This window comes from Pseudomonas sichuanensis (assembly GCF_024749065.1).
Taxonomy (GTDB): Bacteria; Pseudomonadota; Gammaproteobacteria; order Pseudomonadales; family Pseudomonadaceae; genus Aquipseudomonas; species Aquipseudomonas sichuanensis.
On record NZ_CP087185.1, the window covers coordinates 2,265,524 to 2,726,896 of the forward strand.

The following is a 461,373-nucleotide window of genomic DNA, read 5'->3' on the forward strand; positions in this document are numbered from 1 at the left end:
GTGACGATGTGCGCTACGACTTGATCGACCGCATCGTTCGCCACACCCTGTTCCCGTTCCTGCTCGGCAGCCTGGTGTTGGCACTGTTGGTTTGGGCCGCTATCGGCTGGGGACTGCGGCCGTTGCAGAACATGGCCAACATCATCCGTGGGCGTCACGCCGATTCGCTGGAGCCGCTGCAGTTGGTACCGCTGCCCTCGGAGCTGGAGCCCATGCAGGCCGCCATCAACCGCCTGTTGGCGCAGATCGAGGACCTGCTGCGGCGTGAGCATCGGTTCATTGCCGATGCCGCCCACGAAATGCGCACCCCCCTGGCCGTTCTGCGCCTGCACGCGCAGAACGCGCTGGAGGCCAGCAACGAGGCCGAGCGGCACAAAGCGCTGGGCTTTCTGATGGGTGGGGTCGATCGACTCACCCGGGTTGTCAACCAGTTACTCACCCTGGCCCGTGTCGAGCCAAGGCTGGGGCAGCGAGCCAGCACTCGGATCGACCTGGCCGAAGTGGTCACCGAGACCTTGGCTGACCTGACCCCGTGGATACTGGACCGCGGCCTGGAGCCCTCGTTGGACATCGGCGAAGGCGACCACCACCTGGCAATCGATGCCGGCGCCCTGGGCATCGCGCTGCAGAACCTGGTGTCCAACGCGGTGGAGCACTCACCGCCCGCTGGCCGCATCACGGTGTCACTCAGGCACCTGGACAATCACTTCGAACTGGTCGTCGAGGACGAGGGGCCGGGTATCGATGAGGCGAGTCTGTCGCGCGTATTCGAGCGTTTCTACAGCCGTAACAGCCCCAATGGTGCAGGCCTTGGGCTTTCCATCGTGGCGACCATCGTTGACCGGATGGGCGGGCAGGTGCGTTTGCGTAATCGAGCAGGCGGCGGGCTAGCCGCCACCTTGCTGTTTCCAGTGAGTTGAATACCCCAGCAGAGTCGCTGCCAACGATACGCCTGGCATCTGACGCTGGTCACTTCAGACTTCCTTAAGCTTGAGCCAGCAACCTGACACTGTCCGGTTGCTGGGAATCGCTCCTGCATCGCACCTGGTGGCAACGGATCTTTCTCTCATTTTCGAGGCCATGGATATGACGCGTAATTCAACTATCGACCGCTACGGTCGCCTGTCCATCATCATGCACTGGAGCATGGTCGTCTTGTTCATCGGCATTTATGCCGGCATCGAGCTGCGCGGGGCATTGCCAAGAGGCAGCACACTGAAGAGCCCACTGCTGGGATTCCATGCGCTGATGGGTATCGCCGTATTCGCGTTGGTATGGGTACGCCTGATTGGTCGGCTGAGACCACGTCCTCCCATCCTGCCCACGCCACCTACCAGGCAGGCGGTGATGGCCAGCATCACGCACCTGGCCTTGTACGGTTTGATGATCGTTACTCCGTTGTTGGCCTGGCTGATGCTGAGCGCTGCGGGTAAGCCGTTGCCGTACTGGGGCATCACTCTGCCTTCGCCTATTCCTGTCGACCCTGCTTTGGCCAAGACACTGAAGGACTGGCATGAGCTGGTAGGTAACGCTGGTTACGCGCTGATTGGACTTCATGCTTGCGCAGGCCTGGCACATCACTACTTGATCAAGGACAACACCCTCAGGCGCATGCTGCCACGGTGATACGGGCTACCTCGCCCTGCCGACACAAAAGCCTTGTTTGCGGAGGTCTTACCATAGCCAGCGATTGCCAATAGGTAAACCGCAAGCATCATGGCCGGGCGCTAACTGGATTCACCTGCGCGAGATAAGGCTTGGAGGACATCCATGGCTTTAGCGGCATCATCCTTGGCTACGAAAATGTGGTCATGGTAGAAGGCTGCGATCACGTTGCAACTGATGCCAGCCTTGCCGAGCGCGGTCGCGAATGCGGCCGTCAAACCCACTGCATCAAGAGCGGAGTGGATTGTGAGTGTGATCCAAGCTGCCACAAAACTGTACTCAAGGCCCAGTGCATCAGCGCGTTCGCGCTCAATGATTGCAGTGAGGCCTTCTTTTTCGCGGAATGTACCCAGCACATCGGTACCCTGGAGCGCGGTAGCGTGCGCCACTGTGCAGAACACAAAGTCGCCTTCATTGAGGACTGGGCTCATGCCACGGAGCAGAGCTGAGATCGATTTTTCACCTGACATAGGGTTACTCCCGTTTGAAAGACGGCAGTGTGCATTTCAGTGAGGCATTAGTTTAATCAATACTGCTCATTACCGATTAGTGTCGCTTATGCGATTCCCTGCCCAATTCACCTTACGCCAGCCGGGCTAGACCAGGTCTGAATGGCTCGAATGGCAGCTTTCGACCCAAAGCTGCCATTGCGATAGTGCTGCTCTTGCTCATTTTTCGAGGCTGGCGCGAACCTTGTGGGAGCGGGTTTACCCGCGAAGCAGGCGACGCGGAGGGTGGCACGGGCTTCGCCCGTGTTCGCGGCGGTTCGACGCCTCGATAAACCCGCTCCCACAGAGATCACCTCTGGCATGACTGTCAGCTACGGGGCGGTAGCTGCCTTTCGTGAAATACGATTCCCTACGCAGGTAACCCTGCTCTGATTCCGGCCATCCCGCCATGGAAGTACAGGTCGCTCCGCTTCTCGTCTCACTACCTCCGGCAGTTGCACGATCGACTCCCCAGGCCTGAGCCATTGGACGGCCACGCGCCTTTGAGCATGGGGCCGCGTCGCACGCCGTGCTGACGGTGTTCGCCCAGAGCATGATGGGAACCGTTCAACCTGCCTACCCTGCCACCATGCCAAGGGCGTAATCCTTGAAAGCCAACCACCCGATCCCATGGGAACACTGTTCATGTCTATCGACTTCAGACCCGCCCAAGCCTCGGACGCGCATGATATTGCGCGCTTCTTTCAACTGACATCGGAGGGCATGGCCGATTACATATGGAGCAAGCTTGCCGCACCTGGAGAAGCGTTGCTGAGTGTCGGTGCGTCTCGCTATGCCAGGGAGCAGGGCGACTTCTCCTACAAGAACTGCCTTATGGCCACTTTCGAAGGGCGCGTCATCGGCATGATGCATAGCTATGCCTTGCGCGAGGCCCCTGACAGGCCTGTCGAGACAGACCCGGTCCTCGCGCCTTACGCCGACATGGAAATACCCGACACCTTGTACATATCCAGCCTGGCCCTGGATGAGGCCTGGCGCAGTCAGGGGCTGGGTGTCGAGTTTCTTCGCCACGCCCAGCAGCGCGCTGAGGACTCTGGCCTGGATGGGCTATGCCTGATCGATTATGCAGAAAACCACGGTGCACGCCGCTTCTACGAACGTCACGGTTTTCAAATTGTTAAAGCCTGCCAGATCGTTCCGCACCCGATGCTGGGCGTGACCGGTGAAGCCTATTTGATGTATCGCCCTACCCACAACGTGCTCGAGAAAAGCCATGAACAATAAACTGACCGTGTTCCGCGAACTGGATATCCAACCGGTGCGCGACCTTCCATTTTTTGAAGAGGTCTTGCAAGGCACCCCCCATACGCTGACGTCCAAGTACTATCACGATGAGCAGCAAGGCCGCATTTCCGGAGAATGGCAAGCCAGCACCGGAGCGTGGCGCATCGACTACAAAGTTTGGGAGTTCTGCCATGTCCTGAGTGGATGCTGCGTCATCGAACTTGAGGGTTGCGCCCCCATCACACTGGCCGCTGGCGACACGTTCATTATCGAACCGGGCGCCAAGGGCAAATGGACCGTGCTGGAAGACATGAAAAAGAACTTTGTGATCCTCTTGCCCGCGAACTAGGGGTTGAACTGGCCTGATGATTTTGGCTCCCTTCTAAATCAGCCGATCGGAGCAGCCTGGCTCCTCGAGTTGCTTGGCCACTTTCATTGCCAGTTCAACGAAGGCCCTCGCTGCAGCCGTTTGGTAAACCCCTTTCCGTTGCATCAGAACAGCAGTGCGTTGCAAGCGCTGCTGGTCCAACTCGATAGCAACCAACTGCTCGTGAGCCAGGGCGATGTTGGCCGGCAACAAGGTCGCGAGCGTGGTTCTGCTGACCACCTCGATAAGCGCACTGATGGTATTGGCTTCCACTTGTACGTGAGGGCGAATGTTGTGTTGGCGGCAGTAGTTGTCGATCTGCTCACGCGTGGCGAATTCGGCGCTCAAGAGTATCAACGATTCTGAGTTCAACGCCTCCAGGCCAATACTGCCCGTGGTGGCGAGAGGATGATGCTTGCCGACTACCAGGGCGAGGGTTTCGACCAGTAGCGCCTGGGCCTCAAGGTCCAGATGATGGCCGTTGTCGAACGCAATGCCCACATCTACCTCGTCGGCCAACAACAGCTCTTCCAGCGCCTCTTGAGCGATCTCTCGCAGCACCAGCGTGATGTTCGGGTAGCGGCTATGGAACGCCTCAACCAGCGGGCCAACGAGGTAGCTGGTGAATGTCGGTGTTACCCCCACCCGAAGTGATCCGCGGCTCAGATCGCTGAGGTCATCAATGGCTCGTTTTGCCTCCTGCAGTTCCTGCGCGGCTCGCTTGGCATAGCGCAGGTACACCTCGCCGGCATCGGTCAATCGCGTGGTCCGGCCGGAACGATCGAACAACGGAGTGCCGAGACTCTCTTCCAGTTGGCGGACCTGCTGCGACAAGGCCGGTTGAGACACATGCAAGGCCGCTGCGGCGCGCGTGAAACTGAGGTGGTTTGCCACTGCGATGAAGTACTGGATGTGCCGGGCAAGCATGGGTGCACCTATAAGATTATCTGATTCACCTGATCATAAATCAGACTTTTACCTTATTGAAGGTGCTGCGTAACCTTTGCTTCAACACATCGCGTCACTCAAGGAGTCAGCCATGAAAGACATCATCGACGGGTTTCTGAAGTTCCAGAAAGACGCCTATCCCGAGCGCGTCAAACTGTTCAAGGATCTGGCCAGCCAGCAGAGCCCACGTGCCCTGTTCATCTCATGCTCCGACAGCCGCCTGGTGCCGGAGCTGGTCACCCAGCGCGAACCCGGAGACCTGTTCGTCATTCGCAATGCAGGCAACATCGTGCCGTCCTACGGGCCCGAGCCTGGAGGCGTATCGGCCTCGGTCGAATATGCCGTGGCGGCCTTGCAGGTTTCCGACATCGTCATCTGCGGCCACTCCGATTGCGGCGCCATGACGGCCATCGCCACCTGCAAATGCCTGGACCACATGCCCGCAGTGGCCGGCTGGCTGCGCTACGCCGATTCCGCCCGAGTGGTTAACGAAGCCCGCAACCATTTCGGCCCCCAGGCCAAGGTCGAAGCCATGGTGCGCGAAAACGTGATCGCCCAGCTTGCCAACATCCAGACCCACCCCTCGGTGCGCCTGGCCCTGGAAGAGGGCCGCGTGACCTTGCATGGCTGGATCTACGACATCGAAAGCGGGCTGATCGAGGCCTTCGATGGCAGCACCGGCACATTCGTGTCCCTCGCCCACAACCCCGAAGTGCACGCCGTTTCCCATCAACCCAAGCGCGTTGCCTGAACATCTTTCAACCAAGGAGAAACACCATGATCCAATCGCAAATCAGCCAGAACGCCCGCCTTGCCCTGAGCGAAGTCATCCTTCTGGCCAAAGCACGCAAAGACCTCTCGTTCTCGCAGATCACCGAAGGCACCGGTCTGTCCGAAGCGTTCGTCACCGCGGCACTGCTGGGCCAGCACCCGTTGCCGGCGAGCGCCGCCCAGGTGGTGGGTGACAAGCTCGGCCTCGACGCGGACGGCATCGCACTGCTGCAGACCGTGCCACTGCGCGGCAGCATTCAAAATGGTATCCCGACCGACCCGACCATCTACCGCTTTTACGAGATGTTGCAGGTGTACGGCACCACCTTGAAGGCGCTGGTTCATGAAAAGTTCGGCGACGGCATCATCAGTGCCATCAATTTCAAGCTGGACATCAAGAAAGTCGAAGACCCCGAGGGCGGCTCGCGCGCAGTGATCACCCTGGATGGCAAATACCTGCCCACCAAACCGTTCTGATTTGGCTGCAACACATGGGCTGGGCCGCAACTTCGTGGCCCAGCCACAACCTGAAGGTGATCAAAATTGAAAGCATTGTTCGCATTGATACTCGGCGCGCTGTGCAACGTGACGATGGCTGCTGACGTTGAGCAACAGGTCGAGCAGACACCGGTTGAACAGTACAGCTACTCCCAGCACCTCGATATTGCCCGTGTCATTTCCATGAGCGAGGTCCCCAATGTCTGTCAGGTCGTGCCCGCTCGCATGACGTACGAAGACTCCCAAGGCAATGAGCATGTGCTTGAGTACCGCGTGATGGGCAATGGTTGCTCGAATAACTGAGCCCGGCCTTCGCAGCGCTACAGCGCTCTTTATGAGGACTGAAGTTGATGGACCTTGTCTTTCGAAATGTACGCATTGACGACGCCCAGCCACGGGTAGATGTGGCTGTGCAAGCAGGCAAAATCGCCGAGATCGCGCCACACATCGCCACCACGGCAGAGCACGAAATCCAAGGCGACGGCAATGTGCTTGTTGCTGGGTTTGTCGAAGGCCACCTGCACCTGGAAAAAGCCAACGTCATGCAGCGCAAGGCCAATCGTTCCGGCACCTTGAAGGAAGCGATCGCCGTCACCGCCGAACTGAAGCCCACACTGACCCGTGAGGATATCCGCGAACGTTCGATCCAGGTGCTGCGCGCATTGGTACAAGCCGGTACCACGCATGTCCGCGCCCATGCCGAGTTCGACCCCGCCCAAGGCTTTACCGGGCTTGAAGTGGTGCTGGAGTTGCGCGAGCAGTTTCGCGAGGTGATCGACATCCAGGTCGTGGCCTTTCCGCAAGAAGGCATTCTCAAGCTGCCTGGCATGCAGGCCATGATGGCCCAGGCAATGGAGATGGGGGCTGATGTGGTGGGCGGCATTCCCTACAACGATGTGTCGCCGCAGGAGCACATTGATTTCGTCTTTGACTTGGCCAAGCGCTATGGCAAAGACATCGACTTGCACCAGGACTTCGCCGATGACGCCGAGCACATGACCATCGAGTACGTGGCACGTCGAACCATTGCCGAAGGCTACCAAGGGCGGGTCTGCGTTGGGCACCTGACCAGCCTGGCGGCCGTCTCGCCAGCGCGGCAGGCACAGGTCATCGCGTTGCTACGTGAGGCCGACATCAGCGTGATGTGCCTGCCCGCCACCGACCTGCACCTGGGGGCTCGGGGTGACAGTCACAATGTAAGACGCACCCTGACACCTGTGCGTGCCCTGCGCGACGGCGGTGTCACGGTTTGCCTGGCCACCAACAACATCCGCAATGCATTCACACCCTATGGCACTGGCGACCTGTTGCACATTGCACAGCTGGCCATTCCAGCGTGCCACCTGGGCGGCGCGGATGATCAGGCCACCGTGTTGTCGATGCTCACGACAAACCCTGCCAAAGCCTTGGGGTTGAAACACCACGGATTGGCGGTGGGCAATGATGCCGACCTGGTGCTGGTCGATTGCCGTGCTGTGGCCGATGTCATTCTCGACTTGCCGACACGGTTGATGGTGCTCAAGCGCGGCAAGGTGGTGGCAACGGCTGAGCATCGTAGGTCAGTCGCGTTTTGAGGCCATTTTGGAAATTTCGTAATCAAGCAAGTCCATGTATGGGACGGTCGCTTGTGGGAAGGCTACTCGAACCAACCCTTCGACTTCGGCCCTGTTCACTAGGCCACGCTAAGGGCCATGCCGGGACGCTATGGCGTCAAGGTATGCAGGAGTGCAGGTGAGTGGGGAGTGATCAGGCCATTGGCAATGGCACTGGCTTCAAGCTTCGCATGCTCCGTGCTCAGCAGGACATAAGCAGCTTGCAGCGTGGTGATCTTCGCTTGAATTTCGGCCATCTTGCTGGCGACCAAGGCTGCGCCTTGCGCGCAATCGATCTTGTTGCCTCGCTTGGCTGCAAGAATTTCTCCAATCTCAGCGAGGGAAAAACCGCCACTCTGGGCGCTCTGAATAAAGGCCAGATCAACAACCGTCTGATCGCTGTAGCTGCGGTAATTGTTGGCTTGTCGTTGTGCCACGATAAGCCCGAGCTGTTCGTAATAGCGCAATGCATGCCGGCCGACGCCACTGCGGCGCTCCAACTCTCCAACGTTCACACTAAAAACTCCTTGACTGTAGAGCGCACTCTACACCTTAGCCTGCACCCATTATCCAAACCAGGAATCAGGCATGAGCGTGGAATGCTTCGTCACCGGCGGCAGTGGATTTGTGGGCCAACACTTACTGGCCCGACTTACTGCGACAGGGTACAAAACCTGGGTGCTTATGCGTACCCCAGGCAACATTGAGCGTCTCAGAAAACAGGTAGGTCAACTGGGCGGTAATCCTGCGTATATCCATGCCGTTGAGGGCGATATCAGCAGAGAGGGGCTCGGGCTCAGCGAGGCGGACATACAGTGCGTGTCTTCGGCCTCTGTGATCTTCCATCTCGCGGCGGAGTTTTCCTGGGGGCTGTCAATGGAGCGCGCCCGAGCAGTCAATGTGCAAGGGGCGCTGAGGGTCGCCAAGCTTGCGGCGCGCCAACGCATCCGATTGCTGATGGTGGGCGGCTTCATGCTGCAAAACCTCAACCACCTGGCCAGTATCGGCGTTGATGATGAGTGCCCTGCAAACACAAACTGGCCCGCAGTCTACCGCCGTGTAGGTGGCTACGAAGGCAGCAAGATCGAGTCCCATTTTGCCGTCATCCGTTATATGCAGGATGCGGGCGCGGACTACACCATCATTCATCCTGCTACGGTGTGTGGCCACAGCGAGAGTGGCCACATCCTGGAAGGACAGCCTCTGGCCGAACTCATTCGAAATTTGGCACAAGGTCGGTTCAAAGCGGTCCCCGGTTCCCCCAGGCACTGGTTGCCATTAGTCAGCGTCGACTACCTGGTAGCGATGATGACCTGTGTGGCCTTCGATCCCTCGATGGCCAACCGGCAGGTTCTGGCGCTCTATGAGCACACATCGAGCCTGCAGGGCATGCTTGAGCAGATCGCAAAACCGCTGGAGGTCAAGGCGCCCCGTCGGCATGTACCGATAAGGTTGCTCAGGTGGCTTTTGATGATTCCCGGGCTGGCAGCACGATTTGCGATCAGCGCCGAGTCATTGGATTTCATCCAGACGCAGCGCTTCGATATGAGTAATAGCGAGCAATTACAGCTGAAGTATCAGTTAACACATCCCGATATGGCGCGGGCTCTGGAAAAGACGGTGCGCTACGTCAAGGATCACTTTCTCCACTGAGGCAGGCCATTTGTGATGGCTCAAGGCATGCGTGTGAGAGCGAGCGCTTGCGACCCATAGCAGCCGCTGAAAGTTAACTGGCTTCGTGAGCGCGACGCGCATCCTGTGGGAGCGGGTTCACCCGCGAAGCAAGCGCCGCAATGGATGGCACCGGCGGTGCCGGTGTTCGCGGCAGTTCGACGCCTCGAAAAACCCGCTCCCACAAAAATTGCTGATGGGCTCAGCGTCCGCTTCGGGTCGAAAGCAGCCATTCACGACCAGCGACTAACGACCCATAGCTCCCCGCCTGGCGCGGCACCTCAAGGCGGGGCGGCCCACTATTACCTCACAACCCATCCCGATAATAAGCAGAAAAGCTCAGACTCTGGACATTAATGACTGGTATCTGAGCATTCAAGTTACTGGCTCGTAGGGCTCAAGAACGCTTTAGTTTGAACGATTCAAACAGCGTTGCTTTCTGGCGGACTATCCATAATTTATAGCCTACCGACAGCAATGCCAGCCACCCGATACCTACATAGAGCGCCATGCGAGTTTCTGAGTACCAACCCAGTACGCAGAAAATGAACAGCATGAAAACAATTGCGCAGGCGGGGCCTACAGGCCAGAAAGGCACGGGGAAATGCAGGGCCTCAACCTCAGTTCGAGTCATGTGCCGGCGCATGGCGACTTGGGACAAAAGAATCATCAGCCACACCCATACAATCGAAAACGTCACCACCGACGCCAAAATCATGAAGAGATTGTCCGGGAACAGGTAATTAAGCAGAACACCCAAAAGCAGGGCCGTCGCCATAACGATTACAGTCATCCAAGGTACACCGAATCGGGACAGGCGGGAAAAACTGGCGGGTGCCTGGCCGCTCTGAGCCATGCCGTACATGATTCTCCCTGCGGCGAAAATATCGCTGTTAATGGCCGATAGTGCGGCAGAAATGACGACGATGTTCAGCACTGTAGCAGCCGACTTTATACCTAAGCCGCTGAATATCTGTACGAAAGGGCTGCCCTCACTGCCAATCTTGGGCCAGGGATAGATGGCCATCAGAACGAATAGTGTAAGCACGTAGAACATCAATATTCGCAGTGGCACGGAGTTGATCGCGCGTGGCAGGACCTGTTGCGGGTTTTTGGCTTCTCCCGCAGTGATACCAATCATTTCGATTCCGCCAAAGGCAAACATTACGACGGCGAAAGAGGCGATCATTCCACTCACGCCATTGGGGAAAAAGCCACCGTGCTGCCACAAATTGCTTAAGCCGCTCGTTACTTCATTGGCAGAGCCCAACTTAATACCGAAAACTAGAACTGCCAACCCGGCAACGATCATCGACGCAATAGCCGTGACTTTCAGCAACGACAACCAGAACTCCAACTCGCCAAATACCTTGACGCTGCACAGGTTCAGAGCCCCGATGAAAAATACGATGCCCAGGACCCAGATCCATCGTGGTGTGTCGGGAAACCAGTAACTCATGTAAACACCAAAGGCGGTCACATCTGCCAGACATACCACCAGCATGGAAAATGCGTAGCTCCAGCCAGTCAGAAAACCTGGAAAGCTCCCCAAGTACTGGGTTGCGTAGTGGGCAAAAGAACCCGATACAGGATTGCGCACGGCCATTTCACCCAAGGCACGCATCATCATGTAGATGGCCATGCCACCGATGATGTAGGCCAGCAGTACCGAGGGGCCAGCCAGCTTGATTGCTGAGGCGGACCCATAGAACAATCCGGTGCCAATAGCAGAACCGAGCGCCATGAAGCGAATATGGCGAGCACTCAGGCCTCGCCGCATGGAAGGTGCGTTATCGCTCATTCCAGGTAGTCTCCACATTATTTTTGTTTGAATGCCGAGGCGTCGCGCGGGCGTCTGGTTTTCAGGCCAGACAAGTCCCCAGGCCGGCCATCGGCACCTGTAGTGGTCAAGTAATCTGCGGGAATAGGACCGGCGTTTTCATCGTCAATGAAAGCCAGTTCGCGAGGCCTACAGCTGCACAGTGGAAAGCCGCTTGATTTCGGACCAAGTGCGTTGCGCGTAGTGAGGATCGAAGAGTGAGTGATAGCCCCCCGTGTGCCAGAAGACCACTGGGCCTTCCAACTCCCCCTTTTTCGCGAGATCGATCAGCGCCGCGACTGCCTTGGCGCTATAGACGGGGTCTACGAGTATCCCTTCGGTGGTGGCAAGCAGGTCGATCGCTTCTATCACGCCCGGTGCAGGCAGGCCGTAGCCGTCGCCCAGATAGTCCTCGGTGAGGTTGATGTCGTTGCGTGTCAGTTCCACTTCTGCGCCGATGAGGTGGGCACCACCTTGGGCATAAGCGAGGTACTGGCCGGGTACGTCATCATAGACATCCTCGGCAACGACGATACCGCGGATGTTGCTTGGCGAACCGTGCAAGGTATTGCCCAGCACCAGTCCGGAGTGAGTGCCTCCCGATGAGCTGGCATGCACAATGGTGCCGATCGAACGCTCATGCGCGGCCATCTGTCCGTGAAGCTCGGAGTAGGCCAGGGCAAACCCGAGCGAGCTCCTCTCGGAGGCACAGCCGATGGGTAGTCGATAGACACGCTCCCCATTATTTTCCAGCTCATTGACCACGGCCTGAGCATGATCGGCGAGTTCAGCCCAGGTTGCATTGCCCACTAAGCGCAAGTTGGCGCCAAAGAGTCCGTCCAATAGCAGGTTGCCAACCGGCTCCCGTGGCGCGTCATGGCAGAGTACCAGGGTGCATTTCAGCCCTGTCTGCGCCGCTGCCGCCGCCACCGCCCGCGCGGCATTGGAAAGACGTGAGCCTTCGGCAACCAGATGCTTGGCGCCCTGGGCGATCGCATAAGCCAGTTCTACTTCGAGCTTGCGCACCTTGTTACCGGCAAGACCGACCGTTCCGATATCGTCGCGCTTGCACCAGACCTCGACGCCAATTTCAGCACTGAACCGCTTCAGGTATTGCACCGGTGAAGTGAAGCCCCGCAGATTCAGCCGAGGTAGTTTTTCAAGTGTATCGAGAGCATTCATCGGGGTTATCCTCGTGATGAGCATCGTACGTAACAGGAGAACGGCCTGAGGAGGAGCCGCCCGACCCAAGCCCATACTTCCTGTCGACGGTGCAAGTATGAGGTTGGCGCTATATGCTGAAATAACGAAAACCAGACAACGCATACAAGGTTCCCGACAACATGGCCGCTGCACCTGTCTCACCTGCCATTAGCTCGCCGCTACCGCATTCCGTTCTGTTAAGGACCATGCGTCTGACGGAAGTAACGTCCTACCCGACCGAGCGCCATGACTGGGGCGAATTCGTCTACTCGTTCAGCGGCGTGATCGAGTTGACTGTGGACAACCGTGAGTACCTGACACCGCCGCATTACGGCTTGTGGCTTCCGCCCCGAGCGGAGCATGGCGCCAGTACTCGGCCCCACGTGTGTTACTGCGTGCTGGACATTGCCCCGGAACGCTGTGTCAGGCTGCCCACCGAGGTCTGCACGCTGGCGGTCGGCCCCATTACCAAGGCAATCCTTGCGGATTTGGTCGAGCGCCAGGTTGATTACCCTCGAAACGATGACGATGTACGGTTGATGCAGGTGCTGGTAGACCAGATAAGCCTGGCGCCGCGTCGAGATACGTATTTACCGATCTCTACAGACCGGGCACTCAGTCAGGTGCTCGAAGCACTGCATCTGGAGCCAGGTGATAATCGTCCCCTGGAAGCATGGGCCAGTGTCGTACATAGCACCGAGCGCACGCTCTCGCGGCGTTGCCAGCGTGACCTGGGAATGTCATTTGTGGAGTGGCGACAGCGTCTGCGGCTGGTGAGAGCACTCTCGATGCTGGAAGACGGCGCCCCAGTGCAGACCGTCGCGCTGGAGTTGGGCTACAGCACTTCGTCCGCTTTCATTGCGATGTTCCATCGAATGATCGGGTCGACTCCGGATGAGTTCCGCAAACGTGTCGTACAGTTATAACCACGTCGACGCGCCCGGCTTCAAGATCCCAGTGCCGTATCGTGCCCTCGCAGAAGAGATGGAGTGCCGCTAAAGGTGGATGTAGCGAGCGAGGTGGGAACTCCAAATATGCATTTTTATGCTTCAAGCGTTAATGCTGAATGGCTCCTGCTCGCCATTTGTTGCCCTCCACCAAGGGCCACTTTGGACTGCTGTCGGCCAGCAGCAGACTGACCAATAAATAGATCTGTCGCCTTTTTTCGCACCGCCAGCCGTCGGGGTTGGGTATCGCCGATCAGTCCATAAGGGCCACGGCCAATCTCCAGGCAGATCTTCGGCAGCAGCCTGGTCTTTCCCGCACCAGTTTTACTGGCGATCACCGGCACTTGATGTCTTTCTAGCGCAACCTTGATCTCGTCGCGCTTGGCAGCAATCGGCAGGGCATTGTCATACCGCATGACTGCCAAGTTCAGGCACCTCGCTTCGATCTTGGCGCAGGACGCCTGATACACAAGCCAACAACTACTCTCTGCATGCGGAAAAGCAATTTGCCGCTCAACGGGTTTGGCTGAGTATGATGCGATCAAACAGACGGTCGCCGAGCCATACGCGCATGCGAATCAGCATCTTGGCGAATTTACCGACGGCGTAGCGTGTGCTGGGGTTACGGCTGACCACTGCCTTGGAAACCACGTCTGCGATCACTTGTGGGTCACTGCCCGTGTTATGCCCGTAGGTGTTCTTAATCGACTTGGTCACCATTTGAACCATCCGCCCATAGGGTCCGCTGGCAGATCGTTTGACGATGGACTCGGTGGCGCCGTCGCCGAAGCCGGTTTCAATCACGCCTGGTTCGACGATCACGACCTTGATACCGAACTCGGCCACCTCCAGGCGTAGACAGTCCGACCACCCCTCCAGGGCATGTTTGGTGGCGTGATACCAGGCGCCGAGGGCGCTGTACATCTTGCCGCCCATAGAGGTGATGTTAACTATGTGCCCGGCACGCTTCGCGCGCATTGAGGGCAGTAGCAACTGTGTAAGCCGTGCTGCACCGAACAGATTGACCTCGAACTGGTAACGGGCTTCGTCGAGACTGATCTCTTCCACAGGGCCATAGAGACCGAAGCCTGCATTGTTGACCAGGACGTCCACGCCGCCCGTTTGGGTCAGGATGGTCTGAACGCCACTGACGATTTCCTCGTCCTTGGACACATCCATGCGCAGCGCCTGAGCGCCAAGCTCTTTCAGGTCAGCCATCTTGTCGACGCTACGTGCGGCCACGTAGACCTGATAACCGTCCTTAATCAACTGCTTGGCAATCGCTTTGCCCATCCCCGACGATGCACCGGTGACCAGGGCTGTTTTCTTTTCTTTGCTGAACATGGCGAACCTCATGCGTTTTGATGTGGCCAGTCTGGCAAAACTAGAGAGGGTCGTATCTCGCACAATACGCCAGCGGACCTGCAGAGTGCGCCATCTCGGTGGCAATGCGCGCATGGGGCGCCTGCGCATGCGCCCAGCAGTGCTGCCAGGAAGCGACGTGCCCTGTCCTGGTGATTTCTCATTGCGATTTCGCTCAGTGTGCCTGTCCGATCTTGGCCATCGTGTCAGAGGCCAGTACGACCACGCCGTGGGCCGTCGGTACGGTCTGAACCAGTGCCAGGGCCACGGCACGTGCATGCACCGGACGATAGGTGCCAGGCAGCAGCGGTGCCAGCAACCTGGCAATAGGTATCGAGAGGATCTCGCCGATGCGCGGCGGCTGCCCCAAACCGTTACGGTGATCCAGCAGCAAAGAGGGCTGGGCAATGACCAGGGCCGTCAGGCCCATGGCTTTGAGAGCATCTTCCAGTTCACCCTTGACGCGGTTGTAGAACATTGAAGAGCGTGCATTGGCGGCAGCCGCGCTGACCAGCCCTACACGTCGTGCACCGGCCGCGACGGCTGCCCGGGCAACGGCCAGGTTAGCGTCGTGATCCACCGCACGGAAGGCCGCCTGGCTGCCGGCAACCTTGATCGTGGTGCCCAGTGCCAGATAAACCTCATCGGTTTGCGGTAGCGCGGGCAAGTGGTTGAAGTCCGCAAGGTGAACCTGAAGCTTGGGGTGGCTGACGGCCAAAGGGCGGCGGCTCAGTGCGTGCACCTGCGCAACCGATGGATCGCTCAGCAAGGCCTGTAACATCTGGCCACCCACCAGTCCGGTAGCACCGGTCAGCAGGACGTGGCGTTGTTTCTCTTGGACAGGCATCGGGTATGTATCTCAGTTCAGGCGCATGGTGTGGCGTGCGGTATCGGGGGTTTGCCCGGTCCAGTCCAGAAATGCGCGATAGAAGGAATTCGGGTCTTCAAAACCGAGCAGGAAGGCGATTTCCCCGCCAGATAGGCTCGTGCTGCCAAGGTAGTGGCGGGCCAGGCTCTCACGCGTGGTATTGACCAAGGCACGGAAGTTCTCGCCCTCATCCTCCAGCCGACGTTGCAGGGTGCGTTTGCTGAGCCCCAAGCGTTGCGCAGCCTTCTCGATCGTGGCCGTGTTGCTGGGCAACAGTTCGAGCAGGACGGCACGTACACGCTCGGCCATCGTCGCTGCCGCATCCAGTTCGCTGAGCCGACGACGCAGGTCGGGTTCGAACACGCGCCACATACTCTGATTGACGGTCAGGAAGGGGCGCAGGGCGTCGGCGGCGGCAAAGGTAATGCTCGGTGTCTCACCCCGCTGCACGGGGGTACCGAAAAACACTTCGTAGCGGCGGGCGTAAGTGCTCGACGGCAGTTGCGCAAGCGCCACGCGCAAGGCTTTGATGCGCTCGCGCGTGGCAAGGTTGGCCAGCCGCAGAAAGAATGCGATTTCGGCCACTTGCAACGAATAGGGCACCTGCGTTTGTACAGACAGCCAGCGTGGCGAAACCGTCATTTCTCCGTTTTTGCCCACCTCAACGTCCAGGCTCATCGGGGCGACGAGTTGTTTGTACTTTGCCAGACGCTGCACGGCCTGCATGAGGTTGGTACTGCACAAGGCGGCGAATAGCGGTGGGTCGAAGACCTCGGCCGAGACGGTTTCCACCAAGCGTAGCGGAAACATCGGATCATCTGCCTCCGACTCAAGGGCACGCCAGAAACGGAAGTATTCATCGGTTAGCAGCCCGTAGCCCTCACGGGAAAAGAGGTCGTCTGGCAAGCCGGCTTTGCGCAGCACGTGTTCAGGCTGCAAGCCAACATCTTTCAGAAGCGTCCGCCAGCCAATGTCCAAGGAGAAAGTGAGATTGCGTGCCATTGATCGAAACCGTTCTATGAGTCGCTGATACGCCAGGGAAGGCGTTTCAGGCCAGTTTAGTCATAGGGGGCGGTCCATATAATGCAAAATGCGCCACATGAATTGCGGTCGGTGCCACATGGTGGCGCACACGGTGAAACCCTGCAGTGCAGGCATCGTGATCAAGTACTGTTCGGACAAATGAGCGTCAAGCTCCGATGTCGCACCACTGATGCCGATGCGGCCGGCATGCCCGCGGTCGGCGTCCGTTACCCTACAAGGCATGCGCCCCTGTTACCGCGAGGCATCCGGATAAATGGATGTCGAGTGGTCTACTGCAAAAACCTGAACTTCAACCAGGTATCCCTCTCCCAGATCGGCCCCGACGCAAGCACGCACTGGCTTCGGATAGCCCAGCAGCCAGGCGTCGTAAACCTCGTTGACCTTTTCGAAATGACGGTAATCGGCCAGCCAGATCTGCACGCGGGTCAACTGCTCCTTGCCGACGTTGGCCTCAGCCATAAGCGCATCGATGGTGGCCAGCACTTGCCGCAGTTGCCCCTGAACATCCTCAAGCCTGTTGTCTGCTGCCACTCCGGCGGTCTCGAACACGCCCCGGTAACTGACTGCCAGGGACATTCTGTCCCCGGACGCTAAACGTGTGATCACAGGTGTTTCGCTCCTTTGCCAGCGGCATAGCACCGGGTAGTGCTGTGAGCGCGCCTACCCGGTCAAGGCCACCGAGGTGAATGATGGTGTGCTGAGCATCAACCGAGCTGGTTGATGCACACCACTTTGGGCTGGGTCATGTCTTCATAGGCAAAGCGCACCCCCTCGCGGCCCAGGCTGCCGTATTTGGAGCCGCCGAAGGGCATGGCATCGAACCGATAGTCGGAGGAGTCGTTGATCATCACGCCACCAGCCTCTATCCGCCGCGCCAGGTGCAGTGCCTTGGCCAGGTCCCGGGTGAAGACGCCGGCATGCAAGCTGTACTCCGGCGCATTCGCCCACGCAACCGCCTGGTCGATGTCGTCGAAGGGCGCCAGCATTACCACCGGCGCGAACGCCTCTTCACGCCACAGCCGGCTGCCGTGGTCAACCTGTTCCAGGACCGTTGGCGCGTAGGTGGCGCCTTGGCGCTGATGGCCACAGAGCAGCTGCGCACCCTCTTGCAGCGCCTGGTTCACGCATTCTTCAACCCGCCGCGCAGATGCTTCGTTGATCATCGGCCCCATGTCGGTTTCGCGCCGGCCCGGATTGCCCAGCACCATCGCACGGGTGAGCTCGACGAAGCGATCACGGAAGGCCGCATAGATCGAGGCGTGGACCAGGATGCGCTGGGTGCCGATGCAGTTCTGCCCAGCTGCCCAGAACGCACCGGATACGCAGGATTCCACCGTCGCATCCAGGTCGCAGTCTTCGAGCACCAGCACCGGGGCGTTGCCGCCCAGGTCCATGGCGAGCTTCTTCAGGCCAGCACCGCGGGCAATCTGCTCGCCGGTGGCAAAGCCGCCGGTGAAGGAGATCATGCGCACATCACGCAGGGCGACCAACGCCTTGCCCAGCTCGGCCCCGCCCGTGGCTACGGTCACCACAGCCTCCGGCAAGCCGGCATCGACCAGATACTGCACCAGCTTGAGCGCAGAAAGCGGGGTCAGCTCCGATGGTTTGAGGATCACCCCGTTGCCCCCGGCAATCGCGGGCCCCAGCTTGTGCGCCACGAGGTTGAGTGGGTCGTTGTAAGGCGTGATGGCCAGGATCAGCCCCAAGGGCTCACGGGTGAACCAGCCCTGGCGCGACTCCGAGCCTTCGTAGGCATCGAAAGGCACCACCTCGCCCGCGTTGCGTCGGGCTTCTTCGGCCGACAACCGGAGGGTGTTGATGCAGCGCTTCACCTCTTTTTCGGCCTGGCGCAGGGTCTTGCCTGCCTCGTCGACGATCAGGCCCGCGAAGTCTGGCGCATCGCGCTCGATCAGCCGGGCGGCCTGTTCAAGGATGCCGGCTCGGCGGTGTCGGGGCAGGGCGGCGCTGTCTTTGACGCCTTGGCGGGCGCGGGCGAGCAGGCCGGGCACTGCGTGCTCGCCCAGGTTGGCAACGCTGCCAACCAGGCTGCCGTCGTAGGGGCTGAACACGTCGATCAGGCCAAGCGTCTGGAGGGGCGCGCGCTGCACGGAAGTCAGGTTCATGAGCGTCGCTCCTCAGGCCGAGTGGCTGGAAGTGTGGATGGCGAGGATGTCCGACAGCAGGGCAAAAGCCGTCTCAATGCGCCCCGCACCAGGGCCGGATACCGTCACCGCACCCAGCAACTCGGTTTCGAAGGCGATGGCGTTGGTAGCGCCGGTAATCCCCGCCAGGGGATGGCTGCCCGGCAGCAAGCGGGCCTGCACACTGGCTCGCACCGAACCGTCCACTTCGCGGCGAGCGGCGCCGATCAGCTTCCAGTGCTCGCCCGACGCCTTGGCCCGCTCGATATCCTCGCGGGTGATCGCGCTGATACCGCTGCAGGCGACATCGCTGACCTGAAGGCACGCACCCAGCAACTCATTGGCGAGAATGACCACTTTAAGGCGCACGTCATGGCCTTCCACGTCGGCGGTCGGGTCCGCTTCGGCGTAACCCAGTTCTTGCGCCTTGGCCACGGCTTCGGCAAAGCCCAGGCCTTCTCCCATGCGGGTCAGGACGTAGTTGGAAGTGCCATTGAGGATGCCTTCGAAACCCACTAGGCCCGAGCCTGCCAAGGTCTGCCGGGCCATGCGCAGCACCGGCGTGCCGCTCATCACTGAGCCTTCGTACTCGAACGACACGCCATTGGCCTTGGCCAGCGCCTTGAGTGCCTGGGCATGCAGGGCGATCGGCCCCTTGTTGGTGGTGACCACGTGCTTCCCCGCTTCCAGTGCCCAGCGGCAGAAGGTGGCCGCGGGCTCACCGTCTTTCGGGTTGGTGAAGGTGGCTTCGGCGATGATGTCGGCCCCCGACTGCTTGATCACCGACTCGTTGAACGCCTCTGCCGAGCCTTGAGGAAGCTGCGCCAGGGCGCCTTTGCTGGTTGGTAGCGCGGCCAGGGTGGCTGCATCCAGGCCGTTGCGGTCGATCACCGAACCGAGGAACAGGTCGGTCACACCGACGATCTTCAGGCCAAAGCCCAGTTCCTGCTGCCAGCGCAGGTTGCGCTCGGCGATCAATTGGGCCAGGGCACGGTTAACACCGCCAAAGCCTACGAGTGCAATTTTGTATTCGGTCATGGGTTGTTGTCCTTCTCAGGCGTTGGTTGATGGGGACAGCCTAAGAGCCCGGCCATGCCAGTTGAATATGGCAATGCGCTGTATTTATTGGCCAATCTGGCCAGTGCCGGAGGCGCGCATTCGCGCCTGCAAAAACGACCACGCCGCCGGGGCTCGGGCCCAGGCGGCGTGGTGGTGGCAAGAGGGAGGGCGCTTACGGTCAGCTCAGATCACGCTCGACAACACGAACGAGGTCACTGTGTTCTCCACCCCCGGCATCGCGGCAATTTCCCGCCAGACGTGGTGCACCCGTTCCGGGCTTGCGGCCTCGATGCGCAGCAGCAGATCGAACTCGCCGCTCAGCACCTGGCACTGCACCACTTCCGGAATCTGCCGCAGCGCGTCGAGCACAGCGTCACCGCGCATGCGGTCGTAGCGGTAGACGAACACTAGCGCATTGATCAGCGACGCGGGCCGGCGCCCCTCGCCGATGCGCAAGGTGTAACCCTGGATGGCACCGTCGCGCTCCAGGCGCTCGATGCGTTGGCGCACCGCATTGCGCGACAGGTTGACCTTCTGCCCCAGCTCGGCGTGGGCGATACGTGCATTGGCCGTGAGCTCGGCGAGGATGCGCTCGTCCAAGGGGTCGAGGATGCGCTTCATCGAGCGGCCTGCAACGCGGTCAATACCCCGTGCAAGCCCGTCAGGTCATCCTGGGCCAGCAGCGGACCGTCCGGGGTTGCCACCGCGTACGCTGGCATCGCCCCTTGCCAGGCACCCAATTCGGCCAGCAGCGGCGCCGATTTTTCAGGGGCGAACTGCCCCAGGGTCACGATCGGGGCGCCGATATTGCGCCGGTGCAGGCGCCCGGCGAAGGCACCCGTGGCGGTATGCGGGTCTACCGCACTGCCGGTTTGCTGGAACAGCGTGGTGATTTCTTCGCGGATCGAGGCATCGTCCACCGCATAGGAGTCGAACAGCATGCGGGCCTGCAACCACTGGCGGTTGCCGATGCTCAATTCGCCACAGGCCTCGAAGTGCTCCATCAGCGCCCGCGTCGCCTCGCCGTCGCGCTCGTACAACTCCCAGACGAAGCGTTCGAGGTTGGAGAACAGCGAAAAGTCCATGGCGGGCGACAAGGTCCGGCTGGTCGAGACCCGGCTGTAGCGGTTGCAATGGATGAACCTGTGCAGGGCGTCATTGCGGTTGGTGGAGACGATGATCTGATTGATCGGCAGCCCCATCTTCTGCGCGATGAAACCTGCGTAAATCTCGGCAAAACTGGCCGTGGGGATACTGAAGCCCACCGGGCGTGTGCCCCCGCCCAGCTGCAGCGCAGCATGGAAATAGAAAACTATCTGTGCCAGTACTCCGACCCAGTTGGTCGAATTGAAACTGATCGGTATCAGCGCCGGGCAGGGCCATTCGCGCAGCAACCGGGTGACCAGCGACTGGCAATCGTCGAAGCTGCCGTTCACCGCCACGCAACTGACGCTGCCCGAGTCGGCGCCGCGCATCACCGCCGCGCGGTCCGCCGGGGTGCCGGCTTGCGGATACAGCGCCAGCAGGCGGGCCGTAGGGCAGTGGCGCAAGGCATCGATCGCGGCCACGGCCGTGTCGCCATTGCTGGCGCCCACCCAGATCACACGCTCACAGTTCTGGCCCAGGAAGTGCCTGATGAGCCGTGCCTGCAACTGCGCGGCAAAGTCCTTGGAGGATCGGGTTGGCCCGTGGAACAGCTGCATGATCCACTCGTTGTGGCCGATCTGCTGCAGCGGGGCGATCGCACGGTGCGCGAAGCCACGGTAGCTGTCGCTGACCAGCGCCCGTAACGTCGGCTCATCGAGGGTATCCCCTACAAAAGGTGCAATGACCCGCCAGGCCAGTTCGTCGAACGGCAGCCAGGACCAGCTGGCAATTTCCTGAGGGCTGAATTGCGGCAGCGACGCGGGCACGAACAACCCGCCATCCTCTGCCAGCCCTGAAAGCAGCGCCGTGCGAAAGTCAACTCGTGTCTCGCTACCACGCGTGGTTGTGTACTGCATCGTTGCTCCAAATGACTCGTGATTAGCGTTGCGCCATGGCCACCAGCCAGTGGCTGAAGGCCTGGGCGTCTGCGGGCAGCGCCTCACCCAGGCCGCGCACCAGGTAGAACGACTCGCTGGCTTCGATGCGCTGGGCGAACGGCGCTACCAGGCGCCCTTCCTGTAACAGGTCCTCGGCCAGGGACGAGCGTGCCAGGGCCACCCCCAGCCCCAGCTCCGCCATGCGCAAGGTGGACACCAAGGTGTCGAACTGCAGGCCGCTCGAAGAATCGACGCCCTCGGCGCCGACCCTCTCCAACCAGTACCCCCAGCCTTCCTCGTAACCCAGCACATGCAGCAGTGGCAGGCCTGCCAGGTCGCGGGGCTCGCGCAGCGGGCAGCTGGCGATCAGGGCGGGCGAGCAGACCGGCACCAGCAGGTCCCGGGTCAGGCGCTGCGCCTCGACGCCAGGCCATTCGCCATTGCCCCAGCGAATCTCCAGGTCATCCTCGGCATCGAGCTCCTTGACCCACAGGTTGCTGATGTAGCGGATATCCACCTGCGGATGCGCCCGGCGAAAGTCAGCCAGCCGCGGTGCCAACCAGAAGTGCAGGAACGACAGGCTGCCGCGCACCTTCAAGGGCCGTCGCTGGCGTTGCCCGAAGATCTCGTTGGTGCCTACCGCCAGGCGGCTGATGGCGTCCTGCACCACCGGCAGGTAGGACTGCCCCTCTTCGGTCAACCCCAGCCCCCGGGGCAGGCGCTTGAACAGCGCCACCCCCAGCTGGCTCTCCAGGTGACGGATTTGTTGGCTCACCGCCCCCTGGGTGAGGTGCAGCTCCTCGGCGGCATGGGTGAAGTTCAGGTAGCGCGCCGACACTTCGAAGGCCCGTAGCCAGTTCAAGGGGGGCAAGGTTTTCTGGCTCAATGGAAGCTCCTCATGACGACTGGTTCAGTGGCCCAGTATCACCTTGCTCAGGCGGCCTCGGTAGCCGTCTCGGCCATGTGCTGCGCCACCTGGCGACGCTGGCGATATTTGCAGGTCAGCCAGTACATGAAGTAGCACCAGGCAATGAACGGCAAGCCGAAGTACAACGCCACACGCTGAGCGGGGTCGAAGGCGATGCCCACGCAGGCCAGCAGGCAGCAGAACAGCGCGGCCAGCGGCACGAAGGGGTAGCCGCGCACGCGGAACTTGAGGTCTTCGAGCTTGCCGCCCGTGGCGATGTAGTGCCGGCGGAAGGCGATCTGGCTGGCCGCGATGCTCATCCACACCACCACCACCGCCAGCCCGGAGATCGACACCAGGGCAAGGTAAATGGTGTCGGGGGCGAACACGCCGCTGAGCAGCGAAGCCATGCCGCCCGCCATGCTCAAAACGATGGCGTTGAACGGCGTGCCGCGGCGTGACAGTGCAGCGAACTTGCGCGGCATGTTGCCTTGGTCGCTGAGGGTCCAGAGCATCCGCGCGGCGGCATACAGCCCGGAGTTAGCGGCAGACAGCAGCGCGGTGATGATGACGAAGTTCATGATGTCGGCGGCGTAGGGAATACCGATCATCTCGAACACCATCACGAACGGGCTTTCCACAAGCCCGGCCTGCTCGCGGGGCAACAGGGTGGCCAACACGAAAATGGTGCCGATGAAGAACAGCGCCAGGCGCAGCACCGTGGTGCGGATGGCCTTGGGCACGTTCTTTTCAGGGTCCCGGGTTTCGCCGGCGGCAATGCCGATCAGCTCGGTGCCGGAGAAGGCGAAGGACACGGCCAGCAAGGTCATGGCGATGGACCAGAAGCCGGTGGGGAACAGCCCTTCACGGGTGAAGTTGCCCAACCCGACACTGTGCGCCTGCTTGATGTCGAACACGCCCAGGATGGCGCCGCCACCGATGACCAGGAAGGCGACGACCGCAAGCACCTTGACCAACGACAACCAGAATTCCGTCTCGGCGAATGCCCGCACGGAAATGATGTTGGTGATGAACACCGCCGCGCCAAACAGCGCGCTCCACACCCATACCGGTGTGTCCGGGAACCAGCGCACCATGAGTATGCCGGCGGCGGTGAATTCCGAACCGATGGCGACCGTCCAGGTCAGCCAGTACATCCAGGCCACCATGTAGCCGGTGCCAGGCCCGAGGTAGCGGGTTGCGTAACTGCTGAAAGAGCCGACTTCCGGCATCTGCACGGCCAGTTCACCCAGGCACATCATCACCAGGTAAACCATTACCGCACCGATGATGTAGGCAATCACCGCGCCTAGCGGTCCCGCCTGGTTGACGGTATAGCCAGAGGTCAGGAACAGGCCGGTGCCGATGACGCCACCCAGTGCCAGCATGACGATGTGGCGGGTTTGCATATCCTGTTTGAAGGCATGCGCCGGGGCATTTTTGTTTGTGGTTATCTGCACGGACATTGTTGGAGTCTCATGAAAGTTGGCGGGCAAGGGCGTGCTACGACCTCGTCTTGGCAGCGCGAATCGAAATGCCTTGCATGTTGTTATTGTTCGACTTCATGAAGAGGCACCCGCCGCGGCGGGCGAGTGCCTTGGGGCAGGCTTCAGGCCTGCTGCTGGATCGGGCGGCCGGCCTCCTCGGCGCCACAGTGCGGGTCAGCCTGCCGCGCGAGTTCCGCGCGTACCGCGGCGCAGGCTTGGGCCAAGTCGGCCAGCAAGTCGTCGGTGTCCTCGATACCCACGGAAATACGCACCAGGCCCTCTGAAATCCCCAGCGCCTGGCGCTCTTCCAGGGTATTTTCGACGTGGCTGGTGGTGCGCGCCGGGCCGTAGATGGTTTCCACCGCCCCGAGGTTGCCGGCCCGATGGGCGTACTCGAGGCGTGGCAACAGGCGGGCCACGGTGTCCATGCCGCCTTTGAGCACAAAGCTCACGATGGCGGCGAAACCGCGCATCTGCGCCTTGGCGATGGCGTGGCCGGCATGCTGTGGCAAGCCGGGGTAGTTCACCGTTTCCACCAGCGGCTCGTTGCACAGGTACTCGGCCAAGGCCTGGGCACTGGCCTGTTGCTGACGCAGTCGAAGGGCCAAGGTCTTGATGCCACGGATGATCAGGTAGGCCGAGAACGGGTCCAATGATGCACCGTTGATTTCCCGGTAATGCCGCACCTGCGCCATCAGGTGCTCGGCACCACAGACCACACCACCCAGCACGTCGCCATGGCCGGACAGGAACTTGGTGGCACTGTGCACCACCACATCCACGCCCAGAGCCAGCGGGTTCTGGTTCAGCGGTGTAGCAAAGGTGTTGTCGGCCACCACCAGGGCACCTACTTTGTGCGCAGCAGCGCTCAGGCGGCGAATATCCAGCACCTTGAGCGTCGGGTTGGTGGGCGTTTCCAGGTACAGCAGATCGCAGCCGGCAGCGATTTCGCGCTCCAGGGCTGCGGTATCCAGGGTGTCGCACAGGCACACCTGCACGCCCATGCGCGGCAGGAATTCCTCGAAGATCTTGTTCGTACCGCCGTAGCTGTCGCGGGTCGACACCACCCGTTTTCCGTTCGCCAGAAAGGTGTGCAGCACCGCGCTGATTGCGGCCATACCACTGCTGAAGGCCACGGCCGACTCGGACTGCTCCAGCCCGCAAAGCTTGGCCTCCAGCGTGGCGACGGTCGGGTTGCTCATGCGGCTGTAGATGTAGCCCGGCAGCTTGCCCTGTGCCACGTCGTACCAGGCGTCGATGTCCTGATAGCCATACGCGGCACTGACCACGATCGGGGTCTGCGTCGCGTTGTAGGGGTGCTGGCCTTGCTCGCCACTCCACACCACCCGTGTGCCGACGCCCGCACCAGCAATGCCTGCAACCGCTTCGTTCTTGTTCATATCCAGTTCCTGCACGACTGTGATGACCACCCCGATGCCGGGGCGTTTCGTGGGGACTATAGGGGGAGGGCCTGGAACTGAAAAACGATGTATCTGGGGGCTCAGTAGCGTTTTTTTTAATGGCTGTGCCCCGAGGGATCTGAGTCAGAGGGCAGCGCTGTCGGAGATGGGCAGCCATCGGCATGCTCGACCAGCCATTGCAGGCTCTGGCGCGACGAGCCTGTCACCACCAGCGGGATACGCCTAGCAACATACCTGGGCAGCGGCCTTGCAGTGCCGAGTTGCCCCAGCGGCGAGTCGATCGGCCCGGGTTGCTCGGCCAGCAGCCGGCGCAAGTAGTCCACGCACTGCGCAAAGCGCTCGCCACGGTCGTCGTGGTCCAGCCTGTATGCGGGGATCCAATACCAGCAACTCTGATGACGCTCCAGAATACTGGAATGGAATCTATGTTCTCTGGGGCGAGAATAGAGGGCAGGAGTGGCAAGCTAAACTAAATATCGAAGCCTGGTGCATTGCAGTGATCCGATTCAACAGAGAAATCCAAAAGAAAGTAAATTCGATTCATATGCCCAAATATGATGAGTTATTTATTTGGCGGAGCTTGAGCACCATTGCTTTCAAACTATCACGCCCCGATCAGATCCGGTTCGATCTGTTTTCCTTGGGCCGATAGCGAACGACTGTGAAGGCCTATTTGGGGTGGCGAAGGGCGGCCACTTGCGAACGACCGCTATCGACCCAGAACTGCCATTGCGATGGTGCTGCTCTTGCTCATTTTTCCAGGCTGGCGCGAACCTTGTGGGAGCGGGTTTACCCGCGAAGCAGGCGACGCGGAGAGTGGCACGGGCTTCGCCCGTGTTCGCGGCGGTTCGACGCCTCGATAAACCCGCTCCCACAGAGATCACCTCTGGCATGACTGTCAGCTACGGGTCGATTGCTGCCATTCAAAGCCTGCACATGCCCCAACCCTTCAGGTAGAAGACTCATCGCCGCCTCGGGTAATGTGGCCGTTTCTAAAATGGATTTCGCCATGAAAGACTCACGACAGTCGGAAACTGATTTTCCCCAGATCGCAGCACGGCTGAACAACCGTCGATTCTCGGTAGCCAGTAACACCCAAGGGTTATCGGGTGCCGGCACGGTCTTCCATTATTCAGTCGACGATGGTGCCATCAACAGCACTTACCAAGGCGGACGGATCCGTACAGGTAACCAGGTAGGCCGCGTGACAGGCCCCGATACCATCGAGCTGCTTTTCCAGTGCTTGACCACCGAGGGCGAGCTTCTTGCCGGCTGGTCCCGAGGTACGGTGGGCGTTGATCAAGCAGGCCGCACGACCCTGCACTTTGTCTGGGGTTGGTTATCTGGCGCCACTGGAGGGGGTGAGTCCAATTACGTCGAGCTGATCGATTAGTACAACGCCGACCTTTTGGCTCGTGCGCGCTCTGCGCGTGAGGAGCCAGCCTCGGTCCAGGACTCAAACCGCACCCGAGCAACCCCCACGCTTGCCCACCTCCCGCATCCACCGCCGATACTGCCGCGTGCGCAGCGCATTGGCCAATTGCTGCAACACCAATGCCCGCAACGGCGACACCTGCGGATCCGGCGCTCGCCCAAGGCTCAGCCGACGCAGCTGGAACTTGACCGCCGCCATGTTGGCCAGCGAGGCCAGCGCCTTGTTCTTCCAGGTGATCGGCCGTAACTGCGGCGCCGGGTCGACGCCACGCTGCCAGTCGTTGGGCAGGCTTGGGGCGATGGCCAGGGCCGAGCCGATGCCGACCATATCCACGCCACTGGCTACTACCTGTTGGGCGACCGGCAGGCGGCGTATGCCGCCGGTGACCATCAGCGGCATCTGCGCGACCTGGCGGATGTCGCGGGCGAAGTCGAGGAAGTAGGCCTCGCGGGCGAGGGTGCGACCGTCGCGGGCTTCGCCTTGCATGGCCGGGGCTTCGTAGCTGCCGCCGGACAGTTCGATCAGGTCGACGCCCTGGCCGTTGAGCAGCGCTACCACCTGGCGGGCGTCGTCGGCGCTGAAGCCGCCGCGCTGGAAGTCGGCGGAGTTGAGCTTGACCGCCACCGCAAAGCCGGGTGAAACCACCTTGCGCACTGCTTTCACCACCTCCAGCAACAGGCGGGCGCGGTTTTCCAGCGGGCCGCCCCATTCATCGGTGCGGGTGTTGCTCAGCGGGGAGAGGAACTGGCTGAGCAGATAGCCGTGGGCGGCGTGAATTTCGACGCCGGTGAAACCGGCCTGCTCTGCCAGCTGGGCGGTCCGGGCGAAGCGGGCGATCACCTCGTCGATGATGGGGGCGGTCATCGCCCGTGGGGTGCCGAAGTGCTTGGACATGCTGCCCAGTTCCAACGGCACGGCCGAGGGGGCCCAGGTCTGCTGGCCGAGGTTGGCCTGCATCTGCCGGCCGGGGTGGTTGATCTGCATCCAGAACTGCGCGCCCCGCGAGCGGCCGACCCGCGCCCAGCGTTTGAACGGCTCCAGTTGCGCATCGTGCTCCAGCACCACGCCGCCCGGGCCAGTCATGGCGCGGCTGTCGATCATCACGTTGCCGGTGATCAGCAGGCCGGCGCCACCGTCGGCCCAGGCCTGGTACAGGCGCATCAGGCGCTCGGAGGGAGCCTGGTCGGTCTGCGCCATGTTCTCTTCCATGGCGGCCTTGGCGATACGGTTCGGCACAAGCGAACCATTGGGCAGGGTGAGCGCAGCGAACACATTCATGGCAACGGCCTCGAGGGGGAGTGGCTCGACCTTAAGCTTAAAGGCAACTTTAAGGTCAACAGTTTTTGTGGGATAACGCGCCTTGGGCGATGCCATCGTCCAGTGAACGCATTCAGCGAGGTGAATGATGAAAATCGGTGAACTGGCCAAGCGCAGCGGCCTGGCGGCGTCGCGTATCCGCTTCTACGAGGCCAGCGGGCTGATCAAGGCGGTCGAGCGCCGGGCCAATGGCTACCGCGACTATGGGCCAGAGGCGGTGTGGATCCTGGAGATCATCACCGGTGCCCAGCGCGCTGGCTTTTCGCTGGAAGAGATTCGCCACCTGCTGCCGGTGGGGCCCAATGCCTGGCGCAAGGACGGCCTGCTCGACGGCCTCAAGCGCAAGGTGGCCGAGATCGAAGCCATGCAGCAGCGCCTGGCGCAGAGCAGGGCGCAGTTGCTGATTGCCATCGACAGCATTGAGAACCGGCCCGAGGGCATGCCCTGCGACGACAACACCCAGCGGGTGCTGGAGCGCCTGCGCGAGGAAAGCGCAGGGGCGGCCAAGGCTCATCGGGTTGTGGAGTGAGCCTTGGATGAACGCTTGACCTTGAAGTTGAGTTGAACCTTAGAGTGATTGACGCGGGCTGATCATCGGCACGCCCCCTCGGCTGCCCGGCGGGTCAATCTTCGAGAAAGGTCAAGCAGATATGGACAGGCGATACACCAAGGTCGAGTTCGGCACGCAGCAGGTCGAGGTGCTGGAAGGGGGGTACTACGACCGCTTCCGGATGAACCCCGACCTCGACCAGGTCGCGCGCGACCCGGCCGCCGGAGACATCACATTCTTCCGGAGCATCCCCAAGCAGCTGGTGCAGTCCCGGGTCGGGCCGGTCTGGGCGCCGAATTTCTATTACCGCTCTGCCTGCATCCAGCTGTTGTACCTGGCCCCCCTCGGGCGCCTGCGGGCGAGCCTGCCGGCGGCCCTGGAACCCTTGAGCCCGTTGCCGGGGTACGGCTTGGTGGCGCTGAATTTCTTTTCCTATGGGGTGTGCGACAACGATCCCTACGACGAGGTGTCCGTGGCCATCGTCATCCGCCGCCCTGGTGCCCGAGGGCCCCACGCGCTGGAGTTGCTGGATGCGATGCGGCGGCGCAGTTTCTTCGCCCATGTGCTGGCGCTGCCGGTCAACACCGAGATCGCCCGGGTGCGTGGGGTGCTGGGCTATCAGTTGCCCAAGTGGCGCACGCCGATCGAGGTGGATATCGGCACCAGCGTGCAGGCGCGGATCGCCGCCGCCGACGGCAGGCCGGACCTGAGCTTGCAGGCGCCGTTGCCCGTGCTGCGCACGCTGGCATCGCAATCGAGGATGGGCACGACGACCATGGTCCATCAGGTCGACGGCCAATGGCAGCAGACCCAGGTGCTGGCCAATCCGCTGTCCTTTGCCCAGCGCCTGCTGCCTCGGGGCGTGAAACTGGTACGCCATGGCGGCCCGTTGAGCCAGTTGCTCGACGGGCTGGGGGCATCGACCCTGGTGCGGTTGGATGTGGTCAAGGAGGCGCAGGTGGTACTGCACCTGCCCGCGCCTTTGGCTGGGCTGGGGCAGGCCGGTCAGCGGCGATAGTAGCGACGGTCATCGTAGTAGCGATCCTGCCGGGCGCGGTCGTGATAACGCTCCCAGTTGTGCCGCCGTTCCATTTCGCGGCGGTATTGCTCACGGCGCCACTGCTCTTTGCGCCATTGCTCGCGGCGCCAGTCTTCGCGGCGGTCATGCCAGCGGTCATCACGGTAGTAACGGTCGTCATGGGCCAGCAGCGTTGCGGGCTGCTCGGCGACTGTGCTGGCCAGGCTCGGCCAAGGGTTGGCGGGAGCTAGGGCCTGGGGCGCCGCCACTTCGGCGGCATGCACGGGGCTGGGCGTCTTCATCGGCGAAGCGTTCGCCGAGCCCACTGCCACAAGGGCGAACAGGCCAAGCAGCATGCGTGGGGTAGGTAGTTTCATGGGTGAAGACAGCCTCTGAAAGACAGTTGAAGGTGTGGCCAGCCGTCCGCGTCAGCGTTTCGCTTCGGGCTTGTGCAGATAGACCGGCAAAAAGGAAAAAGTTCTGGGGCCTGCCGCTTTTATAGCCATGGCTGAAAACCCTTGGCACACTGGACCGCATTCTGCAGCCAATAGAATTCCTACCGCCATGTCAGCCGCATTCCCCTCGCTGCCCTCACTCAACGCCCTGCGCATGTTCGAGGTGGTCGCCCGCCACCTGAACTTTCGCCTCGCCGCCGAGGAGCTGGGTGTCACCCAGGCGGCCGTGGCCCAGCAGATTCGTGGCCTGGAGGCCAGCCTGAACATCCGCCTGTTCGAGCGCCTGCCCCGTGGGCTGGGCCTGACTGACGCCGGGCGCGCCTACAGCTCCAGCGTGCGCGGCGCATTGGCGATGATCGACGAGGCGACCCGGTTGCTGCGGCCTCAGCCTTCGCAGCTCACGGTCAGCGCGACACCGAGTTTTGCGGCGAAATGGCTGATCCCAAGGCTCGGCGATTTCGCCGAAAGCCATCCGGACATCGACCTGCGCCTGTTGGCCAGCGACCGGCTGTCGCACTTCCAGACCGATGGCGTCGACCTGGCCGTGCGCTATGGCCAGCCACCGTTCGGTGCGGGGCTCAATGCCGAGCTGTTGATGGAGCAGAGGTTGGTGGCGGTGGCCAGCCCGCAGTTGCTGGCGGAAAAAGGCGCACCGGCAACCTTTGCGGCGCTGCAGGGGTTTGTCGCGCTGCATGACGCCCATGACTTCTGGCCGATGTTCACGGCGGCGCTGTTCCCAGGGCAGGGGCCGGGGGCGGCGCGCAACCTGCGTTTCAACCAGACCTCACTGGCGATCGACGCGGCCGCGGGCGGGCAGGGCATCGCGCTGGCCAGCCACGCCTTCGTCAAGGGCGATATTGCCGCCGGCAGGCTGGTCCAGGTGTTCCCCCAGCAGCTAAAGCTGGACAAGGCGTTCTTCCTGGTGTGGCCGCGCAAGGCGCAGCAGCCTGCTGCACTGACAGTGGTCAAGGCTTGGCTGAAAGAGCAAGTAGGCGATAGCTGAGCTACTGGCTCGCGAAAGCCCGGCTGTCTCCCTCGACGGCTGCTTGGCTGCTAGGGTGAATGAACCTGCAAGGCAGGGTTCATCTTCCCCAGGAGGCAGCATGTCAGTACAGAAAGTAGCAATCATCACCGCCGGCGGCAGCGGCATGGGCGCGGCCGCGGCCCGGCGCCTGGCCGCCGACGGCTTCAAGGTCGGCATCCTGTCGTCGTCGGGCAAGGGCGAGGCGCTGGCCAATGAACTGGGCGGTATCGGCGTGACCGGCAGCAACCAGTCGGTCGAAGACCTGCAACGCCTGGTCGACGCGGTCATGGCCAAGTGGGGCCGGGTGGATGTACTGGTCAACAGCGCCGGCCACGGCCCCCGCGCGCCGATCCTGGAAATCAGCGACGAAGACTGGCACAAGGGCATGGAAGTGTACCTGCTCAACGTGATCCGCCCGGCGCGGCTGGTGACGCCGATCATGCAGCGCCAGCAGGGCGGGGTGATCATCAACATCTCCACCGCCTGGGCCTTCGAACCCAGCGACATGTTCCCCACCTCGGCGGTGTTCCGCTCGGGGCTGGCGGCGTTCAGCAAGGTCTTCGCCGACACCTACGCAGCCGACAACGTGCGCATCAACAACGTGCTGCCTGGCTGGATCGACAGCCTGCCGAAAACCGAGCAGCGCCGCGACATGGTGCCGATGAAGCGCTACGGCACCAGCGAGGAAATCGCCGCCACCATCGCCTTCCTGGCCAGTGACGGCGCGGCCTACATCACCGGGCAGAACATCAAGGTCGATGGTGGTTTGACCCGCAGCGTGTGAAACACGCGTCTGGATGCAAATGAATGATAAGTATTACCATGTGCGACTTTCATTCATTTGCCGCCGGAGATTCGCGCCATGAACCCAGCCAACCGCCATGTCGTCGGCGATCTCTACCTGCGGCACCACAGCTGGGTAGTGAGCATGCTGCGCAACCGGTTGGGTAACCGCGAGCAGGCGCTGGACCTGGCCCAGGACACCTTCGTCAGGCTGTTGCGCAGCGAGCTGCCGACGCAGTTGCGTGAGCCACGCGCCTACCTGGCGACCATCGCCGGACGCCTGTGCCTGCAGCACTTTCGCCGCCAGGCGCTGGAGCGCGCCTACCTGGACAGCCTGGCGCTGCTGGAACCGCAGCATCAGCCCTCGGAGGAAACCCGCCTGCTGGTGCTCGAAGCGCTGGATGCGGTGGGGCAGGTGCTCGATGGCCTGGGCAGCCGCGTGCGCGAGGTGTTCCTGCTGTCGCAACTCGACGGCCTGACCTACGCGCAGATCGCCGAGCGCCAAGGTTTGACCGTCAATGTGGTGCAGAAAGCCATGCTCAAGGCCTATCGGCACTGCTACGCGTCGGTGTACGGCGAATGAGGCCGCAACCGGCAGATGCGCAACGGCTGGACCCGGCCGTGGTCGAGCAGGCCATGCTGTGGATGGTGCGCCTGCAGTCGGGGGCCAGCAGCGAGGCCGAGCGGCTGGCCTGCCAGCGCTGGCGCCAGGCGAGCTCGGCCCACGAACTGGCCTGGCAGCGCCTGGATGGCCTGGGCCAAGGCCTGCGTAACGGTACGCACGGCGTGCCGGCGGCGCGCAGCCTGCTGCAGGCGCGCAGCCGGGTGTCGCGGCGGGCCTTGCTCGGCGGGCTGGCCGGGGCCGGGGTGCTGCTTGCCAGCGGCTATGGCGTGCATCAGCGCAGCGTGCTGCCGACGCTGCTCAGCGACTACGGCACCGCCACCGGCGAGCGGCGCAGCTGGCGCCTGGCCACGGGGCTGACGGTACAGCTTGATACGGGTAGTGCACTGGATGGCGATCAGGTGGCCGGTCAGCAGGTGCTGACGCTCAACCGTGGGCGCGTGCTGGTGGAAACAGGGCAGGGCGCCGGCATCAGTGTGCGTGCGGGGCAGGCGCGGATCCTGCCGGGCGTGGGGGCACGGCTGGTGGTTCAGCAGCAGGTGGCCGCCACCCTGGTGCAGGTGCTCGACGGCAGGGTGCTGGTGGAAGACGGGCAGGGTGTGCGTGCGGGGCTGGAAGGCGGCTGGCAGCAGCTGTTCGCGGCAACGGGCGCTGGCAGCGTGACGCCATTGCCGGTGGGCGCAGCGGCCTGGACCCAGGGGCAACTGGTGGCCGAGCGCATGGCGCTGGGCAGTGTGTTGGCCGACCTGGACCGCTATCGCAAAGGGGTATTGCGCTGCGATCCGCGGGTGGCCGGGTTGCAAGTCAGCGGCACCTTCTCGCTGGACCAGCCGGAGGCCAGCCTGGACCTGCTGGCCGAGGTGTTGCCGGTGCGGGTGCAACGGGTGCTGGGTTACTGGGCCACGGTAGTGCCGGCCTGAATTTCACCGCGCAAAAAAACTTGCCCATGCCCGGCAGGTTTTCATTTCTCGCGCATCAGTACAGGCAAACGCGCTGAATCTGCAGCGCCTCGCCCACGCCTGTCTGCCAAGGATTGTCTCGATGCTGTGTCGCCTTACCCCTCTCGCAAGCCCGCTGTTGCTCGGCCTGGCCGTGGCCGCGTGGCACCTTCCTGCCCAGGCCGAAGAGCGCCGTTTCGATATCGCCCCTGGCACCCTCGACAGTGTGCTCGGGCAGTTCGGCCAGCAGGCCGGGGTGATGGTCGCCGTAGACTCTCAGGCCTCCCGGGGCGTGCACAGCCCCGGCCTGCGCGGTCAGTTCGCGGTTGAGCAGGGCCTGGCCATGCTGCTGGTCGGCACCGGGCTGCAGCCGGTGCAGGTCAGCAGCGACCGTTATCGGCTGATCCCCCAGGCAGCCGACAACGGCGTCATGGAACTGGGCGCCACCAGCGTCAACGCCACCGGGCTCGGCGCGACCACCGAGGGCACCGGTTCCTACACCACCGGGGTGACCAGCACCGCCACCAAGATGAACCTGTCGATCCGCGAGACCCCGCAGAGCATCAGCGTGATCACCCGCCAGTTCATGGACGACCAGCAGCTCACCAGCATGTCCGACGTGCTCAAGCAGACCCCGGGCATCACCATGTCCCAGGATGGCGGCGAGCGCTTCAACATCTATTCGCGCGGCAGTGGCCTGAACACCTACCAGTTCGACGGCATCACCACCTACCAGGAAAACCAGACCCGCACCATGCCCAGTACCCTGCTGGACATGGCGATCTACGACCGGGTCGAGGTGGTGCGCGGCGCCACTGGCCTTATGACCGGCGCGGGCGACCCCAGCGGTGTGGTCAACGTGGTGCGCAAGCGCCCGACCCGGGATTTCCAGGCCTATGTGCAGGGTGGCCTGGGCTCGTGGAACTATCGGCGCCTGGAGGCCGATGTGTCCGGCCCGCTGACCCCCGAAGGCAACCTGCGCGGGCGCCTGGTAGCGGCCAAGCAGACCAACCACACCTTCATGGACTGGTATAAGCAGGACAAGGACATCGCCTACGGCGCGCTGGAAGCCGACCTCACCGACACCACCCTGCTGCGGGTCAGCATCGACCACCAGCGCTATCGTCCCACCGGCGGCCAGGGTGTGCCGCTGATCTACAACAACGGCACGCCGACCGACTTCTCCCGCTCCACCAGCTCCGGGGCGCGGTGGAACCTGGACCGCTTCGAGACCACCAACTACACCATCGGCCTCGAGCAGCAACTGGCTGGCGACTGGCAGCTGAAACTCGGCACCACCTACATGGATGTCGACCGCTACGCGTTGTCGGGTGCCTATTACAGCTCATCGAACAACTCCAACATCAGCCCTGACGGCAGTGCCAAGATCGACCAGAGCGACGCCACCGCCACCCAGCGCCAGCGCGCGATCGATGCCACCTTGCAAGGGCCGTTCGAACTGTTCGGGCAGACCCACGAACTGATCTTCGGCGCCAACTACTTCGACTACGTCAATCGCCATCACTCCGACGGCACCGATGACGCGATCGTCGACTTCGACACTTGGGGCAACGAACTGCCCAAGCCGAACAGCGACACCTTCACGCCGGTGCTGGACTACGATGTCGACACCCGTCAGAGCGGCTACTTCACTGCCGCGCGTTTCAACCTGAGCGACAGCCTGCACCTGATCCTCGGCGCCCGGGCCAGCAACTACCGCTATCACTACTACCTGCGCAGCCTGCCCGACGGCGCCCCGAATACCTACGGCATGACCGAGCGCGGCGTGGTCACGCCCTACGCCGGGCTGGTCTACGACCTCACCCCCGAGCAGTCGGTGTACGTCAGCTACACCGACATCTTCAAGCCGCAGTCGGCCCGTGACCGCGACGGCAAGTACCTGGAGCCGGTGGTGGGGAAAAACTACGAGACGGGTTGGAAGGGTGAGTTCTACGATGGGCGCCTGAACAGCAGTGTGTCGCTTTACCTGGTCGAGCGCGACAACGTCGCCGAGCTTGATGGCGGCGCCAAGGTGCCGGGCACTCGCGACCAGGAAGACGCCTACCGCGCCGTTAGCGGCGCCAAGACCAAGGGCATCGACATGGAGCTGGCCGGCGAGTTGGCCACGGGCTGGAACGTGCAGGCCGGCTACAGCCATTCGCGCACCGAGGACGCCGATGGCCAGCGGCTGACTGCCCAGTTGCCGATGGACACTTTCCGGCTGTGGAACACCTACCAGCTACAGGGCGACTGGCAGCGCCTGACCCTGGGCGGTGGGGTCAACTGGAACTCCAGCAACTCGGTGTATTTCTCCCGTTATCGCACCCGCATCACCCAGGACGACTACGCCGTGGTCAACCTGATGGCTCGCTACCGCTTCAACGAGCACCTGAGCAGCACGCTGAACCTCAACAACCTGTTCGACGAGAAGTACTACACCGGCTTCTCCGGCAGCTGGGGGCATTACGGCGCGCCACGCAACGTGATGATGAACCTGCGTTACGACTTCTGACCCTCAACCCGCCGCCCGGCGCCGCCGTTTCTGCTGGTACATGTCGTCGTCGGCGCGGCTGAGCAGGGTGTCGGCGTCCTCACCGTCATCGGGGTAGCAGGCTACGCCGATGCTACAGCTGGGCATGCCGATATCGCCGAACTCAGGGCCCAGTGGCTCGGCCATGACGGCGAGGATCTGGGCGATCTGCTCGGCAACCGCAGCGGGCGACGAGATATCCGGCAGCAATACGGTGAACTCGTCGCCGCCCATGCGCGCCACCGTGTCGGTGGCCGCCACGCAGGCTTCCAGGCGTCGGGCAATGGTGCACAGCACGCGGTCGCCCGCCGCATGCCCGTGTACATCGTTGATGCCCTTGAAGTCGTTGATATCCAGGAACAGTAACGCCAGTGGACGCTGCTGGTGCCGTGCGTTGTGCAGCGCCGCAGCCAGGCGGTCGTTGAACAGCGAACGGTTGCACAGTCGGGTCAGCGGGTCGTGATGGGCGAGGAAGCGCAGCTCCTGCTCGGCCTGGGTCAGGGCGGTCACGTTGCGCGCCACGCCGATCCGCGCACCCACCTCGTCGGACCAGAACGCCGCCCACAAGATGTGCACCACCGCACCATCCTTGCGGATGTAACGGTTACGGAAATCGAAATGGGCTTGGCCGTTCATGATGCGGATGATCGAGGCGCGGGTCGCCTCCAGGTCGTCCGGGTGCATGTAGCGGGTGATCGGGGTGCCGGTGAGTTCGTCGGCACGGTAGCCCAGCAGCGCTTCGCAGGCGTTGCTGACGAACACGATGGTGTTGTCCCGGTCGACCACGAACACGGTGTCCAGCATCAGGTGGATCAGCTTGGGGTACAGCGCTTGCAGGTCAACGGGCATGGGGCTGGGAGTCCGCTACGGTGGGCTCGATCGTGGCCTGATCGCGAAGGGCGGCGGCGAGTGGCCCGGTCGGCAGCGGGGCAGGGCCAGGCAACGGTTCGCGGCGCCGGCCAGCATACACAGTGGCGGGCGGCTGTCACCAGTGGCGGCGGACGAAATGGACGGGCGCGCAGTGGCACCTGTCGTTCATGGGCAGGCCAGGGCGCCGAGCGGAGCCCTGGCCGGGATCATCAGGCCGGTACGCCGAGGATGATGTGCGAGGCCTTGATGACGGCGGTCGCATTGACGCCTGGGGCCAGGCCCAGCTCCTGCACGGCATCGCGGGTGACGATGGCGTGGACCTGGGTGCCGCCGGCGAGTTCGAGGGTCACTTCGGCGTTGACCGAACCGTCGGTGACTTTCACCACCTTGCCATTCAGGCAGTTGCGGGCGGACAGGCGAATGTCGCTGGCCTCGGTCATCAGCATCACCCAGGGTGCCTTGATCAGGGCGATGGCCTCGGCGCCTGGCTTGAGCCCCAGGCTGTTGACGCTCTCGACGGTGACCACCGCCACCAGCGTTTCACCGCCTGCCAGTTCGAGGGTGACCTCGCTGTTGACGGCGCCGGGGCGCACGTCACGGACCTTTCCTTTGAACACGTTGCGGGCACTGACTTTCATGACATTCTCCTTGAAGATGAAAAATCTGACTGCAGTGTCAGGATTTCGTTATGTAGTTTCCAGCATAGCGGCGGCGGTGAGAGCTTCTTGTATACAAAAACCTTTAGTTCTGCTTACATTGGCCGGCGCCTACGACAGCGGCAATCGCCGCTGCGTATTGCGACGGTTACCCATCATGCAACACCCAACGCTGCTCGAACCCTACGAGCCTCTTGCGCGAATCCCGTTCAACGCTGATGCATGCTTCAGCGCTCCCACGAGCGACGGACTCGCTGCCATACCCTTCACGCCTGAAACCCGTCCATGCCTGTCAGGGCCCTTGGCTCATGCCTTGGCACGTGCGGATTCAGCCGCGGCACGGTATCGCCTGCCGTTCATCTGCGCACTGCCTGCGCAGTTGCACTGAACGCTCCATACGGGTCACCCGACGGCGGCCTGTGCAAACATCCTGTTGAATGCGACCCCTTGCGGGAGAGGAACACCCATGCCCAAGACAATGCTGGTCAAGAACGCCGAACTGCTGGTGACGATGGACGGCGAACGCCGGGAAATCAAGCGCGGCGGCCTGTACATCGAAGACAACATCATCAAGCAGGTCGGCCCTAGCGACAGCCTGCCGCAAACCGCCGATGTGGTGCTGGACATGGCCGGCAAGGTGGTCATTCCCGGCCTGGTCAACACCCACCACCACATGTACCAGAGCCTCACCCGCGTGGTGCCGGCCGCCCAGGACGGCGAGCTGTTCAACTGGCTGACCAACCTGTACCCGATCTGGGCGCGGCTGACACCGGAAATGATCGCGGTTTCGACCCAGACCGCCATGGCCGAGCTGATCCTGTCGGGTTGCACCACCTCCAGCGATCACCTGTACATCTACCCCAACGGCTGCAAGCTCGACGACAGCATCCACGCTGCCGAGGAAATCGGCATGCGCTTCCACGCCGCGCGCGGCAGCATGAGCGTTGGCCGCAGCCAGGGCGGCCTGCCGCCGGATTCGGTGGTAGAGAAGGAGAGCGACATCCTCAAGGAGTCCCAGCGCCTGATCGAGGACTACCACGACGCCAGCCATGGTTCGATGCGCCGCGTGGTGGTGGCGCCGTGCTCGCCGTTCTCGGTGAGCCGCGACCTGATGCGCGAAGCCGCGGTGCTGGCGCGCGAGTACGGGGTGTCGCTGCACACCCACCTGGCCGAAAACGTCAACGACATTGCCTACAGCCGCGAGAAGTTCGGCATGACCCCTGCCGAGTACGCCGAAGACCTCGGCTGGGTCGGCCACGATGTCTGGCACGCCCACTGTGTGCAGCTCGACCAGCACGGCATCGAACTGTTCGCCCGCACCGGCACCGGTGTGGCCCACTGCCCCTGCTCGAACATGCGCCTGGCCTCGGGCATCGCGCCGATCCGCAAGATGCGCGACCACGGCGTGCCGGTGGGCCTGGGGGTGGACGGCTCGGCCTCCAACGATGGCGCCAGCATGATCGGCGAAGTGCGCCAGGCGCTGCTGTTGCAGCGGGTCGGTTTCGGCCCCGATGCCATGACCGCGCGCGAGGCCCTGGAGATCGCCACCCTGGGCGGTGCCAAGGTGCTTAACCGTAACGACATCGGCGCCCTGGCCCCCGGCATGGTCGCCGACTTCGTCGCCTTCAGCCTGGGCCACGTGGCCTACGCAGGCGCCTTGCACGACCCGCTGGCGGCCCTGGTGTTCTGCACCCCGACCCACGTTGACACCAGTGTGATCAATGGCCGGGTGGTGGTGAAGGACGGGCATATCACCACCGTGGATCTGCCCCTGGTGCTGGAGCGTCATAACCAGCTGGCGCGGCAACTGGTCAGCGGCGAGTGACTTGAGTGGCCGTTGCGCTCCACTGGGGTGCGACGGCCCAGGGGGCATCCGCTAACAGGTGGTTCAGCTGTCGGTTGCACTCGAAGCGGGACCGCCCGGGTACCTGGCGCTCGTTGAAACCCATGTGCCGCAACGACAGGGCTGAAACACCAACTCAACAGAGATGCTGGGCAAGCTCGCATGCGTTGCGGCCAGAGGGAAGCAGGGGCATCACTCGGGGTTCAGCAGTCCGTTACGCTGGATATGTGAGAGCCAACGTTTAGGGTGGTAACCATCAAGCAGAGCGGTTGTTTTTTCACCCTTGGCAAGATCAATTGCACCGACCGCTGCACCCGCTGCAGCGCCCAGGGGGCCTGCCAGACACATCCCGATCGCGGTACTGACACCTGTCGCGGCGCCGAATCTCATCCATTGGGTCCATTTTTTCTTCGAGGGGAGAAGCTTCTCAGATGCGGCGTAACTCGCTCGTACGTCCAGGTCGGGGGCGAGGTGCTTTGAGAGCCACATCCTCAAATCCTGTGCCTCGTCACTCACAAGGGTAGTGATGATCTTGTTAATGTCTTCGCGGTCACGAAAGACCAGAGGAAATCCTGTTTTCTCGAAGCTTGGAAGGTTTTCAATTTTATGCAGGTCATTAATTATCTTTCTGGCGTGAAAGACTTCGGCGCCAGGCGTGGCGCCTTCTGCCCTTCGAATCGGGAAACAGAGCTCAAGCAATTGTGGCAACTCGTGGTCCATCTCCATCTCTGACACGCCGGCGGCCAGAAGATCATTCATGCGGGCGATGCCCGTGACGGCGCCAGTTTGATAGTAGTAACGTTCAGAGGGAAACAGGAACTCGTAATCTGGGCGTCCTGCGTAATAGCCAAACGCGTCATCAACCTTGCCTTTGGCGGGTAACCAGGCTGTGTAGTCAGGTGCAATGGGGTCGATGAACGTCTCTTCTATTTCAGCGAACAGTGCGTTGCGATCACTCGCATGCTGATGCATGTCTAGTTTACGAACACGTTCAATGAATCGATCACGCGCATAGGCTTCCGGCGTGGTGCTGTTTGCGTGCTCCAAGGAATAGGCGGGGCAGAAGCGAATTCTTTTTTCTCGCAAGAGAAGCCGGAGTTGCTCTGTTTCAAATGCAGCCTCCAGTCGGTTCAGCACGGTTGCTTCCAGTGGAATCACAACCTCTTCGTGTACCAGCAAGCAGTCCGCCAGGTAGCCAACGTTGTCAGGCGTGGAAAAACAAAGGTCTGCGGCGATGCCTAAGCGTGCGGGCAACTTGGGCGTATCGGTAGGAGTGGCCATGCTTCCAAGTCCTATGTTCACATTGAGCGCTAATGGATTTTTGTATTGCAGTGTCTTGGTTCAGCTGTGCGTTGGCTGACAAGGCATCTGCTATTCAGCGTTTGATTGGCCAAGATACCCGGCCAGCAAGTCAATCATGTCCTGCTGATGTTGCCTCGCCTGTGCGTCACCCCATCGCTTGTGGGCATAGATCAGTTTCATCTTCAGCGAGTCGATGCGTTCCCTGTTGCGGTTCTCGAAATGCTTGCGCTTCTCGTTGAACGGCTTGTTGCCGTACTCCGAGTTGATGCCCCGCGATACCAGTGCCAGGTTGCCGAAAGTATCCAGCACCTCGCCGGAAACGGTATCAAGGTCGACGTCCTGCGCCGTCTGCGGCGAAATATGCTCGATCGAGTTCTTTGCGGTCATCCGGAACTGGGTGCGTTGCTGGGCATTCAACTGAGCGGCGTTGGTGCTCCAGAGCACGTACTCCAGCTTGTAGAACCAGTAATGCGCGAAACTCAGGCCCGAAGCCTCGTTCAACACCTTGGCGGGGTCTACCAACGGCATGGTGGCCGAGGCATCTTCCAGGAACACATGGCTGCGTGCGATCAGGGGCCTGGGGTCGTCGCTGCACAGCAGGTGGTTATCGAGGTGTTTGAGCTGTCGAAGGTAGCTGGCCCGGCCGGTTCGATTGGCGCGTATGTACGCCAGCAACGGAGTTAGCCAGTACTGGGTGGTGATCTGTTGCGAGTGGTACAGCATGCTCTGCAGCAGCGCGAATGCGTGATCGCTGGCTTCTTCGCGGACCAGGGTCGTGTATGGCTTGCCGGAGGCGGCCTCGGTTGTGCGCTTGCGCAGGTCGTGGATGAGGTGGTGTTCCTCGCCATCGACTTCCACCCACTTGATGACATGCTTGTCGAAGCAGTAGCGTACTTCCCACAGCAAGGCGATGAACTTCTTCGCCTTGGCGCCACTGCGGGGCGCTTTCAGGAAATGCGTGTCGAACAGCGACAGCAGCTCCTTGTCGTTGATCCTGGGAATGTCCGGCTCACCTTGTTCATTCAGCCAGATGCGCAATGCATGCTGCAGCAGCATCGAAAAAGTGATGATGCTGCGTACCTTGCGCGTGCCCTGGAATACTTCTGGCGGTTCGCTGCCCTGCTCGGGGAGTGCTCTCGTCCTGCCAGCTAGGATATCGGCCAGGGACAGCGAGCTTGAATTGCGGTTGGCCGAATATTTGTCACTCAGCGCTTCCAGAACACAGGCTGACCAGGCCAGTTGCTCGTCATCGCGCCGCGCTGCTGGATTGGAGAACAGCGGGTGCACATCGAACCTGGCGATGCTGCGCAGATTGCGTTCAACATAGTCGTCCATATAGGCGCAGGACTCCCACAGCGCTGCATAGCGTTCTCGCTCGGCGGTGTTGCCGATGTGCTGGAGCAGCCTGGCCTTGAGAATTTCATGTTGCTGGAGCTGCACGCCCCGGTTGTTGATCACCTCGAAGATCTTGTTGAGGTCCATGGTTGCCGGGAAGTGGGTCATGACCACGGTTACTTTGTTCAGCACGTACTCGGTGAAAGCGGTCAGCCTGGCTTCCTCGCGCTCGTGCTTGAAGCGCTGGATGACCCCCAGCGCGGTGTCGATCTTGTCATGCTCGATGGACGGCGCCTTGCCGGAGACACAGCTGGCCTTGAACGCTTTCTCGATATCCGGCCGGATGGGGAAGCCCAGGCGCGGACGAAGTCCATCGTTGTGTTCGCCGGCGAGGAATGGCTTGAGTTCCTGCCCCAGGGACAGTGCCAGCAGCCACAAGGTGGTGAAGCGCTGTTGGCCATCGATCAAGTCGTACTCGACCGTCGAGCGATCCTGATGCCGGGTCACCACCAGGATGCCGCCCAGGTAGGCGATGGGGCGTTGGTCTTCGAATGCGGCCCACAGGTCGTCCAGCAGGGTGCGCACCTGCTCATCGCTCCACACATACAGACGCTGATAGACCGGAATCTGGAAGAATATGCCTTGCTTGACGATCTGCTGCAGGGTGATGTCGTGTGATTGAATGGTCATGCGCATTGCTCCTCGATCCAGGCTTCACGCCCGTCCAGCGTGCCTTCCTTGCCATAGAACGCCAGCACTGCAGCTTTGTAGCGCCCTTGCACGGTTGAGTCGGGCTCGATGTCTTCCGCTGCATAGATGGCCGCAGAGCGTGAGTCGGACATCAGGAACGCCATCACTTCGTCTGGGGTGTAGGCTTGGGCGATCACATCCAGCAGGTTCAGCGGTGCGTCGCGCAGGTAGACAGGGATAGCGGCGGCAAAGATGTAGCTCTTTTCAATTCGGATCGCGCCGATGACGTAATCCAGGCTGAGCGCAAAGCGCAGCAGGTCGCGGGTGCCGAAACGGTCGACGAACATCAGCACCGCCAGGCAGAACAGCTCGCGCAGGTAAGGTGATAGGCGCAGGGTCACCTCGGTGTAGAACTGCCGGAAGGCCCGCTCCTGCGTCTTTGCACCGAACAGCTGATTGACCAGTGCTGCGTACTTTTCGACATACAGGAAAAAGCCCAGCCCGCGCTGGATGGGTTGGCGCAGCGAGAAGGGCAGGGTTGCGATGTCGTCCGGCTCGGGCAAGGCCCCGTGGCTCAACTTGACGTTGCCTGCCTGGGAAACCAGCAATTGTGCCGAGGCATAGGCGACCGGCGCAGGCGATATGCCCAGTCGGTGCCCCTGCTCGGGGCGCAGGGTGCGTGCCTGGAATTCGTCGATGATGCCGTCCCGGCACTCCTCGCCAAGCGTCTTCTGGCCACGCCAGCGCCGCCCGCGCCAGAGCAATTTGCCGAACAGCAGCGCGTCGAAATCACCTGCGATGCCCATGCACTGGTTATGTTCCTGCCAATTTTCCCAGCGCTCGGCGAACAGGGCACGCAGCTTGTCCCGGTGCCCGCCCTCGATGGCGCGCAGGTGGAAGGCCTTGAGCAGGTCGGCGGCGCCCAGCGGCACGCCGCGGCTGTTCTGGTTATCGAAGAAGGTGAACGCCAAGTCTTCGTTGGGCACCGTGATCACGGTGAAAACGATGTGCCGGAATAGCGCTTTGCAGTCATCCGCCAAGCCTTCGGCTTCGATGATTCGCTGGGCCTGCTGGATGTTATTGACCGACGCTGGTGACCGGTAGGCAAAGTCGGCCCCGCTGGGCAGCGTGCCATGGAGCACGTGGTAGAGAATGCACAGCGTGGTCAGCCGCTGCTGGCCGTCAATGACGAATTGCCTGTGCTGTGCGCTGTCCTTGTGGATCAGCAACGCGCCCATGTAGTAGTCGAGCCCACTGTCCCGCTCCAATTGGAACTCTCGAAGGTCCTTGAGCAATTGCTGAACCTTGTCCTTGTCCCAGACATAGGGACGCTGGTAGGTATCCAGGGCCAGTGGCATCCGTTGCGAGGCAAGCAATGCCTCGAAAGGGATGACCCTGACCGCTACGGCGTTGTTCTTGCTCATCGCTGGCGAATCCTTACGCTGGGCGGCTGTTCAAAGGCGGCCAATCCTACAGCGATTGGTGAATGATGGCCATGGGCCGCCTTTTGCAGGTGCTTGCCCTCCGGAAACAGCGTTTGGCGCTGCCCTGCCGGCCGGATTAGGCCGAGCGCTGGCTCCGCGAGTGCCTGCGGCGCAGCAAGGTGTTCGAGCTTGATCAGCGTGGGGTGCCGACGACGTTGTGAAGAATTGCTTGGCGCGCCGACCCTTCAGTGATCACAGAGTGTTTATGCCCGCCAGGGGCGTGTAGCCGTTTTTCCACACCCGAACAGGAATGCTCCGTCCTGCATGCGAGACACCTTCTGACTTCTTCCTGAATACCGCCTCGGTATGGTTTCCCTCCTGCATTTTCAGGTCGCCCGACCGAGGCCATTGCACTGCACCACCCACCTTGTGGGAGCGGGCTTGCCCCGCGATGCGTAGCCACCAGGCGACCTCCTTTCCAGCAAGGAGCGCCAAACCAAATGGCAACCACCCCCGGCAAGGCCAGCCCTTCAGGCAAGGGCATTTTTCAAGTAGCGATCACACCACTCGCCGAAATCCAGGCCAAGGACGTCGGCCGTGGCGCCGCCGTGTTCGACGCCTGGCTGCGGGAAGTCAGTGCCGGCCATGCCACCCTCGAGCGCCTCAAGACCGTCGCCGGCAATGTGCCAGTGGCGGGCAACAGCATCGCCCTGATCGAAGCACTGGGCGCTATCGCTACCCTGGCCCGCAGCAAGCTGCCCGACCCGCTCGACGGCGCCACCTTTGCCCTCAATCTGATCGCCTTGGTCACCTCGCCCGCCGGTGAGGCGCCGGCACGCATGAGCTTGCGGCCGATGCTGTTGTTCGTGCGCCAGGAGGGCAAGCAGGTGCTCGGCGATGCCTCGGTCGAACTGCTGGCCGGCCACCTCAACGCCGATATCGTCGGCAGCCTCGATAATTTCGTCAGCCAGGCCGCCGGCAAACTCAAGGGCATCCTCGCCGAGGCCGCCACCCTCGGCGAGCAGATCATTCTCGACATTGCCAGTGGCCTGGCCACCCTGGCCGAAGGCGCCGGCCCAAGACACGCCCGCCCGGCATCCGGCACGAGCAGCGCGCTGATGCACAACCCGCTGGCCACGCTCGACAACTACCTGGCCGGTGCCTTCAGTGCCTACAAGCACGCTGGCAAGGGTATGACCAGCGCCAACATCAGCCCCACCCTCAGCGCCGCGGCTAAGGCCGAACTGCTAGCCCACAGCGCGCACCTGCGCAGCTTGGCCCTATTGATACGCGGCGAGATCCTCAAGCTGGGCGATGCCGGCAGCCCCGGCTCCATCGAGGCCCTGCGCCTGACCCTGGCCAGCAGCGTCAAGCAGTGGCGCCAACGCAACCCCCAGGTGGTGGCGGCCAACATCAAGCCCGGCGGCACCAGCAAGGCTCGCCACCAGCTGGCCGAAGGCAAGCTGGAAACCCAAAAAGAGCAGGCGCCCGCGTCCCAGGCCGCCAACCCGTGCAAGAACGGCGCCCCGGCCAACACCTGCAACAGCATCAACTTCGCCCTGGGCAGCGAGACCCTGCAGCACACCGATTTCAGCCTGCCCGGCCCGTTCCCGATCACCTGGACCCGCACCTACCACTCGCGCCTTTTCGCCCTCGACAGCGGCAGCCTCGGCGCCCGCTGGATCACCGCCTTCACCACCTGCATCGATGTGCAGGACGATGGCCTGCTGCTGCACGATATCGACGGCCGCAGCCACGCCTACCCGCTGCCCAAGGTCGGCAAAACCCATTACGACGCGGGCGAGTACCGTGGCCTGACCCGCACCACCGACACCCAGCTCATCCTGTCGCGCGGGCAGGAGCGCCACGAGACCTACGAGCGCGTCGGCGAGCGCTTCCACCTGGTGCATATCGTCATGCGCAACGGCGTCGGCGCGATGCTGCACTACGAGCACAGCCACAACGGCCGCCCGGTGTTGTCGGACATCAACACCTACGCCGACAACGACCTGAGCAAGGTGCACCTGCAACTGGGCACGCTGCTCGATGAGCACGGCCATATCCAGGGCCTGTGGCAAGTGGTCGACGGCAAACCGCTGCGCCAGCTGTGCGCCTACCACTACGACGACCAGGGCGACCTGATCGCCGCCCAGGACGAACACGGCGCCGCCTGGCGCTACCAGTACCAGCACCACCTGATCACCCGCTACACCGACCGCACCGAGCGCGGCCTCAACCTGGAATGGGACGGCAGCGGCCCGCACGCCCGGGCGATCCGCGAATGGGCCGACGATGGCAGCTTCGAAACCCGCCTGGCGTGGGACGAGCACATCCGCCTGACCACCGTGACCGACGCCCATGGCGGCCAGACTCGCCACTACTACGACGCCGAGGGCTACACCTACCGCATCCAGCACGCCGACGAGCGCTCGGAGTGGCTGTTCCGCGACGCCCGCAAGAACGTGATCCGCCACCTGCACGCCGACGGCAGCCAGGATCGCTACACCTACGATGAACGCAGCAACCGCCTGCAGCACATCCGTGCCGACCACAGCGTGGTGCACTACGCCTACGACGACAAGGACCAGCTGATCAAGATCAGCGATGCCGAAGACGGCCTGTGGCTGCGCGGCTACGACGATGCCGGCAACCTGGTCGAAACGGTCGACCCGCTGGGCAACAAGACCGAGTTCGCCTATACCTCCACTGGGCAGCTCAAGGCGGTCAAGGACGCCAACGGCAACGAGAAGAAGCTGGCGTACAACGACGCCGGGCAACTGCTCGAATACACCGACTGCTCCGGCAAGACCAGTAAATGGGAGTACGACGAACTGGGGCGCCTGGTGCAGGCCAGTAATGCGCTGGGTGAGAAGACTCAGTTCATGTACGAGGCCGGTCAACTGGCGAAGGTGACCTATCCGGACCTGACCGAAGAACGCTTCCACTACGATGCCGAGGGCCGGCTGCTGGCCCATGTCGATGCGCTGGACCGGTCTACTACCTGGAGCTATACCCATGCTGGGTTGCCAAGTGAGCGTGTTGATGCAGCGGGGTACACGTTGCGCTACCACTGGGACAAGCTAGGTCGATTGGTCTGCCTGGACAACCAGAACGGAAGTAGAGCGACATTCTGCTATGACCTGGTCGGACGCTTGTCGCAGGAAACCGGTTTCGACGGTTTGGCTAGGCACTATCGGTATGACGTGCATACCGGGCGGCTGGCGTTCACGCAGGTTGGCCAGCGTCGCGTAACCATGCGTTTCGATCGTATGGGCCGACTGATCGAACGTACTGCCGGCCTGGGTGAACAGGTGGAATCGGAGCATTATGCCTACGACGGCAATGGCCAACTGCTCCAGGCCCGCAATGCCGTCAGCATGTTGCAATGGTTCCATGACGAAGCCGGCAACATGGTCCGCGAGCACCAGCATTATCTGGGTATCGGCACACCCATGGTTGCCGTCTGGCAGCATGAATACGATGCGTTGAACCAGCGTGTGGCAACCATCCGGCCCGATGGCCACAAGGTCAGTTGGTTGACTTACGGTAGCGGCCATGTCGCTGGCATGACGCTCGATCATCACGAAATGCTCGCCTTCGAGCGTGACGACTTGCACCGCGAAATTGTCCGTCACCAAGGCAACAAACTCATGCACAAACAGCAGTGGACTCTGCGGGGAAGGCCGCAAGAGCAATTGATTGGCGGTGCCGATGGCGAATCTGTCCTGCTCAAACGGGAGTATCAGTACGACACGGTCGGCCAACTGACCGGTATCCGCGATACGCGTCGTGGGCAATTGGCTTACCAATACGACCCACTTGGCCGGCTGCTGCAGGCCGCCAGCCGTTTAGGCGTTGAAACTTTCGCGTTCGATCCCGCGGGCAACCTCATTGACGAAGCCCAACAACTCAATCGCCCTCTGGAAGAAAAGGCCAGCCATGGGAAGCTGATGGACAACCGCTTGCGCGAATACGGCGGTGTCCATTTCAAATATGACGAGCGCGGCAACCTGGTTCACCGGCTGCAAGAGGGCAAGCATGCTCATCTGACCTGGGACTTGTTCGATCGCCTGACGCATTACAACGATGACAAGCTCAAGGTCGACTACAGCTATGACGCGCTGGGGCGCAGGTTGCACAAGCATTCCGTTGCCCATTACTGGGATAGGCCTGAAGCCGGTACTGGCTGGAACCAGATGCAGCGAGCCAAACGACAGCGCGAGTTGAAATGCGGCTTCACGCTGTTCGGCTGGGATGGCAACGCGCTTGCCTGGGAGAGTTCCCCGCCACGTGACGACAGTGATACCGGCAGAACGGTGCACTACCTATATCTGCCAGGCAGTTTTGTGCCAGTGGCCCAAGCGGTGCGCAATGGTCCGGTTCGCCTGCATAAACAACCTGATTGGAGTGGGCGGGAATATGACTTCGAGCAGGACCCGTTATGGCATACGGAGGTGAAGCCGATGGGGTTCGACAATATTTTTTGGTATCACTGCGATCATTTTGGGACGCCGATGGAAATGACTGGCGAAGATGGCAGTATCGTCTGGTCTGCTAAATACAAAGCTTTTGGCGTGTGTTTTGCCTCGAAGGAATCTTTCGGAATTATAAATCCGTTTCGTTTTCAAGGGCAGTATCATGACCCTGAAAGTGGATTGCATTACAATAGATTTCGCTATTATGATCCTGGTATGGGGCGCTATATATCGGAGGATTCAATTGGTTATGAGGGAGGACTGCATGCTTATAGTTACGTAGGTGCGAGCCCGGTGACTCATGTTGACCCCATGGGCTTGGCTCGCTGGGACTGGAATGGAATTGGTGATACCTCAGTGTGTGCATATTATGATTATCGAACTTGCGAGACCACGGGGGATTTAAGTAGTTATTATAAGGCGGCGGGAAAAATTTGTCGCGGCCAGCGGGGGGACGTTAATGTTGTGCTGACGGCTGGAATTACTAATGCTTGGATTTATAAATATACATCTGAATCTGAGTCAGGGGTTTATGATTCCATTAGGCAAAGCTTGATATCGAGTGATAAGGCTGAAGTGGCTGTGCATGGTGTCAATGGGGTAACTGGAAATGCTATTGATGCTTATCATGATAAAGCGTTCGATGGCGCAGGACTGGCGACGAGATTTTACGGTGGCAATATATGGTTCCAAGGCATCTCACCAAATCCAGTACCCTTTGATCGGGATGAAAAATTTGGTTTTGATCCTCGGAGGATGTTACCGACCGGGGACTCTACGCAATCTTTGGGGTGCTCAAAAAATTAATGGCCTTGGGCTAAGCGGAGATGGAAGTGGGTCTTTTATTTAAGGTGATACTGGCGCTGCCATTATTTTTGGTTTATGTGTTTTTTATTTGGGCGGCCGTTCATGCTGGAGCGACCTCCCCAATTGGATTTATTCGCCATGCCATTCTCGTTGGTGGGCTGGCGCCGTTGTGTGCGTGGTTGGGAGTGATGTTTTTTGCTGAAGATAAAATCCTGCCTAAGGCGATTATGGCAGCACTGGGCTTGACGGCTTACCACTATTATTTGTTCGCGGTTTCGGCGCATTACGATGGATTCATGTATTGGGGGGTCCAGCTTGTTGAGTTGTTGGCTTTGTTCGCATTTGTAAGGTTTATCCGCAAGGGGTCTAATTGATTAAGGTGGTCTAATCGATATCGTTAAGAGAGGGCGGGGTGCTAGATCCTGGCGCGAAGCCGCTGACGGAGCGAGCCAGACTGCAGGGGGAGAGCAATCCGATTCGGTTCTAGGGGCAGTATCAGGACTTGGAAACGGCACTGCACTACAACCGCTATCGCTATTACGAGCCGAAAATGGCGCGGTATGTGTCCAGGGACCCGATTGGGATGCAGGGTGGGATGAACGTCTATAGCTATGTGAATAACGCGCCTGTTATGCGCGCGGACCCATTGGGACTGTGGGATGCACCATTTACCAACATGCCGGGTGTGCAGGAGCGTACTTCGCTTGGCACTCATATGATGAAAAATGGCGAGATGCCCGAAGCGATTGCTAAAGCGATGGCGCCACCGCCCCCCAAACCCATAGCGACAGGCGAGTGCCGTGCAGCTGGTACCGCCGCGGTGGGAGCAGGACTCTCCGTGGGGGTAAGCGAGAATGAAGGTTCTGGATTTGGCTCGCAGCTCAGTGTTCCCGTGTCAACGGTTGCGTTGCGCGCGGCTGCGAGTTGTGGTTTGAAAATCGCAGATCCTGACGCTAAGCCGCTTAAGGCCGGTGCCGGAGTAGGTATGAGTTTTGGAGTCATTTCAGTAGAGGTCGGGCAGACGTCTACATGGCCGGAGATTTACTTTGGTATTGGACTAGGTGCTGGGCCAGAGTTGAAAATTCCTGTGCACCCCAATATCTCTATTTCACTTAATAAGTAAGGATGCGTTATGTGTGTTTGGCTGAATGCTGTGATTCAAGTGTTTTTTTGGGGCGCATTTTTTACGTTATTCTTCACGGTTTTTTACGCGAACGCCTATTGCAAGAAAAACGGAATAAATATGAGCGCGTTTCCAGGTCTTTTTGAGATGTATCGTCGGGTCTTTAGGTTTGAGAACAAAAGGCTTTCTTGGATAGTTCTTTTGACTGTTTATGGAGGGGCGATTATTGGGGTTTTTATGATATTTTTGGTTTTTTATGCTAGGTCGCAAGGGTGTGTGGTAGATATGCGGGTTGGTTTTAGTTGATCATTTAATGGCGCGGTATGTGTCCAGGGACCCGATTGGGATGCAGGGTGGGATGAACGTTTACAGCTACGTGAGTAACGCGCCTGTCATGCGCGCGGGCCCATTGGGACTGTGGGATGCAGCATTTGCCAACATGCCGGGCGTGCAGGAGCGTGCTTCGTTGGGCGCCCATATGATTGGTAATGGCGAGTCACCGGAAGCAATTTCCAGAGCGATGGCACCACCACCGCCCAAGCCGATTGCGACAGGCGAGTGTAAGGCGTCGGGGGCATTAGCAGCAGGGGCCGGCATGTAGCTATTAACGAAGAGTCAGGTATGTCTAAATGGGGTAGTTTTCAAACGTCTGCCATGGCTGTACGGGCAAGTTTAAGTTGCGGTCTGAAATTTCCCTCATCAGGTGAGGCGCGGCCAGTTGCGGGCGGGATAGCATTAGGACTGGGATTCTTGAATATAGAAATTACACAAACATCGTCATGGCCAGATATTCATATGGGTATCTGGCCTAGCATTGGGCCGGAAATCAAGGCGCCGATGAACCAAAGTATCAACGTTCGATTTTAAGGCCATCTATGTGCGATGCTATTTATTACTACAAGGAATTCGTGTTTTATTTCGCAATGATTACGATTTTTATTGCGGTGGTTTACATGTCTCGATTTGCCAAGAGTCGCGGAATTGATTTCAATTCAATTTTTGGATTGCTTGAAGTGTATCGCTTGGTTTTCTCGTTTAAATATAAAAAATTATCGGCGCTGGTTTTGCTTGTCATGTATGGGAACATGCTGCTATGGCTGGTGGCGCTAGCCCTTAACCATTGGGGTGGCAGTGAAGGGTGTCCTTTAAAACTAAGTAGGGAGTGAGTTGACAATTAAAAGACCGATTCGGGCCGGCACAGGCAATTCCAGCCAGTCACTCCCACTCCGATCATATCGACCTCAAACCATGCGCAATCCCTGGTTAGCCAGCAATCCCCCTCACTTGCTCACCAACAACTCCGGCCCCAGGTAATCGTTGATCTGGTCGATATCATCATCCCCCAGGCTCCCCACCGACGAGGCCAGGCGCAGGCGCGACATCAAGTAGCGCAACTTGGCCTCGAACAGGTCATGCCTGGCCACGAACAGCAGCTCCTCGGCATTGAGCACATCCGAGTTGGTGCTGATGCCCCCCTCCTTGAAGCCCTTGCGGGTCGACAGCAATGAGCGCTCGTTGGACACCACGGCCTTCTCCAGCGCGCGGATGCGCAGGGCGCCGCTCTGCACGCCGCGAAACTCGCGGGTGGTGCCGGTGATGACTTCCTGGCGGGTGGCGTCGAGTTCGTCCTGGGCCTTGGCGCTGTTGGCGCTGGCCTGGCGGCTGAGGGCGCTGACACCGCCGCCGCTGTACAACGGGATGTTGATTTCCAGGCCGATCGAGCTGTAGTGGTTGCGCTGGTTCAGCTCCGACAGCGACTGGCTTTCGCCGGCGGTATAGCCGGCGACGAAGTCCAGGGTCGGCCAGTGGCCGGCCTTGGCCCGTTTCACTTCTTCTTCGGCGATCTCCTGGCTGTGGCGGCGTGCATGGATCAGCGGGCTGTCGGCCTGGGCCTTGACCAGCCAATCCTGCAAGTTGCTGGGCAGCAGCGGCGGGGTGGCGAAGCCCGGTTGCAGGGTGGTCAGCGATTCAGGGGTTTCACCGATGTACTCGGCGAGCTGGCGGCGGGCGTTGACCAGGTTGTCCTGCGCCTCGATCAGCTCGGCCTCGGCAAGGTCGCGGCGCGCGGCCGACTCGTCGATGTCGGTGATGGTGCCGTCGCCCAGTTCCATGCGCCGTTTCGCCGAGGCCAGTTGCTCTTCGAAGGCGCTCAGCTTGGCGTGGGCCAGGCTGATGGTCTCGCTGGCCAGCAGCACGTTGAAGTAACTCTCGGCCAGGCGTACCGCAGCGTCCTGGCTCTTGGCGTCGAACACCGCCACGCTGTAGTCGGCACGTTGCTGGCCCTGGCGGTACTCGGCCATCTTCTGCTTGTTGAACAGCGGTTGGCGCAGGCGCAGGTTGGCGCCCGTGGAGTCGTAATCGAGGTCGTTGTTGATGCCGTTCTGGCGCTGGTTGCCGTTGACCTTGTTGGTATAGGCCGAGGCGTTGATCTGCGGCAGCAGGCCTGCTCGGCCGATGGCACGGTTTTCCATGCCTGCCTCTTGTTCATGCACGGCGGCGCGGTACACCGGGCCCTGGTACTGCAGCAGGTCCCAGGCTTGCTTGAGGTCCATGGCGCCGGCGGGCAAGGCCAGGCCCAGCAGGCACAGGCACAGGCAATGACGGTTCATATCATTGCTCCTTGAAGGCGCTGTCGACGCGCTCGATCATCGGCTTGAGCAGGTAGCTCAGCAGGTTGCGTTCGCCGGTCTTGATGGTGACGCTGGCCGGCATGCCGGGGCGGATATGGTTGCTGCCCAGCAGGGCCATGCCGTCCTGGGTCACCTCGACCTGGGCCAGGTAGAACGGCTGCTTGCTCTCTTCGTCCAGCAGCCGGTCGGCCGAGACGGTCTTGACCCGCCCGGGGATGTTCGGGGTCTGGGCGTGGTTGAACGCCGGGAACGACAGGTCCACCGCAAGCCCCGGGACCATCTTGTCGATGGCCTGCACCGGGATCATCGCGTCCACCTGCAGCGGCTCGTCGAGCGGTACCACCTCCATGATCTTGGCGCCGGGCTGGATGATCCCGCCCACCGTGGCGATGCTCAGGGCCTGGACCATGCCGTCGATCGGCGAGCGGATCACCGTGTGCGCCACTTCATAATCCAGCGCGCGCAGGCGGTCGGCCAGGGTGGTGCTTTCCTTGGCGATGTCGGTCAGCTGCGATTGCACCTCTTTGCGGTAGTCGTGCTGGCGCTGCAGGATGCGCAGGCGGATCTCGCTGGTCTGGCTGCGCACCCGGGCGATGTTGTTGAGGTTCTCGGCCTGGCCGGCGGACAGGTCGGCATGGCTGCGTTCCAGTTCCAGCAGGCGGTTGCGCGGCACATAGCCTTCGGCGGCGAGGGTGCGGGTGCCGTGCAGTTCCTGGTCGAGGAAGCCGATCTGCGAGGCGCGCGCGCCATACACCTGCTGCAGGCCCTTGAGCTGCACCGCCGAGGCCGTGAGGTTCTCTTCGAGGATGTCGATCTCGCCGGCCAGCCCCGCGCGGCGGGTATCGAGCAGGTGCTCCTGCAAGTCCATCGCGGCCAGCAGGCGGTGGTCGCCGGCGAAGCGGGCAAGCAGGTCGGGGTCGTAGGTGACCCTGTCCTCGCCGTCACGCTCGGCCTCCAGGCGGTTCTCCACGGTCTTGCTGACGATGTACTGGGCGCTGACCGCGCCTTGTTCGGACACGGCGCGCAAGGCATCCAGGCGCACCACTTCCTGGCCTTTCTTCACCAGGTCGCCTTCGCGCACCAGGATCGCTTCGACGGTGCCGCCGGTCAGGTGCTGTACCGCCTTGCGGTTACTGGTGACCTTGACCGTGCCGGTGGCCACCACGCCGGCATCCAGCGGCGCCAGCCACGACCACATCAGAAAACCGCCGAAGCCGGCGAGCATCAGCCACAGGCCGCAGCGGGCGGGGCGAGTGACGTCCAGGTCGATGCCGTGGTCGGGGGCGTTACGGGTGGTTTCAGTGGGCATGTTCATCTGCATGATCTGTCACTCCCGTGCCTTGACCGAGGCCAGTGGGGTCGGTGCCGCCGCGCCTGCCGGCATCACGCTGGCCTTGCGCAGCGCGGCGAACACTTCGTCGCGGCTGCCGAGCATCTGCACGGTGCCGTCGCGCAGCATCAGCACCTTGTCGACGGCGCACAGCACATTGGGCCGGTGCGAAACCAGGATCACCGTCGCACCGCGGGCCTTGAGCTCGGCCATGGCGTCCACCAGGGCTTTTTCGCCGAGGTCGTCGAGGTTGGCGTTGGGCTCGTCCAGCACGATCAGGCTGGGCTCGCCATACAGCGCGCGGGCCAGGGCGATGCGTTGCTTCTGGCCACCAGACAGCGGGCTGCCGTCGTTGCCCAGGCGGGTGTCGTAGCCCTGGGGCAGGCGCAGGATCATCTCGTGTACGCCGCTGATTTTGGCGGCGCGGATCACCGCGTCACTGTCCACATCGCCAAACCGCGCGATGTTGTCGGCGATGCTGCCTTCGAACAGCTCCACGTCCTGGGGCAGGTAGCCGAGCCAGGGGCCCAGCTCGGCCTTGTTCCAGGTGAACAGGTCGGCGCCGTCCAGGCGCACCTTGCCGGCCTGGGTAGGCCATACGCCGACCAGCAGGCGGGCGAGGGTGGACTTGCCCGAGGCGGATGGGCCGATGATGCCGAGGCTTTCGCCCGGCGTAAGGCTGAAGCTCACCCCACGCAGGATGGTGTTGCCGGTGCCGGGGGCGCCGGCAAACACATTCTCCACCGCGAGCATGCCCTGCGGGCGCTGCAGCGACATGCTCGGTGGCCGCTTTGGGTAGTCGTGCAACAGCGCGTTGAGCCGGCCCCAGGCCAGGCGGCAGGCGAGCAGTTGCTTCCACGAGGCGATCACCTGTTCCACCGGGGCCAAGGCGCGGCCGGTGAGGATCGAGCAGGCGATCATCATCCCCGGGGTGATCTTGCCTTCGATCGCCAGCAGCGCGCCGCTGCCGAGGATCAGCGACTGCAGGGTGATGCGCACGAAGCGCCCGGTGCTGCTGATCAGCGCGGCACGGTCGGAGGCCAGGGTCTGCATCTGCAGGATGCGCAGGTGGCCCTTGAACCAGCGCTGGCTGATGGCCGGCAGCATGCCCATGGCCTCGATCACCTCGGCGTTGCGCAGGTTGTTGTTGGCGTAGTTGGCCGACGACAGCGCCGCCTGGTTGGCTTCGGCCAGCGGCTGGTGGGTGGCCTTTTCGGTGAGCCAGGCCAGGCCTACCAGGATCATCGAGCCGATCAGCGTGACCAGCCCCAGCAGCGGGTGGATCAGGTAGGCGACCAGCAGGTAGATCGGCGTCCAGGGGGCGTCGAAGAAGGCGAACAGGCCATTGCCGGTGAGGAACTGACGCAGTTGCGCCAGGTCCTGCAGGGCCTGGCCGGGGCTGCCGCCGGCGCGGCTGAGGTTGCGCTCGAAGGCGGCGCTGAAGGTGCGCCGGTTGAGCGCCATGTCCAGGCAGTTGCCCACCCGGATCAGCACCCGGGTGCGCAGCATCTCCAGGGTGGACATCAGCAGGAACAGGCCCACCACCAGCACCGTCAGCATGGCCAGGGTGGTGACGTTGCGGCTGACCAGTGCGCGGTCGTAGACCTGCAGCATGTACACGGCAGGTGTCAACATCATGACGTTAATCACCCCACTGAACCCTGCCAGGGCATAGAAACTGCGTCGCAATTGAAACAGTGCGTCGGCGAGCTCGGAGCGGGTGGATGTGTGCTTGGGCATGAGGCCTCCCTCCAGAAAACCGGGTGCTCTTGCGGCAGCCCAGGTAGCAGTAGGTGTGGAAGCAGATTGGCACGCAGGCTGGTCGCTCTTTTGGCGGGTAATCCGAACACGCTGCAGTGCCCCACAAGCAGGAGCGTAGGTTGTGAGAAATATTTTGTAATACGTTTTTGCTCTATAGATTCCTCGCAAATCTCATTAAAAACAGCCAGTTGAGAATGATTAGCGGGATCCAATCTTTTTTATCGACGTAATATTGACAATTTTTTTGCCTACAACTTTAGTCTTATTCAGTTCGTCGGAACTTTGCCCGAAGCCCTGTTGTCGCCACGGCCCCGCGAGCCCCCGCTGACATTCCTGTGGGAGCAGAACATGACCAGCCCTCTGTTCTTGTACCGAGTGAATGGGCTCTACAGGACGTTATCCCCCACCTCTCGTAGTCACGGCCCACCCAGGGCCTGGGTCCGTCGCGCCTGAGCGCCCGACGAACCTGAACCTGTGCGAACTCCAGGCACGTAGCCCGCCAGGCGGGTAACGGTTTTGCGCGCCCTGTTTCGCGCCAAGAAAACGCTGCAAACCGTGCACGCCTATGAACGGGCGCGACGGGCGCCTGCGCCCCGCGCTCGCCCCCCATACCGATCGAGGTCAACCGAAAATGGCCAATTTCAGCAAGTCCGACCTGGAGTTCATCCTCAAGCAGATCTTCATCGCCGAAGCCCATGCCAAGGGCGCCAGCCTTATCGAGTTGCTGCCCAACAGCCAGGTGCCGTTCGGCCTGCGCACCGTCGACGGCAGCTACAACAACCTGGTGGCTGGGCAGAGCGAGTTCGGCGCCGCCGACAATTCGTTCCTGCGCCTGCTCGATGCCCAGTACCGCGCGGCCTACGCCGCCAGCGGCACGGTGGTCGACTCGCAGCCGCGCACCATCAGCAACCTGATCGTCGACCAGACCGCGCACAACCCGGCGGCGGTCGAGGCCAATGGCGGCGCCGCACCGGTGATCAGCCCCGGCGTGGACGGCGTATTCGGCACTGCCGACGATAAAGAAGTGTTCTTCATCCCCAACGAGTCACCGGATGCCGGCCTGACCGCTGGCTTCAACTCCTGGATGACGTTCTTCGGCCAGTTCTTCGACCACGGCCTGGACCTGGTCACCAAGACCAGCAGCGCCATCGTGTTCATTCCGCTGCAGCCGGACGACCCGTTGTACGTGCCGGGCGGGCAGACCAACTTCATGGTGCTGCCGCGCGCGGTACACACTGCCGGCGCCGATGGCGTGCTCGGCACCGCAGACGATGGCCAGCTCAACACCACCTCGCCGTTCGTCGACCAGAGCCAGACCTACAGTTCGCACCCCTCGCACCAGGTGTTCCTGCGCGAATACACCCTCGATGCCGGCGGCGACCCGGTGGCCACCGGCCGCTTGATCACCAACCGCGACCTGGGCGCCGACGGCAAGTTCGGCACCGCCGACGATGGCAGTGGCGAGAACGGCGGCATGGCCACCTGGGCGGTGGTCAAGGCCCAGGCCCGCGACATCCTTGGCATCAACCTGACCGACGCCAACGTGCACAACGTGCCGCTGCTGGCCACCGATGCCTATGGCAACTTCATCAAGGGCCCCAACGGCATGCCGCAGGTGGTGATCCGCATCGGCAATGGCGCCGACGGCATCGCGGGTACCGCCGATGACCTGACCCAGCTGGTCGAAGGCAACCGCGCCGCGCCGATCAGCCTGGCCAATGCGGTGAGCACCGGCCATGGCTTCCTCGACGACATCGCCCACAACGCCGAGCCGGTCTCGATCGGTGGCGTGCTGCAGGCCGATACCGACAACAGCATCGGCAACGCCCAGACCCCAGGCCCGGGCGGCAGCAACCTGACCTACGACAACGAACTGCTCGACGCCCACTACATCGCCGGCGACGGCCGCGCCAACGAGAACATCGGCCTGACCGCCGTGCACCATGTGTTCCACTCCGAGCATAACCGCCTGGTGCAGCAGTCGAAGGACACCATCCTCGCCTCGGGCGACCTGGCCTTCCTCAACCAATGGCTGGTGGACGATGTGGCCGCACTGCCGACCACGCCGGCCCAGGTGGCCGCCCTGGTATGGGATGGCGAGCGGCTGTTCCAGGCCGCCAAGTTCGGCACCGAGATGCAATACCAGCACCTGGTGTTCGAGGAGTTCGCCCGCACCATCCAGCCGCAGGTGGACGAGTTCCTCGCCCCCAACGGTTACGACACCTCGATCAACCCGGCGATCCTCGCCGAGTTCGCCCACGTGGTGTACCGCTTCGGCCACTCGATGCTGACCGAGACCGTCGACCGCTTCGACCCCGCGTTCAACCCGGTGCTCAGCGACCCGAACAATCCCGACCAGCAACTGGGCCTGATTGCCGCCTTCCTCAACCCGCTGGCCTTCGCCGGCAGCGGCGCCACCGCCGACGAAGCGGCCGGGGCGATCATCCGCGGCGTGACCCGCCAACTGGGCAACGAGATCGACGAATTCGTCACCGAGGCGCTGCGCAACAACCTGCTGGGCTTGCCGCTGGACCTGCCGGCGCTGAACCTGGCCCGTGGCCGTGACACCGGCATCCCCAGCCTCAACCAGGCGCGCCGCGAGTTCTACCATTCCACCGGCGATAGCCAGCTCAAGCCGTACATCAGCTGGGTCGACTTCGCCGAGCACCTCAAGCACCCGGCCTCGCTGGTCAACTTCATCGCCGCCTATGGCAGCCACAGCAGCATCACCTCGGCGACCACCCTGGAAGACAAACGCGCCGCCGCCCTGGCGCTGGTGTTCGGCGGCACTGGTGCACCGGGCGACCGCCTGGACTTCCTCAACGGCACCGGGGCCTGGGCCAACGTCACCCTGGCCGGCAAGGACGGCGTGATGAACAGCGCCGACGACGTCAGTGGCGTGACCATCACCGGCGTCGACAGCATCGACTTCTGGGTCGGTGGCCTGGCCGAGCAGAAAATGCCCTTCGGCGGCATGCTCGGCTCAAGCTTCAACTTCGTCTTCGAAACCCAGCTCGAAGCGCTGCAGAACGGCGACCGCTTCTATTACCTGTCGCGCACCGCGGGCCTGAACTTCGGCACTGAGCTGGAGAACAACTCGTTCGCCAAGCTGATCATGCTCAACACCGATGTCACCCACCTGTCCAACACGGTGTTCCTCACCCCGACCTTCACCCTGGAGGTCAACCAGGCCAACCAGTACACCGGCCTTGGCGCAGACGGCCGTGCCGACCCCACCGGCGGGCTGATGATCAACGGCGTCGAGATCGTGCCGCTGGTGATCCGCGACAACCCCGACACCGTGGGCGGCGACAGCAACTTCCTGCACTACACCGGTGAGGACCATGTGGTGCTCGGCGGCACCGCGGGCGACGACATCATCATTTCCGGCGAAGGCGACGACACCCTGTATGGCGACGGCGGCAACGACCGCCTTGAGGGCGGTGCCGGCAACGATGCGGTGCTGGGTGGCGCGGGCGACGACATCATCACCGACTCGTTCGGCGACAACCGCCTGGAAGGCAACGCCGGCAACGACGTGATCATTGCCGGCAGCATGCTGGCCGCCGGCAACCTGATCCTCGGCGGCGACGGCCAGGACTTCATCGTCACCACCGAAGACATCACCACCACCTTCGGCGGCCAGGGCGACGACTTCATCCTCGGCGCCAAGACCAACCTGCCGCCCACCGGCAACGAAGGCGACGACTGGATCGAGAAGGGCACCCAGGACGGCGCGCCGGGCGACAACTTCGCGCCCCTGCTCACCGATGATGTGGTTGGCAACGACATCTTCGTCGGCGGTGGCGGCTTCGATGAAATGATCGGCGAGGGCGGCGACGACATCTTTGTCGGCAGCGATGCCCAGGACAAGATGGACGGCATGTCCGGTTTCGACTGGATCACCTACAAGAACGACCAGGTGGGCGTCACCGCCGACCTGAGCCTGGCCGCGCTGGCCCAGCCCCATGGCAACGCGCCGAACCAGAACGCCGGGGTGTTCAACCCGGTCGGCGCCTCGCCGGCCTCGATCCTCGACCGCTTCGCCGAAGTGGAGGGGTTGTCCGGTTCGAAGTTCGCCGACGTGCTCAAGGGCGATGACGTGGATGCGGTGACCATCCTCAACCACGGCGGCGCCACCGGCGGTGCATTGACCAACGTCCAGCTGATCCGTGGGCTGCAGCAGTTCCTGGCCGATGCCGGGCTGCCGACCACCGGGTTTGCCACCGGCAACATCATCCTTGGCGGTAACGGCAGTGACCTGATCGAAGGCCGTGGCGGCGATGACCTGATCGACGGCGACAAGTGGATCAACGTGCGCATCGCGGTGTATGCCCCGGGCGACGTCAACCACACCGGCCCCGAGATCGCCAGCTTCGACAGCATGGTCGACATGATCCCGTTCATGCTCGACCGCACCTACAACCCCGGCCAGCTCAAGGCGGTGCGTGAGATCCTGCCCGGCACCTCCAGCGGTGGCGCGGCCTTCGACACGGCGATCTTCTCCGGGCTGCAGAGCGAGTACCAGGTCACCCAGAACGACCGTGGCACCGCCGACACGGCGGATGACGTATGGACCGTGGCCGACAGCGTGGCCGGCCGCGACGGCACCGACACCCTGCTGCACATCGAGCGCCTGCAGTTCGCCGACGGCCAGCGCGTGCTGGTGCCGGGGGCGAATGCGCAACCGACCGGCAGCCCGACCATCACCGACGGCAACGGTGGCGCGATCACCGTGGGCGACACTCTCACCGTGAGCGTGGCCGGGGTGCGCGATGCCAACAACATCGGCGCCGGCAACCCGCTGGGTACCTTGGCCAACAGCTCGGTCTCGTACTACTGGCAGTTCGAGGCCGACCCGGGCAGTGGCGTGTTCCAGGACATCATCCTGCTGCCGGCCGGCGACCTGGCATTCCAGAGCGCCGACGGCACGGCGTTCAAGGTCTCGCCGGACCTTGCCGGGCTGTCGCTGCGGGTCAAGGCGATCTACCAGGATGGCCACGGCACCACCGAAATCCTGTTCTCCCAGCCCACCACAGTGGTGGAGCCCGGCGCGCCGGTCGTGCCCACGGCGCCAACCCCGGTGGTGGATGCCGCCGACGGCGGCGCCGGCCTGCACATGGTGCGCTCGGACCTCAACTTCATCCTCGCGCAGATCAAGATCGCCGAGGCCGACGCGGCCGGGCAGGACATCCTCTCGCTGATCCCCAACATCCGCGCGCCGCTGGGCCTGCGTGCGGTCGATGGCTCGAACAACAACCTGATGAACCTCAACGGCAACAACCACACCGAATACGGTGCCGCCGACAATGTGTTCCCACGCCTGAGCGACCCGGTGTTCAATTCGGCCGAAGGCGCCCCGGCCGGCTTCTTTGGTCCAAATTCCCCGGCCAGCCCTGCGACCTCGTACCAGCAGACCAGCGGCAACGTATTCGACTCGCAGCCGCGCACCATCAGCAACCTGATCGTCGACCAGACCTCGAACAACCCGGCCGCCTACGCCACCGCCTATGACCCCGGTGCCAACGGCCACCTCGACTTTGGCGCGCCGGGCAGTGACGACGTGCTCAAGGATGGCGTGCGCATCGTCGCCAGCCCCGGCCTGGATGGCCAGTTCGGCACCAATGACGACCACGACGTGTATCTGTTCGAGAACACCGCGCCGGATGCCGGCCTGTCCGCGCCGTTCAACGCCTGGATGACCTTCTTCGGGCAGTTCTTCGACCACGGCCTCGACCTGGTGACCAAGGGCGGTTCGGGCACCATCTTCATCCCGCTGCAGGCGGACGACCCGCTGTACGTGCCGGGCGGGCATTCCAACTTCATGGTGCTGACCCGCGCCACCAACCTGCCCGGCGCCGACGGCGTGCTGGGCACCGCCGACGATATCCACGAACACACCAACACCACCACGCCGTTCGTCGACCAGAACCAGACCTACAGCTCGCACCCGTCGCACCAGGTGTTCCTGCGCGGCTACCAGCTGACCGACGATGGCCCGATCGCCACCGGCCGCTTGATCACCAACCGTGACCTGGGCGCCGACGGCAAGTACGGCACCGGCGACGACAGCGAGATTGGCGGCATGGCCACCTGGAAAGTGGTCAAGGCCCAGGCCAACGATGTGCTGGGCATCCACCTCACCGACGCCGACGTGGACAACGTGCCGTTGCTGGCCACCGACGCCTACGGCAATTTCATCAAAGGGCCCAACGGCTACCCGATGGTGGTGATGAAGGGGAGTGACGGCCTGGGCGGCACCGCCGACGACGTGCTGGTCGAAGGCAACCCGCTGGCACCGATCGACCTGAGCAATGCCGTGCGCACCGGCCACCAGTTCCTTGCCGACATCGCCCACAGCGCCGTGCCGGTGTTCAGCGGCGGCGTGCTGGCGCCGGATGCCGGCGATGCGATTGGCAACGCCGTGCCGTTCAACCCGCAGACCGGTGCCAACACCGCCTACGACAACGAACTGCTCGACGCCCACTACATCGCCGGTGACGGCCGGGTCAACGAGAACATCGGCCTGACCGCCGTGCATGCGATCTTCCACGCCGAGCACAACCGGCTGGTGGCGCAGACCAAGGACACCGTGCTCGACTCCCACGATGTGGCCTTCATCAACGAGTGGCTGCTCGACCCGGTGGCGGCGTTGCCTGCCACCCAGGCCGAGATCGACGCGCTGGTATGGAACGGCGAGCGGCTGTTCCAGGCCGCCAAGTTCGGCACCGAGATGCAGTACCAGCACCTGGTGTTCGAGGAGTTCGCCCGCACCATCCAGCCGCGGGTCGACCTGTTCTTCGCCCCGACCCAGGTGTATGACGTCGACCTCGATGCCTCGATCGTCGCCGAGTTCGCGCACACCGTGTACCGCTTCGGCCACTCGATGCTGACCGAAACGGTCGACCGCTTCGACGTCGACTTCAAGGTGATCGGCGACCCGGCCAGCGCCAACCCCGACCAGCAGATGGGCCTGATCGCGGCGTTCCTCAACCCGCTGGCCTATGCCGCCAGTGGCGTGACACCCGAAGAGGCGACCAGTGCCATCGTGCGCGGGGTGACCCGCCAGGCCGGCAACGAGATCGACGAGTTCGTCACCGAGGCGCTGCGCAACAACCTGCTGGGCCTGCCGCTGGACCTGCCGGCGATCAACATCGCCCGGGGCCGCGATGTCGGCATCCCGTCGCTCAACGCCCTGCGCCGCGACATCTATGGCCAGACCGGTGACACTCAGCTCAAGCCGTACACCAGCTGGGTCGACCTGGTGCAGCACCTCAAGCACCCGGAATCGCTGATCAACTTCATCGCCGCCTATGGCACCCACGCCAGCATCACCGCAGCCACCACCCTCGAGGGCAAGCGTGACGCCGCCATGGCCCTGGTGTTCGGTGGCAGTGGTGCGCCCAGCGACCGCCTGGACTTCCTCAACGGCAGCGGTGACTGGGCCAACGTGACCAAGGCCGGCAAGGATGGCGTGCTGGGCACCGCCGACGACCTCAAGGGGGTGACCATCACCGGGGTGGATGCCATCGACCTGTGGATCGGCGGCCTGGCCGAAGCGAAGACGCCGTTCGGCGGCATGCTCGGCAGCACCTTCAACTTCGTGTTCGAGAACCAGCTGGAGAAACTGCAGGACGGTGACCGCTTCTATTACCTGGAACGCACCGCCGGCCTGTCGATGAACGCCGAGCTGGAAAGCAACTCGTTCGCCAAGCTGATCATGGCCAACACCTCGGCTACTCACCTGCCGGGCCTGGTGTTCTCCGACCCTGGCTTCTACCTGGAAGTGGACCGCTCCAAGCAGTACAACGACGGCCTGGGCAACGCCGACCCGCTGGACGATAACGGCCATCAGGTGGTGTTCCGCGACAACCCGCTGACCGCCGGCCCCGACGGCAACTACATCCGCTACACCGGTGACGAGCACATCGTGCTCGGCGGCACCAACGGCGATGACATCCTCATCGCCAGCGAGGGCGACGACACGGTGTGGGGCGATGCCGGCAACGACCGGATCGACGGTGGCGACGGCAACGACCAGCTGCGCGGTGGTGCCGGTGACGACATCATCAGCGACACCGGCGGCGACGATAACATCCAGGGCGGCGACGGCAACGATGTGCTGCACGGCGGCAACGGCATCAACCTGATCATCGGCGGCTTCGGCAACGACTTCATCGTCACCGGCGAGGATGCCAGTGAAGCCATCGGCGGCCAGGGCAACGACTTCATCCTGGGCAGCAAGGCCAACGAGCAGGACATGGGCAACGAAGGCGACGACTGGATCGAGAAGGGCACCTCGGACGGGGCGCCCGGCGACAACTTCGACCCGCTCGGCAACGACCCGATCATCGGCAACGACGTGTTCATCGGCGGCAACGAGAACGACAAGTTCAACGGTGAAGGCGGCGACGACATCATGGTTGGCAGCCTTGGCTTCGGCGACCGCTACATCGGCGGCTCAGGCTATGACTGGGCGACCTTCAAGGACCTGGCTCAGGGCGTTTCCATCGACTACAGCGACCGCTTCTTCGATGTGCCGCTGGTGCCGGGCTCGGGCGCTTCGGCGCTGGTGCGCTTCGACATCATGGAAGGCCTGTCGGGCTCGGTCCATGGCGACTTCCTGCGCGGCGACAACGAGGATGCCACCTCGCTGCCCACCGCCGGGGCCACCGGCAGCGTGCTGACCAACATCGGCCTGATCAACGGCCTGGTCGACCTGCTGGCGGCCGGCGCGACCTTCTATGATGGCGGCAACATCATCCTGGGCGGCAGCGGCAGCGACCTGATCGAGGGTCGCGGCGGCGACGACATCCTCGACGGTGACAAGTGGCTGAACGTACGCATCAGCGTGCGCGCCAACCACGACGGAACCGGCCCGGAAATCGCCACCTTCGACAGCATGGAGCCGATGGTGCCGCTGATGCTCAACGGCACCTACAACCCCGGGCAGCTGGTGATCGTGCGGGAGATCCTCAGTGGCGACAACAGCTACGACACCGCGGTGTTCAGCGGCATCGCCACCGACTACCGCATCAGCATCGAGGGCGACACGGTCATCGTCACCGATACCGTGGTGGGCCGTGACGGCGTGGACCGCCTGACCGGCATCGAACGCCTGCAGTTTGCCGACAGCGCCCAGGCCTCGGGTGTGGGGACCGCCGTCAACAATGGCCCTGCGGGCCACCTGGCGATCCTCGATGACGCCAGCGGCGCGCGGGCCGATGCGCCGGTGGCCGGCCAGTTGCTGCGGGTGAGCAACCGTGGCGTGCACGACGCCGACAACGTCGGCGCAGGCAACGCCAGCGGCGCGGTGACTGGGCCGGTGGCCTACTACTGGCAGGTCGAGACCATCCCCGGCACCGGTGTCTATGAAGACATCACCTTTGTCGCCGCCGGCGAAGTGTCGCGGGCGACCGGCAGCACCTACCGGGTGGCGGACGATGTGGCGGGGCTGAACATCCGCGTGCGGGCGGTGTACCAGGACGCCAAGGGCACGCTGGAAATCGTCGACTCCTCGGCCAACAGCGCCCCCAGCGCAGGGCCGACCGTGACCGGGCTGGCGGCGCAGAATCAGGTGCTCACCGCGAACCTTGCGGCCATCGTCGACGCCGATGGCCTGAGCAACCCGCAGTTCAGCGTGCAGTGGCAGTCGAACGTGGGCGTGGGCTGGGTGAACATCGCCGGCGCCACCGGCACCAGCTTCACCCTTGGCCAGGCCCAGGTCGGCCAGCAGATACGCGTGCTGGTGCATTACGTGGATGACTTCGGCGTGGCCGAGGTGGCGACCTCCGACCCGACGCTGCCGGTGCTCAACGTCAACGACGCGCCAACCGGCGCGGTGCTGATCAGCGACACCACGCCGGACCAGGGCCAGACCCTGACCGCGCTGACCGGCAGCATCGCCGACCTCGACGGCCTGGGCGCCTTCAGCTTCCAGTGGCAGCAGGGGCTGGGCGGCAACTTCAACGACATCGCCGGCGCCACGACGGCCAGCTTCACCCCGGGCCTGGCCCAGGGCAATCAGCAACTGCGGGTGATCGTGCGCTACACCGACGGCTTCGGCAAACAGGAGGTGGTGACCTCGGCGGCCACGGCAGCGGTGGCGGTGATACCGGGCATCGTGCTGCAAGGCACCAACGCGGCCAACACCCTCAACGGCACGGTGGGCAACGATGTGCTGCTGGGCCTGGGCGGCAACGACACGCTCAATGGCCTGGCCGGGTTCGACCAGTTGTTCGGCGGTGTCGGTAACGATACGCTTAACGGCGGCGACGGTGACGACGTGCTCAATGGCGAGGACGGCAACGATGTCCTCAACGGCGGGCTTGGCGCCGACACCATGAACGGCGGTGCCGGCAACGACACCTTCGTGGTCGACAACCTCGGCGACAGCGTCACCGAAGCGGCCGGCGGCGGTGTCGACCTGGTGCAGACCAGCCTGGCCAGCTACCTGTTGGGCAACGAGATCGAGAACCTGACCTACACCGGCAGCGCCAACTTCACCGGTACCGGCAACGCGCAGGCCAACACCATCACTGGCGGCAGCGGCAACGACACGCTCAATGGCGGTGCGGGTGATGACCGGCTGGTGGGCGGCGCCGGCAACGATACCTACGTGATCGATGCCGGCAACGATGTGGTGGTCGAGGCCGCCGGCGGTGGTATCGATACCGTGCGCACCTCGCTGGCCAGCTACGCGCTGACCGCCAACGTCGAGAACCTGACCTACACCGGCGTGGGCAACTTCATAGGCTTGGGCAACGACCTCGCCAACGTCATCAGCGGCGGTGCCGGCAACGACACCCTCACTGGTGCCGGTGGCGACGATACCCTCAACGGCAACGCCGGCAACGACACGCTCAATGGCGACGCCGGCAACGACCAGCTGTTCGGCGGCCTCGGCAACGACACCCTCAACGGCGGTGGCAACAATGACACCCTCGATGGCGGTGCCGGCGACGATGCGCTAAACGGCGGCAATGGCGATGACACCTTGCTGGGTGGGGTGGGCAACGACAACCTCGATGGCGGCGTGGGTGTCGACCGGCTGGAGGGCGGTGACGGCAACGACACCGTGCTCGGTGGTGGCGGTAACGACACCTTGCTGGGCGGGGCCGGCGATGACTTCATCGATGGCGGCGCGGGCAACGACACGGTCACCGGCGGGGCCGGCAACGACTCGCTGGTGGCGCTCGACGGCAACGATGTCTTCGTGTTCGCCGCAGGCTTCGGCACCGACCAGGTGTTCGGCTTCGATGCCGCCCCGGCAGGCGGCCAGGACCGGCTGGACATCTCGGCGATGAACATCACGGCGGCGACCTTTGCCGCCAACGTGACCATCGCCGATGTGGGGGCCGATACCCTGGTCAGCTTCGCCGGTGCCACCGACACCATCCGCCTGGTGGGGGTAGGGGATGCGACCAGTGTGACGGCGGCGGACTTCCTGCTGACGTGAGAAGGCGCGGGAGAACAGGGATGTACTCCTGAACGACTTGGGCTGCTGCGCAGCCCATCGCCGGCAAGCCGGCTCCCACAGGTACAGCGCATGTCTTGAGATCGGCGCTTGTGGGAGCCGGCTTGCCGGCGATGGGCCGCACGGCGGCCCTACTGCAGGTTGTGGTATCAGGCAAACGCCCCTTCGATGAACGCCTCCAACGCCTGCGCCTCGATGATCTCGATGGAAAAATGCCCAAAGCGCTTGGGCAACCAGATGATCCGCGCCCCGGCCGGCGATTGCAGGTCACTGCGTGCCAGCGGCTGGCCGTTTTCGTTCTCTGGCTGTACGCCGTTGGCCAGCAACTGGTCGTAGGCCACTTCGATGTCCGGCGTCGAGTAGCAATGGCGGTAGATCATGCCTTCGACGTGCTCGTCCAGCAGCACCTTGAGGTTGCCCGCCAGCGGTTGCACCAGCATGAACCGCTCCTGGCCCATGCGGGCGATGGCGTAGCGCACGTGCAGGCCGCCGCGTTCCCACACCTGGGTGGTGGAAATCTCGGCGCCGAGGATTTGCTGATAGTAGGCGCAGGCTGGTTCGAGCTGGTTGACCAGTACATCCACGTGGCTGAACGTGAGTTGCATCGTGACACTCCCCTGGCTGAGGGGGTGGAGCATAACCCAGCCTATGGGTTCAATGGCGGACCAGGTACGCGCCCAATGGCACCCGGCCTTTGAGTTTCTTGCATTTCACCGGTGCGGGTTGATGGCCTGGCGGGCGGTCGGGGAACCAGATGCGGCATTTGCCGGGAGGTGGGCGAAAACCTCGCGGTATCTCGTTCGGCTCGCTGCCCAGAGCGGCAACAGGTTGCAGCGGTGGCGCGGGTGGCCTCGCGGCGATAGCGTCCTGCACGGGAACCGTCACCGCCCTGGTTGGCACAACGCCTGTGCGCTGGGCGGTCTGTGCCGCTGCGATCAATTGCAGGTTGCGGTTGCGCAACGCCTGGTTGGCGCCTACCCGCAGGTTGGAGCGGGCCGCCAGGGTTTCGGCCTGCTGGAACTGGCCCTGTTGGAGACGTAATACCCCGAGGTAGTGCAGGGTGGCGGGATTGTTCGGCTGGATTTGCAGGGCACGCTCCAGGGTTGCTGCCGCCTGATCCGGATGGCCATCGGCGTACTGCTGCGAGGCGGTTTCGATCAGTTGGGTAGAGGCGTTGTTGCTTCTGGCGGTGGCGGAGCGGTCGCTGGCCAGGGTGTAGGGCGATGTTGTTGCACTGAGCAATAGCAGCAAGGTCGACAGCGTGCGGGGGCTTGGCATCAGGGATGGTCTAAACAAGGGGCAGGCTGCCGGTTGGGGTAGGGACTGGGCAGGCAGACTGGGCTGTCTGACCGGTTGGATACAGAGACCTTATAGACAGTGCGGGAAGGATGAAGTTCGGGCTTGCAAGGGTCGTTCAGGTGGGTTTGCGATTGGCTGCTTTCGACTGTGAATGGCCGATAGCACAGGCTTAATCGAGTGCATTGTTCCTGTGAGCCAATCTGCGTCTTTCGGTCCGAAATGAGTTAGGGTGCTTGAGTCAGCAGGCTTAAACGCCACCCATTAGGACGTGGATCAAATAAATGTCAGTAGACCCTTTCCGTATACCTACAGACGCCGATATCGCAGAAGCTGAACGCGTACTCAAGTTTCGCTTTCCAGATCAATATGTCCGCTTCTTGAAGGAAGGTAGTAACGTCGAAAATGCCGTGCTGGATGCAGCGTTGATAGTGAGAGGCTGTAGCTACTTGGATATATTCGAAATCTCAGCGTTTGCTTGGGACCACGCAGGTGTACCACGTGATTGGCTACCTTTCATTGAAGACAATGGTGACTACTTTCTAATTTCAGAATCTGGCGCTGTTCGATACTGGTCGCATAATGGAAGCACAGATGAGCATTGGCCTTCATTCTCTGCATGGTTTCAACAAGTCTGCATAGAATGCCGGTAGCAATGATATTTCGCTGTGTCTTGTTTTTACCCTTTGCTGTCCTGGGCGAAAGGCAGCTTTGGGTCGAAGGCAGCCCGTGACGAGTGTCTACCTCCGACCCGTAGCTGACAGTCATGCCAGAGGTGATCTCTGTGGGAGCGGGTTTATCGAGGCGTCGAACCGCCGCGAACACGGGCGAAGCCTGTGCCACCCTCCGCGTCGCCTGCTTCGCGGGTAAACCCGCTCCCACAAGGTTCGCGCCAGCCTCGAAAAATGAGCATGAGCAGCACCATCGCAATGGCAGCTTTGGGTCGAATGCAGCCATTCACGACCGGCAGCCAACGACCCAAAGCTGCCGGTGAGCCCAACAGTAGTTTTCGTGGGCGCGGGCTTGCCCCGCGAACACGGGCGTAGCCCGTGCCAGGCTGCTCCTTTTCATGGGCCGGCCTCTTCGCGGGGCAAGCCCGCTCCCACAGAATCACTGCCAGCTTCACCCTCACCCTCACCCTCACCCTCAGCCGTGCAGCAGCCCAGAGCAGGGCTTAGTCCCCCATCACTTCACCCAGCGCCTGCTCAAGAGTGCTGACCGTGCGCTCGATATTATTCAGTTTTTCGAGCCCGAACAGGCCGATACGGAAGGTCTGGAAGTCGGCCGGTTCGTCACATTGCAACGGCACGCCGGCAGCTATCTGCAGGCCGTGCGCAGCAAACTTCTTACCGCTCTTGATATCGGCATCATCGGTGTAGCTCACCACCACACCCGGGGCCTGAAACCCGGCCGCAGCCACGCTTTTGATGCCTTTGCCGGTCAACATGGCACGTACCCGATCGCCCAGTGCCCACTGTTCGTCGCGGAGCTTGTCGAAACCGCTGGCTTGCATCTCGTTCATCACCTCGTTGAATCGCGCCAGCGCATCGCTGGGCATGGTCGCATGGTAGGCATGCCCGCCCTGTTCGTAGGCCTGCATGATCTGCAGCCACTTTTTCAGGTCGCAGGCAAAGCTGCTGCTTTGCGTGTGCTCGATGCGCTCGAGGGCCAAAGCACTGAGCATCACCAGGGCGCAGCACGGGGAGGCGCTCCAGCCTTTCTGCGGTGCGCTGATCAGCAGGTCGACGGCGCACTTGTGCATATCGACCCAAAGCGTGCCTGAGGCGATGCAGTCCAGCACGAACAGGCCGCCCACCGCATGCACGGCGTCGCCGACGGCCCGCAGATAATCGTCGGGCAGGATGATCCCGGATGAGGTTTCAACGTGGGGGGCAAAGACAATCTGCGGCTTGTGCGTCTCGATGGCCGCCAGCACTTCGTCCAGCGGTGGGGGCGCGTAGGCAGCCTGGCGGCCCGTGTCGACCGGCCGGGCTTTGAGCACCGTGGTGGCCGCCGGGATGTTGCCCATTTCAAGGATCTGGCTCCAGCGATAACTGAACCAGCCGTTGCGGATCACCAGGCATTGCTGGCCGGTGGCGAACTGCCGCGCTACCGATTCCATGCCGAAGGTACCGCTGCCCGGCACTATCGCAACAGCCTGGGCGTTATAGACCTGCTTCAGGGTCTTGGAGATGTTCCTCATCACCCCTTGAAACGTCTGCGACATGTGATTGAGCGAGCGGTCGGTATAGACCACCGAGTACTCGACCAGCCCCTGAGGATCAACACTGGGATAAAGCTTCGACATGCGGTGACTCCTTTACCAGAGATGTCATTGGTATGGACCCGGTACCAAGCCCTGGCAAATGACAAGATTGATTAGTGCTGGACGTTCAAGTTAGCAGTCTGGCAGCTCAGATTCCTGTGGGGGCGCGAATCACCAGGCTGTCTTTCTTGTAGCCAGGTGATTGTTCAAGAAAAGCCGTGATCAGCGACGCAACGTGCTGCTGAATAGCATCCCGCGCACGGCCGTTCTCGCCATCCCGGCAAATGACGCCATCCCCCGGTACTTCTGCCTCGAGCACTGACTGCGCGCCTGGTTTGCAGATCGACATGAAGGTGAAATGGCTGGCGTCGCTGATCTCGACGTAACGACTGGACGCCGCAGGCAGGCGTTTGGCCAGGTTGGCCGACTCCAGTTCAGCGGGAAGTTCACGCGACGGTACGCCCGCTGCGATCACCAGGGCGGGTATCGGCAGGGCGGCCAGGCTTTTATCGGTCAGCCCCCGGGAGAGGCCCAGGTCCAGAGTGACCACGGCCGTGACGCGTTGGTCGCGCCAATCGGCGCCCAACGCAGCCTTGGACTCTGTGGAGCCTGCAGGTTTCATCTTTGCGTAAACGGTGCAACTGGCTAACTCTGGATGGGTGTTGCAGTCCTGTTCGAAGCGCTCTGGGTCGAAGCGCGCCCCGGCGATCTCCAGGGCGGTCCAGCCGCCGAGCGAGTGGCCCACGGCTGCAATTCGGCCATCGGCGACCGCACCGAATTGTTCAGGTTGAGCGACGACTGCATCGATGGCCCGACCCAGATCAAGAGGGCGCTGCCATAACTGCGCCGCTGCCTGCGGGCTGCGGTCATGGGTCGTGCTGCCAGGGTGATTGACTGCGGCGACGATATAGCCTTTGCGAGCCAGGGCACTGGCCAGCCAGACCTGATTGCGCCAGTTGCCCTGGTAGCCATGGGACAACACCACCAACGGATGTTTACCGGCAGCAGGCGGCGCGTCAGGCATGGCAGACGCACCGACAAACACCGGATTGTCGCCGATCAGTTGCGTGGCGGTGGTCGCTGTGCTTGGGTACCAGACAACCATCTCCAGTGGGCGGGCATTGTGCGGATCCGCCAGCGTGGACGATCTCCAGCCGACGGAATGCTCGTCGGCCAATGCACTGGTCGTCAGCCAAGCCAACAACAATGCGCTGATAGCTGCTTTCAATGTCTTCTCTTCCTTGATTGGACGTGTGCGTGGCACTTGGGCCTGGTGTCGGGCGCTTTCACCTTCCATGGGCACCCAGGATGGGCATTAAAGCCCAGAGCCCTCTCATCGATCTAGGGTCTGTGTGAAAAGTCTTGAGACGAAGGTCAGGCAAGGCGAAAACAGCCGAGGAAGCGGAGTTTACGGGTTGTAAATGAGCATTCCGAGGCTGTTTTCAACGCAGCATCACCGAGTATCAAGGCTTTTCACACAGAGCCTAGGGTGCAGTGACTGTTTCTGCGAGTACTTCGTTCAACAAGCCTGGAATCCAGCTGACGTCCCGGCACGTTTGAAGACTCAGACGGTGTGCGGTATTCCCGGCACTGTAAAGGTGCACCGCATTATTGGTTTCAATGGCGGAGGTGTCGAAGCGGCCTTTATCGTCGATCACCGTCCATGCGCCGCTTTTCTCGAAGATCAACCGAGCCACGGGCGCAGCTTGCCCGATTTTCCAGATATTCACTGCGCCTGAACTGGAAAGCCCGGCGAACAAGTTATCGTTGAGCGCTGTGATGGTTCCGACTGCGCCGTCCGCCTTGTAATCGATGTGGGCGTGGGCTGGCAAAGCCACTTTTGCGGCGTGAGGCGTTGGTAGTGACGTCACGTGCACCGTCGCGCCATCGGCATAAATGAGCGACTGCCCATCGGCGGAAAAGGCGAAGCCATCGCCCAGTGCTCTTTCACGTGTGATTGTTTTTACCAACCTGTTTTTACGCCAGTCCCAGACTTCAATGTTCGGGTCGCGGGTGAAGGCGATCCATGGATGAGTCGGGGAAAATTCAATCATGGTCGTGACGTCGGGAATGACTGTCTTGAAGGTGCTTTTTCCGGTGCGGGCATCGAAAACCTGCAAATCAGGTGGCTGGAATCGAGCAATGGATTGTTGATCTGCGCTGATTGCCATGGCTGAAACAGCGCCGCGCAATGACAGCGTCTTCTTGGCGGCACCTGTGAAATCCACTTCGTAGAGCGTGGTGTTGGTGGAAAGCAGAACGCTGTTCAGTTCGGACGCGGTTGCATTTTCCCCGATAGTGTCGGACCACGCCTCCACGGCCGTTTTGATTCGCTCAAGGTCCTCTTCTGTGACAGACGCCATCAGCAATCCTGAGCTTTCGCCCAAGGTCGCGACTGACAAGCCTTTGCTGTTCGCGGGTAGACGCACTGGTTCATCCGTGCCGTTTTGGTTTCCGAAAGACCAGTTCCCGTCAGACCGTTCGTAAATACGCAGGGTGGTATCGGGTGCCATCCACGCCGCATGGGTCGCAACTACGTCGACGGGCTTGCTGAACGGGGTGATCTTGCGTTCTTTGATGCTGAGTGAGTAATCGAATTTCTGGCCACTCAGGAAGAGCCGGCCCGGTGGCTGGGGAACAAGCGAAGGAATCTGCAGGCGGCCCTGGACGCGCTGTGCAACGGCGCCGTCTTTACTCACCGAGGCGATCTCGAGTCCCTCATTTCCCGGCATCCGCAGCAGGCGAGGGCTACCATCTTCTCCAAGGGCAAGGATTTCTTTCGATAGTGTTTCATTGATGACTTTGCCGGCCTGAACATCAACGACAAACGAATGCAACTCACCCAATTGCGAAATGACGAGGAATCGCCCCTGCTCACTGAGCGTGAAGCGTGGGAATGCAAAGGGGGCAAGTTTTACGCGATGGGTTTCTTCACCGCTGCGTGCATTGACGATGTGAAGATAGCCCGCTTCATCCATCCATGCGCCGACACTGCCTGACCGGTCCAGTATCACGGAATCCTGCGGCGTGACACTCAATTCGGTGCGCCACAACACAGCATTGTCTTGTGCGCTCACCATGAGCAGGGCGTAGTTCGTGGTGGTTACTTCATTACCGCTCAGTACGTCCTCCACGCCTGGGGGCTGCTCTGCAATCATGGTTTTTGTGAGGACCAACGCCTGGTTGTGCAGTGTGGCCGAGGCTATCAGTGTTGTCCCGGACAGGGTTTCAAACTTACCGGAGGGTTCCAGATTTTTCGAAAACCATTCTATCGTTCCGCGCGGCACGGCAAACTGGGTCAGCGCGGCGCCGCCATTGACGGGGCAGTCGAAGCCCAGTATCGGAGAGAGCCCGGCTGCGCCAGGTTTGGTCACGACTTCGCCCGTGTCCGGATTGAGCAGCCGCAGTGTGCCTGAGTCGCTGCCCGCCACCAGAAGCCGGCTCTTATCGATGAAACACAATTGCTGCAGGCGCTCCTGCGGGAACGACCAGCGCCGAACAGCGTCACCTGTGGCCAGGTCTCTCACAGTAATATCCATGACCGCGCCATAACCGTCGTCAGCGTCGGTGGCCAGCAGGGTGCTGTCTGTTGAAATGGCAAGGTGCCCGCCCAAGGTGCCGGGCTCTTCTACCAGCAACGGGTTTTTGCATGCTGAATCTTGTGCAGAAACGTCGAGCGAGAGGCATGCGCCACAGGCGATAAATAAAGCGATGTGTAGCAATGGCCGGCGGCGGGGACACTGGGGGGGGAGCCAAAAGTCTTTCCACCACGCAAGCCTGATATTCATGACCCTCTCCAACCCTGTTGCTCGTTTCAGCGTGGCGTTGCGATCTGCGCTCAAGTGCTCGACGCAGTAAGGTCAAGGACTGAATGTGTTCCTTGTCGGGAGGTCAGTGCAGAGCGCTACCAACTTAAGAGGTTAGGTGAGCGGGTCACAGGGTCAACTGATTCAATTGAAATAACACGGCTTGAATCGAGTGCGTTCAGGTGAGCCGAGAGTAGCCCCGTACAGACGACCAGACGAGGCTACGTGTCCGTTGGTATTGGTACGGTCAGCCGGGCTGGGCCGCCAGGCTGTTGCTGACATTACGCCCCAGCACCAGCACCGTGACGAGTCCGCAGCCCACCAGCGCCGTGGCCAGGCTCAACAGCACCGAGCTGCCCAACTGGTCGACGATCCGCCCGCCAAAGAACGAGCCCAGCGCGATGATCACCTGGAACATGGCGACGAACAGCGGCATGCCGCGTTCGACATCCTTGGGCGCCACCACGAACATCCAGATGCTGGCGCAGGCCGGGAAAGCGCCGAAGGCGAAGCCCCAGAGCGCGATCAGCATTGCCGCGCCGGTCATGCCGGTGGCGAAGTAGGGGAACAGCGCGGTGCTGATGGCGATCATCAGTGCCACCAGCATCAGCGTATGGCGTACGCTGCGGTTGGCGGCGAAGCCGGCGAACAGGTTGCCCAGCACTCCGGCCACGCCATAGAGCAGCAGCAACGAGCCAATGGTCGGCCCATCGAAGCCGGCACTCTGTTTGAAGAACGGCGCGACATAGGTGTACGCGGCAAAGTGCGCCAGGCCAATCAGCAGTACCGCGATCAAGCCCACCCGTGCCTGTGGGTTGATGAACAGGGCCGGCAGGTCGCTGATGCGGATGGCGCGGTCCGGGTTGAGCCGCGGCAGCAGGAAGACCTGCGCCAGCAGCACCGGCACGCCCACCAGCGCGGTGGCCAGGAAGGTCATGCGCCAGCCCATCAGGCCGCTCAGCCAGGTACCGACGGGCACGCCCAGCACGGTGGCCAGGGTCACACCGACCATGATGATCGAGGTGGCCTGGGCCACGCCCACGCCCTTGGGCGCAAGGCGGCCGCTGAGGGCAATGGCAGTGGCCCAGAAGCCACCGATGCTGATGCCCAGCAACACGCGGCCGAACAGCAGCAGGCTGAAGTCGCTGGCGTAGGCCACGACGGCGTTGGCGATGATCATGACCAGGGTCAGGCCGATCAGCAGGTAGCGGCGGTCCAGGGCGCCGATGCCCACCGACAGCAAGGGGGCGGCGAGGGCGGCCATGATCCCCGGCAGGGTCACCATCAATCCGGCCTGGCCGGCGCTGATGCCGAGGTCGCTGGCGACATCGTTGAGTACGCCCACCGGGAGAAACTCGCTGGTCACCAGGGCGAAGGCGCCCACGGCGACCGAGAGAATCGCCAGCCACTGCTGGCTGACGCTCTGTTGATCATGTTCGGGAAGGCCCTGAGGGGCCTGGCTGGCGCTTGGCATGGTGTTGGGTTCCAAGAGGGAAGGTCGCCTGAAGGCAGGCGCGGGAAGCGGGGAGGCAATTGGGAGGCGATTATAAGAGTCGGTTTCGGCAAGCCGACAGGCGGGGCCTTCGATAGTAATCATCAGTGCAATCGATAAGACACGCCGGGACGCCGTACGCGACCGGGCAATGAGTTGCTATGCTGCCGGCCTCATCGGCAACGACAAGGACGTTTGGAGATGACCGCAACCCTGCGTCAGGCTTCGCCTGGTGATATCGAGCTGCTGTTCGATATCCGCACCAGCGTGAAACAGAATCACCTCTCCCGTGAACAACTGCATGCCATGGGCATCACGGCGGCCACACTCGCTGACGCCATCGGCAGTGGCCCCTGCGCCTGGGTTGCCGAATGGTGCCGGGAGCCTGCCGGATTTGCCATGGTCGATCACGATGAAGGGGAGGTGTTCGCCCTGTTCGTGCGCCCCCAGCACGAAGGCAAGGGCTTGGGGCGCTTGCTGTTGCAGCGGGCGGAACAAGCGCTGTTCCAGCGCCACGAGCGGATCCACCTGACTACCGACGGCAATGAAGTCATTCGGGCGAATGGCTTCTACCGGCGATTGGGGTGGACCTGCGTCGAGGCGGTCGATGACCGGGATGTGCGCTATGAGAAGCGTCGCGTGGAGGGCGGGGTGGGAATGGAGATTCGCCTGACGACGACGCAGGATTGGCAGCGCTTGAAGCAGGTGCGGCTTGCCGCGCTTCTGGATAGCCCAACAGCCTTTGGCGTGAGTTACCAGACTGTCGCCCGCTACAGCGATGAACAGTGGCAGCAACGTGCCTCATCGACGGGCACGGCGTTCTGGTTGGCCGTCCTTGGCGAGGCGCCGCTGGGGATGGTCGGGGCTGCGGTCAGTGACGCCGGGCGCTTCAACCTGATTGGCATGTGGATCGAGCCTACGGCACGGGGCAGTGGCGCTGCGGCCCGCCTGGTCGAGGCGGTCAAGGCCCGTGCCCTGGAACGTGGTCATGACCGTGTCTTTCTCGATGTCGCGCCGGAGAATGCCCGGGCGGTGGGGTTCTATTTGAGGCAGGGCTTTGTCTTCCTCGACGAATGGGAAGCGCTGGAGAGTCATCCGCAGATCAAGGTGCAGACAATGGTCTGGATTGCCGGGTGATGATGCAGGGCTCTGCCTCGGTGAGCGCAAAGCTCGACTTGGTCATACGGCGTACTGCGCGACCCCATGGCCGAACGACCAGTTCTCCTTGCGCACCTCGACCAGGTTGATGAACACATCCTCCATGCGCACCCCCGCCTGCTGGTTGAGCCCTTCGGCAATGGCCAGGTACAGCGCCTGCTTCTGCTCGACGGTGCGGCCTTCACTGAGGGTGATTTGGATGAACACCTGGCAGTCCGAGCGCTGGATGCCCAGGTATTGCGGGTCGTTCACCAGGCGGTCATGGTCATGCTCGGTCAGGACCTGGAAATTATCGTGGTCGGGGACGTTGATGGTGCGCTTCATGCTGGCATAAACGACCTCGCCGATTTTGCGCACATGGTTGCGGTCGGGGTGCCTTTTGATATCGATACGGACCAGAGGCATGGTGGGCTCCTTGCGAAGGATCATGGAAGAGCGAGGGCCGCCAGCGCGAGAGAGGGCGGCGCAAGGGCCCTCAGTCGGTGGGATAAATGTTCCAGGAAACGCTGTATTCAAGGGGGGCGGTAGCGGTCTTGTCTTTTTTCCTCGAACTGAGCGACAAGCTCGCTTCGCTGTAACCGGTCAGGTTTTCGAACGTCAAGCGGCGCTTGGGAGGATCGGGTTTTTCATCCGAGGTGATCTTGACGCCCTTGGCGTCACACAGCTTTTTAAAATCACCAGCAGTGGCCTCGTACACCTTGATCGCTTCTTGAAGGCTGTCGCCCGAGTAGAGCGTGACAGCCGCGAATGGGTTGGTTGCCTGCTGGTACAGGGTTACATCCGCAGCCCCGGGGACGGCGATCGTCGAATGGAACACGTTGTCGTTGAACCCTGGGTTTACAGGGGCCGCCGCGATGTCAGCGAAGTTTTTCTTCGCGGCCATACCGATTCGCACCAATGCCGAAGCCATCTGTTCAGGTGCACTCGAACCAAGGTTGTTCCAATTGTTATTGCAGTTTGGCATGGCTACTTTAGTGCCAAGGTAGCTGGCGGATACCAGTGCATTCTTGTCGAAAGGAATCTCCCAGGAAAAGCCTGAACGCTGGTTCGGGTCGTAGGAGGCGAACGTATAGGTCCCTGAAAGGACGCCTTTCGAACGGGGTGGAATCTCAACCGAACTGTAAGCGGCATCCGATATGACGTAGTCCTCATAACGATCGTCTGCACCTTTGGGGTAGCTGCCGGAGAGCACAATCAAGTTGATGGCCACGGTGTACGGTGCGGTATTGGTAATGGTGTAGTTGTACTTCTTGTGGATGCGAAAGTTCTCATCGGTTTCTATGGTGTCATCGCTCACATCCATCCTGGTGTTCATCGCGATTGCGTTGACCGCCGTCTGTGTCGTACGGGTGATCGCGTTGCAAAGTGTCATACTCCAGGCCCGTTCATCGCTGATATCGTTCGGGCCCAGCAGTTTCAGCACGGCGGCCCGTGCCTGTTCGGCGCGTTCGCCCTGTTGATCGGAGGCGGTAATCCAGGTGTGCATGGCACGTATCAGGCCGAACTGCACGGCCAGTGCTCGCTCGCGCTTGTCGAGGTGCCCGGACAAGGTCTTCGAGGCAACATCCTGCTGTTCGGCATGGGCGCCAAGCTGCTTGAACAGACGCGCCGTCGCCAGTAGCTCTTTCCCACCCGCGCCCGTCTTGTCAGACAGCGAGACCCCCATGATCTGGGTTTCAAGCGTCGCCGTGGCCGACAGCATATCTGCCTGGCATTCAAAGGCCTTGCGGGACGGGTCGGCAGGGGAAACGTCGGGGATGTCGTGGCTTTGCGCAACATGAACCAGTTCGTGGAGCATCACGAAGCGCAGTGCGGACTGGACCTGGTTCTCTGGCAGGTCGCGGGTGAAGTGTGCAAGGAAGTCCTTGCCGACCAGGATGTTGCCATCGACCCCCGTGGCTATCTGGTTGCCCTCGACCTTTTGCAGTGACGTCGCCGGGATGTGCCAGCGCTGCTCGGCCAGCTGCTTCATTTCGTCGAACACAGCGTCGATGGGCTCGCTGCGCGCGCTAGTCGATACAGCCAGTGCGCAGAGCAGGCAAATGCACTGGACGAGCGCGAATGGTCTTTCAAGGCGCATGGCTCAACCTCTCCCCAGGGCGTGTTGGCGCGGCCAGGCCATAGGCAATGGAGATGACGGCGCAGGCCAGGGCGCACCAAATGACCAGGAATATGACGACCAGCGAAGCAAAGCGGGCGATCAGCGCAGTGGGGGCGTACATGCGCTCGGTGACCCCGGCATAATCGGCCAGCAGCTCGGAGCATGTGGGTGTCTGCGACGCGTCGAATGTCGCCAGGTAGCTCAACAAGTCTGCTGTCGGTGACAGGCCGATCACCAGGCGTACTTCCTGGGTGTATTGGCAGGTCCAAAGCGAGCGCAGGATCATGAACGAGAAGAAGGCCAGCAGGAACAGCCCGCCACTGACAAGGGCCAGGCGAGTCCAGAACGGCCTGGCTTTGCGCTCGCTCGCCCGGTAGGCGAACAGGGTGATGAACCCGGTGATCAGGGCGACCAATACATTGGCGCAGGCCAGCACCGTGCTGTCGAGGTCGGAGACGGATGAGAGCTTGATGGCGAAGCTGAAGTTCGCGCAGAAGGTAACGGCAATCCAGGTTGATACGGCCAGAATCGGCTTCCACAGCGCTTTTACATCCGGCGGCGAGGGGTCAGAAGTTCGAGACATCTATTCTCACCTCCTCGGTGGGTTTGGACGACAGACCGATCAGGAGGTCTCGGCTAAGCAGGAGTGTTTTCCCCTTGTACAGTTGCAGCCGATAGCGCCCGGGCGGCATGGGTAGGGTCGCCTGGTTGGTTTCCGAGGCAAAAGGGAAGCGCGCATGGCTTTTCTGCGTGGCGTCGCGAAAGGGGTTGCAGGTCACTGTGTAACCCGGCTCATCTTTGTCGCCGCGAATGGTGACGACGCTGACCGTTACCAGCATCGGCCTGTCGAAGGGGGAGAAGCCGGAGGTGCTGAACAGGAACTGGCGTTTCAGCTCGGCGTCCTGTCGGACCGCGCTCATGACTTCAATGGCGTCTTTGCGGTCGTGGGCACCAAGCGCACGGGAAAGCTGCTCTCGATAGGCCTCTATCGATGCATTGAACGCTGTGGGAAGGGGGGCCTCACGGCCATTGAACTCTTTGACGATCGCGTCAAAGGCGCTTGAGGTCTTGTCGATTTCGGCCTGAAGCGCGTCGTTGTCCGCGCTGTTCTGGTCTGACAATTGAGCCAGCAACGGATAGAGCGAAGCGAACGCTTCTGTGCCGAAACTGGAAGCGTGGCCAATAGGGATGCAGAGAAATGCATAGAGCACTGCCATGGCAAACGAACGGGCTATGCCGCTTCGTGTTGGTGTGTGTCCTGTAGGCACTTTTACTCCTCCACTGGTCAGGGAGCAGTCATGCGTCTTCTCAGCGTAGGCGAGCCGGTCTTGCCGTCAACTGGTGCCCGGGGGCTCCCCGCTGTACGCAACAGGCTGTCGGCCTGGGCCAGGGCAGGTGGCAGGCCGGCGCTTCTGGCGTATCATCCGCGCCCGCAACCGGAGCAGCCCATGGCCAAAGACATCGACAACCCCTGCGTCTCGCTGTGCCAGCTCAACAGCGAGCTGTGCGTAAGCTGTGGCCGCACCCGCGAAGAAATCCGCAAATGGCGCGGCATGAAGCGCCCGGAGAAGATGGCGACGGTGCAGCGCGCCGCCACCCGGATGAAGGCCATCGTCAAGAAAAACGCTAAACGCCAGGCAAACGAATAGCGCCGCGTTCAGAAGCTTTCCAGGCCCGCCTCGATGCCGGCCTGCTGCGCCAGTTCGATCATGCTGTCGACCTGGTCGGCCGCGACGATGCAGCCCACGTACTCGTCGCCGCCGGTGTCCAGTTGCAGGAAGCGTTTGCCCTGGCCGGCCAGCCAATGGTCAAAGCCGCTTAGTACCTGGGCCATGGTCTGAGTGCCGTTGTGTTCATAGACATAGTCCTCGGTGATACCGCTGGCCTTGACCAGGTGAGGGGCCAAGTACTCGAAACTGTCGAAACCGTTCCAGTCCACGGCCAGCAGCGCCCGCTGTTCAAGCGGCAAGGCCTTGTCCGGGGCCAGCAGGGCCAGGCTCAGCGCGCTGGCCGGCTCCTCGCCCTGGCCGTAAATGCGTAGCACCCGCCTGACCAGCCGGGCGCGCTCCTGCTCGGGCAGGTGCGCCAGCAGGGCTTGGGTGAAGGCCTTGAGGCCTGGGCGGTAGGGGTGCAGCTCGCGCATGATCGCCGCGTCGCTGAGCGTCGGCTCATCCGGTGGCGGCTGGGTGAAACGGCCGCCGAACAAACGGTCGAAAAGTCCCATTCTGTGTCCTGTGCGCTCCATTGACGGGCTCAACAGAGCATAGCCACTACCATGCACCAAGGCAGGCGCCGGTACTTTCACAGGAATAATTGGCCCGAAACAAACTGTGGGAGCGGCGAACCGCCGCTCCCACAGTTTGTTTCGGGCCAGTTATGCCTGGGCCATCACCGCTGTCCGCCTTGTTGGCATGGCATGAAGTCGCGGTCATCTCTCAATCAGTCGACAGCGGGTTCCCGGCCAGTGCCTGGTTGACCGCCAGCCAGCCATTGACCGCCGCTTCCCCGGCCTCGGCAAACACCCGCTCCAGCAGCTTCACCTGCTCACGGCGCAGGGCATGCTCCAGGCGCGCGCCTTCTTCGGTCAACTGCAACAGGCGCATGCGCTTGTCGGCCTCGGACGGCAGGCTGTCCACCAAACGCATTTCCATCAGCTGGCGCAGCGGCATGTTCAACGCCTGCTTGCTCACCCCGAGCACGGCCAGCAGTTCCTTGACGCTCAGGTTCGGGTAACGGGCGATGAAAAACACGATCCGCTGGTGCACCCGGCCCAGGCCCCGGCGTTCGAGCATTTCGTCAGCCTTGGCGGTGAACGCCTGGTAGCCGAAGAAGAACGCCTCCATGGCTTGTTGCTGTGAAGTTGGGTTCTTAAGGTCAATCATGTTGACTTATCCGTGAAGGTCGTCGTAATTTCGGTCAAGCAGTTTGACTTATTTCCTCCACGCCCCGCTACCGGTGATCCCATGGCCTTTTCTGAACGTGTCACGCGCTTAAAGAGTTCCCTGATCCGTGAAATCCTAGCCGCGGCCCAGCGCCCGGAGGTGATGTCGTTCGCCGGCGGCCTGCCGGCCGAGGCCATGTTGCCCAAGGTGGTGTGGGATGAAATGCCGGTCGCCATGGGCCAGTACGGCATGAGCGAGGGCGAGCCGGCCCTGCGCGAGGCCTTGGCGGCCGAGGCGCGGGCGTTGGGTATCGATTGCCAGGCCAGCCAGGTGCTGGTGGTCAGCGGCTCGCAGCAGGCGCTGGACCTGGCGGCCAAGCTGTACCTGGACAAGGGCACCGAAGTGCTGCTGGAAGCCCCGACCTACCTGGCCGCGCTGCAGATCTTCCAGCTCTTCGGCGCCGATTGCCTGGCCGTGCCGATGCAAGCCGACGGGCCGGACCTGGCCGCCTTGCGCCAGCGTCTGCAACAGCATCGCCCGGCGTTCATCTACCTGATCCCGACTTTCCAGAACCCGTCCGGCCTGCGCTACAGCGAGGCCAAGCGCGACGCCGTGGCAGCATTGCTGGACGAGTTCGGCGTCACCTTGATCGAAGACGAGCCTTACCGCGAACTGAGTTTCGACGGTGGCAGCGCCTCACCCATCGTCAGCCGCCTGCGCAAGGCCAGCTGGATCTACACCGGCACCGTGTCGAAAACCCTGCTGCCGGGGTTGCGGGTCGGCTACTTGATTGCCAGCCCTGATCTGTTCCCGTACCTGCTACGGCTCAAACAGGCCGCCGACCTGCACACCAACCGTGTCGGCCAGTGGCAGGTGCTGCAGTGGTTGGGCAGCGAGCAGCATCGGCAGCACCTGGGGACCCTGCGTGACTACTACCGCGAGCGCCGCGATGCGTTCCAGGCCGCGCTGCAAACGCACTTTGCCGACCTTGCCGACTGGCAGCAGCCCGAGGGCGGGCTGTTCTTCTGGCTGACCCTCAAGCAGCCGCTGGATACCCGCACCTTGCTGGCGGCTGCATTGGCGGTGGATGTGGCGTTCATGCCGGGCGAGCCGTTCTTCCCAGAGCCGGACCAGCATCATGGGCATTTGCGGCTGAACTTCAGCCATGTGGCGCCGGGGCAGTTGGAGGAAGGGTTGCGACGCCTGGCGCAGGTGGTGCGCGAGGGGCGGCGGGCGAGGGCGGCTTGAATCTTCGCTGACGCTAATGGTCTCGTGGGAGCGGGCTTGCCCCGCGATAGAGTGTTGCACTTGCCATCAGGCATTTCTCGACCATCCTTCTTCCTGGCGCCTCCCACGCTGCCCAAGGAGATTCACGGATGTTCAAGCATCGCTTCGTCCCCGCCATGCTGCTGGGCGCATTGGCCCTGGCCCTCACGGCGTGCAGCAGCATCGACGCCCGCACCACCGAATACGTCGGTGCGCCGCACCCGGCGCCAACCCTGCCGGGCAACGTGGAGATCCTGCGCAGCGAGCCGACCCGGCCCCATGTGCGCTTGGGCGAGATCGTGGTCGATGCCGGTACCGATGGGGCGGCTTCGGTCAGCGAAATCGAGCAGAAGTTGCGCAGCGAGGCTGCAAGCATTGGTGGCGATGCCGTTGTGGTGGTGTATGACCGCATCCAGCCGGTAGCGGCTTATGTCAGCGGGCCGTTGTGGGACCGCGATATTCGCTCCATCGAGGGGCGCAAGTTGAAGGGCATCGTCATTCGCTATAACCGCTGAATCGGGAGCGCGGACCATGCGCAGGCTGTGGCGAAAGTACCTCGACCTGCTTGAGGCCGACCTGAGCACCAAAGTCTTCGACAACTTCAAGAACTTGCTGGTGTGCGCGTTGCTGTTTGCGGCGGGGACCGAGGCTATTCATGGCAATCAGCAGGTTTTGCTGGGGCTGTGGGTTTCCAGCTTTACCGGGTGGGGGTTGATCCTGGTGTCGGCGTTGTTGTTGCTGCTCAATGTCAGCGATACCTTGCATCGGTTGGCCAAATTGCCTTATCACACGGTGTTGCAGGTGATCTTGTGCGTGCTTTATCTGGTGCTGGCTTCGCGAGTGGTTGAGATTGTGTGGAGTTTTCGGGCGGAGTAAGTCTTGAGTCTGGCGCAGCGTCATCAGCGCGCACCTCTGAATCGAGGTGAACCAACAAGGCGGACCAGGTGATGGCACAGGAAAGACTGGCCCGAAACAAACTGTGGGAGCGGGTTTACCCGCGAAGCGCCGCGCGGGCGGCGCTCGATCTCATAGGCGCTGCAAAAACACCGGCAGGCACCTTGTGGCCCTCACCCAATATTCCGACATGCACTTGGTAGCCATAACCGAGTCCTCATTAATCAGGCCCAGTGCTGTGATGTCCGGTCGCCCGCCGTGGGATCGCATGTGGGCCACCATGTGCAAGCCGAAAGATCTGCAGCGTTCTCAAGATCGAGCTCCGCCCGCGCGGCGCTTCGCGGGTAAACCCGCTCCCACAGTTTGTTTCGGGCCAGTCTTTCCTGTGCCATTACCTGGTCCGCCTTGTTGGTACGACGCGGAATCGCGGTGCGCGCTGACGGCCCCATGTCCTACATGAATGAATCGGATTTTCCCTCTTCTGCGTAGGTCCTTTCCGAAGCATGCTTCCAAGGCTTTTGCGCCATCGAACTGAGGTCTAGTCTCGCCCAGCCGCTGCAAATTCAGCGGCCGGGTCTGCAAGCCCGTGCGGGACAACTAGATCAGCAACACCATCAGTCTTCGGCTTCTGGCACCTGACTGTGCTTTATGGTGGCTGCGTGCGGGTGACCTTCGGGTCAGCCGGGCTTTCTCTAGTTGCCCCGGTCTTGCAGGCCCGTACGTAGCCGCCACCTCTTCACCTGCAAGTGATCGGTGGCGGTCCGATAAGCGCAACTAGAGACTGTCGCCATGCTCAAAATCGTCCCCGACCCACCCCATTCCCCCGATATCCCCCAATACCTCGAAGACACCCTGGTCGAAGCCATGGAGCACGCCCTGTGCGGCCTGGCCGTGGCCCATCAATCCCTCACCTACCTGCCCCGATCACCGGCCACCATCATGCTGATGACCGTGATGCACGAACTCGAAGCCCTGCGCACCCTGATGGATTGCGCGCTGGCCCAGTTGCAGCGCAGGGCACAGCCCAGCGAGCACAGCTTGCACTGAGCGCCTGCACTCAACCCCCAATCGAGGCATTCACATGAAAAACGACTTACCCGAAGGCATCGGCAAACTCGGCTACACCGTCGGCTCGGCCACTTGCATCGCGGGCGTGGGCGAGGGCAAGCGGCTGTTTCGCGTAGAGCCCGGCAACTGCGCCGACCACGCCCTGGAGCAAGCCAGCGAACTGCTGGACAGCGCCCGCCGGGCGTCATTCATCGGCGTGATGGACAACGACCCGGTGCTGGTCTGGGCCGGGTATTTTCTCGGCGACCTGGCCAAGGCCCTGATGGATGACGCACACATGGGCATGCGCAAAGCCCCATGAGCGGACGGCCGGGGGGCCCGTTACCGGTCGCCCGGCGGCATGCCAAGACATTCGCTGCCGAATCCCGGATAATACCCGCCATTTTCCGCCCCGCTTCCTGGTACCCCCTCGCATGGAAATCAAGGTCAATTTTCTCGACAACCTCCGTCTCGAAGCCAAGTTCGACGACTTCACGGTGATCGCCGACCAGCCGATCCGCTACAAAGGCGATGGCTCGGCCCCGGGGCCGTTCGACTATTTCCTGGCGTCCTCGGCGCTGTGCGCGGCGTACTTCGTCAAGCTGTACTGCCAGACCCGCGACATCCCCACCGAGAACATCCGCCTGTCGCAGAACAACATCGTCGACCCGGAGAACCGCTACAACCAGATCTTCAAGATCCAGGTCGAGCTGCCCGAAGACATCAGCGACAAGGACCGCCAGGGCATCCTGCGCTCCATCGACCGCTGCACCGTGAAGAAAGTGGTGCAGACCGGCCCCGAGTTCATCATCGAACAGGTCGACAACCTCGACGCCGACGCCCAGGCGCTGCTGATGCCGGTGTCGGACAGCACCACCTACATCCCCGGCAAGGACCTGCCGCTGGAGCAGACCATCGCCAACATGTCGGCGATCCTCGCCAACCTGGGGATGAAGATCGAGATCGCTTCGTGGCGCAACATCGTGCCTAACGTGTGGTCGCTGCACGTGCGCGACGCGCAGTCGCCGATGTGCTTCACCAACGGCAAGGGCGCCACCAAGGAAGCCGCGCTGGCTTCGGCGCTGGGCGAGTTCATCGAGCGCCTGAACTGCAACTTCTTCTACAACGACCAGTTCTGGGGCGAGGACATCGCCAACGCGCCGTTCGTGCACTACCCCAACGAGCAGTGGTTCAAGCCCGGGCCCAAGGACGCGCTGCCAGAAGAAATCCTCGACCAGCACTGCCTGGCGATCTTCAACCCCGACGGCGAGCTGCGCGGCTCGCACCTGTACGACACCAACTCGGGCAACAAGGAACGCGGCATCTGCTCGCTGCCGTTCGTGCGCCAGTCCGACGCTGAGACGGTGTACTTCCCGTCCAACCTGATCGAAAACCTGTACCTGAGCAACGGTATGAGCGCCGGCAACACCCTGGCCGAAGCCCAGGTGCAGTGCCTGTCGGAGATCTTCGAGCGGGCGGTCAAGCGCGAGATCCTCGAAGACGAGCTGTGCCTGCCGGACGTGCCGCAGGAGGTGCTGGCCAAGTACCCGGGTATCGTCGCCGGTATCCAGGGGCTGGAAGAGCAGGGCTTCCCGGTGCTGGTCAAGGACGCCTCGCTGGGCGGTGAATTCCCGGTGATGTGCGTGACCCTGATGAACCCGCGCACCGGCGGCGTGTTCGCCTCGTTCGGCGCCCACCCAAGCTTCGAAGTGGCGCTGGAGCGCAGCCTCACCGAACTGCTGCAGGGCCGCAGCTTCGAAGGCCTTAACGACCTGCCGCAGCCGACCTTCGACAGCCTGGCAGTGACCGAGCCGAACAACTTCGTCGAGCACTTCATCGACTCCAGTGGCGTGGTGTCGTGGCGCTTCTTCGGCGCCAAGCCCGACTACGAATTCGTCGAGTGGGACTTCAGCGGCCATGGCGAGGACTCCAACGTACAAGAGGCCGACACCTTGTTCGGCATCCTCCAGGACATGGGCAAGGAAGTGTACATGGCCGTCTACGACAACCTCGGCGCCACCGCCTGCCGCATTCTGGTGCCCGGCTACTCGGAGATCTACCCGGTCGAGGACCTGATCTGGGACAACACCAACCGCGCGCTGGGTTTCCGCGCCGACATCCTCAACCTGCACAGCCTAGACAACCGCTCGCTGAAGCTGCTGCTCAAGCGCCTGGACAATGCCGAGGTGGATGACTACACCACCATCACCACGCTGATCGGCGTGGAGTTCGACGACAACACGGTGTGGGGCCAGCTGACCATCCTCGAGCTGAAGCTGCTGATCCAGCTGGCGGTGCAGCGCTTCGAAGAGGCCAAGGAACTGGTGGAAATGTTCCTGCAGTTCAACGACAACACCGTTGAGCGCGGGCTGTTCTACCAGGCGCTGAACGTGGTGCTGGAGGTGGTGCTGGACGACGAGTTGCAGATGGAAGATTACGAGCACAACTTCCGTCGCATGTTCGGCAACGAGCGCATGGACGCGGTGCTGGGCTCGGTGGATGGCAGCGTGCGTTTCCACGGCCTGACCCCGACCAGCATGAAGCTCGAAGGCCTGGACCGCCACCTGCGCCTGGTGGAGAGCTACAAGAAGCTGCATGCGGCGCGGGCGAAGGCGGCTGGGTTGCAGGGCTGATCAGCGAAAGCTGGCGCGATCGCCGGGTTTGGTCTTAGCTGTCCCGGGGCCGGCGGTTCATGCGCCGGCATCCCGAAGGACAGACTAGGACCAAGGAGGTCATGTTGAAAGGCAAATTGCTGGCGGCATCGCTGCTGCTGTGGATGTGCTCGATGACGGCGTACGCCGATTGCGCGGTGCTGGGGCCGCAACCGGACCCTTGCGCGGGGCCTGTGCTCGGCCCCACCGAGTGCGTCTGCCCCTGAGGCAAACAAGGAATGTTCGAAAAAGACCAGGAGGTCGAAAATGAAGAAGGTGCTGTTGGCTGTGCTGTTTTCCCTGGGCTTCTCGCTGACCGCCCAGGCCTCGTGCCCGGTGTTCGGGCCGGGTAAGGATCCGTGTGCAGGGCCGGTATTCGGGCCATCTACCTGCCAGTGCCCGTGAGTTTTGCATTGTAGGAATGGGGCTGCTTCGCAGCCCTTTTCTGTTCCTTAAGGGCACCGAAGCAACGCCCCTGCCGACAGTGCTACATCGGTATGCCCTAAATTTTTTTAAACTTCACGATAGCCTTTCCTGGTCGGTCCCTCCATGCATCTCATCCTTCATGGAACCATCTTGCATTCCCATGAAACGCCACCATAGCTCCTGCTATTCAGCCTTGGCAAAACTTGGGATCAATCAACCCTTCGCGAAGTAAAAGCCCAAATGTGGAACAAGACCATTGCCGCAGTAAGGACAACCACAAACCAGAAACCGAAATCAGTTATCGAGTTGTGGGAGAAACGGATGAGCCCATCTCCACCCATTAGTTCAATATAAACACCCCCCATAAATGCATTGAAAAATAGCGAGCCTAAAAATTGCAAAAATCTATCCGGGTTCTTGAAAACAAATTTATTCAGCAGCAAGCTGATTGCGACATCACATATTGCAAAAAGCCCAAGAAGAAGTAAGTTCACTTTCTGTACTCATCCACCCATTGATTAATTGTCAGGCCGGATGTGAGGAACTCGAATAAAAGCCCTCCCTTACCTAATTGTCTTAGTTTTCGTTCTTTGTCAGCATCCATGTATCGATATAGCCGCCATGCATCTCGTCTTGGAACCTTTCGCCACAACGCCCGCCCCGAAAGGAAAAGATCCGCCGTGTAGTACGCGAGATTGCCTTCCTGCTCGCTATACCCCAGGCTCTTGGCTGCATCCTGATAGAGCTCCCTCACAGGCCCGACCACATCGGTTCGACCTTCGTAGAGACCCCGGGCATTTTCGTAAAGGTTGTTACCTCCATGCATGATCAACGGAGCCCCGTGAATCACGCATGTGGAACCAAGACTCCCTATGCAGTTCCCTAACCCCTCAGCAAATTGCGAGGCGCCGCCAGCCATGCCTCCCAACTGGGTAAATATCCGCAACGCTTGCGAATGGAGACTCTTCTTCTCGGCCTGAATCCGCTCAAGCCCTTGCTCCGGGGTGATGCGTCGCTCGTACACATCGTCCATCACCCGCCGCGCGTAATAAGCCAGTTCACGATTGAACTGCATCCGCAACCGCCGATCGCTCAGGTGTTTAGCACTAATCCCACAGCCATAGCTGATCAACCGAGACGCCGCCGCATTCACCTCCCAATACGCCTCATCCAGCCGCTCACCATATTCTTCGTCACGCTGGCTCATAACTCCTCACCCCAGCTGGCGTACCCGGTGGTACCGGCGGCGTGATGAATCCAGCTGATGGCCCGATAGCTGATAAGCAGCCGCTCCTCGGCGTCCTGGTCGGTCAAGAGCACCGCATGCGGCACATCCAGCTCCTGTCCGACGATCACCGCGCCCTCAAGCCTCACGGAGAAGTACTTCTCCCGATGGCCTGCCGGATGAATGCGGTACAGCTGGATATCGCAGTCGAGCACTTCCCGGCTGTCCACGGCCTGGGCCAGCAAGGGCGTGGACTTGTCGATGAGCTTGGTGACCTCAACGGGGTGGTGGATGCCGCGCTGGGTGTTGTCCGGGTTGGAAATGCCGTGGCTGAACGACATCACCATGATCTCGTCCTGGTGCGCGATCTGGCACCTGTTGCCGATGGACGCCTGGGTATTGCAGCCTGACGAAATCAAACCTTGCCGCTTGCCGGTGATGCTCATGTATCCGTTGAAAGCCATGGGCTGCACTCCTTGTGGGGAAAGGATCGCAGCCTACGAAAACGCTCACGGCGTGTATGCCGGACGCTTCTGAAATATCCGGCCTTTGCAGAGCGCTTTGTTTATTGAGCTTGGATGCTACGGGTGATTGGCCGTGGCCGAACAAGCCTCAGCAATCTTGCGCCAGCCACAAATCCTGGGGCCGCTGCGCGCCCCTATCGCGACACAAGGCCGCTCCTACCAGAGGGGGCGTTTATCTGGCCAAGGGCTATGTCGCTCCCCGCCACCGCGCACGTCGCATTCAGACAAGCACGCGTCTTTGCCAATCTGCTCCCGCCACCGGCAAAACCGAATAATTGATCCATCGGTCAACCCTGCACCACGGGCTGGCAGTGGCCAACCGCCGTCGCCCGGCGGGCATGAACGCCCTGCAGGTGTCGTTCTGGCAGAACCTGGTGGTGGCGATCGTCGTGGCGCCGCTTGCCTTCAGCCACCTGGCCACCAGCAGCCTGAGCGCCTCGGACTGGATCAACCTGGCGCTGCTGGGGGTGTTCTGCACCGGGCTTTCGCAGTTCCTGTTCGTCAAGAGCCTGGACGGGCTCCAGGCGCGCACCGCGGGCATGATCATCGCCCTGGAGCCGGTGTACGCCATCGCCTGCGCCTGGTGGCTGTTCGGCGAACAGCCGTCGCTGCGCATGGCGGCGGGCGCGGCGCTGATCGTGCTGGCCACGGTATTCTGCGCCTGGCGCAAGGCACCGAGCCACTGAGCCGGCAACACCCTCTACCTGCCCGGGCGCGCATGGTTTATGGTGCCAGGCTGCAATCTGGAGGGTAACGACATGGACATCGACAAACTGCACGGCCGCCTGGAGTTCCTGCGCCAGGCGGAGCAGCTCAAAAGCGTGCTCAGAAGCGCGCACACTTCGTCCGGGCGGGCCGAGAGCACCGCCGAGCACACCTGGCGCCTGTGCCTGATGGCCATGACCTTCGCCGACGAACTGGCCGGCCTGGACCTGCTCAAGGTGCTCAGGATGTGTGTCATCCATGACCTGGGCGAAGCCATCCATGGTGATGTCCCGGCCATCAGCAAGCATGCGTTCCCCGACAAGAGCGAGCAGGAACGCACCGACCTGAAGACGCTGCTGTCCAGCCTGGACGCGCCGCTGCAGGCCGAGCTGCTGGCGCTGTGGGAAGACTACGAAGCCGCGGCCTCGCCGGAAGCCCAGGCGGTGAAGGCGCTGGACAAACTCGAAACCCTGCTGCAGCACAACCAGGGCCGCAACCCGCCGGATTTCGACTACGCCTTCAACCTGAGCTACGGCAAGCACTACACAGCGGCCACCCCGCTGTTCGCGGCGCTGCGCCAGCTGATCGACGCCGACACCCGCAGCAACCTGCACTCGAACCTCAACATCCGTGACGAGCAGCCCGGCGATATCGACGCCATCAGCCGGCTGACCGAGGCGGCTTTCGCCAACGCCGAACATAGCAGCCACACCGAGCAGTTCATCGTCACGGCGCTACGCAAGGCCGGGCAGCTCACGGTGTCGCTGGTTGCCGAGGAGGGTGGGGCGCTGGTCGGCCATGTCGCCATTTCCCCGGTGACGATTACATCCGGCGCCAACGGTTGGTTCGGCCTGGGGCCGATTTCCGTGGCGCCGTCGCGCCAGGGCCAGGGCATTGGCACGGCGTTGATGCAGGCCGCGTTGGCCGAGCTGCGGCGCCAGGGTGGCCAGGGCTGTGTGGTGCTGGGTGATCCGGCCTACTACGGGCGTTTCGGCTTCAAGGCCGAGCCGGCGCTGGTGCTGCCGGGTGTGCCGGCGGAGTACTTCCAGGCCCTCACCCTGGCCGGGCCGATACCCAGCGGCCAGGTGAGCTATCACCCGGCGTTCGAAGCACAGGCCTGAGCGCGCCCGCGTAGGGTGGCACGGGCTTCGCCCGTGTTCGCGGGGCAAGCCCGCTCCCACAGGGATCGCGCTAGCTTTAGCAGTTGAGTAAGACAGTTGCTCCTACAAAGAACATGCAATGCCTGCGAGCGATCAGCCGCTTCCCATGGCCGTTTGCTGCAACCACTCGATCAGCACCTGCAACCGCCGTGGCATCGGCTCGTGGGGCGGGTGCACCAGGTAATAGCCGCAGCGATCCGCCGCTACGAAGTCGCCAAACGGCAATATCAGGTCGCCGTTGGCGATACGTGCCTTGACCAACTGTTCACGGCCAATGGCGATGCCGGCATGGTTCACCGCAGCCAGGCTGCACAGGTCGGAGCGGTCGAAGGTGAGGAAGCGCGCCGGCAGCGGTACATCCAGCGCCATGCGCTGCAACCACGCGCGCCATTCGGCATCGTGCGCCGCGTTGTCCCAGGCCGCGACATCGTGCAGCAAGGTACAGCCGCCCAACCCCTGGATGCCGCCCTGCAGCCCATGGCGCCGGGCGTATTCGGGCGAGCACACCGGCGCGATCCGCTCCGCCATCAGCGGCGTGCTGACCAACCCCGGGTAATGCCCGTCCGAATAGCACAGCGCCAGGTCGACCTTGCGGGTGCGGTAGTCGATGCTCTCGTTGCCGACGCGGATGTCCAGCTGGATATCCGGGTACTGCATCGTGAACTCGGCCAGCCGCGGCACCAGCCAGCACTGCGCCACCGAGGGCCGCACATACAAGGTCAGTTGCCCTGCCACCTGGCCATGGGCACGCTCGCGTACGGCTTCAGACAGCGCATCCATGGTGCGCTGCATGATCTGGAACACGCGCTCACCGTCCTCGGTAAGCGTGACCCTGCGCGGCAAACGGTGGAACAGCTTGAGCGCCAGCTGCTGCTCCAGCCGGCCGATCCGATGGCTCACCGCGCTGGCGGTCAGGCACAGCTCGTCGGCCGCCCGGGCAAAACTCAGGTGCCGGGCCGCAACCAGAAAGGTGTGCAGGTTGGCCAGGTGCGCGCCATTGAGTTTCGGCGCGAGCAGGTGGGCGGGGGCGGGCATGGGCGCTCCTGTTCAGCTTCGCGCTTTGGCGAGGTAAGCGGCATATTCGTCGGCAGGCACCATGCTGCCGCCGGTGCCCCATACCAGGTGCGTGGCCCTGGCCATGCGCGCAGGCGTCAAGCCGTTGCGCTCCAGGTAATCCGCTGCGCCCAGCACCTGTAGCAGCCCCGGCACGCCGGCCAGCGCCGAGGGTTCCAGGCGCGCCTGCTCAAGGTCGTGGGCCAGGGCCAGCAGGCGATACAGTTCTTCATCGGTGACGGTGAAGTAGCCATCGATCAGCCGCTGCATGGCCTTGCCGACGAACCCGGAAGGCCGGCCCACCGCCAGGCCATCGGCGGCGGTGAGGTTGTCGATGCCGAAGTCCTGCACGCTGACCGCGTCGTGCAGCCCGGTGTACACCCCCAGCAGCATGCACGGCGAATGGGTCGGTTCGGCGAACAGGCAATGCACATGGTCACCGAATACCAGCTTCAAGCCGAATGCCACGCCGCCAGGCCCGCCGCCCACGCCGCAGGGCAGGTAGACGAACAGCGGGTGTTCGGCATCCACGCAGATTTGCGCTAGTGCGAACTGCCTGGCCAGGCGCTCGGCGGCCACGGCGTAGCCAAGGAACAGGTGCGGCGAGTTCTCGTCGTCGACGAAGTAGCAGGCCGGGTCAGCTTCGGCTTGTTGGCGCCCTTGCTCCACCGCCACGCTGTAGTCCGAGGCGTATTCGATCACCGTCACGCCATGGCTGCGCAGCTTGTCCTTCTTCCACTGACGGGCATCGGCCGACATATGCACGGTCGCCTGGAAGCCCAGCCGGGCGCTCATGATGCCGATGGACAGGCCCAGGTTGCCGGTGGAGCCGACGGCCACCTTGTACTGCCCGAAGAACGCCCGCGCCTGGTCACTGGCCAGCGCCCGGTAGTCGCTGTCCAGGGTGATCAGCCCGGCAGCCAGCGCCAGGTCCTCGGCATGCTTGAGCACTTCGTGGATACCGCCGCGAGCCTTGATCGAGCCGGAGATCGGCAGCTCGCTGTCGGCCTTGAGCCACAATGCGCCGCTGGGCGGCAGGCCGGCCTCCTGCTGCAGGGCGCGCTGCAGGTTGGGCAGCGGCCGGATCGGCGACTCGATGATGCCGCCGCTGGCCGCCGTGTCCGGGAACACCGTGGCCAGGTAGGGCGCGAAGCGCGCGAGCCGGGCGCTGGCGGCGGCAACGTCGGCGGCGTCCAGGCCGACATCGTGCAGCGCCTGGGCGGCCGGGGCGATGCCGGGGTTGAACCAGCGGGTCGGCTGCAAGGCCACCAGTTCGCGGATCAGGGGGTGGCTCTGGCACCAGGCTTCAAGCGTTTTTCCGAGAATCATGAGTAGTTCCTGGGTTGTTCCGTGCGAGGTGTCGTTGTTTTCGCGCATTAGAGCGTAGCGCCACGGGGCCGGACAAACGATCGATCGTCAGGCCATGCATGACCGGGTGTCATGTGTCGCGGTGGTCAAGCCAGTGCCTTGCGCAACGGCACTTCACGCAGCAGCCAGCTCAGCGCGAACGCCAGGCAGGTGATCAGGCAGGCCACGAGGAACACCCCATGCATCGCCCCGGAGAAGGCGACGAGGTAGGCCTGTTGCAGGGGCGCGGCCAGGGCATGCACCTGCTCGGGTGACAGGCTGGTCGGCGCCGGGGTGTCGGCCGGGAACGCCTGTGCCAGGCGTTCGAGCAGCGCATGGGAGAACAGCGCGCCGAACACTGACACGCCGATGGCGCCGCCGATCGAGCGGAACAGCGTCGCCCCCGAGGTGGCCACGCCCATATGGCGCGGCTCGACGCTGTTCTGCACGGCCAGCACCAGCACTTGCATGACCATCCCCAGGCCCGCGCCGAGCAAGCCCATGTACAGGTTCATCACCGCCATCGGCGTGTGCTCGTCGAGCCGGCTGAGCAAGGCCAGGGCAATCGCCTGCAGCAAGGTGCCGAGGATCGGGAACATCCGGTAGCGCCCCCAGCGGCTGATCAGCCGCCCGGTGATGGCCGACACCACCAGCAGTCCGCCCATCAGCGGCAGCATCTGCAGCCCGGCACTGGTCGGCGTTGCGTTTTTCACCACCTGCAGGTACAGCGGCAGGAAGGTCACCGAGCCGAACAGCGACATGCCGACGATGAAGCCGATCAGCCCGGCCAGGGCGAAGGTGCGGTGACGGAACAGGTGCAGTGGCATGATCGGCTCGGCGGCACGGCGCTGTTCATGGATGAAGCCCACCAGGCCGATCAGCGCGAACAGCGACAGGCACAGGATGTCGAGGGAGCCCCACGCCAGCAGGTTGCCGCCAAGGCTGGTGATCAGCACCACGCAGGCCAGGGTCAGGGTGAGGAAGCACGCGCCAAGGTAGTCGATCACATGCTTCACCCGCGCCACGTGCGGGCGGAACACGCTGCCGATCACCAGCAGCGCCAGCAGGCCCAGGGGCAGGTTGATGTAGAAGATCCAGCGCCACGACAGCTGCTCGACCAGAAAGCCACCGATCAGCGGCCCGACCACCGTGGCCAGGCCGAACACGCCGCCGAACAGGCCCTGGTAGCGACCCCGCTCGGCGGGTGGGATCACATCGCCGATGGCGGCCATCGCCACTACCATCAGCCCGCCACCGCCCAACCCTTGCAAGGCGCGCAGCAGCACCAGCTCGGTCATGTTCTGGGCCACGCCGCACAGTGCCGAGCCCGCCAGAAACAGCACGATGGCCACCTGCAACACGCGCTTGCGGCCATACAGGTCGCCGAACTTGCCGTACAGCGGCACCACCACGGTGGAGGCCAGCAGGTAGGCGGTGACCACCCAGGACAACCAGCGCAGCCCGCCCAGTTCGCTGACGATTGTGGGCAGGGCGGTGGAGACGATGGTCTGGTCCAGTGCGGCGAGGAACATCACCAGCAGCAGGGCGCCGAGCAGCAAGGGAATCGGCGGGTGGGCATCGTGTTCGAGGGCAGTGGATGGGGTTGTCATGGGTTGGCCTGGGCGAGGGGAGAGTGGCATGGGCAAGGGGTCAGCGACCTTGGCCGGCGTCGCGCAGGCCGGCGAGGGCGAAGCGGTACAGCTGCTCGCAGACTTCGGCGGCGGGCATGCCGAGGATTTCCTGCACGGCCCCGGAGCCGCCACGCGGACCGATCAGCAGCATCGCCCAGGGGGCGGTGACGCAGAGGATGCAGCGGGTCAGCGCCGGGGCGTCGAGGGCGAGGCCGCTGATCTCGCTGAACAGCCCCTTGAGCAGCATGAGCTTTTGCGGCGCCGTGCCCTGCAAGGCCTGGCCATGGCTGCTGGGGGTGAGCAGTTCGGCGGCAAGCACCCGCAGGTGCCAGCTGCTCTGGCCTGAACTGGCCTTGTGCACCACCTGCTCGATCAGTGCGCGCAGTTTGTCCGTGGCCGGCTGAGGTGCCTGGAGGATGCGCTGCAGGTTGCTGATATCGAGGAAGCGCCGACGCGCTTCCTCGAGCACCGCCTGGTACAGGCCGTTGCGGCTGCCGAAGTGGTAGTTGATCGAGGCCAGGTCGACTTCGGCCTTGGCGGCCACCGCCTTGTTGCTGGACTCGGCGAAACCCTGGGCGGCAAACAGCTCGCCGGCGGCTTCGAGAATGCGCGTGCGGGTGGCTTCACCGTCCTTGCGCGGTTCGCGGGGGGCTGTGGCCATGGTCGGGCTCCGAGGGTGGGTGGTGGCCGGAGCTTGCGCGGGTCTAAATTTAAATTCAATTTAAATTTATTTCAGAGTGACGAGAGGTCGATGCTCGGGGCCTTGCAAGGTGCTGGCGGGCCTATCCTTTCAGTCGGCACTTCAATCGAGTGGAGGTGGAACATGCGAACAGTCACATGGGGCTGCCTGTTGTTGCTGCTGACGGCAGCGGCCCAGGCCCAGACCGTCACGCCGCTCAAGGGCCAGAGCAGCCAGCAGATGCAGCAGGACATGGCCGATTGCAACAGCGTCGCCAGCAGTTCGGCGACTGACAGTGCGCATGTCGGTGGCCGGGTCAAGGGCGCCGCCGCCGGGGCGGTGGCGGGCGCTGCGGGTGCCCAGATGCGCGGCAACCAGCACGACGAGGTATACGACCGCATGGGCGACGACGCCAAGCAGCAGTACCGGCAGAATCGTGCCGGCGAAACGGCTGCCGCCGGTGCCGCGGTGGGTGGCATGCGTCAACGCCAGGAGCGTCGTCAGGACCGCCGCGGCCAGGGCGAGGCCCAGGCGAGTGCCTATAGTGGTTGCCTGCAGGGGCGGGGGTATCAGGTCAGCCCTTGAGCCCGGCGATCACTTCGGCGGCGGTGGTGACCTGGCCAAAGTGGTGTTGCCACAGGCTGATGCCCAGCTGCCCCGAGCGGTCCAGCGAAGAGCCCATGGTGAGGTCGGTGATCAGGGTCGGGCACAGCCCCGCATCGAACAGGGCGAAGCCTGCGGCCAGCACGCAGGTTTCGGTCTGCAGGCCGCACACCAGCACGCGCTCGACACCCAGGCCCTTGAGGTACTCGAGGGTTTCGGCGGTTTGCCCGTAGCCGTGCTTGACGAACACCTTGTCGGCCTCGACCAGTGCCACGTCCTCGCTGGCCGGGTGCCAGCCGAGCTGGCGCTGGAACGGCGTGGCCTGTTCGTCGTGCAGTTCGATCGAGGCGACGGTGGGGATGTGTGCCGACAGCGCGCGGATGCCGTCCACCAGCTTTTCCGAAGGGCTGAAGGTGGATTGCACGTCGACGATGAGCAGGGCTTGCCGCATGAATGGGTCCGGTCCGGGTTGCAGGGGCGAGGAGTATAACGTCGCGCCGCGATCAGCGCTGAAGGCTTCTATGCTGATCCTGTCCTGTGGCAAAACCCTGTGGCTTCACCTGGCATTTCGCGAGCAACGGCTTGTGGCAGCCGCTGTGCGACGGCATGCCCCGGCGTTACACTCTTCGGCTTTTTTGCAGCGAGGGAATGCATATGCAGCGCATCGTGATACTGGGCAATTCCGGTAGCGGCAAATCGACCTTGGCACGGGCCATCGGCGAGCGCTTGGGGTTGCCGGTGGTGCACCTGGACCGGTTGTTCTGGTCGCCGGGCTGGGTGGAGCCGGAGGCCGAGGTGTTCCGTGATCAGGTGCGCTCGGCGCTGGCGCAGGATGCGTGGGTGTGCGAGGGCAACTATGCGCGGCGTACGTTCGACCTGCGGTTGCCGCGGGCGGACTTGATCATCTGGCTGGATACGCCGCGCTGGGTTTGCCTGAAGCGGGTGGTCCTGCGGTCGTTGAGCCGGCGGCCGCGAGCTGACTTGCCGGCTGGTTGCAGTGAGCGGTTGAACTGGGAGTTTGTGGAGTTCCTGAAGTTTGTCTGGGGGTTCGATGGGGCCTACCGGCGGGGGATCGAGGCGATGCGGGTGGCGATTGGGCCTGGGGTGCCTGTGGTTCATTTGCGGGGGCGGCGGGAGATTGCGGGGTTTCTTGGGGAGGTAGATGGGGCTGGCGGGAAGGGGGTAATTGGTGATGGGATGCAGGGGCGGCGTTCGGTTTGATGGCGGGATTTTGCCGTTAGATATTTTGCGGTTAGGTTGTTAATCAGTTAATCAGTTAATCAGTTAATCAGTTAGTCAGTTAGTCAGTTTACTGGTTGCTCTGTTGTTCTGTTGTTCTGTTGTTCTGTTGTTCTGTTGTTCTGTTGTTTGGTTGGTTGGCTGGCTGTTTTTATATTTGTATGTGCATTCATTTGCGATGTCGACGCATAGTCACCTTTCCGCCCTTACGGCGGCCTACTTTGGTCTTGGCCAAAGTAGGCAAAGCCGCTCGCTCCCATCATACGGCCCCTACGCTGCGCTTCGGGGTCCCTTCGCTCCGGCGTCCTCCGGGCCCGCGCGGCCTCCGACTTGCTGCGCAAGTCTACATCTCGCGCCTTCGGCTACGCCGAAGGGTGCTGCGCACCAGGGCCCTCCAGACGCCTACGCTCAGCCTCCTGAAGTCGCGAAGTTAGGGGCGGCGCCTGGGCTGGCGTTAGCTGCCGCTAGTTGGATTGGCTGGGAACTCTGGATTGCAATCGCTGGCAAGCCAGCTCCCACAAGTTAGAGCGAACTTTCAGACTTGCGCTGTACCTGTGGGAGCCGGCTTGCCGGCGATAGGGCCCGAATAAGCAATACATAAACAACAGCCAAATCTAGATAGCCGCATTACTGCTCTTGATCTGCTCTTGATTTTGCTTCTAAGCGCGCAATAGTCCAGGCAACACAAATTGCGACTTCAGGAGGCCGAGTGGAGGTGACTGGAGGGCCCTGGTGCGCAGCACCCTTCGGCGTAAGCCGAAGGCGCGAGATGTAGACTTGCGCAGCAAGTCGGAGGCCGCGCGGGCCCGTAAGGCACCGGAGCGAGGGGACCCCGGAGCGCAGCGCAGGGGCCGTATGATGGGAGCAGGCGGTTTTGCCCACTTTTTCCAAGAAAAAAGTAGGCCGCCGTAAGGGCGGAAAGGTGACTAAAAGTCGACATCGCCGGGGACTGTCAGTTTTTTTGTGTTCGGGCCGGTAATGGCCTGCCGCTAGGCAGGCCCTGATTTTCACCAGGTCGGCCTGATGAACCGATCTCCGTACAAAATCGCAAATTGATTCATCGCGCTTTTCCAGTCATGGGCCGGTTTTCCCCAATTGGCTGTGATGTTGCGCAATCCCAGCCAAATCAGTTTGGTCGCTGCATCATCATTCGGGAAATGCCCGCGAGTCTTGATGACCTTGCGTAGCTGGGCATTGATGCTCTCGATGGCGTTGGTGGTATAGATCACCTTTCGGATGGCGGGCGGGAAAACAAAGAATGGAATCACGCGATCCCAAGCCCGTCGCCAAGCAGCCACCACCGTCGGATATTTCTCGCCCCACGGCCCGTTCTCAAACTCATCGAGTGCTTGCTCTGCCGCTTCAGCATTGATGGCTTGGTAAATCGGCTTCAGCTCCTTGGCCAGAGCCCGCCGCTTGTCCCAGGCCGCGTAGTCGAGGCTGTTGCGGATCAGGTGCACGATGCACGTCTGCAGCGTCGTTTCTGGAAACACTGCGCTGAGGGCCTCTGGCATGCCTTTGAGGCCATCGGTCACGGCAATCAGCACATCTTCGACGCCACGCTTCTTGAGGTCGTTAAAGACCTTCATCCAGAACTTCGCACCCTCGGTGTTCTCGATCCAGATGCCCAGGATATCGCGCGTCCCGTCGGGGAGAACGCCCAGGGCCAAGTAAATGGCCTTGTTGCGAACCAGACCTTCTTCGCGGATCTTCACCCGCAGCGCATCGAAGAAAATGACCGGGTACATCGGCTCCAGTGGCCGCTGTTGCCACGCGCCAATCTCTTCCATGACCTCGTCTGTCACAGAGCTGATGAAATCGGGTGAAACGTCGGTTCCATACTGCTCGGACAGGAAGGCCCGGATCTCTCTGACCGTCATTCCACGGGCGTACATGGCGATGATTTTGTCATCGAATCCGGTGTAACGGCGCTCATGCTTGGGGATCAGAATGGGCGAAAAACTGCCGTCACGGTCCCGAGGGATATCCAGCCGTAGCGGGCCATCGCCTGTCAGTACAGTCTTGCCACTCGTGCCATTGCGCTGGTTGGTCTCATCCTCTGGGCGCTGCGCGCCCGGCGGATAGCCCAGGTGATGACCAAGTTCGGCGTTCAGGGCTCGCTCGATCAGTGCTTTCTTGAAGGCGGCAGAGGCCTCTTCGATAGCCTCTGCGGTCATCAGTGGGGTCGCGGAAAACTGTTCAAGCAGCTCTTTCGGGACCTTCGGTAACTCTCGAAGCGGTTTCTTTTTGGTTGGCATACATGCACCTCTTACTCATGGTATGCCCGAACACAAAATTTCTGACACCCTCCATCGCCGCCGAATGCGCATGCATCTATCAAAACACACACTCTGAAGGCCGAACCCGAAACCGAACCCAAAAACCTCACCCCCCCTCCCGCACCATCTCCAAAAACGTCGCCACCACCCGCCGCGTCCGCTGCTCGCTCAAACACACCAACGTCTCCGTCAAATGCCGCTGACAATCGACAATCGGCAACGCACACACCCGCGCATCAGCCCCAAACTCCGCCGCCGAAACCACCCCAACCCCAATCCCCACCACCACCGCCTCCCGCGCCGCCTCACGCCCCTCCACCTGGATCGCCGAACGAATCCGCAACCCCGCCCGCTGCATTTCCTCCTCCAGCGTCTGCCGCGTCACCGACCCAGGCTCACGCAGCACCAACGGCGTGTCATCCAGGTCCGCCAGGCTGATCGACCCCCGGCTGGCCCATGGATGCTGGTGCGACACGAACGCCACCATCGGGTCACGTCGCATCGGCACGCAAAACAGACGTTCATCGTCGACATCGCGCCCCAACAGGGCCAGGTCAGCCTGGTAGCTGAACAGCCGGGCCAGCGACTCGTCGGTATTGCCCGTCTCGATCTTCACCTGAATCCCCGGGTAGCGCTGGCAGAACCGGGCTATCTGCGGCAGCACATGCACCGGCGCATCCACCGCCAGCGTCAAGCTGCCGGTGTGCAGGGCGCGCGAGTCCTGCAGCAACTCGACGGCCTCGGCCTCGCAGGCGAACAGCCGCTGGGTCACCCCCAGCAGGCGCTCGCCCAGGTCGGTCAACTGCACCGAACGCTTGTTGCGCTGGAACAGCAGCACACCGTAACGCTCCTCCAGCTTGCGCACCTGGTCGGACACCGCCGGCTGGGTCAGGAACAGCTTCTGCGCCGCGCGGGTGAAGCTGCCTTGTTCGGCGACCGCATGAAAGGCTTTGAGTTGAGCGTGGGAAACCGACATCGAGCACTCCGCTTACAAGCTGGGCTTATGAGTGAAATACGATAAATCGATTTTATTTATCAGTCAGCAGCTGTTTCCATGTGTTTCAACCCGACGCCATCGCCACAAGCGGTGGCGCCGGGCCATGGCCTCGCCCCGGTCACGCCAGACCGCTGCCGCCATCTGACCAAGTGACGTCCCTCCGTCACGCAGTGCGCACCACAACAACAAGACAGGCGTTTCTTCACATTCTGCCGGCACACTCACGCAAGAGGTCAGAGTCAAATGAATCAATCCCTGGGCGCCATCAAGCGTTGGCGCATGCAGATCTTCGCGATCACCTGGCTGGCTTACGCCGCCTTCTACTTCACCCGCAAAGCCTTCTCGGTGGCCAAGCTCGGCATCGGCGAAGACCCGACTTTCATGCTCGACAAGGCCGCCATGGCCAACCTCGACGCCATCTACCTGGCTGCCTACGCCGTGGGCCAGTTCACCTGGGGCATGCTCGCCGACCGTTTCGGCCCGCGCGTGGTGGTGCTCGGCGGGCTGCTGATCTCGGCAGCCGCGGCGGTGGTGATGGGCAGCTACGCGACCTTCCCGATCTTCGCCACCTGCATGCTGATCCAGGGCCTGGCCCAGTCCACCGGCTGGGCCGGGCTGTGCAAGAACATCGGCAGCTTCTTCCCGGCCTCCCAGCGCGGGCGGGTGCTGGGGTTGTGGAGCTCGTGCTACGCCTTCGGCGGCCTGGTGGCTTCGCCGTTCGCCGGCTGGTGGGCCTACACCCTGGTCGGTACCTGGCACGCGGCATTCTTCTCCAGCGCCGTGGTGGTGGCCCTGGTTGCCGTGCTGTTCTTCATCTTCCAGCGCAACAAGCCCGAAGACGTCGGCCTGCCGGCGGTTGAGCCAGAGCCGCAAAGCATGGCGCCGGGGGGCAGCCTGTGCAGCGTCTGGACGCCGCTGCGCGAGATCCTGCGCAACCGCACGGTGCTCACCTTGGGCCTGGCCTACTTCATGTTGAAGCCGGCGCGCTACGCCATCCTGCTGTGGGGCCCGGTGATCGTCTTCGAACAGATGCCCTCGGTGGGCAAGGTCGGCGCGGCGATCATCCCCACCGCCTTCGAGCTGGCCGGGTTGCTTGGCCCGATCATCATCGGCCTGGCCTCGGACAAGTTGTTCGGTGCCCGGCGCATGCCGGCCTGCGTGATCAGCCTGCTGCTGCTGACCATGGCCCTGGCCGGCTTCATGGCGGCCATGCACAGCGGCAGCGTGGTGCTGGTGGTGGCCTTGCTGTTCGTCATGGGCCTGACCCTGTATGGCCCCGACTCGATGATCAGCGGCGCGGCGGCCATCGACTTCGGTACGGCCAAGGCCGGCGCCACCGCAGCTGGCTTCGTCAACGGCTGCGGTTCGGTGGGCGCGGTGCTCGGCGGCCTGCTGCCGGGGTATTTCGACAGTGTCACGGTGTTCATCGTCTTCGCCGGCACCGCGCTGTTCTCCGCCCTGGTGCTGATCCCGCACTGGAACAGCCGCCCGGCCAGCACCACTGCGGCCAATGACGTGGCCCCCAACACCAGCATGGCGATCAAGCCACTGCGTACTTGAAGGAAAGCAAAGCGATGAGACCGTTCTGGCTGCAACAGGCGCTGGACCAGGAAAACGAGGCCCCATGCCCCCCCTTGCAGGGCGACGCACGCTGCGATGTGTGCATCGTCGGCGGCGGCTACACCGGGCTGTGGACCGCGTTGATGATCAAGGAACAAGCGCCGCAGCTGGATGTGCTGCTGATCGAGGCGGATATCTGCGGTGCCGGGGCCAGCGGGCGCAATGGTGGTTGTGCGCTGTCCTGGTCAGCCAAGTACTTCACCCTGGAGCGTCTGTTCGGGGTGCAGGAGGCGGTGCGCCTGGTCAGCGAGTCGGAACGCAGCATCGCCGCCATCGGCGCGTTCTGCGCCGACAACGGCATCCGCTGCGATTTCCGCATGGACGGCACCCTGTACACCGCCACCAACCCGGCCCAGGTCGGTGGCACCGATGCGGTGATCGCGGCGCTGGAGCGGCGCGGTATCAACTCGTTCCAGCGCCTTGAGCTTGCGCAGTTGCAGCGCCTGGCGGGCTCCGAGCGCCACCTGGAGGGCTGGTACTCACCGGCCGCCGCCACCGTGCAGCCCGGGCGGCTGGTGCGCGGCTTGCGCCGGGTTGCCCTGCAGCGCGGCGTGCGCATCCACGAGGGCACGGCGATGACCGGGCTGGAGCACGGGGCCCCGGCGCAGGTGCGTACTCGCACCGGCACCATTCGCGCCGACCGCGTGGTACTGGGCCTCAACGCCTGGATGGCGCGGGCCTTCCCACAGTTCGAGCGCAGCGTGGCGATCGTTTCCAGCGACATGGTCATCACCGAGCCGTGCCCGGAACTGTTGCGCCAGATCGGCCTGGACAGCGGCGTCAGCGTGCTCGACTCGCGAATCTTCGTGCACTACTACCACAACACGTCCGATGGTCGGCTGATGCTCGGCAAGGGCGGCAATACCTTCGCCTATGGCGGGCGCATGTTGCCGGTGTTCGACCAACCATCGCCGTATCAGCCGCTGTTGCGCGAGAGCCTGGCCGATTTCTTCCCGGCCCTGGCCGAGGTGCCGCTGGCGGCGAGCTGGAACGGGCCTTCCGACCGCTCTGTCACCGGCCTGCCGTTCTTTGGCCGGCTCGATGGGCAGGGCAACGTGTTCTATGGCTTCGGCTATTCGGGCAGCGGGGTAGGGCCGTGCCACATGGGCGGGCAAATTCTGTCGTCCCTGGCCCTGGGCCTGGACAACCCCTGGACCCGCTCGCCGTTGATCAAGGGGCCGCTGGGGCAGTTCCCGCCGGAACCGATTCGCTACCTGGGCTCGCTGATGGTGCGCAATGCCATCCGGCGCAAGGAGCACGCCGAAGACCGCGGCGCCAGGCCGCGGCGGCTGGATGTGCGGCTGGCCAAATTCGCGGCGGCGGCGGGCAAGGCCGACAAAGGCTAATGCAGATTAGGGCCTTTCGCAGGTACTGTGGGAGCGGGTTTACCCGCGAAGAAGCAGATGCGATTTCTTGTCGATCCACAGCGTTTGGGCGTATAAACTCTCCCCACTTTTGGCCGGTCGCTTCCTGAACCGGCCCTTGAAACAAGAGAGTTGAAATGGGCGCACAGTGGAAAGCCAAGCATAGAGAGACCGCGGCCAACGCCAAGGGCAAGATCATGGGCAAGCTGGCCAAGGAGATCCAGATCGCCGCCAAATCCGGCGCCGACCCGGACATGAACCCGCGCCTGCGCCTGGCCATCGTCCAGGCCAAGAAAGCCTCGATGACCCGTGAGACCCTGGAGCGCGCGATCAAGAAAGGCGCAGGCCTCGACGGCGAGGCCGTGCAGTACCATGCGGTCAGCTACGAAGGCTTCGCCCCGCACCAGGTGCCGTTGATCGTCGAGTGCCTGACAGACAACGTCAACCGTACCGTGGCCCAGATCCGCGTGCTGTTCCGCAAGGGCCAACTCGGTGCCAGCGGCTCGGTGGCCTGGGACTTCAACCACGTCGGCCTGATCGAGGCCACCCCGGAAGGCGACGCCGACCCGGAAATGGCGGCCATCGAAGCCGGTGCCCAGGACTTCGAGGACGGCGAGGAAGAGGGTTCGACCCTGTTCATCACCGACACCACCGACCTCGACGCCGTGCAAAAGGCCCTGCCTGAGCACGGTTTCACCGTCACTTCGGCGAAGATCGGCTACACCCCGAAGAACCCGGTAAGCGCCGCCAGCCTGAGCGCTGAAGCGCTGGCCGAGGTCGAAGCGTTCCTCGAAGCGATCGACGAGAACGAAGACGTGCAGAACGTCTATGTCGGCCTGACCGAGTAACTCTGGGGCCGCGTTGCGGCCCAATCGCCGGCAAGCCGGCTCCCACAGGAATGCGCAAGTCCCTGTGGGAGCCGGCTTGCCGGCAATTGGGCCAGCGCATTCAACAACAGGCCACCTGCATGCACCCCACCTTCACCTCCCTCAGCCTCGCCCACCTGCGCACCCTCGACTGCCTCTTGCAGCTGAAAAACCTCAGCCATGCCGCCGAGCGCCTGGGCTGCAGCCAGCCCGCACTGAGCCGCCAGTTGGCGCACCTGCGCGAAGCCTTCGACGACCCGCTGCTGGTGCGCCAGGGCCGTGGCTACGTGCTCAGCGAGCACGCCGAGGCGCTGGTGCAGCCGCTGCGCCAGGTGCTCGAAGAACTCAATGCCCTGCGCCAACCGGCGGCCTTCGACCCGGCCCGCTGCGAGCGACGCTTCTGCCTGGCGGCCTCAGACTACGTGGCCGAACACATGCTGCCGCAGTTGGTGGCGGCGCTTGAGCAGGAGGCGCCGGGGGTGTCGCTGGAGTACCGCACCTGGCAGGCCGGGCAATACGCCTTGCTCGCCAGTGGCGAGATCGACCTGGCCACCACGCTGTTCGACGAATCGCCGCCCAACCTTCACGGCCGCCTGCTTGGCGAAGACCGCGCGGTGTGCCTGATGCGCCATGATCACCCGCTCACCGCGCAGGCCGCACTGAGCCAGGACGACTACCTGGCCTGCAAGCACGTGCGGGTCTCCGGCGGCGGCGACAAGGACAGCTTCATCGACCGCCACCTGCGGGCCCAGGGCTTGCAGCGGCGGATCAGCCTGGAGGTGCCGTTCTTCAGTGCCATGGTGCCGGTGATCGGCAACGGCCAGGCGCTGGCCACGGTGCCCGAGCATATCGCCCGCCAGCTGGCCCGCCTGCATGGCCTGGCCTGGCGGCCCTTGGGCTTCGTCGAGCATACCCAGCGCTACTGGGTGGTGTGGCACCAGCGCCTGCAGGCCTCGGCCGAGCACCGCTGGCTGCGCAACCGGGTGTTCGAGCTCTGGCGCCAGTCGCAGTTCGGCGTGCAGGGCGGGCATGCGCCTTTGCCATAGGAGCTATGCGCGAAGCGGGGTTATTCGTGAGGCCATGGCGGCCTAGACTGGTCGGCATTGTGTTGTCTGCGCCGGCCTCATCGCTGGCAAGCCAGCTCCCACCAGGCTCGAGCCAATACCTGTGGGAGCTGGCTTGCCAGCGATGAGGCCGGAACAGGCAGCCAAAGCCAGCAGCCAAGGAGCCCGCCTGTGACCCCCGAACAATTCCGCCAACACGGCCACCAACTGATCGACCTGATCGCCGACTACCGCCAGACCGTCGCCGAACGCCCGGTAATGGCCCAGGTCGAGCCCGGCTACCTCAAAGCCGCCTTGCCGGCCACCGCACCGCAGCAGGCCGAGCCCTTCGCCGCCATCCTCAAGGACGTTGACCAACTGCTGATGCCCGGCCTGTCCCATTGGCAGCACCCGGACTTCTACGGCTACTTCCCCTCCAACGGCACCCTGTCGTCGGTGCTGGGTGACTTCCTCAGTACCGGCCTGGGCGTGCTCGGCCTGTCCTGGCAGTCCAGCCCGGCCCTGAGCGAGCTGGAAGAGACCACCCTGGACTGGTTGCGCCAGCTGCTGGGGCTGTCCAGCCAGTGGAGCGGGGTGATCCAGGACACCGCCTCCACCAGCACCCTGGTGGCGTTGATCTGCGCCCGCGAGCGCGCCACCGACCATGCCCAGGTGCGCGGCGGCCTGCAGGCCCAGGCCAAACCGCTGATCGTCTACGTCAGCGCCCACGCCCACAGTTCGGTGGACAAGGCCGCGCTGCTGGCCGGTTTCGGCCGCGACAACATTCGCCTGATCGCCACCGACGAGCAGTTCGCCATGCGCCCGGAGGCGCTGCGCGAGGCCATCGAACAAGACATCGCCGCCGGCAACCAGCCCTGTGCCGTGGTCGCCACCACCGGCACCACCACCACCACCGCGCTCGACCCGCTGCGCCCGATCGGCGAGATCGCCCAGGCCCATGGCCTGTGGCTGCATGTCGACTCGGCCATGGCTGGCTCGGCGATGATCCTCCCCGAATGCCGTTGGATGTGGGACGGCATCGAGCTGGCCGACTCGGTGGTGGTCAACGCGCACAAGTGGCTGGGCGTGGCCTTCGACTGCTCCATTTACTATGTCCGTGACCCGCAGCACCTGATCCGAGTGATGAGCACCAACCCCAGCTACCTGCAGTCGGCGGTCGATGGCGAGGTGAAGAACCTGCGCGACTGGGGCATCCCGTTGGGCCGCCGGTTCCGCGCGCTGAAGCTGTGGTTCATGCTGCGCAGCGAAGGCGTCGAGGCCCTGCAGCAACGCCTGCGCCGCGACCTGGACAATGCCCGCTGGCTGGCGGAACAGGTCGAAGCCTCGGCTGAGTGGGAACTGCTGGCGCCGGTGCAACTGCAGACCCTGTGCATCCGCCACTGCCCGGCGGGGCTGGCGGGCGATGCACTGGATGCGCATACCCGTGGCTGGGCGGACCGGTTGAACGCATCGGGCGATGCCTATGTCACCCCGGCCACCCTGAACGGCCGCTGGATGGTGCGGGTTTCGGTGGGCGCGCTGCCGACCGAGCGCGAGCATGTGCAGCGCTTGTGGGCAGGTTTGCAGGCTGTTGTGATGCGCTGACAAGAGCAAGATTCGATAGGCCAGGGGCCTAGACCTCAGATCAATACCGAGTCGTCAGCGGTTTGAATGAGCAGGCCCCTAAGCTGCTGGTATGCACTACTTGAGATCGCATCCAGTGATATTTGCCATCCAAGTCTCTAAGTTTCGTAGGACCTTTCTCAAGCTAATCGGCGGCCGAGAATAGACCACTTCATGTTGCTAGCGTGCGGGCTTTCATTCCCAAGGAAGCAGCACCATGAGTCAGCGCATGAACATCTTCGGCAAAGGCCAGGGGCTGGATGGAGACCTCACCAGCACCGGCGCCACTTGCCTTGCCACCCAAGCCCGGGGCACCACCTATGGTCGCCGTTGGCTGCTCGAAGGCGACAAAACTACCCCCTGCCCACGGTGCGGCAAGGAAGGCAAGATCATCGACGGCGAATCACGCTGGTGTCAGGATGGCATCCCCGCCGCAGTCGACGGCACCCCAGTGGAATGTGGGTGTACGCCAGGCAGTAATCATGTCCTCGCCCCCTTGAACCAAAGGGTTGCTGCACATACAGCCCCGTCACCACAAACCGTTGCAGCCAGCCCGTACATGGCGTCCGCGTACCAGCCTCGACACCCCCTGAGTAACGTGGCGGCCCATGCTGTCTCAACGGTTCCTGATGGGCTGGAGCCCGGCTTTCATATCGTGCAGCACGGCACTTCGTTCCCTCAATTGCTCATGAAGCTGTTCGACAAGCATGGGTCAGTGCCCGTGGCCCGTCTGCAGCGGTTGAATCCGACCTTCAATCAAGGTTTCAAAGCGGGCGAGATATTCGTGATCGGCGACCCGAGTAACGGGCATGCCTGTACCCGCGAAGAGGCCCATTTGATGGCAGCGGCCGAGCGGGCACGGGAGGCATTGGCCGATGTGGGCCATGACCAAGCGAACTTCATGATGCGCAATCATGCTGAGATCGCAAGCTTGCTCAGTGATGTGAGCCTATCGATGGGCGTTGCTCAAGCGATGATGACCAAGTCGCTTGAAGAATTGCAAGTCACCTTGCGTTACATAGAAAAGCTGCATCAACAGCAGTTTCTCGCTCACGGCCATTTGAAAAGTCCGGAGTTTTTCAATCAGCGCAAAAAACTCTTCCAGCAACTGGACGCGCAGCTGAAGATGAGCTTCCTTAACAAACATATGGATTTGGGCAGCCATGAAACCCTGCGGCGAGGCTTGGGCATATCCAGCAAAAGCCTGATTCATCACTGGAACAAAGCGGGTGCGCCAGGGGCTATTCCAGGGTACGCCACGCACCTGGATAAACTGGCGAGACTGTCTCATTACCTGAAAAATGGAGGGCGTGCGGGTATTGTGATTGGCGGAGCATCATCTTTTCTGAAAATCAAGGAGGCCTGTCGTGCGAATGAGACAGAGGCCTGCAAAAAAATTCGTTTTACTGAGGCGGGGAGTTTTGCGGTCGGCCTCAGCGGAGGGGTGTTGGGCGGAATGCTCGGAAAGGGTGGTGCTCTGTTAGTCTGCCTGGGCTTAGGGCCAGTCAGTGCCACTGCGTGCAGTCTCGTGATGGTTGGCGCCGGCTCGCTGGCAGGTAGCATGGGTGGAATGAAAGGAGGGGAGATGCTTGGTGAGGTTATCTACGAGTACATAGAAGAATGAGTGAGTTTTGGCGTAGCGGTTGGGGTATGGCGCTCATGATCACACCGCTTTTGATTGGGCTCTCGGGCGCGGCCCTGCATGCCCAGTTGGCATGTTCGCGTGATTTCCAGACACTCCTTAGATCGCTGGAGAAAAGTCCCGGAGTTCCATGGCTAGTAAACTTATGGGGGCGCAACGGATTTTATTCTCGTATGTCGTTAGTGTGTGGCATAGCTGGCATGATTTTCTGCCCTGATCACTGCATCAGAAAAGGAGCGCTGGATATCACCGACTATGAAAAGTTTCCGCGGCGGCTCAAGAAACGTCTGAATATAGCTTCAACCCTGCTTATCGTTGGATTCTCGTGGTTCATGTTGGTGGTCGTGCTGATGGAGTGAGCGAAAGCAATCATGACAACTTAACGCGGGTATGGGACTGTCAGTTTTCTGTGTTAGGGCCGACAATGAGGCCGGCAACGCCCACGCTGAAATTGTGTCGAGCCAACAAGGCGGCTCCGGTGATGGCACAGGAGAGACTGGCCCGAAACAAACTGTGGGAGCGGGTTTACCCGCGAAGCGCCGCGCGGGCGGCGCTCGATCTTATAGGCGCTGCAAAAACACCGGCAGGCACCTGGTAGCCCTCACCCAGTCTCCCGTCATGCACTTGGTGGCCATTACCGAATCCTGATTACTCAGGGCCAGCGGTGTGGTGCCCAAGGGCCTGTCTTGAAATCGCATGTGGGCTACCAGGTGCAGGGCGACAGATCTGCAGCGCCCTCAAGATCGAGCGCCGCCCGCGCGGCGCATCGCTGGCAAGCCAGCTCCCACATCTGTTTCGGGCCAATTATGACTGTGAAAGTACCGCTGTCCGCCCTGGCGCATGGCTTGAGACGGGTAGTGGCTGACCAGATCACACCGCCCCGCGCAACAACACCTTGAGCGATGCATGGAATTGGCGCAACGCATCGGCCTGCACCGTCTGTTCCTCATCCAGCTGACGCACCAGCTCGACCCCCTCGACCGGCTTGCGTGCCACCCCTTCGGCACGGCCGATATAAGTCAGCTGACCATCGAAAAAACGTGCCGCCACGCTGGCCTGGATTGCCTCGTCCCCCGCACTTGCCAGCTTGCTGCGGGCCTCCAGCAGCACGATCACATCCGGGCGATCGGCCAGCAGGGTATCGAGGTCCTCATAAAAGGTGACTTCGGCAAATTCCTGGGCCAAGGACTGCGCCAACCATGCATAAGCCTGGTTGCCGCCCAGGGTCGCCACCGGCGTGCTCCTGGCAGTGCCGGGGGTGGCCTGGTCGCGGTGGCGTTGCAGGTAGTCGAGCGTTGCGGCGGCGTTGCGCCCGAGCAGGACGGCCACGTGCTGGCCGTGGCCAAGGGTGACGCTGGACAGCTCGGTGGCTGAATAAAAATGCCCATAGGGTTGCGCGCCGGGCTGGTTGGCTGGGCTGGCACAACCGGTGAGGGTGGCGAGCAGGGCGAGCAGGGCTGCGATCATGCCGGTTTTCATGGGAGAGGCCTTGTCGATGTGCGAATGGGGCCATTCTCCCGGCGGCCTGCCATCAGCGGAACTTGATGGCAAGCATGGTGGCTATCGACGAAGTTGATGGTTCAGCCTGGGCGGCCCATGAACTGCAGGATCCGCTCACGCAGCCAGCGCTCGGCCGGGTCGTTGTCGTGGGCGCTGCTCCAGGCCATCGACAGTTCGGCCTCGCTGATCTCGAACGGCGCCGGGTCGGCGCGCAGCCTGCCGTCGTCGGCCAGGGCGCAGGCCGCGTAGTCAGGCACCGTGGCGATCATCTCGGTGTTGCGCAGCAGCGCGCGCAGGCTGCCGAACTGCGGTACCGCCAGCACCACCTTGCGGCAGCGGCCGATGCGCGCCAGGTCCAGGTCGATGTTGCCGCTCATGTCGCCGGAGAACGACACCATCACATGGGGGCGCGCGCAATATTCGTCCAAGGTCAGGGGGCCGGGGCGATCGTCGGCACGCAGCACCCGCACGCCGATATCGCGCAGTTTGCGGCGCTTGGCGTTGGCCGGCAGGTCGGTGGTGTAGCTGACCCCCACCGAAATCTCGCCCGAGGCCAGCAGGCCCGGCATCAGCAGGAAGTTGGCCCGGCGCACCACCACGCTGATCTGCGGCGCCTCCTCGCGCAGCGCTTCGAGCAAGGCCGGGAACAGGCCGAACTCGGCGTCGTCCGACAGCCCCAGACGGAACACGTTGCAGCTGTTGGCCGGGTCGAACGCCTTGGCACGGCTGATCGCCGCCGAGATCACGTCCATCGCCGGGCCCAGTTCATTGAAGATCTGCATGGCCCGTGGCGTGGGCTCCATGGCTCGGCCATTGCGAATCAGCAATTGATCGTCGAACAGGTCGCGCAGGCGAGCGAGGGCGGCGCTGACGGTGGGCTGGGTGATGAACAGCTTTTCGCCGACGCGGGTGAGGTTGCGTTCGATCATCAATGCCTCGAACACCACCAACAGGTTCATGTCGACGCGGCGCAGGTCGTTGCGATTCATTCGGAGGGCCTTGGGCGCGGGGAAATGGCAGATTCAAGCACAGTTCGTGCCGCTTGGCATGCGCCGATTTGCCCCGCCATCGGCCCTGACAGAGCCACGCTATCAGCCCTCAATAGCGCTTCTATTAGACCTCTGCCCAAGCTCGGCTAGTCTTTCCCGTGGCCCCGCGAAAAGCCGTCGCGGCGGGTGCCCGCGTGGCCGCCGGCAACCCCCTTGCCAGCGCCGTCACGCCACCCCGCGAGCCCATGTCGGCGCAGACCGACCACACCTGATGAGGGGTAGGCACGAGCCCTTGGCTCGGCTGATCGAACACCTGGCATTGCGTCTGGAAACGCGCCCGGAATCTGAAACGACCCGACCCAAAGGTAGAAGCAGATGTCGAACGAATCGAAATGCCCGTTCCATCAAACCGCTGGTGGCGGCACCAGCAACCGAGACTGGTGGCCTGACCAGCTCAATCTCAGGATCCTCCATCAACACTCGTCCAAGTCCAGCCCCGACCCGGACTTCGACTACGCCAAGGCGTTCAAGAGCCTCGACTTCCAGGCCCTGAAAAGGGACCTGACCGCCTTGATGACCGACTCCCAGGACTGGTGGCCCGCCGACTTCGGCCACTATGGCCCGCTGTTCATCCGCATGGCCTGGCACAGCGCCGGCACCTACCGCATCGGCGATGGCCGCGGTGGCGCCGGCTCCGGCCAGCAACGCTTCGCCCCGCTCAACAGCTGGCCGGACAACGTCAGCCTGGACAAGGCCCGGCGCCTGCTGTGGCCGATCAAGCAGAAGTACGGCAACAAGATCTCCTGGGCCGACCTGATCGTGCTCACCGGCAACGTCGCCCTGGAATCCATGGGCTTTAAAACCTTCGGCTTCTCCGGCGGGCGCGCCGATGTGTGGGAGCCGGACGAAGACGTGTACTGGGGTTCGGAAAAGGTCTGGCTGGGGGGCGATACCCGCTATGGCAAGGAGCAGGTCAAGGCCCAGCCGCCAGGGCAGGGCGACCTGGTGGCGGAGCCGGCCAAGCATGGCGAGGAGCAGAATCGCGACCTGTCGGCCGAGCGCAACCTGGAAAACCCGCTGGCGGCTGTGCAGATGGGCCTGATCTACGTCAACCCGGAAGGCCCGGAAGGCAACCCCGACCCGGTCGCTTCGGGCAAGGATATCCGCGAGACCTTCGGCCGCATGGCCATGAATGACGAAGAGACCGTGGCGCTGATCGCCGGCGGCCACGCCTTCGGCAAAACCCACGGCGCCGGCCCTGCCGACAATGTCGGGCCTGAACCGGAAGCCGCCGGGCTGGAGCTGCAAGGCCTGGGCTGGAGCAACAAGTTCGGCACCGGCAAGGGCGGCGACACCATCACCAGCGGCCTGGAAGTGACCTGGACCTCCACCCCGACCCAGTGGAGCAACGAATACCTGAACAACCTGTTCAACTTCGACTGGGAACTGACCAAGAGCCCGGCCGGCGCCCACCAATGGCGACCGAAGGATGGCAAGGGCGCCAACACCGTGCCGGATGCCCACGACCCCGCCAAACGGCGCGCCCCCTCGATGCTCACCTCCGACCTGGCGTTGCGCTTCGACCCGATCTACGAACCCATCGCCCGGCGCTTCAAGGACAACCCCGATCAGCTCGCCGACGCCTTCGCCCGCGCCTGGTACAAACTGATCCACCGCGACATGGGCCCGCTGGCGCGCTACCTCGGCCCGGAGATGCCCAACGAAGAGCTGCTGTGGCAAGACCCGCTGCCCAAGGCCGGCCCTCAGCCCAGCAACGCTGATATCGCCGCGCTCAAGGCCAAGGTGCTGGCCTCGGGGCTGAGCGTTGGCGAGTTGGTGTCCGCTGCCTGGGCCTCGGCGTCGACCTTCCGTGGCTCGGACAAGCGCGGTGGCGCCAACGGTGCGCGCCTGCGCCTGGCACCGCAGAAGGACTGGAAGGCCAACCAGGGCCTGGACAAGGTGCTGACGGCGCTGGAGAAAATCCGCAGCGAGGGCGGCAACAAGATCTCCCTGGCCGACCTGATCGTGCTGGCCGGCAATGCGGCCGTGGAGAAAGCCTCCGGCATCAGCGTGCCGTTCCGCCCAGGGCGTGTGGATGCCTCGCAGGAGCAGACCGACGTCGAGTCGTTCGCCGTACTCGAACCGCTGGCCGATGGCTTCCGTAACTTCAGCAAGGACCGCTACAGCGTCAAGGCCGAGAAACTGCTGCTGGACAAGGCCCAGCTGCTGACCCTCACCGCGCCCGAACTGACCGTGCTGATTGGCGGCCTGCGCGTGCTCGGCGCCAACCATGGCGGCAGCAAGGACGGGGTGTTCACCGACAAGCCCGGGGTGCTGAGCAACGACTTCTTCCGCAACCTGCTGGACATGGGCGTGGAGTGGAAGCCGACCTCGGCGGACAACGAGCGCTTCGAAGGCCGTGATCGCAAGACCGGCCAGGTGAAGTGGACCGGTAGCCGGGTTGACCTGGTGTTCGGTTCCCACGCCCAGCTGCGCGCCTTGAGCGAGGTGTATGGCAGCAGCGATGGCCAGGACAAGTTCGTCAGGGACTTCGTCGCGGCCTGGTCCAAGGTGATGGAACTGGATCGTTTTGATTTGAAGTGACACTTCAATGCTCGGGGGCGCTTGGCGCCCCCGTTGCGGATCAACTCATCCATTGTGTCTCAATGTTATTAGGTCTCCAAGGATCTGCATGGCGTCACTTTCTGAGGTCCATTGGCAGGAAAGTGCCCAGCTATGTGCTGGCTGGCGAAGCTGAATAGCGCCATCTCCACATCGGCACATGTCCAGGTACCGGCCTTGCGAAGACCTGCATCGATGAATGTCTGAGGGTGGGGGCATGCCTCAAGGATGCGGTTGGCGATATAACGAAGTATTGCCGTCCACAGTGTGAAATCCGAGGGCCAGTGTTTCTGTTGTGCTGGTATCCCCCAGCGGTTGTTCAGGTTGTCGGCGCGCAGGCTCAACCAGGCATGCTGTTTTGAAGCGCAATCGCCTTCGCCGAATACTCGTACGATGCGGGTATCAATGGCACCGAATCGGTCAGGGTAAGCGAATCGCAGTAGTTTGCTCTGGTAGGTGGGGCCTATGCCTTTCAATGGCTTCATGCAGGCAATCAGCATTTCGGCGGGACTGTCCTTGGTCAGCGCGGCGCCTCCGGTGCTGCTGATTTCGCCGCTCACATTCCTCCAGCCGGGCAGTGAGCCCCATTGCGCAACACGGCGCACTTGATTGATGGACAACTGGTTGAACGCGACTGGGGCAAAGTCGAGTTCGAGCGCGAGAATCTCGGGGAAACCGCTGGAAAAGTTATCACTACCCCAGTTGTAAGCCACGTATAACGCTGGGAAATCATTGTTGTGGATGAAGTCGTCCAGCTCGATGCGCAAAGCGTCGGGTATGCCATGCAGTTCCTGGGGCATTGCTGTACTCCCTTGGTTCAGATGAAAGTTGCCAGCCGCTCGGGCTGAATGCCACGCAGATCGTTCAGCAAACCGCCAACGCCCATTTCTTGCGAGCTGGGGACAGTGGCGGGGCAACCTGTTGCAGATAATCGTCGGTCAACTCGAAGCGGTTCACCCTGCGGGTCTGGGAGCCGTCGTAGGACACACGTGAGAGCCAACGGTCATGCCCTCGGTTGATCCAGAGGTCCTCGAAGTGCTGGATTCGGGCATCGAAGAAGAAACAGAACTTCAGTTTGCGGGCTTTGTTGTAACTTTTACTGGGGAGATAGTTGATGAGTGTGGCGTACACATACGGCAGCAGCTTCGGGTCCAGGCCGACGTAGGCATAGACATTCAGCCGTTTGGCTTCTTCGAGTACGGTTATGAATTCGGCAAAGTCCAGAAAAGGCACCAACTCGGTGAGCTTGTTCCAGTAATGGTCCAAATGGGTCTGTGCAAACTCGCGATTGAGGCGTACCTGCTCGGGGTCGACTCGCGAGGGAGGCTTGCCCAAGTAGGGACGGGCGTTGGGTTGTTTGGTCGGGCAGTTCTGATCGGCGACATGATAGAAATGCCCATCGGCATGGTTATGCCCGGCCCGCGCATCCATCCGCCCCTTGCACACAGGGCACCTGCCACCCAGGTAATCGTTGGGGCGCTGGTAGCCCTGGTCGGCCGCGAGCTGGACATACTCATGATGGTTGATCATTTCATTGCGCAACGGATGAAGCACGTCGTACATGGTGGCACCTGGATATCGGAAAGATTGGATCCTATCTCAAGGGCCTTGATCGACACCATCTTCGAATGACGCCAGGTAGCCCTGTCCTCCAGCTCACCAGGGCTTGGTTTCAGAGCGTGGCTTGATGGTCATGCGCAGAGGGCGTTGGCGACTCTTGTGGGTCATGCAGCGAGATGCGCGACGTCTCCGGCAGCGCCGACCCACCGATCAACGCCAACATTGCAATCGCCACCAGATAGAAGGCTGGCGCCAAGCGACTGCCACTCTGCTCGATCAACCAGGTCGCCACCAGCGGCGCCGTGCCGCCGAACAAGGTGTAGGCGACGTTGTAGGTGATCGCCGAGGCGGTGTAGCGGCTGCGGGTGGGGAAGCATTCGGACAGCAGCGCAGCGGTAACCACGCCGCTCATCAGCGCGCCCACGGCGAGCAGGATCACCCCCAGCAAGGCCCCCGACATCGAGCCGGAACTGGCCAGCCAGTAGGCCGGAAACACGGCCACCATCACCCAGATGCAGGTAAAGCCGATGGTACGCCGGCGCCCGACCCGGTCACAGAAAGCCCCGGCCAGCGGGCAGCCGACGGCGGCGAACAGCAGGGCAACGGTAGTCACCAGCAGCGCCTGGGCACGGCTGAGCTGGCCGACGGTCTGCAGGTAAGTGGCGAAGTAGGTGGTGAACATGTAGAACGACAGCGCCGTCAGCGAGATGAACGCACCCAGGTTGCGGATGGTGCGGCCATGGTGGCGCAGGGTGTCGCCCAGCGGCGAGTGACTGTGTTGCTTGCCCTCGGCCATGGCCTGGCGGAATGCCGGGGTTTCCTCCATGCGCCAGCGCAGGTACAAGCCCACCAGCCCCAACGGCGCGGCAATCAGGAAGGGCACCCGCCAACCCCAGCTGTTCATCGCCTCGGCCGACAGGCTGGCCTCCAGGCCATAGGCGATCAGCGCCGCGCAGGCAAAGGCGGAGAAGGTCGAGACTGGCACGAAACTGCCGTAGAACGCTCGCTTGTCCTGCGGCGAGTGTTCCATCAGGTATGCGCAGGCGCCTGCGTATTCGCCCCCGGCGGAGAAGCCCTGCAGGCAGCGAGCAAGCGTGAGCAGGGCCGGAGCCAACACGCCGATGCTGGCGTAGGTCGGCAACAACCCGATCAGGGTGGTGGAGCCGGCCATCAGCAGGATGGTCAGCGACAGGATGCGTTTGCGCCCCAGGCGATCGCCGAGGGCCCCGAACACGATGCCGCCCAGCGGGCGCAGGGCGAAGGCCACGGCGAACACGGCGAAGGTCTTGAGCAGGGCGATGCTGGGGTCTTGGCTGGCGAAGAACTGGGTGGCGATCAGTGTGGCGAGAAACCCGTACACGGCGAAGTCGAACCATTCGACGAAGTTGCCGATGGCCGAGGCGGCGATCACCCGGCGCAGGGTGGCGGGCGGGACCTCATGGGGGATGGACATGGATGTGCTCTCCGATGGTCTTGGCAGCCTGGGCTAATGCGGCGCAGTCGGGTGCGCCGTCGTTGTTGTCAGGCCAGTAGACAAGGGGTGTGCACGGGGTGCTGCTTTGAGGGCGACATTGGGATATCTGTTTTGACCGCAGTGCCTGGGGGCGGCGGTTCGATTGCCTGCCGTGAACCTGGGTTGGGATTGCATGGGGGCCATTGCGGTGTTTATTCGGCCCTGTCATTTGTAGGTTTTTTGCAGCTTCGTTGTCAGAACAATCCTTCTTTTTGACTGGGAAGCGCCTGACTCCTTCCTCTAGTACCGCTTCGGTATCGTTTCTCCCTCGGCGACTCGGCATATTTGACCTCAGGTTCAACTGCGCAAGAAGTTGCGCACTTGGTCAGTCAAAAAATGCCATCTGAAGCGCTGCAGCCCTTACGGCACGGGCTCTTCAGCCAAGTGCGCAACTTTTTGCCAGCACTGCGCAAGAAGTTGCGCAACTTTTGAATGTCGATCGCTGAAAAACCCATCCAAACGAATGGCATTGTCATGTAAAACATTGATTTATATAAATAAAAATTCACTGGCGCAGATTTTGTATGGATGCGCATCCCCCGTTCGGCAACTTTCTGCCATCGGGTGACTTTCTCAACGCATGGAGAGCAACACGCATGGCAACTCCCGCCTACATGTCCGTCACTGGCGAAAAACAAGGCCTGATCACCGCTGGCGCGTTCACCGCCGACTCGGTGGGCAACACCTACCAGGAAGGCCACGAAGACCAGGTGATGGTCCAGGGCTTCGAGCACGAAGTGATCATCCCGCGTGACCCGCAGTCCGGCCAGCCGACCGGTCAGCGCGTGCACAAACCAGTCAAAATCACCAAGGTCTTCGACAAGGCTTCGCCGCTGCTGCTGGCTGCCCTGACCTCGGGCGAGCGCATGACCAAGATCGAGATCAAGTGGTACCGCACCTCGGCCCAGGGCACTCAGGAGCACTACTACACCACCGTCCTGGAAGACGCGATCATCGTCGACATCAAGGACTACATGCACAACTGCCAGGACCCGAGCAACGCTCACTTCACCCACCTGGAAGACGTGCACTTCACCTACCGCAAGATCACCTGGACCCACGAAGTGTCCGGTACTTCCGGTTCCGACGACTGGCGCGCGCCGGTCGCAGGCTAAGCCTGGACCCACCGCAGCCCGCCGCGTTCGCGCAGCGGGCTGCGGTCGTTTTGCCACCGAATTTTCGCAACATGAGGGACAAGGATGTTTGCCGCCGCGAACCAGACCCACTTCAGCTTGCACATCGATGGCCTGGAGCATGACTTCCAGGTCCTCGCCTTCGACGGCACGGAAGCCATCAGCCAACCCTACGCCATCGACCTGGAGCTGGTCAGCGAGCACCCCTCGCTGAACCTGGAGAGCCTGCTGCACAAGCCCGCGTTCCTTCAGCTCGGCGACGATGGTCGAGGCCTGCATGGCCTGATCTACCGCGCCGCGCAAGGCGAGGCAGGCAAGCGCCTGACCCGCTACCAGGTCACGCTGCGCCCGCAGCTGGCGTACCTGGCCCACCGCATCAACCAGCGCATGTTCCAGCACAAGACCGTGCAGGCAATCATCGCCCAGGTGCTCGAGGAGCATGGCATCCTCGCCAACGCCTACCAATTCCAGTTGGGCGCGACGTACCCCGAGCGCGAGTACTGCGTGCAGTACGACGAGTCCAACCTGCAGTTCATCCAGCGGTTGTGTGAAGAAGAAGGCATCCACTACCACTTCCGCCACAGCGCCGAGGGCCACCAACTGGTGTTCGGTGACGACCAGACCGTGTTCCGCAAGCTGGCCCCGGTGGCCTACCAGCAGGATGCCGGGCTGGTGGCCGACACGCCGATGATCAAGCGCTTCGGCCTGCGCGTGGAAACCCGCACCAGCAGCGTCACCCGCCGCGATTACGACTTCAAGAAGCCGCTGATCCAGCTCGAAGGCGCCGCCGACAGCCTCGACGAACCGGCCCTGGAAGACTACGACTACCCCGGCCGCTTCCTCGACCGTCCGCGCGGCAAGCACCTGGCCAACCGCGCCCTGGAACGCCACCGCAGCGACTACCAGCAGGCCAGCGGCGACAGCGACCAGCCGCTGCTCGCCAGCGGGCACTTCCTGACCCTGGCCAGCCACCCCAACGCCCAGTGGAATGACCTGTGGCTGCTCACCGACGTGCGCCACCAGGGCCGCCAACCGCAGGTACTGGAAGAAGCCATCACCAGCGACGTCGATGCCAAGTACGACGGTTTCCAGCAGGGCTACCGCAACTTCTTCGTGGTGACCCCGTGGCAGCAACCGTTCCGCCCGCCGCTGCTGCATCCCAAGCCCAAGGTGCTCGGCACCCAGCGCGCCGTGGTCAGCGGCCCGGCCGGCGAAGAGATCTACTGCGACGAGTACGGCCGCATCAAGGTGCAGTTCTTCTGGGACCGCGAAGGCCAGGCTGACGACAAGTCCAGCGTGTGGATGCGCGTGGCCAGCAGTTGGGCCGGGCAGGGCATCGCCGGGCTGCAATTGCCGCGAGTGGGCATGGAGGTATTGGTCAGCTTCCTCGAAGGCGACCCCGACCAACCGCTGGTGACCGGCTGCCTGTACCACGGCGTGAACATGCCGCACTACAAGCTGCCCGATCTGAAAACCCTGGCCACCATCAAGAGCAAGGAATACAAGGGCAGCCGCGGCAACGAACTGCGCATCGACGACACCACCAGCGAAATCAGCATCGCCCTGCGCAGCGACCACGGCGCCAGTGCGCTGAACCTCGGTTACCTCACCCACCCGCGCCCCTCCGGCGGCGCCCCGCGTGGTGAAGGTTTCGAACTGCGCACCGACCGCCATGGCGCCATCCGCGCTGCCGGCGGCCTGCTGCTCACCACCGAGCCCCGCGCCAACGAAGCCAAGCACCACAAGGACCTGCCCGAAACCGCCGAACGCCTGGCTACCGCCAGCGACCAGCAGGACAGCCTCGCCGAACTGGCCAAGCAGATGCAGGCCCAGGAACCGGGCGACCAGGACACCGTGGCCAAGGACCTGCACAAGCAGCACCAAGGCATCCTCGGCAGCGGCCCGGGAGACCTGACGAAAAACGAATTCGCCGAATTCACCCAACCGCACCTGGTGGTGTCGAGCCCCGCCGGCATCGCCCTGACCACCCCCGGCCCCAACCACCTCACCAGCGGCAGCCACCTGGCCCTGAGCAGCACCGGCCATACCAGCATGTCCGTCGGCAAACGCCTGCTGGCCAGCGCCAGCCAGGGCATGCGTTTCTTCGTGCAGAGCCTGGGCTGGAAGCTGGTCACGGCCTCCGGCGACATCGACATCCGCGCCCTGAAGGACAGCATCAACCTGCTGGCCAAGCTCGACATCACCGTCAACGCCGACCGCATCCTGCTCAAGGCCAAGACCGAGCTGGTGGTGCAGGGCGGCGGCAGCGCCACTACTTACAACGCCGGTGGCATCACCCACGTCACCAGCGCCAACTACACCGCCAAGGCCGCGCAGTTCGCCCATATCGGCGCGGCGAGCATGGCCGGCACCTTCCCCGAACCACCCAAGCCGGGCAAGGGCGCGCTGGAGCTGTTCAACCTGTACGCCAACACCAAAGGCATCAAGGCTGGCGACTACGAAGTCACCGATGCCCTGGGCACGGTGCTCAAGGGCACGCTGGACGGGCAGGGGTTCAAGGCCGTGTCCGGTGCCGCGCCGGGGCCCGCCTGGGTCAACTTCGGCCGCGATCCCTCGCCACCCTGGGCGCCGAGCAGCTACATCGGCGAGGTCGAGTGGCCGGTTCAGGCCCCAGACCCCAACAGCCTGTCGAGCCAGCTGGAGTCGCTGGTCGAGAAGCTGCCGCTGCCCAAGGGCGAGGGCGGCCTGTTCGACAAGGCCAAGCAACTGGCCGGCAGCGGCATGGACGCGGCCAAGAGCGGCATGAGCCTGCTCAAGACCGGCCAGGGCGCCATGCAGACCACGCAACAGGTACAGGGCGCATTGAAAGGCGGCGTCGCCGGCCTGCCGCAGCTGGCCAGCACCGCCAGCTCGGCGCTGCCGGCCGCCTCCAGCGCCATGGCCAGCCTGCCAAGCCTGCCCAAGCTGCCGGCACTGCCCAAGCTCCCCGCTTTCAAGGCCCCGAGCCTGAACACCGTCACCGATCTTCTGCCAAGTGAACTGATGTCATGACCGCCGATACCTCTGAAAAATCACGTCCAGCCCAGGCGGCGGTCGTCCCCCTCGACCAGATCGGCATGGCCGACGTCAGCCGCGGCGCCGCCGTGTTCGATGCCTGGCTGCGCGAGATCAGCGGCGGGTACGTCAACCTCGAACGGCTCAAGGACACCGCCGAGGTGCTGCCGGTGATCGGCAACATCATCGCCCTGGTGGATGCGGTGGGCGATATCGTCAACCTGGCCTCGGCCAAGGAGCCCGACCCGTGGGATTGGGTGAGCCTAGGCATCAACCTGATTGGCGTGATCCCCGCCCCGCCGACCATGGCTGCCGCGCGCAAAGGGCTGCGGCCGATGCTGACCCTGGCCCGCCAAGAGCGCAAAGAGATCCTCGGCGACGCGCTGGTCGAGATCATCGTCGGCCACCTTAACGCCGACCTGCTCGGCGAGCTGGACAAGTTCCTCGCCGACGCCGAAGGCCAGCTCACCCCGATCCTCACCGAAGCTGCCAAGACCGGCGAAAAGCTGATCAACAACACCGCCGACGCCATCGACGCGATCATCCTCGGCAAGCTCGACAGCAAGGGCGACCTCGACAAGGCCGCGCAACTGGCGCAGAAGGTCAGCGAAACCTGGAAGTCCGACCCATCGGTGGCCTTCGAAAACGCCTTTGGCGCGCTGAGCAATGCCTATGCGGCGATGGGCAAGGGCGCGGCCAATACGCTGATGAGCAACGCCGTGCCCACTCGGGTGCAGCAGGAAGTGCTCACCTACACCAAGCAGTTCCGCACCCTTGGGCCGCAGATGAGCGGCAAGCTGCTGAGCCTGTCCAGTGCGGCCAACCCGAACTCGATCGAGAACATGCGGCGCATCCTGCACAACAGCAGTGTGATCTGGCATGCGCGCAATCCCAAGGGCAAGGACACGGTGGTCAAGCAGAACAAGACCACTGAAGCGAAGGTGCAGGGGGCCGAAGGGCGTACCGAGTCGATTACTACGCAAGTGCCTGCAACCGGCGCGCCGAGTTGCTGCAAGAACAAGGCGCCAGCTGGCACGCAGCTGCAGATTAACTTCGCCCTCGGCAGCGAAACGCTATCGCACACCGACTTCAGCTTGCCCGGTCCGTTCCCGGTCGAGTGGACGCGGACCTACAACTCACGATTGGACAAGCTGGATGACGGCAGCCTCGGCGCCCGCTGGCTCACCGAGTTCACCACCTGCATCGACGTGCTCGACCAAGGTGTGGTGTTCCACGACTACGATGGCCGTAGCCATGACTACCCGCTGCCTAAGCAGGGCAAGCCACACCATGATGCAGTCGAATACTTCACCCTGGTGCGTACCGCTGAGCAGCAATTGGTGCTGCTGCGTGGCTTGGACCGTCGCGAGACCTACGCCCGCCATGGTGACCGCTTCTACCTGACGCACATCCAGTTGCGCAGTGGCGCGGGGGCGATGCTGCACTACGAGCACCGCCATCACGACCGGCCGGTGCTGTCGGACATCAACACCTATCAGGACGACGACCCGACCAAGGTGCACCTGCAATTGGGCACCTTGCTCGATGACCATGGCCACCTCCAGGGACTGTGGCAGGTAGTCGATGGCAAGCCTTTACGTCAACTGTGCGCCTACCATTACGATGACCAGGGCGACCTGATCGCTGCACAGGATGAACACGGTGCCGCTTGGCGCTATCAGTACCAGCACCACTTGGTCACCCGCTACACCGACCGCACCAATCGTGGCATCAACCTCGAATGGGATGGCAGCGGCCCACACGCCAAGGCCATCCGCGAGTGGGCCGACGACGGCAGCTATGAGACGCGTCTGGAATGGGATGAGCGCATCCGCCTGACCTATGTCACCGACGCCCATGGCCAGGAGACCTGGCACTACTACGACCAGCAGGGTTACACCTACCGCATCAAGTACCCGGACGGTCGGGATGAATGGCTGTTCCGTGACGTGCGTAAGAATGTCATCCGCCACGTTCACCCAGATGGCAGCCAGGACCGCTACGTCTACGATGAGCGCAGCAACCTGCTCAAGCACATCCGTCCGGATCACAGCGTCGAGCATTACGCCTACGACGATCAGAACCAGTTGACCAAGATCAGCGACGCCGAAGGGGGGCTTTGGCTACGCGGCTATGACGAGCGCGGCAACCTGGTCGAAGCAGTCGATCCGCTGGGCAACAAGACCGAGTTCGCCTACACCTCGGCCGGGTTGGTCAAGGCGATCAAGGACGCGCTCGGTAACGAGAAGAAGGTTGCCTACAACGATGCCGGGCAGTTGCTCGAATACACCGACTGCTCCGGCAAGACGAGCCAGTGGACGTATAACGCCTTTGGCCAGTTGACCGAGTTCGCCGATGCAGCGGGTAACAAGACCGTCTACGAATACCAAACCGGGCAACTGGTCAAGGTTACCCACCCGGACAAGACCGAAGATCGCTTCGAGCGTGACGCTGAAGGCCGCCTGTTGGCGCATGTCGATGCCCTCGACCGCTGCACCACCTGGGCCTACAACGCTGCCGGCCTGCTGGCCGAGCGCGTCGATGCCGCAGAACATACCTTGCGCTACCGCTGGGACAAGCTCGGTCGCTTGATCGGGCTGGAAAACGAAAACGTAAGCAAGGCCAACTTCCTCTACGACCCAGTCGGCCGGCTGCTGCAAGAGACCGGTTTCGATGGTCTGGTCACCCGCTACCAGTACGACCCGTACAGTGGTCGGTTGGCGAGCACCCAGGTCGGTCAACGTCGTATCGACCTGACCTTCGACCGCATGGGCCGATTGCGCGAGCGTACCGCCCGCCTGGGCGATCAAAGCCAGCGCGAAACCTTCGCCTACGACGGCAATGGTCAACTGGTTCAGGCGGTGAACGCTGCCAGCAAGCTGCAATGGTTCTTCGACGAGGCGGGCAACCTGACCCGCGAGCACCAACACTACTTGGCCACCGGCACGCCGATGGTCGCGGTGTGGCAGCACGAGTACGACGCGCTCAACCAGCGCACCGCCACCATCCGCCCGGACGGTCACAAGGTCAGCTGGCTGACTTACGGCAGCGGCCACCTGCTCGGCATGACCCTCGACCAACACGAGATGCTGGCCTACGAGCGCGATGAATTGCACCGCGAAGTGGTGCGGCACCAGGGTAATAAGCTGATGCAGACCCAGGCCTGGGATCCGGCCGGGCGTTTGCAAGAGCAACTGCTGGGCAGCCATGACGGCCAGTCCACGTTGCTCAAGCGTCAGTACCGTTATGACGCTGCGGGGCAGTTGACCAATATCCATGACACTCGTCGTGGTCAGTTGGAGTATCAATACGATCCAGTCGGTCGCCTGTTGCAAGCGACCAGCCGCCTCGGCGTGGAAACCTTCGCCTTTGACCCGGCCGGTAACCTGCTGGATCAGAAAACCCAGGAACTGAACCGCCCGCTTGAAGCGGACCCGCGTCGCAACAAGCTGATGGACAACTTGCTGCGCGAGTATGCCGGGACCCATTACCGCTACGACGAACGCGGCAACCTGATCCACCGACTGCACAACGGCGCCCACGCCCACTTCACCTGGGACCTGTTCGACCGTCTGGCCAGCTACAACGACGACAAGCTCAAGGTCGACTACAGCTATGACGCCCTGGGCAGGCGCCTGCACAAGCATTCGGTGGCGCATTTCTGGGATCGACCGGAAGCGGGTACTGGCTGGAACCAGTTGGAAAGGGCCAAACGCCAACGCGAGTTGGGCTGCGGCTTTACCTTGTTCGGTTGGGATGGCGACACCCTGGCATGGGAAAGCTCACCGCCGCGAGATGAAGGCGATACTGGTCGCACCGTGCACTATCTGTACGAGCCGGGCAGCTTTGTTCCGGTCGCCCAAGCCCTGCGCAAGAGCCCGATCCGCCTGCACAAGCAACCGGACTGGAGCCAGCGCGAGTATGACTTCGATCAGGATACGTTGTGGCACACCGAGGTGAAGCCGCAGCCGTTCGAAGCGATCGCTTGGTACCAATGCGACCATCTCGGTACACCCATGGAACTGACCGATGAGCAGGGCAACATCGCTTGGGCGGGGCAGTACAAGGTGTGGGGTGAAGTCCGGGAAGAGCGCTCGGACTGGGCCAAACAGCACGGCTTGGGCAATCCGTTCCGTTTCCAGGGGCAATACCACGATCACGAGACGGGATTGCATTACAACCGATATCGCTACTATGAACCGGTTGCGGGACGTTTCATCAGCAAAGATCCTATCAGCTATGCGGGAGGATTGAATCTCTATATCTACGCTTCTAATCCGATTGAGTGGTATGACCCGCTCGGTTTGGCTAGGATCAGCAAAGGTGTCAAGACTAAGGTTGCCAATGAGAACCGTCAGCACCATGGCACGGAGAAGTGCGAGCATTGCTTAACAGATGTTGTTCCAGGTAAAAAGAGCCAGCGAGGAGTGACCCCACCTACCAATGAAAGGCAGTTCGATCATATCGAACCGGACTCCAAAGGTGGTGATAATGGCGAAGGTAATGTTCAAATTCTGTGCAGGAAGTGCAATCGCGATTTTTCGGATACGCCAAAAGATAATTTCAAATTAATGAACAGAATGGGCGTGCAGCGCTAAAATTTGGGGTGTCAAATGAATGCGTATGAAAAGCTAATTTTTAAACTGATCCCGGATGAGGACGGTTATCCTCCTGTCTCCACGGAGGCCATTTGGGGTGAGAGAGTTGGGGTAAATCAATATAAGGTGGATAACGTTCCTTATTATGTTTATGGTGTAAGTAAAGGGGATGTGGTCAAGGTTGAGAATATAAGCGGTGAGTATGTGGTAAGTGAGGTGGTCATACAGGGCGGGCACTCTACTCTCAGGGTTTATGTAGAAGAAAAACGCCGTAAATTAGAAGTTGTCCAGGCGATAGCCGAGCGGGGAGGGGTATGCTCTGTTAGCTCGGAGTTTTCACTATTCCCTGTTGATATTCCTCCCGAGGTGGACTTTAGGATTATTGATAAGTATCTCAATAGTATTGCGGATGATGAGTTCATTTCTTATGAAGATGCTTGTTTGCAGCACCTGGGAATAGATTCGAGCAGAGTTCTTGAATGTTTTGCTCTCTCTACGCTGACTAGCGCGACTCACTGAGTTTAGGCGAGTCATTTACGTCACCCGCGCTGAGGTCCAGAGCGAGAATGTTAGCCGAGGCGCGGAGGAGTTCGAGATCAAGCTGCGGACAACCAGCGCCTGTTTCGTGACCCTCGAACATTCCAAGGCTGTGGCCGGCAATATCATCGCCTTGGTGGGTGCACTGGGCGATGTCGGAAATCACTATATGAATGATCAGTTGATCATAATCCTTACTGAGAAGTTGTGGTTGGTTACAATGGATTTCTGATGAATTGAAAATTCATCGCTATGAGATAAAGCCTGTCTCGGGGTTAATTACCGGGGATAGCCTATTGCTGAGGGGTAAAGGGGAAATATTTATTGTTCATGGTCTGATCGAGTTCCCAAGAAATGCATCGAGCATACGAACCAGTGTGGCTTGAAATTAGAGTATGGGAAATAAATCTATCCCCCTTCTTGGGCACCTTTTTTAGCGTAACTCCAACGGGCACGTAGCCATCGAAAAATTATGGAGTAGGAATGGCTTCAAATGACGTGCAGAAGGTTCTTGATGAATACTATGGCTTTGATTACGGGGTATTGAAGGCGTTTGAGTATATTTTCTCGGATGATGACACCTGTTCTGTAAGGCTTGAGTTGTATGCGCGAAATTATAGTTTAGAAAATGATGTTTGGAGAAATGTAAAAATATTGGTTCGGGGCGTGAGTGAAGTGCGTGCGACAGTGATTCCGGTTGTTGTTAATTCGAAAGTTAAACTTGTAGACCTTGGAGGGGAATTGTGTCTGGAGGTGAATGGAGATTTTGGTCTTGACTCGATGTCTATTGAAAATATTCGGAGGTACAGTTTTTGCTATGTAATTGGGCGGTCGGTTGAAGTTGTGGAGTGTGTATAAGTGGTCTGAAGTAGTGTGGAAAGGTTTGAGGGTGATATGTTGTTCAAAGATGTTGTGAGTTTTTTTGATGGATGCCACGGTTTTCAGGGAGGACGCATAAGATCTTTTAGATATGAGAGCCAAAGCTCTGGTAGGTTGAATATTATAATTGGATTGGAAAGCCAATTTTTAAACGGCTTGCCTGGAAAGTGTAGGGTTGAATTAAAAATCTTCGATGCTTTGGAGGTTCGATCAGATTTTTTGGGCGGGCGCAGTAATGATATCGCCGAAAAGGTCATTTTTTCGCCCTCCGGAGTAGGAGGCTACTGCATAGCGTTTGGTTGTGATTTTTTGGACATTCCAATGACGCTGGATGCCATTAGACGGCGTAGTGATTGCTATGTTATTGGCAAGGCTGTTGAGGTGTTGGAGGTTAAATAGAAAAATTTGGGAAGGGACAGGAAACGGATTTTTACTCTAATCTCTGCTTAGGCGGGGCCAAAGGGCCACGGAGCTTGGGCGATATGGGCTGAAGAGCGCAGTCCGATTCAATAGGCTTTTTTTTGGCAAGAATGGAAAATATTTAGCTAGGAAGTAAAGGTGAGAGCTGAACCGACACGTACTGAGGTTATTGAGAAAATTTTAAGTCTACTTACCGGAGTGGTGCAAAGAAGAGAAGTTGCGGAGTGGGCTTTTGAGATCTTTGATGATGATCATCTAAAGATAAGTGACTCCGTGATCGAGTATCTGAAGATATTAGGGGCAGTCGATCTGCCCGCCAATGAACGGGAGTATCTGTATACTGAAGAGGATCTGGATAGATGGATTGTTGAACTCAGAAAATAAAGAAGAAGCACTGGCAGGAACACAAGGGCCAATCCGAGGCGCTCGCATGTTGCAGAATACAATCCCAGTACAGGTCAGGTACGAGTTTCAGAGGAGACCTATGATCATCAAGGTGGACTCAATGAGGTTGAACCCAAGATGCTCGATGGTGATGTTGTAAATGCCCCTCATTATTCATCAGCTAAGTCGGATAATGGTAAGGGATTGGCTACCCTAGATTGCAAGGAAATTAGATCGAGTTTTAGGTAGCGCTAATGAATGTTCTTGAGAACAAAATTGCATTTGTTGAGCAGTTGCTATTGGTCGCAAGAGAAAACCCTTACAGTCCTGAGCGTTGTGCTGATTGGGCGTTTAAAAGTGCTTTGGATTATCAGGCCTACAGGTATGGTGATCTAAAATTGGACGAAATAATAGATCTTATGCAAGGTATGAGTGCAGGAGAGGAGTTTTACTATTCTCAGAGCGAGCTGGTTCAAATGTTAGAGTCCTACTTGCATGAATTAAAGGTCTAAAGCATTGAAATTCGCTAATTCCCCAGTCATGCATGCCTCGGTTTTTTAAGAGGTTTCTATGAAGGCATCAAGAGATTTGGCGTCCATTAAGAGCGAACTTTTCAAAATATCAGGAAAAGGTGGCGCTAAAAAAATATTGGACGAGGCGAAAAAATTCGATGACTTGATTTCTCATTATGAAAACATTCCAGATTCCTGTTTTGGTCTTTGGCTCGACATTTTTTCTGATTCCGAGCTTTATAATAAGCAGGGTATGCATATATTTTTTCTGAATTTTCAAGTTTGTATGTATGCAATATCTGATAATCAAAAGGAAGGTGCGTTGCACGCCATAGTGGCTCACTATTCGAATTACAATAATTTAGAGACCTGCTGGCATGTTGGGGACTTGGTTGCTCGCTGCTACGAAACACAAAAAGCATTTGATTTTTTTAAAAATTTATTCCACACCTCTACTGCTCAGGGGCGAGAGGGTATTGCGCTTGGATTAGAAATTCTTGGGCGACAGGATAAAAGCACGAAATCAAAGAAAATGATTGAGCAAGTTCTCCGTGGTGACGGCTGAGTGCGCTACCCGCTTGGTCGAGGGAGCGAGACCCAGTCCTCCCTATCCTGGAACGGTAAGCTGATCCAAGCGATTACAACTACGATCATTTCAATATGCGGCCGGCTTATGAAAGAGGAGAGATTCTAAATGCTGGGTATGTGCGAGGATTTCATGGGTGCTATATTTTTCTTAAGGTATATTTATGTGGCTAAAGCATTCGTTGAATAAAGTTAAAGTTGATCATATGTTCGGTGGTGTTTTAAATATGGAGGGTGCCGAGCTGGTTGGGTTTAAATTTCATGACAGCTCTTCGGTGTATTTCTCGTTCTTGATTAAAGGGATTCCAGATAAGTGCCCCGATAAGTGGAAGGGTCAAGGGTATAATGCTATGAGTGTTACGTTGAATTTTGGAGGGGTGAAAAAGTTTAGGTCGAATTTGGTCAGGGTAAATTTTTGCTGCACTCCAAAAATTAATAGTTCACCTGGCAGTGCCTCTATTTCTATTGAGGAACTTGATGCGTCGATTTGTTGCGAATCTGAGTACGTGAGTGTAGAGGGGGTGACTCCATACATTGATATAAGGTGGAATTGAGTTGCGCGCAAAAAATATATTAAGGGGGCTACTGTTGGCTAGTTGATGGGGTGGGGGCTTTTGGGTTTGTTCTCTATTCGGGCGGAATCGAGATGAGTAGTGTTTGGGTGGTCTTGTATCAATTTCAGTGTTGATGAGAATTTTGAGGGTGGTGAGTTTTACGCGACGGCAACTGAAAAAAGATGAGTTTGAGCAGGCCTGAACGATAAAGTGGAACAGGTTTGTTTTTGCTCTAATCGAGTTGCCGGGAAATTTATCGGGCAGGCGAAGCAGGGCGGCTTGAAATTAGAGTGGGAAAAATATATTTGTCCCCTTTTCTAAGGTGTCGGCAATGTGACTTCAAAGATGACGACTCATAAGTTTTGTCATGCTGATGAACTATTGAGTGCTGCAGGTCGATTAGGGGTTAAAGCGCACCTAGTTGACGAGGTTATAGCAGAAAAATACACATCGTTTGTGTTGGAAAAATACAAGCCCTGGAAGAGGGCTGGGCACTTGAGTATTGGTGAGGGCACCGCTAAGTTGCCGACTGACGAAAACGAGTTTGTATTTTTCTCATCAGTTAAACCTGGGGCGGGCTGGATATTTTTTGAACAAAATGCATCAAATAAAAATGTTGTTGTGGTGGTTGATGATGTTAGGGATATATCAAGGTTGATGGAGGATAGTTATGGAATGGAGTACTTTGTGTCAAATGAAGATGGTGACTTTCTTATAGCAGTTAACTGGTATGTCATTGAGTATACAGATGGTGCGATAGCGGCCGATTGATGTGTTTTTGGTTGAGCTTGTACTTTAGGTGTTTAGTAAAATGGGGGCGGATTTATTTTACCTATTTTGATTGGTGGTAATAAATCCGTCCACTTTCTTTGTCGCCTTTTTTTGCGTAACTCCACCGGGCACGCAGCCATCGAAAAAATTATGGATTAGGTATGGCTTCAAATGACGTGCAGAAAGTTTTTGATGAGTACTATGGCTTTGATGATGGGGTGTTGAAAGCGTTTGAGTATGTTTTTTCGGATGATGGCGCCTGTTCTATAAGGCTTGAGTTGTATGCGCGAAATTATAATTTGGAAGGTAATGTTTGGAGGGGTGTAGAAATATGGGTTCGGGGTGTGAGCGAAGTGCGTTCGACAGTAATTCCGGTTGTTGTTAATTCGAAAGTTAAACTTGTAGACCTTGGAGAGGAGTTGTGTCTGGAGGTGAGTGGAGATTTTGGTCTTGACTCGATGTCTATTGAAAATATTCGGAGGTACAGTTTTTGCTATGTGGTTGGGCGGTCGGTTGAAGTTGTGGAGTGTGTATGAGTGGTGTGAGGTAGTGTGGAGAGGTTTGGGGGTGATATGTTGTTCAAAGATGTTTTGAGTTTTTTTGATGGGTGCCACGGTTTTCAGGGAGGACGCATAAGGTCTTTTAGATATGAGAGCCAAAGTTCTGGTAAGTTGAATATTATAATTGGCTTGGAAAGTCAATTTTTAAACGGCTTGGCTGGAAAGTGCAGGGTTGAATTAAAGATCTTCGATGCTTTGGAGGTTCGATCAGATTTTTTGGGCGGGCGCAGTAATGAGATCGCCGAAAAGGTCATGTATTCGCCCACTGGAGTAGGAGGCTACTGCATAGCGTTTGGTTGTGATTTTTTGGATATTCCGATAACGCTGGATGCCATTAGACGGCGTAGCGATTGCTATGTTATTGGCAAGGCTGTCGAGGTGTTGGAGGTTAAATAGAAGATTTGGAGAGGGGCAGGGGCGCATTTATTTGTTCACTCTAATCTCTGCTTAGACGGGGCCGAAGGGCCACGGAGCTTAGGCGATATCGACTGAAGAGCGCATTCCTACTCAATAGGCGATCTAACGAGGAGACTGATGGGCAATAGTCAGTTCGTGGACAATGAAAAAGAATAATGTATTTAGTTTGGACTCCGATATAGTTCCTGGCAGGTCGATTGGTGGGGTTTCCTTAGGTGATTGTGCAGAAGAGGTTTTTTATTGCATCGCTGATACCTTTGATGTGAGAATTTTCGAATTTGAGAATTTTGGTGTTAGGTTCGTGCACTATGAAGTAAGTGGAGGGGTAGTTTCATTTGTAGCCAAGGATGACGGAAAAATATCTTCCTTGTGGTGCAAGCCTCCATATAGCGGAAACTTTGATGGGCGGCTTTTTCCAGGAATAACTGCTGGGGAGCTAAAAAGTGTCTCCAAAAGGCAGGAGTTGGTAAATGGCTATTTGGTTGTGGATCGAAATTATCTGATTTACTACGGCATGCCAGATAACATTGACGATTTTAATCATTTCTCTGATTTGGATGATAATGTTGTTTTCGAAGAGTTATATGTTGGTGGGTTAAGGTAACGAAGCTACTGGAGTAGATTTATTTTGCTGCTCTGAACGAATTTTCGAAAAGCATCGAGCAGGCGAAGCTGGGAGAGAAGTCAGGCTTTAGGAGAACTAGGTTCTGTATGAAAACCTTTGAAACCTCACCGGAGCCTCTGGAGGCCTGATTTTCCGTAGAGTTCTCGCTTTTTAGGCGAAGGATTCTGCCATGTCCAAGCGATACGAACTTTCCGACGCAGAATGGGAAATAGTCGCGGACCTCTTCACCGCACATCGACGTACAGGACGCCCAAGAGTCGATGATCGCTTGATGCTCAACGGCGTGTTGTGGGTGCTGTGCTCTGGTGCAACCTGGCGGGACATGCCTGAACGATTCGGGCCTTGGTCGACGGTCTATCAACGATTTCGAGACTGGCGAAACCAAGGAACCTTCAACAAGATGCTCAAGCGGTTACACCTCAAACTCAATGCACAGGGCCAGATTGACTTGACCACCTGGTGCATCGACTCAACAGCCGTGAGGGCTACCCGTGCCTCTGCCGGAGCAGGCAAAAAAGGGGGGCTGAAGAACCAACGGACCACGCACTTGGACGAAGCCGGGGCGGGTTGACGACGAAAATTCACATGGTCAGTGACGCCCGCGGCATCCCGCTCCACTTCACGCTCTCAGGTGGTAACGCCAGCGACATCTCCCATGCTCAGCAACTGCTGGACGGTGTCCACATCCCTTCGAATCGTGGTAGGCCACGCAAGCGCTGCCGCTGCCGCTGGCTCCTGGCCGACAAAGGCTATGATGCAGAATCCTTGCGGCAATACTGCGACCGCTATCGGATGCAGCCGGTGATTCCGCTGCGTGACATGAAGCGCAAGCCGAAGCCGGGCTTACCGCGCCTGTTTGACAAGCCAAAGTATCGGCAGCGGAACGCTATCGAACGGCTATTTGGTTGGTTGAAGGAGCACCGCCGCTTGGGTACACGCTATTGCAAGCTAGCGGAAAGCTTCGCTGCGATGGTCACGCTGGCTTGCTGGCGACGGTGTTTACGACATTACTTTTCGTGCAGTGCCTAGAGACATCTGTATCAAGTGATCAGAGGCGAGCCCAGGCATTTTTGGTGCGAGCAGCGCCCAACGCAATTGCCAGGGCGCCACCACGCCGACGCCCTGGCACAGCCCCGCTCAGTGCTTCACCCCCAACTCAGCATCATCCATCAACGCCTTGGCCAGCGCGCTCAGGTAATACGACGCCCAAAGCAGTTGGGGTTTCTCTTCCATGATCCCGGTGATGGTCAGGTCGCGTACGCAGCCCATTAGCTCCGATGCCTGGTCACGGGCATGCTGGCAAGGGATGCCGGGTTCGATACAGAACAGCGGGTCGGTCATCCCTTCGCCTTGGTAGAACTTGGTCTTGCCGACGGTGGTTTTCGTGTCGTCATCGTGATGCCTCCCTGAAGTGATCGTTGCCAGCGCACCATGACTCTCTGGGACCGAACACCTAGAACCGCACATCCATCGCCACCTCAAACGTCCTCGGATCCCCCATGTAGTACTGGGTGTTGTACGCCTGCTTGGCATACACCTCATCGGTCAAGTTACGCACCCGCGCGGTCAGCGTGGTATGCGCGTCCACCCGGTAGCGGGCGAAGGCGCCGAACAGGGTATAGGCAGGCGCTTCCAGGCTGTTGGCATTGTCGGCATACACCGAATCGACATAACGTGCATCCACCCCCGCCGACCAGTCCGGGGTGAAGCTGTAGGTCAGCCACAGGTTGCCAACGTTGGCCGGCACGTTGACCGGCGCATTGCCCTCGCGGGACACCGACTTGCCGGCCACCGCCTCGTTGAACTCGTCATACCGCGCATGCACGTAGGCATAGTTGGCCTCGGCCAACAGCTTCGGCGTGACCTGCAAACGCCCGGACAGCTCGATGCCGCGCGAAGTCTGCTGGCCGGCTTGCACCGACTGGTTGGGGTTGCTCGAATCGGTCACGGCAAAGTCCTTGCGCACGATCTGGTACACCGCCACCGTCGCGGCACCCCGCCCATCGAGGAAGTCGAACTTGCTGCCGGCTTCCCATTGCTCGCCCTTGGACAAATCGAACAGGCCGACATTGGAGTAGGTCGCCGCCGCCAGGGAGCCTGCCGGCAAATCGGCGGCGGTGCTGTACTGCACATAGACGCTGGCCGCCGGGGTCAGCGCATAGGTCAGGCCGGCCCGCCCGGACAGCGGCTCCCAGCGGCGTTCGAAGTAGGCCGGCGCGGTGGGCGTGACGGCGCCGTAGTTGGTCACCTGCATGTCCAGGTAGTCATACCGCAGGGCGGTCAGCAGTGCCAGGCGGTCAGTCAGTTGCAGGCGGTTCTCGGCGAACAGCGCGCGGTTGGTGGTTTCGTGCCGGCGTTGCTTGCTCAGCCCGGTATTCACGCCGGGGATGGCGTAGAAGCTGCCGGGGTCGAAGTGGTCCGGGTTGACCGTGTCGCTCCAGCTGCCCGATTTCGGGTACAGGCTCTGGCGCATCTGCGACCAGTCCAGCCCCGCCGACCACTGGCTGGCCAGGCCGAACAGGCTGTTGTCGTGGCGCAGCTCGAGGCGGTTGCCCCGCACGCTCTGCTGGTGGCGCTGCAGGTAGGGGCTGGAGCGCGTCACATTGCCCGCGTTGTTGTAGCGGTAGCGCTCCAGGTTGCGGTAGTCGCGCTGGGCCTCGTACTGGTACAGGGTGTTATGCAGGCTGGTGCTGTCGCTGACCTGGTAGTCGAGCATCGAACGCAGCCAGCGCACCCGCTGCTCGTAACGGCCGTCGGCGACGTTGTAGTTCTCGAAGCGCCGGCTCTTGTCGATCTTCATGGTGCTGCGCCCCGGCAGGATCGGCGAGCCCCAGTAGGGGCTGTCTTCCTTGTCCTCCTGGTACTCCAGCGCCAGGGTGTGAGTCAGGTCGGGGGTCAGGTCGCTGAGTAGCGAAAAGGCCAGGCTGTCGGTCTGCCGCTCATTGCGATCGATATAGCCATTGCCCTGGCTGCGGCTGAAATCCAGTCGGGCGAAGTGGCGGGCGTCGGCCGGGTTGTCGGCCAGCGCCTGGTTGATGCCGAAGGCGTATTCGGCGGCGTCGTAGCTGCCGTAGCGGATACGCCCGTCGACGATTTGCTGGTCGCGGCTGGCCAGCTTGCTGATGTAGTTGATCGAGCCGCCCACGGCGCCGGCGCCATGCAGGAACGACGACGGCCCGCCGAGCAGTTCGACACGGTCGATCACCCAGGCGTCCACCGGCCGGGTGGCGCTGCTGTAGCCCAGGTTGATGCCGTTGTAGAGCTGGGTCACCTGGTTCTGGGTGAAGCCGCGGTAGGTGACGAAGCCGCCGTAGCCGGGGTTGGCCGAGGCGTTCACGCCGGTCATGGCGTTGATCACTTCCTGGGTGTCGCGGGCGTCGCGCTGCTCGATCACCCGGCGGTCCGAGACGCTCACCGAGGCTGGGGTTTCCCGCGCCGTCAGGCCCAGGCGCGAGCCCGTGGCGATCGGAGTGTCCAGTTGCACGCCGCTGGGCGCTTCACGCTCGCCATCGACAGTGGTGGCGGACAGTTCGACAGGCGCGCCTTGCGCCCAGGCACAGTGGCAGGTGGCGCTCAGCACGAGCACCAAAGAGGTGTTGCGGATCATGTTGTAAGGGTTCCACGCAAAGGTCTTGGCAGGCCCGGCCCTCAGACGCGCGCACGGGCGCGCCTGCCAGGGTCAGGCGAAGTGTTCTGCTGCGGGGAACGGGGCAGGGGAGGCGCGGGGGTTGATGGCGTGGCGCAGGTAGCGTGGCGGCGGTTGCCCCCAGCTGCGGGTGACGATCGGCGCCGGGGCCTGGCCATGGGTGGCGGAGAAGGTCCAGCCGGCGCTGCTCAGTGGCACGGCCATGGCGAACGAGGAGCACACCGGGCAGTCGAGCTGCGCCATATGCTGGTCGCCACTGCCGCCGTCCAGGTCGATGGCCGGGCCATGGCCGCTGTCCATGCTGCAGTAACCGCCTTCCAGGCCGGACAGGCGCAGGCCGGTCATCTGGCCATGGTGCAAACCACACAGCAACAGGCTGAACAGGACGCTGGCGTAGAGCGTCCATGCGGTCAGCGAGCGTGTCCGACGAGTGGTTTTCATGGCGGCGAATCTACCATTTGGAGGGTTTCACCGGGTTTCGGCTTGGTGTGGTGGATTGTCGCAGGCGGTGTCGTTTCCTGTACCGGCCCTATCGCCGGCAAGCCGGCTCCCACAGGCATGGCGCAACTCTTGGTTCAGCGCTGTACCTGTGGGAGCCGGCTTGCCGGCGAGAGGGCCTTGAAACTCAGCTGCTGCCCAGCGCCTTCAGCACCTGCTCGACACTGGCCTTGAGCCCGGCCACCGCATCCTGCGGGTCGCTGTCGACCACCAGCAACTTCGCGCCACCGGCCTCGATCGCCGCAACCACCTTGGCATCCGGTTGGCGATGGTGCAGCACCAACGCCACGTCTTGGTGCCTGAGGTTGTCGCTCAGGGCCTTGAGCGCGGCCTCGTCCCACTGCTCGTCGGCGTGCAGCGGCTGTTCGACCACATCCAGGTTGAGCCCGCTGGCCAGATACCCAAGCCGTTCGGACAGGCTGACCACGCTGAGGTTATCAACCTCGGCCAGCTGCGCCTGGCTGCTGGCAGTGAGCTCCAGCATCTGGCGCTTGAGCCCGGCCAGGTTGCCTTGGATCTTCGCCTTGTCCGCCGGCGACAAGCGCTCCAGGTCGTTGGCCACCACATCGGCCATGCGCCCCAGATTGGTCGGGTTGAGCCACGGATACGCAGAAAACGCTTGCTCGCCATTCACCGCGATGCCCGGCAGGGCGCCGTCCACCGGGCGCGCGGCGTCGATTTCGACGATGCGAATATTGCTGCGCCGGGCCATGGGGTAGAGCGGGTCGTCACGCCAGATCGAGCGCACGCCGATCACCGCGTCGGCCTGCTGCGCGGCCTTCTGCAGGCTGGCGCCGCCACGGCCCTCGAAGTACGACGGTTGGCGGCTGGCCGGCAGGTTGGCCGGGACGGCGCTCTTGAGCTGCACCGAGGTGCCATCGAGCAGGGCGGCCGCCAGGCTGTGGGTCACCGGCAGGGTGGTCAGCACTTGCGTGGCGTTGGCCAGCAGCGGCAGGCCGCTCAAGGCCAGGGCCAGGGTGAGTTTCTTCAGGGTCATGCCGGGTTTCCTTGCAGGCGGGGGACGAGGGCGCGGGCCAGGGCACAGAGGGCGAAGCACAGGCCGGCCACCAGGATGATCGCCGCGCCCGACGGCACCGGCAGGTCGAGCGTGATCGGCAGCAGGATGCCCAGCAGGGTGCTGACGGTGGCGATCAGCACCGAGATAAAGAAGAAGCCCTTGAGCGACTGGCTGACCAGCCGCGCGGCCGCTGCCGGGATCACCAGCAGGGCGCCCACCAGGATCGCCCCGATCACCTTCACCGAGGCCACGGTCACCAGCGTCACCAGCACCACGAACAGGTAGTCCAGGGTCTTCACCGCCACCCCGCGCACTGCCGCCAGCTGCGGGTTGAAGCTGGCCAGCATGATGCGGTTGTACAGCGGCAGCGCCAACGCCAGTACCAGCAGCGCGACGATACCCAGCACCAGCAGGTCGTGGGCGCTGACGGTGAGTACCGAGCCGAACAGCACGTTTTCCAGGATATGCACGTTGATCTTGCCGGCCAGCATCAGCAGCAGGCTCGCGCCCAGCGCCAGCGACACCGAGAGGAACACCCCGATCAGCGTGTCCGGCGACAGCCCGGTACGGTTGCGCAGGAAGTTGAGCAAAATGCCGAACAGCAGGCAGTAGCCGAACAGGCTGCCATAGGGGCCGGTGTAGGGTTCGCCCAGCAAGATGCCGATGGCCACGCCCGTCAGCGCGGCGTGGCCGACCGCCTCGGAGAAGAAGGCAAAGCGCTTGACCACCACCAGGGTGCCCAGCCCGCCCAGCACCGGGCCGATCATCAGGCCCGCCAGCAGCGCGTTGACCACGAAACCGTAGGCCAGCGCCTCCGGCAGATAACCCGCGCCGGCCCATTCCTGGACCAGTTGGCGGAACGCTTCGAAACTCATGAACGGCTCTCGCTGCGAGGGTGGACGGAGAACAGGCTGAGCAGGCGCTCAGGCGTGAGCGCTTCAGCCGGCGGGGCGTCGAACAGCACCTGGCGGTTCAGGCCGGTGACCCGGTCGGCCAGGCGCAGCACCGCCTGCAGGTCGTGCTCGATCCACAGCACGGTGGTGCCGGCCTGGCGCCAGCCGTGCAGCAGTTGCTCGAACACCTGGATGCCGGCTTCATCGAGCGCCGACATCGGCTCGTCGAGCACCAGCAGTTGCGGCTCGGGGATCAGCCCCTGGGCCAGCAGCACCCGCTGGCGTTCGCCACCGGACAGCGCGCCCATGCGCCGCTTGCGCTTGTCGAGCATGCCAACCCTGGCCAGCGCCGCGTCGATGGCCGGGCGCACCCGCCGCGATAAACCAAGGAACGCCGGGCGGCGCTGGCACATGGCGGCCATGAAGTCGTCGACGGTCATCGGCAGGCCGCGGTCGAACTCCAGCGCCTGGGGCACATAGCCGATCACTTCCTGCTCGCCCGGCCAGTGCAGGGTCAGCTGGCCCTGGTGCGGCATCTGCCCGAGCAGGGTCTTGATCAGCGAGCTCTTGCCGCCGCCATTGGGCCCGACGATGGCGTGCACGCTGCCAGGGGCGACATTGAAGCGCACGCCTTCAAGGATGCGGGTGCGGCCCAGGGTCAGGTCGATGCCATCGAAGTCGATGCGCGGCCCGCCAACGGCGCTGAGGTGGGCGGCGGCGGTCACGCGCGGTTCTCCTGGATGGCGCGGACCACGGTGTCGAGGTTGCGCTTCATCTCCACTTCGTACTTTTCCTTGGTGTATTCGCCATAGGAGATATGCGTGAGCGGGTACAGATGCACGCCCGATTCACGCTGGATGGTCTCGACGTAAGCGGAAGGGAAGTCCATTTCCGAGAAGATCACCTTCACGTCCAGCGCCTTGAGCTGGTCGATGGTCTTCTTCAGTTGCGCCGGGCTCGGCTCGATACCGTGGGCAGGTTCCACCACGGCGGTCACTTCCAGGCCGAAGTCACGTACCAGGTAGTCGTAGGCGGCGTGGATGGTCGCCACGCGGAAGGTCGCATCCGGCGCCTGGGTCACCTGGGCCAGCGCTTCGGCGCGCAGGGCCCGCAGGCGCTTGGCATAGGCACGGGCGTTCTGGGTATAGAACTTGGCGTTGTCCGGGTCGAGCTTGCCCAGTTCGCGGGCGATGTTGTTGACCTGGGCGATGGTCGCGCTGATCGACAGGAAGGTGTGAGGGTTGACCACCTTGCCGGCGCCACGGGCGGCGATACCGGTGGCCGCCAGCAGCGGCACGTTGGCGTTGGCCTCGATGGTCTTGATAGCGGGCTTTTCGCTGGCGGCGATCATGCGGTCGGCGAAGTCGTCATGGCCCACGCCATTGAGCACCACCACATCCAGGCTGCCGATGCGCTTGATGTCTTCGGCGCGCGGCTCGTAGGCATGGGGGTTGAAGCCGGCCGGGATCAGCGGCACCACCTCGGCCTTGTCGCCGACGATATTGCTCACATAGCTGTAGTAAGGGTGCAGGGTGATGCCGATGCGCAGCGGCTTGCCAGTGTCGGCGGCGGCCAGGGCAGGCAGGGCGCAGGCCAAAAGCAGCGCCAGGGTGCGGCGGGCGGAGCGGAACATGGGCAAATCCTTAATGACGGTGTTGGCGGGTAACCCCGGCGTCGTAGTGGGTGACGATCTGCCGCCAGCCGGCGGCGATCAGCGTGGCGCTGTCCAGGGCGTCCGGGGCCATCGCGCTGCTGTCGCGGCGCAGCCACACATCGGGCTGGGCGTCGGCCGTCTGCGGCAGGATCAGCAGCAGGCTGCCAGCCACTTCAGGGGCCTGGCTGCGGCCCAGGTAGGCGCCGTTGTCCAGCAGCGCCCACTGCAGGCTGCCGCGGCTCTGGCTGCTGGCATCGGCCACGAAGGGCGGCAGGCCCGCTTCGGCAAGCTCGGTAACCTGCGGCGCGCTGCCAGTTTCCTCGCGCAGCGCACGGATCTCCTCGACCGCCACCCACAAGTCGGTGTGCAGGCCCTGTTCGGCGGCGTTCAGGTCACGCCGGGCGTCGAGCTGGTGGGCGGCCACGGTCTGCTCGTCCTCGCGCTCGCCGCGCAGGGCCACCACGCTGGCGGCCAGCAGCAGGATCAGCGCGGCGGCCAGCAACACATAGAGGGTTTCGTGCCCGGCACCCGCCGGGCGTACCACCTGGGCGCGGCTCATGGCGCACCGATATCGGCGTGGTCCACTTCCACCACATGGCCGGGGCCGGCATCGAACAGCACGTAGAACTCGCCGTCGGGGCGCTTGAAGGTGAGGGTGGAGTCATCCCCCAGCTTGCTGGCCACCAGCACCTGTTCGTCGTAGCCGATCACGTCCAGGGTTACCCCCGGCGCGCCGCTGCCGTCGCTGAAACCGCCCTTGCAGGTGATCTGCCCGGCGTTTTCGGTGCAATCGCACATCGGGTTGTGCGCCAGCGCCGGGGTGGCGGCCAGCAGCAAAAAGGGCAGGGCGAGCCTGCGCAGCAACGGTGGTGTCATTTCTTGCCTCCTTGTTTCTCGAGCCAGGCCACGGTGGCCGGCGATGCCTTGGCCAGCGGCACCGAGGCCTGGTACATCTTGCCGTCCCAGCCTTCGATGGTGACCCACAGGTCGGCATCGGCGCGGGTGCGGGGCGGGATCGGCAGGTTGGTGCTCATGCGGTGCTGCGAGCCGAAGAAGATGGTGCCGGCGGCGCGCAGGCTGCGCGGCTTGCCGACGCGCAGGTAGATGGCCTTGACGCCCTCGGTGCAGGTCTTGCACAGGGCGGCGTTGAACGCCTTGAAGTCGCCGGCGGGGCCGTCGGCGCGCGGTGCTTCGTCACGCAGCTCGGCCAGGTCGAGGCTCCAGCGGTCGATCTGGATGTCGCGGATCACGTTGGCGCCCAGGCCACTGTCGCCGCGCAGCAGGCTGGCGTCGGCGAAGTACTTGGGCATGAAACCCAGCGGGATGAGGATCAGCAGGATGTTCAGGTGGAAGCGCCATTTTAGCCACCACTGCTTGAAGCCGCCCTGCGGCACACTGTTCGCCTGGCTCATGGCTGGGCCTCCACAGGGGTTTCACGGGGTTGCCTGGCCCGTGCCGGGCGCTCGCTGCGCTTGAGCGCGGCGGCGGTGGCCTGGGCGGTGCGCTTGGTCCAGATCAACAGGCCGCTGAGCACCATCAGGGTCAGCACCAGGCCGAAGAAGAACCAGATCAGCTTGATCGCCAGGCCGCCGAAGTCGCCGGTGTGCAGCGGGCGCATCGACTCGGTGACGAACTCCAGGGTCGAGCGGTCGCCGAGCAGGAACTGGGCGTCGACGTTGCGCGTGTAGGGGTTCACTTCGGCGGTCTGGAACATCAGCGGGTACCAGCCGCGGCCGCCCATGCTGTAGTGGCTGTAGGCGGTCAGCGGCAGGGAGATGAAGCTCACGTCCAGGCCCGGGATGCGTTCGGTGGCGATGCGCGCGGCCTCGTCCAGGTCGATGCGCGGCGCCGGCGTGCCGTCGGGAGTCTGCGGCACCTGCTCGCGGGCGATCACTGGCACCACCGGTTCGGTGGAAATGGTCACGTGGTTGTCGCCGAGGATCGCCTGGATCAGGAACCAGGTGCCGGTGATGGAAATCACCGCGATGAACCAGATCGACCACACCCCGGCCAGGCGGTGCACATCGCCCCAGAAGATCCGCGAGCCGTGGCCGGTACGCACCGGCTTGAAGAAGCCGCGCCAGAACTTCTTGTACACCACAAGCCCCGTGACCAGCGAAGCCAGCATCGGCAGGCCCAGCAGCGACACCAGGTACCAGCCCCAGCTGTAGCCGTTGGTGAACGGCACCAGCCACCAGCCGTGCAGGGCGCGGGTGAAGGCTTCGAAGTCGAAGTTCGGCCGCTGGCCCTGGATCGCCCCGGAGTACGGGTTGACGTAGAGCAGCGCGGTGGTGCCGTCAGGGCGGGTCACCGAGGCGTTGAGGGCGAAGTGCGAGCCGTCCGGCTGGCTGAGAAAGCGCACTGCCAGCTCCGGCTCGGCTGCGTGCATGGCGGTAAGCACCTGTTGGAAGCTCAGGCGCTCGGCGTCGGGCGCATCGAGCGGCTTGCTGGCGCGCACATCCGGGTTGGCCAGCCAGACGATCTCCTGGCTGACCACGGCGAGCATGCCGGTGAAACACACGATCAGGACAAAGAACCAGATCGGCAGGGCGAGCCAGCTGTGCACCAGGAACCACAGCTTGGAGGCGGATTTCTTCTTCGGTTGTCGGGCCATCGGTCGGTCTTCTGCATAAAAAGTGCGGTCGAGGCTCGGCTCAACCGTGAAGGCTGCACTTAATAGGACGAATGAGAATGAGAAACCTGCCAAGGTAAATGAAAGTAAATGTTTCAAGGCGACCGGCGGCGGCCCGCGCCGTCCGTTAATTTTCCCCTCCGTTCATCCGTTTTCCATGCACGACCGAGCTGCCCCGCTCGTTGCCCCTCTTTACGGATGAACGCCAATGAATGCTCAAGATGCCCGCAACCTTGCCCGCCGATTCCTCGAGTTGCCGGCGCAAAAACGCAGGATCTTCTTGCAGGCGCTGGCCCGGGAGCAGGTCGACTTCGCCCAGTTCGCCATCCCTGCCGGGGTGCAGGCCGCCGAGCGCGGCATGCCCTCATATGCCCAGCAGCGCATGTGGTTCCTCTGGCAGCTCGATCCCCAGGGCGCGGCCTACAACCTCCCGGGCGCCGTTGGCCTGGACGGGCCGCTGGACCGTGATGCGCTGGCCCAGGCCCTGGAGGCGCTGGCCGAGCGTCATGAAACCCTGCGCAGCGCCTTGCGCCAGGAGGGTGAACACGGGCTGCGCCAGGTCGCCGCGGCCCAGGCGGTGACCGTCGATTTCGAAGACCTCAGCGCACTGGATGCCGCCGCCCGCGAACAGGCGGTGCAGGAGCGCGCGCAAGCCCAGGCCCAGCGCCCGTTCGACCTGGAGCAGGGCCCACTGTGGCGGGTGCGCCTGCTCAAGCTGGGCGCCGAGCGCCATGTGCTGCTGCTGACCTTGCACCACATCGTCTCCGATGGCTGGTCGATGAACGTGCTGATCGACGAGTTCATCCGCTGCTACGACGCCTTCAGCCAGGGCCAGCCCATGCCGCTGGCGGCGCTGCCGATCCAGTACGCCGACTACGCCCTGTGGCAGCGCGCCTGGCTGGAGGCCGGCGAGCAGGAGCGCCAGCTGGCCTACTGGCAACAGGTGCTGGGTGACGAGCACCCGGTGCTGGAACTGCCCACCGACCACCCGCGCCCAGCCACCCCCAGCCATCGCGGCACCCGCTTCAACTTCGCGGTCGATGCCGAGCTGGCCCTGCAGTTGCGCGCCCTGGCCCAGCAGCAGCAGGCCAGCCTGTTCATGGTGCTGCTGGCGGCCTTCGATGCCTTGCTCTACCGCTACAGCGGCCAGGCCGAGTTGCGCGTGGGGGTGCCCATCGCCAACCGCAACCGCGCCGAAGTCGAAGGGCTGATCGGCTTTTTCGTCAACACCCAGGTGCTCAACTGTCGCATCGACGAGCACCTCACGGTGGCCGGGCTAATTGCCCAGGTGCGCGACACCGCCCTCGGCGCCCAGGCGCACCAGGAGTTGCCGTTCGAGCGCCTGGTCGAAGCGCTCAAGCTCGAACGCAGCCTGGCGCTCAACCCGCTGTTCCAGGTGATGTATAACCACCAGCCGCTGGTCACCGACCTCAGCGCGCTGCAGACCGCCTCGGGCATTCGTTTCGACCTGATCGAGTGGAAGGGCCGCACCACCCAGTTCGATCTGAGCCTGGACACCTGGGAGAAGGGCGGGCAGCTGTACGCCGCACTGACCTACGCCGACGAGCTGTTCGACGCGCCGACCATCGCGCGCATGGCCGGCCACTGGCTCAACCTGCTGCGCGCCATGGTCGCCGACACCAATCAAGCGGTGGCGCGCCTGCCGATGCTGGGCACCGATGAACAGCAACAGCTGTTGCACGCCTGGAACCCGCCGGGTGACGGCTTTGACCAGGGGTCGCGCATCGACCAGAGCATCGCCCGCCAGGCCGCCGAACAGCCCGAGGCGCTGGCCCTTACCTTCGGCCTTGAGCAGTACAGCTATGGCCAGCTCGACCGCTGGGCCAACCGCCTGGCCCAGCGGCTGGTGGCGGCCGGTGTCGGCCCCGAGACCCGGGTCGGCGTGGCCCTGCCGCGTACCCCGCAACTGCTGGTGTCGCTGCTGGCGGTGTTCAAGGCCGGCGGCGCCTACGTGCCGCTGGACCCGGACTACCCGGCGGAGCGCGTGGCCTACATGCTCGAAGACAGCGCCGCGCACCTAGTGCTCAGCGACCCTGAAGTGGCCCAGCGCCTGGCCCTGGCCGACTGCGCCGAGGTGCTGCTGGTGGACGCCGACGAGCAGAGCCTGGCCGCCTGGCCGGGCGTGCCGCCGGCCAATCACGCCGTGGCGCAGAACCTCGCCTACGTGATCTACACCTCAGGCTCCACCGGCCGCCCGAAAGGCGTGGCCATTACCCATCGCAACGTCATGGCGCTGCTGCACTGGTCGCGCCAGGTGTATGGCCGTGAAGACATCCAGGGTGTGCTGGCATCGACCTCGATCTGCTTCGACCTGTCGGTGTGGGAGCTGTTCGTGACCCTGGCCGCGGGCGGCTCCATCGTGCTGGCGCGCAATGCCCTGGAGTTGCCGCAACTGCCGGCGCGTGACCAGGTGCGCCTGGTCAACACCGTGCCCTCGGCCATCACCGCGCTGCTGCGCGACGGCCAGTTGCCCGCCGGCGTGCGTATCGTCAACCTCGCCGGCGAGCCGCTCAAGCAGCGGGTGGTGGACGAGCTCTACCGCCAACCGGGGCTGGCGCACGTGTACGACCTCTACGGCCCCTCGGAAGACACCACCTACTCAACCTGGACCCGCCGCCAGGCCGGTGGCCGTGCCAGCATCGGCCGGCCGCTGCCGCACACCGCCGCCTACCTGCTCGACGCCGCCCTGCAGCCGGTGCCGCAAGGTTGCGCCGCCGAGCTGTACCTGGCCGGCGCCGGCATTACCCGTGGCTACCTCGGGCGCCCGGGGCTGACCGCCGAACGCTTTGTGCCAGACCCATTCGCCGCCGACGGCGGGCGCCTGTACCGCACTGGCGACCTGCTGCGCTACCGCGACCAAGGCGAGCTCGAGTACATCGGCCGCATCGACCATCAGGTCAAGGTGCGCGGTTTCCGCATCGAGCTGGGCGAGATCGAGGCGCGGCTGCAAGCGCAGGCGCAGGTCAGCGAAGTGGCGGTGCTGGCGCCGGAAGGCCCGAGCGGCCGCCAGCTGGTGGCCTATGTGGTGCCGGCCGATGCCGCCTTGCTCGACGATCCGGCGGCCCAGGGCAAACTGCGCGAGCAACTGCGCGCAGCGCTGGGCGAGCACCTGCCCGACTACATGGTGCCCGCCGCCATGCCGATGCTGGCCGCGCTGCCGCTGACCCCCAACGGCAAGCTCGACCGCAAGGCGCTGCCGGCGCCCGACGCGTTGCAGGCGCAGCGCGAGCATGTGGCGCCCGGCGATGCCCGCGAGCAGGCCCTGGCGCAGATCTGGCAAGCCTTGCTGGGCCTCGAGCAGGTCGGCGTGCTGGACAACTTCTTCGAGCTCGGCGGTGACTCGATCGTCTCCATGCAGGTGGTCAGCCGTGCCCGCGAGGCCGGGCTGGCGCTGACCCCCAAGGACATCTTCCAGCACCAGACCATTCGCGGCCTGGCCCAGGTGGCCGGGCAGGCGAGCCAGGCTGTGGTGCGTGGGCCGGCCAGCGGCGAAGTGCCACTGACGCCTATCCAGCACTGGTTCTTCGACCAGGCCATCCCCAACCGCCAGCACTGGAACCAGGCCCTGCTGCTCGATGCCCGCGCACCGCTGCAGGGCGAGGCGCTGGCCCAGGCCGTGCAGCAACTGGTCGAGCACCACGACAGCCTGCGCCTGCGCTTCGAGCAGCACGGCGGAACCTGGCAACAGCGCTATGGCGAAAGCGCCGGCGAGGTGTTCCAGCGCTGCACGGCGGCCGATGCCGAAGCCGCGCTGGCCCTGTGCGAGGCTGCCCAGCGCAGCCTGGGTCTGGCCGACGGGCCGTTGCTGCGGGTACTGCTGATCGAGCTGCCCGAGGGCCGCCAGCAACTGCTGCTGGTGCTGCACCACCTGGTGGTGGACGGGGTGTCCTGGAGGGTGCTGCTCGAAGACCTCGAGCAGGCTTACCGCCAAGTGCTGGCCGGCCAGCCGCCACGCCTGCCGGCGCGCACCAGCGCATATCAGGATTGGGCACTGCGCCTGCAGCAGGCCTTGCCCGGCTACCAGGCGCAGTTGCCCTGGTGGCGCGAACACCTGGGGCGCGCGGCAGTCGCCGAACTGCCGTGCGACAACCGCGACGGCGCGCTGCACAACCGTCATGAACACAAGATCGAATGCCGCTTCGACGCCGAACTCACCCGCCAGCTGCTGCAGGTTGCGCCAGCGGCCTACCGCACCCAGGTCAACGACCTGCTGCTCACCGCCCTGGCGCGGGTGCTGTGCCGCTGGACGGCGGCACCGGGCGCGCTGATCGAGCTGGAAGGGCATGGCCGCGAAGACCTGTTCAGCGGCCTCGACCTGTCGCGCAGCGTCGGCTGGTTCACCAGCCTGCAACCGGTGCTGCTGGTACCCGAGGCCGAGCTGGGCGCTTCGCTGGTGGCGGTCAAGGAGCAATTGCGCGGCGTGCCCGACAAGGGCATCGGCCACGGCCTGCTGCGTTACCTCGGTGATGCCGCCACCCGTGCGGAACTGGCGGCCCTGCCGCGCCCGCGAGTGACCTTCAACTACCTTGGCCAGTTCGACCGCCAGTTCGATGAGCAGGCGTTGCTGGTGCCCGCCAGCCATGGCGCAGGCCAAGGCCAGGACCCGGACGCGCCACTGGCCAACTGGCTCACCGTCGAAGGCCAGGTGTACGGCGGCGAGCTGGCCTTGCAGTGGGGCTTCAGCCAGCAGATGTTCGCGGCCGAACGCATCCAGGCCCTGGTCGATGCTTTCGCCGAGGAACTGCGCGCATTGGTCGCCCACTGCGTCCAGGCCCCCGGGCAGGTGACCGCCTCGGACTTCCCGCTGGCCGGGCTCGATGGCGCGGCGCTGGCGCAACTGCCGGTGGCCGCACGGCAGCTCGAAGACCTCTACCCGCTGTCGCCGATGCAGCAGGGCATGCTGTTCCACAGCCTCTATGAACAAGCCGGCAGCGATTACGTCAACCAGATGCGCCTGGATGTCGAGGGCCTGCACCCCGCACGCCTGCGCGACGCCTGGCAGCAGGCGCTGGACGCCCATGCCATCCTGCGCACCGGCTTTGCCTGGCAAGGCGAGCAGGGCAAGCCGCTGCAAATGGTCATGCGCCAGGTCGAACTGCCCTGGCGCGAACTGGACTGGCGCGACCGCGCCGACCTGCCGCAGGCGCTCGCCGCCCTGGCCCAGGAGGACCGCGAGCACGGCTTCGACCTGGCCCAGGCGCCCTTGCTGCGCCTGACCCTGGTGCGCACCGGCGAGGCCCGCCACCACCTGATCCAGACCTGCCACCACCTGCTGCTGGACGGCTGGAGCAACTCGCGCCTGCTCGGCGAAGTACTGCAACGCTACGCCGGGCAGCAAGTGGCGCCTCCGGTCGGGCTGTACCGTGACTACATCCAATGGCTCGGTCAGCAGGACATGGCGGCCAGCGAGGCGTTCTGGCGCGACCAGCTCACCGCGCTGGAAACCCCGACGCGCCTGGCCCACGCGCTGCCCACGCCGCCGCAAGCGGCCGCACAGGCCAGCCACGGCGACTTCTACCAGACCATCGATGCGGCCTTGGGCGAGCGCCTGGGCGCCTTCGCCCGGCAGCAGAAAGTCACCGTCAACACCCTGGTCCAGGCGGCCTGGCTGTTGCTGCTGCAACGCTGCACCGGCCAGGACTGCGTGGCCTTCGGCGCCACCGTGGCCGGGCGCCCGGCGCAACTGCCGGGCATCGAGGCGCAGATCGGCCTGTTCATCAACACCTTGCCGGTGATCGCCCGCCCGGCCCTGCAGCAAACCCTGGGCGACTGGCTGCAACAGGTGCAGGCGCTCAACCTGGCGCTGCGTGAGCACGAACACACGCCACTGTTCGAGATCCAGCGCTGGTCGGGGCAGGGCAGCGATGCGCTGTTCGACACCTTGCTGGTGTTCGAGAACTATCCGCTGTCGGCGGCGCTGGCCGAGTCCGGCCAGGCCGGCGTGCGCTTTGGCGAAGTCGCCAACCTGGAGCGCACCAACTACCCGCTGACTCTGGCCGTGACCCTCGGCGAGCGCCTGCAGGTGCACTACAGCTACCTGTGCGCGGCGCTCGACGCCGGTACGGTGCAGGCCCTCGCGGCGCAGCTGGAATGCCTGCTGGGGCAGTTCGTCGACGGCGCAGGCCAAGTGCTGGCGACCCTCGACAGTGTGCCCCCGGCTGCCCGCCAGGCGCTGCTGGCAATGCCCGCCGCCTTGCCGGCGCAGGCCGCGCCGGTGTGGCTGCACCAGTTGATCGAGGCCCAGGCCCGGCGCACGCCGGAGGCCATTGCCCTGGTCGCCGAGGGTCGGGCGCTGAGCTACGCCAGCCTCGACAGCCAGGCCAGCGACCTGGCCCAGCGGCTGGTCGCCGAGGGTGTCGGCCCGGAGGTGCTGGTGGGCATCTCGCTGCCCCGTGGCGAACGCCTGATCATCGGCCTGCTGGCCATCCTCAAGGCCGGCGGCGCCTATGTGCCGCTGGACCCGGAATACCCCGCCGAGCGCCTGGGCTACATGCTGGCAGACAGCGGTGTGCAACTGGTGCTGGGGGATGCCCGCAGTGCGGCGTTGCTGGCCGGCAGCGCCGCGCGCCTGCTGCGGGTCGATGAGCTGGTGCTGGCCACCCAGGGCGTCGAGTCCCCGTCGCCAACCCTCGCCAGCAACAACCTGCTGTGCCTGCTGTACACCTCCGGTTCCACCGGCCGGCCCAAGGGCGTGGCCCTGGAGCAGGGCGCCTTGTTGCGCCACCTGCTGACCATGCAGCGCTTCTACCGCATCGACAGCAGCGACCGCTTCCTGCATTTCGCCTCGCTGAACTTCGACTGGGGCACCGAGCAGTGGCTGCTGCCGCTGATCAGCGGCGCCCGCTGCGTGCTGCGCGGCGAAGGCCTGTGGAGCGCTGAAGAAGCGCTGGAGGTGATCGAGCGCGAGCAGGCCAGCCTGGTCTATTTCCCCACCCAGTACGCCTGCCAGCTGGCGGCCTGGGCCGCGGCCCACGGCCGTGCGGCGTCGGTGCGCTCGTTCAACGTGGCGGGCGAGGCCTTCCCGCGCGAAGGTTTCGAACAGATCCAGGGGCAACTGCGCCCGCAGCACATCGTCAACGGCTACGGCCCGACCGAAACGGTCATCACCCCCTTCCTCTGGGAAGCCGATGCCACCACCCGTTTCACCAGCGCCTATGCACCTATCGGGCGACCGGTGGCCGGGCGCAGCGCCTACCTGCTGGCCGAAGGCCTGGCCTTGCAGGCCGATGGCGTGGTCGGTGAGCTGTATATCGGTGGCGAGGCCCTGGCACGCGGCTACCATGCGCAGCCATCGCTGACTGCCGAACGTTTCGTCCCCGACCCGTTCGCCAGCACCCCCGGTGCGCGGCTGTACCGCAGCGGCGACCTGGTCCGGCGCCTGCCGGACGGGCAGATGGAATACATCGGCCGGGTCGACCATCAGGTGAAGATCCGCGGTTTCCGCGTCGAGACCGGTGAAATCGAGGCCTGCCTGCTGGCCCAGGCGGCTGTCGCCGAGGCGGCCGTGGTGGCCGTGCCGGGCCCGGTCGGCCAGCAACTGGTGGCCTACGTGGTGCCGCGACAGGCGCTGGCCGAGGCTGACCGCGAGGCCCAGGCCGCACTCTGCGAAGGGTTGCGCGCAGCACTCGGCGTAGCGCTGCCGGACTACATGCAGCCGGCCCACTGGCAGGTCATGGCGCAACTGCCACTGACCCCCAACGGCAAGCTCGACCGCAAGGCCCTGCCAGCGCCGGACGCCAGCCTGCTGGCACAGGCCTTCGAAGCGCCACGCAGCGCCCTGCAAGGCGAGCTCGCGGCGCTGTGGGGCGAACTGCTGGGCGTCGAGCGGGTAGGCCTGCGCGACAACTTCTTCGACCTCGGCGGCCATTCGCTGCTGGCCACCCAGGTGATCAGCCGGGTGCGCCATGCCCGGGGCGTCGAGCTGCCCTTGCGCAGCCTGTTCGAAGCCCGTGACCTGGAGGCGTTCGCCGCCACGGTCGATGCCTGCGTGGCGGCCCCGGCCGTGCTGGCGGTGCCGCAGTTGCAAGCGCTGGACTCCGCGCAGCGCCAGCCGCTGTCGTTCGCCCAGCAACGCCTGTGGTTCCTCTGGCAACTGGAGCCACACAGCTCGATGTACAACATCCCGCGCGCCCTGCAGCTCGACGGCGAGCTGGACATCGACGCCGTGCGCACGGCCTTCGAGGGCTTGCTGCAACGCCATTCGGTGTTGCGTACCACCTACGCCCAGGAAGGCGGCGACAGCTGGCAACAGGTGCATGCGCACATGGCCTTGCCGTTGGCCGTCGTCGATCTGCGCCAGGCCCCGGCCGCCACCCGCGAGGTGGCGATCGCGCAAGCCCTGGCCGAGCAGGCGCAGGCGCCGTTCGACCTGGTCAACGGCCCGGTGCTGCGGGTGGCGGTGCTGCGCCTGGCCGAACAGCAGCACCTGCTGCTGGTGACCTTGCACCACATCGTCGCCGACCACTGGTCGTTCGGCATCCTGCTGCGCGAATTCGTCGCCCTCTACGACGCCGCCGTGCGGCGCGCCCCGGCATCGCTGCCGGCGCCGGGCCTGGCCTACCTGGACTTCGCCGTGTGGCAGCGCCAATGGCTGGCGGCCGGGCAGATGCAGCGCCAGCTCGATTACTGGCAGCGCACCCTGGGCGACGACCATCGCCTCAGCCGCCTGCCGGGCAGCCCGCAGGCCGGCGTGAGTGCCGGCACCTGCCAGGTACACGCCTTCGATTTCCCGCCAGTGCTGGCCGAGGCCCTGCGCGCCACCGCCAAGGCCCGTGGCCTGACCCTGTACATGCTGTTGCTGGCCGGCTTCTCGCTGGTGGTGGCGCAGCGTTGCGACAGCCGTCGGGTGCGCCTGGGTACCGACGTTGCCAACCGCAACCATGCGGGGGTTGAAGAAATGGTCGGCTTCTTCGTTAACCAGTTGGTACTGCAGCTGACGCTGGACGACAGCCTCAGTGGCGAACAGTGGCTGGAGCGCTGCCGCGACGTGGTGGTCGGTGCTTCCGATCACCAGGACCTGCCGTTCGACCGCTTGGTCGAGGCCCTGCGCCTGCCGCGTCAGGCCGGCCGTTCACCGCTGTTCGCGATCAAGTTCATCTACCAGGAAGGCAGCCTGCCGATGCAGGCGCCGCACGGCCTGCAGGTGACCCCGCAGGAGGCGGGGCAGGGCGCCACCGAGCTGGACCTGATCGCCGAGTTCGTCAACGCCGAGCGCCTGACCGCCGCCTTCAAATGCGACGCCAGCCTGTACACGGCGGCCGACATGCAAGGGCTGTTCGTGCAGTTGCAAGGGGTGTTCGAGCGCTTGCTCGAAGCGCCCGAAGCGCCCCTGGCGCAGTTGCTGGCCCATGCCGCGCAGCTGCAGGCCAGTGCCGAACAGGCGGCGGCCGAGGCGCGCCAGGCGCAGCTCAAGGCGCAGCACCCGATCCGCCGGCGCGCCCGTGGGGTCGAGCTGCAGTAGTGATTGTCATGCCGGTGGCCGCTGGGCCGCCGGCTTTACCGAACGGGAGATGGAAATGTCCAACAGCGAGGCGCAAGCCATTCCGGTATTGGCCAAGGGGCGGCGCAAGAGTTTGAGCATGGACCACGACAGCCTCGTGGCCTTTTCGCCAATGTTCGAAGGCCACAGCCTGCCGTTGCTGTGCACGCCCAAGGTGGCGGGCATCAACCTGGCCGAATGGGCCGGGCAGAATCGTGCGCTGATCGAAAGCAAGCTGGACCAGCACGCCACCATCCTGTTCCGCGGCTTCGCCGTGCAGGACATCGGCGAGTTCAACCAGTGCGTCGATGCGATTTCCGGCGGCGCCCTGGAGTACCTGTTCCGCGCCTCGCCGCGCACCCAGATCACCCGCAAGCACAATGTCTACAGCTCGACCGACTACCCGGCGGTAGAGAAGATCTTCCCGCACAACGAGCACTCCTATTCGCCGGTGTTCCCGCTGCACCTGTATTTCTACTGCGACCTGCCGTCGCCCACCGGCGGTGAAACCCCGTTCGGCGATACCCGGCTGATCCTGCCGCGCATCGACGCCGAGGTGCGCGATGCCTTCGTGCGCAAGGGCGGCGTGCTGTACGTGCGCAACTACGGCGACGGCATGGGCCTGCCCTGGCAAACCGTGTTCCAGACCGAAAACCGCGCCGAGGTCGAGGCCTACTGCGCGAAGATCGGCGTGGAGCCCGAGTGGAAATCCGGCAACCGCCTGCGCACCCGCCAGAAAGGCCCGGCCATGGTCCGCCACCCGCGCACCGGTGAAACCGTGTGGTTCAACCATGCCACCTTCTTCAATGCCCTGACCCTGCCTGAGAGCATCCGCGACAGCCTGCGCGCCGAGTTCGCCGACGACGAACTGCCGCAGAACACCTTCTACGGCGACGGCAGCCCTATCCCCGAGGATCACATCCGCCACCTGCAGCAGATCTACCGCGACGTCATGGTCGAGTTCCCCTGGCAGAAGGGCGACGTGGTGATCCTCGACAACATCCTCACCATCCACGCGCGCAACGGTTACACCGGCCCGCGAAAGATCCTCACGGCCATGGCCATTCCCCTGAAAAGCAGCGAAGTGGCACTGGGCCAAGGAGTTCAAGCATGACCGCAAGCAACGCAGAAATTTTCCAGACCTCGGCGCAACAGGCGCATCTGCTCCAGGCCAGTGGCGGCCAGGCGCTGGCTGCGCGGCTGTGGCTGCAACTGGACGCCGAGCCCTCTCTCGAGGCGCTGCAGCAGGCCCTGGCCCAGCTGTGCGAGCGTCACGAAATCCTGCGCACCCGCTACGTGCAGGTGCCGGGCCTGAAACACCCAGCGCAGGAAATCCACACTCAGGTGAACCTGCGCGTGCGTCACGCCGCCTCGGCCGAGCAGGCCCGCCTGCAGGTGGCCGAAGACCTCGGCCAGGCCCCGCTGGCCGCAAGCCTCGAGGGCCGCAACCTGCTGCTGGGCGTGGCACTGGCCAGTGCCGACCCGGCCGCCTTGCGCCTGCTGGGTGATGAGCTGCAAGCCTTGCTGCGCGGTGAAGCGCTGGCCGAGTTCGATGCCCTGCAATACGCCGACTACGCCGCCTGGCAAGGCGACCTGGCCCAGGAAAGCATCGGCCAGCAAGGGCGTGCGTTCTGGCGCGGCCTGCTGGCCGAGCAGGCGCGCCCCGTTGCCTTGCCGTTCGAGCGCCGCGTGGCACTGGCCGAGACGCCGTGCGTCGAGCAACTGGCCAACCCCGTGGCTGACGCCTTGGCCAAGGTGGCGGAGGTGGGGCAGATCAGCACCGACGAAGCCCTGGCGGTACTGTGGGCCGCGTTCCTGGTTGAGCTGGGGCAGCCCGCCAGCGTGGTGCTGGGGCTGGAGGTCAGCGGGCGCAACGAACAGCTCGAACAGACCGTCGGCCACTTCGCCCGCCAACTGCCGCTGGTGCTGACGATCGACAGCAGCCGAGGCCTGCGCGAGCAACTGCCGGGGTTGCTCGGCCAGTTGCGCCAGGGCCTGTCCTGGCTCGACTGCCTGGACGAAACCGACCTGGGCGAAGCCCTGCTGCCGGCCTTCGCCTGTGGCTATCGCGCCGAGGCCGCGCAGCTGGAGCAGGACTGGCCGCTGGGGCAGAAGCTGCTGTTGCGCGCCGAACAGCGCGGGCAAGGCCTGGATCTGCGCCTGGTCAGCCCGGCGCGGGTATTCGATGCCGCCCAGTTGCAGGCGTGGCTGGCGCAGTTCGCCCAGTTTGCCGTGCAGGTGGCCGCCAACCTCGACCAGCCGCTGAGCCAGTTGAACGGTGTCGATAGCGCCCAGGCCGAGCAGTTGCTGCAACGCTTCGACCGCAGCGCCGAGCAGGTAGAGGTGCCTGGTGAAACCCTGCACGGGCTGTTCGAGCAGGCCGCCAAGGCCACCCCAGGGCATACCGCCCTGCAAGTCGGCGCACAGGCGCTGGACTACGCCAGCCTCGACCAGCGCGCCAACGGCCTGGCCCAGGCCCTGCGCGAGCGCGGTGTCGGCCCCGACAGCGTCGTGGCGGTGTACGGCGAGCGTTCGGTGGAAATCGTTGTGACCCTGCTGGCCATTCTCAAGGCCGGTGGCGCCTACCTGCCGCTGGACCCCAGCTACCCGGCCGAGCGCCTGGCGTTCATGCTGCACGACGCCCGCGCCCAGTGCCTGATCACCCTGCGCCCCCTGGCCGACGGCATCGAGGTGCCCGACGGCGTTGCCCGCCTGGCCCTCGAACAGGGCCTGCCGGCCGCCCAGGCACAGGCCCCGGCCGTGGCGCTCGCCCCCGGCAACCTGGCTTACGTGATCTACACCTCCGGCTCCACCGGCAAGCCCAAGGGCGTGATGATCAGCCATGCCAACGCCTGTGCCTCGACCCGCGCCCGTGGCGAGTTCTACCGTGCCCCGCTGCGGCGCTTCCTGATGCTGTCGTCGTTCTCGTTCGACAGCTCGGTGGCGGGGATCTTCTGGACCCTCGGCCAGGGCGGCACCCTGTACCTGCCCGAAGAGCAGGCGCACAAGGACCCGGCGCGTCTGGCGCAGTTGATCGCCGAACAGGGCATCAGCCATTTCCTGGCCCTGCCGTCGTTCTACGCGCAGATCCTCGAACACCTGCAGCAGCCCGCGCTGGCCTGTGTGATTGTCGCCGGCGAAGCCTGCCCGCTGGAGCTGCAGGCGCGGCATACCGAACGCCTGCCGCAGACCCTGCTGGTCAACGAGTACGGCCCGTCGGAGAGCTCGGTGTGGTGCTCGGCGCATGCCGTGCAAGCCCTGCCAGCGTATGAGCGGGTGTCGATCGGTGGCGCCATTGCCGGCACCCGCCTGCGGGTACTCGATGAACAAGGCGAACTGGTCGGCTTCGGCCGTGAGGGCGAGCTTTACGTGGGTGGCCCGGGCCTGGCCCGTGGTTACCTGCAGCGCCCTGGCCTGACCGCCAGCCGCTTCGTGCCCGACCCGTTTGCCACAGCGCCCGGCCAGCGCCTGTACCGCACCGGCGACCGGGTCAGCCCCGGCGTCGAAGGTACCCTGGACTACCTCGGGCGCCTGGACTTCCAGCTCAAGCTGCGCGGCTTCCGCGTGGAACTGGGCGAAATCGAAGCGCGCCTCGCCCAGCAGCCCGAGGTGCGCGAAGCCGCCGTGGTGGTGCGCGAGACGGGCGCCGGCGCGCAGCTGGCGGCCTTCGCCACCCTGCGTGACCCGGCCAGCGCCAGCGGCCTGGAAAACCGCCTGCTGGAGCGCCTGCGCGAGCAGATGCCCGAGTACATGGTGCCGGCCTTCCTGCGCGTGCTCGACCGCTTGCCGCTGACCCCCAATGGCAAGCTCGACCGCACCGCGCTCGCCGCCCTGCAAGCCCAGGGCAGCGCCTACCAGGCGCCGCGCAACGAGCTGGAGCAGACCCTGGCGCAGATCTGGCAGGAGGCCTTGCAGCTGGAACAGGTGGGCGTGCATGACAACTTCTTCGCCCTGGGCGGCCACTCGCTGCTGGCCACGCGCATCCGCTCCCAGGTGCAGGAACGCCTGAACCTCGACCTGCCGCTGCGGGTGTTCTTCGAAGGTGAAACCGTGGCCTTGCTGGCCGAGCAGGTCGAGCGACATCGCGGCTCGGGCGTCAGCGAGGACAAGGCCGACGCCCTCGAAGCCCTGTTCGATGCGGTGGAGGACGTATGACCGCGCTGTCCGACCGCATGCAGGGGCTGGCCAAGCGCTTCGCCGCGTTGCCAGCCGAAGAGCGCCAGGTGTTGCAAGGGCGCATGCGCGAGCAGGGCCTGGCCTTCGATCTGCTGCCCATTCCACCCCGGGACAACCTCGACCAACCGGTGCAGGCCTCGTTCTCCCAGCAACGCCTGTGGTTGCTGTGGCAGCTCGACCCGCAGTCCACGGCCTACAACCAGCCGGCGCTGCTCAGCGTGCGCGGGGCGTTCGACGCCCAGCGCCTGGAGCGCAGCCTGCAGGCCCTGGTGCAGCGCCATGAGGCGCTGCGCACCAACTTCCGCCAGGACGAGCAACAGGTCCTGCAAGTGCTGCACAGCCACCGCGCATTCAGCTTGCAGCACCAGGACCTGCGCGGTAGCAGCCAGGCGCAGCTGGAGCAGGTGGCCGAGGCGCTGGCCGCGCAGCCGTTCGACCTCGAACACGACCTGCTGCTGCGCGCCACATTGCTGCACACCGGCGAGCAGCAGTGGGTGCTGGTGTTCTGCACCCACCACATCGTCACCGACGCCTGGTCGATGCCGATCCTGATCGAAGAAGTGCTGCGCCATTACCAAGAGCAGGCGCCGGCGCCGGCCTTGCCGATCCAGTACGCCGACCACGCCCGCTGGCAGCGCCTGTGGCTGGAGGCGGGCGAGGCCGAGCGCCAGCTCGGCTACTGGCGCGAGCGCCTGGGCGTGGCCGAAGACAGCCTCGAACTGCCCGCCGACCATCCGCGCCCGGCGCGGCGCAGCGGCCGTGGCGCGCGGCTGGCCATCGAATTGCCGGCGGGGCAGGGCGAGGCGGTCCGGCAGCTGGCCGCGGCCAACGGCTGCACGCCGTTCATGGTGCTGCTGGCGACCTTGCAGGTGCTGCTGATGCGTTACAGCGCCAGCGAGGTGATCCGCGTCGGCACGCCGATCGCCAACCGTACCCGCGCCGAGGTCGAGGGGCTGATCGGCTTCTTCGTCAACACCCAGGTGTTGCAGGTGGAGCTCGATGGCCGCCACAGCTTCGTCGAGGTGCTGGCCCAGGTGCGCCAGCGCGTGCTCGAAGCCCAGGCCAACCAGGACCTGCCGTTCGAGCACCTGGTCGATGCCCTGCAACCCCAGCGCAGCCTGGACCGCACCCCGCTGTTCCAGGTGCTGTTCAATCACCAGGTCGCGACCCGCCAGGGCAACCGCTGGCAATTGCCGGGCGTCGAGCTGGCGCCGCTGGAAATCACCCGCGAATCCGCGCGCTTCGACCTGGCGCTGAACACCGAAGAGCAGGGCGACCGGCTCAGCGCCTCGCTGCTGTATGCCACCGACCTGTTCGAGGCCCGCACCATCGAGCGCCTCGGCCAGCACTGGGCGCAGCTGCTGGGCGCCGCACTGGCGGAGCCTGCGCGGGCCATCGAAACCCTGCCGCTGGGGCCGCTTGCCCAAGCCAGCGAGGCAGATGCGACAGTACGCGGCCCGTGGCTGCACCAGCGCTTCGCAGCCCAGGCCGCCGCGCATCCGCAGCGTATTGCCCTGGTTGAAGGTGCGCGTTCGCTGACTTACGCCGCCCTCGAGGCCAAAGCCAACCAGCTGGCCCGCCGCCTGATCGACAGCGGCGTGGCCCCGCGCACGCAGGTGGCCCTGTGCGCCGAGCGCCGCCTGGAAACCCTGGTGGGCCTGCTGGCCGTGCTCAAGGCCGGTGCCTGCTACGTTGCCCTCGACCCGCAGTACCCGCGCCAACGGCTGGAGCAGATGCTCGCCGACAGTGGCGCCGCTCACCTCCTGGCGCCCAGCGACCAGGCCGAACGCTTCAGCGGCTTCACCGACGTGACGCTGCACCTGCTGGACGATGCCAGCGGCCCGCTCGACGCCCTGTGCGCCGCGCCGACCTTGAACATATTGGGCGGCGACCTGGCTTATGTGATCTTCACCTCCGGCTCCACCGGCAAGCCCAAGGCCGTCGGTGTCAGCCAGGCGGCGCTGGCCAACTACCTGGACGGCATCGAACAGCGCCTGCCCCTGGGCCAGGTGCAGAGCATGGCGCTGGTCTCCACCCTGGCTGCCGACCTTGGCCATACCGTGCTGTTCGGCGCCTTGGCCGGCGGCCGCACCCTGCACCTGATCGATCCCGACACCGCGGTCGATGGCCAGGCCTTTGCCGCCTACATGCAGCAGCATGGCGTCGATGCGCTGAAGATCGTGCCGTCGCACCTGGGCGCGCTGCTGGGCAGCGACAACCATGGCGTGCTGCCGCGCCGTTGCCTGGTGCTGGGCGGCGAAGCCAGCCCGCCGGCCTTGCTGCAACGCATTCGCGCCCTGGCGCCGGGCTGCGCCCTGGTCAACCACTATGGGCCGACCGAAACCACGGTGGGCGTGTTCACCTGCCTGCTCGATGACCTGGGCAGCGCCGCACCGCTCGGCGCGCCGCTGCCCAACCTGCGCGCGCAGGTGCTCGATGGTGCCTTGCAGCAGGCGCCGCTGGGCAGCCAGGGCGAGTTGTACCTGGGCGGCGCGGGCCTGGCCCGTGGCTATCTGGGCCAGCCCGGGCTGACCGCCGAGCGCTTTGTCCCCGACCCGTTCGGCGACGGCCAGCGCCTGTACCGCACCGGCGACTGCGTGCGCCAGCGCGCCGATGACCAGTTGCAGTACCTGGGCCGTGGCGACCAGCAGTTGAAGATTCGTGGTTACCGGGTCGAGCCCGGAGAAATCGAACAGCAACTGCTGGCCCATGGCGAGGTGAACGAGTGCGTGGTCAGCGGCCAACCCGGTGCCAATGGCACCCAACTGGTGGCGTACGTGGTGCTGGCGGCCGACGCGACGCTGCAGGCCGACAGCCTCAAGGCTTACCTGCGCGAACGGCTCTCGGCCCACCAGGTGCCGGCCCATGTGCTGGCGCTGGCGGCATTGCCGTTGACCGCCAACGGCAAGCTTGATCGCCGGGCCCTGCCGCAACCGCAGGCGCAGGCGGGCAGCACGCCCGCAACCCAGGGCGACGAGCGCCAGCAACGCATCGCCGCGCTGTGGCGCGAGGTGCTGCGCAGCCCGCAGATCGGCCTGGACGACAACTTCTTCGAGCTGGGCGGCGACTCCATCGTCGCCATCCAGCTGGTCAGCCGCGCGCGCGCTGCCGGCATTGCCTTCAGCGCCAGGGATGTGTTCGAACACCAGACCGTGCGCAGCCTGGCGGCCCGTGCCGGGTTCGACCAGCAGCAAGCGCTGGTCGAGCAGCCCGCCGCCGAGGGGCCGTGCCTGCTGCTGCCGATCCAGCAGGCGTTCTTTGCCGCCGACCCGGTCGAGCGCCATCACTGGAACCAGTCGTTGCTGTTGCAGCCGCGCCAGCCACTGGACGCTGCCGTGCTGGAGCAGGCGCTGCTGCAGCTGTGGCGCCACCATGACGTGCTGCGCAGTTGCTTCAGCCAGGGCGCGCAGGGCTGGCAGGCGCATATCCCGGCCGCCGATGAACCGCCGGCCGCGCTGCTGTGGCAGCGCCACTGCGCCACGCTCGAGGCGCTGGAACCGCTGCTGAACCAGGCCCAGCGCAGCTTCGACCTGGCCCGTGGCGATGTGCTGCGCGGTGTGCTGGCAACCCTGCCCGACGGCAGCCAGCGGCTGCTGCTGACCGCCCACCACCTAGTGGTGGACGGGGTGTCCTGGCGCATCCTGCTGGAAGACCTGCAGGCCTGCCATGACGCCTTGCAGGCCGGTGCGCAGCCACGCCTGCCGGCACGCAGCAGTTCGGTGCAGCGCTGGGGCCAGGCACTGGCCGACTGGGCGCAAGCCGAGCCGCAGCGCGCCACCTTGGATTACTGGGCGGCGCAGTTGCCGCAGCACGACCAGGACCTGCCGCAGATGCTCAGCCGCGAACCTGCGCGCAGCGCCGACCGCCAGGTCGCCGTCACGCGCCTGGATGCGCGCCTGACCAGTGGGCTGTTGCAGGGCGCTTCGGCGGCCTACCGCACCCAGGTCAACGACCTGCTGCTGGCCGCCCTGGCCCGGGTGCTGTGCCGCTGGACCGGCGAAGCGTCGGTCAGCGTGCAGCTCGAAGGCCATGGCCGCGAGGACCTTGGCGCTGACCTGGACCTGTCGCGCACCCTGGGCTGGTTCACCAGCCTGTTCCCGGTGCGCCTGCAACCCGCCGCCGACCCGGCGGCGACCATCAAGCAGGTCAAGGAGCAACTGCGTGCGGTGCCCGACCGTGGCCTGGGCTTCGCCGCCCTCAAGTACCTGGGGGCCGCCGAAGACCGCGCGCGCCTGCAGGGCCTGCCGCTGCCGCGCATCACCTTCAACTACCTGGGGCAGGTGGACGCCACCTTCAACGAACAGGCGCTGCTGCGCCCGGCCCCTGAGGGCAAGGGCGACGAGCGCAGCCCCGAGGCGCTGCTGGGTAACTGGCTGACCCTCAGTGGCCAGGTGTATCAGGGCGTGCTGGCCCTGGAATGGAGCTTCAGCGGGCAAATGTTCCAGCCCGAGACCATCCAGCGCCTGGCCGATGCCTACGCCGTCGAGCTGGGTGAGTTGGTGGAGCATTGCCTGGCGCCTTCGGCCGGTGCGCTGACGCCGTCGGATGTGCCGTTGGCCGGGCTTGACCAGGCCGCCCTCGACGGCCTGGCGCTGACTGCACGGGAGGTGGCGGACCTGTATCCGTTGTCGCCGATGCAGCAAGGCATGTTGTTCCATTCGCTGTACCAGGCCGAGGCCGGCGCCTATATCAACCAGCTGCACGTCGAGATCGGCGGGCTGGATGTCGCGCGCCTGCGCATGGCTTGGGAGCAGACCGTGCAGGCCCACGACATCCTGCGCAGTGCTTTCCTCTGGGGCGATGAGCAGACCGAGCCGTTGCAGGTGGTGCAGCGCCAGGTGCCGTCGCCGCTGCAGGAAATCGACTGGCGGGCGAAATCCGACCTGCCGGCCGCCCTCCAGGCGCTGTACGCCGAGCAGCGCAGCACGCCGTTCGACCTCGGGCGTGCGCCGCTGCTGCGGGTGTGTCTGGTACAGGTGGCAGCGGAGCGCCATGTGATGGTGTACACCCACCACCACATCCTCATGGACGGCTGGAGCAGCGCCCAGGTAATGGGCGAGGTGATGCAGCGCTACCACGGTGCGCTGCCGGCCCAGGCGCCACAGCCGCTGCGTGACTACATTCGCTGGTTGCAAGCCCAGGATCCGGCCAGTGCCGAAGCCTTCTGGCGCGAGCAGTTGGCCGGGCTGCCGGCGCCGACCCGCCTGCTGGACTGCCTGCCGGGCGCGCAGGCCGGGCAAGGCGGCATGGCCAACGTCGACCGCACCCTGGACGTTGCCCAGACGCAACGCCTGGAAGCCTTTGCCCGCGCCCAGCGGGTGACGCTCAACACCCTGGTGCAGGGCGCCTGGGCATTGTTGCTGCAACGCCTGGCCGGGCAGCAGGCGGTGTGCTTCGGCGTCACCGTGTCTGGGCGGCCGGCACAGTTGCCGGGCATCGAGCAGCAGATCGGGCTGTTCATCAACACCCTGCCGATGCTCGCAAGCCCGGCGCCCGGGCAGGCCCTGGGCGAATGGCTGCGGACCTTGCAGGCCGGCAACCTGGCCATGCGCGAGTACGAGCACACCCCGCTGTATGACATCCAGCGCTGGGTGGGGCAGGGCGGCGAGGCGTTGTTCGACCACATCCTGGTGTTCGAGAACTTCCCCATGGCCGAGGCCCTGCAAGAGGCCGGTGGCGCCTTGAGTTTCGGTGAGGTTCACCAGCACGAGCGCACCAGCTACCCGCTGACCATCGCCGCCGGCGTTGGCCAGACCCTGCAACTGCAAATGAGCCACGACCTGGCGGTGCTGCCTGCGGCCGTGGTCGAGGGCCTGGCCGAACAGCTGTGCAACCTGCTGTTGGCCATGCCGGCGGCAGCCGACTGCGCGGTGGCCGAACTGCCCGTGCTGGGCCTGGTGCAGAACGAAGCACGGCTGCGCCATGAGCGCGCCCGGGTGGACGACTGCGCCGCCTTGGTGCCGGTGCACCTGCGCCTGCAGGCCCAGGCGTTGGCGCAACCCCAGGCCTGCGCGGTGGTGTGCGACGGGCAACAGCTGAGCTACGCCGAGCTGAACCGGCGCGCCAACCGCCTGGCCCATGCCTTGCGCGGGCGCGGCGTAGGCCCCGAGCACCTGGTGGGGATCTGCATGGGCCGCAGCGTCGAGCTGCCGGTGGCGGTGCTGGCCGTGCTCAAGGCCGGCGCCGGCTACGTGCCGCTGGACCCGGACTACCCCCAGGAGCGCCTGCAGGCCATGGTCGAGGACAGTGGTATCAGCCTGTTGCTCGGTGAAGCCGCGCTGCTGCGCGCTCACGCCGACGCCGGGGTGGCCACCCTGGCGCTGGACCAGCCGTTGGCCCAGCTTGCCGGGCAGGATGACGACCCGGCCTGGTCGGGCCTGGTGGACAGCCTGGCTTATGTGATCTTCACCTCCGGCTCCACCGGCCGGCCCAAGGGCGTGGCCTTGACCCACCGGGCGCTGGCCCGGCACACCGAGGCGGCGATCCAGGCCCTGGGGCTGATGGCGAGCGACAAGGTGCTGCAGTTCGCCACCTTCAACTTCGATCCCTTCGTCGAGCAGCTGTTCGCCACCCTGGCGGTAGGGGCCACGCTGGTCATGCGCGGCCAGCCGGTGTGGAGCAGCAGCCAGTTCCGCGACGCGGTCGATACCCAGGGCATCACGGTGGCCGACCTGAGCACCGCGTACTGGGCGACCATCGCCCGCGACCTCGCCGACAGCGGGCCCCATGCCCTGGCGAGCCTGCGCCTGGTGCTGTGCGGCGGCGAGGCGATGCCGGGCAGCGCCGTGCAGGACTGGGCGCGTGCGCTGGGGCGCACGGTGAACTTGCTCAATGCCTATGGCCCGACCGAGGCCACCGTGACCGCCACGCTGCAGGACTGCACGCCGTGGCTGGCCAACCCGCAGGCAGTGCCGGCGGTGCTGCCGATCGGTCAGGCGCTGGCGGGCCGTGCGCTGTACCTGGACGACGGCCAGGGTGGCGCCGCCGCCCAGCATGGCGCCGGTGAGCTGTGCATCGGTGGCGAGCTGCTCGCCCGTGGCTACCACGGGCGGCCGGGGCTTACCGCCGAACGCTTCGTGCCCGACCCGGACGGTACGCCGGGCAGTCGCCGCTACCGCACCGGCGACCTGGCCTGGCGCGATGCCGAGCAGGTGCTGTGGTACCTGGGCCGTGGCGACGAGCAGGTGAAGATCCGCGGCTTCCGGGTGGAGCCGGCGGAGATCGAGGCCCGCCTGCGCGAGCACGGGCTGGTGCGTGAAGCGCTGGTGCAGGTGCACCAGGCCGCCGCAGGCGCGCAGCTGGTCGCCTACCTGGTGCTGGCGGCAGCGGTCGACGATGCCGCGCTCAAGGCCTGGGTCGCCGCCACGCTGCCGGGGTACATGGTGCCGGCCCGCGTGGTGCGCCTGGAGCATATGCCGCTGAGCCCCGCCGGCAAGATCGACCGCCGCGCGCTGCCGGCGCCGGAAGCGGCCGTGAGCGGCCCGCACCGCGCGCCGGGCGACGAGCTTGCGCAGCAGGTCGCGGCGATCTGGCAGCAGGTGCTGGAGGTGGAGCGGGTAGGGCTGGACGACAACTTCTTCGAACTGGGCGGGCACTCGCTGCTGGCCACCCAGGTCATCGTCCGCCTGCGCGGGCAGCTGGGGGTGGAAGTCAGCCTGGAAAACCTGTTCATGGCGAGCAACCTGGAGGCGTTCTGCGCCCACGTGCGCGGCCTGCGCGACGTGGCGCAGCCCGTCGAAGACGAATTGGCTAAATCTTTGGAGGCACTCAAACGTTTATCAAGCGCAGAGCTTGAAAAGCTGATTTCTTAAAGGAGTGCGGGACGTGCAAGAGTTGATCGGTGCGGTTGGAGCGTTGTCGGCCAAGGAACGGAAGGCCCTGGCCAGGATGCTCAAGGAAAAGGGGATCGACCTCTTTGCTGTCGCACCGGTGTTCAAGCGCGACCCGCAGGCGCCTTTACGTTTGTCTTACGCCCAGCAGCGCCAGTGGTTCCTCTGGCAACTGGACCCACATAGCGCTGCCTACAACATTCCCACCGCCCTGCGCTTGCAGGGCGAACTCGATCATGGCGCCTTGCAAGCGGCGTTCGATGCCTTGCTGGCGCGCCATGGCGCCTTGCGCACCGGCTTCGTCGAGGAACAGGACCAGGTGCTGCAGTTCATCCGCGAGCCGCAGCCGTTCGCCTTGCCGCTGCAAACCCTGCAACCCTTTGAGGCGCCCCAGGCGCGTATCGAGCAGCTGCTCGGCCAGTGCCTGAACCAGCCGTTCGACCTGCGCCGCGAGCCGCTGCTGCGCGCCGCGTTGCTGCGCACCGGCGAGCGCGAGCACGTGCTGGCCCTGGCCATGCACCACATCGTCTCCGACGGCTGGTCGATGCAGCTGATCGTGCGCGAGCTGATGCAGTGCTACGCAGCCTTCAGCCGCGGCGAGCAGCCGGTATTGGCGCCGTTGGCCATCGACTACGCCGACTATGCCGCGTGGCAGCGCGAGTGGATGGAGGCCGGCGAGCGCGAGCGCCAGCTGGCCTACTGGGTCGAGCAACTGGGCCGCGAGGCGCTGGTGCTGGAATTACCCACCGACCGCCCACGGCCGCTGCGCCAGTCGTTCCGCGGCGCGCGCCTGGACATCCAGATTGATGCCGGGCTGGCCGAAGGCCTCAAGCAACTGGCCCAGCGCAGCAACGTGACCCTGTTCATGCTGCTGCTGGCCAGCTTCCAGACCCTGCTGCACCGCTACAGCGGGCAAACCGATATCCGTGTCGGCGTGCCGGTGGCCAACCGTACCCGGGTGGAAGTGGAAGGGCTGGTGGGTTTCTTCGCCAACACCCAGGTGCTGGCCGCCAGGTTCGATGCCTGCGACGGCTTTGCCGACCTGCTGGGCCAGGTCAAGGCCCGGGTGCTGGGCGCGCAATCGCACCAGGACCTGCCGTTCGAGCAGTTGGTCGAAGCCTTGGCGCCTGAGCGCACCCTGAGCCACAACCCGCTGTTCCAGGCCATGTTCAACCACCAGGGCAGCAGTGCCGCGCAGGCCCCCGCCGGCGGCGGCCTGGGCCTCACGGCCGAGGTGATCGAGCGCGAGGGCTGCACCGCCCAGGTCGACCTCACCCTGGCCACCGAAGAGCATGCCCAGGGCCTGGCCGCCAGCCTTACCTACGCCACCGACCTGTTCGATGCCGCCAGCGCCGAGCGCATGGCCCGGCACTGGGTCAACCTGCTGCGCGCCGTGGTTGCGGCGCCGCAGGGCAAGCTGGGTGAGTTGGCGATGCTCGGCGCCGACGAGCGTGAGCGTATCGTCGGGCAGTGGAACGCCACCGCCGATGCCAGCTTCCCGCTCGATCAGCCCGTGCAGCGCCTGATCGAAGCCCAAGTGTCGCGTACCCCGGATGCCCCGGCCCTGCAACTGGGTGAAGAGGTGCTCAGCTACGCCCAGCTCAACGCCCGGGCCAACCAGCTGGCGCGCCACCTGGTGCACCTGGGCGTCGGTCCGGACTGCCTGGTGGGCATCGCCCTGGAGCGCAGCGTGGAGATGGTCGTCGGCCTGCTGGCAGTGCTCAAGGCCGGTGGCGCCTACGTGCCGCTGGACCCGGAGTACCCCACCGACCGCCTGGCCTACATGATCGAGGACAGCGGCGTGCAACTGCTGCTGACCAGTGCCGCGCTGCTGGAGCGCCTGCCGGTGCCGGCGGGGGTGAGTTGCCTGAGCCTGGATACCCTGGCCCTCGGCCACCTGGCCGAGGACGACCTGGGCGTGGCGGTGCAAGGCGAAAACCTCGCCTACATGATCTACACCTCCGGCTCCACCGGCCGCCCCAAGGGCGCGGCCAACCGCCACCGGGCCCTGACCAACCGCCTGTGCTGGATGCAGCAGGCCTATGGCCTGGATGCCAGCGACGCGGTGTTGCAGAAGACCCCGTTCAGCTTCGACGTTTCGGTGTGGGAGTTCTTCTGGCCGCTGATGACGGGCGCGCGGCTGGTGCTGGCCCGCCCGGGCGAGCACCGCGACCCGGCGCGCCTGGTGCGCCTGATCAACGACCATGGCATCACCACGCTGCACTTCGTGCCGTCGATGCTCCAGGCGTTCATGCTCGACCCCCAGGCCGGCAGCTGCCAGGGGCTCAAGCGCATCATCTGCAGCGGCGAGGCGCTGGCGCTGGACACCCAGCAGCAGGTGCTGGCCCAGCTTGGCCAGGCCGGCCTGTACAACCTGTACGGCCCGACCGAGGCCGCCATCGACGTTACCCACTGGACCTGCCGCGAGCAGCACCAGCACAGCGTGCCGATCGGTGAGCCGATCGCCAACCTGTCCACCCACATCCTTGACGCCGGCCTCAACCCGGTGGCGGCCGGTGTGGTCGGCGAGCTGTATCTGGGCGGGGAAGGCTTGGCGCGGGGTTACCACCAGCGCCCAGGCCTGACCGCCGAGCGTTTCGTCGCCAGCCCGTTCGGTGCCGGCCAGCGCCTGTATCGCACCGGTGACCTGGCGCGTTATCGCGCCGACGGGGTGATCGAGTACGCCGGGCGCATCGACCATCAGGTCAAGATCCGCGGCCTGCGCATCGAACTGGGTGAAATCGAGGCGCGTCTGCAAGAGCAGGCGCAGGTGTCCGAATGCGTGGCGATTGCCGGGCAGGGCGCTGCCGGCGTGCAGTTGCTGGCCTACGTGGTGCCCAGCGACCCGGCCATGGCCGGCGCCGAGGCGGCGGTGCAGCGCGCACTGGTCGACCAGCTCAAGGCGGCGCTGGGGCAGAGCATGCCCGACTACATGGTGCCGGCGCACATGATCCTGCTGCCAAGCATGCCGCTGTCGCCCAACGGCAAGCTCGACCGCAAGGCGCTGCCGGCTTTCGACCAGCGTCAGGTGCAAGCGCTGTACCGCGCGCCGCAAACCGAGCGCGAGCGCAGCGTGGCGGCCATCTGGCAGCAGCTGCTGGGCTGCGAGCAGGTGGGCCTGGATGACGACTTCTTTACCCTGGGCGGGCATTCGCTGCTGGCGACCCAGTTGGTCTCCCGCGTGCGTCAGGCGCTGGCTATCGATGTACCGCTGCGGGTGCTGTTCGAACACAGCCAGTTGCAGGCCTTTGTCGGCGCATTGGCGCAAGGCGAGCGCCGCGAGGTGGATGCCATCCCGGCATTGCCACGGGATACCGGGCTGGCGCTGTCCTATGCCCAGGAGCGCCAGTGGTTCCTCTGGCAGTTGGAGCCGCACAGCACCGCTTATGTGATCCCGATGGTCCTGCAACTGCAGGGCGAACTGGACGTGGCCGCACTGGGCCAGGCGTTCCAGGCGCTGTTCGAGCACCATGAAAGCTTGCGCACCTGCTTCCAGGAGCAGGACGGCCAGTGCGTCCAGGTGTTCCATGACGGCGTGCGGTTCCCGCTGCCTGTGCAGCACTTGCCTGCCGGTGCCGAGGAGCAGGCGGCCATCGCGGCCTTCGTCGGCGAACAGGTCGGCCGGCCGTTCGACCTGCGCGGCGACCTGCTGATGCGCGCCGCACTGCTGCAACTGGCGCCGCAGCGCCATGTGCTGGTGGTCACCCAGCACCACATCGTCTCCGATGGCTGGTCGATGCAGGTGATGATCGACGAGTTGCTGCACTGCTACGGTGCCGCCCGCGCCGGGCAGCCGGTGCAGTTGCCGGCGCTGGCGATCCAGTACGCCGACTACGCCGCCTGGCAGCGCCAGTGGATGGACGCTGGCGAGCGTGAGCGCCAGCTGGACTACTGGAAAACCCACCTGGGCACAGCGCCCGTGGTGCTCGAGCTGCCTACCGACCATGTGCGCCCGGTGCAGCAGAGCCTGCGCGGTGCGCGCCTGGAAGTGCCGGTGGATGCGGCGCTGCACCAGCGCCTCAAGGCGCTGGCCGAGCAGCAGGGCAGCACCCTGTTCATGCTGCTGCTGGCGGCCTACCAGACCCTGCTGTTCCGCAGCAGCGGCCAGCCGCGCATCCGCGTCGGCGTGCCGATCGCCAACCGCAACCGCCTGGAAACCGAGCGCCTGATCGGCTTCTTCGTCAACACCCAGGTGCTGCAGGCCGACCTGCGCGGCGAGGACAGTTTCCTCGACCTGCTGGCGCAGGTGCGCCAGGCCACGCTGGCGGCCCAGGACCACCAGGACCTGCCGTTCGAGCAACTGGTCGATGCCTTGCAGCCCGAGCGCAGCCTGAGCTACAGCCCGCTGTTCCAGGTGATGTTCAACCACCAGGCCGAACATGCCGGCGCCGCCCAGGCGCCACGTGCCCTGGCCGGCCTTGAGGTGCGCAGCCTGGGCTGGTCGGGTGACGACGCCCAGTTCGACCTGACCTTGAGCACCCACGAAAGCCCCGGGCAACTGGCGGCCTCGTTCACCTACGCCACCGACCTGTTCGAGGCGGCGAGCGTGCAGCGCCTGGCCGGCCACTGGCTGGGCCTGCTGGCGCAGATCGTCGAGCGGCCCGAGGCCGCCCTGGGCGAGCTGCGCCTGCTGGACGCCGCCGAACAGGCGCGCCTGGCCAGCTTCAACCCGGCCCGTGAGGCCTATGCAAGCGAACTGTGCATCCATCAACTGATCGACCGCCAGGCGGCCGAGGCGCCCCAGGCGCTGGCCCTGATCGATGGCGAACGGCGCCTGGACCACGCCTGGCTGCAGGCCCGCGCCAACCGCCTGGCCCACCACCTGGTAGCGCTGGGGGTCGGCCCGGAAGTGCGGGTGGGCGTGGCCATGCCGCGCAACGCCGAGCTGCTGGTGGCCCTGCTGGCGGTGCTCAAGGCCGGTGGCACCTATGTGCCGCTGGACCCGGACTACCCCCGTGACCGCCTGGCCTACATGCTCGAAGACAGTCAGGCCCGCGTGCTGCTGACCCAGGCCGGGGCGCTGGATGGCGTGCCGCTGGAAGGGCTGGCCACGGTGCTGGTCGGTGAAGATGACGCTGCCCTGGCCGCCTACCCGGACACCGCGCCCGTGGTGGCGGTGCGGCCCGACAACCTGGCCTATGTGATCTACACCTCCGGTTCCACCGGCAAGCCCAAGGGCGTGGCGATTGCCCACCGCAACGTGGCCGCGCTGGTGCACTGGTCGGCCGGGGTCTACCCGCGCGAGGCGATCCGTGGCGTGTTGGCCTCGACGTCGGTGTGCTTCGACCTGTCGGTGTGGGAGCTGTTCGTCACCCTGGCCAACGGTGGCCACCTGATCCTGGCGCGCAACGCCCTGGAGCTGGGCAGCCTGCCGGCACGCGCCGAGGTGCGCCTGGTCAACACCGTGCCCTCGGCCATTGCCGCGCTGCTGCGTGCCGGTGACATTCCGGCGGGGGTCAAGATCGTCAACCTGGCGGGCGAGCCGCTCAAGCAGGAGCTGGTCGACAGCCTGTACGCGCTGGGCAGCCTGGACCATGTGTACGACCTGTACGGGCCATCGGAAGACACCACCTATTCGACTTACTGCCGCCGCGAGGCCGGTGGGCAGGCCAGCATCGGCCGGCCGCTGTGCAACAGCCAGGGCTACCTGCTGGATGATCAACTGCATCCGGTACCGGTCGGTGTCGCTGCCGAGCTGTACCTGGCCGGTGACGGGGTGACTCGTGGCTACCTGCTGCGCCCGGGGCTGACTGCTGAGAAGTTCGTGCCCAACCCATCGGGCGCTGCTGGTGAGCGGATGTACCGCACCGGCGACCTGACCCGCTACCGCGAGGACGGCCAGCTGGAATACATCGGCCGGGTTGACCACCAGGTGAAAGTGCGTGGTTTCCGTATCGAGCTGGGCGAGATCGAAACCCGCCTGCAACAGCAGGCCGGCGTGCGCGAGGCGGTGGTGCTGGCGGTGGAAGGTGCCAGCGGTCATCAGCTGGTCGGCTATCTGGTGGCCAATGCCACGCTGGACAGCGAGCAGGTGAAAGCCGCGCTGCGCGAACAGCTGCCTGAATACATGGTGCCTGCGCACCTGCTGCAACTGCCGGCGCTGCCGCTGACCCCCAACGGCAAGCTGGACCGCAAGGCCCTGCCGCTGCCGGACCTGGAGGCGGCGCAGGCCGACTACCAGGCCCCGGCCACTGACCTTGAACAACGCATCGCGGCGATCTGGCAAGACGTGCTCAAGCTGGAGCGCATCGGTGCAAGGGACAACTTCTTCGAGCTGGGCGGCGACTCGATCATCTCGTTGCAGGTGGTGAGCCGGGCACGCCAGGCGGGGATTCACTTCACGCCCAAGCAGCTGTTCCAGCACCAGACCGTGCAGGGCCTGGCCGCAGTGGCCAGCCTCGACGGCAGCGGCCTGCAAGTAGCGCAGGGCCGGGTCGAAGGGCCGACGGCGCTGCTGCCGATCCATCGGGTGTTCTTCGACGAGGTGCAGGTCGAGCGCCATCACTGGAACCAATCGGTGCTGCTCAAGCCGCAGCAGCCGTTGGATGCCGATCGCTTGGAACAGGCGCTGGCGGTAGTACTGGAACACCACGATGCGCTGCGTTTGGGCTTTGTCGAGGCGCAGGGCCAGTGGCAGGCGACCTACCACGGCCTGCCTGAAGGCAGCGTGCTGTGGCGCCGCGAGGTGGCCGATGCCGCCGCGCTGGAGGCATTGGGCCGTGAAGCCCAGGCCAGCCTGGACCTGGCCAGCGGCCCGCTGCTGCGGGCGGTGCTGGCCGAGTACCAAGGCGAACAGCGGCTGCTGCTGGTGATCCATCACCTGGCGGTGGACGGTGTGTCCTGGCGGATCCTCTTCGAGGACCTGCAACAGGCCTACGAGCAAGGCGCGCAAACCCAACTACCAACACGTACCAACAGCGTCCGCGACTGGGCGGGGCAACTGCAGGACTACGCCCGAGGCGACGCAGCACCGCAACTGGATTACTGGCAAGCGCAACTGCAAGGTGCCGACACCGACCTGCCGTGCGAACGCCCTGACGGCAGCCTGGCCAACCAGCACGGCCGTTCGGTGGCCACCCAGCTGTCGCGGGAAACCACCCGCAAGCTGCTGCAAGAGGCCCCGGCGGCCTACCGCACCCAGGTCAATGACCTGCTGCTGTGCGCCCTGGCCCGGGTTATCGGGCGTTGGAGCGGGCGTGACGACACGCTGATTCAACTGGAAGGGCACGGCCGCGAGGCGTTGTTCGACGCGCTGGACCTGACTCGTACGGTAGGTTGGTTCACCAGCCTGTTCCCGGTTCGTCTGGGCCGCTGCGAGGCACTGGGCAGCAACCTGCGCCTGGTCAAGGAGCAACTGCGAGCGATCCCGGACAAGGGCCTGGGCTGGGGCGCACTGCGCTACCTGGGCGACGACAGCGTGCAGGCCAACCTGGCAGCTCTGCCGGTGCCGCGCATCACCTTCAACTACCTGGGCCAGTTCGACGGCAGTTTTGCGGCCGAGGACGGCGCTCTGTTCGTGCCGGCCGGCGAGGCCGTGGGCCCGGACCAGAGCCCGTTGGCGGCACTGGGTAACTGGCTGACGCTCAATGGCCAGGTGTACGGCGGCGAGTTCAGCATGGGCTGGCGCTTCAGCACGCAGATGTTCGACGAAGCCACGGTGCAGCGCCTGGCGGATGACTATGGTCGCGAACTGGAAGCCCTGGTGGAGCACTGCTGCACCTTGCAGGAGCGCTCGGCGACGCCGTCGGACTTCCCGTTGGCCGGCCTGGACATGGCCGGGCTGGACAGCCTGCCGGTGCCCCTGGCGCAGATCGAAGACATCTACCCGCTGTCGCCGATGCAGCAGGGCATGCTGTTCCACACCGTCTACGAGCACAGCGGCGACTACATCAACCAGATGCGCCTGGAGGTCGAAGGCCTGGAGCCTGCGCGCTTCGCGGCGGCCTGGCAGGCCTGTGTCGATGACCATGACGTACTGCGCAGCAGCTTCCTCTGGCAGGGCCTGGAGCGCCCGCTGCAGGTCATCCGCAAGTCTGTGCGCCTGAACCTGCGCGAGCTCGACTGGCGCGACCGCGCCGCCGACACGGCCGCGCTCGACCAACTGGCCGCCGACGAGCGTGCCCAGGGTTTCGACCCGGCCGAACCGCCCTTGCTGCGCCTGTTGCTGGTGCGCCTGGGCGAGCAGCGCCACCACCTGATCTACACCAGCCACCACATCCTCATGGACGGCTGGAGCAACTCGCGCCTGATGGGCGAGGTGCTGCAACGCTACCGTGGCCAGGCCGTGCCGGCCCAGGCGGGGCGTTACCGCGACTACATCGCCTGGCTGGGTGCCCAGGACCCGGCGGCCACCGAGCACTTCTGGCGCGGGCAAGTGGCGGGGTTGCAAGTGCCGACCCGGCTGGCACGGGTATTTGGCGACCTGCCGCAAGGCGAGGGTGGCCAGGTCGAGCTGTACACCGGCCTGGATGCCCAGCAAACCCAAGCCCTGAGCGAATTTGCCCGCCAGCACAAGCTGACCATGAACACCCTGGTGCAGGGTGCCTGGGCCTTGCTGCTGTCGCGTTACACCGGCCAGCAGCACGTGGCCTTCGGTGCCACCGTGGCTGGCCGACCGGCCGAGCTGGTCGGCATCGAGCAGCAACTGGGCCTGTTCATCAACACCCTGCCGGTGGTGGTCGACGTCGAGTCGCAGCAGCCGCTGGGCGAGTGGCTGGCGCAGTTGCAACTGCGCAACCTGGCCTTGCGTGAGCACGAACACACCGCGTTGTTCGATGTACAGCGCTGGGCGCAGTTGGGCGACAACCTGTTCGATACCTTGCTGGTGTTCGAGAACTTCCCGATCTCCGAAGCCCTGCAGCAGGCCGCGCCGGACAGCCTGCGCTTTGGTGAGGTGCACAACCACGAGCAGACCAACTTCCCGTTGACCCTGATGGTGGTGCATGCCGAAGAGCTGGTGCTGCACCTGAGCTTCGACAGTCGCAGCTTCCCCGAGCAAGGCATGCGCCGGCTCGGCGAGCAGCTCAGCGGCCTGCTGGCCCGGTTGCCGGCACAGTTCCACCTGCCCTTGGCCGAACTGCCGAGCCTGGAGGCGGCTGAGCAGGCGCGCCTGGCCGGCTTCAACCCGGCCCGTGAAACCTATGCAAGCGAGCAGTGCATCCATCAGCTGATCGAGCGCCAGGCGGCCCAGACGCCCCAGGCGCTGGCCCTGATCGATGGCGAGCGGCGCCTGGACCACGCCTGGCTGCAGGCCCGCGCCAACCGCCTGGCCCACCACCTGGTGGCGCTGGGGGTCGGCCCCGAGGTGCGGGTGGGCGTGGCCATGCCGCGCAACGCCGAACTGCTGGTGGCGCTGCTGGCGGTGCTCAAGGCCGGTGGCACCTATGTGCCGCTGGACCCGGACTACCCGCTCGACCGCCTGGCCTACATGCTCGAAGACAGCCAGGCGCGGGTGCTGCTGACCCAGCCGGGTGTGCTCGAAGGCATTTCCCTGGATGGCCTGACCACGGTGCTGGTGGCCGAGGACGACGCGCCGTTGGCGCACTATCCGGCGAGCGCGCCGGTCACCCGGGTGACTGCGCAGAACCTTGCCTACGTGATCTATACCTCCGGTTCCACCGGCAGGCCCAAGGGCGTGGCCATCACCCACCGCAACATCGTGGCCCTGGCGCACTGGTCCGCCGGCATGTACAGCCATGACCAGATCCAGGGCGTGCTGGCCTCGACTTCGGTGTGCTTCGACCTGTCGGTATGGGAGCTGTTCGTCACCCTGGCCAACGGCGGTTACCTGATCCTGGCGCGCAATGCCCTGGAGCTGGGCAACCTGCCGGCGCGGGCCGAGGTGCGCCTGATCAACACCGTGCCCTCGGCCATCGCCGCGCTGCTGCGTGCCGGCGACGTGCCGGCCGAGGTGGACATCGTCAACCTGTGTGGCGAGCCGCTCAAGCAAGGGCTGGTCGACAGCCTGTACGCGCTGGGCACCCTGGACCACGTGTACGACCTGTACGGCCCGTCGGAAGACACCGTCTACTCCACCTTCAGCCGCCGCCTGCAGGGCGGGGTGCCGAGCATCGGCCAGCCGATGTGCAACAGCAGCGCGCTGCTGCTGGACGACCAACTGCAGGCCGCCCCCGTGGGCGTTGCCGCCGAGCTGTACCTGGCCGGTGACGGCCTGGCCCGTGGCTACCTGCTGCGCCCGGGGCTGACCGCCGAGAAGTTCGTGCCCAACCCATCGGGCGCTGCTGGCGAGCGCATGTACCGCACCGGCGACCTGACCCGCTACCGCGAGGACGGCCAGCTGGAATACATCGGCCGGGTTGACCACCAGGTGAAAGTGCGTGGTTTCCGTATCGAGCTGGGCGAGATCGAAACCCGCCTGCAACAGCAGGCCGGCGTGCGCGAGGCGGTGGTGCTGGCGGTGGAAGGTGCCAGCGGTCATCAGCTGGTCGGCTATCTGGTGGCCAATGCCACGCTGGACAGCGAGCAGGTGAAAGCCGCGCTGCGCGAACAGCTGCCTGAATACATGGTGCCAGCGCATCTGCTGCAACTGCCGGCGCTGCCGCTGACCCCCAACGGCAAGCTGGACCGCAAGGCCCTGCCGCTGCCGGACCTGGAGGCGGCGCAGGCCGACTACCAGGCCCCGGCCACTGACCTTGAACAACGCATCGCGGCGATCTGGCAGGACGTGCTCAAGCTGGAGCGCATCGGTGCGCGGGACAACTTCTTCGAGCTGGGCGGCGACTCGATCATCTCGTTGCAGGTGGTGAGCCGGGCGCGTCAGGCGGGGATTCACTTCACGCCCAAGCAGCTGTTCCAGCACCAGACCGTGCAGGGCCTGGCCGCAGTGGCCAGCCTCGACGGCAGCGGCCTGCAAGTAGCGCAGGGCCGGGTCGAAGGGCCGACGGCGCTGCTGCCGATCCATCGGGTGTTCTTCGACGAGGTGCAGGTCGAGCGCCATCACTGGAACCAGTCGGTGCTGCTCAAGCCGCAGCAGCCGTTGGATGCCGATCGCTTGGAACAGGCGCTGGCGGTAGTACTGGAACACCACGATGCGCTGCGTTTGGGCTTTGTCGAGGCGCAGGGCCAGTGGCAGGCGACCTACCATGGCGTGCCGGCCCACAGCGTGCTGTGGCGCCGCGAGGTGGCCGATGCCGCCGCGCTGGAGGCATTGGGCCGTGAAGCCCAGGCCAGCCTGGACCTGGCCAGCGGCCCGCTGCTGCGGGCGGTGCTGGCCGAGTACCAAGGCGAACAGCGGCTGCTGCTGGTGATCCATCACCTGGCGGTGGACGGTGTGTCCTGGCGGATCCTCTTCGAGGACCTGCAACAGGCCTACGAGCAAGGCGCGCAAACCCAACTACCAACACGTACCAACAGCGTCCGCGACTGGGCGGGGCAACTGCAGGACTACGCCCGAGGCGACGCAGCACCGCAACTGGATTACTGGCAAGCGCAACTGCAGGGTGCCGACACCGACCTGCCGTGCGCACGCCCTGACGGCAGCCTGGCCAACCAGCACGGCCGTTCGGTGGCCACTCAGCTGTCGCGGGAAACCACCCGCAAGCTGCTGCAAGAGGCCCCGGCGGCCTACCGCACCCAGGTCAACGATCTGCTGCTGTGCGCCCTGGCCCGGGTCATCGGGCGTTGGAGCGGGCGTGACGACACGCTGATCCAATTGGAAGGGCACGGCCGCGAGGCGTTGTTCGACGCCCTCGACCTGACCCGCACCGTGGGTTGGTTCACCAGCCTGTTCCCGGTGCGTTTGGGCCGCTGCGAGGCGCTGGGCAGCAATCTGCGCCTGGTCAAGGAGCAACTGCGAGCGATCCCGGACAAGGGCCTGGGCTGGGGCGCGCTGCGCTACCTGGGCGAGGATGCCGTGCAGGCCGAGCTGGCAGCGTTGCCGGTGCCGCGCATCACCTTCAACTACCTGGGCCAGTTCGACGGCAGTTTTGCGGCCGAGGACGGCGCGCTGTTCGTGCCGGCCGGCGAGGCCGTGGGCCCGGACCAGAGCCCGTTGGCGGCACTGGGCAACTGGCTGACGCTCAATGGCCAGGTGTACGGTGGCGAGTTCAGCATGGGTTGGCGCTTCAGCACGCAGATGTTCGACGAAGCCACCGTGCAGCGCCTGGCGGATGACTACGGTCGCGAGCTGGAAGCCCTGGTGGAGCACTGCTGCACCTTGCAGGAACGCTCGGCGACGCCGTCGGACTTCCCGCTGGCCGGCCTGGACATGGCCGGGCTGGACAGCCTGCCGGTGCCCCTGGCGCAGATCGAAGACATCTACCCGCTGTCGCCGATGCAGCAGGGCATGCTGTTCCACACCCAGGAAAGCAGTGGCGCCGACCTGTACATCAACCAGATCAGCGTGCCGGTGCAAGGGCTCGACCTGCCGCGCTTCGAGGCGGCCTGGAACCAGGTGATCGCCCGTCACGAGATCCTGCGCACCGGTTTCTGCGCCGCCGCGACCCTCGCCCAGCCGTTGCAGCTGGTGCGCCGCGAGGCCAGGCTGGCGTTGCAGGTGATCGACTGGCGCGACCGCGAGGCCGACCCGGAGGCGCTGCAAGCCGTGGCAGCGGCTGAATGTGCCAAGGGCTTCGACCTGCTGCAGGCGCCGCTGACCCGGATCACCCTGGTGCGCACCGCCGAGGACGCCTACCAGCTGATCTGGACCAGCCACCATATCCTGATGGACGGCTGGAGCACCTCGCGCCTGCTGGGCGAAGTGTTCCAGGCCTACGCCGGGCAGGCACTGCCGGAGCGCCAGGGGCGCTACCGCGATTACATCGACTGGCTGCAGCGCCAGTCGGCCGAGGCCGACGAGCAGTTCTGGCGTGCACGCCTGGCCGACCTGGACGGGCCGACCCTGCTGGCCGGCACCCTGGCGCCACAGCCGGCACCGGGCGAAAGCGGCCATGGCGCGCTGTACCTGAACTGGGACGCGGCCGCCACGGCGCGCCTCAAGGCCCAGGCCCAGCGCTTGCGGGTGACCAGCAACACGCTGATCCAGGCCACCTGGCTGCTGCTGTTGCAGCGCTACAGCGGGCAGTCGAGCGTGTGCTTCGGCGCTGTGGTGGCGGGCCGTCCGGCCAGCCTGGCGGGGGCCGACGAAATGCTTGGCCTGTTCATCAACACCTTGCCGATCGCCCAGACCCTCGACCCGCAATTGTCGGTGGGCGAGTGGCTGACGCAATTGCAGGCCTACAACCTGGAGGCCCGCGATCACGAGCACGCGTCGCTGGCGGATGTCCAGCGCTGGTCAGGGCAGGGCGGGCAGGCGCTGTTCGACAGCATCGTGGTGTTCGAGAACTACCCGATCGACGAGCGCCTGGCCGATGCCGGTGACGATCAGTTGCGCTTCGGCGAGGTCAAGGGCCGCGACGTGACCAACTACGCCATGGACCTGGCGGTCAGCCTGGGCAGCACGCTGTCCATCGAGTTCCTCTACCTGCGCGAGCGCTTCACCGAAGCGGCCTGCGCCCAGGTGATGAGCAGCTTCGAAGTGCTGCTGCTGGCCATGCTCGACGATGCCCAGGCGACCCTGGGCAGCCTGGGCGTGCTCGATGCCCAGGCCTGTGATGGGTTGCAGCGCGGTAACGTGCTGGCCGCCGGCGAACCTGAGCCGCTGCTGGTGCATGCCATTGCCCGCCAGGCCGCCCTGCGCCCTGATGCCGAAGCCGTGACCTGCGCAGGCCAGAGCCTCACCTATGGGCAGCTCGAGCAACGCGCTGCGGCACTGGCCACACGCCTGCTGGCCGCCGGCGTCGGGCCGGAGACCCGCGTGGGTGTGGCGCTGGAGCGCTCGGTGCAGATGATCGTGGCCTTCTATGCGGTGATGAAGACCGGTGCGGCCTATGTGCCGCTGGACATCGACTACCCCCGTGAGCGCCTGGACTGGATCATCGAGGACTCGGCGATGAGTGTGCTCATTACCGAGAGCCGCGTCAGTGCCCGCCTGGGCGACACGGCGGTGGCGCTGTGCATCGAGCTGGACACCGTGTCGCTGCCGAGCGCCGCGCAGGCGGTGGTGTCGAGCGCACGCCCGGGCAACCTGGCCTACCTCATCTACACCTCGGGTTCCACTGGCAAGCCCAAGGGCGTGGCGGTGTCCCAGGGTGGTATCGCCATGCATTGCGCGGCGATCGCCGAGCGTTACGAGATGGGCCCGCACACCCGTGAGCTGCTGTTCATGTCGTTCGCCTTCGACGGTGCCCAGGAGCGTTGGCTGTCGACCCTGCTGCGCGGTGGCTGCCTGGTGCTGCGCGACAACCAGCTGTGGACCGCCGAGCAGACCTGGCAGGTGCTGCACGAGCAGGCCATCACCATCGCCTGCTTCCCGCCGGCCTACCTGCAGCAGCTGGCCGAGTTCGCCGAAGGCCGCCAGCCGCCGGCGGTGGACATCTACTGCTTTGGCGGTGACGCGGTGGCCCAGGCCAACTTCGACCTGGTGCGGCGCAATCTGCGCCCGCGCTGCCTGACCAACGGCTACGGCCCGACCGAAACGGTGGTCACGCCGCTGCTGTGGAAGGTCGCTGCCGACGCCCGTTGCGAGGCTGCCTATGCGCCGATCGGCACCCGGGTCGGCGAGCGTACGCTGTATGTGCTCGACACCCACCTCAACCCGCTGCCGACCGGCGTGGCCGGTGAGCTGTACATCGGTGGCGAGGGCGTGGCGCGGGGTTATCACGCCCGCCCGGGGCTGACCGCCGAGCGTTTCGTGGCCGACCCGTTCAGCGCCGGTGGGCGCCTGTACCGCACCGGTGACCTGGTGCGCCAGCGGGCCGACGGGGTGTTCGACTACCTCGGCCGCCTGGACAACCAGGTCAAGGTGCGCGGCTTCCGCATCGAGCTGGGCGAGATCGAAGCGCGCCTGCGCCAGCAAGCGGGGGTGCGTGACGCGGTGGTGATCGCCCGTCGCGAGGACAGCGGCGACCAGTTGCTGGGCTACGTGGTGACCGCAGCAGATGGCCCGGCGGAGCAGGCCCTGCGTGAAGCGTTGCAGGCGCAGCTGCCGGACTACATGGTGCCGAGCCGGATCATCGTGCTCGACGCCTTGCCGCTGAACCCCAATGGCAAGGTCGATCGCAAGGCCCTGCCACAGCCGGGCGCCAGCGAACGCCATTATCAGGCGCCGCGCAACCTCGCCGAACAGGCGTTGGCGGAGGTCTGGCAAGAGGTGCTGGGGGTCGAGCGGGTTGGCGTGACCGACAACTTCTTCGAGCTGGGCGGCGACTCGCTGCGCATCCTCAAGGTGCTCGGCAAGCTGCGCGGGCGCAGCGACCTGGGCCTGGAACTGAAGCTGCGCGACCTGATGACCCGACCGACCATTGCCCAGCTCAGTGGCTATGACGAGCAGCAGGAGGCCGTGCTGGACCCGCTGCTGTTGCTCAACAGCCCAAGCCCGGCGCGCCCGGCGCTGTTCTGCCTGCACGCTGGCTTCGGCACGGTGTTCGACTACGAGCCGCTGGCTCGCCAGCTGGAGGGGCGCCACAGCGTCTATGGGTTGCAGTGCCGCATGCTGCTGGACCGTGACTGGCAGGATGATTCGCTGCAGGGCATGGCCATCGACTATGCCCAGTACATCCGCCAGAAGCAGGCCGATGGCCCGTACCTGCTGCTGGGCTGGTCGCTGGGTGGCACGCTCGCGGTGCTGGTGGCCGAAGAGCTGCGGCGCCAGGGCCAGGAGGTCGGCTTCGTCGGCCTGGTCGACAGCTTCATCCCGGGGCAGGGCGCCAGCCTGGTCAGTGATGACGAGGAACTGCGCAGTTTCCTGGCCGTGACCCTGCAGTGCGACGCCGAACAGTTGCCGGCCGTGGTTTGCCCGCAGCCGTTGCAGGTGACGCCACTGGCCGAGACGATCGGCCAGGTGCAGGCACAGCTGGCCAGCGCCACGGGCTTCGATGCCCAGGACCTGGCCCAGGGCTTCGTGGTGGCCATGCGCCTGAAAGCGCTCAGCGAACAGCAGGGCGACTTGCCTACGCTGGATGTGCCAATCCACTGCTGGTGGGCCGGTGACGCGGCCAGCCAGGCGGCGGTGGCGGCGTTCGAGGCCGGGCTTGGCCAGGTGGCGCAACGTCACTGGCTGAACACCACGCACTTCGCCATCCCACGCCATGCGGCCCTGATGAGGGCTGTGCATGAGTACCTTGGCAGCCTCGAGACCATCGCCGGCTGATACCCCCGGGCCCTGTTTACAGGGCCCGGTTCTTTTCATCGTTGAAGGATTGAATGATGCCTGTGCATCCTGACCTGGCCGTGTTCCTCGAACTGGCCGAACTGGGCCGCCTGAGCGGCGCCACCCGTGCTTTGCACGAACTGCCTGTAGACCAGGCGCGCGAGGTGTTCGAGCAGGCCTCGGACATTCTCGACCCGACCCCGCCGGGCGACCTGCAGGTGACCGCCCACGAAGTGCTGCTGGACGATGGCCAGGTGCTCGCTGCGCGGCTGTACCGGCCACAGGGCGCTCAAGGGGCGCTGCCGGTGATCTTCTACCTGCACGGTGGCGGTTACGTGGTCGGCAGCCTCGATTCCCATGACTCGATCTGCCGTCGCTTGGCTGCCGGTGGGCGCTTTGCGGTGTTCGCGCCGGCCTATCGGCGTGCCCCGGAGCACCCGTTCCCGGGGCCGCTGGACGACGTGCGCGGTGCGGCCAACTGGCTGGCCGGGCAGGCCCAGGCCCTGCAACTGGACGCTGGGCGGGTGATCTTTGCCGGCGACAGTGTCGGCGCCAGCCTGGCCACGGTGCTGGCGATCATCGCGGCACGCGAGCCCGAGCGCCTGCAACTGCAGCCCAAGGGGCAGCTGCTGCTGTACCCGGTGACCGATATCAGCCGTGAACGTGCTTCGCATCAGCAGTATGCCGAGGGCTATCTGTTGGAGACCGAGACCCTGCGCTGGTTCTACCAGCAGTACCTGGGGACTGTGGGGCGTGCCGATGACTGGCGGGTGTCGCCGTTGTTGCAGGCCGACCTGAGCGGCCTGGCGCCGGCCTACCTGGCGGTGGCCGAGTACGATCCGCTGTTTGATGAGGGTTTGGCGTACGCCCAGGCGCTGCGTGAGCAGGGCAATGCATTGACGCTGCAGGTGGCCGAAGGGCTGACTCACGACTTTTTGCGGATGTCGGGCATGGTGGAAGAGGTTGGGGCGATTTATGCCGGGCTGCTGGAGTGGGCGTCGGCCAGGGTGGCTTGAGGGATAGCGCAGCTTTTCAGATCGTGGGGCTGCTTTGCAGCCCATCGCGGCACAAGGCCGCTTGTATGGTGATACTCGAAGGGGTGGTGGCCTGATGGTATCCGGGGGATGCAACTGATGTGAGTCAGGTGGGGGCGCTACGCGCCCCATCGCTGGCAAGCCAGCTCCCACAGGATTGCGTATGGCTTGAGGTCAGCGCGGTCGGGGTGGGAGCTGGCTTGCCAGCGATGCGCCGCACGGGCGGCGCTCGATCTGATAGGCGCCGCTAAAACATCGGCGAGCACTGGGTAAGGAAGCCCCCTGCCTCAGGCAGGGGACCGGTGACGCGGGGGATTTACCACTTGTAAGTCAGTTCGGCGACCACGCTGCGGCCTTCACCCAGGTTGCACGCCTGGTAGAAGAAGCAGGAGGCCACGTAGTACTTGTTGGTCAGGTTGTTGACGTTGACGGCGGCCTGGGCCCCGCGCAGGCTTGGGTCGAGCTTGCCCAGGTCGTAACGCACGGCAGCGTCATACAGGGTGTAGGACGGCACCTTGAAGGTGTTCATGCTGTCGCCGAAGGTCCAGCCGGTGTAGCGCACGCCGGCACCGACGCTCAGGCCCTGCAGCGGGTCGAACGGGATGGCGTAGTCAGCCCACAGCGAGGCCAGCTTGGCGGGTGCCTTGAACGGGCGCTTGTCTTCGTTGCCGTCGTTGCTCTTGGTGACTTTCACGTCGCTGTAGGACAGCGAGCCGGTCAACTTCAGGTCGTCCATCACGGTGGTGATGGCTTCCAGTTCCACACCCTTGGAGCGGATCTCGCCGGTCTGGATGCTGTTGAACAGGTCTTGCGGGTCGGTGGTGACCGCGTTCTGCTTGGTCAGGTCGTAGACCGACAAGGTGATCTGGGTGTCGGTGCCTGGTGGCTGGTAGCGCACACCCACTTCGTACTGCTTGGCGGTTTCCGGTTCGAATGGCTTGCTGCCGCGGGCAGGGCCGGTGGTGCCTACGACCGGGTTGAACGACTCGCTGTAGCTGACGTACGGCGCAAAGCCGTTATCGAACAGGTAGACCAGGCCGGCGCGGCCGGTGAAGTCCCGCCAGTGCTGGTCGGCCGTCTCGATGTCGGTGAAGCGGTCTTCGGTCTGGGTGCGTGCGCGGTCTTCGCGGCCGCCCACGGTCAGCACCCAGCGGTCCCACTTGAGCTGGTCCTGGAAGTAGTAGCCGACCTGGGTGCTGCGCTGCAGGTTGTTGACCCAGCTGGCGTTGACCGAGGTGTCCACCGGGCTGCCGTAGGTCGGGTCGAACACGTTGATCGGGGTGGCATTGCCCCAGCGCTCGTTACGCACCGACTTGCTCCAGCTGTAGTCGATGCCGAACAGGGCGGTGTGGGAGATCGGGCCGGTGTCGAAGCTGGCCTGCAACTGGTTGTCCAGTGCCAGGTGGCTGCCGTAGGCGTGGCGGATCTGCCACTGGCGGTTGATCGATGCACCGGGCACGCCATCGGGGCCGGTGATCAGGCCGGTCGAGCTCAGGCCGAAGGCGCGCGCCAGGTAGTTTTCCTGGTTGTCGAAGTCGCTCCAGCGCACGTTCTGGCGCACGGTCCAGGTGTCGTTGAACTCATGGCTGAACTCGTAGCCCAGCGAGGTGCTTTCGACTTCCTCGAAGTCGAAGCTCGGCTCGCCGACGAAGCGGTCCATGGGCACCTTGCCGTACGGGCTGGAACCGTTGACGGCGGCCCAGGGGATGGTGGTCGGGGCCAGGGCCTTGTTCTTCTGGTACGACGCCAGCACGGTCAGGCTGGTCTGGTCGTTGGGGCGCCAGGTGAAGCTGGGGGCGATGTAGCCGCGATCGTCGTCGGTGTGGTCGTACAGGCCATCGGCCTCGCGGCCCAGGCCGACCAGGCGGTACATCATGGTCTTTTCGTCGTTCAGGGCGCCGCTGACATCGAACTTGGCCTGGCGGCGGTGGCCGGTGCCGGCGGAAAGGCCGAACTCGCCACGGTCATAGTCGGTGGGGCGCTTGGAGATCGAGTTGACCATGCCGCCGGGATCGGCCTGGCCGTACAGGATCGAGGTCGGGCCTTTGAGCACTTCGACGCGCTCCATGCCGTACGGCTCTTCGCTGAACATGCCGAAGAAGCCCAGCGGGCGCAGGCGCAGGCCATCGCGGTAGGTGAAGGAAATGGCGTAGCCGCGCAGGTAGATGTTGTCGGCGGCGTTGTTGGCGCCGCCGGAGTCGGAACGCACGCCGGAGGTGTAGCGCAGTGCCTCGTCCAGGCGCTGCACGCCCATGTCGTCCATGCGCTCGCGGGTCACCACCGAGATGGCCTGGGGGTTTTCCAGCATCGAGGTGTCGGTCTTGGTGCCGGTGGCGGTGCGGCGGGCGACGTAGCCCTTGGTTTCACCCCACGGCGAGTCGTCGACGCGGGTGGAGGACACCACGCTGGCGTCCAGGGTCATGGCGCCGGCGTTGTCCTGGCCGAGCACCGTCAGGGTGCTGCCGTCGAGGGTGTAATGCAGTTGGGTGCCGCCCAGTAGTTGGCGAACGGCCTGGTCCACGCTGAGCCGGCCACGTACGCCCGGGGTGCTGAGGTTGCCGAGGGTGTCGGGGCTGTACAGCACCTGCAGGCCGGTCTGGTCGGCCAGTTGCATCAGCGCGCTGGCCAGGGACTGTGCGCCGATGCTGAATTCGTAGGTCTGGCTCTGTGCCTGGGCTGCCAGCGAGGTCCCGAGTGCCGAGACCATCACAGCGGCAGGCAGACCCAGGGACAGGGAGCGTCGGAGGTACAAGGCGCGGGCAAGCGGTGAAAGGGTAGGGCGGGACTGCACGTGTGGATGCTCCGGTATGTTAAGTGGGAATAGTTTTTATTAGCTTTCAATGAAACGAACGAGCGATGAAAAACCGGATGGATTTGTGAAAAAAAAATGAAAAGAGCCGAAATGAGGGTGGCGTGACGGCGCCGGTGTTCGCCGGCAAGCGGTCTAGCGCAGTGGTTGCAAGGGGGAGGTGGGGCTGCCAGGCAGCCCCGGGAGAAGGCCTGCGGGGGTCAGGCGGTTTGTGCGTCGGCGAGCACTTTGCCGCGCTCCAGGCGCAGCAACTGGTCGGCCACCGGGAAGTAACGGTCGTCGTGGGAGATGACGATGATGGTCTTGCCCAGGCGTTTGAGGTCGGGCAGCAGCTCGGTGTAGAACACCTGCCGGAAGGTCGGATCCTGGTCGGCGGCCCACTCGTCGAACACCAGCACCGGGCGCCCTTCCAGCCAGGCGTTGAGCAGGGCCAGGCGCTTGCGCTGGCCGGTGGACAGGTCGGTGGTGCTGAAGGCGCCGTCGAGCAGTTGCACCTTGTGCGCCAGTTGCAGGCGTGCCAGGTACTTCTGCGCATCGTCCGGGGTGGCCTGTGCACCGCCGATGACTTCGTCGAACAGGTAGTAGTCGGCGAACACCGTGGTGAACAGCTGGCGGTAATCGTCACGGTTGCTGGCCACCACGGGCTGGCCATTGACCGCGACATGCCCTTGGTGGGGTTCGTAGAGCCCCAGCAGCAGCTTGATCAGGGTGGTCTTGCCACAGCCGTTGCCGCCGACGATGAACAGGATTTCGCCGGGTTTGACCTTGAAGCTCACCGGCCCGACCGTGAACGGCTCGACGCCGGGGTTGGTCGGGTAGGTGTAGGTGACGTCGACCAGTTCCAGGCTGTGCAGTGCCTTGTCGTTGGCCTGGGGGGCGTTTTCCAGCAGCAGGTGCGGCTCGGGCGAACTGAACCGCTGCGACAGCTCGGCGATGCGGCGCAGGGCGATCTGTGCCTTGCTGATGATCGGCAAGGTGGTGATCAGGTGCTCCAGCGGGCCTTTCATGTACAGCAGCACCAGGACGAAGCCGCTGATCACCGACTTGTCGTTGGCCGGCCACAGCGACTGCAGGGTCAAGGCCAGGCCGATGACCAGGAAGAACAGCATCGAGCCCAGGCTCTTGGCGATCACGAAGGTGTTGATCGAGCGCACCTGGGTATCGCGGATGCCGTCGGCGGTCTCGCGGATGCCGTGGTTGAGCATGCGCTGGCGACGGGTGCGGTGGATGCGCAGCTCCTTGGCGCCCTCGGCGATGGCCTGGTAGTGCTTCTGCAACTGGTCCTCGGCGTCGCGGGCGGCGACGAAGCCGCGGATGCCGCGGGCCCGTGCGGCGTACTGGATGACGCTGCCGACACCCACGGCCAGCAGCACCAGCAGGAACATCGGCAGCGACAGGTAGGCCAGGTAGCCCAGGCAGCCCAGGGTCACGGTCAGGGAGATGGCCAGCGGGGCGAACACGTAGGCGAAGTCGCTGACCGTGTCGACGTCATGGGTGAGCACCGGGATCAGCCGATGGCTGCGGTACTGCTCGATCTGCTCGATCGGCGCGGCCAGCACTTTCTCGCCCAGCTGCTTGCGCAGCGCGGCGATCACATGCTGGCCCACATAGTTGGTGCCGATGTCCGAGCAGATGCTGCTGACCAGCGCCACCACGCACAGGCCGATGAAGGCCAGCACCACGCCTTGCTGCAAGCCGCCGTCGCTGTGCAGGCCATTGTTGATGGTGGCAAGCAGCGCGGTGATGCTCAGGCCGCCGAGCATGCCCAGCAGGGTGGCGATGGTCACCGTCGGCCAGAACGGGCGCAGCAGCCCCAGCAGTTGGCGCAGCGCCCCGGGAGGTTGAGGACTCATGGAGGCTTCCTGTCAGGCGCGGGTGAGGGCAATGGCGGCTGCGTGCAGGGGCACGGCCTCGGCGTGCTGCGCCAGCGCCTTGTACAGCGATTCGCCGATTTCCGCCGCGCGGCTTGGCAGCACCGACAGCAAGGTGTCGCTCAGGCCGTGGCTGGTTTCGCAGAAGCCTTGCAGGTACACCGGCGCCTGCAGCTCGGCGTTGCTCAGGGCGCGGTAGTCGCGCTCGACGCTGAAGTCCTGCAGGTAGCCTTGCAGCGGGGCCAGCAGGTCACGGTGCGAACGGCGCTCGTAGCCGGTGGCGAGGATCACCGCGTCGTAGCGGTGGGTCTGCGACTGCTGGGTGGCCAGGTCCTGCAGGGTCAGCTCGATGCCTTCGGCGGTGGCGGTGGCGGCCTGCACCTGGCGGCGGCAGAGCACGGCGTGGCGGTACTGGTGGGCGACCTTCTGGCGGTAGAGGATGCCGTAGATGCGTTCGAGCAGGTCGATGTCGACCACCGAGTAGTTGGTGTTGTGGTACTCGGCGATCAGCTTCTGGCGGTCGGCCTGTTCCTGGTTGAACACCAGGTCGGTGTAGTCCGGGGCGAAGATCTCGTTGACGAACGGGCTGTCGTCGGCGGGCTTGAGGGCGCTGGAGCGCACGATCATGTCGACCTTGACCGAGGGGAAGCTGTCGTTGAGGTCGATGAAGGCCTCGGCGGCGCTCTGCCCGGAGCCGACGATGGCGATGCGCATCGGCTTGCCCTGGTTGCAGGGCAGGGTGGCCAGGCTGCTCAGGTAGGTGGAGTGGTGGAACACCCGTGGGTCATCCTTGAAGGCGCGGAAACTGTCCGGGACCTTGGGCGTGCCGCCGCTGCCGACTACAACCGCGCGGCTCAGGCGGGCGTGTTCGCGACCCTGGGCGTCACGCGAGATAACCCGCAGCTGGCGCACTTTGCCGGCGTCCAGCACTGGCTCGATGCGGGTCACTTCTTCACCGTACTGGGCCTGGGTGGCGAAGTGCTCGGCGGCCCAGCGCAGGTAATCGTTGTACTCCAGGCGGCAGGGGTAAAAGGTGCCCAGGTTGATGAAGTCGGCCAGGCGCTGCTTCTGGTGCAGGTAGTTGACGAAACTGTAGGGGCTGGTGGGGTTGCGCAGCGACACCAGGTCCTTGAGGAAGGAGATCTGCAGCTCGCTCTGGGTGGCCAGGGTGTTGCCGTGCCAGCGGTAGTCGCTCTGTTTGTCGATGAATAGTGCATCGAGGGCGTGGCCGTGGGTTTCGGCGAGTTCTTCCAGGGCAATGGCCAGGGCCAGGTTGGAAGGGCCGAAGCCCACGCCGATGAGGTCGTGGACCTGCTGGGGGGAATGGGGCTGGCTCATGCTATCGGTTCCTTGAGGTGGCGGGGGAGGCCTTTGGCGCTCACCCCGGGCTGCGGGAGTACATCGATAGAACGAGAAGCGGTGGGGACAATTTAGCGTGGGCCAGGCCCTCAGAGTTCGCGTACGACCCTGAAACCCAGCCAGTCGCCGGGCCGCCGGGGGACCATCACGTTGCGGTTGCCGGAACGGGAGAAGATTGGTGCTTCGCCCCAGTCGTTGCCGCGCACCTGCACCAGTTCGCAACTGTCCGCGCTGCGGGTGGAATGACCCCAGGCGCTACCGTCGGTGGGGGCGCCGACATAGTTGTCGTGCAGGCAATCGGCGACCCATTCGTAGACATTGCCGTGCATGTCGTACATGCCGAAGGCGTTGGGCGGGAAGCTGCCCACCGGTGAGGTGAAGCTGTAGCCGTCCTTGGGCCCGTAGACGTTGGCGTGCTGGCTGATTTCGTAGTCGGCGCCTGGGTCGAGGGGGAAGGGGAACGGGCCGGTACTGCCGGCGCGGGCGGCGTATTCACGTTCCGCTTCGCTGACCATGCGGTAGGTCTTGCCGGTCTTCTTCGACAGCCACTCCACGTAGTCCTGCACGTCGTAGTAGGTCATGCACACCGCCGGCTGCCGCGGGCCCTGCTTGTAGGTCGGCTTGCTGGCGGTGCACTTGCGCCCGGGGCGTACGTCGCCGTCATGGATCACGGCGCCGCTCTGCTTGATGTAGGTGTCCCACTCCTCGGCGGTGACCTGGAAGCGGCTCATGGCGAACGACTTGGCGAAGGTCACCTTGTGCATCGGGCCTTCGTCGTCCTGGCGGCCCTGTTCGTCGTCGGGGGTGCCCATCATGAAGCTGCCGGCCGGTAGCACGACCATCTCCGGGCAGGCGCCGGTGCAGTCACGGAACACCGTGCCGGGCGCGGGCGCCGGGGTGGTGGTGGCCAGGGCCGGCAGGCTGCAGGCGGCGAGCAGGGCGGCAAGGGTGAGGCGAGGCAAGGCAGTGTGCATGAAAGATCCTTTTCTAGAGTTGCTGGGTGACCAGGGCCATGACCCGGTCAATCTGCTGCTCGTCATTGAGCAGCCCCGGGGCCAGGCGAATGACCGGGCCGACTTCGCGGTACACCGCATCGCACATGACCTTGTTGGCGATCAGCTGCGCGGCGAAGGCGTCGGGGTCCTTGCCGGGCACGCGGAAGAAGGTGAAACCGGCGGAGAACTCGGGGCTGCGTGGCGTCACCAGTTCGATCTGGCGGTGTTCGGCCAGGCGCTCCTTGAGCAGGCTGTTGAGCTGGTGGATGCGCGCCTGGACGTCGGCCTTGCCCAACTGCAGGTGCAGCTTGAAGGCCTCGCTGGTGGCCCAGCGGTGCTCGAAGGCGTGGTAGCCGCCGGGGGTCATGATGGTGGCGAAGTCTTCGTCGCGGGAGAAGGTGGCGACGCTGGGGGTGAGGTGCTCCATGCCGGTGGACGCGGCGCAGATCAGGCCGGTGCCGCGGGGGCCGAACATCCACTTATGGGTGCCGGCGATGAAGTAGTCGCAGTTGAAGTCGGCGAAGCGCGCGTTCTCCACGCCGAAGCCGTGCACGCCGTCGACCACGTAGAGGATGCGCTCGGCTTCGCTGCGGTTGCGGTTGTGCCGGCGCAGCAGTTCGCCGATCTCGCCCACCGGCAGTTTGACGCCGCTGCTGGAGTGCACCCAGGTCATGCCGAGTACCCGGGTTTCGGGGCGGATGCTCTGGTCGATGGTGCTCAGCACCTGGTCGGTGGAGACGTTCCAGGGTTTGTCGAACAGGCGGATCTTGCGGACCTGGGTGCCTTGACGGCGGCTGCGGAACTCCAGGGCTTTGTAGGCCGAGTAGTGCTCGTGCTCGGTGATCAGGATTTCCTGTTTCGGGCCTACCTGCAGGCCGCTGTAGATCATCGCCAGGCCTTCGGTGGTGCTGCCGGTCAGGGCGATCTGGCGGGGCCCGACTTCCAGGTAGCGACCGGCCCATTCGCGTACTTCGTCCTCGCGCTGCCATTCGTACTGGCTGTTCCAGTCCATCAGGGCGGCGGGGTTGCGGTCGAGGTCGGCGCGGTGGCGGTCGATGGCCGCCTGCACGGGGCGGGCGTGGGCGGTGATCAGGAAGTTGGCGAAGTGCAGGGTCTGCGGGTCGAGCGGGAACAGCTCGCGCAGGTTGCGCCATTTGTCGGCGCCGGCCAGCGGCTTGGCGCTGCCGGCCGGTGCCTGGGCGTGGGCGAGCAGGGGCAGGCCGGCGGCTAGGACGCCGGCTTGCTTGAGGAAACTGCGACGGTTGGTCATGAAGGGTTGGGCCTTGCTCAGCGGGTGGCGACGGGTTGTGCGGATTTCTGTACCTGTTCCCAGGCGCGCAGGAAGTTGCCCGCCCAGAGTTTCGCGATGTCCGTCTCGCTGTAGCCGCGGGTCAGTAGCTCGGCGGTGACGTTGCGGATTTCGCTCACGTCCTTCCAGCCGTCCAGGCCGCCGCCGTCGTTGAAGTCGGAACTGATGCCGACATGGTCGATGCCTACCTTTTTCACCGTGTAGTCGATGGCGTCGACGTACTGCTTGAGGGTGGCCTTGGGTTCTTCTTCGAGGATGCCGTACAGCGAACTTGCGTATTCGCCGAAGCGCGACTCGGGCCAGATGGCGATCACCGCGTCGCCCGGCATCAGGGCGTTGGCCAGGCCTTGCAGCGGTTGCAGGTCGAAGCGCGCGCGCAGGGCGTCGAGCTTGTCCAGCACCGGCTTGCCCAGCGGCTTGAGGTATTGGCCGAAACCGACCACCTGGATCACCCCGCCGCTGGCCTTGATCAGCTGCATCTCGTGGTCGGAGAGGTTGCGTGGGATGTCCACCAGCGCCCGGGGCGCCGAGTGCGAGGCGACCATCGGTGCGCGCGACAGGCGGGCGACGTCTTCCAGGGCCTTCGTCGACATCTGCGACACGTCGATGATCACGCCCAGGTCGTTGAGGCGCTTGACCGCTTGCTCGCCCAGCGGCGACAGGCCGCCGAGGGCGTCGGCGGTGTCGTTGAAGAACGGCAGCGGGCGCGAGGAGTCGGCCCAGTCGTTGTTGCCGGTGTAGCTGAAGCCGAACATGCGCATGCCGCGTGCGGCCCACAGGTCCAGTTGGGCGACGTCATGGCCCAACGGGTAGGCGTTGAGCATGCTGATGAAGATGGCGAACTTGCCCTCGCCGTTGAGGCGGCGGAAGTCGGCGGGGGTGTAGGCGATGCCGACCTGGTTGGGGAAGTCGCGGACCATGCCGCTGATGATCTTGTAGCGCACCTCTTGCTCGTGGCGCGCGGCGTCGACGAAGCCGGGGGTGGGGCGGTGCGGCGCGTTGGGGCCGTTCCAGATTTCCGGCCAGCCGAAAATGGTCAGCGCGGCGCCCGACAGGCGCCCGCGGTTGGCCTTGACCAGGTCGAACTGGGTCGGGCCGTCCTTGTCCAGTTCGTTGCCGGCGCTGCCCAGGTCCAGCGGCACGGTGACGTGGCTGTCGAAGGAGAGCATGTGTTCGTGCAGGGCGTTGGCCTGTTCGACGATCTGGCGCGGGTATCCGGCCTCCCGGCCTTGCCAGTAGAAGTAGCCGGCGGCGCTGCCCAGGGCGACCGCCAGGGCCAGGGGCAGGCCGATGTACAGGGCTTTGCGGGAACGGGTCTTGGTCATTGCCATCTCGTTGCAGGGCTGATCGGGTGCCTGCCGGTGGCGCACGGGCGCCCGGGCAGGGTTCGGGTATCAGGTGGACGAATGGCGGGGGGGTAAATTTATCCACGCGTTGGCGTTCATGTTTCGCTGTGGCCTGCCGATATGCAGTCATCGGAAGGACCCTGGCAGAGGAATAGGGACATGGTTAATTTCACGCTCATCAACATCGCCGGCGCCGCGCCTGCCCTCAACAATGCTGCTCAGAGCGGCGCGGCCCAGGCTGGCAGCGGCACTCAGGAAGCAGCGCCGCTGAAGATCGACCCCAAGCTGTTCAAGGCTGATGCCGACGCCGGGCCCAGCATCGAGACCGACGAAAGCTCCGATCCGCCCGAGGTCAAAGAGCTGCGCGAGATGATCGAGCGGCTGCAGAAGCAGCTGGCCGAAGAGCAGAAACAGCTGGCCGCGATGATGGCGAAGCAGCACGACGACCCGGCGAGCCAGGCGGCGATTGCTGCCAAGCAGGCCAGTATCACCACCCTGATCGGGCAGATCTCGGCGGCTACCGCGCAGTTGCTGGAGACCCTGAACAAGCTTGGCAGCAGCAGTGCCGGTGGTTCGGTCGACACCGTGGCCTGACCTTCGCCGGGCTGATTGGGTATGCTGGCGGCCCGTGATGAACGAGCCGCCGCAACGCCGATGCCGACCTGGACGCTGAGCACCGCCACCCACCGCAATGCCCGCGAGGTCGTCGATTTCATCGATACCGCCCGCCGTGGGCTTTTCCCGATGCTCGCCGATTCACCGATGCCCAGGGACCTTGCCTGTTTCGAGGAAAGCTACCTCGAGGGGGAGGGGTTGTTCCTGGTCGCCCATGACCAGGGGCGGTTGGTGGCATGCATCGGCTACCTGCCGTATGACCATCGCTTTGACCAGCTCGATTACCGCGCTCGCCGTACCGTGGAAGTGGTGCGGTTGTTTGTTGTGCCCGAATACCGCCGTTGTGGGCTAGCCGGGGCGCTGTTTGCGGCGCTGCGCGAGAGGGCGCGGGAGGCGGGGGTTCAGTGGTTGTACCTGCATACCCATCCGTTTTTGCCGGGGGCGATTCGGTTCTGGGAGGGGCAGGGGTTTGCCATTGTGGATGTGGAAGGGGACCCGGTTTGGCGGACTACGCATATGCAGAGGGTGGTGTGAGGGATGGAGGCCTGGCTTGGGATTGGATCTGGGCGGCCTGGTGCGATCCCAAGCATGGATCAGCGTTTCAAGGCGGGATCATCTGCGGATACACTTCGCCCACACACCACCACAAGGACGTGCACGATGCCTGAACTCACCAGCCTGCTGGCCTTCGCCCTGATCTGCCTGGGCATGGTCCTCACCCCCGGCCCGAACATGATCTACCTGATCTCCCGCTCGATCTGCCAGGGCCGTGCGGCCGGGCTGATTTCGTTGGGCGGCGTGGCCCTGGGCTTCGTCATCTACATGCTGTGCGCGGCACTGGGCATCACCGCGCTGGTGATGGCCGTGCCGCTGGCCTACGACGCGCTGCGCATCGGCGGCGCCTTGTACTTGCTGTACCTGGCCTGGCAGGCGCTGCGTCCGGGTGGCCGCTCGCCGTTCCAGGTGCGCGACCTGCCGGCGGACAGCCCGCGCCGGTTGTTCGGCATGGGCCTGTTGACCAGCCTGCTCAACCCCAAGATCGCGGTGATGTACCTGTCGCTGATGCCACAGTTCATCGAACCGGGCCACGGCAGTGTGCTGGCCCAGTCGCTGGTGCTGGGCTGCACACAGATCATGATCAGTGTGTCGGTGAATGCGTTGATCGCGGTGATGGCTGGCTCCATCGCCGTGTTTCTCGCCGGGCGGCCGGTGTGGCAGCAGGTTCAGCGTTGGCTGATGGGGACCGTGCTGGCGGGGCTGGCCGTGCGCATGCTGGCCGAAGGCCGCCGCTGAAGGCGTGCCCCGCGTCCTGCGGGGCGGTACGGGGTTTCAGTCCTGAACCAGGCGCGGGCGGGCCTGGCGCTCGCTCTTGTACTGCATGGCCACCGACGGCGCCGCCTTGGCGCTGCCTGTTTCCAGCCACTGGCGCATGCGGCTGGCATCGGCGAAGTGGGTGTACTTGCCGTAGGCGTCGAGAATCACCATGGCCACCGGGCGGTTGTCCATCCGGGTCAGCAGCACCAGGCAGTGGCCCGCCTCGTTGGTGAAGCCGGTCTTGGTCAGCTTGATGTCCCAGTTGCTCTTGTTGACCAGGTGGTCGGTGTTACGGAAGCCCAGGGTGTAGTTGGGTTTGCGGAACGCCACGGTCTTTTCCCGGGTGGTCGAGAGTTCGCCGAGCATCGGGTACTTGCGCGAGGCCATCAGCAGTTTGGCCAGGTCCTGGGCGGTGGACACGTTCAGCGTCGACAGGCCGGTCGGCTCGACGTAGCGGGTATGGCTCATGCCCAGTGCGCGGGCCTTGGCATTCATGGCCTTGATGAACGCGCCGTAGCCACCAGGGTAGTGGTTGGCCAGGGTGGTGGCGGCGCGGTTCTCCGACGACATCAGGGTAATCAGCAGCGTCTCGCGACGGTTCAGCTCGCTACCCAGGCGCACCCGCGAATACACGCCTTTCATCTCCGGGTTGTTGGCGATGGTCATGCTGAGCATTTCGTCCATGGGCAGCTTGGCGTCGAGCACGACCATCGCGGTCATCAGCTTGGTGACCGAGGCGATGGGGCGCACGCGATCGGCGTGGCTGGCGTACAGCTCCTGGTTGGTGTTGAGGTCGATCAGCAGGGCGCTGCCGGAGGCCAGGTGCAACTTGCTGGGGTCACGTTGGGCCTGGGCCGGGGGTTGTGCAGCAGCGGTCGACGGGAGGGTCGCAGTACCTGTGAGCAACAGCAGCAGGCTGAGGATGGACAGGGAAGTTTTCACGTTGAGGCTCACTAAATGTTGGTATGTCGTTGGCTGTGCAAGGGTTTTCCCCCAAAAACCGATGCATTGTGGAGTATGGCTTAAAGGCTGTCGAATGCCTTATATCCAAAGGGCGCAAGGTGAACGAAATTTAATCCTGTACCGATTCTGTACCCATTACCTTCTCTTCCGGCTTGGCGATTTTTGGCCCGGTCGTTGGTGCAAAGCGCTGGCGGCCAGAGCCAAATTGGACTACTGCTTCCGTCTCGATCAATCCACTCAAGGAATGTGAGATGAGGCGACTACTGCTGGGTGTCATGCTGGTTGCGTCGGGCGCTGCTCAGGCTGGAATTCCGCTAGTGAACGCCACGTGCCCAGGCAACATCGAGGTGCACGCCGACAAGGGTGGCCCTATCTACATCAATGGCAAGGAAGGCAAGCTGAAGAGGTTCAACGACAACTATTTCGAAGCCAAGGGCAGCGGTGTGACGATCTCGCTGTCGATCAACCCGGACGGCTCTGCGAGCGTTTCCTATACCGGTAAGAACCGAGCCAATGGCATTTGCCAGGTAAAGGGCGAAGGCTCTTGAGGCGCTGTCGGGCAGAGAGGGTCAGGCGATTTACGCTGGCTTACAACATTCTGCCTTAAGGTCGCCTGACGTCTGCTAATGCAGTTGCATGTGAAGGGATGAGTGGAGCGGCATTGTTTGAACCTGCAATTTTACCGAGGTCCAAACTATGCAAGGCCTGGCTTCGCCTGGCCGGAGACACTCAAATGAAACGAAAAGCTGCTTGGGTCGCAATACTGTCAGCGGTGGTGGTGTTGAGCGGTTGCTGGCCGTATTGGCACGATGGAAGGCATCACCGGCATTACTACGATGAGGATCGTGGTGGCCATGAGTATCGCCGGTATTAACCAAACACCGTCATCATCACCGCAGAGCGCCCTGTGAACAGTTTCCTCGAACGGATGGGGCGGGGCGCTCTGCGCTGGCGGTGCAAAATGAATGTCGATCAAACACCTACACTGTGAGCGTGTTGTATTGAGGACGCCGACATGGCCGAAGTTCTCGCGTTCTTGGGGAAGGCGTTCACTAGTCTCTTTCTGGAGATCATTTTCTGGTTCTTCTTTTACTGGCTCGGCTGGCCAGTCGTGAAGATCGCCAGCCTGGGCCGGCGCCCACAGGGCGATTGGCGAAGTGAGACCGCCGAAAGAAACTGGGTATCAGGCGTTGGGGTCGCGGTGTTTGCTTGCATCATCATGTTGTTTTGAGGCCAGTTTTGGCGCCTTTGCGTTGTCCGGACCACGTGCGTCGGGCAAAAAAAAGCCCGCCATGAAGGCGGGCGAGGGGACGCTTGGGGAGCAACACACAACAACAGATTCGGTTCAGGCAATAAGGCAGCTGTCGAGTAACTGCCCGGCCAGGGTCTCGGCCGAGGAGCGGGTGGTCAACGGGCCGCTGATGGCTTCGCCGTTGCGCATCAGGTACCAGCACGCCAGCTGGCCTTGGGCACGCAGGCTGGCCGGTACGGCGCTGCCGATGACGGACATGATCTGGATGGGGGCCATGGGGGATCTCCTGTGAAACATGGCCCCACATTACGCAGACGCCGTGAAGGTTTGAAATCGATGGCTTCGATAGTGGTCATTGATTTCATCAACTGTGCCGACTACCAGCGAGGCGGGCCGTAGTAGACCGGCGGCGGGCCATAGTAGCGGCGATACACCGGTGGCGGCGGTGCCGGCACATACTGTTCGACCACGTAGGGCTGGTAGTACACGGGCGGCGGCGGTGCTTGCACATAAACCGGTGGCGGTGGGTAATAGGCGGGTTGGCGCTCGACGTAGACGGTACGGTCATGCCCACCGCTGACGGCTGCCCCGACCACCGCGCCCACCACTGCCGCGCCGATCACCGGCCCCGGGCCATACCAGCCGCCACCGTGGGCGGACGCCTGCCCGCTGACGGCCAGCGCGCCGACCAGCAGGGCGATTCCGGGGATGAAACGCTTCATGGTCAATCCTCGCAAGACAACCCCACGCTTGGGGCCTGATTACTATGACCGCAGTCAGGGTCAAGTGAGCGCAGGGGAAGGGTAAAGGTTGTGTAAGGGGCGACAGGCGGCAGCCTCTGTTACGCTTAGTCAATCGTTTCAGCAGCCTCGACAGGAGCGGCAATGATCCTATCCCCCAGCAGCGCCACCGTGTTGTGCATTTCCCTGGCCGGACGCCCCGGTACCTTCGGCGTGCGTTTTCACAATCACCTCTACCAGCAGCTCGGGCTGGATTACTACTACAAGGCCATGACCACCCAGGACCTGCCTGCCGCGGTGGCCGGTATTCGCGCCCTGGGCATTCGCGGCTGCGGTGTGTCGATGCCGTACAAAGAGGCCTGCATGGCGCTGGTGGATGAGGTTGATCCGTCTGCGCTGGCGATCGAGTCGGTCAACACGCTGGTCAACACCGACGGTCACCTCAAGGCCTACAACACCGACTACCTGGCGGTACGTCAGCTGCTGCAGCGCCACCAGGTCGACCCTGGCACCGCCTTTGCCTTGCGCGGCAGCGGCGGTATGGCCAAGGCGGTGGCCAGTGCGCTGCGTGATGCGGGCTTCGCCAACGGCACCATCGTTGCCCGCAACGAACAGGCCGGGCGGCACCTGGCGGATGTCTGTGGCTATGGTTGGTTGCCCGAGCTGGGCGACCTGTGCCCGCCGATGCTGGTCAATGTCACGCCGATCGGCATGGCTGGCGGGCCGGAGGCCGATCAGCTGGCGTTTTCGGAAAATGCGATCGCCGCGGCCGAGCGGGTGTTCGACGTGGTGGCGATGCCAGCGCGCACACCGCTGATCCTGCGGGCGGAAACGCTGGGCGTACCGGTGATCACCGGGCTTGAGGTGATCGCCCTGCAGGCACTGGAGCAGTTCGTGCTGTATACCGGGGTGCGGCCGTCGGACGAGCAGGTGGCGGCGGCGGTGGCCTTTGCCCAAGGCGGCTGAATGCAGGATTACGCATGGTTTGAAGCCAGCGCGGTCGGTGTAGGAGCGGCCTTGTGTCGCGAAAGGGCTGCGGAGCAGCCCCGGCGATTTCTGCTTTCACGCTGAAACCCTGGGGCCGCTTTGCGGCCCTATCGCGACACAAGGCCGCTCCTACAGTGGGCGTGCATACGCTGGGCTCAAAACACCTTGTGCCCGTCATCCAACTGATGATCGACCAGCGCCCGGCCATGGGCCAGGGACACATGCTGGGCGTTTTCCAGGTCGGCGAAGAATTTCATCGGCAACGACAGGCGCTTGCTGGTATGCCCGCCTGGGTCGGTAATCAGGCAGCCGGCGGCATAGGGCAGGGGGGAATCGGGGTGGGGCATCACACTGGCGGTGATGGTGTGCTCGCGGTATTCACAGTGAAGGGTTTGCATCGTCCTTACCTCGCTGTGGCTATGGAAGGGTTACTTCCATATACCACGGCAAGGGGCCGGTAGTTCCCGGCCCGACGAGCGCGAGCGCCGTCTGTCAGTCTTTCAGCGCGGTCGGTTGGATGACTTCGACCCAGTAACCATCCGGGTCCTTGACGAAGGCCAGGTGGTTCATGCGGCCATCGGCCAGGCGCTTCTGGAAGGGCACGTCCAGCGCCTCGAAACGCGCGCAGGCTTCGCGTACGTCCGGCACCGAAATGCAGATGTGGCCAAAGCCGCGCGGGTCGGTGTTGCCGTTGTGGTAGGCGAACTCAGGGTCGTTCTCGGTGCCGTGGTTGTGGGTCAGTTCCAGCACGCCAGGGATCGATTTCATCCACTGGTGGCGCTCGGCGTCGTCGGCAGGGATCTGCGCCGGGTCGACCAGGGCCAGGAAATACAGGCTGAAGGCCGCTTCTGGGAAGTCGCGCTTGTCCACCAGGCGGAAACCCAGCACGCGGGTGTAGAAGTCCAGCGATTTCTCGATGTCCTTGACCCGCAGCATGGTGTGGTTGAATACGAATTGGGCGGTGGCGGTGTCTGGCTGGGCGGTGACGCCGGGCAGGGTGTTCAGATCATGCAGGCTCATGGGGACTCCAGAATCAGGGCCTAGGGTTTGTACGAAAAGTCGCCGAGCGGCGATCAGGCAAGGCGAAAACAGGCGAGGAAGCGGAGTTGACTGGTTGTCAATGAGCATTCCGAGCCTGTTTTCAACGCAGCATGATCGTCGCGCAGGCACTTTTCGTACAAAGCCTAAATACAGGAGGGCATGATACGGCAGTCAGCCTCGAGCGCAAACGAAAGCGCCCTGCACGAGTGCAGGGCGCCGGAATTAGAGGCCCGCATGTGCGGGCGCGTGATGGGGTCGCTAGTCCTTTAGCTGGTTCGATACTGTTACAGCGCTTGTGAAAAATGTGTGAAGCCGGTGTTGATATTTCATCAGCGAACCCAGCTTTCCACGGTCTGCGCCCCGTACTGTTCTTTCCAGGCCTTCAGCCCACGGTGGTTGCCGCCTTTGGTCTCGATCAGCTCGCCGGTGTGGGGGTTCTCGTACACCTTCACCACACGCGGGCGGCGTTGCTGTTTGGCGGCAACTGCCGGGCCCCGCGCGGTCGCTTTGGGGTCGAGAATGGCGATGATGTCGCGCAGGCTCTTGTCATAGCTTTTCATCAGGCCGACTAGTTTCTGCTCGAATTCGATTTCGCGTTTGAGGCCGGCATCCTTTTTCAGCGCTTCCAGTTGTGCCATCTGTTCCTGTAGCGCTTTTTCGGCAGCACGAAACTCTGCAAGTCTGGACACTGTCATCACTCCTGTAAGTCTGCCGTGGCATGGCGTAACGAACATGGAAGTCACACTAGACGCCGGCCACGCGGGTGGGTATTGCTGTTCGCTGTTAGTGAGTGTAGTAGTCGCGGGCAGGGGGGTAAACAGTAAACTTTCAATTGATTATCCGGGAACTTTGCCGGTTTTTCGTAACCGCTTTGAAACTGCTTCATTGGCTGCTCTCGGCTGCGCTAGACCATGGTCCAATGGCTCATTCCAGAGCCTTCGGGGCAAAATTGGCGATGATGGTCGAAATCTGTTCGTTCATCCCGTAGTGCCGGTGCAGGTGGCTGCCCGGATTGTTTTTTGCCTTTCTCTGGATGTTCCCTCGCATGTTTGCCCCTTTTCCTCTCGCCCCCGGGCGCAGTGTTGCCGGCTTGTTCTTGCTGTGCGCCGGTGTCAGTGCCCAGGCTGCCGGTTTTGTTGAAGACAGCAGTGCCAAGATCGAAGCCCGCAATGTCTATTTCAACCGCGACTTCCGTGATGGTCACAGCAGTTCCAGCCAGGGCGCGTCGAAGCGCGAAGAGTGGGCGCAAGGGTTCATCCTCAATGTCCAGTCCGGTTATACCCAAGGCCCGGTAGGCTTCGGGGTGGATGCCTTGGGGATGGTCGGTTTCAAACTGGACTCCAGCCCTGCTGACAGTAACAGCGGGCTGCTGCCGTCGTCCGGGCATGACCCGCGCCACTCCGCCGACCAGTACGCCAAGATGGGAATTGCCGGCAAGGTGAAGGTCTCCGAGACCATGCTCAAGTACGGTTCGATGATGCCGGACGTACCCCTGCTCAAGTACAACGATGGCCGTTTGTTGCCGACCATGTTCCACGGTGCCTGGCTCACCTCCGAAGAAGTGCGTGACCTCAAGTTCACCCTGGCGCGCCTGAATCAGTACACCGCGCGGGACTCCACCGACCGCCAGGACATCCGCGTGCACTGCAAGAACAAGCGCTACGCCTGCGATATCGAGGCCGACCACTTCGACCTGGGCGGCATCGATTACCGCTTCAACGAGCGTGTCAGTGCCCAGTACCAGGTGTCCAAACTCGAGAATATCTACCGCCAGCACTTCCTCGGCCTGGTTGCCAGCCAGCCGCTGCAGGTGGGTACGCTGTCGGCCGACCTGCGCCTGATCAAGAGCGATGACATCGGCAACGCTCGCGCCGGCAACATCGACCACCGCGCCTTCAGCGGCATGCTCGGCTACAGCCTGGGCGGCCACAAGCTCAGCGCCGGCTGGCAGCGCATGTATGGCGAAAGCGCCATGCCGTACCTCGACGGCACCAACCCGTACCTGGTCAACTACGCCCAGGTCAACGACTTCGCCGCCGCCCAGGAACGTTCCTGGCAGCTGCGTTACGACTACGACTTCAAGGCCATTGGCGTTCCCGGCCTGACGTTCTTCACCCGCTATATCAACGGCGACAACATCAAGGTGCCGGGCAGCACTGCCGAAGGCAAAGAGTGGGAGCGCGACACCGAGCTCAAGTACCAGGTGCAAAGCGGCACGTTCAAGGACGTCAGCGTGCGCCTGCGCAACTCCACCTACCGCAGCAACTATGAAAAGTGGGCGCGGGACATGGACGAAACGCGGGTGATCGTCAGCTACAACTTCTCGGTGTTCTAAGCCCCTTTGCCAAATACCGGTGGCCATCCGAGAATGACCGCCGGTAACCAGGCAGGGCAGGTGATGAAGCAACTTCTGTTGATTGGTATCGGCCCGGGCGATCCGCGCCAGGTCACCTATGAGGCCGTCGAGGCCATGCGCCGTGCCACGGTGTTCTTCGTGCTCGACAAGGGGCAGGAGAAGGACGAACTGGTGGGCCTGCGCAAAACCATCCTCGAACGCTACCTGCCTGATGGCGGCTACCGCCTGGTACAGGTCGCCGACCCACGGCGCGATGCCCAGGCAGCGGACTACGTTGCGGCCGTGCACGACTGGCACGTGCAGCGCGCCGCGCTGTATGCCCGGCTGATCGAGGACGAGCTCGGTGCCGATGATGTCGGCGCTTTCCTGCTCTGGGGTGAGCCGGGGTTGTATGACAGCACCTTGCGCATCCTCGAGCTCGTGCGTCAGCGTGGCCTTGCGCTGGCGCTTCAGGTGATTCCCGGCATCAGCAGTATCCAGGCCCTGGCGGCCAGGCATCAGGTTCCCCTCAATCGCATCGGCGAGCCGTTGATCGTGCTGCCGGGCCGTCGCCTGGCTGGGCAGGCGCGGATCGACAATGCGCTGGTGATGCTCGATGGCCAGTGCATGTTTGCCGCACTGGAGGACCCGCAACTGACCATCTACTGGGGCGCCTACCTGGGCACGGTCGATGAGCTGTTGATCGCCGGGCCGCTGCAACAGGTCAAGGCGCAGATTCTCGACGCTCGCGAGCAGGCCCGGCGGCGCAAGGGCTGGATCATGGACACCTACCTGTTGCGCCGCGAACCCTGAGGCCGTGCTGCCGCGTCGTCAGGCAGCCGGTTACCGGCGTTCGCGCCGCAACATGGCCCCGACGAAGTTGTACAGCCGCTGTTCGTGCATATGCACGAGGCTGTGTTCGATACGCCCGAGCAGCACGGTGGAATGCCGCTGGCGGTCGAAGCGTGCCTTGAGCAGCGGCTCGCAGGCGTCATGCGCCCGTTGCCACCGTGCCGCGTCGCCGTATAGCTGCGCGGCCGCCTTGGCCAGCCCTTCGGCGGTGTCGGCAATGCTGCCCGGCCAGGGGTGCGCCCCTTGTATACCCTCGGCAGCCACCGGTGTGGTCACGCAGGGCGTGCCCTGGCGAAGCGCATCGAGCAGCGGGCCGTCGATGCCCGAGCCGGAGCGTAGTGGCGCCAGGTACACACGGGCGCTGCCCAGCAGTGTCTCGACGCATGGCGGCTCGCCCATCACATGCAAACCCTGCTCCGGGGCATGCAAGGCCATGCTCCTGGCTGACGGGTTGGCGCCGTGGAGGTATAGCTGCGCTTCGGGCGACTGGCGGCGCAGCACCGGCCAGAGGTTGTGCCTGAGCCACAGCAGCGCATCATGCTGGGCCGGCGAGGCGAAGTCGCCCAGGCACACGAAGTGCTGGCGCTCGGCGAACGGGCGCGCGGTAGCGGCGGGCTCGACCATTGGCGGGCAGTAATGCAGCAGGTAATCCGGCACACCGAAGCCGTTGACCAGCAGGTCGAACTCGGCTTGCGAGGTGAGTAGCGTCAGGTCGCAGCGCCAGATGGCCGCCAGTTCGCGTTGGGTCAACTCGGAGGGCGCCATGTGTCGATACAGGTCCGGGCCGCTGGTGGCGAACAGGGCGCGGAAGTCGTTAGGGTCGAGGCCTTCGATCAGGCGGCGGCGCAGCAGTTGCTGGCGCGTCTCGCTTAGGCTTTGCAGGCCGCCGGTGAGCAGCACGCGCAGGGCTTGAGGGATGTGTTGGGTGACCTGGCTGGTGTAGCGCTCTTCGCTGGTGAAACTGTCGAACAGCACCACGTCTGCGGCCTGGCTGGCCAAGAAGTCCTGGTTATCGGTGCTGATGTGTTGCTCGATCACGCCAAGTGCCGCCAGGTCGGCCTTGCGCTCGCAGGGTTGGGCCGAGCTGGCGAAGGTAACCTGCCAGCCGCCGGCCAGGAAGGTTTGGAGAATCTGCTGCAGGTGCTGGCCGGCGCTGCAGGCCTGTTGTTCGGGCCACCGGAGGCTGAGGACCAGGAGATGGGGCATGGGGGAGGGCCTTGGGGCAAAGGGCGCTATTTAAGCATATGGGGATGGGGTGGGCTGCCATGGGCATGACTGGGCATTTCCAGCGCCTGTGAGATCGAGCGCCTCGCAGCCCCACCTCAACCCCCCCCAAGAATCTCCCGCACCATGTCCCGCAACCGATCAATGCTGAACGGCTTGGCAATCATGTACATGCCTTCAGGCACACTCATGTTCTCGGCATAGCCACTGGCAAACAGCACAGGCAGCAGGGGCCGCAACTCACGGGCCTTGCCCGCCAGCTCTTCACCGCGCATATCCGGCAAACCGACATCGGTCATCATCAACGCCAACGACTGCCCGGCATCTTCGAGAACCTTCAGTGCAGCAGCGGCATTTTCCGCCTCGACGGTTTTGTAGCCCAGTTCGTCGAGCACATCGACTATCAACATACGAACGATGTCGTCGTCCTCGACTACCAGAAGGTGCATGGTACGGATCCTGTTTCGCGTAAAGGGTATCTACTCTGTGCCCGTGGCGGGGTAGAAGTTCCCCAGCTTAACGGCGTGTGCAATCAGATGGAACGATTGGCGCACAGCGCCTTCAAATACTGGCTAAATGCCCTGCCAGAACCGCTAAAGCTGGTTAGACTCGCTGTATTCCCGGTCGGTGTGGCGCAGGGTCTTACACTTGCAGGATGTAGCCGCCAGCACTGTTCAATGGACTTTTTTCGCTCGGGCCTTATCACATGATGCAAACAGCCTCGATGGATCAACGCAGCTTTCGCAAGCTACTCGCCCGCAACGTCGGCCTGCCGCTGGGCGTAGGGCTGCTGGGCGCCGTGGCGTTTGTGGCGGTGATCAACTACCTGCTCTCGGCCATGCAATGGGTCGAACACACCGATCGGGTGATCGGCAATGCCAACGAAACGGTCAAGCTGTCGATCGACATGGAAACCGGCATGCGCGGTTACCTGCTGACCGGCGAAGAGCGTTTTCTTGACCCCTACGAGGTGGCCAAGCCACGCATTTTCAGCAGCCTGGACAGCCTCAAGGGGATGGTGGCGGACAACCCGCAACAGGTCGAGCGGATCGAGCGGCTGATCGCTCTGCAGCGCGAGTGGAACAACTTCGGCGGCGAGATGATCAATCTGCGCCGGAACAAAGGTGACTATCAGCTGCCGATCGGCTCCGGTCGTGGCAAGCGCATCACCGACGAGATCCGCAAGGAATTCGACAGCTTCATCAGCACCGAACAGCAACTGCGCATGGCACGCAACGAGAAGGTCAGTGCGGTCACGGTCACCGCCATCTCGGCTTTCGTGCTGTTCATCGTCGCCCTGAGCGGGTTGCTCGCCTTCCTTGGGCGGCGCGACCTGCTGGCGCTTTCGGCAAGCTACGCCGACAACCTGCAGGCGCAGCAGCGCTCTGCCGAGGGCCTGGAGCACCAGGCCTGGCTGCGCGCCGGGCAGACCCAACTGGGCGAACAGATGATGGGGCAACTGACGCTGCCCATGCTCGGCGACAACATCCTGCGCTGTTTCGCCGGCTACCTGGGGAGCGTGGTCGGTGCACTTTATGTGCGTGACGAGCACGGGCACCTGGTGCGGGTGGCCAGCTACGGCCTGGATGCCGAGCAGCAAGGCAAAGAGCAGGTGCTGGGGGAGCATGGCGGCCTGCTGGCCCAGGCCGTGATGCAGGGGCGGCTGATCCGCCTGGATGACCTGCCCGAGGATTATTACCAGCTCAGCTCCGGCCTTGGCCGTGGTTTGCCACGCAGCGGCCTGCTGATGCCGGCGCGGGATGATGGCCGCATCAATGGGGTCGTGGAAATCGGCTTCCTGCGCCCGTTGCATGATCGCGATGTCGAGATGCTGGAACGTGTGGCCGAGAACATCGGCATCTCCATCGAAAGCGCCCGCTACCGCCAGCGCCTGCAGGAAGTGCTGGCCGAAACCCAACAGCTCAACGAGGAACTGCAGGTCCAGCAGGAGGAGCTCAAGTCGGCCAACGAAGAGCTGGAAGAACAGTCGCGGGTGCTCAAGGAGTCCCAGGCCTACCTGGAGACGCAACAAGCAGAGCTTGAGCAGACCAACGAACAACTGGCCGAGCGCACCGACGCCCTGGACCGCAAGAACAGCGAGCTGAACCAGGCCCAGGTGGAGTTGCAGGCGCGCGCCGACGACCTGCAGCGGTCGAGCAAGTACAAGTCGGAATTCCTCGCCAACATGTCCCACGAGCTGCGCACGCCGCTCAACAGCTCGCTGATCCTGGCCAAGCTGCTGGCCGAGAACGGCGAGGGCAACCTCAGCCAGGAGCAGGTCAAGTTCGCCGAGTCGATCTACTCGGCCGGCAACGACCTGCTCAACCTGATCAACGACATCCTCGACATCGCCAAGGTCGAGGCCGGCAAGCTTGAAGTGCGCGCCGAAACCACCCCGCTGGAGCGCCTGGTCGAAGGCCTGCAGAGCATGTTCCGGCCGCTCGCCCAGGACAAGGGCCTGGACTTCGAGGTACAGCTCGAACAACCCCTGCCGGCGACGCTGTTCACCGACCGCCAGCGCCTGGAGCAGATCCTCAAGAATTTGCTGTCCAACGCCGTCAAGTTCACCGAGCGCGGCCAGGTGAGCCTGCGCATCAGCCACCAGGTGGGCATGGGCATCGTGTTCGCCGTGCGCGACACCGGCATCGGCATTGCCGCCGACCAACAGCAGGCGATCTTCGGCGCCTTCCACCAGGTCGACGGCACCAGCAACCGCCGCTATGGCGGCACCGGGCTGGGCCTGTCGATCTCGCGCGACCTGGCCCACCTGCTCGGTGGGCAGATCAGCGTCGACAGCAGCCCGGGGCAGGGCAGTGTGTTCAACCTGATCCTGCCCGAGCGCTACGAGCCCTCGGGCGAGCAGAAAGCCGTGCACAGCCTGCGCCCGGCGGTCGATGAACTGCCCCCGGCGCCGCAGGTGGTGGTGCCGGCGCGTGCCGAACGGCCGAAACCTGCGTTCACCGACGACCGCGAACTGGCGCCGTTCAGCAACCGCTGCATCCTGGTGGTCGAGGACGAACCGAACTTCGCCCGCATCCTCTACGACCTGGCCCACGAACTGGGCTACAGCTGCCTGGTGGCGCAGAGCGCCGACGAAGGCTTCGAACTGGCCGCTCAGTACCTGCCCGACGCCATCCTGCTGGACATGCGCCTGCCCGACCATTCCGGGCTCACCGTGCTGCAGCGCCTCAAGGAGCAGGCCGGCACTCGGCATATCCCGGTGCACATCATTTCGGTGGAAGACCGCGTCGAGGCGGCCATGCACATGGGCGCGGTGGGCTACGCGGTAAAACCCACCAGCCGCGACGAGCTCAAGGCGGTGTTCGCTCGCCTGGAGGCCAAGCTTACCCAGAAGCTCAAGCACATCCTGCTGGTGGAAGACGACGACCTGCAGCGCGAGAGCATCGCCCGCCTGATCGGCGACGACGACATCCAGATCACCGCCGTGGCCCTGGCCCAGGACGCCCTGGCGCTGCTGCGCGAGAACATCTACGACTGCATGATCATCGACCTCAAGCTGCCCGACATGCTCGGCAACGAGCTGCTCAAGCGCATGACCGCCGAGGACATCCGCAGCTTCCCGCCGGTGATCGTCTACACCGGGCGCAACCTCACCCGCGAGGAAGAGGCCGACCTGCTCAAATACTCGCGCTCGATCATCATCAAGGGCGCACGCTCGCCGGAGCGCCTGCTCGACGAAGTCACGCTGTTCCTGCACAAGGTCGAGTCGCAGCTGTCCAACGAGCGCCAGCGCATGCTCAAGACCGCGCGCAGCCGTGACAAGGTGTTCGAGGGGCGCAAGATCCTGCTGGTGGACGACGATGTGCGCAACATCTTCGCCCTCACCAGCGCCCTGGAGCACAAGGGCGCCATCGTCGAGATCGGCCGCAACGGGCGTGAGGCCATCGAGGTGCTCGAGGCCAACGACGACATCGACCTGGTGCTGATGGACGTGATGATGCCGGAGATGGACGGCTACGAAGCCACCCGCCTGATCCGCCAGCAGCCGCGCTGGCGCAAGCTGCCGATCATCGCCGTGACCGCCAAGGCGATGAAGGACGACCAGCAGCGCTGCCTGCAGGCCGGCGCCAACGATTACCTGGCCAAACCGATCGACCTGGACCGTCTGTTCTCGCTGATCCGCGTGTGGCTGCCGCAATTGGAGCGAATCTGAAATCTTGACCAGTGAACGCAACACCGACATTGAAATCCGGCTGCTGATCGAGGCGATCTACCTCAAGTACAGCTACGATTTTCGCGACTACTCCGGCGCTTCGATCAAGCGCCGGATCCTGCACGCCCTGCGCCAGTTCGACTGCCGCACGGTGACCGCGCTGCAGGAGCGCGTGCTGCACGACCCAGGCATGTTCATGGAGCTGCTGCAGTACCTGACGATCCCGGTCAGCGAGATGTTCCGCGACCCCGGCCACTTCCTGGCGCTGCGCAACGAAGTGGTGCCGCTGCTGCGTACCTGGCCCTCGATCAAGATCTGGATCGCCGGTTGCAGCACGGGCGAGGAGGTCTATTCCATGGCCATCCTGCTGCGTGAGGAGGGCTTGCTGGAGCGCACCATCCTGTACGCCACCGACATCAACCCGCACTCGCTGGAGCGCGCCAAGCAGGGCATCTATTCGCTGCAGAGCATGCGCGAGTACGAAGAGAACTACCGCAAGGCCGGTGGCCGGCGCGACTTCGCCGAGTACTACACCGCCGCCTATGGCAACGCCATCATGGACAGCAGCCTGCGCGACAACGTGACCTTCGCCGACCACAGCCTGGCCACCGACAGCGTGTTTTCCGAGACCCAACTGGTGTCGTGCCGCAACGTGCTGATCTATTTCAACAAGACCCTGCAGGACCGCGCCCTGGGGCTGTTCCACGAGTCGCTGTGCCACCGCGGCTTCCTGGTGCTGGGCAGCAAGGAATCGGTGGATTTCTCGGCCTACAGCGACGGTTTCGAGCCGCTGGTGCGGCCTGAACGGATCTACCGCAAATCATGAACGGCGTGCGTGCGGTGGTCATCGGCGCCTCGGCGGGCGGCGTCAGCGCGCTGTTCAGCGTGCTCGGCGCGTTGCCGCAAGGTTTCGCCATCCCGGTGATCTGCGTGCTGCACTTGCCGGACAACCGCCACAGCCAGCTGGCCGAAGTGCTGCAGCGCCGCCTGCACCGCCCGGTACGCGAAGCCTGCGACAAGGCACAGATCGAAGCGGGGCTGATCTACGTCGCCGGGCCCCGTTACCACCTGTCGGTGGAGCAGGACCTGACGTTGTCCCTCAGCCAGGAAGAGCCGGTGCATTTTTCCCGGCCGGCCATCGACTACCTGTTCGCCTCGGCGGCGGATGCCTATGGCCCGGGCCTGCTCGGTATACTGCTGACCGGTGCCAACGAAGACGGCGCCCGTGGGCTGTTACAGATCAAACAAAGGGGCGGCCGGACCGTGGTCCAGGACCCTCGCGATGCGCAGGTCGCGCTGATGCCGGAGGCCGCCCTGGCCCTGCACCGCCCCGACCATATCCTTTCCCTGAGCGGTATCGGGCAGTTGCTCGCCACCTTGGAACCCCACGCATGTTAAGCAACATCACTGCCAAACTGCTGATCGTCGACGACCTGCCGGAAAACCTGCTGGCCCTCGGTGCCCTGATCCAGGGCGAGGACCGCGAGGTCCACCAGGCCCAGTCGGCGGAACAGGCGTTGTCGCTGCTGCTCGACCACGAGTTCGCCCTGGCCATCCTCGACGTGCAGATGCCCGGCATGAACGGCTTCGAACTGGCCGAGCTGATGCGCGGCATGGAGAAGACCCGCAACGTGCCCATCGTCTTCGTCACGGCTGCCGGGCGCGAAATGAATTACGCCTTCAAGGGTTATGAAAGCGGCGCGGTGGACTTCCTGCACAAGCCGCTGGATACAGTCGCGGTGAAGAGCAAGGTGTCGGTGTTCATCGACCTGTTCCGCCAGCGCAAGGCCCTCGACCGGCAGTTGCAGGCACTGGAACACAGCCGCGCCGAACAGGAGCAACTGCTGGCGCAGTTGCAGGTGGCGCGCGGCGAGCTGGAACGGGCGGTGCGCATGCGCGACGACTTCATGTCGATCGTCTCCCACGAAGTGCGTACCCCGCTCAACGGCCTGATCCTGGAAACCCAGCTGCGCCGCATGCACCTGTCGCGCGGCAACCTGGCGGCGTTCAGCGAAGACAAGCTCAAGGCCATGGTCGAGCGTGACGAACGGCAGATCAACAGCCTGATCCGCCTGGTCGAGGACATGCTCGACGTGTCGCGCATCCGCACCGGCAAGCTGTCGATCCGGCCCAAGGCCTTCGACCTCGGCCAGCTGGTGCAAGGCCTGGTGCAGAACTTCAGCGCCCAGGCCGGAGCTCTTGAAACCCATATCGAACTGCAGCGTTGCCAGACCCTGCACGGCGAGTGGGACGAGTTTCGCATTGAGCAAGTGCTGGCCAACCTGCTGTCCAATGCCTTGCGCTATGGCGAGCGCAAGCCGGTGCAGGTGCGTTTGTTCGAGGATGGCGCCATGGCCTGCGTGCAGGTGCAGGATTCAGGCATCGGCATCAGTGCGCAGAACCAGCAGCGGATCTTCCAGCAGTTCGAGCGCGTCGCCGCCCAGCAGGCCAGCGGCGGGCTGGGCCTGGGGCTGTATATTTCCGAGCAGATCGTACTGGCCCATGGCGGGCGGATCCAGGTCGACAGCAGCGAGGGCAGCGGTGCCACCTTCAGCGTCTACCTGCCGTTGCCAAGGGTGCAGCAGCAAAGCGACCACACACAGGCAACCTCGGCGTAGTGCTGGGGTCTGATTGCCAACTGAGTTGAATGTGAAGGCGTTGTCATGAGCGAAGATGCACAAGATGTCGTATTGATCGTCGAGGACGAACCGGCGATCCGCATGATCCTGCGCGATTACCTGGCGGGCGAGGGCTACCACGTGCTGGTGGCCGAAGACGGCGAACAGGCGTTCGCGATCCTGGCCAGCAAACCGCACCTGGACCTGATGGTCACCGACTTTCGCCTGCCGGGCGGCATCACCGGGGTGGAGATTGCCGAGCCTGCGGTGAAGTTGCGGCCTGAGCTGAAGGTTATCTTCATCAGTGGCTACCCGGCGGAGATCCTCGAGTCGGGCAGCCCGATCGCGCGCAAGGCGCCGATCCTGGCCAAGCCGTTCGACCTGGATACGCTGCATGAGCAGATTCAGGTGTTGTTGCGTTAGGGATAGGTTTTGCATTTGGCTTGTGATTGCCGGGGCTGCTGCGCAGCCCTATCGCGACACAAGGCCGCTCCTACAGGCGACCGCGATCCCCTGTAGGAGCGGCCTTGTGTCGCGATAGGGGCGCAAAGCGCCCCCCCAGCATTAGCAGCCGTTCACCGAAACCTGCGAACGGTCACCCCATGTACTCCCCAGGCGGCGCCGGCAATTCGCCCAGCAAATCCCGCAACCCCGCACACCACTGGCTGCGAATCTGGCTGTAGTAAGGATCATCCTGGGTAATGCGATAACTCTGGGTCGGCCCGAACGCATCCTTGCGATACACCAGCAAATCCAGCGGCATGCCCACCGACAGGTTGCTGCGGATGGTCGAGTCGAACGAGATCAACCCACAGCGCAATGCCTCGTCCAGTGACGTGCGGTAGGTCAGGTTGCGGTCGAGGATCGGCTTGCCGTACTTGCTTTCGCCCAGTTGCAGGAACGGTGTGTCCTCTGTGGCCTGAATGAAGTTGCCTTGCGGATACACGCTGTAGACCCCCATGGGCCCACCGGCAATTTGCCCGCCCACCAGCAACGAGCAGCTCAGGTCGACCTTGCTCGCCAGCTTGCTGCGGTCGCGGGTGACCACCTCGCGAATGGTCGCGGCCACCAGCACGGTCGCGTCGTACAGCGTGCGCACGTTCAGCAGATGGCTGCCCGTGCCGTTGCAGCGCTGGCGCAGCAGGTTGACCACCGATTGCGAGGTGGCCAGGTTGCCCGCGCTCTGCAGGACGATCAACCGCTCGCCGGGGGTGCTGAAAATGAACAGTTTGCGAAAGGTCGAGATCTGGTCGATCCCGGCGTTGGTGCGCGAATCGGAGACAAACACCAGCCCGTCGGCCAGGTGCATGGCCACGCAGTACGTCATGTGGTTTACCTGTGTAGGTTGAATGACCCCGGCGTCACTGCAACGACGGGGTCGGTGGGGGCTTGGCTTACTGTTGCTGCCCCTGCAGCAGCGACCGGACCTGGACCTGCGCCAGCATCGACTCGGCGCCGCCGCCCCGGCGCATGCCGCGGACCGGACAGGCGTCGAGGTAGTCCAGGCCCACCGCCAGTTTCAGGTGGCGATCGGGCCTGGCCAGACGATTGGTTACATCGAAGCTGTACCAGCCATCGCCCAGCCAGGCCTCGGCCCAGGCGTGGCTGGCCAGGTGGCTGGCATCCTCGGTGCACAGGTAGCCGGACACGTAACGCGCCGGGATGCCCAGGCTGCGGGCGCAGGCGAGGAAGGCATGGGTGTGGTCCTGGCACACGCCCACCCCGGCGGCGAAGGCCTCGGCAGCGGTGCTGTCGACCGCCGTCGACCCTGGGCTGTACGGCATGCGCTCGGCCAGCCCCTCCATCAGCATGACCAGCGCGGCCCGGTCGCGGCGGCTGCCGCAGTGTTGCCTGGCAAAGTCGATCAGGGCTGCGTCGGCCTGGGTCAGGCGGCTGGTGCGCAGGAACGGCAAGGGCGACTGGCTGTCGTGCTCGACCTCGAGCGTGGGGTCGATCTCGACCTGGCCCTGGGCACTCAGCGCCAGGGCGCTGTGCGGCTCTTCCAGGGTCAATACGTGCAGCACGTTGCCGTAGGGGTCGAGCTGGCTGCGCACCTGCTTGGGCATCTGCACCTGCCAGGCGAGGATCTGCTGGCGGGCGTTGCTCTGCGGGGTCAGGCGCAGGAACTGGATGCTGGCGCTCACCTGGTTGGCGTAGGTGTAGCGGGTGTCATGGTGGATGGCGAGCTTCATACGACCTCCAGGTAGGAGTGGTGAACGGTCTGGCTGAGCTGGCGAATGCGCTCGATGAAGTCGGTCAGCCATGGGTGCAGGCCGGCTTCGAGGATTTCGTCGATGCCGGTGTAGCGCAGCCGCGCATTGAGCTCGGCGGCCATGCGCTGCGAGGCGCGGCCACTGGTGCTGGGCAGGCCGGCGAGGATATGGTCCAGCTCCTCGATGCAGGCATGCAGCGAGCGCGGCACATCGGCGCGCAACAGCAGCAGCTCCGACACCTGGCGGGCGCTGGGCGCGTTGCGGTAGATCTCGTTGAACGCCTCGAACGATGACAGCGCGCGCAGCAGGGCGCTCCACTGGTAGTAGCCACGGGCCGAGTGGTCGCTGACCTCTTCCGATGCCTCGCCGAACATTTCGTAGCGCACATCCAGCAGGCGCAGGGTGTTGTCCGCCCGCTCCAGGAAGGTGCCCAGGCGAATGAAGCAGTAGGCGTCGTTGCGCATGATGGTGCCCGCCGTGGCGCCGCGGAACAGGTGCGAGCGCTCCTTGACCCAGTCACAGAACTGGCTCATGCCATAGCGTGCCAGGCCGTTGCTGGCGATGTTGCGCATCTCCAGCCAAGTGGCGTTGATGTTCTCCCACATGTCGCCGGTGATCCGCCCGCGTACCGCATGGGCATTGGTGCGCGCCGCCTGCAGGCAGCAGTAGATGCTGCCGGGGTTGGTCTCGTCGAAGGCGAAGAAATGCAGCATGCGCGCGGTGTCGAGCTCGGCGTGGCGCTGGTTGTAGTCATCCAGGGTGCCGGCCGCCAGCAACGACATGGCCAGTTCGGCGCGGCCGTCGCTGCGCCCGGCCTGGGGCATCAGCGACAGCGAATAGCTGACTTCGAGCATGCGCGCCAGGTTCTCGGCGCGCTCCAGGTAACGGGACATCCAGTAGAGGTCCGAAGCGGTTCTTGAAAGCATGTGTCAGTCCTCCACTACCCAGGTGTCCTTGGTGCCGCCACCCTGGGACGAGTTCACCACCAGCGAGCCTTCACGCAGCGCCACCCGGGTCAGGCCGCCGGGTACCAGGCGGGTTTCGCTGCCCGACAGGACGAAGGGCCGCAGGTCGATATGGCGCGGGGCGATGCCGTTCTCGACAAAGGTCGGGCAGGTCGACAGGCTCAGGGTGGGTTGGGCGATGTAGGCTTCGGGGCGGGCTTTGAGGCGCGCGCGGAAGTCTTCGATTTCTGCCGCCGTGGCCGCCGGCCCGACCAGCATGCCGTAGCCGCCGGAGCCCTGGGTTTCCTTGACCACCAACTCCGGCAGGTGGGCCAGCACGTGGGACAGCTCCTTGGGGTTGCGGCACTGCCAGGTCGGCACGTTGTTGAGGATCGGCTCCTCGTCGAGGTAGAAGCGGATCATCGCGTCGACATAGGGGTAGATCGATTTGTCATCGGCAAGCCCGGTACCTATGGCATTGGCCAGCACCACGTTGCCCGAGCGGTAGGCCGCGATCAGGCCGGGCACCCCCAGCATCGAGTCGGGGTTGAACGACAGCGGGTCGAGGTAGGCATCGTCGAGGCGCCGGTAGATCACGTCCACCTGCCTGGGGCCTGCGGTGGTGCGCATGAACACATGGTCGTCGCGCACGAACAGGTCGGCGCCTTCCACCAGTTCCACACCCATTTCACGGGCCAGGAAGGCATGTTCGAAGTAGGCGCTGTTGAAGCGGCCCGGGGTCAGCACCACGGCGGTGGGGTTTTCCAGCGGGCTGGCGCTCTTGAGGGTATCGAGCAGCAGGTTGGGGTAGTGGTCGATGGGCGCCACCCGCTGGCTGGCGAACAGCTCGGGGAACAGGCGCATCATCATCTTGCGGTCTTCGAGCATGTAGCTCACACCGCTGGGCGTGCGCAGGTTGTCTTCGAGCACGTAATAGCTGCCATCGCCGTCGCGCACCAGGTCGACGCCGGCGATGTGGGCGTAGAGGTCGCGGTGCAAGTTCAGGCCTTGCATGGCGATCTGGTAGCCCTCGTTGGCCAGCACCTGCTCGGCCGGGATGATGCCTTGCTTGAGGATGTGCTGGTCGTGGTAGACGTCGGCCAGGAACAGATTCAACGCCTGCACCCGCTGGATGCAGCCACGCTCGACTTTCTGCCATTCGCTGGCCTTGATGCTGCGGGGGATGATGTCGAAGGGGATCAGGCGCTCGGTGCCCTGTTCGTCGCCATACAGGGTGAAGGTGATGCCGGCGCGGTGGAACAGCAAGTCCGCTTCGCGTCGGCGCTGCGCCAGCAACTCGGGCGGTGTGTCTGCCAGCCAGCGCGCAAACGGCTGGTAGTGGGGACGGCAGGCACCGTCGGCGTCATACATTTCATTGAAAAAAGCTCGGGACATACCGCACTCCTTGCCGCACAAACCCACGGCATTTTCCTGCAACTTGGCTATTTCACGATGCGAGATCCTGCGAGCAAAAATGAGTTCTGGTTTTTATCGGCACCTCAGTGTGCGTTGACAACTTCCTGCTGCGCATCGAGCGGGCGATGCGTTGCGCAGGTAAACAAAGTCTTTGCAATGGAAGTGCCGGAAATCCAATAAGCCGCGAATCAGCTGATTATTTTTAAAAACAATCGCTGGCGCGCTTTATTTATTCAATAAAGCGACGCTTTTGGCTGGGGGAGGCGGGGTGGGTTTGTTTGCGTGTTGACGGCCTGCCAGGCGAGCCCGCGCCAAAACGGGGCGTGGCAGGCCGGCGTTGGTGTTTTTGAACCAATACGGGGAGGGCGGCCGCTTAGGCCGAGAATACGATCCCGGTACGCAAGGCGGCACTGCGGATATGTTCCTGCATGGCTTTCTGCGCGGCAGGGGCCGAATGCCTGGCCAGCGCGTTGAGGATCTTCTTATGCTCTTTCCAGGTTTCCATGGCCCGTTCCGGGCGAATGAATGGCAACTTCTGGCTCTCTATGTAAATGGCCTCGCTGGCCATGACTATCTGCAGCATCGCCAGGTTGCCACTGGCCTCGAGAATGCCCCGATGAAAGGCGAAGTCCAGGCGCGCCGCCGCTTCGAAGTTGCGCGCCTTCAACTCGATGCCCATGGCTTCGACATTTTCCGCCAGTGCATCGAGGGCCTCGGTGGTCAGGCCATTGGCAGCCTGGCCAGCGGCAAAGCCTTCGAGTACATAGCGCAACTGGAAGGTATCGGCGGCCGATACCTGGGCTGCAAACGGCCAGGCAAATCCTGAAGCAGAGGCTGGCTGTTCAGCTTTCTGCGCTTTGACGAACACCCCTTTGCCCGGCTGCACGCTGACCACGCCCATGGCACTCAAGGATGAGAGGGCCTCACGCAGTGACGCACGGCTGACCCCCAGGTTCTGCGCCAGTTCGCGTTGCGCGGGCAGGGCGTCGCCCGGCTGGTATTCGCCCTCGTCGATCAGGCGCTGGATGGCCTGCAAAGCGAGTTCGGGAACGGCGCCGCGAAGGGGGGTGTCGAGCATCGGTACAGACCCATCCAATCAAAGAAGCTGCCGTTTTACGACGTTCTTCACCGTGCACGCAAGTTTGGCCCTGTGCTGGTGCAACGGCGCGGTCGCTGCCATTTAACGGGGATTTATCGGCAGGATGCCGGGCCCCAGGGTATCAACTGTTCAGACCAGTAATACCGCCAAGCACGAGGCCTGCGGGCGATTTCCCGGTGTTTTGCAGCGTCATGGCACGTCGGCTGCAAGGGTTCAGCAAACAGCTGCCCATCACCACCCGAGGTCTTGACCATGAACACTATGCGCAAATGCCTGCTGGCCACACTGCTGTGTGGCAGTGCCCTGATGCAGTCGATCGCCCACGCCGATACCCTCAGCGACATCAGCCAGCGCGGTGTGCTGAAGGTTGCCGTGCCCCAGGACTTCCCGCCGTTCGGCTCGGTCGGCCCCGACCTGAAACCGCGCGGCCTGGACATCGACACGGCGCAACTGTTGGCCGACAAGCTCGGGGTAAAGCTGGCCCTTACCCCGGTCAACAGCACCAACCGCATCCCGTTCCTGACCACCGGCAAGGTCGACCTGGTGATCTCGAGCCTGGGCAAGAACCCGGAGCGCGAGAAGGTGGTGGACTTCTCCAAACCCTACGCGCCGTTCTACCTCGGCGTGTTCGGCCCCGAAGCCAGCAGCATCGACAGCCTCGATGCGCTCAACGGCAAGACCATCAGCGTCACCCGTGGCGCCATCGAAGACATGGAGCTGAGCGCGGTGGCCCCGCAAGGCGCGACCATCAAGCGTTTCGAAGACAACAACTCGACCATCGCCGCCTACCTGTCCGGGCAGGTCGACCTGATCGCCAGCGGCAGCGTGGTGATGTCGGCCATTGCTGCGAAGAACCCGGCCAAGGTGCCGGTGCTCAAGCTCAAACTCAAGGACTCGCCGGTGTACGTGGGCATGGCCAAGGAGCAGCCGGCGCTGCGCGCCAAGGTCGATGAAATCCTGGTGCAGGCCAAGGCCGACGGCAGCCTTGGGCGCAATGCCGAGAAGTGGCTCAAGCAACCGTTGCCCGCCGATTTCGAGTGAGCTTGAACGATGGCCTATCAATTCGATTTCGCCGCCGCATTGCAACAGGGCGACCTGCTGCTCAAGGGCGCGCTGTTCACCCTGGAACTGACCGCGATCGGCACCCTCGCAGGCGTTGCCCTGGGCATCGTCGGCGCGCTGGTGCGGGCCTGGCAGCTACGGCCGTTCAACTGGCTGTTCGGGGTGTATGTGGAGCTGATCCGCAACACGCCGTTCATCGTCCAGCTGTTCTTCATCTTCTTCGGCTTGCCGGCCCTTGGCGTGCGCATGAGCGAATGGCAAGCGGCGGTGCTGGCGATGGTGATCAACCTTGGCGCCTATTCCACCGAGATCATCCGCGCCGGCATCCAGGCCATCCCGCGTGGGCAGCTGGAAGCCGCCTCGGCGCTGGCGATGACGCGTTTCGAGACGTTCCGCCACGTGATCCTGCGGCCGGCCCTGGCCAAGGTGTGGCCGGCGCTGTCGAGCCAGATCGTCATCGTCATGCTGGGGTCGGCGGTGTGTTCGCAGATCGCCACCGAAGAGCTGTCGTTCGCCGCCAACTTCATCCAGTCGCGTAACTTCCGCGCGTTTGAAACCTACCTGTTCACCACCTTGCTGTACCTGGCCATGGCCATTGGCGTGCGGCAATTGCTGAACCTGTTTGGCCGGCGCGTGATCGTGGGGAGACGCTGATGGATTTCACCTTGTGGGATATCGTGCGCAACCTGCTCACCGGCTTGCAATGGACCTTGCTGCTGTCGCTGGTGGCGTTCGTCTGCGGCGGCGCCATGGGCTTGCTGATGCTGCTGGCGCGGATCAGCGACAACGGCTGCCTGCGGGTGTTGGCCCGTGGCTACATCGAGCTGTTCCAGGGCACGCCGCTGCTGATGCAGCTGTTCATCGTGTTCTTCGGCATCGCCCTGTTCGGCATCGACGTGTCGGCCTGGGCGGCGGCGGCGGTGGCATTGACGCTGTTCACCAGTGCGTTCCTCGCCGAAATCTGGCGCGGCTGCGTGGAGTCGATCCCGCGCGGGCAGTGGGAGGCCAGCGCCAGCCTGGCGCTTCGCCGTGGCGAGCAGTTGCGCCATGTGGTGCTGCCCCAGGCGCTGCGCCTGGCCGTGGCGCCGACCGTGGGCTTTTCGGTGCAGGTGGTCAAGGGCACGGCAGTGACCTCGATCATCGGTTTCACCGAACTGACCAAGACCGGCGGCATGCTGGCCAACGCCACCTTCGAACCTTTCCTGATCTACGGCCTGGTGTCGCTGGGCTACTTCATCCTGTGTTTTCCACTGTCGCTGGGTGCCCGCCACCTGGAGAGGAGGCTGCATGCCGCTGGTTAGCGTTTCTGCGTTGCACAAGTACTACGGGGACAACCACGTGCTCAAGGGCGTCGACCTGAGCATCGAGGAAGGCGAAGTGGTGGCGATCATCGGCCGAAGCGGCTCGGGCAAAAGCACCTTGCTGCGTACCTTGAACGGGCTGGAGTCGATCAATGACGGTGTGATCGAAGTCGACGGCGAATACCTGGACGCGGCACGCGCCGACTTGCGCAGCTTGCGCCAGAAGGTCGGGATGATCTTTCAGCAGTTCAACTTGTTCCCGCACCTGAGCGTGGGCGAAAACGTGATGCTGGCGCCGCAGTTGGTGAAGAAGACGCCCAAGGCCGAGGCCCGGCAACTGGCGCGCAGGATGCTGGAGCGGGTAGGGCTGGAAGCCAAGTTCGATGCCTACCCCGATCAGCTGTCCGGTGGCCAGCAACAGCGCGTGGCGATTGCCCGGGCGCTGGCGATGTCGCCCAAGGTGCTGCTGTGCGACGAGATCACCTCGGCGCTCGACCCGGAGCTGGTGAGTGAAGTGCTCGGCGTGGTGAGGGGGTTGGCCAAGGAGGGCATGACGTTGGTGATGGTCACCCATGAAATGCGCTTTGCCCGGGAGGTGGGGGACAAGCTGGTGTTCATGCACCAGGGCAAGGTGCATGAGGTTGGCGACCCGAAGCGTTTGTTCGATGCACCGAAGACGGCGGAGTTGGCGAATTTTATTGGGAGTGTCGGCTAATACAGCGCTATCCCTGTAGGAGCGGCCTTGTGTCGCGATAGGGCTGCGCAGCAGCCCCGGCTATCTGGATCAGGTGAAGATCGTCGGGGCCGCTTTGCGGCACTTTCGCGACACAAGGCCGCTCCTACAAACGATCGCGTTCATTCGGTGGCATTTGTAAACCGCCATAAAAAAGCCCCGACAACCAAGGCCATCGGGGCAAACGGTTGGGGGAGGATCCAACCAAAGGAGCTTTCAATTCAACAGGTCACTCAGCGCGTACTGGCCACCACCTCCGGCTGCCAGCCACCACCCAGGGCCTTGTAGATCGCCACGATGCCGCTGTACAACTCGACCTCGCCCTGGGCCTGGGCGTCTTCGGCGCTCAGGCGTTCGCGCTCGGCATCGAGCAGCACCAGGTAATCCACCGTCCCTTCGCGGTAGCGCACCGAGGCCAGCTCGGCGGCCTTGCGGCTGGCATCGCTCTGGCGCATCAGCGCCAGCAAGCGCTGCTGGCGCTTGCCGTAGTCACTGAAGGCATTGGCCGACTCTTCCAGGGCCAGCAGCACCTGCTGCTCATAGTTGGCCAGTGCGCCGTCGGCATCGGCCTTGGCGCCACGCAGGCGCGCACGCACGCTGCCCAGGTCGAATGCCGCCCAAGTGATGCTCGGGCCCAGCGCCCAGGCGTTGGAGGCGGCCGAGCCGATCTGCGAGCCACGCGCGGCGGTGAAGCCGAGGAAACCGCTGAGGCTCACCCGTGGGAACAAATCGGCGGTGGCCACGCCCACATTGGCGGTGGCCGCGGCCAGCTGGCGTTCGGCGCTGCGGATGTCCGGGCGGCGGCGCAGCAGCTCGCCGGGGTCGCCCACCGGCAGGGCCTTGGCGATGGCCGGCAGGGCCTTGGGCGACAGGTCCACGGTCAGGGCGTCCGGGCGTTGGCCGAGCAGGGTGGCGATGCGGTTCTTCGCCCGCACCTGAACCGCCTGCAACTGCGGCACGGTGGCTTCGACACCGGCCAGGCGGGCGTCGGCGCGCACCACATCGAGCTCGTTGCCGACCCCGGTGTCACGCAGGGTGACGGTAATGTCGCGCGATTGCTGCTGGGTCTTGAGGTTGGCCACGGCGATCTGTTCGCGCAGCTGGGCGCCGCGCAATTGACCGTAGGCATCCACCAGCTCGGCGATCAGGCTGACCTGCAGCTGCTGCAGGTCGGCCTCGGCAGCCGCTTCCTGCGCTTCGCTGGCTTCGATCTGGCGCTGGATACGGCCGAACAGGTCGAGCTCCCAGGCCATGTCCAGGCCCAGGTCGTAACGCTCGCTGTTGACCCGGCGCTCGGTCTGGCCGGGGATCTGGCCCTTGCCCAGGTCGCTGCTGGCGCGGCTGTTGACCACCGGTAGCTGGTCGTTGGCGGCGTCGTCGCGGATCGCCCGCGCCGCTTTCAGGCGGGCGAAGGCGATGCGCAGATCGCGGTTGCCATCCAGCGAGGCTTGCACCAGCTGGTTCAGCACCGGGTCGTCGAACTGCTTCCACCAAACGCTCTCGAAGCGGCTGCGGTCGAAGGCCTTGGCTTCAAGGCCGCTGTCGAGCCTGGCCGGCTCCGTGGCCGGGGCCTTGTAGTCCGGGCCCACGGCGCAGGCCGCCAGGGCCAGCGCCAGCAGGCTCGGGGTCAGGGGTTTGAGCAGATTCATGCATGGTTCTCCAGCGGCAGTGCGCGCTCGGCCTTGCGGGCCTGGCGACGCTCGACGAAGCGGCGGATCAGGAAGAAGAACACCGGGGTCAGGAACAGACCGAACACGGTCACCCCGATCATCCCCGAGAACACCGCCACACCCATGGCGTGACGCATTTCCGAGCCGGCGCCGGAGCTGAACACCAGCGGCACCACACCCATGATGAAGGCGATCGAGGTCATCAGGATCGGCCGCAGGCGCAGGCGGCAGGCTTCCAGTACCGCAGCCAGTGGGTCGAGGCCCTTGGCCTGTTCATCCTTGGCGAACTCGACGATCAGGATCGCGTTCTTGCACGCCAGGCCCACCAGTACGATCAAACCGATCTGGGTGAAGATGTTGTTGTCGCCACCCGAGATGATCACGCCAGTGATGGCGGACAGCAGGGTCATCGGCACGATCAGGATCACCGCCAGCGGCAGGCTCCAGCTTTCGTACTGGGCCGCCAGCACCAGGAACGCCAGCAGCACGCACAGCGGGAACACGAACAGCGCGGTGTTGCCCGAGAGGATCTGCTGGTAGGTCAGGTCGGTCCACTCGAAGGTCATGCCGTTGGGCAGCTCTTCTTTGAGCAGCTTCTCGATCGCTGCCTCGGCCTGGCCGGAGCTGTAGCCAGGGGCTGCGGCGCCGTTGATCTCGGCGGTGATGAAGCCGTTGTAGTGCATGACGCGGTCAGGCCCCGAGGTATCGCTGACCTTGAGGAAGGTCGCCAGCGGGATCATCTCGCCCTGGTTGTTGCGCACCTTCAACTGGCCGATCTGCTCGGCGTCGAGGCGGAACTGCTGTTCGGCCTGGACGTTGACCTGGTAGGTGCGGCCAAAGCGGTTGAAGTCGTTGGTGTACAGCGAGCCCAGGTAGACCTGCAGGGTGTCGAAGATGTCGGTGATCGCCACGCCGTGGGTCTTGGCCTTTTCCCGGTCGATGGCGGCATCGACCTGGGGCACGTTGACCTGGTAGCTGGTGAACAGGCCCGCCAGCTCCGGCACGTTGTGGCTCTTGGCGATGATGTTCTGGGTCTCTTTGTACAGCGCTTCGTAGCCCAGGTTGCCACGGTCCTCGATCTGCAGGCGGAAGCCGCCGATGGTGCCAAGGCCTTGTACCGGCGGTGGCGGGAAGATCGCGATGTAGGCGTCCTGGATATCGGCGAACTGGGCGTTCAAGGCTGCCGCGATGGCCGCCGCCGACTGGCTCGGGTCCTTGCGCTCGTCAAACGGCTTGAGCGGGGTGAACACGATGCCGCTGTTGGGGCTGTTGGTGAAACCGTTGATCGACAGGCCCGGGAAGGCCACCGAATCGGCCACGCCCGGTTGCTTGAGGGCGATCTCGCTCATGCGCTTGATCACCGCCTCGGTGCGGTCGAGGCTGGCCGCGTCCGGCAATTGGGCGAAGGCCACCAGGTACTGCTTGTCCTGGGCCGGGACGAAGCCGGTCGGAGTGGTCGAGAAGCCCAGGTAGGTCAGGCCCATGAGGCCGGCGTAGACGAACAGGGCGATGCCGCTGGAGCGGATGACCCGGCGCACGCCACCGACGTAGCCATGGCTGGCGCGGTCGAAGAAGCGGTTGAACGGGGCGAACAGCCAGCTGCCCAGTAGTTTTTCCAGGAACCGCGAGAAACGGTCCTTGGGTGCGTGGTGGTCCTTGAGCAGCACGGCGGCCAGGGCCGGCGACAGGGTCAGCGAGTTGAACGCCGAGATCACGGTGGAGATGGCGATGGTCAGGGCGAACTGCTTGTAGAACTGCCCGGTAAGGCCAGAGATGAACGCCGCCGGCACGAACACGGCGCACAGCACCAGCGCCGTGGCGATGATCGGCCCGGTCACTTCGCTCATGGCCTTTTGCGTGGCCTCCAGCGGTTTCAGGCCCAGCCCGATGTTGCGTTCGACGTTCTCCACCACCACGATGGCGTCGTCCACCACGATACCGATGGCCAGCACCAGGCCGAACAGCGACAGGGCGTTGAGCGAGAAGCCGAACAGGTGCATCACCGCGAAGGTACCGATCAGCGACACCGGCACGGCCAGCAACGGGATGATCGAGGCGCGCCAGGTCTGCAGGAACAGGATGACGACCAGTACCACCAGGATCAGTGCTTCGAACAGGGTGTGCACCACGGCCTCGATGGAGCCACGGACGAACACGGTCGGGTCATAGACGATGCTGTAGTCCATGCCCTCGGGGAAGTCCTTCTTCAGCTCGGCCATCTTCGCCCGCACTTCGTCGGAGATCTCGATGGCGTTGGAGCCTGGGCGCTGGAAGATCGGGATGGCCACCGCCGGCTGGTTGTTCAGCAGCGAGCGCAGGGCGTACTGGCTGGAGCCGAGTTCGACCCGGGCGATGTCCTTCAGGCGGGTGATTTCGCCATCGGCACCGGCACGGATGATGATGTTCTCGAACTCTTCCTCGTTGACCAGGCGGCCCTGGGTGTTGATCGACAGCTGGAAGCTGGTGGAGCCGGGGGCGGGCGGGGCGCCCAGCTGGCCGGCGGCGACCTGGCGGTTCTGTTCGCGGATCGCGGCCACCACATCGCTGGCGGTCAGGTTGCGCGAAGCGGTCTTGTTCGGGTCGAGCCATACCCGCAGCGAGTAGTCGCCCATGCCGAACAGTTGCACGTCGCCCACGCCACCCAGGCGAGCGAGCTCGTCCTTGATGTTGAGGATGGCGTAGTTGGACAGGTAGAGCATGTCGTAGCGGTTATCCGGCGAGGTCAGGTGCACGACCATGGTCAGGTCGGGCGAGGCCTTGTCGACGGTGATACCGATACGCGTCACTTCTTCCGGCAGCTTGGGCTGGGTACGGGTCACCCGGTTCTGCACCTGTACTTGGGCGTTGTCCAGGTCGGTGCCCAGGGCGAAGGTGATGGTCAGGGTGAGCTTGCCGTCGGCGGTGGACTGCGAGGACATGTACAGCATGTTCTCGACACCGGTGATGGCCTGTTCCAGCGGCGCGGCGACGGTTTCGCCGATGACCTTGGGGTTGGCGCCGGGGAAGTTGGCGCGCACCACCACGGTGGGCGGAACCACTTCGGGGTATTCGCTGATCGGCAGCTGGAACAGCGAGATCGAGCCCGCGATCAGCAGCACCAGCGACAGCACCGCAGCGAAGATCGGCCGGGTAATGAAGAATTTCGAGAAGTTCATCGGTGTTGTCCCTTAACCGCGTGGCGCTTGGGCGCTGGCGACTTTGACGTTGGCACCCGCGACTTTCGGCGCCGGGTTGCTGGCTTCGAGGGCCTGGCGCTGCTGGGCGAGGGCGGCGAGGGTCTGTTCGCTGGCCATCTGGGTTTCCTCCGGGGTGACTGGCGAGCCAGGGCGCACGCGCTGCAGGCCCTTGACCACGATGCGGTCGTCCTTGCCCAGGCCACTGCGCACGATGCGTAGGCCTTCGAGCTTCGGCCCCAGTTCCACGGCGCGGTAGGCGGCCTTGTTGTCCTTGTCCATGACCAGCACGAACTTCTTGCCAAGGTCGGTGCCGACCGCTTCGTCGTTGATCAGCACGGCGTCGTACTGGGCGCTGCCGACCAGCTTCAGGCGTGCGTACAGCCCCGGGGTGAACTGGCCGTCGCGGTTGTCGAACACGGCGCGGCCACGGATGGTGCCGGTGCGCGGGTTGACCTGGTTGTCGACGAAGTTCATCTGGCCCAGGTGCGGGTTGCCGGTTTCGTTGGTCAGGCCCAGGTACACCGGGGTGCTCTGGCCGCGCTGGCCTTCACGCGCCAGCTGGGTGTACTTGAGGTACACGCGCTCGTCGGCGTCGAAGTAGGCGTACACCTTGTCGGTGGAAACCACGCTGGTCAGCGGCGTGACGTCGGCGCTGACGATGTTGCCGGCAGTGAACTGGGCGCGGCTGACGCGGCCGCTGATCGGCGCGGTGACCCGGGTGAAACTCAGGTTCAGGCGGGCCAGGTCCAGCTGTGCCTGGATGGCATCGACCCCGGCACGGGCTTCGGCGGCGGCGCTGGTGCGCGACTCGGCAAGCTCGGCGGAGATCGCGTTGCTGTCGCGCAGGCGTTCGCCACGGCGGGCCTCGTTGGCGCTGCGGATGGCGGTGGCCTTGGCCTGCTGCACCTGGGCTTCGAGGCGGCGGACTTCAGCCTGGAACGGGCGTGGGTCGATCTGGAACAGCAGGTCGCCTTTTTTCACCTGGGCGCCTTCGGTGAAGGCCACCAGGTCGATCTGGCCCGAGACCCGTGGGCGCACCTCGACGGTTTCCGGCGCTTCCAGGCGGCCGGTGAACTCGTCCCATTCGTTGATCGGCTGCTCGATCACCTTGGCGACGCTGACCTTGGGTGCGGCGGGAGCCTGCATGGCGTCTGGTGCGCGGCCACAGGCGCTGAGCACCACCACTGCCAGGGCAGCGAGGGGGAAGCGCAAGGGTTTGAGTGAGAGATCCATGGAGTACTCCGCCAATGTATTAGTAGTGGGCGGAGTGTGAGTGTGTTGCGCGCGACGCACGAATCGAACGCAGCGAAGGTTATTATCACGGGCAATGATATGAGCGATGGCGTTATCGATGATGACGCATGGTCAGGAGCATCGAGCCCTCGACTCAGGTCATGCCGAAGTGCCGGATAACCGATGGTTCTTGCGGTGATGAACATCCTGTTTGAGCAACTGGTCATTTCGCAAGACTTACCGCACCGCTAGCTCATCCCTTTCCTGTCGATGCCGCGACGCGTTCCGACATACAGAGCGGCATCTGCTCACCATCATTTCGCCTTCCCAAGCCATGGCCAGGAAGGCTAGCCCCATGACCACCCTCACCCAGCACGACGTCGAGCTCGCCATTGCCCCCCTCGAAACCCTGCTCAGCGAGGACCTGGGCCTCGCCGCTGCTGCTGTCAACGACTGGCTGCATGGCATCAGTGGCGGCTTCCTCGACTTGCAGACCCTGCGCAACCTCGGTGAAAACACCCCTGTTGTTGCCAACGCCCTGGCCGCCGTGGATGTGCTGGCTGACCTCATCGAGTTGGTCGAACACCCTGGCAGCGACCCGCTGCTGTGGGCCAGCCTGGGTATCAACCTGATCGGCGTGGTGCCCTTCCGCCGGGCATGGCCATCCCCCGCCGGGTGTTGCGCCCGGTGCTGCAACTGACCCGCCAGACCCTGCGCCGCCGCCCTGGCGCGCGCCTTGACGCGGTGCTGCTGGAAATCCTCGAAGGCCACCTGCACGCCAGCATCCGCGGCGAGCTGGATAACTACATCAGCGGGGCGCTGCAGCACTTGCCAGAAATGCTCGCCCACGCCAGTGAGCTCGCCCAGGCGCTGCTTCGCCAGTTGGCCCGCGCCCTCGACGACCTCGCCAAGGGCCGGCTGGACGCCCAGGCCAGTCGGCGCACGGCGCGCCAGCAACTGGCCGAGGTGGCCCTGTACGACTCGGCGCTGGAAGCGGATGCCTGGTTGCTGGCCCTGGCGGCGTTGGGCAACGCCGCCGAAGGCACCTTCAAACAGGCCTACAACAGCGTCGCCGGGCATTTCAGCGGCGAGCTCGAGGCCTTGTTCAAGCCGCTGATCGCCACCCTTGAAAGCTTGGCCGAAGCGGTGCCCAAGCAGCTTGCTGCCCTCGGCCAGGCCGAACGGCCGCACAGCATCGCCTGGTTGTTGACTCAGCTGCTGCAGACTGTGCAGGCCCATCCGCCAAGCCGGCGAGTGGCGATCAACCTCAAACCCAATGCCACTGCGCAAGCCAGGCTGATTCGCAGCGAAGGGCCGACCGAAGCTACCCGCCGCCAGGGCCGCGCCAACAAGCAGCCCAAGCCTGAGAAGAACGGCCCCTGCGCCTGCACCGGGTTCAGCATTGGCCATGTACTCGGTGACGAGACGCTGGCCCACCAGGATTTCAGTCTGCCCGGGCCGTTCCCGGTCAATTGGACACGGGTGTACAACTCGCGGCTGGCCAAGCTGGATGACGGCAGCCTCGGCGCCCGCTGGATCACCGAGTTCACCACCTGCATCGATGTCGTGGAAAAGGGCGTGGTGTTCCACGACAGCGACGGCCGCAGCCACGACTACCCGCTGCCCAAGGTCGGCAAGCCGCACCATGACCCGATCGAGTACTTCACCCTGGTGCGCACCGCCGAGCAGCAACTGGTGTTGCTGCGTGGCCTGGACCGCCGCGAAACCTATGCCCGCCAGGGTGACCGCTTCTACCTGACGCATATCCAGCTGCGCAGCGGCGCCGGGGCAATGCTGCACTACGAGCACCAGTTCAACGGCCGGCCGGTGCTGTCGGATATCAACACCTACTCCGACAACGATCCCGAAAAGCTCCATCTGCAATTGGGCACTCTGCTCGACGACCATGGGCATATTCAGGGCCTGTGGCAGGTGGTCGATGGCACGCCGCTGCGTCAACTGTGCGGCTACCACTACGACACCCACGGCGACCTGATCGCCGCCCAGGACGAGCACGGCGCTGCTTGGCACTACCAGTACCAGCATCATTTGCTGACCCGCTACACCGACCGCACCGGGCGCGGCATCAACCTCGAATGGGACGGCAGCGGCCCGCACGCCAAGGCCATCCACGAATGGGCCGATGACGGTAGCTTCGAAACCCGCCTGGTGTGGGACCCGAACATCCGCCTGACTTATGTCACGGACGCCCACGGCCAGCAGACCTGGCACTACTACGACGCCCTGGGCTACACCTACCGCCTGATCCACCCGGACGGCCGCGAGGAGTGGCTGTTCCGCGACCCGCGCAAGAACGTCATCCGCCACGTTCACCCCGACGGCAGCCAGGACCGCTACACCTACGATGAGCGCAGCAACCTGCTGCAGCACATCCGCGCCGACCACAGCACGGTGCACTACGCCTACGACGATCATGACCAGCCGATCAAGCTGCGCGATGCCGAGGATGGGCTGTGGCTACGCGACTATGACGAGCGCGGCAACCTGGTCGAAAGCGTCGACCCGCTGGGCAACAAGACCGAGTACGCCTACACCCCGGCTGGGTTGGTCAAGGCGATCAAGGATGCACTGGGCAACGAAAAGACACTCGCCTACAACGACGCCGGGCAGTTGCTTGAGTACACCGACTGCTCCGGAAAGAGCAGTGCCTGGGCCTACAACACCCTTGGCCAGCTGACCGACTTCACCGATGCGGCGGGCCACACGACCGCCTACGAGTACCAGGCCGGCCAGTTGGCCAAGGTCACCCACCCGGACCAGACCGAAGAGCGCTTCAACTATGACGCCGAAGGCCGCCTGCTGGCGCATGTCGATGCCCTCGACCGCTGCACCACCTGGTCCTACAGCGCCGCAGGCCTGCTGAGCGAACGCGTCGACGCCAACGAACACACCCTGCGTTATCGCTGGGACAAGCTTGGCCGTTTGATCGGCCTGGAAAACGAAAACGCGAGCAAGGCCACTTTCCTCTACGACCCGGTGGGCCGGCTGCTGCAAGAGACCGGCTTCGATGGCCTGGTCACCCGTTACCAGTACGACCCGCACAGCGGTCGCCTCGCCTCGACCCAGGTTGGCCAGCGCCGTATCGACTTGACCTTCGACCCCATGGGCCGATTGAGTGAGCGTACGGCCCGCCTGGGCAACCAGAGCCAGAGCGAAACCTTCGCCTACGACGGCAACGGCCAACTGATCCAGGCAGTGAACGCCGCCAGCAAGCTGCAATGGTTCTTTGATGAAGCCGGCAACCTGACCCGTGAGCACCAGTACTACCTGGCCACCGGCACGCCGATGGTTGCGGTGTGGCAGCACCAGTACGACACGCTCAACCAGCGCACCGCGACGATTCGCCCGGACGGCCACAAGGTCAGCTGGTTGACCTACGGCAGCGGCCACCTGCTCGGCATGACCCTCGACCAGCACGAGATGCTGGCCTACGAGCGCGATGACCTGCACCGCGAAATCGTGCGGCACCAGGGCAATAAGTTGATGCAGACCCAGGCCTGGGACCCGGCCGGGCGTTTGCAGGAACAGCTGCTGGGTAGCCATGACGGCCAATCCACGCTGCTCAAGCGTCAGTACCGTTATGACGCCGCCAGCCAGTTGACCAATATCCACGACAGCCGTCGTGGTCCGTTGGAGTACCAGTACGACCCGGTGGGCCGCCTGCTCAAGGCCACCAGTCGCCTGGGCGTGGAAACCTTTGCCTTCGACCCGGCCGGCAACCTGCTGGACCAGAAGGCTCAGGAACTGAATCGCCCGCTGGAAGCCGATCCACGCCGTAACAAGCTGATGGACAACCTGCTGCGTGAGTATGCCGGGAGCCACTACAAATACGACGAACGCGGCAACCTGATCCACCGGTTGCACAACGGGTCCCATGCCCACTTCACCTGGGACCTGTTCGACCGGCTGGCCGGTTACAACGACGACAAGCTCAAGGTCGATTACAGCTACGACGCCCTGGGCCGGCGCCTGCACAAGCATTCGGTAGCGCACTTCTGGGATCGCCCTGAAGCCGGCACCGGCTGGAACCAGTTGCAACGGGCCAAACGCCAACGTGAGCTCGATTGCGGTTTCACCCTGTTTGGCTGGGACGGCGACACGCTGGCCTGGGAGAGCTCACCGCCACGCGACGAAGGCGACACTGGGCGCACCGTGCATTACCTGTACGAACCGGACAGCTTCGTGCCGGTGGCTCAGGCCCTGCGCAAGAGCCCGATCCGGCTGCACAAGGTGCCGGACTGGAGTCAGCGCGAGTACGACTTCGATCAGGATCCGCTGTGGCATACCGAGGTGAAGCCGCAGGCGTTCGAGGCGATTGCCTGGTACCACTGCGATCACCTCGGCACGCCGATGGAGCTGACCGACGAGCAGGGCAATGTCGCTTGGACGGGACAGTACAAGGCTTGGGGCGAAGTGCGCGAAGAACGTTCGGCGTGGGCCAAGCAGCATGGCCTGGGCAACCCGCTCCGCTTCCAAGGGCAGTACCACGACCATGAGACGGGGCTGCATTACAATCGGTATCGGTACTACGATCCAAGATCTGGGCGTTTTACTGGGCAAGATCCGATCAAGTTTGTAGGTGGGCTCAATCTATATCAGTACGCGCCAAACCCAACAGGTTGGATTGATCCACTTGGATTGGCTCGTTGCCCCTGTGATTGCTTTAAGAAAGGGAACCCTGAAGGCGCTGGGCCATACCGTGGAGGATCAAAAGGAGGAGTATCCCGCCCAGGAATAGAAGGGCATCACATGCCTGCCGATGCAGTCACAAAATCACAAGATGGATACTTGGGCTATAGAAGTGGCCCAGCAATCGCTATGGATCCTAAAGATCATGCACAAACCTCTAGCTATAAAAATTCTACTGAAGCCAGGCAATATCGAGACAGGGTTTCAGAGATGATTGCGTCGGGAAACTATCGGAGCGCGATGGCTACGGAAATTCATGACGTTCGTCGGGTAGCACGTAACTCTGGAGACCCGCGCCGGTACAATATTGCAGTACGAGAGATGCTTGCATATGCGAAGTGCCAGGAAATGTTGACAAAGTGAGAATATGAAATGGCAATGACTTTCAATTTTGATTGCTGGCTTACAAGCTTGCATGCGTGTGAGAAATTCGAACGCGAGGGGGATCATGAAAAATTCCTGACTCTCTTAAGTGAAGTAGAAGAGAATATGAGCTGCGAAGTAGCATTGGCGCTTCTTCAGACATTCTCTGATGCCGATGACTTCGGCATTCAAGAGCGCACCCGAAATATACTTGAAGCAGCTGACCGCAGTATCATCTACCCGGCTTTGATCGCAGAGCTTGGTGGCATAATTAAACGAGCCCCGAATAAGGAGTGGGCAATAACCTTGGTCGGTATTGAGCTTGATTATGGTGACTTTGAATTATTGCTTGAGTACATAAAAAAATCACCTGACAGTGAAAGAGAAACTGCCATCTCATTTCTTAAGTCGGAAGATTTTTCATCCGAGTATCCGGGCGTTTTGAAGTATTTGACCAACTTATAGTCAAGCTCAAGTATCTTTTTTGAAAGTGTCTTCATCTGGCTAGGATACCCTGCCGGTGAAGTTCACTAGGGTCTGTATGAGATGTGTCTGCGTGAAGGCCGGGCAAGGCGAAGCGGGAGGCGGATTGTAATGGGGTACATTCGCATTGCGAATCCCCGTTTCAACGAAATATGGGCGAGTGCAGATGCATTTCATATACAGATTCGACAATCAGGCTAATATAACAAGTTATGTAACCTATGATGAGCACGGCCGCATTCTGAAACGTGTAGATGTTACCGGTTCTGCCCACGGTCGCATGCCAACGCCCCACGTACTAGAGTATGGTAGGAATACTTTTCCAAATGGGGTAGTCAGAGTAAACTCACCATCCTCAAAATTGCCGCCGCGCCCAGCAACTGCAGAGGAAATACCATGAATAAACTTCATTCCACTCCGGGCTTGGGAAAACTGGAGAAGTATGAGTCATGGCGAGAGCAATGGGAAAACCCATTAGATCTCAACCTTTTCTCATACCTCCGTAGTGAGTGTCACCCTGAAGATACTTTGATCGTAAGTAAGTTGCTATTGCCCGACATGCTGTGCGTCGATGGCGGTGTATTTCTAGAGTTCTCATTCAATGAGTCCACATATCGTTCGCTGAAAGAAAAAGGAGAATGCACTTCAAGCATGGAGAGAAGCATGAATCATACATTGCTATATGATATGTACGATGGATGTTCGAGCAATCTCTCAGATGAAGTGTTCGTAAGGCTGTCGGCGCTGCTGAAGTACTCCTGGGGTTTGGTTTTGCGTGACAGATTCCCTGAAAAGCTGTTCAGTATAACTATCGAAAATAATAGTGGCGATTATGGTCCCTCAATAACCTTCTGGCAGTGCGGTGCATAAGGCAAGGTATCAATCAAGATCTAAAGATCAACTCTTGTGGCAGCCATATTAGGGCCGCGAAACTTGCAAATAGTCTCCGCACCACAATCGTAGAAAGCCCGGACCAATTCAAACGACACTCTGTTTGGCAGAGCTCACCGCCGCGTGACGAGGGCGACACCGGGCGCACGGTGCATTACCTGTATGAACCGGACAGCTTCGTGCCGGTTGCCCAGGCGCTACGCAAGAGCCCGATCCGCCTGCACAAGGTGCCGGACTGGAGTCAGCGCGAGTATGACTTCGATCAGGATCCGCTGTGGCACACCGAGATAAAGCCACAGCCGTTCGAGGCGATCGCCTGGTACCACTGCGACCACCTCGGCACGCCGATGGAGTTCACCGATGAGCAGGGCAATGTCATCTGGACGGGGGAATACAAGGCCTGGGGCGAAGTGCGTGAGGAGCGCTCGGCGTGGGCCAAACAGCAAGGCCTGGGCAACCCGCTGCGTTTCCAGGGGCAGTACCACGACCATGAGACGGGGCTGCACTACAATCGCTATCGATATTTTGACTTCCAACTTGGCAGGTTTATAAGCAGCGACCCTATAAAATATTCTGGCGGCTTAAATTTATTTGTCTACTCCCCCAATCCTATTTCCTGGATCGACCCGCTAGGTCTATCTAAAAAAATGGGTGACACAGTATGCAGCTGTGAGATCTGCCCAGACAAACCGAAAGAAATTGACCCAAGAAACCTAAGGTCCAGGCAGAGTCGCGCAGAAATGTCGCGAAATAAAGTTGACAAACTTGCTTCAAGGATGCGAAAGAACGGCTACGATCATGATCACCCGGTGGATGTAGCAGAGGTCAATGGTCAGATAATAATAATCGACGGGCATCATAGGGCTCAGGCTGCGAGCAAAGCAGGTATGCCCAAGGCTCCAGTTATAGTGCATGAAGTTGATCCAGAGGTCGCAAAGAAACTTGAGAATGATATGTATGAGTCGAGGTGCTCATGAAAAAAATTACAAAAAAAGAATTCATTGAGATAACCAAAGACTTTTCGGATATTCAGCAGCAATTAGTGTGCGCCTACCTGGTACTGGCAAAGAATGGAAAAAACTGGCCGAAACATGGAGTTATAAAAATTAATCAGGAGTCTTGGGAGTTCAAAAAGCACGGAGCAGGAATATGCTTTACAAAGTGCTCTACAGGCGAACTAATAGATGCCCATGACGACATGGAAAAAAGCCCGGGAAAGCTCGATGCCTGGAGAATTCAGAACTATTTATCTTCAATAGAGGAGATGGAGATTGAGCTGCTTGGAAAGCACTACCACTCACACAATGACGACGACATTGAGGAGCTTCTGCGTATATGCCATATAAATAATTGAGTAACGGGGAATGGCTTTATTTTTTTAATGGCCTCATGTAGAGAAAATAAATCCCCCCCCCTAGCCCGATGTAGATGCACCACACACGCAGTTGGGTAGGAGAGATGGACGCAGAGGTGCTTATAATCAGGCCCGTGAATGGGGATATGAGAACGGAAACCTTGTTCCCATCCGTGACATTGATTTTACTGATCATGGCCGTCCTCAAAACCACCCGTGCCCACATCAGCATAACTGGCTCCCGAACCCGACAGGGGGAACACGGCAGCACGGCCCCGCAATCCCTATGGAGATGCCATGATGCAAATGCTCTCATTTCCTATGTATAGTCCGAGTGGCTCGAAGATCTCACTTGAAGATGTGCTAGGGTTCATTCCTGATAATTCATGGAGTTGGTATATATTCGATTTTTACGGGATGGGTTGCCCTCCATCAGGAAGCTCAATGGACTCGTTTGAAGAGAACATCCGATCTTCGAATAATGGCATTTCCATGACATGGCCTGAGCTGAGGATTTTTGCACGTTCATTGGAGCAGACAATAGACCTGCAACTGATTGCAGCAAAAGCTGGAGCAATCCTCTGTCGCGAAGAAATAGAAGCTAAAAATCTCAGTAATGTCGAAATATTTATCGAGGCGGCCGATAGCTCTGAGTGGTCAATCTGGGCGCGTGACACCACAATATGTCATCGCATCCGAGGTGTGGTTTAAAGACTGATGCTGCCGGCAAGTTTCGGCTGCTGCAGAGAACTCTCATGGCGGCAAGGATTTTGCGGTTGAAAAACCTGATCGAAAAACTACAAAGCTGGTACAGCAGTCAATGCAATGATGTTTGGGAACATTCATTCGGCATTGAGATCTCCAACATTGACAACCCAGGCTGGAAAATCAAAATCACTGGCGCAAATAGCAAAAGCAACCTAAATATCAATATTGAAAGAAGCGACACGGACTGGATAGTAATCAACGCAGACGACACAGCATTTCAAGCATATGGCGGCTCACTAAATCTACAAGAGCTTCTGGAAACGGCTGCTAAATGGCTGAGTGACCCTGCTTATCAGGACGCGCGACCCTAGCCACTTAGCTTCGTCCCGGTCGCCCTGACATTGTGCAAAAGCCCGATCCGGCTGCACAAGGTGCCGGACTGGAGTCAGCGCGAGTACGACTTCGAGCAGTATCCGTTGTGGCTACCGAGGTGAAGCCAAGGCCGTTCGAAGCGATTGCCCGGCGGTGGGGCAAATACATTTAGAATACGTTGCCAGCGCCAGCCCCACCGCGGTGCAATACCACTCCCGTACCCCGCGATGGGCGCCAAACATCACTGTTTCAACACAGGCAACACCGTGAATTCCACCGTCAAATCCCCCTCCAACCTCGCCATCGTCTGGCTCGGTGTACTGCAAATCCTGGTCTGGGGAGGCTCGTTCTTCCTGATGGCGGTGATGGCCGCACCGATCAGCCGCGATACCGGCTGGCCCAGCCAGTGGGTGTACGGCGCGCTGTCGCTGAGCCTGCTGGTCTCGGCGCTGTTGGCGCCGCTGTCCAGCCGCCTGATCGCCCGTTACGGCGGGCGCCCACAGTTGGCTGCCAGCGGCGCGGTGGTGGCGCTGGGGCTGCTGCTGATGGCCGCCAGTCACAGCCTGGCGTGGTTTCTGCTCGCCTGGGCGGTGATCGGCGTGGGCATGGCCATGGGTTTGTACGAGGCGCTGTTCGCCACCCTTGGGGCGCTGTATGCCGAGGGCGCGGGCCGTGCGATCACCGGGGTGACGCTGATCGCAGGCTTTGCCTCGACGTTGTCCTGGCCCACCGTGGCGCTGATGATCGAACAGCTAGGCTGGCGCCAGGCCTGTGTGCTGTATGCCGTGGTGCTGTTGCTGGTGGTGGCGCCGCTGTACTGGAAAGTGCTGCCGCCCGGTGGCCAGTTGGTTGAGCGCAAGGCTCAGGCCGGTGAGGCGGGCGAGGGCATCGACCGGCGCTTGTACCTGCTGCTGACGACGATCTTCGCCATCGGCGCGATCATCATGACGGCGATTGCCGTGCAGTTGGTTTCGGTGCTCCAGGGCATGGGGCATTCGCTGGCAGCAGCCATCGGCCTGGCGGCGATGCTCGGGCCGAGCCAGGTGGCGTCACGGCTGCTGCAGATCCTGATTGGCCGGCGGCACCCTGTGTGGACCGCGCTGGCGTGGACCGGCCTGGTACTGGTGGGGTTGCTGCTGGTGACGCTGGCCCCGGCGGCGACGGCGATTGGCCTGTTGGTCTTCGGCTGTGGCAATGGCCTGCGCGCCATCGTGCGGGGGTTGTTGCCGTTGGCCATGCTGCCGCCTGCGCAATATGTGCTGCTGATGGGGCGCATGTCGCGGCCGGCGCTGATTGGCCAGGCGTTGACGCCGTTGGTGGGTGGGTATCTGTTCGAGCACCTGGGGGCGTATGGGGTGCTGTACAGTCTGATCGCCCTGGCGCTGGTGAACCTGTTGCTGGTAGGGCAGGTGTTTCGGTGGGTGCGGCGGGCTGCTTGATGGGCGAAGTGCCTGACGAGTTTGCCGATCACGCCCCGAGTCGCAGAATTGGCAATGGCGGAGCAGGGCGTTTCGATCAGTGTGGTTGAGGTCAGACGTTTTTTGTCCTGTGGGCGAGGGGCGAAGGCTGTGATAATGGGGGGCAATCACTAGGGCCATGCCATGCTGACCATCTCCAATAACGTGCATCTACCAGATGCCGACATCGAACTGACGTACATCCGCGCGCAAGGCGCAGGTGGGCAGAATGTCAACAAGGTGTCCAGCGCCGTGCACCTGCGCTTCGACATTCCCGCCTCGTCGCTGCCCGAGTTTTACAAGGAACGGCTGCTGGCGCTGCGTGACAGCCGCATCACCGGCGACGGCGTGTTGATCATCAAGGCCCAACAGTACCGCACCCAGGAGCAGAACCGCGCTGACGCACTGACGCGCCTTGCCGAGTTGATCATCGCTGCCGGCAAGACCGAGAAGAAGCGCCGTCCCACCAAGCCGACCCTCGGCTCGAAGACCCGCCGCCTCGACGGAAAAGCCAGGCGCAGCACTGTCAAGGCGGGTCGGGGCAAGGTGGAGTTCTAGGCTCTCCAGGGAATCCCGAGAGCCTGAATCCGATCCCGACCCGGTCTGAAGTCAAAAGTCAGGTCACGCTGAGCGCCGGCTCTATTTCGCAGCCCCCACCAATGGGCAATGCAGCACCAACCTGGCACCGCCCAAGGGACTGGCATCCACCTGCAACCCAAACCCATGCAGATCGACGATCGCCGCGACAATCGACAGCCCCAGGCCGAAGCCCGCGTGGCGGTGGCCTTCCTCGCTGCGGTAGAAGCGTTTGAGCACAGCCTCGCGCTCATCCGCAGGGATGCCGGGGCCACTGTCCTCGACGGCGATATGCACACCCTGTTCATCCTGGCTCGCAGCAATGCGCACCGCGCCGCTTTCAGGGGTGAACTTGATGGCATTGCCCACCAGATTGGCCAGGGCCTCGAACAGCAATTCGCGGTCGCCATGCAGCGCGGCCAGCTGCGCGGGTTGCTCAAGGCTCAGGCGAATGCCGCCGTCTTCGGCCAGCGGTAGATAGAAATCGTGCAGCTCCACCAGCAGCGCGTGCGGGTCGAGCTGGACGAAGCCGGCGCGGCGCTGGCGGTCTTCCAGTTCGCTGATGCGCAGCAAGCCGCGAAAGCGCGCCATCAGGGTGTCGGTCTCACCGATCGCCTGGTCCAGCGCTTCCCCCTCGGGCGAGCCGGCGCCGCTCTGCTGGCGGATGCGATAGAGCTGGGCGCGCAGGCGCGTCAGCGGGGTGCGCAAATCGTGGGCGATGTTGTCGCACACGCCTTTCACTTCATGCATCAAGCGCTCGATGCGATCGAGCATGGCGTTGACGATGGCGGCCAGCATGTCCAGCTCGTCGCGGCGGGCTGACAGGGGCAGGCGGTGGGTCAGGTCGCCGGCCACGATCAGGTCGGCCTGGGCCTGGATCGCGCGGATACGCTTGAGCGGGCGGCGGCGCAGCAGGTACCAGCCGGCAAAGCCCGGGATCAGGGTCAGCGAGATGCCCCACAGCAGCGCATGCAGGATGATCCGGGTGACCACGAACAGCGAGCCGTTGTCGCGCACCAGCACCAGCCAGCGGCTGTCCTGCACGCGGATCGCCACGGCGTCGCAGCTGTCGCGCGGCAGGTGTGGGTCATCGGCGTCGAGGCAGCGCTTGAGCTCATGGATCTTGCCGTCCAGGCCCAGTTCCGGCGGGATGCTGCGGATGCGCCCACCAATCGGGTTGAGTTGCGGGTCGAACAGGCCGTAGGCGTCGAAGCTGCGTTCCTCGAAGGCCTGGCTTGCGATCAGCGCGTCGTCCAGCTGCTTGCCGCTCATGTGGGCGAACAAGTGCTGGCGCTGCATCATCGAGTGGCGGGTGAGTTTGTTCAGGTAGCTGGAGACCTCGAAGTACAGCACCCCCATGAGGATGCTGCTCCAGGCCACGAAGAGGAAGCTGTACAGCGCCAGCAGGCGGCTGGTCGACGAGCTCCAGCCCTTAGACGGGTTCGGCAATGGCATAGCCGGAACCCCGCACGGTACGGATCAGCGGGGTCTGGCCGGGGGAGTCGATCTTCTTGCGCAAGCGGCCGATGTGCACGTCGATCAGGTTGGTGCCCGGGTCGAAGTGGTAACCCCAGACTTCCTCGAAGATCATCATCCGGGTGATCACCTGGCCGGCGTGGCGCATCAGGTATTCCAGCAGCTTGTATTCGGTGGGCAGCAGGTTCAGCGCCTGCTCGCCGCGGCGCGCTTCATGGCTGATCAGGTCCAGCTCCAGGTCGGCCACCGTCAGGCGGGTCTGGGTCATGGGCGTGCTGTTGCGGCGCAGCAGCACTTCGACCCGGGCGGCCATCTCGTCGGAGGCGAAGGGTTTGGTCAGGTAGTCGTCGCCGCCGGCACGCAGGCCGCGCACCCGTTCGTCGACATCGGACAGGGCACTGATCATCAGGATCGGGGTGGCGATCTTCAGGTTGCGCAGGGTGGTGACGATGGTCAGGCCGTCCACCTCCGGCAGCATGCGGTCCAGGGTGATCAGGTCGTAGCCGCCGGCAATGGCTTTGGCCAGGCCCTCGCGGCCATTGTCGGCCCAGTCCACGTCAAGGCCGTGGCTGGAGAGTTCGGCGACGATTTCCTGGCCGGTGACGGCGTCGTCTTCAATGGTCAGTACGCGTGGCATGCGGGTTCCTGGGCGCAAAGGGGATGACTGATTGTGCCAAAGAATAGACAAACGGCGATTTAAGAAAAATTCATCTGCGCCAGGGAACCTGGCCTGAATGCAGTCGGGGCCGCTTGCGCGGCCCCGGGGTTGTTCAGCTCACCACCTGGTAGCACGGCACATAGGCCGCGCCGCCCGGCAGTTTCATCCGGTGCTGGTCGACGAACGCCTGCAGCAGGCGGCCCAGCGGGTCGAGGATCGCCGCGTCGCCGCGGATCTGGTACGGCCCGTGTTCTTCGATCAGGCGGATGCCTTTGTCCTTGACGTTGCCGGCGACGATGCCGGAGAAGGCCCGGCGCAGGTTGGCGGCCAGTTCATGGGGCGGCAGGTCGCGGCGCAGGGCCAGGTTGGCCATGTTTTCATGGGTGGGGTCGAACGGGTGCTGGAAGCCTTCGGCGATCTTCAGCAGCCAGTTGAAGTGGAACGCATCGTTGCGCTCGCGGCGGAACTGCTTGACCGCCTTGAGCCCTTCGACCATCTGCCGGGCCACCTCGGCCGGGTCGTCGATGATGATCTGGTAGTGGCGTTGCGCGGCTTCGCCAAGGGTGGCGCCGACGAAGGCGTGCAGTTGCAACAGGAACGCCTCGGCGCTGCGCGGCCCGGTGAGGATGACCGGGAAGGGCAGCTCGTGGTTGTCCGGGTGCATGAGGATGCCGAGCAGGTAGAGGAATTCCTCGGCGGTGCCGGCGCCGCCGGGGAAGATGATGATGCCGTGGCCGACGCGGACGAAGGCTTCGAGACGCTTCTCGATGTCCGGCAGGATCACCAGCTCGTTGACGATCGGGTTGGGCGCCTCGGCGGCGATGATGCCCGGTTCGGTCAGGCCCAGGTAACGGCTGCCGTGCATGCGCTGCTTGGCGTGGGCGATGGTGGCGCCCTTCATCGGGCCTTTCATCACGCCCGGGCCGCAGCCGGTGCAGACGTCCAGCTTGCGCAGGCCCAACTCGTGGCCGACCTTCTTGGTGTACTGGTATTCCTCGCTGCTGATCGAGTGGCCGCCCCAGCACACGACCATTTTCGGCTCGACGCCCGGGCGCAGGGTGCGCGCGTTGCGCAGCAGGTGGAAGACGTAGTCGGTGAGGCCTTGCGAGCTCTCCAGGTCGATGCGCTGGCTGGCCAGCTCGCTTTCGGTGTAGACGATGTCGCGCAGGGCGCTGAACAGCATTTCGCGGGTGCTGGCGATCATCTCGCCATCGACGAAGGCATCGGCCGGGGCGTTGAGCAGCTCGAGGCGCACGCCGCGGTCCTGTTGATGAATGCGCACCTCGAAGTCCTTGTAGGCTTCGAGAATGGTCTTGGCATTGTCGACATGGGCGCCGGTATTGAGGATTGCCAGGGCGCACTGGCGGAACAGGGTGTAGAGACTGCCGGTACCGACTTCGCTCAGTTGCTGGACTTCACGTTGCGACAGGGTCTCCAGGCTGCCTTTGGGGCTGACGGAGGCGTTGATGACATTGCGTTGGGGCATCTAAGTCGTTCCTGTGCGGGTAAAACATCCTTCTTGGACAACACCATACAAGCAAATGTGCAGGGTAACGAGGGGGCCTTTGAAAAAGCTGGCCTGGTGAATGGGCATTGGGTGCATGGCGGGAGTTTTGTGCTGCCCTTAAGATCGAGCGCCGCCCGCGCGGCACTCGATCTTAAGGGCGCTGCAAATTCATCGCCATGCACCTGGCCGCCCCTACGCCATCACCATTGCTCCGCTCAACGCTTTTCCCCTAATCTCGTAGGCCTTTTCCAGTCATCCGGACCGATTCATGGACAAGGTCATCGTCATCACCGGCGCCAGCCGGGGCATCGGCGCCGCCACCGCATTGCTGGCGGCGCAGCAGGGTTACCGTATCTGCATCAACTACCACGCCGACGACCAGGCCGCCGAAGCGGTGCTGGCGCAGGTTCGCGAGCTTGGCGCCAGCGCCATTGCGGTGCGCGCCGATGCCAGTGTCGAGGACGAAGTGGCGCAGCTGTTCCTGCGCGTCGACCATGAACTCGGCCCGGTCACTGCACTGGTCAATAACGCCGGCACCATCGGCCAGCAGAGCCGGGTCGAGGGCATGTCCGAGTTCCGCCTGCTCAAGATCATGAAAACCAACGTGGTCGGGCCGATGCTGTGCGCCAAGCACGCGCTGCTGCGCATGTCGCGCCGTCACGGCGGGCAGGGCGGGGCTATCGTCAATGTATCGTCGGTGGCCGCGCGCCTGGGGTCGCCCAACGAATACGTCGATTACGCCGCGTCCAAGGGCGCGCTGGACACCTTCACGGTCGGCCTGGCCAAGGAGGTGGCCGGCGAGGGTGTGCGGGTCAACGGCGTGCGCCCCGGTTACATCCACACCGGTTTCCACGCCCTGAGCGGTGACCCGGACCGGGTCGCCAAGCTCGAGCCCGGCCTGCCGATGGGGCGAGGTGGCCGCCCAGAGGAAGTCGCCGAGGCGATCCTGTGGCTGCTGTCGGACAAGGCGTCCTACTCCACCGGCAGCTTCATCGACCTGGGCGGTGGGCGCTGAGTCAGCCGAGTGCGAGCAGTTCGGCCACTTTGTCGGCGATGTCGCCCAGTTCGAACGGTTTGAGCAGCACCGCCGTACGCGGCGGCAGCACGCCGTCGCTGTGCGCCGCGCTTTCGTCGTAACCGGTGATGAACAATACCGGCAGATCCGCATGCCGGGCTCGACACGCCTCGGCCACCTGCCGGCCATTGAGGCTTCCGGGCAGGCCGATGTCGCTGATCAGCAAGTTCGGCAAGAGCCCACGCGCCATGGCCTCGAGGGCTTGCGCGCCGTTCTCCACGCTGTGCACCCGATGGCCGAACTCTTCGAGCACTTCGCCTATCACCAGGCGCAAGGCGGCCTGGTCCTCGACCAGCAGGATCTGCGCACCCTGGTGGTGAGCCCTGTCGTCGGGCCTCGCTGGCTGCTGGCTCGCCACGGGTGCTTCGAAATGCCGCGGCAGGAGGAGTTCGACCTGCGTGCCCGCCCCCGGTTGCGAGTGGATCAGCAACTGGCCACCAGACTGGCGCACGAAACCGTAAGCCATGGACAACCCGAGCCCGGAGCCCTGGCCCAGTGGTTTGGTGGTGAAGAACGGGTCGATGGCGCGCTCCGCCACCTCCGGGAGCATGCCGCGGCCGTTGTCGCGCACGCTCAGGCACAGGTAATCGCCGGCGGGGAGGTCGAGCAGGGCGGCACGGTCCTCGTCGAGTAGCTGGTTGGCACAGTGGATGTCGATCAGGCCGCCGGCGGGCAAGGCGTCGCGGGCGTTGATGCACAGGTTGAGCAGCGCGCTTTCCAGCTGTGGCGGGTCGATGAAGGTGGGCCACAGGTCATCGGTACAGTGGACGCTGAGCTGGATGGCCGGGCCGACGCTGCGGCGGATCAGTTCTTCCATCGTCTGCACCAGGGCACCCACCGCAGTCGCCTGGGGCAACAGGGTCTGGCGTCGCGAGAACGCCAGCAGGCGATGGACCAGCGCCGCGGCGCTGCGGGCCGAATTGCTGGCGGTGTCGAGCAGGTCGGGGATTTCATCCGGGCGCGATTGTTCCAGGCGCTGGCGCACCAGCTCCTGGGCGCCGAGGATGCCGCCCAGCAGGTTGTTGAAGTCGTGGGCGATACCGCCGGTGAGCTGGCCCACCGCTTCCATTTTCTGTGCCTGGCGCAGGGCCTCCTCGGCCTTGAGCAGTCGCTGCTGTTCGGATACCCGCTCAGTGACGTTGTAGGCGAACAGGTGGGCACCGATGATGCTGCCCGAGGGGGCGTGGATTGGGCTGAAGTGCAGCTCGAAATAGCTTGTCTTCGCGCCCTCGGGAAAGGCGGTGGTTTGCACGTAGGTTTCCCCGGCCAGGGCGCGTTGCCAAAGGCGCAGGTTTTCGGCCAGGCTATCGGGGTGCTCGCGCATCAAGTCCGCCAGGCTGTCACCTACCTTCGGCGTGCTGCCGAACAGGCGGTGAAAGTCCCGCTGGGCCTGCTGGTTGATGGCTAGCCAGCGCAGGTCGGTATCAAGTACATGCACGTTGGCCACGCTGCGCTCGACCAGTTCGGCGAACAGCCCGCGCTCGGCCAGGGCCGCGCTGACACGTTGTTCGAGATGTTCATTGAGCTGCTGCAAGGCATCCTCGGCGCGGCGGCGCTCGGTCACGTCCTTGAACAGCACTGCCACCTGACGTTTCTCGGCGGGTTCGATGCGGAATGTGGTCACCGACAGCACATGCCCGGTGGCCACCAGTTCCTGCTCGAACTGCAAGGGTTGGCCGGTGCGCAGCACCTCGCCGTAGCGGGCGACCCAGCCATCGGCTTCGTCCGGCACCATTTCGCGCAGCTTCTGCCCGACCACGTTGGGGATGCCGGCGTGGCGGGCGTAGGCGGCGTTGGCGAGGACATGCACGTAGTCGCTGAGCGGGCCGTGCGGGCCATCGAAGAATTCGATGACGCAAAAGCCTTCGTCCATGGTGTCGAACAGGAAGCGGTACAAATCGTCATCGGCGTGCGCCTGCTGCTCAAGGCGCGCCTCGAGTTCGGCGTTGCGTTGGCGCAGCGCCTGCAGCTCTTGCAGCAGGGCGGGCAGGTTGCGGTCGGGCATGCAGGTGTCCAGCGTCGGGCTTGGCGCCACTGTAGCCTGACGGCCCGCGCGCCGCTAGAACGAGCGCACGATGCGCCCGAGGGTCTCCATGGCCTGCTCGGCGCCGTCGCCCCAGGGGCTGCCGTAATTGAGGCGGATGCAGTTACCAAAGCGCCGGGTCGGCGAGAAGATCGGCCCCGGGGCGATGCTGATGCCTTGCGCCAGCGCCATGTGGAACAGCTTGAGCGCGTCCATCTGCTCGGGCAGTTCCAGCCACAGGAAGTAGCCGCCACAGGGGTGGCTGACCTGGGTCTGCGCCGGGAAGTGCCGGGCGATGGCCGCCAGCATGTTGACCTGCTGGCCTTCCAGGGCGTAACGCAACTTGCGCAGGTGGCGGTCGTAGCCGCCGTGTTGCAGGTAATCGGCGATCGCCGCCTGGGCCGGCATCGAGGCGCACAGCGAGGTCATCAGCTTGAGCCGCTCGATCTTCTGCGCGAAGCGCCCGGCGGCCACCCAGCCGATGCGGTAGCCCGGCGCCAGGCTCTTGGCGAACGAGCCGCAGTGCATCACCAGGCCCTCGGTGTCGAAGGCCTTGGCCGGTTTGGGCGCCTGCTGCGCGTAGTACAGCTCGGCGTAGACGTCGTCTTCGATCAGCGGCACCTGGTGGCGGCGCAGCAGTTCGACCAGCTCCTGCTTCTTCGCCTCGGGCATGCTCGCGCCCACCGGGTTCTGGAAGTTGGTCATGCACCACACGGCTTTCACCGGGTGCTTGTCCAGGGTTTGCGCAAGCACCGCCAGATCCATGCCTTCGCGCGGGTGTACCGGGATTTCCACGGCCTTGAGCTTGAGGCGTTCGAGCACCTGCAGGCAGGCATAGAAAGCCGGTGCCTCGATGGCCACCAGATCACCCGGCTGGGTCACGGCCTGCAGGCACAGGTTGAGTGCCTCCAGCGCGCCATTGGTGATCAGCAGCTCTTCCATCGGCAGCATCAGCCCGCCGACCATGTAGCGCAGGGCGATCTGCCGGCGCAGTTGCGGGTTGCCCGGCGACAGGTCGGTGACCACCATGCGCGGGTCCATGGCTCGGCTGGCGCTGGCCAGGGAGCGGGACAGGCGTTGCAGGGGGAACAGCGCGGGGCTGGGGAAGGCCGAGCCGAACGGCACGGTGTGCGGGTCCTTGATTGAGTCGAGGATCGAGAACACCAGGCCACTGACGTCCACATCGGTGGACTCGGTGGCCTGCGCCTGCACCTGTGGTTCATTGAACGGGCGCGGGGCGTGGGCATTGACGAAGTAGCCCGAGCGCGGTCGGGCGCGGATCAGGCCGCGGCGTTCCAGCAGGTAGTAGGCCTGGAACACCGTGGACGGGCTGACCCCGTGGGTCTGGCTGGCATAGCGTACCGAGGGCACCCGCTGGCCGGGGCCAAGCACCCCGGTGCGGATCAGTTCGGCAATGTCGTCGGCGAAGCGTTCATAGCGTTTCATGGTGTTCTGCACGGGCAAGGTCATGGGCAGTGTAAGGGATCAGCGGTTCATCGGCGCGACGAAGCGGCTGTGGGCGATGCTGCGCACCCCAGGCTGGTCGCTGTCCTGGAGCTCGAAGGTCAGCTCCTGCGAGCTGCTGCTCGGGCGGTCGGCCAGTAGTGCCACCGACACGGGCAGCTCGCTCATCTCGCCGGCGGCGATGCTGAACTCGGTGCGCCCGTGCAACTCGAAACCGTCGGCGTCGACCAGGCGCAGGCGATAGTGCTGCGGCTCGCTGGTCTTGTTGATGATCTTGAGCAGGTAAATGTTCTCGATCTGGCCCTGGGCGTTCTCGCGGAACAGGCCGCGGTCCTTGATCACGTCCATCGACACCATGGGGCGCAGTTGCAGGGCCACGACCAGCGCGCCGATCATCACCACCAGCGCCGCGGCGTAGCCCAGCAGGCGCGGGCGCAGCCATTGGGTGGTGCCGCCTTGCAGGTTGTGCTCGGACTTGTAGCCGATCAGGCCGCGGGCATAGCCCATCTTGTCCATTACCCCGTCACAGGCGTCGATACACGCCGCGCAGCCGATGCAGCCCATCTGCAGGCCGTCGCGGATATCGATGCCGGTGGGGCAGACCTGCACGCACAGGGTGCAGTCGATGCAGTCGCCCAGGCCCTGCTCGCCGGGGATGTTGCCTTTCTTGCGCGGGCCACGGGCTTCACCGCGGCTGGGGTCGTAGGCCACCGCCAGGGTGTCCTTGTCGAACATCACACCCTGGAAGCGCGCATAGGGGCACATGTGCATGCACACCGCCTCGCGCAGCCAGCCGGCATTTATGTAAGTGGCGCCAGTGAAGAACAGCACCCAGAACAGCGCGACGCCGCCCAGTTCCAGGCTGAACAGTTCGGCGGCCAGCGGGCGGATCGGGGTGAAGTAGCCGACGAAGGTCAGCCCGGTGAGCAGGCCGATGGCCAGCCACAATGTGTGCTTCAGGCTGCGTCGGGCGAGCTTGTTGATACCCCAGGGCGCGGCGGCCAGCTTGATGCGCTGGTTGCGGTCGCCTTCACAGACTTTTTCGCACCACATGTACAGCCAGGTCCAGGTGCTCTGCGGGCAGCTGTAGCCACACCACACACGGCCGGCGAACACGGTGATGGCGAACAGGCCGAAGGCGCAGATGATCAGCAGCGCCGAGAGCAGGATGAAATCCTGCGGCCAGAACGTCGCGCCAAAGATGTGGAACTTGCTGTCGGCCAGGTCCCACAACACCGCTTGGCGGTCGTCCCACTGCAGCCAGGCGGTGCCGAAGAACAGCAGGAACAGCGCGCCGGCGAAGGTAATCCGCAGGTTGCGGTAGAAGCCGCTGAAGCTGCGGGTGTGGATGCCGCCGTCCGGCTGGCTTTTGCTCTTGTTGACGGCGGCGGGGGCAATCTCGATGACTCGGAAGGGGATTCTGTCACTCATGGTTCATCGCTCATCAGGCCTCGATCAGGCCTGGGCACTATGGCCCTCGATCTGTTTGCAGCACAGACTCACATAGCGCGATAAAAACCGTATCAGATTCTCTTCCGAAGCCCCGAGGCCCTAGATTACCGAGCCTGGGACGCTGGCCTTCAGATGCCTGCGGCTATCCACCGCACCTGCGACGGTGAGTGCGTCGGCCTCGGCTTCGGTGATGGGCACGCGTTCGCCGGCCAGGATGGCCACCGACATGCGCAGCTGTGCGTCGGTGACGATCTCGATCTCGGGGCCGGTGCCTTCCAGGCGGATGTGGTCGCCGATCAGGGTGCAGTGGCGGGTGGTTTCGTCGACTTCGATGGGCATGGCGGGGTCCTCCTGGGGCGGTTACAGGGTGTGACCACAGGCCGGGCGTGGATGCTGCAACTTTATGCTCGGTGGCACTCCTGGGGGAGGGTGCGGTCAGCTTCAGTAAGGGCCTCATCGCGGGGCAAGGCCGCCCTACAGCGCTCGCGCAATACATGTGGGAGCGGGCTTGCCCCGCGATGAGGCAAGTGCAGGAGTACATCCGATGGAAACGATCCTCTCGACCATTCAGTCTGAATTCGCCGACATCACAGACGAACAGGAGATCACCCGCATCCTCGTACGCCTGCTGATGGCGGCGCTGCTGGGCGCGGTGCTGGGCTTCGAACGCGAAAGCAAAGGCAAGGCGGCCGGGGTGCGCACGCATATGCTGGTATCCCTGGGGGCGGCGCTGTTCGTGCTGGCCCCGAGCATGGCCGGGGCCGACGAACAGGCGCTGAGCCGGGTGATCCAGGGCATTGTCGCGGGCATCGGCTTTCTCGGTGCAGGCACCATCCTCAAGGGCCACGGCCAGGACACCAGCCATGTGAAGGGCCTGACCACCGCCGCCGGGCTGTGGATGACCGCTGCCATCGGCACGGCCGCAGGCATGGGGCGCGAGGCCACGGCGTTGCTCAGCACGGTGCTGGCGCTGTTGGTGCTGGGCACGATGCCGCTGCTGGTGGACAAGGTGGAGGGCGGGAGCGAGGAGAATAGCGAGGAGGAGGGCAGGAAGCACTGAGGGGAGCCGAAGCTCCCCTCATAAGCGTTGTTGCCTGCTCTTTTTTTATTATTGGAGACTGGCCTGTTGTTGTTTTTGTCGGCTTTTGTCTCGGTACTGCGGGGCCCCTACCCGGGGCCAAGAGCAAACGTATTTTTTTGAGCGCTGACCTGCGTTCATGCAACGTGTGTGATCCAACCGTGACTGTCGCTACCTTCAGGTAGTTTTATTGTTCTGTGTCAGGCTGCGGGGCTTTTCTGCGAAAGCTTCCCTGGAAAGCACGTCGACTCCAAAAAAATCTGCTTGCTACGCTTCTGCCGTGTTGTTCTTGTTATGTCAGAACCGTTTCATGTTGTTTTTATTAGATGTCGCTTTTTTTTGTTCTTGTTGTGCCAGAGATATAGCAGGTGCCGTGCCAACTTTTTAAATCCCTTTAAAATCAATGATTTAAGGATTTTCGAAAAAACCTGGCACCTGAAATTTTGTCGATTTGTTTCCCTGTTACCCGATTTTTTGCTGCCAGAGGTGTGGGCGGTAACACTCCACCCACACTTATGTGACACCGGTGTGACTCAGCCCGCGCTGCGTGCCCGTGCCACCCGCGAACCGGTAGCGCGGCCCAGTACCTCACTGATACGCAGGCCTGCGGCGATCAGGCGGTCGAGGTCTATGCCGGTTTCAATGCCCAGGCCCTGCAGCAGGTACAGCACGTCTTCGGTGGCAACGTTGCCAGTGGCGCCCTTGGCGTAGGGGCAGCCACCCAGGCCTGCGACCGAGCTGTCGAATACCGCGATGCCTTCGAGCAGGCTGGCATACACGTTGGCCAACGCTTGGCCGTAGGTGTCGTGGAAGTGCCCGGCCAATTGCTCGCGTGGCACATCCTTGCCCACTACCTCGAACAACCTGCGGGTGTCGCCCGCCGTACCGGTGCCGATGGTGTCGCCCAGCGATACTTCATAGCAGCCCATCTGGTGCAAGGCGCGGGCCACTGGGGCAACCTGCTCGGCCTGCACGAAACCTTCGTACGGGCAGCCCAGCACGCACGAGACATAGCCGCGCACCCGCACGCCATGGCTGCGCGCTGCGTCCATGATCGGCTCGAAGCGCTTGAGGCTGTCGCTGATCGAGCAGTTGATATTGCGCTGGGAGAAGGCCTCGGACGCCGCCGCAAACACCGCCACCTCCTTCACCCCCGCCGCCAGGGCATCCTCGAAACCACGCAGGTTGGGCGCCAGCGCAGCGTAGGTCACGCCGGCACGTTGCTGGATACCGGCGAACACCTCGGCGGAGCCGGCCATCTGCGGCACCCACTTGGGCGAGACGAAGCTGCCCACCTCGATGTAGGCGAGGCCAGCGTCGGTAAGGTCGTCCACCAGCCGCACCTTGTCGGCGACACTGATAGGCTGGGCTTCGTTCTGCAGGCCGTCGCGGGGGCCGACTTCGACCAGGCGGACGTTCTTGGGCAATGACATGGCGGGCTTCCTGTGGCAGGTCAACGGTTGTGGGGCTGCTGGTTCAAGGTGGCGGCCAGGGCCTGCTCGCAGCGTTCCTGGGCGGTGTCCAGCTCCAGGTGCATCTGCTGGATGTCGAGCATCTGCTGCTCCAGCTGGGCACGGCGTTCGGCGATCTTGCCGAGCATGCTGTTGAGCTGTTTGAGGTTGCCGCCCGTGGGGTCGTACAGCTCGATCAGCTCGCGGCACTCGGCCAGCGAGAAGCCGATGCGCTTGCCGCGCAGGATCAGCTTGAGGGTGACCTTGTCGCGGGCCGAGTAGATGCGCTCCAGGCCGCGGCGCTCGGGGCTGAGCAGGCCCTGCTCCTCGTAGAAGCGGATGGCGCGGGTGGTGATGTCCAGCTCGCGGGACAGGTCGGAGATGCTGTAGGTCTGGCTGGTCATGCTGATGCTCGGGGGGTGGGATCAGCGTTAACCTAAAGTGAGCTTGACGTAAACGTCAAGCTGAAACCGCTGCAGGCTCCCGGCGGTCGATGTGCCGGGAGCCCGCGCAGGTGCTACTTGCAGTTACCGGCTTTGCGGTAGCCGGCCGCCTGCGCCGCGGCTTCGGAGTCGAATGCCACCTGGTTCTTCGCCGCCACCTGGGCATAACCCGGGCAGCCGCTGGCCAGGTGGTAGACCTGGCTGTTGCGGTTGCCCAGCACGACACCGTGCGGCGCCGTGTTGGCCGGGCTGGGCTTGGCAGGTTGCGCGGCGGCGGTCACCACCGGGGCGGCACCCGCTGGTTTGTAACCCGGCGTCCAGCTGCGCTCACCGGTCACGAACGGATTGGAATGCCCCATCACCGCCGCGATGCGACGGTCGCGTTCCTTCTCCCAGGGGGTAACCGGGTACTGCTTGTCCCACGCCATCAGCAACTGCTGTTGTTGGCGCGACATGCTCAGCTGGTAGCGATCGAACATGTAGAAGGTGGTGCGCGCCACCAGGCCTTTGACTTCGTTGCGCGGTTCGGCGGCTTTCTGCTGGAAGTCGATTTTCGTCGTGCACTGGCCGTACTGCGGGGCAACGCCTGCGGCCATGCCGTAGTTGAAGTTGCTGCGGTCACCGTTCACTTCGCCCACGGCCGGGTAGAGGTTGAACAGGTCGGCTTCCATGGCGCGAAACACCGGGTCCTTGTCGACGCAGGCTTCGCGGCCGCCGTTCTGCCAGCACTGGCGCTGGTGGCCGAAGGTCCAGGCCGGGACGATGTGTTCCCACTCGGTGCGTTCGGCGCGGCTCTGCTGCTTGCGGGTTTCATAACCGCAGGAGGCCGGGTCGACGCGCCCGCCCGACTTGCCGACCCAGGTCCATTTGCAGCCACAGTACAGGTCGCCCTGGGCGCTGTTGGCCTGGTCGAGGTAGATCTTCTGCTTGGCGATGACCTTGGCTTCGGTGAAGGTCGCCGGCGGGGTGGCGAAGGCGTGGGGGATGAGGGCGAGGCACAGGGATGCTGCGTACAACAGTCTTTTCATGAAGGGGTAAATCGCAGTCGGAAAAAGCCGCGATTATACGCACGATTTCTTACCTGTTCGGCTGCTGTTGAAAGGTTGTCCGTGGCAGATGTTTGCGTCTGAAGCGTCCTGCATACCTTGTGAAAGCCCTTGCAGGGCAAGGGTTCCAGCTTGTTGCAGTTTGCGCATGGCAGGTGCAATGCACCCCCTTTATCGGAGATTCGCCATGAACAGCACCAAGCACCCTTTCCTTGTGTCCCGCGCTCTTCCCCTGTTGCTCTGGGCTGGGCTGGCATCGACCAGTGCCCTGGCCGGGGCTGTCCCGCTCACATCATCGGAGCACGCGCTGCAACAACGCATGTCCCTGTGCCAGGACCGCCTGGGCAGTTTGGAGCAACTGTTGATCGAGCGTATCGCCTGGGTGGAACGCGCCTTTGGCGATGAATTGCGTCGGCGCCCGCAACTGGAGCAACTGGCACGCGAGGCACTGCGCGAGTTGGAAGACGCCAAGGCACGCTATGGCTACCCGCCCACCAGGCCTGAACATCGCCTGTACTTCCAGGGTCTGGAAAACGCGCACAGCACCGTTCAAGGCAGCCTCGCGATCGCCCGTCGCGCCGAGCAAGGCATCGAGATCATCAAACCTTTCCTGAGCACCACGCGCACGCGTAAACAGGCCAACTTCATCTTGCTCGACGACTTCGATTACGCGCTTGAGGCGTGTGCCCACCGGACAGGTGATCAGGCCACTTGCCATGCCCAGGCGCTGCAACCTTTGCGCAAGCCCTTGCGCGATGCCTTGGGCGCCAGCCACCGGCTGCTCTACGACGCCTGGCCGCCGTTGCGCGCAGAAGACGTGCGTTACCCCAGCGATTGGGAAAATGACTGCATCCCTTTACCTGGTTCTGACTGATCGATTAGCCGTGTCCCACTTTGCGAGCAGGCCACTACCTACCCGTGATGGGGTTATTTCCTGCTTAAGCGGGCATGGGCAAAGCGCGCACATTGGTTCTGCCTGGCTTTGCTGGCGCCGCCATGAATGGTGGCTAAGGCCAGGCATGCCTGCCACGCACTGCGCCATCGTCGCAGCGGCCGTTACCAACCTACTGAAAGGATGTATTACATGTCTGAAATCGTCTCTTTTACCAATCGAAATGTCCTGCTGGAGAGTCAGATAACCGAGCAGGTACAGAGCATCGTCAGTGCTCAGCCACTGCAACTGCCCGGCGCTGAATCGCCGCTGGTGGCCAGTTTCAAGAAGAAGATCGAAGGCAATTACCAGATCGATCGCGCCAAGACCGACACCGACCATGCCATCGAGCTGCTGTACATCGCCTACAACACCACGCCCCAGGCCCAGGGCGCGATCCGGGTACGGATCGCCAATATCATGAATCGGCTGATCCAGGCCCAGCAGCAGAGCGAACGCAGCATCAAGGGCGCTGTGCGGGTCGCCAGGAGCCTCGGCACCCGGTTGCGCACGGTGCTGCCGGACTGGCTGGATGTGAAAGAAGACAACGATGCCGAAGAAATCCGCCAGTATGTCGGTGGTGAGTTGCTGGAAATGGCCCGGCACATTGCCCAGGCTGCGGCGGGGGTTCGCGGTAACCTGGCGACCATCGTCGATACCTATGAGCAGATCCTGCGTGATATCGAAGCGGTCATGGCCAGCAGCGAGATCGCCCTGAGCGAGACCCTCGAAGCCAATCGCAAGATCAAGCAGGAGATCCTCGAGGCCACGGCCCGGCGTGACGAACTGGACAGCTTGGTCATGGCGCTGCAGGAGCAGGTCAACCGTTTCGACAAGTTGGCGCGTGAGTACGGGCAGCAAGCCAAGGGCGCGGAACAGAAGGCGTTCTGGGCGTCGCTGATCAGCGGCGTCACCCAGGTCCTGTCGGCCGTGCTCCCGATCGCGGCCATGGGGGCTACCGGTGGCAGCTCGGCGCTGCTGGGCGCGGCCAGTGTCGGAGCGCTCGCCAACCAGTACAGCGCTAATGCCGACCCGACCAAGCTGGTGGAGAAGGCCAACCTGGAAACCAAGCGAGTCGCCCAGGGCAAGGTCGTTACCGATCTGCAGCGCACCCTTGCCGAGCTCGAGGCGCAGCGCGAAGCGGCCGCCAGTGAGCTGGCGGTTGAGGAACTGGACAAGCGCCTGGAGCGCGTGCGTGGCGAGTTGCGCGAGGCGCAAGCGTTGCTCGGTGGCACCGAGCAGCAGTTGGGCGCACTACTGCGCGAACTGGCAAATGCCGCGAGTGACGTGGGGGGGCAGCTTAGAGATCAAGCATTGTCGTTGCGCCAGTTGGAGCGGCAGATGCTCGACAACGTCGAGCGCTACGAAGGCGTCAAGCGCGAGCAGGCGGCGGAATTGGTGCGCATTACCGTGCTGCTCGACGGCGCGCGCAGTGAGCAGAGCAGCATCGAACTGGCGGTCAAGTCGCTGAACCTCAGCGTGGCGGCGCTCAAGCGCAGCAAGGAGATCGTCGAGGAAATCGCCTTCTTCTTCAAATCGTTCACCGATTTCATGCAGTTGATCATCGACGAGGCGTTGGAGCGGGTGGAGGACTACGAGCGTGCGGGCAGCAGTGAATCGCTGCGACGTAATCGCCTGGCGCAGCTGGTGCTGGCCACCGATCAGTTCTTCGTTACCCAGGCCGCGGAGTGGCTGGCGGTGAGTGCGGTTTCGGAGGATTTCGTGCAGGTGTTCAACGATGGCTGGAGCAAGCTGAACAAACTGTCGGGCACCTATATCACCGGCGATGCGCTGGAGGCTTACCTGGTGCAGGCGTCGCACCAGCTCAAAGTGATCGTCGAGGAGCGCGAGGCTGCCAGCGCCCAGCGCATCGCGTCGTTGCGCAGCTACCGCGCCGAGCTTGAGAGCCGCGCTGCTCAAGGCTGATTGCCTGGCTGTTATTCGCCATCATCGCGCCAGTGCCCTGTCTCGGCAAAACGTTTTCTTTTGGCGGTGGCTTGGCTGTCAAACCAAGCCACCGCCAGAAGCGAGCAGCTTGCTCCTGAGGCAGGACGCTAAGTGTGCGGTATGGCAGGTGTGCCATTGCCGGCATATTGCCCTTTCAGATGCCCCTGCTCATCCAGCAGATAGGCATCCATCACCTCGCGCACCACCGGCCCCGCCACCCGTCCACCGGCCTCGCCGTTCTCGATCATCACTGCCACCACCACGGCCGGGTGGTCGGCCGGGGCGAAGCCGACGAACAGGGCATTGTCGCGGTGGCGTTCCAGGGTCTTGTTACGGTTGTAGCGCTCGCCCTGCTTGATCGCCACCACCTGCGCGGTGCCGCTCTTGCCGGCGATGCGGTACTGGGCCCCGGCGGCGGCGGCGCGGGCGATGCCGCGGGCATCGTGCATGACCATTTGCATGCCCTGGTTGACTTGGTCCCAGGCGCGCTTGTCGTGCAGCACGATGTCCGGCATAGGGTTGGGGTCGATGGGGGCCTGGCCGCCGACGGTCATCGCCAGGTGCGGGCGGTGCCAGGCGCCCTTGCTGGCCAGCAGGCTGGTGGCCTGGGCCAGTTGCAGCGGGGTGACCTGCATGTAGCCCTGGCCGATGCCAAGGATCAGCGTTTCGCCGGGGAACCAGGCCTGGCGGCGGGTGGCGCGTTTCCAGGCTTGCGACGGCATCAGCCCGGGGGCTTCCTCGAACATGTCCAGCGAGACCTTCTGGCCCAGGCCGAATTCGGCCATGTAGTCATGCAGCCGGTCGATGCCCAGCTTGTGCGCCAGGTCGTAGAAGTAGGTGTCGTTGGAGCGCATGATCGCGGTGTACATGTCTACCCAGCCATCGCCGCTGTGGTTCCAGTTGCGGTACTTGTGGTCGTAGTTGGGCAGTTCGTAGTAACCGGGGTCGAACACCCGGCTACCGGGGGTGATCACGCCGCTGTCGAGGCCGGCAATGGCCACTTCCGGCTTGACCGTCGAGCCTGGGGCATACAGGCCGCGCAGCACGCGGTTGAACAATGGCCGGTCGATCGAGTCGCGCAGTGCCGAGTACTGCCTGGAGCTGATGCCCTTGACGAACAGGTTGGGGTCGAAGCTGGGGTTACTGACCATCGCCAGCACGTCGCCGTTGGCCGGGTCCAGCACCACCACTGCGCCACGTCGGTCACCCAGGGCCTTTTCCGCGGCCTGCTGCAGGTGGGCGTCCAGGCTCAGCACGATGGACTTGCCCGGCACCGGGTCGTGGTGGCGCAGCACGCGCATCACCCGGCCCTGGGCGTTGGTCTCGACCTCTTCGTAACCCACCTGGCCGTGCAGTTCATGTTCGTAGAAGCGCTCGACGCCGGTCTTGCCGATCGACTGGGTGCCCCGGTATTCGGTGCTGTCGAGGGACTTGGCTTCTTTCTCGTTGATGCGCCCGACATAGCCCACCGAATGGGCGAAGTGCTCGGCCAGTGGGTATTCGCGGATGAACTGCGGCTCCACCTCCAGCCCCGGCAGGCGGAACTGGTTGACGGCGATCAGGGCAATCTGTTCCTCGCTCAGGCCAACCATCAGCGTGACCGGCTCGAAGGGCTTGCGGCCACGGCGCAGGTCCTTGTCGAACTGGTGGCGCTCGTCCTCGCCGAGGTTGAGAACCTGCGCCAGGGCGTCGAGCACCTTGGCCGAATCACCGGCCCGCTCGCGGGTCATGGTCAGGTTGAAGCTGGGCTTGTTGTCGGCCAGGACCACGCCATTGCGGTCATAGATCAGCCCGCGCTCGGGCGGGATCGGCAGCACGTGCACGCGGTTGTTTTCCGACACTGCGGTCTGCTGGTCATGCTGCACCACCTGCAGCACATAGAGCCGGCCCACCAGCACCGCCACCAGGCTGAACACCAGCAGGGCACAGGCCAGCAACCGGCGGTTGACCAGGTGCTTTTCTGTTTCGTGGTCCTTGAGGGGGATGGGTTGTGGCATGGGCAGTGGCGGGTCGGTCAGGGCGATGCGTGCGGGGCGGCGATGCTACGCGGGCGTGCGGCGGGGCTCAAGGTGGGGGCTGGCGTGCAGCGCCGGGGAGGGGCGTGGAGCCCTGCTGGCAGGGGCGCACAGCGAAGATGAAGATTCGTTCATGTCTTGGGCTGGGATGTTTGGGGGCGCGATGCATGCGGTTAGGCTGCCTGGGACAGCGGGGCTTCAAGCACCTCGCCGCGGGTTGTTGGGCTTCGCGTTGTGGATCGCGTGGGGGCAATGGGCTTGAGTTGCTATTGCGTAATGTTGTTGCTAGTTGCTAGTTGCTAGTTGCTAGTTGTTTGGGGTGAGTGGGTTTGTGTAGTTGTATGTGCATTCATTTGTGATGTCGACGCGAAGTCACCTTTCCGCCCTTACGGCGGGTTACTTTTTTTCTTGGAAAAAAGTAACCAAAAACCGCTCGCTCCATTCATACGGCCCTCCGCTGCGCTGCGGGTCCCTTCGCTCCGGCGTCTTCCGGGCCCGCGCGGCCTCCGACTTGCTGCGCAAGTCTACATCTCGCGCCTTCGGCTGCGCCGAAGGGTGCTGCGCACCAGGGCCCTCCAGACGCCTACGCTCAGCCTCCTGAAGTCGCGAAGTTAGGGGCGGCGCCTGGGCTGGCGTTAGCTGTCGCTAGTTGGAATGGTTGGGAGCTCAGGATTGCAATGCACTGCACTTGTAGGAGCGGCCTTGTGCCGCGAAAGGGCCGCAAAGCGGCCCCAGCGTTACCACATAGATTGCCGGGGCCGCTGCGCAGCCCTTTCGCGGCACAAGGCCGCTCCTACAGTGAACGTGCAAGTTCAATGGGTTCGAACAAACAACACATAAACAACAGCCAAATATAGATAGCCGTATTACTGCTCTTGCTCTTGCTCTTGCTCTTGCTCTTGCTTCTAAGCGCGCAATAGTCCAGGCAACACAAATTGCGACTTCAGGAGGCCGAGTGGAGGTGACTGGAGGGCCCTGGTGCGCAGCACCCTTCGGCGTAGCCGAAGGTGCGAGATGTAGACTTGCGCAGCAAGTCGTAGGCCGCGCGGGCCCGGAAGGCACCGGAGCGAGGGGACCCCGGAGCGCAGCGCAGGGGCCGTATGATGGGAGCGAACGGCTTTGGTTACTTTGGCCAAGACCAAAGTAACCCGCCGTAAGGGCGGAAAGGTGACTAAAAGTCGACATCACCGCTGAATGCGCATACATCTACCAAAACCAAAACACTAAGCCCCAAACCCCACCCTAAAAAATCTATACAAAATCAAGATTTCAGCCACCAATATCTGTACAAGAAAATATACTTGTACAGTATTCGCATACGCCCGGGTGTTCGCTAAATGGCCCACAACCCCGCAAGGCAAACGCTGATTACCCTGGCCATCCTCCTGGCCATGGCTATGGCCCTATCCCAGCCCGCCTGCGCAGACTGGCGCACCACCCTGCCACAGGCCCACCTGACCGGCAGCGGCGACTTCAGCTGGTTCGGCCTGCGCCTGTACAGCGCCCGCCTGTTCAGTGCCGGTTCGCCGCAAAGCTGGGATGAACCCTTCGCCCTCGAACTGCGCTACCACCGGGCACTGTCCCGCGACACCCTGGTCGACGCCAGCCTCACCGAAATGCGCCGTCTGGCCGCGCAGCCGCCCAGCCCGCAAACCCTCGAGCGCTGGGCAAACAACATGCGCGCCGCGTTCGTCGACGTGCGCCCGGGCATGCGCATCACCGGGCTGTACCTGCCCGGGCAGGGCTGCCGCTTCTATGTCGATGGCCAACTGCGCGCCGAGGTCGCCGACCCGGCCTTCGCCCAGGCGTTCTTCGCCATCTGGCTGGACCCGAGAGCCCGAGACCCACAGTTGCGCCAACGCCTGCTCGGGCTGGCCAAAGAAGATCGCGGAGGCTGACCATGCGTAACCTCGTACTTGTGCTCGCCTGCCTGCTGCTCGGCAGTTGCGGCAATGTCGGCGTCGAACACTATCGCGGGCAGCAACCGGGCCTGGACCTGGTGGCGTTCTTTGCCACCCCGGTAGAAGCCTGGGGCATGTTCCAGAAACGCAACGGCGAAGTGGTCAAGCGCTTCCACGTGCGCATCGACAGCCGCCGTGAAGGCGAGCGGCTGATCCTCGACGAGCACTTTGTCTACAGCGACGGCACCCGCCAGCAGCGCACCTGGACGCTCACCCCGGACGGCCCCGGCCGCTGGCGGGGGCGGGCAGGGGACGTGATCGGCGAGGCCCGTGGCGAGGTAGCGGGCAATGCGCTGCGCTGGCAGTACCGCCTGGATCTGCCGGTGGATGGCAGCCACTGGCAGGTGGACCTCGACGACTGGATGTACCTGATGGATGAAGACACCCTGATCAACCGCTCGAGCATGCGCAAGTTCGGCGTGGAGATCGGCCAGATCACCTTGTTTTTCCGGCGTTTGCCCCAGGCCGGCGGATGAACAAAAGCCTGTTGCCGAGCAAAGTCTGCGTGGCCTGTGGCCGGCCGTTCAGCTGGCGCAAGCGCTGGGCGCGTTGTTGGCAGCAGGTGCGCTACTGCTCCGAGCGCTGCCGTCGCTCAGCGCCACGCGGCCAGGCGCAAGGCCAGCGGCAAGGCCAGCGCCCATAACGGCGCCAGCAGCAGGGCCGTGGCGAGTGAGCCCAGCGGCAGCCCCACGCCCGCAAGCTGCGCACCGGCCAGATAGGCCAGCGGACCGCCCAGCAAACCCAGCAGCACCCCGCGCCAGGCCGGTCTCGCGGCCCAGGCCAGGCTGTGGCGCAAGCCGCTGGCCAGCACCAGCCACAGCAAGGCCAGCCAGCCGGGTAGCGGCCATTGCGCAAAGCTGAAGACCCCCAGTGCGCCCAGCAGGCTGTCGAGCAGGCAACCGGCAAGCGTCACGCGCAACAGAGCCCGTGCCTCGCCCACGCGGTCGCGGCAATAGCGCAGGTGCAGCGCCAGCCCGGCAGCCACCAGCAGCAACAGCCAGGGCCGTGTTGCGCCGAGCACGCAGGCCCACCAGCCAGCCTGCAGCCACAGCGCATTGGCCAGCAGCCAGGCGCGCGGCATGCTCAGGCGCCCGGCAGCGGTGCCCGGCGTGCCTGGGGTGTGGCCCAGAGCAATTGCGCCACACCGATGACCCGCTCCTCGAAGCCGCCCTGGCAGTAGCACAAGTAGAACTCCCACAGCCGCTGGAAGGTGTCGTCGTAACCCATTTCGCTGAGCGCCCCGCGCGCCAGGCGCAGGTTGTCGCGCCAGTGGCGCAGGGTGCGTGCATAGTCCTGGCCGAAGTCCTCCATGTGCAGCAGGTTCAACGCGGTCTGCCGGCTGGCGGTGTCGAGCAGCACGCTGAGCGAGGGCAAGGCGCCGCCGGGGAAGATGTAGCGCTGGATGAAGTCCACCGAGCGGCGCGCCTGGGCGTAGCGCTGGTCGCGGATGGTGATGGCCTGCAGCAGCATCAGGCCGTCGTCCTTGAGCAACGCCGCGCACTGGCGAAAATAGGTTGGCAGGTAGCGATGGCCCACGGCCTCGATCATCTCGATCGACACCAGCTTGTCGAAGCGCCCGCGCAGGTCGCGGTAGTCCTCGCACAACACGCTGATGCGCCGCTCCAGGCCCAGCGCCTTGACCCGCTGCAGGGTATGGCTGTATTGCGCCTGGGACAGTGTGGTGGTAGTGACCCGGCAGCCATGGCGGGTGGCGGCGTGGATGGCCAGGCTGCCCCAGCCGCTGCCGATCTCCAGCAAGTGGTCGTGGGGCTTGAGCTCGAGCTTCTGACAGATACGTTCGAGCTTGTTCAACTGCGCCTGTTCCAGGCTTTGCTCGGCGCTGTCGAACTGCGCCGCGGAATACATCATGGTCGGGTCGAGCAAGCGTTCGAACAGGGCATTGCCCAAGTCGTAATGGGCCAGGATATTGCGCCGCGCGCCGCGCCGGCTGTTGCGATTGAGGCTGTGCAACAGGCGCAGGGCCGGGCGGCCGAAGCGCGCCAGGCCGCGTTCCATGGCATCGAGCACGTCGAGGTTGGCGACGAACAGACGGGTCACTGCCGCAAGGTCAGGGCTGCGCCAGTAACCGTGGATATAGGCCTCGCCGGCGCCAATCGAGCCATTGCCGGCAACCATGCCCCAGGCGGCCTCGTCCAGGATCTCGACTTCGGCGTATAGCGCGCTGTCGGTTTCACCGAAGGTCCATTGCTGGTCGTTGCCGATCAGCCGTAGCTGGCCGCGGCTGATCCGGCGTAGCTGGGCCAGCACGGCGTTCCTGACCAGGCCACCGAGCAGCGGTGTCAGGCCCGCCGATTTGCTAACGCTCAACGTGGGTTCGGGCATGTTTGGGCTCCTCACAGGTGGTCTGGCCAAGGCGCAGGTTGCCCTGGCTTGCGCGGTGATCGTGGATGGGCGTGCGCTTGAACAGCAGGCGCAGGGCTTGCCAGTAGATGGCCGACAGCGTGCGCAGGCTCATCCACGGGAAGGCCAGCAGGTGCTGGTGCAAGCTGCTGCGGTTCAGCACCCGGCGCTCAAGGGCCAGGTCGGCGGCGAACACTGCCTGCCCTTCGCGGTGGTTTTCCATGTGGATGCGCAGCCGCTGGGCATCGAGGAAAAAACGCAGGCGGTACTCCATGTCCAGCGGCATGAACGGCGACACATGGAAGGCCTTGGCCACGCAGAACTGCCGGGGCTGGCCTGGCTGCACCGGCAGCACGTAGTGGAAGCGTTCGCGCCAAGGGGTGTTGCGCACTTCCAGCAGGATCGCCGCGAGCTGGCCCTCGCGGTCATGGCAGAAGTAGAAACTCACCGGGTTGAACGACAGCCCCCAGCAGCGTGGCTGGGTGAGCAGGTGCACGGCGCCCTCGGGGACCTGCCCGGTAGCCTGGCCGACCAGTTGGCGGGCGGCCTGGGCCAGCGGCATGCCGCTGCGGGTAAGGGCCGGCAGGTAGTCGCTTTCACGCCAGCAAAGCGGGGCCAGGCGCGAGTGCCCGAGCCAGCGTGACAGGCCAAGCAGCCAGGGCTGTTCGGCCAGGTCCAGGTAGAGCATGCCGATGCGGTAGCGAAAGGCATGCAGGCGCGGTGTCAGGCGCCGATGGCTGACCCAGCCGCGGCACAGGCTGCTGTTCACAGGCGCTCTCCAAAGTGTTCGGCCACTTGCAGCGCGCTGACCACGCCGTCCTCGTGAAAGCCGTTGGCCCAGTAGGCACCGCAGTAATAGCTGTGCTGGCGCCCCTGCAACTCGCCTTGGCGGGCTTGGGCGGCCAGCGCCGCCAGGCTGTATTGCGGGTGGGCGTACTGGTAGCGGGCGAGGATCTGCGCTGGGTCCACCAGGGCGGTCTGGTTCAGGCTGACGCAGAACGTCACCGGAGCCTCGATGCCCTGCAGGATGTTCATGTCGTAGGTCAGCGCGGCGGGCGCCTGTTCGCTGCCACCCAGGCGGTAGTTCCAGCTGGCCCAGGCCTTGCGCCGCCTTGGCAGCAGGCGGGTGTCGGTGTGCAGCAGCACATCGTTGCTGGCGTAGCGAATGGCGCCGAGCACCGCGCGTTCCTCGGCGCTGGGGGCCTCCAGCAGCGCCAGGGCCTGGTCGCTGTGGCAGGCGAACACCACCCTGTCGAACCGTTCGCTGCCGGCCGTGCTGTTCAGCGTTACGCCGCCATCGTCACGGCAGACCCGGCTGACCGCGCAGTTCAGGCGAATGCGCTCTGCGAACGGCCGGCACAGCGGCGCCAGGTAACTGCGCGAACCGCCTTCGACCACCCGCCATTGCGGGCGGTGGCTGACCGACAGCAAGCCGTGGTTGCGGCAAAAGCGCACGAAGAACTGCAGCGGGAAGCGCAGCATGTCGCTGCGTGACATCGACCAGATCGCCGACCCCATGGGCACGATGTAGTGGTCGATGAAACGCTGGCCGTAGCGCTGCGTGCGCAGGTAGTCGCCAAGGGTGGTGGTGGCTTCGATGCGCTGGTTGTCCAGGTCGGCGAGGGCCTGGCGGTTGAAGCGCAAAATGTCCCGCAGCATGCCCCAGAAGCCCGGTGACAGCAGATTGCGACGTTGGGCGAAAAGGCTGTCGAGGGTGTGGCCGTTGTACTCGCAGCCGGTGCGCGGGTCGTGCACTGAAAAGCTCATCTGCGTGGGCCGCGAGGCCACCCCCAGGTAGCCCAGCAGGCGGATGAAGCTGGGGTAGGTCCAGTCGTTGAACACGATGAAGCCGGTGTCCACGGCATAGTGCTGGCCGCGCCACTGCACATCGACCGTGTGGGTGTGGCCACCGATCCAGTCGGCGGCCTCGAACACCGTGACTTGGTGCCGGCGCGAGAGTAGGTGGGCGCAGGTGAGGCCGGCGATGCCGCTGCCGATGATGGCGATCCGCATGTTCGGCTACCCCTGTTCACGGCGGGCCATGCGCTGGCCCAGCTTCAGGCGCCAGCGCACCGGCAGCGCGCCTAGCAGGCGCAACACGCAGGTGAACAGGCCGGGGAAGTTGATCTCCAGTGGCCGCTGCGCCAGGCGTGCGGCGATATGCCGGGCGGCGCGCTCGGCACTCCACATTTGCGGCATGGCGAAGTCGTTGCGCCGGGTCAGCGGCGTATCGACGAAGCCGGGGCTGACCAGGGTGACATCGATGCCTTCGGTGATCAGGTCGACGCGCAGCGACTCGACCAGGTAGCGCACTGCGGCCTTGGATGCGCCGTAGGCACCGGCCCGTGGCAGCGCCAGCCAGCTCACCGAACTGCCCATCACCACCAGATGTGGTCGCTGGCCGCGCCGAAGCAGGGGCAGGGCGGCCTGGATGCAGTGGCACAGGCCCAGCAGGTTGGTGCGCATTACCCGTTCGACCAGGGCCGGGTCGAAGTGGCCGGGCTCCAGGTACTCGCAGGTGCCGGCGTTGAGGATCACCAGGTCGAGGGCGCCCCAGTGCTGCTCGATACTCGCGGCGATCTGCGCTACTTGCGGCGCCTCGCTGATATCACCTACGGCCATTAGCGTCTGGCCTGCAAAGCGCTCGGCCAGCGCTTGCAAGCTGCTGGCCTGGCGGCCACCCAGCGCGACCTGATGGCCTTGTTCCAGCAAGCACAGCGCCAGGGCAGCGCCGATGCCGCTGCTGGCGCCGGTCAACCAGCAGCGGCTCATGCCAGCCGGCCCTTGAGCCAGCCGATCAGCCCACCGACCACGGGCACGTGCTCGTACAGCAGCGCGCCGGCATCGAAGTAGTCCTGGTGAAACTCGACTTGCTCGCGCCAGCGCAGGTGGCTGCAGCCGTCAAGGCTGATCGGCCTGCCGCCGGCCAGGCGCGGGTGGCAAAAATGCAGGGTCCAACGCAAGTAGCCGTGGCCCGGCTGTACCTGGTCGGCGCCGTGGAAGTCGTAGCGGATGACCTGCACGTTGGCGTACAGCGTGGCGAAGTAGGCACGCAGGGCAGGCAGGCCGTCGATCTGGTGCAGGGGGTCGCGGAAGGTCACCGTTTCGCTGTACAGCTCGTCGAGCCGCTGCAGGTTGCCAGCGTTCAAGCCGGCAAAGCGTTCGGCGAAGGTTTGCAGGTAGTCGGACATGCGCGGCTCCAGGCAATCCTGTACACGGAACGATTTTTGTACAGGTATACCTGAAGCCTATGTCTAAAACTGTACAAGTCAACCTGCTTGTACATTTTTAGAAGGGCCCGCTCCCACAGGCGTGTACATCAGTGGTTGCTGGTGGCCAGTTGCTGGCGCAACTGCGCCACCTCGGCTTGCAGCTCGCGGACTTTCTGCTCGGCGGATACCTGTGCACTGACGTCACGCTGAATGCCGATGAAATAGGTCAGCTGGTCGGCCTCATTGTGCACCGGGGTGATCGACAGCTCGTTCCAGAACAGGCTGCCGTCCTTGCGGTAGTTGCGCAGCACTTCGCGGCAAGGGCGGCCGTCGCGGATCGCCTCGCGGATGTTCGCAAGCCCCGGCTGGTCATGGTCCTGGCCCTGCAGGAAGCGGCAGTCCTGGTAGAGGATGTCGTCGACGGCATAGCCGGTCAGGCGTTCGAATGCCGGGTTGGCGTAGATCAGGATGCTGTCGCTGCCTTCCTGTTCGGCGACGACGATGCCGTCGTTGGAGGTTTCGACCATCAGTTGCAGCAGCTTTGCGTCGATCATGTGAGCCTCGGGTAATGGTGGCGTGCGCGCTGGCCGCCATGATGACGCACGAACGCTCGGCGCAAAAGGCGGGGATGGGTTTAGAATGGCGTCCCCGGCCCCTAGACCCCACGTGCCCGATGACCGAAGCGATTTCCCCTGATTTGCTGCCCATGCGCGAAGTGGTGAGCCTGACCGGCATCAACCCGGTGACCCTGCGCGCCTGGGAGCGCCGCCACGGGCTGATCAGCCCCCAGCGCACCGAAGGCGGCCATCGCCTGTACACGCCCGAGGATGTACAGCGCATCCGCGACATCCTGCACTGGACGGGCAGTGGCCTGCCGATCAGCAAGGTCGGCGAGTTGCTGGCCCGTCAGCACGAGCAAGGGGGCCGGGCGGTCGAGCAGGGCAGCGATGCCTTCGACGACTGGCGCGCTGCCGTGCTGCGTGCCACCCAGGCCTTCGATGGGCAGGCGCTCGAAGCGCTGCATGGTCAGGTGTTCACTTTGTTCCCCAAAACCGTCGCGCTGCGCGAAGTGCTGATGCCGGTGTGGCGCCAGTTGGCCGCTGGCACGGCGTTCGGCCAACGCAGCCAATGGCTGTTCCTCGATACCTTCCTGCGCGCCCGGCTGTTGCTGCGCCTGCAACTGAACCAAGCCGCCGCCCCGCGCGTGCTGTTGTGCGCAGTCGGTGGCGTCAGCGAGTTGGAGCTGCTGTGCAGCGCCCTGATGCTGGGTGGGGAACAGCAGCGTGTCGAGGTGCTCGGCAACACCCAGCCGCTGGACGAGCTGCCGCTGCTGTGCGTGGCCATGCGCCCGGCGGCACTGGTGATCAGGGTGCAGGGCCCGATCAGCCCGGCCCTGGCCACGCGGTTGCGCACCCTGCAGATGGAAATCGCCTGCCCGATGGCGTTGCTGGGCGACGGCCTGGCCGAGTTTGCCTCGCTGTTGCAGGGCATCCCGTTGGCGCTGCTGGAGGGGCAGGGCGTCGAGGCCGGGCCCAAGCTTGCGGCCTTGCTCAGGGGCGCACTGGAGCTGTAAAGGCTCAGCCGCTGCGCCACTTCTCCAGCAGTATCGCCACGAACTTTTCCGCCGCAGGCGACAGCGAGGCGCCACGCCGGTACACAAGGCCCAGGGTGCGGGTGACCTCCGGCTCGGTGAGCGGGACGCTGACCAGGGTCGGGTGGTCGGGCCCAGGCATCGCCAGGCTGGGCATTGCCGAAACCCCCAGCCCGGCCTCGACCATCCCCAGGGATGTGGACAGGTGCTGCACCTCGTAGAACCATTTGGGCCTCAGGCTCAGCCCGCTCAAGGCGTGGTCCAGCAGCATGCGGTTGCCGCTCAGGCGGCCAACGCCGATCAGCCGATAGTCGGCCAGTTCCGACCAGGTCACCGCTTTGCGCGATGCCAGTTCATGGTCGCGCCGGCAGGCCAGGACGAACGGCTCCTGCACCAGCGAGACGAACTCGATGTCCGAGTGCTGGCCGCTCATCATGTTGATGCCGAAGTCCGCTTCGCCGCGCAGCACTGCCTCCAGGCCGTCGTTGGCGCTGAGGTCGAGCAGGCGGATGCGGATCTTCGGGTACTGCTGGTTGTACAGGCGGATCACCGAGGGCAGGAAGTAGAAGGCCGCCGTGGGGATGCAGGCGAGGGTGACCTGGCCGCTCTGGCGCTCGGCCAACTCGCGGATGCTCAGGATCGAGTCCTCGAAATCATCGAGCAGGCGGCGTGCCTTGGGCAAAAAATCCCGGCCGACGCTGGTCAGGCTGACGCGCCGGGTGGTGCGTTCGAGCAGCGGCGTGCCCAGGCCCTCTTCGAGCTTCTTGATACGCCTGCTCAGCGCCGGCTGCGACAGGTGCAGCACCTCTGCCGCTTCGTGGAAGCTGCCCAGTTCGGCGATTTTCACGAAAGATCTGATGTCTTGGAGCTCGTATTCCATGGCGACTCTCGGTTTAGTCCTTGATATAGCGATCAGGGCTGCCTTGCAGCCCATCGCCGGCAAGCCGGCTCCCACATGGATCGCGCCAGCTCAGTCAATGCGCTAACCCTGTGGGAGCCGGCTTGCCGGCGATGAGGCCAGTGCCTGCCACACAAAACATGGGTTCCACACGTGATCAACATCCACGTTTGATTGATTTGCCAAACGCAATAATAGCTACGATCTTTGCATTGGATTGATTTATCCATGCCTGTCACTCTTTCGATCACAACATCAATTCAGCCGATTGATCAACAAGAGTCACTAGACATGCAACGAATCCCCTGTGTGCTCATGCGCGGCGGCACCTCCAAAGGCCCCATCTTCCATGCCTGGGATCTGCCCACCAATGTGGTCGAGCGCGATGAAGTGCTGCTGCGCCTGATGGGCTCCGGCCACGAGCTGGAAATCGACGGCATCGGTGGCGGCAGCCCGCAGACCAGCAAGGTGGCGATCGTCAGCCCGTCGCTGCACGCCGACGCCGATGTCGATTACCTGTTCGTCCAGGTGATGGTGGCCCAGCGCCGCGTGGACACCGCGCCCAACTGCGGCAACATGCTCTGCGCCGTGGGCCCGTTCGCCATCGAGCAAGGCCTGGTCAAGGCCGTCGAGGGCAAGACCCTGGTGCGCATCCGCAATCTCAACACCAACACCTTCGTCAATTCCCTGGTCGAGACGCCCAACGGCATCGTCCGTTACGAAGGCCGCACGGCCATCGATGGCGTGCCGGGCACGGCGGCGCCGATCCACCTGACCTTCCTCGACGCGGTCGGCAGCAAGACCGGGCAGCTGTTCCCCACCGGCCAAGCCTGCGATGTGATCGACGGCGTGCCGGTGACCTGCATCGACATGGCCATGCCGATGATGATCGTCGAGGCCAGCCAGCTGGGCCTGGACGGCGGCGAAAGCCCCGCCGAGCTGGATGCCGACAGCCGCCTGCTCAAGCGCCTGGAAGCGCTGCGCCTCAAAGCCGGGCGGGCCATGGGCCTGGGCGATGTCAGCGGCATGGTCATCCCCAAGCCGGTGCTGGTCAGCCCGGCGAAGTTCGGCGGCACGCTGCAGGTGCGCTACTTCATGCCGCACAACTGCCACCGGGCGCTGGCCATCACCGGAGCAATCGGGCTGGCAACTGCCTGCGTCAGCCCCGGCACCGTCACCATGAACCTGCTTGGCGATGCGGCCCAAGGCCTGCAGGAAGTGCGCCTCGAGCACCCCAGCGGCGGCATTGATGTGGCGCTTTCGCGCAGCGGGCCGGACGGCAAGACGATCCAGGCGTCCGTGGTGCGTACCGCCCGCCGGCTGTTCTCAGGTTTCGTCTACGCGCCAACGGCACGGCGGCTGGCTGGCTGAGCCGCTGTACCCACGGACGACACAGCGCATCCGCACAAATCCAACAATGGGTGATGCCTCATGAAACTGGTCAAATCGCTGTACTTCCAGATCCTCTGCGCCGTCCTGCTGGGCGTGGTGGTCGGGCACTTCTGGGCGCAACAGGCTGTGGCCCTGAAACCGCTGGGCGATGCCTTCATCAAGCTGATCAAGATGATGATCGCACCGGTGGTGTTCTGCACCATCGTCACCGGCATCGCCGGCATGAGCGATCGGCGCTCGCTGGGCCGGCTGATGAGCAAGACGCTGTTGCTGTTCCTGGTGCTGACCGTGATCAGCCTGGCGATCGGCCTGGCCGCGGTGCATATCTTCCGCCCGGGCGAGGGCATGAATATCGACCCGTCGACCCTCAGCACCCAAGGGCTGAGCCAGTACACCGACTCGGCGGCCAAGCTGGGTGTGGTCGACTTCTTCATGCACATCATCCCCGACACCTTCATCGGCGCGTTCAACAAAGGCGAAGTATTGCCGGTGCTGTTCCTCGCCGTGCTGTGCGGCTTTGCCCTGTCGGCCATGGGCGAGCGCGGCCAGCCGGTGCTCACGGTGCTGGAGTCGGCCTCGCAGATGGTGTTCAAGATCTTCGGCTACCTGATGCGCTTCGCCCCGGTGGGTGCCTTCGGCGCCCTGGCGTTCACCGTGGGGCAGTACGGCATCAGCTCGCTCGGCGCGCTGGCCAAGCTGGTCATGACCCTGTACATCGCCTGCGCCTTCTTCGTGCTGGTGGTGCTTGGCGGGGTGTGCCGGGCCAATGGCTTCAGCCTGTGGAAGCTGCTGCGCTACCTGCGCGAAGAGTTTCTGGTGGTGCTCGGTACTTCCTCCACCGAGCCGGTGCTGCCGCGCATGCTGCAGAAGCTCGAAGCCCTGGGCTGCAAGAAGGGCGTGGTAGGGCTGGTGCTGCCCACCGGCTATTCGTTCAACCTCGACGGCACGGCCATCTACCTGTCGCTGGCCGCAGTGTTCATCGCCCAGGCCTGCAACATCGACCTGACCCTGGGCCAGACCCTGACCATGCTGGCGATCATGCTGCTGTCGTCCAAGGGCGCGGCGGGGGTCACTGGTAGCGGCTTCGTTGCGCTGGCCTCGACCCTGACCGTGATTCACGACATCCCGCTGGCGGGGCTGGCGCTGCTGATCGGTGTCGACCGCTTCATGTCCGAGGCGCGGGCGCTGACTAGCCTTGCCAGCAACGCGGTAGCCACGGTGGTCATCTCGCTGTCGGAAAACGCCTGTGACCGGCAGACGCTGATGCGCACCCTGGCCGATGGCCCGCAACCCGCCGCCAGCACAGACAGCCTAGCCCACTGGCCGGCCGGTGAGCCACACCGGCACAGCTAGACCGCCCGCTTACAAGCACTGAATGACATAAACTTCCACCCAGCGCCGCGAGGCGCGGGTGGGGCAAGGGCCGTTCGCGCTCGCCGCGGCCACTCCCAATAAAAACAAGAGAATATTCCCATGCTTGCATTGCTTGGCCTGGTCATGGTGGTGACCTTCACCTACCTGATCATGAGCAAACGCCTGTCGCCGATCGTCGCGCTCACCGTAGTGCCCATTGTCTTCGCCGTGATCGGTGGCTTTGCCCCGGACCTTGGCAAGATGATGCTCGACGGCCTGAAAACGGTCGCACCGTCCGCCGCCCTGCTGCTGTTCGCCATCCTGTTCTTCGGCCTGATGATCGATGCTGGGCTGTTCGACCCGTTGATCCGCAAGATCCTCAAACGGGTCAATGGCGACCCGATCAAGATCGCCATGGGCACCGCGTTGCTGTCGCTGCTGGTGGCCCTCGACGGCGACGGCACCACCACCTACATGATCACCTGCGCCGCCATGCTGCCGCTGTACAAGCGCATCGGCATGAACCCTATGATCCTGGCGACCATCGCCATGCTGTCGCTGAGCATCATGAGCGGCCTGAGCCCGTGGGGCGGGCCGGCCACCCGGGCCATCGCCGCCCTGGGCCTGGATGCCAGCGAGTACTTCATCCCGATGCTGCCGACCATGGTCGGCGGCGCTGCCTGGGTAGTGTTCACCGCCTTCCTGCTGGGCCGCGCCGAGCGCAAGCGCATCGGCAACATCAAGCTCGAATCCGGCGGCGGCAACTGCTACATCAAGGCGATCCTGGAAGACACTCCGCACAAGCGCCCGCGCCTGGCCTACGTCAACCTGGTGCTGGTGATCGCAGTGATGGTCGCGCTGGTGATGGGCCTGATGCATGCGGCGATCCTGTTCATGATCGGCTTCGTCGCGGCCTTGATGATCAACTACCCGCAGCTCGAGCTGCAGAAGGAACGCATCCTCGCTCACTCCGGCAACGCCATGACCGTGGTGCTGCTGGTGTTCGCCGCCGGTATTTTCGCCGGCATCTTCTCCGGCACCAAGATGGTCGATGCGCTGGCGCAGACCCTGGTCGACTGGATCCCTGAAGCATGGGGCCACTGGTTCCCGCTGGTGGTGGCGATCACCAGCATGCCGCTGACCTTCGTGCTGTCCAACGATGCCTACTACTTCGGTGTGGTGCCGATCCTGGCCAACGCGGCCGCCGCCTATGGCATCGACCCGGTGGAGATCGCCCGCGCCTCGGTGCTTGGGCAGCCGGTGCACCTGATGAGCCCGCTGGTGGCGTCCACCTTGCTGTTGGTCGGCATGGTCGACCGCGACATCGGCGAGTTCCAGAAAGCCACGGTGAAGTGGGCGGTGCTGACTTCGCTGGTGATCACCGCGCTGGCCCTGCTGACCGGGGCCCTGTCCTTCTTCGTCTGACCCTCCCTGACGGGTGGCCGAGCGGCCGCCCGGTAACGCGCCAATAACAATAAAAGAGTCCCCGAACATGACACGAGCCCTTCAGCGTGGGGCCGCTTGCGGCCTGCTGTTCTGCACCTTGCCTGCGGCCCAGGCGGCCGGTTTCGTCGATGACGCCAGCCTCAAGCTGCAGCTGCGCAATGTGTACTTCAACGAGAACTTTCGCGACGAGCAGGGCCTGAGTGCCCGCGCCGCCGCCAACGCCAAGAGCGAGCGGGTGGAATGGGCGCAGGGTTTCCTGCTGGACTACCAGTCTGGTTTCACCCAAGGCCCGCTCGGCCTGGGGGTGGATGCCCTGGCACTGGTCGGGGTGAAGCTCGATTCGGGGCGCGGGCGCAGTGGCACCGGCCTGCTGCCGGTGCATGACGATGGCCGCGCGGCGGACGAATTCGCCAGTGCCGGGGTAACCGCCAAGGCCCGGCTGGGCGCCACCGTGGTCAAGCACGGCAGCTTGCTGCCCAAGACCCCGGTGCTGGTCTACAACGATGCTCGCCTGCTGCCGCAGACCTACCAGGGTACCCAGCTGGTCAGCACCGACATCAGCGGCCTGACCCTGAGCGCCGGCCACCTCGACCGCTTCAAGCAGCGCGACTCTTCCGACAGCACCGGGCTGTATGCCGACGGCTACGGCGGTCGCGAATCGGGTGACTTCACCTACGCCGGCGCCGAGTACGCGGTCAGCAAGCAACTGCGCTTGAGCTACTTCCATGGCGAGCTGGAACACTTCTATCGCCAGGACTTCGGTGGGGTCCAGCATGACCTGCCGCTGGCGGGCGGCGTGCTGACCACCGACCTGCGCTATTTCAAGAGCCATGACAGCGGCGCGGCCTACGGTGGCCGCATCGACAACGACATGTTCAGCGGCCAGCTGGCCTACACCCACAGCGGCCACACCCTGGGCGCGGGCTACCAGGTGCTCGATGGCGAGGCAGGGCTGCCTTATGTCAGCGGGGCGACGGTGTATTCGTTCAGCAACGTCGGCATCGGCAAGTTCATCGAGGAAGAAGAGAAAACCTGGATGGCCAGCTATGCCTACAACTTCGCCGCTGCCGGCGTGCCGGGGCTGACGTTCATGACCCGTTACCTGAGCGGCGACAATGGCCGCTCCGGCACGGCGGGCTTGAGCGAGTGGGAACGCGACATGGAGCTGGCGTACGTGGTGCAGTCGGGCAGCTTCAAAGGCCTGGGGGTGAAGCTGCGCAACTATGTGTACCGGGCGGACTTCGCCCGTGGCCGGGACAGCAACCGCATTTACCTGACCTACGACATCGCCCTGTGGTAGCGCATCCTCGGGCTAGGGTTTATACGAGAAGTTCTGTGGGAGCGGGTTTACCCGCGAAGGGCTGCAAAGCAGCCCCATTAGTGGCGATGAAACCTTATCTGACTGGCATCCGGCAGTGGGGGAGGGCTGAACTGGCATTTTCTAATAGCGGGCGATGAGCTTACTTAGCGAGCTTTGGCCTTGCTCTTGTCAGGGACTGGGTCGCCGTTAAGCAGGCGGTGGACGAGGTTGCCGCGCTCATCGTACTGATAGTGGGTGCCGGCGTACTCGCGCAGCAGGTTGTCGGCCGGGCCGAAGGCAAAGGTCTTGACGCCCAGGCGGCTGGTAGTTTGCAGCAACCGCCCCACCGGGTCGTATTGATAGGCCAGATAGGCAATCGCATCGATTGGCTGCGCCTTGACCTCGGTGTGCCATAACGGGTCCTGATCGAACTCATATTCCCGACCGCTTCAGTCCGGCTGGCGCAGCAAGCGGATCGGGTAATTTCGTTGTGCCTGGACCACCGGCGCGAAACTGCCCGGTTCGTACAGGTAGTGCACGGTGCGCCCGGTCTCGCCTTCATCCTGCGGCGGCGAGCTTTCCCTGGCGAGGGTGTCGCCATCCCAGCCGTACAGGGTGTGGGCGCAATCCAGAAAGCCAGAGCCAACATAACTGCAAGGAGGCTTTTCAGAGTGTCTGCGACTGACACAACCCTTCGCCAACTACACAGACATTGCTATTCGCGCTGAGCTTGCTGTGTCGAAGCGGACTAGAGGATCCTGGCAAATTCTTGGCAAGTAATTCTTGTCGCTATTTGAAAAAATTTTAGATCAAGTCTCTGTGCGATAAGTCTTGCTGCAAAGATCACATTTTAGAAAATTTCTTTGTTTCAAGATCAGCCTGCTAGATGGAGGTGTAAGTGAATAACTAAAAATATTGTTCGCAATCCTAAATGGCTAGCACCAATGGTCTTTAATGCGGCCCTGATTCCGACATTCTCTGGAAGTGCGCCGCATCTCAATTGAGTTATGACTCCGCCTTATCATTAGTTGGTTGATCTGATTTCCATCAATGCCTTCTCTAGAATTTTCATGTTCGGCGGGACGCTATCCCTCGCTTTAGACTTTATCCAGCGAAGATAGGGGCTCTTCGCGCCGCTCACCAACTTTCGCCCTTCATCAGTCACTTCACTGATTTTGATGGTCCTTTTGATAAAAGACAATTCATCATTAACCAGGTCGCAGGAGACCAAGCCGTTGTCTTGCAAAAATTTAAATAGATATCGAAAGCCTTCTTCTGTGCGCACTTGCCACTCCGGTATCTCTGAGTACGCACTAACAATCTCATCCACATCCCAAAGAGTATAATCGTCCATTTCAAGGTCTCCTCACAATTTTAGAAACACCAATAACTGGCACTAGATCACCTGTGGTCCGGTCCTCACCCCAGGCTCTGTACTGCGCCGTCCACGCCATCTCACCGTTGTGGTCGGTGAGTTCCATCGGTGTACCGAGGTGATCGCATCGGTACCAGGCAACCGCATCGTATTGATACTGGCGCTTGAGAAGCGTGGACTTGCCGTCATGGCTGCCCAGCAGTTGCTCCTGCAAATGGCCTGCCGGGTCCCACGCCTGGGTCTGCATCAGTTGGTTGCCTTGATGGCGGACCACTCATATCGGATTGGTGATGGCAGCCACACGACAAATGCAATGAGCCAATAGACGGCTCATTGCACGGTTTCCAAAACTCTTTACTGCTTAGCCATTTCCACTAGAGCTTTCTCCAAAAGAGACATGTCAGGTGGGTTTTTTTTCGACCCTTTCCCTCTCAACCATGCGGGAATTTTTTTTCTACACAACTCGTATCCCACTTCAGAAAAATCATTTACTCGATACTCCCTTTCAATTAGTTCTCCGTTCTGATCGAATGGATTCACTAACAAGAGGCCCTTTCGGAAGAAAAAATCGTACTTTGCAACCTGAGCTCTCTTTGCGACTGTTTGGGACTCCAAGTCAGGTACTAGATCCCCATTTTCATCCAACAGCTTGTAAGCAGAAACTAGCTCTCCAGGCGCGCCCCAAACAACATGGTTATTCACTTTCGTCATGGCAACCTCACTACCTCTGACACACCGACAACAGGAATAAGCTTCTTGGTGCTCCTGTCCCTGATATAAGTACCACCTTCACGCCTAATATTTTGCTCTTTCTGTATTTGCTCAGTCTTATCCGCCGTCAAGCTAGTGATCTCGTAAGTTGTGGCCTGACCACTCTCTATCACAGCAGTATCAACACGGCGGCGCTCATCAGTTACAGGATCTCTAACGGAATTGCCTTTTTCATCTCGAAGGTAACACTCGCTCTGAATAGTGGCGTCAGGGTGTTTTTTGGTAATTATCTGATTGAATTGCTGATGACGACGATCCCCATCAACCGCATTTTTTATCCTGGCCAGCCCCCATGGATCAATCCAGTCAACCGGGTTCGGTACATACTTATAAAGGTTTAAACCGCCCCAATAACTGATCGGGTCCTGGCTAACGAACCGCCCAACCCTCGGATCATAGTACCGATAGCGGTTGTAATGCAGCCCCGTCTCGTGATCGTGGTACTGGCCCTGGAATCGAATCGGGTTAGTCATCCCGACCTGCCTGGCCCACTCCGAACGCGCCTCGCGTGCTTCACCCCAAGCCTTGTACTGCGCCGTCCACGCCACCTCACCGTTGTGGTCGGTGAGTTCCATCGGTGTACCGAGGTGATCGCACTGGTACCAAGCAATCAAATCGAACGGCTGCGCCTTGACCTCGGTGTGCCATAACGGGTCCTGATCGAAATCGTATTCCCGGCCGCTCCAGTCCGGCTGGCGCAGCAAGCGGATCGGGTTGTTTCGTTGTGCCTGGACCACCGGCACAAAACTGCCCGGCTCGTACAGGTAGTGCACGGTCCGTCCGGTCTCGCCGTCATCCTGCGGCGGCGAGCTTTCCCAGGCGTGGGTGTCGCCATCCCAGCCATACAGGGTGTAGCCACACCCCAGTTCACGTTGGCGTTTGGCCCGCTGCATCCGGTTCTAGCCGCTGCCCGAACGGGGATCGTCCTGATAGCGTGCACTCGAGTGTTTATGCAGGCGGCGGCCCAGGGCGTCGTAGCTGTAGACCACGCTTAACTTGCTGTCGTCAAAGCGGGTCAGGCGGTCGAACAGGTCCCAGGTCAGGCGCGCCTTGTCGCCGTTATGCAGGCGGTGGACGAGGTTGCCGCGCTCGTCGTACTGATAGTGGGTGCCGGCGTACTCGCGCAGCAGGTTGTCCATCCGCTTGTTGCGGCGGGGGGCGCGTTCCAGCGGGCGGTTGAGCTGCTGGGCGTTGTCGTCCAGCAGGTTGCCGGCCGGGTCGAAGGCAAAGGTCTCGACGCCCAGGCGGCTGGTGGCTTGCAACAGGCGCCCGATCGGGTCGTACCGATAGGTCAGATGGCCACGGCGACTGTCCTGGATATCGGTCAGCTGGCCAACCGCATCGTATTGATACTGGCGCTTGAGCAGTGTGGACTTGCCGTCATGGCTACCCAGCAATTGTTCTTGCAACCGACCTGCCGGGCCCCAAGCATGATGGCGGACCACTTCGCGGTACAGTTCATCGCACTTATAGTTCAGCAGTATCTTGAAGCTGTTGCGCACCTCTTGGCGCACCAAATAAAGGTGCACCACCTCATTCCGGGGCCGAACACGTAGCGACAGTAGCTTCGCGGGCTTATTTTATATATCAGGGCAATAATTTCGGCACGTACCCCGGACTGGCATTTAGAGGTTTCCTAACCCCTGTATTGAAAAACAAATGCCAGTTTTTCCCCGAACTCAATGCCCCGTCCGTCCAGTGATACCTATCATTTACATGCTTCCCATCCCCCGCAGAGCTCATAACACCTTTATGCGCTATTTTCTTGAGCAATTTGTTTGTGATTCTACTAATTTTCTGTTCCGCTTCGGATCTGTCGCCTGCGAGTACTGATGCTCCTATCGCATGTTCATCCTCACCACCATAAACAACCCTGACAAAACCCACCTTATCTTGGCGATTCACTGCACCTTGCCGCACGCCTGCAAAGCCAAAATCTTTTTTATCCCCGATCAGCACCATCATCTGAATAGAGTCTTCAAAGTGTTTCTTGGTTATCGAGGAAATTTCTTCAATCAGAGTAAATGGCTCAGAATAATTGGTCGACATGAACACATCATAGCCGGACTCATTCTTTAGCTGCTCAAGCAAAACCAAGTACTCATCAAAGCTCATGAAGACATTTTTTTCCACAATACACCTCAAGGGCAGGGCTTATTATATGCACGGAACTGTACTTCATCAGAGGCATCCTCTTGGGAGGCCTTAGTTCTTAGATCTTCCATCGCCTTCTGTTCACGCGCTATAGGCGTTTCACCATCTGCTTTTACCTTGCCAACATTCCCGTATACCCTCTTACCATTTTCGTCGACATAAATAATATCGGGGCGCCGTCCATTTTTGTGGCCACCTGGTGTAAAGATTTTTCGTTCACTCAACACCCCTCCACCGGCAATTACCGTACCACCAGAAGCCTGCACCTCTCGCCCCCACGCCGCAATTACCTGGTTATGCGGCCCCTCACCATTAGTTTTCGGCCCCCGCTTCGCCAACCCAAGCGGGTCTATCCAGTCAATAGGGTTCGGCGTATACGCAAAGAGGTTCAACCCACCAAAGTAGCTGATCGGATCTTGGTTGATGAACCGCCCAGCCTTCGGATCATAGTATCTATAACGGTTGTAATGCAGCCCGGTCTCGTGATCGTGGTACTGCCCCTGGAAGCGAATCGGGTTGCTCAGGCCAATCTGCCTGGCCCACTCCGAACGCGCCTCGCGTACTTCACCCCAAGCCTTGTATTGTCCGGCCCACGCCACCTCACCGTTGTGATCGGTTAGCTCCATCGGCGTGCCCAGGTGATCGCACTGATACCAGGCAATCGCCTCGAATGGCTGCGCCTTGACCTCGGTGTGCCACAACGGATCCTGATCGAAATCGTATTCCCGGCCGCACCAGTCGGGCTGGCGCAGCAAGCGGATCGGGGTATTTCGTTGTGCCTGGACCACCGGCACGAAACTGCCCGGCTCGTACAGGTAGTGCACGGTGCGCCCGGTCTCGCCTTCGTCTTGCGGCGGCGAGCTCTCCCAGGCGAGGGTGTCGCCATCCCAACCATACAGGGTGTAGCCACACCCCAGTTCACGCTGGCGTTTGGCCCGCTGCATCCGGTTCCAGCCGCTGCCCGAACGGGGATCGTCCTGATAGCGTGCGCTCGAGTGTTTATGCAGGCGGCGGCCCAGGGCGTCGTAGCTGTAGACCACGCTGAGCTTGCTGTCGTCAAAGCGAGTCAGGCGGTCGAACAGGTCCCAGGTCAGGCGCGCCTTGTCGCCGTTATGCAGGCGGTGGACGAGGTTGCCGCGCTCGTCGTACTGATAGTGGGTACCGGCGTACTCGCGCAGCAGGTTGTCCATCCGCTTGTTGCGGCGCGGGTCGCTTTCCAGCGGGCGGTTGAGCTGCTGGGCGTTGTCGTCCAGCAGGTTGCCGGCCGGGTCGAAGGCAAAGGTCTCGACGCCCAGGCGGCTGGCAGCTTGCAGCAACCGTCCCACCGGATCGTATTGATAGGCCAGATGGCCACGGCGGGTGTCGTGGATATCGGTCAGTTGGCCGACTGCATCGTATTGATACTGGCGCTTGAGCAGAGTGGACTTGCCGTCATGGCTGCCCAGCAGTTGTTCCTGTAAACGGCCTGCCGGGTCCCAGGCCTGGGTCTGCATCAACTGGTTGCCTTGATGGCGGACCACTTCGCGGTGCAGGTCGTCACGCTCGTAGGCCAACAGTTCGTGCTGGTCGAGGGTCATGCCCAACACATGGCCGCTGCCGTAGGTGAGCACGCTGACCTTGTGCCCGTCCGGGCGAATCGTCGAAACACGATGATTGAGGGCGTCGTACGCGTGCTGCCACACCGCGACCATCGGCACGTCAGTCTTGAAGTAGTACTGGTGCTCGCGGGTCAGGTTGCCGGCTTCATCAAAGAACCACTGCAGCTTGCTGTCGGCGTTGACGGCCTGGACCAGCTTGCCGTTACCGTCGTAGGCAAAGGTTTCTTCCTGGCGCTGGTCGCCCAGGCTCGCCACCCGCGAGGCCAGGCGCCCCACGGCATCGAAGGTGATATCGATCCGGCGTTGGCCGACCTGCGTGCTGGCCAGCCGGCCGCTGTCCGGGTCGTACCGGTAGCGCGTCACCAGGCCATCGAAGCCCTTTTCTTCCAGCAAACGACCCACCGGGTCGTGGAGGAAGGTGGCCTTGCTCTCGTTCTCGTTCTCCAGCCCGATCAAGCGGCCCAGCTTGTCCCAGCGGTAACGCACCGTGTGCTCGGCAGCATCCACGCGTTCAGCAAGCAGCCCCGCCGTGTTGTAAGACCAAGTGGTGCAGCGGTCCAGGGCATCGGCGTGGGCCAGCAGGCGGCCTTCGGCATCACGTTCGAAGCGCTCTTCGGTGTTGTCCGGATGAATGACTTTCGCCAGCTGGCCGGCGTTGTATTCATAGGCGGTCTTGCTGCCGGCGGCATCGGTGAACAGCGCTAGGCGGCCGAGATCGTCGTATGCCCACTGGCTGGTCTTGCCTGAGCAGTCGGTGAACTCGACCAACTGATCGGCTGCGTTGTAAGCCAGCTTCTTTTCGTTGCCCGCTGCATCCTTGATTGCCTTGATCAGGCCCGAGGGCGTGTAGGTGTATTCGGTCCTGTTGCCCAGCGGGTCAGTGGCTTCAATCAGGTTGCCCTTGAGATCGTAACCACGCAGCCACAGGCCACCTTCGGCATCGCGGATCTTGATCGGATGGCGACGGTCGTCATAGGCAATGTGGACCTTGCTATGGTCGGCACGGATATGGCGGATGACGCTGCCTTGATCATCGTAGTCGTAGCGGTCTTCGCTGCCGTCCGGGTGAACATGACGCACGAGTTTTTTGCGGTCATCGCGGAACAACCACTCCGAGCGCTCGTCGGGGTAGCGGATGCGATAAAGATGCCCCTGGATGTCGTAGTAGTACCAAGTCTCCTGGCCGTGGGCGTCGGTGACGTAGGTAAGGCGAATGTTCTCGTCCCACTCGAGCTTCGTGTCGAAGCTGCCATCGTCAGCCCATTCACGGAAGGCCTTGGCATCGAAGGCACTGCCATCCCATTGCAGGTTCATGCCGCGACCGGTGCGGTCGGTGTAGCGGGTCACCAAATGGTGCTGGTACTGGTAGTGCCAGGCCGCGCCGTTCTCGTCCTGGGCGGCAGTCAGATCGCCTTGGTCATCGTAGTGGTAGGCGCACAACTGACGCAGCGGCTGGCCGTCGCGCATTTCCCACAGGCCGGTGATATGGCCGCGTTCGTCGATCAGGGTGCCGAGGTGGCGCAGCACATCCTGCGCGTCGCCCTGGAAGGTGATGATGTCGGACAGCACCGGGCGGCCTTCGTGGCGATGCTCGTAGTGCAGCATGCAGCCGGCGTCGTTCCCCAGCAGGATCTTGCGCAGGTAATAGCGATCGCCCACGCGCAGGTAATACTCCTTGCGCACGAAACCACGGCAGATCACCAGCTCCTCTTCGCTGCTGCGCACCAGCAGCAGGTCTTCGATGGCGTTGAACAGCGCCTTGCCGACCTTGGGCAGGTCGAAGGCATGGCTGCGAGCGTCGTGGTCATGGAACACCAGGCCCTTGCCCACCACGTCGATTCGGGTAGTGAATTCGGTGACCCAGCGCGCCCCGAGGCTGCCCTGGTCATATTCGGCCAGGCGCGAGTGATAGGTCCGCTGCCATTCGATGGGGAAGGGGCCAGGCAAACTGAAATCGGTATGCAGGATGAACTCGGAACCCAGCGAGAAACTGATGCTATGGCCGGTACGGGCCTTCGGCTCGGGTGGGCAAGGGGGACGCTTGGGGCTCGGCGTCTGCTCAGCCGGTGCCTGCCTGCCACTGACCGCCAACTGCCCCTTGCTTTGCTCGCGCTCCACCTGGGTCACGGTATCCGGCTTGACCACCCCCGGCTGGCCGTTCCTGTTGCGCTTGCGAAAGCCCTTTACCGCGCCGTCCAACACGTTGAGCATCCAGCCGATGCTCATCTGCGTGCCAGGGTCGGCCAGCTTGTTCAACTGCTGGGTCATCTCCGGGCCCAGGGCGCGCAACTGGCCGGTGTTGGCCAGCACCTTGGTCTTGATTTCGTCCGGCAGCAGCTTGCTCGTCGCGCTGTTGGCCAGGCCCTTGCCGGCAGCCTTGTAGGCGCTGTGTACCGCACCGAAGAAATTGCTGATCGCCGTCTTGGGGTCGTAGAGCAACTGATCGCTCGCCGCCGCCATCTGCTGGCTCGCCGCCGCTTTGTCGCCTTTGGCATCAAGCTGGCCGAGCACCACCTTCTCCAGGCCATCGGCGATCTCGCCGGTCACCTTGGTGCCGAGCGCACCGGCGTCGGCGAGGATCTCGGCAATCTTCGGTTGGGCCTGTTTGACGAAGTCGTCGATGGTGCCGGCGATGGTGGCGTTGAGGTGCCCGCTCAATACCGTGATCAGCGAATCGCCCAGCAGCATCTTGGCGCTGTTGCGCAGCTCCTGGCGCACCAGGAACAGCGTTGGCCGCAGGCTCATGCGCGCCGCGGCCATGGTCGGCGGCGTCGGCAGCACGCCGATCAGGTTGATGCCCAGGCTCACCCAGTCGAGCAACTGGCGGTTCTTGCTCTTGACCAGGGTCACCACGTCGCCCAGGGCGTCGACCAGGGCCATGATGTTGCCGACCACCGGCAGGGCGCCGGCCACGGACTTGATCCGTTCAAGGGTGACGTAGCCGCCACTGACCGATTGCAGCCAGGCGTCAAAGGCGGCGGCGCCACGGCCGACGTCCTTGACATCAATGGTGTTGAGCGGGGCGACGGCGACCTGCGGTTCGCGCTGCTTGGTTTCGCCGCTCATGCCAGCGCCTCGCTGCCCAGCGGGCGCTTGGCCTGTTTTCCAGGGGTGACGGCCATCTTGGCGCGTGTTGCCATGTGCAGCTCTCCATGCGTGAACGCGGTCGCCCGGCGGGATCCAGCCAGGTCGAAACGGGGCTGGAAAAGATACCGAGGCGGTTCACAGGGAGGGCGTCAGGTATTTCTTGAAGAGTTGAGGGACGATTCCTGCGTGGCGGCTGGATAATTCCTACAAGCAGCAGAGGCAGATAAATGGCCTCTGATCATCAATGGGCCAGCAGAAAATGGTCAGCCCAACCCAGGCTGATGCATGCAGGCGTTCAGGTCTTCAAGAAACGCCTGCAGGATCGGCGGTGGCGATACCCCGCGGCGGGTGATGACGTCGAACGGCGAGGTCAGGTCCAGGCTGCTGGGCTCGGCGAAGTGCACCGGCAAGAAGCCGATGTAGGCGCCGGAAATGATCAGGATCGCCGCCGCCTCGATGTTCTCCACGGTAGCGGCGGCCTTGCTCACGCCCAGTTGCTCCAGGTCGTACTGCTGCATGTAGCCGCGCACGACGATATGGCAGCCGCGCACTTCTTCCAGCAGGCGGCCATTGCTTGCCTTGCTCCCATACAACGGGTGGCGCCGGCCGCAGTACAAGCCCAGGGCTTCGTCATACAGCGGCAGGTAGGACAGCCCCGGCACCCGCAGGGGGAAATGGCCGATGGCCAGGTGCAGACGGCTGTCCAGCACCCGCTCTTCCAGCTCCGCCGGGGCGCCGATGTAGATGTGCAGGTGGGCATCGTGCCCGCGCGAGACGAAGCGCTGGGTGGTGCTCGAGGTGATGCAGCGCTTGCGCGAGCACCAGGTCGACATGCTGACCCTGGGGCATTACCTGCAACCGTCGCGCAGCCACCTGCCGGTGCAGCGTTTCGTGCACCGGACACCTTCGCCTGGTTTGCCGAGCAGGCCGTGGCGATGGGCTTCAGGAACGTGGCGTCGGGGCCGCTGGTGCGCTCGTCCTACCATGCCGAGCAACAGGCGGCGCAGGCGGTGGGGTAGATCCCGCGCTGCATGGGCCGGCCGACACTGTCGGCCGGCCTGCGCGCTCAGCCCCGCAACATGTGCACTGCCAGGCCCGCCAAGGCACAGGCGAGCAACACTTGAATCACCCCACGGCGCCAGCGGAACAATGCCAGCGCCGCGCCCGCGGCAATCAGCGCCGAAGGCCAGTCGAATGCCCCAGCGAAGCCGTTGGGCCACAGCACGTGGTAACCGAAGAACAGCGCCAGGTTGAGGATCACGCCTACGACGGCAGCCGTGATCGCGGTCAACGGCGCCGTGAACCTCATTTCGTCGTGGGTGGATTCCACCAATGGGCCGCCGGCAAGGATGAACAGGAACGACGGCAGGAAGGTGAACCAGGTGACCAAACTCGCCGCGACCGCCCCGGCAAGCAACGGATGCTCGGCACCGAACATCGGTTGCAGGTAGCCACCGACGAAGCCGACGAATGCCACCACCATGATCAGAGGCCCTGGCGTGGTTTCCCCCAACGCCAGGCCGTCGATCATCTGCGTGGGCGACAGCCAGCCGTAATGGCCGACTGCCCCCTGGTACACGTAGGGCAACACCGCGTAGGCACCGCCGAAGGTCAACAGGGCGGCCTTGGTAAAGAACCAGCCCATTTGCGTCAGGGTGCCGCCCCAGCCGAATGCCAGGGTCAGCAGCCCCATGGGCAGCAGCCATAGCGCGGCGCCGATCACCACCAGGCGCAGCAGGTGTCGCCAACGAAAGCGCGCATGTTCGGGTGGGGGCGTATCGTCATCGATCAGCGCCGGCCCGTAGTGCTGGCGGGCGGCGCCATGGCCGCCACCGATGACGAAGGTGCCGGGCGCCAGTCGCCCGCCCGCATAGCCGACGATAGCGGCCACCAGCACGATCAGCGGGAACGGCACATTCAGGGCGAAAATGGCCACGAACGACGCGCCGGCGATGGCCCACAACCAGCCGTTCTTCAGCGCGCGCGAGCCGATGCGGTGGGCCGCATGCAACACGATCGCGGTCACCGCAGGCTTGATGCCGTAAAAGATGCCGGCCACCACCGGCACTTCGCCAAAGGCCAGGTAAACCCACGACAAGCCGATCAGGATGAACAGCGACGGCAGCACGAACAGGGCGCCGGCAATCACGCCGCCCCAGGCGCGGTGCATCAGCCAGCCGATGTAGGTGGCCAACTGCTGGGCCTCGGGGCCGGGCAGCAACATGCAGTAGTTAAGTGCGTGCAGGAAGCGTTTTTCACTGATCCAGCGTCGGCGCTCCACCAGTTCCTGGTGCATGATCGCGATCTGCCCGGCGGGCCCGCCAAAGCTGATGAAGCCCAGTTTGAGCCAGAAGCGCAGGGCTTCGGCCAGGCTTATCGGTTGCCTGGCCGCCCGTGGTTGTTCGCTGACCGGGGTGCTGCCTTCACTCATTGTCGATGCCCTCGTGTGGCAAAACCGTCAGCAGGAGTCACCCACCTTCGGCTGCCGAGCGGCGCCGCAGTCGGTGGGGTTGCGCAGGACATTAATCGATATTCGCTCGAAGTCGAAAGCCTGGTTTCGCTGCCCGACCCACATCCCAGCAGCACCGGCCGCTGCGATTGGCCTGGGGGCGCGGATACCGTGCTTTTTTACGCTCTTTTTACGGCCGGCCAGATCGCTTGCAAGGATACTGGCCGCCTCTGCTGCCCGGTCCGCAGGGCCTCAGGCAGGTAGCCGGGGGCGGAGCGGGCGCCACGCGAGGTCGTCATGCACAGGGAGGGCAGGCGCTTTCCACCCGCCAGCCCAGAGACGTCATCCGTGAGCCAGAGCGTTACCGCTGCAACCCCAACCCTCCCCGGCAAGTCCACCGCTATCGGCACCCTCGTTGCCGCGGTCGGCGTGGTGTATGGCGACATCGGCACCAGCCCGCTGTACACCCTCAAGGAAGTCTTCGCCGGCCACTACGGCGTCCAGGCCAATACCGTCGGCGTGCTCGGCGTATTGTCGCTGGTGTTCTGGTCGTTGATCTGGGTGGTGTCGCTCAAGTACGTGCTGTTCATTCTGCGCGCCAGCAACCAGGGCGAAGGCGGCATCATGGCCCTGACCGCACTGGCGCACCGGGCCGCGGCGCCCTATGCGCGCCTGGGCAAGGGGCTGGTGCTGCTGGGGCTGTTCGGCGCCGCCTTGTTCTACGGCGACAGCATGATCACCCCGGCGATATCGGTGCTCTCGGCGGTGGAAGGCCTGCAACTGGCCTTCGACGGCATCGAGCACTGGGTGGTGCCGTTGTCGGTGGTGGTGCTGGTGGCGCTGTTCGTCATCCAGAAGCACGGCACCGCGCGCATCGGCATCCTGTTCGGGCCAATCATGGTGCTGTGGTTCGTCGTGCTCGGGGCGCTTGGCGTGCATGGCATCGCCCAGCGCCCCGAGGTGCTGCAGGCGCTCAATCCGGCCTGGGCGGTGCAGTTCTTCGTCGCCCACCCTGGCATGGGCGTGGCCATCCTCGGCGCCGTGGTGCTGGCGTTGACCGGCGCCGAAGCGCTGTATGCCGACATGGGGCACTTCGGCCGCAAGCCCATCGCCAGGGCCTGGTTCCTGCTGGTGCTGCCGGGCCTGGTGCTCAACTACTTCGGCCAGGGCGCGTTGATCCTCGGCAACCCGGACGCGGTGCGCAACCCGTTCTATCTGCTCGCCCCCGAGTGGGCCCTGCTGCCCATGGTCGGGCTCGCCACGCTGGCCACCATCATTGCCTCCCAGGCGGTGATTTCCGGCGCCTTCTCCCTGACCCGCCAGGCCATTCAGCTCGGTTATGTGCCGCGCATGTTCATCCAGCACACCTCCAGCGAAGAGCAGGGGCAGATCTACATCGGCATGGTCAACTGGGCGTTGATGGTCGGCGTGGTACTGCTGGTGGTGGGCTTCGAGTCGTCCAGTGCACTGGCCGCCGCCTATGGCGTAGCGGTGACCGGCACCATGCTGATCACCACCTTGCTGGCCTCGGCGGTGGTGCTGTTGCTGTGGAAGACGCCACGCTGGTTGGCGATCCCGCTGTTGCTGGGCTTCCTGCTGGTAGACAGCCTGTACTTTGCCGCCAACGCCCCGAAGATCTTGCAGGGCGGTGCGTTCCCGGTGATCGCCGGGGTTGCCCTGTTCGTGCTGATGACCACCTGGAAGCGCGGGCGCCGGCTGATCGTCGAGCGCCTTGACGAAGGCGCGCTGCCGCTCGACCTGTTCATCGCCAGCCTGCAGTACCAGCCACCCCACCGGGTCACGGGCACGGCGGTGTTCCTCAGCGCCAGGCCCGAAGCGGTGCCGCACGCGCTGTTGCACAACCTGTTGCACAACCAGGTCTTGCACGAGCAGGTGGTGCTGCTGACGGTGGTGTTCGAGGACGAACCGCGGGTCAGCGTGGGCAAGCGTTTCGAGGTCGAAGCCTTCGGTGAGGGCTTCTTCCGCGTAAGCCTGCATTTCGGTTTCATGGAAGAGCCCAACGTGCCGCTGGCCCTGAGCCGCTGCCAGCGCGACGATCTGGAGTTCGCCGCCATGCGCACCACCTATTTCCTCAGCCGGGAAACCGTCATCGCCAGCAAGCGCATGGGCATGGCCAGGTGGCGTGAACACCTGTTCGCGTTCCTGCTCAAGAATGCCAACAGCAACCTCAAGTACTTCCAGTTGCCGCTGAACCGGGTGATCGAGCTCGGCACCCAGGTCGAGATGTAAGCACATCGGGCCCTGTTCAGTGCCCGACCAACTCCCCCAGCAACCGTTGCTTGAAGCCCTGCAGCAGCGCACTGTCGCGCTGCCGTGGGTGCGGCAGGTCGATGCGCAGGTCCTCGCGGATGCGCCCCGGGTGGGCATCCAGCACGATCACCCGGTCGCCCAGGTACAGCGCCTCCTCGATGTCGTGGGTGACCATGATCACCGTGCAGCGCTCCTGTACCCAGATCCGTTGCAGCTCCTGTTGCAGCCGCACCCGGGTCAGGGCATCGAGGGCGCCGAGGGGCTCGTCGAGCAGCAGCACCTTGGGCTTGTTCACCAGTGCCCGGGCAATCGCGGCACGTTGGGCCATGCCACCGGAGAGCTGGTGCGGGTAGGCGCTCTCAAAGCCGGTGAGGCCCACCAGGTCGATGTGCTCGGCCACCAGGCGGTTTTTTTCGGTGACGGGCAGGGCGTGGTTCTTCAGGGCCAGGGCGATGTTCTGCTGCAAGGTCATCCACGGGAACAAGCGATGGTCCTGGAACACGATGCCGCGCTCCAGGCCCGGGCCGCGCACCGGCTGCTGGTCGAGCAGGATCTGCCCTTGATAGTCCTGGTCGAGGCCGACGACCAGCCGCAGCAGGGTGGACTTGCCGCAGCCACTGGCGCCGAGAATGCTGACGAACTCGCCGGGGCGGATGTCCAGGTCGATGCTTTCAAGCACCGGCACCTGTTTACCCTTGAGCGGGTAGCACTTGCTCAGGCCGCGGATGGACAGCGCGCCGGTGGCGGTGCTGGGGTCAAGCTTGGGAGCGATGGCGTTCATGGTCGGGCCTTTCAAGGGGTCGGGTGGCCGCGCAGCAGGCGGCGGGCGAGGAGGGTGCAGAGCCAGGACATCACATAGCCGCACAGGCCGATGCACAGCACGCAGACCAGGATGATCTCCATGCGCGCGCCGGCCTCGGCGTTCATCATCAGGCTGCCCAGGCCGGCGCCGGAGGCCAGGAACAGCTCGCTGCCCACCGCCGTCACCCAGGCGAAGGCCAGGGCCTGCAACACGCCGGCGGCAATGCCCGGCAAGGCGGCCGGCAGCAGGATCAGGCGCAGCTGCTGGCTGCGGCTGAGCATCAGCACCCGGGCCGCCTCGCGGTGCTGGCCCTCGACCTGACGCAGGCTTTCGAAGGTGTTGAGCACCATCGGGTACAACGCCGCGAGGCTGACGATCAGCAGCTTGGCGCTTTCACCGTTGCCCAGCCACAGGGCGATCAACGGGATCCAGCCAAGCATCGGCACCTGGCGCAGGGCGTGGAACAAGGGTGCGATCAGGCGGTTGGCCAGGCCGGACAGCGCCATCAGCGCACCCAGTGCGGTGCCGGCGACGATGCCCACGGCCAGGCCTATGCAGGTGCGCAGCAGGCTCGCCCACAGGTTGACCAGCAGTTCGCCATTGCCCAGCAGTTCGGCCAGGGCCGCGCCCACCTGGGCCAGGGGTACGAAAGCGTAGGCGCCGGCAGTGCTCTGGCGCGAGGCATATTCCCAGGCGGCCAGCAGCAGTAACGGCAGCAGCAGGCCACGCAGTGCGTTCAGTTTCATCAACAGCTCCTTAGCGGCTTTGCCAGCCGGACAAGCGTCGTTCGACCCGGCGCAGGCCGACATCCAGGGTGAAACCGATCACCCCGGTGACCACCACCCCGACCATCACCACATCGATGCGCAGCATCTGCCGGCCCATCTCGATCATCTGCCCCAGGCCGCTGTCGGCGGCCAGCAACTCGCAGGCCACCAGCACCACCCAGGCGCGGGTCAGGGCAATGCGCAGGCCGGTGACGATGCCCGGCGTGGCGGCGGGCAGGGCCACGCTCAGCAGCAGGCTGTACCAGGGCAGGCGATACACCCGGGCCACTTCCAGGTAGCGTTGGGGGATGTGGCGCACCGCCTCGGCGGTGGCCAGGGCCACCGGGAAGAACACGGTCAGGGCGACAATCGCGACCTTGAACAGCTCTTCGATGCCGAACAGCAGCACGAACATCGGGATCAGCGCCAGGCTGGGGAGCTGGCGCAGGGTATGGAACAGCGGCGCGCAATAGGCCTCGACCCGCGCTGACAATGCCAGCGCCAGGCCGAAGCCCAGGCCCGCCGCGCTGCCAAAGGCGAAGCCCTGGGCCAGGCGCAGCAGGCTGAACGCCAGGTGTTCGGGCAGCTCACCACTGGCGCACAGTTCAATGAAGGTCTGCCAGACCGCTGCCGGCGCGATCAGCAGGTTGGCCGGGAACAGCCCGGCGCTGGCTGCCCAGTGCCAGGCCAGCAACAGCAACAGCGGTGAAGCCAGGCCGTTCAGGCGGTAGCCGATACGCTTCATGCCACCACCTCCTGTACCTGCTGGCGTGGCTGCCGGCAGCACCAGGCCACCAGCAGCAACAGCGGGATCCAGCACAGGAACAGGTTGGCCAGGCCGGTGAAGTGGCTGATCGCGCCACCCAGCAGGGCGCCGCCGAAGCTGCCGGCCATCGATGCCAGGTTGAACAGGCCGGAGAGCTTGCTGCTGTCCTCGCGGCGCTGGCTCAGGCGAGCCATGTTGACCAGGTGCACCGTCGCCGTGGCCAGGCTCACCAGCACCGCCGCCAGCACCAGCCAGCCGTAGCCATGGCCCAGGCCGCACACCAGCAGGGCGGTGATCGCCAGCGCCAGGCCCAGGGCATAGGCGCGGCCCGGGCTGGTCGAGCGCAACACCCGGCCGAGGCCGAACAGGGCAAGCACCGCGAACAGCGCTTCGATCATCACCAGGCTCACCGCATGGCCCTGAGGCACGCCGCCTTCCAGAGCCAGGAGGATGATGAAGGTGGTGAACAGGCTGGTGGTGGCGCTGTTGCTCAGCTCCACGGTGCAGCTCTGGCGGATGCTGCGCTCGCCCAGCAGCTGGCGAACCTGGGCCAGCATGCCGCTGGCCGGGGCCGTGCCGCTTGGGCTGGCGTCGCCGGCGCCCTCCCAGAAACGCAGGCTGTACAGCGCCATGCCGGCGAAGCTGGCGGCAATCAGCATGAAGGCCAGGGAGAACGCGCCGCGCTCGCTGAAGGCGTTGCCCAGCAGCGGGCCGAGCAGGCCCAGGCCCAGGGTCAGGGCGCCGCGATACCAGCCGGCCTTGTCGGTGCCCAGGTGCTTGAGCTGGCGCAGGAAGCTGCCGTTCATGGCGACGATGCGAAACGGGATGAACAAGCCGATCAGCAGCTGCCCCAGGGCCAGCCACCACCAGGCGGCATACAGCGGGATCGCCAGGTTGACCAGCATCGGCCCGAGGCTGGACAGGGCGTACACCTGGCGCGCGCCGAAACGGGCGATGACGAAGCCGGCAGGCAGGGTCAGGAACAGCATGCCCAGGGCCTCCATCGCCGCGATGACGCCGATCTGCCAGGCGTCGGCGCCCAGCGCCAGGGCGTACAGGGTGATGACGATCTTGGCCATGCCCACGGTGGCGCCGCTGACCAGCGCCAGCAGCAGGAAGCGCGGCAGAAAACCGCTTGCAGGGTGACTCATTGCAGCCAGCGCCCCAGCTCCGGCGTGCCCCAGGGCAGGCGCTGTTGCAGGTGCGCGGTAACCCGTAGCAGGCGGTCCTCGGCGTACCACGGGCCAACCAGCTGCACCCCCAGCGGCCAGCCCTCGCGGCTGAGCCCGGCGGGCAGGCTCAGGGCCGGGTGGCCGCTGAGGTTGAACGGGTGCAGGTAGTGAATCCAGTCGAAGTCGCCGTCCGTGCCGTCGGCGGCCAGTGGCGGCGCCGACAGGGCCGGCGTGAGCAGCACGTCGACCTCTGCGAACAGCCCCTGGATACGCCGCAGCAGGCGGGTCCGGGCGAACTGCGCGTGCTGCAGTTCGTCGGCGCTCAGCTGCGGCAGGCGGGCGTCCAGCCAGCCGCGAAAGCCTGGGTCCAGCTGATCGGCCTGGGCCGGGTAGCGCTCGCCGAGGAAGCGGCGCTTGAGGGCCAGCACCGTGGGCTCGAAGGCAGCGCCGCTATCGCTCAGGTCCAGGCGATGCTGCGCCACCGTGGCGCCGGCCTCGCGCAGGGCGTTGGCCACGCGCTCGCCGGCCTGCAGCACCTGGGCATCGGCCGGGCCTTTGCCGACCTCCGGCAACCAGGCGACCCGCAGGCCGCGCAGGTCGCCGTCGGCCCGGGCGGCGTCGTGCAGTGCCCGCCGGGGAACGCGCAACGACCAAGGGTCCCTTGGGTCGGGGCCGATCAATACCTCCAGTGCCAGTGCGGCATCCGCCACGCTGCGGGTCAGGGTGCCCTGATGGCCAAGGGCGTTGAACAGGTCCAGGGCATGCACCTGGGGAATCGCCCCGAGGGTCGGCTTGATGCCGAGCACGCCGCAGCAGCTGGCGGGGATGCGCACGGAGCCGGCAATGTCGGTACCCACGGCAATCGCCCCGGCGCCCACCGCCACCGCTGCCGCCGCGCCACCGCTGGAGCCGCCGCTGGTGCGGCTGGGGTCCCAGGGGTTGCGGGTGATGCCGAACAGGCGGCTGTCGGTGCTGGCCTTGGCGCCGAACTCCGGCATGGTGGTGGTGCCCAGCAGGATGCCCCCGGCGTTGCGCAGGCGCTGCACGCTGGGGTCGTCGGCGCTGGCGACGTGGTCGCGGTAGAGCGCCGAGCCGAAGGTCTGTGGCGCGCCGGCCACCGGGATCTGCTCCTTGACCGTGAACGGCACGCCCAGCAGCACCGGCAGCTCACCGCCGGCGCGGTAGCGGCGCTCGGCCTCCAAGGCCGAGGCCCGGGCGCGTTCGCGGTCCTGCCAGGTGAACAGGCGCAGGTGCGGGTCGATGGCGTCGATGCGGGCGAAACTCTGGTCGATCAGCTCGACCGGTGACAGCGCACCACTGCGCAAAAGGCTGACCTGTTCGGCGACGGGCAGCAGGGTCGGGTCAGGCATCGAAAGGCTCCAGGTCGGGGTGGCGGTCGGTGAGCGCGAGCAGGGCTTCCAGTTCGGCCGCCACTTTCAGCAGCGGGCCGTCGGCGTACCAGGGCGCGACCAGTTGCAGGCCCACCGGCAGGCCATCGGCGCTGAAACCGGCGGGCAGGCTCAAGGCCGGGTGGCCGCTGAGGTTGAACGGGTACAGGTAGTCGATGTAATGGCGCGCCTGTTGCGCGCCTTCGCTGTTGCCGGCCAGGCCCGCTTCGGCGGCGATGGGCGGCCGGGTCAGGGTAGGGCTGGCGAGGAAGTCGAAGTCTGCGAACAGCGCCTGGACCCGGCCGAACACCCGGTTGCGCGCTTCGCCGGCGTCGCCCAGGGCTTGCCAGTCGATGTCGGCGCTGCGCTCCAGGCGCTGGCGGTACACCGGGTCGAACAGCGCGGCGTCTGCGGCCAGGCGCGGGGCGTAGCGGGCGTGGTGCTGGCTGGAAACCAGAATGCCGAAGCGCTCGGCATCGCCGTGCAGGTCGAAGTCGATGCGGGTGACCTGGGCGCCGAGGGCACGCAACCGCTCCAGAGCCTGCAGGCCAATGGCGATGACCTGCGGATCGACGTCCGGGATGGGCAGGTCGAGCCAGGCGATGCGCACCCCATCCAGGCGCCCGTCGGGTTGCGCCTGGCGGGCATAGTCCTGGCTCACAAGGCCCAGCGACCATGGATCGCGCGGGTCGGCGCCGGCCAGCAGCTCCAGGGCCAGGGCGTTGTCGGCGACCGTGCGGGTCAGCGGCCCGATGTGGGCCAGCTGGGCGAAGCCATCGACGGCTTCCACCACCGGGATCACCCCGAGGGTGGGTTTAAGCCCGACCAGGTGGCAGCAGGACGCCGGGATGCGCACCGAGCCCGCCACGTCGGTGCCCAGCGCCAGCGGGCCGATGCCGGCCGCCACCGCGCCGGCCGAACCGCCGCTGGAGCCGCCCGGGGTGCGCGTGGGGTCCCAAGGGTTGCGGCTGACGCCATGCAGGGGGCTGTCGGTGGTGGCCTTGGTGCCGAACTCCGGCATGGTGGTGATACCGACCACGATCGCCCCCGCAGCGCGCAGGCGCTGGACGGCGACGTTGTCTTCGCCGGCGTGATGGTCTTGGTACAGCCGCGAACCGAAGGTCTGCGGCGCACCCGCCACACCGAGGTTGTCCTTGATCGACACCGGCACCCCGTGCAGCGGGCCGACGCTACGGCCCTCGCGGTAGTCGGCGGTGGCCTGGCGGGCCTGGGCCAGGGCGTGCTCGCGGTCGAGCCAGGTGAACAGGCGCAGCGTCGGGTCGAGCCGGTCGATGCGGGCGAACACCTGCTCGATCACCGCCAGCGGCGACAGTTCAAGCTGGCGATAGGCCCGGGTCAGCCCGGCGATATCCAGGTACAGGGCGCTCATCAGCGGTCTCCCGAGTCGGTGGTGGCATGGCTGCCGCGGGTCCAGAAAATCACCCGCCGCTCAAGCCAGCGCACCAGTTGCGAACCGGCCACCCCGAGCAGGGCGAGCAGCAGCACGGCGGCGAACATCAGCGGCATGTTCATGTTTACCGAGGCGGCCTGGACCAGAAAGCCAAGGCCGCCTTGGGCGGCGAGGAACTCGGCCACCACCGCACCGATCAGCGCCAGCGACACGGCGATCTGCAGGCCGGCGAAGATGTCGCCGGCGGCGGCCGGCAGCTTGACGTGGAAGAACAGGTAGCTGCGCGAAGCGGAGAACGCCCGGCAGGCGTCGAGCAGGTCCGGGTCGGCGCGGCGGATGCCGGAGAAGGTATTGACGAACAGCGGGAAGAAGCAGGTGAGGGCGACGATGATCAGTTTCGAGGTGTGCTCGAAGCCGAACCACACCAGGATCAGCGGCGCCAGCGCCACCTTGGGCGCCGATTGCAGGGCCAGCAGCAAGGGGTAGCAGAAGCGTTCGAACAGCGTCGACTCCGAAAGCAGGGCGCCCAGCAGCAAGGCCAGCGCCGAGCCGCACAGAAAACCGCCGAGCACCTCGCCGAGGGTGATCCACACATGCTTGAGCAGGTCGCCCTGGTGCACGCCCTGCCACAGGGCCAGCAGCACGTCGCGGGGCGAGGCGAGGATGTAGTCGGGCACGCCGAACAGGCTGATCGCCAGCTGCCAGGCGAGCAACAGCAGCAGGGTCGAGATCAAGGGGTAGGCGAAAGCGGGAAGGCGGCTCATGGGCTGAAGTACCTGCGCAGGTGTTGGCTGAGTTCGATGAAGCGCGGCGCGGCCAGGGTGTCGAGGGTGCGCGGGCGCGGCAGGTCGATGGCGAGGTTCTCGACGATGCGCCCGGGGCGCGCCGACATCACCAGCACCCGGTCGGAGAGGAACACCGCTTCGGCGATGCTGTGGGTGATGAACAGCACCGACTTGGCCTGGGCCTGCCAGATGCGTTGCAGCTCCAGCATCAGGTGTTCGCGGGTCATGGCGTCGAGGGCGGCGAAGGGTTCGTCCATCAGCAGCAGCTGCGGGTCGTGCAGCAGCATGCGGGCGATGCCGACCCGCTGCTGCATGCCGCCGGACAGCTCGAACGGGTAGTTGTCGGCGAACACCGCCAGCCCGACCAGCTCCAGCACCTGCTCGGCCCGCGCGGCGGCCTGGGCCTTCGGCAGGCCGAGGGTCTGGGCCGGCAGCAGCACGTTGGCGCGCACGCTTTTCCACGGCAGCAGGTTGGGTTTCTGGAACACCACGCCGGTCTCCCGGCGTGGCGCGCTGATGGGTGTGCCGTCGAGCAGCAGCTCGCCCTGGCTGGCCGGCAGCAGGCCGGCGGCCAGTTTGAGCAGGGTCGATTTACCGCAGCCCGAGGGGCCGAGGATGGAGACGAATTCGCCGCGGCCGATGCGCAGGTCCACCCCGGCCAGGGCGTCGATCGGGCCGCGCCGGCTGGCGTAGCGCACGCCGACGTCGCGGGCGCTGAGCACGCTGTCGGCCAGGTGGGGGAAGATGGCCTGGTTCATTGGGCCGCCTTGGCGCGGGCGTCGAGGGCTGCGCGGTCATAGTCGGTGAAGGACGCGGCCAACTGGTTGGAGAACAGCGCCGGCAGGTCCAGTTCGATGCCCTTGAAGTAGCCTTGGCCCTGCATGGCCGCCAGGTAACCGGTGATGCGCGCGTGGTCGAAGCGGCCCTGGCTGGCGGCCGGGTCGGCTTCGATCAACTGCAGGCGCCGGCTCAGCAGGGTGACCGCGTCAGCCTCGTTGTTGATCAGCGCGCCCTGGCTCGGCCGGGTTTGCGGGTACTGCTGCCACACCGCACGTACGCAGAACGCCGGGTTGGCCACGCAGGCCCGCTGCCCTTGGTTGTAAGCGCGGCCGAAGCGGGCCAGCAGCTCGGGCTGCTCGCGCAGGGTGTCGGCATGGGTGATGAACACCCCGGCGCCCAGGCCACGGAAGGCGTCCGGGTAGTGCAGGCGGCGCAGCTTGAAGCCGGTCAGCTCGAACATGTCGTTCCAGCTGTCGTTGAAATTAAGCGCGTCGATGCGCTGGCTGCGCAGGGCGTGGAAGCCCGCGCCGAGCACGCCGACGGCGGAGAAGGTGAAGTCCCGTTCGCCGATGCCCACCGACTTGAGCACCGCGCGGGTGGTGTCGACCTGCGGCCAGTTCAGCGCCCCGGTGCCGACCCGCTTGCCCTTGAGGTCTTCCAGGCGCTGGATGTTCGAGTCAGCGGCGACGGCGAACTCGAAGGTCTGCGGCAGCAGGTTGTAGAAGAAGGCGATGGGTAGCGTCTTGCCGGGGTTCTGCTGGTAATAGTTGAGGATCGGCTCGGGCAGGCCCACTGCCAGGGTCACCCGTTTGCTGGTCAGGGCGGGCAGGGTGTCGGTGATTTCGAAGGCTTCGACGTCGAGGTTGGCGTCCTTGAACAGGCCCAGGGCCTGGGCGGCGGCGAAGGGCGCCAGGCTGACCACGTTCGGCGCCGGGCCGAGGCCGACCTTGACAGTGTCGGCTGCCTGGCTGGAAAGGCTGGCCAACGCCAGGGCGAGGGCACTGAGGGTGGTGCGCACGGTAGTCGGGGTCATGGCGGGCTTTCCGGGAATGTCTTGAGGCTGAGATAGCAGGTTGCATGCCAGGCCCTGTGGGCGCGGGCAAAGCCGCGCCGTTGCTGGGCTGTGGCGTTGGGCAGGGATGGCGTTGGTGCGGGGTTGCTGCTGGGGCAGCAGGGGTTGGGCGCCGGGGTGTTGCTCCAGCAGCAGCGGTGGGAGCAACTGCCTTTTATTGCCTGTTCAGGCCTCATCGCTGGCAAGCCAGCTCCCACAGGTTTTCCAGCGTCGTTGTGGGAGCTGGCAAGTCAGTTCTCACAGGTTTGCCAGCGATGAGGCCCGTATCAGCAGTGCAAGGCCGTTGCTTCTACCCCGTGGCTCAGAACTTGGCAGTAACGCTCACACCCGCAGTACGCGGATCGCCGTAGGCTGCCCAGTACGGCGAGCTGCCGCGGTTCAGCGACAGCCCGTGGACCTGGTACTGCTTGTCGGTGACGTTGTTGACGTAGCCGGTGACGCTGTACTTGTCGTCGGCAGTGGCATAGGTCAGGTGCACGTTGGCCAGGGCGTAGCCGTCCTGGTCCAGCCAGTTCCAGTCCGAACGCTGGAAGGCCGAGGTGAAGTACTCCTTGCTCTGGTAGCGCACATCGCCCCCGATATTGATCTTGCCCGGGATGTCCAGCGGCAAGCGGTAGTCCAGGCCCAGGGCGTAGACGTGCTTGGGCGAGCGCACGAAGCTGTTGCCTTTCCACAGGTCGCCGGTGAACTCGGTGTCCAGGTAGGAGGCGCTGAACTGCACCAGCAGGTCGTCGATCGGGCGTGCCTGGATTTCCAGCTCGGCGCCCCTGGCCTTGCCCTGGGCGTCGTTGGCCAGCAGCGAGACGATGCTGCCGCTGGCAGTGGTGGTGGTCGCGCTCACCTGCATGTCGTCGTAGTCGTAGTAGAAGATGTTGGCGTTGGCGTTCAGGCGCCCGTTGAACCATTCCGACTTCAGGCCCAGCTCATAGGAGTGCAGGGTTTCCGGGTTGACCGTGCTCAGTTGCTCCAGGCTGCTCGACAAACCGGTGTTGAACGCCCCGGAGCGGAAGCCCTTGGCGTAGCGGGCATACACCCGCAGGTTGTCGGTGAGGCGGTATTCCGGGGTCAGGTCATAGGTGACCGCGCGCCAGGTCTTGTTGCGCCGGGCGTTGCCGTTGGCCCCTGCGCCGGCGATGGCTTGCGGGTCTTGCAGGTTGCCGAAGTCCCACCAGTCGCCGCCGTCACCGCCGGTGAAACCGCTGCCGGTGTACTGCAGCAGGTCCAGGTCGATGTCCTTTTTCTCCTGGGTCCAGCGCAGGCCGCCGGTCAGGGTGAAAGCATCGGTGAAGTCGTAGGCGAGGTTGCCGAACAGCGCGTAGCTGGTGCTGTTGTGGTCGAAATCGATGCCGGTGTAGGCGGCATCGCTGTCCAGCACCGAGGTCGCCTGTTTGCTGATCAAGGCTTCGTGGAAGGCGTGGGCGCCGACGATCCAGCGCAGGGTTTCGCTGGTCGGCGAGGCCAGGCGCAGCTCCTGGGAGTACTGGCGCCAGCGGTTGTTGGTGTAGGCGTGGCCGCCTTCGACCGGGGTCAGGTCGTCGTCGTTGGTGGCGCGCTGGCGGGTCTGGTCGTAGGCGGTGATCGAGGTCAGGCGGTAGTCGCCCAGGTCGTAGTTGAGGGTCAGGGAGGTGCCGTCGTGCTGGACCTTGGATTTGTTCTCGACGTTGCTTTCGATGTAGCGGCGGTGCGGGTCCTGCCGGGTGTAGCCGTTCAGCCAGGGGAAGCGGCCCACCGGCAACAGGCCGTTGGCGTTGCCGCGCGACTCGCTGTTGTGGATGTTCCACAGCGCCTCCAGGTCGGGGTTGAGCTTGGCCAGGAACTGCAGGCGGAAGGCCTTGCGGTCGATGGCGTCGTTGTCGCCGCCGATATTGGTGTTGCTGACGAAACCGTCGCGCTCCTTGGAGTAGATCGACACCCGTGCGGCCAGGCGGTCTTCGACCAGGGCGCCGCCGATGGCGCCGTTGACGATCTGCTCGTTCTTGCTGCCGTAGGCGAGGGTGCCGTAGCCGTCGGTGTCGAAGGTGGGCCGCTTGCTGATCACGTTGACCGCGCCGCCGGTGGTGTTCTTGCCGTACAGGGTGCCTTGCGGGCCGCGCAGCACTTCGATGCGGTCGATGTCGAACAGCGGGTCGCCACCGGCCAGCGGTGCGTTGAGGTAGACGTCGTCGGCGTAGATGCCCACCGGGAACACCGTCGCGGCGCCGACGTCGCCGGTGCCGACGCCGCGGATGTACCAGCGTGGGCGGTCATCGCCGTCGGGGTTCTTGGCCTGGGCGTTGGGCACGAAGGTCAGGGTCTTGCCGACGTAGTCGGTGGCGGTCTGGCCGAGGTTCTCGCCGCTTACCGCGGTGACGGCGTTGGCGATGTCTTGCACGCTTTCTTCGCGGCGCTGGGCGGTGACTGTGACGGTCTTCAGGGCTGGGCTGGCTGTGGTGGTTGCCGGGGTGTCCTCGGCGGTGGGTTCGGCGGCGAACAGTTGGGGGCTGGCCAGGGCGCCGGTCAGCAGGCTGGCGTGCCACAGGGCGCGGGTGATGGGGTTGATGGGGGTGCGGATGGGCATGGTGGCTCCGTTGTCACTGGCAGAATATTTATGAGGGCGCCACGCGGCGTACTAGGCCATAGCAGACCTTGTGCCAGCTTTTTGCGTTTTCTAACTTGTTGATTTATAACGATTATTTGTTTTTTAGGGTGAGGTATGTTGAGCGGCGGGCAGTTGATTGCTCATGGGGTGCTGATCTGGCAGCAGTGACGGGGGCGGGATCTTGGGGGGGCAGGTTTACGCGGGGCGTTGGTCTGTAAGTTGCTCGGTGTTGGGTGTTGGGTGTTGGGTGTTGGTTTTGGAAGTTGTATGCGCATTCATTTGTGATGTCGACGCGTAGTCACCTTTCCGCCCTTACGGCGGCCTACTTTGGTCTTGGCCAAAGTAGGCAAAGCCGCTCGCTCCCATCATACGGCCCCTACGCTGCGCTTCGGGGTCCCTTCGCTCCGGCGTCCTCCGGGCCCGCGCGGCCTCCGACTTGCTGCGCAAGTCTACATCTCGCGCCTTCGGCTAACGCCGAAGGGTGCTGCGCACCAGGGCCCTCCAGACGCCTGCGCTCAGCCTCCTGAAGTCGCGAAGTTAGGGGCGGCGCCTGGGCTGGCGTTAGCTGTCGCTAGTTGGATTGGTTGGGAACTCAGGATTGCAATCGCTGGCAAGCCAGCTCCCACAAGTTAGAGCGAAACTTTCAGACTTGCGCTGCACCTGTGGGAGCCGGCTTGCCGGCGATAAGGCCCGAACAAACAACACATAAACAACAGCCAAGCCTAGATAGCCGCATTACTGCTCTTGATCTGCTCTTGATCTGTTTTTGCTCTTGCTTCTAAGCGCGCAATAGTCCAGGCAACACAAATTGCGACTTCAGGAGGCCGAGTGGAGGTGACTGGAGGGCCCTGGTGCGCAGCACCCTTCGGCGTAAGCCGAAGGCGCGAGATGTAGACTTGCGCAGCAAGTCGTAGGCCGCGCGGGCCCGGAAGGCACCGGAGCGAGGGGACCCCGGAGCGCAGCGCAGGGGCCGTATGATGGGAGCGGGCGGCTTTGGTTACTTTGGCCAAGACCAAAGTAACCCGCCGTAAGGGCGGAAAGGTGACTAAAAGTCGCCATCGCCGCTGAAGAGGGTGTCAGAAATTTTGTGTTCGGGCATACCATGAGTAAGAGGTGCATGTATGCCAACCAAAAAGAAACCGCTTCGAGAGTTACCGAAGGTCCCGAAAGAGCTGCTTGAACAGTTTTCCGCGACCCCACTGATGACCGCAGAGGCTATCGAAGAGGCCTCTGCCGCCTTCAAGAAAGCACTGATCGAGCGAGCCCTGAACGCCGAACTGGGTCATCACCTGGGCTATCCACCGGGCGCGCAGCGCCCAGAGGATGAGACCAACCAGCGCAATGGCACGAGTGGCAAGACTGTACTGACAGGCGATGGCCCGCTACGGCTGGATATCCCTCGGGACCGTGACGGCAGTTTTTCGCCCATCCTGATCCCCAAGCATGAGCGCCGTTACACCGGATTCGATGACAAAATCATCGCCATGTACGCCCGTGGAATGACGGTCAGAGAGATCCGGGCCTTCCTGTCCGAGCAGTATGGAACCGACGTTTCACCCGATTTCATCAGCTCGGTGACAGACGAGGTCATGGAAGAGATTGGCGCGTGGCAACAGCGGCCACTGGAGCCGATGTACCCGGTCATTTTCTTTGATGCACTGCGAGTGAAGATTCGCGAAGAAGGCTTGGTGCGCAACAAGGCCATTTACTTGGCATTGGGCGTTCTCCCCGACGGGACGCGCGATATCCTGGGCATCTGGATCGAGAACACCGAGGGTGCGAAGTTTTGGATGAAGGTCTTTAACGATCTCAAGACGCGCGGTGTTGAAGATGTGCTGATTGCCGTGACCGATGGCCTCAAAGGCATGCCAGAGGCCCTCAGCGCAGTGTTTCCAGAAACGACGCTGCAGACGTGCATCGTGCACCTGATCCGCAACAGCCTCGACTACGCGGCCTGGGACAAGCGGCGGGCTCTGGCCAAGGAGCTGAAGCCGATTTACCAAGCCATCAATGCCGAAGCGGCTGAGCAAGCACTCGATGAGTTTGAGAACGGGCCGTGGGGCGAGAAATATCCGACGGTGGTGGCTGCTTGGCGACGGGCTTGGGATCGCGTGATTCCATTCTTTGTTTTCCCGCCCGCCATCCGAAAGGTGATCTATACCACCAACGCCATCGAGAGCATCAATGCCCAGCTACGCAAGGTCATCAAGACTCGCGGACATTTCCCGAATGATGATGCAGCGACCAAACTGATTTGGCTGGGATTGCGCAACATCACAGCCAATTGGGGAAAACCGGCCCATGACTGGAAAAGCGCGATGAATCAATTTGCGATTCTGTATGGAGATCGGTTCATCAGGCCAACCTGGTGAGAATCAGGGCCTGCCTAGCGGCAGGCCATTACCGGCCCGCACACAAAAAATCTGACAGTCCCCCGCTGAATGCGCATACATCTACAAAAACCAACACTTTGAACTCAAACCGCCAACCGCGAAGTCGACCGCAACACCGCCTCAAGCACACTAAAGTCAATCCACTCCCGCACATCGAACCGCCGCGGAATAAACCCCCACCGGTGTAAAAAATCGGTGAAATCCTGCAACCCCACAATCGACTGCTCATCAAGCATGGTCCGCAAGCGCCGATGCGCATCCTCCCCATAGGCCGTGGCCACCCAATGCTCACTGGTGTTCAGCTCACGGGCCAAAAACTGCCGAGTTTCCTCCGGGTGCGCCCAAGCCCACTGCTCAGCCCGCAACACACTATCGACGATCAGCCGCGCCGCCTCAGGATGATGCTGCAGCAGGTGGCCATCCATGGTCAGGGTCCGCGGCGTGCCGTTGTTCGAGCGGATCAACGGGTCAGGGTGCGACCCCGTGTCGATGACCACATGCAGCCCGAACTCGTTGGCCAGGCTCACCGCATGGGCACCCTTGAGGAAGATCGCATCGATGTCGCCGCGCAACAGACCGATCAGTTCGTTGTTGCGCAAGATCGGCCCGTTGCTGGCGTAGGCCACCGTGGTGCCGTGCACGCGGCGGATCTGCTCGTCGCTGTGGGTGCCGCCGTACGGGTAGTCCACCAGCTCCACGTCACTGACGCTCAGCCCTTCGAGCTTGAGGGCGTTTTCCAGGCCGCGCAGGGCCTGGGCACGGGTGAAATCGATCTGCACATTGGCCCACTTGGGCAGGCCGAAGCGCCGGTGACGCAGGTCGCGCACGCTCTTCACGCCGCTGTCTGCGGTGGTCAGGATCAACTGCACCTCGTCGCTCCACGACAAGCCGAGCAGGCGCGTGTCGCGCCCGCTGGCGTAGGCCCAGATCGCCGGGATGTTGCCGCCATGGCGCACCGAGTTGGGCAGGTGGTGGTCGTAGTGGGCTTCGCGCACATCGCGCAGCGCCGACTCGCGCAGCGCCTGGATATTGGTGCCGTGGGGGCGCAGGGCCTCGGCCAGGCGCCCGGACTCGACAGCCAGGCCGAGCCCGGTCGGTACCGGGCTGTGGGTGTACCAGAGGGTATCCAGTTGGGTGCTCATCGCAGGTCCTTGCGTGGCTGGTCGGGGGTGTTGCGCAGCAGCGGCAGGACTTCCTGGCCGATGCGCAGGGCTTCTTCGAGGTGCGGGTTGCCGGCCAGGATGAAGGTCGAGAAACCAGCCTCCTGGTACTCGGCCAGGCGTTCGGCGATGTTCTGGTGGCTGCCCACCAGGCCCACGGCCGGGCCGGGCTTGGCCTTGGCGAAACCGGCCCACAGGTTCGGCCCGATCATCAGGTCGTCGAAGCGCTCCAGGTGTTGGTGATAAGCCGTCTGGCGGGCGGCGCCGACCGAGTCGGAGCCGCGGGTGAAGTCCTGGCTGACTCGGCTGGGGCGGTTGCCGATGGCCTCGAACTGCCGGCGCAGGTCACGCCAGGCGGCGTCTTCGGTCTCGCGGGCGAACAGGTCCACGCGCAGGCCGAAGCGCACCTGGCGGCCCTGTTTGTCGGCCAGCTCGCGCACACGCTCCAGGTGCGGCTTGAGCGCCGCCACCGGCTCCGCCCAGTTCAGATAGACGTCGGCATGCCGGGCGGCAACGTCCAGGGCCGGGTCGGAGAAGCCCGAGAAATACACCGCCGGCTTGCGCTCGTGGCGCAGCTCTTCGGGCAGGCTGGCGTGCTCCAGGCGGTAGACCTCGCCCTCGTAGCTGAACTGCGGGTGGCGCCACAGGCCGTCGATGATGTCGAGGAACTCGTCGGTGCGCCGGTAGCGCTGGTCGTGGTCGAGGAAGTCACCGTGGGCCCGCTGGCTGGCGGGGTTGCCGCCAGTGATGATGTTCCAGTCCAGGCGGCCGTGGCTCAGGTGCTGGAGGATCGCGGCCTGCTGCGCCACATAGGCCGGCAGCGTCCAGGCGGCCTGGAACGCCACCAGAAAACGCAGGCGCCGGGTTTCCCGGGCCAGGGCCGCGGCGGCGATCCACGGCTCGGGGCCGGTGGGCAGCAGGGCGCCCTCGAAGCCTGCCAGTTCGGCGGCCTTGGCCACCTGGGCGATGTAGTCGATGTAGGTGAAACCGTCGGCGCTGCCGCTGGCCGTGCGGCCGGGGGCGATATGGCCGGGCCGGGCCGAGAAACTGCCACGGTCGTGCAGGTCGGTGCTCAGCTGGTGGCCATCGCTGCCCAGCGGCAGGCGCCAGAAGAATTCACTGCTCATGGATTCGCGTTCCTGAACCAAAGGTAGGGGTGACAAGGGATAGCAATGCCCATGCCACGCCCCTGGCCGCGGCCTGGCGAGGGCTTGCCGGTGGGCGCTGCTGCTGGAGCAGCACTGCGTCAGCAACGGCTGCTGGGGTGTCAGCAGCGGCGCGCCGCCCGCGTGCGACACAGGCCAGCGCGGGCGCGGCTTGGCCCACCTGGCACAGGTTCTGCTGACAGGCCAGGCAGCCATCTACGGCGCTTACCCTTGCCAGGAGTCAACATGAGCCAGATTTCCCCACTTCTCGACGCCGCCATTCTGGCCCAGGTCGAGCAGGCCAAGCGTGATACCGCCAAGGTATTCCGGGTGCTCAAGGACAGCCGCACGCTGACCGCCACCAACACCTTCCAGGCGCACCTGCGGGTGCCCGGCACGGACTTGGTGATCGCCCTGGCCACCCCCAGCCCGTGGGACGACGACCAGAGCATCCGCGCCGTGGTCGCCAGCTACGACGGCGTGGTCCACCTCGATGAATACCTGGCCCCGGGCGTGGCGCTCGGCGAAAGCCGCCAGGGCGGCGCGGGCAAGCGCTACGCCGCGGTGCTGCAACAGCGCCCCGAGGTCAATGTAGTGATCCACGTGCACACGCCGTACCTGGGCGGCTGGGCCGGCGCCCACCGGGCATTGCCGCTGGACTACGCCGCCGCCCAGCGCGTCACCCTGGCCCGCGAGCTGCCGGTGTACATCGACCGCCGCCAGCCGGAGTCGGCGTTCATCGTGCAGGTGATCGAGGCCAATCCGCACACCCCGGCGATTCTTGAAGCCAATGGCGGGGCGACGTTCTGGGGCGAGGGCATCCTCAAGTCGGCCAAGTGGATCCTGCTGTTCGAGGAGGGCGCCTACTTCCAGACGCTGGCCGAGGCGGTGGGCGGTGGCAAGCCGTTCGGGCCCGGCGTGCTCGAGCAGCAATGGCGCATGAGCGGGCTGTGGGAGCAGGGCCGGGCGCTGATCGCCGAGGTCTAGCCGCGGGTTGCCGCAGCGCCCGGGGCGCTGCGGTGCTGGCTCAGCCTTGCTTGGCGCGCAGGCCCTTTTCACCCTTGGCCAGGATGGCGGTGTACTCGCCAGGATCGACGCCGTTGAGGTAGTAGTTGCCGATGTGATGCAGGCGCCAGCGGATCGGGTCGTGGGTGGTGTGGGCCCGGGCATCGCGCCAGAAGCGATCGAGGTTCCATTTGCTGAGGATCGCGCTGGCACCCAGCAGCGAGAAGATGTCGCTGGCAATCTTCAACGCGGCGGCATCGGCATGGGCACGGGCGGTGGCCACCGCCAGGATCAGTTCGTCCTGCAACGGCTTGTCGTCCTCGTCCTGCAGGTGCTGGTCGAACAAGCGGGCGGCCTCGCGCAGCACGGCTTCGGCGCCGCGCAGGGCCACGGCGTACTCGCCGACCTGGCGGATGATGTGTGGCTCCTCCCAGGCATGCTCCACACCGCTTTCCACCCAGGGCCGGGCGCGGCTGCGCAGGTACTCGCTGCCGGCCTGCAGGGCGCCGGCGGCGATACCAGTGTCGATAGCCGCGTGGAGGATCTGCGGGAAGGTCAGGCCGGTGCGTTTCATCGGCCCTTCGCTGGCGACGAAGAAGTCGTCGTCCACCTCGATGTCGTGGAAGTTGACCGTGCCGCTGACCGAGTGGCGCTGGCCGAAGGCGCGCCAGTCGTCGATCAACTCAAGGCCGGGCGCCGCGCGGTTGATCCATACGCCTGCGGCGCCTTCGCCGTAGCTGGCGGTGAGCCAGATCCAGTCGGCCAGGTAGGCGCCGGTGCAGTAGAACTTGCTGCCGTTGAGCAGCAGGCGGCCGTCGGCGCCACGCGCCAGCTGGGTCTTGATGGCGAACTTGTTCTTGCCGCCGACTTCCGCCAGGGCGTTGGCCAGGCGCTTGCCGGCCAGCACGTCGGCGAGAATCCGGGCGCGGGCGGTGGCGCTGTAGCCCTCGATAATGCCGCGCAGCATCACGTTGTGGATCTGCAGGATCTGGCCGACGCCGCCATCGGCGCTGGCGATCAGGCGCACCACCTCGACGATGGTCGCCACCGAGGCGCCAAGGCCGCCGTACTGGCGTGGTACGCCGATGGCGGTGAGGCCGCTGGCGCTGAGCAGCTCGGCCTGGCGGATGGGCAGTTGCTGTTCGCTGTGCGGGTCGCTGGCCAGTTGGCTGATTTCGGTGGCCACTTCGCGGGCCACGGCGATGGCCTCGGCCTCGCTGTGCAGGGTTCTTGTGTGGGGGGTGTGGCTCATGGTGGCTCCTGGGTCGGTTAAGCGAGGCAGGGGCAGGAGCAAGTTCTGCGCCAGCGCCCGCAAACACCCTGGGCACGGGCCTGGCAGCGGCGGGGCAGGGGCTATGAACGGGGCGTTTGCGCAGCCAGCAGCAGCGCACTGCTGGCCAACTGCTGCTGAGGCAGCAGTAACCCCTTCAGATGAGCTGGAAGTACCGGAATACCTGGGCTGCAGCGGTTGGCATGGGCATTGCGATGTGCTCGGCAAACGGCCTAGTCGGCCCTCTCAATCCTGGAGTACTTCATGCCAAACGCTGCCAGCGCGCCTGCGTCGCCGCCCCCGCCTCTGGACCGCCTGTGGTTCACCCGTTGCCCGGTCCCCACCGCCTCCGGGCTGGCCTACAAACTGGGCTGGCTGCAACAAGAGTTCGCCGCCGACGGCATCCGCGTCGACACCTTGCAGGACGCCCGTGAACTGGGCCGCCATCACTACGACCACGAGCTGCCCGGGCTGATCCGCGAGGGCGGCAACGTGCCGGCCCTGGCGGCGCGCGCGGCGGGCTCGCCCACCCGGCTGATCGGCCTGACCTGGATCGAGGAGTGGCAGACCATCCTGGTTCGCCGCGATGCGGGCATCAGCCGCCCGGCCGACCTCAAGGGCAAGCGCCTGGCCTTGCCGGCCTGGAGCGAGGCCGGGCGCCCGGGCAGTTTCGTCCGCGCCATGAGCCTGCACGGCTATAGCAGTGCCTTGAAGCTCGGCGGGCTGGACTTCGACGACGTGCAGCTGGTCGAAGTGCCGCTGGCCAGCCTCGACGACGGGCCGGGGCCGGCCCGCATCGACCACCTGCAACGGCTGTGGAGCGGCCTGGATTACCTGGTGCGCGGTGAAGTCGATGCGGTCTACGTCAAGGGCGGCGCCGCGGCGGACGCGGCGCGGCGCCTGGGCCTGGTGGTGGGTATCGACCTCGACCTGATCGCCGCGCCGCGCTACCGCATCAACAACGGCACGCCGCGGCCGATCACCGTTCACCAACGGCTGCTCGACGAGCACTTCGACCTGGTGGTGCGCTTTCTCGCCCAGACCCTGCTGGCGGCCGACTGGGCTCGGGACAACCTTGGCCCGCTGCGCGCCATCCTCGCCGAAGAGACCGCTTCCGAGCAGGCGGGCATCGAGCAGGCCTACCGGGGCGACTTCCACGCCTCGCTGCACCCGGACCTGTCTGCCGAGCGCCTGGAATACCTGGCCCTGCAAAAGCACTTCCTCTACCGCCATGGCTTTCTCGAACGCGACTTCGAGCTGGCCGGCTGGGCCGACCCACGCCCGCTGCAGGCGGCCCACGAACTGATCGCCCGCCGTCATGGCGCCCGGCTTGGAGTGACACCCGCATGAAACCGCCTTTCCAGTTGCAGCGCCTGGCCTTGCTGATCGCCCTGGGGGCTGGCCAGGCCCTGGCCGCCGACAGCGTGGCGCCGCAAGCCGACCCGCAGACCCTGACCACGGTCACCGTCACCGCGCAGAAACGCGAAGAGTCGCTGCAGGATGTGCCGGCGGCCATCTCGGCGGTGTCCGCCGAGCAGATCCGCAACACCGGTGGCGGCTTCACCGCCGGCAAGGCGCTGCAGGATGTGCCGAACGCCATCGCCCCGGAGTTCGCCGGCCACCAGCGGCCGCGCTGGTACATCCGTGGCATGGGCTCGGGTGACATGGCCTCGACCACGGTGTACCCGGTGGGCATCTACACCGACGATGTCTATATCAGCCCCCACGTGGCCACGGGCTTCCCCCTGTACGACCTGGAGCGGGTGGAAATCCTGCGCGGGCCCCAGGGCACCCTGTGGGGCAAGAACACCACTGGCGGGGCGATCAACTTTGTGTCGCGCAAGCCGAGCTTTGCCGAGCCCGCCAATGGCTACTTCAAGGTCGATGCCGGCAACTACGCCTCACGGCTGTACGAAGGTGCCTATGGCGGCAGCCTGGTGCAGGACCGCCTGGCGGCGCGGGTAGCCTTCAGCGAGCAAAGCCGCGATGGCCAGTTGAAGAACCTGGTGGACGGCCACACGGTCGGCGATATCCATGACCAGGCGGTGCGCGCGCAACTGCTCGCGCAAATCACCGAAGACCTGCAAGCGACCCTGCAGCTGCATGCCCGCGACTACCTCGGCCAGGGCATCGCCACCCGTGCCTGGGGCAGTGGCCCCGGCTACACCACGCTGTTCGGCCCGACCCCGATGCTGGACACCGACGAAGCCGCGTTCACCGGCAAGGCCGAAGACCGCATTCGCCACAACGGCGTGCAACTGGGCCTGAAATGGCAACTGGGCGAGCTGCAACTGGACTCGATCACCGCCTTCGACGATGTCACCGAGAAGGCCCAGGGCCCGAACATGAGCATCTACGAGTTCGGCCGCTCCTATGGCGACGACCACTGGAAGCAGGTGTCCCAGGAGCTGCGCCTGTCGTCGCCGCGTGATCAGACCGTGAGCTGGATCGTCGGCACCCACCTGTTCCACGAAAGCCTCGACAGCGCCAGCAGCAGTGCCATTCTGCCGGCGGCCTACAACCAGGCGTTCGACGTCGCCAGCTATGGCCGTACCGACCTTGAGCAGAGCACCACCAGCTACGCGCTGTTCGGCAGCAGTACCTGGCAGGCCACTGACGACCTGCGCCTGACCCTTGGCCTGCGCTGGACCCGCGAGACCAAGGACATCGACCTCGACCGCGTGGTCGCACCCGACGCCGCCAGCGTGTCGGTGGGCAGCAATGCCGACTGGTGGCGCAGCTACAACGGCGCGCTGGTGACCGCCGCGCAGCAGGACGACAAGCGCACCTGGAACAAGCTGACCTATGACTTCACCCCCGAGTACCAACTGAACGACAACGCGCGGGTGTACTTCCGTTATGCCAAGGGCTTCCGTTCCGGTGGCTTCAATGGCGGCGCCACGGTGCAGGCGGAAACCTCGGTGGTGTCGCCGGAGACCGTCGATGCCTACGAGCTGGGGATCAAGAGCGAATGGCTGGACGAGCGCCTGGTGGCCAATGCCAACGTCTTCTACTACGACTACTCGGACATCCAGGTCAACGCGGTGTCGGTGCGTGACGGCCAGGTGGTGTCGCTGCTGACCAACGCCGCCCAGGGCGTGATCCGTGGCGCCGAGTTCGAACTGCAGGCGCTGCCGCTGGACAACCTGCACCTGAACGCCTCGGTCGGCCTGCTGCACACCGAACTGCAGGACTTCGTCTCCGGCGGCGTGGACTACTCCGGCAACCGCATCGCCCGCTCGCCGGCGCGCACCCTGTCGCTGGGCGCCCGCTACCGCATCCCGCTGGCCGGCGGCGATGCCGTGACCCTGGAAAACACCTGGCGCTACCAGGGCCGCATCTACTTCCTGCCCACCTCCCAGGAGGACCACAGCGTGTCCCAGGGCGGCTACACCCTGGGCAACGCCAGCGCCACCTACCACTTCGGCGGCGCGCTGGACCTGGATGTCAGCGCCTACGTCAACAACCTGACCGACAAGCAGTACAAGACCGACAGCGTGCCGTTGCCGTTCGACATCGCCTGGGATGCCCGTGGCGACCGGCGCACCTACGGGCTGTCGCTCACCACCAACTTCTGACCGAGCGGGGGACAGACCCCGCCTTGGCACCCGAGCCGTCGCGTGCACCCGACGAACCTCTTTTCAAGGAACAACCCTGATGGCGATCAAACTGCTCTGGTACCTCACCGCCCCCGACGGCCCTTACCCGTGGGAGGCCGAGGGCCGCTGGCGAACCGGTTTCAACCACCTCAAGCAAGTGGCCGTGGCGGCCGATCGCCTGGGCTATTACGGCGCGCTGCTGGGCACCGGGCCCAACGCCAACCTGGTGACGGCGACCTCGCTGATCGACGCCACCGAACGCCTGCGCTTTCTGGTGGCCCAGTACCCCGGCGAACTCTCGCCCGCGGTGTTGGCCCATTACGCGCTGACGTTCGACAAGTACTCGGGCGGGCGCCTGCTGCTCAACCTGGTCAACGGCAACGATGACGGGCTGGCGTCGCTTGGCGTGCATTTCCCCCACGCCGAGCGCTACCAGTTCAGCCGCGATTACTGGCGTGCGTTCCAGCATGTGTATGCCGGCCGTACCGAGGCGTTCGACAGCCCCTACGTCAAGCTTGCCGCGCGTGCGCCCGAGGACGCCGAGCACCCGCTGGGTGGCTGGAACGCCCCACGGCAATTGCCCGGCGTGCCGTTCTGGGGGGCGGGCAGCTCGCCGGCCGGGGTGGCCCATTCGGTGGAGCTGCTGGACGTTTACCTGAGCTTTGCCGACACCCCGCGCAAGCTGGGCGACAAGTTCCGCCGGGTCGCTGCCGAGGCGGCCAAGCTTGGGCGCACCCTGAGCTACGGCACGCGGCTGCAGATCATCGTGCGGGAAACCGAGGCGCAAGCCTGGGCGCATGCCGAGCACCTGCTGCAGCGCACGTCGTTGCAGACCGCACTGGACGCGGTCGCCAGCCAGTTGCCGGCGGGCGAGACGCTGCACAGCTACCGCAGCGAAGACCCGCGCGTGCAGCGTTGCCTGGAGGCCCTGAAGGCCGGGCGCTTGCCGGCGCTGCGTGACCTGGAGGTATACCCCAACGTTTGGACCGGCCCCAGCCTGTTCGGCTTCGACATCCTGCGCCCGGCGGCGGGCACCTACCTGGTCGGCAGCGCCGAACAGGTCGCCGAGCGCCTGCGCGAGTACCAGGCAGAGGGTGTTTCGGCGTTCATCCTGTCGGGCTTCCCGCTGGTGGACGAGGCGCAGCGGGTGGCCGACCTGCTGTTCCCGCTGCTGGAGCTGGACCACGGTTTCGCCGTGACCCCGCTCAACGGCTCCCATCGCCAGGAGGGCTGAGCCATGCGCCAGGTTGCCCAGGGTTCGGCAAAGCAGCTGTTGCGCCGTGGCCTGTTGTGGTTCGCGGCGATCCTGCTGCTGGCCTTGTGCGGCCCTTGGCTGGCACCCCATGACCTCACCGCCTTGCGCGGCGAGGTGTATGGCCCGGCGCTAGGCGGGGCGCCGCTGGGCTTCGACTACCTGGGGCGCGATGTGCTGTCGCGGGTGCTGGCCGGCGGTCGTTCGCTGGTGCTGATGAGCCTGGCCGCCGCCACCCTGGCCTTGTTGGTGGGCACCGTACTGGGCCTGCTGGCGGGGTTCAGCCGCGGTTGGGCGGACCGCCTGTTGCAGTGGTTGGCCGACCTGTCGCTGGCCTTTCCGGATTTGATCCTGGTGCTGCTGGTGGTGTCGTTGCTCGGCCGTGAGCCGTGGCTGATCGTGGCGAGCGTGGCGTTCGCCTTCTTGCCGGGCACCTTGCGCCTGGCCAGGAGCAGTGCCCTGGCCCTGGCCGGGCAGGAGTTCGTCGAGGCGGTGCGGCTGCTGGGCGTGCCGCGCTGGCGGATCCTGCTCGGCGAAATCCTGCCGAACATGCTCGGGCCGCTGCTGGTGCACTACGGCAACCTGCTGACCTGGGCGGTCGGCATCCTCTCGGGCTTGAGCTTTCTGGGCTACGGGGTGGCGCCGCCGGCGGCCGACTGGGGCCTGATGATCCAGGAAAACCAGATGGGGCTGCGCCTGCAGCCGTGGCCGGTGCTATTGCCGGTGTTGTTGATCGCTTCGTTTGCCTATGCCTGCGACCTGCTGGCCGAAGGCGTTTCCCGTTGTTTCCAGGAAGGTAGCCATGTCTGAATACCTACTCACTGTCAATGGCCTGCGGGTGGCCCTGGCCTCGGGGCGCGAGGTGCTCAAGGGGATCTCGTTGAACATTGCCGCCGGGGAGATCGTTGCCCTGGTGGGCGAGTCTGGCGCGGGCAAGTCGACCCTGGCCCTGGCGCTATTGGCCCACGCCAGGCGCGGCGCCAGGGTCAGCGCGGGGCAGGTGCTGGTGGCCGGCCAGGCGCTGCTGGGCTTGCAGGGCGAAGCCCTGCGCCAGGCCCGTGGCGCTCTGGTGGGCTATGTGCCGCAGGACCCGGCCATGGCCCTCAACCCGGCACGGCGCATCGGCAGCCTGCTGCTGGAAACCTTGCGCGCGCATCAGCGCCTGGCGGGCCCCGCCGAACAGGCGCGGCTGCGCCAGACCCTGGTCGATGTCGGCCTGCCCGACGATGCCGGGTTCCTGCGCCGTTATGCCCATCAGCTTTCCGGCGGCCAGCAACAGCGCCTGCTGCTGGCCTTGGCGTTCGTGCTGCAGCCGCGGCTGATCGTGCTGGACGAGCCGACCACGGCGCTCGATGTCACCACCCAGGCCCATGTGCTCGAGACCTTGCGCGGGCTGTGCCGGCAGCGCGGGGTGGCGGCGCTGTATGTGTCCCACGACCTGGGGCTGGTCGAGGCGCTGGCCGACCGGGTGCTGTTGATGCGTGACGGTGAGTTGCTGGAGAGCGCCACGGCCACGGCGTTCTTCCGCCAGCCCCGCCATGCTTATGGCCAGCAGTTGCTGGCCGCCATGCCGCAACGTTCGACGCGCAGGCCCCGTGCGCCGGGTGCCGACGCGCTGCTGAGCGTGAGCGGGCTGTCGATCCGCCAAGGCGGGCGAGCATTGCTGAGTGCGGCGGCCTTTACCTTGCACGCGGGCGAATGCCTGGCCCTGGTCGGCGCCTCCGGTTGCGGCAAGACCAGCCTGGCCCGGGCGTTGGTCGGCCTGGGTGAGGAGGTGAGCGGGCAGTTGCTGCTGGAGGGTGCGCCGCTGCCCTTGCCCCTGGAAAGGCGCGATGCCCGGCAGCGGCGTGCGGTGCAGTACGTGTTCCAGAATGCCTACCGGGCGCTGAACCCTCGCTTGCGCATTGCCCAGAGCCTGGCTACGCCGCTGCGCCACTGCTTTGGCCTGGCCGGTGCGGCATTGCAGGCGGCCTTGGCCGAGGCGCTGGCCAAGGTGGCGTTGCCGCTGGAGGTGCTGCGCAAGTACCCCGGCGAGTTGTCCGGGGGTGAACGCCAGCGGGTCGCCATCGCCCGCGCCCTGGCGTGCAGGCCGAAAGTGTTGGTGTGCGATGAGATCACCTCGGCGCTGGACGCTGCCACCCAGGTGGCAATCCTCGACCTGCTGCAAGGCTTGCAGGCCGAGGGCCTGGCCGTGCTGTTCGTCACCCATGACCCGCAGGTGGTGCGCAGCCTGGCCAACCGGGTGCTGACCTTCGACGCCGGGCGGCTGCTGGAGCGCCCGACGGACCTTGCGCCGGCGTTGCTCAAACCGCCGTGCGCAGCCGTGGGGTGAGCAGTACCGTCAGCGCATCGGCGAGCAGATTGACCAGCACCACGAAGGCCGCGACCAGGCTGATGCCGGCCTGGATCAGCGGCACGTCGCGGCGGCGCAAGGCGTCGTTGAGCAGATTGCCCAGCCCCGGGTAGTTGAAGGCGATTTCCACCAGCAACACGCTGCTGAAGAACACGCTGAGCACCAGGGCCATGCCCTGCACCAGCGGCAGCAGGGCATTGGGCAGGGCGTGGCGCAGCAGCAGGCGCCAGGGCGCGATGCCGCGCAGGCGGGCGGCGTCGAGGTAGTCGCTGTTCCAGGCCTCGATCATGGCCGCCCGTTGCAGGCGCACCAGGTAGGGGGCGGCCGACAGCAACAGGGTCAGCGCCGGCAGGGCCAAGTAGCGGGGCTGGGCCCAGGGCGAACGCTCGCTGTCGAGCAGCGACATGGCCGGCAGCCAGGTGAACACGCTGGTGGCCAGCAGCATGATCAACAGCACCGCGACGACGAACACCGGCAGCGACTTGAACAGCGCCAGCAGCGGCAGGCACAGGCGGTCGAGCCGGCCGCCCTGGCGCAGCGCCAGCAGGCTGCCCAGGGCCAGCGCCAGCAGCAGCGCCGGCAGCGCGAAGGCGCCGAGCAGGGCCAGCGAGGCGCCAAGGCGCTCGGCCAGCAGCGGCACCACGGCGACGTGGGAATCCAGCGACTGGCCGAAGTCACCGCGCAGGGCGCTGCCCAGCCAGTCCAGGTATTGGCTGGCCAGGGGCCGGTCCATGCCCAGTTGGTGCCGCAGGGCCTGCACGCTCGAAGCCGGCGCGCCGGGGCCGAGGATCACCCGTGCCGGGTCCGAGGGCAGCAGGCGGATGGCGAGGAACACCAGCAGGCTGATGCTCAGCACCCCCAGCAGGCCGGCGCCCAGGCGCAGCGTGAGCCAGCGCAAGGGCCGCATCAGGCGTGCTCCTTGAGCCACAACTGGTCGAAGCGCCAGGTGGGGAACAGGGTCTTCTCGGCGTGCGCGCCGCCCACCCGGCTGGAGACGCCGTCCAGCAGGTTGGCGTAGCCCCATACCAGCAGGCCGCCGCGCTCGTACTGGATACGCTGCGCCGCGTGGACCAGCGGGGTGCGTTTGGCCAGGTCCGGCTCGGCCAGGGCCTTGAGGAACAGCTCGGCGAACTGCGGGTCGTTGAAATGGGTCTTGTTGGCCACCGACACCGGCGCGTCGGCGTGCAGGGCGCAGGTGAGGAACGGCGCACCGATGCTGCCGCCGGTGCTGAAGGCCCATTCGGTGTGCTGGGGGCCGTTGAAGGTGGCGCTGTCGACCTGGCGCACCTGGACGTCGACGCCGGCGCGCTTGGCCTGTTCGGCGAACACCAGCGCCGAGGTCACGGCGGCGCCGTCCTGCTCGGCCACCAGTTCGACGCTGAGCTGCTCGTGGCCGGCCTCGCGCAGCAGCGCCCTGGCCTGCGCCACGTCGTGGGGGCGCGGGGCAATGCTGTGGTCGAAGGTCGGGTCGTGGGGCGCGTACAGGTCGTTGGCCACCCGGCCTTGGCCGTTCAGCGCGCGGGCCACCAGCTCTTCGCGGTCGGCCAGCAGGCGGAAGGCCTGGCGCACCCGCACGTCATCGAACGGCGCTTTTTGCGTGTTCATGTCGAAGCTCAGCCAGTTGCTGGTCACCGAGCTGAGGGTGTGCACGTTGGGCACGCCTTGCAACAGGCGCAGGTGCTCGCCGGCCAGGGCGTTGGCCAGGTCGATCTGCTCGGCCTGCAGTGCGGCCAGGCGGGCGTTCTGGTCCTTGAAGTCGATGATCTCCAGCTCGTCGGCGTAGGGCTGGTTGGGCTTGTAGTAGTTCTCGAAGCGGGTGAACAGCGAGCGCTGGCCGGGGGTGAAGCTTTTCAGCTTGTAGGGGCCGGCGCCCACCGGGTTGGTTTGCGGGTGGTAGTCCACCGGCACGATGCCGCCGAAGTTGACCCAGGTTTCCGGCAGCGGCACGAAGCCGGCGCCGTCGACGAAGCGTACGCGGATGGTGCGGTTGTCGAGCTTTTGCAGGTTGTCGCGGTCGATCCAGTGCAACAGCGCGGCGTAGGGCGAGGCCAGTTGCGGGTCGGTGAGGCGGCGCACCGAGAAGATCAGGTCGTCGGCGTCGATGGTCTTGCCGTGGTGGAACTCCAGGCCCTGGCGCAGGCGCAGGGTCCACACCTTGCCGTCGGCGCTGACCTCGGCCTCTTCGGCCAGGGCCAGGCGCGGCAGCATGTTTTCGTCCCACTCCCACAGCTTGCTGTACAGGGCGAAGCCGCGGACGATGCCGCCGCCCATGGGCTTGTGGGCATCCAGGTCGCCGCCGGGGCCGCCGTCGATGATGCCCAGGCGCAGGCGCCCGCCATGGCGTGGGCCGCTGTCGCCGGTGCTGCTGGTGGCAGGGCGCGGGGCTTGGTCGCAGCCGCCGAGCAGCCCGGCGCCCAGCGCCAGGCCGCCCAGGGCCAGGCTGGCGCCGATGAAGCGACGCCGGCCGAAAGGTGGGCGCTCGATCATGCCGGCACCCCCGGGTTGTTGGCCGCTGCCGGGCGGCCGGCGGGGCGGCGCTGCTGACGGAAGTGCGGCAGGATGTGCTCGCCGATGCGGTAGCTCTCTTCCAGGTGCGGGTAGCCGGCGAGGAAGAACAGGTCGATGCCCACCGCGTGGTACTCGCGGATGCGCGCCACCACGTTCGCGTAGCTGCCCACCAGGGCGATGCCCGGCGGCAGGCCGATGTAGCCGAAGCCCGACCAGACGTTGGGGTGGATGAAGAAGTCATCGAAGGCCACGCCTGCGTGCTTGTCGCCGTATTCGTGCTCGAAGCTCAGCTTACGCGCCGAGCGCAACCCGGCATGGGCGGCCAGGGCCTTGACCACGCCCTTGGCGATGCCTTCGTCGAAATAGCGCTTGGCTTCGGCGAAGGCTTCCTCATCGCTGGGGCGGGTGATCACGTCGATCGACAGGCCGAAGCGGATCCCGGGGTTGCCGTGGGCGATGGCGCGTTGGCGCACATCGTCGATCAGGGCGCGGATATCCTCGGGGCGTTCGGCGCGCATCAGGTAGTAATCAGCGTGCCTGGCGGCCAGCTCGCGGGCCGCCTCGGAGGAGCCGGCGGTGCAGATCAGCGGCAGCTCGGCTTTTTTCTGCGGGCCGCGCAGGCCGCCGCCGTCCGCCTGGTAGTAGGTGCCCTGGTAGTGGAACTGCTCGTTGTGCCAGTAGCCCTTGACCACGTCGAGGAATTCGCTGGCGCGGCGGTAGCGGTCGTCGTGGTCGGTGAAGTCGCCGACCTGGCGCTGGATCACCTCCGAGCCGCCGTTGATGATGTTCCACACCAGGCGATTGCCGCTGGCGCGCTGGTAGGTGGCGGCCATCTGCGCGGCGGCGAAGGGCGAGAAGTGGAAGGGCTGGAAGGCGGTGACGAACTTGAGCCTGCGGGTTTCCCGGGCCAGCAGCGAGCACACCGTCCACGGCTCTTCGCCGCCGGGGGCGTTGACCATCAGCACGCCGCCGAAGCCGTTGATTTCGGCGGCGCGGGCGATCTGGCCGAGGTAGTCGATGTAGGTGAAGTCGTCGCCCACGGCAAAGTCGGAGACCGCGCCGCCTTCGCTGGCCGGTGCCTGCCAGTCGCCGCGGTTGCGTGGGTCGCCGGGCAGGTGAAGGGTTTCGCCATGCAGCGGCAGGCGGGTGAAGAAGTCGATGCTCATGGGGTAACTCCGGTGGCGTTCTGGGCAGTGTCGAGGGCCGGCCAGGTGTGCTGCAGGTTCTGTTCGAGCAGGGCCTGGCGGGTGAAATGGGTGGCCAGCGCCGGGGCGATGTCGACCTTGGCGCGAACCAGCTTGTTGTCCAGGGCGTACTGGCTCAGGGCGTTGTAGTGGGCCTGCAGCTGGGCGTCGGTTTTCGGTGCCCAGCGCTGCGCCCACGGCACCGGGTCGCCCTGGCTTTCCCGGCGCAGCACGCTCTCTGGGGTGCCGGCGCGCGAGGCGTAGCGGTAGAAGGCGTCGGCGTTCTGTTCCTGGGCGATCCAGCCGGCGGCGCGCACCCAGGCGTTGGCGACCAGCTGGGTGAGGTCGGCGTGGTCGTTGACGAAGCGGTCGGTGGCCCACAGGTCGGAGACCAGGCGCCAGTCGTTGCTGCCTTGCTTGGTCGACCAGATCACCTTGGCCACCTGCTTGTCTTCGAGCAGGTAGCTTTCGCTGAGCAGCACGGCGGCATCGACCTTGCCGGCGGACACGGCGGCGGCGCCCACCTGGGGGTTGAGGTTGCTGATCTTGAAATCGGCCAGGCTCAGGCCTTTGCTGGCGAGGAACTGGCTGAAGGCGAACTCCCAGGGGCGGCCACGGTGCAGGGCCAGGCGTTTGCCCTTGAGGTCTTCGACAGTGGTGGCGCTGGAGTGGGCCGGCACCACCAGGTAGACGTTGTCGCCGTTGCCGCCGGGCACCACCAGCTTGCCCGGCACGCCGCCGGCCAGGGCGATCACCGAGGGCAGGTCGCCGCGCACGGCGAAGTCCAGGCTGCCGTTGGCGAAGCCTTCGTTGATCTGCGGGCCGGCGTTGGCGTGGGGCAGGGCTTGCCATTGCAGCTCGGCGCCGCGCTCGCGCAGGGCCTGTTGCAGCCAGCCTTCTTCCACGACCCGCCCGGCGATGCCGCCGAACACCGGTTGGCCGCCCTGGGTGAAGGAAACGATGGCGATCCTGACCGGCACCAACGGCTCGGCCTGGAGGGGCCAGGCGCAGATCAGTGAGGCGAGGGCGAGCAGGCCGTTACGGCAGAAGGTGAGCATGGGCGCGATCCTTGGACGAGTGCAATGCCAAGGCGTCGGCAAGATGCATGCCAGGGGTTTTTCGCTGGTTTTAGTGGGCTGCAGGCTGCACGGCTGCTGGTTCGGGGGCAGCTGTTGCTGCTGCACTGCTGCTGTAGCAGCAGTGGGGTGGGTATGTGTAAAAAGGAATATGCAAAGACGAATTTATAATTATTTGGCCTAACAGGGTTTGGGGCATGATGCGCCATGGCACGCCCATCGCCGCCGTTGTAAGGAAACGATCATGACCCAGCTGACCCACCCACACGCCCGTGAACTGACCAAGTCGGTCCGCGCCACCGTGCTGGTTTTCAAGGACCCGCGCTCCCAGGAGCTGCTCAGCCGCATCGAGCGGCTGGCGCCCAGTGAAGCCAATGCGTTGATCATTGGCGAAACCGGTACCGGCAAGGAGCTGGTCGCTCGCCATGTGCACCACCTGAGCCGGCGCAGCCAGGCGCCGTTCGTGGCGGTGAACTGCGGCGCCTTCCCCGAGACCCTGGTGGAAAGCGAGCTGTTCGGCCACGAGAAAGGCGCCTTTACCGGCGCCACCAGCAGCAAGGCCGGCTGGTTCGAGGCGGCCAACGGCGGCACCTTGTTCCTCGATGAGATCGGTGACTTGCCGCTGGGCATGCAGGTCAAGCTGCTGCGGGTGTTGCAGGAGCGCGAAGTGGTGCGCCTGGGGTCACGCACGCCGATCCCGATCAATGTGCGGCTGGTGGCCGCGACCAACGTCAACCTGGCCGACGCAGTGGTGGCCGGACACTTTCGCGAAGACCTGTTCTACCGCCTGCACGTGGCGACCATCCGCCTGCCGCCGCTGCGCGAGCGGCCAGGGGACATCCTGCCGCTGGCCGAGTTCTTCCTTGAGGAGCACTGCCAGCGCCTGGGCTACCAGCGTGCGTGCCTGAGCGAGGAGGCCGAGCGCAAGCTGCTCACCCATCCGTGGCCGGGCAATATCCGCGAGCTGGAAAACGCCCTGCACCATGCGCTGCTGGTGTGCCGCCACCAGCGCGTGCAGCCGAGCGACCTGAACCTGGCCGACCTGCGGCCCAACTTGCCGGCAGCGGCCGCCGCCGGCTACGCCGCGCCCTTGGAGGTGAGCCTGGAGGCAGCGCTCAATGCACTGTACGAACAGAACCTGGACAACCTGTACGAGCACATCGAGGCCACCATCTTCCGCACGGCCTACCGCTATTGCCACGGCAACCAGCTGCAGACCGGGCGGCTGCTCAACATCAGCCGCAATATCGTGCGTGCGCGGCTGGAGTTGATCGGCGAGCTGAAGCCTTCAGCCCAGGCGGCCGGCCAGGGGTGAGGCGCTGTGCCTGGTCCTGCTCTATGCTCAAGCCTTCGTCCATAGGGGGTTTGTGATGAAAGCAGTATTAGAGCGACTGGATACGTGGTTGGAAACCAACCTGGACGAAGTACATGCAGACCTGGCGCCAGGCTGCTCGGAGGCCGCGCTGGCCGAGTTCGAAGAGCTGGTTGGGCAGCACTTTCCTGAGAGCTTGAAAGCACTCTACCGGTGGCATGACGGGCAAAAAGGCGAGGCGAGCACTGGGCCGTTCTTTGGACTGACTTTCCTGTCTTTGGCGGAGGCCCTTAAACACTGGGCGTCGTGGAAGGACCTGGTCGAGGAGTGGTCTGACGAAGATATGGCGGCGGCCAGTGACTTCTGCAGCTCGGTACCACCGGGTGCCATCAAGCCGCTCTATGCCAACCGTAACTGGATTCCGTTTGCCTACGACTATGGCGGCAATCACCTGGGGGTGGACCTGGCCCCTGCGGAGCAGGGCAGCGTGGGGCAGGTCATCAATTTTGGCCGCGATGAAGAAGAGAAATTCGTGGTGGCCAGTTCATTGGAGGCCTTTGTGGCGTGGCTGGTCGAGCAATTCGAGACTGGCAATGTGGCGATCAGGGTGGAGGATGATGGGGCGCGCAGCCTGAATACCAAGGTGCCGGAGCTGCATCATTTTCTGGATTCGGTGCAGGTTCTGTTTGCTGAGCAGCGGCTGGGGGGGTGAGGGTGGATTCCAGGTGCCTGCCTTGCAATCGCATGTGGGCCACTAGGTGCTCGCCGGTGTTTTTGTAGCGCCCTCAAGATCGAGCGCCGCCCGCGCGGCGCTTCGCGGGTAAACCCGCTCCCACAGTTTGTTTCGGGCCAATTATTCCTGTGAAAGTACCGGCGCCTGCCTTGGTGCATGCCTTGAGTCATGTGGGGCGGCGGCAACGCCCACGCTGAAACCGCGTCGTACCAACAAGGCGGACCAGGTGATGGCACAGGAGAGACTGGCCCGAAACAGACTGTGGGAGCGGGTTTACCCGCGAAGCGCCGCGCGGGCGGCGCTCGATCTCATAGGCGCTGCAAAAACACCGCCGAGCACCTGGTGGCCTCGATGCAATCTCCTGAAGGACACCAAGCGGCCTTGTGCCTCGCCATCAAGGCTCGCCAGCCGAGTGGCCACCCTTCTCGAGAATCCTCGGCCCCGCACCTTCCTGCCCCAGCACATCACCCGGGTTGCGCAATGGACAATCCTCCAGCGACAGGCAACCGCAACCAATGCAATTGTCGAGGCTATCGCGCAGGGCTTCCAGCGTGCGAATACGCGCGTTCAGGTCCTCTCGCCAGGCCGATGACATCTCCCCCCACTGGGCGGCGGTGAGCTTGCTGTTGGGAGGGTAGCGGCCCAAGGCACGCTTGATTTCCTCAAGGGGAATGCCCGTGCGCTGGGCCACCTTGATGATCGCGATGGTGCGCAGCACCAGTGCCGGGAAGCGCCGCTGGTTGCCCGCCGTGCGGGTGCTGGCGATCAGCCCCTTGGCCTCGTAGAAGTGCAGCGTTGACACCGGTACGCCGCTGCGTCGGGTGACTTCACCCACGCTAAGCATCCGTGTGCTGTCGGTGGTTTTTTTCGCTGCCACGGCTATTGGCCTCAAGTTAAGTTGAGCTCTTATAGTCCCGTCAGATCGTTCCCGCAATCGTTACAAGGTGCCTGTCGATGAGTTGCGCGACAGCCTTGGCATGCGTATGTCCAAGGTCATGGCCAGCCTCGGGGAACACTTGCAGCCTGGCATCCGGTATCAGTTGCGCCAACCGCTGGCCAACCGCGACCGGACTGATCGGGTCCATGCCACCCCACAACAGCAGTACCGGCAGCTGCAGTTCCTGCAAGCGGGCAGACAGGTCGGTACGGTCATCCAGGAACCAGCGTGGCAGGTTCGGGTTATCTGATTCGAACGCCGTGCGCCAGTCCTCGGCCCCCAGAGCGGGGAGGTTCAAGCCGCCCGAAGTGACGGCGAGAACCAGGTGAGTGATCAGGTCGGGGCGCTCGAGTGCGATATGTACAGCGACAACCCCGCCCATGGATTGCGCCACCAAGGCTGTGGGCCTGTCGATCTCTGCGATCGCGAGCGCGGCAAGGTGCTCAAGGCAGGTGACATTCGGGTTGGCTGGCGTATTGCCAAAACCGGGCCAGCCCATGTGCTGCACGGCAATCGACGTTTCGAGGGCTTCGGCGACGGGGTACCAGAACTGGGTGTTGCCGGAGGCACCGGGGAGGAAAAGAATCTTTTCGGGGGAAGCAGTCACGGCTCGGTCCTTGAGTCAGGGGGTGAAGCAACCTACGGCCATTCGCAGCTATTGGCAAATGATGGCCGCTCAGGATCGCAAGCTGGTAACTGCCATAAAGCGAAAAGGAGCACAAATGTGCTCCTTGTCGTTTTCACCCACTCAACCCCTCACTCCGCCATCTGCAACGCCGGCAACTTGACCCGAAACGCCTTGGTAATCCCCAGCAGACACAGGAACCCCAACGCCATCCAGCTCAAGCCGATCATGAACGACATGCTCGACAGGCTGGTCCACAACCAGATGGTGGTCAAAAAGCCCAGCGCCGGAATCGCGCCATACAGCAGCCAGTTGCGGCCCCCGCGCAGTTTCTGGTCCACCAGGTAATGCTTGACCACCGCCAGGTTCACCGCCGAGAAGGCGAACAGCGCGCCGAAGCTGATCATGTTGGCGACGGTGTCGAGGGTGATGAACAGGGCAATCAGCGATAGCAGGCTGACCAGCATGATCGCGGTGGCGGGCACGCGCTTTTTGGTCACCAGGCGGCCGAACACCTTCGGCAGTGCGCCGTCGCGGCCCATGGCAAACAGCACCCGCGACACACTGGCCTGGGACACCATCGCCGAGGCGAAGCAGCCGGCGACGTAAGTGGCGGTGAAGGCGGTGACCATCAGCTCGCCGCCCACCCGGCGCATCACGTCCAGCGAGGCGGAGTCCGGGTCTTTGAAGATGGCCCACTCGGGGAACACCATCTGCGCACACCACGACACGATCAAGAACAGCAGGCCGCCGAACAGGGTCACCGCCATGATCGCCAGGGGGATGCGGAACTTGGGGTTGGCGGTTTCCTCGGCCATGGTCGACACCGCGTCGAAGCCCAGGAACGACAGGCACAGCACCGCCGCGCCGGTCATGATCAGCGGCATGTCGAAGCCTTCGTGGTGGAACGGCTTGAGCAGCGAAACCGGCTCGGCCTGGGCGCCCATGTTGTGGATCGACAAGCCGACGAAGACCACGATGAACACCAGTTGGGCCACCACCAGCACGCAGTTGACCCGGGTGATGGATTCGATGCCGATCAGGTTGAGGAAGGTCACCAGGGCGATGGAGCCGAGCACCCACACCCAGGCGTGCACGGCGGGGAAGTACTCGGCCATGTAGATGCCGATCAGCAGGTAGCTGAGCAACGGCAGGAAGATGTAGTCGAGCAGCAAGGTCCAGCCGGCCATGAAGCCGAAGTAGCTGCCGAAAGCCTTGCGGGTGTAGGTGTACACCGAGCCGGAGAACGGGTGGGCCTGGACCATGCGGCCGTAGCTGTAGGCGGTCAGCAGCATGGCGGCGAGGGTCAGCAGGTAGGCGGTGGGCAGGTGGCCCTTGGTCATCTGGGTGACCAGGCCGTAGGTGGTGAACACCGCCAGCGGCACCATGTACGCCAGGCCGAACAGCACCAGCGCGGTAAGGCCCATGGTTTGCCGGAAGCGGCCGCTTGCGCCGGCCTGCGACGTGGACGGATGGGCGTGAGCATCGGCTGTATTTGTTGTTGTATGCATTGCGAACTCCTGGAAATTGACGACAGGACGCCGCGGTACACGCGGGGCGCGTACCGTCTGGAGAGCTTCACTTTGGGCGGGGGCGGCCGGGGCCGTGCACGCAGGCCGCCCACCCTGGCAGGGGTGGGCGGCGGCTTCAGGTCAGAGCTTGCCGACCAGGCGTGCGGTGCGGTCGACGGCGATGCGGGTCTTTTCCACCAGCTCGTCGAGTTCGCTGCGGGTGGCGATCAGGGCCGGGGCCATGATCATGCGGCCAAGGGTGGAGCGGATGATCACGCCTTCTTCGAAACCGAAGGTGCGGCACTGCCAGGCCAGGTCGTTCTCGTTGGCGAAGCGCTTGCGGCTGGCCTTGTCTTCGGCGAACTGCAGGGCGCCCAGCAGGCCGGTGCCCTGGATGTCGCCGATCAGCGGGTGATCGCTGAAGGTTTCGCGCAGCAACTGCTGCAGGTAGGGGCCGGTGTCGTCCTTCACCGTGGCGACGATGTTTTCGTCGCGCAGGGCCTTGAGGTTGGCCACCGCCACCGCAGCGGCCACCGGGTGACCGGAGTAGGTCAGGCCGTGGGCGAACACACCGCCGCGCTCCACCAGGGCCTCGGCGATGCGCTTGCTCAGCACCAGGCCGCCCATGGGCACGTAGCCGCTGGTCAGGCCCTTGGCGATGGACAGGGTGTCGGGCTGGAAGCCGAAGTATTCGTGGGCGAACCATTCGCCGGTGCGGCCGAAGCCGCCGATGACTTCGTCGGCGCACAGCAGCACGTCGTACTGGCGGCAGATGCGCTGGATTTCCGGCCAGTAGCTCTCGGGCGGGAAGATCATGCCGCCAGCGCCCTGGAACGGCTCGGCGATGAAGCCGGCGACGTTCTCGGCACCCAGTTCGAGAATCTTCTCTTCCAGTTGCAGGGCGCAGCGCTTGCCGAACTCGGCCGGGGTCAGCTCGCCGCCGGCGGCGTACCAGTAGGGCTCGTCGATGTGGGCGATGTCGGGGATCAGCCCGCCCATCTCGTGCATGAACTTCATGCCGCCCAGGGCGGTGGCCGCCAGGGTCGAGCCGTGGTAGCCGTTCCAGCGGCCGATCATGATCTTTTTCTGTGGCTGGCCGACCACCTGCCAGTAACGGCGCACGGTGCGGATCAGCACCTCGTTGGCCTCGGAGCCGGAGTTGGTGTAGATGGCGTGGCTGTAGTGGCCCGGCAGCAGGCTGAACAGCAGCTCGGACAGCTCGATCACCGCCGGGTGGGTGGTGTGGAAGAACATGTTGTAGTAGGCCAGCTGGTCCATCTGCGCAGCGGCGGCGGCGGTCAGGTCGCGGCGGCCATAGCCGAGCTGGGTGCACCACAGGCCAGACATGCCATCGAGGTAGCGGTTGCCGTCGTTGTCCCACAGGTTCAGGCGCTCACCGCGCACCATCACCCGCGGCCCTTCGGCGTTCAGGGCCTTCTGATCCAGGAACGCATGGATGTGGTGGGCGGCGTCGGCTTGTTGGTAGTCCTGGGTCTGGCGTTGCGGTGCGAAGGGAGCATTCATGGCTTTTTCTCTTTCTTGGAAGTCGCGCAAGGGGGATGCAATCGGGGGCAGGTCCTCTGCTTGAACGGGCGCCGGTCCTGGGCCCTGGGGTTGGAGAAATGCTCCCACACCCGCGCAATCGCCGAAATCACCCGTTTTGGTGAGTGGCGCGTCTTCCAAAAGGCATGTGCCAGATAGCAAAAGGGCCGCTGAGCGGCCCTTGGTTGGTTAGTGAGTGAACGCCTTCAAGCTGCCCTTGCGGCTGGCCTCATAGGCTTCGCGCTCCATGGGCTGGGCCTGCGGATTGCCCAGGTCTTCCATGGCCAGGCGGTGCGTCTCCGGCGCGAGGTACGCGGCAAAGGCGCACACGCAGGTGATGAAGAACGCCAGGCCACCGACCACCATTGGGATGTTGTCCGAACCCGGTGGCGCCACCATGGCGAACAGGGCCGGCAGCATGGCGGTGAGCATGGTGCCGATGTTCTGCGCGATGGCCATGGCCGAAACCCGGTAGCGGGTCTGGAACAGCTCTGGGTAGAAGCTTGGGAACACCGCGTTGTAGCCCTGGTAGACCATGCCCCACATGACGATCGAGGCGACGAACGCCAGCGGCACGTTCTGGATGCTGATCGCGTACAGGTAGACGAAGGCCAGCAGGCCTGAGCCCAGGCAACCGGCGATCATGGTCGGGCGGCGGCCGATCTTGTCGGAAAGGTTGCCGACGAAGGGGATCACCAGCACCGCGACGATGTTGCCCACCACCGGGATCCACAGGTACACGCTCTTGTCGAAGCCGATGCCGTAGGCCGGCTGCACCGCGTAGGCCGCGCCGAAGATGGTGGCGACCACCGGGATCACGTTCATCAGGGCCATGAACATCACCAGCACCATGTGCTTCCAGCTGTGGCGGAAGGCTTCGCTGATCGGCGACTTGGCCACCTTGTCCTGTTTTTCTTCCTGGACGAAGGCCGGGGTCTCATGCACTTCTTTGCGGATGATGAAACCGGCGATCAGCACCACGGCGCTCATCAGGAACGGAATGCGCCAGCCCCACTCGTTGAACGCTTCGCTGGGCATGAAGTAGGCCAGCGGCAGGAACACCGCCGCCGCCATCACCTGGCCGGCCTGCACGCCCTGCAGGGTGAAGCTTGCGTAGTAGCCGCGGCGGCCGAAGGGGGCGTGCTCCATGATCATCGAGCTGGCCCCGGAGATCTCGCCGGCCACGGCGAAGCCCTGCACCAGGCGCAGCACCACCAGCAACGCCGGGGCGAGCAGGCCGATGTCGTGGTAGGTGGGCAGCAGGCCCACGGCCATGGTCGACAGGCCCATCAGGAACATGCACAGCAGCAGCACGTTCTTGCGCCCACGGGTATCACCCCAGTGGCCGAGCACGAAGGCACCCACCGGGCGCGCCAGGTAACCCACGCCATAGGTGGCCAGCGAGGCGATGATGGCCATCTTCGGGTCGGTGTTGGGGAAGAAGATCTGCGGGAAGATCAGCGCCGCGGCCTGGGCATAGATGAAGAAGTCGTAGTACTCGAGGGCAGAGCCGATCCATCCGCTGGCGGTGGCTTTCTTGGCTTGGGAACTTGAGTGGGCCATGTTGTCTCCGTTGTTCTTGTCAGGGGCCGGTGGTCAGCGCGCGCGGGGCACGGCAACGGGGCTATGGGGAGAAGACGAACGAGGCGATGCGGGTCGCAGGGCGAGGAAGCTGTGCATAGGTCGGTACCCGTTTTATTGAACTTATTATGTGGTGACGTTGGGCTGTACAGCGCAGGTTCCGCCGAACGACCGGCGTGGCAGCAAGAAAGGCCGACGGGCCTGCGACTGGTGATCATGGTTGTTCACGGGGCGGGGTGAATCAATTCGTCGAAACGGGTTTTGTTCGGTAATCGAACAAAAACTAACTGTTTCGTACAAAGTGCATTGCCGGGGCGACTTTACCTGCGAATAATCGATCGTGCCAACGGTTGTTGCAGCGCCGGCCTCATCGCTGGCAAGCCAGCTCCCACAGGGGCTGCGCTGGCCTGAAGTTGTGCGAGCCGGCTTGCCGGCGACGAGGCCGGCACAAGCAACCGCATCACCCGCCAATAACAAGGAACACCCGCCATGCAGCGTTCGATCGCCACCGTGTCCCTCAGCGGCACCCTGCCAGAGAAACTCGAAGCCATCGCCGCCGCGGGCTTCGACGGCGTCGAGATCTTCGAAAACGACCTGCTGTATTACGCCGGCAGCCCCCGCGAGATCCGCCAGATGTGCGCCGATCTGGGGCTGGCCATCACCCTGTTCCAGCCGTTTCGCGACTTCGAGGGCTGCCGGCGCGAGCGCCTGCACAAGAACCTCGACCGCGCCGAGCGCAAGTTCGACCTGATGCAGGAGCTGGGCACCGACCTGGTGCTGGTGTGCAGCAACGTGCAGCCCGATGCCCTGGGCGATGAGCAACTGCTGGTGGACGACCTGCGCCTGCTCGCCGAGCACGCAGGCCGTCGTGGCCTGCGCATCGGCTACGAGGCGCTGGCCTGGGGCCGCCACGTCAACACCTACCAGCAGGTGTGGAACCTGGTGCGCCAGGCCGACCACGCGGCGCTGGGGGTGATCCTCGACAGTTTCCACACCCTGTCGCTCAAGGGTGACCCGAGCGCCATCCGCGATATCCCGGGCGACAAGATCTTCTTCGTGCAGATGGCCGATGCGCCGATCCTGGCCATGGACGTGCTGGAGTGGAGCCGGCATTTCCGTTGCTTCCCGGGGCAGGGCGAGATGGACCTGGCCGGTTTCCTCGCGCCGATCCTGGCCACGGGTTACCGCGGGCCGTTGTCGCTGGAGGTGTTCAACGACGGCTTCCGCGCCGCGCCCCCTCGGCAGAATGCCGCCGATGGCCTGCGCTCGCTGTTGTACCTGGAAGAGAAAACTCGCCTGCAGCTGGAACGCGAGGCCCGGGCCGTGGAGCCGAGCGTGCTGTTTGCGCCGCCTGCCGCCAGCGCCTACGACGGCGTGGAGTTTCTTGAGTTCGCAGTCGACGAGGCCGTCGGCGCGCGCCTGGGCGTGTGGCTCAAGCGCCTGGGCTTCGCCGAGGCCGGCGCGCACCGCAGCAAGGCCGTGCGCCTGCTGCGCCAGGGCGATATCAACATCGTGCTCAACGCCGAACCCTATTCGTTTGCCCACAATTTCTTCGAGGCCCACGGCCCATCACTGTGCGCCACCGCCTTGCGGGTGAAGGACGGCCCGGCGGCGCTGCAGCGCGCCACCGCCTACCGCGGCCAGCCGTTCCGTGGCTTGGTCGGCCCCAACGAGCGGGAGATCCCAGCCGTGCGCGCGCCTGATGGCAGCCTGCTGTACCTGGTCGAGCCCGAAGGCGCAGGCCAGAGCATCTACGACACCGACTTCCGCCTGGAGCAGGGCGCCAGCGCCAGCGGCGGCTTGCAGCGCATCGACCATATGGCCCTGGCGCTGCCCGCCGAGGCGCTGGACAGCTGGGTGCTGTTCTACAAGAGCGTGTTCGATTTCACCGCCGACGACGAGGTGGTGCTGCCCGACCCCTACGGCCTGGTCAAGAGCCGCGCCCTGCGCAGCCACTGCGGCACCTTGCGGGTGCCGCTGAACATCTCCGAGAACCGCAATACCGCCATTGCCCATGCCCTGAACAGCTATCGCGGTTCGGGCGTGCACCATATTGCCTTCGACTGCGACGACATCTTCCGCGAAGTGGCACGGGCCAAGGAGGCAGGGGTGCCGTTGCTGGAGATCCCGCTGAACTACTACGACGACCTGGCGGCGCGCTTCGATTTCGACGATGAGTTCTTGAGTGAGCTGGCCTACTACAACGTGCTGTACGACCGCGATGCCCAGGGCGGCGAGCTGTTCCACGTGTACACCGAGCCGTTCGAAGGGCGGTTCTTCTTCGAGATCCTGCAGCGCAAGGGTGGCTATGCCGGATACGGCGCGGCCAACGTGGCGGTGCGCCTGGCCGCGATGGCCAAGGCGCGTAGCGGGGCAGGGCGTAAACCGGTGCTGTGAAATTCATCGGTGGTCTGAACGGGCCTCATCGCTGGCAAGCCAGCTCCCACAGGTAAGTCGTTGGTCTTGAAGGTCGCGCAAATCTGTGGGAGCCGGCTTGCCGGCGATGAGGCCAGTACAGGTGCATCACAAGCCTGTTCGTTGATGGCAAACCTGACCACCCGACCAACAGCGCGCTTCCCTGCGCCGCCCGGCTCACGGATAATCCTGCGGATTCCTACAATGAGCCTGTGAGTCGGTATGAGTGATTCGGTAGTCCAGCCAGAAGCCGAAGGGGTGCGCAAAACCCGCAAGAACAACCCGGAGAAGACCCGCGAGAACATTCTCCAGGCCGCCATCACCGAGTTCGTCCAGCAGGGCCTGGCCGGCGCGCGGGTGGACGCCATCGCCGAGCGCACCGCCACCTCCAAGCGCATGATCTACTACTACTTCGGCAGCAAGGAGCAGCTGTACGTCGAGTGCCTGGTCAAGCTCTACGGCGATATCCGCAAGACCGAGCACAGCCTCGACCTCGAATCACTGGCCCCCGAGCAGGCGATTCAGCGCCTGGTGGAGTTCACCTTCGACCACCATGCCAACAACGTCGATTTCGTGCGCATCGTCTGCACCGAGAACATTCACTACGGCGAGTACGTCAAGCAGTCGCCGGTGATCCGCGAGATGAGCAGCATGGTGCTTGATGCACTGGGCAAGATCCTCGCCCGTGGCGAGCGCGAAGGCGTGTTCCGCCCGGGGATCGAGGTGATCGACCTGCACATGCTGATGAGTTCGTTCTGCTTCTACCGGGTGTCCAACCGCCACACCTTTGGCGATATCTTCCAGATCGACCTGTCGGACGAGCAGGTCAAGCAGCGCCACAAGCAGGTGATCTGCGAGGCGGTGATGCGTTACATCAAGGCTTGAACCACGGCCTCTGTAGGAGCGGCACAAGGCCGCTCCTACAGGGGCGGCGTCTTCCTCAGTCAAAACTGGCGAAATGCGCCTGCATGCGCTCGGCATCGGCGGTGCGCCCGCTGAACAGCTCGAACGCCTTCACCGCCTGGAACACCGCCATGGTGCCGCCATCCAGCGTGCGGCAGCCCAAGGCCCGGGCATGGCGCAGCAGTTCGGTCTCCAACGGGAAATAGATGATCTCCGCCACCCACAGCCGGGCATGCAACAGCGCTGCCGGCAGGGGCATGCCCGGCAGCTTGGTCATGCCCACCGGCGTGGTGTTGACCAGGCCATCGGCCTCGGCCACTGCGCCGGCCAAGTCGCTGCCGAGCATTGCGCGGCCGACACCGAAGTGCTGGGTAAGATTGTCCACCAGCGCCTGGCCACGGGCCGCGTCCACCTCGAACAGCACCAGCCGCTCGACCCCTTCGGCCAGCAGCGCATGGGCCACCGCCGAGCCCGCACCACCGGCGCCCAGTTGCACCACCTGACGCCTGGCCACGTCCGGCAAGCCACGCCGCAGGCCTTCGGCGAAGCCCAGGCAGTCGGTGTTGTGGCCGACCCGTTTGCCGCCACGCAGTACCACGGTGTTCACCGCGCCGATACCCCGCGCCTCATCCGACAGTTCGTCGAGCAAGGGCAGGATCGCCTGCTTGAACGGGAAGGTGATGTTCAGCCCGGTGAAACCGGTGCGCTCGGCCGCATCGAGCAGTTGCGCCAGGGCGCTGTCGTCCACGCCCAGTTGGTCGGCGTCGATCAGCCGGTACAGGTAGCGCAACGCCTGGGCATCGCCTTCGTGCTCATGCAGCGCCGGGGTGCGCGAGGCCTGGATGCCACGGCCGATCAGGCCGGCGAGGATGCCTGGAGTGCTCATGCCTGCTCCTTGAAGTGCTCGGCGAAGTACGCCAGGGCCATCTCGTAGCCTTGGCTGCCGAGCCCACAGATCACGCCGACGGCGATGCTGGAGACGAACGACAGGTGACGGAAGGGTTCGCGCTTGTGCACGTTGGACAGGTGCACTTCGATCACCGGCAGCTCGCTGGCGATCAGCGCGTCGCGGATGGCGACCGAGGTGTGGGTCCAGGCGGCGGGGTTGATCAGGATGCCGTGGCAGCGGCCACGGGCGGCGTGGATCCAGTCGAGCAGTTCGCCTTCGTGGTTGGTCTGGCGAAATTCCAGCTCCAGGCCCAGTTCAGCGGCACTGGTGGCGCACAGGTTGGCCAGGTCGGCGAGGGTTTCGTGGCCGTACTGGGCCGGTTCGCGGGTGCCCAGCAGGTTGAGGTTGGGGCCGTTGAGCACGAGGATTCGGGGTGTCATGGCGGGGTATCGCTTTGTTGTTTTTGGATGTCGTGAGTTTTGTACTACCCGGTTAGTTTCGTCAAATGGTCGGCCTGGAAAATGGGCGATTATCGGACTGGGGGAGGGCTGGCATGGGTTCGCCGGTGTTTTTGCGGCGCCTATGAGATCGAGCGCCGCCCGCGCGGCGCTCGATCTTGAGAGCGCTGCATGGCTGTCGCCCTACACCTGGTGGCCCGCACACGATCCAGGCCAGGCCCATGCCGAAATTACAAAATTGTAATCCTCACGCCACCGCCCCGATAACCAGCCCTCCCTACAGTCCCTCGCCAACGCATTCCGCCGCGCGTCGACGAGGACCCAAGCCGTGCCCATCCCCCGCAAGATCGCCTTGCTCTGCCTGTTGCTGGCCGGCCCCGCCAGCGCCCAGGGCCTGAGCCTGGACCAGGCGCTCGCCGCCGCCTTCGCCGAAAACCCCGAACTCGCCGCCGCCGGCCGCGAGATCGGCATTGCCGAGGGCGAGCGCCGCCAGGCCGGGCTGATCCCCAACCCCGAGCTGTCCTGGGAGGTCGAGGACACCCGCCGCGATACCAGCACCACCACCGTCACCCTCAGCCAACCGCTGGAACTGGGCGGCAAGCGCGGTGCGCGCATCGACCTGGCCGAGGCCGGCCAGGCGGTCGCCCAACTGGAACTGGAGCGCCAGCGCAACGGCCTGCGCGCCGATGTGATCCAGGCCTTCCACGCCGCCCTGCGCGCACAGACCGCGCTGGAGCTGGCGCAGCAGTCCCAGGCCCTGACCGAGCGCGGTCTGCGGGTGGTGCAAGGGCGGGTCAAGGCCGGCCAGTCGTCACCGGTCGAGGCGACCCGCGCCCAGGTGCAGCTGGCCCAGGCCGAGGCGGCGGTGCGCCGTGCCCGTACCCAGCGCAGCGTGGCCTGGCAGGCCCTGGCGCGGCTGACCGGCAGCGCCCAGGCCGGCTTCGACAGCCTCGACGGCAGCAACCTGTCACCTGGCCCGGCACCCCAGGCCGAGCAGTTGCTGGGCAAGGTCGAGCAAACCGCCGACTGGCGCCTGGCCGCGGCGCAGATCGAGCGTGGCGAGGCCAGCCTGGGCTCGGAGAAGGCCAAGCGCATCCCCGACCTGACCGTCAGCGTCGGCAGCCAGTACAGCCGCGAGGACCGTGAGCGAGTCAATGTAGTGGGGCTGTCGATGCCGCTGCCGCTGTTCGACCGCAACCAGGGCAACGTGCTGGCCGCTTCGCGCCGCGCCGATCAGGCCCGCGACCTGCGCAATGCCGTGGAGTTGCGCCTGCGCAGCGATACCCGCAGTGCCCTCGACCAGTGGGCCACGGCCATGGGCGAGGTGCAGGCCTATGACCGCACCATCCTGCCGGCGGCGCAGCAGGCGGTGGACACCGCGACCCGCGGCTTCGAAATGGGCAAGTTCGCGTTCCTCGATGTGCTCGATGCCCAACGCACCTTGATCGAGGCGCGTGGGATGTACCTCGAGGCGCTGGCCTCGGCCACCGATGCCCGGGCGCAGGTGGAACGCATCTACGGCGAGCTCTGAGCCGCAGCCCATCGCGGGGCAAGCCCGCTCCCACGAGTCTTGGCTTTGCCCTTGTGGGAGCGGGCTTGCCCCGCGATGGGGCCCGAATTGCAACTGACGATTTCCCCAGCAGGAGCCTCCATGACCAACCCCCGCAAACTCGCGATCCTCGCCGCTGCCCTGGCCGCCCTCGGCCTCGGTGGCCTGGCCTGGACCGGCACCCTCGGCCAGGCCTCCAGTGGCCAGGCCCAGCACGATGACCATGGCGAAGAAGACCACGGCCATGCCGAAGAAAAGGACGATGGCCACGGCCATGCTGCGTCCGAAGGTGAAGACCACGCCGAAGAAGAGGGCCAACTGCACCTCACCGCCGAACAGATCCAGGCCGCCGGCGTGCAGTTGGTCACCGCTGGCCCGCAAACCCTGGGCACCGCCATCAGCTTCCCCGGCGAGATCCGTTTCGACGAAGACCGCACCGCCCACGTCGTGCCCCGGGTGCCCGGCGTGGTCGAGTCGGTGCACGCCGACCTCGGCCAGGCAGTCAAGCGCGGCCAGGTGCTGGCGGTGATCGCCAGCCAGCAGATCTCCGAACTGCGCAGCGAGCAGCAGGCGGCCCAGCGCCGTCTGGAACTGGCACGCCTGACCTTCGAGCGCGAAAAGCAGTTGTGGCAGGAGCGCATCAGCGCCGAGCAGGACTACCTGCAGGCCCGCCAGGCCCTGCAGGAGGCCGAAATCGCCGCGGCCAACGCCGGGCAGAAGGTCGCCGCCGTGGCGCCGGCCGGCAAGGGCAACCGCTATGAGCTGCGCGCGCCGTTCGATGCGGTGGTGGTGGAGAAACACCTGACCGTGGGCGAGGTGGTGGACGAGACCAGCAACGCCTTCACCCTGTCTGACCTGAGCCGGGTCTGGGCCACCTTCGCCGTGGCCCCGCGCGACCTGGACAAGGTGGTCAGCGGCCGTGGCGTGACCGTCAGCGCACCGGACCTCGGCGCGCAGGTGCAAGGCAAGGTCAACTACGTCGGCAGCCTGCTGGGCGAGCAGAACCGCGCCGCCACCGTCCGCGCTACCCTGGCCAACCCCAATGGCGCCTGGCGCCCGGGGCTGTTCGTCAACATCGCCGTCACCGTCGAGCGTTTCGACGCGGCCGTGGTGGTGCCCGAAGCGGCCCTGCAAACCTGGGAAGAGCAGACCGTGGTGTTCGCCCGCACCGAAGAAGGCTTCGAGGCACGCCCGGTGAAACCAGGCCGCCGCGATGGCGGCCAGGTGGAGATCCACGAGGGGCTCGCCGCCGGTACCCAGGTGGCTGCCGCCGGCAGCTTCGTCCTCAAGTCCGAGCTGGGCAAAGGCTCGGCCGAACACAGCCACTGACCGGGAACGCCTGACATGTTCGAACGCCTGATCCAGTTCGCCATCGAGCAACGCCTGGTGGTGATGCTCGCCGTGGTGCTGATGGCCGCCGTGGGCATCCACAGCTACCAGAAACTGCCCATCGACGCGGTGCCCGACATCACCAACGTCCAGGTGCAGATCAACACCGCCGCGCCCGGTTATTCACCGCTGGAGACCGAGCAGCGCATCACCTTTGCCATCGAAACCGCCATGGCCGGCCTGCCGGGCCTCAAGCAGACCCGCTCGCTGTCGCGCTCGGGGTTGTCGCAGGTGACGGTGATCTTCGATGACAGCACCGATATCTTCTTCGCCCGCCAGTTGGTCAACGAGCGCCTGCAGGTGGCTCGCGAGCAGTTGCCCGAAGGCATCGAGGCGGCCATGGGGCCGATCTCCACTGGCCTGGGCGAGATCTTTTTGTGGACCGTGGAGGCCAGGGACGGCGCGCTGAAGGACGACGGCACGCCTTATACCGCCACCGACCTGCGGGTGATTCAGGACTGGATCATCAAGCCGCAGTTGCGCAACGTGCCGGGCGTGGCCGAGGTGAACAGCATCGGCGGCCATGCCAAGCAGTACCTGATCGCGCCGGAGCCCAAGCGTCTGGCGGCCTACAAGCTCACCCTCAACGATCTGATCGGCGCCCTGGAGCGCAACAACGCCAACGTCGGCGCCGGCTACATCGAGCGCAACGGCGAACAGCTGCTGATCCGTGCGCCGGGCCAGGTGGCTTCCGCCGAGGACATCGCCAACATCGTCATTTCCAGTGTCGATGGCACGCCGATCCGCGTCAGCCATGTGGCCGAGGTGGGCCTGGGCCAGGAGCTGCGCTCGGGCGCGGCCACCGAGAACGGCCGTGAGGTGGTCTTGGGCACGGTGTTCATGCTGATCGGCGAGAACAGCCGCACAGTGTCCCAGGCCGTGGCCGCCAAGCTGGAAGAGGTCAACCGCAGCCTGCCCAAGGGCGTGGTGGCGGTCACCGTGTACGACCGCACCAACCTGGTCGAAAAAGCCATCGCCACGGTGAAGAAGAACCTGATCGAAGGCGCGATCCTGGTGATCGCCGTGCTGTTCCTGTTCCTGGGCAACATCCGCGCCGCGCTGATCACCGCCATGGTGATCCCGCTGTCGATGCTGTTCACCTTTACCGGCATGTTCAGCAACAAGGTCAGCGCCAACCTGATGAGCCTCGGCGCCCTGGACTTCGGCATCATCGTCGACGGCGCGGTGGTGATCGTCGAGAACGCCATTCGCCGCCTGGCCCACGCCCAGCAGCGCCATGGCCGCATCCTCACCCGTGCCGAGCGCTTCCATGAAGTGTTCGCCGCCGCCCGCGAGGCGCGCCGGCCGCTGATCTACGGGCAGCTGATCATCATGGTGGTGTACCTGCCGATCTTTGCCCTGACCGGGGTCGAGGGCAAGATGTTCCACCCCATGGCTTTCACCGTGGTGCTGGCGCTGCTGGGGGCGATGATCCTCTCGGTGACCTTCGTGCCGGCGGCCATCGCGCTGTTCGTCACCGGCAAGGTCAAGGAAGAGGAGGGCGTGGTGATGCGCGCCGCGCGCCGCCGTTACGCCCCGGTGCTGGCCTGGGTGCTGGGCCGGCGCAACCTGGCCTTTGCCGGCGCCGCTACCCTGGTGCTGCTGTCGGGGGTGCTGGCCAACCGCATGGGCAGCGAGTTCATCCCCAGCCTCAGCGAGGGCGACTTCGCCCTGCAGGCCTTGCGTGTGCCGGGCACCAGCCTGTCGCAGTCGGTGGACATGCAGCAGCGTCTGGAAAAGACCATCATCGAGCGGGTGCCGGAAGTGGAGCGGGTGTTCGCCCGTACCGGCACGGCGGAAATCGCCTCCGACCCGATGCCGCCGAACATCTCCGATGCCTACGTGATGCTCAAGCCCCGTGAGCAATGGCAAGACCCGGGCAAACCGCGGGATGAGCTGATCGCTGAAGTGCAACGCGCTGCAGCCAGCGTGCCGGGCAGTAACTACGAGCTGTCGCAGCCGATCCAGCTGCGTTTCAACGAGCTGATCTCCGGGGTGCGCAGCGATGTCGCGGTGAAGGTGTTCGGTGACGACATGGAGGTGCTCAACCGCACCGCCGCGCAGATCGCCGCCGGCCTGCAGCAGGTGCCGGGGGCGTCGGAAGTGAAGGTCGAGCAGACCACCGGCCTGCCGGTGCTGACCATCGACATCGACCGTGACAAGGCCGCACGTTACGGCTTGAACGTGGGTGATGTGCAGGACGCCATCGCCATCGCCGTGGGCGGGCGCAGCGCCGGCACCCTGTACGAGGGCGACCGCCGCTTCGACATGGTGGTGCGCCTGCCCGAAACCCTGCGCACCGATGTGGACGGGTTGTCCAGCCTGTTGATCCCGGTGCCCGCCAGTGCCGCCAGCGGCGCCACGCAGATCGGCTTCATCCCGTTGTCCCAGGTGGCCACGTTGAACCTGCAACTGGGCCCCAACCAGATCAGCCGCGAGGACGGCAAGCGGGTGGTGGTGGTCAGCGCCAACGTGCGCGGGCGTGACCTCGGCTCGTTCGTCGAAGAGGCGTCGCAGGCGCTGATCGACAAGGTGCAGATCCCGCCCGGCTACTGGACCCGCTGGGGCGGCCAGTTCGAGCAGCTGCAGTCGGCCGCCGAGCGCCTGCGGGTGGTGGTACCGGTGTCGTTGCTGCTGGTGATGGCGCTGCTGCTGATGATGTTCAACAACCTCAAGGACGGCCTGCTGGTGTTCACCGGTATTCCGTTTGCCCTGACTGGCGGTGTGCTGGCGCTGTGGCTGCGGGATATTCCGCTGTCGATCTCGGCGGGGGTGGGGTTCATCGCGCTGTCGGGGGTGGCAGTGCTCAACGGCCTGGTGATGATTGCCTTTATCCGCAACCTGCGCGAAGAGGGCCGCGGGCTGCGTGCGGCGGTCGAGGAGGGCGCGCTGACCCGCCTGCGCCCGGTGCTGATGACCGCATTGGTGGCGTCGCTGGGCTTCATCCCCATGGCCCTGGCCACCGGCACCGGCGCCGAGGTGCAACGGCCGCTGGCGACCGTGGTGATTGGCGGCATCCTGTCGTCCACCGCGCTGACCTTGCTGGTGTTGCCGGCGTTGTATCAGTGGGCGCATCGGCGGGATGAGGAGGTGGTGCCGCCAGCGGCGCAGTAACCGTGGCCGGGGCACTCGCCATTGCCTCTGGCAACGCGCATGATGCCCCCATGCCCTAATGCCAGTCAGTTAACGCTTCATGGCACTTATTGGGGCTGCTTTGCAGCCCTTCGCGGGTAAATCGCAGCGGCGAACCGCCGCTCCCACAGGATCGCGCAAAGTCTGAATCGAGCGCTGTACTTGTGGGAGCGGGTTTACCCGCGAAGGGTCGCGTAGCGACCCCAATTGGCTTAACTGACTGGCATTACTCCATGACCCGTCTTTCTTCCCTTCACGCCGTCCGCCGCGCCCTGCGCCCGGGGGGCGTGCACCTGCTCTGGCTGCGCTACCAGCCGCCCTATCACTGGCCCTCGACCCAGGCCTTCCTGGCTGCGCGCTGCATCCCCGGTATCGAAACCTTCGCCGATGGCGTGTACCGGCGCAGCTTCGTCCATGCCGGCCGGCACGGCGTGCTGGAAGCGAACCCGGTAGCAGGCCCCTGGCTGCAGGTGCGTCTGCATGAAGTGGCGCCGGCGCTGTTGCCGGGGCTGATCGCACGCCTGCGCCGGGTATACGACCTGGATGCGCGCCCGGCACAGATTGCCGCCGGGCTGGCCGGCGACGCGCTCATGGCGCGGCTGCTCGCTGCGCGCCCCGGTTTGCGTGTACCCCAGGGCTGGGATGCTTTCGAACAGGCCATGCGCACGGTGCTCGGCCAGCAGATCAGCGTGGCCGGGGCGATGACCCTGGCCGGGCGCTTGGTGGCGCGGCATGGGGCGTTGCTGCAGGTGGAGGCGGCCGCGCTGAGCCATGTATTCCCCTCGGCCATGGCGGTGGCGGCGGCTGAACTCGAAGGGCTGGGTATGCCACGGGCGCGGGCGGCAACCCTCGGCACCCTGGCCAGGGCGCTGCTTGAGCAGCCGAACCTGCTGCAGCCTGGGCAAACCCTGGACGCGGTGCTCGCACGCTTGTGCAGCTTGAAGGGCATCGGCCCGTGGAGTGCCCACTACCTGGCCCTGCGCCAGGTGGGGGCCAGGGATGCCTTGCCGTTGGGCGATGTGGCGCTGGTCAAGGCCCTGCGCCTGCTGGAGGGGCCGCAGGTGCTGCTGGCCGAGCGGGCCTTGGCCTGGCGGCCATGGCGCGCTTATGCGGCGCAGCACCTGTGGGCGTCTTTGGCGGTCACTGGCCCGATTGGCGCCAGCTGACTTCGCTGATGCCGTAGCGCTCGGCCATGGGCCGGCTGACTTTGCGGATCTTCTCGCGGTCATAGCGACCGATACGGCCCACACCGGCATCGCAACTGGCCCAGTGCCAGGCTTCGGCGTTGTCCATCCGCTCGGCGCGGATGATGAACGTCTTGTGCTGGCCGTGCAGTGCGTAGTCGATCACGTAGAGTTTGGCGTCGATCATCGGGGTTCCTTTGGTCAAGCGGGTCCATGCCTGATTGTGGGAGCCGCGCCTGGGCGGAAAAGTTTTACCCGATGCGGGTGACGGGGGACGAACGGTCATGTGCCTGCCATCTGTCGCCAAGTTGCCGTCATTGATCGAACCCTGGCTGCAGGGGCGTGTTCTTCCACTAAGGTGCTAGAGGATCTTGCGCGTCATCATTGCCCGGGCGAATGGACCACCCCCAGGGCATGGGCAATATCAATTGGCACTGCGCCGGGTTACGGCGTAACCACACAACAGGCCATCCAGTATAGAGAGGGTCGTACCATGTCGTTGATAGGCGTTTCGATGCTTGAGATGCGGCAGATGATCGAACAGGGCTGCCTGCCCGATCACTGCGAGGTGAGTTGCCCGGACGGCGAGCACCTCACCATCCGCCTGAGCCAGGGCGACAACCTGGGAGAGTGCTTCACCACCGAAGTGTCGGTGGCCAGCCTCAACAGTTGCCGTGACCTTGTGGCGTTGGTGGCGCAGCTCAAACAGCACCACCACGCGCAGGCGCAGCCGCTCAAGGCCATTGCCTGAGCGCGAGGTGCCCGGTCAGCCGAGACTGGCCGGGCGCACGTATTCCGGCATCAGGCCGTTGGACCAGAACAGGATCATCGCCACCAGGATGGTCACCAGCAGCAACAGGCCCACCCCCCATACACAGGTCGCGAACAGCATTGCCTGCTCTTTGCGCAGGCGCAAAAATGTCTGCAAACCGCCATACAGCAGCACGCTGGCGTAAGCGCTGGCTGCCAGCAGCGCCAGTAACGCCAGCCAGCGCATCGGCAGCAGGCCGACCACCCCGGCGACGAACCAGGGTGTCGCGCAGTAGGCGGCGAAGCCGATGCACTGGTTGAGGTTGGGCTGCACATCGAAACCGCGCGACATCCAGCGGATCATCACCCCCATCAGCATCACCCCGCCTACCGTGGTGGCGTACAGCAGCCCGGCCAGTTGCGCGGCGCTGGCCAGGCTCAGGCGCACACGGTCCTCACCTGCCAGGCTCCAACCGTAGGTGGTGGTACCGACCAACAGGCACAGGGCGGGGATCAGCGCGAGCAGCAGCAGCAGGCGCGGCAGGTATTGCTGGGGATGGTCTTCCTCGGCGCGGCGGATTTCGATCCAGGCGTCGGTTGGGTCGGTGAAGAGCTTGAGTAGCGGGCTGTTCATGGCGTTCTCCTCCAGGGGCGGCGCAGTAGCGCGCATCCTCTTTCAATGGAGGCGTCGGGATCGCGGCGGGTTCAGCTCAGTTCGCTGCCGTTGATCGCCTTATTGCAGTTCGAGCAGCAGGTTCAAGCCACCGTCGCCGCATTTGCCCTGCTCTCGGACCACGCCGTGGTAGCTGCGGCCATCCCAGGTAAACGCCACGCTGTGGGCGCGCTCGACCTTGTCCGGCAGCGGCGGGCAGATATGCAGGCGTAGTGCGGGGCGGCCTTGCAGGGTGAGGGCAGCGAGTTGTGCCTGGCATTCGACGCTCGACGCCACCGGGCCGAACAGGGTGTCGCGGACGTAATCCAGTTGCAGACAGGCATTGGGTGCGCGGCAGGGCATCTTCATGGCGCTGCGGGGGAGCGAGTGAACATGGCAGGGCTCCTGGCGAAAGATGGCAAGGCATCAAACGTTGGAGGCCAGAAACGGGGCGATGTTCAAACCGTTTCGAGGGAAATTTTGCCGTTGTTGATCGCCCTGTAGGAGCGCCCCGGCAAGGCCGCTCCTACAGGCTGCGCGTCAGCCGTCAGCCGTCAGCCCTCGGCGAAATGGCGAAGGCGCTCGCCGTCCAGGCGATAGCGAATCCACTCATCCTGCGGCTCGGCGCCCAGCGACTGGTAAAAACCAATCGCTGGCTCGTTCCAGTCCAGCACGCTCCACTCAAGGCGCCCGCAGTTGTTGGCCAGCGCTTCCCGGGCGATATGGCGCAGCAGCGTGCGCCCGGCGCCATCACCGCGCTGCTGCGGGGTTACGTACAGGTCTTCGAGGTAGATGCCGTTGCGCCCCAGCCAGGTGGAGTAGCTGTAGAAGTACACGGCAAACCCGATGGCCTGGCCGTCGCGCTCGCAGATCAGGCTGTGCACGGTGCTGCCTGGGTCGAACAGGCTGTGCTCGATATTGGCGAGGCTGGCCACCACTTCGTGACGGGCGCGTTCGTAGTCGGCCAGTTCGGTGATGAAGGCGAGGATTTGCGCGGCGTCGCTGCGTACGGCAGGGCGAATGGTCAGGCTCATGGTCGGGCTTCCTTGTATTGGGGCTGGCGCCATCGTACTGGTCCGGCAGCGCAGAAGCGATATGACCAGTTCAGTAGAGTGTATTCATGCAATTTTGCTTAACTGTACCGGTCGACCGCCGTACGGCTCCGTTACTGTGTGGCAACACATAACGAGAAACCCGGAAGACTGCCGCCATGCTTGCCTCGCTCGATCTGCTCAGCGCCTTCGTGCTGTTCGCCTTCGTATCCTCCATCACCCCCGGCCCCAACAACACCATGTTGCTGGCCTCGGGGGTCAACTTCGGGGTGCGCCGCAGCATCCCCCATGCGCTGGGCATCAGCATCGGCTTCATGCTGATGGTACTGGCGGTGGGCCTGGGGCTGGGCGAGGTGTTCAAGGCCTGGCCGCCGCTGTACAGCATCCTGCGCTATGCCGGCGCCGCCTATCTGCTGTACCTGGCATGGAAGATCGCCACCTCCGGGCCGATGTCCGGTGACACCGCCGGCAGCCGCAAGCCGCTGGGGTTCTGGGGCGCGGCGGCCTTCCAGTGGGTCAACCCCAAGGCCTGGGTGATGGCGGTGGGGGCGATCACCACCTACACCCCGGCCCAAGGCTATGTGTTCAATGTGATCGTGATCGCCGCCGTGTTCGGCCTGGTCAACCTGCCCAGCGTCGGGGTCTGGGTGATGTTCGGCAGCGCCTTGCGCAACCTGTTGCGCAATCCGCGTGCGGTGGTGCTGTTCAATGTCCTGATGGCCGTGCTGCTGGTGATTTCGCTGTATCCGCTGTTGTTTGTAGAATCGTCGTTTTCCTAGAACCGACGAGTGCAGTAAACAGATGGAGTTGATTCCCTGGTCCTATGAATGCGCCGAAGGCTTCACCCTGCGTGGCTGGCGCATGCCGCCCAGTGGCCGGCCATTGCTGCATTTCCTGCACGGCAACGGTTTCTGCTGCCTGGCCTACCAGCCCATGCTGCTGCGCCTGGCGGAGCACTTCGACCTGTGGCTGAGCGATGTGCAGGGCCATGGCGACAGTGATCACGGCGGCAACTTCGTTGGTTGGAACCGCACGGCGGCGCTGGCGGTGGAAGCTTTCGAGGCGGGGCGTGGCGAGTACGGCGACGTGCCTCGCTTTGCGGTCGGCCACAGTTTCGGCGGGGTGCTCACCGGCCTGATCCTGGCCGGCCACCCGCAACTGTTCCAGCGCGCGGTGCTGCTCGACCCTGTACTGTTCAGCCGGCGCATGCTGGGGGTGATGGGCGCTGCCGCTCTGGTCGGCCTGCACCGGCGCCACGCCCTCGCTCGCAAGGCCGCGACCCGCCGCAGCCACTGGCCGGATCGCCAGGCAGCGCTGGCTGCGCTGCAGGGGCGCGGTATCTTCAAGGGCTGGAGCGAAACCGCGCTGCACGCCTATGTGGAGCATGCCATCGGCGATTGCGGCGAAGCCGTGGTGCTCAAGTGCCGGCCCAGCCGCGAAGTGGAAATCTTCAGTTCGTTCCCTGCGCGCATGTGGCAGCAACTGCTGGCCATCTCCACACCCACGCGCATCCTCTACGGTGAGCACACTTATCCGTTCGTGCCCCACTCGGTACAGCGCCTGGCCAGGCTGAACAGCCAGGTGAGTGCGCAGCAGGTGGCGGGTGGGCATTGCTTCATGCAGGAAGATCCGGCAGCGGCGGCGGAGCAGGTGGTGGCGTTTCTTCTGCCCTGACAGGCGCCGCCACCTGTCATTGCCCTAGCGAGGCGTACCGAACATCCCGGTCCAGTAGATCCCTGCGTCGCTTTTCGGGTCTGTCGCGTAGGCGGCGCCGAGGTCGCGGTAGTCCGGGTTCATCAGGGTGGCGCAATGCCCGGGGCTGGCCAGCCAGCCATCGACCACCTTGCGTGCGGTATCGCTGCCGGCGGCGATGTTTTCGCCAAGCTGCTGGTAGTTGTAGTCGGCCAGGTCGGCGCGGTCATCCGGGGTGCGACCGTCGCGGTCGATGTGATCGAAGAAATTCTGGTTGGCCATGTTGCGCGAGTGGTTGGCGGCGACGCCGGCCAGCACGCTGTTCCAGCTCAGCGGCTTGGCGGCGGGGAAGGGCTGGCCACCGCACTGGCGTGGCACGCCGCGGGCAGCGTTGATTTCCTGCAGCAGCTTCTGCCCCTCGGCCTGCCAGTCGCCCAGGCGCCCGCTGAGCAGCGGCCGGGCGAGCACGATGCGCCAGTCGCGGCCCTCCTGGCTGACGCCGATGTCGATGAACTGCGGGTCGAGCACCACCTGGCAGAAGCTCTCTTCGATGGCCTTCATCGCCGCTTTCGCATCGCGCGGCCCGGACAGGCTGATGGCCTGCACGTTGACCATGGGGTAGGCGGCGCGGCTCATGGCCTGCTGCAGGTCACGGGTGCCTTCGGGCGACAGCGCCAGGCGGGTGTCGCTGTTGAGCGGCGGCAACTCCAGCGAGGCCCCGCCGCCACAGTGCTGGGACTGGCTGCGGTAGACGTTGATCGTATCGATCAGTTGCGCTTCTTCGCCGCTGATGGCCTGGGCACCGGTCGAGGCGAGCAGGCCCAGCGACAGGCCGAAGAAGCAGGCAACGGATGGGACGCGCATGTGGATCTCCCTGTACTGGCAGCGTCTGCTTGTGCGCTGCCCATCCTACACAAGCACAGGGCTTTTGGCCCAGCGATGTGCAGGGCTGTGAACCCTTGGTCATTCGTTGTGATGCGGTGTAGGGGTGGGTAGACCGCCTGCCGGCGCAAAAGTGCAATCCATGCTACACCCAGCGCCGTACCCTTAACGCGCCAGCGCCTGGTTCGGCTTGTAGAACAGGAAATGGGTGGTTTGTGCCGTCTGGCGGTAAGTCTTGGCCCAGTCGGGGTGGACGGTGCGGTCATGGAAGTACAGCGCACCGTCCGTAGGGTCCTTGAGCTGCTGGTTCAGGGCCTTGCGCGCGATCTCCTTGGCCACCGCGTAGCGTTCCTCCTCTTCCACCTGGTCGGGGCGCCCGTCGCACCACCAGGAGAACTGGCAGCTCTTGCTCTCCACCCCTTGCTTGACCACGCCGCAGATGGTGTTGGGGAAACCGTCATGGCCCAGGCGGTTGAGCACCACGCTGGCCACCGCGCTCATGTCCTCGCTGTCGGCGCCCTTGGCTTCCCAGTAGATGGTGCGGGCCAGGCAGGTGATGCTGTCGTCCATCGGTGCCTGGCCGGCCGGGTCGACCGCCTGCACTTCGGTGGGGGTGATGGTTTCGGCTTTTTTCGGTGGCGGCGCGTCCTCCACCACCTTTTCCTCCAGCACTTGCGCCTTGTCTTCGGCGACGGCGGCCTTCTGGCTGTCGGCGGCGGTGAGCGGGCCTGCAAGCAGGGTTAGCGACAAGCCGAACAGCATCCACGAAAGGCGCATGGTCGAGGTTCCGAGTAGTGGGGCTGATCACAGTCTAGCCGGGCGGATTCAACTCAGCGTCAGGCTCAGCACCAGCGGCAGGGTAAGGGCGGCGGCCATGGTCTGCAGGGCGATGATGGTGGCCATCAGCGGTGCGTTGCCGCCCATCTGCCGGGCCATCACATAGGACGACGAGGCGGTCGGCAGGGCCTGGAACAGCACGGCCACCACCGCCGCCTGGCCGCCGAGGCCGAGCAGCCGGCACAGGCCCCAGGTGGTCAGCGGCATGACCAGGAACTTGAACAGCGAGGCCGCCAGCAAAGGCTTCACCTGCTGGCCCAGGCGTGCGCCACCCAGGGCCGCGCCGACGCACAAAAGGCCCAGCGGCAGGGCGGCCTGGCCGAGCGCCTTGACGGTCGGCTCCAGCCCCGCCGGCAAACCCAGGCCACTCACCCGCAGCAGCAGGCCACCGGCGCAGCCGATGATCAAGGGGTTGGCGAAGATTGCCTTGAGCACCGTGGCCGGCGAGCTATGGCGGGCGCTGAACCGAGCAAACACCAGCACGCAGAGCAGGTTGACCAGCGGCACGATGGCGGCGTTGGCCACCGCCGCCAGGGCGATCCCGGCACTGCCGTAGATCCCGGCGGCCAGTGTGGCGCCGATGTAGTTGTTGAAGCGCACGCCGCCCTGGAATACCGAGGTGAAGTCGGCGCCGTCATGGCTGGCTGCACCCTGGTACAGCACCAGTAGCAGGGCGCCGAGCAGGGTCGAGAGCATCAGTACGCCGACCATGCCCAGTATTGGCACGCCGTCGAGGTTGGCGGTGGCCAGGCCGTGCAGGAACAGCGACGGCAGCAGCACGTAGTAGCTCAGGCGCTCGGCGCCGGGCCAGAAGGTTTCGGCGAGAAAACCGCGCACCCGCAGCCAGGTGCCCAGGGCGATGAGCAGGATGATCGGGACGAGGGTGGTCAGCAGCAGGTGGAGCATGGTCGGCAATCCGTGGTCGGGTACCGGCACAGGGTAGCGGAGGGGAGTGAACAGAAAAAAACGTTGTTTTCTGCAGTGACTGTTGAGAAAAAATGCATCAAGGCAGCGCGGCGTGGGAGCAACTGTCTTGCTCGACATTCGAACAGCTGCGCGATCCCTGTGGGAGCGGGTTCACCCGCGAACACGGGCATAGCCCGTGCCAGGCAGCGAGGTGTCGTCTTCGCGGGTAAATCGCGGCGGCGAACCGCCGCTCCCACAGGTACTGTGCAATCCGCCTCGATCAAACCTCCAGGGCTGTCTTCAACACCGCACTCAAATGCCGCCGCTGGCTCTTCTCATGCTCCAGCAACACCACGCGCCGGGTCAGTTGCGGTTCGCCGAACGGCTGCACGCTGGCCGGCGGGAGGCGTTCGAGGTCGTCGTCGCTCATGGGGATGACCGCCACCCCCAGGCCCATGGCCGCCATGCGTGCCAGGGCCTCCTGGCTGTCCAGTTCCATCTGCTCGCTGACCTGCAGGCGCTGGCGCCGCAGCTCCTGTTCGATCTGCCGGCCGGCCCAGGCGCGCTTGTCGAAGCGCAGGAACGGCTGGCTGGCGAGCAGCGCCGGCACGCTTTGCCCGGCAAGCTCGGGGCTGGCGATGGCCCAGAAGCGGTCCTCGAACAACGGGGTGAATTGCAGGTTCTGCGGGTAAGGGCTGACCGGCTCGGTGGTGATCGCCGCATCCAGTTCGCCGTCCTCGACACGCCGGGCCAGCTCCGCCGACATGCCCGAGACCACGCTGATATGCAGCTGCGGATGGTGTGCCTTGATCCACACCAAGGCTCGTGGCAGGCGCCGCGCCAGCACGGTGTGGATCGCGCCGATGCGCAGCCGGCCACGCAGGCTGGGGCCGCTGGCGAGGGTGTCGGCCAGTTCGTCATAGGCGCCGAGGATGCTCTCGGCACGGGCCACGGCCAGTTGCCCGGCCTCGGTCAGCACCACTTGCCGGCGGCTGCGGTCGAACAGGGTGACCTGCAGTTCGTCTTCCAGGGTCTTGATGTGCAGGCTCACCGCCGAGGGCGTGAGGCTGAGCAGGTCGGCGGCGCGGGCGAAGGTGCCGTGGCGGGCGATGGTCACCAGGGTGCGCAGGGCTTTGAGGGACACGCGGGAACTCCGGGGGTGCTGGGCAATGAGCAGAGGGCACGATACTGCAATAGCGGCCTCAGCGCCCAGCGCGCCCGTACGCCTGGCTGATCCGGTCGATCACCATCGCCAGGGCGACGATCGCCAGCCCCGCCTCGACGCCCTGGCCGACGTTCAGCGTCTGGATGCCGGCCAGCACGTCCTCGCCCAGCCCGCGGGCGCCGATCATCGAGGCTACCACCACCATCGACAGGGCCATCATCACCGACTGGTTGAGCCCGGCCATGATGCTCGGCAGCGCCAGCGGCAGGGCAATGCGCCGCAAGCGCTGCCAGCGGCCGGCGCCCAGGCCGTGAGCGGCCTGCAGCAATGACGGGTCGATCTGTGCCAGGCCCAGCTGGGTCAGGCGCACCAGCGGCGGCAGGGCGTAGATCAGGGTGGCGAACACCGCCGGCACCTTGCCCAGGCCGAACAGCATCAATACCGGGATCAGGTAGACGAAGGCGGGTAGGGTCTGCATGACGTCGAGCACCGGCAGCAGCAGGCGCCGGGCCAGCGGGCGGGTGGCCAGCAGGATGCCCAGCGGCACGCCGATCAGCACGCACAGGCCGGTGCTCACCAGTACCAGGGCGAGGGTCTGCAGCAGCTTGTCCCACAGCCCCAGCACCCCGATCAGCGCCAGCAGCCCGGTCAGGGCCACGGCGCGCAGCAAGCTGCGGCTGGCGTGCCAGGCCAGCAGCCCGACCAGCAGCAACAGCAGCCACCAGGGCAGCAGGCGCAGCAGGCTTTCCAGGGCGACCAGCAGTTGCAGCAACTGCTCGGAGACGCCGCGCAACTGGTCGCCGTAGTGCAGCACCAGCCAGTCGACCAGGCGGTTGACCGAGGGCGCGAAGGAGTATTGCAGGGCTTCGGGGAAGCCGCCGCTCATAGGCCGGCCCCGACCTTGGCGGCCTTGTCGGCAGGCAGCCAGGCCTTCCATACCTCGGGGTGTTCGCGCAGGAAGGCGAGGGCTGCCTCACGTGGTTTCTGGCGGGTTTCGCTCATGTGGGCGAGGGTTCTGTTCAGGGTGTCGATGGGCAGGTCGACTTTTTCGAACACGGCCATCAGGTCGGGGTACTGGTCATGGAAGGCCTTGGAGACGCCGATCGACAACTTGGCCGGCAGCGAGCTGCTGCCTTGTGGGTTGGGGTTGTTGGCATCGGTAAGGGTGGCCCAGGCCGCCGCGTCGAACGCCGGTTCTTCCAGGCGCACGAGTTCATGACGCCCCATCAGCGGGGTCGGGCTCCAGTAATAGAACAGCACCGGCTGGCCGCGGCGGATCGCCGAGGTGATCTCGGCGTCGAGGGCTGCGCCGGTGCCGCTGCGGAAGTTGTTGTACAGGGTGTCCAGGCCATAGGCCTTGAGCTTCTGGCTGTTGACTGTCTCGGAGGTCCAGCCGCTGGGGCTGTTGAGGAAACGGCCTTTGTCTGGCACCTCAGGGTCGCGGAACACCTGCGGGTAGCGCTTGAGGTCGGCGACATTTTTAAGGTCCGGGGCCAATGGCTTCAGGCCACGTGAGGGGTCGCCTTTGATCACGTAGGCCGGCACCCACCAGCCTTCCTCGGCATTTTTTACCGTGTCGCCCAGGGCGAACACCTGGCCGGCCTGTTCGGCCTTGACCCAGGCGGGGCTGCGCCCGGCCCATTCCTCGGCGATCACCTGCAGGTCGTTGCGTGCGAGCGCCACTTCCATGCTCACCGAGGTGCCGGGCAGGGTGTCGGTAGGGTAGCCGTAACCGCGCTCGACGATCAGGCGCAGGATCTCGGTGGTCAGTGCGCCGCTTTCCCAGGTGATGTCGCCGAAGTGGATCGGGGGTGGTTGTGTGGCTACGGCGGGAGCGAAGGTGCCCAGGCCACACACCAGGAGCAGGCTGGCAAGCAGGCTTTGGATCTGTTTCATCGACACCTCTACGGGGGGCCAGGTGGGGGAAGTGTAGACGACGGTCGCAGTCGGCAGCCCCAGGCATGGAGGAAGGCGTGCAGGCTGGGTAAGGCGGTTGCCAGTGTCGACAATGGCGATCCACGCGCCCCCCCACCCCTTTCGAAGGAGCGATCGATGAACTTGGCTCTTGATTTTGTCTACTACCGCAACTTCCGTTTCGACGGCAGGTTTCATGTCCGCTGCCAGGGCGACGATCTGGCCAAGGTTGCCCGTATCCGCTACGAGCTGCAGCGGGTTACCGCGGCAGGCACGGAGCAGCTGGCCGGTGTTTCTGCGCGCTCCTTTGCCCGCACCGGCTCGCTGGCCGACCACGGGTGCCCGGCCAGCCTGCTCACTTCGGCGCGAGCAGGGCAGTACCGGATCACGCCGAGGGTCATCCTGTTGGAGAAGGAGGCCCGGGCAATGAATCACCCCGTCGGGGCGCAAGGGGTGATCGATCTGCCTGCGCTGGCCATTGATATCGTCGAAGAGGACCTGGACAGGCGCATTCTCGACAAGGTGCCCCTGGCCAACGGACGCCGACAGCGCCGGCATGCCGTTGTCCGCAAGGAGGACGACAGGTTTGTCGACGACCCCTATGGCCAGCGTTTGGCGCCGCTGCCTGCGGTTGGCCCGGACGGTCGCTGTGCGCCGCTGCTGATCAAGTTCCGTGAGGATGGCCTGGCACAATTGCGCCAAGATCTGCGACCCGGCTCGAACGCGCCGCTGGCCCGTTGGTGGCCGAACCTGGGGGCTCAGCTCGTCCTGCGGCCGGTGCTCGAGCCAGCGGAGCGCGAGGACCCACGGCTCGCTGCCTTGCGCCCTTACTGCTGGATGGAACAGCCCGGCGCCATGTCAGTCGAGACCTATCACGCGTTGCTCAGAACATTCGCGGCGCTGGAGTACGTGGACTCGTTGCTGCCTGCCCCAGCCACGAGCGCGACCCCACTGTTGTTGCTGGGAGGCGCGGCGTTGCTGGCGACGCTGTTGACAGGCGGCGCGCTGGTGCTGGGCAACAGGGCGTATGACGATGCGCAGCCAACAGCAGATTTCGAAGCGCGTCAGTACTACCTTGACGAGCCTGGGGCACGCTGGCAGGGCCTGAATATCCGCAAGGTCTGGGCCGAACAGGTGACAGGCAAGGGCGCGCGAATCCACTTCAGCGATGGCGGCCTTTTCCCCAACCATGAAGAACTGCGCGGCAATCCGAAACTGCAGATCGTGTCCGCCAAGCCCAATGATGATCCCGAGCATGGCACTGCGTCGCTTGGAATCATGGTGGCCGCACGCAACGGCCTGGGCGTGACCGGCATCGCCCATGGCAGCGAACTCTTTGTGCACGACAACCGCGCCAGCGATGTCGCAGGTGCCACCCAGACGCTGAAGAATCTGCTGTTGCAGGTGCAGCCGGGCGACATCGTCGGCATCAATCGGCAGGCCGCCAACCCGGCCGTGCTGACGACCGTTCTGCCGTCGCTGCATGAGCGCCCTTGGTGGGATGTGATGCAGTCGCTCAGCCAGCGTGGTGCGGTGGTGCTCAACGCCGCCGCCAACGGCAGCTCGGCGTCGCTCGAGGACAAAGGGACGGTGCGTGGCTACGGCGTCGACCTCTCGCAGTGGCGCTTCTTCGACGATCATGGCGACGCAGGTTGCATTCTGGTCGGTGCATGTCACTCCTGGGATGGCAAGCCGCACCAGTACTCCAATTTCAATTATCGCCACCGCATGCTCAACGCCTGGGGGGACAGCGTGGTCACCCTGGGCTATGGCAAGCTCCAGGACAAGTCCGGCCATGATCGGGACTACACCGACACCTATGCCGGGACGTCCAGCGCGACGCCTCTGGTGGCCGGTGCCCTGGCACTGATCCAGTCGTATGCGATCGAACAGCATCATGTCTACCTGGACGGCGACCAGATGCACCTGCTGGTCTGCGCCTCGGGTTATCAGGACGCGACCCTGCCGGATAGCGATGTGCTGCCCATGGGGCATCGGCCGGACGTGCATGGCGCGCTGTTGCTGCTCGATCGCCTGCTCGGCGGTGGCCGGTTCCACTCTCCAAGGGAGGAGCTGTGAGCCGCGCAAAGCCTGAAGGCCGCTGACCTGTCATTTCTGCGTCGGTGGTGGCCAGGCCGAAGCAGAGCAGCAGGCCGGCCAGCAGGGCAGGAAATCTTTTCATTGCAGCCTCGCTTTCGGGGGGCGGGCAAAAGCGTAGACGACGGGGTATCGAGGCCTTCCACAGGGTTGGCTGTGCGTTGGGAGACACCTGGCATTTTTGCCAGTAGAGGGGGCAACGCCCTTGCCATACGCTCTCAAGCAATCCTCCCAGCCTGGGCAAGCGCCCAGAGGTACCCCATGGATCGCAACAGGATTGCTGCATGCTTGGTGATCTGCCTTGGTGTGTACGCACCGGGCTTGTCAATGGCCACCGATGCGACGCAGGCGGGCGTACGTAACGGATCAGGCGGCGAGATCCTGTTGCAGGGATTCCACTGGAACTCCAGCCGGCAGGCTGATCAAACCTGGTACCAGACACTGACGAAGAAGTCCGCGCAAATCGCCGCTGATGGTTTCACCGCCATCTGGATGCCGCCGCCCTGGCGTGATGAGTCGCATTGGCAGGACGACCAGCAGCACACCTTTGGCGGAGGTGAGGGCTACTTCTGGCGGGACTTCGACAAGAATGGCCGTTATGGGTCGGACGCCCAATTGCAGGCAGCGGCCGAGGCTTTGAAAGGCGCGGGGGTCAAAGTCATTTTCGATGTGGTGCCCAATCACAAGGACGGTGTGTGCAACGGCCTGCCGATGGACAAGGAGGCTGTAGCTGCCGGCAAGTGCGCACGTGGATTGACGCGCGACGAGGGTGACGCCTTTATGAGTGGCGATGCCGACCTGGACACGGCCGACCCTTCGGTCGATAGCCTGTTCCGCGTCGAGTTCGCCAACCTGCGCGATCGTTATGCTGCTGAGGGGCTGCGCTTCGATTTTGTCAAAGGCTATGCGCCAGAGAGGGTCGACGGCTGGATGAAGCGGTTCGGCGACCGTCTGTACTGTGTCGGCGAGCTGTGGAAGGCCCCCGGTGAGTTCCCGCAGGACGACTGGCGCAGGAGCGCGGGCTGGCAGGACATCCTGAAGGACTGGTCTGATCGAGCCCATTGCAGTGTGTTCGACTTTGCGCTCAAGGAGCGCATGCAGAACGGCAGCTTGCGCGAATGGCGCTATGGTCTGAACGCCAACCCCGACGCGAGCTGGCGCGCCGCGGCGGTGACGTTCGTCGACAATCATGACACCGGTTATTCGCCAGGCGCCAATGGTGGCCAGCATCATTGGGCATTGCCCGAGGAGCGTCGTGACCAGGCCTATGCCTATGTACTCACCAGCCCGGGCACGCCCAGCGTCTACTGGCCAGACATGTACGACTGGCCGCGCGGTGGCCTGCTGCGCCAGCTCATCGCTGCACGGCGAGCTGTTGGCATCCGTGCAGACTCGACCATTTCCTTCGCCTTGATGGAAAACCACGCCGGTTTGGTCAGCCTGACCCAGGGCGATCAGGGCAGCCTGCTGCTGGCGCTGGACTCAGACCTCGGTGCGGCGCCCGGCGGCTTCGAACCGGTCGTCCTGGCCCACGACAACGGGCCCGGAAAACCGAATATCAGGCTCTGGCGAGCCACCGACCGGCGTCCTTGGGTCGAGGTGGTGCTGAGCTGCGAAAACGGTACGACGAACCCTGGCGACAGCGTCTATGTGGTGGGTGACAGTGTCGTGCTGGGCGGGTGGAAGCCCGCCAATGCATTGCGCCTGAAGGATGTCAGCCAGTACCCCCTGTGGCAGGGGCGTGTCAGTCTGCCGGCGGATCAGGATGTGCAGTGGAAGTGCATCGTGCGCAGCGAGACAGCGCCGGAGGTGGTCAGACGCTGGCAGGCGGGGGACAACAATGTCCTGAAGGCGGGCGTGCGAGCCGGCAGCGGCCGTTTATGAGAGAGGCGCCATCCTTGGCGCGACGGATTCAGACGCGGAACTGGTCCATCAAACCTTGTTGCTGGTTGGCCAGGCTGTTCAGCGACTGGCTGACCCGCGCCGATTCGTTGGCCTGGCCCGACAGCGACTCGGTGACGTCGCGGATGGTGGCGACGTTGCTGTTGATCTCTTCGGCCACCGCGCTCTGCTCTTCGGCAGCGCTGGCGATCTGCAGGTTCATGTCGGTGATCACCGTCACTGCCTGGCCAATGCGCTGCAACGCGGTGGCCGCCTGGCCGACCTGCTCGACACCGCCCTGGGCCTGGCGGTGGCTGCTGTTCATGGCGCCGACCACATCGCGGGTACCGGCCTGCAGCGCCTCGATCACCTGGCGGGTCTCTTCCACCGACTCCTGGGTACGGCGGGCGAGGTTGCGCACTTCATCGGCGACCACCGCAAAACCGCGCCCGGCTTCACCGGCACGGGCCGCTTCGATGGCGGCGTTGAGCGCCAGCAGGTTGGTCTGCTCGGCGATCGAGCGGATCACTTCCAGTACCGAGCCGATCTTCTCACTGTTCTGCGCCAGGCCTTCGACCTCGGCCATGGCGCTGCTCATGTCGGCGGCCAGGGTGTCGATGCTGGTGGTGGTGCGGTCGATCACCGCCAGGCCTTCGCGGGTGGCCTGATCGGCGTCGCGGGCGGCCTGTGCGGCCTGGGCCGCGCTGCGGGCGACGTCCTGGGCGGTGGCGCTCATTTCGTGGGAGGCGGTGGCCACCTGGTCCACCTGGCGGTACTGCTGCTCCATGCCGGCGCTGGTCTGGGTGGCGATGGCCGCGGACTGGTCGGCGGTGCCACGGGCGGCCTGCACCGAACGCTTCACTTCGGCGATGGTCGGCTGCAGCTTGTCGAGGAAGCGGTTGAACCAGCCGGCCAGTTCGCCCAGCTCGTCGCGCTTGTCGTATTGCAGGCGGCGGGTCAGGTCGCCTTCGCCGCTGGCGATGTCCTTGAGCATGGCGGCCACGCCGAGGATCGGCCTGGTCACGGTGCGGGCCATCAGCCACACCAGCAGCAGGCCGGCGATGGCGGCGGCCAGGCCCAGGCCCAGTTCCAGCAGGGTGCCGCTGGTATTGAGGGCGTCGAGTTCCTGCTTGAGCGTTTCGGCCGGGCCGGTCAGGGCGCTTTCCGGTACGTCCAGCAGCACGCCCCACGGCTTGCCGCCGGGGATCGGCTCGAAGGCGGCCAGCACTTTCAGGCGCTGCGCACCATGCAGGATCTGCAACTTGCCTTCGGTCAGCTTGCGCACCAGCTCCGCGCCTTGCGCGGTGTCGACCTGGTCCAGGCGCTGGGCCAGCTTGCCGGCATCGGCGCTGTAGCCGGCCAGCAAGCCGACCGGGCTGAGGATGCCGACCGTGGTGCGGCCTTCGTACAGGCCACGGCTGGCCGACTCGCTCAGGGCCTGCAGGCTGTTGAGGTTGATGTCGATGGACAGGGTGGCGATCACCTTGCCGTTGCTCTTGAGCGGGAACACGATGCTGGTCATCAGCACGCGCTGGCCGTCGATGTCGTAGAAGTACGGCTCGACCACGCACACCGTGCCGGTGCTGCGTGGGCACACCCACCAGGTGTTGGCCGGCTGGCCGCTGGGGCCGACTTCGGTGTTGGCCATGTCGTGCTCGGGCAGTGCCATCGAGGTCAACTGGCCGGCGCGCGGTTGCGACCAGTACAGGGCGAAGCGGCCAGTCTCGTTGCTGCCCAGTTCCGCCTGGCCGGTGAACAGCTTGTCCTTGCCGTCCAGTGCGCCGGGCTCGAATACCAGCGACAGGCCGAGCAGGTCAGGGTTGGCCTGCAGCGCGGCACGCACCTGGGCGGTCATGTCCTGGCGCAGGTCGTAGGCGTCGAGGAAGCGTTTTTCCGCCTGTTCACGCAGGAACAGTACCTGGCGGGAAAAACCAGCGCCGTATTGGTAGGCGTCCATGAACTGACGGCGGATGTTCAGGGCCTGCACTTCACCTTGCGATTCGATGCGCGACTGCGCCGCTTCGCTGAGCATGTGCATGCTGCTGGCCTTGACCAGGTCGGAACTGTGGTCCATGCGGTACAGCGAAAGGCCGACCAGCAAGGTGACGATACTGGCCAGGCACAGGCCGGCCAGCAGGGTGATCTTCCATTGGATGGAGAGTTGTCGCAGCGCAGGCATTGGGGCAAATCCCTTGTAATAGGTTTGATGCTGCATGCTGTATCGGCGCTACAGGATTTTTCTTTATTCAAACGTTCAATTTAAACCCGCTACTTTCGTCTATGTCCTACAAGGACGCGCGGCGCAGACGCTTTTGACTTCTGCTGGCCTGTGCTTCAGAGTGTGCGCCCTTCATAACAACATCCCCTGGTCCGGCCACTGCCTGCGCGCAGCTGTCGCCGGAACGCTCGCTTTTTGTCTGTCGTAAAGAGGTTTGCACACCATGAATGCAGTGATTGCCGCGGTCGGGCTCATGCTGATCCTGAGCCTGTCCCGCGTGCATGTGGTCATCGCGCTGATCATCGGCGCCCTGGCCGGTGGCCTGGTCGGAGGCCTGGGTATCGAGGGCACGCTCAAGGCCTTCAACGGTGGCCTGGGTGGCGGTGCCACGGTGGCGTTGTCGTATGCGCTGCTTGGCGCCTTCGCGGTGGCCATCGCCAAATCGGGCCTGGCCCATGCCCTGGCCGACCGCGCCCTGGCGATGATCGACCGTCAGGGGCATGCCGATGGCGGCAAGGTCAAATGGCTGCTGATCGGCCTGATGCTGGTGGTGGCGGTTTCGTCGCAGAACATCCTGCCGATCCACATCGCCTTCATTCCGTTGCTGGTGCCACCGCTTTTATATGTACTGACGCGCCTGCGCATCGACCGCCGGCTGATCGCCTGTGTGATCACCTTCGGCCTGATCACCCCGTACATGTTCCTGCCGGTGGGCTTTGGCAACATCTTCCTCAACGAGATCCTGCTGGCCAACGTCGCCCGCGCGGGCGTGGACGTGAGCGGGGTCAATGTCACCCACGCCATGGCCATCCCGGCGGCCGGCATGCTCGCTGGCCTGCTGCTGGCCGTGTTCGTCAGCTATCGCAAGAAGCGCGACTACGACCTGGCGCGCATCGAAGAGGTCGAGCAGGTCAGCGTGCAATACAACCCGCTGACCCTGGTGGTCGCCGGTGTGGCCATCGGTGCGGCGTTCATCATCCAGCTGTGGCTGGACTCGATGATCATCGGCGCGATGGTGGGTTTTTTGATCTTCTCGCTGTCGGGCATCGTGCGCTGGAAGGACACTGACGACCTGTTCACCGAGGGCATGAAGATGATGGCGATGATCGGCTTCATCATGATCGCCGCCTCGGGCTTTGCCGATGTGATGAAGGCCACCGGTGAAGTGAAGACCCTGGTCGAGACCTCGGCGCAGTGGATCGACCACAGCAAGGGTATCGGCGCGTTACTGATGCTGTTGGTGGGGTTGCTGGTGACCATGGGCATCGGCTCGTCGTTCTCCACCGTGCCGATCCTGGCAGCGATCTTCGTGCCGCTGTGCGTGCAACTGGGCTTCGACCCGGTGGCCACGGTGTGCATCGTCGGTACCGCCGGTGCCTTGGGCGATGCCGGTTCGCCAGCTTCGGATTCAACCTTGGGGCCGACCTCGGGGCTGAACGTGGATGGCCAGCACCACCATATCTGGGACACCGTGGTGCCGACGTTCATCCATTACAACCTGCCGTTGCTGGCGTTTGGCTGGTTGGCGGCGATGACGCTTTGACGTGCGTTTGATCTGGGGGGCCGCTCTGCGGCCCTTTCGCCGGCGTAGCCTGCTCTCACTTCCACCGCGTCGAACTTGAGCCTTGTGCTGTACCTGTGGGAGCCGGCTTGCCGGCGATCACCGGCGTAGGCGGTGGCCAGAATCGCGGTGCCTGCATCGCCGGCAAGCCGGCCCCCCAGCAATCGCGGATGTTCAAGGAGCCGGGTTAGACGGCTCCGTCAGCTGCGGCTTGGCGGCGGGGTGATGCGGTTGAGGACGGTGCTGCCGTCCTTGCTGCGGGTGAGGTACACCGGCAGTACCTTGGGCAGGGTGTCGACCAGGCGTGCCACTTCGCGGGTGTTGTAGACACCGCTGATGCGGATCCTGGCAGTGCTGTCATCGGCCAGGCGCAGTGGCTTGTCGAGGTAGCGGTTGATCACCGGCAAGGCCTGGGCCAGGCTCAGGTTGTCCAGCACCAGCTTGCCACTGCGCCAGGCCAGGCTGTTGCCCGAGTCGTCGCTCTGGCTCAACTGCGGTTCGAAATCTCCGGTGTGGTAGCTGGCCTGCATGCCCGGGCCGAGGCGGTAGCCTCCGGCGTTGCCATCGTTGCTGACCAGCACCGAGCCCTCCACCAGCGTCACCTTGACCTGGTCTTCATATTTCCACACGTTGAACTGGGTGCCGGTGACCCGGGTCTGGCCGTTGCCGGCACGGACGATGAAGGGGTGGCTGCTGTCGTGCACGACCTTGAAGAACGCCTCGCCCTTGATCAGGGTGACGCGGCGTTCGTCCTTGTAGTTCAGGTAGCGCAGCTCGCTGTGCAGGTTGAGTTCGACGCTGCTGCCGTCGCTCAGGCGTACCTGGCGCAACTGGTCTGTGGTTTCGACATGCTGGTAGCCGTTGGGCAGCCAGCCTTGTTCCCAGCCCACCCAGCCGGCCAGGGGCAGGGCGAGCAGGGCAATGGCCGCCGCCGAGGCCAATGGCCGCCAATTGCGGGCCGCGGCCTGCCGGGGTTTGAGCTCCACCACCTGGGCGCTGCGCGGCAGCAGGTCGGCGGTCTGCCAGATCTCCAGCATCGCCTGGTACTCCTGCGCGTGCCGCAGGTCGGCCGCCAGCCACTGGCTGAACGCCGCCCGTTCCGCCACCGTGCAGTCTTCGGCGTGCAGGCGCATGCACCAATGCGCGGCGGCGTCGGTGATGGCATCGTCTTCGCTGGGGGTGAGGCGGTCCTGGTTCATTACGGCTCCCGGTTTTGCGGGCATTCTACCCTTGGGTGGGGGCTTCCGAGAACGTGTTAATGGCGAATGACTATCAATTGTAGGAGATTTCGTAGTAGTTGCGCATGGCTCGTATCTGCTTTCAGCCCATCGCGGGGCAGTTCCGCGATGGGCCGAGGTTTCAGAACTGCTCTGCAGCCATCCCATACAGGCTGGCGCTGCCGGCTCGAATGCTGGCTTCCAGGGCCAGGCCACGTGGCAACACGCGCTGGAAGTAGAACGCCGCGCAGTCGAGCTTGGCGCCATGGAAGGTCGGGTCCTGCGCCTGCCGGGCCTGTGCCACGTTGGCCATGCGCGCCCACATATAGGCATAGGCGGTCAAGCCGAACAGGTGCAGGTACTCCACCGCCGAGGCGCTGACCAGGTTGGCATCCGTGCCGGCCTGCGCCTGCAGCCACTGGCTGACGCGCTCCAGGCGCACCAGTGCCTCCAGCAGCGCCTCGCGATGCAGCGCGGCGTCCACGCAAAAGGCGCGGATCTCGGCCACCAGGCCAGCCAGGGCCTGGCCACCGTCGCCCAGTACCTTGCGCCCGAGCAGGTCAAGGGCCTGGATACCGTTGGTGCCCTCATAGATTTGCGCGATACGCACGTCGCGCACGCGCTGCTCCTGGCCCCATTCGCGGATGTAGCCGTGGCCGCCAAACACTTGCTGGCCCAGCACACAGCTTTCCAGGCCGTTGTCGGTGAAGAATGCCTTGCCCACTGGCGTCAGCAGGGTCACCTGGCGCTGGGCACGCTCGCGCTCGCCGGCATCCTCGGCGTAACGGGCGATGTCCAGCTGTTGCCCGACGTACACGGCGAAGGCGCGGCCGCCCTCGGTAAGGGTGCGCATGGTCAGCAGCATGCGCCGCACATCGCCGTGCACGATGATCGGGTCGGCGCTGCGCGTGGGGGCGTCGCTGCCTGTGGCTGCGCGGCTTTGCAGGCGCTCGTTGGCGTAACGTGCGGCGGCCTGGTACGAGGCCTCGGCGCAACCGATGCCCTGCAGGCCGATGGACAGCCGCTCGTAGTTCATCATGGTGAACATCGCCGCCAGGCCTTTGTTCGCCTCGCCAACCAGATAACCCTCGGCCTGGTCGAAGTTCATCACGCAGGTGGCCGAGGCCTTGATGCCCATCTTGTGTTCGATCGACCCGCAGTGGGCGCCGTTGCGCGCGCCCAGGCTGCCATCGGCTGCGACCCGGTATTTGGGCACCAGGAACAGCGAGATGCCCTTGGCGCCGGCCGGTGCGTCGGGCAGGCGCGCCAGCACCAGATGGACGATGTTCTCGGTGAGGTCCTGTTCGCCACCGGTGATGAAGATCTTGCTGCCGCTCAGTTGATAGCTGCCATCGGCCTGGGGTTCGGCGCGGGTGCGGATCAGCCCCAGGTCGGTGCCGGCGTGGGGCTCGGTCAGGCACATGGTGCCGGCCCAGCGGCCTTGGTACAGCGCTGGCAGGTAAGTGGCCTTGAGCTGTTCGCTGGCGTGGGCGTCGATGGCCAGGCAACTGCCGGCGGTGAGCGCGGAATACAGGCTGAAGCTGCTGTCGGCGGCGTACAGCATTTCCTCGAACAGCACCCCGAGCATTTTCGGCATACCCATGCCGCCGTGCTCGGGGTTACCGCCCAGGCCGACCCAGCCGCCCTCGCGGTAGGTGCGCCAGGCTTCCCGGAAACCGTCCGGGGTGCGCACTTCGCCGTTGGCGAACTGCACGCCCTGTTCGTCGCCGTTACGGCTGAGCGGGGCGATCAGCTGGCTGGTGAGGCGGGCGGCTTCTTCGAGGATGGCGTCGGCGGTGTCGGCATCGAGCCGCTCGGCCAGAGCGGGAAGGCGTGCCCACAGGGCAGGGCCTTGGAACACCTCGTGGAGGACGAAGTGCATGTCGCGCAGAGGGGCGGTGTAGTCGGTCATCTGGGGCTCACGATGGGCAATCAGGTCTGGGATGTCAGTACCGGCCCCATCGCTGGCAAGCCAGCTCCCACAGAGGCCGGTGCTTTTGTGTGGGAGCCGGCTTGCCGGCGATTGGGGCGCAACGGATGCTCAGAGCGCCCGGGCACGGTCGCGCAGTACGTACTTCTGGATCTTGCCGGTGCTGGTCTTGGGCAATTCGCCGAACACCACGGTCTTCGGCACCTTGAACCCGGCCAGATGCTCGCGGCACCAGGCGACGATTTCGCTTTCGCGGGTACCGCCGTGGCCGGTCTTGAGGGCGACGAAGGCGCAAGGCGTCTCGCCCCATTTTTCGTCGGGGCGCGCCACCACGGCGGCTTCGAGCACGGCCGGGTGGCGGTACAGGGCGTCCTCGACCTCGATGGTGGAGATGTTCTCGCCGCCGGAAATGATGATGTCCTTGAGCCGGTCCTTGATCTCGACATAGCCGTCGGCATGCCACACCGCCAGGTCGCCGGTGTGGAACCAGCCGCCGCGGAAGGCCTCGGCGGTGGCCTCGGGGTTCTTCAGGTAGCCCTTCATCACGGTGTTGCCGCGCATGAAGATCTCACCCAGGGTATTGCCGTCGCACGGTACCGGTTCGAGGGTTTGCGGGTCGGCGACCATCAGACCGTCCAGGGTCGGGTAGCGCACGCCCTGGCGCGACTTGATCCGCGCCCGTTCATCCAGGGTCAGCGCGTCCCACTCCTCATGCCAGGCACATACGGTCACTGGGCCGTAGACCTCGGTCAGGCCGTAGGTGTGGGTGATGTGGATGCCCATTTCTTCCACCGCACCGATCACCTTGGCCGGCGGTGCGGCGCCGGCGACCATCGCCTGCACCGGGTGTTCGATGGCGGCCTTGGCGGCGTCGGGCATGTTGACCAGGGCGTTGAGCACGATCGGCGCGCCGCACAGGTGGCTGACCCGGTGTTCGCGGATCAGCGTGAGGATCTTCTGCGGGTCGACCCGGCGCAGGAACACGTGGGTGCCGGCCAGCGCGGTCACGGTCCAGGGGTAGCACCAGCCGTTGCAATGGAACATCGGCAGGGTCCACAGGTACACCGGGCGGTGGCCCATGGCCCAGGTCATCTGGTTGCCCAGGGCGTTGAGGTAGGCGCCGCGGTGGTGATAGACCACGCCCTTGGGGTTGCCGGTGGTGCCGGAGGTGTAGTTGAGCGAGATCGCCTGCCATTCGTCCTCCGGCCACTCCCAGGCGAAGTCCGGGTCGCCCTCGGCGAGCAGGGCCTCGTAGTCCAGGTCGCTGACCGGCTGGCCCTCGCCGTATTCCGGATCGTCCACGTCGATTACCAGCGGCGGGTGTTCGAGCAGAGCCAGGGCATCGCGGATCACGCCGTGGAACTCACGGTCGCCGATCAGCACCTTGGCCTCGCCATGGCGCAGCATGAAGGCGATGGCCTCGGCGTCCAGGCGCACGTTAAGGGTGTTGAGCACCGCGCCGATCATCGGTACGCCGAAGTGCGCTTCGAGCATGGCCGGGATGTTCGGCAGCATCACCGCCACCGTGTCGCCACGGCCGACGCCACGGCCCTGCAGGGCGCTGGCCAGGCGTCGGCAGCGGGCATAGGTTTCGCGCCAGTCACGGCGGATGGCACCATGGATCACGGCGGGGTACTGGCCATACACCGCGGCGGTGCGTTCGATGAAGCTCAGCGGGGTGAGGGCGACGTGGTTGACAGGTGCGGGCATCAGGCCCTGGGAGAAGATCGACATGCGCGGTTCCTGTAGGGGAGGCAGGCGCACTCCGTGCGCTAGACCCCCGGTGGCTGATTGTTAGCTCTGATCAGGGTGTGGGAGGGGCGTGCCTCCCTGTCGCTTTTTTACGCGAGCCGCTATGGTATCTGGAAGATCGACTATAGCAATATAGTAAAACTACTATAACAAGGGCCTTTTCCCGTGAAGCCTGACTGCTCCCCCTTGCTCGCCCTGGACCCGCAACCGAGCCTGCTGCTGGCGGCCGATGCCGGCCCCTTGCAGCTCAACGCCGCCTTGCAGGCACTGATTGCCGAAGGGCCGCCGCTGGCCAGTTGGCTACCGGGCAACCATGCCGCGCTGGTGCGCGCCTGCCTGCGCCAGGGGCGGGCAATAAGCGAGGTCGAGGCTCAGGTAGGCGAGCGCATCTTGCTGTGGACCTTCATCCCCGATCACGCGGGCCAACAGGTGCTGGCCCGCTGCCGCGATGCCAGCGGCGAGCGCCAGGGTGAGCGCGAGGCCAGCCGGGCACGGCGGCTGTACCGGCTGATCACCGAAAACACCACCGACCTGATTTCCCGGCACAGCCCGGACGGGCGTTTTCTCGATGCCACGCCTGCGGCCTTCCGCCTGCTCGGGGTATGGCCGGAGCAATTGCGCGGCAGCCCGGCACGCAGCCTGCTGCACCCGCGCGAGCGCCGCCAGGCGCTGTTGCAGGCCGGTGCGGCGTTGGAGGCGGACGGTTACCACACCATGACCTGCCGCGTGCGCCATGCCGATGGCCGTTACCGTTGGTTCGAGATCGCCTGCCGGGCGATCCGCGAAACCTATACCGGTGCGGTGGTAGAGATCGTCGCCGTGTCCCGCGATATCACCCTGCGCATCGAGGCTCAGGAAAACCTGGCCCATAGCGCTCGGGTCGCAACGCTGGGCGAACTGGCTTCGGGCATCGCCCACGAGATCAACCAGCCGCTGGCCGCGGTGCTTAACTACAGCAATGCCAGCCTGCGCTACCTGAACAACCTGGAGCACGACCCCCAGGCCCGCGAGCGGGTTGCCCAGGGCCTGCAACGGATCAACCAGCAGGCCACCCATGCCGCCGAGGTGATCCGCCGCCTGCGCGCCTTCCTGCGCAAGGGCCCGCGCCAGCTGCAGGCGCTGGATATCGCCCAGGTTGCCGGGGAAGCGCTCAGGCTTTGCGCCTGGGAGGCGGGTGCGGCGCAGGTGCGCATCGAACAGCGGCTGGGGCCGCAACTGCCGACGGTGTACGCCGATCGGGTGTTGCTGGAGCAGGTGTTGCTCAACCTGCTGCGCAATGCCATCGACGCCAACCGTGAGCAGCACGCAGGCCTTCCGTCGCGTATTCTGCTGGGCGCCTGGCGCCAGGATGACGGGCTGCTGGTGGAGGTGGCCGACCAGGGGCCTGGCGTGGCGCCTGAGCAGTTGGAGGCGATCTTTACCCCGTTCACTACCAGCAAGGCCGATGGCCTGGGCCTGGGGTTGAGCATGAGCCGCAGCATTGTCGAAGGCTTGGGTGGCAGCCTGTGGGCACGGCTGGGTGAGGGCGGCGGTTTGGTGTTGTGTTGCCGGCTGGCGGTGAACCGGACATGAAGGAGGGGGCGGTGGTGCAAGCGAAGGTGTATGTGGTGGACGACGACCCGGGGATGCTCGATTCGACGGTGTGGTTGCTTGAGTCGGTGGGCTTGCAGGCTTTGCCGTTTACCAGTGGCCAGGCGTTTCTGGAGGCCTGCGACGGTAGTGGCCCGGCTTGTGTGTTGCTGGATGTGCGCATGCCGGGGATGGGCGGGCTGGCGGTGCAGCAGGCGTTGCAGCAGCGGGGGGTGGACATGCCGTTGATCTTTGTCAGCGGGCATGCCGATGTGCCGATCGTGGTGCGGGCGTTCAAGGCGGGGGCCTGTGATTTCATCGAGAAGCCGTATAACGATCAGTTGCTGCTGGACAGTGTGCAGGCGGCGCTTGGGCGTGCCCAGGGGGGGAATGGGGCGGTGGAGGAGGTGCAGGGGCGGATCGACAGCCTGACGCCGCGGGAGCGGGATGTGTTCATTCCGTTGGTGCAGGGGTTGGGGAATCGGGAGATTGCCGAGCGGTTGGGGGTCAGTGTCAAGACCATTGACCTTTATCGGGGGCGGGTGATGAAGCGGATGCAGGCGGGGAGTTTGGCGGAGTTGGTGGGGATGGCGATTGCTTGTGGGGTGGTGGGGGCGTTGGGGTTACGGGAGGTTTGAACTGGGCTGTCGTTGGTTTCAAGTTTCAAGTTTCAAGTTTCAAGTTTCAAGTTATAGCTTCGGCTATGCACTTAAAAGTCATTAATTATTGGTTGTTGGTTGTTGGTTGTTGGTTGTTGGTTTTGGAAGTTGTATGCGCATTCATTTGCGATGTCGACGCTTAGTCACCTTTCCGCCCTTACGGCGGCCTACTTTGGTCTTGGCCAAAGTAGGCAAAGCCGCTCGCTCCCATCATACGGCCCCTACGCTGCGCTTCGGGGTCCCTTCGCTCCGGCGTCCTCCGGGCCCGCGCGGCCTCCGACTTGCTGCGCAAGTCTACATCTCGCGCCTTCGGCTACGCCGAAGGGTGCTGCGCACCAGGGCCCTCCAGACGCCTACGCTCAGCCTCCTGAAGTCGCGAAGTTAGGGGCGGCGCCTGGGCTGGCGTTAGCTGTCGCTAGTTGGATTGGCTGGGAACTCAGGATTGCAATCGCTGGCAAGCCAGCTCCCACAAGTTAGAGCGAACTTTCAAACTTGCGCTGTACCTGTGGGAGCCGGCTTGCCGGCGATAGGGCCCGAACATACAACACATAAACAACAGCCAAGCCTAGATAGCCGTATTACTGCTCTTGATCTGCTCTTGATCTGCTCTTGATCTGCTCTTGATCTGCTCTTGATCTGCTCTTGATCTGTTTTTGCTTTTGCTTCTAAGCGCGCAATAGCCCAGGCAACACAAATTGCGACTTCAGGAGGCCGAGTGGAGGTGACTGTAGGGCCCTGGTGCGCAGCACCCTTCGGCGTAAGCCGAAGGCGCGAGATGTAGACTTGCGCAGCAAGTCGTAGGCCGCGCGGGCCCGGAAGGCACCGGAGCGAGGGGACCCCGGAGCGCAGCGCAGGGGCCGTATGATGGGAGCGGGCGGCTTTGCCTACTTTGGCCAAGACCAAAGTAGGCCGCCGTAAGGGCGGAAAGGTGACTAAAAGTCGCCATCGCCGCTGAATGCGCATACATCTATCAAAACCACCACCCTGAAATCCGATCCCGACCCCGACCCCCAAAATGGAATTGTACTTAGCACCCTAATCAATGCTTTGACATTCCCTGCCTAGGCAGTAATATTTACACACAATTACCCGAGCAACCCCCGATGTCCCATTTCACCCCGGAAAACTTCCAGACCTGCGCCATCGGCATGCTGCTCGGTCGCGCCGCGATCCTCAAAGACCGCATCCTCGACTGGCACCTCGAAGCCCACGGCGTCACCGCCGCACAATTCAAGGTGCTGATCATCGTCACCCAGTACCAGGTCGACACCCCGGCCGAGCTGTGCCGCTACCTGGGCCTGGACAGCGGCTCGATGACCCGCATGCTCGACCGCCTCGAGCAGAAAGGCCTGATCCTGCGCAACCGCTGCCCCGAAGACCGCCGCCAGGTGCGCCTGGCACTCAGCGCCGACGGCCAACGCCTGGCCGACCGCCTGCCCCAGGTCGGCGCGGCGGCGATGAACGAACTGGTCGGCGTGCTGCAGCCCGAGGAGCTGAAAACCCTCGAAAGCCTGCTCGCCAAAGTCCTGCTCAGCGCCGGCGACCCCCTGACGATCCGCCGCTTCGGCGATCGTTGATCCCTGTCACGCATTCTCCAAGGTATTGTCATGGCCACTCCCGCTGACACCTCCACCCCAGCTGCCGCGCCCGACAACACGCGTAAACGCAAGGCCTGGCTGCTCGGCCTGCTACTGCTTCTGATCCTCGCCGGGGCCGCCACCTGGGCCTGGTACAGCCTGGTCGGGCGCTGGCAGGAAAGCACCGACGATGCCTATGTAAGCGGCAACGTCGTTGAAATCACCCCCCTGGTTACCGGCACCGTCACCAGCATCGGCGCCGATGACGGCGACCTGGTGCAGGCAGGGCAAGTACTGCTGCAGTTCGACCCGGCCGACAGCGAAGTGGCCCTGCAGTCCGCCGAGGCCAAACTGGCGCGCAGCGTGCGCCAGGTGCGCGGCCTGTACAGCAACGTCGACGCGCTCAAGGCGCAGGTGGAAACCCGTCAGGCCGAGTTGCAGAAGGCTCAGCAAAACTACAACCGCCGCAAGGTACTGGCCGACAGCGGCGCCATCGCCCAGGAAGAGATCGCCCATGCCCGTGACGACCTGACCGTGGCCCAGGCTGCCGTCAACAGCGCGCGCCAGCAGCTCAACACCAGCACGGCGTTGGTCGACGACACCGTGGTCTCGTCGCACCCCGAAGTCATGGCCGCCGCCGCCGATCTGCGCCAGGCCTACCTCGACCACGCCCGCACCACCCTGGTGGCGCCGGTCACCGGCCATGTGGCCAAGCGCACCGTGCAACTGGGCCAGCGCCTGCAGCCGGGCACCGCGACCATGGCGGTGATCCCGCTGGACGAGGTGTGGATCGACGCCAACTTCAAGGAAACCCAACTGCGCGACATGCGCATCGGTCAGCCGGTGCAGATCACTGCCGATCTGTACGGCAGCGACGTCAAGTACAGCGGTACCGTCGACAGCCTGGGCGCCGGTACCGGCAGCGCCTTCGCCCTGCTGCCAGCGCAGAACGCCACCGGCAACTGGATCAAGATCGTCCAGCGGGTGCCGGTACGTATCCACCTGAACCCCGAGCAGTTGAAAGACCACCCGCTGCGCATCGGCTTGTCCACGGTCGTGGAAGTCGACCTGCACGACCAGAGCGGCCCGGCCCTGGCCCAGCAGCCACCGCAGCAGGCCAGCTACAGCACCCAGGTGTATGACCGCCAGTTGGCTGAGGCCGACAACCTGATCGCCCGGTTGATCCACGACAACAGCGCCAGCGGCAAGACAGCGCAGCGATGAGCCAGGCAGCCCCCGCGCAGTTCACCCCGCCGAGCCTGCTGCTGACCACCATCGGCCTGTCGCTGGCGACCTTCATGCAGGTGCTCGACACCACCATTGCCAACGTGGCGCTGCCGACCATCTCCGGCAACCTCGGCGTGAGTTACGAGCAGGGCACCTGGGTGATCACCTCGTTCGCGGTGAGCAACGCCATCGCCTTGCCGCTCACCGGCTGGCTGAGCCGGCGCTTCGGTGAGGTCAAGCTGTTCATCTGGGCCACCTTGCTGTTCGTGCTGGCATCGTTCCTCTGCGGCGTCGCCCAGTCGATGCCCGAGCTGGTCGGGTTCCGCGTGTTGCAGGGCGTGGTCGCCGGGCCCTTGTACCCGATGACCCAGACCTTGCTGATTGCCGTTTACCCGCCGGCCAAGCGCGGCATGGCCCTGGCGCTGCTGGCGATGGTCACGGTGGTGGCGCCGATAGCCGGGCCGATACTCGGCGGCTGGATCACCGACAGCTACAGCTGGCCCTGGATCTTCTTCATCAACGTCCCGATCGGCCTGTTCGCCGCCGCAGTGGTGCGCCAGCAGATGCGCGCGCGGCCGGTGGTCACCAGCCGCCAGCCGATGGACTACATCGGCCTGCTGACCCTGATCGTCGGGGTTGGCGCGTTGCAGGTGGTGCTGGACAAGGGCAATGACCTGGACTGGTTCGAGTCCTCGTTCATCGTCATCGGCACGCTGATATCGGTGGTGTTCCTGGCGATCTTCATCATCTGGGAGCTCACCGACCGTCACCCGGTGGTCAACCTGCGGCTGTTCGTGCACCGCAACTTCCGCATCGGCACCATCGTGCTGGTGGGCGGCTATTCGGCCTTTTTCGGCATCAACCTGATCCTGCCGCAGTGGCTGCAGACGCAGATGGGCTATACCGCCACCTGGGCGGGCCTGGCGGTGGCGCCGATCGGCTTGCTGCCGGTGCTCATGTCGCCCTTCGTGGGCAAGTACGCGCACCGCTTCGACCTGCGTCTGCTGGCCGGCATCGCCTTCCTGGCCATCGGCACCAGTTGCTACATGCGCGCCGGCTTTACCAACGAAGTGGATTTCACCCATATCGCCCTGGTGCAGTTGTTCATGGGCATCGGCGTGGCGCTGTTCTTCATGCCGACCTTGAGCATCCTGCTGTCGGACCTGCCGCCGCATCAGATCGCCGATGGCTCAGGCCTGGCCACGTTTCTGCGCACCCTGGGCGGCAGTTTTGCCGCGTCGCTGACGACCTGGATCTGGATCCGCCGCGCCGACCAGCACCACGCCTACCTGAGCGAACACCTCAGTACCTTCGACCCGGCCACCCGCCACACCCTCGAGCAGTTGGGCGGGGCCAGCCCGCAGAGCTATGCGCAGCTGGAGCAGATGCTCAACGGCCAGGCCTACATGATGTCGACGGTGGACTACTTCACCTTGCTGACCTGGGTGTTCGCCGGCTTGATCCTGCTGGTGTGGCTGGCCAAGCCACCCTTCACCGCCAAGGCTGGGCCGGCGTCGGCGGGGCATTGAGCCGCCAGGGCCGGGGCAAGGGCATCACAGCGCCTGTGCCCCAGCCTTGGCCACTTCGGCATCCTGCCCGGACTTGACCCCCGACACGCCGATCGCGCCGACCACCTGGCCCTCCACCCGCAGTGGCACGCCGCCTTCCAGGCTGGTCAGTAGCGGCGCGGTGACGAAGGCGGTGCGCCCGTCGTTGACCATCTGCTCGTAGTCGCGCGACTCCCGGCGGCCCAGCGCCGCGGTGCGAGCTTTCTCCATGGCGATGTAGGCGCTGACCGGGGCGCAGCCGTCCAGGCGCTCCAGGGCCAGCGGGTGGCCGCCGTCGTCGACCACGGCGATGGTCACCGGCCACTGTTGGGTCTGGGCGTGCTGGCGGGCGGCGGCGAGCAGCCGGGCGACGTCCGCCTGGTCGAGTACGGGTTTGCTATGCATGGGGTGCCTCCAGGGCGTCTTCGACAATTTCGATCCAGTGCCGTACCGGTGTGCGACCGGCGCCGTCGAGGTGGAGCTGGCAGCCGATATTGGCGGTGGCGATGATCGCAGGTTTTCCACTTTCCAGGGCCGCCAGGCGGTTGTCACGCAGCTGGCGCGACAGCGCCGGCTGGGTCAGCGAGTAGGTGCCCGCCGAGCCGCAGCACAGGTGGCCGTCGGGCACGCTGGTGAGGTGGAAACCCAGGCGGGTCAGCAGGCTTTCCACGGCACCGCCGAGTTTGAGGGCGTGCTGCAAGGTGCAGGGGCAATGGAAGGCCAGGCGCTGTTCGGTACACAGGCCCAACTGCTCCAGCGGCTCGGCCTGCAGCAGCTGCACCAGGTCGCGGGCCAGGGCGCTGACCCGGGCTGCTTTTGCGGCATAGCGCGCATCGTCCTTGAGCAGGTGGCCATAGTCGCGCACGAAGGCACCGCAGCCGCTGGCGGTTTGCACGATGGCTTCGGCGCCGGCTTCGATGGCCGGCCACCAGGCGTCGATGTTGTGCCGGGCGCGTTGCAGGCCTTGCGCCTGGGCATCCAGGTGATAGTCCACGGCGCCGCAGCAGCCAGCCTCACGGGCCGGCTCGACGCTGATGCCCAGGCGGTCCAGCAGGCGCGCGGCGGCGGCGTTGGTGTTGGGCGACAGTGCTTGCTGCACGCAGCCTTCGAGCAGCAGCACGCGGCGTGGGTGGCGGGGCGCCGGGCGCTGGCCGGCGTGGTGCACCTGGGCAGGCAACTTGGCCTTGAGGCCGTTCGGCAGCAGCGGCCTGAGGGTTTGCCCGACCTTGGCCAGGGCCTTGAACGCGGCCGGGTGCGGCACCACGGCGCGCAAACCTTCGCGCAACAGCCGCTGCCCCAGCGGGCGCGGCACCTGTTGTTCGACCACGGCGCGGCCGATATCGAGCAGGTCGTGATACTTGACCCCGGAAGGGCAGGTGCTCTCGCAATTGCGGCAGCTCAGGCAGCGGTCCAGGTGCAGTTGGGTGCTGGCGGTCACCGGCTCGCCTTCGAGCACCTGCTTGATCAGGTAGATCCGCCCGCGTGGCCCGTCCAGCTCGTCGCCGAGCAATTGATAGGTGGGGCAGGTGGCCGTGCAGAAGCCGCAGTGCACGCAGGACCGCAGGATGCTCTCGGCCTCTTCAGCGCGGGGCAACTGCTTGGCGGCATCGCTCAGGTGGGTTTGCATGGCGTGGCCTCACAGGTCCGGGTACAGGCGGCCAGGGTTGAAGATGCCCTGGGGGTCGAGTTGCCGTTTCAGTGCCTGGTGGTAGCGCATCAGCGCCGCCGGCAACGGCGCGGTGCTGTCATCGCCGGGGGCATAGGCGGTGGCATGGCCGCCGACCTTGGCCACCTGCTCACGGATCACCTGCGCCGGCGCACTGGAGGTGAGCCAGCGCTGCGCGCCGCCCCAGTCGATCAATTGCCGCCCCGGCAGGTCGAGCAGGCCGCAGGTGTTGGGCACCGACAGGCGCCACAGCGGCGCCGGGTCGTCGAAGAACGGCAGGCGCTGTTCGCGCAGGTCGCTCCACAGCCGGTTGTCGACCGCGTCACCGCCCAGCCGCTCACGGGCCGAACGCACCGAGCCTTCGCCACCCTCCAGGCGCAGGTACAGCGCTTCACCGTCATGGCAGGCAGCACTGATCGGCAGCGGCTGCTGGCCCCACTCGGCCAGTGCGGCCAAGGCCTGCCGGCTGTCCATCGGCAAACACAGGCTCAGGCATTGGCGCGGCCGGGGCAGTACCTTCAGCGACACTTCGGTGAGCAGCCCCAGGCAGCCGAAGCTGCCGGCCAGCAAGCGCGACACATCGTAGCCGGCGACGTTCTTCATCACCTCGCCGCCAAAGCGCAGCAGCTTGCCGTGGCCGGTAATCAGCCGCGTGCCAAGCACGTAATCGCGCACCGCCCCGGCCCAGGGCCGCCGTGGCCCGGACAGCCCCGCCGCGACCATGCCGCCGAGCGTGGCCTCAGGGCCCAGGTGCGGCGGCTCGCAGGGCAGCATCTGCCCGGCCTGATCCAGTGCGGCTTCGATTTCGCAGAGCGGCGTGCCGGCGCGGGCACTGAGCACCAGCTCGGTCGGGTCGTAGCTGACGATGCCGTGGTGGCCTCGGGTGTCGACGATTTCCCCGGCCACCGGGCGCCCGAGCATGGCCTTGCTGTTGCCGCCCTGGATACGCAGTGGTGTGCCCAGGCTCAGCGCCTGGTTGACCTGTTCCAGCAGGTCCTGGCTGATGTCGCGGCCCATCAGAAACGCTCCAGGTCAGGGAAGGGCAGTTGGCCGTGGTGCACGTGCAGCGCGCCGAATTCGGCGCAGCGCTGCAGGGTGGGGATGTTCTTGCCGGGGTTGAGCAGGCCTTGCGGGTCGAAGGCGGCTTTCACCCCATGGAACAAGGTGATTTCGTCGCTGTTGAACTGGGCGCACATCTGGTTGATCTTCTCGCGGCCTACCCCGTGCTCGCCGGTGATGCTGCCGCCCACCGCCACGCACAGTTCGAGGATCTTGCCGCCGATGGCCTCGGCCCGCTCCAGCTCGCCGGGCAGGTTGGCGTCGAACAGGATCAGCGGGTGCATGTTGCCGTCGCCGGCGTGGAACACGTTGGCCACCCGCAGGCCGTACTGCGCCGACAACTCGCTGATGCCCTTGAGCACCCGGGGCAGCTCGCGGCGGGGGATGGTGCCGTCCATGCAGTAGTAGTCCGGCGAAATGCGCCCCACCGCCGGGAAGGCATTCTTGCGCCCGGCCCAGAAGCGCACCCGCTCAGCTTCGTCGCAGGCCAGGCGCACTTCACGGGCGCCGGCCGTGCGCAGCAAGGCATCGACCCGCGCGCAATCGTCCTGCACGTCGGCCTCTACGCCGTCGAGTTCGCACAGCAGGATGGCTGCCGCGTCCACCGGGTAGCCGGCGTGGATGAAGTCCTCGGCGGCGCGGATTGCCAGGTTGTCCATCATCTCGAGGCCGCCGGGGATGATGCCGGCGGCGATGATGTCGGCCACCGCGCGGCCGGCGTCCTCGACCGAGTCGAAGCTGGCCAGCAGCACCCGCGCCACCTGGGGCTTGGGCAGCAGCTTGACGGTCACCTCGGTGACGATGCCGAGCATGCCCTCGGAGCCGGTGAACAGCGCCAGCAGGTCGAAACCCGGGCTGTCGAGGGCATCGCTGCCCAGTACCAGGCGCTCGCCCTCGACCGTGAGAATGTCCACCTTGAGCAGGTTGTGCACGGTCAGGCCGTACTTGAGGCAGTGCACGCCACCGGCGTTTTCGGCGACGTTGCCGCCGATGGTGCAGGCAATCTGCGAGGACGGGTCGGGCGCGTAGTACAGCCCGAAGGGCGCCGCCGCCTGCGAGATCGCCAGGTTGCGCACCCCGGGCTGGACCCGGGCGAAGCGCCCTTGCGGGTTGACTTCAAGGATGCGGTTGAAACGCGCCATCACCAGCAGGATGCCCTGGCTCAACGGCAGCGCACCGCCGGACAGCCCGGTGCCGGCGCCGCGCGCCACTACCGGCACGCCACGCTGGTGGCACAGTTGCAGCAGGGCTTGCACCTGCTCCAGGCGCTCGGGCAGCACCACCAGCAGTGGCACCGTGCGGTAGGCCGACAGGCCGTCGCATTCGTAGGGCTTGAGGTCTTCGCTGCGGTGCAGGACCTCAAGGTCGGGCAGGGCGTCGCGCAGGGCTTGTAGCAGCGCGGCTTTGTCCACGGCCGGCAGCGGGCCATCGATGCGCTCGTCGTAAAGGATGTTCATGCGGCTCACTCGGCGGGTTCTTGTTGTTGTCCGGCACGTTTGGGATCAAGCAGCAAGCGTAGCGGCTGATGGGGGCGAAATTCGAAGAAATCACGCAAATCCCAGGCGTTCAGCTATACCAGACACAGTTCGATGCGGCGCAAGTACGCGCCTGGCAATGATTTATCGACACCACAAGGAGCAAGACCATGACTGAACAAGCCCTGATCGAAAGCGTGAACGTCGAAACCCTCACCAGCCTGCTGCAGGACGCCGGCCTGCGCGTAAACCGCAGCGAGCAGAACGGGCTGGTGCAACTGCTCAGTGCCAGCCAGGGGATCGGCTTTGCCTTGCGCCTGGGCAACCCAGGGGCGATCGAAGGGCAGTTCCTCGACTTCACCTTCAGCTGTGCTTTGCGCATCCAGGGTGAACTGCCCGAGGGTGTTGTGGAGCACTGGAGCACGTCACGGCGTTTCGCCCGCCTGTATCGGCAGGGCGAGTTCCTGGTGATGGAGCTTGATGTGCTGGTCAGCGACGGGGTCACTGCCAGGCACTTGCTCAACCACCTGCAGTTGTGGGATCGCCTGTTGCAGGAATTCATTACTTACCTGCGCGATTTCAGCCGCCATGCCGCGCAAGCCGAGCAGGTAGAAAACCAGAGCGCCTAGTGAAACGGCGCAATCCCTGACGGGCAACTGCGCGTTGAGAGGCGGCTCTCAACGCGTAGTTGCTGCTTGCTTCAGCGCCCCAACGGCAGCGCCACACCGATCAGTGCGAACAACCCGCCGCAGCACCTGTTGAAGCCCTTGCCGCCCTTGCTCAGCCACGGCCGGATGCGATAAGCCAGCCGCGCCAGCAGGTATTCGACCACAAACTCGACACTGGCGAAGGTCGCCGCCATCACCACGAACTGCAGCGCCAGGCCGCGTTGCGGGTCGATGAACTGCGGCAGGAAGGCGCCATAGAACAGCAGCACCTTGGGGTTGGCCATGGCCGACAGGAAGCCCTGGCGGAACAACCCGGCATTGCCCAGTCGGGCGCTGCCCGCGTTGAGCTCCAGGTGCAGCGCCGGGGTGCGCCACAGTTGGATGCCCAGCCACACCAGGTAGGCGCCGCCGACCCATTTGAGCACCGTCAGCACCTGGGCCGAGGCCTGCAGCAGGGCGCTCAGGCCGAACATGGCCAGGGCGATCAGGGCACTGAAGCCGAACACCCCGCCGACGATGGTGAACAGTGTGCGCCGCGCGCCATATAACGCGCCGTGGGTCAGCGCCAGCAGGCTGTTGGGGCCTGGGGTCAGCGACAGGCCGATGCTGGCGAGCAGGTAGATGAGCCAGGTGTCGAGTGCCATGGGGTATGCCTTGTGGGTTTGCAGGGCGCCAGTGTAGGGCTGGGCGGGTGGCGTTTAGGGGTATGATCCGGACATCTGACGGTAATATCTGGACATTCTGCATGACCCCTGACTTGCGCCTGCTGATCCTGCCTGTGCCGGAGTTCGCCTTGCTGCCGTTTGGCGCCTTTCTCGACAAGCTGCGCTTCTCCGCCGACGACGAGGACTACAGCCGCCAGCGCTATTGCAGCTGGACCGTGCTGGGGCTGGACGCGGCACCCGTGGCATCCAGCAGTGGTGCGGTGGTGCAGGTCGAAGCCAGTGCCGAACAGGTGGTTTGGCGCGATTACGACTATCTGGTGCTGTTTGGCGGGCGCAGTGCGGGGGCCACGGTTGCGCTTGCCCCGCGTTACCGGGCCCTGTTGAAACAGGCGGTGAAGGCCGGGGTGAAGCTGGTGGGCGTCGACAATGGGGTGTTTCTGCTGGCCGCCTGCGGTGTGCTGGACGGGCACAAGGTGGTGGTGCACTGGCGCCACGAGGCCGAGTTTCGTGCTGCGTTCCCCAGGGTGCAGGTACTGACCGAGCAGCTGTATTGCATGGACGGCAGCCGTATCACCTGCGCGGGAGGGACTTCAGCCATTGACCTGGCAGTGGAGCTGATCGCCCGCGCCAGTGGCCGGGCCCGGGCGCTCAAGGGCCTGGCCGACATGCTGGTGGATGAGAGTCGCGACAGCCGTCATGCCCTGCGCTCGCTGGAAGCAGGGCTGGGGCACGGTCGCCAGGTGCAGCGGGCCACTGCGTTGATGCGCCATCACCTGGCATCGGGGCTTTCGATCGAGCAACTGGCGGCGCAGCTGGGCATCAGCCGGCGCCAGCTCGACCGCCAGTTCCAGGCCAGCCAAGGCATGAGTGCCAAGGCCTGGTGGCTGGAATTGCGGCTGCAGCAGGCGCGCTGGCGGTTGGTCAACGGCAGCCACAGCCTGGCGCAGATTGCCGAGGAGGTGGGGCTGGGGGATGGGAGTTACCTGGGCAAGTGGGTGAGGCGGCGCTTTGGTTGTACGGCGTCGGCATTGCGCAGCAGTCGCGCGTCGGATTAGCCACTGATTAATCAAGGCATGCACCAAGGCAGGCACCGGTACTTGCACAGGAATAATTGGCCCGAAACAAACTGTGGGAGCGGGTTTACCCGCGAAGCGCCGCGCGGGCGGCGCTCGATCTCATAGGCGCTGCAAAAACACCGGCAGGCACCTGGCGGCCTTCACTCAGTCTCCCGCCATGCACCTGGCGGCCATTACCGAATCCTGATTACTCAGGGCCACGGTGTGGTGCCCAAGGGCCTGTCTTGAAACCGCATGTGGGCCACCAGGTGTAGGGCGACAGATCTTCAGCGCTCTCAAGATCGAGCGCCGCCCGCGCGGCGCTTCGCGGGTAAACCCGCTCCCACAGTTTGTTTCGGGCCAATTATGCCTGTGAGGCCATGGTTGCCCGCCTTGGTGCATGGCGTGAGACATGTATGTGGCAGCGGTTTGACTGTACGAACAGGCTAACGCGCACCACCCGCCCCGCGCTCGCGCAATGCCTTGGCCACTTGCGCCTCGATGGCGTAGGCCGGCCCCTCCAGGTCATCGTAATTGCGGGTATAGCGCCGGGCGAATTCCTCCACCCCCAGCTCCTGGTACTGCTGCACGTGCTTGAGCTCGTGGGCCCACAGCGCCACGTTGTCCTCGGCATCGGCTGCGTTGCGGAAGATCACCGTGTCGATCAGGGTCACGGCGTTCACATCGGGGTTCTGCAGCATGGCGTTGGCGGCGCTGACCTGCTGCTCATCGCCTACCCGATAGCGCACCGTATCGAGCACGGCGAAGTCGTACCAGGTTTCGAGCTGGGCACGGATATGCAGCGGGATCGGCTGGGTGCCTTTGTTGGTGGCGTCATCGCGGGCCTGGCGCAGGGCAAACACCAGGCTGGCGGTGGCCATGCGCTCGACATCCTGCAGCACCTGCCCGCCCTGGTTGGGGTCGAGCGGGGCGCAGAAGCACACCACCAGGCACACCTGGTATTGCCCTGTGGGGCAGCTTTGCTGGGCGGCGGCGGGGAGTGCAAGCAGCAGGCCGAGCAGGGTGCTAGCAAACTTCATCGAACACCTTGCCGACCAGCGCGCGACTGGCCTCCAGCACCTGTGCCTGCACCTGTTCGCTGGCGAGCATGCGCCCGACCACCAGCGCCCCGACGCACTGGCTGAGCAGTGCCCAGGCCAGTTGCGGGTCCTTAAGGGTGTCGCTCCAGGCCTGGTGCAGTTCCACCAGCCAGTGCTCGGCCTCCTCGCGCACCGGGCGTTCGGCACGGGCGATCTCCACGCCCAGTGGCGGCAGTGGGCAGCCACCTTCGGCGTTGTGCAGGTGGGCGAGGGTCAGGTACTGCTCGAGCAGGCGCTTGAGCCGGGCGCGGTCGGGGCTGCGGTTGGCCTGGCGCGCCAGGGGGCTGTTGCACAGCTCGCGGCGGACCACCTCGGTGAACAGGTCGTCCTTGGACGGGAAATGGTTGTAGAACGCGCCGCCGGTCAGGCCGATGGCCTTCATCAACCCGGCCACGCCGGTGCTGGCGAAGCCGCCGCGCTTGGCCAGCGCGCCGCTGCTGGCCAGCAGTTTCTCGCGAGTCTGTTGCTTGTGTTCGGTGGAGTAGCGCATGCACAGGACCTCGTTGCGCTGGCTTGACGATGGCGTGATCGTAGCATAGCGTTCGTTTACTAAACGATCATTCATCAATGGAGAGGTCCATGGCAGAACAACAAAAGGTCGTGCTGGTGATCGGTGCGGGGGATGCCACCGGCGGCGAAATTGCCAAGCGCTTCGCCCGTGAGGGCTACACCGCCTGCGTGACCCGGCGCCAGGCCGAGAAGCTGCAGCCGTTGCTGGACGAGATCCGCGCCGCAGGCGGGCAGGCCCATGGCTTTGGCTCAGATGCGCGCAAGGAAGAAGAAGTGGCCGAATTGATCGAGACCATCGAGCGCGATATCGGCCCGATCGAGGCGTTTGTCTTCAATATCGGCGCCAATGTGCCTTGCAGCATCCTCGATGAGACACCGCGCAAGTACTTCAAGATCTGGGAGATGGCCTGCTTCGCCGGCTTCCTTACCGCGCAAGCGGTGGCACGGCGCATGGTCCAGCGTGAGCGGGGCACCATCCTGTTTACCGGTGCCACTGCCGGCACCCGTGGCGCCGCCGGCTTCGCGGCCTTCGCCGGGGCCAAGCATGGCCTGCGCGCCCTGGCCCAGAGCATGGCGCGGGAGCTAGGGCCACGGAACATCCATGTTGCCCATGTAGTAGTCGATGGTGCCATCGACACGGCCTTCATCCGCGACAGCTTCCCTGAACGTTATGCGCTGAAGGACCAGGACGGCATCCTCGACCCTGCGCATATCGCCGACAGCTACTGGTTCCTGCACGCCCAGCCGCGTGATGCCTGGACCTTCGAGCTGGACCTGCGGCCGTGGATCGAGCGCTGGTAACCCCTCCCTGAAGAAAGGACTGCCGTATGAGCAAGACCGTTGAGTTCTATTTCGACCTGGGCAGCCCGGCCAGTTACCTGGCCTGGACCCAGCTCCCCGCACTGTGCGCGCGTTACGATGCGCAGCTGCTGTACCGGCCAATGCTGCTGGGCGGGGTGTTCCAGGCCACCGGCAACGCTTCGCCGGCGATGGTGCCGGCCAAAGGGCGCTACATGTTCATCGACCTCAAGCGTTTTGCCGACCGCTATGGCGTGCCGTTTGGGCTGCCGCCGGGGTTTCCGGCCAACACCTTGAACCTGATGCGTGGGGTCATTGGCACGCAATTGCGGGCGCCGGAACGTTTCGAGGCGTTGTTGAAGGTGTTGTTCGAGGGAATGTGGAGGCAGCAGCGCAACCTGTCGGATGCGGCAGTGCTCGAAGCAACGCTGAAGGAAGGGGGGTTCGATCCCGAGGTGCTGTTGGGGCTGGCTGTGCAGGACGAGGTCAAGCAAGCGTTGAAAGACGCCACCGGGCAAGCCGTGGCACGCGGTGTGTTTGGCGCGCCGACCTGTTTTGTCGGGGAGCAGATGTTCTTTGGCCAGGACCGTCTGGACTTTGTCGAGGAGGCCTTGGCGCGTTAGGCCAGCAGCTGTTCGATGCGCTGGCGTTCCCATAGGCTCAGGTGGTCGACGGGGTTGGTGCCGTAACGGTGCCAATCCTCGAGCGCGCCCTGGCGCCCGTCGGGGCTTGCGCACTGGCTGCAATGGGCCAGGCCTTCGTCGTCCAGGGCCAGGCTCAAACGCCAGCCCTCGATGCACACGGCCACCTCCGCGTCGCGGGCGATGATCTCCAGCGGCGCAACGCCGAGGGCGGCGTCGCGCAGGCACTGGTAGGCTTCACGGCTGCTGACCAGGGGCATCGCGTAATCAGAAGTTCGCCGGGGTGTTGGCGCTGATGATCTCGGCCTCGTCCGGGCCGATATTCTTGAAACTGTGGGCGAGGGTGGTGGGGATGTAGTAGCCGTCGCCCGCGTTGAGGATGCTCACCTGGCCGTCGACCCACAGTTCCATGGTGCCGCGGGTGACCAGGCCGCACTCTTCGCCTTCGGCATGCACGATCGGCTCGCCGGAGTCGGCACCGGGGGCATACAGCTCGCGCAGCATGCGCATCTGCCGGCCTTCGACGCTGGCGCCGACCAGCAGCATGCGCAGGCCGTTACGGCCCAGGTCGGGCTGTTCGCCGCCGCGGAACACGAAGCGTTCTTCGCGCACCGGCTCGTCGAAACTGAAAAATTCCGCCAGGGACATCGGGATGCCTTCGAGCAGTTTTTTCAGGGAACTGACCGAGGGGCTGACGCGGTTCTGTTCGATCTGCGAGATCGTCGAGTTGGTCAGGCCGCTGCGACGGGCCAGTTCCCGTTGCGAGAGGTTGTTGCGTTCACGCACCAGTTTGAGTCGTGTCCCCGTGTCCATAGCCGCCTTGTTTGCAGAGGTGTAAAAAATAATGGGCGACGCATTAAAACACACTCTGCCTGCTTGCGCGCTGTGCGTGTCAGTGGCGATTGTCGGCTGGTGTGGGCCATAGCCCGACCAGCAACAACAAGGCGGCCACGGCCAGGAACGGCAAGCGCGGATCGACGGCATACACCAACGTGCCGGCCAAGGGCCCGATCACCGCGCCCATGCCCTGGGCGGCGCCGACGGAGCCGGCGGTAGCACCCTGTTCCGAGGCGTGCATGGCATTGGCCGCCATGGCCGAGAAGGCCGGGAATACGAAGCCCATGCCGAATGCGGAAATGAAGAACGCCGCCCACAGCCAGGGCGCACTGGCGGCAAAGGATGCGGCGGCAAAGCCCAGCGCGGAAACGCTGGCACCCACGCGGATCATCTTCAGCGGTGGCCATTCGAGCTGACGCAGCAGCACCTGCGCCAGCATCAGTGCAACGCCCACGCTGGTCAGCGCCACACCGGCCGCCTGGGCGGCCTCGCTTGCGGCCAGTTGCAGGCGGTCGAGGGCGAAGAAGCCAACGGTGATCTGCGACACGGTCACGCTGAGCATGGCGCTGAAGGCCACCAGCAGCGGCCGGCGCAGGCGTGAGTCGGACAGCCGCACCGGGCTTGGCGCATGGCGCTGGGGCAGCGGCTGTGGCTTGAGCTTGAACAGCAGCACCACGAACGCCGTGGCCGGCAGCACCGACAGCACGTAGAACGGCAGGCTCAGGCTGTAGCGCGAAAGCAGTGCCGCCAAGGCCGGGCCGAGCACCAGGCCGACGGCGTTGGCGGCACCCAGCGAGGCCATGGCCCGGGCCCTGCGCTGCGGTTCGACATGGTCGGCGATCAGGGCATTGCCGGCCACTGGCAGCGCCGCGTAGAAGGCGCCGATCAGGCCACGGGTCAGCATCAGGCCGATGAACGCCAGGGTGGCTCCGGGCAACCAGCGCAGGGCGCCGTCGATGAACAGGCACAGCAGCCAGTAGGCCAGGGTGAACCCGGCGCTGCCCAACAGCAGCACCCGGCGCCGGCCGAGGCGATCGGCGGCGCGGCCCCAGGGCCGGGCCAGCAGCACCCAGACCACGCCGGCCACGGTGACCGCCGCACCGGCCTGCCAGGTGGCCATGCCCAGCAGGCGTGCGATCGGGCCGATCAGGGCAACGAAGGCCATCATCGACAGGGTGCAGGCCATGTTGACCAGCAGCAGCGGGCGCAGGTCGAGCGTGCTGGCCGGGGTGAGGGTGGCAGGGTCCTTTGCGAGGTTCATGGGCAGTCCGTGGCAGTTCGGCAGAATAAGCACCGATGTTAGTAATAATTATTTACATCTGTCGATCCCGCGCGGCCGCCGGTGTTCATTCACCTCGGCGCAACGGGCCGGGCCACATGCTACGCAACACGCCGTCGCGGCGCACCAGGGCATGCATCAGAGCCGCGCCCAGGTGCACCAGCACGGTGACGAACAACAGGTAGCCGGCCCAACCGTGGGCCTGGCGCAGCACCGCGTACAGTTGCAGGTCGTGGGGGGCGATGGCTGGTAACTGCAGCGGGCGTGGATAGCCGCCCGCCGAAAGCATCGCCCAGCCCAGCAGCGGCATGGCCAGCATCAGGGCGTACAACAGCAGGTGCGAGGCGCCGGCGGCCAGGCGTTGAATGGCGGGCAGGTCGCGCGGCAGCGGCGGGTGCGGCAGGCTCAGGCGCAGGCAGATACGCAGTAGCACCAGCACCAGCAGGGCCAGGCCGGTGGCCTTGTGCAGTTCGACCATCACTGGATGGTGGGTGGACAGGTTGCTGACCATGCTCACGCCGATGAACAACATGGCCAGGATCAGCACCGCCATCAGCCAGTGCACCAGGCGGGCCAGGGGGTGGAAAGCGGCGGGGGTCATGGGTGGGCTCCTTCGCTCAGGGCTTCATGGCTGCGGCGGTTGAACGACACTGAGTAGGCCGCCGAGCGGGCGGCGAGGATCGGGTCGTCGGACGCTTCGATGCCGTGGGGCAGGATCAATGGGTCGAAGTTGAGGTCGCGGCAGGCACCCTGTTCGGGGCCGTCCACCCGCTCCAGCACCAGGGTGCCGGCGTCGATGCTGCTGCGCTCGCTGGGCCAGGGGCGGGCCGGGTCGTCCACCGGGTCGTCAGGCTCGGCCAGGGTCAGGCGCAGGGTCCAGCGCAACGGGCCTTGTGCCAGGCGCTGGGCGAGGTCGTGCTGGAGGAACTGCTTGTCATCGACCTGGGCGGGCAAGGCGGCGAACGGCGTCTGTGGCTCCAGCGTCCAGCGCACCGGGTGTTTGTTGCCGCGGGCGTCGATCAGGCGGAAGGCATTGATGCTGTTGTAGGCGGTACTGGCAAAGCTGTCGCTGGGTTTGTAGGCCGCCGCCCATTGGCGGAATGCTGCGCTTTCCGGGTGGGCGGCAAAGAACGCCTGGAGCCTGGCCGGGTCGGGCTTGCCGGTGGCAGGAACCGGGGTGCTGGCCAGCACCTGGTCATAGAAGGCTTCGGGCGTGCTGACTGCCAGCACCGGCGGGTTGTTCATGCCAGTACGCCAGACCTGGCCGTCATCGCTGCTGAGCTCGATGGCCAGGCTGCGCACCGGCACCGCGGTGTCCGGGGCGAACGGGTTGGCGCCGCCGATGGCGAAGCGGCCGATCACCGGCACCTTCTGCTGGCTGAACACCCGGGCCGTGGAAAACGGCGCGGCCTGGCCGCTGCTTTGGAAGTAACCGCTGACGCACAGGCCCTTGGCGTGGTTTTTTCCGGTAGCCGGGGTGATGGCCGGCCTGGGCTTCAAAGGTGTCGATGATGCGCTGGGGCGTGAGCCTGGCGGCGCCGATCCAGCCAGCGGCATAGGCGAAGCCCGCGCCGAGGGCGGCGAGGGTGACGCCGATGGCGGCCAGGCGCAGGGCTTTGGCGGGGCCGTGCAAGGGGGTGTTCATGGGGCGATCCGGTGGCGGTGAATGAGCCGGTACGACGGATGGCCCACTCTTTTATTCCAGATCAGGGAATAGATTTTCGCTTGCGCCGTCTGCCACTTACACTGACTGCCCATTGGGGCCTGGAACCCGACCATGCACGACCTGGACGACCATCAATGGCGCGAGCTGCTGCAACGCCTGCGCCGCTTCGCCCTGTGGCTGACCCGCGAAGCCAGCAGCGCCGACGACCTGGTCCAGGCCACGGTTGAACGCGCCCTCAGCCGGCGTGGCCAGCAGCGCGAGATGGACAGCCTGCGGCCCTGGCTGTTCACCATCCTTTACCGGTTGTTTCTCGACGGCAAACGCCGCGAACGCCTGCATGCGCGCTGGCTGGCCTGGTTCGGCCGCAGCCAGGCCGAGGAGTCGCTGGGCGGTGATACCGAGAGCATCGTGCTGGCCCAGGCCGACCTGCAGGCGTTCGCGCGGCTGTCGGCCGAGCAGCGGGCGCTGCTGTTGCTGGTCAGCGTCGAGGGTTTGAGCTACAAGGAGGCCGCCGAAACCCTGGGTATCCCCATCGGCACGGTGATGTCGCGCCTGTCGCGCGCCCGCGCCGCCTTGCGTGAACTGACCGAGGGCAACCCGGCGCCAACGTCCCTGCGGAGACTCAAATGACCCGTCTGATCCCCACCGAGCATGAACTTCATGCCTACATTGACGAACGCCTGACGCCTGAGCGCCGGGCGGAAGTGGCGGCCTGGCTGGCAGCCAACCCGCAGGAGGCAGCGCGGATCGAGGCTTGGCGCAACGATGCTCGGCGGCTGCGGGCGGCTCTGGCGGGGTTTGCCGAGCGCCCTGTGGACCCTGAACTGGATCTTGCCCCGCTGCGCCGTCGCCTGCGTCAGCGTCGGCAGCGGCGGCTGGCCTCGGCGGCGGTTTTGGTGCTGGCGGTGGGATTGGGTGGGCTCGGGGGCTGGAAGGCGCGGGAGGCGACCTTGGTAGTCGCTGGATTGCCCATGGCCGATGCGGTGCAGGCGCACCGGATGTTTGCCGAGGCGTCCACGCTGGATATTCAGGCGAGTGATCCGGGGCGGCTGCAGGCTTGGCTGGGGCGGCATTTCAATCGGGTGGGGCAGTTGCCTGATCTGAGTGGGTACGGCTTTCAGCCGGTGGGGGCGCGGCTGTTGAGCAACGAGGTGGGGCCGGCGGCGCTGCTGGTGTTCGAGGATGGCCAGGGGCAGCGGATCAGTCTGTTCTTGCGCTCGCCTGGTGAGCGGTTCGAGCGGATGCCCAGTGGGCAGCGTACCGATGGGGGGCTGGAGGCGCGGTACTGGTCCCATGGGGACTACAATTTTGCGTTGGTCAGTGCGGTGGATGATAGTCGGGGGGAGGCTTTGCGGCGGGCTTTGAATCTAAGTTTGTAAGTTAGTTGTTAGTTGTTAGTTGTTAGTTGTTGGGTGTTGGTTTTGAGTTTTATATGCGCATTCATTTTTGATGTCGACGCGTAGTCACCTTTCCGCCCTTACGGCGGGTTACTTTTTTTCTTGGAAAAAAGTAACCAAAAACCGCTCGCTCCATTCATACGGCCCTCCGCTGCGCTGCGGGTCCCTTCGCTCCGGCGTCCTCCGGGCCCGCGCGGCCTCCGACTTGCTGCGCAAGTCTACATCTCGCGCCTTCGGCTGCGCCGAAGGGTGCTGCGCACCAGGGCCCTCCAGACGCCTGCGCTCAGCCTCCTGAAGTCGCGAAGTTAGGGGCGGCGCCTGGGCTGGCGTTAGCTGTCGCTAGTTGGATTGGTTGGGAACTCAGGATTGCAATCGCAGGCAAGCCAGCTCCCACAGGTTAGAGCGAAACTTTCAGACTTGCGCTACACCTGTGGGAGCCGGCTTGCCGGCGATAAGGCCCGAATAAACATTACATAAACAACTGCCAAACCTAGATCGCCGTATCACTGCTCTTGATCTGCTCTTGATCTGCTCTTGATCTGCTCTTGATCTGCTCTTGATCTGCTCTTGATCTGCTCTTGATCTTGCTTCTAAGCGCGCAATAGTCCAGGCAACACAAATTGCGACTTCAGGAGGCCGAGTGGAGGTGACTGTAGGGCCCTGGTGCGCAGCACCCTTCGGCGTAAGCCGAAGGCGCGAGATGTAGACTTGCGCAGCAAGTCGTAGGCCGCGCGGGCCCGTAAGGCACCGGAGCGAGGGGACCCCGAAGCGAAGCGTAGGGGCCGTATGATGGGAGCGAGCGGCTTTGCCTACTTTGGCCAAGACCAAAGTAGGCCGCCGTAAGGGCGGAAAGGTGACTAAAAGTCGCCATCGCCGCTGAATGCGCATACATCTATCAAAACAAGCACTCTGAAAGCCGAAGCCGAAGCCGAAGCCGAAGCCGAAGCCGAAGCCGAAGCCGAAGCCGAAGCCGAAGCCGAAGCTAAAATCAATGCCCCCCAGCCCCCTTACTCAAATCACTCTCCGCCCATTCGGTATAAACACAGGCATCCGCCACCGCCCACCGCACCTTGACCTTATCCCCCGCCCGCATCGGCATCCCCGCCGCCGACAGCGCCTTGACCGTCATCTCCGTGCCCCCCTGGGTCACCACATGGCAGGTCTGGCTTTCACCCAGGAACAGCACCTCACCCACCGTGGCACCCACCTCGTTCCACCCCGCCGGCAACGGCTCGCGCGCCGCCTGCTCGACAGTCAAAGCCAGGGCCTTCTCCGGCCGCACCATGATCAGCGCATCCTGCTCGGCGGCCAGCCCCGGGGTCAGGCGAATCGCCAGCTGCTGTCCCTCGAAAGCCCCAGCCCCATGGCTGCTGGCCTTGATCCGCAGGAAGTTGGAATTGCCCAGGAACGAAGCGACAAACGCGTTCGGTGGGTTCTGATACAGGTCATACCCAGTGCCCAGCCCGACGATCTTGCCGTGGCTGAAGATGGCGATGCGCTGGGACAGGCGCATCGCCTCTTCCTGGTCGTGGGTCACGTAGACGATGGTGATCCCCAGCCGACGGTGCAACTGACGCAGCTCGTCCTGCAGGTCTTCACGCAGTTTCTTGTCCAGTGCGCCGAGCGGTTCGTCCATCAGCAGGATGCGCGGCTCGTACACCAGCGCCCGGGCGATCGCCACCCGCTGCTGCTGCCCGCCGGACATCTGCGAGGGCTTGCGATGGGCGAACTTCTCCAGTTGTACCAGCTTGAGCATGGCGTCCACGCGCTTGTTGGTCTCGGCCGCGCCGAGCTTGCGGATGGCCAGGGGGAAGGCAATGTTGTCGCGCACGTTCAGGTGCGGGAACAACGAGTAGCGCTGGAACACCATGCCGATGTCACGCTTGTGCGGCGGCACGTTGACCAGCGACTGGCCGTCCACCAGGATCTCGCCGCTGCTGGGGGTCTCGAACCCGGCCAGCATCGACAGGGTGGTGGACTTGCCCGAGCCGCTGGAGCCGAGGAAGGTGAGGAACTCGCCGTCCTGGATCTCCAGGTCAAGGTTGTCCACGGCGGTGAAGTCGCCGTAATGCTTGTTCAAGCCGCGCAGGCTGACCAGGGTCTTGTTCGGCGCGTCGTCTTTGATCACTGCACTCATTGTTGTTTTCTCCGGGCGCTCAGGCGTTGTTTTCGGTGCGCCGGCGCAAGGCGGCGGCAATGACCATGACCAGCAGCGACAGGCCGATCAGCAGCGTCGAGGCGACGGCGATCACCGGGCTGAGGTCCTGGCGCAGGGTGGTCCACATTTTTACCGGCAGGGTCTGCAGGTCGGGGCTGGCCATCATCACGCTCAGCACCACCTCGTCCCACGACACCAGGAAGGCGAACAGGCCGCCGGCGATCATCCCCGGGCGGATCGCCGGGAAGGTCACCTTGACGATCGCCTGCAGGCGCGAGGCGCCGCAGATCACCGCGGCATCCTCGATCGACTGGTCGAACAGCTTCAGCGAGTTGATGATCGAGATGATGGTGAAGGGCAGGGCGACGATCACGTGGCTGACCACGAAGGCGAACAGCGTGCCGGTGTAGCCCAGCTTGAGAAACAGCGCGTACACCGCCACGGCGATGATCACCAGCGGTACGATCATCGGCATGGTGAACAGGCCGTACAGCAGCTCACGGCCCGGGAAGCGGCCGCGCACCAGGGCGAACGCGGTGGGCAGGCCGAGGGCCACGGCGGCGAAGGTGGTCAGTACGGCGACCTTGAGGCTGGCCAGCGCGGCGTCCATCCACTCGGGGTTGGAGAAGAACTGCACGTACCATTTCACGGTCCAGCCCGGCGGCGGGAACACCAGCCATTGGGACGAGCCGAACGACAGCAGGATGATGAACACCACCGGCAGCAGCAGGAACGCGGCGATGACCCCGGTGGTCAGGTACAGGCCCGTGCGCAACGGGCGGCTCATGGCATTGGGTGACAGCAGCATGGCGGATTACCTCGCGTTACCGACCGGGGATTCCGGCTGCAGTTTCAGGTACAGGTAGAAGAGCACTAGGGTGATCAGCACCAACAGGGCTGCAGCGGCACTGGCCAGGCCCCAGTTCAGGAACGATTGCACCTGCTGGATGATGAACTCGGGCAGCATCATGTTCTGCGCGCCGCCCAGCAGGGCCGGCGTCACGTAGTAACCGAGGGACATGACGAACACCATCAGCGCGCCGGAGAACAGCCCCGAGCGGCACAGCGGCAGGAACACCTTCCAGAAGTTGGTCCAGGGGCTGGCGCCGCAGATGGAACCGGCCTGCAGCACCATCGGGTCGATGGCGTGCATGGTCGCCTGCAGCGGCAGCACGATGAACGGGATCATGATGTAGCTCATGCCGATCACCACGCCGGTGAGGTTGTGCACCATCTCCAGCGGCGCATCAATGATGCCCAGCGCCATCAACACCTTGTTGATCACCCCCGAACTCTGCAGCAGCACCAGCCAGGAGTAGGTGCGCGCCAGCAGGCTGGTCCACATCGACAGCAGCACGATGTTCAGCAGCCAGCGGCCCCAGCCCTTGGGCACCAGGGTGATCGCCCAGGCCAGCGGGAAACCCAGCAGCACGCTGATCAGGGTCACCAGGCCCGCTACCGAGAAGGTGTTGAACAGCACCCGGGCGTAGGCCGAGTTGGCGAACAACTGCTCGTAGTTGCCCAGCCCCGGCACCGGCTCCAGTACACCGCGCAGCAACAGGCCGATCAGCGGGGCGAAGAAGAACAGGCCAAGAAACAGCAGGGCCGGCAGCAGGTTGCGGCTGCCGCGCCAGCGTTGGCTCAGGGGCGGGCGGCGGTCGTCCGCCCGTGGCGCGCCGGTGCCGCTGGGGGCACCTTGCGCGTTGTGCAGGGCATTGATGGCGACTTTCATTTGACCAGCCACTCATTCCAGCGGGCCGCGATGGCCTGGCCGTTCTTGGCCCAGTAGGCGAAGTCCAGGGTCACCTGGTCCTGGGCGTAGGCGGTCGGCAGGTTCTTGGCGAGGTCTTTGTCGAGCTTGGCAACGCTGTCGACGTTCACCGGTGCATAGGCAGTCTTGTTGGCGAACTCGGCCTGGCCTTCGGCACTGCTGGCGTTGGCCAGGAACTTCATGGCCGCGTCCTTGTTCTTGGCGCCTTTGGGGATGACCAGGAAATCGGCCATGACCAGGTTTTGCTTCCAGCTCACGCCGACCGGCGCGCCGTCCTGCTGCAGGGCATACACGCGGCCGTTCCAGAACTGCCCGAGCGAAGCTTCACCCGAGGCCAGCAGTTGCTGAGACTGGGCGCCGCCGCCCCACCAGACGATGTCCTGCTTGATGGTGTCGAGCTTCTTGAAGGCGCGGTCCAGGTCCAGCGGGTAGAGCTTGTCGGGAGCTACGCCATCGGCCAGCAGGGCCAGTTCGAGCACGCCGGGGCTGGGCCATTTGTACAGGGCGCGTTTACCGGGGTAGGTCTTGGTGTCGAACAGGGCCGACCAGTCCACCGGCTTGTTGGCGCCGAGCTTGCCCTCGTTGTAGCCGAGCACGAAGGAGAAGAAGAACGAGCCGACGCCATGGTCGGAGACGAAGCGCGGGTCAATCTTGTCGCGCTTGATCTGGTTGAAATCGAGGGGTTCGAGCAGGCCTTCGCTGGCGGCGCGCAGGGCAAAGTCGGCTTCGACGTCGACCACGTCCCACTGCACGTTGCCGCTTTCGACCATGGCCTTGAGCTTGCCGTAGTCGGTGGGGCCGTCCTGCACGACCTTGATCCCGGACGCTTTGCTGAAAGGTTCGGCCCATGCCGCTTTCTGCGCATCCTGGGTGGTGCCGCCCCAGCTGACGAAGTTCAGGCTGTCGGCCGCCTGGGTGGCCTGGCAGGCCAGGGTCAGCAGGCTGGCGGACAGCACTGCGGTTACTCGTTTGCTCAACAGCATGGTTACGCCCTCGTTGCTTTTGTTATTCGAGGCGGGGCCGGTGGTGCGCCCGCCAATAGTGTTCGGGGAGCTGCTTTCACTGTGTGTCGCGTGGCCGTCTTGTGATTGTAGGTACGGCCGAAGAATTCAAGGTCTACGGGATATCATATTATGGTATTCCAAACTTTTCGCAAGAGGGATGGGCGACCGGCCATCACTCAATCGCATTCCTGAACGAAAAACCCGTGGGAGCGGGCTTGCCCCGCGATTGCGCCGGCCCAGGCGGCATCCTCATGACGCCGGGCGCAATCGCGGGGCAAGCCCGCTCCCACGGGTTGGTTCATTGCGAGGGCGTGCTTCAGCCAACCATCCCAGGCTCGAACGGAATGCTCTGCACCACCTCCAGCTCATACCCCGCCAACCCCGCATACTTCAGCGGCGGCCCCAGGTGGCGCAGCTTGCCCACGCCCAGGTCCTGCAGGATCTGCGCACCGGTACCGACTTCCGAATACACCTTCGACTGGCCGCGCTGGTAGGGGCGCAGCGGCTGCGTCAGCTGCGGTACACGCTCCAGCAGCGCCTGGGAAGACTCATGGTTGGCGAGAATCACCACCACCCCGGCGCCTTCCGCGGCTACCTTCTGCAGCGCCGCCCACAGGGTCCAGTTGGCGGGCCCTGCATACTCGGCGCCGACCAGGTCACGCAGCGGGTCGATCACGTGTACGCGCACCAGCGTCGGCTGCTCGCGGCGGATGTCACCCATGACCATGGCCATGTGCACACCGCCCTCGATACGGTCTTCATAGGTGACCAGGCGGAATGTGCCGTGCACGGTGGGCAGTTCGCGCTCACCGATGCGCTTGATGGTCTGCTCGGTGCTCAGGCGGTAGTGGATCAGGTCGGCGATGGTGCCGATCTTGATCCCGTGCCGGGCGGCGAACACTTCCAGGTCCGGGCGCCGGGCCATGGTGCCGTCGTCGTTGAGCACTTCGACGATCACCGAGGCCGGGGTGAAGCCGGCCAGGCGGGCCAGGTCGCAGCCGGCCTCGGTATGGCCGGCGCGGGTCAGCACGCCGCCTTCACGGGCACGCAGGGGGAAGATGTGGCCGGGTTGTACCAGGTCTTCCGGGCGGGCATCGGCGGCCATGGCGGCGGCCACGGTACGGGCCCGGTCGGCGGCGGAGATGCCGGTGGTGACGCCGCTGGCGGCCTCGATCGACACGGTGAAAGCGGTGCTGAACACGCTGCCGTTGGCCGGCACCATCTGCTCGAGGCCCAGGCGCTGGCAGTGTTCGTCGGTGAGGGTCAGGCAGATCAGGCCACGGGCCTCGCGGGCCATGAAGTTGATGGCCTGGGCGTCGCAACGCTCGGCGGCTATCAGCAGGTCGCCCTCGTTTTCGCGGTCTTCGTCATCCACCAGCAGGACCATCTTGCCCTGCCGGTAGTCCTCGAGGAGTTCTTCGATGCTGTTGAATGCCATGTTGCACGCTCACGGTGATGGGGTGATTATTATGGTATACCATCATACATAAATATCCCTGAAGCAGGAGTACGACGGATGAAGGCCTACTGGATCGCCCATGTGGACGTCAGCGACCCCGAGCAGTACCAGCAGTACACCCAGCGCGCCCCGGCGGCGTTCGTTGCCTTCGGTGGGCGCTTTCTTGCCCGGGGCGGGCGCAGCGAGGCGATGGAGGGGCGGCCCACTCCCCAGCGTAGCGTGGTGATCGAGTTCGATTCGTATGAGCAGGCGCTGGCGTGCTATCGCTCGGACCTGTATCAGGAGGCTTGCCGCCACCGCCAGGGGGTGGCGAAGGCGGAGGTGATCATTGTCGAGGGGGTTGAGCCCTGAGTGGGTATCTGTTTGGTTGGGGCTGCTTTGCAGCCCTTTCGCGGCACAAGGCCGCTCCTACAGGAGTCCGCGATCCTCTGTAGGAGCGGCCTTGTGCCGCGAAGGGCCCCATTCACACGTCTTCTTTCGCCTGCCCGCGGGTACGCAGCAGCGACAGCAGCACCCCACCCAGCAACAGCCCGAACGTCACCCCCAGCGACACCCCCGCCGGCACCTTGCCCACCAGCCCGTGCCAGAAGATCTTGCAGCCGATGAAGATCAGCACCATCGCCAGTGCGTACTTGAGGTAGACGAAGCGGTGCATCAACGCCGCCAGGGCAAAGTACAGCGAGCGCAGGCCGAGGATGGCGAAGATGTTCGAGGTGTAGACGATGAACGGGTCCTGGGTGATGGCGAAGATCGCCGGCACGCTGTCGACGGCAAACACCAGGTCGGCCAGCTCGATCAAAACCAGGGCGAGGAACAGCGGTGTGGCGTAGCGCAGGGCCTGTTGCTCCCCGGGCGGGGTGAGCCGCACGAAGAAGCGCGGGCCGTGGATCTGCTCGGTAACCCGCATGTGCCGGCGCACGAAGCGCAGCACCGGGTTGTTGGCCAGGTCAGGGTGGCTGTCGTCCTTCGACAGCGCCATCTTCACCCCGGTGAACAGCAGGAAGGCGCCGAAGATGTACAGCACCCAGGCAAAGTGCTGCACCAGTGCCGCGCCCACGCCGATCATGATCGCCCGCAACACCACCACCCCGAGGATGCCCCAGAACAGCACGCGGTGCTGGTAGCGGCGGGGGATGGCGAAGAAGCTGAAGATCATCGCCATGACGAACACGTTGTCCATCGACAGCGATTGCTCCACCAGGAACCCGGTGTAGAACTCCAGCGCCGACTGCGCGCCCAGCTCGTGCCAGACCCACACGCCAAACAGCACGCCGACACTGAAGTAGCCGGAATACAGCAGCAGGCTTTCGCGCATTTCGATCTCGCGTTCCTGGCGGTGCAGCACACCCAGGTCAAGCACGAGCAAGGCGATGACGATTGCGATGAACACCAGCCACAACCAGGTGCTGGTACCGAGGAATGGGTTAACGAGAAATGCATGCAGAGCTGTCATGAGCCCCTCCTTGATTGTCGATGTTGCCAGGCAACAGTGATTCCGACATGGCGGCGCAAACCGTCAGAGGGGCCCGGCATCACATGGCCTTGAGGCTAGCCCTGAATGCCGGGGATGCCGATGGCAGGGCTGTTACATTTCTTTTCCGACGGGGCATTTATTACGAATCATTAGCAATTGTAAAAAATTCGTAAAAACCCTAGGATGCGCCGCAGCCGTCGCAGAACGGGCGCGCCACATAGCGTTGCGCATGTACAAGCATAAAAAATGTCAGTGATTAGCCCCTTACGTACCGAGCTTCACAACACACTAGGGGTCGACAAGCGTGCAACAGCAGCACTCTCTGAACACGGTTCAAGGGGCAGGGAACGCCACCACCGTCCGCCAGCGCCATCCACTGGCCCTGGCCATTCTCGCCGCCACCCTCGCCACGCCGGTCGGCATGGCCTGGGCCGAGCAGGCCGGCGGCACGGGCCCCCTGGAGCTGGGCGCCACCTCCATCACCGACTCGTCGTTGGGTGAAACCACCGAAGGCAGCGGCTCCTACACCACTGGCGCCACCCGCACCGCCACGCGCATGGCGCTGTCGCCGCGCGAGACGCCGCAGTCGGTGAGCGTGATCACCCGCCAGCAGATGGATGACCAGAACCTCACCAGTATCAGCGATGTGCTGGGCAAGACCCCGGGCGTCACCGTCAACAAGCTCGACAGCAACCGCGCCAGCTTCAAGGCCCGTGGCTTCGACATCGACAACTTCCAGGTCGATGGCATCCCGGCGGCATTCCGTTTCGGCAACGGCATCGACCAGACCGACATGGTCATCTACGACCGGGTAGAGGTGCTGCGTGGCGCCACGGGCCTGCTCAGTGGCTTCGGCAGCCCCTCGGCGACCGTCAACCTGGTGCGCAAGCGGCCTACTCGCGAGCTGTCGGGCTATGTGTCGCTGGGTGCCGGCAGTTGGGACACCTACCGCGGTGAATTCGACATCGGTGGCGCGCTGACCCCCGAAGGCAATGTGCGTGGGCGCTTCGTCACGGCCTATGAAGACGGCCAGTCGTTCATGGACAACCTGTCCGAGAAGAAACAGGTGATGTACGGCATCGTCGAAACCGACCTGAGCGAAGATACCCTGCTCAGCGTTGGCCTGAGCCGTCAGACCAACCGCCCGGAGGGTTCCTCCTGGGGGCCATCGACGCCCCTGCTGGACAACAAGGGCAATGCCTTCGGCATGTCGCGCTCGTTCAACCCGGGGGCCAAGTGGAGCGCCTGGGACAACACCGCCGACAACCTGTTCGTCACCCTTGAGCAGCGCCTGGCCAACGATTGGACCCTCAAGGCCTCGGCCACCCGCAGCGAGACCGATTCACCAATCACCCTGGGCTCTGCTGCCAGTGGTTATCCGGATTCGGCCACCGGTGCCGGCATGGGCGTGTGGCTGGGGCGCTACCGCTACCAGACCGACCAGAACGCTTACGACCTGTATGCCAGCGGGCCGTTCCAGATGCTCGGCCGTGAGCACGAGCTGGTGGCCGGGATCTCCCACCGCGACACCCGGGCCCATGAAGAGAGCTGGCCGTTCCTGTTCGGCAGCGCCAACATCTACCAATGGAACGGCGACTACCCCGAACAGGATTGGGGCCGCCCGTTGTCGAAGGTCGACACCCGTCTGCGCGAAGATGCCGCCTACCTGACCGGTCGCTTCAAACCCACCGACCGGCTCTCGATCATCCTCGGCGGGCGCCTGTCCAACTGGCAGCTCGACAGCACCCGTCTGGACACCACCAGCGGCGAGCGCAGCAAGACCCAGGACCTGGAAGAGAACGGCGTGGTGGTGCCCTATGCCGGCCTGGTCTACGACCTGGACGACACCTGGTCGGTGTACGGCAGCTACACCAGCATCTTCAAACCGCACGAAAGCGAGCAGGACGCCAGCGGCAAGATGATCGAGCCGGAGGAGGGCGATGCCTACGAGCTGGGCCTGAAGGGCGAGTTCTTCGATGGCCGCCTGAACGCCAGCCTTGCCGTGTTCGAAGTGCAGAAGGACAACCTGGCGGAGCTCGACCGTACTGACCCGACCACCAACCGCGGCATCTACCGCTCGATCCAGGGCGCCAAGACCCGAGGCTTCGAGCTTGAGCTGGCGGGTGAGTTGACGCCGAACTGGCAGGTGCAAGGCGGTTTCACCCACCGCATCACCCGCGATGGCGAGCACGACAAGATCTCCACCATCGAACCGGAGAACCTGCTGCGCCTGTCCACCAGCTACCGCCTGCCCGGGGTATGGAACAAGCTGACCGTGGGTGGCTCGGCCAACTGGCAGAGCAAGGTGTGGAAGGACCTCGACAGCCCGGTGGCGGCTGACCAGACCATTCGCTACACCCAGTCGGACTACCTGATTCTCGACGCCATGGCCCGCTACCAGGTGACCGAGCAGCTGTCGGTGACCCTCAACGGCAACAACCTCACCGACAAGAAGTACTTCAACAACCTGGGCTTCTATAACGGCGGCTTCTACGGTGATCCGCGCAACTTCATGCTGACCACTCGCTACGCCTTCTGAGCCTGAGCTCGCCTGTTGCGCACGTACCGGGATTGCCCCTTGCGTGCGCAGTCAATTACCGATGCTTGACGGCATACGTCTGGCGCACATCGCTGGCCCAGCCGTCGAGCACGGCCTTGACGTTGTCGGCGGTCATCTGCTGGCGGTCGTTTTCCAGCGGCACGCCAGTACCGGTGAGTACCGCCGCGCCGATCAGCCTGCCGCTGGTGCCCGCCTCGAAACGCAGCTCGCTGGCAATTTCACTGTCCAGGTCTCGCCAGCCTGCTGCGCTGCTCACCCCGGCCGCAACCAGGGTGACCGGCAGCCATTCATAGAAGCGCAAACCTTGGGTATGGGCGTCGACTCGGCTGATGACCGGCCTGATCACCAGGGTGTTCGGCCCTGGGCGCTCGACCACGGTCATGACCTTGCCCAGCTCGTTGCGCAGCGCCGCGTCGTAGTAGCCGGTGATGCTGGCCAGCGTGCTCTGTGGGATGCGAGCGGTCGGCGTGGGCGCAGGGTAGAGCTGGCTTGGTGCGAGGTACACCTGGATATAGCGGCCGCGCGGCAGTTTAGGGTCGACCCAGGTCAGGGCGGTGCCGCCCGAAGGCGTCGGGTGTGGGCTGAGCACGCTGTAGTCCGGCAGGTAGCCGGCAGGCGGCGGCGTCTTGCTGCTGCACGCAGACACGCCCAATACGCAGGTCAGCAGCACGGCACGGGCAGGCATGCGCTTCATGGCTGGCCCCCGGCTGCGACGGCCGCCGGGTCCTGTGGCGAATGCTCGATGTGCAGTTGCCCCTTGGCCATCATCCAGTGGATGAGTTCGTTCGCCGTCACCGTATGGCTGTATTCCACCCATTCGCCGTGCGCCGGGCTGTAATGTTCGAAGTAGCGCCGCAGGACGATCTGGCCATTGTGCTCGCCCAGTTCAAGGCTCGCCTGCTGGATGGTCAGGGCTGCGCCGTCGCCACGGGTGCTGGTGCGCTGGTTGAGGATCAGGGCAGGGCCCTCGGTGCTGGTGCTGCGGTGCGAGACGTTCATCGGTGCCCCCTGTGATCGAAGGCCTGCAGGGTGCCCCAGGTTGTTTGCCGGCGAATGTCGGCGTGATGTCCACACTGTAGAAATGTTACGCGGTTGAAATAAATGACCGCAGCCGCGCAATGGTTTTAGATACGTCCTTTTTCTGGACCCAGTGACCGTGAGCAGACTGCTGATCGTCGACGACGACGTGGAAATCCTGGCCCTGCTGAAGCAGTTCTTCATGCAGCATGCCTACGAGGTCGAGTTGGCCGCCGACGGCCAGGCCATGTGGGCGGCCATTGCCCGGCAAGCCCCGGACATCATCATCCTCGACCTGATGCTGCCGGGCGAGGGCGGCCTGAGCCTGTGCCAGAAGGTCCGTGCCCAGGCCGGCATACCGATCGTCATGCTCACCGCCATGGCCGAACTGAGCGACCGTATCGTCGGCCTGGAACTGGGCGCCGACGACTACCTGACCAAACCCTTCGACCCGCGTGAGCTGCTGGCCCGCCTGCGCGCCGTGCAGCGCCGGGCCGGTGGCCAGTTGCCCCGTGCCGAGGCCGTGCGGCCGCTGATCGGCTTCGCCGGTTGGCAGTTGGATGTCACCTGTCGCGAGCTGCGCTCGCCCGAGCAGGTGATGATCCCGTTGTCCGGCGCCGAGTTCGACCTGCTGGTGGTGTTCCTCGAGCACCCGCAGCGCATCCTCACCCGCGAACAATTGATTGATCTGACCCGTGGCCAGGGGCATGACGCCTTCGACCGCAGCATCGATGTGCAGGTCAGCCGGCTGCGGCGCAAGATCGAGCCGGACAGCAAGCGGCCGGACTTGATCCGCACCGTGCGCAACGGCGGCTACCTGTTCACTGCCAAGGTCACCCGCTCATGATCGGCCGGTTGTTGCGACGCGACACCCTGCGCTGGCGGATCGCCCTGACCATCTTCGCCGCCATGCTGGCGTCGCTGGCGCTCAATGCGCTGTTCGTCCAGGTGGCCGGCACCTGGGCGCGCCCGCCGATCGAACGCACCGGCCTGCTCGAACAGATCGCCGTGACCACGCGCCTGCTGGAGGCGGCGCCGGTACCGTTGCGCGGGCAACTGGCGCAGGCGGCGAGCAACCCGGGCTTGCAGGTGATCTGGAGCAGCCAGCGTGACGCACTCGGGCTGCCTGCTGCGGGCATGGCGGTGGAGGCCGAGCGGATCCCGGCCTTGCGGCCATTGCTGGGGCAGGGCAGGACGATCGAGGCGTTCAACCCCTCGGATTGGCCAGCGGGCAGCGCCCAGGCGCATTACGGCGCACTGGTGCGTCTGGCCGATGGCAGCTGGCTGTCGTTCGTCCCGCCCGAGCGCAGCTGGGGGCTCAGCGCGCCGGCACGGATTGCGGTGATCCTCGGCCTGGGGCTGATCGCCACGCTGCTGGTGGCCTGGCTGGCCACGCGGCAACTGGCCAACCCGCTGCAGCGTTTTGCCAGCGCGGCGCGCCGCTTCGGCGGCGACCTGCAGGCCCCGCCCATCGATATCGAGGGGCCGCAGGAGATCCGCCAGGCCATCGTGGCGTTCAACACCATGCAGGCGCAGATCCAGCATTTCGTCCGCGAACGCACGCAGATGCTCGCGGCCATCTCCCATGACCTGCGTGCACCACTGACACGCCTGCGCCTGCGCAGCGAGTTCATGGAGGACTTGGAGCACCAGCGCAAGCTGGTGCGCGATGTCGACGAGATGCAATCGATGATCAACGCGGCCCTGGCGTTCTTCCGCGAAGGCACGCAACTGGAGCAGGCGACGGTGTTCGACTTGTCCGAGCTGCTGCAGACCATCCTCGACGACTACTGCGACCAGCACATCGATGTCGACTTCAGCGGCCCCGCACACCTGGTGCATTGGGGGCGGCCGTTGGCGCTCAAGCGGGTGGTGGTCAACCTGCTGGAGAACGCGATCAAGTATGCGCGTGCCCCGCGCATTGCCTTGAGCCGTGAGGCCCATCGGGTGCTGATCGAGGTCAGCGACGAGGGGCCGGGCATTCCCGAAGCGGCATTGCAGCAGGTGTTCGAGCCGTTCTTCCGCCTGGAGGGCTCACGCAACCGGCATACCGGCGGCGTCGGCCTCGGCTTGTCGGCGGCGCGGGCAATGGTACGCGAGCAGGGTGGCGAGCTGACCTTGCACAACCGCCGGGGCCCGGGGCTGGTGGCACGGATCGAGCTGCCAGACTACCGCTGAGGCTCAGTACACCCAGACCTCGACCCGGCGGTTGCGCAAGCGCCCCTGTTCCAGCTCGTTGCCCGCGACCGGCAGCTCGTCGCCCATGCCGGTCACCTCCTTGACCTCCACGCCCTGGCGCGCCAGTTCACGGCGTACCGCCATGGCCCGCAGGCGCGAGAGCAGGGCGGCGCGCCCTGGGGTTTCCTTGGGGTCGCCAAAGCCCACCAGGACCGCCTTGCGCTGTAACTTGCCGGCCTGGCGCAGGTAGTCGCCGACCCGCTGCACATCGCGCAGGGCCTTGTTGTCGAGGCCGGCGCTGCCCTCCTGGAATCGGAAGTTGACTGTCAGGCGGTTGGCTTCGCGGGCAAGGCTCAGGTAGCGCACGGGCATGTCCGCTTGCGCCGGCACCGGCAGCGCCTTGATCTGCTGCGAGACGAAGCCCTGCTCGGCGACGATGGCCTGGCCGGCGAGGCTCTGGGCGAATTCGGCCAGGGCCCGGGCCTGGGGGATCGCGTTGGCCGGCAGGTAGAAGAACAGGCGCCGCGACAGCGGGTAGTCTTCGCTGGCCACCAGCGCGCGGCTGGGTGGCAGGGCGGCGGCGTCACCGTCGGCCACCGCCAGTACCTTGGCCCCGTGCACCGTGGCCAGGCCGCTGAAACCGATGGCCTGGCGGTCGGCCTTGACCTGTTCGGCCAAGGCGTCGGCGGCTTCGAAGCGCCGGGCCTGGGCCGACAGTTCGCCGTGGCGTGGGTCGAGCACCAGCGCCTTGAAGGTTTCGAAGGTGCCCGAGCGGTCGTCGCGGGCGTACAGGTGGATAGCGCCGCCGGGCACACCCAACTGCTCCCAGCGTGAGAGCTGGCCGGAGAAGATCTGCGCCAGTTGCACGGTGGTCAACTGCGCCAGCGGGTTGTCGGGGTGGACGATAACCGCCACACCATCCAGGCCGATCACCTGTTCCGAACCGGCCCCGCGCAGGTCGCCCAAGGCTTGCAGTTGCTGTGCTTCGCGGTCGCTGATCGGCCGCGAGGCGGCGGCCAAGTCGGCATCGCCCCGGGCCAGGGCGGCGAAGCCGGTGCTCGAACCGTGGGCGGCGATGTCGATGCGCAGCGGCTGGCCGTTGCGGCTCTGGGCGCGGATCAGGGTCTCGTTGGCTGCTGCGCCGGGCTGGCTGTCGATCGCACTGGCGCCTTGCGCCTGCAGCAGCCCGCGCACCAGCGCCGGGCCCAGTGCGGCGCCGATGGTGTTGGAGCCCTGGATGCGCAGTTGCACAGGTTCAGCCACGGCCAGCGCGGGGATCAGGCAGAGCAGAAGGGTGAACAGGCGGTGCATGCCGGGGACCTTTGGCACAGAGTTGCGCCGCAGATTACGACAGGGGCGTGACTGTTGGATGACAGGCGTTTTGATGCCTTCAGGTGCATGGCGACAGGTTTGCATCGACCTCAAGATCGAGCGCCGCCCGCGCGGCGCTCGATTTCATAGGCGCTGCAAAAATATCGGCGAGCCCCTGGTGGCCCTCACCAAGCTTCCCGCCAAATCAACGCGCCTCAGGCACGATGATGTGCGACGGCACCTCGCTGGCCCGCCGCCGGGCAACGCAGTAATACAGCACACTCGGCACCACCAGCCCGATCAGCCAGGACACATCCACGCCACCCAGGTGCGCGACCATCGGCCCGGTATACAGCTTGGTGTCGATAAACGGCATCTGCACCAGCACACCGAAGGTGTACACGCCGATCCCCGGCCAGTTCCAGCGGCCATAGCGGCCGTTGGGGTCGGCCAGTGCCGGGATGTCGTAGCGTTCCTTGGTGATGAAGTAGTAATCCACAAGGTTCACCGCGCTCCAGGGCACGAAGAAGGTCAGCAGGAACAGGATGAACGACTTGAACGCCGTGAGGAACGAGTGCTGGCCGAGCAGGGCGACCAGCGTGGCGGCGCCGACGATGGCCAGCACGAACACCAGGCGCTGGGCGCGGCTGATCGACAGGTGGCCACGAAAACCGCTGATGATCGTGGCGATGCACATGAAGCTGCCGTAGCTGTTGAGCGTAGAGATGGTCACCTTGCCGAACGCGATGCAGAAGTACAGCAGCGCCGCCGTGGTGCCGGCGCCGCCCAGGCCGACGATATAGGCCACTTCACGCCCGGAGAACTGCCCGCCGGCGATGGCGACGGCGAACACCCCCAGGACCATCGACGCCTGGGCGCCGAGCACCGAACCCAGGCCGGCGGCGAGGAACGTCTTGAGGGGCGAGGTGTTGCTGGGCAGGTAGCGCGAATAGTCGGCCACATAGGGGCCGAAGGCGATCTGCCAGGACGCCGCCAGGGAGACCGCGAGCAAGAAAGTCGCCCAGCTGAAATGACGGTTGGCGAGCAGCTCGCTGATGTCGGCCAGCATCAGGATGCGGCTGAACAGATAGACGAAGGCGATGATCCCCAGCACGCTGGCCACGCGGCCGATCCAGTGAATCACCCGGTAGCCGGCCAGGGTCGCCAGCACGATCACCCCGGCGAACAGCAGGATGCCGGTGCTGTCGCTGACGCTGAGCAATTGGCCGATGGCCTGGCCGGACAGCACCGTGCCGGTGGCGGTGAAGCCCATGTACATCAGGCACACCAGCACCATGGGGATGGCGGCGCCGTAGACCCCGAACTGCACGCGGCTGGAGATCATCTGCGGCAGCCCCAGGCGCGGGCCCTGGGCGGCATGCAGGGCCATCACCGCGCCGCCGATCAGCTGGCCGATGAACAGGCCGATCAGCGACCAGAACACATCGCCGCCGAGCACCACGGCCAGGGCGCCGGTGACGATGGCGGTAATCTGCAGGTTGGCACCCAGCCACAGGGTGAACTGGCTGTAGACGCGTCCATGGCGTTCGGTTTCGGGGATGTAGTCGATCGAGCGCCGCTCGATCACAGGTTTGCTGGACATCGGGGAGGGCTCCGCTTCGTTGTTTTTGTGAAAGGCGGCGGCTATCGGCAGGACGCAGGGCAGATGGCCGAGGCTTGATCTGAGCATGTCTATACAAGTCCGGTCAAGTGAAGCTTGCGGCCGATTTTTCCTACTGCCATGGAGCCGATACAGCGCACTGTTACGCAAGGTCGGCACACAACTGTGCTGGTCCCTGGGCCTGCAACCGCCTTATGCTGTAACGAAATATGTCTAGAACAAGCCTGAAGAAGGAAAGCGTGCCATGCCACTCAAGGACCTGCTGATCGCCCTGGTGGTGATCATCGCCTGGGGCGTCAATTTCGTGGTCATCAAGGTCGGCCTCGACGGCCTGCCGCCGATGCTGCTGGGTGCCTTGCGCTTTCTGCTGGTGGCGTTTCCGGCGGTGTTGCTGGTACGGCGCCCGAATTTGCCGTGGCGCTGGCTGATCGCCTACGGTGCGACCATATCCCTGGGGCAGTTCGCCTTCCTGTTCCAGGCCATGTACAGCGGCATGCCGCCGGGGCTGGCGTCGCTGGTGTTGCAATCGCAGGCGTTCTTTACCCTCGGTTTCGCCGCGCTGTTCCTCGGTGAGCGGCTGCGCCTGGCCAGTGTGCTCGGGCTGCTGGTGGCGGCCGGGGGGCTGGCGGTGATCGGCAGCGAGCACAGCAGCCACGTGCCGCTGATCGCCTTGCTGCTGACCCTGTGCGGCGGCGCCATGTGGGGCATGGGCAACATCATCACCCGGCGCTTCGGCAAGGTCGACCTGGTGGCGCTGGTGATCTGGGGCGGGCTGATCCCGCCGCTGCCGTTTCTGGCGCTGTCGTGGTGGCTGGAAGGGCCGGAGCTGATCGCCCGTGCACTGCTCAACATCAGTTGGAGCTCGGTGCTGGCCCTGGCCTACCTGGCGTTCGTCGCCACCATGATCGGCTATAGCCTGTGGAGCACGCTGCTTTCGCGCCATCCGGCGGGCAAGGTGGCGCCGTTTTCCTTGCTGGTGCCGGTGATCGGCCTGAGTTCCTCGGCGTTGCTGCTGGGCGAGCGCTTGAGCCAGATGCAGGTCTGGGGTGGCTTGCTGGTGATGCTGGGGCTGCTGATCAATGTGTTCGGGCCACGGCTGGGGCAGCGCTTGAAGGCGGCCAGCGCGTAGGGCTTCAGGGGGCATAGGTCGGTATTGCGGGGTTGGTGCGGTAGCAACTGTCTTGTATTGCTTGTTCTGGCCTCATCGCCGGCAAGCCGGCTCCCACACCGACCGCACGAGCCTCAAACCAGGCGCTGTCCCTGTGGGAGCCGGCTTGCCGGCGATGCCGCACACCCTCTGTTAGACTCGGCCTCTTTTGCCATGTCAACGGAGCAGCCCATGATCATCTCTACCACCAGCCAACTCGAAGGCCGCCCGGTTGCCGAGTACCTCGGCGTGGTCAGCGCCGAATCGGTGCAAGGGATCAACTTCGTGCGCGATTTCTTCGCACGCTTTCGCGACGTCTTCGGCGGCCGTTCGCAGACCCTGGAAGGCGCACTGAAGCTGGCCCGCGAGCAGGCCACCGAGGAGCTGCAGGCGCGGGCACGGCAGTTGCAAGCCGATGCAGTGCTGGGTGTGGACTTCGAGATCAGCATGCCGTCGGTGCAGGGCGGCATGGTCGTGGTGTTCGCCACCGGCACGGCGGTGCGCCTGAAATAGCAAAATGCCATTGGTCGGACCAGGGGATTTTGTCCGACTGGTCTGCAAATGACCGGCTAGTCTCACTTCATCAGGCCGCCGCTTCACTTGGGCAAACACGCTGTTTGCCGGCGCGGTCAGCATTGGAGGGAGTCACGGGCATGAACGAATCCTACGTCGAAGACTTGAACGATTCATTTCCGATCAACAATCAGGTGTGGTGCGGCCAGTCGGCGTTCCGGCTGGGTTTCGCCAACATGACCCTGGACGAGTCGGAGCAGCTTCAACCGGCGCACCTGCAGCGCGCCAAGAAGGGTCGCTTCACCCCGCGGCTACCGCCGAAAAAGTGAACCTGCGCAACCAACACCCCGCCCAACGGCGGGGTTTTTTTTGCATTCATTGATCCTGCGCATGGCAACGCAGGGTCGTGCTCGTCGCAGGCCCGCCGCTGTGGTTTGCTTGCGCGATTCACTCAGGGAGTACCGATTCAATGCGTATCAGGGAAGAAACCTACTGGCAGTGGGCCGACCCACAGTTGCACAGCCGCAGCCACGACGAGGCGCTGAGCGACGGCACCTGCATCGAGGTGCAGGTGCGTCTGTCGCGCCTGGGTGCCACGCAGATGTTCCTGGGGGTGTATGCCCAGGGGGGCAGGGCGCTGGTGGAGGAGTACTACCCGGCGCGCCCCGGCGAGACCATGACCCGCGCGCTGGTGTGGGGCGTGGACCGGGCCCGCGCCCTGGCCACGGGCGCCTTGCCGCTGCCCGTGCAGGCGCCGCGCCGGCTTCAGGCCTGAGGGTGGCGGTTGCGGCTGGCCTGGACGATGCGTTCGGCGGGCACCCGTAGCTGGCGCAACAGGTATTCGGCAAAGTCCACGGGCCAGGGTTGCAGGGCAATGGCCCGGGCCATGCAGTCCAGCCACTGCGCGCTGTGGCTTTCGTCGATTGGCCATTGCGCGTGAAACGACGGAATGGCGATCGAGCCATAGCGCTCGCTGTACAGGCTCGGCCCGCCCAGCCAGCCACTGAGAAAGCACGCCAGCTTGTCGCGCGAAGCAGACAGGTCGTGCGGGTGCATGCGCCGCAGGGGCGCGGCATCCGGCCGCTCATCCATCAACCGATAGAAATCGTCGACCAGCCGGCGCAGGCCATCGATGCCGCCAGCGGCCTGGTAGGAGGCATCGTCGGTGCCGTAGGTGGGGGTGATCATTTGATGCTCCGCTGCACAGAAGCGGCCATTCTAGGCTCTGTGTGAAAAGCCTTGATACTCGGTGATGCTGCGTTGAAAACAGCCTCGGAATGCTCATTTACAACCCGTAAACTCCGCTTCCTCGGCTGTTTTCGCCTTGCCTGACCTTCGTCTCAAGACTTTTCACACAGACCCTAGCAGGCATGAAAAAGCCCGGCCTTATGGGGCCGGGCTCAAGCTGTGGTGGACGACGGGGTGTGTCAGTTCAGCGTGTCGATCACCTTGACTGCCTGGTGCTCGCGGGCGCCGGGCCATTCTTGTTGCAGGGTCTGCAGCACGCGGCCGACGAAACCGGTGTCGGCGGCGGCCTTCTTGCCGACGTAGCCCTGGCCACGGCGGTAGACCTTGAAGCGGGCGCGCATGCTGGGCATGTGCGATTCGAATTCGTTTTCGACCGTGTTCGGCGGCAGGCGGTCCAGGCGTACTTCGCCGGACTGGCTGACCCACAGCAGATGGTCGTCGAGGCTGTCCTTGCGCGCGGCGAACAGCTGGGCCAATTGGTCGATGGTTGGATTGTTGTTCAAGTTCATCATAAAGCCCCCATTACCCTATTCGTTGGGTGAAGTTCGTTGTGAAGTTCACATTCGGCGCCACAACATGTAGCGCACTAACCAAAGCTGCTACAGCAGCATCGCAACAGGGGCTTTCTCACGCTGCCTTCTGGGCAGTTTCCCTCTCCACGGACGGCCTGCGTTACCGCGCAAGCCGTCTGGAACACCCTTGCCACCGCTCCCGATCAGGGAGACGGCCTCATCATGCCCAAGGCCCGGGAAGGGCGTCAATAGGTTTGTAGTGAATATTTTTAGTCACTACATGTTGTCCGACAATCCTGCATTTGCTGTCAGACCAAACCGTTATCGCCGTGCTCAAGGAAGCCCGGGCGTTGCCGCAGCCGGGCATGGTAGGCCTCCAGCGCCGGCAGCTGTGGGTGCTCCAGCGGGGTACGGCGCCAGCGGTTGAGCGACAGGCCGATGACCACGTCGGCCAGGCTGAAATCGCTACCGGCGATGTAGGCGCCGGTGACCTGCAGGCGTTGCTCCAACAGGCCCATCCGGGCGTTCCACAACGCGCTGCTGGCGGCCAGCTGTGCCGGGTCCTGGTGGGCTGGCGACTGGCGCACCAGCGACATGAACGGGTAGCGCCAGGCGTCGTTGAGATCGGTGGCCTGCCAGTCCAGCCACTGGTCCACGGCGGCCCGGGCGCGTGGCGCCGACGGGTACAGGTGGCCGCCGTCGTACTGGTTGACCAGGTAGCGCAGGATGCTGTTGGACTCCCACAGCACGAAATCGCCATCGACGATCACGGGCACCATGGCGTTGGGGTTAAGGGCCAGGAACGCGGGCGTGTCGGTGGCCTGGAAGCCGCTGCCCCAGTCTTCGCGCTGGTACGGCAGGTTGAGTTCGGCGCAGGTCCACAGCACCTTGCGAACGTTGATCGACGAAGCCTTGCCAAGGATCTTCAACATGCTCATTGCTCCAGGCTGGAGAGGATGCGTTGCGCGGCGCGCACACGCTCCTCGTTGGGGTAGTTGCGGTTGGCGAGCAGGACGATGCCCATCTGCTTGGCGGGCACGAAGGCCGCGTAGGCACCGAAGCCGCCGGTAGCGCCGGTCTTGTTGTACCAGGCTGCAGGTTCGGCAGGCGCTGATGGGTTCAAGGCACGGGTGGCCTGGGGCTCGCGGATCATCTTCGCGCCGTTGCCGGCCAGCAGGGTGTCGAGCGTGACCGGATAGGGGTAGCGCTCCCAGCCCAGGCCCTGGGTCATTGCGCCGACCTGGAAGTAGCCGCCCTGGGTGATGGCGATGGCCTTGCGCAGGGCCGGGTCGAGCTCGGCGGGCTGCACCTGCAACTGCACGTAGCGCAGCAGGTCGCTGGCGCTGGTCTTGATGCCGTAGGCCTGGTCGGCATAAGGGCCCGGATTCACCCGCACCGGTTTGTCGGCAGCATCGTAGCCCTGGGCGTAGAGCCCGCGCTCCTTGCTCGGAACCTCAAGATAGGTGTGCTTGAGGCCCAGGCGTGGCAGCAGGTCCTGGGTCATCAGTTCGGCGAAAGGGCGCTGCTGCGAACGGGCGGCGAGGTCACCGAACAGGCCCAGGCTCGGGTTCGAATAGCAGCGCTGGGTGCCGTGCTCGGCAACGCGTTTCCAATTTTTCAACCAGGCCAGGGTCTGCTCGGGCGTTTGCACCTCGTCCGGGAACTGCAGCGGCAGGCAATCGCCGCTGTAGGCGCCCAGTTCCAGCACGCTGGCGCTGCCGATTGGCGCATTGACCAGGGCCGGCTGGTAGCGGCTGGCGGGGGCGTTGAGGTCAAGCTTGCCTTCGGCGCTGGCCAGGGCGGCGAGGGTGGCGGTGAAGGTTTTGCTCAGCGAGCCGATCTCGAACAGGGTGTCGCGGGTCACGGCCTGCTTGTCGGCCTTGTTGGCCCAGCCATAGCTGAAGTAATGCGACTGGCCATTGGCGTAGACCGCCACGGCCATGCCGGCGATGCCTTGTTCGCGCATCAGCGGCTGGATGATGCCATCGACCTGGCTTTGCAGGTCATCGGCCAGCAGTGGTGGCGCCACGAGCGTCAGGGCGGCGGTAAGCAGTGCGTGGTGGGTGCGGATCATCGAAAGGGGCTGTCCTTGTCAGGGGCGGGGCGGTGGTGTCCGTTGCGCGACACTGGCAGGGGTTCCAGCGTTAGCGGCGCAAGGCCCGAAACCTTATCGTCTGGCCTTGCACAATGACAAGACGGAACCTGTGATGAAGCACTTGCGCATGCTGTTCGACAATTTCACCCTGGCCTTGCTCGGGGTGGTGCTGATTGCCACCGTGCTGCCCTGCTCCGGCGAGGGCGCGCTGATGTTCGGCTGGCTGACCAACCTGGCCATCGGCCTGCTGTTCTTCCTGCACGGCGCCAAGCTGTCGCGGGAGGCGATCATCGCCGGTGCCGGGCACTGGCGCCTGCACCTGCTGGTGTTCTCCTGCACCTTCGTACTGTTCCCACTCTTGGGCATGGCATTCAAGCCATTGTTCGTGCCGCTGGTGGGCAACGAGTTGTACTTGGGCGTGCTCTATCTGTGCGCGTTGCCGGCCACGGTGCAATCGGCCATCGCCTTCACCTCGCTGGCTCGCGGCAACGTGCCAGCGGCAATCTGCAGCGCGGCGGCGTCGAGCCTGCTGGGGATCTTCCTCACGCCGTTGCTGGTGATGATGCTGCTTGGTGCCTCCGGCGATACCGGCTCGGGGCTGGATGCGGTGCTGAAGATCACCCTGCAACTGCTGGTGCCGTTCGTGGCCGGGCAGATTGCTCGGCGCTGGATCGGTGACTGGGTCAAGCGTAATGCGCGCTGGCTGAAGCTGGTCGACCAGGGCTCGATTCTGCTGGTGGTCTACACCGCGTTCAGCGAAGCGGTGGTCACTGGTCTGTGGCACACGGTGTCGCCGCAACACCTGGCCGGGCTGTTCGCCGTGTGCGGGATCCTGCTGGCGGTGGTGCTGTTGGGCACCCGCGTGCTCGGGCGGGTGCTGGGGTTCAGCGTGGAAGACCGCATCACCATCCTGTTCGCGGGTTCCAAGAAAAGCCTGGCCACCGGCGTGCCCATGGCCCAGGTGCTGTTCGTGGGCAGTGGTATCGGGGCGATGATCCTGCCATTGATGCTGTTCCACCAGATCCAGCTGATGGTCTGCGCGGTGCTGGCGCAGCGTTATGCCGCGCGGGACACCGCAGGTGAGGCGGCGACCGCGGGCTAGCCGAGGGTACGCTCGATGCCGCCCAGTACCAGGCTCTCCATCAGCGCCAGGCCTTGCGCTTCGCCCAGGTCGCGCTCGCGCAGCCAGCCTGGCAGCTGGTTGAGCAGGGTCGCCAGCACATGCCCGGTGGCAGCCAGGGCGGCGCCTTCGAGCCGTGCTTGCGGGGCGATCAGGCGCAGCAGGCCGGCCTCATAACGCTCGCGCAACAGCAGCAGGCGCGCCTGCTGTGCCTCGCTGAGGCAACAGAAGTCGCGCTCGGCCAGGCGGAACTGCAACGGACGTTCGCCATGCAACTGCCAGTGCGCGGCAATCAGGCAGGCCAGCACCGGCTTGCCCTTGGCCAAGGCCCTGCGGCCTTGGTCGAGGGTGGCCTGGAGCTCTTCGTAGAGCTCCTCGATCAGGTCGTAGAGCAGGTCCTGCTTGCTGGGGAAGTGGTGGTACAGCGAGCCCGCGGTCAGCCCCACGTGCGCCGCCAGCTCACGCATGCTGACCTGGCCGAAGCCCTTTTCGGCGAACAGCGCCATGGCCCTGTCACGCCGCTCTTCGAAGTTGGCGCAGCGCATCGCCGCGTTGACCGGGGGCATGGCCTGCTCCTTAGTAGGTGAAGAAGCCGCGACCGCTCTTGCGGCCCAGATAGCCGGCGGCAACCATTTCCTTGAGCAGCGGGGCAGGGCGGTACTTGCTGTCGTTGAAGCCCTCATGGAAGGCCTCCATGATCGCCAGCAAGGTGTCCAGGCCCACCAGGTCGGCCAGGGCCAGCGGGCCGATCGGCTGGTTGCAGCCCAGGCGCATGCCGGTGTCGATGTCCTCGGCACTGGCCAGGCCTTCCTGGCGCACGAAGATGGCCTCGTTGATCATCGGCACCAGGATGCGGTTGACCACGAAGCCCGGACGGTTGCCGGCGGTGATCGGGGTCTTGCCGAGCTTTTCGGTGACCAGCAGCGCCTGGGCGTAGGTGCTGTCGCTGGTCTGCAGGCCGCGGATGATCTCGACCAGGGCCATCATCGGCACCGGGTTGAAGAAGTGCACGCCGATGAAACGCTCGGGGTGCTCGATGCTGGCGGCCAGTTGGGTGACCGACAGTGACGAGGTGTTGGTGGCGATCAGGCAGTCGTTGCCGACATTGACCGCCACCTGCTGCAGGATGCGTTGCTTGAGCTGCAGGTTCTCGGTGGCCGCCTCGATCACCAGCTGCGCGCTGGCCAGCTGGGCGTAGTCGGTGCTGGTGCGGATGCGGGTTTTCGCCGCCGCTGCGGTGCCTGCATCCAGGGTGCCCTTGTTGACCTGGCGCTCGAGGTTCTTGCCCAGGGTGGCCACGCCACGCTCCAGCGCAGCGTCGGACACATCCACCAGCAGCACCTGGTAGCCGGCCACCGCGCACACCTGCGCGATGCCGTTGCCCATGGTGCCGGCGCCGATTACGGCGATATGTTCGATAGTCATGTTGCCGGCTCCTTACACGCGTTCGAAGACGACGGCGATGCCCTGGCCGCCGCCGATGCACATGGTGGCCAGGGCGTAGCGGCCCTGCACACGCTGCAGTTCATGGATCGCCTTGGTGGCGATGATCGCGCCGGTGGCGCCTACCGGGTGGCCCAGGGAAATGCCCGAGCCGTTGGGGTTGACCTTTTCCGGGTCGAAGCCCAGGGCGCGGGATACGGCGCAGGCTTGGGAAGCGAAGGCTTCGTTGGACTCGATCACGTCCAGGTCGGCGACGTTCAGGCCGGCCTTTTCCAGCACTTTCCTTGTCGCCGGGATCGGGCCCAGGCCCATCAGCTCGGGCTCTACGCCGGCATGGGCGTAGGCCACCAGGCGTGCCAACGGCTTCAGGCCCAGGCGCTGCACGGCGTCACCGGTGGCCAGCACCAGGGCGGCGGCGCCGTCGTTGATGCTGCTGGCGTTGCCGGCGGTGACGCTGCCGTCTTTCTTGAACGCAGGCTTCATGCCGGCCAGTTGCTCGGCACTGGCTTCGCCACGCACGTTTTCGTCGACGCTGAACTGCACGCTGCCTTTGCGGGTCTTGATCTCGATCGGCACGATCTGGCTGTCGAAGCGGCCTTCGGCAATGGCGCGGGCGGCGCGGCGCTGGCTGGTCAGGGCCACTTCGTCCTGCATTTCGCGGGTGATGCCGTGGGCCGCTGCGACGTTCTCGGCGGTGATCCCCATGTGGAAGTGCTCGAACGGGTCCTGGAGGATGCCGACCATGTAGTCGATACCCTGCAAGTCACCCATGCGCGCGCCCCAACGGGCTTGAGGCAGCAGGTACGGGCCGCGGCTCATGGATTCGGCGCCGGCGGCCAGGGCGATGTCGCTTTCACCCAGCAACAGGCCCTGGGCGGCCGAGACGATGGCCTGCAGGCCCGAGCCGCACAGGCGGTTGACGTTGAAGGCAGGGGTTTCCTTGGGCACGCCGGCATTCACCGAGGCCAGGCGGCTCAGGTAGGCGTCGCGGGGTTCGGTGGGGATCACGGTGCCCATCACCACGTGGCCGATCTGCTCGGCGCTCACGCCCGAGCGCTCAATGGCGGCGCGGGTTACCTGGGTGGCCAGGTCGGCCAGCGGCAGGTCCTTGAGCGAACCGCCAAAACTGCCGATGGCCGAACGCACCGCGCTGACGACGTAGATTTCTGTGCTGCTCATAAAGGCTCCGTTTGCAAAGACATGGCGGGGCGGGGGCCGGCTCTGCGAGAATGGCGCCGCCTCAGGGTGGATCGAGTCTAGGCAAAGGCCTCAAGGCGGCCTATGCCGGATCTGTTCAGTCAACCTGGCATTTTTTGCCACTCAGCATAGACAGCGAACTTCAGCCATGCGCGATAGCGATACGGTCGCGGTGTACTTTCTCAACGCCATGCTCCACGCCTTGCGCGAGCGCCCGCAGGCGCGTGATGCCCACCTGCGCGCGGTAGGCATCGAGCCTGGGTTGTTGGCGCAGCCCCAGGCGCGGGTACCGGCCAAGGCCTTTGCCCAGTTGTGGCTGGCGTTGATCGACGAGCTCAACGATGAGTTCTTTCATCTCGACAGCCACGGTATGCCGCTGGGCAGCTTCGCCCTGATCTGCCGTGGGTTGATCCAGGAGCCCAACCTGGACAAGGCCTTGCGCCAGTGCCTGAGCAGTTTCGCGCTGTTTTTGCGTGATCTGCGCGGCACTGTCACGGTGCGCGGTGCGCGTGCGGTGATCAGCGTGCAGTCGAGCATCGAAGACCCACTGACCCGAGTGTATGCCGAGGAAACCTACCTGGTGCTGGTGGTCGGCCTGCTGTGCTGGCTGGCCGGGCGGCGCATCGCCATCGACCGTACCGAACTTGCGTTGACGCGCCCGGCCCAGGAGGACGACGCCTTGCTGTGGGGGCCGGATCTGCGCCTGGGCAGCGGCCGCACCGAGGTGGAGTTCGACAGCGCCTGGCTGCGTTTGCCGGTGATGCAGGATCTGCCTGCCCTGAAGACTTTTTTACGCAGTGCGCCCCAAGGGCTGGTGATCCGCTTTCGCAATCAGAACGGCCTGGTGGCGGAGGTGTACCGGCACTTGCGCGCCCGCCACTATGGGCAGTGGCCAACCCTGAATGCCATGGCCGAGGGGCAACGGCTCAGTGCCAGCAGCTTCCGCCGCCAGTTGGAGCGCGAAGGGCGTTCGTACCAGCAGATCAAGGACGAAGTGCGTCGGGCGATGGCCTTCGAGCTGTTGCGCGAGGGTTGCCTGAGCATTGCCGAGATTGCAGAGCAGACCGGTTTCCAGGAGCCCAGCGCGTTTCACCGGGCGTTCAAGAAGTGGACCGGGCAGAGCCCCGGCAGTTACCGGGCCAGGCTTAGAGTGGTCTAGAGCCATCTCTGCTGAAATGTCATGAATTTGTGTTTGATTCGAGCCTGCTGGGGCGCGCAGCGGCCCCAGTTACGGCTAAGTCTCAGGCCGGCACCATCGCAAAGCCCACGCCAAAGCGATTCCAGGCATTGATGGTGGCGATGGCCAGGGTCAGGTTGGCGACTTCCTTGGGCTCGAAGTGCTCCTGCAACGCTTCGTATTCACCCTGTGGCGCGCCATGCTCGGGCAGGCGGGTCAGGCTCTCGACCCAGGCCAGGGCGGCTCGCTCGCGCGGGGTGAAATAGCGGGTTTCACGCCATACGCTCAAGGTCTGCAGGCGGGCTTCGGTCTCGCCGGCCTTGCGCGCATCGTTGGCGTGCAGGTTGACGCAGTAGGCGCAGCCATTGATCTGCGAGGCGCGCAGGCGGATCAGTTCGAGCAGCGAATGCTCCAGCCCCGATTGGATCAGGGCTTGCTCGAGGCCAACCATGGCTTTGTAGGCTTCTGGGGCGGCTTTGGCCCATTCGATACGTTCGTGCATGGTGGTTCTCCGGGAAGGTGATCAGGTGTGCAGCCACCTTAACGCCGCCCGGCAGCGTGCCGAATAGCCAATCCAACGCTTTGCCAGGAGGCCAATCCGGCATTCGCCTGGCCACTGAGGTGCATCCAATCTCTTCATTTCTACCGCTGCGGCCAAGCCGGGATAATGGCCGGGTCAATTGCGGAGTACCGATTCATGTCCCGAGAACACTTCATGCGCGAGGCCCTCGACCTGGCCCGCGCCAATATCCAGGCCGGCGGCCGCCCGTTTGGTGCCGTGCTGGTGTACCAGGGCCAGGTGATCGCCCGCGCCGTCAACGAGATCCACAGCACCCAGGACCCGACCAGCCACGCCGAGATGCAGGCCATCCGCCAGGCCGCACAGGCTCTGGGCCGGGCACGCCTGGACGGTGCCGAGATCTATGCCAGTGGCCACCCGTGCCCGATGTGCCTGGCGGCCATGCACCTGTGCGGTGTGGAACGCGCATGGTTCGCCTATGGCAACGACGAGGGCGAGCCCTACGGGCTGTCCACCGCCGCGGTTTACGCGCAGATGGCCCGCCCGCCGCAGCAGCAAAGCTTGCCGTTGCGCCCGCTCAAGCCCGCTGGCGAAGCGGGCCTGTATGCCCAATGGCAGCAGGCCAGCCAAGCATGAGGGGCGCGCTGAACCTGTTGCTGGTGGTGTTGCTGGCACTCAACCTGCGGCCGATCCTCACCAGCATCGGGCCACTGCTCGAGCCCATGCGCCAGAGCACCGGCCTGGGGTACCAGCAGGCGGCATTGCTGACGGCGCTGCCGGTGCTGTGCATGGGGCTGGTGCCGCTGTTGCAGCCGTGGCTGCGGCGTTGGCTGAGCGAGCATGGCGGCATGCTCGCCGGGTTGGCGGCGATTGCCCTGGCCTGCCTGTGGCGACTGCAACTGGACAGCGCCTGGGCACTGATCGCCAGTGCGGTGGTCGCCGGGCTGGGGGTGGCGCTGGTGCAGGGCATGATGCCGGGGCTGGTCAACCGCTGGTTCCCCACGCGGCTGGCGGCGACCATGGGCTTGTATTCGGCAGCCCTGATGACCGGTGGCGGCCTTGCAGCGGTGCTGGGCCCCTCGATCACCGCGCACTTTGGCCATTGGCAGGCGGGGCTGGGCGTCTGGGCCTTGCCCGCGTTGCTGGCCGTGGTCGCCTGGATTGCCCTGCGGTCACGCCAGGCCACCCCCGCTTTGGCAGGCACGGCTGGCGGGCACTGGTTCGGCAATCGCCGCGCCTGGTTGCTGGCGCTGTACTTCGGCCTGATCAATGGCGGCTACACCAGCATGGTCGCCTGGCTACCGGCCTATCACCTGGAGCATGGCGGCACGGCCCAGGGCGGTGGTGAGCTGGTGGGGTTGATGACCATCTTCCAGGTGACCGGCGCCCTCGGCTTGCCGCTGTTGCTGCGCCGCCTGGTAGATCGTCGGCCTGGCTTGTGGTTGGCGTTGCTGATCCAGCTGGGCGGCTTCCTTGGCCTGCTGCTGGCGCCGGCCAGCGCCATGGGCCTGTGGGTGGCGATGATCGGCCTGGGCCTGGGCGCGTGCTTCAGCCTCAGCCTGACACTGACCCTCGAACACCTGCGCACGCCGGCCGAAGCCGGCAGCCTGGCGGGCTTCGTCCAGGGTGTGGGGTTCATCGTCACCGGTATCGTGCCGTACATCACCGGCTGGCTGCGCGATGCCAGCGGCGACTTCCAGGCATCCTGGGCCCTGTTGACCTGCACCGTGCTGGCCATGCTGCTGGTCACCGCGCGCTTCGCCCCGGGTGGCTATGCCCGGGCCATCGCCCGGCCAGGGCAGGCAGGCGCTGCTGCGCTCAGCTGAGACGCTGCAGGGTATCGCGGACCCGGTCCAGCGCCGGGTCGATATCCAGCAGTTCGATGGCGCCGAAGCCCAGCAGCAACCCCGGGCGTACCGGGGCCTCGCTGAAGAACGGCGCCAACGAATAGAGCCCCACCTCGACTTTGCGCGCCAGGTTGATCAACAGCTCTACATCGACCCCCGGCTTGGCCAGGGCGCTCAGGTGGAAGCCGGCACTGGCCGGCACGGCCTCGAACCAGGGCGCCAGGTCGCCGCCAAGGCGCGTCAGGATCCGTTCGCGGCGGGCGCTGTAGACCTCGTGGCAGCGACGGATGTGCTTGCTCAGGTGGCCTTCGCCAATGAAGCGCGCCAGGGCCCATTGCTGCAGGCTCGGGCTGTGCCAGTCGGTCAGGTGCTTGGCCACGCAGGCGGCCTGCAGCACCGCCGGCGGCAGCACCGCATAGCCCAGGCGCAACTCGGGCAGCAAGGTCTTGGAGAACGTCCCGACGTAGGCCACCAGCCCATGGCGGTCCAGGCGCTGCAGGGCCTCGGCGGCCGGCCCCTGGTAGCGGAACTCGCAGTCGTAGTCGTCCTCGATGATCAGCGCACCCAGCGCGGCGGCCCGGGCCAGCAACGCCTGGCGCCGCCGTGCGCCCATGGGCATGCCCAGCGGGAACTGGTGCGAGGGGGTGACGTAGATCAGCCGGGTATCGGCCTCGATCTGTTCCACGCACAGCCCCTCATCGTCCACGGGCACCGACTGCACCTGTGCGCCGAGGGCCAGGAACAGCTGCCGCGCCGGTGGGTAGCCGGGGTCCTCCATGGCCACCTTGCAGCCCGGCTCGACCAGCACCCGGGCGATCAGGTCCAGGGCCTGCTGGGCACCATTGCACACCAGCACATCGGCGGCGCTGCAGTGCACGCCCCGGGCGAACGCGATGTGGTGGGCGATGGCTTCGCGCAACTCAGGCAAGCCCTGCGGCGAGAACTGCCGATCGGTGTGCCGCTGGCTGCGCCGCAGGGCGTATTGCAGGCAGCTGCGCCACTGGTCGTAGGGGAACTGCGCCTTACTTGAGGCGCCGCCGATGAAGTCATAGCGCGAGGGGGCATCCAGCGCGCGCCGCCCCAGCACCGTGGCGCGCAGGCGCCAGCGCTCCAGGGCGTCGGCAGCGGCCAGTGGGATGGCCTCGGCGGCGTCGGCTTGTATGGGTTGGCGAGTAGTGATGAAGGTGCCGCGGCCGACCACGCCGCTGAGCAGGTTGTCGTAGGTCAGGCGCGAGTAGGCTTCGGCCACGGTCTTGCGCGATACGCCCAGTTGCTCGGCCAGCAGGCGCGTTGGCGGCAGCTGGGTGCCGGCAGCCAGGTGGCCGCTGTCGATGCCGGCGCGCAATTGCTGGTAGAGCTGGTCGGCAAGGCCTTTGCGGCCTTCGAGGCGGATGTGCAGTTCCATCGAGGGCTGTGTCCGAAGTGCAAGGGTGTCAAAGCTTCGGGGTTCGCGCGGCAAGCTGCAAGAGGGCCGAACGGGCGGCCCTTGCTCAACGCATCAAAGGCGGGCGGTGCTGATGGTTATGTAACCTTTGTCGGGCAGGGCGATGCGGATCACTGTTTCGTCCTGCGGTGCCTTGCGTTTCTGCCGGATGCTGATGCCATCGACGGCCGCAGCCTGCATGTGCGCCGGGATGGCGCGCCCCTGTTTGTCGAAGAAGGCTTCGCTGGCCAGCAGCTCGACGCGCTCGATCAGTTGGCGGGTGTGCTCGTCGGTGGCGCAGAAAAAGCGCACGCCGGACAGGTGCGGGTTGTCATCGGGGTTGCTGACCTCATGGGCCAGCAGCTGGCGCAGGGTGTGTTGCAGGGCTTCGGTGTGGCGGGTGTGCTCGGGCATGGTGGGGCCTCGTCGGGTGGGCTGGCCGCGCAGGGCGGGCATGACGACATCCAGGTCCGATCATGTTTTTGCAGGCGTAAGACGGAAAGCGGGCTGCTTCCGACTGAATTGTAGGAAGAGTCATAAATTATGCGAGTACCCCGCGCCTTGCCTTGATCAGGATCATCGCTGTCGCCGGTATGCCCGCTGCGGCACAATGGCCGACCTGTCCCCCTGCGTAGCACCGAGGTTTGCCATGCACAGCCACTTCCAGCCCGTCGACCTGACCAAGGCCTATCGCCTGCTCAACCACGGCCCCACCGTGCTGGTCTCGGCCAGCCATGCCGGGGTCGACAATGTGATGGCTGCCGCCTGGGCCTGTGCCCTGGACTTCGACCCGCCCAAGGTGACCGTGGTCCTCGACAAGAGCGCCCGTACCCGCCAGTTGGTGGAGGGCAGTGGCTGGTTCGTGCTGCAGGTGCCCAACGCCGCCCAGGCACGGCTTACCCACCAGGTGGGCAACCAGAGCCTGTTCGACCAGCCCGACAAGCTGGCGCGTATCGGTGTCGAGCTGGCCCGCGTCGCCGGGTTCGAGGCGCCGCTGGTCAACGGCTGTTCGGCCTGGCTGATGTGCCGGGTGATCGACGAGCCGCACAACCAGCAAACCTACGACCTGTTCATCGGCGAAGTGGTCGCGGCCTGGGCCGATGACCGGGTGTTCCGCGACGGGCACTGGGCCTATGAGCATGCCGACCCCGACTGGCGCAGCCTGCATTACGTGGCGGGCGGGCACTTCTATGCCATTGGCGAGCCGCTGGTGATCGACCAGGGCGAATGAACCGAGCCCGTCATTCCCCGCAGCAGTGCGGCTTGCCAGGGGCGCTTTCATAGCGGTCGTGGTGGCGCACCCAGTCCATCGTCCCGCCCTCGTTGCGCCCCAGCGGGGCCAGGTCGAGGAAGTTGTAGGTATTGACCAGGATGTCCAGCCCGCGAGCGTAGGTGGAGTAGGTGTGATAGATGCTGCCGTCGCGGTCGCGAATGAACGCGCTCAAGCCCGGAAGCTCCGCCTCGTTGCCGGAGTAGGGCGCGTAGTTGTACTCGGCGCTGCCATCGGTGGCCACGCTCACGCCAAAGTCCTGGTTGAAACGGCTGCCGTGGGAGGAATACCAGGGAAAGCGCCAGCCCATGCGCTGGCGGAACGCCTGGAATTCGCCATAGGCTGCCCGTGACACCGCCACCAGCGACACGTCGTGGTGAGCCAGGTGCAGGTTGGCGCCGTCGAAATGGTCGGCGAGGAAGGAGCAGCCTGGGCAGCCTTCGTTCCAGCCCTCGGCGAACATGAAGTGGTAGACCAGCAGCTGGCTGCGCCCGGCGAACAGGTCGGCCAGGGCCAGCTCGCCGTCGGGGCCGTGGAAGCGGTAGTTTTCCTCGACCCGTACCCAGGGCAGGGCACGGCGGGCGGCGGCGAGTTCGTCGCGCTGGTGGGTGAGGGCTTTTTCATGCAGCCAGAGTTGCCGGCGGGCGGCGAGCCATTGGCTGCGGGTTACCACGGGGTGATTGTTGTCGGGCGTGTTCATGAGGCGCGCTCCGCGCTGGGGGGATTCATTGAGTGGTCGAATGGAGGGGGGAGGAATCGACGGGGAGCGGGCGGGGGCGACGAGTGGTGGGGTGGGGGGGTTATGGCTTGGGAAAGTGTGTGGGCTGGTAGGTGCCTGCCGGAGGATTTGCAGCGCTTATGAGGCCACCAGGAGTTCGCCGATGATTTTGCAGCGCCTATGAGATCGAGCGCCGCCCGCGCGGCGCTTCGCGGGTAAACCCGCTCCCACAGTTTGTTTCGGGCCAGTCTCTCCTGCGCCATCACCTGGTCCGCCTTGTTGGTACGACGCGGTTTCAGTGTGGGCGTTGCCGCCGCCCCACATGACTCAAGGCATGCACCAAGGCAGGCGCCGGTACTTTCACAGAAATAATTGGCCCGAAACAAACTGTGGGAGCGGGTTTACCCGCGAAGCGCCGCGCGGGCGGCGCTGGGACTGTCAGATTTTTTGTGTGCGGGCCGGTAATGGCCTGCCGCTAGGCAGGCCCTGATTCTCACCAGGTTGGCCTGATGAACCGATCTCCATACAGAATCGCAAATTGATTCATCGCGCTTTTCCAGTCATGGGCCGGTTTTCCCCAATTGGCTGTGATGTTGCGCAATCCCAGCCAAATCAGTTTGGTCGCTGCATCATCATTCGGGAAATGTCCGCGAGTCTTGATGACCTTGCGTAGCTGGGCATTGATGCTCTCGATGGCGTTGGTGGTATAGATCACCTTTCGGATGGCGGGCGGGAAAACAAAGAATGGAATCACGCGATCCCAAGCCCGTCGCCAAGCAGCCACCACCGTCGGATATTTCTCGCCCCACGGCCCGTTCTCAAACTCATCGAGTGCTTGCTCAGCCGCTTCGGCATTGATGGCTTGGTAAATCGGCTTCAGCTCCTTGGCCAGAGCCCGCCGCTTGTCCCAGGCCGCGTAGTCGAGGCTGTTGCGGATCAGGTGCACGATGCACGTCTGCAGCGTCGTTTCTGGAAACACTGCGCTGAGGGCCTCTGGCATGCCTTTGAGGCCATCGGTCACGGCAATCAGCACATCTTCGACGCCACGCTTCTTGAGGTCGTTAAAGACCTTCATCCAGAACTTCGCACCCTCGGTGTTCTCGATCCAGATGCCCAGGATATCGCGCGTCCCGTCGGGGAGAACGCCCAGGGCCAAGTAAATGGCCTTGTTGCGAACCAGACCTTCTTCGCGGATCTTCACCCGCAGCGCATCGAAGAAAATGACCGGGTACATCGGCTCCAGTGGCCGCTGTTGCCACGCGCCAATCTCTTCCATGACCTCGTCTGTCACAGAGCTGATGAAATCGGGTGAAACGTCGGTTCCATACTGCTCGGACAGGAAGGCCCGGATCTCTCTGACCGTCATTCCACGGGCGTACATGGCGATGATTTTGTCATCGAATCCGGTGTAACGGCGCTCATGCTTGGGGATCAGAATGGGCGAGAAGCTGCCGTCACGGTCCCGAGGGATATCCAGCCGTAGCGGGCCATCGCCTGTCAGCACTGTCTTGCCACTCGTGCCATTGCGCTGGTTGGTCTCATCCTCTGGGCGCTGCGCGCCCGGAGGATAGCCCAGGTGATGGCCAAGTTCGGCGTTCAGGGCCCGCTCGATCAACGCTTTCTTGAAGGCGGCAGAAGCCTCTTCGATAGCCTCTGCGGTCATCAGTGGGGTTGCGGAAAACTGTTCAAGCAGCTCTTTCGGGACCTTCGGTAACTCTCGAAGCGGTTTCTTTTTGGTTGGCATGCATGCACCTCTTACTCATGGTATGCCCGAACACAAAATTTCTGACACCCTCGCGGCGCTCGATCTCATAGGCGCTGGAGATATTAAGGCGAACACCTGCAAGCCCACATACAATCTCAACCCTATCCCTGCATCCGCTCAATCAAAGCCCACAGCCGCGGGTCATTGAAATCGTCGATCACCAGCCGCGCCCCAGCCTCATGCAGGCGCTCGGCCGTCTGCGTGGTAGCCAGACCCACCGTATAGATACCGGCATCGCTGGCCGCCTTGACCCCCGGCAACGAATCCTCAAAAGCCAGCGCCTGCCCGGCTTCAGCCTGCAAGCGCTGCAGCCCGGTCAGGTAGGGCAGCGGGTCCGGCTTGGGCCTGGCCAGCTCATCGGCCACCAGCACATGTTCGAAACGCCCACTCAGCCCCATGGCCGCAAGCATGTGTTCGGCGTTCAGGCGTGGCGCATTGGTCACTACACACACGCCCACCGCATGTTGTTGGGCATGGTCGAGCAGGCGCAGCAGACCGGGCAGGGGTTCGAGGCTCGGTGACAGTTCGCGGAACAGCGCCTCCTTGCGCTCGGCCAGGGCCTGGCGCTGGGCCGCATCGGCCTGAGGGAACAGGTCGGCGAACAGCAAACCGTTGGAGCGGCCGCTCACCTGCAGGTCGAATTGCTCCTGGGTCAGTTCGCGGCCATCGTAATCGTGCAGGAGCTGGCGGAAGGCCTGCAGGTGCAGGGTGTCGGTGTCGGTGAGCGTCCCATCGAGGTCGAACAGCAAGGCGGTGAGCATCGGGCATCCTGGCGTTGAAGAATCAATTCAGCAGCATCATAGCCAAAGCCGACGACGAAGGGGGCTGTTCAGTGTTTCACAAAAAGAGTACAAATGTGCTCCATGGACAATCTGACCCCCAAACGCCGCGCCATTCTCGACTTCATTCGTGAGCGCATCACCGAACATGGCCAGCCGCCCTCGCTGGCCGATATCGCCGAGCGCTTCGGGTTTGCCTCGCGCAGCGTTGCGCGCAAGCACATCACCGCCCTGTGCCAGGGCGGCTTCATCGACGTCACCCCCAACCAGGCGCGTGGTATCCGCCTGGCCGAGCCGCTGCGCCGGCCGGAGATTCTCGAACTGCCGGTGCTCGGCCAGGTCGCCGCAGGCGCGCCTATCGGCCCCGATCTCGACATTCATGAGCAACTGCTGCTCGACCCCAGCCTGTTCCGCCGTACCCCCGACTACCTGCTCAAGGTGCGTGGCGACTCGATGGTCGACGACGGCATCTTCGATGGCGACCTGGTCGGCATCCGCCAGCAGGGCGAGGCGCGCGACGGCCAGATCGTGGTCGCCCGGCTCGACGGCGAGGTCACCATCAAACGCCTGCAACACACCCGCGACGGCTACCGCCTGTTGCCACGCAACCCGCACTACCAACCCATCGACGTAGGCCCCGAACACGAGTTCTTCATCGAAGGCGTGTTCTGCGGCTTGCTGAGGCGTGACTGATGGGCGCGGTGGTCGACCTCGACCGGCTGCTCGACCAGCGCCAGGTGTGGCGCGGCCGGCAGGCCCAGGCCCGGCCGATTGGCTTGCAGCCCAGCGGGCATGCCGCGCTCGATGCACGCCTGCCAGAGGGCGGCTGGCCGGCGGCGGCATTGAGCGAATTGTTACTGGCCAGCCCGGGCGTGGGTGAGCTGCAGTTGCTCTGGCCGACGCTGGCACGGCTGACCGCCGCCAGTGAGCGGGTCGTGCTGGTGGCCCCACCCTTTATTCCCTATGCCCCGGCCTGGCAGGCAGCGGGTGTCGACCTGCGCTGGCTGGTGCAGGTCGACAGCGAACGTGACGATGCCCTGTGGGCCGCCGAGCAATGCCTGCGCTCGGGCAGTTGCGCGGCGGTGCTGTGCTGGCCGGAGCGCGCCGATGACAAGGCCTTGCGTCGCCTGCAGGTGGCGGCGGAAACCGGTAACGCACTGGCGTTCGCCTGCCGCCCGCAGCAGGCCGCGCTTAACCCGTCGCCCGCCGCGCTGCGGATCGCCATCGACACCCGCCCACCCCAGTGGCGGGTGCTCAAGTGCCGGGGCGGCCTGCCCCCCGCCAGCCCTATTGCTCGGGGCTGAAGCATCATGCTCTGGGCCTGCATCCTGTTCCCGCAGTTGGCGCTGGACAGCGTCCTGCGCCAACGCGACGACCCTGACACTCCTCTGGTGCTGCTGGGTGGGCCTGGCCAGCGCCGTGTGCTGCAAGCGGTCAGCCCGGCCGCCGCCAGGCTGGGGTTGCGCGCCGGGCAGCCGCTGACCGCTGCCCGCGCCCTGGCCGATGGTTTCACCTGCGTTGAAGTCGAGCCCGCGTGCATCGAGCAGTTGCAACAGCTGCTGGCCACCTGGGCCTACCGCTTCAGCGCCCAGGTCAGCCTGCATTATCCGCGTGCGCTGCTGCTGGAGGTGGGGTCGAGCCTGCAACTGTTCGGGCCCTGGCCCCTGTTCGAGGCGCGCCTGCGTGAAGAGCTGGCCGGGCTGGGCCTGCGCCAGCGCATTGTGCTGGCCAGCAACCCGGTGGCGGCGCGGATGCTCGCCAATGCTCACGATGGGCTGGCGGTGACCAGCCCCGACCAGACCCGGGCAGCCTTGCTCGACCTGCCCATCGAACGGGCCGGCCTGCCACCTGAGGCCAGCGTGGCCTTCGCACGCATGGGCCTGCACCGGCTGGGCCAGGTCGTGGCGCTGCCCCGTGATGCCCTGGCCCGGCGCTTCAGCAGCCAGGTGCAATTGCACCTGGATCAACTGTTCGGCCAGCGCTCGCTGGGGCTGGCGTTCTACCAACCGCCCGAGCGCTTCGAAGCACGGCTGGAGCTGAACTTCGATGTCGAGTCGCACCAGGCCCTGTTGTTTCCCTTGCGCCGGCTGCTCAACGACCTGGCGGCGTTCCTCGCCGGGCGCGATTGCGGCGTGCAGCGGTTCGAGCTGTTCCTGGAGCACGCCGAGGGCCCGGATACCGTGCTCAAGGTTGGCCTGCTGGCTGCCGAGCGTGATGGTGCAATGCTCTTCGAGCTGGCGCGAGGGCGCCTGGAGCCGCTGCGCATTCCGGCTCCGGTGCGCAACCTGCGCCTGGTGGCGGCCGATCTGCCGCCGTTCGTGCCCCAGCACCAGGCATTGTTCGACCCACGCGCCCAGCAGGCACAACCCTGGGAGCAACTGCGCGAACGCCTGCGGGCACGCCTTGGCGATGAAGCCGTCAAGGGCCTGCGCGCCGAAGCCGATCATCGTCCCGAATGTGCCTGGCAGGGCGCGGAGCAGGGCGCGCCGGGGCAGTTGGTCATGGCGCCGGGCAGCCGCCCCGGCTGGCTGCTGCCTGAACCCCAAGCGCTGTCCGAGGCTGGCGTGCAACTGCTGGGGCACGCCGAACGCATCGAGTCCGGTTGGTGGGACGGCGGTGATGTGCGGCGTGATTACTACCGTATCGAAACCCGCGATGGCCTGCGCGGTTGGGCCTTCCGTGACCTCGCGGCCCCCGGACCGCTTTGGTTGCAGGGCTGGTTCGCGTGAACTGCCAGGGCTACGCAGAGCTGCATTGCCTGTCGAACTTCAGCTTCCAGCGCGGCGCCTCCAGTGCCGACGAACTGTTTCGCCGTGCCCGTGAGCAGGGCTACCAGGCCCTGGCGATCACTGACGAGTGCACCCTGGCGGGCATCGTCCGGGCCTGGCAGGCCGCCCGTGAGCATGGCCTCAAGCTGATCGTTGGCAGTGAAGTGCGGGTGGAGCAGGGGCCCAAACTGGTGCTGCTGGTGCAGGACCTTGGCGGTTACCAGAACCTGTGTGCGCTGATCACACTGGCACGGCGCCGGGCACCAAAGGGCAGCTATCGGCTGCTGGCCGAGGACCTTGCGGCCCATCATCAGGGGTTGCTGGCGTTGTGGGTGCCTGAAGCCGATGCGCCAGTCAGTGTCGGGCAGCAACTGCATGCACTGTTCGGCGAGCGCCTGTGGCTGGCCGTGCATCTGCATCGCGCAGCCGACGATGGCGCACGCCTGGCACAGCTGCACGCCTTGGGCGCACAACTGGCCGTGCCGCTGGTGGCCTGCGGCGATGTGCACATGCACGTGCGCGGGCGTCGCGCACTGCAGGACTGCATCACCGCGATCCGCGCCCATTGCCCGGTGGCCGAGGCGGGGCGTTTGCTGTTCGCCAATGGCGAGCGCCACCTGCGCCCGCTCGATCAGCTGCACGAACTCTATCCACCGCACCTGCTGGCCGAAACCCTGGTTATCGCCGAGCGCTGCAACTTCGATCTTTCGGAGCTCAAATATCAGTACCCGCGCGAGCTGGTCCCTGAGGCTCATACGCCCGCCAGCTGGTTGCGCCAACTGTGCGAGCAGGGTCTGCCCAGGCGTTGGCCCAACGGGGTAACCGACAAAGTACGCGGCCTGCTGGACAAGGAGCTCGCGCTGATCGAGGCACTCGGTTATGAAAGCTACTTCCTCACCGTGCACGACATCGTCGCCTTCGCCCGCAGCCAGCACATCCTCTGCCAGGGCCGCGGTTCGGCGGCCAACTCGGTGGTGTGCTATGTGCTGGGCATCACCGAGCTCGATCCCACGGTGCACCGCCTGTTGTTCGAGCGCTTTCTGTCACGCGAGCGCAACGAACCGCCTGATATCGACGTGGACTTCGAGCACGATCGCCGCGAAGAAGTGATCCAGTATGTGTTCCGCCGCTATGGCCGGCACCGGGCCGCGCTCACCGCAGTGGTCAGCAGTTACCACGCCGCTGGGGCGGTACGCGATGTGGCACGTGCGCTGGGGTTGCCAGCCGATCAGGTGGATGCCCTGGCCAAGTGTTGTGGGCGCTGGAGCGACCGCATTCCCGATGCCGAACGCCTGGCCGAGGCCGGTTTCGATGCACAGAGCCCCTCGCTGCGGCGCATCCTGGTACTGGCCGGCGAGCTGATCGGTTTCCCCCGGCACCTGTCGCAGCATCCGGGCGGTTTCGTCATTTCCCAGCAGCCCCTGCACGAACTGGTGCCGGTGGAAAACGCGGCGATGGAAGAGCGCACGGTGATCCAGTGGGACAAGGACGACCTGGACATGGTCGGCCTGCTCAAGGTCGATGTGCTGGCGCTGGGCATGCTCAGCGCGTTGCGCCGCTGCTTTGACCTGATCGCCCTGCACCGTGGGCGTGAGCTGACCCTGGCCAGCATCCCCGGAGAAGACCCGGCCACTTACGCCATGATCAGCCGTGCCGAAACCATGGGCGTGTTCCAGATCGAATCGCGGGCGCAGATGGCCATGTTGCCCAGGCTCAAACCCAATACCTTCTACGACCTGGTGATCGAAGTGGCGATCGTGCGGCCGGGGCCGATCCAGGGCGATATGGTCCACCCCTACCTGCGCCGCCGGCTGGGCCAGGAACCGGTCAGCTACCCCTCGGAAAAACTGCGCGAAGTGTTCCACCGTACCTTGGGCGTGCCCCTGTTCCAGGAGCAGGTGATGGAGCTGGCCATGGTCGCTGCTGACTACAGCCCCGGCGAGGCCGACCAGCTGCGCCGCAGCATGGCGGCCTGGAAGCGCCACGGCGGCCTTGAGCCCCACCGGGTCAGGCTGATCGAGGGCATGCTGCGCAATGGTTACGAGCTGTCTTTTGCCGAGCGCATCTTCGAGCAGATCAAGGGTTTCGGCAGCTATGGTTTTCCCGAGTCCCACGCCGCCAGTTTCGCCCTGCTGTGCTATGCCAGCAGTTGGCTGAAATGCCACGAACCGGCGATCTTCACCTGTGCCTTGATCAATAGCTGGCCCATGGGTTTCTACAGCCCCGACCAGCTGTTGCAGGAAGCGCGTCGGCAGGGCATTGCGGTTCGCCCGGTGGATGTCGAGCACAGCCAATGGGACTGCACCCTGGAGCCGGAGGGCGAGGGCGCGTTGGCCATCCGCCTGGGCTTGCGGCAGATCCGCGGTTTCGGCGAAGGCGATGCCCGGCGCCTGGAGCAGGCGCGGGCACAACGGCCCTGGCGCGATGTCGAGGACCTGTGCCTGCGCGCCGGGCTCGACAGCCGCGCCTGTGCCCGGCTCGCCGATGCCGGTGCGCTGCGGGCGCTGGCCCGCGACCGGCACCAGGCGCGCTGGCAGGTGGCGGCAGTGCAGGCGCAGCTACCGCTGTTCGCCCAGGTCGAGGCAGCGCCAGAAACCCCGGTTGAGCTGCCCGTACCCAGCGTGGCCGAGGATCTGCTGGCCGATTACGACACCCTCGGCACCACGCTCGGCCCGCATCCGCTGGCCTTGCTGCGCCCGCGCCTGCGCGCCTTGGGCTGTCGCAGTTCAGCGCAGCTGGCCGAAGTCGAGCAGGGTGACAGCATTGCCGTGGCTGGCCTGGTGGTTGGGCGCCAGCGCCCGCAAACGGCCAGCGGCGTGACCTTCGTCACCCTTGAGGACGAGCATGGCATGGTCAATGTGGTGGTCTGGCGGGCGCTGGCCGAACGGCAGCGACAGGCGCTGGTGGGCGCGCGGTTGCTCAAGGTGAGCGGGAGGCTGGAACACGAGAAGGGCGTGCGCCATCTGATCGCCCGGCGGTTGGAGGACATCAGCCCCTTGCTGCTGGGGCTGGATGTGCGTAGCCGCGATTTTCATTAGGCCTGCAGCCCGATCGCTGGCAAGCCAGCTCCCACAGGAGAGCGCCAAACTTTGTGGGAGCCGGCTTGCCGGCGATTGGGGCGCGAAGCGGCCCCATCTCTCACACCATCGCCAATCGCTGCTTGCGCGTCGGCGCCGCAAACGCCTGGTCAATCGCCTGCAAGTCCGCCTCGGTCAGCACCAGGTCTTGTGCCGCTGCATTCAAGCGCACATGCGCCGGGCTCACCGCCTTGGGAATCGCAATCACCCCTTCGCCACGCGTGACCCAGGCCAGGCTCACCTGCGCTGGCGTCGCAGCATGGCGCGCAGCAATTTCAGCCAGTACCGGGTGATGCAGCAGTCGCCCGGCCTGGGCCAGTGGGCAGTAAGCCATGGTCGGCAGCTGCTGCTGGCGGCTCCAAGGCAGCAGGTCGAACTCGATGCCACGCTCGGCCGGGTTGTACAGCACCTGGTTGGTGGCGCAGGCCGGGTTGTCCAGTTCCTGCAGGTCATCCAGGTCGAAGTTGGACACACCCCAGCGGCGGATCTTGCCCTGTTCGATCAAGCGTTCGAAGGCCTCGACGGTCTCCTCGAGCGGGTACTGCCCGCGCCAATGCAGCAGGTACAGGTCGATGCACTCGGTACCCAGCCGCTTGAGGCTGCGTTCGCACGCCGTCGGCAAGCCGCGCCGGCTGGCGTTGTGCGGGTAGACCTTGCTGACCAGGAACACCTGGTCGCGACGCCCGGCGATAGCCTGGCCGACCACCTGTTCGGCGCCGCCCTCAGCGTACATTTCGGCGGTATCGATCAGGCTCAGGCCCAGGTCGATGCCTTGTTGCAGCGCCGCCACTTCGGCCGCCTTGCTCCCTGGGTCTTCGCCCATGTACCAGGTGCCCTGGCCAATGGTCGGCACGCGGGTTCCCGCCAGATTCACGTAACGCATGTCACCTCCTGTGGATGGGTATGGGTCAGCAGCACGTCGAGCAGCGCCTCGGCGGCCCGTGACAGTTTGTGGTCGGCCAGGGCGATCACGCCGATGCGCCGCTCCACGGTGGGTTCGACCAGCGGCACGCAGCGTGCGCCGAGCTCTTGCATCTGGCCGATGCACAGGGCCGGCACGGCGCTCACGCCCAGGCCGCTGGCGACCATGCGGCCGATGGTCGACAACTGGTGGCTCTCGAACGCCACCGTCAGCTTGCCGTGCCCGGCCACCAGGTGCTGTTCGAGTAACAGGCGCACTGCCGACGGCCGTTGCAGGGCGATGAAGTCTTCTGCCAACAGCTCCTGCCAGCGCACCTGGGGTTGGCGGGCGAGGGGCGAGTCGGCGGGCACCACGGCGACGAAACGGTCCATGTACAGCGGGTGGAAGCGTAGCGCTTCGTTGCCGTCGGGCTCGAAACCGATGCCCAGCTCGACGCGGCGGTGGCGCACCAGTTCCAGCACCTGTTCGTTGATCACGTCGTGCACGGTGACGTTCACTTTCGGGTAGCGCTGGCGGAACACTTTCAGCGACTGCGGCAGCAAGTTGCCGGCGAAGGACGGCATGGCCGCCACCGACACCCTGCCCAGTTGCAGGGTGAAGCGCTGGCGCAGCATCTCTTCTGTGTCGTCCCAGTCGGCCAGCAGGCGCCGGGCCAGGGGCAGCAGCACCTCGCCCTCGGGGGTAAGGCTGACGCTGCGGGTGGTGCGGGTGAGCAGGGCGCCGCCGAGGTTGTCCTCCAGCGCCTTGATGGTCAGGCTCAGGGCCGGTTGCGATACATGCAGGTGCTCGCCGGCCTGGGCGAAGCTTTGGTACTTGGCCACGGTGACGAAGGCGCGCAGTTGCTTGACGTTCATGGCTGGCTTGCCCTTTGTTTTGCAAAAGTTATCAATCGATGACGAAAACAAAATTAACAAATCAGTCGACTACAGTGAAGATGACCGCACGGTTCCAACAACTACAAAAGGCGACTGAGCATGGCCGGACTGGACAAGCGTGTAGCAACCTACGAAGAGGCCCTGGCAGGCCTGACCGACAACATGACGGTACTGGCCGGCGGCTTCGGCCTGTGCGGCATCCCGGAAAACCTGATTGCCCAGATCAAGCGCCTGGGCGTCAAGGGCCTGACCGTGGTCTCCAACAACTGCGGCGTTGATGGCTTCGGCCTGGGCGTGCTGCTGGAAGACCGGCAGATCCGCAAGATGATCGCCTCCTACGTGGGCGAGAACGCCGAATTCGAACGCCAGCTGCTCAGCGGCGAACTGGAAGTGGAGCTCACCCCGCAAGGCACCCTGGCCGAGAAGATGCGCGCAGGCGGCGCCGGCATTCCCGCCTTCTATACTGCCACCGGCTACGGCACCCCGGTCGCCGACGGCAAGGAAGTCCGCGAGTTCAAAGGCCGCAAGTACATCCTCGAAGAGTCGATCACCGGCGACTTCGCCATCGTCAAGGGCTGGAAAGCCGACCACTACGGCAACGTGGTGTATCGCAACACCGCGCAGAACTTCAACCCGCTGGCCGCCACCGCCGGCAAGATCACCGTGGTCGAGGTCGAAGAGATCGTCGAGCCCGGCGTGCTGCTGCCCAGTGAGATCCACACCCCGGGCATCTACGTCGACCGGGTCATCGTCGGCACCTTCGAGAAGCGCATCGAAAAGCGCACCGTCAAGGCCTGAGCGCCATCCTCAAGAACAACAAAGAGATCCTGACCATGGCACTGACCCGCGAACAAATGGCCCAACGCGTCGCCCGTGAACTCAAAGACGGCTACTACGTCAACCTCGGTATCGGCATCCCCACCCTGGTGGCCAACTACGTGCCTGCCGACATGGACGTGATGCTGCAGTCGGAAAACGGCCTGCTGGGCATGGGCGAATTCCCCACCGAGGCCACCCTCGACGCCGACATGATCAATGCCGGCAAGCAGACTGTCACTGCCCGCCGCGGCGCGTCGATCTTCGACTCGGCGCAATCCTTCGCCATGATCCGTGGCGGCCACGTAGACCTCACCGTGCTCGGCGCCTTTGAAGTGGACGTGGAAGGCAACATCGCCTCGTGGATGATCCCCGGCAAGCTGGTCAAGGGCATGGGCGGCGCCATGGACCTGGTGGCCGGTGCCGACAACATCATCGTCACCATGACCCACGCCTCCAAGGATGGCGAGTCCAAGCTGCTGCCCAAGTGCAGCCTGCCGCTGACCGGCGCCGGTTGCATCCGCAAGGTGCTGACCGACCTGGCCTACCTGGAAATCGAAAACGGTGCCTTCATCCTGCGCGAGACTGCGCCAGGGGTGAGCGTCGAAGAGATCATCGAGAAAACCGCCGGCAAGCTGATCGTGCCGGACGATGTGAAGGAAATGACTTTCTAATCAAGCATCACCCGCCCTGTGGGTGCGGACCCGTGGGAGCGGGCTTGCCCCGCGATAGCGTCAGACCAGGTGCCACGATCGCCTGGTAGGGCGCTATCGCGGGGCAAGCCCGCTCCCACGACTTCGCTCCCACAGGGCTTTTGCGTTGTTTCAGTGTTGAAAATCAAAAAAACAAATAAATGGAAAACCCCGTGGCCGCTGATATCCAAGACAGCCGCTCCGCCCGCTTTGCCCTGCGCTGCTCCAACTGGGCCGAACGCTGGTTCCCCGACTCCTGGGTGTTCGCCGCCCTGGCCGTGATGCTGGTGTGCCTGGGCGCGCTGGTGATGGGCGGCAAACCCACCGACACCGCCAAGGCCTTCGGCGATGGCTTCTGGAGCCTGATCCCGTTCACCATGCAGATGGCCTTCGTGGTCATCGGCGGTTATGTGGTGGCCAGCTCGCCACCCGCCGCGCGGCTGATCGACCGCCTGGCGCGCCTGCCGAAAAACGGCCGTTCGGCCGTGTGCTGGGTGGCGCTGATCTCGATGCTCGCCTCGTTGCTCAACTGGGGCCTGTCGCTGGTGTTCGGCGGCCTGCTGGTGCGCGCCCTGGCCCGTCGCACCGACTTGAAGATGGACTATCGCGCCGCTGGTGCCGCTGCCTACCTGGGGCTCGGCGCGGTATGGGCACTGGGGCTGTCGTCGTCGGCGGCGCAGTTGCAGGCCAACCCGGCCAGCCTGCCGCCGTCGATCCTGTCCATCACTGGGGTGATCCCGTTCACCGAAACCATCTTCCTCTGGCAGTCCGGGGTCATGCTGGCGGCGTTGGTGATCGTCTCGCTGGTGATCGCCTATGCCACCGCGCCGGGGCCGAACAGCGCGCGCAGTGCGCAAGACTGCGGCGTTGACCCCAGCTTCAGCGCACCACCCGCGCCGCAGCGCACGCGCCCGGGCGAGTGGCTGGAGTACAGCCCGATCCTGATCCTGCTGCTGGTGGCCCTGGCCGGCGGCTGGCTGTACCAGGAGTTCGCCACCAAGCCTGCGATCATGGCGATTTCCGGGCTGAACACCTACAACCTGCTGTTCATCATGCTCGGCGCCTTGCTGCACTGGCGCCCGCGCAGCTTCCTCGATGCCGTGGCCCGCGCGGTGCCGACCACCACCGGGGTGCTGATCCAGTTCCCGCTGTACGGTTCGATCGCCGCCATCCTCACCCAGGTCAAGGGTGTCGACGGTGCGACCCTGGCCCACCACATCTCGGTGTTCTTCACCCAGATCGCCACCCATGACACCTACGCGCTGTTGATGGGGGTGTACTCGGCGGTGCTGGGCTTCTTCATCCCGTCCGGCGGTGGCAAGTGGATCATCGAGGCGCCCTACGTGATGCTGGTGGCCAACGACCTGCAGTACCACCTGGGCTGGGCGGTGCAGATCTACAACGCCGCCGAGGCGCTGCCGAACCTGATCAACCCGTTCTACATGCTGCCGCTGCTGGGCGTGCTGGGCCTGAAAGCGCGCGACCTGATCGGCTTCTCGTTCGTCCAGTTGCTGGTGCATGTGCCGCTGGTGCTGGTGCTGCTGTGGGCGCTGGGTACGACCTTGCAGTACGTGCCGCCCGTGATGCCGTAAGGCTCGGGTAGTGCCAGGGAAGGGCGGTCAGGCACCGCCCTTTTTTACGTTTCGATAACATATCGATAATGATTCGCATGTGCGATTCGTTTTCATGTGAATGCCGCCCGGTCGGCAGCCAAGGACTTTCATCGAAACGAACAAGGAGACAGGCAGCGATGTTCGCGCCCATCAGCCGTTCCATGGCCCTTACCCTGGGCCTGTGTGCCACCGCCGTCAGCCCGTTTGCGCAGGCAGAAGAGACCGAACCGCGGTCCGACGACAACGTGCTGGAACTCGGCACCACCGAGATTCTCGCCCAGGGCCTGGGCAGCACCACCGAGCACAGCGGCTCCTACACCACCGGCAGCATGAGCGCAGCGACGCGCCTGAACCTGTCGATAAAGGAAACCCCGCAATCGGTCTCGGTGCTGACCCGTCAGCAGCTCGACGACTTCCAGCTAAATACGCTCTCCGAGGCCATGGCCCATGTCACCGGCGTCACCGTGCAGCGCAACGACTCCGAGCGGCCGACGTATTATTCGCGGGGCTATTCGATCAACAACTTCCAGATCGATGGGATGCTCAACACCTTCTCGAGCCTGAAGTCCGATTCGGACACCATCATCTACGACCGTATCGAGGTGGTGCGTGGCGCCACCGGCTTGACCACTGGGGCGGGCGACCCGTCCGGGACCATCGCCATGGTGCGCAAGCGCCCGACCTCGCAGCTGGCGATCAGCACTGGCGCCAGTGCCGGCAGCTACGACAACTACCACGGCTACCTCGACGTTGGCGGCCCATTGGGCCTGGAAGGGCGCCTGCGCGGGCGCACTGTGCTGGCCTACCGTGACAGCCAGTCGTTCATGGACAAATACGCCAGCCAGCGTGAGGTGGCCTACGGCATCCTAGAGGCCGACCTGACTGACAGCACCGTGCTTGCAGTGGGCTACGACTACCAGAACAAGCACGTACAAGGGGCCTCCTGGGGCACCGTGCCGTACTGGAACGCCACTGGCGGCAAGGCCGACCTGCCGCGCTCGACCAACCTGGCCGCGCCCTGGTCGTCCTGGCCACTGAAAGACCAGACAGTGTTCGCCACCCTCGACCAACGCCTGGCCAACGACTGGCTGCTCAAGCTTGCCTATACCCATCGCGAGTCCGACAGCGATGGCAAGGTGTACTACGGCGGCAACGGTTTCCCCGCCGCCGACCGTAGCGGCATGAATGCCTGGTATCAGCATTTCAGCGGCGAAGAGCAGATGGACGCCATCGACTTCAACCTGGCAGGCCCTTACCAGCTGTTCGGGCGCAGCCACGACTTCATGGTCGGTTATGGTGAATCCGAGCGGCGCAACACGTCGCCCTACTTCATCAGAGGGCCACTGCCCGACGGTTACCAGAAGATCCCGGACTGGAAGTACATGAGCAGCATCGCCAAGTTCCAGGACATCGATACCGGGCTCGATGAATCGCGTGACTCCACCAAACAGAAGGCCGGCTACATCGCCACCCGGCTCAACCCCACTGACCGCCTGCACTTCGTGCTCGGCAGCCGCTATGGCAGCTGGCAGACAGAAAGCCGCGAATGGGCGTACGACGAGGCGCAGAATGGCACCGAACTGACGCCCAGCAAGCAGACCCAGAACGACCAGTGGACGCCCTATGCCGGGGTGCTCTACGACCTCACCGAGCAGTACACCGTCTATGCCAGCTACACCGACATCTTCAACCCGCAGTCGGTACGCGACAAAAACCGCCAGTACCTCGAACCCATCGTCGGCAAGGTCTACGAAGTGGGCGTCAAAGGCAGCCTGATGGACGACCGACTCAACCTCAGCAGCGCGGTGTACCGCAGTAAACAGGACAACGTCGCCGAGCAGGACGATTCGGTGCCGCCCAACGGCAACGAGGTGTTCTACAAATCCGGCGGCAAGGGCAACGTCGTCGAAGGCTTCGAGGCCGAGATTGCCGGCGAAGTGCGCCCCGACTGGCAAATGAGCCTGGGCTACAGCTACACCCACGCGGCCAACGCCGACAAGCAGCGCAAGAGCCCCGAGCAACCGCTGAACCTGGTGCGCTTCTCTACCACCTACAAGCTGACACCGGCGTTGACCGTGGGCGGCACCCTGGACTGGCAGAGCGATACCCACAAGCAGGCCAACCGGCCAGTACGGGCGGCGAACGGTTCGATCGTCACGGTGCGCGATGAGATCAGCCAGAAGGCCTTCTCGGTGGTGGGGCTGATGGCGCGGTATCAGTTTGATGAGCACCTGTCGGCTTCGCTGAACGTGAAGAACCTGTTCGACGAGCATTACTACAACAACCTGGGCTTCTATAACGGGGTGTATCACGGCGAGCCGCGAACGATGATGGTCAGCCTGGACTGGAAGCTCTAGTACGTGGGCTTTACCTTGCGTGTCAGCTTTCTATTGATACGAGGGTGATCCGGCATGTTGTATTTCCAGCATCGAGCGCTTTGACCTTCTACTATTTGCTCACCGAGCAATCGGCGCTAGTGGGATTCGGCAATGAAGGAGCTTCAATGAACAAGGTTTCGGCGTGCCTGGGCTCTCTGGTCGTGCTCTTGTTGGCGGGCTGCTCCGGCATCCCTTCGCAGCCCTATCAGGAGCCGTCGGGCTTGGTGCCTACCGCACGCATGCGGGTGATCAGCAACTCGGATGTCTTCGGTGACAGCGTTACCGGCCGCTGTGCACCCAACTTGCGCCACCAGATGGTCCAGGCCGGGCGCTTCTCGGCGGGGCGAGCACTGGAAAACTATCCGCAGTTTCCAAAGGCTCCGGCCCAGCTGGGTATGCCCAAGCGGCTGTCGCCGCCGTTGCTCAGCCTGACGCCGACCGTGCGCATGGCCGAAGGCCGGCTTGAAGAAGTGGTGGCCGAGTACCGGGTGCCAACCTCGGCGCCGTTCCAGCTTGCGACCTTGGGGGCCGGTGCGGGTACGCCGTTGGGCAGGGGGATCTACTGTGACGAAGAAGCCAGGGTCTACAACCTGCAGGCCGGGCGCGACTACGAGGTGACCATCGGCATGGGCACCATCGGCCAGGGCGACAATGCCCGCCTGGCCTGCCGCTTCGATGTGCGCGAGCTGACCTCGATCGGCCAGGGTGAAATGATGATGCCGGTGCCGCTGACAAGCAGCGCCCCGCCGAGAAAACTGTGCGACTGAAGCCTGCGTCGAGCTGATGCGCGCAGGAGCGGGGTACGCTTCACCGCATGTGTGGAGCGCACCCGGCCATGATCATTTCAGCTGTCGCAGCTCATCCAGCAACCCTTGCAGTTTCACCCGGTTCGGTTCATCCAACCCGAACACCGGCCGCCGTGGCTCGCCCACCGGCAGCCCGGTCATGGCCAACCCGGCCTTGATGGTCGCCGGCAAGCCACCCTTGAGGATGAAATCCAGCAACGGCAACTGGCGGTAGAACAGCGCCTGCGCCTGGGCGAGGTCGCCCGCCAGCACCGCCTGGTACAGCTGCTGGTTCAGCGTGGGGATCAGGTTGGCCGCGGCCGTGCACCAGCCCTTGGCCCCGGCAACGAAGGCCTCCAGCGCCAACGGGTTGCAGCCGTTGTAGAACGGCACCTGGCCCTCGCCGAGCAGCTGCAGCTTGTGCATGCGCTGGATGTCGCCGGTGCTCTCCTTGACCATGGTGACGTTGTCCACCTCGCGCACGATGCGCAGGATCAGCTCCACCGGCATGTCGGTGCCGCTGGTGGCGGGGTTGTTGTAGAGCATGATCGGGATATCGATGGCCGCGCCGATGGCGCGGTAGTGCTGGAGGATCTCGGCTTCGCTGAGCTTCCAGTACGCCGCCGGCAGCACCATCACCGCATCGGCGCCGTGTTGCTGGGCGAAGCGCGCACGGCGCACGGCACCGGCGGTGGTCAGGTCAGAGACGCTGACGATGCTCGGCACGCGCTTGCCGATGCGCTCCAGGCTGTACTGGGCGACCTGTTGCCATTCGCTGTCACTGAGGTAGGCACCTTCGCCGGTGCTGCCCAGCGGGGCGATCACTTGTACGTCGCCGTCGATCAGGCGGTCGATGGATTGGCCCAGGGCGGGCAGGTCGAGTTGCTCGCCGTCGTGGCTGAAGGGGGTGATGGTGTAGCCGATGATGCCGTGGAATTGAGTGGTCATTTTTAAATAGCTCCGCAAGCAAGGCAGGGTAGGGTCAGGCGAGGCAATCGGCGTGCTGGCGCAGGGCCTGCCGGGCGTAGTAGTTGAACGCGGCGCCATGGCGCTTGGGCCGGTCGATCCAGTCGTGGGCGTCGCGGCCAAGCTCGGGGGCGATCGGTTTGATGGTGCCGGCGGCCATGGCCAGCAGTTGCAGGCGCGCGGCGCGTTCGATCAGCTGGGCGTAGACACAGGCCTGCTCGATGCTGGCGCCGGTGGACAACTGGCCGTGGTGCGAGAGCAGGATGGCGCGCTTGTCGCCCAGGGCGGCGCTGATGATTTCGCCTTCTTCGTTGCCCACCGGCACGCCGGGCCAGGCTTCGAGGAACGCGCAGTTTTCGTACAACGGGCACAGGTCCATGTGCGACACCACCAACGGCACTTCGAGCATCGACAGCGCGGCGACGTGGGTGGGGTGGGTGTGGATGATGCAGTTCACATCTGGGCGGGCGCGGTACACCCAGCTGTGGAAGCGGTTGGCCGGGTTGGGCATGCCCTGGCCTTCCAGCACCTCGAGGTCTTCGTTGACCAGCAGCAGGTTGCTGGCGGTGATCTCGTCGAAGCCCAGCCCCAGCTGCTGGGTGTAGAAGGTGCCCGGTTGCGGGCCACGGGCGCTGATCTGCCCGGCCAGGCCCGAGTCGTGACCATTGTCGAACAGAATTCGGCAGGTCAGGGCCAGCTTTTCGCGCACAGTCCACGTATTATCCGCGAGCGAGCCTTGCATCTGCGTCAGTGCCTTTTGCACCAGTTGGTCTTTGCTGTGTGTCAGGGTGTTGGCCATGGGGAGTGATCCTCTGTGGCGTGATGGTGGATGTCTCGGCTGGCCCGCCCCCTTGCTTTCGACGGTGGAGGGGCGGTCCATCAGATGACACAAATAATCCTATATGACACAAAGTGTCATTAGCAAGTGCGTTTGTCCGGGAAAGCCGCTTCACATGTCTATCCGACTGAAATTGCTGCGCAAGAAACTGGGGATCACCCTTGAGGTGCTGGCTGAAAAATCCGGCATGACCAAGAGCTACCTGTCCAAGGTCGAGCGTGGCCTGAATACGCCGTCGATCGCCGCCGCGCTGAAGCTGGCGCGGGCGCTGAACGTCAATGTCGAGGAGCTGTTCGACGGCGAGCAGGAAGGCCAGGCGCGCTATAGCCTGGTACGTCGCGGCGAGCGCCAGGCGCTGGTCGGCAACGGCCAGGGGCCGGGTTACGCGGTGCTCACCTCCCAGGTTGGCCAGCGCAGCCTGTTGCCGTTCTTGATCCAGCCCCCCACCGAGTTCACTGATCCGACCTTCAAGGAGCACGAGGGCGAGGAGTTCCTGTTCGTCCACGAGGGCCAGGTGGAGGTGGACTTCATGAGCGAGCGGGTGCTGCTGGAGGCGGGCGACGCCCTGCATTTCAACGCCCAGACCCCACACCGCCTGCGCTCCGTGGGCGAACGCCAGGCCCAGTTGTTGGTGGTGGTGCAGGGCGGGGAAGGATGAGGGCAGGGCGATGATCGAGGCCTCGCGGTTTTGGCGTGACCCTGCCTTGCCGTTTGTCGAGGCCCGGCGCGTGGGGGATGGGCGCCAGGTGTGCTATGCCGCGCATTCCCATGAGAGCTTTTCGATCGGTGTGATCACGGGCGGGCGCAGTAGTTATCTCACGGGGGATGCCCGGCATGAGATCAGCGCTGGCAGCACCGTGTTGATGAACCCTGGCGTGGTTCATACCTGCAACCCGATCCAGGGGGAGCCCTGGTCGTACCTGATGCTGTTTGTCGACCTGCCGTGGCTGCAGCAGCATGGCTTTACCCTGCCGGAGGTGACGCTCAGCACCTCGTCGGGGTTATACGGTCGGTTGCTTGAAGTGTTTGCCGGCCTGTTCGACGACCAACCGGCCTCTGCCAAGGAGGCGCTGCTGGTTGCATTCTTCGCAGCGCTGCCTGGCTATTGCGATGAGCGAATGGGCCAGCGCAGGGCGGAGCATCCGCGGCTGGAAATGGCTGCCGCGTTCATCCGCGCCCATCGTCTGGATCCGCTGACCCTCGAAGACATCTGCAGCGCGGCGGGGCTTTCCCGTGCCTACCTGATTCGCGCTTTCGGCAAGTGTTTCGGGCTGACACCCCACGGCTATTTGCTTGACCAGCGGGTGCAGCACGCCCGCGCCCAACTGCGCCTGGGCCGGCCGATTGCCGAGGTGGCGCTGGAGGCCGGGTTTGCCGACCAGGCGCATCTGCAACGGGCGTTCAAGCGGCACCTGGCGGCGACGCCGGGGCATTACCGGGCAGGTTGAGGCAGGGCGCTCAATGGCAACCCAATCGCGGGGCAAGCCCGCTCCCACGCAAGCCCGCCCCCCACTCTGCGGTCTTGCGTGGGAGCGGGCTTGCCCCGCGATGCGGTCGTGACGGAAATTCAACCCGCCAGCAGATACCCCGCACTCGCCACCAACAACAGCGCCAACCCGCGATTGAACAAGCGCAACCGCCTTGGCTCCCCCAGATACTGCCGAATCACACTCCCGGCCCACGCCCAACTGGCCACCGAAACAAAACAGATTGGCCCATAGATCCAGGTGAACAGCCACAACAGTTGCTGCTCGCCAGCGGTATAGGCACCCACCCCGGCCACCGCCGCCAACCAGGCCTTGGGGCTCAGCCACTGCATGGCCGCGCCGTGCCAGGCAGTGGGCGCCCGTTGTTCGGCGTCGGCCTGCAATTGGCCATCGTCACTGGCCAGTTTCCAGGCCATGTACAGCAAAAAGAGCACGCCACCCCACAGCAACAGGTGCTGCAGCCACGGCCAGCGCAGCAGCAGCTCATGCAGGCCCAGGCCGGTGAGCACCAGCAGCAGGCAGAAACCCAGGGTGGCGCCGGCGGCGTGCCCGAGGCTGGCGCGCAGGCCGTGACGGGCGCCGCTGCCCAGCGCCACGATATTGACCGGGCCTGGGGAGATGGAGGCCGCCAAGGCGAAGGCGGCCATCGACAGGGACAAGCTCATGCGCAGATTCCTTGCAATGATGGAGTGCCGTCATGATCGACGACAGGTCCGGCGCAGGTATTGAACAAAAATGCTCAAGGCCGCTGTTACAGATTTTGTAATAGTTTCGCGCTGTGGGAAAAAGCTGCTTCGATTGTAGGATCGTCATCCCTTTTTCTGATCAAGGTCTATATGAGCACCTTCGCGGAGCCCCCCAGTTTCTGGCCGTCCCGGCCATCCTTCCTCCGTCCTCGTGACGCCGCCCTTGTGAGTACCCGCTAATGGAATGGCTAGCCGACCCCACGGCCTGGCTGGGCCTGCTGACGCTTATCGTCCTCGAGCTGGTGCTGGGTATCGACAACCTGGTGTTCATCGCCATCCTCGCCGACAAATTGCCGCCCCATCAGCGCGACCGCGCGCGGGTTATCGGCCTGTCGTTGGCGCTGATCATGCGCCTTGGCCTTCTGGCCAGCATCTCGTGGATGGTCACCCTGACCGCCCCGCTGATCGAGGTGTTCGGCAAGACCTTCTCCGGCCGTGACCTGATCATGCTGTTCGGTGGTGTGTTCCTGTTGTTCAAGGCCACCATGGAGCTGCACGAAAGGCTGGAGGGCCATGTCGCCCAGTCGGGTGGCGTGACGCGGCATGCGGCGTTCTGGCCGATCGTCGCGCAGATCGTGGTGCTCGATGCGGTGTTCTCGCTGGATGCGGTGATTACCGCGGTGGGCATGGTCGAGCATCTGTCGGTGATGATGATCGCGGTGATCTTCTCGATCGGCATCATGATCGTCGCCAGCAAGCCGCTGACTCGCTTCGTCAACGCCCACCCGACAGTGATCATGCTGTGCCTGGGCTTTTTGATGATGATCGGCTTCAGCCTGACCGCCGAAGGCCTGGGCTTCCATATCCCCAAAGGCTACCTGTACGCGGCCATTGGTTTCTCGCTGCTGATCGAGCTGTTCAACCAGCTGGCCCGCGCCCGCCGCAAGCGCAGCGTGCAACAGCACCGACCGCTGCGTGAGCGTACCGCCCATGCCGTGCTGCGCCTGATGGGCGGACGCCGGGTGGAAGCTGACGAGGTGGGTGAGGAGATCGCCGACCTGGTTGAGGATGGTAGCGAGCAAGTGGTCTTCGACCGTCGCGAGCGGGTGATGATCAGTGGCGTGCTGAACCTGGCCGAGCGGCCGATCCGCACGGTGATGACGGTGCGCGCCAAGGTCGATGCCATCGACCTGGCGCAACCGGCCGAGGTGATCACCCAGGCGTTGATCAACTCCTCGTACTCGCGCCTGCCGCTGATCCGCGGCGGTCGCATCGAGGAACCGCTGGGCTTCGTGCACAAGAAGGAACTGCTCAAGGAGCTGCTGGCCGGCAACCAGCCAGACCTCGAGGCCCTGGCCCGGGCGCCGCTGAACCTGCTGGAGAGCTTCAGCATCCTCAACGCCCTGGAGCAGATGCGTGGGCAGTCGACGCACATTGCCTTCGTGGTCAACGAGTTCGGTGATTTCACCGGTGTGCTGACCATGACCGACATCCTCGAATCGATCGCCGGCGAGCTGCCGGACGCCAGCGAGGTCGAAGGGCCGGGTGTGGTGGAAGAGGCGGGTGGCTTCGTCGTCAGCGGCGCCCTGAACCTGGCCCAGGTGCAGGCGCGTACCGGCTTCGTGGCCCGTGCCACCGAGGACTACCAGACCCTTGCGGGCCTGGTGATGAGCTTGCTCGACCGCCTGCCGGTGGTCGGTGACCGCCTGCAGTGGAACGGTTGGAGCATGACCGTGGTGGCGGTGGAGGAGCGGCGCGTGCGCCAGGTGCGCCTTACACCGAGCGCCGACGCTGACGCAGCAGGTGCTTGATGCCTTCGAGCACCAGCACCAGCACTGCGGCCCAGATCGGTAGATAGGTCAGCCACTGGTCCGGGCCGATGGTTTCGCCCAGCAGCAGGGCGACGCCCACCAGCAGCACCGGCTCGACGTAGCTGAGCAGGCCGAACAGGCTGAACGGCAGCATGCGGCTGGCCAGCACGTAGGCGATCAGGGCGCTGGCGCTGATCGCCCCGAGCAGCGGGATCAGCCAGTAGAGGTTCTGGTGTTGCGCCAGGTCCTCGGCTGACAACGGGCCCTGGACCACGAAGTACAGGGCCCACGGCAGCAGCAGGCACATGTCGCACCACAGGCCGCCCAGGTGATCGGTGCGGCAGCGACGGCGCAAGACGAAATAGATCGGGTAGCCGATCGTCACCAGCAGCGTCTCCCAGGCGAAGCTGCCGTTCTGGTACAGCTCGTGGCCCACGCCCAGGGCTGCGCAGCTGACCGCTACCTTTTGCAGGCGCGACAGGCGCTCGCCGTAGACCAGGCGGCCGGTCAGCACCATCGCCAGTGGCAGCAGGAAATAGCCCATCGACACCTCCAGGCTGCGCCCGTGCAGCGGCGCCCAGAGGAACAGCCACAATTGCACCCCCATCAGCCATGAGGTGCCGACCATGCCCAGCAGCAGCAGGGGCGTGCGGCGTACCCGCGCCAACAGTTCGCCTACCCGCTTCCAGTCCTTGGAAATCAACATGAACAGCGTCAGGCAGGGCAGCGTCAGCAGGGTGCGCCAACCGAAGATTTCCTCGCCGTCGAGCGGTGCGAGGAGGGAGGTATAGAAATACATCACGGCGAACAGACAGGACGCCATGACCGATGAAACGATGCCTTTTGACACGAATGCCTCGAAGAACGGGAAGGGTGAGCGGGCGGATCAGCCGCGCATGATCTCAGGGGGCGCGCCTTGCGGCAACCGCAGCCTGCCCGGGCGCGTGGCCAATGCCATGAGCAGTTCGCTGGCGGGCATTGGCCGTGCGTACAGATAACCTTGCTGGAAGTCCACCCCGTGGCGCTCCAGATAGTCGCGCTGCACCGCGGTCTCGACCCCTTCGGCGACGATGCCCAGCCCAAGCTTGGCCGAGAGTTCGATGATGGTGTCGAGGATATGCTGCGAAAGCGCATCGCCACCGATCATGGCGACGAAGCTCTGGTCGATTTTCAGGTAATCGATCTTGAACTGACGCAGGTAGTTGAGGCTGGACTGGCCCGTTCCGAAGTCGTCGAGGGCGATCATGACACCCATCTCGTGCAGTTTTTCGAACAGCTCCAGGGTCACCGGGGTGGGTTCGATCAGTTTGCGTTCGGTCAGCTCGAGGGTGAGTACCACACGCCCGGGCGGGAAGTGCTGGAGGAAGGTGCGGCAATCGTCGAGCAGGCCAAGGTTGCGGCAATGATCGGCGGTGATGTTGATCCCGACGTGAAAGCCATCGTCCAGCAGCGCTACATGGGGTGCCAGGGTTTGTGCGGTGTTGAGCATCAGGGCGCGGGTCATGGCGACGATCTGCCCGCTGTGTTCGGCGTAGGGGATGAACAGGTCCGGGCGTACCAGGCCCTCGCGCGGATGCTGCCAGCGCATCAGCACTTCGACCCCTGCCCAGTGATAGTCGCCTCTGCGCACCACGGGCTGGAAGTACGGCAGGAACTCGCCGGCTTCGAGCGCACGGTCGAGTTCGGCGCGGGGAGAGGTAGCGCGGCGTATCTGCCACCGGCAGACGCTACCGGCCACCACGCCGAGTACCAGCAGCAGGCTGAGCAGGGCCGGGTAGCGCGAGCGCATCAACTCGCCCAGCTTGCCCGCGGCGTAGCCGCCCTGCACGCTGAACGGGTAGCGTGTCGAGGAGACGCTGGCGGGGGCGCTGGCCGCGACTGGCGGTGTGCCTTGGTGCACCAGGCCTTGCTGGCCCATCCAGTGGTTGCCCACCCGCACCAGCAGCTCATCATCCTGGGCGATCAGGCGCAGGGCCGTCAGCAGGTGGCTGCCGTCCACCGTGGCGATTGCCCCGCGATCACCCTCGCTGACCCGGTAAACCAGCAGTGGATGGCCCGGCGTGACGGAGTTGCCGTCCATCAGCCAGAGCTGCCCGTCGGTGTAGTCGCGCGCATCCACCGGCTCGTCGAAATTGCCGAACAGCGAAGTGCAATACAGGTTGTCGCGGTCGAACAGGCTGGTGGAGCGCACGAACGCATTGCGCGTGACTTCTATGCGCAGTGCCAACTGCACGTCTTCGCAGGGCTGGCCGGCCTTGGGCAGCAGGTGGTTCGCGGCGCTGGACAGGCTGTCTAGAATCATCTCGATGTGCCCGACCACTTCGCGTGCGGTGGCCTGGCTGTTGGCCTGCAGTTCGCGCTCGGTCTGCCAGCGGGTCACGGCCAGCCCGCAGACCAGCGGCAGCACCCCGACGGCCCAGGGCAGCAAGGTGCGCCAGCTCCAGCGGGCAGGGCGTTTGGTGGTCAGGGGCATGCGTAGGTGTATCCAATGGCGGACGGGTGTGTCAGCGGCAAGGATAGCCGTTTGTCGGTGAAGCCTACGAACTAAAACGCGACAAACAAATTTACGCAATGTAGAATTGCGTTACGAATACAACAATAAGGTTCTCCGCCAACCGGAGAATCAAGCCCGCCGAGAATGGGTCCCCATGAAAAACCCTGCATTCAAGCTGATCATTGGTGCCTATCTGGCCCGCAGCGTGCGCGGCATCCCCTGTTCGCCTCCTGTTCCGTTCGCCATCGCAAGCCAGTAATCCAACCGTTTTTTGCTGCAGATGAGGACACGAACATGGCAGATATCTTCGAAAACCCGATGGGCCTTGAAGGCTTTGAATTCATCGAGCTCGCCTCGCCGACCCCTGGCGTGCTGGAGCCGGTCTTCCAGATCCTCGGTTTCACCAAGGTGGCGACCCACCGCTCCAAGAATGTGCACCTGTACCGCCAAGGTGGCATCAACCTGATCCTCAACAACGAACCGAAAAGCGCCGCCTCGTACTTCGCCGCCGAGCACGGCCCGTCGGTGTGCGGCATGGCTTTCCGCGTGCGCAACGCCCATGAAGCCTATGCCCGCGCCCTGGAGCTGGGCGCCCAGCCGGTGGAAATCGAGACCGGCCCGATGGAGCTGCGCCTGCCGGCGATCAAAGGTATCGGTGGCGCGCCGCTGTACTTGATCGACCGTTACGAAGAAGGCAGCTCGATTTACGACATCGACTTCAAGTTCATCGACGGTGTCGACCGCAACCCGGTCGGCGCTGGCCTGAAGATCATCGACCACCTCACCCATAACGTCTATCGCGGGCGCATGGCCTACTGGGCCGGCTTCTACGAGAAGCTGTTCAACTTCCGCGAGATCCGCTACTTCGACATCAAGGGCGAGTACACCGGGCTGACCTCCAAGGCCATGACCGCGCCGGACGGCATGATCCGCATCCCGCTCAACGAAGAGTCGTCCAAGGGCGCGGGGCAGATCGAGGAGTTCCTGATGCAGTTCAATGGCGAGGGCATCCAGCACGTGGCCTTCCTCACCGACGACCTGCTCAAGACCTGGGATGCCCTCAAAGGCTTCGGCATGCGTTTCATGACCGCGCCGCCACAGACCTACTACGAAATGCTCGAAGAGCGTCTGCCGGGTCACGGCGAGCCGGTCGACCAGCTGCAGTCGCGTGGCATTCTGCTGGACGGTGCTTCCGAGGCGGGCGACAAGCGCCTGCTGCTGCAGATCTTCTCGGAAACCCTGCTGGGCCCGGTGTTCTTCGAGTTCATCCAGCGCAAGGGTGACGATGGCTTTGGTGAAGGCAACTTCAAGGCACTGTTCGAGTCGATCGAGCGTGACCAGGTTCGTCGTGGCGTGCTGAACGTCGAATAATCGACTCAACGCTATCCATCGCGGGGCAAGTCGCATCGGTGCGCCGATGTGACTTGCCCCGCGATGCTTTCAGCCAATCTTTGCCTTGGCCAGGAACTTGAGCGTCGCCTGGGCCACGCCGGCAGTGGACGCCGGGTTCTGCCCGGTGATCAGGCCTTTGTCTTGAACCACGAAGGGTGCCCACGGGTCCTCCGCTTTCTGGTACTCACCACCCCGTGCGCCGAGTTCGTTCTCGGTAAGGAAGGGCACTTCCTTGTCCAGCTCTGCCAGTTTCTCTTCGATATTGGAGAAACCGGTCACCGCCCGACCTCTGAGCAACAGGGTGTTGTCGCTGAGTTTCACATTCAGCAGCCCCACGGCACCGTGGCAGACCGATGCCACAACCCCGCCACGTTCGTGAATGCGCCGCGCCAGGTCCTGCAGCGGCTGGTTTTCGGGGAAGTCCCACATCACGCCATGGCCACCGGTGTAATAGATGGCGCTGTACTGCTCGGCCTTGACCTCGCCGGGGCTGAGGGTGGCGCCCAGGCGCTTCATGAAGGCCTTGTCGTCGTACCACTGCCAGTCCAGATCCGGGGCCATTTGCAGGCTGTGCGGGTCGATCGGTACGTAGCCGCCCGCCGGGCTGACATAGTCGACCGTGAAGCCAGCCCGCTGCACGGGGTCGACGAAATGCACGGCTTCACCCAGCCACAGGCCTGTGGCGCGTTTGATGTTGGGGTACTTGGCGGTATTGGTCAGCACGACCAGGATCTTCTTGTTCATGTGCGCATGCCCATCCAACCCAAGGGGGCCGGTTGCCCGGCGGAGGGAAAAACCCTCTGAGCATAGCCGTCACTGGGCGTGGCGCCATGACCGGCTGGCGTTGTGCTAGTCTCGAGCCATTCATGTGCAGCCAGGAAGTCACCATGACAACGGACAAGTTCATGCAAGCGGCCATCGACGAAGCCCGCAAGGGGCTGGCGGAAGGCGGCATTCCAATCGGCTCGGTGCTGGTACACGACGGCAAGATCATTGGCCGTGGCCACAACCGCCGGGTACAACAAGGCAGCGCCATCCTGCATGGTGAAATGGATGCTCTGGAAAATGCCGGTCGACAGCCTGCCAGTGTCTATAAGGAAGCCACGCTCTATACCACCCTGTCGCCCTGTGCCATGTGCAGCGGCGCGATCCTGCTATATGGCATAAAACAGGTGATCATCGGCGAAAACACCACGTTCCTTGGTGAAGAACAGTTGCTGGCCAGCCGAGGCGTAGGTCTTGACGTGCGCCACGACGAGGACTGCAAAAAGATGATGCGTGATTTCATCGAGGCCAAGCCGCAACTGTGGAATGAAGACATTGGCCGCTGACCACTCTGTGCAAGGAGCCGCGCAGATGATTCACCTGGCGCCTATTTCGAGCGCTGAGAACGTGGCAAGCGCCCAGATCAGTAGCTTCAACTGGGGGGCAACGCCATTGGGCCCCCTGACACGATGGCCCCCAGCCTTGCGCATCGCCGTCGACATGCTGCTGCTTTCCGCCTACCCCTGTGCCCTGGTCTGGGGCTCGGCGCTGACGGTGATTCACAACGAGGCCTATCCCATCCCCCAGGGTGAGCGCTCCCATGCCCAGGGCGACAGTTTCGACGCGCTCTGGGCAACGGCCTGGGACGACATGGGGGCTGCTGTTTTCCAGGCGCTGGAAGGGCAGGGCAGCCTGGCCGAGAACAGCCTGCTGACGGTCAACCGCGACGGGCGCCCCGTCCAAGCCTGGTTCACCTGCAGCTATTCACCTATCCGCGACGACCAAGGCGCGGTGGTGGGTTTCCTGCACGCGCTGATCGAAACCACCGCCAGTGTCGAGCGCACCCGCGAATGGCGCGAACTGGCGCAATCTTTCGAGGCACAACTCTCGCGCTATATGGCCGAGAGTGAGCATACCTGGCAGTTGTCGCCCGACGTGATGTTGATGCTCGACACCGAGTTGCGCGTGCGCTTGGCCAATCCGGCCTGGCTTCGGTTGTCGGGTTGTACGGATGAGCAGCAAACGCCGGTCCCGCTGCTGGAGCTGATCCACCCAGCCGAGCGTACCGAAACCAGGCTGGCCCTGATGGCGCTGATGCAGGGGCATGACACCCCGGCCTTCGAGGCCCGCGTGCGCCAGGGTGAAGGGCATTATTGCTGGCTACGCTGGCATGCTGTGGCGGGCCAGGCGCTGCCGATCCTGATTGGCCGCAACATCACCGAGGAGCGCCAGTCCGTCCAGCGCATGGCCGAGGCAGCGGTGCGCGAGAGCCAGCGCATGGAGTCGGTGATCAAGGTGGCGGGCGGCCTGGCCCATGAAATGAACAACGTGCTGTCCGGGGTCGGCAGCAGCCTGGAACTGCTTGAACGGCGCCTGACCCAAGGGCGCCTTGAGCGCTTGGACAGCTACGTGCAGGTGGCCCGCGAATGCGCCCAGCGGGCCATCGGCCTGACCCAGAACTTGCTGGCTTTCGCCCGCAGCCAGCCGCTGTCGCCCAATCCACTGGACATCAACCAGCTGATACGCGAGGCGCAGCCGATGCTCGAGCAGTGCGCCGGCGCCGAGATGCACCTGCACTGGGAGCTGGACATCGCGCCCTGGCCCGTCCAGCTCGACCCCGACCAACTGCGCAACGCCTTGCTGCACCTGTGTGCCAACGCCCGCGACGCCTGCCTTGGCCGGGGCAGCCTGTCGATCCGTACCGGCAATGAGCGCCTGGCTGGCGCGACCGCCGGACTGCCGGCGGGCGACTATGTGATGGTCCAGGTCGAGGACGATGGCCATGGCATGTCAGCTGAAGATGTGGCGCGTGCATTCGAGCCGTTTTTCACCACCAAGCCCCTCGGGCAGGGCTCGGGCCTGGGGTTGCCCATGGTCCATGGCTTCGTGCGCCAGTCCGGCGGCCAGGTGTGGATAGAGTCGAGGTTGCAGCACGGTACTCAGATTGTGCTGATGTTTCCTCGTTATTCGGGCAGCCAGCCGATACCCGAACCCCCGACGATCACGAGGGAGGCAAGGCAGGGCGAGCGTGTGCTGCTGATCGATGACGAGCTCAACCTGCGCGGGTTGATCAAGGAGATACTGGTCGACCGCGGTTTCGAGGTGTGCGATGTGACCGATGCCAACAGCGCGCTGGGGCAGTACCGTCATGCCGGCCCATTCGATCTGGTGATTACCGACATCGGCTTGCCGGGCGGCTTCAACGGACGTCAGGTGGCCAGGGCGATGCGCATGATCAATCCCGAACAGAAAATCCTGTTCATCACCGGCTACACCGAGGATCCGGTGGAGCAGCAACTGCTCGACGAGCCTGGTACTGCCTTGCTGCTCAAACCGTTCTCGCTGGAGAGCCTGGTCATCCAAGTCGACCGCATGCTGCTGGCCTGATCCTGCTCAGGGCGCCACCAGCATCCGCGCGACCTGGTTGCGTAACTGTTCCAGGGCGAAAGGCTTGCGCAACAACTGCATCCCTGTGGCCAGAAACGCATCGCGAGCCATCGCGGTTTGCGCAAAACCGGTGATGAACAGCACTGGCAGCCCGGGGCGCAGGCGACGGGCGATTTCCGCCAGTTGCCGGCCGTTCATGCCCGGTAGCCCGACGTCGCTGATCAGCAAGCCGAACGGCTGCGGCGAATGCAGCCAGCGCAGCGCCTCACTGGCATTTTGCGCCGCACGACAGGGGTAGCCCTCTTCGAGCAGGGTCCGTTCGACCAGTTCGCGCACATCCGGGTCATCTTCCACCAGCAGGATGTCCTGGCAATCACCGGCAGCTTTCACTGCAGCGGCTTTGAGCGGTGGCGGGCTGTCAATATGGCGTGGCAAATACAGGCGCACCCGGGTCCCTTTGCCGATCTGGCTGTCGAGCGCCAGGTAACCCCGTGACTGCCTGCAGAAGCCGTAGACCATCGACAGCCCGAGCCCGACACCCTGGCCAGTCGGCTTGGTGGTGAAGAACGGCTCGATGGCATGCTCCAGGGTGGCTTGCGACATCCCCTGGCCACTGTCGCGAATGCTCAGGCACAGATAGTCACCGTGGGCCAGGCCGACGTTGGCGAACTGCCCGTTGGTGACCTGGACGTTGTCCGCCTCGACGTTCAGCAATCCGCCGCTGGGCATGGCCTCACAAGCGTTGAGCAAGAGGTTGTCCAGGGCCGCTTGCAGTTGCTCGCCATCGGCGCTGGCTTGCCACAGTTGTGTGGCCAGGCGCACTTGCAGCTCGATGCCTGTACCCAGCTTGGCGGCCAGGGCATCGGGTGCCAGCAGCGGGCGCAGGTCGATTGCCTGGCACTGCAATGACTGGCGAGCGGAGAACGCCAATAGACGATGGGTCAGCAGGGCAGCGCGGGCCACGGCTTGCTGGCCCAGGCGCAAGGGTGGTTCCAGGCCCTCGCTGCGGCCTTGACGCAGGCGTTTGTCGATCAGCTCCAGGCTGCCACCGATGCTGGTCAGCAGATTGTTGAAGTCATGGGCCACTCCTCCGGCCAGTTGGCCGATGGCTTCCATCTTGCGTGTTTGCTGCAGTGCCTGGTCGTCGGCCTGTTGTTGCTGCGCCAGGGCTTCGAGCTGTTCGCACAGGTCGCGTGCCTGATATTGCCGGCGGCGAGCCCGCAGCGCCCACAGGGCCAGGCTCAGCAGTTGCTCGTCAGGGTAGGGTGGGGCAAGCGGCAGCAGGTTGCCTGGCACTGCGCTGGTGTCGGCCTCGGCGCGGCTGGTGAGCAGCACCACAGGCAGGTCGGACCAGCCAGGCTGCTGTTCGAGGTAGCGGTGCAGGGGGGATCGCTGGTTGCGCGGCAGCGCCTGCTCGATCACCACGAGCAGCCCGGCACCCTCACTGAGCCAGCGGCCAAGGCGCCGCACATCGGCGGTGCGCCGGCTATGGATACCGGCTTGCCGGAGTAATCGGCAGGTGCTTGACCCCACCTGGGCAGGCGCCAGGACCAGGGCGCGTTCTTCCACAGCCAGGCATGCGGCCAAGAGTGCTCTCCTGTGACGATGGGCACGCCGTGATGGCGTTACCGCCTTCCTTCTCCTATCACTGGACCTTCGTCGCGGGCCAGGGGTTCAACCGGATTGTGGAAGGTGTCACAGGCCTTGTTGCAGCAACGGGTCGTCCGGGTTCTGCCGCTCGAGCTCGGCCAGCAGTACCTGGACGTTTTGCAACTGCCCGGTCTCCTTCCAGTACTCGATCAGCAACACCCGCGCCCGGCGGTTGGCGGGCTGGCGGCTGAGCAGCGTCTGCAGTTGTTGCTGCGCGGCCTGAACCTGCTCCAACTGGTGCAGGGTGACGGCAAGGGTGTAGCGGTAGTCGCTGTTCTCCGGCTCCAGCTCGACCGCGCGCGACAGTGCCAGCAGGGCGTATTCGTGCTGGTCGTGGCGGGTCAGCCACAAACCCAGCTGGTACTGCAGGAAGGCCGAATCCGGGCTGAGCGCCAAGGCCTTGCGCAGCACCTCGCGAGAGGTGTCGTGGTGGCCCTGGTGTTCCAGCAGGCGCACCTGGGTCGCCAGGGCGTCGAGGTTTTCGGGGGCCAGCGCCAGGGCGCGGGCGAGCGCCGCGCCTGCGGCGTCATAGGCCTGCTCGTGCATGTACAGGCGCGCCAGGTGAACCTGTGCGTCGGCGTCCTCGGGTTGTTGTTCGAGGGTTTGCTGGTACTGCTCCAGTGCTTGCTGCAGCGGGCCGAAATACAGGCCGATGGCGTCCGGGTCGAGGCCGAGCAACGCGTCCACCGCGGCAAAGCGCACGCTCTGCTCGTCATCGTCAAGCAAAGGCCCCAGCACCAGGCTGCGTTGGGCGGCCGGCAACAGCCGGCGGATGCTGGCGATGGCGGCGCGACGCACCAGAGGGTCGCTCTGTTCCAGATCCTGCTTTGCCAGTTTCAGCGCCTGGGGTGACGGATAGTTGGGCAGCTCGGCGTACAGGGCGGCGCGGCGGATCGCCGGCAGGTCGTTACGCTGCAGCTGCTGGTACAGCACCCGCGCGGCGCCCGGCTGGCCTTCATGGGCCTGGCGCAGGGCCTTGGCATAACTGTGCGGCGGCAGCGTCGGCGGGGCCGATTGCGGGGCCCGCCACAGGTAAGCGAGCACGCCTGGCACCAGGATCAGCAGCAACAGGGCGATCAGGATAAGCGGGCGGCGTGGCATCGGGCAGTCCGTGGCGGCGGGAAGGCCAGAGCTTGGGACAGCCGGCCAGTAAATGCAACGGGCGAGGAGTCGGGTATGATGCGTGCCTTTCCCAAGCATTGAGGCCTGACCCATGTCCCTGAGCGCTGAACAGACCGGCGAATTTCGCGCCTTCGCCGAGCAGCTGGCCGATGCCGCGGCCGTGGCGATCCAGCCGTACTTTCGTGCCAGCCTTGACGTCGAAGACAAGGGCGGGCGCCTGTACGACCCGGTGACCGTGGCTGACAAAGCCGCCGAAGATGCCATGCGTGAGCTGATCCAGGCGCGATACCCGGCACATGGCATCCTCGGCGAGGAGCATGGCGCAGCCGTTGGCAGCAGCCCGCTGACCTGGGTACTCGACCCGATCGACGGCACCCGCGCCTTCATCACCGGCCTACCGCTGTGGGGCACGCTGATTGCGCTCAACGATGGCACTCGCCCGGTCATCGGGGTGATGAACCAGCCGTTCACCGGTGAGCGTTTCGTCGGCACCCCCGAAGGTGCATGGCGCAGCGGTACGCCCCTGAAAACCCGGGCCTGCGCCGACCTTTCGGCGGCTACGCTGATGTGCACCACGCCAGACATGTTCGACAGCGCCGCGCGCAAGGCCGCCTTCGAGCACGTGGCCGGCCAGGCCAGGCTGATGCGTTATGGCGGCGACTGCTACGCCTACTGCATGCTCGCTTCGGGGTTTGTCGACGTGATCGTCGAGGCCAGCCTGCAACCCTACGATGTGCAGGCGCTGATGCCGATCATCGAAGGCGCCGGCGGGGTGATCACAGCTTGGGATGGCAGTACCGCACAGCACGGCGGCTGCGTGGTGGCCTGTGGCGACCCGGCGCTGCATGCGCAGGTGGTGGAGATGCTGCGCCACGCCATGTGACGGGCACCGGCCATCGCACTTTTTTGCTTTTGCGGGCTCTATGCTTGGCCAGGCTACGCCGACCCCCGGTGCGGCCATTGACCAACCCCGGTGCCGATGGCCGCAAAACGACTCGATATTCTCCCGCGCGGCCTGCTGCTGGCAGGCGCCCTGATCTGCCTGGGGGCCTGCACCCAGCAGCAGGGCCGCGACATGCTCAAGCAGATCGGCAACGGCAAGCCCGACGAGCTGTTCCAGACCAGTGTCGACCGCATGGCCACGCTGTCCATGCGCGACAACCTGCAAAGCCTGTACCTGCTGATGGACAAGCTGTACCTGCGCAATCCCAGCCAGTGGAAGCAGTCTGGCTATCTCGACGCCACCACCGCCGCCCGGCAGATCCGCATCGCCATCGAGCAGCGCCAGCCCTTGGCGCAACTCGGTGAGCGGCGTGACCTGGCAGCCCTCAGCCATGCCCTGAGCCCGGAGTTCAGGGGGGATCGGGTCGGTGCCTTCATCTACGCCATCGGCAGCATGCTGGTCACCGCCCACGGCGGACGTACCGAGTTCTACATGACCGACACCCTCGACCCGCTGTTCATCAACAACGCCGCGCGCAATATCGAGAAAGCCACCTGGATGCTCAGCCAGCGCCAGGATGCCAACGGCGTGCTGCTGCTGTTCTCTAACGAGATCTCCGAGCAGGGCAGCAACCTGAGCTTTGCCGTGGAGTTCGGCAAGGTGGTCGCGCGCCTCGACCTGCTGGCGCAGATGCTCGACGAGCGCTACCGGCGCATCGGGCTCAACTATGCGCAGAGCCTGCTGCTGTTGAACTTCCTCCCGGTGCAGTGAGTTGTGCGGTAATCGAACGCCGGGCCTGTGCCAGTGTCCGCTGTCCGCCCGCCGTTTGCCTTGGTCGCATTGCCCTCGATCCTGCTTTTTGCTTAGTGTGACGCTCAGCATCCGACCGTCGCCTGCCCCAGTACCCCGATGACGGTTGGTTAGAATGACCGTGAACGACCGCAGCCACATGCCCACAAGGCGGTAGGCCGCGGCGCCCATAACAATAATGATGGCGAGTGCCTTGCCCATGGAAAGCCGCCTGTTGAGCGAGCAAAGCTGCGTGTTCCACCGCGCTGACCCTTACGCGGTGTCCGACTACGTCAACCAGCATGTGGGCCAGCACCACATTGGCCTGTCCCGCACCACCCATCCCCAGGCCAGCTTGAGCCATCGCAAGTTCGCCGAACTGGACCTGTGCCGCATCAGCTATGGCGGCAGTGTGCGGGTTACCTCGCCGGCGCTGGAAACCATCTTCCACCTGCAGGTGCTGCTCAACGGCAATTGCCTGTGGCGCGGCCACCAGCGTGAGCACCATCTGGTGCCGGGCGAATTGCTGCTGATCAACCCGGATGACCCGGTCGATCTCACCTATTCCGATGACTGCGAGAAGTTCATTCTCAAGGTGCCGGTGCACCTGCTCGACTCGATCTGCGATGAGCAGCGCTGGCAGCGTCCCAGCGGCGGCGTGCGCTTTGTACGCAACCACTACCGGCTGGAGGAACTGGACGGTTTCCTGAGTCTGCTGGGAATGGTCTGCAACGAAGCCGAGGTCAGCGATTCGCTGCCCAGGGTGCAGGGTCACTACAGCCAGATCGTCGCCAGCAAGCTGCTGACGCTGATGAATACCAATGTGCGCAAGGACACCCTGGGTGGCACGCAGGCCAGCCTGGAGCGAATCCTTGAACATATCGAGGGCAACCTGAAACTTGAGTTGGCAGCTGAAACCCTGGCCGAGCAGGCCAACATGAGCCTGCGTTCGTTGTACGGCCTGTTCGACCGACAGCTGGGTACCACGCCCAAGCAGTACATCCGCCAGCGCAAGCTGGAACGGGTCAACGCCTGCCTGAGCGATCCACGCTGCACGGTACGCAGCGTGACCGAACTGGCACTGGATTACGGTTTCCTGCACCTGGGGCGGTTTGCCGAGAGTTACCGGCAGCGGTTTGGCGAGCTGCCGTCGGAGACCTTCAGGCGCCGGGCGTGATCCGAACAGGCAAAGGGCTGCACAGCAGCCCCTTGCGATCTTCAGTTCACGCCACGTCAACCAGGACGATTTCGCTGTCCTCCAGCGCCGTCACCGTCAGCACCGTTTCCTCTTCGATGGCCACGCCATCTCGGGCCTTGGCCTGCAACCCGTTGACCTCGACCCGGCCCTTGGCCGGCACCAGGTAGCCGCGTCGGCCTTGGTCGAAGCGGTACTCGGCGCTTTCCCCGGCGCGCAGGGTGGCCGCCACCAGGCGGGCGTCGGTGCGGATCTGCAGGCTGTCGCCATCGCCTTCGCGGCCACTGGCCAGGGTCACGAAACCTTCGCCACGTTCACCCTTGGGGAACGGGCGGGTGCCCCAGGACGGCGCGTCACCGACTTTTTCCGGAATGATCCAGATCTGGAAGATCCGCGTATCGACCTTCTCCTGGTTGTATTCGCTGTGCACGATGCCGCTGCCGGCACTCATTACCTGCACGTCGCCCGCTTCGGTACGGCCCTTGTTGCCCAGGCTGTCCTGATGAGTGATCGCGCCTTCGCGGACATAGGTGATGATTTCCATGTCACGGTGCGGGTGCGAGGGGAAGCCGCTGCCGGCGGCGATCAGGTCGTCGTTCCAGACCCGCAGGTTGCCCCAGTGCATGCGCGCCGGGTCGTAGTACTCGGCGAACGAGAAGTGGTGGTGGGCGTCAAGCCAGCCATGATTGGCGTGGCCAAGGCTTTCGAAGGGTCGCAGTTGCAGCATGATGGTGCTCCTCTGAATTCGCTGGAATGGGGCCATGATCTGCGTTTTAAATATCGAAAAAAAGCGTAAATATCGGCTAATTAAGATCAGTTAAATAGATATTTATTATGCGATACAACATGCGATTCATCGCCTAATCCACTGATACAAAAGCATTCGCTGGCGCTTTTTGGCGGATGAGGCGAACATGCCCGCTGTTTCGATTTTCAATGGAGTGACCGTGCCCCACGAGCAGCCCCAGGCCCCGGCCAACCTGACCCCGCCCGCCCAATTGCCCTGGCTGCGCCGCCTGGCCGCGCGCCTGCTTGGCCGTGGCCTAAGCCGTCTGCAGGCGCAGCACCGCGATTCGTGGTTCCTTGGTCATGCCATCGGCCAGCGCAACGGCCATGCCGACGGTTTGCGTGACGGGTACGAACGTGGGCGCTCGGACGGCTACGAAGCAGGGCGTCAGGTCCTGGTGATTCGTGATACGCGCCCGGACACCGCCGCAGTGCCTGGCCAGGACGACAAGCTGTTCGACGACTGGCGCCTGCCGCTGAGTGCCGAGCTGAAGAAGCGCTTCAAGGCCGACGTCGCCCAACGTCTGTCGGCCGAGGCACAGCCCAGCGCCGCGCAGTGGAAGCTGATCCTCAGCGACACGCCGTCGACCTGCGTGGTCGCTGGTGCCGGCGCCGGCAAGTCGACCTCGCTGGTGCTGCGCATCCTGTTGCTGCGCCACTACCTGGGCTTCGAGCTCGATGCCATGACCGTGGTGACCTTCACCCGCGAGTCACGCAAGGACTTCATCCAGCGCCTGCTGCAGGTGTTCGCGTTGTGGCAGGTCCCGTTGTCGCCGGCACAGGGCCGTGAGCTGGTACGCACCTTCCATTCGCGCATCCTGCCGCTGGTTCGCAGCCTGCCGGGTTTCGCTCAGGTGCGTGCCTTCGAAACCCTCGGCAACGAGATGCCTGCGGGCTTTGAAGCGAATGCCGACAGCAACCCCTTCGACCTGCGCCTGAATGACGCCCAGCGTCAGCAGTTGAACCTGGCCTACCGGGACCTGCTGGCAGAGAGCCCGCGTTTCGCCGCCTTGATCGGCCAGCTGCGGCAGGAGGCGCTGTTGCTCAAGCCACTGGACCCGGATCACCCGGATGTACAGAAGCGTGTGCAGGTCACCCAGCTGGCCGCGCAGCGCGACGAAGAACTGTGCGACGTGATCGAGGACCTGTGGTTCGCGGCGGGTGCCTGGCCGATCAAAGGCATCGAGCCGTGCCGCGACACGGTGCAGATCCGTGGCAGCCGTTTCCATGTGCACGGTCGCCTCGAGGGGCTGGATGCCTGGGTGGTACTGGGCTTTGACCCCAACGAGAGCGCCCAGTACCAGCGCCCTGGAGCAAAGCTTGCGGTGCGCGCGGAATGGGCGGTCAAGCGCACGCTGTTCCAGGCGTTCAGCGACAAACCGGTGATCTGGCTGGACAACTACGCCTCGGCCAGGCGCCTGGCGGCCTCGCTGGCAGGGGATGCCGTGGCCGGGCCCGGCTTCGAATACAAGGTCAAGGGTGAACTGGCCCCGGCGCCGCTGCTCGACGCCTTTGTCACCGCGGCCAGTTTCATCGAAAACCTGGGCCTCGACGTGAATGCCGCAGTGGCCGCCATGAGCTTCCCGCCGGGTGACAGCGATGGGCCGTTCTTCGAGGCGCTGGCCCTGTACTGGAAAGCTTTTGAAGCCCACCTGATGGCCCAGTCACCGCCGGTGATGACCTACAACCGCATGTTCGCCCTGTTCGGCGAGAACAACCCGGAAAACCTGCAACTGTTGCCCGACCCCTTGTTGCGTCCGCTGGCACACCTGATGATCGACGAGTTCCAGGACGTCTCACCGCAGATCGTCAGCTGGCTGCGCGCCTGCCTTGGGGAAATCCGCCGACGTGGGCCAGCGATGAACCATGGCCGGGTGGCGCAGCATTCGTCGTTGATGTGCGTGGGTGACGACTGGCAGTCGATCTACGGCTGGCGCGGCAGTTCGCCCAAGTACTTCATGGAGTTCACCAAGGTGTTCCCGTCACCCGCCAACACCCGGGTGATGCTGGTGGAAAACTACCGCAGCCAGCAGTCCATCATCGACGCCGCCGAGCATCTGGTAAAAGGGACGCCGACCATCAGCGGCAAGAAAGCCAAGGCCAGCGGGCAGGCGGCCGCACTGCCATTGGCACCTGTACGGGTGTTCGAGCGTGACGAGGCAGCGCTGGCGCAGACCTTGATCGAGCACTATGAACAGGGTGAAACAGTGATGATGTTGTTTCGAAAAAGTAGCGATAAGCTATTGATGGAACAGCATTTATTGCCAGTACTTAAAGCTGATTCTAGCTTGCCTTCCGGGCAGCGCCGGCTCAAGCAACTGACCTACCACAGCGCCAAAGGCCTGCAAGCCGACGCGGTGTTCATGCTCGGTGACTGCCAATACTTGACCAGCTCGCCGTACAAAAACCAGGTGTACCGCCTGGCCGGGCTGGGCAAACCGGGCGACGCTCAGGCGTTCGATACGGCGCAGCAGGAAGAAGTGCAGCGCCTGGCCTACGTGGCTGTCACGCGGGCCATCAGCCACTGCTACTGGCATGTGGAAAAGCCCAACGGCGAGGCTGTGAATCAGCCTCGCGCGTCGAGCCAGGTGCAGGGGCGGCAGGCCTTCTTCGAGGACCTGCGCGGTCAGTGAGGGGTCAGTTGCCTTTGTCCAGGGGGGTGGTCAGCTCGAGGTACAGGCCGTCCTCGTCGTTCTCCAAGCCCAGGGCCATGCGCTGCATGCCCGTTACATACTGGCCTTCGTCGATCGCCAGGCGCCTGGGCTGCTCTTGCGCATCGAGCGGGCTCTCGCCCAGGGCGCTGGTCAGCGCCTCGACCACTGGTTGCTCCAGAGTGCCTTGCAGGTCGCTGTTGTCCAAGCACGATTCGAGGTAATCCAAACCTGCGTCCCAGCGCTCTCGCAACCCATCGAAACGTGCCTGATACTGTGCGCGCAGCAGCCTGCGCCAACTGGAGTGGCGCGATACTGCCTGACGGCGACCTTGTAGGTCGGCGTCGCGCTCGCGGACGGTTTCTTCCACCCTGATGGACAAGGGGCCATCGATTTTCGCTATGTCGCGGTACAGCATTTTCGGCTGCAGCTCAGGGAAGTCGAGTTCCTTTGCCAGTTCGCTGCGCAAGGTCAGCCGGATCTCGATCAGGTCCAGGCCAATCCCGAGCTCATCCAGCAGCATGGCATCGGTGATGGTGTCGGAGCGATACAGTGCGGGCAGGGTCGGCGCCTTGCCGCGCTCGGCAGCTGGCTGTGCCTCCCAGTGACGTCGCTCAAGCAGGCCGGTGCGCCTGTTCTCCCGCGCGTTGCGGATGTCCATGGCCAGTTCGTTGACCTGGTCCCGTCGGTAGAGGCTACGGAAGAAGTCGAACAGTTTTGGGGGCGCATTCGGTTGGCCGTCGGCCCGGTCGTAGGCCATGACTTCGATCTGCAAGGTACCGAAGGCATCGGCGCCGGCATCGCCACAGGTGACCGGAAAGGTCCCGGCAACCTCATTCAGGCGCTCGCGCAGTTGCGTATCTTCGGCTGCACGCGCCAGCAGTTGCCAGATCTGTTCGGCAAGCGCCGAGGTGTTCTCCTGCGCAGCACGGGACATGCCCACCAGTTCGATGGCCTGGCGCAAGTCGGGGTATTGGTCATCGCCGAACAGGTTGTCCCAAGTTTCCTGCTCCTGCGCGCTGGCGGTTTCCCGCCAATTAACCTGTTGCGCGTCGGCCTGCTCCAGATCTGCCTCTGCCGCAACGCCAACCCTGGTCAAGCGCTCTCGCAACCGAGTGTTCAGCGGGTTGTAGTTGAGCAGCAGTTGTTGACCCTCCAGGTGGAAACGCAGGTTGCGCATGAAGTGCGTGCGCAGCAGCGCATCTGGATCGGGGACAGTCGCGATCCGGTTGTTGCTCAGGTTTACCTGGCGCAACACGCCGATTTCGTTTTCCATCAAGTTGTTCAGCCCGGTCGGCCAGGCGCTCAGTTCGCAGTGTTCCAGGTTCAGAGTCTGCAAGCTGATCATTCTCGACAGGTCAGGGCTGAGCCGCAGCGGATTGCCACCCAGGTTCAGCTCGCGCAACCGCCGTATGTCAGCGAAGAGGGGGGCCCTCGCGGCATCCAGGGTGATGTCGTTGCGGTAAAGGTCCAGTTTGGAGAGCTTCGGCAGCTTGGCCAATGCCAGCAGATCCGCGACGCTCAGGGTCAGCTCGTTGCGCCTTAGCGAAAGCGCTTCGAGCTCGGTGAGCTCTGGCAACACCTCTCGCGCGGAGCCTGGCAGTTCCAATAGCAGGCAGCCTTCAACATGCAGCTCGCGAAGCTTCGGGGCATGTTGCAGGGCCTCGAATAGAGACGAGGCTTGCAGGTTTGGACTGCTTTGGATATGCAACCGCTCGAGCGAGGGGAACGACTGTAGTAAGTCTCGGGGAATATTGGCGAGGTTGACGTTGTCCAGGCTGAACGTGGTGATATGGTCAAAGCGAGCGGACATGGCGGGCAGCTCGATGATAGCGGCGTCCAGGTTGGCCAGCTCGAGCGTATTGCCATCGAGGCGATGCCAGCAACGAATCAGTTCGTGGGCTATTTGCTGGGTATTTCGCTGCCCGTTTTCAGCAGTTTGCTCCACCCATTGCGCCAGTTGCGTGCGCAGCGTGGTGATTTCCTGAGCCATGGCTTTTATCTGGCTGGGGACGTCCCCTCGGCTGCGCAGGGTGGCCAGCAGCTCGCCCATTTGCCTATCGTTCAGCGCCGGAAAAAGCCCTTTGAGTTCGTTTTTCAGCTTGGAGCCCGAGCCCCACGGGCTCAGCGGGTAACCCAGGCGTCCGTCGCTCAGGCGCATGGGCGGGCGGAAATTCGCCCGGATGGCCTGCTGGCCAAGCAATCGCGACATGCCGGAGCGGTCGGCCAGCGCAGCTTTGAGCACCTGCTTGGCGGTCCACTCGGGATGCTGGGTCAGCAGGCTTTTGCGGATTAGCCTGCTATCGGCATTCTCCAGAGTTGGCCGATGGAGGCCCAGCAGCGCACGGTCCATGCGTACGCGCGCCTGCAGGCCGCGTGCCTGTTCAGCGACTCGCAGCGGCACTCGTTCGGCGAGCAAGCGGGCGCGTTCTGTGCTGCGGGTTGCACCGACGATATCCTCGAGGGTGTTCTGCGGCAGCGTTGGGAATTGCTTGCCCAATACCTGGGCTGCCGGGCTCAGTGGCGAACGCAGGCCAAGGTAGAGGCTGTCGAACAGATGTTGACGCTGGGCAAGGAGGTGATCGGCCAACAGGTCCTGTAGCGCCTGCTGGCGTTGCCCGGCTGTCGTGCCCTCGGGCAGCAGCCTGGCAAGGCTGGCCTCGTCGAGGTGGTCGAGGACAATGCGCGCCAGGTCGCCCCTGTCCAGATCGGAGCGGGTCAACGGAATTTCCCGGTCACCCAACCGGTCACGCCCATATCGGGTGACGTTGCCCCAGGGTTCGGGGCCATCGTACACCTTGATCAGAACGTCTTCGGGCCAACCAGCCAGGCTGCTGAGGGCGGATGCGGCAAAGCTCTTGTAGGCGGCCAGTGGCCGGCCATCCCGAGTGCGGGCGATGATGTCGTCGGCCTCAAAATCCTTGCTCAGGCGCAGCAAGGCATCTTCAAGGAGTGTCGGTAGCGGCTCACCGTCGGCGAGCACGGACTCCAGTGTTCCACGGTCGAGGCCTGTACAGTCGAGCACGGCGAGCAGGTCGGCGTCGCTCAACAGGTCGGTGGAGGGCCCCAGGCGACGCAGCAATTTCGGCGTTGGCCAGTCCGTAACGCGCTCGTGCGCCAGGCGCCAGGCACCCTTGCCATTGCCGTGCAGGGCTGGCCGGTAGGCGGTCGGGTCTTGCGGGTGGAGCAATTCCCAATGCCCATTCGTGTTCTTTTGCACTTCGAAGGTTTCACCGTCGAGACGGACGAAGTCCTGGTCGTCGAGCTTGTACAAGCCTTGATCGTTCGGCTTCAGTTCGGCAGGTATCACCACCTGGCTACGGTAGGCGGTCAGTTGCGGGTGCCACAACTTCTCCTTGCCCTCGATAGTGATTGTTTCCAGCCAGTCGACGAAGCCGGAGGATTTGATCAGCTTGGCGGCGGTTCCGATCACCACGGCGCTGGCCGCGGTGAGGGCCAATGACTCGACCTGTGCCACTGCCTCGGCGTAGTCGCCCTCTTGCCAGGCCTCGAAGGCATGAAAGATGTTCCCCATCAGCTGTACGGCAAACACACCCAGCATGACGACATCGAGCCCCGGCACGAACAGGGCGGCGACATTGAGCACGTTCATCCCAAGTTCTTCCCACGAATCCAGGAGCGCCTGGCGGGCCTTGGCGTCGGCATCGGCGGTGGGTACCGCGATTGCCCGGGCATTGTCCTTGAGAGCGAGAACATGAGCGTCGTACAGATTGTCCCAGTACGGGGCGGTGATTTGCCGCTCGCGAATACCCAAGTCCGGTGGGTTCACGGGGCGAATGCCGGTAGGCAAGCGTCCCGGCGGCGGCGAAACCACGACGGCAGTTTTGAGCAACGCCTTGTCGAGCTCAACGCCCATTTTGGGGCGATCACCTTGCCCTATGTGTTCCAGAAACCGCTGGCGATAGTCGTTGTTGCGCAGACGATCGATCAAGTGGTTGGTCAGTTTCTCCAGGCTGGTGAACTCCTGGAGCGGGCAGTCATCGTCGAAAGGCAGGTAGGCGATCACGTTCTGATCGGTCGAGGTGGCCGGCCCGAGCAGCATTGCGTCGTTGACCTGCATCCCGAGCACCTTGAGGCTACGTACGGTGATGGGATGCCTGCCATAGCGGGGCGTCGCGCCTTCGGTACAGAAGTAGCGCAGCGCCTCGTAGCCCAACTGCGTGACGCGGTTGCGGATGAGCGCGATCAGTGCCTGTACGGTCAGCTCGGCGCGCTGTGCGTTGACCCATGCTGCTCGCACCTGCCCCTTGCGCGTGCCGTCGAACACGCTCTCCAGATGCGTCTGGTAGCGCTTGCCCAGGTCTAGCTTGCGGCAGCGCGTGACGAAACTGATGACGCTCAGGCCGGGTACGCTGGCAGGGTCGCGGGGGCTGACTTGCAAGGTACTGAACGGGCCGACTTCGCTCATGCCTTCGAAATTGTGCATGGCTGCTTCGAGCAGGCTGCGCGTGACCGGGGTGCCGACTGGTTCGGCGATCCACTGCGGTTGGTAGGCGCCTCCTGGCAGACCCAGCTCTTCCAATCCCGGCACGTTCTCCAGGTCGCCTGTGCGAACCATCTCGAATGGCTGGTAGCAATACTGCGCCTCGGTCAGCGGCACATTGATGTGCAGCGCATTCTTGAGCAGGGGTTCGCAGAACTGCGGCAATGTCTGCAGTTCGCTCAGCGCTTGCGCCAGGCGCTTACGACTGACGGTGCGCTGGCGGATGGCCTCGCGCAGTTGCAATTGATGGTCCGCTGATGCCGTGCTGAACCATGGGGTGGGTTGCCCGTTTTCCTGGATGTGCTCGTTGTGAGCGTGGCGCATCAGGCGGTTGATGTGCTTTGGGTGCAGTTGACGGGTCCAGTCCGGTATGCCGTTCAGGATTTGTTGCTGGTGGTAAGGGGTGGCTGGGGTTTCCATGTTCATTCCTGAAGTTTTTTTGGGGGTTCCATCCAACACCGCATGGCTGCAAGCCAGGCGGTACATAGTTCACACGGTCGGTATGTCGTTGTCGGGCAGATACGGTCGTTGGCGCGCACGTCACGGTCGTCAGCAGGCCAATCCTGAGCTTCGGTGTGCGCGAAGGTGGGCGTGGGGCACCCTGCGGTGCCGGAGGATCTGGCCCTGGGCATGGCCCCGGGCCCTGCCAGGGAGCGAAGTGATGGGGACGTCCGCCAATGCCAAGGATCATCTGCTCGATCTCGACGGTATCGAGGTTGCGGTGCGCATCTGGGGGCCGGAGGACGGTATCCCGGTATTGGCCGTGCATGGCTGGCTGGACAATGCCGCTTCGTTCGAGCGCCTGGCGCCGTTGCTCGACGGCTGCTTCGTGGTGGCGCCCGACCTGGTTGGGCATGGTCGCAGCGACCACCGTCGCGACGACAGCGGCTACTACCTGTGGGAGCACGCCGAAGACCTGCTGGCAGTGGTCGACAGCCTGGGGCTGTCGCGTTTCCATGTGCTGGCGCATGGCATGGGCACGGGGATCGCCTCGATTCTCGCGGCGCTGACCAGCGCCATCGCCAGCATGCAGTTTCTCGACGGCATGGGCGCACCGTTCACCGTGGCCGAAGGCGAGCGAGTCGAGCACATGGCGCGCGCCATGCGGCTCAAGCGTCTGCTGTTGCGCAGTCGCCAGCAGGGTTTTGCCGCCTCGCGGCCGCAGCTTTTCGACAACCTTGAGCAGGCCCTGGGGCAATGCCGCAGCAACTGGCAGGGGGGGCTTTGCGCGTCGGCCGCTCGGCTGATGGCGCAACGCGACCTGTTGCAGGTGGGTGACGGCTATTGTTGGCGCCACGATCCGCGCCTGGACCTGCCCGAGCCCATGCCGCTGACCGAGCGCGAGGCCTGCGAGCTTCTGCAGCAGATCCGTTGCCCGTTGTATCTGCTGTTGGGGCAGCAGGGCGCTTTCGCGGGCGATGGCTTCGACCGGCGCCGGGCGGCGCTGCCTGGGCAGGCGCGGGTGACCTGGCACCCAGGGGGGCACCACTTCCATCTGCAGGCGCCGGGCCAGGCGCTGGCGCAGCAGATCCTGCGCACCCTGGCGCGGCACGAAAAAGGCGGATTGCTGCGCTTGGTCAACGAATGAGTGCTGGCCCTGCTAAGGTGCACAGACGCCCTTTCATGGAGTGCCGCCATGTTGCCTTCGCGCATCCTGCATATCGACCACATCGTGCTGCGTGTCAGCGACCTGCCGCGCAGCCTGGCCTTCTATCGTGACGTGCTTGGCTGCCCGGTCAGTCGTGAGCGCGAGTCGCTGGGGATGATCCACCTGGCCGCCGGCAGCAGCATGATCGACCTGGTGGCGGTCGATGGCCCTCTGGGGCTCAAGGGCGGCCCGGCACCTGGCCGTCAAGGGCACAATCTGGACCACCTGTGCCTGCGGGTCGAACCTTTCGATGAACAGGCGCTCAGTGATTACCTGCAGGGGGCAGGGGTGCGCGTTGAAGCGGCCGAAAAACGTTATGGCGCCGAAGGCGAAGGGTTGTCGTTGTACTGTTTCGACCCCGACGGCAACCGGGTCGAGCTCAAGGGCCCGTGCGTGGCCGCGACGGCCTGAATGGCCCGGCGTTCAGCCGATTTCGCCCTCGCGCCACGCCGAGACCTGGCTTAGCATGCTCAGCTTCGCTGAACAGCCTGGCACCTGGACGATGACGGACATCACTCACACCCAACATTCGATCGACACGCCTGCGGGCACGCTGCATGCCGAAAGCTGGTTGCCTGCGACTGCGCAGGGCGTGCCTATCGTGCTGCTGCATGACTCGTTGGGCTGCGTAGCGCTCTGGCGCGATTTCCCCGCGCAGCTGGCGCAGGCCAGCGGGCACCGGGTGATCGCCTATGACCGCCTGGGCTTCGGGCGTTCCGCCGCGCACCCCGGTCAGTTGCGCCGGGGTTTCGTCGAGGCCGAGGCGCACGAGGGTTTTGCTGCGCTGCGCAGGCAACTGGCCATCGACGACTTCATCGTCTTCGGCCACAGCGTCGGCGGTGGCATGGCGGTCGGCTGCGCTGCGGCCTTCGCCGAGCATTGCCGGGGGCTGGTGACCGAATCGGCCCAGGCCTTCGTTGAGGCCCGTACCCTCGATGGTATCCGCGCCGCCGATCGCCAGTTCGCCGAACCAGGGCAGCTCGAACGCCTGGCGCGTTACCACGGCGACAAGGCCGAATGGGTGCTGCGTGCCTGGGTCGACAACTGGTTGTCGGCCGACTTCGCCGACTGGCACCTCGACGGCCTTCTCGCGCAGCTGCGTTGCCCGCTGCTCAGCCTGCACGGCGACAACGACGAGTTCGGTAGCCTGGCCCACCCTGAACGTTTTACACGCCTGGCAGGCGGCCCGAGCCGAATGCGGGTGCTGGCTGATTGCGGGCATGTGCCCCATCGCGAGCAGGCCGACCAGGTGCTCAAGGAAGTGCTGCGTTTTCTCGGCTGAACCTCGTCACCCAAGCGCAATGCTTATCCGTCTGCGTGGCCCGTTCAGCCACGCACCCTGCAGGCGAATGGATATCCCGGCAAAGCCGATTATGCTTTTGATTACCTTGCCGCGATCCGGGGCAACGCCCCGTCGTGCTTCGCCGCAACCTGTAAGCCCTATGGCCTGGGTGCGCGCGTTGCAACCTGTTGAGCAACCTGGCCTACCTGATCTTCACGGAGGCGACCCATGGCGGTCCTCGACAGCGCATCCACGGGCAGTAGCGCGCCCCAACGTGGCATCACCCGGGAAGAGCGCAAGGTCATCTTCGCCTCTTCGCTGGGCACCGTGTTCGAATGGTACGACTTCTACCTCTATGGCTCGCTGGCGGCGATCATTGCCAAGCACTTCTTTGCCGGGGTAAACGAAACCACTGCGTTCATCTTCGCCTTGCTGGCGTTCGCTGCCGGCTTTGCCGTGCGGCCGTTCGGCGCGATCGTATTCGGCCGGCTGGGTGACATGATCGGGCGCAAGCACACGTTCCTCATCACCATCGTGATCATGGGGCTGTCCACCGCGATCGTCGGTTTGCTGCCCAACTACGCCACCATCGGCGTGGCGGCGCCGGTCATCCTGATCACCCTGCGCCTGCTGCAGGGATTGGCGCTGGGCGGTGAGTACGGCGGCGCGGCCACCTATGTGGCGGAACATGCACCGAAAGGACGGCGCGGCTTCTTCACCGCGTGGATTCAGACCACCGCCACCCTCGGGCTGTTCCTGTCGCTGCTGGTGATCCTCAGCTGCCGCACACTCATGGGCAGCGAGGTGTTCGAGGACTGGGGCTGGCGAGTGCCGTTCCTGTTGTCGATCCTGCTGCTGGCGATTTCGGTGTATATCCGCCTGCAGCTCAACGAGTCACCGGTGTTCCTCAAGATCAAGGCCGAAGGCAAGGCGAGCAAGGCGCCGCTGACCGAGTCGTTCGCCCGTTGGGACAATCTCAAGGTGGTGATCATGTCGCTGCTCGGCGGTACCGCCGGGCAGGCGGTGGTGTGGTACACCGGGCAGTTCTACGCGCTGTTCTTCTTGCTGCAGATGCTCAAGATCGACCCGCAGACCGCCAACCTGCTGATCGCAGGGTCGCTGTTGATCGGCACGCCGTTCTTCATCCTGTTCGGCAGCCTGTCCGATCGCATCGGCCGCAAGCCGATCATCATGGCGGGCTGCATCCTGGCCGCATTGACTTACTTCCCGATCTTCAAAGGCCTGACCGAGTACGGCAATCCGGACGTGTTCGTCGCCCAGGAGCAGAACCCGGTGGTGGTGGTTGCCGACCCTGCGCAGTGTTCGTTCCAGTTCGACCCAGTGGGCAAGGCCCGTTTCACCAGCTCGTGCGACATCGCCAAGAGCCTGTTGGCCAAGCGCGCCATCCCCTACGAAAACCAGGCCGCCGAGCCCGGCAGCGTGGCTCAGGTGCGCATTGGCGAGCGGGTGTTGCCCAGCTTCGATGGCCGCAGCCTGGCGACGGCGGACTTCAAGGCGCAGAACGACGCCTTCACCGGCACCCTGGGCGCGGCGTTGAAAGAGGCCGGTTACCCGGAAAAAGCCGACCCTGCGAAGATCCACTACCCGATGGTGTTGCTGCTACTGACCATCCTGGTGATCTACGTGACCATGGTCTACGGGCCGATCGCCGCCTGGCTGGTGGAGCTGTTCCCGGCGCACATCCGCTACACCTCGATGTCGCTGCCGTACCACATCGGCAATGGCTGGTTCGGCGGCTTCCTGCCGACCGTGGCCTTCGCCATGGTGGCGGCCACCGGGGATATCTACTACGGGCTTTGGTACCCGATCGTGATTGCGGTGATGACGGCGGTGCTGGGCACCTTCTTCCTGCCGGAAACCAAGGGCCGGGATATCACCCACACGTGATGGGCCAACATCATCGCGGGGCAAGTCGCATCGGCGCACCGCCGCTCCCACGTTGCGGACTTCCCGCAAGTCCGGATAAAACGTGGGAGCGGCGGTGCGCCGATGCGACTTGCCCCGCGATGGCATCCACTCAGTCGAAATACCCGCGCAGGCTGTAGCGATAGCCGGTATCGACCTCGGCGTTGCCGGCGTGGCTGTAAGTCTTCTTCAATACGAACTCGAACGCCGGCTCGTACAGCCCATCGCGCACCAGCGCCCCCGCCAGCACCTCCACTTCATACAAGCCGTTGGCCAGCTCGATGATCGGTCGCCCTGGCTCCTGGTAGCGGGCCAGCAGGTCACCGAGGGTCTTGTTGGTGAAATGCTGCAGCACGCGCCAGGTGAACAGCATCAGTGCGCGGTTCTCCACCCGCAGCACATGGCCGCTACGGCGGTGCTTGAGGCGGCTGCCCGGTTCGAGCAGGGCCGGGGTGCCCTGGTCGAGGGTGAACAGGATGCGGTAAGGCAGGTTGTCGATACCGGCCAAAGGCAGGATCACGCCCTCGTGCACCGCCAGGTCGCCACTGTCTCCGGTGGTGAAGGCGCGCGCCAGGTCATCGGGCAGATCGTGTTCGTGCTTGAAGTGCTCCAGCAGTTGAATGTCGCCGAGCAGGAAATAGTCGACCAGGTCGTTGAGGACCTCGCTGAATTCATAGCGCATGGTTTTTCCTTGTTGTGGCTGCGCTGAGCGGGATCGAGCAATGTAGCGGAGCGAGCAAGGGCGACGCCACCGCGGCGTTGCCCGATAGCGTCGGGGTCAGTGACGTTGCGCGATCTGGATGAGGTTGCCGCAGGTATCGTCGAATACCGCCACAGTCACCGGCCCCACATCCGTGGGGGGCTGGGTGAACTGCACGCCAGCCTTGCACAGCCGGGTGTATTCGCTCTGGATATCGCGTACGCCGAACGAGGTGGCCGGGATTCCATCCTGCTTCAGCGCGGTCTTGTAGGCCTTGGCTGCCGGATGGGCATCGGGTTCGAGCAGCAGCTCGACACCGTTGGGGTCGTTGGGGGAGGTGAGGGTGATCCAGCGATGCTTGCCCATGGGGACATCGTGTTTGGGCTCGAAGCCGAGCACGTAGTGGTAGAACGACAAGGCCTTGGCCTGGTCGTCGACGAGGATGCTGGTGACCACGATCTTCATAGGCGCACACCGATGTGGGTGGGTGTTACAGCAAGTAAAGACGGTCGCTGCGCTTTGACCAGCGTGGGCCGTAAAGTCCTTACCCGGCCTTGCGCAAAGTCAGGTTGATGCGCCGCTCCCCCAGTCGAGGATGCACGCCGGGCTTGATCGGCAGCACGCCGTGAAAGCGCAGGCGGTCCTCGCCGCCCCAGACCAGCACATCACCATGCTTCAGCGCGATTCGCTGTGCGCGGTCGGCGCGTTGCAGCCCGCCGAACAGGAATACCGCGGGCAACCCCAGTGAAATCGACACGATCGGTTGGCCGAAGTCGCGCTCGTCGCGGTCCTGGTGCAGGCTCAGCCGGGTGCCGGGCAGGTAGTGGTTGATCAGGCAGGCGTCCGGCACGAAGCCGTCGAACCCGGCCAGCGCGGCAGCGCGCCCGGCCAGTGCCAGCAATACCGCTGGCAGGGCCGGCCAGGGCTGGCCGCTTAAGGGATCGAGCGGGCTGTAGCGGTAGCCGCGCTCATCA

The 461,373-nt window shown here is 64.3% G+C and carries 373 protein-coding genes and 13 pseudogenes (2 of these 386 only partly in view); 181 read left to right on the plus strand and 205 right to left on the minus strand.

Annotation, left to right across the window (positions count from 1 at the left end; translation table 11 throughout):
* On the plus strand, positions 1-920 hold the 3' portion of the coding sequence (locus LOY51_RS10565; RefSeq protein WP_125858225.1) for a sensor histidine kinase. 445 nt of this gene lie to the left of the window's left edge; 920 of the gene's 1,365 nt are visible here — the last part of the coding sequence; the start codon falls outside the window, past its left edge; it ends in the stop codon at positions 918-920.
* Positions 921-1,086: 166 nt separating this feature from the next.
* Complete coding sequence (locus tag LOY51_RS10570) at positions 1,087-1,626, plus strand: cytochrome b (RefSeq protein WP_258646625.1); 540 nt, start codon at positions 1,087-1,089, stop codon at positions 1,624-1,626.
* Positions 1,627-1,727: 101 nt separating this feature from the next.
* On the opposite strand, the gene LOY51_RS10575 is transcribed toward LOY51_RS10570, so the two are convergent.
* Positions 1,728-2,135 (minus strand): ACT domain-containing protein, encoded by a 408-nt coding sequence (locus tag LOY51_RS10575; RefSeq protein ID WP_125858226.1) that lies wholly within the window; start codon positions 2,133-2,135, stop codon positions 1,728-1,730.
* Positions 2,136-2,798: 663 nt separating this feature from the next.
* Here LOY51_RS10575 and LOY51_RS10580 point away from each other — a divergent pair.
* On the plus strand, positions 2,799-3,398 hold the full coding sequence (locus LOY51_RS10580) for a GNAT family N-acetyltransferase (protein ID WP_223277193.1): 600 nt from the start codon (positions 2,799-2,801) through the stop codon (positions 3,396-3,398).
* On the plus strand, positions 3,388-3,747 hold the full coding sequence (locus LOY51_RS10585) for a cupin domain-containing protein (protein WP_125858227.1): 360 nt from the start codon (positions 3,388-3,390) through the stop codon (positions 3,745-3,747). Before LOY51_RS10580 ends, LOY51_RS10585 begins: the two co-directional genes overlap by 11 nt.
* 33 nt (positions 3,748-3,780) lie before the next feature.
* Here the strand turns inward: LOY51_RS10585 and cynR are convergent, their stop codons facing one another.
* Positions 3,781-4,692: a transcriptional regulator CynR gene (gene cynR / locus LOY51_RS10590; protein ID WP_125858228.1), complete on the minus strand. Its 912-nt coding sequence runs from the start codon at positions 4,690-4,692 to the stop codon at positions 3,781-3,783.
* 112 nt (positions 4,693-4,804) lie between these two features.
* On the opposite strand from cynR, the gene LOY51_RS10595 reads away from it, so the two are divergent.
* The 4 genes from LOY51_RS10595 to LOY51_RS10610 all read left to right on the plus strand — a co-directional run bounded on the left by LOY51_RS10595 (position 4,805) and on the right by LOY51_RS10610 (position 7,556).
* Positions 4,805-5,464, plus strand: coding sequence for a carbonic anhydrase (locus LOY51_RS10595; protein WP_125463601.1), 660 nt, complete (start codon positions 4,805-4,807; stop codon positions 5,462-5,464).
* Positions 5,465-5,490: 26 nt separating this feature from the next.
* Complete coding sequence (gene cynS, locus LOY51_RS10600; RefSeq protein ID WP_110993677.1) at positions 5,491-5,961, plus strand: cyanase; 471 nt, start codon at positions 5,491-5,493, stop codon at positions 5,959-5,961.
* Positions 5,962-6,027: 66 nt separating this feature from the next.
* On the plus strand, positions 6,028-6,285 hold the full coding sequence (locus LOY51_RS10605; protein ID WP_125858229.1) for a DUF2790 domain-containing protein: 258 nt from the start codon (positions 6,028-6,030) through the stop codon (positions 6,283-6,285).
* A 47-nt stretch (positions 6,286-6,332) separates the two neighbouring features.
* The gene (locus tag LOY51_RS10610) at positions 6,333-7,556 is read left to right on the plus strand and encodes an amidohydrolase family protein (protein WP_258646102.1); all 1,224 of its coding nucleotides are present in this window, start codon (positions 6,333-6,335) and stop codon (positions 7,554-7,556) included.
* 128 nt (positions 7,557-7,684) lie between these two features.
* On the opposite strand, the gene LOY51_RS10615 is transcribed toward LOY51_RS10610, so the two are convergent.
* Positions 7,685-8,089, minus strand: coding sequence for a MerR family transcriptional regulator (locus tag LOY51_RS10615; protein ID WP_125858231.1), 405 nt, complete (start codon positions 8,087-8,089; stop codon positions 7,685-7,687).
* A gap of 73 nt (positions 8,090-8,162) precedes the next feature.
* Between LOY51_RS10615 and LOY51_RS10620 the strand changes: the two genes are divergently transcribed.
* A complete protein-coding gene (locus tag LOY51_RS10620; protein WP_258646104.1) occupies positions 8,163-9,227 on the plus strand; it encodes an SDR family oxidoreductase in 1,065 nt (354 codons plus the stop codon).
* Between the two features lie 415 nt (positions 9,228-9,642).
* Here the strand turns inward: LOY51_RS10620 and hutT are convergent, their stop codons facing one another.
* Both hutT and LOY51_RS10630 read right to left on the minus strand, forming a co-directional pair.
* On the minus strand, positions 9,643-11,046 hold the full coding sequence (hutT, locus tag LOY51_RS10625) for an L-histidine transporter HutT (RefSeq protein WP_125858233.1): 1,404 nt from the start codon (positions 11,044-11,046) through the stop codon (positions 9,643-9,645).
* Positions 11,047-11,214: 168 nt separating this feature from the next.
* Positions 11,215-12,246: a 1-aminocyclopropane-1-carboxylate deaminase/D-cysteine desulfhydrase gene (locus LOY51_RS10630; RefSeq protein WP_125858234.1), complete on the minus strand. Its 1,032-nt coding sequence runs from the start codon at positions 12,244-12,246 to the stop codon at positions 11,215-11,217.
* Positions 12,247-12,473: 227 nt separating this feature from the next.
* Here LOY51_RS10630 and LOY51_RS10635 point away from each other — a divergent pair, with 227 nt between their 5' ends.
* Positions 12,474-13,193: an AraC family transcriptional regulator gene (locus LOY51_RS10635; RefSeq protein WP_125858235.1), complete on the plus strand. Its 720-nt coding sequence runs from the start codon at positions 12,474-12,476 to the stop codon at positions 13,191-13,193.
* Positions 13,194-13,420: 227 nt separating this feature from the next.
* On the opposite strand, the pseudogene LOY51_RS10640 reads toward LOY51_RS10635, so the two are convergent.
* The 12 genes and pseudogenes from LOY51_RS10640 to LOY51_RS10695 all read right to left on the minus strand — a co-directional run.
* A pseudogene (locus LOY51_RS10640) lies at positions 13,421-13,681 on the minus strand (hypothetical protein); the annotation flags it as partial.
* Between the two features lie 46 nt (positions 13,682-13,727).
* Positions 13,728-14,558: an oxidoreductase gene (locus LOY51_RS10645; RefSeq protein ID WP_125858236.1), complete on the minus strand. Its 831-nt coding sequence runs from the start codon at positions 14,556-14,558 to the stop codon at positions 13,728-13,730.
* Positions 14,559-14,751: 193 nt separating this feature from the next.
* Positions 14,752-15,423, minus strand: coding sequence for an NAD(P)H-binding protein (locus LOY51_RS10650; protein WP_258646107.1), 672 nt, complete (start codon positions 15,421-15,423; stop codon positions 14,752-14,754).
* A gap of 12 nt (positions 15,424-15,435) precedes the next feature.
* The gene (locus LOY51_RS10655; RefSeq protein WP_125858238.1) at positions 15,436-16,446 is read right to left on the minus strand and encodes an AraC family transcriptional regulator; all 1,011 of its coding nucleotides are present in this window, start codon (positions 16,444-16,446) and stop codon (positions 15,436-15,438) included.
* Positions 16,447-16,719: 273 nt separating this feature from the next.
* Positions 16,720-17,094 (minus strand): RidA family protein, encoded by a 375-nt coding sequence (locus LOY51_RS10660; RefSeq protein WP_323808601.1) that lies wholly within the window; start codon positions 17,092-17,094, stop codon positions 16,720-16,722.
* A gap of 98 nt (positions 17,095-17,192) precedes the next feature.
* Complete coding sequence (locus tag LOY51_RS10665) at positions 17,193-18,611, minus strand: aldehyde dehydrogenase family protein (protein ID WP_125858240.1); 1,419 nt, start codon at positions 18,609-18,611, stop codon at positions 17,193-17,195.
* 12 nt (positions 18,612-18,623) lie between these two features.
* Positions 18,624-19,667, minus strand: coding sequence for a homoserine dehydrogenase (locus tag LOY51_RS10670; RefSeq protein WP_258646110.1), 1,044 nt, complete (start codon positions 19,665-19,667; stop codon positions 18,624-18,626).
* 204 nt (positions 19,668-19,871) lie between these two features.
* On the minus strand, positions 19,872-20,309 hold the full coding sequence (locus LOY51_RS10675; RefSeq protein ID WP_125463612.1) for an Lrp/AsnC family transcriptional regulator: 438 nt from the start codon (positions 20,307-20,309) through the stop codon (positions 19,872-19,874).
* Positions 20,306-21,691 (minus strand): threonine synthase, encoded by a 1,386-nt coding sequence (locus LOY51_RS10680; protein WP_258646111.1) that lies wholly within the window; start codon positions 21,689-21,691, stop codon positions 20,306-20,308. The genes LOY51_RS10675 and LOY51_RS10680 overlap by 4 nt, the downstream gene beginning before the upstream one ends.
* A 22-nt stretch (positions 21,692-21,713) precedes the next feature.
* Positions 21,714-22,598, minus strand: a complete 885-nt coding sequence (locus LOY51_RS10685; RefSeq protein WP_125463614.1) for a LysR substrate-binding domain-containing protein — start codon at positions 22,596-22,598, stop codon at positions 21,714-21,716.
* A gap of 47 nt (positions 22,599-22,645) precedes the next feature.
* Positions 22,646-24,085, minus strand: coding sequence for an amino acid permease (locus tag LOY51_RS10690; protein WP_258646112.1), 1,440 nt, complete (start codon positions 24,083-24,085; stop codon positions 22,646-22,648).
* A gap of 143 nt (positions 24,086-24,228) precedes the next feature.
* Positions 24,229-25,506 carry a cystathionine gamma-synthase family protein gene (locus LOY51_RS10695; protein ID WP_258646113.1) on the minus strand — a complete coding sequence of 426 codons (1,278 nt, stop codon included), beginning with the start codon at positions 25,504-25,506 and terminating at the stop codon, positions 24,229-24,231.
* 1,030 nt (positions 25,507-26,536) lie between these two features.
* On the opposite strand from LOY51_RS10695, the gene LOY51_RS10700 reads away from it, so the two are divergent.
* The gene (locus tag LOY51_RS10700) at positions 26,537-26,920 is read left to right on the plus strand and encodes an avidin-fold protein (RefSeq protein WP_125463617.1); all 384 of its coding nucleotides are present in this window, start codon (positions 26,537-26,539) and stop codon (positions 26,918-26,920) included.
* A 63-nt stretch (positions 26,921-26,983) separates the two neighbouring features.
* Here LOY51_RS10700 and LOY51_RS10705 read toward each other — a convergent pair whose 3' ends face one another.
* Positions 26,984-28,240 (minus strand): NADH:flavin oxidoreductase/NADH oxidase family protein, encoded by a 1,257-nt coding sequence (locus LOY51_RS10705; protein WP_258646114.1) that lies wholly within the window; start codon positions 28,238-28,240, stop codon positions 26,984-26,986.
* Between the two features lie 127 nt (positions 28,241-28,367).
* On the opposite strand from LOY51_RS10705, the gene LOY51_RS10710 reads away from it, so the two are divergent.
* Positions 28,368-28,808 carry a MerR family transcriptional regulator gene (locus tag LOY51_RS10710; protein WP_125466182.1) on the plus strand — a complete coding sequence of 147 codons (441 nt, stop codon included), beginning with the start codon at positions 28,368-28,370 and terminating at the stop codon, positions 28,806-28,808.
* A 121-nt stretch (positions 28,809-28,929) separates the two neighbouring features.
* The gene (locus tag LOY51_RS10715; RefSeq protein ID WP_258646115.1) at positions 28,930-29,847 is read left to right on the plus strand and encodes an acetoacetate decarboxylase; all 918 of its coding nucleotides are present in this window, start codon (positions 28,930-28,932) and stop codon (positions 29,845-29,847) included.
* Here the strand turns inward: LOY51_RS10715 and LOY51_RS10720 are convergent.
* The gene (locus tag LOY51_RS10720; RefSeq protein ID WP_258646117.1) at positions 29,835-30,224 is read right to left on the minus strand and encodes a hypothetical protein; all 390 of its coding nucleotides are present in this window, start codon (positions 30,222-30,224) and stop codon (positions 29,835-29,837) included. The genes LOY51_RS10715 and LOY51_RS10720 overlap by 13 nt on opposite strands.
* A 187-nt stretch (positions 30,225-30,411) precedes the next feature.
* Here LOY51_RS10720 and LOY51_RS10725 point away from each other — a divergent pair, with 187 nt between their 5' ends.
* The 5 genes from LOY51_RS10725 (at position 30,412) to LOY51_RS10745 (ending at position 36,181) form a co-directional block, all read left to right on the plus strand.
* Positions 30,412-31,305 (plus strand): LysR substrate-binding domain-containing protein, encoded by an 894-nt coding sequence (locus LOY51_RS10725; protein WP_258646119.1) that lies wholly within the window; start codon positions 30,412-30,414, stop codon positions 31,303-31,305.
* A gap of 100 nt (positions 31,306-31,405) precedes the next feature.
* Positions 31,406-32,110, plus strand: coding sequence for an SDR family oxidoreductase (locus LOY51_RS10730; protein WP_125463622.1), 705 nt, complete (start codon positions 31,406-31,408; stop codon positions 32,108-32,110).
* A 78-nt stretch (positions 32,111-32,188) separates the two neighbouring features.
* On the plus strand, positions 32,189-32,692 hold the full coding sequence (locus LOY51_RS10735; protein ID WP_125858253.1) for a sigma-70 family RNA polymerase sigma factor: 504 nt from the start codon (positions 32,189-32,191) through the stop codon (positions 32,690-32,692).
* Positions 32,689-33,651, plus strand: coding sequence for a DUF4880 domain-containing protein (locus LOY51_RS10740; protein WP_258646121.1), 963 nt, complete (start codon positions 32,689-32,691; stop codon positions 33,649-33,651). Before LOY51_RS10735 ends, LOY51_RS10740 begins: the two co-directional genes overlap by 4 nt.
* Before the next feature lie 121 nt (positions 33,652-33,772).
* Complete coding sequence (locus LOY51_RS10745) at positions 33,773-36,181, plus strand: TonB-dependent siderophore receptor (protein WP_258646122.1); 2,409 nt, start codon at positions 33,773-33,775, stop codon at positions 36,179-36,181.
* 3 nt (positions 36,182-36,184) lie between these two features.
* Here the strand turns inward: LOY51_RS10745 and LOY51_RS10750 are convergent, their stop codons facing one another.
* Positions 36,185-37,048, minus strand: a complete 864-nt coding sequence (locus tag LOY51_RS10750; protein WP_258646123.1) for a sensor domain-containing diguanylate cyclase — start codon at positions 37,046-37,048, stop codon at positions 36,185-36,187.
* Between the two features lie 230 nt (positions 37,049-37,278).
* Entirely contained in the window at positions 37,279-37,707 is a 429-nt protein-coding gene (locus LOY51_RS10755; protein ID WP_258646124.1) for a TOBE domain-containing protein, read from the minus strand.
* A gap of 484 nt (positions 37,708-38,191) precedes the next feature.
* Here LOY51_RS10755 and LOY51_RS10760 point away from each other — a divergent pair, with 484 nt between their 5' ends.
* Entirely contained in the window at positions 38,192-39,550 is a 1,359-nt protein-coding gene (locus LOY51_RS10760; protein WP_110993700.1) for an 8-oxoguanine deaminase, read from the plus strand.
* 210 nt (positions 39,551-39,760) lie between these two features.
* On the opposite strand, the gene LOY51_RS10765 is transcribed toward LOY51_RS10760, so the two are convergent.
* The 3 genes from LOY51_RS10765 to LOY51_RS10775 all read right to left on the minus strand — a co-directional run bounded on the left by LOY51_RS10765 (position 39,761) and on the right by LOY51_RS10775 (position 44,319).
* Positions 39,761-40,849 carry a hypothetical protein gene (locus tag LOY51_RS10765; RefSeq protein ID WP_125858257.1) on the minus strand — a complete coding sequence of 363 codons (1,089 nt, stop codon included), beginning with the start codon at positions 40,847-40,849 and terminating at the stop codon, positions 39,761-39,763.
* Between the two features lie 90 nt (positions 40,850-40,939).
* Complete coding sequence (locus LOY51_RS10770) at positions 40,940-42,895, minus strand: DUF262 domain-containing protein (protein WP_258646125.1); 1,956 nt, start codon at positions 42,893-42,895, stop codon at positions 40,940-40,942.
* Positions 42,892-44,319, minus strand: a complete 1,428-nt coding sequence (locus tag LOY51_RS10775; protein ID WP_125858259.1) for a DUF262 domain-containing protein — start codon at positions 44,317-44,319, stop codon at positions 42,892-42,894. Before LOY51_RS10775 ends, LOY51_RS10770 begins: the two co-directional genes overlap by 4 nt.
* 500 nt (positions 44,320-44,819) lie before the next feature.
* Here LOY51_RS10775 and LOY51_RS10780 point away from each other — a divergent pair, with 500 nt between their 5' ends.
* The 5 genes and pseudogenes from LOY51_RS10780 to LOY51_RS10795 all read left to right on the plus strand — a co-directional run bounded on the left by LOY51_RS10780 (position 44,820) and on the right by LOY51_RS10795 (position 51,890).
* Positions 44,820-49,601 carry an RHS repeat-associated core domain-containing protein gene (locus LOY51_RS10780; RefSeq protein WP_258646126.1) on the plus strand — a complete coding sequence of 1,594 codons (4,782 nt, stop codon included), beginning with the start codon at positions 44,820-44,822 and terminating at the stop codon, positions 49,599-49,601.
* A 20-nt stretch (positions 49,602-49,621) separates the two neighbouring features.
* A complete protein-coding gene (locus tag LOY51_RS10785; protein WP_258646128.1) occupies positions 49,622-49,975 on the plus strand; it encodes a hypothetical protein in 354 nt (117 codons plus the stop codon).
* A gap of 125 nt (positions 49,976-50,100) precedes the next feature.
* Positions 50,101-50,724, plus strand: a pseudogene (locus tag LOY51_RS10790) (RHS repeat-associated core domain-containing protein); the annotation flags it as partial.
* A 313-nt stretch (positions 50,725-51,037) separates the two neighbouring features.
* A complete protein-coding gene (locus LOY51_RS27115; RefSeq protein ID WP_374046947.1) occupies positions 51,038-51,325 on the plus strand; it encodes an RHS repeat-associated core domain-containing protein in 288 nt (95 codons plus the stop codon).
* Between the two features lie 307 nt (positions 51,326-51,632).
* Positions 51,633-51,890 carry a hypothetical protein gene (locus tag LOY51_RS10795; protein WP_258646130.1) on the plus strand — a complete coding sequence of 86 codons (258 nt, stop codon included), beginning with the start codon at positions 51,633-51,635 and terminating at the stop codon, positions 51,888-51,890.
* A 114-nt stretch (positions 51,891-52,004) separates the two neighbouring features.
* On the opposite strand, the gene LOY51_RS10800 is transcribed toward LOY51_RS10795, so the two are convergent.
* The 3 genes from LOY51_RS10800 to LOY51_RS10810 are packed head-to-tail and all read right to left on the minus strand — an operon-like array spanning position 52,005 to position 56,424.
* The gene (locus LOY51_RS10800) at positions 52,005-53,333 is read right to left on the minus strand and encodes a TolC family outer membrane protein (protein ID WP_258646131.1); all 1,329 of its coding nucleotides are present in this window, start codon (positions 53,331-53,333) and stop codon (positions 52,005-52,007) included.
* 1 nt (position 53,334) lies between these two features.
* Positions 53,335-54,663 (minus strand): HlyD family type I secretion periplasmic adaptor subunit, encoded by a 1,329-nt coding sequence (locus LOY51_RS10805; RefSeq protein ID WP_223811906.1) that lies wholly within the window; start codon positions 54,661-54,663, stop codon positions 53,335-53,337.
* An 18-nt stretch (positions 54,664-54,681) separates the two neighbouring features.
* Positions 54,682-56,424 (minus strand): type I secretion system permease/ATPase, encoded by a 1,743-nt coding sequence (locus tag LOY51_RS10810; RefSeq protein WP_125858263.1) that lies wholly within the window; start codon positions 56,422-56,424, stop codon positions 54,682-54,684.
* Positions 56,425-57,076: 652 nt separating this feature from the next.
* Here LOY51_RS10810 and LOY51_RS10815 point away from each other — a divergent pair.
* On the plus strand, positions 57,077-67,903 hold the full coding sequence (locus LOY51_RS10815; protein WP_258646132.1) for a peroxidase family protein: 10,827 nt from the start codon (positions 57,077-57,079) through the stop codon (positions 67,901-67,903).
* Between the two features lie 167 nt (positions 67,904-68,070).
* On the opposite strand, the gene LOY51_RS10820 is transcribed toward LOY51_RS10815, so the two are convergent.
* Both LOY51_RS10820 and LOY51_RS10825 read right to left on the minus strand, forming a co-directional pair.
* Complete coding sequence (locus LOY51_RS10820) at positions 68,071-68,526, minus strand: VOC family protein (protein ID WP_258646133.1); 456 nt, start codon at positions 68,524-68,526, stop codon at positions 68,071-68,073.
* A 49-nt stretch (positions 68,527-68,575) separates the two neighbouring features.
* A complete protein-coding gene (locus tag LOY51_RS10825) occupies positions 68,576-69,199 on the minus strand; it encodes a tetratricopeptide repeat protein (RefSeq protein ID WP_258646134.1) in 624 nt (207 codons plus the stop codon).
* A gap of 302 nt (positions 69,200-69,501) precedes the next feature.
* Between LOY51_RS10825 and LOY51_RS10830 the strand changes: the two genes are divergently transcribed.
* A complete protein-coding gene (locus tag LOY51_RS10830; protein ID WP_110995221.1) occupies positions 69,502-69,870 on the plus strand; it encodes an SMI1/KNR4 family protein in 369 nt (122 codons plus the stop codon).
* Between the two features lie 521 nt (positions 69,871-70,391).
* Here the strand turns inward: LOY51_RS10830 and LOY51_RS10835 are convergent.
* The 4 genes from LOY51_RS10835 to LOY51_RS10850 form a co-directional block, all read right to left on the minus strand.
* Complete coding sequence (locus LOY51_RS10835) at positions 70,392-71,525, minus strand: aminotransferase class V-fold PLP-dependent enzyme (RefSeq protein WP_125858269.1); 1,134 nt, start codon at positions 71,523-71,525, stop codon at positions 70,392-70,394.
* 106 nt (positions 71,526-71,631) lie between these two features.
* Complete coding sequence (locus tag LOY51_RS10840; RefSeq protein ID WP_258646137.1) at positions 71,632-72,711, minus strand: alpha/beta hydrolase family protein; 1,080 nt, start codon at positions 72,709-72,711, stop codon at positions 71,632-71,634.
* Positions 72,712-72,967: 256 nt separating this feature from the next.
* Positions 72,968-75,271 (minus strand): WD40 repeat domain-containing protein, encoded by a 2,304-nt coding sequence (locus LOY51_RS10845; RefSeq protein WP_125858270.1) that lies wholly within the window; start codon positions 75,269-75,271, stop codon positions 72,968-72,970.
* A 265-nt stretch (positions 75,272-75,536) separates the two neighbouring features.
* Entirely contained in the window at positions 75,537-76,763 is a 1,227-nt protein-coding gene (locus LOY51_RS10850; protein ID WP_125463643.1) for an MFS transporter, read from the minus strand.
* A 219-nt stretch (positions 76,764-76,982) separates the two neighbouring features.
* On the opposite strand from LOY51_RS10850, the pseudogene LOY51_RS10855 reads away from it, so the two are divergent.
* Both LOY51_RS10855 and LOY51_RS10860 read left to right on the plus strand, forming a co-directional pair.
* Positions 76,983-77,420 (plus strand): annotated as a pseudogene (locus tag LOY51_RS10855) (GNAT family N-acetyltransferase); the annotation flags it as partial.
* Positions 77,421-77,438: 18 nt separating this feature from the next.
* The gene (locus tag LOY51_RS10860; RefSeq protein ID WP_189654565.1) at positions 77,439-77,918 is read left to right on the plus strand and encodes a GNAT family N-acetyltransferase; all 480 of its coding nucleotides are present in this window, start codon (positions 77,439-77,441) and stop codon (positions 77,916-77,918) included.
* A 42-nt stretch (positions 77,919-77,960) separates the two neighbouring features.
* Here the strand turns inward: LOY51_RS10860 and LOY51_RS10865 are convergent, their stop codons facing one another.
* From LOY51_RS10865 to LOY51_RS10880, 4 genes are all read right to left on the minus strand, one after another.
* Positions 77,961-78,344, minus strand: coding sequence for a tautomerase family protein (locus tag LOY51_RS10865; protein WP_125858271.1), 384 nt, complete (start codon positions 78,342-78,344; stop codon positions 77,961-77,963).
* Positions 78,345-78,414: 70 nt separating this feature from the next.
* Positions 78,415-80,019 (minus strand): hypothetical protein, encoded by a 1,605-nt coding sequence (locus LOY51_RS10870; RefSeq protein WP_125858272.1) that lies wholly within the window; start codon positions 80,017-80,019, stop codon positions 78,415-78,417.
* A complete protein-coding gene (locus LOY51_RS10875; RefSeq protein WP_125463646.1) occupies positions 80,009-80,623 on the minus strand; it encodes a hypothetical protein in 615 nt (204 codons plus the stop codon). Before LOY51_RS10875 ends, LOY51_RS10870 begins: the two co-directional genes overlap by 11 nt.
* Positions 80,607-81,257 (minus strand): hypothetical protein, encoded by a 651-nt coding sequence (locus LOY51_RS10880; RefSeq protein ID WP_125463647.1) that lies wholly within the window; start codon positions 81,255-81,257, stop codon positions 80,607-80,609. The genes LOY51_RS10875 and LOY51_RS10880 overlap by 17 nt, the downstream gene beginning before the upstream one ends.
* Positions 81,258-81,488: 231 nt before the next feature.
* Here LOY51_RS10880 and LOY51_RS10885 point away from each other — a divergent pair, with 231 nt between their 5' ends.
* Entirely contained in the window at positions 81,489-81,689 is a 201-nt protein-coding gene (locus tag LOY51_RS10885; RefSeq protein ID WP_110995230.1) for a DUF1289 domain-containing protein, read from the plus strand.
* Between the two features lie 8 nt (positions 81,690-81,697).
* Here the strand turns inward: LOY51_RS10885 and LOY51_RS10890 are convergent, their stop codons facing one another.
* Complete coding sequence (locus tag LOY51_RS10890; protein ID WP_258646140.1) at positions 81,698-82,264, minus strand: DUF6630 family protein; 567 nt, start codon at positions 82,262-82,264, stop codon at positions 81,698-81,700.
* A 211-nt stretch (positions 82,265-82,475) separates the two neighbouring features.
* Complete coding sequence (locus LOY51_RS10895; protein ID WP_258646142.1) at positions 82,476-82,922, minus strand: MarR family transcriptional regulator; 447 nt, start codon at positions 82,920-82,922, stop codon at positions 82,476-82,478.
* Between the two features lie 81 nt (positions 82,923-83,003).
* Here LOY51_RS10895 and LOY51_RS10900 point away from each other — a divergent pair, with 81 nt between their 5' ends.
* From LOY51_RS10900 to LOY51_RS10935, 8 genes are all read left to right on the plus strand, one after another.
* Positions 83,004-84,170, plus strand: coding sequence for an aminotransferase-like domain-containing protein (locus LOY51_RS10900; protein WP_125858274.1), 1,167 nt, complete (start codon positions 83,004-83,006; stop codon positions 84,168-84,170).
* A 128-nt stretch (positions 84,171-84,298) separates the two neighbouring features.
* Positions 84,299-84,703, plus strand: a complete 405-nt coding sequence (locus LOY51_RS10905) for a hypothetical protein (protein WP_125858275.1) — start codon at positions 84,299-84,301, stop codon at positions 84,701-84,703.
* A 16-nt stretch (positions 84,704-84,719) separates the two neighbouring features.
* Complete coding sequence (locus LOY51_RS10910) at positions 84,720-85,064, plus strand: hypothetical protein (RefSeq protein ID WP_125463653.1); 345 nt, start codon at positions 84,720-84,722, stop codon at positions 85,062-85,064.
* Positions 85,065-85,871: 807 nt separating this feature from the next.
* Positions 85,872-86,129, plus strand: a complete 258-nt coding sequence (locus LOY51_RS10915; RefSeq protein ID WP_125858276.1) for a hypothetical protein — start codon at positions 85,872-85,874, stop codon at positions 86,127-86,129.
* Between the two features lie 34 nt (positions 86,130-86,163).
* Positions 86,164-86,451: a DUF3077 domain-containing protein gene (locus LOY51_RS10920; RefSeq protein ID WP_125858277.1), complete on the plus strand. Its 288-nt coding sequence runs from the start codon at positions 86,164-86,166 to the stop codon at positions 86,449-86,451.
* A 112-nt stretch (positions 86,452-86,563) separates the two neighbouring features.
* The gene (locus LOY51_RS10925; protein WP_258646145.1) at positions 86,564-88,762 is read left to right on the plus strand and encodes an OsmC domain/YcaO domain-containing protein; all 2,199 of its coding nucleotides are present in this window, start codon (positions 86,564-86,566) and stop codon (positions 88,760-88,762) included.
* A gap of 104 nt (positions 88,763-88,866) precedes the next feature.
* Positions 88,867-89,007, plus strand: coding sequence for a PA0050 family protein (locus LOY51_RS10930; RefSeq protein ID WP_110995256.1), 141 nt, complete (start codon positions 88,867-88,869; stop codon positions 89,005-89,007).
* A 40-nt stretch (positions 89,008-89,047) separates the two neighbouring features.
* On the plus strand, positions 89,048-89,185 hold the full coding sequence (locus LOY51_RS10935) for a PA0050 family protein (RefSeq protein WP_167409849.1): 138 nt from the start codon (positions 89,048-89,050) through the stop codon (positions 89,183-89,185).
* Positions 89,186-89,415: 230 nt separating this feature from the next.
* On the opposite strand, the gene LOY51_RS10940 is transcribed toward LOY51_RS10935, so the two are convergent.
* The 3 genes from LOY51_RS10940 to LOY51_RS10950 are packed head-to-tail and all read right to left on the minus strand — an operon-like array spanning position 89,416 to position 90,895.
* The gene (locus LOY51_RS10940; RefSeq protein WP_258646147.1) at positions 89,416-89,700 is read right to left on the minus strand and encodes a hypothetical protein; all 285 of its coding nucleotides are present in this window, start codon (positions 89,698-89,700) and stop codon (positions 89,416-89,418) included.
* On the minus strand, positions 89,697-90,413 hold the full coding sequence (locus LOY51_RS10945) for a DUF4225 domain-containing protein (RefSeq protein WP_258646148.1): 717 nt from the start codon (positions 90,411-90,413) through the stop codon (positions 89,697-89,699). The genes LOY51_RS10940 and LOY51_RS10945 overlap by 4 nt, the downstream gene beginning before the upstream one ends.
* Positions 90,410-90,895 (minus strand): Hcp family type VI secretion system effector, encoded by a 486-nt coding sequence (locus LOY51_RS10950; protein WP_258646149.1) that lies wholly within the window; start codon positions 90,893-90,895, stop codon positions 90,410-90,412. The genes LOY51_RS10945 and LOY51_RS10950 overlap by 4 nt, the downstream gene beginning before the upstream one ends.
* Positions 90,896-91,260: 365 nt before the next feature.
* Between LOY51_RS10950 and LOY51_RS10955 the strand changes: the two are divergent.
* From LOY51_RS10955 to LOY51_RS10965, 3 genes and pseudogenes are all read left to right on the plus strand, one after another.
* Positions 91,261-91,641, plus strand: a pseudogene (locus LOY51_RS10955) (DMT family transporter); the annotation flags it as partial.
* 72 nt (positions 91,642-91,713) lie between these two features.
* Positions 91,714-92,271: pseudogene (locus LOY51_RS10960) on the plus strand (HD domain-containing protein); the annotation flags it as partial.
* A complete protein-coding gene (locus LOY51_RS10965) occupies positions 92,269-92,781 on the plus strand; it encodes a GNAT family N-acetyltransferase (protein ID WP_228711102.1) in 513 nt (170 codons plus the stop codon). The pseudogene LOY51_RS10960 and the gene LOY51_RS10965, both read left to right, overlap by 3 nt.
* Positions 92,782-92,913: 132 nt before the next feature.
* Here the strand turns inward: LOY51_RS10965 and dsdC are convergent, their stop codons facing one another.
* The 4 genes from dsdC to LOY51_RS10985 form a co-directional block, all read right to left on the minus strand.
* Positions 92,914-93,855, minus strand: coding sequence for a DNA-binding transcriptional regulator DsdC (gene dsdC / locus LOY51_RS10970; protein WP_258646150.1), 942 nt, complete (start codon positions 93,853-93,855; stop codon positions 92,914-92,916).
* Positions 93,856-93,867: 12 nt separating this feature from the next.
* Positions 93,868-95,202, minus strand: a complete 1,335-nt coding sequence (gene dsdA / locus LOY51_RS10975; RefSeq protein WP_258646151.1) for a D-serine ammonia-lyase — start codon at positions 95,200-95,202, stop codon at positions 93,868-93,870.
* A gap of 125 nt (positions 95,203-95,327) precedes the next feature.
* On the minus strand, positions 95,328-96,830 hold the full coding sequence (locus LOY51_RS10980; protein WP_258646152.1) for an MDR family MFS transporter: 1,503 nt from the start codon (positions 96,828-96,830) through the stop codon (positions 95,328-95,330).
* A 40-nt stretch (positions 96,831-96,870) separates the two neighbouring features.
* Positions 96,871-97,512, minus strand: a complete 642-nt coding sequence (locus LOY51_RS10985) for a TetR/AcrR family transcriptional regulator (protein ID WP_258646153.1) — start codon at positions 97,510-97,512, stop codon at positions 96,871-96,873.
* A 162-nt stretch (positions 97,513-97,674) separates the two neighbouring features.
* Here LOY51_RS10985 and LOY51_RS10990 point away from each other — a divergent pair, with 162 nt between their 5' ends.
* A complete protein-coding gene (locus LOY51_RS10990; protein WP_258646155.1) occupies positions 97,675-98,115 on the plus strand; it encodes a YMGG-like glycine zipper-containing protein in 441 nt (146 codons plus the stop codon).
* On the opposite strand, the gene LOY51_RS10995 is transcribed toward LOY51_RS10990, so the two are convergent.
* Complete coding sequence (locus LOY51_RS10995; RefSeq protein WP_110995253.1) at positions 98,105-98,584, minus strand: cysteine hydrolase family protein; 480 nt, start codon at positions 98,582-98,584, stop codon at positions 98,105-98,107. The genes LOY51_RS10990 and LOY51_RS10995 overlap by 11 nt on opposite strands.
* A 203-nt stretch (positions 98,585-98,787) precedes the next feature.
* On the opposite strand from LOY51_RS10995, the gene LOY51_RS11000 reads away from it, so the two are divergent.
* Positions 98,788-99,354 (plus strand): P-loop NTPase family protein, encoded by a 567-nt coding sequence (locus tag LOY51_RS11000; RefSeq protein ID WP_258646157.1) that lies wholly within the window; start codon positions 98,788-98,790, stop codon positions 99,352-99,354.
* Between the two features lie 1,025 nt (positions 99,355-100,379).
* Here LOY51_RS11000 and LOY51_RS11005 read toward each other — a convergent pair.
* On the minus strand, positions 100,380-101,630 hold the full coding sequence (locus LOY51_RS11005; protein WP_125858773.1) for an IS256 family transposase: 1,251 nt from the start codon (positions 101,628-101,630) through the stop codon (positions 100,380-100,382).
* 127 nt (positions 101,631-101,757) lie between these two features.
* Entirely contained in the window at positions 101,758-102,627 is an 870-nt protein-coding gene (locus LOY51_RS11010; RefSeq protein WP_110995178.1) for a LysR substrate-binding domain-containing protein, read from the minus strand.
* Positions 102,628-102,891: 264 nt separating this feature from the next.
* Here LOY51_RS11010 and LOY51_RS11015 point away from each other — a divergent pair, with 264 nt between their 5' ends.
* The 7 genes from LOY51_RS11015 to LOY51_RS11045 all read left to right on the plus strand — a co-directional run bounded on the left by LOY51_RS11015 (position 102,892) and on the right by LOY51_RS11045 (position 111,165).
* On the plus strand, positions 102,892-104,208 hold the full coding sequence (locus tag LOY51_RS11015) for an MFS transporter (protein WP_258646158.1): 1,317 nt from the start codon (positions 102,892-102,894) through the stop codon (positions 104,206-104,208).
* 14 nt (positions 104,209-104,222) lie between these two features.
* Complete coding sequence (locus LOY51_RS11020; protein WP_125858293.1) at positions 104,223-105,614, plus strand: FAD-dependent oxidoreductase; 1,392 nt, start codon at positions 104,223-104,225, stop codon at positions 105,612-105,614.
* A 155-nt stretch (positions 105,615-105,769) separates the two neighbouring features.
* Positions 105,770-106,480, plus strand: coding sequence for a YebC/PmpR family DNA-binding transcriptional regulator (locus tag LOY51_RS11025; protein WP_125858294.1), 711 nt, complete (start codon positions 105,770-105,772; stop codon positions 106,478-106,480).
* Between the two features lie 119 nt (positions 106,481-106,599).
* The gene (locus LOY51_RS11030) at positions 106,600-107,544 is read left to right on the plus strand and encodes a LysR family transcriptional regulator (RefSeq protein ID WP_258646626.1); all 945 of its coding nucleotides are present in this window, start codon (positions 106,600-106,602) and stop codon (positions 107,542-107,544) included.
* A 189-nt stretch (positions 107,545-107,733) separates the two neighbouring features.
* Complete coding sequence (locus LOY51_RS11035; RefSeq protein WP_258646162.1) at positions 107,734-109,146, plus strand: DOPA decarboxylase; 1,413 nt, start codon at positions 107,734-107,736, stop codon at positions 109,144-109,146.
* 235 nt (positions 109,147-109,381) lie between these two features.
* Positions 109,382-110,788 carry a PAAR domain-containing protein gene (locus LOY51_RS11040; protein ID WP_258646164.1) on the plus strand — a complete coding sequence of 469 codons (1,407 nt, stop codon included), beginning with the start codon at positions 109,382-109,384 and terminating at the stop codon, positions 110,786-110,788.
* Entirely contained in the window at positions 110,785-111,165 is a 381-nt protein-coding gene (locus LOY51_RS11045) for a hypothetical protein (protein WP_258646166.1), read from the plus strand. The genes LOY51_RS11040 and LOY51_RS11045 overlap by 4 nt, the downstream gene beginning before the upstream one ends.
* Before the next feature lie 511 nt (positions 111,166-111,676).
* Here LOY51_RS11045 and LOY51_RS11050 read toward each other — a convergent pair.
* Both LOY51_RS11050 and LOY51_RS11055 read right to left on the minus strand, forming a co-directional pair.
* Entirely contained in the window at positions 111,677-112,285 is a 609-nt protein-coding gene (locus LOY51_RS11050) for an ATPase (protein WP_258646167.1), read from the minus strand.
* A 101-nt stretch (positions 112,286-112,386) separates the two neighbouring features.
* Positions 112,387-113,295, minus strand: coding sequence for a LysR family transcriptional regulator (locus LOY51_RS11055; RefSeq protein WP_125463671.1), 909 nt, complete (start codon positions 113,293-113,295; stop codon positions 112,387-112,389).
* 375 nt (positions 113,296-113,670) lie between these two features.
* Between LOY51_RS11055 and katG the strand changes: the two genes are divergently transcribed.
* On the plus strand, positions 113,671-115,899 hold the full coding sequence (gene katG / locus LOY51_RS11060; protein ID WP_258646170.1) for a catalase/peroxidase HPI: 2,229 nt from the start codon (positions 113,671-113,673) through the stop codon (positions 115,897-115,899).
* A gap of 68 nt (positions 115,900-115,967) precedes the next feature.
* Here katG and LOY51_RS11065 read toward each other — a convergent pair whose 3' ends face one another.
* The 3 genes from LOY51_RS11065 to LOY51_RS11075 all read right to left on the minus strand — a co-directional run bounded on the left by LOY51_RS11065 (position 115,968) and on the right by LOY51_RS11075 (position 118,930).
* Positions 115,968-116,717 (minus strand): hypothetical protein, encoded by a 750-nt coding sequence (locus LOY51_RS11065; protein ID WP_125463674.1) that lies wholly within the window; start codon positions 116,715-116,717, stop codon positions 115,968-115,970.
* Between the two features lie 64 nt (positions 116,718-116,781).
* On the minus strand, positions 116,782-117,480 hold the full coding sequence (locus tag LOY51_RS11070) for a hypothetical protein (protein WP_125463675.1): 699 nt from the start codon (positions 117,478-117,480) through the stop codon (positions 116,782-116,784).
* 109 nt (positions 117,481-117,589) lie between these two features.
* Positions 117,590-118,930: an MFS transporter gene (locus LOY51_RS11075; RefSeq protein ID WP_258646171.1), complete on the minus strand. Its 1,341-nt coding sequence runs from the start codon at positions 118,928-118,930 to the stop codon at positions 117,590-117,592.
* Positions 118,931-119,586: 656 nt separating this feature from the next.
* On the opposite strand from LOY51_RS11075, the gene LOY51_RS11080 reads away from it, so the two are divergent.
* From LOY51_RS11080 to LOY51_RS11145, 15 genes are all read left to right on the plus strand, one after another.
* Positions 119,587-120,105, plus strand: coding sequence for an Hcp family type VI secretion system effector (locus LOY51_RS11080; RefSeq protein WP_125462404.1), 519 nt, complete (start codon positions 119,587-119,589; stop codon positions 120,103-120,105).
* Between the two features lie 84 nt (positions 120,106-120,189).
* Positions 120,190-123,135 carry a type VI secretion system Vgr family protein gene (locus tag LOY51_RS11085; protein ID WP_258646172.1) on the plus strand — a complete coding sequence of 982 codons (2,946 nt, stop codon included), beginning with the start codon at positions 120,190-120,192 and terminating at the stop codon, positions 123,133-123,135.
* The gene (locus tag LOY51_RS11090) at positions 123,132-127,736 is read left to right on the plus strand and encodes an RHS repeat-associated core domain-containing protein (RefSeq protein WP_258646173.1); all 4,605 of its coding nucleotides are present in this window, start codon (positions 123,132-123,134) and stop codon (positions 127,734-127,736) included. Before LOY51_RS11085 ends, LOY51_RS11090 begins: the two co-directional genes overlap by 4 nt.
* A 15-nt stretch (positions 127,737-127,751) precedes the next feature.
* Entirely contained in the window at positions 127,752-128,255 is a 504-nt protein-coding gene (locus LOY51_RS11095; RefSeq protein ID WP_258646174.1) for a DUF4265 domain-containing protein, read from the plus strand.
* Positions 128,256-128,756: 501 nt separating this feature from the next.
* The gene (locus LOY51_RS11100; protein ID WP_258646175.1) at positions 128,757-129,131 is read left to right on the plus strand and encodes a hypothetical protein; all 375 of its coding nucleotides are present in this window, start codon (positions 128,757-128,759) and stop codon (positions 129,129-129,131) included.
* 36 nt (positions 129,132-129,167) lie between these two features.
* On the plus strand, positions 129,168-129,551 hold the full coding sequence (locus tag LOY51_RS11105) for a hypothetical protein (RefSeq protein ID WP_258646176.1): 384 nt from the start codon (positions 129,168-129,170) through the stop codon (positions 129,549-129,551).
* Between the two features lie 159 nt (positions 129,552-129,710).
* Positions 129,711-129,956, plus strand: a complete 246-nt coding sequence (locus tag LOY51_RS11110; protein ID WP_258646177.1) for a YxzC family protein — start codon at positions 129,711-129,713, stop codon at positions 129,954-129,956.
* Between the two features lie 254 nt (positions 129,957-130,210).
* Positions 130,211-130,468 (plus strand): hypothetical protein, encoded by a 258-nt coding sequence (locus LOY51_RS11115; RefSeq protein ID WP_258646179.1) that lies wholly within the window; start codon positions 130,211-130,213, stop codon positions 130,466-130,468.
* Between the two features lie 58 nt (positions 130,469-130,526).
* Positions 130,527-131,033, plus strand: a complete 507-nt coding sequence (locus tag LOY51_RS11120; RefSeq protein WP_258646181.1) for a hypothetical protein — start codon at positions 130,527-130,529, stop codon at positions 131,031-131,033.
* A gap of 184 nt (positions 131,034-131,217) precedes the next feature.
* On the plus strand, positions 131,218-131,607 hold the full coding sequence (locus tag LOY51_RS27120; RefSeq protein WP_374046923.1) for an Imm50 family immunity protein: 390 nt from the start codon (positions 131,218-131,220) through the stop codon (positions 131,605-131,607).
* Positions 131,608-131,940: 333 nt separating this feature from the next.
* A complete protein-coding gene (locus LOY51_RS11125) occupies positions 131,941-132,378 on the plus strand; it encodes a hypothetical protein (protein ID WP_258646184.1) in 438 nt (145 codons plus the stop codon).
* 161 nt (positions 132,379-132,539) lie between these two features.
* Positions 132,540-132,914, plus strand: coding sequence for a hypothetical protein (locus LOY51_RS11130; protein WP_258646186.1), 375 nt, complete (start codon positions 132,540-132,542; stop codon positions 132,912-132,914).
* Positions 132,915-132,950: 36 nt separating this feature from the next.
* Complete coding sequence (locus LOY51_RS11135; RefSeq protein WP_258646187.1) at positions 132,951-133,334, plus strand: hypothetical protein; 384 nt, start codon at positions 132,951-132,953, stop codon at positions 133,332-133,334.
* Between the two features lie 163 nt (positions 133,335-133,497).
* Positions 133,498-133,959, plus strand: a complete 462-nt coding sequence (locus tag LOY51_RS11140) for a hypothetical protein (RefSeq protein WP_258646189.1) — start codon at positions 133,498-133,500, stop codon at positions 133,957-133,959.
* Positions 133,960-134,149: 190 nt separating this feature from the next.
* Positions 134,150-135,009 (plus strand): IS5 family transposase gene (locus tag LOY51_RS11145; protein ID WP_258646191.1). Its coding sequence is split into 2 segments (ribosomal slippage): positions 134,150-134,491 and positions 134,494-135,009, totalling 858 coding nucleotides; the frame shifts between segments, so codons are not numbered across the junction.
* 108 nt (positions 135,010-135,117) lie between these two features.
* Here LOY51_RS11145 and LOY51_RS11150 read toward each other — a convergent pair.
* From LOY51_RS11150 to LOY51_RS11200, 11 genes are all read right to left on the minus strand, one after another.
* Positions 135,118-135,396, minus strand: coding sequence for a DUF3077 domain-containing protein (locus LOY51_RS11150; protein WP_258646627.1), 279 nt, complete (start codon positions 135,394-135,396; stop codon positions 135,118-135,120).
* A gap of 37 nt (positions 135,397-135,433) precedes the next feature.
* Entirely contained in the window at positions 135,434-137,587 is a 2,154-nt protein-coding gene (locus LOY51_RS11155) for a TonB-dependent receptor (RefSeq protein WP_258646193.1), read from the minus strand.
* Positions 137,588-137,659: 72 nt separating this feature from the next.
* A complete protein-coding gene (locus LOY51_RS11160; protein WP_258646195.1) occupies positions 137,660-138,067 on the minus strand; it encodes a DUF2946 domain-containing protein in 408 nt (135 codons plus the stop codon).
* 184 nt (positions 138,068-138,251) lie between these two features.
* Positions 138,252-139,121: a metal ABC transporter substrate-binding protein gene (locus tag LOY51_RS11165; RefSeq protein WP_258646196.1), complete on the minus strand. Its 870-nt coding sequence runs from the start codon at positions 139,119-139,121 to the stop codon at positions 138,252-138,254.
* Entirely contained in the window at positions 139,118-140,017 is a 900-nt protein-coding gene (locus tag LOY51_RS11170) for a metal ABC transporter permease (protein WP_110995159.1), read from the minus strand. Before LOY51_RS11170 ends, LOY51_RS11165 begins: the two co-directional genes overlap by 4 nt.
* A complete protein-coding gene (locus LOY51_RS11175) occupies positions 140,014-140,760 on the minus strand; it encodes a metal ABC transporter ATP-binding protein (RefSeq protein WP_258646199.1) in 747 nt (248 codons plus the stop codon). Before LOY51_RS11175 ends, LOY51_RS11170 begins: the two co-directional genes overlap by 4 nt.
* Complete coding sequence (locus tag LOY51_RS11180; RefSeq protein ID WP_258646201.1) at positions 140,757-141,668, minus strand: metal ABC transporter substrate-binding protein; 912 nt, start codon at positions 141,666-141,668, stop codon at positions 140,757-140,759. Before LOY51_RS11180 ends, LOY51_RS11175 begins: the two co-directional genes overlap by 4 nt.
* 10 nt (positions 141,669-141,678) lie before the next feature.
* Complete coding sequence (locus LOY51_RS11185; RefSeq protein ID WP_258646203.1) at positions 141,679-142,248, minus strand: DUF6162 family protein; 570 nt, start codon at positions 142,246-142,248, stop codon at positions 141,679-141,681.
* Complete coding sequence (locus LOY51_RS11190) at positions 142,245-142,565, minus strand: hypothetical protein (RefSeq protein WP_125858309.1); 321 nt, start codon at positions 142,563-142,565, stop codon at positions 142,245-142,247. Before LOY51_RS11190 ends, LOY51_RS11185 begins: the two co-directional genes overlap by 4 nt.
* Positions 142,562-143,101: a PA2404 family protein gene (locus tag LOY51_RS11195; RefSeq protein WP_110995154.1), complete on the minus strand. Its 540-nt coding sequence runs from the start codon at positions 143,099-143,101 to the stop codon at positions 142,562-142,564. The genes LOY51_RS11190 and LOY51_RS11195 overlap by 4 nt, the downstream gene beginning before the upstream one ends.
* Positions 143,098-144,303, minus strand: coding sequence for a PepSY-associated TM helix domain-containing protein (locus tag LOY51_RS11200; RefSeq protein WP_125463684.1), 1,206 nt, complete (start codon positions 144,301-144,303; stop codon positions 143,098-143,100). The genes LOY51_RS11195 and LOY51_RS11200 overlap by 4 nt, the downstream gene beginning before the upstream one ends.
* Before the next feature lie 226 nt (positions 144,304-144,529).
* On the opposite strand from LOY51_RS11200, the gene LOY51_RS11205 reads away from it, so the two are divergent.
* From LOY51_RS11205 to LOY51_RS11230, 6 genes are read left to right on the plus strand one after another with little or no spacing between them, the layout of a single operon-like run.
* Entirely contained in the window at positions 144,530-153,802 is a 9,273-nt protein-coding gene (locus tag LOY51_RS11205; protein ID WP_258646206.1) for a non-ribosomal peptide synthetase, read from the plus strand.
* Positions 153,803-153,857: 55 nt separating this feature from the next.
* Positions 153,858-154,934 carry a TauD/TfdA family dioxygenase gene (locus LOY51_RS11210; RefSeq protein WP_125858312.1) on the plus strand — a complete coding sequence of 359 codons (1,077 nt, stop codon included), beginning with the start codon at positions 153,858-153,860 and terminating at the stop codon, positions 154,932-154,934.
* Positions 154,931-157,975 carry a non-ribosomal peptide synthetase gene (locus LOY51_RS11215; protein ID WP_258646208.1) on the plus strand — a complete coding sequence of 1,015 codons (3,045 nt, stop codon included), beginning with the start codon at positions 154,931-154,933 and terminating at the stop codon, positions 157,973-157,975. The genes LOY51_RS11210 and LOY51_RS11215 overlap by 4 nt, the downstream gene beginning before the upstream one ends.
* On the plus strand, positions 157,972-165,807 hold the full coding sequence (locus LOY51_RS11220; RefSeq protein ID WP_258646209.1) for a non-ribosomal peptide synthetase: 7,836 nt from the start codon (positions 157,972-157,974) through the stop codon (positions 165,805-165,807). Before LOY51_RS11215 ends, LOY51_RS11220 begins: the two co-directional genes overlap by 4 nt.
* A 13-nt stretch (positions 165,808-165,820) precedes the next feature.
* Positions 165,821-181,993 carry a non-ribosomal peptide synthase/polyketide synthase gene (locus tag LOY51_RS11225; RefSeq protein WP_258646211.1) on the plus strand — a complete coding sequence of 5,391 codons (16,173 nt, stop codon included), beginning with the start codon at positions 165,821-165,823 and terminating at the stop codon, positions 181,991-181,993.
* A gap of 56 nt (positions 181,994-182,049) precedes the next feature.
* The gene (locus LOY51_RS11230; protein ID WP_258646212.1) at positions 182,050-183,009 is read left to right on the plus strand and encodes an alpha/beta hydrolase; all 960 of its coding nucleotides are present in this window, start codon (positions 182,050-182,052) and stop codon (positions 183,007-183,009) included.
* 334 nt (positions 183,010-183,343) lie between these two features.
* On the opposite strand, the gene LOY51_RS11235 is transcribed toward LOY51_RS11230, so the two are convergent.
* From LOY51_RS11235 to pvdM, 6 genes are all read right to left on the minus strand, one after another.
* A complete protein-coding gene (locus tag LOY51_RS11235) occupies positions 183,344-185,818 on the minus strand; it encodes a TonB-dependent siderophore receptor (RefSeq protein WP_258646213.1) in 2,475 nt (824 codons plus the stop codon).
* A 218-nt stretch (positions 185,819-186,036) separates the two neighbouring features.
* Positions 186,037-187,689 carry a cyclic peptide export ABC transporter gene (locus LOY51_RS11240; RefSeq protein WP_258646214.1) on the minus strand — a complete coding sequence of 551 codons (1,653 nt, stop codon included), beginning with the start codon at positions 187,687-187,689 and terminating at the stop codon, positions 186,037-186,039.
* A 12-nt stretch (positions 187,690-187,701) separates the two neighbouring features.
* On the minus strand, positions 187,702-189,045 hold the full coding sequence (locus LOY51_RS11245) for a lysine N(6)-hydroxylase/L-ornithine N(5)-oxygenase family protein (RefSeq protein ID WP_125463693.1): 1,344 nt from the start codon (positions 189,043-189,045) through the stop codon (positions 187,702-187,704).
* Positions 189,046-189,155: 110 nt separating this feature from the next.
* Entirely contained in the window at positions 189,156-190,040 is an 885-nt protein-coding gene (gene pvdO / locus LOY51_RS11250) for a dihydropyoverdine dehydrogenase (RefSeq protein ID WP_125463694.1), read from the minus strand.
* A gap of 13 nt (positions 190,041-190,053) precedes the next feature.
* Positions 190,054-191,331, minus strand: coding sequence for a pyoverdine-tailoring periplasmic protein PvdN (pvdN, locus tag LOY51_RS11255; RefSeq protein WP_258646218.1), 1,278 nt, complete (start codon positions 191,329-191,331; stop codon positions 190,054-190,056).
* Between the two features lie 17 nt (positions 191,332-191,348).
* Positions 191,349-192,695, minus strand: a complete 1,347-nt coding sequence (gene pvdM, locus LOY51_RS11260; RefSeq protein WP_125463696.1) for a pyoverdine-tailoring dipeptidase-like protein PvdM — start codon at positions 192,693-192,695, stop codon at positions 191,349-191,351.
* Between the two features lie 180 nt (positions 192,696-192,875).
* On the opposite strand from pvdM, the gene LOY51_RS11265 reads away from it, so the two are divergent.
* The 3 genes from LOY51_RS11265 (at position 192,876) to LOY51_RS11275 (ending at position 194,624) form a co-directional block, all read left to right on the plus strand.
* On the plus strand, positions 192,876-193,310 hold the full coding sequence (locus tag LOY51_RS11265) for a tektin family protein (RefSeq protein ID WP_258646219.1): 435 nt from the start codon (positions 192,876-192,878) through the stop codon (positions 193,308-193,310).
* A 60-nt stretch (positions 193,311-193,370) separates the two neighbouring features.
* Complete coding sequence (locus LOY51_RS11270; RefSeq protein ID WP_258646628.1) at positions 193,371-193,865, plus strand: GNAT family N-acetyltransferase; 495 nt, start codon at positions 193,371-193,373, stop codon at positions 193,863-193,865.
* Positions 193,866-193,991: 126 nt separating this feature from the next.
* On the plus strand, positions 193,992-194,624 hold the full coding sequence (locus LOY51_RS11275) for a LysE family translocator (RefSeq protein ID WP_125463698.1): 633 nt from the start codon (positions 193,992-193,994) through the stop codon (positions 194,622-194,624).
* Between the two features lie 36 nt (positions 194,625-194,660).
* Here the strand turns inward: LOY51_RS11275 and pbpG are convergent, their stop codons facing one another.
* The gene (gene pbpG / locus LOY51_RS11280) at positions 194,661-195,587 is read right to left on the minus strand and encodes a D-alanyl-D-alanine endopeptidase (RefSeq protein WP_125463699.1); all 927 of its coding nucleotides are present in this window, start codon (positions 195,585-195,587) and stop codon (positions 194,661-194,663) included.
* Positions 195,588-195,859: 272 nt separating this feature from the next.
* Between pbpG and LOY51_RS11285 the strand changes: the two genes are divergently transcribed.
* On the plus strand, positions 195,860-196,156 hold the full coding sequence (locus LOY51_RS11285) for a hypothetical protein (RefSeq protein ID WP_125858322.1): 297 nt from the start codon (positions 195,860-195,862) through the stop codon (positions 196,154-196,156).
* Positions 196,157-196,623: 467 nt separating this feature from the next.
* On the plus strand, positions 196,624-196,839 hold the full coding sequence (locus LOY51_RS11290; protein ID WP_125463701.1) for a hypothetical protein: 216 nt from the start codon (positions 196,624-196,626) through the stop codon (positions 196,837-196,839).
* 114 nt (positions 196,840-196,953) lie between these two features.
* Here the strand turns inward: LOY51_RS11290 and LOY51_RS11295 are convergent, their stop codons facing one another.
* Together LOY51_RS11295 and LOY51_RS11300 are read right to left on the minus strand one after the other, a co-directional pair.
* Complete coding sequence (locus LOY51_RS11295; RefSeq protein ID WP_125463702.1) at positions 196,954-197,136, minus strand: hypothetical protein; 183 nt, start codon at positions 197,134-197,136, stop codon at positions 196,954-196,956.
* Between the two features lie 101 nt (positions 197,137-197,237).
* Positions 197,238-197,582, minus strand: a complete 345-nt coding sequence (locus tag LOY51_RS11300) for a hypothetical protein (protein WP_110994624.1) — start codon at positions 197,580-197,582, stop codon at positions 197,238-197,240.
* Between the two features lie 162 nt (positions 197,583-197,744).
* Here LOY51_RS11300 and LOY51_RS11305 point away from each other — a divergent pair, with 162 nt between their 5' ends.
* A complete protein-coding gene (locus tag LOY51_RS11305; RefSeq protein ID WP_258646220.1) occupies positions 197,745-198,566 on the plus strand; it encodes a shikimate 5-dehydrogenase in 822 nt (273 codons plus the stop codon).
* 176 nt (positions 198,567-198,742) lie between these two features.
* Here LOY51_RS11305 and LOY51_RS11310 read toward each other — a convergent pair whose 3' ends face one another.
* From LOY51_RS11310 to LOY51_RS11320, 3 genes are all read right to left on the minus strand, one after another.
* On the minus strand, positions 198,743-198,985 hold the full coding sequence (locus LOY51_RS11310) for a hypothetical protein (RefSeq protein WP_125463705.1): 243 nt from the start codon (positions 198,983-198,985) through the stop codon (positions 198,743-198,745).
* Between the two features lie 94 nt (positions 198,986-199,079).
* Positions 199,080-199,607: a lactoylglutathione lyase gene (gene gloA, locus LOY51_RS11315; RefSeq protein WP_110994621.1), complete on the minus strand. Its 528-nt coding sequence runs from the start codon at positions 199,605-199,607 to the stop codon at positions 199,080-199,082.
* Positions 199,608-199,957: 350 nt separating this feature from the next.
* Positions 199,958-200,317: a histone-like nucleoid-structuring protein, MvaT/MvaU family gene (locus tag LOY51_RS11320; RefSeq protein WP_110994653.1), complete on the minus strand. Its 360-nt coding sequence runs from the start codon at positions 200,315-200,317 to the stop codon at positions 199,958-199,960.
* A gap of 356 nt (positions 200,318-200,673) precedes the next feature.
* On the opposite strand from LOY51_RS11320, the gene LOY51_RS11325 reads away from it, so the two are divergent.
* Both LOY51_RS11325 and cobF read left to right on the plus strand, forming a co-directional pair.
* A complete protein-coding gene (locus LOY51_RS11325; RefSeq protein ID WP_125858324.1) occupies positions 200,674-201,963 on the plus strand; it encodes an OprD family porin in 1,290 nt (429 codons plus the stop codon).
* A 63-nt stretch (positions 201,964-202,026) separates the two neighbouring features.
* On the plus strand, positions 202,027-202,776 hold the full coding sequence (cobF, locus tag LOY51_RS11330; protein WP_258646224.1) for a precorrin-6A synthase (deacetylating): 750 nt from the start codon (positions 202,027-202,029) through the stop codon (positions 202,774-202,776).
* Between the two features lie 30 nt (positions 202,777-202,806).
* Here cobF and LOY51_RS11335 read toward each other — a convergent pair whose 3' ends face one another.
* Both LOY51_RS11335 and LOY51_RS11340 read right to left on the minus strand, forming a co-directional pair.
* A complete protein-coding gene (locus LOY51_RS11335) occupies positions 202,807-204,021 on the minus strand; it encodes a glycosyltransferase family 4 protein (RefSeq protein WP_258646225.1) in 1,215 nt (404 codons plus the stop codon).
* Between the two features lie 116 nt (positions 204,022-204,137).
* Complete coding sequence (locus tag LOY51_RS11340; RefSeq protein WP_258646226.1) at positions 204,138-204,488, minus strand: response regulator; 351 nt, start codon at positions 204,486-204,488, stop codon at positions 204,138-204,140.
* 257 nt (positions 204,489-204,745) lie between these two features.
* Between LOY51_RS11340 and LOY51_RS11345 the strand changes: the two genes are divergently transcribed.
* Genes LOY51_RS11345 through LOY51_RS11365 form a run of 5 tightly spaced genes read left to right on the plus strand, consistent with a single transcriptional unit; the run spans position 204,746 to position 211,254 of the window.
* Positions 204,746-208,213, plus strand: a complete 3,468-nt coding sequence (locus LOY51_RS11345; protein ID WP_258646227.1) for a response regulator — start codon at positions 204,746-204,748, stop codon at positions 208,211-208,213.
* Between the two features lie 4 nt (positions 208,214-208,217).
* On the plus strand, positions 208,218-209,039 hold the full coding sequence (locus tag LOY51_RS11350; protein ID WP_110994616.1) for a CheR family methyltransferase: 822 nt from the start codon (positions 208,218-208,220) through the stop codon (positions 209,037-209,039).
* Positions 209,036-209,611 carry a chemotaxis protein CheB gene (locus LOY51_RS11355; protein WP_125858329.1) on the plus strand — a complete coding sequence of 192 codons (576 nt, stop codon included), beginning with the start codon at positions 209,036-209,038 and terminating at the stop codon, positions 209,609-209,611. Before LOY51_RS11350 ends, LOY51_RS11355 begins: the two co-directional genes overlap by 4 nt.
* Positions 209,605-210,831 carry a hybrid sensor histidine kinase/response regulator gene (locus tag LOY51_RS11360; RefSeq protein ID WP_125463712.1) on the plus strand — a complete coding sequence of 409 codons (1,227 nt, stop codon included), beginning with the start codon at positions 209,605-209,607 and terminating at the stop codon, positions 210,829-210,831. Before LOY51_RS11355 ends, LOY51_RS11360 begins: the two co-directional genes overlap by 7 nt.
* 45 nt (positions 210,832-210,876) lie before the next feature.
* Positions 210,877-211,254 (plus strand): response regulator, encoded by a 378-nt coding sequence (locus LOY51_RS11365; protein WP_125463713.1) that lies wholly within the window; start codon positions 210,877-210,879, stop codon positions 211,252-211,254.
* 172 nt (positions 211,255-211,426) lie between these two features.
* Here the strand turns inward: LOY51_RS11365 and LOY51_RS11370 are convergent, their stop codons facing one another.
* The 5 genes from LOY51_RS11370 to LOY51_RS11390 all read right to left on the minus strand — a co-directional run bounded on the left by LOY51_RS11370 (position 211,427) and on the right by LOY51_RS11390 (position 216,482).
* Positions 211,427-212,158, minus strand: a complete 732-nt coding sequence (locus LOY51_RS11370; protein WP_258646228.1) for a proteasome-type protease — start codon at positions 212,156-212,158, stop codon at positions 211,427-211,429.
* A gap of 67 nt (positions 212,159-212,225) precedes the next feature.
* Complete coding sequence (locus tag LOY51_RS11375) at positions 212,226-213,023, minus strand: transglutaminase family protein (RefSeq protein ID WP_125858332.1); 798 nt, start codon at positions 213,021-213,023, stop codon at positions 212,226-212,228.
* Positions 213,020-213,970 carry an alpha-E domain-containing protein gene (locus tag LOY51_RS11380; RefSeq protein ID WP_125463716.1) on the minus strand — a complete coding sequence of 317 codons (951 nt, stop codon included), beginning with the start codon at positions 213,968-213,970 and terminating at the stop codon, positions 213,020-213,022. The genes LOY51_RS11375 and LOY51_RS11380 overlap by 4 nt, the downstream gene beginning before the upstream one ends.
* Before the next feature lie 3 nt (positions 213,971-213,973).
* Entirely contained in the window at positions 213,974-215,383 is a 1,410-nt protein-coding gene (locus LOY51_RS11385; protein WP_125463717.1) for a circularly permuted type 2 ATP-grasp protein, read from the minus strand.
* Between the two features lie 394 nt (positions 215,384-215,777).
* Positions 215,778-216,482, minus strand: a complete 705-nt coding sequence (locus tag LOY51_RS11390) for a FadR/GntR family transcriptional regulator (RefSeq protein WP_125858333.1) — start codon at positions 216,480-216,482, stop codon at positions 215,778-215,780.
* 273 nt (positions 216,483-216,755) lie between these two features.
* Here LOY51_RS11390 and LOY51_RS11395 point away from each other — a divergent pair, with 273 nt between their 5' ends.
* From LOY51_RS11395 to LOY51_RS11410, 4 genes are read left to right on the plus strand one after another with little or no spacing between them, the layout of a single operon-like run.
* Complete coding sequence (locus tag LOY51_RS11395) at positions 216,756-217,544, plus strand: transporter substrate-binding domain-containing protein (RefSeq protein ID WP_125463719.1); 789 nt, start codon at positions 216,756-216,758, stop codon at positions 217,542-217,544.
* A 9-nt stretch (positions 217,545-217,553) separates the two neighbouring features.
* Positions 217,554-218,219: an amino acid ABC transporter permease gene (locus tag LOY51_RS11400; RefSeq protein ID WP_125463720.1), complete on the plus strand. Its 666-nt coding sequence runs from the start codon at positions 217,554-217,556 to the stop codon at positions 218,217-218,219.
* Positions 218,216-218,866 (plus strand): amino acid ABC transporter permease, encoded by a 651-nt coding sequence (locus LOY51_RS11405; RefSeq protein WP_190306083.1) that lies wholly within the window; start codon positions 218,216-218,218, stop codon positions 218,864-218,866. Before LOY51_RS11400 ends, LOY51_RS11405 begins: the two co-directional genes overlap by 4 nt.
* Positions 218,853-219,581 carry an amino acid ABC transporter ATP-binding protein gene (locus LOY51_RS11410; protein ID WP_258646232.1) on the plus strand — a complete coding sequence of 243 codons (729 nt, stop codon included), beginning with the start codon at positions 218,853-218,855 and terminating at the stop codon, positions 219,579-219,581. The genes LOY51_RS11405 and LOY51_RS11410 overlap by 14 nt, the downstream gene beginning before the upstream one ends.
* Positions 219,582-219,832: 251 nt before the next feature.
* Here LOY51_RS11410 and LOY51_RS11415 read toward each other — a convergent pair whose 3' ends face one another.
* Genes LOY51_RS11415 through mexE form a run of 3 tightly spaced genes read right to left on the minus strand, consistent with a single transcriptional unit; the run spans position 219,833 to position 225,678 of the window.
* Positions 219,833-221,248 carry an efflux transporter outer membrane subunit gene (locus LOY51_RS11415; protein WP_258646233.1) on the minus strand — a complete coding sequence of 472 codons (1,416 nt, stop codon included), beginning with the start codon at positions 221,246-221,248 and terminating at the stop codon, positions 219,833-219,835.
* Positions 221,245-224,424: an efflux RND transporter permease subunit gene (locus tag LOY51_RS11420; RefSeq protein ID WP_258646234.1), complete on the minus strand. Its 3,180-nt coding sequence runs from the start codon at positions 224,422-224,424 to the stop codon at positions 221,245-221,247. Before LOY51_RS11420 ends, LOY51_RS11415 begins: the two co-directional genes overlap by 4 nt.
* A 12-nt stretch (positions 224,425-224,436) precedes the next feature.
* A complete protein-coding gene (mexE, locus tag LOY51_RS11425) occupies positions 224,437-225,678 on the minus strand; it encodes a multidrug efflux RND transporter periplasmic adaptor subunit MexE (protein ID WP_258646235.1) in 1,242 nt (413 codons plus the stop codon).
* Positions 225,679-226,033: 355 nt separating this feature from the next.
* Here mexE and LOY51_RS27125 point away from each other — a divergent pair, with 355 nt between their 5' ends.
* The 11 genes and pseudogenes from LOY51_RS27125 (at position 226,034) to arfB (ending at position 236,574) form a co-directional block, all read left to right on the plus strand.
* On the plus strand, positions 226,034-226,378 hold the full coding sequence (locus LOY51_RS27125) for a hypothetical protein (RefSeq protein ID WP_374046926.1): 345 nt from the start codon (positions 226,034-226,036) through the stop codon (positions 226,376-226,378).
* Positions 226,336-230,751, plus strand: coding sequence for an RHS repeat-associated core domain-containing protein (locus tag LOY51_RS11430; protein WP_374046927.1), 4,416 nt, complete (start codon positions 226,336-226,338; stop codon positions 230,749-230,751). The genes LOY51_RS27125 and LOY51_RS11430 overlap by 43 nt, the downstream gene beginning before the upstream one ends.
* 9 nt (positions 230,752-230,760) lie before the next feature.
* Positions 230,761-231,216, plus strand: coding sequence for a hypothetical protein (locus tag LOY51_RS11435; RefSeq protein WP_258646236.1), 456 nt, complete (start codon positions 230,761-230,763; stop codon positions 231,214-231,216).
* A gap of 184 nt (positions 231,217-231,400) precedes the next feature.
* Complete coding sequence (locus LOY51_RS27130) at positions 231,401-231,634, plus strand: polymorphic toxin type 24 domain-containing protein (protein WP_374046929.1); 234 nt, start codon at positions 231,401-231,403, stop codon at positions 231,632-231,634.
* Positions 231,631-232,104 carry a hypothetical protein gene (locus LOY51_RS11440; RefSeq protein WP_258646237.1) on the plus strand — a complete coding sequence of 158 codons (474 nt, stop codon included), beginning with the start codon at positions 231,631-231,633 and terminating at the stop codon, positions 232,102-232,104. Before LOY51_RS27130 ends, LOY51_RS11440 begins: the two co-directional genes overlap by 4 nt.
* A 125-nt stretch (positions 232,105-232,229) precedes the next feature.
* Positions 232,230-233,102 (plus strand): annotated as a pseudogene (locus LOY51_RS11445) (RHS repeat-associated core and ParB-like nuclease domain-containing protein); the annotation flags it as partial.
* The gene (locus tag LOY51_RS11450) at positions 233,099-233,479 is read left to right on the plus strand and encodes a DUF6896 domain-containing protein (RefSeq protein ID WP_258646238.1); all 381 of its coding nucleotides are present in this window, start codon (positions 233,099-233,101) and stop codon (positions 233,477-233,479) included. The pseudogene LOY51_RS11445 and the gene LOY51_RS11450, both read left to right, overlap by 4 nt.
* Before the next feature lie 297 nt (positions 233,480-233,776).
* Positions 233,777-234,190, plus strand: a complete 414-nt coding sequence (locus LOY51_RS11455; RefSeq protein WP_258646240.1) for a hypothetical protein — start codon at positions 233,777-233,779, stop codon at positions 234,188-234,190.
* Between the two features lie 65 nt (positions 234,191-234,255).
* The gene (locus LOY51_RS11460) at positions 234,256-234,558 is read left to right on the plus strand and encodes an Imm53 family immunity protein (RefSeq protein ID WP_258646243.1); all 303 of its coding nucleotides are present in this window, start codon (positions 234,256-234,258) and stop codon (positions 234,556-234,558) included.
* A gap of 267 nt (positions 234,559-234,825) precedes the next feature.
* Positions 234,826-235,998, plus strand: a complete 1,173-nt coding sequence (locus LOY51_RS11465) for an MFS transporter (RefSeq protein ID WP_258646245.1) — start codon at positions 234,826-234,828, stop codon at positions 235,996-235,998.
* Positions 235,999-236,160: 162 nt separating this feature from the next.
* Positions 236,161-236,574 (plus strand): alternative ribosome rescue aminoacyl-tRNA hydrolase ArfB, encoded by a 414-nt coding sequence (arfB, locus tag LOY51_RS11470; protein ID WP_258646247.1) that lies wholly within the window; start codon positions 236,161-236,163, stop codon positions 236,572-236,574.
* An 81-nt stretch (positions 236,575-236,655) separates the two neighbouring features.
* Here arfB and LOY51_RS11475 read toward each other — a convergent pair whose 3' ends face one another.
* The 3 genes from LOY51_RS11475 to ppnN form a co-directional block, all read right to left on the minus strand.
* Entirely contained in the window at positions 236,656-238,047 is a 1,392-nt protein-coding gene (locus tag LOY51_RS11475; RefSeq protein ID WP_258646248.1) for a sensor histidine kinase, read from the minus strand.
* Positions 238,025-238,705, minus strand: coding sequence for a response regulator transcription factor (locus tag LOY51_RS11480; protein WP_110994605.1), 681 nt, complete (start codon positions 238,703-238,705; stop codon positions 238,025-238,027). The genes LOY51_RS11475 and LOY51_RS11480 overlap by 23 nt, the downstream gene beginning before the upstream one ends.
* 133 nt (positions 238,706-238,838) lie before the next feature.
* Complete coding sequence (gene ppnN, locus LOY51_RS11485; protein WP_125463733.1) at positions 238,839-240,212, minus strand: nucleotide 5'-monophosphate nucleosidase PpnN; 1,374 nt, start codon at positions 240,210-240,212, stop codon at positions 238,839-238,841.
* Positions 240,213-240,501: 289 nt separating this feature from the next.
* Between ppnN and LOY51_RS11490 the strand changes: the two genes are divergently transcribed.
* Positions 240,502-241,248 carry an SDR family oxidoreductase gene (locus LOY51_RS11490; RefSeq protein WP_258646252.1) on the plus strand — a complete coding sequence of 249 codons (747 nt, stop codon included), beginning with the start codon at positions 240,502-240,504 and terminating at the stop codon, positions 241,246-241,248.
* Position 241,249: 1 nt separating this feature from the next.
* Here LOY51_RS11490 and LOY51_RS11495 read toward each other — a convergent pair whose 3' ends face one another.
* The 4 genes from LOY51_RS11495 to LOY51_RS11510 all read right to left on the minus strand — a co-directional run bounded on the left by LOY51_RS11495 (position 241,250) and on the right by LOY51_RS11510 (position 246,586).
* Positions 241,250-243,313, minus strand: coding sequence for a PAS domain-containing protein (locus tag LOY51_RS11495; protein WP_258646254.1), 2,064 nt, complete (start codon positions 243,311-243,313; stop codon positions 241,250-241,252).
* A 54-nt stretch (positions 243,314-243,367) separates the two neighbouring features.
* Positions 243,368-244,777, minus strand: coding sequence for a GntR family transcriptional regulator MpaR (mapR, locus tag LOY51_RS11500; protein WP_258646256.1), 1,410 nt, complete (start codon positions 244,775-244,777; stop codon positions 243,368-243,370).
* A 39-nt stretch (positions 244,778-244,816) separates the two neighbouring features.
* Positions 244,817-246,226 carry a cytochrome c oxidase accessory protein CcoG gene (ccoG, locus tag LOY51_RS11505; RefSeq protein ID WP_258646257.1) on the minus strand — a complete coding sequence of 470 codons (1,410 nt, stop codon included), beginning with the start codon at positions 246,224-246,226 and terminating at the stop codon, positions 244,817-244,819.
* 120 nt (positions 246,227-246,346) lie between these two features.
* Positions 246,347-246,586 (minus strand): DUF3203 family protein, encoded by a 240-nt coding sequence (locus LOY51_RS11510; protein WP_125858344.1) that lies wholly within the window; start codon positions 246,584-246,586, stop codon positions 246,347-246,349.
* Between the two features lie 205 nt (positions 246,587-246,791).
* Here LOY51_RS11510 and LOY51_RS11515 point away from each other — a divergent pair, with 205 nt between their 5' ends.
* Positions 246,792-247,307 (plus strand): MgtC/SapB family protein, encoded by a 516-nt coding sequence (locus LOY51_RS11515; protein WP_125858345.1) that lies wholly within the window; start codon positions 246,792-246,794, stop codon positions 247,305-247,307.
* Positions 247,308-247,858: 551 nt separating this feature from the next.
* Here the strand turns inward: LOY51_RS11515 and LOY51_RS11520 are convergent.
* From LOY51_RS11520 to LOY51_RS11530, 3 genes are all read right to left on the minus strand, one after another.
* Positions 247,859-248,758, minus strand: a complete 900-nt coding sequence (locus LOY51_RS11520) for a hydroxymethylglutaryl-CoA lyase (RefSeq protein ID WP_125858346.1) — start codon at positions 248,756-248,758, stop codon at positions 247,859-247,861.
* 20 nt (positions 248,759-248,778) lie between these two features.
* Entirely contained in the window at positions 248,779-249,180 is a 402-nt protein-coding gene (locus LOY51_RS11525) for a MerR family transcriptional regulator (protein ID WP_110994597.1), read from the minus strand.
* A 113-nt stretch (positions 249,181-249,293) separates the two neighbouring features.
* The gene (locus tag LOY51_RS11530; protein ID WP_125858347.1) at positions 249,294-250,247 is read right to left on the minus strand and encodes an endonuclease; all 954 of its coding nucleotides are present in this window, start codon (positions 250,245-250,247) and stop codon (positions 249,294-249,296) included.
* A gap of 337 nt (positions 250,248-250,584) precedes the next feature.
* On the opposite strand from LOY51_RS11530, the gene LOY51_RS11535 reads away from it, so the two are divergent.
* Together LOY51_RS11535 and LOY51_RS11540 are read left to right on the plus strand one after the other, a co-directional pair.
* Positions 250,585-251,139, plus strand: coding sequence for a hypothetical protein (locus LOY51_RS11535; RefSeq protein ID WP_125858348.1), 555 nt, complete (start codon positions 250,585-250,587; stop codon positions 251,137-251,139).
* Between the two features lie 210 nt (positions 251,140-251,349).
* The gene (locus LOY51_RS11540; protein ID WP_125858349.1) at positions 251,350-253,122 is read left to right on the plus strand and encodes a coiled-coil domain-containing protein; all 1,773 of its coding nucleotides are present in this window, start codon (positions 251,350-251,352) and stop codon (positions 253,120-253,122) included.
* 128 nt (positions 253,123-253,250) lie between these two features.
* Here the strand turns inward: LOY51_RS11540 and mrdA are convergent, their stop codons facing one another.
* Positions 253,251-255,140 (minus strand): penicillin-binding protein 2, encoded by a 1,890-nt coding sequence (gene mrdA, locus LOY51_RS11545; protein WP_125858350.1) that lies wholly within the window; start codon positions 255,138-255,140, stop codon positions 253,251-253,253.
* 1,355 nt (positions 255,141-256,495) lie between these two features.
* Between mrdA and LOY51_RS11550 the strand changes: the two genes are divergently transcribed.
* The 3 genes from LOY51_RS11550 to LOY51_RS11560 are packed head-to-tail and all read left to right on the plus strand — an operon-like array spanning position 256,496 to position 257,762.
* Positions 256,496-257,056, plus strand: a complete 561-nt coding sequence (locus tag LOY51_RS11550) for a chalcone isomerase family protein (protein ID WP_258646262.1) — start codon at positions 256,496-256,498, stop codon at positions 257,054-257,056.
* Positions 257,057-257,058: 2 nt separating this feature from the next.
* Positions 257,059-257,595 (plus strand): DUF3833 domain-containing protein, encoded by a 537-nt coding sequence (locus tag LOY51_RS11555; protein ID WP_125463742.1) that lies wholly within the window; start codon positions 257,059-257,061, stop codon positions 257,593-257,595.
* Positions 257,592-257,762, plus strand: coding sequence for a DUF2256 domain-containing protein (locus tag LOY51_RS11560; protein ID WP_125858352.1), 171 nt, complete (start codon positions 257,592-257,594; stop codon positions 257,760-257,762). Before LOY51_RS11555 ends, LOY51_RS11560 begins: the two co-directional genes overlap by 4 nt.
* On the opposite strand, the gene LOY51_RS11565 is transcribed toward LOY51_RS11560, so the two are convergent.
* The 7 genes from LOY51_RS11565 to LOY51_RS11595 all read right to left on the minus strand — a co-directional run bounded on the left by LOY51_RS11565 (position 257,712) and on the right by LOY51_RS11595 (position 263,246).
* Positions 257,712-258,200, minus strand: coding sequence for a DUF2878 family protein (locus LOY51_RS11565; RefSeq protein WP_258646264.1), 489 nt, complete (start codon positions 258,198-258,200; stop codon positions 257,712-257,714). The two genes, LOY51_RS11560 and LOY51_RS11565, sit on opposite strands and share 51 nt — an antisense overlap.
* 2 nt (positions 258,201-258,202) lie before the next feature.
* The gene (locus tag LOY51_RS11570; RefSeq protein ID WP_125858354.1) at positions 258,203-259,462 is read right to left on the minus strand and encodes an SAM-dependent methyltransferase; all 1,260 of its coding nucleotides are present in this window, start codon (positions 259,460-259,462) and stop codon (positions 258,203-258,205) included.
* Positions 259,437-260,249 carry a DUF1365 domain-containing protein gene (locus LOY51_RS11575; protein WP_125858355.1) on the minus strand — a complete coding sequence of 271 codons (813 nt, stop codon included), beginning with the start codon at positions 260,247-260,249 and terminating at the stop codon, positions 259,437-259,439. Before LOY51_RS11575 ends, LOY51_RS11570 begins: the two co-directional genes overlap by 26 nt.
* Positions 260,246-261,493: an NAD(P)/FAD-dependent oxidoreductase gene (locus LOY51_RS11580; protein ID WP_125858356.1), complete on the minus strand. Its 1,248-nt coding sequence runs from the start codon at positions 261,491-261,493 to the stop codon at positions 260,246-260,248. The genes LOY51_RS11575 and LOY51_RS11580 overlap by 4 nt, the downstream gene beginning before the upstream one ends.
* Before the next feature lie 6 nt (positions 261,494-261,499).
* The gene (locus LOY51_RS11585) at positions 261,500-262,252 is read right to left on the minus strand and encodes an SDR family NAD(P)-dependent oxidoreductase (protein ID WP_258646268.1); all 753 of its coding nucleotides are present in this window, start codon (positions 262,250-262,252) and stop codon (positions 261,500-261,502) included.
* On the minus strand, positions 262,249-262,671 hold the full coding sequence (locus LOY51_RS11590; RefSeq protein WP_125858358.1) for a nuclear transport factor 2 family protein: 423 nt from the start codon (positions 262,669-262,671) through the stop codon (positions 262,249-262,251). The genes LOY51_RS11585 and LOY51_RS11590 overlap by 4 nt, the downstream gene beginning before the upstream one ends.
* Before the next feature lie 128 nt (positions 262,672-262,799).
* Positions 262,800-263,246, minus strand: coding sequence for a PAS domain-containing protein (locus LOY51_RS11595; RefSeq protein ID WP_125858359.1), 447 nt, complete (start codon positions 263,244-263,246; stop codon positions 262,800-262,802).
* 119 nt (positions 263,247-263,365) lie between these two features.
* Between LOY51_RS11595 and LOY51_RS11600 the strand changes: the two genes are divergently transcribed.
* Positions 263,366-264,265, plus strand: coding sequence for a MerR family transcriptional regulator (locus tag LOY51_RS11600; RefSeq protein ID WP_258646271.1), 900 nt, complete (start codon positions 263,366-263,368; stop codon positions 264,263-264,265).
* A gap of 4 nt (positions 264,266-264,269) precedes the next feature.
* Here the strand turns inward: LOY51_RS11600 and LOY51_RS11605 are convergent, their stop codons facing one another.
* Positions 264,270-265,163: a LysR family transcriptional regulator gene (locus tag LOY51_RS11605; RefSeq protein WP_110994839.1), complete on the minus strand. Its 894-nt coding sequence runs from the start codon at positions 265,161-265,163 to the stop codon at positions 264,270-264,272.
* 309 nt (positions 265,164-265,472) lie between these two features.
* On the opposite strand from LOY51_RS11605, the gene LOY51_RS11610 reads away from it, so the two are divergent.
* From LOY51_RS11610 to LOY51_RS11625, 4 genes are all read left to right on the plus strand, one after another.
* Positions 265,473-266,552, plus strand: a complete 1,080-nt coding sequence (locus LOY51_RS11610) for a 4-oxalomesaconate tautomerase (protein ID WP_125858361.1) — start codon at positions 265,473-265,475, stop codon at positions 266,550-266,552.
* Between the two features lie 60 nt (positions 266,553-266,612).
* Positions 266,613-267,926 (plus strand): C4-dicarboxylate transporter DctA, encoded by a 1,314-nt coding sequence (gene dctA / locus LOY51_RS11615; protein ID WP_258646274.1) that lies wholly within the window; start codon positions 266,613-266,615, stop codon positions 267,924-267,926.
* A gap of 120 nt (positions 267,927-268,046) precedes the next feature.
* Positions 268,047-269,351: a CitMHS family transporter gene (locus tag LOY51_RS11620; protein WP_110994842.1), complete on the plus strand. Its 1,305-nt coding sequence runs from the start codon at positions 268,047-268,049 to the stop codon at positions 269,349-269,351.
* Between the two features lie 67 nt (positions 269,352-269,418).
* A complete protein-coding gene (locus tag LOY51_RS11625; RefSeq protein ID WP_258646275.1) occupies positions 269,419-270,672 on the plus strand; it encodes an OprD family porin in 1,254 nt (417 codons plus the stop codon).
* A gap of 164 nt (positions 270,673-270,836) precedes the next feature.
* On the opposite strand, the gene LOY51_RS27350 is transcribed toward LOY51_RS11625, so the two are convergent.
* The 9 genes and pseudogenes from LOY51_RS27350 to LOY51_RS11665 form a co-directional block, all read right to left on the minus strand.
* The gene (locus LOY51_RS27350; RefSeq protein ID WP_445081727.1) at positions 270,837-271,010 is read right to left on the minus strand and encodes a hypothetical protein; all 174 of its coding nucleotides are present in this window, start codon (positions 271,008-271,010) and stop codon (positions 270,837-270,839) included.
* Positions 270,984-271,304, minus strand: a pseudogene (locus LOY51_RS27135) (hypothetical protein); the annotation flags it as partial. The pseudogene LOY51_RS27135 and the gene LOY51_RS27350, both read right to left, overlap by 27 nt.
* Before the next feature lie 392 nt (positions 271,305-271,696).
* A complete protein-coding gene (locus LOY51_RS11635) occupies positions 271,697-272,026 on the minus strand; it encodes a hypothetical protein (RefSeq protein WP_258646277.1) in 330 nt (109 codons plus the stop codon).
* A 76-nt stretch (positions 272,027-272,102) separates the two neighbouring features.
* Positions 272,103-272,321 (minus strand): annotated as a pseudogene (locus tag LOY51_RS11640) (RHS domain-containing protein); the annotation flags it as partial.
* Positions 272,322-272,401: 80 nt separating this feature from the next.
* The gene (locus tag LOY51_RS11645; protein WP_258646279.1) at positions 272,402-272,758 is read right to left on the minus strand and encodes a hypothetical protein; all 357 of its coding nucleotides are present in this window, start codon (positions 272,756-272,758) and stop codon (positions 272,402-272,404) included.
* Between the two features lie 341 nt (positions 272,759-273,099).
* Positions 273,100-274,299: pseudogene (locus tag LOY51_RS11650) on the minus strand (RHS repeat-associated core domain-containing protein); the annotation flags it as partial.
* A 106-nt stretch (positions 274,300-274,405) separates the two neighbouring features.
* Positions 274,406-274,933 carry a hypothetical protein gene (locus LOY51_RS11655; protein ID WP_125858363.1) on the minus strand — a complete coding sequence of 176 codons (528 nt, stop codon included), beginning with the start codon at positions 274,931-274,933 and terminating at the stop codon, positions 274,406-274,408.
* Between the two features lie 26 nt (positions 274,934-274,959).
* Entirely contained in the window at positions 274,960-279,636 is a 4,677-nt protein-coding gene (locus LOY51_RS11660; RefSeq protein ID WP_258646280.1) for an RHS repeat-associated core domain-containing protein, read from the minus strand.
* A 284-nt stretch (positions 279,637-279,920) separates the two neighbouring features.
* A pseudogene (locus LOY51_RS11665) lies at positions 279,921-280,448 on the minus strand (LysR family transcriptional regulator substrate-binding protein); the annotation flags it as partial.
* Between LOY51_RS11665 and LOY51_RS11670 the strand changes: the two are divergent.
* A pseudogene (locus LOY51_RS11670) lies at positions 280,447-280,676 on the plus strand (lipoyl synthase); the annotation flags it as partial. The pseudogenes LOY51_RS11665 and LOY51_RS11670 sit on opposite strands and share 2 nt — an antisense overlap.
* A 47-nt stretch (positions 280,677-280,723) precedes the next feature.
* On the opposite strand, the gene chrA reads toward LOY51_RS11670, so the two are convergent.
* Complete coding sequence (chrA, locus tag LOY51_RS11675) at positions 280,724-282,088, minus strand: chromate efflux transporter (protein WP_258646282.1); 1,365 nt, start codon at positions 282,086-282,088, stop codon at positions 280,724-280,726.
* Positions 282,089-282,454: 366 nt separating this feature from the next.
* On the opposite strand from chrA, the gene LOY51_RS11680 reads away from it, so the two are divergent.
* Positions 282,455-284,356 (plus strand): potassium transporter Kup, encoded by a 1,902-nt coding sequence (locus LOY51_RS11680; protein ID WP_258646284.1) that lies wholly within the window; start codon positions 282,455-282,457, stop codon positions 284,354-284,356.
* Positions 284,357-284,372: 16 nt separating this feature from the next.
* Here LOY51_RS11680 and LOY51_RS11685 read toward each other — a convergent pair whose 3' ends face one another.
* From LOY51_RS11685 to LOY51_RS11730, 10 genes are all read right to left on the minus strand, one after another.
* On the minus strand, positions 284,373-285,158 hold the full coding sequence (locus LOY51_RS11685; protein WP_258646286.1) for an ABC transporter ATP-binding protein: 786 nt from the start codon (positions 285,156-285,158) through the stop codon (positions 284,373-284,375).
* Positions 285,159-285,169: 11 nt separating this feature from the next.
* Positions 285,170-285,925, minus strand: a complete 756-nt coding sequence (locus tag LOY51_RS11690; protein WP_125858366.1) for an ABC transporter permease — start codon at positions 285,923-285,925, stop codon at positions 285,170-285,172.
* Between the two features lie 10 nt (positions 285,926-285,935).
* Positions 285,936-286,691: an ABC transporter permease gene (locus LOY51_RS11695; RefSeq protein WP_258646288.1), complete on the minus strand. Its 756-nt coding sequence runs from the start codon at positions 286,689-286,691 to the stop codon at positions 285,936-285,938.
* On the minus strand, positions 286,688-287,863 hold the full coding sequence (locus tag LOY51_RS11700) for an MFS transporter (RefSeq protein WP_258646290.1): 1,176 nt from the start codon (positions 287,861-287,863) through the stop codon (positions 286,688-286,690). Before LOY51_RS11700 ends, LOY51_RS11695 begins: the two co-directional genes overlap by 4 nt.
* Entirely contained in the window at positions 287,860-289,254 is a 1,395-nt protein-coding gene (locus LOY51_RS11705; protein WP_258646293.1) for an amidase, read from the minus strand. Before LOY51_RS11705 ends, LOY51_RS11700 begins: the two co-directional genes overlap by 4 nt.
* The gene (locus LOY51_RS11710; RefSeq protein ID WP_258646295.1) at positions 289,247-290,662 is read right to left on the minus strand and encodes an amidase; all 1,416 of its coding nucleotides are present in this window, start codon (positions 290,660-290,662) and stop codon (positions 289,247-289,249) included. The genes LOY51_RS11705 and LOY51_RS11710 overlap by 8 nt, the downstream gene beginning before the upstream one ends.
* On the minus strand, positions 290,662-291,447 hold the full coding sequence (locus LOY51_RS11715; protein ID WP_258646297.1) for an ABC transporter permease: 786 nt from the start codon (positions 291,445-291,447) through the stop codon (positions 290,662-290,664). Before LOY51_RS11715 ends, LOY51_RS11710 begins: the two co-directional genes overlap by 1 nt.
* Entirely contained in the window at positions 291,444-292,226 is a 783-nt protein-coding gene (locus tag LOY51_RS11720) for an ABC transporter ATP-binding protein (protein ID WP_258646299.1), read from the minus strand. Before LOY51_RS11720 ends, LOY51_RS11715 begins: the two co-directional genes overlap by 4 nt.
* Entirely contained in the window at positions 292,223-293,281 is a 1,059-nt protein-coding gene (locus LOY51_RS11725) for an ABC transporter substrate-binding protein (protein ID WP_258646300.1), read from the minus strand. Before LOY51_RS11725 ends, LOY51_RS11720 begins: the two co-directional genes overlap by 4 nt.
* Before the next feature lie 340 nt (positions 293,282-293,621).
* Complete coding sequence (locus LOY51_RS11730; protein ID WP_258646301.1) at positions 293,622-295,877, minus strand: TonB-dependent receptor; 2,256 nt, start codon at positions 295,875-295,877, stop codon at positions 293,622-293,624.
* 1,142 nt (positions 295,878-297,019) lie between these two features.
* Between LOY51_RS11730 and LOY51_RS11735 the strand changes: the two genes are divergently transcribed.
* Entirely contained in the window at positions 297,020-298,270 is a 1,251-nt protein-coding gene (locus LOY51_RS11735) for an IS256 family transposase (protein ID WP_258642375.1), read from the plus strand.
* Between the two features lie 104 nt (positions 298,271-298,374).
* On the opposite strand, the gene LOY51_RS11740 is transcribed toward LOY51_RS11735, so the two are convergent.
* Entirely contained in the window at positions 298,375-299,433 is a 1,059-nt protein-coding gene (locus tag LOY51_RS11740; RefSeq protein WP_258646302.1) for an ABC transporter substrate-binding protein, read from the minus strand.
* On the minus strand, positions 299,430-300,578 hold the full coding sequence (locus LOY51_RS11745; RefSeq protein ID WP_125858374.1) for an LLM class flavin-dependent oxidoreductase: 1,149 nt from the start codon (positions 300,576-300,578) through the stop codon (positions 299,430-299,432). Before LOY51_RS11745 ends, LOY51_RS11740 begins: the two co-directional genes overlap by 4 nt.
* A 264-nt stretch (positions 300,579-300,842) precedes the next feature.
* Here LOY51_RS11745 and LOY51_RS11750 point away from each other — a divergent pair, with 264 nt between their 5' ends.
* A complete protein-coding gene (locus LOY51_RS11750; protein WP_125463775.1) occupies positions 300,843-301,583 on the plus strand; it encodes a class II aldolase/adducin family protein in 741 nt (246 codons plus the stop codon).
* Between the two features lie 40 nt (positions 301,584-301,623).
* On the opposite strand, the gene LOY51_RS11755 is transcribed toward LOY51_RS11750, so the two are convergent.
* Entirely contained in the window at positions 301,624-302,853 is a 1,230-nt protein-coding gene (locus LOY51_RS11755) for an acyl-CoA dehydrogenase family protein (RefSeq protein WP_258646303.1), read from the minus strand.
* A 282-nt stretch (positions 302,854-303,135) separates the two neighbouring features.
* Here LOY51_RS11755 and LOY51_RS11760 point away from each other — a divergent pair, with 282 nt between their 5' ends.
* The 5 genes from LOY51_RS11760 (at position 303,136) to LOY51_RS11780 (ending at position 310,054) form a co-directional block, all read left to right on the plus strand.
* Entirely contained in the window at positions 303,136-304,221 is a 1,086-nt protein-coding gene (locus tag LOY51_RS11760) for an ABC transporter substrate-binding protein (RefSeq protein WP_125858377.1), read from the plus strand.
* Positions 304,218-306,449 (plus strand): TonB-dependent receptor, encoded by a 2,232-nt coding sequence (locus LOY51_RS11765; protein WP_258646304.1) that lies wholly within the window; start codon positions 304,218-304,220, stop codon positions 306,447-306,449. The genes LOY51_RS11760 and LOY51_RS11765 overlap by 4 nt, the downstream gene beginning before the upstream one ends.
* Before the next feature lie 79 nt (positions 306,450-306,528).
* Positions 306,529-307,704 (plus strand): LLM class flavin-dependent oxidoreductase, encoded by a 1,176-nt coding sequence (locus LOY51_RS11770; RefSeq protein WP_258646305.1) that lies wholly within the window; start codon positions 306,529-306,531, stop codon positions 307,702-307,704.
* Positions 307,705-307,707: 3 nt separating this feature from the next.
* Positions 307,708-308,532, plus strand: coding sequence for an ABC transporter permease (locus LOY51_RS11775; RefSeq protein ID WP_125858380.1), 825 nt, complete (start codon positions 307,708-307,710; stop codon positions 308,530-308,532).
* Positions 308,525-310,054 (plus strand): ATP-binding cassette domain-containing protein, encoded by a 1,530-nt coding sequence (locus tag LOY51_RS11780; RefSeq protein WP_258646307.1) that lies wholly within the window; start codon positions 308,525-308,527, stop codon positions 310,052-310,054. Before LOY51_RS11775 ends, LOY51_RS11780 begins: the two co-directional genes overlap by 8 nt.
* Here the strand turns inward: LOY51_RS11780 and LOY51_RS11785 are convergent.
* Genes LOY51_RS11785 through LOY51_RS11800 form a run of 4 tightly spaced genes read right to left on the minus strand, consistent with a single transcriptional unit; the run spans position 310,026 to position 314,825 of the window.
* Positions 310,026-310,982, minus strand: coding sequence for an ABC transporter permease (locus LOY51_RS11785; protein ID WP_258646309.1), 957 nt, complete (start codon positions 310,980-310,982; stop codon positions 310,026-310,028). The two genes, LOY51_RS11780 and LOY51_RS11785, sit on opposite strands and share 29 nt — an antisense overlap.
* The gene (locus tag LOY51_RS11790; protein ID WP_258646310.1) at positions 310,982-312,562 is read right to left on the minus strand and encodes an ABC transporter substrate-binding protein; all 1,581 of its coding nucleotides are present in this window, start codon (positions 312,560-312,562) and stop codon (positions 310,982-310,984) included. Before LOY51_RS11790 ends, LOY51_RS11785 begins: the two co-directional genes overlap by 1 nt.
* Positions 312,559-313,749 (minus strand): LLM class flavin-dependent oxidoreductase, encoded by a 1,191-nt coding sequence (locus LOY51_RS11795; RefSeq protein ID WP_258646312.1) that lies wholly within the window; start codon positions 313,747-313,749, stop codon positions 312,559-312,561. The genes LOY51_RS11790 and LOY51_RS11795 overlap by 4 nt, the downstream gene beginning before the upstream one ends.
* Positions 313,746-314,825 (minus strand): ABC transporter substrate-binding protein, encoded by a 1,080-nt coding sequence (locus LOY51_RS11800; protein WP_258646314.1) that lies wholly within the window; start codon positions 314,823-314,825, stop codon positions 313,746-313,748. Before LOY51_RS11800 ends, LOY51_RS11795 begins: the two co-directional genes overlap by 4 nt.
* A 262-nt stretch (positions 314,826-315,087) precedes the next feature.
* Between LOY51_RS11800 and LOY51_RS11805 the strand changes: the two genes are divergently transcribed.
* Positions 315,088-316,158 carry a sigma-54 interaction domain-containing protein gene (locus tag LOY51_RS11805; protein WP_125858386.1) on the plus strand — a complete coding sequence of 357 codons (1,071 nt, stop codon included), beginning with the start codon at positions 315,088-315,090 and terminating at the stop codon, positions 316,156-316,158.
* 55 nt (positions 316,159-316,213) lie between these two features.
* Positions 316,214-316,867: an SMI1/KNR4 family protein gene (locus LOY51_RS11810; protein WP_258646316.1), complete on the plus strand. Its 654-nt coding sequence runs from the start codon at positions 316,214-316,216 to the stop codon at positions 316,865-316,867.
* A gap of 415 nt (positions 316,868-317,282) precedes the next feature.
* Here the strand turns inward: LOY51_RS11810 and soxR are convergent, their stop codons facing one another.
* The 5 genes from soxR to LOY51_RS11835 form a co-directional block, all read right to left on the minus strand.
* A complete protein-coding gene (gene soxR / locus LOY51_RS11815; RefSeq protein ID WP_125466190.1) occupies positions 317,283-317,732 on the minus strand; it encodes a redox-sensitive transcriptional activator SoxR in 450 nt (149 codons plus the stop codon).
* Positions 317,733-317,805: 73 nt separating this feature from the next.
* A complete protein-coding gene (locus LOY51_RS11820) occupies positions 317,806-318,432 on the minus strand; it encodes an alpha/beta fold hydrolase (RefSeq protein WP_258646318.1) in 627 nt (208 codons plus the stop codon).
* Between the two features lie 149 nt (positions 318,433-318,581).
* Complete coding sequence (locus LOY51_RS11825; RefSeq protein ID WP_258646321.1) at positions 318,582-319,961, minus strand: APC family permease; 1,380 nt, start codon at positions 319,959-319,961, stop codon at positions 318,582-318,584.
* A 141-nt stretch (positions 319,962-320,102) separates the two neighbouring features.
* The gene (locus LOY51_RS11830) at positions 320,103-321,485 is read right to left on the minus strand and encodes an aspartate aminotransferase family protein (protein ID WP_125858389.1); all 1,383 of its coding nucleotides are present in this window, start codon (positions 321,483-321,485) and stop codon (positions 320,103-320,105) included.
* Between the two features lie 207 nt (positions 321,486-321,692).
* Positions 321,693-323,066 (minus strand): MFS transporter, encoded by a 1,374-nt coding sequence (locus LOY51_RS11835; RefSeq protein WP_110995943.1) that lies wholly within the window; start codon positions 323,064-323,066, stop codon positions 321,693-321,695.
* Positions 323,067-323,573: 507 nt separating this feature from the next.
* On the opposite strand from LOY51_RS11835, the gene quiC reads away from it, so the two are divergent.
* The gene (gene quiC / locus LOY51_RS11840; protein ID WP_125858390.1) at positions 323,574-325,481 is read left to right on the plus strand and encodes a 3-dehydroshikimate dehydratase QuiC; all 1,908 of its coding nucleotides are present in this window, start codon (positions 323,574-323,576) and stop codon (positions 325,479-325,481) included.
* Positions 325,482-325,721: 240 nt separating this feature from the next.
* Positions 325,722-326,384 (plus strand): TetR/AcrR family transcriptional regulator, encoded by a 663-nt coding sequence (locus tag LOY51_RS11845; RefSeq protein ID WP_110995941.1) that lies wholly within the window; start codon positions 325,722-325,724, stop codon positions 326,382-326,384.
* A 55-nt stretch (positions 326,385-326,439) separates the two neighbouring features.
* On the opposite strand, the gene LOY51_RS11850 is transcribed toward LOY51_RS11845, so the two are convergent.
* A complete protein-coding gene (locus LOY51_RS11850; protein ID WP_125858391.1) occupies positions 326,440-327,288 on the minus strand; it encodes a shikimate dehydrogenase in 849 nt (282 codons plus the stop codon).
* Positions 327,285-327,731: a type II 3-dehydroquinate dehydratase gene (aroQ, locus tag LOY51_RS11855; RefSeq protein WP_125858392.1), complete on the minus strand. Its 447-nt coding sequence runs from the start codon at positions 327,729-327,731 to the stop codon at positions 327,285-327,287. The genes LOY51_RS11850 and aroQ overlap by 4 nt, the downstream gene beginning before the upstream one ends.
* A gap of 346 nt (positions 327,732-328,077) precedes the next feature.
* Here aroQ and LOY51_RS11860 point away from each other — a divergent pair, with 346 nt between their 5' ends.
* The 4 genes from LOY51_RS11860 to LOY51_RS11875 all read left to right on the plus strand — a co-directional run bounded on the left by LOY51_RS11860 (position 328,078) and on the right by LOY51_RS11875 (position 334,985).
* On the plus strand, positions 328,078-329,280 hold the full coding sequence (locus tag LOY51_RS11860; protein WP_125858393.1) for a TolC family protein: 1,203 nt from the start codon (positions 328,078-328,080) through the stop codon (positions 329,278-329,280).
* Between the two features lie 120 nt (positions 329,281-329,400).
* A complete protein-coding gene (locus LOY51_RS11865) occupies positions 329,401-330,627 on the plus strand; it encodes an efflux RND transporter periplasmic adaptor subunit (protein WP_125858394.1) in 1,227 nt (408 codons plus the stop codon).
* Between the two features lie 15 nt (positions 330,628-330,642).
* Positions 330,643-333,801, plus strand: a complete 3,159-nt coding sequence (locus tag LOY51_RS11870) for an efflux RND transporter permease subunit (RefSeq protein WP_125858395.1) — start codon at positions 330,643-330,645, stop codon at positions 333,799-333,801.
* Between the two features lie 251 nt (positions 333,802-334,052).
* Positions 334,053-334,985, plus strand: a complete 933-nt coding sequence (locus LOY51_RS11875) for a DNA-3-methyladenine glycosylase family protein (protein ID WP_125858396.1) — start codon at positions 334,053-334,055, stop codon at positions 334,983-334,985.
* Here the strand turns inward: LOY51_RS11875 and LOY51_RS11880 are convergent.
* A complete protein-coding gene (locus tag LOY51_RS11880) occupies positions 334,960-335,190 on the minus strand; it encodes a DUF6555 family protein (RefSeq protein WP_110995934.1) in 231 nt (76 codons plus the stop codon). The two genes, LOY51_RS11875 and LOY51_RS11880, sit on opposite strands and share 26 nt — an antisense overlap.
* A 306-nt stretch (positions 335,191-335,496) precedes the next feature.
* On the opposite strand from LOY51_RS11880, the gene LOY51_RS11885 reads away from it, so the two are divergent.
* Positions 335,497-335,754: a DUF1652 domain-containing protein gene (locus LOY51_RS11885; protein ID WP_125858397.1), complete on the plus strand. Its 258-nt coding sequence runs from the start codon at positions 335,497-335,499 to the stop codon at positions 335,752-335,754.
* 15 nt (positions 335,755-335,769) lie between these two features.
* On the opposite strand, the gene LOY51_RS11890 is transcribed toward LOY51_RS11885, so the two are convergent.
* The 3 genes from LOY51_RS11890 to LOY51_RS11900 form a co-directional block, all read right to left on the minus strand.
* Positions 335,770-336,387: a Yip1 family protein gene (locus tag LOY51_RS11890; RefSeq protein ID WP_258646324.1), complete on the minus strand. Its 618-nt coding sequence runs from the start codon at positions 336,385-336,387 to the stop codon at positions 335,770-335,772.
* Positions 336,388-336,486: 99 nt separating this feature from the next.
* Positions 336,487-336,774 carry a hypothetical protein gene (locus tag LOY51_RS11895; RefSeq protein ID WP_110995931.1) on the minus strand — a complete coding sequence of 96 codons (288 nt, stop codon included), beginning with the start codon at positions 336,772-336,774 and terminating at the stop codon, positions 336,487-336,489.
* Between the two features lie 185 nt (positions 336,775-336,959).
* Positions 336,960-337,439 (minus strand): GNAT family N-acetyltransferase, encoded by a 480-nt coding sequence (locus tag LOY51_RS11900; RefSeq protein WP_258646326.1) that lies wholly within the window; start codon positions 337,437-337,439, stop codon positions 336,960-336,962.
* 176 nt (positions 337,440-337,615) lie between these two features.
* On the opposite strand from LOY51_RS11900, the gene LOY51_RS11905 reads away from it, so the two are divergent.
* Both LOY51_RS11905 and LOY51_RS11910 read left to right on the plus strand, forming a co-directional pair.
* Positions 337,616-338,236, plus strand: a complete 621-nt coding sequence (locus tag LOY51_RS11905; protein WP_125463802.1) for a LysE family translocator — start codon at positions 337,616-337,618, stop codon at positions 338,234-338,236.
* Positions 338,237-338,258: 22 nt separating this feature from the next.
* On the plus strand, positions 338,259-339,131 hold the full coding sequence (locus LOY51_RS11910) for an alpha/beta fold hydrolase (RefSeq protein ID WP_258646329.1): 873 nt from the start codon (positions 338,259-338,261) through the stop codon (positions 339,129-339,131).
* A 24-nt stretch (positions 339,132-339,155) separates the two neighbouring features.
* Here the strand turns inward: LOY51_RS11910 and LOY51_RS11915 are convergent, their stop codons facing one another.
* The 6 genes from LOY51_RS11915 to LOY51_RS11940 all read right to left on the minus strand — a co-directional run bounded on the left by LOY51_RS11915 (position 339,156) and on the right by LOY51_RS11940 (position 344,835).
* Entirely contained in the window at positions 339,156-340,013 is an 858-nt protein-coding gene (locus LOY51_RS11915) for a CAP domain-containing protein (RefSeq protein ID WP_258646331.1), read from the minus strand.
* A gap of 183 nt (positions 340,014-340,196) precedes the next feature.
* On the minus strand, positions 340,197-340,808 hold the full coding sequence (locus tag LOY51_RS11920; protein ID WP_125858402.1) for a cell wall hydrolase: 612 nt from the start codon (positions 340,806-340,808) through the stop codon (positions 340,197-340,199).
* 48 nt (positions 340,809-340,856) lie between these two features.
* Positions 340,857-341,774 carry an AEC family transporter gene (locus LOY51_RS11925; protein ID WP_258646333.1) on the minus strand — a complete coding sequence of 306 codons (918 nt, stop codon included), beginning with the start codon at positions 341,772-341,774 and terminating at the stop codon, positions 340,857-340,859.
* 280 nt (positions 341,775-342,054) lie between these two features.
* Complete coding sequence (locus tag LOY51_RS11930) at positions 342,055-342,918, minus strand: LysR family transcriptional regulator (RefSeq protein WP_258646334.1); 864 nt, start codon at positions 342,916-342,918, stop codon at positions 342,055-342,057.
* A gap of 58 nt (positions 342,919-342,976) precedes the next feature.
* Entirely contained in the window at positions 342,977-343,825 is an 849-nt protein-coding gene (locus tag LOY51_RS11935) for an ABC transporter permease (RefSeq protein WP_125463811.1), read from the minus strand.
* Entirely contained in the window at positions 343,822-344,835 is a 1,014-nt protein-coding gene (locus LOY51_RS11940) for an ABC transporter substrate-binding protein (RefSeq protein ID WP_258646335.1), read from the minus strand. The genes LOY51_RS11935 and LOY51_RS11940 overlap by 4 nt, the downstream gene beginning before the upstream one ends.
* A 156-nt stretch (positions 344,836-344,991) precedes the next feature.
* On the opposite strand from LOY51_RS11940, the gene LOY51_RS11945 reads away from it, so the two are divergent.
* Positions 344,992-346,932, plus strand: a complete 1,941-nt coding sequence (locus LOY51_RS11945) for a S8 family serine peptidase (protein ID WP_125858405.1) — start codon at positions 344,992-344,994, stop codon at positions 346,930-346,932.
* A gap of 279 nt (positions 346,933-347,211) precedes the next feature.
* Complete coding sequence (locus LOY51_RS11950) at positions 347,212-348,834, plus strand: glucan 1,4-alpha-maltotetraohydrolase domain-containing protein (RefSeq protein WP_258646336.1); 1,623 nt, start codon at positions 347,212-347,214, stop codon at positions 348,832-348,834.
* 28 nt (positions 348,835-348,862) lie between these two features.
* On the opposite strand, the gene LOY51_RS27140 is transcribed toward LOY51_RS11950, so the two are convergent.
* Both LOY51_RS27140 and LOY51_RS27145 read right to left on the minus strand, forming a co-directional pair.
* Positions 348,863-349,618 carry a methyl-accepting chemotaxis protein gene (locus LOY51_RS27140; protein WP_371923751.1) on the minus strand — a complete coding sequence of 252 codons (756 nt, stop codon included), beginning with the start codon at positions 349,616-349,618 and terminating at the stop codon, positions 348,863-348,865.
* 102 nt (positions 349,619-349,720) lie between these two features.
* Positions 349,721-351,046: pseudogene (locus tag LOY51_RS27145) on the minus strand (methyl-accepting chemotaxis protein); the annotation flags it as partial.
* Between the two features lie 226 nt (positions 351,047-351,272).
* On the opposite strand from LOY51_RS27145, the gene LOY51_RS11960 reads away from it, so the two are divergent.
* A complete protein-coding gene (locus LOY51_RS11960; protein WP_125463816.1) occupies positions 351,273-352,592 on the plus strand; it encodes a Na+/H+ antiporter family protein in 1,320 nt (439 codons plus the stop codon).
* Positions 352,593-352,810: 218 nt separating this feature from the next.
* Here the strand turns inward: LOY51_RS11960 and LOY51_RS11965 are convergent, their stop codons facing one another.
* From LOY51_RS11965 to LOY51_RS11975, 3 genes are all read right to left on the minus strand, one after another.
* A complete protein-coding gene (locus LOY51_RS11965; protein WP_258646338.1) occupies positions 352,811-353,809 on the minus strand; it encodes a FecR family protein in 999 nt (332 codons plus the stop codon).
* Between the two features lie 160 nt (positions 353,810-353,969).
* The gene (locus LOY51_RS11970) at positions 353,970-355,739 is read right to left on the minus strand and encodes an acyl-CoA dehydrogenase C-terminal domain-containing protein (RefSeq protein ID WP_258646340.1); all 1,770 of its coding nucleotides are present in this window, start codon (positions 355,737-355,739) and stop codon (positions 353,970-353,972) included.
* A 129-nt stretch (positions 355,740-355,868) separates the two neighbouring features.
* On the minus strand, positions 355,869-357,491 hold the full coding sequence (locus LOY51_RS11975; RefSeq protein WP_258646343.1) for an acyl-CoA synthetase: 1,623 nt from the start codon (positions 357,489-357,491) through the stop codon (positions 355,869-355,871).
* 183 nt (positions 357,492-357,674) lie between these two features.
* Here LOY51_RS11975 and LOY51_RS11980 point away from each other — a divergent pair, with 183 nt between their 5' ends.
* The 5 genes from LOY51_RS11980 (at position 357,675) to LOY51_RS12000 (ending at position 364,070) form a co-directional block, all read left to right on the plus strand.
* Complete coding sequence (locus LOY51_RS11980; RefSeq protein ID WP_258646345.1) at positions 357,675-359,081, plus strand: sensor histidine kinase; 1,407 nt, start codon at positions 357,675-357,677, stop codon at positions 359,079-359,081.
* 11 nt (positions 359,082-359,092) lie between these two features.
* Positions 359,093-359,716, plus strand: a complete 624-nt coding sequence (locus LOY51_RS11985) for a response regulator transcription factor (protein ID WP_125858414.1) — start codon at positions 359,093-359,095, stop codon at positions 359,714-359,716.
* A gap of 1,124 nt (positions 359,717-360,840) precedes the next feature.
* A complete protein-coding gene (locus LOY51_RS11990) occupies positions 360,841-361,314 on the plus strand; it encodes a MarR family winged helix-turn-helix transcriptional regulator (RefSeq protein WP_125463822.1) in 474 nt (157 codons plus the stop codon).
* A gap of 30 nt (positions 361,315-361,344) precedes the next feature.
* Positions 361,345-362,538 (plus strand): HlyD family secretion protein, encoded by a 1,194-nt coding sequence (locus LOY51_RS11995; protein WP_125858415.1) that lies wholly within the window; start codon positions 361,345-361,347, stop codon positions 362,536-362,538.
* Positions 362,535-364,070 carry a DHA2 family efflux MFS transporter permease subunit gene (locus LOY51_RS12000; protein WP_125858416.1) on the plus strand — a complete coding sequence of 512 codons (1,536 nt, stop codon included), beginning with the start codon at positions 362,535-362,537 and terminating at the stop codon, positions 364,068-364,070. Before LOY51_RS11995 ends, LOY51_RS12000 begins: the two co-directional genes overlap by 4 nt.
* A 24-nt stretch (positions 364,071-364,094) precedes the next feature.
* Here LOY51_RS12000 and LOY51_RS12005 read toward each other — a convergent pair whose 3' ends face one another.
* The 4 genes from LOY51_RS12005 to glcD are packed head-to-tail and all read right to left on the minus strand — an operon-like array spanning position 364,095 to position 368,270.
* Positions 364,095-364,493 carry a heme-binding protein gene (locus LOY51_RS12005; protein WP_125858417.1) on the minus strand — a complete coding sequence of 133 codons (399 nt, stop codon included), beginning with the start codon at positions 364,491-364,493 and terminating at the stop codon, positions 364,095-364,097.
* The gene (glcF, locus tag LOY51_RS12010; protein WP_125858418.1) at positions 364,486-365,715 is read right to left on the minus strand and encodes a glycolate oxidase subunit GlcF; all 1,230 of its coding nucleotides are present in this window, start codon (positions 365,713-365,715) and stop codon (positions 364,486-364,488) included. Before glcF ends, LOY51_RS12005 begins: the two co-directional genes overlap by 8 nt.
* A gap of 9 nt (positions 365,716-365,724) precedes the next feature.
* On the minus strand, positions 365,725-366,771 hold the full coding sequence (gene glcE, locus LOY51_RS12015; RefSeq protein WP_258646349.1) for a glycolate oxidase subunit GlcE: 1,047 nt from the start codon (positions 366,769-366,771) through the stop codon (positions 365,725-365,727).
* Positions 366,771-368,270 (minus strand): glycolate oxidase subunit GlcD, encoded by a 1,500-nt coding sequence (gene glcD, locus LOY51_RS12020; RefSeq protein WP_125858420.1) that lies wholly within the window; start codon positions 368,268-368,270, stop codon positions 366,771-366,773. Before glcD ends, glcE begins: the two co-directional genes overlap by 1 nt.
* A 188-nt stretch (positions 368,271-368,458) precedes the next feature.
* On the opposite strand from glcD, the gene LOY51_RS12025 reads away from it, so the two are divergent.
* Positions 368,459-368,917 (plus strand): YbjN domain-containing protein, encoded by a 459-nt coding sequence (locus tag LOY51_RS12025; RefSeq protein ID WP_258646352.1) that lies wholly within the window; start codon positions 368,459-368,461, stop codon positions 368,915-368,917.
* Positions 368,918-368,988: 71 nt separating this feature from the next.
* Here the strand turns inward: LOY51_RS12025 and LOY51_RS12030 are convergent, their stop codons facing one another.
* Positions 368,989-369,600: a LysE family translocator gene (locus tag LOY51_RS12030; protein WP_125463830.1), complete on the minus strand. Its 612-nt coding sequence runs from the start codon at positions 369,598-369,600 to the stop codon at positions 368,989-368,991.
* A gap of 101 nt (positions 369,601-369,701) precedes the next feature.
* Here LOY51_RS12030 and LOY51_RS12035 point away from each other — a divergent pair, with 101 nt between their 5' ends.
* Positions 369,702-370,676 (plus strand): GlxA family transcriptional regulator, encoded by a 975-nt coding sequence (locus LOY51_RS12035; RefSeq protein ID WP_258646353.1) that lies wholly within the window; start codon positions 369,702-369,704, stop codon positions 370,674-370,676.
* A gap of 446 nt (positions 370,677-371,122) precedes the next feature.
* Here LOY51_RS12035 and LOY51_RS12040 read toward each other — a convergent pair whose 3' ends face one another.
* Positions 371,123-371,716 carry an eCIS core domain-containing protein gene (locus tag LOY51_RS12040; RefSeq protein ID WP_258646354.1) on the minus strand — a complete coding sequence of 198 codons (594 nt, stop codon included), beginning with the start codon at positions 371,714-371,716 and terminating at the stop codon, positions 371,123-371,125.
* The gene (locus LOY51_RS12045; RefSeq protein ID WP_258646355.1) at positions 371,703-372,266 is read right to left on the minus strand and encodes a TetR/AcrR family transcriptional regulator; all 564 of its coding nucleotides are present in this window, start codon (positions 372,264-372,266) and stop codon (positions 371,703-371,705) included. Before LOY51_RS12045 ends, LOY51_RS12040 begins: the two co-directional genes overlap by 14 nt.
* A gap of 89 nt (positions 372,267-372,355) precedes the next feature.
* Here LOY51_RS12045 and LOY51_RS12050 point away from each other — a divergent pair, with 89 nt between their 5' ends.
* Together LOY51_RS12050 and LOY51_RS12055 are read left to right on the plus strand one after the other, a co-directional pair.
* Entirely contained in the window at positions 372,356-373,087 is a 732-nt protein-coding gene (locus tag LOY51_RS12050) for an SDR family oxidoreductase (RefSeq protein ID WP_125463834.1), read from the plus strand.
* 26 nt (positions 373,088-373,113) lie between these two features.
* Positions 373,114-373,707, plus strand: coding sequence for a 2-hydroxychromene-2-carboxylate isomerase (locus tag LOY51_RS12055; protein WP_125858425.1), 594 nt, complete (start codon positions 373,114-373,116; stop codon positions 373,705-373,707).
* Here LOY51_RS12055 and LOY51_RS12060 read toward each other — a convergent pair.
* From LOY51_RS12060 to LOY51_RS12080, 5 genes and pseudogenes are all read right to left on the minus strand, one after another.
* Entirely contained in the window at positions 373,704-373,985 is a 282-nt protein-coding gene (locus LOY51_RS12060) for a DUF7693 family protein (protein ID WP_125858426.1), read from the minus strand. The genes LOY51_RS12055 and LOY51_RS12060 overlap by 4 nt on opposite strands.
* A 7-nt stretch (positions 373,986-373,992) precedes the next feature.
* Positions 373,993-374,538, minus strand: a complete 546-nt coding sequence (locus LOY51_RS12065) for a cupin domain-containing protein (protein ID WP_110995475.1) — start codon at positions 374,536-374,538, stop codon at positions 373,993-373,995.
* Positions 374,539-374,617: 79 nt separating this feature from the next.
* Complete coding sequence (locus LOY51_RS12070; protein ID WP_258646356.1) at positions 374,618-375,823, minus strand: MFS transporter; 1,206 nt, start codon at positions 375,821-375,823, stop codon at positions 374,618-374,620.
* An 85-nt stretch (positions 375,824-375,908) separates the two neighbouring features.
* Positions 375,909-376,442, minus strand: coding sequence for a cytochrome b (locus LOY51_RS12075; protein WP_125858428.1), 534 nt, complete (start codon positions 376,440-376,442; stop codon positions 375,909-375,911).
* Positions 376,439-377,486: pseudogene (locus tag LOY51_RS12080) on the minus strand (catalase family peroxidase). Before LOY51_RS12080 ends, LOY51_RS12075 begins: the two are co-directional and overlap by 4 nt.
* A gap of 132 nt (positions 377,487-377,618) precedes the next feature.
* Here LOY51_RS12080 and LOY51_RS12085 point away from each other — a divergent pair.
* Complete coding sequence (locus LOY51_RS12085) at positions 377,619-378,137, plus strand: sigma-70 family RNA polymerase sigma factor (RefSeq protein WP_125858430.1); 519 nt, start codon at positions 377,619-377,621, stop codon at positions 378,135-378,137.
* Complete coding sequence (locus LOY51_RS12090; RefSeq protein ID WP_125463841.1) at positions 378,134-378,886, plus strand: anti-sigma factor family protein; 753 nt, start codon at positions 378,134-378,136, stop codon at positions 378,884-378,886. The genes LOY51_RS12085 and LOY51_RS12090 overlap by 4 nt, the downstream gene beginning before the upstream one ends.
* Before the next feature lie 1,006 nt (positions 378,887-379,892).
* On the opposite strand, the gene LOY51_RS12095 is transcribed toward LOY51_RS12090, so the two are convergent.
* From LOY51_RS12095 to ribBA, 5 genes are all read right to left on the minus strand, one after another.
* Positions 379,893-381,041, minus strand: a complete 1,149-nt coding sequence (locus tag LOY51_RS12095; RefSeq protein ID WP_258646359.1) for an ABC transporter ATP-binding protein — start codon at positions 381,039-381,041, stop codon at positions 379,893-379,895.
* 19 nt (positions 381,042-381,060) lie between these two features.
* The gene (locus tag LOY51_RS12100) at positions 381,061-381,870 is read right to left on the minus strand and encodes an ABC transporter permease (RefSeq protein ID WP_110996573.1); all 810 of its coding nucleotides are present in this window, start codon (positions 381,868-381,870) and stop codon (positions 381,061-381,063) included.
* A 6-nt stretch (positions 381,871-381,876) separates the two neighbouring features.
* The gene (locus LOY51_RS12105; RefSeq protein ID WP_125463844.1) at positions 381,877-382,794 is read right to left on the minus strand and encodes an ABC transporter permease; all 918 of its coding nucleotides are present in this window, start codon (positions 382,792-382,794) and stop codon (positions 381,877-381,879) included.
* Entirely contained in the window at positions 382,791-383,816 is a 1,026-nt protein-coding gene (locus tag LOY51_RS12110; RefSeq protein WP_125858432.1) for an ABC transporter substrate-binding protein, read from the minus strand. Before LOY51_RS12110 ends, LOY51_RS12105 begins: the two co-directional genes overlap by 4 nt.
* A 337-nt stretch (positions 383,817-384,153) precedes the next feature.
* Positions 384,154-385,275 (minus strand): bifunctional 3,4-dihydroxy-2-butanone-4-phosphate synthase/GTP cyclohydrolase II, encoded by a 1,122-nt coding sequence (ribBA, locus tag LOY51_RS12115; protein WP_125463846.1) that lies wholly within the window; start codon positions 385,273-385,275, stop codon positions 384,154-384,156.
* Between the two features lie 78 nt (positions 385,276-385,353).
* Here ribBA and LOY51_RS12120 point away from each other — a divergent pair, with 78 nt between their 5' ends.
* Positions 385,354-385,647, plus strand: coding sequence for a DUF1330 domain-containing protein (locus tag LOY51_RS12120; RefSeq protein WP_125858433.1), 294 nt, complete (start codon positions 385,354-385,356; stop codon positions 385,645-385,647).
* Positions 385,648-385,759: 112 nt separating this feature from the next.
* On the opposite strand, the gene LOY51_RS12125 is transcribed toward LOY51_RS12120, so the two are convergent.
* Positions 385,760-386,749 (minus strand): TerC family protein, encoded by a 990-nt coding sequence (locus LOY51_RS12125; protein ID WP_125858434.1) that lies wholly within the window; start codon positions 386,747-386,749, stop codon positions 385,760-385,762.
* A 325-nt stretch (positions 386,750-387,074) separates the two neighbouring features.
* Between LOY51_RS12125 and LOY51_RS12130 the strand changes: the two genes are divergently transcribed.
* Positions 387,075-389,309 carry a TonB-dependent siderophore receptor gene (locus tag LOY51_RS12130; protein WP_258646365.1) on the plus strand — a complete coding sequence of 745 codons (2,235 nt, stop codon included), beginning with the start codon at positions 387,075-387,077 and terminating at the stop codon, positions 389,307-389,309.
* Positions 389,310-389,364: 55 nt separating this feature from the next.
* On the opposite strand, the gene LOY51_RS12135 is transcribed toward LOY51_RS12130, so the two are convergent.
* Both LOY51_RS12135 and LOY51_RS12140 read right to left on the minus strand, forming a co-directional pair.
* Positions 389,365-390,024, minus strand: coding sequence for a DUF3313 domain-containing protein (locus tag LOY51_RS12135; protein ID WP_258646368.1), 660 nt, complete (start codon positions 390,022-390,024; stop codon positions 389,365-389,367).
* Positions 390,021-390,329: a hypothetical protein gene (locus tag LOY51_RS12140; protein ID WP_125858436.1), complete on the minus strand. Its 309-nt coding sequence runs from the start codon at positions 390,327-390,329 to the stop codon at positions 390,021-390,023. The genes LOY51_RS12135 and LOY51_RS12140 overlap by 4 nt, the downstream gene beginning before the upstream one ends.
* Before the next feature lie 157 nt (positions 390,330-390,486).
* Between LOY51_RS12140 and LOY51_RS12145 the strand changes: the two genes are divergently transcribed.
* Positions 390,487-391,194 (plus strand): response regulator, encoded by a 708-nt coding sequence (locus LOY51_RS12145; protein WP_258646370.1) that lies wholly within the window; start codon positions 390,487-390,489, stop codon positions 391,192-391,194.
* Positions 391,191-392,525 (plus strand): ATP-binding protein, encoded by a 1,335-nt coding sequence (locus tag LOY51_RS12150; protein ID WP_258646371.1) that lies wholly within the window; start codon positions 391,191-391,193, stop codon positions 392,523-392,525. The genes LOY51_RS12145 and LOY51_RS12150 overlap by 4 nt, the downstream gene beginning before the upstream one ends.
* A gap of 3 nt (positions 392,526-392,528) precedes the next feature.
* Here the strand turns inward: LOY51_RS12150 and LOY51_RS12155 are convergent, their stop codons facing one another.
* Both LOY51_RS12155 and LOY51_RS12160 read right to left on the minus strand, forming a co-directional pair.
* Positions 392,529-393,836, minus strand: coding sequence for a substrate-binding domain-containing protein (locus LOY51_RS12155; protein ID WP_258646372.1), 1,308 nt, complete (start codon positions 393,834-393,836; stop codon positions 392,529-392,531).
* A gap of 205 nt (positions 393,837-394,041) precedes the next feature.
* Entirely contained in the window at positions 394,042-395,439 is a 1,398-nt protein-coding gene (locus LOY51_RS12160; protein WP_258646373.1) for a purine-cytosine permease family protein, read from the minus strand.
* 262 nt (positions 395,440-395,701) lie between these two features.
* Between LOY51_RS12160 and LOY51_RS12165 the strand changes: the two genes are divergently transcribed.
* The 4 genes from LOY51_RS12165 to LOY51_RS12180 all read left to right on the plus strand — a co-directional run bounded on the left by LOY51_RS12165 (position 395,702) and on the right by LOY51_RS12180 (position 397,892).
* Positions 395,702-396,586, plus strand: a complete 885-nt coding sequence (locus tag LOY51_RS12165) for an EamA family transporter (protein ID WP_258646374.1) — start codon at positions 395,702-395,704, stop codon at positions 396,584-396,586.
* Between the two features lie 210 nt (positions 396,587-396,796).
* Positions 396,797-397,117 (plus strand): YbjQ family protein, encoded by a 321-nt coding sequence (locus LOY51_RS12170; protein WP_110995759.1) that lies wholly within the window; start codon positions 396,797-396,799, stop codon positions 397,115-397,117.
* Between the two features lie 140 nt (positions 397,118-397,257).
* Complete coding sequence (locus tag LOY51_RS12175) at positions 397,258-397,446, plus strand: hypothetical protein (RefSeq protein WP_125463870.1); 189 nt, start codon at positions 397,258-397,260, stop codon at positions 397,444-397,446.
* Positions 397,447-397,586: 140 nt separating this feature from the next.
* Positions 397,587-397,892: a hypothetical protein gene (locus LOY51_RS12180; protein WP_125463871.1), complete on the plus strand. Its 306-nt coding sequence runs from the start codon at positions 397,587-397,589 to the stop codon at positions 397,890-397,892.
* Here the strand turns inward: LOY51_RS12180 and LOY51_RS12185 are convergent.
* The 4 genes from LOY51_RS12185 to ampC all read right to left on the minus strand — a co-directional run bounded on the left by LOY51_RS12185 (position 397,883) and on the right by ampC (position 400,951).
* Entirely contained in the window at positions 397,883-398,305 is a 423-nt protein-coding gene (locus LOY51_RS12185; RefSeq protein WP_125858440.1) for a group II truncated hemoglobin, read from the minus strand. The genes LOY51_RS12180 and LOY51_RS12185 overlap by 10 nt on opposite strands.
* A 239-nt stretch (positions 398,306-398,544) precedes the next feature.
* Positions 398,545-398,877 (minus strand): hypothetical protein, encoded by a 333-nt coding sequence (locus LOY51_RS12190; protein ID WP_110995763.1) that lies wholly within the window; start codon positions 398,875-398,877, stop codon positions 398,545-398,547.
* Positions 398,878-399,185: 308 nt separating this feature from the next.
* Complete coding sequence (locus LOY51_RS12195) at positions 399,186-399,809, minus strand: glutathione S-transferase family protein (RefSeq protein ID WP_125463874.1); 624 nt, start codon at positions 399,807-399,809, stop codon at positions 399,186-399,188.
* 2 nt (positions 399,810-399,811) lie between these two features.
* Positions 399,812-400,951, minus strand: a complete 1,140-nt coding sequence (gene ampC, locus LOY51_RS12200) for a class C beta-lactamase (protein ID WP_258646376.1) — start codon at positions 400,949-400,951, stop codon at positions 399,812-399,814.
* 133 nt (positions 400,952-401,084) lie between these two features.
* On the opposite strand from ampC, the gene LOY51_RS12205 reads away from it, so the two are divergent.
* Positions 401,085-402,074 (plus strand): bile acid:sodium symporter family protein, encoded by a 990-nt coding sequence (locus tag LOY51_RS12205; protein ID WP_258646377.1) that lies wholly within the window; start codon positions 401,085-401,087, stop codon positions 402,072-402,074.
* Here the strand turns inward: LOY51_RS12205 and LOY51_RS12210 are convergent.
* Genes LOY51_RS12210 through LOY51_RS12220 form a run of 3 tightly spaced genes read right to left on the minus strand, consistent with a single transcriptional unit; the run spans position 402,071 to position 404,714 of the window.
* On the minus strand, positions 402,071-402,658 hold the full coding sequence (locus LOY51_RS12210; RefSeq protein WP_110995767.1) for a TetR/AcrR family transcriptional regulator: 588 nt from the start codon (positions 402,656-402,658) through the stop codon (positions 402,071-402,073). The genes LOY51_RS12205 and LOY51_RS12210 overlap by 4 nt on opposite strands.
* Positions 402,659-402,668: 10 nt before the next feature.
* Complete coding sequence (locus tag LOY51_RS12215) at positions 402,669-403,517, minus strand: 3-hydroxybutyryl-CoA dehydrogenase (RefSeq protein WP_258646378.1); 849 nt, start codon at positions 403,515-403,517, stop codon at positions 402,669-402,671.
* A gap of 12 nt (positions 403,518-403,529) precedes the next feature.
* Positions 403,530-404,714 (minus strand): acetyl-CoA C-acyltransferase family protein, encoded by a 1,185-nt coding sequence (locus LOY51_RS12220; RefSeq protein WP_258646379.1) that lies wholly within the window; start codon positions 404,712-404,714, stop codon positions 403,530-403,532.
* Between the two features lie 166 nt (positions 404,715-404,880).
* Between LOY51_RS12220 and LOY51_RS12225 the strand changes: the two genes are divergently transcribed.
* On the plus strand, positions 404,881-405,891 hold the full coding sequence (locus LOY51_RS12225) for an AraC family transcriptional regulator (protein WP_258646380.1): 1,011 nt from the start codon (positions 404,881-404,883) through the stop codon (positions 405,889-405,891).
* 82 nt (positions 405,892-405,973) lie between these two features.
* Here the strand turns inward: LOY51_RS12225 and LOY51_RS12230 are convergent, their stop codons facing one another.
* Positions 405,974-406,411, minus strand: coding sequence for a carboxymuconolactone decarboxylase family protein (locus LOY51_RS12230; RefSeq protein ID WP_125463880.1), 438 nt, complete (start codon positions 406,409-406,411; stop codon positions 405,974-405,976).
* Between the two features lie 195 nt (positions 406,412-406,606).
* Between LOY51_RS12230 and LOY51_RS12235 the strand changes: the two genes are divergently transcribed.
* Both LOY51_RS12235 and LOY51_RS12240 read left to right on the plus strand, forming a co-directional pair.
* A complete protein-coding gene (locus LOY51_RS12235; protein WP_125463881.1) occupies positions 406,607-407,065 on the plus strand; it encodes a nucleoside deaminase in 459 nt (152 codons plus the stop codon).
* Entirely contained in the window at positions 407,062-408,255 is a 1,194-nt protein-coding gene (locus tag LOY51_RS12240; RefSeq protein ID WP_258646382.1) for a cyanate transporter, read from the plus strand. The genes LOY51_RS12235 and LOY51_RS12240 overlap by 4 nt, the downstream gene beginning before the upstream one ends.
* Here LOY51_RS12240 and pdxR read toward each other — a convergent pair.
* Together pdxR and LOY51_RS12250 are read right to left on the minus strand one after the other, a co-directional pair.
* Positions 408,248-409,681 (minus strand): MocR-like pyridoxine biosynthesis transcription factor PdxR, encoded by a 1,434-nt coding sequence (gene pdxR, locus LOY51_RS12245; protein WP_258646383.1) that lies wholly within the window; start codon positions 409,679-409,681, stop codon positions 408,248-408,250. The genes LOY51_RS12240 and pdxR overlap by 8 nt on opposite strands.
* A 93-nt stretch (positions 409,682-409,774) precedes the next feature.
* Positions 409,775-410,113, minus strand: coding sequence for a hypothetical protein (locus tag LOY51_RS12250; RefSeq protein WP_125466192.1), 339 nt, complete (start codon positions 410,111-410,113; stop codon positions 409,775-409,777).
* 235 nt (positions 410,114-410,348) lie between these two features.
* On the opposite strand from LOY51_RS12250, the gene LOY51_RS12255 reads away from it, so the two are divergent.
* The gene (locus LOY51_RS12255; protein WP_125858449.1) at positions 410,349-410,930 is read left to right on the plus strand and encodes a flavin reductase family protein; all 582 of its coding nucleotides are present in this window, start codon (positions 410,349-410,351) and stop codon (positions 410,928-410,930) included.
* Positions 410,931-410,940: 10 nt separating this feature from the next.
* Here the strand turns inward: LOY51_RS12255 and LOY51_RS12260 are convergent, their stop codons facing one another.
* The 3 genes from LOY51_RS12260 to LOY51_RS12270 all read right to left on the minus strand — a co-directional run bounded on the left by LOY51_RS12260 (position 410,941) and on the right by LOY51_RS12270 (position 414,213).
* Positions 410,941-411,669 (minus strand): DUF899 domain-containing protein, encoded by a 729-nt coding sequence (locus tag LOY51_RS12260; protein ID WP_125858450.1) that lies wholly within the window; start codon positions 411,667-411,669, stop codon positions 410,941-410,943.
* Positions 411,670-412,180: 511 nt separating this feature from the next.
* Positions 412,181-413,431 carry an IS256 family transposase gene (locus LOY51_RS12265; protein WP_125858773.1) on the minus strand — a complete coding sequence of 417 codons (1,251 nt, stop codon included), beginning with the start codon at positions 413,429-413,431 and terminating at the stop codon, positions 412,181-412,183.
* Positions 413,432-413,553: 122 nt separating this feature from the next.
* Complete coding sequence (locus LOY51_RS12270) at positions 413,554-414,213, minus strand: HAD family hydrolase (RefSeq protein WP_258646384.1); 660 nt, start codon at positions 414,211-414,213, stop codon at positions 413,554-413,556.
* Positions 414,214-414,315: 102 nt separating this feature from the next.
* Here LOY51_RS12270 and lexA point away from each other — a divergent pair, with 102 nt between their 5' ends.
* Genes lexA through LOY51_RS12290 form a run of 4 tightly spaced genes read left to right on the plus strand, consistent with a single transcriptional unit; the run spans position 414,316 to position 420,037 of the window.
* Positions 414,316-414,924, plus strand: coding sequence for a transcriptional repressor LexA (gene lexA / locus LOY51_RS12275; protein WP_110995789.1), 609 nt, complete (start codon positions 414,316-414,318; stop codon positions 414,922-414,924).
* Positions 414,924-415,535 (plus strand): translesion DNA synthesis-associated protein ImuA, encoded by a 612-nt coding sequence (gene imuA / locus LOY51_RS12280; protein WP_125858453.1) that lies wholly within the window; start codon positions 414,924-414,926, stop codon positions 415,533-415,535. The genes lexA and imuA overlap by 1 nt, the downstream gene beginning before the upstream one ends.
* A 6-nt stretch (positions 415,536-415,541) precedes the next feature.
* Positions 415,542-416,960, plus strand: a complete 1,419-nt coding sequence (locus LOY51_RS12285; RefSeq protein WP_258646385.1) for a Y-family DNA polymerase — start codon at positions 415,542-415,544, stop codon at positions 416,958-416,960.
* Complete coding sequence (locus tag LOY51_RS12290) at positions 416,936-420,037, plus strand: error-prone DNA polymerase (RefSeq protein ID WP_258646386.1); 3,102 nt, start codon at positions 416,936-416,938, stop codon at positions 420,035-420,037. Before LOY51_RS12285 ends, LOY51_RS12290 begins: the two co-directional genes overlap by 25 nt.
* A gap of 100 nt (positions 420,038-420,137) precedes the next feature.
* Here LOY51_RS12290 and LOY51_RS12295 read toward each other — a convergent pair whose 3' ends face one another.
* Together LOY51_RS12295 and LOY51_RS12300 are read right to left on the minus strand one after the other, a co-directional pair.
* Entirely contained in the window at positions 420,138-420,959 is an 822-nt protein-coding gene (locus tag LOY51_RS12295) for an aldo/keto reductase (protein WP_258646387.1), read from the minus strand.
* Positions 420,947-421,852: a LysR family transcriptional regulator gene (locus LOY51_RS12300; protein WP_125463891.1), complete on the minus strand. Its 906-nt coding sequence runs from the start codon at positions 421,850-421,852 to the stop codon at positions 420,947-420,949. Before LOY51_RS12300 ends, LOY51_RS12295 begins: the two co-directional genes overlap by 13 nt.
* Before the next feature lie 120 nt (positions 421,853-421,972).
* Between LOY51_RS12300 and LOY51_RS12305 the strand changes: the two genes are divergently transcribed.
* From LOY51_RS12305 to LOY51_RS12325, 5 genes are all read left to right on the plus strand, one after another.
* Complete coding sequence (locus tag LOY51_RS12305) at positions 421,973-422,671, plus strand: CoA transferase subunit A (RefSeq protein WP_125463892.1); 699 nt, start codon at positions 421,973-421,975, stop codon at positions 422,669-422,671.
* A 35-nt stretch (positions 422,672-422,706) separates the two neighbouring features.
* Positions 422,707-423,363: a CoA transferase subunit B gene (locus tag LOY51_RS12310; protein WP_110995784.1), complete on the plus strand. Its 657-nt coding sequence runs from the start codon at positions 422,707-422,709 to the stop codon at positions 423,361-423,363.
* A 179-nt stretch (positions 423,364-423,542) separates the two neighbouring features.
* Positions 423,543-424,973: a short-chain fatty acid transporter gene (locus LOY51_RS12315; RefSeq protein WP_258646390.1), complete on the plus strand. Its 1,431-nt coding sequence runs from the start codon at positions 423,543-423,545 to the stop codon at positions 424,971-424,973.
* A gap of 158 nt (positions 424,974-425,131) precedes the next feature.
* On the plus strand, positions 425,132-427,351 hold the full coding sequence (locus LOY51_RS12320) for a TonB-dependent siderophore receptor (protein WP_258646392.1): 2,220 nt from the start codon (positions 425,132-425,134) through the stop codon (positions 427,349-427,351).
* A 146-nt stretch (positions 427,352-427,497) separates the two neighbouring features.
* Entirely contained in the window at positions 427,498-428,139 is a 642-nt protein-coding gene (locus LOY51_RS12325) for a hypothetical protein (protein WP_258646394.1), read from the plus strand.
* 72 nt (positions 428,140-428,211) lie between these two features.
* Here the strand turns inward: LOY51_RS12325 and LOY51_RS12330 are convergent, their stop codons facing one another.
* The gene (locus LOY51_RS12330) at positions 428,212-429,105 is read right to left on the minus strand and encodes a dihydrodipicolinate synthase family protein (RefSeq protein WP_258646395.1); all 894 of its coding nucleotides are present in this window, start codon (positions 429,103-429,105) and stop codon (positions 428,212-428,214) included.
* Positions 429,106-429,139: 34 nt separating this feature from the next.
* Positions 429,140-429,922, minus strand: a complete 783-nt coding sequence (locus LOY51_RS12335; protein WP_258646397.1) for an aldolase — start codon at positions 429,920-429,922, stop codon at positions 429,140-429,142.
* A 154-nt stretch (positions 429,923-430,076) separates the two neighbouring features.
* Here LOY51_RS12335 and LOY51_RS12340 point away from each other — a divergent pair, with 154 nt between their 5' ends.
* Together LOY51_RS12340 and LOY51_RS12345 are read left to right on the plus strand one after the other, a co-directional pair.
* Positions 430,077-430,619 (plus strand): helix-turn-helix domain-containing protein, encoded by a 543-nt coding sequence (locus LOY51_RS12340; protein WP_110992595.1) that lies wholly within the window; start codon positions 430,077-430,079, stop codon positions 430,617-430,619.
* Positions 430,620-430,629: 10 nt separating this feature from the next.
* Positions 430,630-431,409: an AraC family transcriptional regulator gene (locus LOY51_RS12345; RefSeq protein WP_258646399.1), complete on the plus strand. Its 780-nt coding sequence runs from the start codon at positions 430,630-430,632 to the stop codon at positions 431,407-431,409.
* A gap of 119 nt (positions 431,410-431,528) precedes the next feature.
* Here the strand turns inward: LOY51_RS12345 and LOY51_RS12350 are convergent, their stop codons facing one another.
* The gene (locus tag LOY51_RS12350) at positions 431,529-432,113 is read right to left on the minus strand and encodes a LysE family translocator (protein ID WP_125463900.1); all 585 of its coding nucleotides are present in this window, start codon (positions 432,111-432,113) and stop codon (positions 431,529-431,531) included.
* Positions 432,114-432,373: 260 nt separating this feature from the next.
* Here LOY51_RS12350 and LOY51_RS12355 point away from each other — a divergent pair, with 260 nt between their 5' ends.
* Entirely contained in the window at positions 432,374-433,945 is a 1,572-nt protein-coding gene (locus LOY51_RS12355) for a TerC family protein (RefSeq protein ID WP_125463901.1), read from the plus strand.
* Here the strand turns inward: LOY51_RS12355 and rarD are convergent.
* Entirely contained in the window at positions 433,908-434,795 is an 888-nt protein-coding gene (gene rarD / locus LOY51_RS12360; RefSeq protein WP_125463902.1) for an EamA family transporter RarD, read from the minus strand. The two genes, LOY51_RS12355 and rarD, sit on opposite strands and share 38 nt — an antisense overlap.
* A gap of 36 nt (positions 434,796-434,831) precedes the next feature.
* Positions 434,832-436,418 carry an EAL domain-containing protein gene (locus LOY51_RS12365; RefSeq protein ID WP_125463903.1) on the minus strand — a complete coding sequence of 529 codons (1,587 nt, stop codon included), beginning with the start codon at positions 436,416-436,418 and terminating at the stop codon, positions 434,832-434,834.
* Between the two features lie 315 nt (positions 436,419-436,733).
* On the opposite strand from LOY51_RS12365, the gene hppD reads away from it, so the two are divergent.
* A complete protein-coding gene (gene hppD / locus LOY51_RS12370; protein ID WP_125463904.1) occupies positions 436,734-437,810 on the plus strand; it encodes a 4-hydroxyphenylpyruvate dioxygenase in 1,077 nt (358 codons plus the stop codon).
* A gap of 69 nt (positions 437,811-437,879) precedes the next feature.
* Here hppD and LOY51_RS12375 read toward each other — a convergent pair whose 3' ends face one another.
* Positions 437,880-438,575, minus strand: a complete 696-nt coding sequence (locus LOY51_RS12375; RefSeq protein WP_258646400.1) for a type 1 glutamine amidotransferase domain-containing protein — start codon at positions 438,573-438,575, stop codon at positions 437,880-437,882.
* Positions 438,576-438,736: 161 nt separating this feature from the next.
* Between LOY51_RS12375 and LOY51_RS12380 the strand changes: the two genes are divergently transcribed.
* Complete coding sequence (locus LOY51_RS12380) at positions 438,737-439,162, plus strand: nucleoside deaminase (RefSeq protein ID WP_189654567.1); 426 nt, start codon at positions 438,737-438,739, stop codon at positions 439,160-439,162.
* Between the two features lie 25 nt (positions 439,163-439,187).
* Positions 439,188-441,203: an ATP-binding protein gene (locus LOY51_RS12385; RefSeq protein ID WP_374046931.1), complete on the plus strand. Its 2,016-nt coding sequence runs from the start codon at positions 439,188-439,190 to the stop codon at positions 441,201-441,203.
* 6 nt (positions 441,204-441,209) lie between these two features.
* Here the strand turns inward: LOY51_RS12385 and LOY51_RS12390 are convergent, their stop codons facing one another.
* Both LOY51_RS12390 and LOY51_RS12395 read right to left on the minus strand, forming a co-directional pair.
* Positions 441,210-442,790 (minus strand): response regulator, encoded by a 1,581-nt coding sequence (locus tag LOY51_RS12390; RefSeq protein ID WP_125858468.1) that lies wholly within the window; start codon positions 442,788-442,790, stop codon positions 441,210-441,212.
* A 108-nt stretch (positions 442,791-442,898) separates the two neighbouring features.
* On the minus strand, positions 442,899-443,954 hold the full coding sequence (locus tag LOY51_RS12395; RefSeq protein WP_125463909.1) for a HEAT repeat domain-containing protein: 1,056 nt from the start codon (positions 443,952-443,954) through the stop codon (positions 442,899-442,901).
* 112 nt (positions 443,955-444,066) lie between these two features.
* Here LOY51_RS12395 and hisN point away from each other — a divergent pair, with 112 nt between their 5' ends.
* From hisN to LOY51_RS12410, 3 genes are all read left to right on the plus strand, one after another.
* Entirely contained in the window at positions 444,067-444,858 is a 792-nt protein-coding gene (gene hisN, locus LOY51_RS12400; protein WP_125858469.1) for a histidinol-phosphatase, read from the plus strand.
* A 96-nt stretch (positions 444,859-444,954) separates the two neighbouring features.
* The gene (locus LOY51_RS12405) at positions 444,955-445,689 is read left to right on the plus strand and encodes a hypothetical protein (protein WP_125463911.1); all 735 of its coding nucleotides are present in this window, start codon (positions 444,955-444,957) and stop codon (positions 445,687-445,689) included.
* A gap of 238 nt (positions 445,690-445,927) precedes the next feature.
* Entirely contained in the window at positions 445,928-446,884 is a 957-nt protein-coding gene (locus LOY51_RS12410) for an AraC family transcriptional regulator (RefSeq protein ID WP_125463912.1), read from the plus strand.
* A gap of 46 nt (positions 446,885-446,930) precedes the next feature.
* On the opposite strand, the gene LOY51_RS12415 is transcribed toward LOY51_RS12410, so the two are convergent.
* Complete coding sequence (locus LOY51_RS12415) at positions 446,931-447,629, minus strand: pirin family protein (RefSeq protein WP_125463913.1); 699 nt, start codon at positions 447,627-447,629, stop codon at positions 446,931-446,933.
* Between the two features lie 187 nt (positions 447,630-447,816).
* Here LOY51_RS12415 and LOY51_RS12420 point away from each other — a divergent pair, with 187 nt between their 5' ends.
* Positions 447,817-450,321, plus strand: coding sequence for a UvrD-helicase domain-containing protein (locus tag LOY51_RS12420; RefSeq protein ID WP_258646402.1), 2,505 nt, complete (start codon positions 447,817-447,819; stop codon positions 450,319-450,321).
* Between the two features lie 4 nt (positions 450,322-450,325).
* Here the strand turns inward: LOY51_RS12420 and LOY51_RS12425 are convergent, their stop codons facing one another.
* Complete coding sequence (locus LOY51_RS12425) at positions 450,326-455,263, minus strand: dermonecrotic toxin domain-containing protein (protein ID WP_258646403.1); 4,938 nt, start codon at positions 455,261-455,263, stop codon at positions 450,326-450,328.
* 241 nt (positions 455,264-455,504) lie between these two features.
* On the opposite strand from LOY51_RS12425, the gene LOY51_RS12430 reads away from it, so the two are divergent.
* The 4 genes from LOY51_RS12430 (at position 455,505) to LOY51_RS12445 (ending at position 459,681) form a co-directional block, all read left to right on the plus strand.
* Positions 455,505-456,431, plus strand: a complete 927-nt coding sequence (locus LOY51_RS12430) for an alpha/beta fold hydrolase (RefSeq protein WP_125858472.1) — start codon at positions 455,505-455,507, stop codon at positions 456,429-456,431.
* Between the two features lie 48 nt (positions 456,432-456,479).
* Positions 456,480-456,902, plus strand: coding sequence for a VOC family protein (locus tag LOY51_RS12435; RefSeq protein ID WP_125858473.1), 423 nt, complete (start codon positions 456,480-456,482; stop codon positions 456,900-456,902).
* Positions 456,903-456,993: 91 nt separating this feature from the next.
* Entirely contained in the window at positions 456,994-457,773 is a 780-nt protein-coding gene (locus LOY51_RS12440) for an alpha/beta fold hydrolase (protein ID WP_125463918.1), read from the plus strand.
* A 228-nt stretch (positions 457,774-458,001) separates the two neighbouring features.
* Complete coding sequence (locus LOY51_RS12445) at positions 458,002-459,681, plus strand: MFS transporter (protein WP_258646404.1); 1,680 nt, start codon at positions 458,002-458,004, stop codon at positions 459,679-459,681.
* A 130-nt stretch (positions 459,682-459,811) separates the two neighbouring features.
* On the opposite strand, the gene LOY51_RS12450 is transcribed toward LOY51_RS12445, so the two are convergent.
* The 3 genes from LOY51_RS12450 to alkB form a co-directional block, all read right to left on the minus strand.
* On the minus strand, positions 459,812-460,381 hold the full coding sequence (locus LOY51_RS12450) for a hypothetical protein (protein ID WP_125858475.1): 570 nt from the start codon (positions 460,379-460,381) through the stop codon (positions 459,812-459,814).
* Positions 460,382-460,477: 96 nt separating this feature from the next.
* Positions 460,478-460,864, minus strand: a complete 387-nt coding sequence (locus LOY51_RS12455) for a VOC family protein (protein ID WP_125858476.1) — start codon at positions 460,862-460,864, stop codon at positions 460,478-460,480.
* Positions 460,865-460,943: 79 nt separating this feature from the next.
* Positions 460,944-461,373, minus strand: partial view of a DNA oxidative demethylase AlkB gene (gene alkB / locus LOY51_RS12460; protein ID WP_258646629.1) — the 3' portion only. It continues 215 nt past the right edge of the window; the window shows 430 of its 645 coding nt (coding positions 216-645); its start codon lies off the right edge, out of view; it ends in the stop codon at positions 460,944-460,946.

Coding starts and splice junctions, on each gene's coding strand:
- LOY51_RS10570 (WP_258646625.1), top strand. CDS start 1,087: ATGACGCGTAATTCAACTATCGACCGCTACGGTCGCCTGTCCATCATC.
- LOY51_RS10575 (WP_125858226.1), bottom strand. CDS start 2,135: ATGTCAGGTGAAAAATCGATCTCAGCTCTGCTCCGTGGCATGAGCCCA.
- LOY51_RS10580 (WP_223277193.1), top strand. CDS start 2,799: ATGTCTATCGACTTCAGACCCGCCCAAGCCTCGGACGCGCATGATATT.
- LOY51_RS10585 (WP_125858227.1), top strand. CDS start 3,388: ATGAACAATAAACTGACCGTGTTCCGCGAACTGGATATCCAACCGGTG.
- cynR (WP_125858228.1), bottom strand. CDS start 4,692: ATGCTTGCCCGGCACATCCAGTACTTCATCGCAGTGGCAAACCACCTC.
- LOY51_RS10595 (WP_125463601.1), top strand. CDS start 4,805: ATGAAAGACATCATCGACGGGTTTCTGAAGTTCCAGAAAGACGCCTAT.
- cynS (WP_110993677.1), top strand. CDS start 5,491: ATGATCCAATCGCAAATCAGCCAGAACGCCCGCCTTGCCCTGAGCGAA.
- LOY51_RS10610 (WP_258646102.1), top strand. CDS start 6,333: ATGGACCTTGTCTTTCGAAATGTACGCATTGACGACGCCCAGCCACGG.
- LOY51_RS10620 (WP_258646104.1), top strand. CDS start 8,163: ATGAGCGTGGAATGCTTCGTCACCGGCGGCAGTGGATTTGTGGGCCAA.
- hutT (WP_125858233.1), bottom strand. CDS start 11,046: ATGAGCGATAACGCACCTTCCATGCGGCGAGGCCTGAGTGCTCGCCAT.
- LOY51_RS10630 (WP_125858234.1), bottom strand. CDS start 12,246: ATGAATGCTCTCGATACACTTGAAAAACTACCTCGGCTGAATCTGCGG.
- LOY51_RS10635 (WP_125858235.1), top strand. CDS start 12,474: ATGCGTCTGACGGAAGTAACGTCCTACCCGACCGAGCGCCATGACTGG.
- LOY51_RS10645 (WP_125858236.1), bottom strand. CDS start 14,558: ATGTTCAGCAAAGAAAAGAAAACAGCCCTGGTCACCGGTGCATCGTCG.
- LOY51_RS10650 (WP_258646107.1), bottom strand. CDS start 15,423: ATGCCTGTCCAAGAGAAACAACGCCACGTCCTGCTGACCGGTGCTACC.
- LOY51_RS10655 (WP_125858238.1), bottom strand. CDS start 16,446: ATGGCACGCAATCTCACTTTCTCCTTGGACATTGGCTGGCGGACGCTT.
- LOY51_RS10665 (WP_125858240.1), bottom strand. CDS start 18,611: ATGAACCTGACTTCCGTGCAGCGCGCGCCCCTCCAGACGCTTGGCCTG.
- LOY51_RS10670 (WP_258646110.1), bottom strand. CDS start 19,667: ATGACCGAATACAAAATTGCACTCGTAGGCTTTGGCGGTGTTAACCGT.
- LOY51_RS10675 (WP_125463612.1), bottom strand. CDS start 20,309: ATGAAGCGCATCCTCGACCCCTTGGACGAGCGCATCCTCGCCGAGCTC.
- LOY51_RS10680 (WP_258646111.1), bottom strand. CDS start 21,691: ATGCAGTACACAACCACGCGTGGTAGCGAGACACGAGTTGACTTTCGC.
- LOY51_RS10690 (WP_258646112.1), bottom strand. CDS start 24,085: ATGTCCGTGCAGATAACCACAAACAAAAATGCCCCGGCGCATGCCTTC.
- LOY51_RS10695 (WP_258646113.1), bottom strand. CDS start 25,506: ATGAACAAGAACGAAGCGGTTGCAGGCATTGCTGGTGCGGGCGTCGGC.
- LOY51_RS10700 (WP_125463617.1), top strand. CDS start 26,537: ATGAAAGACTCACGACAGTCGGAAACTGATTTTCCCCAGATCGCAGCA.
- LOY51_RS10705 (WP_258646114.1), bottom strand. CDS start 28,240: ATGAATGTGTTCGCTGCGCTCACCCTGCCCAATGGTTCGCTTGTGCCG.
- LOY51_RS10710 (WP_125466182.1), top strand. CDS start 28,368: ATGAAAATCGGTGAACTGGCCAAGCGCAGCGGCCTGGCGGCGTCGCGT.
- LOY51_RS10715 (WP_258646115.1), top strand. CDS start 28,930: ATGGACAGGCGATACACCAAGGTCGAGTTCGGCACGCAGCAGGTCGAG.
- LOY51_RS10720 (WP_258646117.1), bottom strand. CDS start 30,224: ATGAAACTACCTACCCCACGCATGCTGCTTGGCCTGTTCGCCCTTGTG.
- LOY51_RS10725 (WP_258646119.1), top strand. CDS start 30,412: ATGTCAGCCGCATTCCCCTCGCTGCCCTCACTCAACGCCCTGCGCATG.
- LOY51_RS10730 (WP_125463622.1), top strand. CDS start 31,406: ATGTCAGTACAGAAAGTAGCAATCATCACCGCCGGCGGCAGCGGCATG.
- LOY51_RS10735 (WP_125858253.1), top strand. CDS start 32,189: ATGAACCCAGCCAACCGCCATGTCGTCGGCGATCTCTACCTGCGGCAC.
- LOY51_RS10740 (WP_258646121.1), top strand. CDS start 32,689: ATGAGGCCGCAACCGGCAGATGCGCAACGGCTGGACCCGGCCGTGGTC.
- LOY51_RS10745 (WP_258646122.1), top strand. CDS start 33,773: ATGCTGTGTCGCCTTACCCCTCTCGCAAGCCCGCTGTTGCTCGGCCTG.
- LOY51_RS10750 (WP_258646123.1), bottom strand. CDS start 37,048: ATGCCCGTTGACCTGCAAGCGCTGTACCCCAAGCTGATCCACCTGATG.
- LOY51_RS10755 (WP_258646124.1), bottom strand. CDS start 37,707: ATGAAAGTCAGTGCCCGCAACGTGTTCAAAGGAAAGGTCCGTGACGTG.
- LOY51_RS10760 (WP_110993700.1), top strand. CDS start 38,192: ATGCCCAAGACAATGCTGGTCAAGAACGCCGAACTGCTGGTGACGATG.
- LOY51_RS10765 (WP_125858257.1), bottom strand. CDS start 40,849: ATGGCCACTCCTACCGATACGCCCAAGTTGCCCGCACGCTTAGGCATC.
- LOY51_RS10770 (WP_258646125.1), bottom strand. CDS start 42,895: ATGACCATTCAATCACACGACATCACCCTGCAGCAGATCGTCAAGCAA.
- LOY51_RS10775 (WP_125858259.1), bottom strand. CDS start 44,319: ATGAGCAAGAACAACGCCGTAGCGGTCAGGGTCATCCCTTTCGAGGCA.
- LOY51_RS10780 (WP_258646126.1), top strand. CDS start 44,820: ATGGCAACCACCCCCGGCAAGGCCAGCCCTTCAGGCAAGGGCATTTTT.
- LOY51_RS10785 (WP_258646128.1), top strand. CDS start 49,622: ATGGAAGTGGGTCTTTTATTTAAGGTGATACTGGCGCTGCCATTATTT.
- LOY51_RS27115 (WP_374046947.1), top strand. CDS start 51,038: ATGGCGCGGTATGTGTCCAGGGACCCGATTGGGATGCAGGGTGGGATG.
- LOY51_RS10800 (WP_258646131.1), bottom strand. CDS start 53,333: ATGAACCGTCATTGCCTGTGCCTGTGCCTGCTGGGCCTGGCCTTGCCC.
- LOY51_RS10805 (WP_223811906.1), bottom strand. CDS start 54,663: ATGCCCACTGAAACCACCCGTAACGCCCCCGACCACGGCATCGACCTG.
- LOY51_RS10810 (WP_125858263.1), bottom strand. CDS start 56,424: ATGCCCAAGCACACATCCACCCGCTCCGAGCTCGCCGACGCACTGTTT.
- LOY51_RS10815 (WP_258646132.1), top strand. CDS start 57,077: ATGGCCAATTTCAGCAAGTCCGACCTGGAGTTCATCCTCAAGCAGATC.
- LOY51_RS10820 (WP_258646133.1), bottom strand. CDS start 68,526: ATGCAACTCACGTTCAGCCACGTGGATGTACTGGTCAACCAGCTCGAA.
- LOY51_RS10825 (WP_258646134.1), bottom strand. CDS start 69,199: ATGCCAAGCCCCCGCACGCTGTCGACCTTGCTGCTATTGCTCAGTGCA.
- LOY51_RS10830 (WP_110995221.1), top strand. CDS start 69,502: ATGTCAGTAGACCCTTTCCGTATACCTACAGACGCCGATATCGCAGAA.
- LOY51_RS10835 (WP_125858269.1), bottom strand. CDS start 71,525: ATGTCGAAGCTTTATCCCAGTGTTGATCCTCAGGGGCTGGTCGAGTAC.
- LOY51_RS10845 (WP_125858270.1), bottom strand. CDS start 75,271: ATGAATATCAGGCTTGCGTGGTGGAAAGACTTTTGGCTCCCCCCCCAG.
- LOY51_RS10850 (WP_125463643.1), bottom strand. CDS start 76,763: ATGCCAAGCGCCAGCCAGGCCCCTCAGGGCCTTCCCGAACATGATCAA.
- LOY51_RS10860 (WP_189654565.1), top strand. CDS start 77,439: ATGGAGATTCGCCTGACGACGACGCAGGATTGGCAGCGCTTGAAGCAG.
- LOY51_RS10865 (WP_125858271.1), bottom strand. CDS start 78,344: ATGCCTCTGGTCCGTATCGATATCAAAAGGCACCCCGACCGCAACCAT.
- LOY51_RS10870 (WP_125858272.1), bottom strand. CDS start 80,019: ATGCGCCTTGAAAGACCATTCGCGCTCGTCCAGTGCATTTGCCTGCTC.
- LOY51_RS10875 (WP_125463646.1), bottom strand. CDS start 80,623: ATGTCTCGAACTTCTGACCCCTCGCCGCCGGATGTAAAAGCGCTGTGG.
- LOY51_RS10880 (WP_125463647.1), bottom strand. CDS start 81,257: ATGGCAGTGCTCTATGCATTTCTCTGCATCCCTATTGGCCACGCTTCC.
- LOY51_RS10885 (WP_110995230.1), top strand. CDS start 81,489: ATGGCCAAAGACATCGACAACCCCTGCGTCTCGCTGTGCCAGCTCAAC.
- LOY51_RS10890 (WP_258646140.1), bottom strand. CDS start 82,264: ATGGGACTTTTCGACCGTTTGTTCGGCGGCCGTTTCACCCAGCCGCCA.
- LOY51_RS10895 (WP_258646142.1), bottom strand. CDS start 82,922: ATGATTGACCTTAAGAACCCAACTTCACAGCAACAAGCCATGGAGGCG.
- LOY51_RS10900 (WP_125858274.1), top strand. CDS start 83,004: ATGGCCTTTTCTGAACGTGTCACGCGCTTAAAGAGTTCCCTGATCCGT.
- LOY51_RS10905 (WP_125858275.1), top strand. CDS start 84,299: ATGTTCAAGCATCGCTTCGTCCCCGCCATGCTGCTGGGCGCATTGGCC.
- LOY51_RS10910 (WP_125463653.1), top strand. CDS start 84,720: ATGCGCAGGCTGTGGCGAAAGTACCTCGACCTGCTTGAGGCCGACCTG.
- LOY51_RS10915 (WP_125858276.1), top strand. CDS start 85,872: ATGCTCAAAATCGTCCCCGACCCACCCCATTCCCCCGATATCCCCCAA.
- LOY51_RS10920 (WP_125858277.1), top strand. CDS start 86,164: ATGAAAAACGACTTACCCGAAGGCATCGGCAAACTCGGCTACACCGTC.
- LOY51_RS10925 (WP_258646145.1), top strand. CDS start 86,564: ATGGAAATCAAGGTCAATTTTCTCGACAACCTCCGTCTCGAAGCCAAG.
- LOY51_RS10935 (WP_167409849.1), top strand. CDS start 89,048: ATGAAGAAGGTGCTGTTGGCTGTGCTGTTTTCCCTGGGCTTCTCGCTG.
- LOY51_RS10945 (WP_258646148.1), bottom strand. CDS start 90,413: ATGAGCCAGCGTGACGAAGAATATGGTGAGCGGCTGGATGAGGCGTAT.
- LOY51_RS10950 (WP_258646149.1), bottom strand. CDS start 90,895: ATGGCTTTCAACGGATACATGAGCATCACCGGCAAGCGGCAAGGTTTG.
- dsdC (WP_258646150.1), bottom strand. CDS start 93,855: ATGCCCGCCCCCGCCCACCTGCTCGCGCCGAAACTCAATGGCGCGCAC.
- dsdA (WP_258646151.1), bottom strand. CDS start 95,202: ATGATTCTCGGAAAAACGCTTGAAGCCTGGTGCCAGAGCCACCCCCTG.
- LOY51_RS10980 (WP_258646152.1), bottom strand. CDS start 96,830: ATGACAACCCCATCCACTGCCCTCGAACACGATGCCCACCCGCCGATT.
- LOY51_RS10985 (WP_258646153.1), bottom strand. CDS start 97,512: ATGGCCACAGCCCCCCGCGAACCGCGCAAGGACGGTGAAGCCACCCGC.
- LOY51_RS10990 (WP_258646155.1), top strand. CDS start 97,675: ATGCGAACAGTCACATGGGGCTGCCTGTTGTTGCTGCTGACGGCAGCG.
- LOY51_RS10995 (WP_110995253.1), bottom strand. CDS start 98,584: ATGCGGCAAGCCCTGCTCATCGTCGACGTGCAATCCACCTTCAGCCCT.
- LOY51_RS11000 (WP_258646157.1), top strand. CDS start 98,788: ATGCAGCGCATCGTGATACTGGGCAATTCCGGTAGCGGCAAATCGACC.
- LOY51_RS11005 (WP_125858773.1), bottom strand. CDS start 101,630: ATGCCAACCAAAAAGAAACCGCTTCGAGAGTTACCGAAGGTCCCGAAA.
- LOY51_RS11010 (WP_110995178.1), bottom strand. CDS start 102,627: ATGTCGGTTTCCCACGCTCAACTCAAAGCCTTTCATGCGGTCGCCGAA.
- LOY51_RS11015 (WP_258646158.1), top strand. CDS start 102,892: ATGAATCAATCCCTGGGCGCCATCAAGCGTTGGCGCATGCAGATCTTC.
- LOY51_RS11020 (WP_125858293.1), top strand. CDS start 104,223: ATGAGACCGTTCTGGCTGCAACAGGCGCTGGACCAGGAAAACGAGGCC.
- LOY51_RS11025 (WP_125858294.1), top strand. CDS start 105,770: ATGGGCGCACAGTGGAAAGCCAAGCATAGAGAGACCGCGGCCAACGCC.
- LOY51_RS11030 (WP_258646626.1), top strand. CDS start 106,600: ATGCACCCCACCTTCACCTCCCTCAGCCTCGCCCACCTGCGCACCCTC.
- LOY51_RS11040 (WP_258646164.1), top strand. CDS start 109,382: ATGAGTCAGCGCATGAACATCTTCGGCAAAGGCCAGGGGCTGGATGGA.
- LOY51_RS11045 (WP_258646166.1), top strand. CDS start 110,785: ATGAGTGAGTTTTGGCGTAGCGGTTGGGGTATGGCGCTCATGATCACA.
- LOY51_RS11050 (WP_258646167.1), bottom strand. CDS start 112,285: ATGAAAACCGGCATGATCGCAGCCCTGCTCGCCCTGCTCGCCACCCTC.
- LOY51_RS11055 (WP_125463671.1), bottom strand. CDS start 113,295: ATGAATCGCAACGACCTGCGCCGCGTCGACATGAACCTGTTGGTGGTG.
- katG (WP_258646170.1), top strand. CDS start 113,671: ATGTCGAACGAATCGAAATGCCCGTTCCATCAAACCGCTGGTGGCGGC.
- LOY51_RS11065 (WP_125463674.1), bottom strand. CDS start 116,717: ATGCCCCAGGAACTGCATGGCATACCCGACGCTTTGCGCATCGAGCTG.
- LOY51_RS11070 (WP_125463675.1), bottom strand. CDS start 117,480: ATGTACGACGTGCTTCATCCGTTGCGCAATGAAATGATCAACCATCAT.
- LOY51_RS11075 (WP_258646171.1), bottom strand. CDS start 118,930: ATGTCCATCCCCCATGAGGTCCCGCCCGCCACCCTGCGCCGGGTGATC.
- LOY51_RS11080 (WP_125462404.1), top strand. CDS start 119,587: ATGGCAACTCCCGCCTACATGTCCGTCACTGGCGAAAAACAAGGCCTG.
- LOY51_RS11085 (WP_258646172.1), top strand. CDS start 120,190: ATGTTTGCCGCCGCGAACCAGACCCACTTCAGCTTGCACATCGATGGC.
- LOY51_RS11090 (WP_258646173.1), top strand. CDS start 123,132: ATGACCGCCGATACCTCTGAAAAATCACGTCCAGCCCAGGCGGCGGTC.
- LOY51_RS11095 (WP_258646174.1), top strand. CDS start 127,752: ATGAATGCGTATGAAAAGCTAATTTTTAAACTGATCCCGGATGAGGAC.
- LOY51_RS11100 (WP_258646175.1), top strand. CDS start 128,757: ATGGCTTCAAATGACGTGCAGAAGGTTCTTGATGAATACTATGGCTTT.
- LOY51_RS11105 (WP_258646176.1), top strand. CDS start 129,168: ATGTTGTTCAAAGATGTTGTGAGTTTTTTTGATGGATGCCACGGTTTT.
- LOY51_RS11115 (WP_258646179.1), top strand. CDS start 130,211: ATGAATGTTCTTGAGAACAAAATTGCATTTGTTGAGCAGTTGCTATTG.
- LOY51_RS11120 (WP_258646181.1), top strand. CDS start 130,527: ATGAAGGCATCAAGAGATTTGGCGTCCATTAAGAGCGAACTTTTCAAA.
- LOY51_RS27120 (WP_374046923.1), top strand. CDS start 131,218: ATGTGGCTAAAGCATTCGTTGAATAAAGTTAAAGTTGATCATATGTTC.
- LOY51_RS11130 (WP_258646186.1), top strand. CDS start 132,540: ATGGCTTCAAATGACGTGCAGAAAGTTTTTGATGAGTACTATGGCTTT.
- LOY51_RS11135 (WP_258646187.1), top strand. CDS start 132,951: ATGTTGTTCAAAGATGTTTTGAGTTTTTTTGATGGGTGCCACGGTTTT.
- LOY51_RS11140 (WP_258646189.1), top strand. CDS start 133,498: ATGAAAAAGAATAATGTATTTAGTTTGGACTCCGATATAGTTCCTGGC.
- LOY51_RS11155 (WP_258646193.1), bottom strand. CDS start 137,587: ATGATCCGCAACACCTCTTTGGTGCTCGTGCTGAGCGCCACCTGCCAC.
- LOY51_RS11160 (WP_258646195.1), bottom strand. CDS start 138,067: ATGAAAACCACTCGTCGGACACGCTCGCTGACCGCATGGACGCTCTAC.
- LOY51_RS11165 (WP_258646196.1), bottom strand. CDS start 139,121: ATGACCCTGAAGAAACTCACCCTGGCCCTGGCCTTGAGCGGCCTGCCG.
- LOY51_RS11170 (WP_110995159.1), bottom strand. CDS start 140,017: ATGAGTTTCGAAGCGTTCCGCCAACTGGTCCAGGAATGGGCCGGCGCG.
- LOY51_RS11180 (WP_258646201.1), bottom strand. CDS start 141,668: ATGTTCCGCTCCGCCCGCCGCACCCTGGCGCTGCTTTTGGCCTGCGCC.
- LOY51_RS11185 (WP_258646203.1), bottom strand. CDS start 142,248: ATGAGCCGCGCCCAGGTGGTACGCCCGGCGGGTGCCGGGCACGAAACC.
- LOY51_RS11190 (WP_125858309.1), bottom strand. CDS start 142,565: ATGACACCACCGTTGCTGCGCAGGCTCGCCCTGCCCTTTTTGCTGCTG.
- LOY51_RS11195 (WP_110995154.1), bottom strand. CDS start 143,101: ATGAGCCAGGCGAACAGTGTGCCGCAGGGCGGCTTCAAGCAGTGGTGG.
- LOY51_RS11200 (WP_125463684.1), bottom strand. CDS start 144,303: ATGGCCCGACAACCGAAGAAGAAATCCGCCTCCAAGCTGTGGTTCCTG.
- LOY51_RS11205 (WP_258646206.1), top strand. CDS start 144,530: ATGAATGCTCAAGATGCCCGCAACCTTGCCCGCCGATTCCTCGAGTTG.
- LOY51_RS11210 (WP_125858312.1), top strand. CDS start 153,858: ATGTCCAACAGCGAGGCGCAAGCCATTCCGGTATTGGCCAAGGGGCGG.
- LOY51_RS11215 (WP_258646208.1), top strand. CDS start 154,931: ATGACCGCAAGCAACGCAGAAATTTTCCAGACCTCGGCGCAACAGGCG.
- LOY51_RS11220 (WP_258646209.1), top strand. CDS start 157,972: ATGACCGCGCTGTCCGACCGCATGCAGGGGCTGGCCAAGCGCTTCGCC.
- LOY51_RS11230 (WP_258646212.1), top strand. CDS start 182,050: ATGCCTGTGCATCCTGACCTGGCCGTGTTCCTCGAACTGGCCGAACTG.
- LOY51_RS11240 (WP_258646214.1), bottom strand. CDS start 187,689: ATGAGTCCTCAACCTCCCGGGGCGCTGCGCCAACTGCTGGGGCTGCTG.
- LOY51_RS11245 (WP_125463693.1), bottom strand. CDS start 189,045: ATGAGCCAGCCCCATTCCCCCCAGCAGGTCCACGACCTCATCGGCGTG.
- pvdO (WP_125463694.1), bottom strand. CDS start 190,040: ATGCACACTGCCTTGCCTCGCCTCACCCTTGCCGCCCTGCTCGCCGCC.
- pvdN (WP_258646218.1), bottom strand. CDS start 191,331: ATGACCAACCGTCGCAGTTTCCTCAAGCAAGCCGGCGTCCTAGCCGCC.
- pvdM (WP_125463696.1), bottom strand. CDS start 192,695: ATGACCAAGACCCGTTCCCGCAAAGCCCTGTACATCGGCCTGCCCCTG.
- LOY51_RS11265 (WP_258646219.1), top strand. CDS start 192,876: ATGGTTAATTTCACGCTCATCAACATCGCCGGCGCCGCGCCTGCCCTC.
- LOY51_RS11270 (WP_258646628.1), top strand. CDS start 193,371: ATGCCGACCTGGACGCTGAGCACCGCCACCCACCGCAATGCCCGCGAG.
- LOY51_RS11275 (WP_125463698.1), top strand. CDS start 193,992: ATGCCTGAACTCACCAGCCTGCTGGCCTTCGCCCTGATCTGCCTGGGC.
- LOY51_RS11285 (WP_125858322.1), top strand. CDS start 195,860: ATGAGGCGACTACTGCTGGGTGTCATGCTGGTTGCGTCGGGCGCTGCT.
- LOY51_RS11290 (WP_125463701.1), top strand. CDS start 196,624: ATGGCCGAAGTTCTCGCGTTCTTGGGGAAGGCGTTCACTAGTCTCTTT.
- LOY51_RS11295 (WP_125463702.1), bottom strand. CDS start 197,136: ATGGCCCCCATCCAGATCATGTCCGTCATCGGCAGCGCCGTACCGGCC.
- LOY51_RS11300 (WP_110994624.1), bottom strand. CDS start 197,582: ATGAAGCGTTTCATCCCCGGAATCGCCCTGCTGGTCGGCGCGCTGGCC.
- LOY51_RS11305 (WP_258646220.1), top strand. CDS start 197,745: ATGATCCTATCCCCCAGCAGCGCCACCGTGTTGTGCATTTCCCTGGCC.
- LOY51_RS11310 (WP_125463705.1), bottom strand. CDS start 198,985: ATGCAAACCCTTCACTGTGAATACCGCGAGCACACCATCACCGCCAGT.
- gloA (WP_110994621.1), bottom strand. CDS start 199,607: ATGAGCCTGCATGATCTGAACACCCTGCCCGGCGTCACCGCCCAGCCA.
- LOY51_RS11325 (WP_125858324.1), top strand. CDS start 200,674: ATGTTTGCCCCTTTTCCTCTCGCCCCCGGGCGCAGTGTTGCCGGCTTG.
- cobF (WP_258646224.1), top strand. CDS start 202,027: ATGAAGCAACTTCTGTTGATTGGTATCGGCCCGGGCGATCCGCGCCAG.
- LOY51_RS11335 (WP_258646225.1), bottom strand. CDS start 204,021: ATGCCCCATCTCCTGGTCCTCAGCCTCCGGTGGCCCGAACAACAGGCC.
- LOY51_RS11340 (WP_258646226.1), bottom strand. CDS start 204,488: ATGCACCTTCTGGTAGTCGAGGACGACGACATCGTTCGTATGTTGATA.
- LOY51_RS11345 (WP_258646227.1), top strand. CDS start 204,746: ATGATGCAAACAGCCTCGATGGATCAACGCAGCTTTCGCAAGCTACTC.
- LOY51_RS11355 (WP_125858329.1), top strand. CDS start 209,036: ATGAACGGCGTGCGTGCGGTGGTCATCGGCGCCTCGGCGGGCGGCGTC.
- LOY51_RS11360 (WP_125463712.1), top strand. CDS start 209,605: ATGTTAAGCAACATCACTGCCAAACTGCTGATCGTCGACGACCTGCCG.
- LOY51_RS11365 (WP_125463713.1), top strand. CDS start 210,877: ATGAGCGAAGATGCACAAGATGTCGTATTGATCGTCGAGGACGAACCG.
- LOY51_RS11370 (WP_258646228.1), bottom strand. CDS start 212,158: ATGACGTACTGCGTGGCCATGCACCTGGCCGACGGGCTGGTGTTTGTC.
- LOY51_RS11375 (WP_125858332.1), bottom strand. CDS start 213,023: ATGAAGCTCGCCATCCACCATGACACCCGCTACACCTACGCCAACCAG.
- LOY51_RS11380 (WP_125463716.1), bottom strand. CDS start 213,970: ATGCTTTCAAGAACCGCTTCGGACCTCTACTGGATGTCCCGTTACCTG.
- LOY51_RS11385 (WP_125463717.1), bottom strand. CDS start 215,383: ATGTCCCGAGCTTTTTTCAATGAAATGTATGACGCCGACGGTGCCTGC.
- LOY51_RS11390 (WP_125858333.1), bottom strand. CDS start 216,482: ATGCTCGACACCCCCCTTCGCGGCGCCGTTCCCGAACTCGCTTTGCAG.
- LOY51_RS11395 (WP_125463719.1), top strand. CDS start 216,756: ATGAACACTATGCGCAAATGCCTGCTGGCCACACTGCTGTGTGGCAGT.
- LOY51_RS11400 (WP_125463720.1), top strand. CDS start 217,554: ATGGCCTATCAATTCGATTTCGCCGCCGCATTGCAACAGGGCGACCTG.
- LOY51_RS11410 (WP_258646232.1), top strand. CDS start 218,853: ATGCCGCTGGTTAGCGTTTCTGCGTTGCACAAGTACTACGGGGACAAC.
- LOY51_RS11415 (WP_258646233.1), bottom strand. CDS start 221,248: ATGAATCTGCTCAAACCCCTGACCCCGAGCCTGCTGGCGCTGGCCCTG.
- LOY51_RS11420 (WP_258646234.1), bottom strand. CDS start 224,424: ATGAACTTCTCGAAATTCTTCATTACCCGGCCGATCTTCGCTGCGGTG.
- mexE (WP_258646235.1), bottom strand. CDS start 225,678: ATGGATCTCTCACTCAAACCCTTGCGCTTCCCCCTCGCTGCCCTGGCA.
- LOY51_RS27125 (WP_374046926.1), top strand. CDS start 226,034: ATGACCACCCTCACCCAGCACGACGTCGAGCTCGCCATTGCCCCCCTC.
- LOY51_RS11430 (WP_374046927.1), top strand. CDS start 226,336: ATGGCCATCCCCCGCCGGGTGTTGCGCCCGGTGCTGCAACTGACCCGC.
- LOY51_RS11435 (WP_258646236.1), top strand. CDS start 230,761: ATGGCAATGACTTTCAATTTTGATTGCTGGCTTACAAGCTTGCATGCG.
- LOY51_RS27130 (WP_374046929.1), top strand. CDS start 231,401: ATGCATTTCATATACAGATTCGACAATCAGGCTAATATAACAAGTTAT.
- LOY51_RS11440 (WP_258646237.1), top strand. CDS start 231,631: ATGAATAAACTTCATTCCACTCCGGGCTTGGGAAAACTGGAGAAGTAT.
- LOY51_RS11450 (WP_258646238.1), top strand. CDS start 233,099: ATGAAAAAAATTACAAAAAAAGAATTCATTGAGATAACCAAAGACTTT.
- LOY51_RS11455 (WP_258646240.1), top strand. CDS start 233,777: ATGATGCAAATGCTCTCATTTCCTATGTATAGTCCGAGTGGCTCGAAG.
- arfB (WP_258646247.1), top strand. CDS start 236,161: ATGCTGACCATCTCCAATAACGTGCATCTACCAGATGCCGACATCGAA.
- LOY51_RS11475 (WP_258646248.1), bottom strand. CDS start 238,047: ATGCCATTGCCGAACCCGTCTAAGGGCTGGAGCTCGTCGACCAGCCGC.
- LOY51_RS11480 (WP_110994605.1), bottom strand. CDS start 238,705: ATGCCACGCGTACTGACCATTGAAGACGACGCCGTCACCGGCCAGGAA.
- ppnN (WP_125463733.1), bottom strand. CDS start 240,212: ATGCCCCAACGCAATGTCATCAACGCCTCCGTCAGCCCCAAAGGCAGC.
- LOY51_RS11490 (WP_258646252.1), top strand. CDS start 240,502: ATGGACAAGGTCATCGTCATCACCGGCGCCAGCCGGGGCATCGGCGCC.
- LOY51_RS11495 (WP_258646254.1), bottom strand. CDS start 243,313: ATGCCCGACCGCAACCTGCCCGCCCTGCTGCAAGAGCTGCAGGCGCTG.
- mapR (WP_258646256.1), bottom strand. CDS start 244,777: ATGAAACGCTATGAACGCTTCGCCGACGACATTGCCGAACTGATCCGC.
- ccoG (WP_258646257.1), bottom strand. CDS start 246,226: ATGAGTGACAGAATCCCCTTCCGAGTCATCGAGATTGCCCCCGCCGCC.
- LOY51_RS11510 (WP_125858344.1), bottom strand. CDS start 246,586: ATGCCCATCGAAGTCGACGAAACCACCCGCCACTGCACCCTGATCGGC.
- LOY51_RS11515 (WP_125858345.1), top strand. CDS start 246,792: ATGGAAACGATCCTCTCGACCATTCAGTCTGAATTCGCCGACATCACA.
- LOY51_RS11520 (WP_125858346.1), bottom strand. CDS start 248,758: ATGTCATTGCCCAAGAACGTCCGCCTGGTCGAAGTCGGCCCCCGCGAC.
- LOY51_RS11525 (WP_110994597.1), bottom strand. CDS start 249,180: ATGACCAGCCAGACCTACAGCATCTCCGACCTGTCCCGCGAGCTGGAC.
- LOY51_RS11530 (WP_125858347.1), bottom strand. CDS start 250,247: ATGAAAAGACTGTTGTACGCAGCATCCCTGTGCCTCGCCCTCATCCCC.
- LOY51_RS11535 (WP_125858348.1), top strand. CDS start 250,585: ATGTCCCTGTGCCAGGACCGCCTGGGCAGTTTGGAGCAACTGTTGATC.
- LOY51_RS11540 (WP_125858349.1), top strand. CDS start 251,350: ATGTCTGAAATCGTCTCTTTTACCAATCGAAATGTCCTGCTGGAGAGT.
- mrdA (WP_125858350.1), bottom strand. CDS start 255,140: ATGCCACAACCCATCCCCCTCAAGGACCACGAAACAGAAAAGCACCTG.
- LOY51_RS11550 (WP_258646262.1), top strand. CDS start 256,496: ATGGCCCACAACCCCGCAAGGCAAACGCTGATTACCCTGGCCATCCTC.
- LOY51_RS11555 (WP_125463742.1), top strand. CDS start 257,059: ATGCGTAACCTCGTACTTGTGCTCGCCTGCCTGCTGCTCGGCAGTTGC.
- LOY51_RS11560 (WP_125858352.1), top strand. CDS start 257,592: ATGAACAAAAGCCTGTTGCCGAGCAAAGTCTGCGTGGCCTGTGGCCGG.
- LOY51_RS11565 (WP_258646264.1), bottom strand. CDS start 258,200: ATGCCGCGCGCCTGGCTGCTGGCCAATGCGCTGTGGCTGCAGGCTGGC.
- LOY51_RS11570 (WP_125858354.1), bottom strand. CDS start 259,462: ATGCCCGAACCCACGTTGAGCGTTAGCAAATCGGCGGGCCTGACACCG.
- LOY51_RS11580 (WP_125858356.1), bottom strand. CDS start 261,493: ATGCGGATCGCCATCATCGGCAGCGGCATCGCCGGCCTCACCTGCGCC.
- LOY51_RS11585 (WP_258646268.1), bottom strand. CDS start 262,252: ATGAGCCGCTGCTGGTTGACCGGCGCCAGCAGCGGCATCGGCGCTGCC.
- LOY51_RS11590 (WP_125858358.1), bottom strand. CDS start 262,671: ATGTCCGACTACCTGCAAACCTTCGCCGAACGCTTTGCCGGCTTGAAC.
- LOY51_RS11595 (WP_125858359.1), bottom strand. CDS start 263,246: ATGATCGACGCAAAGCTGCTGCAACTGATGGTCGAAACCTCCAACGAC.
- LOY51_RS11600 (WP_258646271.1), top strand. CDS start 263,366: ATGACCGAAGCGATTTCCCCTGATTTGCTGCCCATGCGCGAAGTGGTG.
- LOY51_RS11605 (WP_110994839.1), bottom strand. CDS start 265,163: ATGGAATACGAGCTCCAAGACATCAGATCTTTCGTGAAAATCGCCGAA.
- LOY51_RS11610 (WP_125858361.1), top strand. CDS start 265,473: ATGCAACGAATCCCCTGTGTGCTCATGCGCGGCGGCACCTCCAAAGGC.
- dctA (WP_258646274.1), top strand. CDS start 266,613: ATGAAACTGGTCAAATCGCTGTACTTCCAGATCCTCTGCGCCGTCCTG.
- LOY51_RS11620 (WP_110994842.1), top strand. CDS start 268,047: ATGCTTGCATTGCTTGGCCTGGTCATGGTGGTGACCTTCACCTACCTG.
- LOY51_RS11625 (WP_258646275.1), top strand. CDS start 269,419: ATGACACGAGCCCTTCAGCGTGGGGCCGCTTGCGGCCTGCTGTTCTGC.
- LOY51_RS11635 (WP_258646277.1), bottom strand. CDS start 272,026: ATGGACGATTATACTCTTTGGGATGTGGATGAGATTGTTAGTGCGTAC.
- LOY51_RS11645 (WP_258646279.1), bottom strand. CDS start 272,758: ATGACGAAAGTGAATAACCATGTTGTTTGGGGCGCGCCTGGAGAGCTA.
- LOY51_RS11655 (WP_125858363.1), bottom strand. CDS start 274,933: ATGAGCTTTGATGAGTACTTGGTTTTGCTTGAGCAGCTAAAGAATGAG.
- LOY51_RS11660 (WP_258646280.1), bottom strand. CDS start 279,636: ATGAGCGGCGAAACCAAGCAGCGCGAACCGCAGGTCGCCGTCGCCCCG.
- chrA (WP_258646282.1), bottom strand. CDS start 282,088: ATGAGTGAAGGCAGCACCCCGGTCAGCGAACAACCACGGGCGGCCAGG.
- LOY51_RS11685 (WP_258646286.1), bottom strand. CDS start 285,158: ATGAACGCCATCGCTCCCAAGCTTGACCCCAGCACCGCCACCGGCGCG.
- LOY51_RS11690 (WP_125858366.1), bottom strand. CDS start 285,925: ATGAAACTGAACGCACTGCGTGGCCTGCTGCTGCCGTTACTGCTGCTG.
- LOY51_RS11695 (WP_258646288.1), bottom strand. CDS start 286,691: ATGAAGCGTATCGGCTACCGCCTGAACGGCCTGGCTTCACCGCTGTTG.
- LOY51_RS11700 (WP_258646290.1), bottom strand. CDS start 287,863: ATGAGTCACCCTGCAAGCGGTTTTCTGCCGCGCTTCCTGCTGCTGGCG.
- LOY51_RS11705 (WP_258646293.1), bottom strand. CDS start 289,254: ATGCCTGACCCGACCCTGCTGCCCGTCGCCGAACAGGTCAGCCTTTTG.
- LOY51_RS11710 (WP_258646295.1), bottom strand. CDS start 290,662: ATGAGCGCCCTGTACCTGGATATCGCCGGGCTGACCCGGGCCTATCGC.
- LOY51_RS11715 (WP_258646297.1), bottom strand. CDS start 291,447: ATGAGCCGCCTTCCCGCTTTCGCCTACCCCTTGATCTCGACCCTGCTG.
- LOY51_RS11720 (WP_258646299.1), bottom strand. CDS start 292,226: ATGAACCAGGCCATCTTCCCCCACCTGGCCGACAGCGTGCTCAGCGCC.
- LOY51_RS11725 (WP_258646300.1), bottom strand. CDS start 293,281: ATGACCCCGACTACCGTGCGCACCACCCTCAGTGCCCTCGCCCTGGCG.
- LOY51_RS11730 (WP_258646301.1), bottom strand. CDS start 295,877: ATGCCCATCCGCACCCCCATCAACCCCATCACCCGCGCCCTGTGGCAC.
- LOY51_RS11735 (WP_258642375.1), top strand. CDS start 297,020: ATGCCAACCAAAAAGAAACCGCTTCGAGAGTTACCGAAGGTCCCGAAA.
- LOY51_RS11740 (WP_258646302.1), bottom strand. CDS start 299,433: ATGAGCACCCAACTGGATACCCTCTGGTACACCCACAGCCCGGTACCG.
- LOY51_RS11745 (WP_125858374.1), bottom strand. CDS start 300,578: ATGAGCAGTGAATTCTTCTGGCGCCTGCCGCTGGGCAGCGATGGCCAC.
- LOY51_RS11750 (WP_125463775.1), top strand. CDS start 300,843: ATGAGCCAGATTTCCCCACTTCTCGACGCCGCCATTCTGGCCCAGGTC.
- LOY51_RS11755 (WP_258646303.1), bottom strand. CDS start 302,853: ATGAGCCACACCCCCCACACAAGAACCCTGCACAGCGAGGCCGAGGCC.
- LOY51_RS11760 (WP_125858377.1), top strand. CDS start 303,136: ATGCCAAACGCTGCCAGCGCGCCTGCGTCGCCGCCCCCGCCTCTGGAC.
- LOY51_RS11765 (WP_258646304.1), top strand. CDS start 304,218: ATGAAACCGCCTTTCCAGTTGCAGCGCCTGGCCTTGCTGATCGCCCTG.
- LOY51_RS11770 (WP_258646305.1), top strand. CDS start 306,529: ATGGCGATCAAACTGCTCTGGTACCTCACCGCCCCCGACGGCCCTTAC.
- LOY51_RS11775 (WP_125858380.1), top strand. CDS start 307,708: ATGCGCCAGGTTGCCCAGGGTTCGGCAAAGCAGCTGTTGCGCCGTGGC.
- LOY51_RS11780 (WP_258646307.1), top strand. CDS start 308,525: ATGTCTGAATACCTACTCACTGTCAATGGCCTGCGGGTGGCCCTGGCC.
- LOY51_RS11785 (WP_258646309.1), bottom strand. CDS start 310,982: ATGCGGCCCTTGCGCTGGCTCACGCTGCGCCTGGGCGCCGGCCTGCTG.
- LOY51_RS11790 (WP_258646310.1), bottom strand. CDS start 312,562: ATGATCGAGCGCCCACCTTTCGGCCGGCGTCGCTTCATCGGCGCCAGC.
- LOY51_RS11795 (WP_258646312.1), bottom strand. CDS start 313,749: ATGAGCATCGACTTCTTCACCCGCCTGCCGCTGCATGGCGAAACCCTT.
- LOY51_RS11800 (WP_258646314.1), bottom strand. CDS start 314,825: ATGCTCACCTTCTGCCGTAACGGCCTGCTCGCCCTCGCCTCACTGATC.
- LOY51_RS11805 (WP_125858386.1), top strand. CDS start 315,088: ATGACCCAGCTGACCCACCCACACGCCCGTGAACTGACCAAGTCGGTC.
- LOY51_RS11810 (WP_258646316.1), top strand. CDS start 316,214: ATGAAAGCAGTATTAGAGCGACTGGATACGTGGTTGGAAACCAACCTG.
- soxR (WP_125466190.1), bottom strand. CDS start 317,732: ATGCTTAGCGTGGGTGAAGTCACCCGACGCAGCGGCGTACCGGTGTCA.
- LOY51_RS11825 (WP_258646321.1), bottom strand. CDS start 319,961: ATGCATACAACAACAAATACAGCCGATGCTCACGCCCATCCGTCCACG.
- LOY51_RS11830 (WP_125858389.1), bottom strand. CDS start 321,485: ATGAATGCTCCCTTCGCACCGCAACGCCAGACCCAGGACTACCAACAA.
- LOY51_RS11835 (WP_110995943.1), bottom strand. CDS start 323,066: ATGGCCCACTCAAGTTCCCAAGCCAAGAAAGCCACCGCCAGCGGATGG.
- quiC (WP_125858390.1), top strand. CDS start 323,574: ATGCAGCGTTCGATCGCCACCGTGTCCCTCAGCGGCACCCTGCCAGAG.
- LOY51_RS11845 (WP_110995941.1), top strand. CDS start 325,722: ATGAGTGATTCGGTAGTCCAGCCAGAAGCCGAAGGGGTGCGCAAAACC.
- LOY51_RS11850 (WP_125858391.1), bottom strand. CDS start 327,288: ATGAGCACTCCAGGCATCCTCGCCGGCCTGATCGGCCGTGGCATCCAG.
- aroQ (WP_125858392.1), bottom strand. CDS start 327,731: ATGACACCCCGAATCCTCGTGCTCAACGGCCCCAACCTCAACCTGCTG.
- LOY51_RS11865 (WP_125858394.1), top strand. CDS start 329,401: ATGACCAACCCCCGCAAACTCGCGATCCTCGCCGCTGCCCTGGCCGCC.
- LOY51_RS11870 (WP_125858395.1), top strand. CDS start 330,643: ATGTTCGAACGCCTGATCCAGTTCGCCATCGAGCAACGCCTGGTGGTG.
- LOY51_RS11875 (WP_125858396.1), top strand. CDS start 334,053: ATGACCCGTCTTTCTTCCCTTCACGCCGTCCGCCGCGCCCTGCGCCCG.
- LOY51_RS11880 (WP_110995934.1), bottom strand. CDS start 335,190: ATGATCGACGCCAAACTCTACGTGATCGACTACGCACTGCACGGCCAG.
- LOY51_RS11885 (WP_125858397.1), top strand. CDS start 335,497: ATGTCGTTGATAGGCGTTTCGATGCTTGAGATGCGGCAGATGATCGAA.
- LOY51_RS11890 (WP_258646324.1), bottom strand. CDS start 336,387: ATGAACAGCCCGCTACTCAAGCTCTTCACCGACCCAACCGACGCCTGG.
- LOY51_RS11895 (WP_110995931.1), bottom strand. CDS start 336,774: ATGAAGATGCCCTGCCGCGCACCCAATGCCTGTCTGCAACTGGATTAC.
- LOY51_RS11900 (WP_258646326.1), bottom strand. CDS start 337,439: ATGAGCCTGACCATTCGCCCTGCCGTACGCAGCGACGCCGCGCAAATC.
- LOY51_RS11905 (WP_125463802.1), top strand. CDS start 337,616: ATGCTTGCCTCGCTCGATCTGCTCAGCGCCTTCGTGCTGTTCGCCTTC.
- LOY51_RS11910 (WP_258646329.1), top strand. CDS start 338,259: ATGGAGTTGATTCCCTGGTCCTATGAATGCGCCGAAGGCTTCACCCTG.
- LOY51_RS11915 (WP_258646331.1), bottom strand. CDS start 340,013: ATGCGCGTCCCATCCGTTGCCTGCTTCTTCGGCCTGTCGCTGGGCCTG.
- LOY51_RS11920 (WP_125858402.1), bottom strand. CDS start 340,808: ATGCGCCTTTCGTGGATGCTGTTCGGCTTGTCGCTAACCCTGCTTGCA.
- LOY51_RS11925 (WP_258646333.1), bottom strand. CDS start 341,774: ATGCTCCACCTGCTGCTGACCACCCTCGTCCCGATCATCCTGCTCATC.
- LOY51_RS11935 (WP_125463811.1), bottom strand. CDS start 343,825: ATGAGCGGCGGCTTCCCCGAAGCCCTGCAATACTCCTTCGCGCCCTCG.
- LOY51_RS11940 (WP_258646335.1), bottom strand. CDS start 344,835: ATGAAACAGATCCAAAGCCTGCTTGCCAGCCTGCTCCTGGTGTGTGGC.
- LOY51_RS11945 (WP_125858405.1), top strand. CDS start 344,992: ATGAACTTGGCTCTTGATTTTGTCTACTACCGCAACTTCCGTTTCGAC.
- LOY51_RS11950 (WP_258646336.1), top strand. CDS start 347,212: ATGGATCGCAACAGGATTGCTGCATGCTTGGTGATCTGCCTTGGTGTG.
- LOY51_RS27140 (WP_371923751.1), bottom strand. CDS start 349,618: ATGGAGCAGCAGTACCGCCAGGTGGACCAGGTGGCCACCGCCTCCCAC.
- LOY51_RS11960 (WP_125463816.1), top strand. CDS start 351,273: ATGAATGCAGTGATTGCCGCGGTCGGGCTCATGCTGATCCTGAGCCTG.
- LOY51_RS11965 (WP_258646338.1), bottom strand. CDS start 353,809: ATGAACCAGGACCGCCTCACCCCCAGCGAAGACGATGCCATCACCGAC.
- LOY51_RS11970 (WP_258646340.1), bottom strand. CDS start 355,739: ATGACCGACTACACCGCCCCTCTGCGCGACATGCACTTCGTCCTCCAC.
- LOY51_RS11975 (WP_258646343.1), bottom strand. CDS start 357,491: ATGTCGATCTTCTCCCAGGGCCTGATGCCCGCACCTGTCAACCACGTC.
- LOY51_RS11990 (WP_125463822.1), top strand. CDS start 360,841: ATGTCCCATTTCACCCCGGAAAACTTCCAGACCTGCGCCATCGGCATG.
- LOY51_RS11995 (WP_125858415.1), top strand. CDS start 361,345: ATGGCCACTCCCGCTGACACCTCCACCCCAGCTGCCGCGCCCGACAAC.
- LOY51_RS12000 (WP_125858416.1), top strand. CDS start 362,535: ATGAGCCAGGCAGCCCCCGCGCAGTTCACCCCGCCGAGCCTGCTGCTG.
- LOY51_RS12005 (WP_125858417.1), bottom strand. CDS start 364,493: ATGCATAGCAAACCCGTACTCGACCAGGCGGACGTCGCCCGGCTGCTC.
- glcF (WP_125858418.1), bottom strand. CDS start 365,715: ATGCAAACCCACCTGAGCGATGCCGCCAAGCAGTTGCCCCGCGCTGAA.
- glcE (WP_258646349.1), bottom strand. CDS start 366,771: ATGGGCCGCGACATCAGCCAGGACCTGCTGGAACAGGTCAACCAGGCG.
- glcD (WP_125858420.1), bottom strand. CDS start 368,270: ATGAACATCCTTTACGACGAGCGCATCGATGGCCCGCTGCCGGCCGTG.
- LOY51_RS12025 (WP_258646352.1), top strand. CDS start 368,459: ATGACTGAACAAGCCCTGATCGAAAGCGTGAACGTCGAAACCCTCACC.
- LOY51_RS12030 (WP_125463830.1), bottom strand. CDS start 369,600: ATGGCACTCGACACCTGGCTCATCTACCTGCTCGCCAGCATCGGCCTG.
- LOY51_RS12035 (WP_258646353.1), top strand. CDS start 369,702: ATGACCCCTGACTTGCGCCTGCTGATCCTGCCTGTGCCGGAGTTCGCC.
- LOY51_RS12040 (WP_258646354.1), bottom strand. CDS start 371,716: ATGAAGTTTGCTAGCACCCTGCTCGGCCTGCTGCTTGCACTCCCCGCC.
- LOY51_RS12045 (WP_258646355.1), bottom strand. CDS start 372,266: ATGCGCTACTCCACCGAACACAAGCAACAGACTCGCGAGAAACTGCTG.
- LOY51_RS12050 (WP_125463834.1), top strand. CDS start 372,356: ATGGCAGAACAACAAAAGGTCGTGCTGGTGATCGGTGCGGGGGATGCC.
- LOY51_RS12055 (WP_125858425.1), top strand. CDS start 373,114: ATGAGCAAGACCGTTGAGTTCTATTTCGACCTGGGCAGCCCGGCCAGT.
- LOY51_RS12060 (WP_125858426.1), bottom strand. CDS start 373,985: ATGCCCCTGGTCAGCAGCCGTGAAGCCTACCAGTGCCTGCGCGACGCC.
- LOY51_RS12065 (WP_110995475.1), bottom strand. CDS start 374,538: ATGGACACGGGGACACGACTCAAACTGGTGCGTGAACGCAACAACCTC.
- LOY51_RS12070 (WP_258646356.1), bottom strand. CDS start 375,823: ATGAACCTCGCAAAGGACCCTGCCACCCTCACCCCGGCCAGCACGCTC.
- LOY51_RS12075 (WP_125858428.1), bottom strand. CDS start 376,442: ATGACCCCCGCCGCTTTCCACCCCCTGGCCCGCCTGGTGCACTGGCTG.
- LOY51_RS12085 (WP_125858430.1), top strand. CDS start 377,619: ATGCACGACCTGGACGACCATCAATGGCGCGAGCTGCTGCAACGCCTG.
- LOY51_RS12090 (WP_125463841.1), top strand. CDS start 378,134: ATGACCCGTCTGATCCCCACCGAGCATGAACTTCATGCCTACATTGAC.
- LOY51_RS12095 (WP_258646359.1), bottom strand. CDS start 381,041: ATGAGTGCAGTGATCAAAGACGACGCGCCGAACAAGACCCTGGTCAGC.
- LOY51_RS12100 (WP_110996573.1), bottom strand. CDS start 381,870: ATGCTGCTGTCACCCAATGCCATGAGCCGCCCGTTGCGCACGGGCCTG.
- LOY51_RS12105 (WP_125463844.1), bottom strand. CDS start 382,794: ATGAAAGTCGCCATCAATGCCCTGCACAACGCGCAAGGTGCCCCCAGC.
- LOY51_RS12110 (WP_125858432.1), bottom strand. CDS start 383,816: ATGCTGTTGAGCAAACGAGTAACCGCAGTGCTGTCCGCCAGCCTGCTG.
- ribBA (WP_125463846.1), bottom strand. CDS start 385,275: ATGGCATTCAACAGCATCGAAGAACTCCTCGAGGACTACCGGCAGGGC.
- LOY51_RS12120 (WP_125858433.1), top strand. CDS start 385,354: ATGAAGGCCTACTGGATCGCCCATGTGGACGTCAGCGACCCCGAGCAG.
- LOY51_RS12125 (WP_125858434.1), bottom strand. CDS start 386,749: ATGACAGCTCTGCATGCATTTCTCGTTAACCCATTCCTCGGTACCAGC.
- LOY51_RS12135 (WP_258646368.1), bottom strand. CDS start 390,024: ATGAAGCGCATGCCTGCCCGTGCCGTGCTGCTGACCTGCGTATTGGGC.
- LOY51_RS12140 (WP_125858436.1), bottom strand. CDS start 390,329: ATGAACGTCTCGCACCGCAGCACCAGCACCGAGGGCCCTGCCCTGATC.
- LOY51_RS12150 (WP_258646371.1), top strand. CDS start 391,191: ATGATCGGCCGGTTGTTGCGACGCGACACCCTGCGCTGGCGGATCGCC.
- LOY51_RS12155 (WP_258646372.1), bottom strand. CDS start 393,836: ATGCACCGCCTGTTCACCCTTCTGCTCTGCCTGATCCCCGCGCTGGCC.
- LOY51_RS12160 (WP_258646373.1), bottom strand. CDS start 395,439: ATGTCCAGCAAACCTGTGATCGAGCGGCGCTCGATCGACTACATCCCC.
- LOY51_RS12165 (WP_258646374.1), top strand. CDS start 395,702: ATGCCACTCAAGGACCTGCTGATCGCCCTGGTGGTGATCATCGCCTGG.
- LOY51_RS12170 (WP_110995759.1), top strand. CDS start 396,797: ATGATCATCTCTACCACCAGCCAACTCGAAGGCCGCCCGGTTGCCGAG.
- LOY51_RS12175 (WP_125463870.1), top strand. CDS start 397,258: ATGAACGAATCCTACGTCGAAGACTTGAACGATTCATTTCCGATCAAC.
- LOY51_RS12180 (WP_125463871.1), top strand. CDS start 397,587: ATGCGTATCAGGGAAGAAACCTACTGGCAGTGGGCCGACCCACAGTTG.
- LOY51_RS12185 (WP_125858440.1), bottom strand. CDS start 398,305: ATGATCACCCCCACCTACGGCACCGACGATGCCTCCTACCAGGCCGCT.
- LOY51_RS12190 (WP_110995763.1), bottom strand. CDS start 398,877: ATGATGAACTTGAACAACAATCCAACCATCGACCAATTGGCCCAGCTG.
- LOY51_RS12195 (WP_125463874.1), bottom strand. CDS start 399,809: ATGTTGAAGATCCTTGGCAAGGCTTCGTCGATCAACGTTCGCAAGGTG.
- ampC (WP_258646376.1), bottom strand. CDS start 400,951: ATGATCCGCACCCACCACGCACTGCTTACCGCCGCCCTGACGCTCGTG.
- LOY51_RS12205 (WP_258646377.1), top strand. CDS start 401,085: ATGAAGCACTTGCGCATGCTGTTCGACAATTTCACCCTGGCCTTGCTC.
- LOY51_RS12210 (WP_110995767.1), bottom strand. CDS start 402,658: ATGCCCCCGGTCAACGCGGCGATGCGCTGCGCCAACTTCGAAGAGCGG.
- LOY51_RS12215 (WP_258646378.1), bottom strand. CDS start 403,517: ATGACTATCGAACATATCGCCGTAATCGGCGCCGGCACCATGGGCAAC.
- LOY51_RS12220 (WP_258646379.1), bottom strand. CDS start 404,714: ATGAGCAGCACAGAAATCTACGTCGTCAGCGCGGTGCGTTCGGCCATC.
- LOY51_RS12225 (WP_258646380.1), top strand. CDS start 404,881: ATGCGCGATAGCGATACGGTCGCGGTGTACTTTCTCAACGCCATGCTC.
- LOY51_RS12230 (WP_125463880.1), bottom strand. CDS start 406,411: ATGCACGAACGTATCGAATGGGCCAAAGCCGCCCCAGAAGCCTACAAA.
- LOY51_RS12235 (WP_125463881.1), top strand. CDS start 406,607: ATGTCCCGAGAACACTTCATGCGCGAGGCCCTCGACCTGGCCCGCGCC.
- LOY51_RS12240 (WP_258646382.1), top strand. CDS start 407,062: ATGAGGGGCGCGCTGAACCTGTTGCTGGTGGTGTTGCTGGCACTCAAC.
- pdxR (WP_258646383.1), bottom strand. CDS start 409,681: ATGGAACTGCACATCCGCCTCGAAGGCCGCAAAGGCCTTGCCGACCAG.
- LOY51_RS12250 (WP_125466192.1), bottom strand. CDS start 410,113: ATGCCCGAGCACACCCGCCACACCGAAGCCCTGCAACACACCCTGCGC.
- LOY51_RS12255 (WP_125858449.1), top strand. CDS start 410,349: ATGCACAGCCACTTCCAGCCCGTCGACCTGACCAAGGCCTATCGCCTG.
- LOY51_RS12260 (WP_125858450.1), bottom strand. CDS start 411,669: ATGAACACGCCCGACAACAATCACCCCGTGGTAACCCGCAGCCAATGG.
- LOY51_RS12265 (WP_125858773.1), bottom strand. CDS start 413,431: ATGCCAACCAAAAAGAAACCGCTTCGAGAGTTACCGAAGGTCCCGAAA.
- LOY51_RS12270 (WP_258646384.1), bottom strand. CDS start 414,213: ATGCTCACCGCCTTGCTGTTCGACCTCGATGGGACGCTCACCGACACC.
- lexA (WP_110995789.1), top strand. CDS start 414,316: ATGGACAATCTGACCCCCAAACGCCGCGCCATTCTCGACTTCATTCGT.
- imuA (WP_125858453.1), top strand. CDS start 414,924: ATGGGCGCGGTGGTCGACCTCGACCGGCTGCTCGACCAGCGCCAGGTG.
- LOY51_RS12285 (WP_258646385.1), top strand. CDS start 415,542: ATGCTCTGGGCCTGCATCCTGTTCCCGCAGTTGGCGCTGGACAGCGTC.
- LOY51_RS12295 (WP_258646387.1), bottom strand. CDS start 420,959: ATGCGTTACGTGAATCTGGCGGGAACCCGCGTGCCGACCATTGGCCAG.
- LOY51_RS12300 (WP_125463891.1), bottom strand. CDS start 421,852: ATGAACGTCAAGCAACTGCGCGCCTTCGTCACCGTGGCCAAGTACCAA.
- LOY51_RS12305 (WP_125463892.1), top strand. CDS start 421,973: ATGGCCGGACTGGACAAGCGTGTAGCAACCTACGAAGAGGCCCTGGCA.
- LOY51_RS12310 (WP_110995784.1), top strand. CDS start 422,707: ATGGCACTGACCCGCGAACAAATGGCCCAACGCGTCGCCCGTGAACTC.
- LOY51_RS12315 (WP_258646390.1), top strand. CDS start 423,543: ATGGAAAACCCCGTGGCCGCTGATATCCAAGACAGCCGCTCCGCCCGC.
- LOY51_RS12320 (WP_258646392.1), top strand. CDS start 425,132: ATGTTCGCGCCCATCAGCCGTTCCATGGCCCTTACCCTGGGCCTGTGT.
- LOY51_RS12325 (WP_258646394.1), top strand. CDS start 427,498: ATGAACAAGGTTTCGGCGTGCCTGGGCTCTCTGGTCGTGCTCTTGTTG.
- LOY51_RS12330 (WP_258646395.1), bottom strand. CDS start 429,105: ATGACCACTCAATTCCACGGCATCATCGGCTACACCATCACCCCCTTC.
- LOY51_RS12335 (WP_258646397.1), bottom strand. CDS start 429,922: ATGGCCAACACCCTGACACACAGCAAAGACCAACTGGTGCAAAAGGCA.
- LOY51_RS12340 (WP_110992595.1), top strand. CDS start 430,077: ATGTCTATCCGACTGAAATTGCTGCGCAAGAAACTGGGGATCACCCTT.
- LOY51_RS12345 (WP_258646399.1), top strand. CDS start 430,630: ATGATCGAGGCCTCGCGGTTTTGGCGTGACCCTGCCTTGCCGTTTGTC.
- LOY51_RS12350 (WP_125463900.1), bottom strand. CDS start 432,113: ATGAGCTTGTCCCTGTCGATGGCCGCCTTCGCCTTGGCGGCCTCCATC.
- LOY51_RS12355 (WP_125463901.1), top strand. CDS start 432,374: ATGGAATGGCTAGCCGACCCCACGGCCTGGCTGGGCCTGCTGACGCTT.
- LOY51_RS12365 (WP_125463903.1), bottom strand. CDS start 436,418: ATGCCCCTGACCACCAAACGCCCTGCCCGCTGGAGCTGGCGCACCTTG.
- hppD (WP_125463904.1), top strand. CDS start 436,734: ATGGCAGATATCTTCGAAAACCCGATGGGCCTTGAAGGCTTTGAATTC.
- LOY51_RS12375 (WP_258646400.1), bottom strand. CDS start 438,575: ATGAACAAGAAGATCCTGGTCGTGCTGACCAATACCGCCAAGTACCCC.
- LOY51_RS12380 (WP_189654567.1), top strand. CDS start 438,737: ATGCAAGCGGCCATCGACGAAGCCCGCAAGGGGCTGGCGGAAGGCGGC.
- LOY51_RS12385 (WP_374046931.1), top strand. CDS start 439,188: ATGATTCACCTGGCGCCTATTTCGAGCGCTGAGAACGTGGCAAGCGCC.
- LOY51_RS12395 (WP_125463909.1), bottom strand. CDS start 443,954: ATGCCACGCCGCCCGCTTATCCTGATCGCCCTGTTGCTGCTGATCCTG.
- hisN (WP_125858469.1), top strand. CDS start 444,067: ATGTCCCTGAGCGCTGAACAGACCGGCGAATTTCGCGCCTTCGCCGAG.
- LOY51_RS12405 (WP_125463911.1), top strand. CDS start 444,955: ATGGCCGCAAAACGACTCGATATTCTCCCGCGCGGCCTGCTGCTGGCA.
- LOY51_RS12410 (WP_125463912.1), top strand. CDS start 445,928: ATGGAAAGCCGCCTGTTGAGCGAGCAAAGCTGCGTGTTCCACCGCGCT.
- LOY51_RS12415 (WP_125463913.1), bottom strand. CDS start 447,629: ATGCTGCAACTGCGACCCTTCGAAAGCCTTGGCCACGCCAATCATGGC.
- LOY51_RS12420 (WP_258646402.1), top strand. CDS start 447,817: ATGCCCGCTGTTTCGATTTTCAATGGAGTGACCGTGCCCCACGAGCAG.
- LOY51_RS12425 (WP_258646403.1), bottom strand. CDS start 455,263: ATGGAAACCCCAGCCACCCCTTACCACCAGCAACAAATCCTGAACGGC.
- LOY51_RS12430 (WP_125858472.1), top strand. CDS start 455,505: ATGGGGACGTCCGCCAATGCCAAGGATCATCTGCTCGATCTCGACGGT.
- LOY51_RS12435 (WP_125858473.1), top strand. CDS start 456,480: ATGTTGCCTTCGCGCATCCTGCATATCGACCACATCGTGCTGCGTGTC.
- LOY51_RS12440 (WP_125463918.1), top strand. CDS start 456,994: ATGACGGACATCACTCACACCCAACATTCGATCGACACGCCTGCGGGC.
- LOY51_RS12445 (WP_258646404.1), top strand. CDS start 458,002: ATGGCGGTCCTCGACAGCGCATCCACGGGCAGTAGCGCGCCCCAACGT.
- LOY51_RS12450 (WP_125858475.1), bottom strand. CDS start 460,381: ATGCGCTATGAATTCAGCGAGGTCCTCAACGACCTGGTCGACTATTTC.
- LOY51_RS12455 (WP_125858476.1), bottom strand. CDS start 460,864: ATGAAGATCGTGGTCACCAGCATCCTCGTCGACGACCAGGCCAAGGCC.